The following is a 461,373-nucleotide window of genomic DNA, read 5'->3' on the forward strand; positions in this document are numbered from 1 at the left end:
AGTGAAGCGCTTCTGTCCCAGATCGCAAAACTTGATCAGCAGATCAGCCAGCGCATCCGCAATACCTACCACGTTAATTTCTTCCGCACAAACTCCGGAATCTGCTTTATCCCGGATGCCGAAACCTCACCGGAAACCGTACTGTCCTGTGCAAATGTGGCAAGGCGGCTCTCCAAAAAAATGATTCCGCCCTGCTGCATCTATTCAAGGGAAATTGACCGGCAGGAAAAAATGCAGGCAGAAATTCTCCATTCCTTCCATCAGGCTCTGAAAAATGAAGAATTTCAGATTTATTTTCAGCCCAAAGTATCTCCCACCAACGGAAAAATCTCCAGTGCGGAAGTCCTCGTCCGTTGGCTCCGTGACGAAAAAACGCTCTGGTCCCCGGCTGTGTACATTCCATTATTTGAACAGAATGGTTTTATCATCAGTCTGGATTATTATGTTTATGAAAAAACCTTCCGATGGCTTCAGAAATTTTCCATTCAGCTTCCGGCAGATTTTCGCATTTCCCTGAATGTCTCTCCACTGCACTTTGAGGAACCGGAAAATTTTGTCAAAAAGATCTGCGAACTGATCCGCACCTATCAGGTGGACACTTCACGCCTTACTTTTGAGATCACGGAATCCACCTATGTAAACAATACCGAGGCCGTCAACCGTGTGATCCGTGGCCTGAAGCAGCATAATATTCAGATTTCCATGGATGATTTCGGCTCCGGATATTCTTCCCTGAATACCTTAAAAGATCTGCTGTTCAATGAAGTAAAGATCGATCGGAAATTCCTTGGCGATTCCCTTACGGAAAATGCAAAGATCGTTCTTCAGGAAGTCTTCCATATGCTGAAACGCATGGGAAAATCCATTGTATGCGAAGGTGTGGAAACAGAAGATATTGCCGAATTTCTGAAAAAAGAAGGCTGCGATGAGATCCAGGGATTCCTGTATTACCGTCCTATGTGTGAGGAAGATTTTGAAAAGCTGCTCCTTGCACCGAGGGTATGATGTCAGTCTCTCATTTCTCCGAAGCAATCTGTTATGATAAAAAACCTCCCGGAACAGTACAGCATTTTTAACTGCTGACTGTTTCGGGAGGTTTTTATATTCATATATGTTATTTTTCGGATACTGATTTTGATCTTGCTTAAGGGAAGATCAATACCACCGTGTCATTGGCAGATCGTTGTTGATTCCTTTTGTCATAAGGATCTGATGAAGATCGATAATTCCATTATGGAAAGTTGCCGCACATGCAGACAGGTAGAGATCCCACATACGCAGAAATTCTTCGTCAAACATGGTTTTCTCTTTTTCAATGTTATCACGGAAATTCTTTTCCCAGTGAAGCAGTGTCTTATTGTAATGCAGACGGAGATTCTCGATATCCAGAGTATGGAAATTATCCTCTGCCATATGGTTCAGGATCTCACGTAAACTCGGAACGGTTCCGCCCGGGAAAATATATTTCTTAACCCACGGATCACCCGGGTGCTCCTTCAGGGCACTGATAAAATGAAGCAGGAACAGTCCACCTGGTTTCAGAACTTTCTCCACGCAATCAAGAAACAGCTGATAATTGTCACGGCCAACATGCTCCAGCATACCAACACTGACAACACGGTCAAACTGATACTCTTTCTTGGGAAGATCACGATAATCCATCAGCTCTACGGTAAGGTAATCTTCCAGTCCCTGCTCTTTGATCCTTCTCTGAAATTCCGCATACTGCTCATGGCTTAAAGTGATGCCGGTACCGTGGATCTTATACTTCTTCGCCGCCTCGATCAGCAGAAAACCCCAGCCACAGCCAATATCCAGAAGGCTCATGCCTTCTTCCAGATGTAATTTCTTAAGAATATAATCAACTTTATTTACCTGTGCCTGATACAATGTATCATCTTCATGAATAAAGTATCCACAGGAATAACTCATCGTCTCATCCAACCATAATTTATAAAAATCATTGCCAATATCATAATGGCTGGTTACTTCCTTTTCCTGGTTTTTCTTGGATGTTGAGCTGAACATGATCTTCTTCAGAGCAGACTCATTGGTAGAAAATTTCCCCATCTGTCCCAGAAAATGATCCAGTGCCTCATAAAGATTTCCCTCAATATCCAGATCCCCTCTCATATACGCCTCGCCCAGCGCAAGGGACGTACTTTTCATCAGATCTGCAAGAGGAATCGCTTTCTTAAAATTCACCGTAAATGTAGGTTCACCCTCTCCGATATGATACTCGGAATTCTTGAACTTTACCAGAAATGGATAATCTGTAAAGCGTTCAAGGAACTGCACCATTGCTTTCTCTTCTGTCTTTTCCTGTAATGTCTCAAACATAATAGTCTACCTCCTTTAACACTGCATATGATACACCCGGAGGAAGGCTTTATGTCAAGGTGCGATTTTCACAAAATATTCCCAAAAAAGCGGCCTAATTTCAGACCGCTTAAAAATTTATTCTATCATTCCTTTTTCTTTCAGAAATTCCACAGCTGTTTCTTTCGGAGTTTTTCCCTCTACATCTACCTGGTAATTCATATCCATCATCTCTTCTGTGGTGATAGCTCCTTCCATCATATCCATAACTTCCTGAAGCTGCGGATATTTTTTCAGGGTTTCATTCCTGGTAATGGACACAGCCTGATACGGCGGAAAAAACTCGATATCATCTTCCAGTTTCACAAGATCCATCTTTTTCAGTATGGCATCGGTCTCAAAAGCATCGATCACATCCACTTTTCCAGATGTGAGTGCCTGATAACGGATATTTCCTTCCAGACCATTCACTTCTTTAAAGGATACCTGAAATTCTTTTTTTAGCTTGGGCAGAAGATCCTCACGCTGGGTAAATGCTGTTGTGCAGCCCAGTTTCAGGCTGCCCGCCTGAGCCAGAAGTTCGGAAAGCTTTGTGAGATGACACTGCGCTGCTGTCTCCGAAGTGACTGCAAACACATAGGTATTACTGAATCCCAGAGAATCGGATACCTGCATGCTGTAGTTTTCTTCCATGCCTGTTTTTACTCTGTCATAGACTTCCTTCGAATCTGAAGACATTTCTTCTTTCAGGACGTTGGAAATCAGCACGCCTGTGTAATCGGTAAATGTGTCGATATCTCCCCGCTCCATGGCGGACATAGTGATCATGGTTCCGTTAAGATTAAATTTCTCTTCAACCTTGATATCTGTCTGGTCCTGGATCAGCTGGCTGTAAATATTTCCCAGGATCAGTGCTTCTGTAAAGTTCTCACTGCCAATTACGATTTTCTCTTCTTTTCTCTGGAACACACTGTATACAGAAGCGAAACATGGAACTACCAGGATCAGGACAAGAAGACAGACCGCCATAACTGTTCGTCTTTTCCGTTCTGCTTTTGTACGGTTTGTGATCTGGTCTACCGGTTTCAGGCCTTCCGGAGTCAGTGCATTCTCCACTTTTCCGAGAACAAAATCTACCACCAGGGCCAGAAGACAGGCAGGCAGTGCACCAAGAAGTACCAGATCCGCATCATTGGCATTTAAGCCCAGATTGATCAGCCATCCCAGACCTCCCGCACCTGCAAAAGCAGCAATGGTAACGGTTCCAACAGCTGTTACTGCTGAAATACGCACACCTGCCATAATATAAGGCATTGCGATGGGAATCTGTATTTTGTACAAAATCCTCCATTTTGTCAGGCCGATGCTGCTGGCTGATTCAATGGCCGACTGCTGGATACCGGTGATGCCGATATATGTATTTTTTATGATCGGAAGCAGGGCATAAATGATAACCATGATAATGGCCGGCTTCTGTCCGATTCCCACCACAGGAACCAGAAAAGCCAGAAGGCCGATACTTGGGATAGACTGCATGATATTTGCAATTCCGATCACAATAGACGAAGCCTTTTTGTTTTTTGTTACAAAAATTCCAAGAGGAATACCGATGCATATGGAAATCAGTACTGCTGCCGAAGTCATCTGAATATGTTCCAGAAGAAGCTGGACCAGCTCTTCTCTTCTCTGCATAAAAACTTCAAGAAAAGTATTCACCTGTCACCCCTCCTGTTCTTTTTTGTAACGTTTGCTGAGTGTCGAAAGAAGGATACTCTTGGTCAGTGCCCCCTTCAGTTCCCTGCGCTCGTTCAGTACCGGAATGATTCCGGATTTATAGTAATCGATCTCGTCGATGATCTCCTGAAGAGAGCTTTCTTCATAAACAGATACATAATCGGATGAGATCATATCCCCGATACTTGCGGACATATGCTGCACATCCAGTTTGCTTAAGTCTTCCAGCCAGACGATTCCCAGAAATCCCCTGGATTTTCCCTCTGTGATAAAAATACTGTTGATCGCATTCTGGCGCATAACCTGAAGCGCCTGTATCACAGTTCTGTCTTTGGAAAGTGTGTATGGTTCTTTGCACATAATGTCAGATGCATGTATATATTTCGGATTTCCCCACAAACGGTTCTTTCCTACGAATTTTTCCACATAATCATTGGCCGGATGCCTCAGGATCTCTTCTGTCTTATCGAACTGTATGACAGTTCCGTTCTGTATAAAGCAGATCTTGTCTGCACATTTGATAGCCTCATCCATATCATGGGTGACAAATACAATAGTTTTCTGGTATTCCTTCTGCAGCTTGACGATCTCGTCCTGCAGTTCTTCTCTTGTAAGTGGGTCCAACGCTGAAAAAGGCTCATCCATCAGGATCAGATCAGAATCTGTGGCAAATGCCCTGGCAACTCCCACTCTCTGGCGCTGTCCGCCGGAAAGCTGACATGGATAGCTGTTGCTGTACAGCTTGGGATCAAGATTTACCATATCCAGGAGTTCATTGATCCGCTGTTCCCGTTTTTCCGGTTCCAGTCCCTCAAGCTGGGGAACAATTTCAAGATTCTCTTTTACTGTAAAATGTGGAAACAGTCCGCCTTCCTGTACCACATACCCGATTTCTCTTCTTAATTTGATATCGGGGATCTCGCGGATGGATTTTCCGTCAATGATAATATCTCCCCGGTCCATGGGGAGAAGTTTGTTTATCATTTTCAGAAGGGTTGTTTTTCCACATCCGCTGGAACCAATGATGGCAACAAATTCCCCGGAAGAAAATGTCATATTGATATCCCGCAGGATCAGTTTATCTTTATAGGATTTCGAAACATTTGTAAATTCTATCATAGGCTTCACCTTTCCAATTCTACCTCATTATCCAGGTTGTCTCTCGATAGCTTCTTCTGATACATATCCAGAGTGAAGAAGGGCATTGACTGTGAATGCCCCTCTTCCTGTTCCATAATTATTTTACATGTTTTACGATCAGTGCATCGGCAACGCCTACACCTTCGCCTTCCGGATATACAAACAGTGGATTGATATCCAGCTCTTTCAGAGTATCTTTATTTGCGTTGGCGTATCTGCTGATTCCCGCGATGGTTTTGCACAATGCCGGAATATCGCATTTTGCGTTTCCTCTGTAGCCGTTGAGGAGTTTGTAGGATTTCAGTGATTTCAGCATATCCAGAGCTTCCTCTTCACACAGTGGAGCCGGATATAAAGCCACATCTTTAAATACCTCTACAAACACACCGCCCATTCCTACCATGATCATAGGACCAAACTGTGGATCGTTGTTTACTCCGATGATCATTTCCACGCCAGGTTTCAGCATGGGAACCATAAGGATTCCGTTGATCTTCGCATCCGGTCTCGCGCCCGTTACATTATTCATGATCTCCTCATAAGCTTTTACAGCTGCTTCTTTTCCACGGATATTGAGTTTTACACCGCCAACATCACTCTTATGCAGGATGTCTGCGGATTCTACTTTCATAGCCAGCGAGCAATCAGCACTTTCTGCAAACGCAGCTGCTTCTTCCACTGTTTTTGCAATGACTTCTTTTGGAATATCTACGCCAAAATCTGCAAGTTCCATCTTGCTGTCATGCTCAGACAGTGCAAAGGTCTCCTTGCCAACTGGTGCTCCGGCAGAAAGTTCCAGTGTTTTTCCTTCGGAAGTATAGGAAATAAAATCAGCCAGATGCCGGAGAATCTTAAATGCATATACCGGAGGAGGGAGAATCGGCACTCCGATCTTGAAGAGTTTTTCCTGGTATTCCGGGTTTCTGGTGTTTTCTGCAAACGGTATCATGGCAATCGGTTTGCAGTTCTTGCCTTTTTCCCGTACAACTTTTTCAATTCCCTGATACATATAGTGAATCGCAGGATCTGCCACTTCAAGAAGCAGAGTATAGCCGATCAGTACCATCTCAATATTTGGATCATCCATGACTGTACGCAATGCTTCTGCATACAGATCTGCATCGTAGGAAAGACTGGCTGTCATATCCAGCGGATTATTCGGAGATGCATAGGATGGAAGCTGTTCTTTCAGTTTTGCAAGAGTTTCCGGTGCAAAATCCGGATATTCGATTCCGTTAAGACTTCCTACATCCGCACAGATTCCGGTCTCGCCTCCGGAAAGGTTCATGGATGCAAAAACAGCCTTCTTCGGATAACGATTCAGTGTGGCAAGCATCAGTGAAGTGGCAATCAGTTCTTCCAGATCATCCACACGGATCGCTCCGAATTTTTTCAGAACTGCATCAAAGGATGCATCGGAACCTGAGAGACTTCCTGTATGGGAAGCTGCGATTGCTCCGCCTTTGGCACTTCTTCCTGCTTTGAGAATGACTACAGGTTTCTTTTTCGCAGCTGCTTTTTTCAGAACATCTGCAAATTTTGCCGCATTTTTTACACCCTCGATATAAACACTGACAACTTTTGTATCTTCATCTTCTACAAGGAAGTCCATATAGTCTTCCATCTGGACAATCTTTCCGTTTCCGGCTGAAATACTGTAGGAAAAACGCATTCCGGGATCATCCATCATGGAAAGGCACAGCTGGCCGCTCTGTGAAACAACGCCAACACTTCCTTTTCGGTCTCTCTTCGCAGAAATAAAAGCGAAAGCCTGCACATTATCAATGTAATTTACAAATCCGGCACAATTTGGTCCCATGACTGCAATGTCCAGTTCTTTTGCTGCTGCGATCAGTTCCGCCTCATTTTTCCTGCCTTCATCTGTTCCGATCTCGCCATATCCGCTGGCAAAAACAACGGCTCCGCCAACACCCTTGGCTGCTCCTTCTTTCAGAAGCGGAATGACTGTTTTCTGTGAAGTACAGATCACCATCATATCAATGGTATCCGGTATATCGGAAATACTCTTATAGCAGGGAACTCCAAATACACTTTCTCTTTTCGGATGTACAAAGTATACTCTGCTCATGTCTTCTACATAGCTGAGAGTATTACGGCATACATCTCCACCAAAACCTTCTTTTTCACTTGCGCCGATAACAGCAACTGATTTTGGTTTTAACAACTTGGTAAGATTCATATATCAGTCACCTCCTGATCTTATTTACCGGCTACTCCTCTTCGATAGCAAGCTACATTTTTCTCATTGTATTTACCTTTTCCTTTTTTTTCAAAGAAAGAAACGATAGCGGATTCCATATATTCTACTGAGAACAGGTCGCTGTTGGCAGCCAGTGCTCCAAGCATGACAAGGTTCGCACCTTTTGGATTTCTGACTTCTGCCGCAATGTCTGTTGCAGGAATTTTTATAATTTTAATATCGTCTCTGTATTTACGGTCTTCCGGAACAATAGAGGAATTTACCAGAAGGAGTCCGCCTGGTTTTAATCTCTCTTCAAATTTGTCAATGGCAGGGGTATTCATGGTAAAAAGAATATCCGGATGTTTGGAGATCGGGCTGGCGATCAGCTTTTCGCTAACTTTTACTGTACAGTTTGCGGTACCGCCACGCATCTCGGAACCATAGGAAGGATAAAACAGTACGTTTTTGTCCTGTTCCATTCCTGCATTTATCAGAAGCATACCGGCAGTGAGGACACCCTGTCCGCCGAATCCCGCGCAAATAATTTCTTTTCCCATAATCTATGCCTCCTCTTTCTTATCCTTGAACTCTCCCAGCGGGAAGTATTTGATCATCTCGTTTTTGATACGTTCCACACTCTTTACCGGAGTCATATTCAGGTTTGTCGGACATGGAGAAAGAAGTTCCACAAGGCAGAAGCCTTCTCCTTTCATGTGCTTTTCAAAAGCTTTTCTGATGTATTTCTTGGATTGCATCATTCCTTTGGCATCTGCCATGGAGCCTCTTGCGAGGTATGCAATATCAAATCCTGTAAATGCCTGTTCTACACGGAATGGCATTCCAGCTTTTTTCGGATCTTTTCCTCTCGGAGTGGAGGTTGTGATCTGCCCTGGCAGAGAGGTCGGTGCGCACTGTCCACCTGTCATACCGTAGAGGCTGTTATTGATAACGATGGTTACCACATTGTCATTTCGGATTGCAGTGTGCATGGTCTCAGCCATTCCGATGGAATACGCCGCACCATCACCGATATATGCCATGACCGGATTTTCCGGACGGATCTTTTTTACACCGACAGCCGTTGCGATGGGACGTCCATGTGCTGCCATAATGGTATCAAATCTCCAGGAATCAATATTTAAAGAACCACAGGCAACGTCAACGATTGCCAAGAGTTTTTCACTTAAACCCATCTCTTCCATAACTTCTGCGATCAGGCGGACAGCCAGTCCATGCCCACAGCCCGGACAGAAACCGCTCTGTGTAAATGTAATTGTTTCAGGAGCTACTAATCTCATGTTATGCTTCCCCCTTTTTCAACATTTCTTTTGCTTTTGCAATGATTCCGTCAGATTCCGGAATTTCGAAGATCGATCCATAATGATCTACCGGATATCTACCGCCTGTTGCAAGTTTTACATCGTCTACCATCTGTCCGAGGATATTCATCTCTACGGTAAGAAATGCCTTTGCTTCTTTTGCCTGTTCAAAAGCTTTCACAGGAAACGGCCACAGTGTGATCGGACGGATCAGGCCCAGTTTAAAGCCTTCTTCTCTTGCGATCTCAACCGCCTCTCTGCAGACTCTGGAACTGATTCCATATGCTACCAGAACAACTTCTGCATCCTCAACCTGAATGCATTCGTATCTCTGTTCTCTCTGTTCCATCTCTGCATATTTATTGGAAAGGTAAGTTTCATAATCTGGATGTGTATAGTAAACATTCTGGATCTTTCTCTGCTCATCGCCTTTTTTACAGCCTTTGATCGTCCAGTCATATTTATTGATATCGTGCTCAATAAATTTCGGAATCTCCACTGCTTCGATCATCTGTCCGATCGCAGCGTCAGAAGCGATCAGTACCGGATGACGGTATTTCTCAGCAAGATCAAATGCTTCTGCCATCATATCTGCATTTTCCTGAACGGATGCCGGCGCAAGAACCAGTGTGTGGTAATCGCCGTGGCCGCCGCCTCTGGTAAGCTGCCAGTAGTCTCCCTGACCCTGTGCGATATCGCCAAGACCGGTTCCGATTCTCATTACATCAACGATAACTGCCGGAAGGTCTGCTGCTACAAGGTATGAAATTCCTTCCTGTTTCAGGGAAAATCCAGGGCCTGATGAAGTTGTCAGTGCACGTGCCCCGGCTGCCGCTGCTCCAAGAACCATGTTGATACCTGCAAGCTCGGATTCAGCCTGAATAAAAGTTCCGCCTACATCTTCCATTCTCCAGGATAAATACTCCAGGATCTCTGTCTGCGGGGTGATCGGATATCCACTGTAAAAACGGCATCCTGCTGCCAGTGCAGCTTCGGCCAGTGCTTCATTTCCTTTTAACAATACCTTAGCCATAACTGACCTCCTTCATCTTATTTCGAATACATAATCCGGACATACACGGTAACACATACCACATGCCACACATTTCGTTTCATCTACCTGAACTGTATTGTAACCTTTTTCATTTACAAAATCGGATACACTGAGTGCATCCTGTGGACATGCGTTGATACAATATCCGCAGCCCTTGCATCTCTTTGGATTCATATATAATTTTTCTTTATTTTCTTTTCCCATAATCGAACCCTCTCTATATAGCCTGTTCTCTGTTTTTCTTTCCAAGACGGTAAATAGTGAAAGCCAGTACCGCACCGATAATACCTGTTATCATCAGGAATGTAAAAATATAGTTATATCCCGCTGCTCCGTGCTGATCCATCCATTTTCCAAAAATAACGGAATAAATGGAATCTGGCAGGTAACCAATGATTGAAGCAATTCCTATTGTAGTTCCCGTCATCATTCTCGGGATTCCCGCCTCACTGACTGTGGAGAATACAACGCCGTACATCATCATTGCAAATGCACCCGGGATCAGTGTGTAAAGGCTTGCTGCCATTGGACTGATATCCGATGGAAGGATCATTACAATACCAAACAGCGCTGCTAGGATCAAAAATGCTGTCATCAGCCATTTACAGGTTGATTTGAACACTTTATCCGCAAGGATTCCACCTACCGGTGCAAGCAGAAGCAGAAGATAATTTCTGATAATGGAAATCAGGCCGGAACTTTCCGGGGATACTCCGATCACTTCTGTAAGGAACGGATTAAAATAAGAAGTACTTGTGTAATATCCATATCCACAGAAAATCGTAAGGGCAACCACCCATACAACCGGCATCTTTAAAAGTTTACCCAGATCTGAGAGCTGGAACTTCGGTTCTCCGTCATCTGCTGCGGATGCGTCTTTTTTGTCCTCTTTCATAAGGAAAATAAGAATGATACCTGCAACTGCCGCAACACTTCCACCGCTTATTACGGCGCGTACAAAACCAGATGACATATCATTGCCTGCTGTTTTGTATACATTTAATGCGAAAGTATTGGTCAGGGCACCTGTGATACCATTACATGCATAATACAGTCCGTACATAAATCCCTGTTCTTCTTCTGTTCCGATAATACGGATTGCTTTCATCAGAGAGGACCAGAATACAAATGCAGTACTGAAGGACAGTCCCAGCCAGATCACCATGGCTACTGCAAAATTCATAGAAAACGCATAAATATATGCCAGCGCCGTTGTACTGAGAAGTGAGATTACCAGTGCCTTCTTCGGTGATACCTTATCCGCAATGATACCTCCTGGAATATACAAGATCATATTTCCGATTGTATACATTGTCAGCATAAGTCCTGACTGTGTATTGGTGATTCCCATAGTTGAAATCTGCGCATCATAAAATACATACTTTATATATGGTAAAAAGTAGATCGAGCCGCCTGCAAGCCCCAGCGCAATAATGGTAAGATACTTTCTTAATTTCGAATTCATACAACCCCCCCTGACCCTGTCTTCTTTGAAAAAAGGATGCCCCATCACGGGGCATCCCCTTAATCGGTTCTCAATACTGGTACTTTATCAGTTATTCATCCATCACATATCCGGTGTGTCGGATTTGTCAGGAGTAAACAGTCTTCTTGCTACATCTCTTGTGAACTCGCCTGTCTTCGCGGATTCTTCAAATACAACTTTTGTCTGTTTGCGGATCAGATCTACGGTATCTTTTACGATCGCTGCAGCTGCATCTTCATCGCTCATGTTCTCAATCTTAACAATACGGAAGATAACTGCCTCGTAAATACGGATTCCACCAAGGTTGGAGATGAAGTCTACGGCTACGTCGATGCCTTTCCTGCGAAGGATCTCATCTGCTTCCGGTGTTGTCGGAATATTGGCTGCCTCTACGATAAGAGATGCTTTGATCTTATCTGCGTTATCTTTATTGATAACATCTTCCAGAGCTGCCGGAATGAGGATATCACATTCCTGGCTGAGCCATTCGGAGTTCGGAAGTACTTCATAATTATCTTCAAAAGCTTCTTTATTTAATTCACCCTTCGGAAGTCTGGTTGCTACCAGTTTCGGAATATCAAGGCCATCTTTGCAATAAACAAGTCCATTTACATCTGCGATACCAACAACTTTATATCCCATCTTATTCAGAGAGTTTACACAGCTGGCACCAACACATCCAAATCCCTGGATAACAACGGAGGCGCCTTCCTTTCCGCCTTTAAGCTTCCAGGCTTCATCTGCTGCTGCCGCAACACCGTAACCGGTGATCATGTCATACATCTTGAATCCATCGTAGGTAAGCTCTTTCTCTGCTCTGTCATGGTTTAAGATGCCCTGATGAATATCCGGATCTTCTTTCATAGCCTTTGTCTGAGGAATTCCGATTCCCAGATCATCAAGAATACGAAGAACTACAGAATAATCAACACCAAGGTCGCCGCCAATGGAAACACCAGCTTTAATATAAGGAGCTGTAGCTGTGAGGAATCTGCGAAGAACATCCTCAGCATCCGGAGCCTTGTAATCATAAGCGATACCGGCTTTACATCCGCCAGTTGTCAGAGATTCACAGGCTTTATATTTATATCCCATGGTTGTTGCAAGACGGATAACTTCTTCCTTGGTTACTGTAGGATGCATTCTTGTACCGCCGCCACAGTAATGCCCTACAAAGTTATATGCACACATCCATCCTTTTGCATCTGTCTCTGTGTCGTTCCATTCCACTACTACATAAGGTTTGTTTGCCATTTGAAAATCCTCCTTTAGCTTTACGTTCGTTCTTTATTATGGAACGTTGTTCTCAATATATTTTATTTTTTAACCCGGTCTGAGTACCGGGTTTCATTTCTATTGTTCTTTATTAGAGAACCACGTTCTTTATTTCGTGATTTAACTATAGCACTGTTGGTATATTTTTTCAATAACAAACTTTCATTTTTTTATTTTTTGTGCAATTTTCATATATATTACAAAAGTTTTTGTATCTTTCGCGCACTGGTCTTCAGAATTTCCGCATATTTCTGAATATTTTCTTTATTCATCCTCAGAGACGGAGCGCTGATACTTAAAGCACCCTCCGCTTCCCCTTCATGATTAAGAAGAGCCACGCCTACACATTTCACACCAAACATAACTTCCATATCATCCACTGCATATCCACGCTCCCGAACCATCCGGATCTCCTCATCCAGTTCTCTCCGGTCTGTGATCGTGTACTCTGTAAAAGCTTCCAGTTCCTCCGGAATATGCTTCTCCCTGTCCTCTTCGGACATAGTCGCCAGAACTGCTTTTCCAACACTTGTACAGTACATCTTTGAGCACTCACCGGTTACAGATTTTGTTACAAGCCTCTGGTTCTCCGGAGAAACCGCCTCCAGATACAGCATATCCTCACCCTTCGGCACAGCCAGATAAACCAGTTCCTGCACCTCATTTGCGATCTCACGCATAACCGGCACAGCAATCTTCGTAATATCAAGATTTTCACGAAATGCCCGGCTCAGCATCATAACCTCCGGACCCAGCCGGAATTTCCCAGACTCCGGATCCTGCACCAGATACTCCATAGCAGTAAACGTAACCAGGATATTATGAACATTACTCTTATACAGACCCAGCTTCTCACTGATCTCCGTTACACCCAGGGGCTGCTTCACAGCAAAACAGTTCAGGATTTCCAATGCCTTCTGTAAGCTCTTAACTTTAATCTCTCCATTGTTCTCCATTTATCAATTCCCCATTTCTCTGCCCGACAGCCAAGCCCGGACCCAACCGGAATCCGGTCCCGCGCACTCCTGGCCGCTGCAGTTTTTATAATAAAATTATCTCTTAAATTCATAAAACCTGTCAATAGATTTCATAAAAAAAGAACATAAATATCCTAAAATGACGTGAAAAACGTAAAAAAACGCCTGATATTTTCTGCACATATTCGTTAATCATATATCTTTTTCCATAAATTGCCTTTGTATTTTACGGTTTTTTATTGATTTATGCACAATTCAGACTTATAATAAAAGATACAAAAAAGAGCGAAAACAATATAAAAATACAATTCTGGAGGGAACCTTATGAACGAAGAACTTTTTAATGAAGCATCAAAATCCAACATCCTGTCAAAACAGCTGGTCGATCAACTTCAGGAAAGCATGACCTACAGCAGCATCTCCTTCATCAATTGGACCATCGAAGTCCTCAAGCTCCTGAAAGCCCGCATCGAACGCGGCGACAAGATCAAAGATGAGACCACCGGCGTGATCTACGATCTCTACACCTTCCGCCAATTTGTAGAAACCAACTTCTCCACCTACATCACTGGCCAGGTCTTCAACACCTCCATCCGGTCCCAGAAAGTCTACTTCACCCTGGAAGCCTGCCCAGGCGGCTACAACCTCCTCATGGCAGACTCCGGCAACGAAAAAACCTACCGCTGGATCTCCAGCTTAAGCAAACGCTTCTCCCTGGTAGAAATGATCGCCACAGGAATCGTCTACATCAAGGACACCCGAACCGACACCTACCAGCCATTCATCTCCGAAAACGGCAAATACTGCAAATACAACAAAGACCTGGGAAAACTCACAGAGCTCTGATCAAAACGGGGAATCCGCAACCGCAGATTCCCCGTTTCCCCCAACCATCCAGCGCAGCGCCGATGACCCATTCCCCTCTTCAAGCCACAGGGAATCTCAGCCTTTCCTCCCAGCCATCCAGCGCAGCGCCGATGGCTCATCCAACTCCCGTCATACCACCCCACTAGCAACACTCCCCACGAGATTTAACACGTCTCACGGCCAATGCACAGCCAGTGAGGGGCTTCTTTCCAGGCTGACTCTGCAGGAGGGGAGCTGATTCTTAGGTGGCGGAAATCTGCGTTGCTTCAAAAAATCTCGCTGTTTGAGCGGCTTCAGACGCGAGTTCGAGATTTTTTGAAGCGCTTTTAGCAGAATTCCGGCACCTTAGAAGCCAGCCCCCGACGAAGCCCCAGCCTGGAAAGAAGCCCCTCACTGGCGTCCCCTTCCGCCATATAACTACCTCCGTTTAAATCTCCCCAAGAAATCCAAACACCTCCTCATCCTCAAGAAAATGCATCAGCATATAAGCACACATGATCGCAACCCTCTCCTCCTTCAAGATCCTCCTGACCTCATCCCGGTCCGCGATCACAACCTCGATCTCCTCACTATCCTCCTGAGCAGCCTTACTAACCTCACCACTGGCATACCCATAAACCGTAGCACAGGATTCATCCGTCATCCCTATCGTCGTAAAATAAGGCTTCTCAAAAGCCTCCGCAACCTTGATCGGCTCCAGCTTCAACCCGGTCTCCTCAAACATCTCACGCACAGCACCCTCATGGAAATCCTCCCCAGGCTCCACAAGCCCCGCCGGAAACTCATAAATATATCCGCCGATCGTATACCGATACTGACGGATCAGCACAACCTTATCCCGCTTCTCTCCATAAACACTGTAAATGATCACCCCATCCGGATGATTCTCCCCCGTAGAAAGCTTCAAATCCTCCACACACTTCGCCCTGGAGGCCACAAAATAAGAAACCGGCGTATCATGTACACTGGTCGCATCCACCCCATAAAGATTCACAAACTTATTATCTGTAAGTTTTTTCACACTGTTGATCTTACCCATCTGAAAAGCTCCTTCCCGAAAATTTTTTCTAAAAACATTTTATCCCATCCAAAACCAAAGGTCAATTTTTTATACTTACACTCACTTCACAATAGTGCTATAATAAATACCCTGCTATAAAATTTAAAATTTACTTATTACATTACCAAACAGCTACTGTAGACAAGAAAGAAGGAAAAAACATTGAAAAACCAGACCAATGCTGCCCAGGCCGAAAACCCTCTGGGAACCGCCCCTGTAGGCAGCCTGATCACCAAATTCGCCATTCCCGCCATCATCAGCATGCTAGTCAGCGCTCTGTACAATATCGTTGACCAGATCTTTATCGGACAGGGCGTAGGAATGCTTGGAAACGCCGCCACAAACATCGCATTTCCCGTAACCATTATCTCTACTGCTGCTGCATTGCTCCTGGGAATCGGCAGCGCCTCCAATTACAACCTGGAAATGGGCGCAGGAAACGAAAAAAAAGCCAGCTCCATTGCAGGAACCGGACTCTCCACGCTGATAATCTCCGGTACGATACTCTCTGTCATTGTCCTTCTGTTCCTGAAGCCACTTCTTCATTTTTTCGGCGGAACACCGGACGTCATGCCCTATGCCATTGATTACATAGGGATCACCGCCATTGGACTTCCCTTTTATGTTTTAAGCACAGGCGGCAACCACCTGATCCGAGCAGACAGGAGTCCTACCTATTCCATGGCCTGCATCCTGGCCGGTGCCGCCATCAACACCATCCTGGACCCGCTTTTCATCTTTGGATTCGGCTGGGGCATCAAAGGTGCAGCCTGGGCAACCGTGATCGGCCAGATCGTATCCGGACTTCTGATCATCTTTTATTTTTCCAGACTCCGGAAAATGTACCTGGACCACTCCATGCTGATTCCTAAGGCACGCAATCTGTCTGCCATTTTTTCTCTGGGAATGGCATCCTGTATCAATCAGGTTGCCATTGCTGCAGTGCAGATCGTCATGAACAATACACTTCGCCATTACGGAGCACTCTCCGCCTACGGGAGTGATATTCCAATCGCCTGTGCAGGGATCATTTCCAAAGTCAATCAGGTATTTATGGCCATCTGCATCGGAATCTCCCAGGGTTCCCAGCCCATCTGGGGCTTTAACTACGGTGCCGAAAAATACAGCCGTGTACGTCAGACATACCGTTATTCCGTGGCCTTATGTACTGTGATCGCAACCGTATTTTTTATCTGTTTCCAGTTCTTCCCTCACCAGATCGTAAGCATCTTCGGAAACGGAAGCGACCTGTACTTTCAGTTTGCGGAAAAATATCTCCGGATCTTCATGCTGATGACCTTTGCCAACGGGATCCAGCCTATGTCTGCCGGATTTTTTACCTCCATGGGAAAGGCCAGACTCGGTGTGATCATGTCACTCACAAGGCAGGTCTTCTTCCTGCTGCCACTGATCGTCATCTTTCCGTTCTTCTTCGGAATCGATGGTGTCATGTATGCGGGACCGATTGCAGATACCTCCGCCTTCGTATTGGCTGTTGTCTTTGCCAGACGTGAACTCGGGATCATGAAAGCCGCAGAACAGACCGCCTGATGTTCTGCAACACCATAAATCCGGACATATAAAACAGACATCACAACCTGCATACATCTGTAATATATAAAAAATGCCATGTAACCTTACTGCCCATCAGCAGTTAAATTACATGGCATTTTTCACATCCTCAGATATTCATCCGAAGACATTATTTCCTGATCTTCTCTGTCATCTTCCGATAACTGCTTACGATCAGTCACCCTTCAGTACAACACGGATCTTCTTATAAATTACAAATACGATCAGAGATGTCAGTGCATATTTAAAAATATTAAACGGAGCAATGATCAGCAGTGCAAAGGTAAGCAGTCCGTTTACGGAGCTGTGTACTGCACTTCCCATCTGGATAAAGGTCTCGATTGGCATTCCAAACGCCTTACCGTAAGCCGGAAGCAATACAAAGGCATTGACAAAGCATGCAAGGATCGCTGTCAGGACTGTTCCTGCTGCCATACCTGCAACTGCATGTACTCTGCTCTTTTTGTGACGGAAACGGTAGATCAGGCCGGCCGGTACCACATAGGCACATCCAAACAGGAAGTTGGCAACATCACCAACACCGGCAGTCATGGTTCCCTTGGTCACAAGATGTACGAGAATCTTCACAAGCTCGATCAGAATACCTGCCACAGGTCCCATGGCAAAAGTTCCTACCATAACCGGTACCTCGGAAAAATCAAGCTGATAAAAAGACGGTGCAAGAAACGGAATCGGAAACTCCAGATTCATCAGTACTCCTGCCACAGCACCCAGCATGGCTACCTGTGCGATCGTCCTTGTTCTGCTCCTTTCCACGGCATTTCCTCTCTGCAATACCTGTTCACTCATAATTCTCTCTCCTTCTTTAGAAATATTCAAAGAAAATTTCTACAAGAAATCTTTATACGAAAAAATATTTCCTCACATAAAAAGCCCCGGGAACTTCTTCCCGGGGCACTGAGCACGTTCATGAAATACTGCGCGTTCTTCTCTCATCCAGACTTTACTGTCGGTTCCGGAATTTCACCAGATCAGCCGCCGAAGCGGGTCGCGGACTATACCGCCGGTAGGGAATTGCACCCTGCCCCGAAGAAATTTTCTTTTATGAGTTCATTATAACTCACTCTTTTTTCAATTACAAGCCTTAATTTTTCGCTTTTCCTTACAGGATATCGATATGCTCTCCGGCAAGTGCTTTGTTCATGCTTCGTACTGCACAGAATTTACCACACATGGAGCAGGTATCTTCATGTTCCGGCTTACGTTCGTTCCAGATACGTTTCGCTGTTTCCGGATCCATGGCACACTCCCACTGTGCCTCCCAGTCGAGCTTTCTTCTGGCATCTGCCATCTTGTCATCGATCTCACGGGCCCCACGGACACCCTTGGCAATATCTGCCGCATGAGCAGCGATCTTGGATGCCATGATTCCCTGTTTTACATCCTCAAGGTTCGGAAGTGCAAGATGCTCTGCCGGTGTCACATAGCAGAGGAATGCAGCTCCGGACATGGCAGCTACCGCGCCGCCAATTGCAGATGTGATGTGATCATATCCCGGTGCAACATCTGTTACGATCGGTCCTAATACATAGAACGGTGCACCCTGACAGATAGACTGCTGCACTTTCATATTAGCCTCAACCTGATCGAGCGGCACATTGTCCCGGTCCCTCAACCATAACCTGGACATCTTTTTCCCAGGCACGTTTGGTCAGCTCACCAAGACGTACAAGTTCCTCGATCTGGCATACATCTGTAGCATCCGCAAGACATCCCGGACGGCAGGCATCTCCAAGAGAAATCGTCACATCGTACTCACGGCAGATATCCAGGATCTCGTCATAGTATTCGTAGAACGGATTCTCCTCACCGGTCATGCACATCCATGCAAATACAAGGGAACCTCCTCTGGAAACGATATTCATTTTTCTCTTATGGTTACGGATCTGATCGATCGTCTTTCTTGTGATTCCGCAGTGAAGAGTTACGAAATCAACACCATCCTGTGCGTGAAGTCTTACCACATCGATAAAATCTTTGGCTGTCAGTGTGTCAAGATCTCTCTGATAATGGATAACAGAGTCATAAACCGGAACGGTTCCGATCATTGCCGGACACTCGCTTGTCAGCTTGCGGCGAAATGGAATGGTATTTCCGTGGGAAGAAAGATCCATGATCGCATGTGCTCCCATGTTGACAGCTTCCATAACTTTCTGCATCTCTACATCGTAATCCTTGCAGTCTCTGGATACACCAAGGTTTACATTGATCTTGGTGCGGAGCATGGAACCTACGCCCTCCGGATCGATACATTTGTGATTTTTATTTGCACAGATCGCCACCTTACCGGAGGCTACCAGAGGAAGCAGTTCCTCTGTTGTCATGCGTTCCTTCTTAGCTACGATTTCAAGCTCAGGTGTGATGATGCCTTTACGGGCTGCCTCCATCTGTGTACTGTAATTTCTCATGTAAAAAAATCTCCTTTCGTTTCGTATCTGGATCTGGAAAATCTGTCACTGCCGCCGGATTCCTGACTGCTATACAAGCTCGGTTCCTGGCAGATATTCGCAGGATCTTTCCGTAAACTCTTTATGTTTTATGCAGCAAAAAACCGGTTGCTGCAACGCATACGCATCACAACAACCGGCCCTTAATCTTTCGTACTTAATGAAAATCTTCTGTACTTCTGATATCTTCTGTACTCTCTGATCTTCTGTGCCTTTAAGACTCCTTCGTGCATATGTCCCTACGTTGGCATTATCCAAATCAGGTTATGGGTCAAGACATTCACAGTCTACTCTCAGCTCGCTTCAGCGGGCCCCCCTGTTTTCATATGTATGGGACGTCTCCGCCCATGTGGTTATTATAGTATACATGCCCTGATTTGTAAACTACAATTCCACATTTTATGACTTTTTCTTTCGACAAAACCTGTCATATTATCCCTGAAAATCCCCGGAATATTTTACATAAGCGTCAGGATAAACGCTCTGCGCTCCTCTCTTTATACACATTCAGCCCATTGCGGAAAACATTTATCCACAATGAGCTGAGTTTATTTTTCTATTTTGTTTTTATTTCTTTACTACTGCGCTCTTTACATAAGAAGTTGCTCCCCAGGCGTGTTCTCCATCCGTATATACCGTATATGGAGTCACTCTTACGTAATATCTTTTTCCTTTTGAGAGTTTCGTCAGAGTTTTAATTCTTACCGGTGAATAGATGGTCTTTACACCTTTACGGAAACGATAATCTGTGGAATACTGGATACGGTATCCGATGGCATATGGAACACTCTTGCAGGATACGGTCAGCTGACCGGATTTATTGCTTTTCAGAGATGTGATGCTGCCACGTGCAAGGGTAATTGATTTATCTGCGTTGAGGGTGAAATAATATTCTTTATTGTATCCGTAGATTTCCAGATAATATGTTCCGGCAGATAATGTACGGGAAGCAGTTCCTTTATATACATCTGTAGTGATGTTTTTCGTATATTTTACATTATCGCTATCCAGAAACTTTTTACCATTGCTATTATAAATGTAAAAATCAACCGTGCCTGAATATGTTGTCGCTCTTAAAGAAATGTGGGTTCTTTCTTTCAGAGTAAAACTGTAATATTTACTATACCAATGCTGGCCCCGGTATGTCTCTCCCATGGTATAATCCATCGCCTCATCTGCCATAGATGCATATACCGGCACTACACTGCTCCAGAATGTTCCCACGCAGACCATCAGGGTTAAAAGCAGCGGCATCCAACGTTTCATAAATTTTTTCATTTTCATTTCTCCTTCCCGTTTTATGATGTTTCACGCCTGTATGATACTTTATATTATAGGCTTTTCCGCTTTACCCTGTCAATTCTGTTTCACGATTTGCGGCTATATTTTACAACTCCCCTGATACTTTTTTCTTTTCTTATTTCATCTGTATGCATTCCTCTGCCGTTTCGCTGCTCCCCTTAAGCTCTGCAAGGTTTTCTGCACCTGCACGGCGGATCCCCGCAAAAATGGAACCCGCAATATTGTGCCATACACTGAAGATCGCGCCCGGAAGTGTTGCAAGCGGATTGGCTGCAAAATTAGCTGCTACCAGTGAGACAGCAAGGCCACTGTTCTGCATGCCTACCTCTATAGCTATAGCAGTTGTTCTGGAATACTCCACATGGAAGATTTTTGCAGCCAGAAATCCCAGCATCATACCACAGAAATTGTGGATCGCCACTACTCCAAGCACCAGAACTCCGCAGCTTACGATCTTTTCTGCATTTACTGCCACGATCCCTCCAATGATCATGACAATAGCCACAACCGATACCAGCGGCATAACATCCGATACCTTATCCACATGTTCTCCCGCAAGACTTCGGAGAAAGACTCCCAGAAGGACCGGGACCAGAATTACTTTTACCACAGAAAGTACCATCGCCCAGAAAGAGACTTCTACCCAGGCGCCTGCCAGAACATACACAAGAAACGGCGTCATCAGTGGCGCTGCCAGTGTGGAAACAATGGTCATTCCCACAGAAAGTGCCACATCTCCTCCTGCGATATAAGTAATTACGTTGCTGGCCGTTCCTCCCGGGCAGCAACCTACCAGGATCACTCCCAGGGCCAGATCTGCCGGAAGGTTCATCACTTTGCACAGCAGCCAGGCGATCACCGGCATAATGGTATACTGAGCCACCGCACCGATCACCACTTCCTTGGGTCTGGAAAAAATAGCCCGGAAGTCTTCCATCCGTATTGTAAGTCCCATTCCAAACATGATCACGCCCAGAAATACCGACGTATAATTCGTCATCCAGGCAAATCCATCCCGCCAGAAAAATGCCAGGCAGGAGAAAACGATGATAATGATCCCTATATATCTGGATGCAAAGCTGCTGATGGTTCCGATTTTTTTAAAGATTTTTTCCATATATTATACCTCGTAGCTGAAGTTATCGATCAGTCTTGTTTTTCCGATGTAAACAGCCATTGCTACGAGAACATCCCGGTCTGCTTTTTCAACCGGCTGCATGGTAAGTGCGTCTACCATGGAAACGTAATCAATTTTTGCAAGAGGCTCTGCTTCGATTACTGCTCTCATTTTTCCCAGAAGTTCTTCTGCGGCGATTCCTGTGTGAATGGTTTCCTGTCCCAGTTTTACTGCTTTTGACAGGCAGAGTGCTGCTTTTCTTTCCTCCTGGCTTAAATATGTATTTCTGGAGGATTTTGCAAGTCCGTCCTCCTCACGGATGATCGGGCAACCTACGATCTCAATGTCGAAGTTTAAGTCACGCACCATCTTGCGGATGATCGCCAGCTGCTGCGCGTCTTTTTGTCCGAAATATGCTCTGTCCGGTGCCACAATGTGGAACAGTTTGGTCACAACCGTGCATACACCTTTGAAATGGATCGGGCGTGTTTTTCCACAGAGTGTTTCAGACAGGGTGTCTATGCTTACAAATGCGTGGGGATCGTGATACATCTCGGAAGGTTCCGGGCAGAAGATCAGGTCTGCTCCCAGGCTTTCGCAGAGTTTGCTGTCACGCTCAAAGTCTCTCGGATAGGCTTCCAGATCTTCCGTCGGTCCAAACTGTGTTGGATTGACAAAATCCGATACTACTACGATATCGTTCTGCTCTCTGCACTTTCTGATCAGGCTTGCATGTCCTTCATGGAGAAATCCCATGGTTGGCACAAGACCTACTGTTTTTCCTTCTTTTTTCCACGCTTTAATCTGTTTTCTTGTTTCTTCTACTGTTTTTGTTACCTGCATTGTTCTCTCCTCTTTCTCGGTTCTGAACCGGTTTTCCTTATAGATTTCGAGATAGCCTCTTTTCTGAATTCACCTTCGTCTTACTTCTGTATGTGTCTTGATTTCTTCTGTTACAAAATTCTGTCAGGCCATATCTTTCAGCAGTCCGTGTTTTTCATAATTGGTCACTCTGCTGATCTTATTCTCTTCATCTACAAATACAACTGCAGGCTTGTGGGTACGTGCTTCCTCCGGATCGTACCCTGCATAAGCCATGATGATGATCTTGTCACCGGTGCTTACGCATCTTGCTGCTGCTCCGTTCAGGCAGATCATACCGCTTCCGCGTTCTCCGCAGATGGTGTATGTCTCGAAACGGCTGCCGTTGTTCACATCTACGATCTGAACTTTTTCATATTCCAGTATTCCGGCAGCTTCCAGCAATTCTTCATCCACAGTGATACTTCCCACATAATCCAGTTCCGCCTGGACAACGGTTGCTCTGTGGATCTTTCCTTTTAACATCTCTATTGTCATCTTATATAAGTCCTTTCCTGCAGGGAATGATTTTCTGTGACACAAAAAAGGCGCTCCAGGGTACACTTCGACCCTGAAACGCTTCTGATTGATTCCCTGTATATTGAGTCCTGTTTTTTGTACACGAAAAGCATGATCTTCAACAGTTTCTCAAAATTCCATAACTGTTGTAACACCTTCGTTATCATCGATACAGGCTCATATCTTTTATAATTTTATATATATCCGTCCGTTCCCGTTTCCGGATTCCGGCAGACTATTTTATATAAGATTCCAGTGATTTCAGCCAGAGTATAGTTTTGAGTCCAAATACTATCTCTGTGGGGTATTATGGCATTGTGGCACTGGTTTGTCAATAAAAACTGCTGCTATGATCTGCCACAAAGCCATTCTTCCACCGCACTGTGTACCGGAATGGAAGGTGCCGCACCTTTGGCCGAAACTGCCATCGCGGAAGCTGCCGATGCTTCTCTCAACGCTGTTTCCACTGATTTTTCCGCACAGAGTGCTGCCAGGAAATATCCGCAGAAAGTGTCTCCTGCCGCAGTTGTATCTACAGCATTTACTTTAAATATCGGATGGGAATAAAATTCTTCTTTATATCCGTAGAAAACCCCTTCTTTTCCAAGTGTCATAACAATGGCTGCCTTTGGATACTTCTTTTGAAGTGCTTTCAGAATATCCCGGAAATCCCCTTCTGTGGAAGTCCCTGCCAGAGCTGCTGCCTCCAGTTCATTTACCATAAAGATATCCACCAGTTCCAGAGGAAGTTCCTCCGGCTTCCCGGGAATCGGCGATGCATTAAAAACAACTCTGCAGCCTTTTTCATGACTGAGTCGGATAATTTCCCCAACCATATTGATCTCATTCTGCAAAAGCACAAAATCTCCGGCTTCTGCCTTTTCCAGCACATTTTTGATATATTCTTCTGTATACATACGGTTTGTTCCCGCACTGACAATAATACGGTTCTGTCCCTTACTGTTTACTTCAATAAAAGCACAGCCGCTTTCTGTATCCATGACCCGCAGACAGGAAACATCCGCACCAGCATCTGCAAGGATTTCTTTCAGAAAAAGTCCGTCACTGCCAACAGCTCCCGCATGCAGTACCTGCGCGCCCGCACGGGCAGCTGCTACTGACTGGTTCAGTCCTTTTCCGCCGGCATTGACACTATATCCCGTTGCCATAATGGTTTCTCCTGGCTGAACAAACTCTTCCACACTGCAGACTTTATCAATATTTAAAGAACCAAAATTAATAATCTTCATAATATTTGCCATCCCCCTGTTTTTTCTTATATTCTATTTTCACACAAAAAAGTCCGCAATACAAGCCACAAAAAGCCCCTTCATACAGCAGTTTTCCTACCATATAAAAGAGCTTTTTCTTCAAAAATAATTTCGTTCTTATTTATGCAGATGCACATCCAGCTGATTATAAGGAATCTCAATTCCGTAATAATCAAAATCTTCCTTAATCCGCTGGTTGAGTCTCCATCTGGTATCCCAGTAGCGGTCGGTGTCTACCCAGACACGAAAGCCCATGATCACGGAGCTTTCTGCCAGTTCGTCTACGAATACTACCATCTCTTCGTCCTCTCTGGTGTCCGGATCATCGGTGAGGATGTCTTCCAGGATTTCCTTGGCTTTCTGGATATCTGCATTGTAGGAAATTCCTACCTTGATCTCCAGTCTTCGCTGGTCTCTGGCTGTTACATTGGTAATGGTCGTATTGGAAAGCGTACCGTTGGGGATTACGATGTGCTTATTATCGATGGATAAAAGCGTTGTGTAACAGATCTCGATCTTGGATACGGTTCCCTCACTTCCATCCTGTCCGTTGACGATGATGTAATCACCTACCTGGAAAGGTTTGAACAGAAGGAGCATCATACCTCCTGCCAGGTTGGAAAGTCCGCCCTGCAGTGCAAGACCCAAAGTAACACCGGCAGTTCCAAGAAGTGCTGCCAGGGATGATTCCTTTACGCCAAAGCTTATGGATATGTTAAAGAGCAGAAGTATGTAAAGCACGATCTTGACCAGAGATGACATGAACTGTGCCACTCCTGTATCCAGTCTGGATTTTGTCAGTGATTTTCTGACAAACTTTACGATCCATTTGATCACCGTGCTTCCTACCCAAAAAGCAACGATAGCCAGGACAACCTTGATTCCAAATTTTGTGATGTCCGGAAGATAATTCTCAAACATCTGCTTATACTGGCTTACCTGACTTCCTACCTCCTGCACTGTCTGTACAGTACTGTCCAAATAAAATCCCTCCTGTCTGATCGATCACTCAATATGTACGGATCAAAATATGGTTTTCAGGGTGCATCACGTTCTCATCATCTCTTCATTGTTTATCCTGATATAAATCTTCTCTATAATCCGCATCTGGTAATATAATAATACAGCAGCGGTTTTTCCCTGTAAAACCGATTTCTCCGGTTCCATAAAGTATAGGGTATAAACCACTGCTGCATCTGTATCGCAATTCTGTTATATTTTGTCTCGTAATGCAATGCGAAGCATTCCTGTCCGCTGCGCCTTACTGAATGTTTCTCTTTATTTATTAATTCCCTTCATGGAAAGACTGATACGCTTCTTCTTCAGATCCACGCCAAGAACACGGACATCCACAATATCTCCCACGCTGACTGCTTCCAGCGGATGTTTGATAAATTTCTCACTCATCTCGGAAATATGGACCAGACCGTCCTGATGAACTCCGATATCTACAAAAGCACCGAAGTCAATAACATTGCGGACAGTTCCCTTCAGTACCATACCCTCTTTCAGGTCTTTCATATCCAGGACATCGGTACGGAGGATCGGTTTCGGCATCTCATCTCGTGGATCTCTGGCCGGTTTTTCCAGCTCTTTTACGATATCACGAAGAGTCGGCTCACCGATCTCCAACTCTTTTGCCAGTTTTCCGTAATCGCGGATCTGTCTGGAAATGCCAGTAAGTTTACGCTCTGCCACATCTTCCGGTGTGTAGCCAAGTTTTTCCAGGAGTTTTTTGGCTGCGTCGTAGCTCTCCGGATGGACACTGGTTGCATCCAGAGGATTTTTGCCCCCTGTGATCCGTGTGAAACCTGCACACTGCTCAAAAGCTTTCGGTCCCAGCTTGGCAACTTTCAGAAGTTCTCTTCTTGTCTGGAAACGGCCGTTTTCTTCACGGTAAGTAACGATATTTTTTGCGATGGTTTTGCTGATTCCGGAAATGTATTCCAAAAGGGATGCGGATGCGGTATTCAGATCCACGCCGACTTTATTAACACAGTCTTCTACAACGCCGTTCAATGCTTCGCCAAGCTTCTTTTGGTTCATGTCATGCTGATACTGGCCCACACCGATGGATTTCGGGTCGATCTTTACAAGCTCTGCCAGCGGGTCCTGAACACGTCTTGCGATGGATGCGGCACTTCTCTGTCCCACATCGAAATTCGGGAACTCTTCTGTTGCAAGCTTGCTTGCAGAATATACGGAAGCTCCTGCCTCGTTGGTGATCACATACTGAACTTTTTCCGGGATTTCCTTAAGAAGTTCCACGATGATCTGCTCGGACTCTCTGGATGCGGTTCCGTTTCCTACGGAAATCAGGGTCACGTGATATTTGCTGATGAGTTTTTTGAGGGTTTCCTTGGCTGCACGGATCTTGGTCTCGTTGGTAGGCGCTGTTGGATAGATCACTGTAGTATCCAGAACTTTTCCGGTTGGATCTACCACTGCAAGCTTACATCCCGTACGGAACGCCGGATCCCATCCAAGAACTACCTGCCCCGCAATTGGAGGCTGCATGAGAAGCTGCTCCAGGTTTTTGCCAAAGACATGGATAGCACCGTCTTCTGCTGCCTCTGTAAGGGCACTTCGGATTTCACGCTCAATGGCCGGTCCGATGAGACGTTTGTAGCTGTCCTCAATGGCTTCTTTCAGCACCGGTGTGGTATTGGGATTGTCGCGGACGATCACCTGTTTCTCCAGATAGCGGATGATCTCTTCCTCAGGTGCAAGGATCTTTACAGTGAGGAATTTCTCTTTCTCACCACGGTTCAGGGCAAGGACACGATGGCCGGCAAGCTTCTTCACCGGCTCCTCGAAATCATAATACATCTCGTATACGGACTGCTCTTTCTCATCTCTCGCAACGGAACAGATCGTTCCTTTATCCATGGTTCTTTTACGGATGCTGATACGGTAGTCTGCCTCATCAGAAATATGTTCCGCAAGGATATCCCTGGCGCCGCTGATGGCTTCTTCCACAGTTTTGACTTCTTTCTCTTCTGAAAGAAATGCTTTCGCCTCTTCCTCAAGAGGTTTCTTCGTCATCTGAAGAAGAATGATATCCGCCAGCGGTCCCAGGCCTTTTTCCCTGGCAATGATAGCTCTTGTACGGCGTTTCGGCCGATATGGGCGGTAAAGATCTTCTACCACTACAAGTGTCTGCGCTGCCTCGATCTGTTTCTTCAGTTCCGGAGTCAGCTTGCCCTGTTCCTCGATGCTTCCGAGAACCTGGGCTTTTTTGTCCTCAAGGTTTCTTAAATAGGCAAGTCTTTCGTTAAGGTTACGAAGCTGTTCGTCATTGAGTGTACCGGTTGCTTCTTTGCGGTATCTGGAAATAAAAGGAATGGTGCAGCCTTCGTCGATCAGTTTGACTGCTGCCTCGACCTGCCATTTCTCAACGTTCAATTCTCTGGTAATTACCTGAATAATATCCATTTTTATCTTTCTCCCGTTGTTTCAAATTTGCCTGAGGCTGCATTTCCCTCTTTACACAGCTTCTGACATTTATCAAAGATCAATCTGTGCGATCACGTCTTTCAGAGCATTAGCGCTTGCGTGAAGCTTCTCTGTCTCCTCCTCGGTCAGAGGAACGCGGACAATTCGTTTCACACCATTCGGTCCGATGGAAGCCATAGTGCTAAGACATACGTCTTCAATGCCATACTCTCCGTGAAGCATGGTTGATACACTGACTATTGTATCAGATGCTGCAAGAAGAAGCGAGCAAAGTCTGCAGACAGATACGGCTACCGCATAAAATGTGGCACCTTTCTTGGCAATAACAGTTGATCCTGAAGTATGAACATACTCCAGAACTTCCTCTCTGTCAAGTGGCGGCAGATCTTTCTGATCCTCATGAACGATCTTGTCAAATTCATCAAGGGTCGCACCTGCAACAAAGGCTCTTGACCACGGTACAAAGGAAGTATCTCCATGCTCTCCGAATACATAGGCATGAATATTCTTCTCCGATACGCCATAGTGCTGGGAAAGTCTGCAGCGGAGACGGGCAGTGTCCAGTGCAGTTCCGGAACCAAGGATCTGGCGCTCCGGAAGACCGGAAATTTTTGCAAATGCATACGTCATAATGTCACATGGATTACTTACAATAATATAAAGCGCCTTAGGAGCCACCTTTACGATCTCCGGAGTGATACTTTTCATGATGTTGACATTAGTCTGTGTCAGCTCGATACGTGTCTGTCCTGGCTTTCTGGCAATACCGGAAGTGATGATGACAATATCAGAATCAGCTGCATCCGGATAATCTCCTGCCACGATGGAGATCGGTTCACGGAAACTGGTTCCCTGGTCAATGTCCATGACCTCGCCCTCTGCCTTCTGTTTGTTGATGTCGATCAGGACGATTTCTGAGGCAATGCTCTTCTGTGATAAGGTGTAGGCGATGGTTGCACCTACGCTTCCTGCTCCGATGATCGTAATTTTACTGCTCATGTTTGTTCTCCTTTCAGCGTTGTTTGTCACATAAATAACAATTTTAATTACACATATTCAAACATAACATAAAATATAGTTGTATGCAATAAAATTATGGCTGTATTTTCCAGGATGTTTTGCGTTAATTATTGATGTAATTCAAATTTCTTTTTATATATTCTGTCTTTTTTTTTATTATTCTGTGTATTGATCTGTTATTTTTTTGTCGATATAAGGGTAAAAAGGTAGAATATCTCCTTATACATGAACATAAAAACCCCGGGAACTTCCTGGATTTTGTGAAGTTCCCGGGGACTTTGACTTAGATCAAGAGTGTTGGTTATAGTCAAGCAGATATTCGCAATCCGCATTCGCTACTTGCTCATAACCGAATAACTGCTTTGCAGTTAATTCGGTTATTTTTTTGCCTGTGCAAGTGCTTTCTGCGCTGCTCCGAGAATGCCCTCGGATGAGAGTGTCGCACCACTGACAGTATCAATGCCATCTGCAGTCTGGTTTGCCATAATCTGCGGATAAATGGTATTCCATGCCTCATTAAAGAATTCCGGAGTATCATTATTCGTCTGTGTAATCTCAACAATCTGACCTCCTGAGATGGTTACGGTCAGTCTTGTTTTGCCACCATATCCAAAAGCTGAGCCCTGATAAGTTCCGTCATTATACATTCCTGCAGGGGTCGGTTCCGGATCTTCGGTAGGCTCCGGTGTTACATCAGGATTCTCCGGATCTGGAGTCGGTGTTACATTTGGGTCATCCGGATCGGTTGTAGGTTCCGGTGTTGCCGTTGGAACCGGAGTTGCGGTCGGCTTCGGCGTTGCCGTTGGTTTCGGTGTTGCCGTTGGCTTTGGTGTCGGTTTCTTTGTCGGAGTTGGAGTTACTTTCTTTCCATATTCTGGATTAAGCGCAGACTTCAGAGCCTTTTTCACAGCATTCAGAATTCCGTTGGAGGAGTAGGTTGCTCCGCTGACGGTATCAATATCGTCTACATAATTCGTTCCCACAATCTGCTCTTCCAGCACACTCCACGCTTTTTCAAAAAACATCGGAGTATCTGAGTTTTCCTGTTTTACCGCTGTGATGATTCCATCCTTGATGGTTACGGTCACTTTTACATCTCCGCTGTAACCTTTTGCGGATGCTTTGTATGTACCATCCAGATATTTTTTCGGACTGTCAGGATCTGGATTTGCAGTTGGCTTTGGTTTCTTTGAAGGGGCTTTTGTTGGCGTTGGTGTGGAGGTTGCCACAGGTGCAGGGGTGACCTGCTGGCTGCTTCCATCTGCCGCTGCCTGGGATAATGCATTCTGGACTGCCTGGATAATTCCGTTGGAAGAATAGGTTGCTCCGCTGACTGCATCTACATTTGGTGTATTTCCCGCGATCATTTTGCTGATCACTCCCTGGGCAGATGCAAAATAAGAAGCAGTCTCCCCGGATGCATCCAGAATATCGATCGCCGCGATCCTTCCTCCGCTGATTGTTACACGCACACGAATGGTTCCTCCGAATCCGGTTCCGGTTCCTTCGTAAACTCCGTCTTTATATCCATTGGCCGGAACATCTGCCACCGGTGTCTGAGTAGATCCTTGGCCGGCTGCACCGCCACTGTTTTTTGCAGATTCTGATACAGTTCTTTTTCCTGAACTTTTTTTTGCTGCTGTTTTTTTCGTACTTTTTTTTGATGTGGTTTTCTTTGGCGTACTGCTCTTTTTGTTGTCTGCCGTGCTGGCGCCGGAAACAGAAGTTTCCTCTTCATATCCGAAATATTTTTCCAGTTCGGACGCAGACATTACCGTCGAATCTGCCTTCGGGACAGATTCCGTACTTTCATCAGAGCCCTGTGCTTTTATACCTGAAAATACAAGTGCCGCAATGACAGCAGCTGCAGGGATCAGTTTTGGCCAGGGTACTTTGGGTGTGCCATTTTCAGCTGGCTTTTTGTCTTTTAAATCTTTTTCCATAATTCTTTTTCTCCCCTCTTTTTGTGCGGCTTCTGTCAGGTATATGCTCTTTACGGCGTTTCCGGTCATTTTCCGAACCGCCACAGAAAATGAGCAGACCTCTGCCGCAGATATTTCCGTATACCTGCGGCAGAGGTTCCTACTCTTTGATGAACCGTTGTATTATTTAACAGTTACCACAAATTTCTTTGTAATTCCGTTGCATTTAACTGTGATGGTTGCTTTACCTTTGCTGATTCCTTTTACAACACCTTTGCCTGTTACGGTTGCAACTTTCTTGTTGCTGCTTGTGTATGTAACAGTGGATACTGGTGTTGCTTTGGATCTGATGGTTGTTGTTTTTCCTTTTGCAATTGTTGCAGAGGATTTTGTAAGTGTAAAGGTCGGGTTCTTAACTGTCAGCTTGTAGGTTGCTTTCAGTTTTCCGCTTGTTGCTGTGATCGTTACAGTTCCGGCTTTGATTCCCTTTACGGTACCTGTCTTGCTGTTTACTGTTGCGATCTTTGTATTGCTGCTCTTATATGTTACAGAGGATACTCCGGCCAGTGTTGCTTTTACAGTGGCTGTTTTTCCTTTGTAAACAACTGCAGATTTCTTTGCGAATTTTACAGATGGAGCTTTTACAGTTACCTTGCAGGTTGTCTTAAGACCTGTGCTTGTTGTTGCAGTGATTGTCACTGTTCCGGCTTTGATTCCTTTTACAACACCTGTGCTTGCGTTTACTGTAGCAATCTTTGTATTGCTGCTTGTATATTTTACAGTCGCGGATGGAGTTGCTGTTGCCTTTACTGTAACAGTTTTTCCTGTGTATACAGTTGTGGATGTTTTTGTAAATTTAACAGTGGATGTTTTTACAGTTACTTTGCAGGTTGCTGTTGCGTTTCCGCAGTTTGCAGTGATCACTGCAGTTCCGGCTTTCACACCTTTTACAACACCTGTGCTTGATACTGTTGCTACTGCTTTGTTGCTGGTTGTATATGTTACTGTCTTAGCTGTATCATTTGAAGTTGCCTTCAGAGTAACTGTTTTTCCTGTGTAAATGGTTGCAGATGTTTTGTCAAGAGTAACTGTCACTTTTACAAGAGCTGCTTCTGCTGCCTTAAGATGCTCAAGTGCCTCATCAACCTCTGCCTGTGTTGCATCTTCTCTTGCAAGAAGCTCTTCTGCCTCCTGAAGCTCTGTCTGCATTGCTGCCCAGGTCGCTTTTGTATAATCGTTCTCAGCAAGTGCTTTTGCTGTTTCAACCTCTTTTGTAAGAGCAGTTGTATCTGCCGGCTCTTCAGATGGTTTTACAATATTTGCGTCTGTAGCCTGTACCACAAAACTGTAGTCTGCATAGCCAAGTGCGTATACTGTCAGTCTCCAGTATCCGGTTCCGTCTGTTCCTTCCGGAAGCTGGCATCTTAAAGAATCGGTAAGTCCAAGCTGGATTCCCATGGCTTTATGCATCCAGTTATCTGCCGCAAACTTGGTTCCGAAAGATCTCAGCACCTTTGTTCCTGTAGCGTCATCTCCACAGTAATCCCAACGTACTGCCTGCATGTTTGCTCCAAGATCTCCGTATCCGTCTCCTGTAATATCTACACGGAGGAATTCTCCGTAGCTTCCGCTTGCATCTTTTACAGTCGGTGTTACATTTGTCGCTGTTTTCTGAGCCTGATCCTTGATTCCGGAATCTGCTCCTGTTTTTCTTGCCTCAAATGTAAAGCTGTCGCCGTTTTTCACTGCATATTTCAGACCGTTGGTATCTGCTGTTACTGCTGCTGTTGCTGTATAGGCGCTCAGCTGTACCTCACCATATCCACCTTCCAGTACACCATCATTGGTAACTACGTTGTATTTCTGGCAAAATGCTGCATAATCTTCTGTTCTTACAGCAACCGGAACGTATTTCAGGCCATATACTTCATAATGATCCATATCTACGGTTGTTCCGTCTGCTTTTGTAATGGTTCCTTTTTTAAATCCTACAGTTTTTCCGTCTGTCAGCTTGATAGTATTCTGATCCACCCATGTTGCGATCGGATATCTGCTTCCGTCCTCTGCCACGATAGTTGTCTCTGTCTGGAAGCTTCCTCTGTGAAGTCCATGGTTTGTAGTTGCTCTTGTTACCGTATCAAAAGCACCTTTGTCAAGTTCCTTATGGCCGTCCAATTCCTCAGAAGAAGTTGTATCTCCTGCTGCATACACACCTTCAGATGCCCAGTACTCTGCCCAGGTCAGGCCTGCATACACATACTGATACTCTCCCTGAAGTTCATCAGAATCCGCAAATGCCTCTGTCTCATCTTCTGCTGCTGTAAATTCGTCTGCACCGGAAGCTTCTTCCTCCGTATTCTCTGCTGCGCTTTCCTCTGTGATCTCATCAGCGCTCTGGTCCTCTGCCGCAATTTCTTCTGCATCAGCAGCCTCTCCCGCAGCTGCCTCGTAATCGGAAACCTCAGCAATCTCTTCCTCATCGCTCTGCTCGGTTTCGTCTGCTACAATGCTGCTGTCCAGGTCTGTTGCCATTACAGCTGTAGGAAAACTTGTTGCTGCCACTGCAAGACTTAAGATGCAGGGAGCCGTTTTTTTCAGTAAATTCCACTTATGCATTACTTATTCCTCCTAAAAATATGAAATATTTATAGAAACCTTTCCAGGGGTTACTACCGTAAATACCGTCAAACTGCTTTGAAACTTACGTTTATTCGATGATATCCTCCACGCTGTAGGAATCCGCAAGCAGGCTGAACCGCTCTTTCATCCCCTCAGTGAGATACACATGGTGATCTTCATCCACAAAGAGTCCGTCCGCACCGTAAGTTTTCAACAGTTCGGCACCTTTTTCCACCCCCAGCACAAAACATGCGGTGGAAAGTGCGTCTGCCTCAAGGCCTGTGTCGCAGACTACCGTAACTCCGGTCACTCCGCTTTTTGCCGGATAACCGGTGGACGGATCCATAATGTGGTGATACCTTACACCATCTTCGATAAAATATTTCTCATAATCTCCGGATGTGGAAAGAAATTCTGTGCCATTTAAAGCAACCACACCAAGATAATCGTCGTCATTTTCAGCACGGGGATCTGTCACTGCCACGTTCCAGGAAGAACCATCCGGTTTGCTTCCATAGGTCATGACACTGCTTCCCCCAAGGTTCATAAGCGCCGCAGAAACATCCTTCTGTGTTTCCAGATATTCCAGAATCGAGTCACAGCCAATTCCTTTTCCGGCTGCACCAAGATCCAGCGAACATCCCTCGTCCATGCGGATCGTCGTTCCGTCAAGAGAAACTTTCTGATATCCGGAATCTTTCAGAACATTTTTGATTTCTGCTTCTTCAGGAATTTTCTGATTTTCCCCGCCAATATCCCACAGACGGATCAGTTTTCCGATGGTCGGATCAAAAGCTCCGTCAGAATCTTTCGCAATTTTCAGAAGGCGTTCCAGATATCCGGAAAGTTCATCGGAAATCTCCTTATCTTTTCCGCTGTCTGCGTTCACCTTGTAAATCTGGGAACTTTCATTGGTCCATGAAAGAAGGTTTGTTTCCACATCTGTCAGTACAGATGTCAGTTTACTGTTTATATCGTCTCCTGTGGTATAAAGTGTTTCTGATACCACAGTATCCATGGCAAAATCTGTATTGGTATATGTCTGTATGTCATTTTCCGAAGCTACGCATAATACAGGAAAAACCATGGTAATTCCTGCAGCTGCAGCCGTTGCCAGAAAAGCTTTCTTTTTCAGAGCATGAGATCTCATAGATTAATTTCCCTCATTTGTTCCAATGTGAATATTTTTTCTCGGACAGGTTGCCGCACATGCGTGGCAGCAAAGACATTCGCCGGACCTGGCCGTGTCGCCGTCAATATCCAGATGAGCCGGACATCTTTTTTTACAGAGACCGCATTTCGGCGGACATTTTTCACGGTTTCTCTGAAAAAGTGCTCCCGGAAGGATCGGCATTAATGCAAAAACCGCTCCCATAGGGCAGAGAAACTGGCAGAAAAAACGTTCCTGTGTACACATTCCCACCATGATCAGAACCAGAATCACGATTCCCGCCAGATATTTACTGTTAGGGAAACGTCCTGCTGTAATCATGGAAAAAACATCCCACGGGCTGGTTCCTGTAAGCTTTCCGTATACTCCTGTAAGGCAGGAAAGTAAAATCAGGGCCAGTACGATATATTTGACTTTCTGAAGTCTGTGTACCATTCTTTCAGAAAGAGCTGGTTTCTTTTTTTTATGAAAACATTTCATCCAGATCAGAGAAAAACCTTCATACACGGCATCTCCAAAAGATCCGAATGCACATGCATATCCGCAGAAATGTCTTCCGAAAAAACACGTAAAGATCAGAAGCACTGCTGTTACAGTCAGAAAGGAGTTCCACTCTACCGGCTGACCGGCCGCAATGGCGAGAAAAATTGATTTGATTCCCGCAAAAGCTGTGGAAAACAGAGACGGGGCAGCAATAAAAAATGCCAGCTGTATCCCCGCACGCATCAGCCTTACTTCCCGCTGTCTTTTTTTCATGAGTTTTCCGCCTTTCCAAGTGCATCATCCACCGCATTCAGGATTCCTGTAGAACTGAAAGTTGCTCCTGATACAGTATCCACATCTGTACTCTGCGCACTTAAGATGGAATCGATCACACTCTCTGCCTGTAAAAGATATGCGCTGTCCTCACCTGGTGCACTGACCACATTAATGGATGTAATTTCATCACTGGCAAGTGTCACTTCCACCTGAATGGTTCCGCCGTATCCATCAGCTTCTCCTGTGTAAGTTCCATCTTTATATACGTTATCGGAATCTGGCGCTGCTGTGTCCTCCGCGTTTGCATCGGATGTCTTGCCGTCCGAAGTGTCTGCTGCCTTGTCACCGTCTGTTGAATCTGCATTACTGCTGTCAGTTCCTGTGGATGCTGCCTGATTCTGCATACGGTTTGCATAGCTTGTCTCCAGTGCACTGAGAAGTTCATTCTGCTGCTCCTGAAGCGTGTCTACCTTATCTGTCAGAGCCGAAATTTCTTTTTCGTTTGCCTGGGCTTTCATACTGCTGTTATAAAAAAGCACAGCCAGAACTACCAGCAGTAAAGAAATCACTCTCATATAAAAATTCTGGTTTTTCATCTCTTTTCTCCCCTGTATTTAGTCAGTCAGATATTCACAGTCCGTTCCTATCATCTGCACATAACCGTTTTTTGAATAAGTTATATATCTTTTACTCATATTTATAGATTAGTTCTAATTAATCATTTTTCTTTAATTAGATATTGCTAACTTACAGCTAGGTATTATATCACCTGATTTTTTTCTTGTCTATACTTTTTGTTAGTACGCGGTAACTTTTTTCTCCGTATCTTTAATTTTTGCTGTAACTTTTCCAGATATTGGTTAGATATCCTTAACTTATATTTGCCTTTTGAATGGGAGTATGATATGATTTTTTCTGAATCTGTGACAGAAACGGAGTTTTTATTTTGAAGAAAAAAGAAGTGATTTTTATTGCCGGGATCCTAATTCTGGCCGGGGTTCTCTGGCTTGGTTTTCAGATCACAGGGAAACGTTCCCACAATACGATCCGTATTACCGTTGACGGAAAAGAATTCGGAACTTATTCTCTTTCCCAGGATCAGGTCATACATATCGGAGACACCAATGTCTGCGAGATCAAAAACGGAAAAGTTACCATGATCGAAGCAACCTGTCCGGATCATTACTGTATGAAACAGAAAGCTGTGGATGAACATGGCGGTTCTATTATCTGTCTTCCTAACAAAGTGGTGATAGAAGGAGAAAATACCACGGAGGATTCGGATTCGAAGAGTTCACCGAAGATTGATGCGGTGACGTAAGATGAAGATGTTATGGAATATATGCGTAATGTGCGTTCGCCATGCAGCTCTCCTCCGACAGATGACATTTGGTCCGGGGCACATCTGTAACAAATGAAAGGGTTTATTTATGAAACGAAAAACAGCTTATCTTGGATTATTTTCCGCAGTAGCGATCATTTTGGGATATGTGGAGTCCCTGATTCCTGTGTTTGCAGGAATTCCGGGAATCAAGCTCGGACTTGCAAACCTGGCAGTGCTTTTTATCCTGGATCGGTATTCTGCGAAAGAGGCGGCTCTTGTGTCCGTTGTCAGGATACTTGTGATTGGGTTTATGTTTGGAAATCTGTTCAGTATTTTATATAGTATGGCTGGCGCCGCGCTTAGTTTGACTGTGATGAATCTGCTGAAAAAACATTCCGGGTTTAGTCTGATCGGGATCAGTGTGGCTGGTGGGGTTACGCACAATATTGGGCAATTGATCGTTGCCATGATCGTGGTGAGTAATACGAGTCTGATGGTTTATGCACCGGCACTGCTGGTGGCCGGGGTCCTGGCGGGGATTCTCATAGGTGTTTTGACAAAGGAAGTTGTGGGACGACTTCCTTTGAATCTGTAATGTTTGTGTGTTTTTCTTTTTTGGATTGTGATTTTTACTTTGTGAAGTGGATTTTTGAAGTGTGTGTGTTTCTTTTTGGGATTATGGTTTTTACTTTGTGAAGTGGATTTTTGAAGTGTGTGTGTTTCTTTTTGGGATTATAGTTTTTACTTTATGAAAGTAGGAAATTTGCGAGAAGGGGAAGCACTCATAGTTGCGAAGGCCGTCTCCCCTTCTCGCGCTCTTCCCCTCCTGGCCACGCCGCTGTGATGCGTTATGGAATGTGTAACTTTATCGGCTCAGTCCTGTATTCTGCTGTACTGGCAGTGTCAGGCTGAGCCGATTGTTGGTTCAGGGCGGACGGGAAAGCGGCTCAACTTTCCGCAGCCGACACAGTAGAATCCATCGCCCCGCCAATACTTTCACACATTCTCACAGCCTACAACAACTGCGTGCCCGGAAAGGGGGAGCTCGAGGGGAAAAGCGGGCTTCGCAACTTTGAGTGCTTTCCCCCTCGTACCTGCCCATGCCAAAATGGTCCCCCTGAAAGGAAAAAATGCTTACGCTTCTAGTATCCTCCCTGGAAAGGAAAAAGCCTACGCCTCTAGTATCCTCCCCGGAAAGGAAAAAGCCTACGCCTCTAGTATCCTCCCTGGAAAGGAAAAAGTCTACGCCTCTAGTATCCTCCCTGGAAAGGAAAAGTCTACGCCTCTAGTATCCCCTCCAGAAAGAAGATGCCCGCCGCATCCAGGCGCCCTCGCCGGGAGGCATCAGGCTTCGGTTTCATCATGAAACTGAGGAACCGGTGTCACCGGGGGATACGGCCCCGCCGGTGGCTCATCAAATTCTCCGGAAATATTCCGATAGAAAACTGCCATGCAGGTTTCTATATAAGGCACCAGCCAGATCAGTGCCAGATAAAGCGTAAACATGGAAAAAATAATCCACGGTATAAAACTTAAGAGCATTTTCAAATACTCCCAGTAGTGCCCCTTCATAAGTTTCGCACTTGCTTTCAGTGCCTGTGTTCCTTTCATGTCCGGATTATCGGACAGAATATAATAACTCATGGTGAAAGGCATGGCTATCAGCAGGTTCAGCCCAAACCCGAGAAGTGTCAGCAGCATATAAGTCACTGCCCAGTTCATCTGCTCTTCCACTGTATTTCCCATATCGCTTGTGAACGAAAACCACGCCAGTGGAAGTGATGTCACCAGATTGATCAGTGCCAGCACAAAGGATGCCACGATCACATGGTCTGGCTGGTGGCTGAAAAAGTACAGAAGATCTCCAAAAGAATATGCTTCCCTTCTGGAAATATTCAGGTAGATCCGGTAAAGTCCTGCGGAAAAAACGCAGATCACCAGAGAAAGGATAAAGCTGAATACTTCTCCTCCGATGATCGCGTACGCGGAATCTCCCGGAAAAAGTGCTGTGGAAATGTAGCTTGAAACCACACTCATCGCCGCAACCGCAATACTGCCGATCACCGGAACCGTAAAATTACCAGTCAGCGTTTCCCTTGCAAGCTTCTTACAGCCCTTCAGATTTTTTCTCATAAAAATTCTCTCCTTATGAACGGCCACATCTTTCCGGCGGACAGCCCGAATGCACGCACCGTTCCGTTATAGAAGGCGGAGACTTATACCAAGCCTCCGCCCCGTCATTTCTCATTTTCGCTCTGGCATATCCTGCTGCTTATGCTGCATAACTGCACGCCAGATCATTTTTCTGCAATGTCAAACGGATATTCGCAATTCGCAATCCGCATTCACTACGCAGCTCTACACCGATTAACTGCTTCGCAGTTTATCCGGTTAATCTGCAAGATTAAACGCATCATGTACCGCATTCATGGCACGTACGCCATCTTTCTCATTGATGAGAACAGTCACACGGATCTCAGATGTCGCGATCATATTGATGTTCACGCCCTCATTATAAAGGCTCTCGAACATTTTTGCGGCAACACCCGGATTACTCATCATACCAGCTCCCACGATGGAAAGTTTGGCGATGTTTTTCTCCGCATGAAGCTCATCATAGCCGATGCGTGCCTGGTTGGATTCCAGGACTGCCATTGCATCGTCCAGATCATTTTTATCAACAGTAAAGGAAATATCCTTGGTTCCGGCACGGCCGATAGACTGAAGGATCATATCCACATTGATATTTTTCTTGGCCAGGGTATCAAAAAGCTTAAATGCTACTCCTGGTGAATCTTTAAGTCCGATCACAGCAATACGTACTGCATCTGTATCCAGAGCAACACCGCTGATCAGCATTCTCTCCACTGTTACTTCCTCCTTTACCACAGTTCCTTCGCTGTTGTTGAGACTGGAACGTACCACCAGCGGTACACCGTATTTCTTCGCCATCTCCACAGAACGGTTATGAAGCACTCCCGCACCCAGAGTTGCCAGATCCAGCATCTCATCGTAAGTGATCTCCTTAAGCTTGCGGGCTTTCGGAACCTTACGGGGGTCAGCAGTATAAACGCCATCCACATCGGTATAGATCTCACAGGCATCTGCATGAAGCGCTGCTGCAAGAGCTACGGCTGTGGTATCCGAACCTCCACGGCCAAGTGTGGTGTAATCATTATATTTATCAATGCCCTGGAATCCTGTAACCACAACAATTCTGCGGTTATCCAGTTCTCTGCGGATACGTGCGGCATCGATCTTTTTCAGACGGGCACTGCTGTGTGCGCTTGTTGTGTGCATAGCCACCTGAAATGCATTCAGGGAAACTGACGGTACTCCCAGGCTGTCCATAGCCATGGCCATCAGTGCTACCGACATCTGTTCTCCGATGGTAAAAAGCATATCCATCTCACGTTTCGGAGGTTTGTCGTTGATATCTTTCGCCATGGTGATCAGCTCATCGGTATATTTACCCATTGCGGAAAGCACGACCACCACGTCGTTTCCTTTTTTATAATCTTCGATACATCTTCTGGCAACATTAAAGATACGCTCTTTGTTTGCCACAGAAGTACCGCCGAATTTTTTTACGATTAACATGTTCTTATTTCTCCTCAGGCATCAATCCTTCACGCGGATCATTGCCAGTACTTTTCCGGTAAGCTTACTGATCTTCTCTTTATATTCAGCCTGCTTCATCACCGGTGTGATAAATCCGAATTCGTCCGGAAGGTCATCCGGCTCGATAGTCTGTACATCACCGAAAGCTTTTTCTACTTCGTCCATAGTAGTATCAGACACACGTACAAAGAAGCGTCCCTCTACGTCATCCACATCCATAAGCTCCAGGGCATGGCTGTTCCAGTTTGTCATGATATTTCTGTGGAGATGTTTTGCCTCATCCACAACATCCGCAACAACAGCACTTGCGGTCGGAAGTTTACCTGCTCCGCTTCCGTAGAACATGGCGTCTCCGAGAACATTTCCGTGTACAAATACTGCGTTGAATACATCATTTACACTGTAGAGCGGGCTCTCCTGTCCTACCAGGAACGGCGCTACCATCGCATAGAAGGAATCTCCAACTCTGCGGCTTGTGGCAAGAAGTTTAATGGTCATGCCAAGTTCTTTCGCATATTCCATGTCTGCCGGTGTGATCTTTGTGATTCCTTCTGTATAAATATTCTCGTAATTCAGGAATTTTCCGTATGCAAGTGAGGAAAGGATCGCGATCTTGCGGCATGCGTCAGCGCCCTCTACATCTGCAGTCGGATCTGCCTCAGCGTAACCCTTCGCCTGGGCTTCTTTCAGAACTGTGTCAAAATCACAATTCTCCGTGCTCATCTTATAAAGCATGTAGTTGGTTGTTCCGTTAAGGATTCCTGTGATCTCATCGATCTCATCTGCTGTCAGTGAGGAATTCAGTGCGCGGATGATCGGGATACCGCCGCCACAGCTTGCCTCAAAAAGGAAGTTGATATTTTTTTCTCTGGCGATCTCCATAAGCTCGGAACCATGTTTGGCTACCAGGGCCTTATTGGATGTGCTTACACTCTTTCCTGCCTGAAGAGCTCTTTTTACAAAGGTATAAGCAGGCTCGATCCCGCCCATAACCTCAACGACAATATCCACTTCTGGATCGTTTACGATCACTTCATAATCATGAACCAGAACTTTCTCAACCGGATCTCCCGGAAAATCTCTTAAATCGAGAACGTATTTGATGTTGATCTCATCTCCGGCTCTTTTGTTAATGCTCTCATGATTGGTGTTGATTACTTCAACAACTCCGCTTCCTACTGTACCGTAGCCTAATACTGCTATGTTTATCATATGCTTACTCCCTGCCTAAAATTTTCAAATAGTGTATACCGTCTCTCTGTTCAATATCCTCCACCATAGCTTCTGCGTCGCCTTCTCCCGGAAGGATGTCAACGCTCAGCGTCAGTGTTGCAACTCCGTTAATGGGAATACTCTGATGTATGGTCAGGATATTACCGTGAAAACGGGCAATCGTCTGCAGCACCATTGATAAAAGTCCCGGCTCGTCGTCCATCTGAATGATAAAGGTGATGGTCTTTCCCCTGGTCTCCTCGTGGAAAGGAAAAATATCGTCCTTATATTTGTAAAAAGAGCTACGGCTGATCCCGGTCTTTTCAGCAGCTTCCTGAACAGTAGCCACACGGTTGGATTCCAGCAGCCTCTTGGCCTCAACAACCTTAAGAAGTACTTCCGGCACTGCCCTCTCTCTTACTACATAGTATTTTTTCTTCTCAACCTGTTTCTGCATAGCAACCTCTCTAGTTGCTGTTCACATTGTGTGCAGCAACCTTTCTGTCCGTTTCATAAAGACAAGTGTTTTTGTACAAAAGATATATTATCATAATAAAAGAAACTCCACAAGCGATTTTTTGCCTGCGGAGTCCTTTTCTCTGTCTTTATGGGGTTCCGTGACAGTAATGTTATTCTTTCTTTTTCGCCAGCGCGATCCATTTCAGGTATGCATTGATAAAGATGTCAATACCACCGTCCAGAACTGCGTCAACATTACCGGTTTCTTCATTGGTTCTATGGTCTTTTACCATGGTGTATGGCTGCAGGACATAGGAACGGATCTGGTTTCCCCAGCCGATATCTGTCACTTCGCCTCGAATGCCGGAAAGTTTCTCCTCAGCTTCCTGCTGTTTCAGAAGATACAGTTTGGCTTTCAGCATCTGCATGGCCTTGTCCTTGTTCATGTGCTGAGAACGTTCATTCTGGCACTGTACCACGATTCCTGTAGGGAAATGGGTGATACGGATCGCAGAGGATGTCTTGTTGATGTGCTGTCCACCGGCACCGCTGCTTCGGTAGGTATCAATACGGATATCATCATCATTGATCTCAACGTCCAGATCTTTCTTGATATCCGGCATAACATCACAGGATACAAAAGATGTCTGTCTCTTTCCTGCCGCATTAAACGGGGAAATACGTACAAGACGGTGAACACCTTTCTCGGATTTCAGATAACCGTAGGCGTTCTCTCCGTTTACCTGGAAGGTTACGGATTTCACACCGGCCTCATCACCGTCAAGGTAATCCAGTACTTCCAGTGCAAATCCTTTTTTCTCCGCCCATCTGCTGTACATACGGTAAAGCATTCCACACCAGTCGCATGCCTCTGTACCACCGGCTCCTGCGTTCAGCTTAATGATGGCATTCTCTCCGTCATACTCTCCGGAAAGAAGTGTCTTCACACGGATGCTGTCAAAGCTTGCCTGGAATTCGTCCAGCATTTCCTGGATCTCAGGGATGATCTCCGGATCATTCTCCTCATATCCCATCTCGATCATGGTTTCCATATCTTCCATCTGTGTTTCCAGATTATGGTATGTCTCAATATCATCCTTGAGACTCTTTAACTGTTTCATCTTCATCTGAGATACTTCTGCGTTATCCCAGAAATCAGGCGCTTCCATCTCGCGCTCTAATTCTTCGACCTTCTGCTCTTTGTTAGCGAGGTCAAAGTGAATCCCTCACTTCCACTAATGGCTCTGTGTATGTTGCAAGAATACTCTTGAACTGATCTAACTCAACCACAGCTTCACCTTCTTTCTATATATTGATGCAGGAACTCCTGCCTGTCTTATACAATACCATATGGGCCTGAAAATTACAACGAAAACGTGGTTCAGGCATTTCTATTTTATCTGCGACAATTCATAGATATCCCCTCTCCGGTGCTTCAGAAGAGGCAGCTGTTCCCGGACTTTTTTTACCTCCTCCAGGTCCAGTTCCGCAACTTTTACGTCCGGCTTTTCTTCCATTTCCATGAGGACTTTTCCCCAGGGATCCACGGCAATGGAATGGCCCCAGGAATGGTATCCGGCATTCAGGTCTCTGGCAGGTGCGGCCCCGAGGGTGTATACCTGATTGTCCACGGCTCTCTGGCGGAACATCAGCTCCCAATGGAGAGGACCTGTTGTCATATTAAAAGCCGCCGGCACAATGATCACCTCTGCCCCCTGATCCACCATCAGCCTGGCAAGTTCCGGAAAGCGGAAATCATAACAGATGCAAACGCCCATCTTTCCAAATTCTGTGTCAAAAACTGTCACCTGATCTCCCGGTGTCAGGGTATCTGATTCTTTAAAATACTGGCCACCTTTTACATCAATGTCAAAAAGATGCATCTTCCGGTGTTTCCCGATCTGATGCCCGTTTCTGTCAAAAACATAGGATGTGTTGTAAATACGACCGGTTGCGTCTCTCTCCGGCATACTTCCAGCTATGAGATAAATCCCACGTTCTGCTGCCAGCCTGGAACATTTTTCCCAGGTGTCCCCGCCTTCGGATTCCGCATATTCCGGGAAGTATTTGTTCTCGTAGGGACAGCAGAACATTTCGGGCAGAACTGCCAGGTCGATTCCCTGAAGTTCCGGACTTGCAAGAATTTCTGCTGCCTGAATGATGTTACGGGATTTTTCTGTATATACATGTGTCTGAAGAATTGCTGTTTTTATAACGGCCATATTATCATATCCTTTCTCTGCTCTTATACAAAAATAGCCCCACCATATCATCAGGTGAGACTATTTTTATCTTCATTCTCAGATCTTCGCTGCCTTACGTCCACAGCACTGTTTATATTTCTTGCCGCTTCCGCATGGGCACGGATCGTTCGGATATACTTTATCTTCTTTTCGCTGAACCGGTTTCTTCGGGCCGGCGCTGTCATCTTTGTTTGTACCGGTTACTTTTGCAACCTGCTCACGCTCGATCTTCTGCTCTACATGAACATGATACAGCATACGTACGGTATCTTCCTGAATGGAAGTGATCATGTTGTTGAACATCTCAAATGCGTTCATCTTGTACTCAACAACCGGATCTCTCTGGCCGTATGCCATCAGGCCGATACCCTGACGGAGCATTTCCATGTCGTCGATGTGATCCATCCACTTGCTGTCGATACATTTCAGAAGAACTACTCGCTCAAGCTCACGAAGCTGCTCCGGTTCCGGGAACTCAGCCTCTTTCGCTTCATAAAGCTTCACAGCCTCTTCCTTCACGATATGCTTGATCTCATCTTTCTTATGACCTTTTACCTTCTCTGCAGTCAGAGGGTGGATTGGGATAATCGGAGTGATCGCGGTATTGAACTCATCAAGATCCCACTCAGAAGAATCCATATCATCGGAGAAACACATGTCTGTCATGCTGTCTACGATATCTGTGATCATCTTGTAGATGGCATCACGCATGTTCTCACCGTCAAGTACCTGACGACGCTCCTCGTAGATGATCTCTCTCTGCTCATTGTTAACCTGGTCATAGTCGAGAAGATTTTTACGGATTCCGAAGTTGTTGAACTCAATCTTCTCCTGCGCTTTCTCGATGGCGTTGGAGAGCATCTTATGCTCGATCTGCTCATTCTCCTCAACACCAAGAGATGTGAACACTTTCATCAGTCTCTCGGAACCGAACAGACGCATCAGGTCATCCTCAAGGGAAATGTAGAAACGGGATTCACCCGGATCTCCCTGTCGTCCGGAACGTCCACGGAGCTGGTTATCAATACGTCTTGACTCATGACGCTCAGTACCGATAATCTTCAGACCGCCGGCCTCTCTTGCCACATCGTCAAGCTTGATATCGGTACCACGGCCTGCCATGTTGGTTGCGATGGTAACGGCATCTGCCTGTCCTGCCTGTGCTACGATCTCAGCCTCAAGCTCATGGAACTTGGCATTCAGTACGTTATGCGGGATTCCCTCTCTCTTCAGCATTCTGCTGAGAAGTTCGGAAGTTTCGATGGTAATCGTACCAACCAGTACCGGTTGATGTTTTGCGTGAGCTTCCTTAACTGCCTCTACAACGGCATTGAATTTCTCTTTCTTTGTCATGTAAACGGCATCATCAAGGTCTTTACGCTGTACCACACGGTTGGTCGGAATCTCTACAACGTCCATGCCGTAGATATCACGGAACTCTTTCTCCTCGGTAAGGGCCGTACCGGTCATACCGCCTTTTTTGTCATATTTGTTGAAGAAGTTCTGGAAGGTGATGGTTGCAAGAGTCTTACTCTCTCTTTTAACCTTAACATGCTCTTTCGCCTCAATCGCCTGATGAAGACCATCGGAATAACGACGGCCCGGCATGATACGTCCGGTAAATTCATCGACGATCAGGATCTCGTCATCTTTTACAACGTAATCCTGATCTTTGTGCATCAGGTTATGTGCACGAAGCGCAAGGATAATGTTGTGCTGGATCTCCAGATTCTCCGGATCTGCCAGGTTCTCGATATTAAAGAATTTCTCAACCTTCTTAATACCCTGCTCGGTAAGGTTGACGATCTTATCTTTCTCATTTACAACGAAGTCACCGGTCTCGATAACTTCCTCGCCCATGATGGCTGCCATCTTGGTCATCTCATGGCTGGCCTCACCACGCTCCAGCTGCTGTGCAAGGATATCGCACACCTCATAAAGCTTGGTGGACTTGCCGCTCTGTCCGGAAATGATCAGAGGTGTACGTGCCTCATCGATCAGGACGGAGTCGATCTCATCGATGATACAGTAGTGAAGATCTCTCTGAACAAGCTGTTCTTTATAGATAACCATGTTATCACGAAGGTAATCGAATCCAAGTTCGTTGTTGGTAACGTATGTGATGTCACATCCATATGCCGCACGGCGTTCTTCCGGCTTCATGTCGTTAAGTACCACGCCTACAGTCAGGCCAAGGAACTCATGGACTTTACCCATCCACTCGGCATCTCGTTTAGCCAGGTAGTCGTTGACAGTTACGATGTGGACACCTTTTCCCTCAAGGGCATTCAGGTATGCAGGAAGTGTGGAAACAAGAGTTTTACCTTCACCTGTTTTCATCTCGGCGATACGGCCCTGGTGAAGGATGATACCACCGATGATCTGTACACGGTAATGCTCCATTCCAAGCACACGCTTGGCAGCCTCACGTACGGTGGCAAATGCCTCAGGAAGAAGATCATCCAGTGTTTCGCCTTCTGCAAGACGTTTCTTATATTCTCTGGTTTTGTCCCGTAACTGCTCGTCTGTGAGCTGCTGCATCTGGGACTGATAGCTCTCGGTTTTCTCAACCAGCGGCATGATACGCTTTACTTCACGCTGGCTGCGGGTTCCAAATACTTTTGAAAAAACATTCATGTTTCTGCTCCAATCATTTTATTCGAAATAGGACATTTAAGTCTCTTATCTATCCGATTCAGGATCATTCCAGGACACTGTTCGTTCCAATCATCATAATCATTCCAGTTCTCTGTTGATATCCAGATCACATATGGTATATATTCTACCACTTTCCAGTTATAAAAACAATGAACAATTAATTAACAAATCGTGTCCGGAGCTGTTCTTCTGCCCTGAAAAAAAGCTCCGGGAATCTGCAGATTTTCCACGCAGATTCCCGGAGCTTTTCTCAGTCGTTCAATATTCAGTTTTTATAAAAGATCATTCACCCATGATCTCCTACAGAGACTTCTGCCTAAAACTCCGGCTCGATCAGTCCGTAAGTATTACCTTTACGTTTGTAAACTACGTTCACCTGCTCTGTCTCAGCATTGAAGAATACAAAGAAATTATGTCCAAGAAGCTCCATCTGTACGCATGCATCTTCCGGATACATTGGTTTGATTCCGAATTTCTTGGTACGGATGATCTTAACTTCCTCATCCTCTTCATAATCCTTATCAAGGTATGCTTTCTGGAAGTTTGTGGATTCCTGCTGCTTGTCAACGATCTTGTTCTTGTATTTACGAAGCTGACGCTCAATTACCTCTTCAACCAGATCGATGGATACATACATATCATTGCTTACCTGCTCGGAACGGATAATGTTACCTTTCACAGGGATTGTTACCTCGATCTTCTGGCGATCCTTCTCAACGCTTAAGGTTACTGAAATCTCAGTTTCAGGAGTAAAATACCTTTCAAGTTTACCAAGCTTGTCCTCAACAGCTGTTTTAAGTCCTTCTGTTACTGCTATATTCTTTCCACTAATAATAAATTTCATGACTTCCATCCCCTTTGCTGTTTTATGTTGCTATTATAACACATTAAGTTGAATTTTAACATCACTTTTCAAAAATTTTACAAATTTTTTCTAAATTTATTCAATATATTCCTGCAAAAGGATTTTTTTGTCATGAATATGCAACTATTCTACTTCATCTCTGCCAGAACTTCAAACGGTATGCTTCCGCCAAAAATATCCAGTGCACTGCCAACAGTCACGTCCAGTCTTCCCTGTCCTGCCCTTCGAAGTTCCTCAATATCTGCCATGGAGCCGACACCGCCTGCATAAGTTACCGGATGAGCTGTATACTGTCCCAGAAGTTCCGCAAGTTCTGTCTCAACACCATGAGCCTTTCCCTCCACATCCACTGCATGGACCAGAAATTCATCACAGTAACTTCCAAGCTTTTCCATCAGTTCCAGTGTCACGATCTCTTCTGTAAATTTCTGCCAGCGGTCTGTGACAATATAATAGTTACCGTCTTTTTTGCGGCAGCTTAAGTCCAGCACAAGATGTTCTTTTCCTGCTGTATTCCGGATCTTCTCCAGATTTTCCCAGGAGATCACTCCGTTTTTAAACACATAGGAGGTTACGATCACATGGCTGGCACCAGCCTCCAGATACTCTGACGCATTCTCCGGGCAGATACCGCCTCCGATCTGAAGTCCTCTGGGATATCTTTTCAGGGCAAGAAGCGCCTGGGCTTTCGTCGCTTCATAGTTGGGAGAATCTTTTCCGTTCAAAAGGATCACATGACCGCCCTTTAATCCCGCCTTCTTATAAAGCTCTGCATAAAAAGCCGCATCCTGCTCTGACACAAAATTTTCTGCCGCCTGATCACCCTGATCTTTCAGGCTTCCTCCTACGATCTGTTTTACTTTTCCGTTATGTATATCAATGCATGGTCTGAATTTCATAATCCTGTCCTCCGTTTTCTTTCCATGCACTGATAATAGCATCAGAAGCAGTTTTATGCAATGCTGTGGTAAAATATCTGTAGCACCAGGTTACCTTACAGTTGCTGACCACGAAATAAACAGCAACTCTATCTGCCCTCTACCGCATTTCCTACTGCATTGCCAATATCATCCACCGCATTTCCTACGCCGTCGCCCAGGTCCTTCACACTGTCACCCAGCTCACCGGATACCGTTCCGTCATTTCCGGTTCCGTTGGCATCTGTAGTTCCAGGCGCTGCTGTTGTATTATTTCCATTTCCCGCAGGAGTCACGGTAATATTTCCACCGGCCATCTCATTGTTATCTGTGCCAGAATCTTCAATGATCCCGCCGTTGTCCATCACACCGTCATTATCTGTTTCATCTTCCATAATTCCATTTTCTGTGGCAGTATTTTCGTTTGTATTTTTTTTCTTATTTCTCTCATCATTATTTTTCTCGTCCACAGTTTCATCCGCATTATTTACCTCTGTACCACAGGCTGTAAATGTACACAGAGACAGAGTGAGCAAAGTGCCAAAAAGAATCGCCTTCCATTTTTTCATATGATCTTCTCCTTTTTCTGAAAAATTCTGTATTCCTAATATGGCACTTTTTCCAGTATTCTATCCTGGCAAAAATTTCAAAAATATTCTTTGCTATAAGGCCATATAGCGGACATTCGCATTCCGTTCCACTACATGCTCATGAATGAAATCGCTTCGCAATTTCATTCAAAAAAACGGGCTCCGCTTTTACACGAAACCCGTTTTTATTACCTGTATCATTCTGTTACGGATTAAACTGTCAACCTGTCAGGATCAGCCGATCACGTCACTCATATCGTAACGTCCTGCCGGTTTACCTGCAAGGAATTTGGCTGCTTCTACAGCACCTTTTCCAAAAATAGCCTTGGAATATGCAGTATGCTTGAACTCGATCACTTCGTCCTGACCTGCAAAAATGATCTCATGCTCACCTACGATGGTTCCGCCACGAACTGCGGAGATTCCGATCTCCTTATCGTCACGTTTCTCACGTTTCTGGCTGCGGTCATATACATAATGATACTTGTTATCCATAACTTCATTAATGCTGTCTGCCAGTGCAAGTGCAGTACCACTTGGTGCGTCTACTTTCAGGCGGTGATGTTTCTCAACGATCTCCATGTCAAATCCTGCAGTTGCAAGAACCTTGGCAGCGTCCTGAACCAGTTTCAGAAGTGTGTTGATACCAAGAGACATGTTCGCAGATTTCAGCACTGCAACCTTTTTGGATGTTTCTTCTACTTTCGCAAGCTGCTCCTCGCTTAAGCCTGTGCTGCAGAGAACAACCGGGATCTGGCGTGCGGCACTGTACTCAAGAAGCTTGTCTGTTGCTTTTGCAGAAGAAAAATCAACGATCGCGTCTGCCTCTACCTGGCATGCGTCAATATCGGTGAATACCGGATAGCTGTTTTTTCCCTGATCTGCAATGTCGATACCTGCCACGATCTCTGCATCCGGATCTTTCTCCACGATGCCACTGATCACCTGACCCATATGTCCGTTGCAGCCGTGCATGATGATTTTTACCATAGTATATTCTCCTTTACCTTCCGCTTACAGTCGGATTATTTTGCAAGCTTAAGGCCGAATTTCTCGATCTCTTTTGCAAGAGCAGCCTTTGTGTCTTCTTCCATCTCGCAAAGCGGCATACGAAGCGGTCCTACATTCATTCCCATAAGGTTCATAGCTGTTTTTACAGGAATCGGGTTTACTTCGCTGAACAGTGCATTAATGAGTGGAAGAGCTTTCAGCTGATCCTCTGTTGCTCCCTTTGTATCACCGTCGAAATATTTCATGACCATGTCATGTGTAAACTTCGGTGCAACGTTGGAAAGTACGGAAATAACTCCAAGTCCGCCAAGAGAAAGAATCGGAAGTACCTGATCATCATTTCCGGAGTAAAGCTCAAGCTGTCCGTCTGCCAGAGACATCATCTTGGCGATCTGGGAAAGATCTCCTGTTGCTTCCTTGATTCCGACAATGTTCTTTACATTCTTTGCAAGGTAAGCTGCTGTAGCCGGCTGGATGTTGCAGCCTGTACGGCTCGGTACATTGTACATGATAAGCGGAGTTTCCGGAACTGCATTGGCAATTGCTGTGTAATGAGCGATAAGTCCCTTCTGTGTAGCCTTGTTATAATAAGGTGTTACAATAAGAAGAGCGTCTGCACCATAGGAAGCTGCTTCCTTGGACATCATGATTGCTGTCTCTGTACAATTGGAACCTGTTCCTGCGATTACAGGCACACGTTTGTTAACTTTGTCAATTGTGAACTTGATTGTCTGAAGGTGCTCTCCGTGTGTCAGAGTAGAAGATTCTCCTGTTGTTCCGCAGATAACGATGGCGTCTGTGCTGTTCGCGATCTGATCCTCAAGGATCTCCTCAAGTTTCTCATAATTTACCTTACCGTCTTCGTGCATAGGTGTTACGATTGCAACGCCTGTTCCTTTAAAAATTGCCATTTGTCTTCCTCCTTCTTTCTTCTGTGAACTGTTGCTTATTTCCGTTCCTGTCCGGTCAGCTCTGTTGTCATTGTGGTAACACTGTCCACATATGGCTTCAGTGCTTCCGGAAGCCAGCGTCCGGTCATAACTATGTGCATACTTTCATCCTTCTGCTTAAGCATATCGATGATCGTCTCAACTGGAGCGATTCCTTTATCCATAAGCCCGAGGATTTCATCCAGCAGCAGAAAATCACACTCTCCGGTAGCAATTACCTTCCGTGCAAAATTAAGGCCGTTGAGAATATTGGTTCTCTCTTCTGTCTTTTCCTGCTCACTCAGGTCATTATAGCAGGTGTCCATTTTTTCGAAACGGAAAATCTTGAAATCAAGATTATCCAGATCCTCAAGAAAATCCAGTTCTCTGCGTTCCCTGCCCTTGAGAAACTGTATGATGATCACACTTTTTCCCTGCGCGGCAAAGCGCAAAGCCTGGCCGATAGCCAGTGTCGTCTTTCCTTTCCCGTTCCCGCAATAAACCTCTGTTATTTCTTTTTCCATGATTCTTCCTCTTACTGTTTAGTGAAACCGGTAATTCCCCATTTTTTTAATTTTTCTTATATTACCGCAGATTGGCTGGAAATGCAAGTGTTACCTTAATGTTCCCACCAATATTCCATAACCTGTCCAATGTTACTCAACATATTCCAATTTGCTCACCGAAACTTCATAGGCTATCCTTTTTTCTGTCTCATTTTCACTGATTCGTTTCATATATTCCCTGCTCTGAATTCTGCCCCAGATCAGCACATGTCCGCCTACTTCAAAAGCCGAAGCATATCTGGCATTTCTTCCCCAGCATATACATGGTATGTAATCGGATTTTCCGTAAGGACGGTTGACTGCCATCAGAAGATCCGCAATCTCTCTTCCAAGCGGAGTTTTTCTGTATACAGGCGGTTTGCAGATATACCCGTCCAGAAAAATCTGATTGACCGGTATGGATTCCTCTCCCTCTTCCACAAATTTCACTTCCCTGGCAAATACCGAAAGCACAAGTCTATTTCTCTTTTCCTCATGACGGTTATAGGACCGGAACTGTCCGTGGATTTCAATATACTCCCCAACATAGTCCTGGGTGATATCAATCAGACGCTCGGACACCATCACCGGAATCCTGTCCTCAGAATCGCTGAGACGTTTTACCAGAATATCCATCATATAAAACCCTTCTCCAAAAACCTGATGGCTGAAGGTAAATCCGGTGGCAATACGCCCCATAACCGATACCTGATTGTTTTCAATAATTTTATCTGCCATAATAAGTAGCTCTCCTTCCTCTTCGTGTATTTCGTCTATATCAATCTATGTACAGATGCGCTATAATATGCCTGAAAACTGAAAAACCAAAAATATTTTTTTATGTCTTGTAATCTTCCAAAAATGTGATAGACTATAAATTTGGACATCATTTTTAACAAAAAGATTACTTATATATGGAAAGAAAGGATTTGGATTATATGAAGACCAAGCGTGAAGATGTTCGTAACGTGGCCATTATCGCCCATGTCGATCACGGTAAAACAACACTTGTTGACGAGCTTTTGAAACAGAGCGGTGTTTTCCGTGAGAACCAGGAAGTCCAGGAACGTGTCATGGACTCCAACGATATTGAGCGTGAGCGCGGCATTACGATTCTCTCCAAAAACACCGCAGTTCATTACAAGGGTGTAAAAATCAATATCATCGACACTCCAGGCCATGCGGACTTCGGCGGCGAGGTAGAGCGTGTGCTGAAGATGGTAGACGGCGTTATTCTTCTTGTGGACGCCTTCGAGGGTGCCATGCCTCAGACTAAATTTGTACTTCGTAAAGCTCTCGAACTGAACCTGCATGTTATTGTCTGCATCAACAAGATCGACCGTCCGGAAGCACGTCCGGAGGAAGTTGTTGACGAAGTTCTGGAACTTCTCATGGATCTGGACGCATCTGACGAGCAGCTGGACTGCCCGTTCCTGTATGCCTCCGCAAAAGCCGGCTATGCAGTTCGTAACCTTGAGGACAAGCCTGAGAATATGGCTCCGCTTTTTGAGACCATCCTTGATGCAATTCCTGCTCCGGAGGGAGATCCGGACGGAGATACACAGGTTCTTATCAGCACCATCGACTACAATGAATATGTAGGCCGTATCGGTGTCGGTAAAGTTGAGCGCGGAACCATTTCCGTGAACCAGGAGCTGATGCTTCTGAACCATCATGACCCGGACAAACACGAGCGCGTAAAGATCAGCAAGCTCTACGAATTTGACGGCCTGAACAAGGTTGAAGTCAAGAGTGCTACCATCGGAGCCATCGTTGCGATCTCCGGTATTGCAGATATCCACATTGGAGATACACTCTGTGCAGGAGATAACCCGGAGTCCATTCCGTTCCAGAAGATTTCCGAGCCTACCATCTCCATGAACTTCCTTGTAAACGACAGCCCGCTTGCAGGACAGGAAGGTAAATTTATCACTTCCCGTCACCTTCGTGACCGCCTCTACCGTGAGCTGAATACAGACGTCAGCCTTCGTGTGGAAGACACAGATACAACTGAGTGCTTCAAGGTTTCCGGCCGTGGTGAGCTTCACCTTTCCGTTCTTATTGAGAACATGCGCCGTGAAGGATATGAATTTGCAGTCAGCAAACCGGAGGTTCTCTATCATACAGACGAGCGCGGACGCAAACTGGAGCCGATCGAGATCGCATATGTTGATGTTCCGGAGGAATTTTCCGGTACCATCATCCAGAAACTCAGCGAGCGTAAAGGTGAACTTCAGGGTATGAGCACAGCAAGCGACGGAACTGTACGTCTTGAGTTCTCCATCCCTTCCCGTGGACTGATCGGATTCCGTAACGAATTCCTTACCTCCACCAAGGGTACCGGTATCCTGAACACCATGTTTGACGGATATGCACCATACAAGGGAGACTTCCCGTATCGTAAACAGGGTTCCCTCATCGCTTTCGAGGCAGGCGAGACTGTAACTTACGGTCTTTTCTCCGCTCAGGAGCGTGGTACTCTCTTCGTCGGACCTGGCGAGAAGGTTTACAGCGGTATGGTTATCGGACAGAATGGTAAGGCTGAGGATATCGAGCTGAATGTCTGCAAGACCAAGCACCTCACCAACACCCGTTCTTCTTCGGCAGACGATGCGCTGAAGCTTGTTCCGCCTAAGGTATTAAGCCTTGAGCAGGCAATCGAGTTCATCGACCAGGATGAGCTTCTTGAGGTAACTCCTAAGAGCCTTCGTATCCGTAAACGTATCCTGGATTCCAGAGATCGAAAACGTGCTGCATTCCGCAAGAGCTGATAGAATTTTGACGATTATTTATTGTTTACTGGATTCTGGCAGTGTTTTGCAGTTATAAAGGATTCGGATATATCTTTAACACGATTTACACAACTGTCATACGGGAATCATTTCCTGTATGGCAGTTTTTTTCTGGAATCATTTCCTGCATGACCGTTTCTTTCTGCAGGAAGAATCCAGGCTGCAGGATTCTCTGCCTGTGGCGAATTTCCCTGAACAACATCGGGCTTTCCTGCTCGCAGGATTCTGGCAGTTATCTCCTGCCCTGTTTTTCATTTTCAGACAAATCTATCCATTTCTTTCTGCATTCCTGAAAAAAGTCTCCATATATTTTGCTTAATTGTTCTGAAAACTCAAATAATTTCAAGTTTTTTTATCAATTATGGTTTGACGCTTTACCGTGACATGATATTTTTGTGAATTATTTATCAAAATTCTTCGTTATTTTCATTAATTATTTATCACATTCGCTATTGACGTCTGAAATCTGTTAAATTATAATGTGTTCATGATTGATTGACAAAAGTTTAACGTTAATGTTTTAACTGCATGATACGTTTTGTCTTTTGCCAGCCCCTCATATGTGTGCATGTTTTTTGTCAGTGCTGACAAATATTTAACATGTTTTTTGTGCACAGTGCTGAATTTAAAGATTTTTTTTAAAGGATTTTTCAATAATTCAGCGTTCTGCGGAGTGAAATTTACAGTATTTTCCCCTGATTTTCTGTTCGTCATTTTGCACATAGCGGCAAAATTCAGAATTTGCGTTTTTTTCTGAATTTTGGTACTATATAATCATTGAAACAGAAAATTCAATCAGATTGAATCAACCAAGCAACGCAGCGCGGGGACTTACAAAAACTCTGCAGCATCTGCCGGCATAAAAAAACAGGCCCGCAGAACCACAGATCATTATCATATGAAAACAGGAGGATTCCACATGGCAAAGAAAGAAACTATCCCTACCATCATCGACACTCCAGAAGCCCTGACCGCGAAAATGGCTGCAATGAAAGAAGCACAGAAGATCTTCGCTACCTACACACAGGAGCAGGTTGACAAGATCTTTAAGGCAGCTGCTACTGCCGCCGACAAAATGCGTATCCCACTTGCCAAAATGGCCGTTGAAGAAACAGGCATGGGTATCATGGAAGATAAGGTTATCAAGAACCATTACGCAGCAGAGTATGTTTATAATGCATACAAGAACACACAGACATGTGGTGTTGTAGAAGAAGACAAGGCATACGGAATCAAGAAGATCCTGGAGCCTGTAGGACTGGTTGCCGCAGTTATCCCGACTACCAACCCGACTTCCACAGCAATCTTTAAATCTCTTATTTCTCTGAAAACACGTAACGCAATCATCATCAGCCCGCATCCGCGTGCCAAGAAGTCTACCATTGAAGCAGCGAAAGTTGTTCTGGATGCAGCTGTTGCCGCTGGTGCACCGGAAGGAATCATCGGATGGATCGATATCCCGAGCCTTGAGCTGACCAACATGGTTATGCAGAACGCAGATATCATCCTCGCAACCGGTGGTCCTGGAATGGTTAAGGCAGCTTACTCCTCCGGTAAACCTGCTGTTGGTGTTGGACCTGGAAATACACCTGCCATCATTGATGACAGTGCAGATATCCGTCTTGCAGTTAACTCCATTATCCACTCCAAGACATTTGACAATGGTATGATCTGTGCTTCCGAACAGTCCGTAACTGTTCTGGAGAGCATTTATAAAGAAGTAAAAGAAGAGTTCCTTTACAGAGGATGCTACTTCCTTAAAAAAGACGAGATCGAGAAAGTCAGAAAGACAATCCTCATCAACGGCGCTCTGAATGCCAAGATCGTAGGCCAGAAGGCAGCTACCATCGCCGAGATGGCAGGCGTTACCGTACCGGCTGAGACCAAGATCCTTATCGGTGAGGTTGAGTCCGTTGATATCAGCGAGGAATTCGCACACGAGAAACTTTCCCCTGTACTTGCCATGTACAAGGCTAAGAATTTTGACGATGCTATCGCAAAAGCTGAGCGTCTTGTTGCTGACGGCGGCTACGGCCATACATCTTCCCTCTACATCAACGTGAATGAGACAGAGAAGATGGATAAATTCGAGGCAGCTATGAAGACCTGCCGTATCCTTATCAATACGCCTTCTTCTCAGGGTGGTATCGGTGACCTTTACAACTTCAAACTTGCTCCATCCCTCACTCTTGGCTGCGGTTCCTGGGGCGGTAACTCCGTATCCGAGAACGTTGGTGTCAAGCACCTTCTGAATATCAAGACCGTTGCTGAAAGGAGAGAGAATATGCTCTGGATGAGAACACCGGAAAAGGTTTACTTTAAGAAAGGCTGTATGCCGGTTGCTCTTGACGAGCTCGGTACTGTTATGGGCAAGAAACGCTGCTTCATCGTAACAGACTCCTTCCTCTACAAGAACGGTTACACCAAACCGATCGAAGATAAACTGGATCAGATGGGCATCGTTCATCCATGCTTCTCTGATGTAGCACCAGATCCATCTCTCGCTTCCGCAAAAGCCGGAGCCAAGGCTATGACAGCATTTGAGCCTGACTGCATCATCGCTCTTGGTGGTGGTTCCGCAATGGATGCCGGCAAGGTTATGTGGATGCTTTATGAGAATCCGGACGCTGACTTCTCCGATATGTCCATGGACTTCCTGGATATCCGTAAGAGAGTTTACACCTTCCCGAAGATGGGTAAAAAAGCTTACTTCGTAGCAATCCCGACATCTTCCGGTACAGGTTCCGAGGTTACACCTTTCGCCATCATCACAGATCAGGATACCGGCGTTAAATGGCCGCTGGCTGACTATGAGCTTCTTCCGGATATGGCGATCGTAGATACCAACAACATGATGAGCGCACCGAAGGGACTGACCCGTGCTTCCGGTATCGACGTTATGACACATGCAATCGAGGCTTATGTTTCCATGATGGCTTCCGATTACACAGACGGTCTTGCACTGAAAGCGATCAAACTGGTATTTGAGTATCTGCCACGTGCATATAAAGACGGCAACGATGTAGAGGCAAGAGACCATATGGCTAACGCTTCCTGCATGGCAGGTCTTGCATTCGCCAATGCATTCCTCGGTGTTAACCACTCTCTCGCTCACAAACTTGGTGCTTTCCATCACCTGCCACACGGTATCGCAAACGCAGTTGTTCTTCTGGATGTTATGCGTTACAACAGTGCTGAGGTTCCGACCAAGATGGGTACCTTCCCACAGTACCAGTATCCAAAGACACTTGCCCGCTATGCTGAGATCGGCCGTTCTGTAGGTCTTACAGGCAAGAACGATGCAGAAGTATTCGAAAAACTTCTCGCCAAACTGGATGACCTGATGAGAACAATCGAGATCATGCCTACAATCCGTGACTACGGCGTAGATGAGAAATACTTCCTGGAGACTCTGGATGAGATGTCCGAGCAGGCCTTCAATGACCAGTGCACCGGCGCTAACCCGAGATATCCACTTGTATCCGAGCTGAAAGATATCTATCTGAAGGCATACTACGGAGAAATGCCAAAGAAAGAAGAGAAAAAAGCCAAATAAATGTGGAACACCCTTCTAAGGGAAACACGGCCGGGAGTTTATTCGCTCCCGGCTGCGTTTCCTTTGCTTATTTCCCTCTTGCAAAAGATCCCCGATACAGTTCTGTATGAACAGGCTGTACCGGGGATCTCTTATATAATCGCTTTATAATTATCGTTTATTCTCGTTAATTTATTTCAGGCCATACTCTGCTGCAAGTTTCTTAAACTCCGGAAGAGAATTTACAATGGTATCATAAGATACACAGTATGCCAGTCTCACATAACCAGGGCATGCGAAGGAGCTTCCCGGTACCATGAGGATGTTATATTTCTTGCCGGCCTCGCAGAAGGCTTTTTCATCAGCTACCGGAGATTTTACGAAGAGATAGAACGCACCCTGTGGTTTGATGCACTCAAAGCCGCATTCTTTCAGGCCATTGTAAAGTGCCTGACGGTTTTTATCGTAAGCTGCAAGATCTGTCTTTGCATCTACACATTTCGCAACTACTTTCTGGATCAGGGATGGTGCATTTACGCAGCCAAGTGTACGGTTTGCGATGGTTGCAGCTGAGATCAGTTCTTCACTTCCGTCCGCCTCATCCGGGATCACCAGATATCCGATACGCTCTCCCGGAAGGGAAAGAGATTTGCTGTAAGAATATCCCACAACTGTATTGTCATAATATTTCGTCAGGTACGGAACTTCCACGCCATCGTAAGCCAGTTCACGGTATGGCTCATCGGAGATCAGGTAGATCACGGTTCCGAACTCTTTTTGTTTTGCTTCCAAAATTGCGGAAAGTTTCCTGATTGTTTCTTCTGAATATACAACTCCGGTCGGATTGTGCGGAGTATTTACGATAACTGCTTTTGTCTTCGGTGTGATCTTCTGCTCAAATTCAGCGAGATTTGGCTGGAAGGTTGTGGTATCCGGAGAGATTTCCACAAGGACACCGTCATAATTGCGGACATATGCACCGTATTCCAGAAAATATGGTGCAAAAACGATCACCTCTTCTCCCGGGTTCAGGATCGTCTTCAGAATTACGTTCAGGCCGCTTGCAGCGCCTACTGTCATGATCAGGTTCTTTGCAGAAAATTTTGTATCAAAACGTCTGTTTAAAGATTCTGCGATAGTCTGGCGTACATCTTCAAAACCTGCGTTGCTCATATATCCGTGAAGGACGGTCGGGTCCGTATTATTTACAAGATCGATAATGGCTTCACGAACACTGTCCGGCGCCGGTACACTTGGATTTCCAAGGCTGAAATCAAAAACCTTATCTGCGCCGTATTTTGCACGGAGGCGGTTTCCTTCCTCAAACATCATACGGATGGCAGAATTGTTTTTTACGTAGGGTTTCATTTTTTCTGATATCATTTCGTGTTCTCTCCTTTTATTCTGAGCAGGCTTGCTCCTCCTGATACAAGCAAGTCCCCACCCATTGCTTATTGCTTTTCACAACCCCACAGGGCTCTTCCCTGATCTGGTTTAATTTCTACATCATCATTTTCACCGTTTCCTGACAATCTTGTTTATAATTGTACCCCGTTTCCGTCTGGCGTGTCAATACTTTATCAAATTAAAGTGTATATAAAAAAATCCCTGGGAAAGTGACACACATTCTCAGGGAACTTCCTTTATTTGGTTAAACCCACATTATATACTTCTATTTCTCAACATCTGTTATCAAACTTATTGATTTCCCAGCTTCGTCCTCACACCCCACACAGCCAGCGAGCTTCCCACCAGCGCAACAACGAACCCGGCAAGGACATCTGTAGGATAATGGACACCAAGATATAATCTGGAAAATGCCACCAGCGCTGCCAGGACTACTGCCGGGATTCCAATTTTCTTCGGGAGCATCCGAAGCATTACCAGGGCAACGGCAAAGGATGCTGTTGTGTGGCCTGACGGAAAGGAGAAATCCGTTGGTTTGGCGATCAGCGGGATCAGAGCTTCGATTTCCGCAAAAGGCCTTGGCCTTGCTACTATGTTTTTGAGAAGCAGATTCGTAACGATCACTCCGAAAATCAGGGACAAAACTGCCGCATAGCCTGTTTTTCTTGTCTTTGGAACAGCAAGAAGAACAACTGCACAGAGGATCCAGAACCATCCTCCGTTTCCCAGAAATGTAACGATTTTCATAAATGGTGTCAGCATATCCGTTCTTAAATGCTGCTGGATCTGGAGAAGGATTTCTCCGTCCAGATTCTGTACTGACTGTAAAAAAGTATTCATAATGTATTCCCTTCTCTTTCTGCTGCGACAGACAGATAAAATACCAGGACTCATCTTCCGCCGCGCATTCTTTACTGTTGATTATTATACCGTACATCTCTTGATTTTCTGCGAACGAAAACTAAATATTTTATAAATAAAACGCCCCTACACTGTCCAAAACATCGCACAGCACAGAGGCGTCTCCTTCCCGTTACGTAAAACTTTCTATATCAATTTTTCTTTTTCTTACAAGATGCCTGCGCTTTGTGTTTTATGCTTTACGCACCGCGCTCGGCTTCCCGCTCCTTGTAATGATGTGCTTCCTCCAGCATCATATCTTTCACCTTCATCAGTCGGATCTGGGTACTTCTCTCGTTCTCATCCAGCTTCATGGTGATGTATTTGATGTTTGCCTGTGCTTCCGGTATGATAACATGCTCCAGGGCGTTTACACGGCGCCTTGTTTTTTCAATCTCAGAAGCCATCAGCTGACAGGCTTTTTCCACTTCTGCCAGGCGGAGCCATGTCCGGAAGGATATCCGCCAGGGATTTTACCGCTCCGTCCAGATCACTGGAGGTAAAAGCAAAACCATAGGAATAGATATCGTTGGCGTCCGGTGTTCTTGTTTTGTATTCAAAAACAGGAATATCCACACTCATGACATTCTTTTTGCCGGTTTCCAGATAGACTTCCTGCTTGGGAGCCATCAGAGCAGTGTTCAGAGTCTCCTCCGACATTCCGGCTTTTGCAATGACAAAATTGGTGTTGGCACTTCGGATACCAGCCTCTACTTTTTTACGCAGCTCCATGTTCTCGCGCACCAGATCCAGGAACTGTCGCATCAGCTCGTCCCGCTTATCCTTCAGAAGCTTATGGCCACGGACTGCAGTCACCAGCTTCTTTTTCTGCTTCGTAAGCTCCATACGGGTAGGATTCACCTGTGTTGATGCCACAAATCATCCCCCCTTTATACTTTTCCGTAATACTGGTCAAGGAATTTGTCATCGATACGTTTCAGCTCGCTTCTCGGAAGAATGGAAAGCAGCTTCCAGCCGATGGCCAGGGTTTCCTCGATATCACGGTTTGCCTGATAGCCCTGGGAAACATATTCCTTCTCAAAAGCATCCGCAAATTTCGCATAGATCAGGTCAATGTCAGAGAGGGCAGCCTCACCAAGAATGGTCATCAGCTCTTTGGCCTCTTTACCACGGGCATATGCGGCAAACAGCTGGTTCATGGTGTTGGCATGGTCTGCTCTTGTCTTACCCTCACCGATACCTTTATCTTTCAGTCGTGACAGAGACGGAAGAACATCAATGGGCGGTGTGATTCCTTTACGGTAAAGCTCACGGCTCAGAATGATCTGTCCCTCTGTGATGTAACCGGTAAGGTCAGGGATCGGATGGGTCTTGTCATCCTCAGGCATGGTCAGGATCGGAACCATGGTGATACTTCCTGCTTTTCCTTTCTGACGGCCTGCACGCTCGTAGAGAGAAGCAAGGTCTGTATACATGTATCCGGGATATCCACGACGGCCCGGAACCTCTTTACGTGCTGCAGAAACCTCACGGAGAGCATCCGCATAGTTTGTGATATCTGTAAGGATTACAAGAACGTGCATGTCTTTTTCGAAGGCAAGATACTCTGCTGCTGTCAGTGCCATTCGCGGAGTAGCGATACGCTCAACAGCCGGGTCATTTGCCAGGTTTACAAAAAGAACAGTACGGTCTATAGCCCCAGTTTCCTTAAAGCTCTCTACGAAGAAGTTTGACTCCTCAAAAGTGATACCCATGGCAGCAAATACAACGGCGAACTGCTCGTCTTTTCCGCGAACCTTCGCCTGTCTCGCGATCTGTGCCGCAAGCTGTGCATGAGGAAGACCGGATGCGGAGAAGATCGGAAGTTTCTGCCCACGTACCAGGGTGTTCAGTCCGTCAATAGCGGATACACCGGTCTGGATAAACTCCTCCGGATAACTTCTGGCTGCCGGATTCATCGGCAGGCCATTGATATCTCTTCTCTCTTCCGGAAGGATCTCCGGACCGTCATCAATGGGACGGCCCAGTCCGTCAAAGACACGGCCCAGCATATCGCCGGATACACCAAGCTCCATGCTTCGTCCCAGAAAACGTACTTTACTGTTGGAAAGGTTGATACCTGTGGAACTCTCAAACAACTGTACCAGCGCATTGCTTCCGTCAATCTCCAGAACACGGCATCTTCTTGTTTCGCCATCGGCAAGCTCAATCTCACCCAGCTCGTCAAATGCCACATCTTCAACGCCTCGTACCAGCATCAAAGGGCCGGCAACTTCCTGTATGGTCCTATATTCTTTTGGCATTTTACAGGCCCTCCTTTCCCAGAAGTTCCGCAGTCTCTGCTGCAAGCTGGCGGGTTACCTTCTCATATTCCGCTGCCAGCTGATCTTCTTTTGTATATTTGTAACGGCCGATCTGCTCACGTACCGGCAGTTTTACGATATCATTGATATCTGCACCCTGTTTCAGCGCATCCAGGCCTGCATCATAGAATGCAAGTACCAGGCGCATCATGTTGTGCTGTTTTTCCAGAGATGTATAGGTATCGATCTCATGGAAAGAGTTCTGATGAAGGAAGTCCTCGCGGATGGAACGGGCTGCTTCCATTTTCAGGCGGTCGCCCGGAGAAAGTGCATCCATACCTACCATCTTTACGATCTCCTCCAGCTCTGCCTCTTCCTGGAGAAGGGTCATCATTCTCTGACGGAGCTCCATCCAGTCCGGCGCCACATTTTCATCAAACCATCCACCTACACTGTCCAGATACAGGGAATAACTGGTCAGCCAGTTGATTGCCGGGAAGTGACGTTTGTATGCAAGGTTTGCATCCAGTCCCCAGAATACCTTCACGATTCGAAGTGTTGCCTGGGAAACAGGCTCGGAAATATCACCACCTGGAGGAGATACCGCACCGATAGCTGTCAGGGCACCTTCTCTTCCGTCTTTTCCATTACAGATCACGTGTCCGGCACGCTCGTAGAACTGTGCAAGACGGGAACCCAGATACGCCGGGTAACCTTCCTCACCTGGCATCTCCTCCAGTCGTCCGGACATCTCACGGAGAGCCTCGGCCCATCTGGAAGTGGAATCTGCCATCAGTGCTACAGAGTAACCCATATCACGGAAATACTCCGCAATAGTAATACCTGTATAAATAGAAGCCTCACGTGCCGCAACCGGCATATCTGAGGTGTTTGCGATCAGAACAGTTCTCTCCATCAGAGACTGTCCGGTTTTCGGGTCTTTCAACTCCGGAAACTCGTTCAGAACGTCTGTCATCTCGTTTCCACGCTCACCGCAGCCGATATAAACTACGATATCTGCCTCTGCCCATTTTGCAAGCTGATGCTGGATAACGGTCTTGCCGCTTCCGAACGGGCCAGGAACTGCTGCCACACCACCCTTGGCGATTGGGAACATGGTATCAATAACACGCTGGCCTGTTACCAGAGGTTTTGCCGGCGGAAGTTTTTTCTTGTATGGACGGCCACGTCGTACCGGCCAGTGCTGCATCAGTGTCAGTTCTTTATCTCCGTCTGCCGTGGAAAGAACTGCAACGGTCTCATCTACGGTAAACTCACCGGATCTGATTTCTTTCAGAGTACCTTTCATATTGGGTGGTACCATGATCTTCTGTGTAACAACGATGGTCTCCTGAACGGTTCCGAGAACATCGCCGCCTTCCAGCTCATCTCCCACTTTTGCGACCGGGACGAAATTCCATTTTTTATCCCGCTTCAGTGCAGGTACCTCAACACCTCGTTTCAGGTTGTTGCTGCCTGCTACTTTCATAATGTCATCCAGCGGACGTTGGATTCCATCGTAAATACTTGTGATAAGGCCAGGTCCCAGTTCCACGGAAAGGGGAACTTCCATAGACTCTACCGGTTCTCCCGGGCGAAGTCCTGAAGTCTCCTCATATACCTGTATGGAAGCCTCATCTTCATGCATCTCAATAATCTCACCGATCAGACGCTGGCTGCTTACACGAACCACGTCATACATATTCGCATCTCGCATACCTTTGGCAATTACCAGCGGTCCTGCTACCTTCTTAATGGTCCCTCTGCTCATCTGAACCAATCACCTGCTTTCTTGTCACTCATTGCTGAAAAGAATATCGGAGCCAACTGCCGTCTCCACAGATTTCTTTACATTTTCAATTCCTGCGCCTGTATTTCCGGCAATTCCCGGTATCTGAATGATCGCCGGCATCAGCGCTTCACTGTATTTACTGATCTCAGCGGAAAGCTGGGCTGCCAGCTGTTCCGTAATATAAATAACCGCATATTCACCGGCTGCCAGACGGTTTAGCTTCTCTTTTCCCTCTGCGGGATCTTCCACCGGAAAGGTATCAAGGCCAAGCGCCGCAAACCCGTAAATGCTGTTATAATCACCCAAAACCGCGATCTTATACATACATTTCCCTTGCCCTTTCCCGGATAAACTCTTCCGGAAGGCCGCTGCGCTTTCCGGTGAGAATGATCCGCACCGTCTTGATCTCATTCTCACGGGCGAGCACATAGGCTACCAGCGGTCCCAGTGAAAATGAATTGTACAGCTGAGGTCGGATAGTCTCCATGATCTGGTTGTCACACCATCTCTCAAAAGCGGAAGCCGATTCCGCCAGTGCCAGAGCTCCGTCCCCGTATTTCGTTTCTGCCAGATAACTCATGATCTGATCCATTCCGCTGACTGCAGCGTGGATCAGTCTTTCCTTATCCAGTGTGTCACATTCTGCCATAGCTTTTTTCATGAAGTCCGAACTTTTTCCTGTTTTGCAGGCACGGACTGCGATCCGGATATCTGCTACCGCAACTGTAGATTCCGCATACTGCCGGACGATCTCTTCTTTCGATCTCTCCCCGGCCGCTCTTATGGCATCCAGTGCCGCCCGGTCTACGATAATATCCGCAAGCTGTCCATCTCTTGTGTGCAAAAAGGTCTCATAGGCTTCTCTTGCCGCTTCTCGCATATCTTCCGGAAAACGGTCGTATTCTTTATCCTTCAGGAATTTCACCATATCCTCGCCGTCAATGGCACAGTCGCTGAAAAAAATATTCGGCGTTGTCCCATCCAGGATGCTGGCCTTCACAGCCGCTTTCAGGTTATGGAAAAGATCCTGATAAGAGAGAACGGAAAAAACAGATCGGTCCGCTACCAGCGAATCCATGATCTCCCAGATCTTTTCTCGCTCCCTGGAAAGAATGGCGTCCGCACCGGCTGCAGGATCACCGTTTCCCCAGCCCTTCTCTGTAAGGATCTGAAGGCACTGCTGCTCATCCTGACATGCCAGAAGCTGTTCGATCGCCGCCTGATTCAGAAGTCCGGTCTCCAGAACACGTATCCGCGCCACCGCATAGGCATAATCTTCACCAAACATATTTCACGCCCTCCTTTTTGCGATGGTGTTTTACGCAAACAAAATCTTTCTTACCTGATCCAGAAGTTCATCCCGTTTCTCTGCAAACATGGCATCAATGGAACAGTTTTCCTCAATGCCGCCGTATACCAGGATAAAACCTCCGTCTATATTTCTGGCTTCACCGGAAATCTCCAGTGTGCCGCCTTTTTTCTGTGCCAGGCCTTTAATCTCCTCACGGAAATTCGCCGGCATACGTTCCAGATCCTTCTTTGAAAAACAGATCTCTCCTTCTCTTGGAAGCAGATATTTCTCTGCCATACTCTTAAGGATCTCAAAATATTTTCCTTCATCCAGATTCTTCACACGGTCACAGGCATCCGCAATCACCTTCCCGATCAGCTCCTGCTTGGCTGCAAGAACTGCGGTACGTTTCTTCATATCTGCGGCGGAAGCTGTCCGCTCTTCATAGCTTTTCACCTTTGCCCTGGACTGTTCTTCCCTCTGCTGCCGAATCTTATCAGCTTTTTCTCCGGCTTCCCCGAGGATCTCCGCGGCTTTTTTCTCCGCGTCACTGATCATAACGGCTGCAGAAGCATCGGCTTCTTCAAGAATCTGGCTTACCATCTTCTCTAATCCTGTCATGATCTGCCCCTCCTGATGAATCAAACCTGAATTCCGCTGACTGCAAGAATAGAGATCAGAAGAGCCAGAATCGCATATGTCTCAACCATTGCCGGGAAAAGCATAGCTTTACCGAACTGCTCCGGCTTCTTGGCTACGATGCCGATGGAAGCTACGGAAGTTTTTCCCTGATGGATCGCGGAAAGAAGGCCTGCAATGGCGATCGGGAGACATGCCACAAAGATCATAAGTCCGGTTTCCAGAGAAATATCGGCAACACCGCCGCCCAGGATCCCGACCTTGGAAAGTGCAAGGAATGCTACCAGCAGTCCGTAAATACCCTGGGTACCAGGAAGAAGCTGAAGAAGCAGAACCTTGGCAAATTTGTCCGGATCTTCCGTTACAACGCCTGCTGCTGCACGGCCGGCTGTACCAACGCCGATAGCGGAACCAATACCTGCAAGAGCTACGGAAATTGCTGCTCCCAATAATGCCCAAACGATACCACTCATAATATTAATCCTCCTTAATATCTACATATTTTGTATTTTCGCGGAAGGGGTGGAACTCTTTTCCTCCGCCCTCAAAGAATTTGCCGAAGAACTCTACGTACTGTAATCGGCAGGTGTGCACGTATGCACCCAGAAGATTGATCAGAAGGTTAAACGTATGACCAATCACAAATACAAGAATAAATACGATCCATCCAAAAATACTGTCTCCCAGCATACTGCCCATCTGGTTCATAACCGACGCAATAACACCGGTAGCCAGTCCCAGAGCAAGAAGTCTGGAATAGGAAAGGATATCACTGACCCATCCTGTGATGTTATAAAGGTCGTAAGCTCCAAGCGCCAGCCGGAGGAACGGATTCTTCTTATCTCTTCCTGACATGAAGAGAATTCCCACTGCTCCGATGATGGCCATCCATTTGCCCACCTGTATCACTGCGGGCGGAAGGTTCAAGTTCATCTGAGAAATAGAACGGAACATGCTGCTCGGGATAAAGATAAGGATCAGTCCCATAAGGAGCATGAACCAGAGTACTACATCGCAGAAAAAGTCGAGATATTTTCTGTCACGGATCAGCATGTAGCCCTTAAGTCCCATTCCAAGGAACATATGGATCAGGCCAAACAGCATGGAGAACACTAGAAGTCTCATAGGCTCATTCAACGGTGCAAACCATACCGGCTTCACAGTGACCGGTTTATGCAGATATACTCTTGAGAATACATCGATAAAATCTCCGAAATATCCGCCAAACATTACGCCCCAGAACAAAGTGGACAGTCCACAGTACATGAACAGCCGGATGGATTTCTGCATTCCGCTTTCCATTCTGGGGAATTTCAGAAGCACTCCCAGACAGACCGCAAACACGATCAGTCCGTAGGCTGCATCTGATAGCATCAGTCCGAAAAGGAATACATAGCAGGCTGTCATAATGGTGGACGGATCGATCTCTCCCTTTCCGGGAAGACCAAACGCTGCAAGAACTCCTTCTCCTGCCGCTCCGAATCTGCTGTTCTGAAGGGCAACCGGAACATTTTCTCCATCAGCATCTTCTGCTTCAAAAACAATATCGTACTTCTCCGTAAGCCGTTTCTCCATTGCGGGAACCTGTTTCTTCGGAAGATATCCTGTCACAAAAAAAGTGCTCTCTGACTGGCGGAGCTGACCTAAAACTTCATATTTCTGTGCACGGATCCGGAAGTAATCGGATACAAGCTGAAGGGAATTCTTCCTGTCATGAAGATCACGGATCTGCTCCCGGATCTGTTCGGATTCTTCCTGGATGCGCACCACTTCATTCTTAAGGTTCTCCAGTTCCTGTGCCGGAACCTCTGATACCAGCTGTGCCGGTCTTGCGAATCCCTGCATGCGGAGTGCTTCTTCCATCTCCTGTGCCTGTGTCTTCAGACAGACAACCACCAGGCTCAGCTTACCGGCATCATTTGAGATTTCCTGGATGTCAAAAGCTTCAAGCTGTGGTGCGTCCACTGCCAGCTGACTGTATACCTGGTCCAGAGTTACATTCCCGTCAATACTTCCCACAAGTACTGCCGTTTTCGCTGTTCCCTGCGAATTCATGGGGATATCCAGATCCAGCCATGGAGCAAGTGCCGCTTCCTGCTGTTCGATCTTAACTACCGCTGCGCTGTTCTCTGTGAGTTTCTTCCGGTACCCCTGGATCTCTCTGGCTGTCCTCAGGATCTCTTCCTGATCCCGGATGGCTTCTTCCTCCTGCTTTCTTCCGATCAGAGGCTTTCCTGCCAGGGATGCCAGCATAGATCCCTTCTCCTTCGAAAATTCATCCAGAATCTCGATTGCCTGATCGCACAGGGATGCGTTCTTTTCGAAGATCAGTCTGGCATTCATGGTATCCATGGTCTTAAGTTCCGGGTCCAGTTCCGCCGCATCGATCTCCAATACTCCAAGTGACTGCAGTTCTTCCAATATGGCCTTACGGTTCTTCTTCATTGCGCAGATACTGATTCGCTGCATCTGCAATACTGCCATTTTCGCATTCCCCCTCTCAGAACAAACTGTCCATTACTGTCTGGATGGCCTGCTCATGCCTCGACTCCGCTTTCTTTTTCAAAGCTGCAAGCTCCTCCTCTGCCTGTCCAACGACAGTGTTCTCTGTACTGTGTGCACGTTCTTCGGCTGCTTTCATATCAGATGCCGCCTGTTCACCTGCGGTTATTTCCGCTTTTCTGATAATCTCCTCCGCCTCTTTCTCAGCTTCGCTGATGATGTTCTGTGCACGGACGGATGCGTCTTTTATTTTCTGCTGTGCTTTTGCCTCCGCCTCTTTCACTGCCTTGATCGTTTCCTGGATCATCTGATCACCGCCTCTCTGCATATCCAAATTGTACCACAACTTTTTATCTAAAACAATGTTTATTATGCAATTTAACGAAAAATATATTCTTTTTGCGTCAAAAAATCGTCAAATTCGTTATATTTTTACCATTTTTTCGCAAACTTTTTATTTGTTTATTCTGTTCATATTTTTTGTTTTTATTCACAAAAAATGTTCCACACAGCACAAAAAAGCCATCTGCCAGATGAAATCACTTTTTACGTTTTCATCTGGTAAATGGCTTTTGATCTTCTGGCTTTTGATTCTCTTTACATTTGCTGCCTGTCAGTTATATATATAATTTGCGTAATCTTCGCTTCCAAGGTTTTCTGCGTCGATCCATGCAGGGTCAAGTAAAACTTTTTTCTCAATTTTTGTTTCTTTCTTCGGTGCGGTGGACTGAATGGCTGCCCACATGGTCTGATATCCCATTGCATACGGATTCTGTGAAAGAACTCCAAGCTCCTGTCCGTTTTTGATTGCTTCCTGCTGTTTGCTGGTGGCATCCACACCTATCATGGCAACTTTATTCTCACCGTTGTCTTTATTTACTTCCAGAAACATCTCGGAAACATTGGCATTGGTGCAGAAAACTCCATCCAGTGCAGGATATTTATCCAGAACTTCTTTCATCGCTTCTTTCATATCATCAACCTGATCAGAATATACAGTTTCTACAACTTTAATGTCTGTATAATTTGCGATATTATCCAGAAATCCCTTTACACGCTCCTGTGAACTCTGGGTCTTCTCCTGTGCGGAAAAAATTGCTACATTTCCCATTTTTCCAATGGCGCTTCCAAGCTTATATGCAGCGTACTTACCAATCTGTGTATTGTCTGTTCCCCGAAAAGCTCTGACCAGTTTCGTATCGCTGACATTAGAATCAAATGCGATCACAGGAATGCCGTTTTCTTTGGCAGCTTCCAGCTGTGCCTGGCAGGAATCCATGTCTCCGGCAGAAAGGCATACTACAGATGGATTCTCGGCAATTACCGCATCAAGAGTATTGATCTGACTTTCTACATCTTCCTCGTTATCCGGTCCTTCGAAAGTCATTGTGATCTGCTTGTCTTTCTTGAAGCCGTATGCCTCATTCACATCTTTGACAGCAGCTTCCATTCCTTCTTTCACTTTATCCCAGAATTCGCCTTTTTTGCATTTGCTGACAACAGCTATTCTGGCACCTTCTTCAATAGAAAGATTATCGTCGATCTCCGGGATGAGTGGACTCTTTTTCTCTTCTGCTTTCTTGGCTTCCGGGGTTTCCTGGGCATCTGCTACAAGCGGTGCAACAAGCTTCTCTGCTTCTTCTTTCTGGCATCCTGTCAGCAGGGTTACCGTAGCCAACAAGGCTACCGACGCTACTGCAGCTCTTCTCATTTTAATCTCCTCTTCCTCGCTGGTTACTGTTCTTCATCGTCTGCATTATCCGTCTACAGTAACTTATACTTTACAAAACTCTTACATTTGGTTACTCGCTTTTTACATTATACACTTTTTCGCTTTTCCGTCCAGAGTTTTTACAGTTTTTTCACAAAATCCAGAAATGCAGTTCCCTGCGGCTCTGTTTCAAATTTCATTATTTTTCCTGTTTTCGGGTGTTTAAATTCCAGACCGCAGGAACATAAGCCAAGAGAAGTACCTTTTTCCCCTGAAGGGTTGTATTTTCGGTCTCCAAGAAGAGGAATTCCCGCATGTGAAAGCTGTACACGGATCTGGTGATGACGTCCTGTTTCCAGTTTGATTTTAAGAAGAGCACGGGATTTTCCATTCATTTCTTTTTGATCAAGGACTCTATAATGGAGAATTGCTTTTTTTGCTCCAGGTGTATTTTCCGGTACTGCCTGAGACATGTTGGCTTTTCCGTTTTTTTTCAGATAGTCAATAAAAATTCCTTCCTGCTTTCCTGGCACACCTTCAGTTACTGCCAGATAATATTTACCTGCGCCGCCTGCCATTATCTGTTTGCTTAGATTCCCTGCTGCTCCCTGAGTTTTTGCAAATACAAGGACACCTTCCACCGGTTGATCCAGGCGATGGACCACTGCCAGATATGGAATCTTTCCAGGTGTTTTCTGTGCCAGATAGTTCTTCAGGGCACTTTCCATATCCATGGTTCCGATTCTCGCTGCCTGTACCGGCATTCCCGACGGTTTCCTGCATACAAGAATTTCTTTATCTTCATATAAAATATTTTCGTTGATCTGATTGTTCCACATATGTTTTCACCACTGCTGTTATTTTTGGGTTTCCTTTCTTCATGAAGTATAACGGAAGATATCGATACTGGCAACTGGTAAATATAACAATTAACATAACAGAAAATGAGACGGTCATCACTTTTTACTTTAATAATTTCAAAAATGATGACCGTCTCAACACTCTTCGTTATTCAATTTTTCTTCCTCTTTGTTTTTTGAATAATGTTTTCTGGTTATATGATTTTCTGTCAACCGAAATTTCTGATTTTATATGATTATAAAATAATTTCGATTCTCTTTATTCAATTTTATACACTTTTCTTTTTCTACGTTCTCTCTTCTTTTTTATTTCCTGCTCATAAGCGATTGATATATGTAAGTATATCTTTTCGATTATTTAGAAAGTTGTATAGGATTGAAATCGTTTTTTCCGAAGTTCGATTTCCTTTTTTGAAGAATTTCGGTGGTTATACTTCTTTCTGTTTCCTCAACAATTCTGGACTTAACTTCTTAAATTCAAAACCGTTTGTCATCTCTGTACTTCGTGATCTGCTGATTCAAATCGACCTATTGGGATTTTCTCCTCTGCAGTTCTTTAAAGTATCCTGAAAAAAGTTCCTGCCCGTTTCTTCGATCTTAATATCCTATCAGATATTCTTCTGATGCAAAGCTTCAATCCATATCCTGATGAATCTGATATGCATTTCAAAGTATCGTTCTCATCTTCACTTCTGTTCCTGGAATCTCTTCTTTCCAACGAACCGGTGAGCTGAGGGTTTTACTCTTTCGGGAAATATTTCTTTACATATTTCCTGAAATCTTTGTCTCAGGTGTGTGACAGTTGTTCAATATGAGTTACCGATTCTATATTACCTGAAATACTGATTTCCTTAACTTTCTTATTTCTCTCATCTTAACTTCAGTTAAAATATAAGTAAGATTTAAGAGGTTCTTATTTATATCTTATGAGAGAAATGATTGTGTTCTTAAGGGTTATCATTATGTGATATGTATCAGGTCTTTCTTGCAGGAAATCCGGTTCCTGTCACTCTCATATTGATGGATGTGATTGTTATGTTCCCACTGGAATCACCTTTTCCTTTCTTCATCCTTTCATGTGCATCTATGCTATGAATTGAATGAATTTCTGATTTTTTAATTTCTTTGTTTTGTTTTTTCTCTTGTTCTTTTTGATGGTCTTATAATACCATCGTTAGTTCGTTTTGTCAATACATTTTTAAATTTTTTCTTTAATATTTTTGTCATTCTTCGTTTTATGTGTATATATTTTATTATTTATTTATATTTTTTATTATTTTCTGTAAATTCTTTTTTTATCAGCCTACAGACGGTTTTTTGTGGTCTGTAACTTCCCAGTAGCCATTTTGTGTTATCTGTCATTATCCTCCCCTCTGATCCTGTCGTAAATTTCCTGGTTTGATTTAACAGAGCGCTTACCGGTAGTCTGTTTATAGGATAGCACATGTCCGATAACTGGCTTTAACTTAATCTTTTCGATAAAAATCCCCAGGCAGGTTATTGTCTGAATGACATTTCTCCTGACTGGGGATTTGTTTTTTATTTTCTACATTTATTACATTAACTTTAAGTCAAATTGCCTGAAGCAACTTACTTCCATCAAGAACAGCCACCGGTGATAATAAAAGTACCGGAAAACACCGTCCCTATTGAAGTTTAATCAGAAACGTATACTTCTCGCCTGCCTGGAGCTGGAAAGAATCTTCTGCGCAGGTCAGATCACCGTCATCTGAAACATAGTAAATCTTCTCAATTCCTTTATCGCAGTTCATAGCATAACGACCGGAAACATCCGGAACAGACTGAACCATCATCCACTTTTTTCTGCCCTCCAGCATTACGGTAGTCATATCCTCCGTCTTTATCTCAACCGGATCCTTTCTTCCGATTTCGACACTTTCCGTATCTTCAAACACCGCTCCGGTTGCCAGTTCTTTTACCACAACATGATAAGTTCTTCGAACGGTCCCTTCTGCATCCTCTTCATCCGCATGCTCTGCAGAGCATTCATAGCGCCCATCCTCTTTATCCAGCATTTTTTCCGAACCATCCGCATAGACAAGCGTCACAGAGCAGACATCCAGATCACTTAAATACTCCAAAAATGCGACCGGTACAGTCTCCAGCTCCGAATCTGGCTTCAAAATCACAGAAGTAAGAGCAACTTCTGTTGCTGCTTTGTTTTCCGTCTCTTCTTCCCCGGTCTCAGATGGTTCAGTCTGCTGCTGTGCAGCAGCAATCGACGCAGTATACCCCAGTTCCTTATATTTCTCCGCATTTGAAATCACAAGAACATAATCTGAGGAATCCTTTGTATTCAGTACAAGAGTCCTATTATTTTCATCAAAGCTCATTACATCCTGTACCGAATCAGCATCCACTACTTTATTTTCTTCTGAATCAAAACGATATAAGCACACATCCTTCTGTTCCAGGGCCTGATTAAAAAAAATGGAATATTGCATTTCTGAATCGTCCCTGATATGAACAAGATAAACCTCATCATGAGAAATGAGCGAAAGCAATTCTTCCCGCTCCTGAACAGGAAGAAATTCTGAAACCGGTATAAAAACGTTTTTCTGCGGAAGAACAATTTCTACCTGAGGATTCGATGTATCCGATGCATCTGCACTGTCCGGCTGTTCCACGCTGGTCTCCCCATCATTCAGAATCTCCTCTGCTTCCTGACTGCCCACATCTTCTCCATCACTTATGTCTTCCGGTGCGATCTCGCTTACTTCTCCTACGGCACCTGCTGCCATACGGACTTTCGTTGTATGGCGGCCTGTGTTATATACATACCACGCATACGTTGCGGAAACGACGGCAAGAAGAGCGATCAGAAGGGCAAACGTACCTGTGGTGAGTCTGTTTTTTAATTTTTTTCTGCTGGAAATCTCTGACTTGTTATTCTCATCAGAAATAATAATCGGCACCTCCATTTCATTCACCTGATAATTGTGTATATTTTACAGAATTTTACATTTTTATATATTATCATACCATATTCCCGTATTTTCAGCAATTTTTCCATGACACAGTTTTTTAATTTTTTATTACATTTTGTCGAAAAAGGCCGACGATCTTCGCATCGTCGGCCTTTCGAAAAATATTCTGTATTTTATTTACGGTTGTAATTGATCAGACAGCCTTTGAGAATGATCTCTCTCTCATCGTCCGTAAGCTCGCCAAGTGTTACCTCGAACTCTTTCAGGGTGTCTCCGTCAACGGTGTAGCCTTTGATCACGTCTGCTTTTTCCTCAACTGCTTTACGGATTCCCGGGAAGAACAGGAAGTCTCCGTTCTTAAACGGAAGGTCTCCGGCAGGGATCAAAAATGGAAGCATACCCCAGTTGATCAGGTTGGAACGATATCTCTTGGTTGCATACTCATTGGCAATGTTTGCCCAGCCGCCAAGTACCTTCTGGCAGGATGCTGCCTGCTCTCTGGCAGAACCGTCGCCAGGTTTCACTGCAAAAATAGTGCTTCCTACACCAAGGTTGGTCTTGTCTACATCCGGATATGTCTTGTTGATGGTCTGGATCACCGGTTTCAGTTCCGGAACAGCTTCTGCCGGACAGTTGCCTGCCTGGATCGCCTTCTGTGCTGCCTGGATCGCCTTCGCACGGCCAACGTACTCCGGATCTTTTCTGGAGAGTGTGAACTCTGCAAGTCCGAGCGGATTGGAACGGTAAGAAGATGTCTCACCAGATGGGATCAGCTCGTCGGTTGTGGTAACCGGATCATGGATCTCGGAAACAACTTTCAGGATCAGATTGTCTGCAAGTGCAGCCATTTCCGGCCAGTCTTTGATGTTCGGTCCAAACTGGATCTCTACGCTCGGATCTGCTACGCCCTTGCTGTCAAATACACGGTTCTCATAAATAGATTTGTCAAAGTAATATTTATGCTCGGAATAGCTTCCGTCAAACTCCTCTGCAGATGTAAGGAATCCCTTGTTTGCTGCTGTAGCTGCAATGGAACGTGCATCCATAAGTGCAACAGAGGAAATCTGGCCGTTCTGGATCTTGGAGCCTTCACGGTTCGGGAAGTTTCTGGTTGTGTGACGGATACTGAACGCATTGTTTGCAGGTGTATCGCCGGCACCGAAGCATGGTCCGCAGAATGCGGTTTTGACAACTGCACCTGTTCCGATAAGTTCTGCAAGGACACCATTCTTAGCCAGCTCCATGTAGATCGGGGTACTTGCCGGATATACACTTAAGGTAAAGGCATCGTGGCCGATGTTTTTGCCTTTGAGGATGTCTGCTGCTGCACAGATGTTCTCGAATCCACCACCGGCACAGCCGGCGATGATTCCCTGCTCAACATAAAGCTTGCCATCAACTACCTTGTCTCTTAATGTGAACGGAACTTTTCCATCCAGGCTTACCTGTGCTCTCTTCTCCACGTCTGCGAGAATGTCGTCCAGGTTCGCTTTCAGTTCGTCAATGGTGTAGGTGTTGCTCGGGTGGAACGGCATTGCGATCATTGGTTTGATCTCACTGAGGTCGATCTCCACGCAGCCGTCATAGTATGCAACATTGCCTGGTTTCAGTTCTTTGTAATCTTCCGGTCTTCCGTGGATCGCATAGAACTCCTCAATCTTCGCGTCTGTCTGCCAGATGGAGGAAAGGCAGGTGGTCTCTGTTGTCATAACGTCGATTCCGATACGGAAATCTGCGCTTAAGTTGGCAACGCCTGGTCCTACGAACTCCATAACTTTGTTCTTCACATAACCATTGGCAAAAACTTCTCCAATGATGGCCAGTGCAACGTCCTGCGGTCCTACGCCCGGGCGTGGTGTGCCTTTCAGGTAGATAGCTACAACGCCTGGCATATTGATGTCATAAGTCTGACAGAGAAGCTGTTTAACAAGCTCCGGTCCGCCCTCGCCCATAGCCATGGTTCCAAGTGCTCCGTATCTTGTATGGCTGTCGGAACCGAGGATCATCTTTCCGCCGCCTGCAAGCATTTCTCTTGCAAACTGATGGATAACTGCCTGATGAGGCGGTACGTAAACTCCGCCGTACTTCTTGGCACAGGTGAGTCCAAACATATGGTCATCTTCATTGATGGTTCCGCCTACTGCACAGAGAGAGTTGTGGCAGTTGGTCAGTACATATGGTACCGGGAATTTCTCAAGTCCTGAAGCTCTTGCAGTCTGGATAATTCCTACAAATGTGATATCATGGGAAGTCAGTTTGTCGAATTTGATCTGAAGTTTCTCCATGTTATCCGATTTATTGTGAGCCTTGAGAATAGAATATGCGATGGTATTCCTGGCAGCCTCTTCTTTCGCTACAGGCAGGTTCGCCTGGTTCTCAGGAATGATTTCCTGGCCGTTCTGAAGATAGACACCGGTATCGTAAAGTTTCATTTCGGTTCCTCCAATCTATTATAATTCTTTTTTCACAATTTCGTTTATTATAGAGGATTTTTACACATTAGTCAATAAAAGTGAAGCGGCCCGGTGCATTGTTTTATGTACAAAACAGGAATCCGCCCTGAACTTTACTTTCCCTGCAAAATCCGCTATACTGAAGGGCATGTCAGACGATCGATTCAAAAACTTCTGCCGGCCTGGGCAGTTACGATACGGAGGTAATATTTATGTTTCGTTTATGGGGAAAAATATGGAAAGATAATCATATGCTGCAGGACACGGTAGTCTGTGATGACAGCGATGATACCAGAACACACAAGATTTTTCACGGACTTGAGGAAATCTGCTATCAGATGGATCTGGGAAACCCGATCTGGCTGGATGCCACGGTGCGGGATTTCAAGAAACATGACAAGGCACGTTTTTATCAGGATAATTTCATTGAACATATTGAATTTGATTATCTGGAGATCCAGGTGATCGAGGAAGATTGAAGCAAACGCAGGAAAGCTACAAATGCTTATCCTGCGTTTGCTTTTTTCAGAAGTTTCCGATCTGGGAAGTATATTCATCAATGCGCTCCAGAAGCTCCTGATTGGAGTAATTCGTTTCCCTGCATATATAGGCGCAGAGCATTTCTGCGGCAAACATTCCTGCAACATAGGAATTATAGAATTCACTGCTGTCACCTCTGGCAGTCAGTACCACATCCGCGAACTTGGCTGCTTCGCAGGTAGGTTTGTCTGTCAGAAGGATAATGGAAGCCCCCTGCTTATGTACCATCTCCGCAGTGAGATACATCAGCCTGGAATACCGGGAATAGGTGATAAAAACCGCCGCATCGCCTTTCCCCAGGTCGCTGGCAAAGTCAAACATGTTCTGCCCGTGGCTTCCGTAATTGTATACGTGGGGAAGCGTCTGCCGCAGGATCGTATTCAGAAATTCCCCCACACAGGTAGATCCTCTTGAAGAAAAAATGTATTTCACCCCACTGTTGATGAGAATACTGCTGGCCTTACGGTACTGTTCTTCGGTATTACTGGCAATGGTGCTCTGTATATTGCTGAGGGTATAGGCGCATACCGTATCCTGGACTGTTGCCTTGTGCTCTTTTTTCTTGATCGCCTCAATGCGCTCCGCGGGGATGAGAATTCCGGTGTCCACATCTCTGGACTGTTCTGCATAAGTTTCCCGCAAAAAATTCTGAAAATCCGGATATCCGGTAAATCCCAGCGTCTTGGTAAGCCGGATCACGGAGGAATAACTCACATTCAATTCTCCGGCCAGCTCTGTTGATGTCATAAAACAGCATTTCTGCAGATTCTCAAGGACGTAATCCGCAACCTCTTTTTCCTTTGGTGTCAGCTGTGCTGAAATGATCAGATTCTGTAACCGATTCTCCATGAAATATCCTCCCCGTCATAATTATCACTGGTCACAGCAGTTTGGGAAACCTGCATGTTTCAGTTTTTTTATTTTATCACAGGCTTATGTGAAAACGCCCAAAAAGATATAAATATTTTTGTATATATTTTTATGAATAAAATTATTTACTTTTCAGATATAGCATGATATACTCACCTCATCAGATGAATAATATTATTCTTAAATCAAAGAGAAAAAATATTTATTTTCAAAGGAGTGGTAACAATGGCAGATAAAAAGTATAATCCTTATGACAATATGCTCTCTGTCCTGAAGCAGTCTGCAGAGGCTCTTGGTCTCAGCTACGAAGATTACGCAACACTTTGCTACCCGGAACGTGAACTTAAGGTTTCTATCCCGATCCGTATGGATGACGGCTCCATTAAGGTATTCGAGGGATACCGTGTTCAGCATTCCAGCGCACGTGGTCCGTGCAAGGGCGGCATCCGTTACCATCAGAATTCCGATATGGACGAAGTAAAAGCGCTTGCAGCCTGGATGTCCTTTAAATGTGCGGTTGTAAATATTCCTTACGGCGGTGCCAAGGGTGGAATCAAAGTTGATCCGTCCAAGCTTTCCAGAGCGGAGCTTATACGTCTTACCCGTCGTTATACCACACGTATCCTTCCGATCATCGGACCAGATAAGGATATTCCTGCACCGGATGTTAATACAAATGGTGAGGTTATGGCATGGATCATGGACACTTACAGCATGTTTACCGGCCATACGGTTCCAGGTGTTGTTACCGGAAAACCCATCGAGATCGGCGGCTCCGTAGGCCGTGTGGAAGCTACCGGACGTGGCGTTACCATCATCGCCTACCAGTGCATGGAAAAAAACCACATTGATCCGGCAAAAGCATCCATCGCTGTTCAGGGTATGGGAAATGTCGGCGGAACTGCCGCTGAGATCTTTTATAAGAATGGACAGAAAGTTGTTGCGGTCAGTGATTACACCGGCGGTCTTTACTGTGAGGACGGACTTGATATTCCGGCGATCCGTAAATTTATTTCCGAAGGAAATACTCTCGATAAATACGAGGCAGAGGGCGTTTCCCATATTACCAACGACGGCCTGATCACATGCAAATGCGACGTTCTGATCCCGGCCGCCCTTGAGAACCAGATCACAGAAGATAACGCAGGACGCATCCAGGCTAAACTTATCATCGAGGCAGCCAACGGACCGACTTCTGTTGAGGCAGATGAGATCCTGAATTCCAGAGGAATCATTGTATGCCCGGATATCCTTTCCAATGCAGGCGGTGTTGTTGTCTCCTACTTCGAGTGGGTTCAGAACATCCAGAACCTTACCTGGGATCTTGATGAAGTTAACAAGATGCTTCAGAAGATCATGCTTACCGCATTTAACGAAGTTTATGCTCTCAGCCAGGAGAAGAACGTAACGCTCCGTATGGCTGCATACATGGTTGCCATCAAGAGAATCACCACTGCAGGCAAACTCCGCGGCGGCCCGATCTCCATGGGCTGATAACCAGTCCGCAGAGTCAGACAGCCAAAGAATCCTTATCTTACACAAATACACAAAAAAATCTCCGGCAGGATACCAGGAACCGTATCTGCCGAAGATTTTTTCATCATATTATATATCACACCGTAATTCCGGTATCGCCGTGTGTCATTCTCTGAACTTCCGGCGTCCACTTCTACTCCTTCATAAATTCTCTTATGATCTCCCTCATGATCTCTTCCTCCTCCGGAGAAAGCATCTTGCTGAAATGGCTTCCTGTTGCCGCAGTCTGACGGATGCTCCTTGTGATCCGATCCACGATCTCTTCCTGCAAAACGGGATCTGTCTTCTGGGGAACTGGAATTTCTTCCACCCAGGTCCGTACCTGTTCCACGTAATCTGCAAGGGAAGCCATCACAAGTTCTTCTTTGTAGGAAAAATCCAGTCCCTGTCTCAGAAGCAGCAATGTCACAGGCACAGCTGCACCAATATACAGATAAAGCATAGGCAGACCTTCCCCAGGTTCCAGCCTGCTGTTAAGGATCACAGAAAGGACCAGAAGAAACGTACATAGCAGAGACGGATACCACACAAAACGGTTCATTCTGTGCCAGAGCCTGTCTCTTGACTTCCACAGGTTCAGCCATTTTTCTTTGAGATTCTGTAATCGCTGTGTATTTCGGATCATTCTTCTGTAGGTAAGGTTTGTTGCCAGCATCCCAAGGCCACCGATACATCCCATGGATGTCATGACGTAAAGCGGAATGTTCAGCTTCATGATCATCTCCAGCATAAGCCCCTCCCTTTTCACTGCCCGCAGTACCCACACGTCATTCTGTTTTGCTTTACAACGCACCGGATACCGGTTCCGGACGCACTGCTCATTGCTTTAGGAATATTATACTTCTATATCGCCTGGCTGGAAAGAATTTTCGTTCGTCAAATGATCGCCTGGTTTTCGGTCTTTTTACATTTCCTGCAGTGCTTTGACTACATTTTCAAATTTCATGAAATGAGAAGCTTTCACAAGGATAGTATCTCCCTGTTTCACATAGGTGTTCAGGTTCTTGAGAAGGCTTTTCAGATCGTTTTCCTGGATAACTGTCAGGTCCGGATTGGTCTCGGATGCCTTTTTCGCAATGTGTGCCGCAAGCGGTCCAACACAGATGCAGGCGTCGATCTTACAGTGACCTGCATGAACGCCAACGCCTTCATGAAGTGCAACTTCGTCGGTTCCAAGCTCGCCCATATCTCCAAGAATGGCAACTCTTCTTCCAAGTCCGTCCTGCAGAACATCCAGAGATGCCTTCATGGACATGGGGTTTGCGTTGTAGCAGTCATCTACGATCAGGAACTTGTCGGTCTCGATCATATTGAATCTTCCGCTGACCGGCTCCAGGCTTTCGATACCCTTTTTGATCTGCTCTGCATTCAGTCCGTAAAGTCTGCCGATGGCTGCTGCTGCCAGCGCATTGGAAACCATATGGCGTCCTGGCATTGGGATATCTACATGGAATTTCTGGAACTCTCCGTTCTCTGCCATTTTTCCCTTCAGACAGATGTCACAGCTCATTCCTTTCAGTCCACGGCTCTCCACATTTTCACAGGTGACAGAAGCATTTTCTCCGTTTCCAAAAAATACCGGCCGGATACCGTTGTATTCTTTTACTGTGGAAAGCTTATCATCATCACCATTGAGTACGATATTTTTCTTCACATATTTAAAGATCTCTGTTTTTGCTTTCAGGACACCGTCTCTGTCTCCAAGATTTTCCAGATGGCAGGTTCCGATGTTTGTGATCACGCAGGTGTCCGGTTTCGCGATCTTTGCAAGACGGGTCATCTCGCCGAAATCACTGATTCCCATTTCCAGGACCGCAATCTCATCCTCGTCACGGAGGCGGAATACAGTCAGCGGAAGTCCCAGCTCATTGTTGAAATTCCCCTGGGTTTTCAGGGTGCGGTATTTCTCTTTCAGGACAGAGGCGATCACCTCTTTTGTGCTGGTTTTTCCAACACTTCCTGTGATTCCCACAACCGGAATATCAAGCTGCTCCAGATAAAACTCCGCAATGTCCTTCACTGCCTGAAGGGAAGATTCTACCTGAATGTACGGATAGTCAGCACCTTCAAGAACCCTCTCGGATAAGGTTGCAAGTGCACCTGCTTCCATCACCTGGGGAATAAAGCGGTGGGCATCCACACGCTCTCCTACTACCGGAACAAAAAGACCGCCTTTTTCTACTTTACGGCTGTCTGTTGTGATGGCAGTCACTTCTTCCTGAAGTTTTTCCTGCGGGCCATGGTAAGTACCATTGCAGACTTTTGTGATATTTTCCAATGTAAGATTTTTCATGAATAAAATCCTTTCTTTTGCCAGAAACTCCTCCTGTTGTATTTACAGCATTTCAGAGATCAACATGTTCTGAAACTGCTTCGGTCAACAGGAGGAGTTATGGTCAGATATTTTATTTGCTGTATTTTTTAAGAGAAATGCGGATCAGCTCTTCACAGAGATCCGGGTAATCAATTCCCAGAACTTTTGCTTCCTGCGGGATCAGGCTGGTCGGTGTCATTCCCGGAAGTGTGTTTGCTTCCAGGCAGTACATGTCGCCGTTTTCCTTCATCATGAAGTCAAAACGTGCGTAGCCTTCGATGCAGAGAGCTTTTGCACCGGCCTCCGCATAGTGCTGCATCTTCTCTGTCAGTTCCGGAGAAATCTCAGCCGGACAGGTCTCTACTGTGGAACCTGCCTGATATTTGTTCTTATAATCGTAGAAGCCCTGCTTCGGTGCGATCTCGATAATTGGATAAGCTTTGCCATCTACAACTGCAACAGAAAACTCCCGGCCTTTGATGTATTCCTCAACAACGACTTCATCCTCATAAGAATAGGCACCGTCAATGGCATCCTCATATTCTTTCTGGTTGTTTACAATATAAACACCTACACTGGAACCACCGCAGCATGTTTTTACAACAACAGGAAATTCCATGCCAAGATCCTGGATATTTCTTGTACAGTTTTCTTTCAGCATGGAAACACCCTTGGGTGTCGGTACCTGGTCCATAAGAAAGATCTTCTTGGTGAGGCCTTTATCCATGGCAAGGGCACTGCTTAAGTATCCGGTTCCTGTGTAGCGGATTCCCAGAAGATCGAAAGTTGCCTGAACCTTTCCGTCTTCTCCGTTAGAGCCATGAAGACCCATGAATACAATGTCAGCAGCCTGACACAGTTCCAGGACATTCGGTCCGAAAAAGCTTCTTCTTGTTCGTTTGATCTCTTCGATATCATCGTCAAAGCTTCTCATATATTCCGCTGCGGAATCTACTTCATAATCTTTATCTCCGAAAGGTTCATCCCAGTCTACCGGCTCCAGGCCACAGAAAATATCTACGAGAATGGCATTGTGTCCTTTCTGACGAAGTGCCTTGCATACACCGGTTCCGGTTACGATGGAGATTTCTCTCTCTGTACTGGTTCCACCTGCCAATACAACGATATTCATACTTTCATCTCCCTTGATAATTTTATGTTTTCTTTCTTCGTATCCTTTTAATATTTCTTTTAGTCTCTTATTCATAAACTACGATCGGTACTCCTACGCTAATATTATTGTAAATGATTGCAGCCTGATCCTTCGGGGTATTTACGCACCCATGAGAACCATTGGTTATATAGATCTGTCCGCCATACTGTGAACGCCAGCTTGCATCATGGATTCCAACTCCCCCGGAAAACGGCATCCAGTATGTAACCGGCGACGCATATCCAGGTCCTTTGAGGACCGCCGGTGAACGCATGGCATCCAGCGCAAAGCATCCGGTTGGTGTGGCATGTCCCTTTCGCACACAGCCGGTAACTACCGGTGTGTCTACCAGAAGCTGTCCATCTTTATAAAATACCATTCTCTGGTTGGTCAGGTCAATTTCTACATAGGTATTTCCAATATCATTGGTATCTCTGCAAAGGCCACTGTAAGCATAAGCAGGCTGTCTTACTTCTGTAGTTCCCGCAAGGATTGCATTATAAAGCCATTCCGTCTCTGTTGTCTGGTCGATAGCCCAACCATAATCACCGCCCTGGATGGTCTTCTGACGGCCATCGTAAGTAGTAAATGTCCTGGTGCATCCAAACGTATCATATTTATAACCCAGGCTGTTTACATATGCCGCAACCTGATTTTTATCTACAGAATAATCTCCGTTTGCGTCTTTAACAAGCCAGTCCTTAATAGTATTCCGGTCAAGCTGCTCGGAACGGTCTGAAAAATCATATGTGATCACACAGCTGGTAAGCTTGTTCATCTGGTCACATTCTTTTTTCAGGGTTTTGTCGTCTTTATATACGGATGGTTTTTTATAGCAGTTGTTTTTTTCCAGGCTGACTGTTACATCTCCGGCAGAAACTGCTTTTCGGATCACTTTCTGCACTTTCTTGGTGTCCAGTGTGGTTCCTTCTTTTTCCGGCTGGATCTCATAAGACTCGCCAGTGTCTTTAATGCATGCATCTACAGGTTTCTCCATCTTGTCTTTCTGCATACATTTCAGTTTTTTTACGGTTTCTGTCAGCTTGTTCTGATCTTCATAAGTGGTATCTGTTGCCAGTGTATATTTTTTCTTCTGATTAAATGCAAGGAACCATTTATAACGGTCCTGCTTTTTGATCAGTTTCCTGGCTCCGCCATCCGGTTTGTAGACCAAACCTGCTTCTTTTGCGGTAATGCTCTCTTTTCCGTTGTTTCTTGTTTCCACAGTAAGGACATATGCCTGCACTTCTTTTGCAAGAAGTTTCTCAGTTTCGTCTGCAGTTTTATAGGAGCAGTTAAAACCGTTTACCTGTGATCCCGGTAAGAAATGATCTGTAAAATAATGCACACCGTATCCATAAGCTGCTGCTGTAAAGATCAGCAGGATTATGATCAGTGCAATGATCACCTTTTTGCCGGTTTTCATTTTTTCTTTTTCCTCACCCATGATCTCTCTCCGATAGTTATGACTGCCCGGTATTACGTACGCTGAAATACCGGGCAGTCTGATGTGATCGATTTATTTCTCCAGAAGTTTTTCCACACTTACAAGCTTCACACAGAGAACAAATACCTCTGCTGCCTTGCCAAGTTCCTCAACGCTTGGATAGCTTGGTGCAATACGGATGTTGCTGTCTTTCGGATCCTTTCCATATGGATAGGTTGCTCCGGCGCCAGTCATGACAACACCTGCTTCTTTTGCTTTGGCAACAATGGCTTTCGCACAGCCTTCCATTGCATCAAAGGAAATGAAATATCCACCGTGAGGTTTCGTCCACTCACCGATTCCAAGTCCGTTAAGTTCTTTATCCAGTGTTGCAAGAACAAGCTCGAATTTCGGACGGAGAATATCTGCGTGTTTTCTCATATGCTCATGCAGTCCGTTGATATCTTTGAAGAAGCGAACGTGACGGAGCTGGTTCAGCTTGTCGTGTCCGATAGTCTGTACAGTCATATATTTGCGGAAGTCATCCAGGTTTGCTTTGGATGCAGCAACTGCTGCGATACCGGAACCAGGGAAGCTTACCTTGGAGGTAGAAGTAAATTTATAAACAATATCCGGATTGCCTGCTTTCGCACACTCATCAAGGATCTCAAGAAGGAAATCCTGATTGTCATCATAGAGATGATGAATGCTGTAAGCGTTATCCCAGTAAATACGGAAGTCCGGTGCTGCTGGTTTCAGATGTGCAAAACGCTTAACTGTTTCCTCTGAATAGGTATAACCCTGTGGATTGGAGTATTTCGGAACACACCAGATACCTTTTACTGCCGGATCTTCATTGACGTATTTCTCAACCATATCCATATCCGGGCCTTCCGGAGACATCGGAATGTTGATCATCTCAATGCCGAAAAATTCTGTGATACGGAAATGACGGTCATATCCAGGTACAGGACAGAGGAATTTCACCTTGTCAAGCTTGCACCACGGTGTATTTCCCATAACTCCGTGAGAATAGGAACGTGCAATGGTATCGAACATTACGTTCAGGCTGGAGTTACCATAAATGATGATGTTCTCAGGCTCTACCTCAGACATCTCGCCGAGAAGTCTCTTGGCTTCCGGGATTCCGTCGATGACACCATAGTTACGGCAGTCCACACCGGTCTCACATTTCAGATCTGCATCGCCCGCAAGTACTTCCATCATTTTCATGGAAAGATCAAGCTGATCCGGTGCCGGTTTACCACGGGACATATCCAGTGCCAGACCTTCGGCTTTGATCTCGTCGAACTCACGGTCAAGTTCTTTCTTTAAATCGAGTAGCTCTTCCCTGCTCATCTCACAATATTTTTTCATAAGTTTGCTTCTCCTCTTTTTGTGCACAGTTTCATATCTGCGGTTGCTGTGTTTCTTCTGTTAACGATTTCTGTCTGTCAGGAATTCTCTGCAAAATCTCTTCCGCAAAAAACAGCCACAGTTTCACGGAAGCGGAAAGCCTCTGCCCCGGCAGAAAATCTCTGCGTACATTTTAGTATGTAAAAGCGCTGTTGTCAAATCTTTCGTGGAAAATCCTGCACTTCTCTTGCACAGCATCCATTTTTCCTCTATACTGGAAAAAACATTATTATGGCGTTTTTATGGATTCATGTCCCGGTCAGCCGGATCTGGTATAGTAATCTCCGGAAATGCTATATAAAAATGATATATATATCTTATAAATTTACTATTATGAAAGAGGTATTGATCATCATGTGGATTGCAGATGGATGGAAAGAATATGAAGTTATTGATACATCAAAAGGAGAAAAGCTGGAGCGCTGGGGGGATTATCTTCTGGTTCGTCCGGACCCGCAGGTAATCTGGGATACTCCCCGCAAAAACCGTGGCTGGAAGCATATGAACGGACATTATCACAGAAGCAGCCGTGGCGGCGGTGAGTGGGAGTTCTTTGATCTGCCTCATCAGTGGGAGCTTCATTACAAGGACCTTACTTTTAATCTGAAGCCTTTCAGCTTCAAGCATACAGGACTTTTCCCGGAGCAGGCTGTGAACTGGGACTGGTTCGGTGAAAAGATCCGCAATGCAGGACGCCCGATCAAGGTGCTGAATCTTTTTGCCTATACCGGCGGCGCTACTCTGGCTGCAGCTGCAGCCGGCGCTTCCGTTACTCACGTGGACGCTTCCAAGGGTATGGTGAACTGGGCAAAAGAGAATGCTGCTGCTTCCGGACTTTCCGGTGCGCCGATCCGCTGGCTTGTGGATGACTGCGTGAAGTTCGTAGAGCGTGAGATCCGCAGAGGAAATCATTATGATGCGATCATTATGGACCCGCCTTCTTACGGCCGCGGACCTAAGGGCGAGATCTGGAAGATCGAGGATGCGATCCATCCGCTGATCAAGCTTTGTACGAAGATTCTCAGTGATGATCCGCTGTTTTTCCTGGTAAATTCCTATACTACAGGTCTTGCACCGGCTGTTCTGACTTATATGCTTGCTACGGAGCTGAAGCCCTGGAAGGGTAATGTAGAGTCACAGGAGATCGGACTTCCTGTAACAGAAAGTGGTCTGGTTCTTCCTTGCGGAGCTTCCGGACGGTGGAGCTCCTCCCGGTAGGATAAGGATGTTGTGGCATCCTTATTAGCTGGCACTTTTTTTCTGCTGTTGTGAACTGCTGTGAGTTGGGTTTTTTCCTTTCTAGGGGACACTTTGGCGTGGGCAGGGTTGCGAGAAGGGGATGCACTCGGAGTTAGCGAAAGCCGTCTCCCCTTCTCGCGCTCTTCCCCTCCTGGCCACGCCGCTGTTCTGCGTTGTGGAATGTGATTCTGTATTGGCGGGATGATGGATTCTACTGTGTTGGATGTGAAGTGTTGTGCCGATTTTTATCCTTACTATTCAATGGTAATATTCCGCGAGGTGTTTTTTGTGAGCGAAGGTCACAGAAAGCCCGAGACATACCGCGCGAATTTATACGATCAGTATAAATTCTGTGCATCACAAAGCGTATTACTGAAAACGGAGTGAACAGTAACTTTTTATCAGGTATCTTTTTGTATTTTCTGATTATTTGTATTGAAACGCTTTTTTGATAGGTCTATAATATAGAAAAAAGGAGCGTGATCTTTATGAGTACGGAAACTACGAAGGATACTCTTCCTTTTACCTGCACGCCGGCTTATGACCGGGATGCCTGTAAGGGATGTGTCTGTTCTACCTGCTATGAACAGGAATTTTGTGACCGGTGCAGCTCCTGTGTAGAGCAGGGACATCGGAAGGAACGATGCAATGCTTATGAGGGAGCCTACAATTACTAACCAAAAAAGGATCTGAAAAAGGCAGAACTATTTGTAAAATCTCGCCTTTTACAGATCCTTTTTATTATTATCCACCACCCAACAGAGCGGCACAGCCTCCCCTCCTCAACACCCCCGAATCCCGCACCCTGTCAGAACATTCACGCCCACCACAACGCAGAACAGCGGCGTGGCCAGGAGGGGAAGAGCGCGAGAAGGGGAGACGGCCTTCGCAACTCCGAGTGCATCCCCTTCTCGCAAATTACCGCCTTCCAAAAGGCCGAACCTTTATCCTAAAAATAAAAAAAATAAAAACATATAAAAAAAGAGACCGTCAGACCAATAAAGTCCAACAGTCTCAAAAAAGAAAAAAACTCTTTTTATTCTTACACTTTTTTATTTATTCTTAACTTTCTCCAACATCTCCTCAGCTCTCTCAATCTCACTCTTCTCATCCTTCGGAAGAACAATATTAAGAATAATCGCAAACACCGCTGCCGGTACAATACCGGAACCACCGAAGATCAGACTGATAGCCTGTGGCAGATGCACAAGGATCGCTGTATTGGAACCAAGTCCATAGCCAAGACCCAGTGCAACAGAAACGATGGTAACGTTTCTTGGTCCTACCGGCCACTTGGTGATCAGCTGGATACCACTGACAACGATCGATGAGAACATCATAACAGCAGCGCCGCCCAGAACACTCTGCGGCATGATAGAGATCAGCGCAGCCAGTTTCGGGAACAGTCCACATGCGATCAGGAAGATTCCACCAGTAGCGATACAGAAACGGTTTACAACCTTATTCATGGCAACCAGACCAACGTTCTGGCTGAAGGAAGTATTCGGCAGTACACCGAACAGTGCTGCAAAGGAAGAACCAAGACCGTCACACATAACACCACCGGAAAGCTCTTTATCAGTAGCTTCTCTTCCAAGACCACCCTCTGTGATTCCGGAAATATCACCAACAGTCTCCACTGCAGTTACAATAAACATGATCAGGATCGGCACGATGGCACGTGCGTCAAATACCCATTTTACAGGCATAAGTGCAGGTACTGCAAACCATTTTGCCTGTGCAACCTTATCCCAGTTCAGAACCCAGGCTTTTGTAGCTTCTACAGTGGCACCTGTATCATCTACATATGTAAATGTTGTTGGAAGTACCAGTGCCATGATACTTACCAGAATATATCCCACGATAATACCGATGAGGATCGAAGAAAAGCTTGTGAAACCTTTTGTTCCGTGCTTCAGTGCAATGATCACGATCAGAACCACAAAACCTACGAAAAGGTTTTCCAGAGAACCGTAATCCTTTGCGGAGCTTCCGCCTCCAAAGGAGCTGATTCCCACACCGATCAGTGAAAGACCAATTGAAAGTACAACGGTACCGGTTACAACAGACGGGAAAAATTTTCTCAAAGGTTTCAGAAAGCTTCCCAGAACCGTCTCAAAAAGACCGCCGATAAAACATGCTGCCATGATCGCGCCGTAGGCTACGACACCATTTCCCATAACTCCGGCAACACTCTGACATACGCCGATGAAGCCTGAACTTGTTCCCATAACGATAGGAAGCTTGCCACCGACCGGTCCGATCGTAAAGACCTGTACAAGTGTAACAATTCCTGCGATCAGCATTGCATTCTGAAGTAATGCAACCTGAAGATCCCCTCCTGCTTCAATTCCGCAGGCTGCCGTGATGATAAGAAGCGGGGTAAGGTTACCCACAAACATGGCAAGCACGTGCTGCAGTCCAAGGGGAATTGCCACCTTAAGAGGTGGGCGTCCGTCCAGCTCATAAGGGCTGGCTGTGTTTTTCTCCTGTTTTTCCATAATGAATCCATCCTTTCTTTCCCTATGTCCTGACGATAACATAAAAAAGAAGGCAGTTATACCCACTGCTGAATATAACCGCCCTGTTATCTGTCAGTACACGTATCGTGTCTCTTCTGTTTCGACACTCTTATCTGAACTGTTATTTCAGACTCCTGAAAAACGGGTTCATTATACAGTATCCCACCATCTATATCAAGTATTAATTAACAAGTTGTTGATTTTTTTGCAGCTTTTTTCGCCTGGCTCTCATCCCAGAGCTCATCTGCCTGTTTTTTCCATACTTCTGCATAGTGGTCACATTTTGCACAGAGATGCTCCGCTGTCTCAGGAGACTGAAGGTCTGTAGATTTCGCTCCTGCACGCTCAACCATCTTGCGGAGAAGCTCCGGATTCTCAAGCATCGGACATGGACGAAGCATGTTCTTGTTGAATGGCTGTCCTTTATGATACTCCATAAAGATCGGGCTCTTCAGCGCCTCAAGAAGTGTACATTCTTTAATGTTCGCATTGGAGAAATGAATGAATACACAAGGATCCACATCTCCGTTTGCATTGATATGAAGGTAACGGCGGCCACCTGCGATACATCCGCCTACATACTCTGCATCATTCTGGAAGTCCATAGTGAAGAGAGATTTTGTGGCACGGAATCTGCGGACGCTGTCGTACATTTTGATTCTCTGCTCCGGTGTGGGAAGAAGATCTGCTGCCGCATCATTTCCAACCGGCATATAGTGGAAGAACCATGCAAAATAAGCTCCGCACTCGATCAGATGATCGAAGTACTCCTCGCTGCTTACTGCATCTACGTTTGCAGATGTGTAGCATGTGGAAACACCGAACGGAAGTCCGTGGCTCTTCAAAAGCTCCATGGCATGCATAACCTTCTGGTATACGCCATCTCCACGTCGTCCGTCTGTAGTTGCCTCTGTTCCCTCAAGGCTGATAGCCGGAACAAAGTTTTTCACACGGAGCATTTCCTGACAGAATTCTTCGTCAATAAGAGTTCCGTTTGTGAAGGAAAGGAACTCGCAGTCCGGATGCATCTCACAGATCTTAATAAGGTCTTTTTTGCGGACAAGAGGCTCACCGCCTGTGTAGATGTACATATAAGTTCCCAGCTCTTTACCCTGTTTAACAATAGAATCGATGGTCTCAAGATCCAGGTTCAGTTTGTGGCCATACTCTGCTGCCCAGCATCCTGTGCAGTGAAGGTTACATGCGCTGGTTGGGTCAAGAAGGATTGCCCACGGTACATTGCAGTCATTCTCTTCGGATACTTTTTCCTGTGTTGCGCTTCCCTTAAGGCTGGCATTTACAATAAAGTTACGGAAGAATGTCTGGCGTACTCCCGCATCCAGCTGATACATACGAAGGATCAGCTGATACCAGTTGTCCTTTGCCTCGATGGAGTGACGGATCGCATTTCTCTGTCCTGCATACCAGCCATCCGGTGTTACTTTATCAACCATTTCCATAATCTTCGGTATATTTGTCTCCGGATCCTTCTCAAGATAATCCAGTGCTTTTGTTACGGTAGCTGCGATCGCTGCCTGTTTTGCTTTGTCTACGATTCCCATACTCTATTTCCTCCTATGTTATTATCTAAAGTGATTGGTTATTTTTATATTTATGTTTAAAGCCGACTCTTGATGATCTTGATCGTCAGGATCCCGACCCATAGATTGAGGATCCCTTCCAGTAAAATGGAAAATCCTACCAACACCATCATCATAGCTGCTGCTTCAAATGGTCTGATAAAAACCAGAACTCCGATCACTCCGGTGACCAGTGCGATCAGCAGGATCTGCCACCACAACGCCAGACCGAATCTCTTCGCATCTACAGACATCTGGATCTTAAACAGGGCATCTGCCAGGATCAGGATTCCGAACACGGAAAAAATAAGATCCACTGCGAAATTTTTTCTGGCTATCAGGATCACTCCCACTGCCATCAGCAGGATCCCGAAAGCCAGATCAAACTGAAATGCCAGACAGAAAACATCTCTCGTGAAATATCCGCTGATCTTAATAGCTCCGTACAGGATCAGCATGATTCCCATAAGCACGCACAGCATTTTTACAGAGCTTTTGGGCCTTGCCATCAGAAAAATACCCAGCACACAGAACAGTAATGACATGACGATGTAGATGTTTTTTACAAGCTTCAGCTGTTTCAGGTCATCCATACGTTCCCTCCTTGATAATTTTTTCTCATTTATTGTACTGAATTATACATCCCTGTGTCGTTTAAAAAAACAGACAAAAAAGAGCCAGTGCCTAAATTTCAGACACCAGCTCAAAATTAACCGTTTCTATACCTTAATAAAATTCGAGGACATTCCTGTTCTACACTAAATGGATATTTTTAATCTTCATTTAGTTGAAATCATAGCTTTTATTTCAGATTTTTGTACTGACTCTCAAGGCTCTTCTCGTAAATATACTCCAGCTTATGCATATCTGACAGGATATCATAATCCATATCATGCCGTAGCCAGTCCAGGATCACTCCCACAAATACACATTTATAATACCGGCTTATAAGATGCCTATCTTCCTGATCCATTTCAAAGTCTCCGACCGCCCTGTTGATCAGCTCCTCCACCACACGCTCTGCGGCATGATCCAGATAATCGGCAAATACATCCCTCTGGATCGAGCGGTACAGATGTATCATGGCTTTTTTGTTCTTCTGAACTGCGTTGACAAGGATTTCCATACAGTCGCTGACTGATTCCGGTACTTTCTGATCCTTCAGAATGTCATTCAGCTCTTCCTTTACCATTGCTTCCACTGCATCCGGAATATCTCTGAAATGGTAGTAAAATGTATTCCTGTTTACTCCACAGCGTTCCACGATGTCCTTTACCGTGATCTTGGACAATGGTTTTTCGTTCATAAGTTCCGTCAGTGTATGCAGTATGATCTGTCTTGTAAAACCTGGCATTTTCTCTCCCCCATCACAAGCTTTCCTCGGGTTATTTCCTTATTATGTCATAAAAATAACATACTTTCAAGCAACAACATGTTCGAAAATGTCCATAAATCCCCGGAGATCTTTCTCCCGATAACTGTCTCATGACCTGGCTGAACAAGGTTTTGTCAGATCTCTTCTTTCTGTTCCTGCACTTTTTTCTCTGGCTGAACATGAACGATTCCCTCCACAACGGTATGGTTTCTGACCTGATTTACCACAATATCCAGGTTTTTCCAGCTGCATCGGAACTGTTCTCCGTCCTCCGGTACACGTTCCAGAACTCCGCAGACAAAGCCGCTGAAAGTATCATATTTTTCTACAGGAAGCTCCACATTTATGACCTCTGCCACATCATCCAGGATCGCTCCTCCCTGTATTTTCCAGATATGTTCTCCTGTCTTCTCAATATCATCCGGCTTCGGCAGATCTGTCCTGTCGTCAATATCTCCTACCAGCGTCTCCACAAGATCATGCAGAGTGACAATTCCCACAAAGCAGCCGTATTCATCCAGCACTACTGCAAAATAATCCCGTTTTTCCCTCATTTCCCGGAAGATCAGGTTGGCACGCATGGATTCCGGTACAAAAAACGGTGAATAACAGGCATGCTGCAGAACAGCTTCTCTGGATCTGTCATCCAGGCGGAAATAATCTCTGGTGTCCAGAATATGGATAATATCATCTTGGTCTTCCCCGCATACCGGATAAAAGGTGTGACGGTTCTCTCTGATAATCCGTTCCCATTCCTCATCTGAATCCTCCATATAGAGGACAACCACATCTCTTCTGTGTGTACAGATCTCATCTGCCGCAGTATCATCCAGGTCAAAAACATTCTGGATCATCTCGCTTTCTTCCTGCTGGATGCTGCCCTGTTCATTTCCCTCTGTAAGCAGCATACGGATCTCTTCCTCTGTGGCCTGCTCCTCTTTTTCTTCCGGTTTGATCCCCATCAGATACAGCACACCATTGGCAGTTACTGTCAGAAGTGCAGTAGCCGGCCAGACTGCGATCATCGCGATCTTAAGAAGTCCTGCCAGACGCAGAGACAGCTCATCCGGATTTTTCATTCCCAGACGTCTTGGCACCAGTTCTCCGAACAGAAGACTTACATAGGAAAGCAGTATGGTCACAATGATCATACATACGATTTTCAGAATGTTCTGTGGTACATCTGCTCCTGCCTTTATCAGTGCCGCAGTCATAGGCTGTGCAAAATATTCCGCTGCAAAAGCACTCTGCAGAAAGCCGGCCGTAGTTACCGTTACACGGATCGCTGTCATAAAATGTGCCGGCTGTTCTGTAAGCTTTATCAAAATCTGCGCCCGGTGATCTCCCTCTTCTGCCAGCTCCTTCATCTTCGCTTCATTCATGGACAGAATCGCCATTTCCGCACCTGCGAAAACAGAATTCAGAAAGATCAGGAACACCAATAAAACAATTGCCTGTATCATATTTTTATTCCCCTCAGTATAGTCGTCCGGAAGTATTCCGAACCGGTTATAATACAGAAAGCGGACTACTAATCCGCTTTCCCGTCTTGTATTTCGAATTATTACTACTTAAGATAGCATAAGCCATCCGGTCTGTCAAACTGGGAAGCCGGTTCTCCAGCCTGATACAAAAAGAAGCAGCATTTTTACTCTGCTGCCTCTTTATTTTCCATATGATGTTTCGGAAATTCCATAATGATCTCGGTTCCCTGTCCCGGCTCACTGTTCAGCCACAGCCTGCCGTTCAGAGTTTTTACCCCGTGCTTCACAATGGAAAGGCCAAGACCGGTTCCTCCGATTTCCTTGGAGTGACTTTTATCCACCCGGTAAAAACGCTCAAAGATGCGTTCCTGATCTTCTTTCGGAATACCGATTCCCGTATCCCGCACATTTACACGAACTACGTCTCCTTCATCCTTCAGCCGTACAAAAACTTCTCCACTCTGATGGTTATATTTGATAGCATTATCACAGACATTGTAGAGAACTTCTTCCATAATCGTCGGCACGGTTTCCAGCACGGTACTTCCACCTTCCATATACATATGCACTTCCTGCTTCCCGGCAGCTTCATGTAAGGTGGAAAAAATATCGTGAACCATACTGTAAAGATCCAGTTCTTCCCACTGATAGGGAAGGCCGCCTTCATCCAGACGGGAGATCCGGATCACATCTCCAACCAGACGGATCAGTCTCTGCGCCTCTTTATAGATACGCCCTGCAAAAACTTTCACATCTTCATCCTTCACAAATCCGTCCTGCATGATCTCTGCAAAGCCGGAAATAGAAGTCAGCGGTGTTTTCAGCTCGTGGGAAACATTGGCGGAAAATTCTCTGCGCAGCTGTTCCCGTTCTACTTTTTCAGTTACGTCCACCAGAAGAATTACCGCACCTTCTGTCTTGTTTTCTCTTGTGACAGGGTTGGCGATCACCTGGATATCACTGCCATCCAGACGAAGAATTTTGTCCTCATGATTTCCTTCAAGAACCTGCTCCACAACGCCCCGGAATTCTTCGGAACGGTTCAGCAGATACACACTTTCTCCTGTTCGGACTTCGTTTACCTTAAGAAGTTTTCCCACACTGGAGTTAACGGAAAGCACCATGGTGTAACGGTCGATCACAAGAAGACCTTCCTGCATGTTCTCCGTAATAATGGAAAACTCTTTCTGCTGCCTTCTGGCTGCCTCAAGCTGCAGACGGATCTGACGGTTCTGGCGGTAGATTTTGCTGATAAGAGGTTCCACCTCTTCATACACATTGATCTCCTCCGGATGTTCCAGATCCAGGTTGTTGAGAGGTTCCACCACCCTGCCGGAAAGTCTGGAGGCAAATACCGCAGAAAGAACAAGAATCAGAAACAATACGCCCAAAAGCGGCGATACCAGCTGCCACACAAGCGCAAAAGCTGATTTCTGGGTGCTGGAGACACGAAGAACATTGCCATTGTCCAGGCGCAGCGCATAGTACATGGTCTTTTCGGAAAGCGTGGAAGACATTCTCTCATCTTCTCCTTCTCCGTTAAGCTCTGCCTCACGGATCTCTTTTCTGTGACCGTGATTCTCCATATTTTCCACATCTGCTTCATTATCATAGAGGACTTTTCCACTTTCATCCACATAGGTAATCCTGGAATCTGTGTTACTCAGCTGATCCAGATAATCTGTCCCTGCTGCTTCTACTCCTCTGGAAATGAAAACAGCTTCTTTTTTCAGCTCATTCATCAGCTGACGCTGGAATGAATGAGAAAGGATTCCAATGACAAATGCCAGTCCCAGCACAGTAACCATGGTTGAGACCAGCATAATATACTTAAATATTTTTTTACTCAAAATGATCATTCTCCGGTAAGATAATTGTCGGTGTGACTGGCACTGTTTCTGTGGACTCCCGTGATGGAGTATTCTACCCACTCCGCAATGTTTACAGCATGATCACCGATACGTTCAAAATACTTCGCAGCCATAAGAATGTCAAGCCCCAATCTTGCATCCGGGTTTCCGCTGCTTAAGATCTCAACCAGTTTTTCCTTGATCTCATTAAACGCATTATCTACCTTGTCATCATCATCGATCACCTGTCTGCAGAGTTCCAGGTCACCTTTTACAAAGGCATCGATGCTTTCTGTAACCATCCGGACAGTATCCTCTGCCATCTTCCGGATATTAATGATATCTCCGGTAACTGCTTTGTCCTCGATATGCTTGGAAAGATCCGCAATATCTGCTGCCTGATCACCGATACGCTCCATGTCGGAGATCATCTTCAGTGCAGCGGAGATGGCTCGCAGGTCACCGGCTACCGGATGCTCATGAAGAAGAAGTTTCATACAGAGATTTTCGATCTCTCTTTCCTGAGAATCGATCTCTTTTTCTGTCTCAAAGATCTTGCCAATGAGAGTCATCCCGCCTTCACCCTGAATAGCTTTGGCAGAAAGTGAAATTGCTTTTTCGCAGAGACTTCCCATGGTGATCAGTTCCACGTGAAGCTCTTCCAGCTGTCTTACAAAACGTTCTGACATAATATCAACCAAACCTTCCTGTAATATAATCCTCTGTACGCTTATCCGCCGGCATGGAGAACAGCTTGTCTGTATCCGCAAATTCCACAACCTCACCAAGAAGGAAAAATGCTGTCTTGTCGGAGATACGGGTTGCCTGCTGCATGTTATGTGTGACCATGACAATGGTGTAATCCTTTTTAAGCTCTACTGCCAGATCCTCGATCTTGGAAGTGGAGATAGGGTCCAGGGCAGATGTGGGCTCATCCATAAGAAGCACCTCCGGCTGTACTGCCAGGGCACGGGCAATGCAGAGACGCTGCTGCTGTCCGCCTGACATTCCAAGAGCACTTTTTTTCAAACGGTCCTTGACCTCATCCCAGATGGCCGCATCACGGAGAGATTTTTCCACGATCTCGTCCAGCTTCGCCTTGGAACGGATACCGTGTGTTCTCGGGCCGTATGCAATATTATCATAGATGCTCATTGGGAACGGATTGGGCTTCTGGAATACCATACCCACACGTTTACGCAGAAGATTCACGTCCATATCTCCGTAAATATCTTCCCCGTCAAGCTCTACCTTTCCTGTGATGGTACAGCCTTCCACAAGGTCATTCATACGGTTTAAAGATTTCAGAAGTGTGGATTTACCGCAGCCGCTTGGTCCGATAAATGCTGTGATCTCCTTTTCCGGGATCTCCATATTGATTCCCTTCAGGGCATGAAAGCTTCCGTAATGAAGATTCATATTGTCAATTGAAATTTTTGTATTTTCACTCATGATCGATCATTATCCTTTCGCAATTTTTCTGGCTACCAGACCGGACAGTCCGTTGATAACAAGTACAAATGCCAGAATGACTACTGCTGTTGCAGATGCCTGGTTTACATGAAGTCCCTCACTGGAAAGCACATACATGTGAAGTGCCAGGGTACGTCCGGAACCCATCAGGCTGTTTGGAACTGCCGCAACAGTACCGGAGGTATAAAGAAGTGCTGCAGTCTCACCTACCACACGTCCGATGGCCAGGATCACACCTGCCAGGATTCCAGGAACTGCGGAGGGAAGTACAGTCGTAAAAATAGTACGGAGCTTGCCTGCTCCAAGTCCGAAGCTTGCCTCACGGTAAGAATCCGGAACAGATTTCAGTGCTTCCTCAGCGGTACGCATGATCAGGGGAAGTACCATGATCACCATGGTCAGGGCACCGGAAAGAAGAGACATGCCCCAGTGCAATGCAGTTACAAAGAACAGCATACCGAACAGACCATATACGATGGATGGAATACCGGAAAGTGTCTCTGCGGTAATACGGATCAGCTTTACAAAACGGCTGCCTTTTTTTGCATATTCCACAAGGAAGATCGCTGCAAAGATTCCTACCGGAGCGGCAATCGCCAGAGATACCAGTGTCATGATCAGGGTATTGATCAGTGACGGGAGAAGGGAAACGTTCTCTGAGGTATAGGTAAGGCTGAACAGACTTGCATTCAGATAGGGAATACCTTTTACAAGCACATAGCCGATCAGGAAGAACAGCAGTGCAAAAGTGATCACAGCTCCCAGCAATGTGAGGAATGCCAGGACTCCTGCGCCAGGATGTCTTGCATAAGACTTCAGCTGATCTCCTATGGTAAGTGTATTCCTTTTTTTCATGGTTGTTTCTACCGCAGGATCCGCGGCTACTGATACATTAGTTTGCATGTTCCGCCCTCCTGTTCAGCAGTGAAAGACTTAAGTTAATGATGAGGATAAATACAAAGAGCACAACTCCTGTTGCGATCAGTGCTTCTCTGTGAAGTCCTGATGCATATCCCATCTCTGTTACGATGTTTGCAGTCATGGTACGGACACCCTGAAGAAGTCCCTTCGGCATACGTGGCTGGTTTCCAGCTACCATGATCACGGCCATGGTCTCACCGATGGCACGTCCGATCCCAAGGACAACGCCTGCCAGGATTCCGGATTTTGCTGCCGGAAGCATAACAAAGAAAATGCTTCTTTCTTTTGTTGCGCCAAGCGCAAGTGAGCCTTCATAGTAGCTTTCCGGAACGCTTCGTACTGCCGATTCCGTAACTCCGATGATCGTCGGAAGGATCATGATTCCCAGAAGGATACATGCTGCCAGCATACTGCTTCCGGTTCCTCCGAACAGCTGGCGGATCAGCGGTACCAGGAGAACCAGACCAAAATAGCCATATACGATGGATGGAACGCCTGCCATAAGCTCAATACCGGATTTCAGTGGTTTATAGATTTTTTTCGGGCAATATCTTGCCATAAATACGGATGTAAAAAGTGCGATCGGAACTCCGATAAGGATTGCTCCTGCAGTTACATAAATACTTGCCACGATCATTGGCAGGATTCCGAATTTATCGTTTGTTGGTCTCCATTCTGTTCCGAAGAGGAATTTTAAGGGACCGATCTTTCCCATTGCAGGAAGGCCGTTTGCAAAAAGGAACACACAAATAAGAAATACTGCAAGAACCGATGCACAGGCCGCAATGAGAAAAACGACCTTCATGGCCTTTTCTCCTAAATGATTCATAAGACACCTTTCTCTCTGTTCCAGTGGATATCCACTGTGCTGATATATAACGGAGCGGCTTTCCTGACCTTGTCATGATCGCCGCTCTTTGTAAGATACTTCAATCGTTTTTTATCCGGGAATTTATTTGGTCACGTCTTCCCAGTCTGTGATATCACCTGTGAAGATGGATTTTACCTGGTCACTTGAAAGCTCCTCAAGGTCATTGTCGTTGTTTACGATGACTGCGATACCATCTTTTGCGATCTCTGTAGCTTTAACACCTTTCTCTGTTTCCTCGTCCTTCAGCTCACGGGATGCCATTCCGATATCACATACACCCTCTGTTGCGCTATTGATTCCTGTTGTGGAGTCGCTGACCTGAACCTCTACTGTGATGTTTTTGTTTGTTTTCTGATATGCCTCTGCAAGCTTCTCCATTACAGGTCCTACGGAAGAAGATCCCATAACTACGACTTTGCCTTTTGCATCTCCGGCTTTGTATGCCTCTGCTTTTTCATCTACTTTGATGTAGCCTTCTTTTTCGATGATGTCCTGTCCGTCAGAGCTCATGATGTAGTTGATGAAATCCTGTGCTGCATCGCTGAGCTTGTCGCCTGTTACGATGTTGAACGGACGTGCTACCTTGTATGTATCATCTGCAACGTTCTCTGCTGTTGCCTCTGCTCCGTCGATCTTTACTGCTTTTACTGTATCGTTGAGGGAACCCAGAGATACGTATCCGATAGAGTTCTCATCGCCTGCTACTGTGGTAAGCATTACATCTGTGTTGTTTGTGATGCTTGCTTCCTGTGTTGTCATATCTACTTTCTCGCCGTCTTTTTCTTCTTCGATCCCAAACAGCTCTACGAATGCTCCACGTGTTCCGGATCCGTCCTCACGGGAAATTACGTCGATCGCTCCGGATGGTGCTGCCATTACAACGGTTCCCATTACTGTAGTTCCTATAAGTGCTGCTGTTAAAATACCTGCGATTCTTTTTTTCATGATTTTTTTCTCCTCATTTCTATGATCATTTTTACTTGCTTACTGCTTAAATACAGGTGTTATTATAGAAATGGAAGGTAAAATATAAAATCGCGGTTTTGTAAAATGTTAGTAAAAAAATGTGATATAAAAAAAAGCTGCTTGCGCAGTTTTTTTTATATGATGTACTCGTCCGCCTTCACGGATTGCCAGTTCATCAGGTCTTCCAATGTTATATGATCCACCACACCTTTGATAGCATCGTCCAGCTTTTTCCAGAGGATCTGGGTGACACAGTTCTCCTCACGTTCACAGAAGGCTCCGTTGTCGTCCAGACATTCCACAGGGGAAAGGCTTCCTTCTGTGAGACGAAGGATCATTCCGACCGTGTATTTATCCGGGGTCTGCTGCAGTGCATAGCCGCCCTGAGGGCCACGGACACTGCGGACAAAGCCTGCTTTGTTCAGGATGGATATGATCTGCTCCAGATATTTATCTGAGATCTCCTGGCGCTTCGCCACATCCTTCAGGCGGATCGGTTTTCCTGTATAATTTGTAGCAAGATCCAACATCAGTCTCAGCGCATATCTTCCTCTTGTAGAAATCCTCATGTAATATTTACCTCCAATATTTCAGTATTCTTCTGATTTATAGCCTTTCGCTCTTTCTGTTATTGTGCAGCTGTTCGGCCGGAAATATTCCTCTGTATTCCATGACCGGCACCCTTCTCTGTGATGCACAGGCAGCTTCCTGTATCTTCTTTCATAGGAAGCAGAATCTGCTTTGCAGACTTTATTCTTTATATTGTTAATAGGTTTTGTTTGTTTTCTCTATTATACCCTAAAAAACTATCTGATACAAGTCAAGCGGATATTCGCAATCCGCTTTGCTACTTGCTCATAACCGAATAACTGCTTCGCAGTTTATCAGAAGGAGCCTGCACTCCTCCTGATACAAGCAAGTCCCCATCCAATGCTTATTGTTTTTCGCAACCCCGCAGGGGACTTACTTGATTCGGTAAAAATAAGAATAAAACCGGCGCTCCGGCAGCCTGCTTGGACAGGCATTCAGGAGCGCCGTAAATAATCCCGCAGGATCACGCTTCGGGGCAAAAGAAGCGGTCTTCGGATCGATTATTTTGTAAACAGTGGTGTGGAGTAGTAACGGTCTCCACTGTCCGGAAGAAGTGCTACGATCACTTTTCCCTTGTTCTCCGGGCGTTTTGCAAGCTGGATCGCAGCATAGAGAGCTGCACCGGAAGAAATTCCTGTAAGGATTCCCTCTTTCTTGGTGAGGAGTTTGGATGTCTCAAATGCATCCTCATTTTCTACTGCGATGATCTCATCATAAACCTTGGTGTCAAGTGTATCCGGAACAAAACCTGCGCCGATACCCTGGATCTTATGCGGGCCTGCTTTTCCCTCGGAAAGTACAGGAGAAGTTGCAGGCTCAACAGCTACAACCTTCACATTCGGGTTCTGGCTCTTCAGATACTCACCTGTACCTGTGATCGTTCCGCCTGTACCAACACCAGCTACGAAGATGTCTACCTTTCCGTCTGTATCGTTCCAGATCTCCGGACCTGTAGTCGCTGCATGTGCCTTCGGGTTGGCCGGGTTCTCAAACTGTCCTGGGATAAAGCTTCCCGGGATCTCCTTGGCAAGCTCCTCTGCCTTGGCAATGGCACCTTTCATTCCCTTGGCTCCGTCTGTGAGAACTACCTCTGCACCATATGCTTTCAGGATGTTTCTTCTCTCAACACTCATGGTTTCCGGCATGGTGAGGATTGTCTTATATCCCTTGGCAGCTGCGATAGCTGCAAGTCCGATTCCTGTGTTACCGGATGTTGGCTCGATGATGGTTGCGCCTGGTTTCAGAACGCCTTTCTGCTCTGCATCCTCGATCATTGCCTTACCGATTCTGTCCTTAACGCTTCCTGCCGGGTTAAAATACTCGAGCTTGGCAAGTACTGTAGCCTCAAGTCCCTCAGACTTCTCTACGTTCTTAACCTCTACAAGCGGTGTGTTTCCGATCAGTTCCAGTGCGCTTCCGTAAATTTTACCCATGGTGATATCCTCCTTAATTCCTTATCTCTATTCCCTTATTTCCTAGTAACTATATATGTTTTCTGTGATTTGATTGAATTATATCATAGTACAGGGATTTGTCAATACATTTCCGCCAAAAAAACGCAGGAATTTTTCTCCAGAAAAATCCTGCGTTTTGTGCTGTTTCATTTATTCTGTTTTTATAATTTGGGCCAGCAGACGCATCATCTCATCCACGTCCAGTGGCTTCGCCAGAAAACCATCCATTCCCGCTTCCTGTGCCTTCCGTCTGTCCTCATCATAAGCATTGGCTGTCATGGCAATGATCGGAATCTCAGCTCTCGAATCGTCCAAATCCCGGATCCTCTGTGTTGCCGTGTAACCATCCATATTTGGCATCTGGACATCCATCAGGATCACATCATAATATTTCTCCGGCATCTTTTTCAGTTCCTCAATACACTGGATGCCATCTTCCACATGTTTCACTTTTATTCCGGTTTCTTCAAGAACTGTCTCCGCAATTTCCGCGTTCAGTTCATTATCTTCCGCAAGAAGAATCCGTTTTCCTTCAAGCTTCTCTGTAATATCCGGAATATTCTGTTTCTCTTTTTCCCGAACCTGGTTTTCTAAACTGACAGGAAAAGAAAATTTCATAATAAAGCGGGTGCCTTTTCCCTCTTCACTTTCTACTTCGATGGTTCCACCCATCCGGTCAACCAGAGATTTTACGATTGGAAGTCCAAGTCCTGTGCCTGCAACTCTGGTTTCCGTAGAAGTATGTTCCCTGGAAAATTCCTCAAAGATATGTGGAAGATAATCCTGGCTCATTCCAATCCCGTTATCTTCTACAACAACTTTATAGTTTGCGTTTTTCTCATCCTCAGAATCCAGCTCATCAATGGATACTGTGATCTTTCCATGAGGATTGGTATACTTGATGGAATTGCTGACAACATTCAGAATAATTTCCTCCATCTTTGTTTTATCACACAGGATCTGATCGTGGACCACATTCAGGCTGCACTGATATTCCAGAGATTTTTTTGTAAGGGATGATTCAAAAACGGTGTTCATGGCTTCCACCATTTCACGGATATTTACACTTTCCGAACTTAGAGTGATCTTTCCACTTTCGATACGGGCCATTTCCAGAACCTGATTGATGATCGTCAGCAGAATATCGCTGGAAACCCTGATCTTTTTTATATAATCAAGAGATTTCTTTTCGTCATGAATGCTTTTTTCAAGGAGTCCGGAAAATCCTACGATGGCATTCATTGGTGTCCGGATGTCATGACTCATGTTAAAGAGAAATCTCGTCTTTGCCTCATTTGCTTTTCTGGCTTTTTCCGCGGACTTCCGGATTTCTTCTGTATACAGTTTTTCTCTCTGTTTTCTGTGAAGCATCAGATAACAGATCGCAGTGGCCAGAACCGCTATGCTTACAGCAACCAGAAAAACCAGTGCCTGCTGTTTCACGGTAACCCATCCGGTATGTGGAATAATCTCAAAATACCAGGTGTCATTTGGAACCTTACAGCTGATCTGTACAGCTCCTTTGTGAATCGCATCTCCCCCCTGGGCGATGATGGTTTTCTTTCCGGAATTTCCGTCTTTTTTCCACATCTGATAACAGTAGGAAGCATCGGTAAGCTTATCCAGTTCCAGTTCTTCCAGAAATCGGTTCCAGTCAAGTACCAGGATTGAGAATCCCCAGAAGGATTTTTCCCCGGATTTATCTGTAATATAAATCGGTTCAAACAACAGTGAGCCAAGGCCTCCCTGATTCAGCTCATAGGGACCGGCTATGGTATACTGGCCGCTTTTCATTGCCAGATTCGCTTCATGTTTACGGGCCGGACTATTTAGCATATCAATTCCAAAAGCTGCCTCATTTCCTTTCAGAGGATAAATATCCTTAACTACTCCGTCCGGTGCCAGTTCAATAGCCTTTATAATTTGAGAATCGTCGGAGATCATCTGCGACAGAGCTTGAAATTCTTTACTGTCCATCTGATGTCCGGATTCAATGATATTCTGAAAGAATTCTGAGACATCAAGATATCGGTTAAGCTGTGATCTTATCCGGTTCACGGTTGTTTCCGCTGTAAAAGCAGCTCGCATTTTCTCTTCATTTACAGTATTCCTGTTGAGCAGCTGTCCGCAGACGGATACTATAAAGAAGGAAATGATCCCTACGACCAGACAGTAGATCCTGATCTGTTTTGAAGTATTATCTTTTTTTATCATTTGATTTTTTTAACCTTCTCCTGCTCGGTATAACGTTACGTCAGATGTATATTTTACCATCCTCATATTTTGTTTACAACAAAAAGAATCTTCCAAACGGCAGTGTTTTTGTCTGCTGCTGTTCAGAAGATTTCTTTTATTGGATCATTCTTTATTATCTGGCGGATTCAGGGTCAGATGACTGTTCAGGCAGATATCTGCTATCCGCATTATCTACTTTGCAGATTCGGTTAACATAATATCTCCGTCGCTACATTTCACACTTAAAGTCGGTGCGGAAGTGCCTACTTGGTTCTCATAAACAGAGAAGTCTTCCTCATTGCTGGATTTTCCACGGGAAAGATCTCCTGTATCTACATCCCCGTCTGTGGTTTTCAGATAAATGTTGGTTTTATCCACGCTGCTCTTTTTCATTTGGATGGAAACATCTCCGTTGGAGCTGGTGATTTCCATATCTCCGTTGAAACTGCTGTTGCCCATCTGAAGCTCACCATCATCAAGAGAAATCTGGCCGTCTGTAAGATCTGCTCTTTTTATGCTCACATCTCCGCTTTCGGATTTCAGCTGCCATGTTATCCGTACACTGAAGCTCTTTTACATCCAGATCTCCGTCGCCAAGCTTTGCCTCAAATTTTTCAAACACGCCTTTGTCCAGCATCAGATCTCCATCGGAAAGTTGCGCTGTCATTTTTTCACATAAAAGCTGATCGGCAGTAAAATCTCCGTCCGAAAGCTGAATCTCAGCTTCCAGAAGCTGCGCTTTCTCCGGCACATAGAGAATCACTGTATTTACCGCATCTTCTTTCTGGGTCTGCTCTATATGTGTCCGAAAGACTCCCAGATCATATGTTATAAAATAACCTCCCGTTCCTCCTTCGGACTCCTTAAGTGTAAGTTCTCCGTCTTTATCCTCCCAGGTCAGGGGATCTTTCTTTCCGTTTTTCTCAAGTTTATATTCCATATAATAATGGTCATCATCCGAAGTCCGGATATCCAGGTCAAGATCCTCAAAATCTACATTCAGTTTTGTAAAATCATCGATCTGTTCTTTTTTCATAACTGCAAGGTTTTTATGAGCAGAAGAATTTCCTCCGGATACATACACATGATCTGAAGCATATGTGAAATCTTTTCCCCCGGCAAAATATCCTGCTGTAGAAAGAACGACTCCCGCCACACAGAGCGCTGTGCCTGTCATCAATGCTGTTTTTGCGATCTTATTCATTTCTTTGCACCTTCTTTCTTACAAATCGGTTTACCAGACGTCCGATTCCTGTTGCACACCATTTACAGATATATATGGTAAGCACACCGACCAGGATTCCGGCTCCTGCCATAAGAAATCCGCCGCCAACCATCATGCAGGCTGCTGCCACAGATTTCAGGATCAGTGTGGCTCCAAAACCGGCTACCATGATTCCTCCGGCTATGGTTGCGATGCTGGCCACACCCAGGGAAAAAATCACGGCTGCGATCACAACTACTACGGCAAACAATACTGCCAGCGCACTGAACATAAGTGCCAGACTTACCGGTGACGCACAGAGGACAAGAATTGCAAGGAGGATGATCTTACCCGGAGAACGTTTCTTCTTTGTAGAATCACTGGTTGAAGCAGCTGCATTTTGTCCTGCTGCACTCCGTCGGTTGCCGGAACCTTCTGCCGGCAGTTCCGTCTCTTTTTCTCCGGTACTGTCTTTCCCGTCTCCCACACTCTCCTGCAGAAGATTCAGAAGCAGTTCCCTGGCTGCTTCCTTCGGCTCGCCAAGTTCCTCCATTACCTGCTGCTCATTCTCCGGACCTGCCTCATCGAAATATTCCGAAAAATATTCAATGGCATTCTCATAATCTTCTTTCGGAAGCCGCTTCAGATATTTCCTGAGCTGCTCCATATACTCTTTCCTCGTCATTTTCGAAGTCTCCCTTCCACAATATCATCTATGGTATCGCGGTATTCTCTCCACTCTTTCCTCAGATATTCCAGATGACTGCGTCCTTCCTCTGTGATGGAATAATACTTGCGCTTCCTTCCCTGGAACTCCTCGGAATAAGTTGTCAGATATCCGCCTGTCTCCAGCTTCCTCAAAATAGGATACAGAGTTGATTCCTTAATCGATGCTACCATCTTCACAGTCTGACTAATCTCATATCCGTAGGAATCCTGCTGTTCCACAACAGAGAGGATCAGGCATTCCGTCAGCACAGCTGACACCGGATAGTAATACATACGCTCACCCCTTTATGTAATTATTTTATATATAAAATTTTTATATATAATTATTTTACATATATAGTATCATACTTTTCTCTTTTGTCAAGGAGAATTTCGCAATTGCTTTTTCCGAAGTCCTTCTTTATAATGTTTTACAAATACAAACTATTTTCCCAGAAAGGACATGATCTTATGGAAAAAAAGCCCCATCTGATGGCGATCGTCCTGTTTCTGACGGGTCTTATCTGTATTGGACTGCTTTTTGGCTTAAGTTACAAAACCTATCAGAAAATTGATGCCGCAGACCAGAAAATGACTTCCGTCATCGAACCGGTCAAAACGAAGCAGAAAGCCATGAAAGAAGATATTGACCTTTATACAGCCAAGATCGAAAAGAAACAGGCAGCCGACAAATATCTGCAGCAACGCTCCCAGACTGAACAGGCAGTAAAGAACAACACCGGCGAACACGAACGCGCACCGGAATCCGAAAACAGCCAGAAAAGTTCCAAACCTTCTGTTTTCAGTGAAGCCGGTGGTGAGGGATTCTCTGACGGAGACAGCGATACCACTGCTTCTGCTGCAAATGGTCACATCGTAGGAATTGATCCCGGACATCAGGGTGAAAACGTGGATATGAGCGCCACAGAGCCCAACGGACCTGGTTCCTCCACCATGAAAGCAAAAGCTTCTACCGGAACCAGTGGTTCTTTCAGCGGCCTTCCGGAATATCAGCTGAATCTGAATGTCTCTCTTCTTCTGAAAGATATCCTGGAGCAACATGGCTATCAGGTTGTAATGACAAGAACTGACAATGATACTGCGATCAGCAACAAGGAACGTGCGGAGCTGGTAGCATCCCAGGGTGCAGAAATCTGTGTACGTGTCCATGCAAACGGCGATGATTCTTCTTCTGTTTCCGGCGCACTGACCATGTGCCCATCACAGCAGAATCCTTATGTTTCCAGTCTCTATGACAGTTCCAACCGTCTTTCCCAGTGCATCATTGATTCCTACTGTGCAGCTACCGGTTTTCAGAACCGCGGTATTATCTATACAGATACCATGACAGGAATCAACTGGAGTACCATACCGGTTACTATTGTGGAAATGGGATTTATGACCAATCAGAATGATGATCTGAAGATGGCAGATTCTTCCTTCCAGCAGACAATGGCCGAAGGGATCGCCAATGGAATTGATGCTTATTTTCAGCAGTAAAAGGAGTATTTCTTATGAAAAAAAATGTATTTTTATATGTTGTGATCGCAGTGCTTGCCGTTGCCCTGGTGGGTTTGGGTGCACTGAATGTCCGTTCACTGAACAAGCTTGAATCTCTTCAGTCCAAGGTTTCCGACCTTCAGAAAAATGTTCAGGAAGTTTCTGATTCTGCTGCTGAGCTGAGCAGCAAGGCAGATCAGCTGGATGCTCTTTATGCGGATGATCCTACCGTTGAAAGTGCAGCAGCTGCCGCTTCCCCGGATTCTCAGGATTCCAGCTCTCAGGAGCAGAATTCTGATTCTTCCACAGATTCTTCCGCAAGCCAGGAAAGCGCAGCAGCTTCACAGGAAGAGGGCACTCTGTCTCCTTCCAGTGGAAGCAGCACTTTTACCGATAATTCCGACTCCAGCATGGACAACGTACTGAGTCAGGTACAGTCACTTCTTCCGACTGATAACGGTACCTGGTCCGTATATGTATGTAATCTTGCAAAAAATACCGAAGGTGCCATCAATGATCAGAAGATGCAGGCTGCCAGTCTGATCAAGCTGTATATCATGGGTGCTGTATATGAAGATTATGACAGTCTTTCCACAACTTACGGAAAAGAAACCCTGGATAACAACCTGAATTCCATGATCACAGTCAGTGATAATGACGCGGCAAACAAGCTTGTCAACTGTCTCGGAGGCGGTGATGACGCAGCCGGAATGGCGCGTGTCAATAAATTCTGCCAGGATCATGGATACACCAACACTTCCATGGGACGTCTCCTTCTTGCAGATAATTCCAATGGAGATAATTACACCTCTGTAAAAGATTGCGGAAAATTCCTGAAGACCATCTATCAGATGGACAAGGGCAGCGCGGCAGAAGATACTCTTGCAGGTGCGGAATACATGTACCACCTCCTGAAAATGCAGACAAGAACCAACAAAATCCCCGCTCAGCTGCCAGAAGGTGTAAAAGTCGCCAACAAGACCGGAGAGCTTGACACTGTGGAGAATGATGCCGGTATCATCTACGATACTGCAAAGGGAATCGACCTTGTGATCTGCTTCATGTCACAGGATCTTAACGATACCGCCGCGGCACAGAATACCATTGCTCAGGACAGCCGTTCCATTTACGGTTATTACAACGAATAAAGCACAGACAAAAAAGGATGACGCGCCAGATACGCATCATCCTTTTTTATTCTTCTTTTCAGTTCTTCTCTTCCCCTTCTTCATAGGATTTCTCCCAGATCTCGGAAAAAACTGCCAACGGACAGTCTGTCAGCAGACACATGAGGATGAAACACTCATATGGATTTACTATGTAGATCTCACCCATGCCGCATCGTGCCAGGATTTCCTGGATCTCATCCAGAAAATAGCGGTATCTTGTATATGGATCATCATCTGCCATCTCCTGAGAGATCACAAAAAATTCCAGCGTGATCAGATCAAATCGTTCTACCGGAAACTTATGGTTCAGAATGTTATTGATCCTCTGGCGGCTGAACCGCTTCTGGCTGAAATGTTTTGCCAGAATAGAAGCGGACATTTTTTTCAGATTTCCCATCTTGTTGATAGGGATACCGCTGCAGATGACCTTCTCCAGATCTGAAGCGCTGATATTCTCAGGCTTCCAGATCTTTTTGCCACCGTTTTCCTCTTCATCCTGCTGGTACATGGCTGCAATGATCTTACGGGCACGTTCCAGAAGGATCATAAATTCCTGAAAAGCCTGACTCTTTTCCGATTTCGGATCGTCGCATCTGCCTTTCAGAAATGCCAGATATTCCAGAAGTTTCTCTTCACTGTCCAGACAGAGACCTGTTCCGTATACAACCTCACCGGTCTTTTTTTCCGTGGGTGTCAGTTCTTTATAGATTTTTTTATATTCTTCTGCCTTATAATAGCCAAGATGGTTATGATAGCAATACCAGTAAATTACTTCCTCCGGATTATGAAAATCAAAATCCTGTTCCCGAAGCACCCTGGTCAGAAAATCCGATACATCCTCCGTACTCATGCGGAGCCCGAACCCAAGAAGAAAAACAGTCTCACGTTTCACAGAAGCCTGGGTCAGCCAGTTGTTCACCAGAGAACTCAGCTTGGCAGAAGTCGGGGACATGGATTTCGGTGTGTAAGTCTCTTTAAAAGATTCCACCACAATATCCCTGTAAACCTCCTGGGGTACCTGGGAAAAAGGTTCTTCCAATTCTGCACGCTCATAAACATATCTTTTCAGATAATCGCCAAAAGAAACCAGTTCCATTTCTTTATAAAGATAATGAAAAATAACATCTGCATCCTCATCCTCAAAGGAATCCAGACTGACAACCTGGCGGAACTTCTGTGCCGCCTTTCTGGTAAATTCAAAATCCTTCACAGAATCGAAGGCAACTGTCTGTTCAAAATCAAGATCCTGCATTCGATTTCTCATCGCAAATTCTCCTTATCCCTTATATTCCTCACCGGCAGACTGAGCCGGTTGGAAGCAATGCCGCTCTTTATTACCGGCAGAGTTTCTACCGCCCGGTGCTGTGCCGTTCTGCCCATCGTTTGAGAGGATTTTTTTCTTCATAGCCGTTGATCTGGGCAAGGATCATCGTTACATTATCTCTTCCACCTCTGGACAGCGCCATTTCAAGAAGCTCTTCTACTTTTTCTTCCGCGGTACCGGTTTTGCTCAGGATTTCCTGTATTTCTTCATCTGACAGCATATCCGTTACGCCATCTGAACAAATCAGATAACTGCTTCCCGTCTGATAGCCGATCTCCACAATGGATGGTTCCAGAGCCATGTTTTCCTCCTGAAAACCCAGGTACTGTGTCAAAGGAGCTTTTCCAAGCATTTTTCCACTGATCACATGATCCGTAGATATCTGCTGCAGTTTTCCCTGAAAATGGCGGTAAATACGACTGTCCCCAAGATTACAGGCATAGATCGCTTTTTCACTGAAAGACAAAAGTGCCATCGTAGTTCCCATGCTGCTGATACGATTTTCCCTGCTGTATCTGCATACTGCTTCATTCATATTTGCACAGGCTCCTGTGAGAAAAACCACCGGCTCTTTTTTGAGGCTTTTTTTATTTTCTTCATAAAAACCACCCAGTGCTTCCACGGCTGCAGAGGCTGCCATCTCACCACAGCTTTCCCCTCCCATGCCATCAAAAACTGCCAGTACGGGAAGCTGCCAATGCTGCGTATGACCTGCCAGGATTCCGTCAACTCCCTGGTTGTGCACTGGCAGCCGCACTCCGCAGCACCAGAAATTATCCTCATTATTCGTCCTCACCTTTCCGGTGTGACATGTATATGCATAATCAATCTGATAGGCCATTCTTTTTCCTTTCGTAAAAACCCCTTCGACATTATTGCTGAAGCTCCATTACAGAATTACTCCAGTATTTGTCTCCCAGTTCTACATATTTGTCGTTATCACTCTCTTTATCATGAACCTTACCATCTGCATCGATCCATCGGATCAGAAGGCCGTCCTGATAATAAAAATACTGTTTTTCATCTCCGTCCCATACATAAGTATAAAACATCTGCTCGCCCCAGTAAAAATATTCCTCATAAACGCCATCTGCGGAACTGCCGGGATATACAAGTACTTTGGCGATCTCTCCTGATCCGTTATAAAAGCGCAGGCGATCCCCCTCTGTGCCTTCACGTCTATAACTGTCCAGAGCATTTTCTATGGTTGTCGCATGGTCACGTATCGTTTCCATTGCCTGTGCGAAGCTTTTATCTGCATCGTCTACAGTGCCGAAATTTCCTTTGTTCAGAGCATCAGAATCATCGGAATCTGTATACGAAGGTTCCCCGTTGTCCGAAGGTTTCCGTATCGTTCGTACCGCAATGATCCCGCCGATCAGCACAACAATGATCCCGGCTGCTATGAGCATTCTGAAAATGCCTTTCCGCCTCTTTCCGTCATCGGTATTTCCACCATTCTCTGACACGGATCCTTCCCACTCCTGGAGATTCTGGTCACGGTCGTCTTCCAGATCTGTGATAGAAGTAACTCTGGGCTTTACAGCTCCGGTTTTTCTTATACCGGGTTCTGGCTGACGGGAAAATCCTGACTGATAACCGGACAGACTATCTCTTTCGGATACTGTTTTTCCGGATGCAGATTTTTGAGGATTCTGTATTGTACTCTGAGCCTTTGGCCTATTCCGGGCTGCATTTTTTGCTATTTCTCCGGCTGTCGGTTTCTCCGGCTGTACAGATACCGGCGCAGGATTTCTACGTGCCTGACGGATTGCCTCCGTATTCAGTTGACTTGTTCTTGCCAGCTGTCTGGCTGCACCCTCCTGGAGAAACTTCGGCATGGACTCCGGAACAGGTCTTTCCTCCACTGGTTTCGGTTTCTCATGAACTCCCTGTTCTCTGTTTGCCGTTCCATACCGGATTTCTTCCAGTGCTTCCCGAAACTTATCAGGAGTCTGATATCGTTCTTTTGCATCATAAGCACAGGCTTTTAAGATAACGGAGCCGAAAGCCTCTCCCGCATCCACAGGTGCAGGCGGTGTTTCGCCTGACATCCTCCTCGTGAGCGCGTTTTCCTTATCTCTGTATGTGATCAGCTGTTTTTCAAGATTCAGAAACGGAAGCCTGTTATGATTCATCAGTTTATATAACACCAGGCCAAGTGCATAAATGTCCACTCTGCTGTCGTACTGTTCTCCCCTGTACATCTCCGGCGCCATATAGGAATAAGTTCCCTTTTTGGAAAGGGTACTCATGGTTTTTTCCAGTTCTCTGGCGATTCCAAAGTCTCCCAGCTTGAAATCCCCGAACCTGGATACAAAAATATTCTCAGGCTTGATATCCCTGTGGATAATGTGAAGCTGCCCGCAGTATTCCAGTGATTTACAAAGGTCTATGCCAAGCTTCATCACTTCTTTTTCTGTGAGATTTTTTCCCGCATAATATTCCATGAAGCTTGTGAGATATTCCATGCGGATAAAAATATCCCATCCGATCTCGTCCAGATATTCCATTACCTTGTAATCTTCTACAGATACAATATGGGAATTTCCCCGGAAATACTCCATGGTGCTTACTTCCTGAATGCACTCCTCCACCAGATTTTCGAAATAACCGCGGACGGATCTTTCATCGCCGGATTCTGAGCGCACACTGTCCAGTTCCCCTTTACTGGCGGGGATTGTGATTATCTTAATTGCCGAGTAAAAAGAACGTCCCTTCTCTGTTCTCTGAGCTTTATACACTCTTCCAAAAGAACCTTCCCCGATCTTACTTATGATCTTCCATTCCGGCCACGGGGAAATTGGCAGTTCCTTGTCCATCGCAATCCCTCCTCTCTCAGAAAATCCCTGCTTATAAACAGAAATCTCCCTCCGGATTTCCGGGGGGAGATTTATTTATATTAGCAAGGTATATTGACTTATTCTTCTACCGGTGCAGTTTCCTCTGCTGTCTCTTCAACAGCAGCGGTCTCTTCCTCCGGAGCAGTCTCAGTCTTCTCTTCCTCTACGGAAATTTCCTCTGTATCCTCAGGCTCCTCGGAAGCTGTTTTTACTTCCGGCATTCCTGTGTCAAGACTGATCTCACTGTAACGCTTCATACCTGTACCTGCAGGAATCAGCTTACCAATGATAACGTTCTCTTTCAGACCGATCAGCGGATCGACCTTACCTTTGATAGCAGCCTCTGTCAGGACTTTTGTTGTCTCCTGGAAGGATGCTGCTGACAGGAAGGAGTTTGTAGCAAGGGATGCCTTGGTAATACCAAGCATAACCTGTTTGCCCTCTGCCGGCTGTTTGCCCTCTGCCTCAAGTTTCTCGTTAACTTCCTCAACATCAAGGACATCAACAAGTGTTCCTGGCAGGAACTCTGTATCTCCGTTATCCTCGATACGGATCTTCTTCAGCATCTGATGAACGATAACCTCGATATGCTTATCGTTGATCTCAACACCCTGCAGACGATATACACGCTGAACCTCGCGGATCATGTAATCCTGAACTGCACGAACACCCTTAATTCTCAGGATATCATGCGGATTTACACTACCTTCTGTCAGCTCATCGCCGGCCTCAAGAACCTGTCCGTCAAGGACTTTGATACGGGAACCGTATGGGATCAGGTAAGTCTTGGAATCACCTGTCTCCGGATCATTTACGATGATCTCACGTTTCTTCTTAGTGTCGTTGATCGTGGCAACACCTGGGATCTCTGTGATGATCGCAAGACCCTTCGGCTTTCTTGCCTCAAAAAGCTCCTCGACACGAGGAAGACCCTGTGTGATATCTCCACCGGCAACACCACCGGTATGGAACGTACGCATGGTCAGCTGTGTACCTGGCTCACCGATAGACTGTGCTGCGATGATACCAACGGACTCACCAACCTGTACCGGCTCACCGGTAGCCATGTTCGCACCATAACATTTCGCGCAGACACCAACCTTGCACTTACAGGAAAGGATGGTACGGATCTTCAGTTTGTCGATCGGTCCGCCTGTTGTGTTGCTTACGCCCTCTTTCATAATACGGGCAGCACGCTTCGGTGTGATCATGTGGTTCGCCTTAACAAGGATTTCTCCGTCTTTATTCTTAACTGTCTCACAGGAGAATCTTCCTGTGATACGCTCCTGAAGGCTCTCAATCTCTTCTTTTCCGTCCATGAATCCACGAACTTCCATTCCGGAGATCTCTGCTCTGTTCTCACAGCAGTCAGCCTCACGAACGATAAGATCCTGGGATACATCAACAAGACGTCTTGTCAGGTATCCGGAATCGGCTGTACGAAGAGCGGTATCGGAAAGTCCCTTACGAGCACCATGCGCAGACATGAAGTACTCCAGTACGTCAAGACCTTCACGGAAGTTAGACTTGATCGGAAGCTCGATAGTATGACCGGTTGTATCAGCCATCAGTCCTCGCATTCCGGCAAGCTGTTTGATCTGCTTATCGGAACCACGGGCTCCGGAGTCAGCCATCATGAAGATATTGTTGTACTTATCAAGACCTGTCAGAAGGGCTTTTGTAAGCTCATCATCGGTCTTCTTCCAGGTATCAACAACCTCTTTATAACGCTCTTCCTCTGTGATAAGACCACGTTTGTAGTTCTTTGTAATACGGTCAACAGTATCCTGAGCCTGCTTGATCATCTCCGGCTTCTGCGGCGGCACGGTCATATCGGAAATGGATACGGTCATGGCTGCACGTGTGGAGTATTTATAACCCATAGCCTTAACAGAGTCAAGTACCTCGGCTGTCTTTGTTGCTCCGTGTGTATTGATAACTTTTTCAAGGATCTGCTTCAGCTGTTTCTTACCTACAAGGAAGTCAACCTCAAGAAGCAGTTCGTTTCCAGGTACGCTTCTGTCTACGAATCCAAGATCCTGCGGAAGGATCTCGTTGAACAGGAAACGTCCCAGTGTAGAGTGAACATTGCCGCTTAAAACAGTTCCGTCCGGCATTGTCTTATGGCAGCGTACAATGATCTTGGTCTGAAGTGTGATGACCTTGTTCTCGTATGCGAGGATTGCCTCGTTGATACTCTTGAAGAACTTGCCCTCACCCTTGTTTCCAGGTCTCTCCTGAGTCAGATAGTAGATACCAAGGACCATATCCTGTGAAGGAACAGCTACAGGACCACCATCAGACGGTTTCAGAAGGTTGTTCGGTGATAACAGAAGGAAACGGCACTCTGCCTGTGCTTCCTGGGAAAGCGGAAGATGTACGGCCATCTGGTCACCATCGAAGTCTGCGTTGAACGCTGTACAAACAAGTGGATGAAGCTTGATCGCCTTACCTTCTACAAGAATCGGCTCGAACGCCTGGATACCCAGACGATGCAGTGTAGGTGCACGGTTAAGCATAACCGGATGCTCTTTAATGACGTCCTCAAGGACATCCCATACTGCAGGCTCAAGTTTCTCTACCATCTTCTTGGCATTTTTGATATTGTGAGATGTTCCGTTAGCAACAAGCTCTTTCATAACGAAAGGTTTGAACAGCTCGATGGCCATCTCTTTCGGAAGACCACACTGATAGATCTTCAGCTCCGGTCCTACAACGATTACAGAACGTCCGGAATAGTCAACTCGTTTACCCAGAAGGTTCTGACGGAAACGTCCGGATTTACCTTTCAGCATGTCGGAAAGGGATTTCAGGGCTCTGTTTCCAGGTCCTGTTACAGGACGTCCACGGCGTCCGTTATCGATCAGGGCATCTACAGCCTCCTGCAGCATACGCTTCTCGTTGCGGACAATGATATCCGGAGCGCCAAGCTCCAGAAGTCTTTTCAGACGGTTATTTCTGTTGATGATTCTTCTGTAAAGATCATTCAGGTCAGATGTTGCAAAACGTCCTCCATCCAGCTGTACCATAGGACGAAGATCCGGTGGGATAACCGGGATCACAGTCATGATCATCCACTCAGGACGGTTGCCGGACTCACGGAAGGACTCTACAACCTCAAGACGTTTAATGATTCTTGCACGTTTCTGGCCTGTTGCATCAACAAGCTCTGCTTTCAGCTCTGCGGAATCTTTCTCAAGATCAATAGCTTTCAAGAGCTCCATGATGGACTCAGCACCCATACCTACGCGGAAGCCTTCGCCGTAAGACTCTCTTGCTTCCTGGTACTCACGCTCGGTGAGTACCTGTTTGTACATAAGGCCTGAATCAGCAGGATCCAGAACGATATAGTTTGCAAAGTAAAGCACTTTCTCCAGTGTTCTTGGAGAAATATCAAGGATCAGACCCATACGGGACGGAATTCCTTTGAAATACCAGATATGAGATACAGGAGCTGCAAGCTCAATGTGTCCCATACGTTCTCTACGAACGGCAGATTTGGTTACTTCAACACCACACCTGTCGCAGACAACGCCTTTATAGCGAATTTTTTTATACTTTCCACAGTGACACTCCCAGTCCTTGCTCGGTCCGAAAATTCTTTCGCAGAAAAGACCGTCCTTCTCAGGCTTCAAGGTTCTGTAGTTGATTGTTTCAGGTTTTAAAACCTCACCGTGTGACCACTCTCTGATCTTCTCAGGGGACGCCAGTCCGATCTTGATGGCATCGAAAGTCATTGGCTGATATGTTTCATTGGCGTTGGTTGTTTCTGCCATGTATTCTTTCCCCTTTCTTATTCCTCATCATCAAAGGACTCTTCAAACTCGATCATGTCCTCATCTTCTTCCAGGTCTTCATCTTCTTCTACATTGACAAGCTCTTCTCCGCTAAACTCCTGCTTGGTATAGCCGTGTTTACCGAAGGACTCCTCATCTCTGCGTCCTCTGGAATCGCCCTCAATGACATGACGAAGATCTGTATCTCCGTAATCAGAAGTCTCCATAATGTGTACCTCTGATCCGTCCTCGCTGAGCACACGTACATCCAGACCAAGAGACTGAAGCTCTTTAAGAAGTACCTTAAAGGACTCAGGAATACCTGGCTCAGGAATGTTATCGCCTTTGATGATCGCTTCATAGGTCTTAACACGTCCGATCACATCATCAGACTTCACTGTCAGGATCTCCTGCAGTGTATAGGAAGCACCATATGCCTCCAGTGCCCAAACCTCCATCTCTCCGAAACGCTGTCCACCGAACTGAGCTTTACCACCCAGAGGCTGCTGTGTTACCAGGGAGTATGGACCTGTGGAACGTGCATGGATCTTATCGTCTACCAGATGATGCAGTTTCAAGTAGTGCATGTGACCGATAGTTACAGGGCTGTCAAAGTACTCTCCTGTACGTCCGTCACGAAGTCTTACCTTACCGTCTCTGGAGATCGGAACGCCCTTCCAGAGTGCTCTGTGAGCTTTATTCTCATCCAGATACTGCATAACATCCGGTGCAAGAATGTCTTTATATTTCTCACGGAATTCCTCAAAGTCTTCCGTATTTACGTAATCGTTGGCAAGTTCCAGAGTATCCTGGATATCAACCTCGTTAGCGCCATCGAATACAGGTGTTGCGATATTGAAGCCAAGTGCTTTGGCAGCAAGGCTTAAGTGGATCTCCAGGACCTGTCCGATATTCATTCGGGAAGGTACACCCAGAGGATTCAGCACGATATCAAGGGGACGTCCGTTCGGAAGGAATGGCATATCCTCAACCGGAAGTACACGGGAAACGACACCCTTGTTACCATGACGACCAGCCATCTTATCACCAACGGAGATCTTTCTCTTCTGTGCAATATAAATACGTACTGCCTGATTTACTCCAGGGCTCAGCTCATCGCCGTTCTCTCTTGTAAATACCTTGGCATCTACGATAATACCATATTCACCGTGCGGTACTTTAAGGGAAGTATCACGTACCTCTCTTGCCTTCTCACCGAAGATGGCACGAAGGAGACGCTCCTCAGCAGTAAGCTCTGTCTCTCCCTTAGGAGTAACCTTACCAACAAGGATATCACCGGCACGTACCTCAGCACCGATACGGATGATACCACGCTCATCCAGATCTTTCAGAGCATCATCGCCGACACCCGGAACATCACGTGTGATCTCTTCCGGTCCCAGCTTGGTATCACGGGATTCTGCCTCATATTCCTCGATATGGACAGATGTATAAACATCATTCTGTACCAGTCTCTCGCTAAGCAGAACGGCATCCTCGTAGTTATAACCTTCCCAGGTCATAAATCCGATCAGCGGGTTCTTACCAAGTGCAAGCTCACCATTGGATGTAGACGGACCATCTGCGATAACCTGTCCGGCCTCAACATGCTCTCCCTGGAACACGATCGGTCTCTGGTTGTAGCAGTTGCTCTGGTTGCTTCGCATAAATTTGGTCAGATGATAATCATCCTTTGTTCCGTCATCATTCTTAATGGAGATATCTGTAGATGTGGAACGAAGTACGGTACCTGCTTTTCTTGCAACAACGCATACACCGGAGTCAACGGCTGTCTTGGTCTCCATACCTGTACCAACAACCGGAGCCTCTGTTGTAAGAAGCGGAACGGCCTGACGCTGCATGTTGGATCCCATCAGCGCACGGTTCGCATCATCGTTCTGCAGGAACGGAATCAGGGCTGTAGCAACGGAGAATACCATTCTAGGAGATACGTCCATGTAATCAAACATGTGCTGCTCGTACTCCTGTGTCTCTTCACGGTAACGACCGGATACATTCTTATGAATGAAGTGGCCTTCCTCATCCAGAGGCTCATTCGCCTGTGCTACATGGTAATTATCTTCCTCATCCGCTGTCATGTATACAACCTCATCGGTTACACGCGGGTTGGAAGGATCGCTCTTGTCGATCTTTCTGTACGGAGCCTCTACGAAACCGTACTGATTGATTCTTGCATAGGATGCAAGGGAGTTGATAAGACCGATGTTCGGTCCCTCAGGAGTCTCGATCGGGCACATTCTTCCGTAGTGGGAATAATGTACATCTCGAACCTCGAATCCGGCTCTGTCTCGTGACAGACCGCCAGGTCCCAGTGCGGAAAGTCTTCTCTTATGAGTCAGCTCACCAAGCGGGTTGTTCTGATCCATGAACTGTGACAGCTGGGAAGAACCGAAGAACTCCTTAACTGCTGCAGTTACCGGTTTGATATTGATCAGGGACTGCGGAGAAATGCTCTCTGTGTCCTGTGTTGTCATTCTCTCACGTACCACACGCTCAAGTCTGGAAAGACCGATGCGGTACTGGTTCTGAAGCAGCTCACCGACAGCACGGATACGACGGTTACCCAGGTGGTCGATATCATCATCGTTACCAAGGCCATACTCCAGATGCATATTGTAGTTGATGGACGCAAGGATATCTTCCTTGGTGATGTGTTTCGGGATCAGGTCGTGGATATCACGTTTGATCGCCTCACATCTGTCCTCAAATGTGTCATTTTCTTCCAGAATTTTTTCGAGTACCGGGTAGTATACTAATTCTGTAACACCCAGGGACTTCGGATCCTCAAGCTCCGGCAGATAGTGACGGATGTCAACCATAAGGCTGGAAAGGACTTTGATCTCTCTCTCCTCACCCTGAATCCACACATACGGAACTGCGGAATTCTGTAAAGTATCAGCAAGCTCTTTTGTAACAAGTGTCTCAGCCTCTGCAAGGATCTCACCTGTTGTTGTATCTACAACATCCTGGGAGAGCTTGTGGCCTACGATACGTTTGTTGAAATGAAGCTTCTTATTAAATTTATAACGTCCGACTTTGGCAAGGTCATATCTTCTCGGATCGAAGAACATTGCCATGATCAGGCTCTCTGCGCTCTCTACTGCAAGCGGCTCGCCCGGACGGATCTTCTTATACAGCTCAAGGAGACCTTCCTGATAGTTTGTGGAAGTATCCTTGGTAAAGCTGGCAAGGATCTTTGGCTCTTCACCAAACAGATCAATGATCTCAGCATTGGTTCCAATGCCCAGTGCACGGATCAGAACAGTGATCGGAACCTTTCTTGTTCTGTCTACACGTACATAAAATACATCATTTGAATCTGTCTCGTACTCCAGCCATGCACCTCTGTTCGGAATTACAGTACTGGAAAACAGTCTCTTACCAAGTTTATCATGAGCGATTGCGTAGTAGATTCCAGGGGAACGTACTAACTGGCTGACAATAACACGCTCAGCACCATTGATAACAAAGGTACCTGTAGCAGTCATCAGCGGTAAATCTCCCATGAAAATCTCGTGTTCGTTGATCTCTTCTGTTTCCTTATTGATCAGCCTTACTCGAACCTTCAAAGGTGCGGCATAAGTCACGTCACGTTCTTTACACTGCTCGATGGAATATTTCGCATCTTTTTCATCATATGTGAAATCGATGAATTCCAGACTGAGCTTTCCGCCGTAATCTGCGATCGGAGAAATATCATCGAATACTTCTTTTAAACCTTCGTCAAGAAACCACTGGTAGGAATCTTTCTGAACTTCGATCAGGTTTGGCATTTCCAGGACTTCTTTTTGTCTCTGGTAGCTCATACGCATCTCTTTCCAGTTTTTACAGAACGAATTCTGTTTTTTTCCATTGACGTTTCACCCCTGTTTTTTTATTATTTATTACAACATGATCCCGCCTGACCTTTAGGCAGGCATATCTAGCCATAATATAGCATCCTCCACTTTAACATAAGAAAAAAAGCGTGTCAAGCACTTTTTTTGAATTTTTTCACATTTTTTCAAAAAAAGCTTCTGTTCCTTTTATACATACGATGTGTGGAACAGAAGCTCTTATTTATTTCACGGTATAATTCACTGATACCGCATTTCCATATCTGTCTTTGGATACGATCTTCAGTACGGTGTTCTTTTTCTGTTTTTTAATTTTAACAGTAAACTGTTTTTTTGTATTTACTCTGGCAGTTCCAAGTTTTTGGCTCTTTCCGGATATCCAGGCATAAACGGTTACCGTATATCCTCCATCTGCGGTTCCGGCTACGTCTGTGCTTTTTGTTGTTATCTTTTTACATACCGGGCGTCTGATGCTGCACAGTTTTTTGCAGTTATTGGCATATACTTCCTGGGCATCCCCGTTTTCAGTCACTGTATTATCCCTTACTTCCCAGATAGCTGTTCCATTTATGTACATACCCTTCTTGCTGTTTTTATAGATCGTGTTCCCGGCAACCTGAGAAACTTTTCCCTTTCCAAGCATAATGCCACAGTTTTTGTTGGATACGACCTGATTACCTCTGATCCAGATCCCTCCTGTTGTATATTCAATCCGGATTCCGTGATTTTTGTTGGATGATACCGTATTACTGTAGATGCCTGCCATCTTTCCATCCTTTACATGGATTCCCGAACCACCGACAGATTTTACTGTATTTTTTTCTATCCTGGAAGCAGCTGACATCCTCTGCAGATAAATCCCGTCTCCTCCCGTTAAAGAAACCACATTGGTCTGGATATAATTTTTCTGCTGTGAATTTTTACTATACGCCGCATCATAGAAATAAATTCCCGTATTTGCGGTTCCGGAAACAGTATTTTTCTTAATCGATGTTCCCCTGGAATCTTCTGCATAAATTCCAATATTGGAATATACAGAAGGCTTTTTCATTTTCATCTGATTATCAAAAACCGTTGCGGTATTTGTAAGCTTCATAATGATTCCGTTTCCGTAACCGGAAATCTGGTTGTTTTTTACGGTAACTCCCTTTACCGGATAAACTTTTCTCGGAACCACGCCACCGTTTTCTTCCATATTAAAGCCAAAAACTTTAATTCCGCTACACACCCAGCCAACACCGGCAATGCTGCTGACTCCCGAAAGGCTGATCTTGTTCCCGTATATCCTGATCTTTCGGTCTGTATTTACATCGGGATCACCTGTATAACCTTTCGTCAGATGTGTATTCTTCTTGTTTACAGATGAAACATCCACACCAACGCCAACGTTGATCATGGTATTGTTTTCCGCAACAGAATCTGTATAATTCAGAAATTCTATGCAGCGTTTCCTTATATTCCGGAATGTGTTATTTTTCACCGTGATTCGTTTGTATGTTTTTCCGGCCATCATGCTGTGAGTTCCCACACCGGCAAAAACATCTTCAAATGTATTTCCCTCAATGAGAAAATCTTCGCAGGTACTTCCATCGTAGGGCATATACTGCGGAAAAACATTTCCTTCATCTGTACAGCAGTCGATCTGAATGCACTCCTGACCGCCCTTTTCGTAATTTTTATAATAGCCACGGAATTTACAGTTTCTGATCGTTGCGTTTTTCACGCCTCCAAATTCCAGAAAATGTGATTTCAGATTATTGAGAAAAATCGCATTTTTAATGGTTACGTTGTTTGCATGGCCAATGCAGAATCCTACAAAACCGCCTGGCTCATCTTTGCCTTTTACGCACTGATAATTATAGTTCCAGGTTCCACCATCAATAACGATATTCTGATATCCTGAATAACCGCCTGCTGATTCTTTCGTATTTCCAAGTCTCAGGATCAGATGCTTGGTCGTCGAAGTTTTGGTGATCGTTGCTCCCTGTGCGTACAGATACATATTGCTGTACATACAGAGCGTCCCGGTAAGTTTATAATGTCCCGGTGGAATGATGATCTTATACGGTGTCTGACCCGTTGCCCGATTTTTCAGTTTCAGGAACAGCGTATTTAATGGTGCTGTAATATCCTGCCCTTCCCGAATCTGCAGCGTTTCCACCTGATATGTGCCTGTACCCCCTGCCAGGGCTTCCCCATCTGAAAATTCTTCTTCTGATCCGTCGGAGATGGTTTCTTCTGATGAATCAGAAGGCTTCTCTGACGGGTCTTCTTCGAGTTCATCCGGTTCCTGCGGTTCTTCTGTAAGTTCTTCCGGTTTCTCGGATAATTCTCCGGCCGATGGATTATCCGAAAGATCCTCCGAAGGCTGATTTTCTTCTCCGGTCAGATCATCTTCCGGCAAATCATTCTGCGTTGTTTTCTGATCCGGCTCTTCCGGTATTTCCGAAACAGCAGAACTTTCTTCCTGAATATCGTTATCGGAGCCGTCAGTCATATCTTCCTGTGTATCATCAGCAGCACTCTCTGCTGTCACGCTATCTCCGTCTGAAAAATCTGCCTGATCTTTTTCCTGTGTTTTCTGCCCACTCACTGTCTCATCCATTTTGTCATGGATCTGCATATCTTCTCCAGCATATTCCCCGCTTTCTTCCGAGTCTGAGCCATCTGCAGATACCTCGTCTTCTACCCATGCGGCAGCGGATGCCGGAACTACACTTCCATCATCATCCAGAACCAGCGGATCCGGTTCCTCAGCAGGCATATTCTCTTCTTCTTCAATCTCTTCCTGCTGTTCCATGGCATAATCCTGGACATGGATTTCTTCCAGCGGACTTCGTACAGCATCTGTACTTTTTGTACCTGACTCTGAAAAAATCTGCTGTGCTGATGCAGGAACCGGAATTCCTGCTATGCCAACCGTCACTGCCAGAATACAGGCTGCTATCTTTTTTTTCATGTTACCATCCTTTCCTGTACTTTTTATTATCATTCTTTTGTCGAAAAAAAGCAAGATACAGCCGATGCATCCCATTGTCAAAAAATGTCGCAGAATCTGCCTCTCACACAAAAAAGGCTGCTGTGCCACCGGTAAACCGGCAGACACAACAGCCTCTGAAACTTCAGTTCTGATTGGATTATTTAAGTGTAACCTTAGCTCCCTCAGCCTCAAGTTTAGTTTTGATGTCCTCAGACTCAGCTTTGGATGCGCCCTCTTTAACAACCTTCGGAGCACCATCAACGATAGCTTTAGCCTCTTTAAGTCCAAGACCTGTAACCTCACGAACAACTTTGATAACTTTAACTTTGTTCGGGCCTACCTCTGTAAGCTCTACGTCAAACTCATCTTTCTCCTCAGCTGCCTCGCCTGCTGCACCTGCTGCTGCTACAACAACACCTGCTGCTGCGGAAACACCGAACTCTTCCTCACAAGCTTTTACAAGGTCATTTAACTCTAATACAGATAATTCTTTGATTGCTGCAATAAATTCTTCTGTTGTTAATTTTGCCATTTTAATTTCCCTCCATTTAAAAATTTTAATTAAATATCATGCGGCCATTATGCCGCCAATTGCACGTTGCTGTAATTACTCAGCAGCTGCTGCGTCAGCTCCGCCATTCTGCTCTGCGATCTGATTAAGCACACGAGCGAAGTTGGTGATCGGAGACTGGATGCTTCCAAGCAGTTTTCCAAGAAGTTCCTCTCTTGAAGGAATTGTGGACAGTGCCTGAATTCCGGCCTGATCATTGTAGTTACCCTCAACTACACCTGCGATCAGCTCCAGTGCCGGGAACTGTTTTGCATATTTAGCAAGAATTCTTGCCGGAGCAGTTGCGTCTGTCTCGGAGATAGCGATCGCATTTGTGCCATGTAAATGCTCACTGAGGCTCTCAAATGCTGTACCCTCGAATGCACGACGCATCATGGTATTCTTGTATACCTTGTACTGAACACCAGCTTCTCTTAACTCTTTACGAAGAATTGTATCCTGCTCAACTGTAAGACCGCTGTAGTTTACAAGTACAACAGACTGTGCGTCTTTAATGCTGTTAGAGATCTCTTCTACGATTGGTTGTTTCAGTTCTACTTTTGCCATGAAATGGTACACCTCCTTATAGATTTTGTATACCGCCGTCGCAATAAGTCAATCCGTTAAAAAAAGACCTTACTGCTTCGCAATAAGGCCTTGTGTAATCTTAACTCAGAATACTTGGACCTCGGTAGGCGTTTTGATCCTTATGCCTTACGGCACCTACTGTCTTCGGCAGCGTTCTTAGGTACAATACCATAACAGTGCCGGGTGTGTCAAGTATTTTTTTGAAGTTTTTTCAGATACCACGGATTGTTCCGCAGCAAGCTGGTATCATTTTATTTCGTACCGAAGATTCTGTCACCGGCATCGCCAAGTCCCGGGCAGATGTAGGCATTCTCGTTGAGTTCTCTGTCAAGGGAGCCACAGTAGATCTGTACATCCGGATGTGCCTCGTGGAGACGTTTCAGACCTTCCGGAGCTGCAATGATGCACATGAACTTGATATTTTTTCCGCCCTGTTTTTTAACGAAGTCGATCGCAGCCTCTGCAGAACCGCCGGTTGCAAGCATTGGATCAACGATCACGGAGATACGCTCGTCAATGGACTCCGGAAGCTTGCAATAGTACTCATGTGGCTCATGTGTGACCGGATCACGGTAAAGTCCTACATGTCCCACCTTTGCAGATGGCACCAGTGTCAGGATACTGTTTACCATTCCAAGGCCTGCACGGAGTACCGGGATCACTGCCAGTTTCTTGCCTGAGATCATGGGTGTTTTGCAGGTTTCGATGGGCGTCTCGATTTCCACTTCCTCTGTAGGAAGATCACGAAGTGCCTCGTATCCCATCAGGATTCCGATTTCCTCTACCAGTTTACGGAACTCGTTTGTTCCGGTATTTTTGTCACGGAGCATTGAGATTTTGTGTTTGATCAGCGGGTGATCCATAATAAAAACATTTTCCATTTTTACCATCGTGATTTCCTCTCTTTATCTGTGTTTTTTTGTAAAGCGAACTTTCATCTTGCTACATTATAATATATATGGCGCTTTTCCAAAAGGGGAAAAACATATTTTCAGGCGCAGGAATTCTTATTTGCGATCAAAACCTGATCAATAGCATAGGCCACGCCAAACTCATTGTTACTCTTTGTGATATATTTTGCCGCCTCTTTGATCTCCGGAACTGCATTTCCCATTGCAACCGTTGCGCCGAAGTCCATGGAGATCATGGAATAATCATTCAGGCTGTCTCCAAGAACCATCACCTCATCCATGGTATATCCCAGAGATTCTATATATTCTTTCAAAACAGGACCTTTCTGCGCTTCCACTGCTGTAATTTCCTGATTATATACGAAAGAAGAGGCTACCGCAATGGCCGGATTTTCCCGCAGCTCATCGCTGAGTTTTCCCAGGAGTTCCACATCCTCCGCAAAAATGAAGATCTTGTACACCGGCGCACCGCTGCTTTCCAGGGAACGGATATCGGAAATCCCTTTTGTGTTTCCGGCGATCCTGCGGTACTGCGGGGACTCCCGGACAATTTCCTCACTGGTATTTCTGTCCATGCTGAAAAGGCGGATCTGCTGGATGATTCCATCTTCAATTTCTTTTTTTGTTCCAATGCGATAATCATATCGGTCTGTAAAAAATGCCACAGATACCGGATATTTTTTTGCCGTATTATAAACTTCCTCACACAGATCAATAGAAATGGGCGTACTCTTTACAACCTCCTGCTGGGGATTCCGTACCTCCGCCCCACTGCTCACCACATAATCGCAGGTCAGATCTGTTCCCTTCAGTTCCTCCATGGCACCTGGAAAATTCCGGCCGGTAGCGACCATAAAACGGATTCCCGCATCACAGGCACGCTTTACTGCAGCAAGTGTTTCCGGCGCAATCCCGTGGTCATCACCAAGAAGTGTACCATCCATATCGCTGGCAATTACTTTTATCATGAAAATCTCCTTTTTATCTGTAAAAATTCTGGTCAGTTATTTGGGTCCATATCGAATATGTTTTTTTCGGAGAAATTATATCTTATATTATTGCAAAATACAATGATTTTTGCGGATGGCGTAAGCCTTTCTGGTTTTAAGAATGCATGGTATAATAAAGCAACTATACTACCACTTATTCAGGAGAATGTATTATGTCAACTATATATCTTTATTTAAAAAAGCATCTCTTTCAACGGCGTTTCTTCTATTTAATACTATGCACAGCTCTCGTCTGTCCCATGCTCCTTCTCACAGGCTGCCAGAATGCCACTGGCTCCGACACTGCTACAGGAAAGAAGCCAATCAGCATCAACAGTATCAAATTAAATACAGCCGTGCAGATCACCATCTATGATTCCCAGGATAAATCTCTCCTGGATGATTGCCTTGCGCTGTGCGATAAATATGAGCTGATCTTCAGCCGGACTAATGAGAAGAGTGAACTTTATAAATTAAATCACAGAATATCGGACTCCAATGGCTCTGACACTGACCGTTCTTCTGTATCCTCCGATTCCAGCTTAAAAGATAAGCCTTCAGAAAACCAAAACACTGAAGCTCAGCACACTCCTTATCAGGTCAATAACACCACAGACACCTGGCACATATCCGAAGATCTTGCCGCATTATTATCGAAAGGACTTGCTGTCACCCGGGAATCCAACGGCGCTTTTGACATTGCCATTGCCCCTTTAACCTCTCTCTGGGATTTCACGGCAGAAGATCCGAAAGTGCCGGATGATTCAGATATCCAGAACGCTCTTCCTCTGTGCAGCTCCGATGGCATTACCATTGACGGTCAGGATATCTCTCTTCCCTCTGATGGCATTCAGTTCGATGTAGGTGCCATCGCCAAGGGTTATATTGCAGACCGCCTGAAAGATTTTCTGGTAAAAAAAGGCGTAGACAGTGCCATCATCAACCTTGGAGGCAATGTCCTCTGCATCGGCTCAAAGCCTGACGGCACACCTTTCAAAGTAGGCATCCAGAAGCCCTTTGCAGACCGCAATGAAACCGAAGCCGTTATGGATATCACCGGAAAATCCGTTGTATCTTCCGGAATTTACGAACGGTGTTTTAAACAGGACGGAAAATTATACCATCACATCCTGAACCCCAAAACCGGCTACCCCTACGACAATGGCCTGATCTCTGTGACGATCATCTCTGACCAGTCTGTAGACGGAGATGCCTTAAGCACCACCTGTTTCGCCCTTGGCCTGGATGAGGGACTGAAATTTGCGGAGAAAAAAGGTGTGCAGGCTGTTTTTATCACTGAGGATTATGAACTGCATTATACGAACGGATTTCAGGATGAGATCAAGGTCACTGATGTGGAATCATAAACAAAAAACAGCTGTACTGAATATAACCGGCTCCCACATACGCATGATTTCTGCTATGCAGCCTTCGGTTATATTCAGCCACAGCTGTTTTATTTTACAATATTAATAATTATGGTAATGTTCAGTTATTGATCATATCCGGCCAGGAAAGGATCTCTGCGGAAATCTTCTCTTCATAATCTCCGTCAATGTCCTCACTTCTTCCAGCCGCATAAATATTGGTCTCGGCGCCCCAGCCATTGTCCTCGTATTCCCATACATGGAATTTCAGTCCACGGAACATGAAATCCAGACTTCCGCAGCCGTCCTCCTCTGTGTATTCAAATTTGATATTTTTCTTATTCAGGGCATCCTGCACTTTCTCTAACCGCATGATCCACGATCCTTTCCGGAAAAATCCTCCGCGTATTTTCTGGCGGATATGCTGGTCCGCCTGTCTGTGTTTCAGTATACCACGAAGAGGGGTTTTCCACAAGGAAAGTACGGTCGGGCTCATGGACATTCGCAATCCGCTTCGCTTCTTGCTCATGAATAAATAAGTTGCTTTTCGCAACTTATCGGGCTCATGGACATTCGCAATCCGCTTCGCTTCTTGCTCATGAATAAATAAGTTGCTTTTCGCAACTTATCGGGCTCATGGACATTCGCAATCCGCTTCGCTTCTTGCTCATGAATAAATAAGTTGCTTTTCGCAACTTATCGGGCTCATGGACATTCGCAATCCGCTTCGCTTCTTGCTCATGAATAAATAAGTTGCTTTTCGCAACTTATTTATTCAAACTGGTATCTTCGAAGTTCGCAGTTTTTTATTCCAAATGATGCAAATTCCTCATTTGTCATATCACGAAAATAAGATTCTATGGCTCTGGAAATTCCGTTATGGGCTACCAGGAGATAGGTTTTTCCACTGGGGTCGTTCTTTATGTCGTCGAGAAGATTGTAGATCCTCTGGCAAAGCTGCAGCATGGATTCGCCGCCTTCATATCTGCAGACAAAATTCTCCTTATCTTTACGGAAGACATCACCGTTTCTTGGTGTGGATTCATATTTTCCAAAGTTCTGTTCCTTCAGTCTTGGCTCCATTCTTGCGGGAATGCCGGTCATCTGGGAAATGTGTTTCGCGGTATCTGCCGCGCGCATCAGGGGAGAATAAAGGATCTCATCGATTCCCAGGTCTTCCTGCGCGATCTTGCTTCCCAGATCGATCGCCTGCTGGTGTCCCAGATCTGTCAGCGCAATGTCTGTGGCTCCGCAGATCTTATTTTCTACATTCCAGATGGTCTGCCCGTGTCTTGTAAAATAGAAATATCTGTTGCTCATAATAATCCTCCCCTGCTCTCATCCTAAAAAAATACATCTGCGCCCGAAGCCTGTATCACTGTATTATCTGCCTGCTGTCATTTTACAGATACACACCTGGGCCGTTTTTCTATGTTCCGCTAAAGCGCAACGGTTCAACGTTTTATTTTATCACAGTATTCTTTTAATAATACCTCACTTTTCAGGCAAAATGCAAGTTCTTTTTATTGTGCAACATTCCGAAATATGCTAAAATAAACTTCGTGACTTTAGCATATTACTGAGAAAAAACCAAGCGACAGATGCGGGAGGAGAAAATCGGTATCCCGACTGCCACGAAACAGGATTTTACCGGCAGATCCGGTATGTCAGACTCCTTGAAATTACCGACTGCAAATCTATACATATTTACATGAGGTGAATTATGAAAGAGAGAGAAAAACTGGGATCCCGTCTGGGATTCATTCTGATTTCCGCGGGCTGCGCCATCGGAATCGGAAATGTCTGGAAGTTCCCTTACATGGCCGGACAGGGCGGCGGCGGTGCATTCGTACTGTTTTACCTGATCTTCCTGGCTATCCTTGGACTTCCTGTTATGACTATGGAGTTTTCGGTTGGACGTGCCAGCCAGAAAAGCCCTGTCAAAGCTTACTACGCTCTGGAGAAACCGGGCCAGAAATGGCATATCCACGGATATATCACTCTGATCGGATGCTATCTTCTGATGATGTTCTACACAACCGTTACCGGCTGGATGCTGAATTATTTTTATATGACAGCTACCGGTAAATTCCAGGGACTTGATTCTGACGGTGTTGCAGGACAGTTTACAGACATGCTTGGCCAGCCTGTTACTATGGGATTCTGGATGATCGTTGTTGTTATCGCAGGTGTTTTTGTCTGCTCCCGCGGTCTTCAGAATGGCCTTGAGAAAGTTACCAAGATCATGATGATCTCCCTTCTGGTGATCATGGTTGTCCTGGCAATCAACAGCTTTACCATGGACGGTGCAAAAGAAGGTCTGAAATTCTACCTGATCCCGGATTTTGCACGTATGAAAGAGATCGGTATCATTTCCACCATCACTGGTGCCATGAATCAGGCATTCTTTACACTTAGCCTTGGTATCGGCGCCATGGCTATCTTTGGAAGCTACATTGGAAAAGATCACGCACTCCTTGGAGAATCCGTAAACATTGCGATCCTGGATACATTTGTTGCGATCACATCCGGACTTATTATTTTCCCGGCATGTTTCACATTCAATGTTGACCAGACTTCCGGACCGAGCCTGATCTTCATTACACTGCCAAATATTTTCAACCACATTCCGCTTGGAAGACTCTGGGGAAGCCTTTTCTTCATCTTTATGTCATTTGCGGCATTCTCCACCATCCTGGCTGTATTTGAAAATATTATTTCCTGTGGTATGGAGCTTACCGGCTGGAGCCGAAAAAAATCCAGTCTTGTGAATGCCATCGCTATCATCCTTCTTTCCCTGCCATGCGTTCTCGGTTACAACGTATGGAGCTGGAGCGGATTCGAGGTATTCGGCGGTGCAGTTCTCGACTTTGAGGATTTCCTGGTAAGTAACCTTCTGCTTCCACTTGGTTCTCTTGTGTACCTGCTTTTCTGCGTTTCCAAACGTGGATGGGGCTGGAAAAACTTCACAGAAGAAGCCAACACCGGAAAAGGCCTGAAGATCCAGAAATGGATGCGCGTATACATCACTTATATCCTTCCGCTGATCATTCTGTTTATCTTCTTCTTTGGTCTGTACGATAAGTTTTTTGCATAAAAGATTCCCCCGTACAAATGCATGATGTAAAATATTTATATTCTGCATTTGTATGGGGGATTTTTATATGTAAAACTGATATTCTCATTTCTGTTTCTACGCATCTGAACCCGGAGAATGTTTACTTATGCTCATCATAATCGGACAATATCGCTTTTTTCTGAGCATAATCAATGGTAAGCGTATACTCCATTCCCGGTTCCAGGATTTCGATCTCTCCCAGGTTTGAATCATGTCCCTCTATCATCATGGAAATTACCCGAAAAACTCCCGGAAGCAACCCAATATCCGGCTCACCCACATCCATGGAACCTTCAACCACATTATCATTCCGCAGAAATATAATCATATCCTGTTGGTACTGTTCCGCATTTTTATAAATCATGTGAAGAGTTACGCGGTATTTAGAACGCTCCTCTTCATCCATATCGTCACCGGGCTCCGTAACATATTTCTCATAATAGTCTGCCCGGTCATTAATATCTGTCGTTTCCGAATCCAATTTTTCAGGATCCAGTTTTTTAATTTTCTGATCGTCCTGACCTGGCATATTACATCCGCTGATAAATACTATACAGCATAAAAGCAAAACACTAATTCTTTTTTTCATGGGATTTCCTCCTGCGCTCTTCCACTCTTTTGTAAAATGATTCCGCTTCCTCCAGATAACTTCCTACTTCGTTCTTTTCTATCTGCTTCAGCTTCTTTTTGCAGGTTCGTATGCCGGAACCATTTTTGATCAGAAGCTGAGTCTCGGCTACAAGTACCGGGCAGAAAATCATTATGCTGTACGCAGCCTTCCCAACTATCTCGCGGTCCGCTCCCATGATCTGCGCCAGAGTCGGCGGCCCAAACATTAATATGATCGTTATGACTGTCATGATCCATAATCTTCTGCGTTTATATTGAAAAAAAATCTCATGAGCTTCATAAATATCTATCATTTTTCTCCTGGCCTCACTTTCTGTAGCCGGAAATTCCTGAAACATGTCATCGTATTTTTCATGCCACTCTTTTTGTTTTTCCTTCCAGTTTGTCATCTTTTCTCCCTCCCATTATTATTCCATTATTCTTCTTACCTTCCAAGCAGCTCCAGCACTTCCTCACGGCTTATCAGAGCCTGGCCGATTCCCTCTCCGCTTAAGATCTCGTCAGCGAGTTCGCGCTTCTTTTCCTGTAGGGCACGGATGCGCTCTTCTATGGTATCTTTCATGAAGAGGCGGTAGACACTGACCACGTTCTGCTGGCCGATGCGGTGGGCGCGGTCTGTGGCCTGATTCTGCACTGCCAGATTCCACCATGGATCGTAATGGATCACGATATCCGCCGCTGTGAGATTCAAACCTGTTCCTCCTGCTTTCAGTGAAATACAGAAAACAGAGGTATCGTCCTCATTAAATGCCTGTACCATCCGCGCCCGTTTTTCTTTGGAAGTGGCTCCTGTCAGCATGTAAAAGGAAATTCCGGCCCTGGAAAGACGGGTGGCCAGCACATCCAGCATGGTAGTAAACTGGGAAAACAGCAGGATCTTATGTCCGCCATTCACTGCATTTCGCACCAGTTCCATGCACATCTCAAGTTTGGAAGAATTCCCCTCATACCCTTCATACACAAGCCCCGGATAACAGCAGATCTGCCGAAGCCTTGTGATCTCTGCAAGGATCTGCAGTTTTGAAGTACGAAATTCCGCATCGGACTGCATTCCAAGCATCAGGCGGAGCCGTTCCGTATGGGCCTCATACAGCTCTTTCTGCTCACTTTCCAACGGGGAAAACATATCTTTTTCCAGCTTATCCGGAAGGTCATTCAGCACATCCTTCTTCAGTCTCCGCAGCACAAAAGGCCGGATCATCTTCTGCAGACGTTCCATGGCATTGGAACTGCTGTACTGCACAGCCGGAAGTTCGATCTCCTTGCGGAATTTCTCATAAGAATACAAAAATCCAGGCATCAGGAAATCAAAAATACTCCACAGCTCACTGAGCCGGTTCTCCACCGGTGTACCAGTTAACGCCAGTCGGAATTCTGACCGGATCTCCTTCACAGCCTTTGCCACCTGGGTTCCATGATTTTTGATATACTGTGCCTCGTCAATGATCTGCACCGCAAAATCCAGTTTCTGATAGGTTTTCAGATCCCGTTTCAGAAGGTCATAGGAAGTGATCAGAACTTCCCGTTCTCCCGCATTTTTTATCAGTGCTTTTCTCTGCCGCACATCCCCTGTCACAACAGTAGCCGGAAGCCCCGGAGCAAAACGTTCGATCTCGCTCATCCAGTTAAACACCAGAGATGCAGGAGTTACCACAAGCGCACGCCGGTTTTCCCCAGGCGCAGATTCCAGGAATTCCGACCAGAGAAATGTGATCACCTGAAGCGTTTTTCCAAGTCCCATGTCGTCTGCAAGAATTCCACCAAACCGATTATGTTTCAGAGTTTTGATCCAGCAAAATCCCTCTTTCTGATAACCACGGAGAATTTTTTCCTGCTCTGGAGGAACCTGAAATTTGTGATCTTCCATTGTCTCCATGTTTCGGATCAGTGCACGGAACCCCCTGTCTTTCTCCACCCTGATCAGATCGCCGCCTTTCAGCTGGCTGTCCAGATACATGGCACGGTAAGCAGGTACCTGGGTCCTGCCTTTTTTCAGTTCACTGTCACTGATCTGCAGGCTGTCTTTTAAAGCAGAAAGCTCCCGGAGCTGGCCATGGGAAACATCCAGAAAGCTGCCATCTTTCAGACGGAAATATTTTTTCCTGCGGTCGTATCTGGAGAGGATGTCAAAAAGCTGTGTCTGATCCATGCCCTCCACATCCATATCCAGATTCAAAAGCCCGGCTGACAGAGAAACACCAAGACGGATGTTTGGCAGTTTTGTTACCCTCATCTGTTTGATGGACTGGGAAATATAGACGGTTGCGATTTTCTGCATGGCGGGGATGCCTTCGGTAAGAAGCTGATAGAGTTTTTCTTCGGAATCAGTCGCACTTTCCCGTCCCTGAATATGCAGTACTGAATTAATATCTGCGCTGTTCATATCCACAGGTACCTCTTCTACAAACGGCTTCTCCGTCTTCCCGGCCCGGCAGTCCAGGGCCAGCTCCAGCCGCTGTGCGTCATACCCGTTAAAATACCTCGACAGCAGTGCAAACACCCTCATCTCTCCTAGAATATCCCTGGTGCGGGCGGACACATTCCTGTCAAAAACCGAAAATTTGTCTTCCCCGTAAATTGAAAATGCCTTACAGGTGATCCAGTCCCGTTCCGGTGCATCCAGATAAATCTCATAGAAAGCATTATAACATGCAAGATCCGTTCCTTCCGGAAAATCCCTGAGATCGCAATGAAAAAAATTTTCCAGGGAAGGAAGCATCTCACGCACGAAAGCAGGCACATCCGGTTCGTCAATAAAGGCCCTGCCTGCCGGAAGCCGCTCCAGACAGGTGACAAACTCCTCCACAGCACCCAGCTCCTTTCTGGACACCAGATATACCTTTGTTCCATCAAAATACATATGATAGCGAACGCCTGTCACACTGTATACAGGCACAAGTTCCAGCGATAAGCCCTGTTCTTTTCTTCGGATCACCAGAGTTCGCTCCGGAACTGCTTTTACTGTCTGCCAGGTGATCTCCGGATCCTGATTCATCTGCATCTTAAAGCTGCCATCTCCCAGCGAGAGAAAAAGCTCCTCCAGCTCTTTTCCATTCAGGGAAAGATCGCGCACCTTCACTTTATCATTCATATGCAGATGGCTTTCATAGCGGCTCATATAAGTACCGTAATGGTCCTCCACCCAGTTCCGGATAAAAGAAAGTACGCCTTTATATCCTTCTGCAAAAGCCTCCTCTGAATGGATAAATTCGAGATTTTTTCCATAAGAAATTTTCTCATTATGATCCAGGTTCCACACAAAGGCCAGTACGTCTTTCAGGATATACTTTTTCTCACAGCCGACACGGAATTCCACGGAAAAACAATTTCCAGCCGAATTAAACTTCAGACAGGTTTCCAGCTCTATACGGCCAAAATACGGATCTCCGGAAAAAGGCAGCATCCGGCTGTACATCTGTCGGTTAAGAAGATTTTTCAGTTCCACAGTTGTCTTAGTAGCCGGAGCGCCTGCACCTGATGCAGCTGCCAGTAATGCAGGATTCCCTGTATTTTTGGCCGCCTTTTTTGCCTGATCCTGCTGCCGCCGGGCTTCCACTCGCTCATAGGCTTTTCGGTCCCCATATTCCAGAAGTACTGCCACACAGTGTTTACAGATCCCGGAATAGCTTCGAAAAGCCGGACAGTCACAGTACACTTCTTTTACCCGATCAGCCTCTGTATCATACTGAAAACCTGTATTGTATACATTACGGCCACTGCCCTTTACTGTTGCGGATACCTTATCCACAGCTCCTTTCGGCTTAATATCCAGCGACTGGATCCTTTTTCCGGTACGGTAGATATCAAGGCCTCTCTGATATGCCGTTGTATTGCAAAGTGCCCGAATGGCAGTTCGTTTAAGCATGTGTTTTCCCTTCTTTTCTTATCACGTTTCTTCCATTATAAAAGGAGACCTGCACTGTGGCAAGTCTCCTGTTTTTCTTATATTAAAGCGATCAGACTATCCCTCTACCGGCTCCTGATCATGCTCATTTCACTGCTTCTCACAGCCCTGCTGATCAAAGTGCTCTCACCAGAAATATCTTTCTGCCTTCTCAGCAGGCTTTCTTTCTCGCTTCATCCTCTTTCCGCTCTTCTCCAACCTCTGTCATCAGATACGGATCAAGAACCTGGTTCAGTTCTTCCTCACTCATCAGACCCTGGTCAAGAACAAGCTCTCGCACAGATTTTCCTGTCTTCACTGCTGTTTTGGCAATGGTTGCAGATGCTTTGTAGCCAATGTGCGGACAAAGTGCTGTTGCAATTCCTACGCTGCTTTCCATAAGATCCTTGCAGTGTTTGCGGTTTGCGGTGATTCCTGTGATACAGTTTACGATCAGTGTATCCACTGCTTTTTCCAGAGTCGTAATGGACTCAAACAGGTTACAGAATACAACCGGCTCAAAAGCATTCAGCTCCAGCTGTCCTGCTTCTGCTGCCATGGTAATGGTGGTGTCGTGTCCCACGATGTGGAATGCAACCTGGCTTACCACCTCCGGAATGACCGGATTTACCTTACCAGGCATAATGGATGAACCATTCTGTTTAGCCGGAAGATTGATCTCACCAAAACCGGTTTTCGGACCGGAAGACATCAGACGAAGGTCGTTGCACATCTTGGAAAGATCCACCGCACAGGTTTTTATCACACCGGATACTGCTACGAAACCGTCCAGGTTTTCTGTTGCGTCAAAAAGATCTTCTGCCTGTCTTAACGGATAGCCTGTAAGCTTTTCCAGGTTCGGCACGATCTTATAAAAATAAGAATCAGAAACATTGATGGCAGTTCCTACTGCAGTTCCACCAAGGTTTACTGTATACATTTCCTTATGGGCTTTTTCGATACGTTTCCGGTCTCTGGCAACCATAGATGCATAACCGTGGAACACCTGGCCGAGACGGATGGGAACTGCATCCTGAAGCTGTGTACGTCCCATTGTGATCACATCATCGAATTCTTCTGCTTTCTTTGCAAGTTCTCTCTCAAGCCTTCCCAATGCTTTTTCCAGTGGAGCCAGAAGATCCAGGACCGTGAGCTTACCGGCTGTAGGGATCACATCATTGGTGGACTGTGCCATGTTTACGTGATCATTTGGATGAACCATTTTGTAACTTCCCTTCGGACATCCAAGAAGCTCTCCTGCTCTGTTTGCGATCACTTCATTCATATTCATATTTGCACTGGTACCTGCACCACCCTGAATGGCATCTACGATAAATTCCTCTGCCCATTTGCCGGCGATCACTTCATCGCAGGCCCTGATAATGGCATCTGCCTTATCTTTGGGAAGAAGTCCTGCGTTATTATTTGTGATTGCTGCTGCTTTTTTTACCTGTGCCAGGTTTTTGATAAATACCGGATGAAGCTTTGTTCCTGTGATCGGAAAATTCTGTTTTGCCCTTAATGCCTGTACTCCGTAATATGCCTCTGCCGGTACTTCCATAGTTCCGATTGAATCTGCTTCCAGTCTTGTTTCTGTTGTCATTTCATCATCCCTCTTCTTTCTTTCATTCCTGTGCACGTTATCATTGTCTGAATAAAAATATCTTTTTTCTGTTTCGTTTAATCAGCAGCTGTTTTCCTGATGCCTAAGAAACTAACACTTTCTTTTACGCTTGTAAATACTTTTAAGGGAAAACCATGATTATCCGTGTTTTCCCGTATCTATGCTTAATTTTTTAAAGAATTCATTGTATTTCTCTTATTTTTATAAAGTCGTTTCTTGTGTTGTGATAATATGTGCAGTATACTCAATATAGAGATGCACCTGTTCCACAGGGAAACCGGAACAGACACACAAATTTCCGAATACCACAGAAAGGAGTCCTGCACATGGACCACAAGCTTGACAACATCGACCGGAAGATCATCGAAATGCTGCAAAAAAACGCCCGCACCCCGGTAAAGGAGATCGCAAAGGAAGTTTTCCTCTCTTCCCCCGCCGTCTCCGCCAGAATCGAGCATCTTGAAAAAACCGGGCTGATCACAGGCTATCACGCCCAGGTCAACCCGGTCTTTCTTGGTTATCATATAAAAGCCTTCATCAATCTTGAAGTAGAGCCCTACCAGAAAAAAGACTTCTACCCATTCATTCAGGCAATTCCCAACGTCATCGAATGCAACTGCGTCACCGGAGATTACTCCATGCTCATCGAAGTCGCCTTCCGCTCAACTATGGAGCTGGACCACTTCATCAACGAACTGCAGCAATTCGGCCGCACAAAAACGCTGATCGTATTCTCCACCAGTGTAGAACACAGAGACCTGCCGGTGGAGTAAAACCTCATCGGCAGATCTTTTCGCTTTTCAAAGCTGAGAAAATGCGAGGGGGAAAGCACTCAAAGTTGCGAAGCCCGTTTTTCCCCCTCGCGCTCCCCCTTTCCGGGCACGCAAATTGTTGCAGGTTGTGGAGATGTGTTCAGGTACTGGCGGGGCGATGGATGCTGCGGTATTGGATATGAAACACTGTGCCGATTTATTCTTATTTTCCACAACTTTTCCAGTCAATCACTTACTCCCGCCAGACCACAAGGAAACTCAGCCTTTCCACCCAGCTGTCCAGCGAAGCACTGATAGCTCATCCAACCCCCGAGGCCCCACTCAACCTCACCCTAATCCAACCTTCCAAGCAACCACCCTCACCTACCGCCCTAATCCAACCTCCCAAGCAGCCACACTCACCTACCGCTCTAATCCTATCTCCCGAGCAGCCACACTCACCTACCGCCCTGAAAAGCCAGCCCGTGAGGCGTGTGCTGCCTGTCGACGGACTCTGCAGGAGGGGAGCAGATTCCCGGCAGCCTAGAAGCCAGCCCCCGACGAAGCCCCGGCGACAGGCAGCACACGCCTCACGGGCGTACTTCTCACGCTCCCCACCTTCCCCACAAAAAAAGAACAGCGACGGACCTCAAATCCACCACTGTTCTCCAAACATCATCCAATTTCTATTTCCCCATCAGCGCAACAATCTTCTCTTTCAATTCCCGCGCATTCTTCTGCGGATCCTCCGCCTTCATGATCGCAGACACCACAGCCATACCACTCATGCCTGCGCCCTCCAGCACATCCATATTTCCAGCATTCAATCCCCCGATCGCAACCGCCGGGATCGGAACCGCCTCACAAATATCCTTCAAAGTAGAAACCTTAGTAAGAATCGTCACAACCTTCGTAGTAGTAGGATAAATCGCCCCCACACCAAGATAATCCGCGCCATCCTCATAAGCCTTCATGGCAGCCTCCACCGTCTTGGCAGTAGCCCCCACGATCTTATCCGGCCCCATCAGCTTCCTGGCCACAGCAACCGGAATATCCGAAGATCCCACATGCACACCAGCCGCATCACAGGCCAGCGCCACATCCACACGATCATCAATGATCAGTGGCACATTGTAACGATCTGTGATCTCCTTCACCTTAAACGCCTTATCCAGATACTCCCGGCCACCCTTGTTCTTCTCACGAAGCTGAACCAGAGTCACACCACCCTTACAGGCCTCTTCCACCGTATGAAGCAGAGACTCCTCTGTATGATACGTACTGTCCGTCACCAGATACAGCGTTACATCCAAATCTTTTCTATCCATCTCAAAATCCTCTTCTTTAATACATTTCAATCTTCAGCGTTTCCAGCAGCTGCCTGTCAGAAATCCCATAAATCTCATCCAGCAGATTCGCCTGAAAGCTTCCCGGCCCGCGGGAAATTTTTTCAGCCTGCTCACCGGCAATACCCATCAGTGCGGTGCCAAGAACTGCAGCGTCCAGATAATTCCCGGATCTCACATTTAATCCCATCTCACCGCCAGACCAGACACCTGCCTCTGTACGATCCGTCATCTCTTTCGCAATATGATCTTCACACCCCGGCAAAAACGCCGCAGTCAGCGCCCCAACCATACAGCCGGTCCCGGTAATCCCGGACAACGCTGCCGTACCATTTTCAATCAGAACAACCTGTTCACCATCCGTAACAAAATCCTGCTTCCCGGTAGCCAGTACCACCGCCTGATTATTTCTGGAAAAAGCTTTCAGCACATCACTGACCGCATCAATATTTTCTGAAGTCAGCGCATCCTGTGCTCCCGCATCAATTCCGATGGCATGGGACGGAAGCCCGGAAACAGCCAGAAGCTCCGACATATTTCCCTTCAGAACCGCCGGATGGCCAATACTTAAAAGCTCCCTCGCCAGATCCAGCCGCAGGTCACTGCATGCAACCCCCACAAGATCCAGCAGAACCGGAATCTTATTTTCCACAGCTCTTCTCATGGAACACTTCATAGATTTGATCCTGGCATCGGTAATGTTTCCAAGATTCAGCATCAAAGCACCGGAAGAAGCTGTAATCTCCTCAACTTCCGCCGGATGCTCCGCCATGATCGGCCTTGCACCCACTGCAAGGATCACATTTGCACAGTCGTGGATTGAAATCGGATTGGTGATGCAGTGGATCAGCGGCTTCTCCTCTTTAATTTGCTTTCGCAGTTGTAAAAGTCTTTGTCTCATATGTTTTTGAACCCAAAGCTGCCTGGAATTTCACCAGAAGGCCTGCTTTGCTCAGTGCCTTCAGGAAAATATAGGCAACACATCCTCCCATCGTGGTTGCTGCAAGGAACATCGGCGTATAATAAAACGCTGTCAGTCCGCCTCTTCCCATCAGGAATGCCATCACCGGATAAGAAACCATAGAGCCGATGATACCTGTTCCAAAGATCTCACCGATCACCGCACAGATGATCTTACCTTTGGAAAGTCTGTAGAACACACCTGAAAGGAATGCGCCAAACACTGCACCGGTCAGTGCAAGTGGCGGGATTCCCATGAACATCATACGGATCACGCCGATCATTGTTGCACAGAGAAGGGAATACCACGGTCCCATCAGAACCGAACATACGATATTCACCAGATGCGCCGTCGGGCACATTCCCTCAATCCTCAGGATCGGTGAAATTACGACACCGATCGCAACCATCATTGCCAGCATTACCATACGAAGCGTGTGCATCCTCTGTTTTTCCATTGTGTTTTCCTCCCTGAAATACAAAGCAGATCACAAGCAGCGGATCCCGGGCAAAAAATTTTCCGGCTGCTGCAGTCTGCCTTTAGATTTTGGCGGTCGAAGTTCCCTTACTTCCTCTCACTCCGAAAACACGGATTCCCATCGCTTACATGATCCTTCCGGAAAAATCTCCGGAACATCACCCTCCTGCCAGACATTAAGGCGCTCCCCTTCCTGCCCGCTCTTTCGCAGAAGCTCACAAAAAGAGCGCATCCCCCGGCAAACGCCACGGAGACACGCTCTCATATCACAATCCCTCCGTTGGCATTACCCAAATCAGGTACGGTCGAAGATCTATCTTCCTCTCAGCCTGTCACACAAGCTCCCGCTGGCTCTTTTCTTTTCTGTTCCTCAATATAGCACACCCTTATTCCATTGTCAACGAATCATGAAACATCAACTATGTACCGGATGTTTTTGTCAAACCAATATTCAGGAATCTTACTTTGAGATCTCATCGATCAGACGCAGCTCTTCCTCTGTAAACGGTGCACAGTGGATCGCTTTCACATTATCCAGAATCTGCTGTGGCTTGGAAGCGCCGATGAGCACACCGGTGACTTCCTCATGATTGAGCAGCCAGCCAAGTGCCATATCTGCAAGTTTCTCACCTCGCTGTACTGCCAGATCGTTCAGTCTTCGGATCTGGTCCAGACGTTCTGGTGTCAGTGCGCTTTCTTTCAGGAATCTTCCGTCTTTGCGGATACGGCTGTCCTCCGGGATTCCGTTCAGGTAGCGGTCTGTCAGCTGTCCCTGTGCAAGAGGGCTGAAGGTGATGAGGCCTTTTTTCAGGATGCCGGTGGTTCTCTTCAGGCCGTTCTCTTCCACAGTTCTGTCAAAAATGGAATACCGGTTCTGATTAATCACAAACGGGCATTTCAGATCTTTCAGGATCGCTGCTGCCTGGCTTAAAGTTTTTCCATCGTAATTGGAAAGTCCTACATAGAGGGCCTTACCCTGCTGAACCGCTGTTGCAAGCGCGCCCATAGTCTCCTCCAGAGGAGTCTCAGGGTCCATTCTGTGATGGTAAAAAATATCCACATATTCCAGTCCCATGCGTTTCAGGCTCTGGTCAAGGCTCGCCAGAAGATATTTACGGCTGCCCCAGTTTCCGTAAGGGCCCTCCCACATATCATAGCCGGCCTTGGTTGTGATGATCAGTTCATCACGATACGGCATCAGTTCTTCTTTCAGGATCTTGCCGAAATTCCTCTCTGCACTTCCGTAGGCAGGTCCGTAATTATTGGCAAGGTCAAACTGTGTGATGCCATTGTCAAAAGCTGTAAAACACAGCTGTTTCATATTTTCATAATCAGAAGTATCTCCGAAATTATGCCATAATCCAAGAGATACCTTCGGAAGCATCAGGCCGCTTTCTCCGCAGCGGTTATACTCCATGGTCTCATAACGTTCTTTTGCAGGTGTGTACATAAAAAGCCCTCCCATAATGCCACATAATTTACATTTTCTGTAACCAATTCCCTCACTTACACCTATTTCGCAAGACGGATCATATTCCAGCTGTGTTTTGCAAACACTGCCTCCAGCTTTCCGCCTTCCAGTTTCGAGCACTCTGCGCCGGCTTTTACAGGAACTACATTCTCCGGCTGTGCCTCTGTATTCACCGCCTGAAGGTCATCATTGTTCAGCACGATATGCTCTACGATCTTATATCCCTCAAACTGCCTTAAATCACAGGAAACTTCCATGTCCTCATCCAGGCTCTTGTTCACTGCAAAAATAGTCAGAGCATCTTTTTCCTCATCCCAGACACACACGGAATCCAGATACGGCGCTTCACCATAGGTTCTGCTCTCGTATACCGGTGTGAGAACCTGCGTATTGAGGACGGTTCCTCTTCCAAACACACTGGTCAGCATATATGGATAAAAGATAGTCTGGCGCCATGCACCGGTGTCGGAAGTCATAATCGGCGCGATAACATTGACCAACTGTGCCATGCAGGCGATCTTTACACGGTCTGCGTGACGGAGAAGTGTGATCAGCATACTTCCCACAAGAAGTGCATCCTCAAAGTTGTAAACATCCTCCAGCTGATGAGGTGCCTGCACCCATTTCTCCAGTTTTTTGTCCTGCTCGTTGCTGTGGTACCATACGTTCCACTCGTCAAAGGAAAGGTTGATCTGTTTTTTGCCATGTTTCTTTGCTTTTACAGCATCACAGATGGAAACCACACCGGAGATAAAATCATCCATGCCTTTGGAGCATGCAAGGAAATCCGCAGTGTCACCCGCCTGATTTCCATAGTACTGATGCAGAGAAAGATAATCCACCTGATCGTAAGCCTCGTCAAGAACCGTATACTCCCAGGAACCAAAAGTCGGCATCTCCAGATTGGAGCTTCCGCAAGCAACTGTCTCAACCTCCGGGTCCATAAATTTCATCAGGCGGGCTGTCTCTGCCGCAACTCTTCCGTACTCTGCCGCAGTCTTATGTCCCATCTGCCACGGGCCATCCATCTCGTTTCCGAGACACCATAATTTGATATCGTGAGGCTGTTCATAACCATGAGATTTACGGAGATCACTGTAATAAGTACCACCCTTGAAGTTACAGTATTCCAGAAGATTCTTCGCATCTTCCGGGCCTCTTGTTCCCAGGTTTACTGCCATCATCACATCGCTGCCTGCTTTTCTGGACCAGTCCACAAATTCATTCAGACCAAACTGGTTTGTCTCGATCACACCCCAGGCAAGCTCCGGTCTGGACGGACGCTGATCTTTTGGTCCGACACTGTCTTCCCAGCGGAATCCGGATACAAAATTTCCGCCCGGATAACGGACGATGGGTACCTGAAGTTCTCTTACCAGTTCCAGAGTATCCTTACGGAATCCCTGCTCGTCAGAAATAGGACTGCCTTCCTGATAAATGCCCTCATAAACCGCACGTCCAAGATGTTCAATAAAGGAGCCGAAGATCCTTTTGTCTGTTTTTCCGGTGAGGAAATATTTGTCCACGATGATCTGTGCTTTTTTCATTGTAAAAACCCTCCTATGATAGAATTTTGTTATAGTCATTCACTCTTCCGGCATTTTTCACCTGACAGTATCCACCCCAAAGATACCTATCCACAGCAGAACAGACCTTCTCATTCTTCTGTACATTCAGAAAACTGCCGCTCTGTCTATCATTTTATCATTCCTTCCGGCTTATGTCATTGCCTTTCTCAGGAAACGCCCGGATTTTTCAAAAAATTTTCTATTTTCTCTCTACAGTGCCGCATTACATTTTTCATAAGCAAACAGTGCCGCTCCCAGCGCACCGCAAAGCTGTGCCTCGTCGCAGATATAAAGCTTCGCTCCCAGCTTCTCTTCCAGTGCCTGGATAATGCCTTTATTCTTGGCAACACCACCGGTCATCATATATTCTCCCGGATTCTTTTTGCCAAGGCGGGCCGCAAGTGCGCCTACTTTGGAGGCAACAGACACGTTCAGACCGTGGATAATATCTGCCACATCCTTATTCTGGGCAACCAGGGAAACCACCTCGGACTCTGCAAACACGGTACACATGCTTGAGATCACCACGTTCTCTTTCCATTCCAGTCCGCGGGTGCTCATCTCCTCCAGGGAAAGCCCAAGGGTACGGGCCATCATTTCCAGGAAACGTCCGGTTCCTGCCGCACATTTATCATTCATCAGGAAATTTTTTACTGCACCGTTCTCATCAATGCTGATTGCCTTGATATCCTGGCCGCCGATATCAATGACAGTACGCACGTTTGGATTCAGATAATGGGCGCCTTTCGCGTGGCAGGTGATCTCTGTGATGCTGTCATCGCCGCTGTCAATGTATGCACGTCCGTATCCGGTGGTAACGATACGCACGATATCCTCTTTTTTAATGCCCGCTTTTTCCACTGCCATCTCCAGGCTCTTCTCCGCACTCATCATAGCACCGCCGCCTGTGGGGATGATCATGGTAGATTTGATCTTTCCGTCTTTATCCAGGATCACAACGTCCGTACTTGTGGAACCGCTGTCGATCCCTGCCACATAATAAACTCCTGATTCCATTTTTTTCCTTATCTCCTCGCTGATTCCTTTTGATGGGTCCATATCCTCCGAGCCCTCCAGCGTTTCCGCAAAAGCCTGCACTCTGGTGAGAAGCTGACCTGCACTCTGGCTGGTAAAGTCCGTCTCGATCTTCAGAAGGGGAACCTTGATATCCCGCTTGATACTTGCATACTCAAATCCGTAATAGTCGCAGAACTTGATCGTATGATAGATGATTCCCTTCAGATTCGGGTCCAGATACAGCCGGTTCCTTCTGGTACTGTTGTTCATACGGAAACACGGCATCTGGGAAAGAAGCGCGTCTGCATAAGCCAAAAACATGGCATCATCATCCATTTTTTCCAGTTCCTCACGGATCACAGCCAGACGTCTTCCACCTGTACAGGTCAGGTTTTCCACATCCATGCGGATGTTATCCCGGATCATTTTTTCCAGGACACCACTGACGCGGACGCCCAGCACACCGATGTATGGCTGGTTATCCACATCCTCATGGGAAAAAGCGTTCAGAAATCCACTTCTGTCGAAAGTTTTCCCCGAAAATTTCTCGTAAGCTTTCTTAAGGCGGTGAATTCCTTTGGCCAGCTTCACTTTCTCGCAGTCGTTATCCTCATGAGGCATATCCAGCATGTACAAAAATTTACATTTGCCAGTACTTTCCACAATATCGTACACACGGCGCATGGAATCACAGCAGTTTACAAGAACCAGCTGCTCCACTTTTCCCTCCAACACTGCCTGAATCACGGATTTTCCAAAACCGCAGAGATTGGCATGGGCGATCTGGTCGGAAAGTTCAAAGTTCTCCGGCATTTCCTCCAGAACCGCACATTCCTCGCCAAAACCTTTAAACAGTTCCAGCGGTGTATATTTACAGACGTAATGTATCATGATCGTTTTTCCTCCCTGCTTTTTTCCAGCATTTCAAGGTATGCCTGAAGTCGTGTGGACACCTGGCCGTCACTGGAATTGGCCGGATTGCAGCCGTCGCCGTCCAGGACCATGGTTGGAAGCCCTGCGTTTTCCAGAGAATTTTTGATCAGGCTGGAAGCTCCGATGGTTCCCTTGCATCCCCAGTGTGCAAAAAGGATCCCTCCGTCTGCCTCTGTAAGACTGGCCAGCTCCTGGGCACGCTGGATTCTCTGTTTTACACTTCCATTGTAAATGCAGTTGACCATTTTTTCCGCAAGGGCCTCATAAGGATCTGCAGGCTGCATCCGCTGAAAGCCATCCGCAACAAAATCACAGGCGCTGATGTGCACGTTCTGGCTGTAATTAAACACATCCTTTACCGGCTCCTGCAAAAACGGCATCATATGCATCCAGAGAATATGAAGGCCTTCCCCTTTTGGCGCCTTTTTCACATCTTCGAGAAGCATCTTTGTGTATTTCAGGGATTCCTGGGAACCTGCAAGAAGATGGCACATAAAGATGGCGTACAGCTCATTTGTCAGGGAAGTTACCGGATCGTGGTCTTTCCTGAGAGCAAGCTGACGGCTGTAATAAGATGCCGCTTCGTTGCTGTTGGCCACTGCCCGCTGTACAGACTGTTCTGAGATTTTTTTGCCAGTAACATCTTCCAGGAATTTCTTCATCTCACGAAGCTGATCTGCTACGTAGCTGATGGAATCCTGATTTTTTTCATAAGGTACATCAATATAAAATCCCGGGATCTGATATTTCTGTTTCAGATAAGGAAAGGTCATCATGTTTCCGTCACAGGCAAGATTTGTATAAATGGTGCATTTCGGCTTCGGCACCAGCCCTGTCATGGACGCTCCCAGAAAAATCCGGTGATAGGAGCACATGGTTTCCGGAAATCCCTCTGATTCCGTCTGTGCCAGAAATGCCTGCTCGCATCTGGTTCCGGCGATGAAGCAGGACATTGCCTCCACGGAATACGGAGTGATCCCTGCTGCTGTCAGAAGCTCTCCCGGTACAAAAATGCTCACAAGAGCGGTATCGTCCGGTTTTGCAAGGGCTTTGATAATATTCTGCATGACTACACGGGCTACATACTGTCCCGAAGCCGGAAGCTTCCTGTCAGGAAAAAGCTGCAGACGTTTTTCCTGAAGCCGGTAGCCAGTGAGAAGAAGTTTTCGTGCTTTTTCCGGGTCCCTGATGGAGCTCTCTCCCACCATATCCCCGAATTTCTTTATGATATCCAATCTGTCACATCCTCCGTCAAGTCAAAAAATCTATTATAAGTCTGTCAGGCGCTTACCCGAAACTTTGTCCTCAGACAAAATCCTGTAGCATTATCATCGTCTGGATGGTATAAAGGCTCCACCTGTCAGACCAATATTTTTATTATAAAGATATTTTTTTCAAATGTAAACACACCAATTTTTACAAATCCGGGCGGCATCTTCCTCTGTATTATGCAATTATGCATACAGTTCTGTTACAGACTGCAGATTTTTTTCACATATTTCAACACAAAAATGCAGATTTTCCACAGAAAACTTCTTATAGCGTTTCCGGAAAATCTGCATTTCTCACTTATCTGTAAAATTCTTCAGGCAGCTGCCAGTTTCCATCTGGCAGTTCTGCATGAAATATGTTATCTTACTTCATTTTTTCTGTTGCCCTGCGTACGCACATCAGACATGTTGGCAGAATATAGCAGCTTGCGGAGATCCACGCTGCCTGGTCTGCACAGCAGATCGCTGTAAATCCATAAGTTCCAACGAACCCAACACTTACGATCACACGCGCGATCATCTCAGTTACACCGGAAAATACTGCTCTTCCGGAATAGCCAAGTCCCTGTGTCACCATACGATTTACATTGAGAATACCAAGACTCCAGAAGAAGAATCCCAGGTATCTCAGATATTTTGCAGAGGCATCCAACACATCCACCGCGCTTTTGTTTACAAAGATCCGTGTCAGTGTCCGACCGCCAAAGATCAGTACCAGTCCTATCAAAGCACCGTACGCCACTCCAATAGTAACTGCCTGGCGAAGTCCTTTTCGGATCCTGTCCGGCTGTTTTGCACCAAGATTCTGACTGCAGAACACAGATGCTGCCGTTGAGACCGCATCAAACGGGCACATGGCAAACTGCTTGATCCTCATAGCTGCTGTAAACGCAGATACATACACACTTCCCAGTCCGTTGTTTGCAGACTGCATTACCATACTTCCGATAGCAGTAATAGAATACTGCAATCCTGTGGGAATTCCCATAAGAAGAAGTTCCTGTGCTGCTTCTTTTCTCATGTGGCGGTCGTCTTTTCCAAGCCACATCAGTTCCATTTTCCGTGAGATCACAATCAGACAGCAGATACCACTGATGGCCTGTGCCGTGATGGTCGCAATGGCAGCACCCGCGCATCCCCATTTCAGCACAACAATGCAGAACAGATCCAAAAAAATATTCAGCACTGCTGCAAACGCCAGAAAGATAAACGGTGTCCTGCTGTCACCCACAGATCTCAGAATACTGGACAGATAATTATACAGCAGTGAAAACGGGATTCCCAGAAAGATAATCAGGATATACCGATACGCATTGACATAAATATCTTCCGGCACAGAAAGAATATGCAGGATCTGATTGCAAAGGATCACGCACGCAGATGTAAGCACAACTGCTGCTCCTGCTGTAAGCACTGCGCCGTTAAATATGTAATTCCGCATGGTATCCTTCTTCTCTGCGCCGAAATATTTTGCCACGGGTACTCCGAAACCGGCACAGATTCCTATGCAGAAACCCAGAACCAGAAACTGCACGCTGCTGGTGGCACCAACACTTGCCAGTGCCTTGGCTCCCAGGATCTGTCCCACGATAGCTGCATCAATAATATTATAAGTCTGCTGCAAAAGGTTTCCCAGAAGAAGCGGCAGCGCAAACTGCACCATCAGCTTCAGCGGATTTCCCTTTACCATAGATGTTGACATTTTGTACTCCTCCAGATATAAGCTTCCTTAATTATTTTTTAAACTTTCAGATATATAAGTCCGATCAGCGGGCTGATGTGCATCAGTTTCGCAAGGCCTCTCTCACAAAGACAAGTGTTATGTACAGACGCACATTGCAAAAATATCCCGCCAAATACCTGTCGCTGTCACATCTGATGGCGTACTACTTTATACTCATCCCCGGAACGGTAATACGGACATTCCTTATAGTCGCTGCTCACAAAACGATAGTACTCGTCTTCATCCAGATTAATATCGCAGTAATATTCGTCGCATTCTTCATCGTAAGTATAATTTGCGCAGAATTCACAGCTGGTTCCCTTCATGTTTATTTCTCCTCTCTTTGCAGGAAAGTATTTCTCCCTGCTGCTCTCCTGATTATATAACAAAAAAAGGAAGAATTCCATCACTGAAATCCTCCCTCTTTTTTATATATCAGAGCAGTAACTCAGAACATTCCGTTCGCAGTCTTATATTTGTAAAGCATCTCCGCATGGTTCTGCTCTTCCACTTGGATATCAGCCAGAAGCTTCCGCACACCACTGTCTTCAAAAGCAAAAACCTCCGAGTTGTATTCTCCGGAAATCAGCTTTTCTGTTCCGATACAGTCTGTTGCAAGAAAAGCATCGTGTTCCTTATCCTCTGAGGACATCACCGATGTGTAAGCAGCCTTTGGCTGGTAATCACGGCCGTCACTGTCGTTGCAGTTTACCTGGGGAACTGTACCGGAAAGCACCTGGCTCAGGGAATCGTAATGCTCCTGCTCTTTTTTCTGAAGAATCTGAAATAAGCTTTTAAGCTCCGGATCCCTGGCCTGCTGTGCGTATTTTCCGTATTTTTCAATGCAGCTTTTTTCCTGTGTCTGAAGATCCTGGATCACTGTGCGTTCTTTTTCCTTTAATATCATTATGATCATCCTTTCTTTTGATAATAATGATAGTATGGTTTGGAAACGCGATTTTATTCATGTTTTACGCAGTCAGTATCTCCATCAGTGCTCCGTAAAGATCCTTGTCCAGCTCCATGGACTGAAGCTCAGATAAAAGAACCGGCAGATTCTTTCCGGCTATGATCAGCTGATATAATCTGTCCTTCAGTACAAAACCGATCTCTGCCTGGTTCAGGAAATCGAAGACACGCTCTTTTGTCCGATTATCTGCCACTTCGCCAGCGAGAATGATCTGCACCTCTGCCGCTGTGTCTGCTGCCACTTCCACACAGATCTTCTGAAGCTTCTCCTCATATTTTACAGCAGCCTCAGTCTCTGCTCCGTTAACCAGAACCTTCACAGTATCTGTGCCTGTTTTCGCAAAATTACAGAACTCCACGGTATAAGCTCTCTTTGCCGGGATCAGCTCTGTTTTTCCCTGTGCAGGATGAATGGTAAACACTGCCTGATCCTTTTCCTTATAATCCATTTCCGTAAATACACAGGCACCATTTTCGTAAGCACAGGTTTCGTTGTCATCCTCATACAGTCTGAAGTTTCCGTCAGCTCCCGGGAATACCTTGATCTTCAGGCTTTCCGGATTCTTTTCCGCCTCTGTTCCACGGATCTCATCGGTCATCACAAGAATGCCGCCTGCTTTTGCAAGAACCGGAATACTGTCCAGAGTACGGTACATATCCACCATTCTTCCGCCCTCATAGCGCAGACCTGTATAAAGATCATACCACACCCCATCCGGCAGCCATACTGCTGTCTTCGCTACGTTGAGATCTTTTACCCGTGGTGTTGTCACTGCTGCCACCATCAGCTGGTCACCGAAGAAGTACTGATTTTTTACCTCATATGCCTCCGGTGCTTCCGGATATTCATAGTACATCGGCTCCACCAGTGGAAGGTCTTCCTGATAGCTTCTGTAGTTCATGGTGTAAAGATACGGCATCATTCTGTGACGCTCACGGAGAGCCTCCTCCATGACAACCTCTGTTTCCTTTTTGAAACGCCACGGCTCTTTTCCGTTGAAGTCACTGCATGAGCTGTGGAGACGCATGATCGGGGAAAAGATCCCGTACTGTGTCCAGCGTGCAGTCATCTCGTCGTTTTTATAGCCAAGCATATGTCCGCCGATATCATGGCTCCACCAGCCGTAACCGATGTTGGAAGCGGTAGATGTAAAGTAGGGCTGAAAGTCAAGGGAATCCCAGGTGATATGGGTATCTCCGGAAAAACCTACCGGATATCTGTGGCTTCCGGGACCTGCATATCTGGAAAAAGTCATAGGACGTTTTCCGTTTCTGGCGCTGTCCAGGAAATGGAAGTGGTTGAAGATCCACAGAGGATCAAGCCCTTCGATCTTGCAGTTGCTTCCCTGCTGCCAGTCGATCCACCAGAAATCCACACCTTCTTCCTCTCTCGGATGATGAAGATATTTGAAATAGGCTTCCATAAATTTCGGACTTGCCGGATCGCATACTACCGGGTCCTCATTTTCATAATCCACACCCATGGCCTTTGCCATGTCCTCATACATTTCTTCCCAGCCCTGTACACCGTCTGCAGGATGTACATTTAATGTGGTACGCATTCCTCTTTTATGTAAACCATCCAGGAAACGCTTCGGGTCCGGGAAGAGCTCTTTATTCCAGGTATATCCGGTCCAGCCGCTTCCGTATTTCGGATCAACATCGGTCACATGCCAGTCCATATCAATGACTGCAACCGTAAATGGGATATTTTTTTCCTGAAATTTATCCATCAGCTCATTGTAGCTTTCCTCAGAATATTTATAATATCTGCTCCACCAGTTTCCGAGAGCAAACCTTGGAAGCATCGGTGTTTTTCCGCAAAGTCTGTAAAAATCATGAAGCGCTTCTTTGTAGTCATGTCCGTATCCGAAGAAGTACAGATCCTTGATGCCCTTTCTTCTTGGCTCGATCCAGCCGTCCGGCAGAAGCACCTGCGATCTGCTGTCGTCCACCAGAGAATATCCGAACCTGGAAAGAATACCATGCTCCAGCTCTGTTGCTCCGTCCACCATATCCAGCGTTCTGGCAGTTCCCTTCAGATCATGGATCTCTTCTCCGTAGTGCCAGATGCTGTGGTAAGCGCTTAAGTTTCCTTTTACCTGAATGCTTAAGCCCCAGCTGGTAAATTCCTTCTCATTATAAATAAGGTGGATTCTTTTCGTATGAACCTCGATTCCATCCTCTGTACGCACTACACGATAGTCCGCTTTCGGAAAATCCCTGAAAAACACCATCTGCGTGGGGCGGTCCTCAAATACGCCCTCCTCATCATACTCCAGACGGATCAGTCCCTCTGTAAGAAACGTAATCCTGTATTTATCCCCTGTGATCATATTTTCGCTTAATGCCAGAGGATGTGTTTCTACTTTATATATATCCTGCATTTATGTCCCTCCGTTTATTATCTGTATGCCATCAGCCCTTTACAGCAGATGCTGCGATTCCGGCGATAAACTGTTTCTGGAAGAACAGATAGATCAGAAGTACCGGGATGATGGAAATGGCAGTTGCCGCAAACAGTGCACCATAATCTGTGGAATACTGTCCGTTAAACATCTTAAGACCAACGGCAAGAAGCTGTTTGTCTTTGTTTGTAATTACCAGGTATGGCCACAGGAAATCCTCCCATGTCCAAAGGAACTGGAAGATCGCAATACTGAAGATTCCGTTTTTTGACTACGTTTTCCGTTCCTTTTAGTTTAACGATAAATCTATTGTCAATCTATCACGCGCATAGAGATTCGTCAATATAATTTTATTATTTCGTCGATTTTTCTAGTATTTATGTGTGATTTTTGTGCATTTTTCATATTTCAAGGCTGTGTTTTTTTATTTTCCCGCAATCATACATTGATTTTTTCACTATGTCGGACTATAATATATATAGTTTATAAACCGTTTTTTCGAACATTTATATTTCGTGTTTAAACCTTGTAAACCTGTAATAAGAGGATACATAAATTCTGGATTTTTCATTGTATTTTTATTTTTACCTGAGAAATGTGTTAGAATTTTATATATATATGTATGACAGCAGTTTCCTTCCCGGAAACTGCTATGGAAGAACAGAGGTGTGTAGTATGACATTAAAAGATATCGCAGACCTGGCCGGTGTCAGTATGATGACCGTCTCCAATGTGATCAACGGCAAAACCAGCCGCGTTTCCCAGAAAACCAGAGACAAGGTCAATGCGATCATAGAAGAATACGGATATGTTCCCAACCTGAATGCCCGGAGCTTATCCAATAAAAAATCCCATATCATCGGCATCATCATTTCCCTCGATGAAAAAGATGTGCTCCTGGGAACCAACTATTTTGAGAATCCTTATGTCAGCACCATGATCGGTGCTATCGAAAAAGAACTGCAGAAGAATGAATATTTCACCATGATCCGCTCTGTATCAAAAAATGCGGATATCATTTCCCTTCTGAAGAACTGGAATGTAGACGGAATCATCATTCTTTATCCTGCCGCCGGCGAATACATGGCAAAGCTGATGGATTCCGCCACCTGCCCCATCGCCACCTTTGACTGCGAGCTGGAGCATCCCAATCTCATCAATATTACCTCCAATGATGAAAAAGGCATGTATCTTTCCACAAAATATATGATCAATCACGGTCATTCCGCCATTGCCTTTGTGGCCGATTACAAAATCAGCCACGTTCTTGCCAACCGTTTCAATGGCTATAAACGGGCGCTGGAGGAGAACCATATTACTTTTAACCCGGATTACGTTTATGAGTACTCTCCTTCCTATGAGGGCGGTATCCAGGCCGGCCGTGAGATCGCATCCAACAGCTCTCCAGTTACCGCAGCGGTAACTACAGCGGATATCTGTGCCATCGGAATTATGGAGGGTGCACGCCTGGGCGGTTACCGCATTCCTGTGGATCTCTCTGTGATCGGATATGATAACCTGGCACTGTGCCAGTACACCCTTCCCAAGCTGACCTCCGTCTCACAGAACATCCCCCGGAAGGCACTACTTGCCACCAGTCTTCTCCTGGAAAAGATCCGCACCGGCTCTGTCAGCTCCTCCTGCCAGTCAGCCCTGGATGTTGAGATCGTGGACCGGCAGTCGGTGATCTCGTTGTATTAAGAGTCAAAAATCCCCCTGGGAATGTCTTTTGGCGGACATTTTCCAGAGGGATTTTATTATGAACGATTTTTTCAATTTTTCAGATGGTCGTTCGCATTACGCTTCGCTTTTATTTCTTTTCGAACCCCTTGGCAACCTCTTTCAGAAGTTCGCGGATCTTCAGATGCTGCGGACATGCCTTCTCGCATTTTCCACACTCCACACAGTCGGATGCTTTTCCGTGGTCTACGGTATGCACGTTGTTGTAGTAATAATCTGCATTCCAGTCATGATAGATCTGTTTGGTGTTCATGCAGGCAAAGAGATCCGGGATGGAGATGTGTTTCGGGCAGCCGTCGATGCAGTATCTGCAGGCTGTACATGGAATCAGGTTTTTGCTGTGGATGATATCGCAGACTTTCTTTACTGCTGCATGCTCTTCCTCTGTCAGCGGTTTGAAGTCTTTCATGAAGCTTAAGTTATCCTTCATCTGCTCCAGGGTACTCATACCGGAAAGAACCATCTCAATTCCCTCGAATCCGGCCGCAAAACGGATGGCATAGCTTGCAGGACTTCCGCCGTGAAGATCCTCAAGAACTTTTTTTGCCTCCTCAGGAAGGTTTACAAGGCTTCCGCCTTTTACAGGCTCCATAACAAGCACCGGCTTGTTGTGCTTACGACAGACTTAGTAGCATTTTTTACTCTGTACTGCCGGGTCCTCATAATCCAGATAGTTAAACTGGATCTGAACCACTTCGATCTGCGGATACTCGGTAAGGATCGCATCCAGAACTTCTGCTCTGTCGTGGAAGGAAATTCCCACATGTTTTATTTTTCCTTCTTCTTTCAGTGCAAAAGCAGTCTCGTATGCATGGCGCTCTTTAAAGTATTTAAAGATCTCCGCACTCTGTGCATGCATCAGATAATAATCAAAATACTCTACTCCACAGGCTTCCAGCTGCTGCTCAAAAAGCGGACGGATATCTTCCTCTTTCTTGAAATAGAAATTTGTCAGTTTATTGGTAAGAATAAACTCATCTCTTTTATGTCTGTCAGCGAGGCATGTCTTAATAGCTTTCTCACTTTTTCCCTCAAGATAACCATGAGCAGTATCAAAGTAGTTAAACCCATTCTCCAGAAAATAATCTACCATCTGTTTGGTCTGCTCGATATCCACTTCATCACCATTCATTGGAAGTCTCATGTAACCAAAAACAAAATGTTTTTTTGCTCCATCCAGCATTGTTGTATCCTCCTTTTTTGATCTTACATTTTCCGGATAAAAAATTTCTCCGTCGCCCGGTATTTTACACGTTATAACATAATATCAGCGGCAGAAAATCTCCAGCCGCCGATATCCGTATCTATAGTATAAAGTATGAAGTTGACTTTAGGTCAAGTATTTTCAGAAAATCTCGCGTGTATTTCCAATTCCAATAAAAAGTCCCGGAACTGCTGCTGTTTCTGATCTGTTGTTTATATCAGAAATGCTGTTGCAGTTTCGGGATTTTCGGTTTGTTATGTCTTTAAACGCAAATAATATCCGGCTTTTTTAACCGTTATATCTTGTAAAACCAAGGCTTTTCAGAGTAAGATTTACGTTTGACTGTAAAATTTTATTTACTGCATCAAATGTAATACTTGTGAATGTATTCGCCATACTCTGTCTGTCATCGCTTCCTGGTTTATTGGTTCTGGTATTATAAAATTTCAGATTAGAACCATTCCAGGTTGTTGCATCTAATGTTGAAACATATTTATTATTAAATTCCTCACAATAAACCTTTATCTGATCGATTTTTGTTCCTGTTATGTAAATATTTACTTTAGCAATATTATTTATATGACTGATATGAAGTTTAGAATCTGAGCTGGAATAAGTAATCGTTGTGGTAAATTTTGAACTGCTGGTACCAGAAACATAAGTAAGCTTACCACCATTACTCTTAACCGCATTGATCAGCTTCGCATAATTATTCTTAACTGTGGCACTTGCCTCATAAACCGGTTTCTCTTTTACCTTAACTGTGCAGGTGAAGGTACGTCCGCCAAGTTTGGCTGTGATCTTAGCTGTTCCCACTTTCTTTCCGCTAACTTTACCTGTGCTGCTGACTGTAGCAACCTTGGTATTGCTGGAACTCCACTTAGGAGAAATCTTAGCTCCTGTAACCTTCAGTGTGTAAGAAGAACCTGCAAAAACAGATAATGTGCTCTTGCTCAGCTTCAGTGTGCTGATTCCGGCAACAGCGGAAAGACCTGTTTTGTTGTAGCTGCTCATGGTCTTCTTGTTCTTTGTGTAAGCTCTTACTGTGTAAGTATATTTATTTCCTACGCTGACCTTCGTATCGGAATAGGAAACCTTGCTGGCTCCTGCAATATCTTTCAGGTTTACCCATCTACCGCTGTTTGTCTTTCTCATAACACGGTAACCTGCCGCGCCTTTTACAGCACTCCATTTCACAGCTACGGTGCTCTTTCCTACAGCTTTAACGGATACCATCTTCGGTGTTCCGATGGTTGCCGCCTGTACCTCTGTTACAAATCCTGTTCCCGGGATTGCTGCCGGTGCTGCGGTAATGATCATCATTCCTGTCATAATACCGCATAATGCTTTTTTTAAATTTCGCATACGTTGTTCCTCCCATTTCTTTTCCGTACTTCTGTCAGATACAGCGAAAAATATGACAATTATCTCCCTGTTATGATCCGGAAAACATCTGCCTGACTGTGTCCTGACTGTTACAGTAACTTTATCATATTTATCCATATTTATCAACAATAACAGCCAGTAAAAATCCCTTCAACTCTGTCTTACAGCCCATCCCTGTACACACTGTTGATCGTAGCCTGGGCATGTTCCAGCTCTTTCTTCTGGATGATTGCCTCCCGGTCGCTTAAGATCGCCAGCATTTCATCGATCACATCATCCACTCTTGGACTTGTCACCCGGTATAAATATCCCAGCATCCGGGTGGCTGTGTAATCAGTATTCATATGTTTATAGGCGATCTCCCGGCATAACTCATCGGGATAGCCTTTATCCTGAAGCGCTCTGTAAAGCTCATCTGTTCTTGTATCTGCCATATATGCCTGTCATTCCTCTCTTATTTTTTATCATTCCTTTTTGATCATCCACTCACTGATCCTTACCGGCTTTTTTCATTGCCCGGATTCCCCAGATCACGATTCCAAAGCATCCGCCGATGAGGATCCATACCGGCCACATGGGGGCCGGGCTTAAATTCCCGCTTATTCCGGCATACAGACAGACCGCAACCCCTGTAAGCTTCAACATGGACATTATTTTTATTCCGATCTCGTACAGCTGTTCTTTATTTTCCTCTGTTACTTCCACCGGAAAATTGCACCAGTCCTGTGGAATGTTTTCACAGAACATCATAAGTCCCAGGATCAGAAGTGCCAGGATCGGTTCAAAAAATAAAAAGCCCCTCTTTCCATACCGGTTCGGTACCCCATGGAGGTCAAAATGGATCGGTACTCTCTCCGGAAGGCTGCTCCAGACAGCCTGCAGATATATGACATATGCAAAGATCATCAGGAAACAGATCACACTGGTAATGGTCCTCAGCTTTTTTGCAGACATTCGACACACTCCTTTCATCGCAGGATAAATCCATCATTCTCTTTCCTGTATTTTACACACAAATCATCAGTTTGTAAAAGTATTTTGCCAAAAATCCCCTCACAGAGCGCTATCTGTGAGCACTAACAATTGCACACAAAATTTATATATGATAAAATGGACATGTTGTCTAAAACATATTTTAAGAAAGGGAAAGGAATATGTTAGAAAAACTTTTCAAGCTGTCCGCAAACAAAACGGACGCCAAAACAGAGGTTCTGGCAGGTATCACCACCTTCATGACAATGGCGTATATCCTGGCAGTTAACCCGAACATCCTGTCTGCGACCGGCATGGATTCCGGAGCTGTATTCACAGCTACCGCACTGGCAGCCTTCCTTGGAACGCTGCTGATGGCGATCTTCGCCAACTACCCGTTCGCACTGGCACCAGGAATGGGACTGAACGCATACTTTGCCTACACTGTTGTTATCGGCATGGGATACAGCTGGCAGTATGCACTGACTGCAGTTTTTGCAGAAGGTATCGTATTTATCATTCTCTCACTTACCAATGTACGTGAAGCGATCTTCAATGCGATCCCTCTGAATCTGAAATCCGCAGTCAGCGTTGGTATCGGTCTTTTCATCGCATTTGTCGGATTACAGAACGCCAACATCGTAATCGGCGGTTCCACACTGCTGCAGCTTTTTTCCGTTGACGGATATAACGCAGCCAAGGGCGTGGAGGCTTCCTTCAACAACGTTGGAATCACAGTTATCCTGGCTCTGATCGGTATCATCGTAACAGGAATCCTTGTTGTTAAGAATGTAAAGGGAAATATCCTCTGGGGTATCCTGATCACATGGGGACTTGGAATTATCTGTCAGTTCGCCGGACTTTATGTTCCGAATCCGGAGATTGGTTTCTACAACCTGCTTCCGGATTTCAGCAACGGACTTTCCATCCCGAGTCTTTCTCCGATCTTTGCAAAACTGCAGTTTGACGGAGTTTTCTCACTGGATTTCCTTGTTATCCTGTTTGCGTTTTTATTTGTAGATCTTTTTGATACTCTTGGAACTCTTGTTGGTGTATCTTCCAAAGCCGGCATGCTAGACGAAGAAGGCAAGCTCCCGAATATCAAGGGCGCTCTTCTTGCAGATGCAGTTGCCACAACTGCCGGTGCTGTTCTTGGTACATCCACAACTACAACTTTCGTAGAAAGTGCTTCCGGTGTATCTGAAGGCGGAAGAACCGGACTTACCGCAGTGACAACCGCTATTTTATTCGGTCTGTCCCTGTTCCTGTCCCCGATCTTCCTGGCAATCCCGTCCTTTGCCACAGCTCCGGCACTGATCATCGTTGGTCTGTACATGCTCAGCAACGTCATCAGCATTGACTTCAGCGACATGTCCGAAGCGATCCCATGTTATGTATGTATCATCGCAATGCCGTTCTTCTACAGCATTTCCGAAGGTATCTCCATGGGAGTTATCACATACGTAGCAATCAACCTGATCACAGGTAAGGCAAAAGAAAAGAAGATCAGCGCTCTGATGTATGTACTTGCAGTGCTGTTTATCCTGAAATATATTTTCCTGTAAAATATGGCAAAAAAATTCCCGGGCGTTTTGTCCCGGGAGTTTTTTTATTTCAGCAAAATATTTTATTTCTTCGGCTGATACCGCATATTCGACACATTATAAACCGTGATAAACGCTTTCGGGTCTTCCTGGTTTATGAATTTCATCAGCTTCTGATATTCACCTTTATCTACGATGGTGATGATCTCATGGCGTTTTTCCATATTGTAGGCACCGATGGCTTCGTAGATCGTTGCACCGCTGTGCAGATCATGAATGATAAACTGGCGCAGTTTCTCTTCTTTCTTTGTGATGATACAGACACGCCGCTTGATGTTATGGTCAAAAATAAAATGATCCAGAACGATCCCGTTAAAATACGTTCCCAGAATACTCAAAACTACTGTCTTTTTATCATAGACAAGTGCTGCGGAAAGTGCCACACACATGCCGGAAAGAGACATGGCTTTTCCCAGCTCCATGTGAAGATATTTGTTCATGATCTTCGCCACGATATCCAGTCCGCCAGAAGAAGCATTCCTGTTAAAAAGAATGCTTAAACCCACGCTGACCACCAGGATATAGCACAGAACATCCAGTTCCTGACTGTCTGTCATGGACCCGAAATTTGGAAAAATGATCTCAAAAAGTCCCAGAAACAGCGGAAGCATCACACTGGTATAAACCGTCTTAACTCCAAACTCTCTTCCACAGGTAAAAAATCCAATAATCAACAACACCACATTCAGAATCATGGTAATCGCCGACAGCTGCAGCGGCACAAAGTTGGAAAGCACGATTCCAAGACCGGAAATACTGCTGACTGATGTATGGCTTGGTACCAGGAAAAAATATACCGCCGCTGCGATGATCGCCACTGCCACGGTCAGGATCACCGTTTCTTTGATAATATCTATATAATTCAGTTTCTTTTTCATGGCATCAGATACTCTTCCCACTCTTTTTCTTTGACACCGACCAGAATTTTATCCTCTGCTACAAGAATCGGACGTTTCACAAGCATTCCGTCTGTTGCAAGAAGTGCAAGCTGTTCCTCTTCGCTCATCTCCGGAAGTTTATCTTTCAGTTTCATCTCTTTATAAATATTTCCGCTGGTATTAAAAAAACGCTTCAGCGGAAGGCCGCTTTTTTCCCACCAGGTTTTCAGTTCCTCCGCTGTTGGATTGTCCGTTTTAATATCACGCAGCGTATATTCTGCGCCACTCTCGTCCAGCCATTTCTGAGCTTTTTTGCAGGTACTGCATTTTGGATAGCATACAAATAACATGTTGTGTCCCCCTGTTCTTCGGCAGTAAATATGGAAATCACTACTGTCTGTTTTTTACTTACAGCATGGAATATGGAATTTTTATGGAACTTTTTCCCAGTGCTGTCTGAGGTTTATTTTAACATAGATGTTGATGTTTTTCTATCCTGTTATTCCGCCCAGATCAGCTTCGATTCCTGCTTCATCTCATCCACAATTTTCTCCGCTGCATCCAGATCCCCTTTTGCTTCCAGCTCTGTTAATTCCAGGCTCTTCTTTTGGGCTTCCTCGCTCATATAATAAACTTCTTTTACCGTCTCCGGGGTGCTGTCATCCTCCGGTGATAGCTCCTCTGTCTTTTTGGAAAAATCCTGAAGCAGCATGTCATCACCTTTCAGTTCCAGAGTTCCTGCATATGGAGCATCAATGGTGTAGACAAACTCTGTTTTTCCATCTTCTGTGTATTGTACTTTCATTCGGTTGATGAGATTATTGGAAGAATACAGGCAGTTGTCTTTTACGTACATTCCGCTGTCTTCCAGAGTCATGTATTTTTCATTGAAATACCAGTGGTTATAACCTGCTGCCGCAACGATGAGTGTCAGGATAACTGCCACGGTTGCTGTCAGAACTCTGCGTACCAGAAGTTTTTTTCGAATTTTTTTCAGTGCGGCAACGCTTCCGGCATTTGCATTACTTTCAGTATTTTCCGTCCTGCCGGCTCCATATCCTGCTGTGGAGGCTGCAGATGATTTTATCCGAGCCTGCTCTTTTCCCTGCTCCTCTTTCATGATCTCCAACATTTTTCTGCATTCCTGACAGGTACCCATATGTTCTTCCACCAGCGCCTTGCTGTCTTCGCTTAAGATCCCATCTATATAAGACGGCATCAGATCCTGTATTACATCACATGTGATCTTCATGTTCCAGCTCCTCTCTGATCTTTACTCTTGCACGATAATAAGTCACCCGCGCCCAGTTTTCACTTTTTCCAAAAAGCATTCCGATCTCACGGAAGTTCAGCTCTCCGAATGTCCGCAGGGAAAAAACTTCTTTATACGGTTCCGAAAGGCCATGCAACACTTTGTGGATCTCCATAGCCTGACTCCGCTGTGCCAGCTTTTCCTCAAAAATTTCTCCGCCATGGCTTTCTGCTGTTTCCGGCTGCTCCTCTCCGGGAAGCTGCTTTTTCTGCTTTTTCAGATGATCGTACAACGTATTCTTTGCAATCTGGCAAAGCCACACCCGCACATCACAGTCACCACGGAACTGATCTGCTTTTTTCAGTGCCTTAAAAAATGTCTCCTGGGTCACTTCCTCAGCCAGTGATCCATCCTGTGAGACAGAACGGATATACCGATATACAATGTCAAAATATGTCCGGTAAAGTTCCTCAATATTCATCGGTTCTTTCTTTTCCTCCCTTCTCACTTATAAGACGCACTGATCTCAAAAACGTTACAGAAAATCTTTCAAAATTTCGTCCGATATTTTTATTCCGGCGTTTCTTTTAGCACAAACGAAATGCCCGGTATAAAAATACCGGGCACAGCATTATCAGAATTTTCTTCTGACCTCCTCTTACACTCTGCTGCATACCTTCACATCGTTCCATGCTTTTCATAATATTTCTTTTTTTCCGCATACATAAGATCATCTGCTCTTCTCAGCATTGTCTCAAGCTCCGAAGAGCTTTCCTCCCAGACAACGCCAACAGAAACACTGATCCTTTTGGCAGCAATGCTGTCACAGATATCCCGGATCTTACTCCGAAAAATCTTCTCATCCATGTCAAAACAGATAAGTACAAATTCATCGCCACCTACCCGGTAAGCATTTTCCGGCAGAATCGCAAGCATAGAACGCGCTGTATTTATGATCAGCCTGTCTCCGGCCTCATGTCCGTAAAGATCATTCACCCGTTTCAGACCATTGATATCAATATATGCTACTCCTGTTTTTATCACTGTTTTTGCCTGCATGCCTTCCAAAACCTGAATATACCTGTTCCTGTTATACAAGGTCGTCAGCATATCACGGTAGCTCATGTACTGCAGACACGCCTTACGCTCCTTGGCTTTCAGGCTGTCCGTTAAAAAGTACTGTATGGATGACAGCAGCGTATGATCCTCATAATGCAGTCTCGGATTATCTACCCCGAGAAATCCTATGATCTTTCCGTCACTGTTTAAAGGAACGGCCAGCAGCCTGGTAATATCCTGCATCTTCAGAGTCTCATAATACGGCTGCCCCTGCTCCTCTTCAATATCCGGAATATAATACAGGCCATTTTTCCGAAAGCTGTCCATCCAGATATCCAGCATTTCCATGGGAACCTCCTGAAGATTATCCTTCTCAGCAGTCACTCCGTTCATGGCATACTCATAGGTATTTGTACAGACATTCCTCTTTTCATCGATCTGAACAATATAACTGCGATCTCCGTCAAAATACCCGCTGATAATACGCAGCAGATTGGAAATCGCCGCATCTTCATCTTCTCCTGATATCAGCTCCGCAATACATTTATTCAGTATCGTTGCGATCTCAAGTCTTTCCTTTATCTTGCCCTCTCTGCTTATCAGCTGATACATTTCCTGATTCAGCTCCGTCATCGTCACGATAAACATAATGATCATGGAAATACCAACAGAAAACTCAATCAGCGACATTCCATACCAGAATGCCTGCACAGCTGCCGCCACTGCCAGAAGTACAATGCATGACAGCATAGAGAACAGGAGCTTCCGGCTGACTTTCTTTCTGTATTGGAGCAGAAGTGTAAGGTCAATGAACATACCTGCTGCCGGAAGAAGGATTGACATAATATATAACGGTGCCCGATGGTAATAATTATCCCCATCTATGTAATAATACCAGTGAGTAAACTGTGAGAGCACCACAAAAGCAGCCTCCACGGCAGCAATAACATATCCGGCTTTTACTCTTTTTAATGTTCTCCGCTCTTTTTTCGAAAACAGATAAACACACACATAAATATGAAAACACACCAGGACTACGTCACTTAAAAGAAATACGAGAAAACTCGAAATACGGACCATCACACTGCCCGGAACTCCGGGATATCCGCTGAAAATATGCCCCAGGGCATCCATCAGCAATAACAGGGAAGCAAAACTCTCCATCAGGACAAGATACCGCCGCTTTTCCCTGTTATAATTACTGCTCAGAAATATACATAATGCTGCTATGGCGCAAAATGCACATCCCCATATAAGTATTGCCACCTGCAGTACTTTTTCATCCGGCATAAAAAACACTCCTCACATTCGTCACTTACAATAAGTATTACACTTTACCGTGTAAAAGTCAACCTTCCCAAAAAAATCCCGGAGTACATTGTCATACTCCAGGATTTTGTCGTCAACCGGATAAAAGCAACCGCATTCGCTACATAATTCTACACCAGATAACTGCTTCGCAGTTGATTCAGTTAAAGCTCTTCCCCGCAGGATTCAATCACTTTTTTGTACCAGTAAAAAGAATCTTTGCGGATTCTGGAAAAGTCTCCGGTCCCGTCATCATTTTTATTTACATAGATAAGCCCATAACGCTTCTTGAATTCTCCAGTGGAGGCACTGACAAGATCTGTACAGCCCCAGCAGGTGTAGCCGATCAGATCTACTCCGTCATGGATTGCTTCCTTCATCTGCTCTATATGGCGGCGCATATATTCAATACGGTAATCATCGTGAATCTTTCCATCCTCTGTCAGCTGATCCACCGCCCCAAGACCATTTTCCACGATCATGATCGGAATCTGATAGCGGTCATAGATCTGGTTCAGAACATAGCGAAGACCAGTTGCATCGATCTGCCAGCCCCAGTCGGAAGCTTTCAGATATGGATTTTTCAGATTGTCACTTCCATTTCCGGCCGTTTTCTCTCCGTCCTTTGTCACGCTGACACAGCTACTGGAATAATAGCTGATAGTGAAAAAGTCCACCGTACCCTTATTGAGGATCTCTTTATCCTCCTGAAGAACCTCCAGCTGGATTCCGTGCTCCTCAAAGTATCTCGCTGCAAATCCCGGATAATATCCTCTTACATGAACATCACCGGCAATGGAATTGTGGATCTGCCCAAACTGCTGTGCATATAAGATATCATCCGGATGGCAGGTATATGGATAACCATTGTGATAAGCAAGCATACAGCCAAGCATAAACTCCGGATCGATCTCATGAGCCATGGAAACTGCAAGTGCACTTGCTACCAGCTGGTGATGCATTGCCTGATAACGGCTCTGCTCACATACATCCTTCGGGTCCAGCATTCCTGCACAGAATACCGCACCAAAGTCCTGCGTCAGCATATTGATCTCATTAAAAGTCAGCCAGTATTTTACCTTACCTTTATATCTCTCAAATAAAACCTTTGCAAATCGAAGATAGAAATCGATCATCTTACGATTTTTCCATCCGCCATACTCCAGAGAAAGATGAAGGGGATTCTCATAATGAGAGATCGTTATCAGCGGCTCAATGTTATATTTTCTCAGTTCGTCGATCACATTGTCGTAGAACTTAAGGCCTTCCTCATTTGGAGTTTCCTCATCCCCATTTGGGAACACTCTGGACCAAGAAATAGAAAAACGATATACCTTAAATCCCATCTCTGCAAAAAGAGCAATATCCTCTTTCCAGTGATGATAAAAATCAGTCGCCTGGTGATTGGGATAAAATTCTTCCGGTAACGGTGCCGGCGGTGTAAGACGACGTTCCTTATCCACACTTCCTCCTGTCAGGATATCTGCAATGGACGGGCCTCTGCCATCCTCATCCCAACCGCCTTCATACTGGTTTGCAGCGGTTGCTCCGCCCCAGAGAAAGTTTTCCGGCATACGGTTATAATTTTTCATATTTTAGTTTTCTCCTTTTTACAAACATCAGGCGGATCTGTTATCTCCGCCTGATGTTTCGTTGTTATTCTTATACAATAGTCAGGAATTTATCTCCTGCATTTACAGCTGCATCTTCTTTTTCCATGCATACTGCTTTGATATAATCAGAAATATTGGTCACAACAACCGGTGTGATCAGATCATATCCTTCTTTCTTAATGGCATCCATATCGAATTCCACAAGAAGCTTTCCTTTTTTTACCTTATCTCCATCAGAAACATGGGATTTAAAATATTTACCATTTAAATTTACAGTATCAAGTCCGATGTGGATCAGAATTTCTGCTCCACTTTCTGTCACAAACATGATTCCATGTTTGCTGTCCATGATATTTGCCACCGTGCCATCTGCCGGTGCATAAACCTTTCCTTCTGATGGAACGATTGCTGCTCCGTCACCTAAAACCTTATCAGCAAAAGTTTTATCCGGAACATCGGAAAGTGCTTTTACAGTTCCTGCTACCGGTGCACAAAGCTCGATCTTCTCTACAAGCGGAGCGTTCTGCTGTGCCGGCTGTTTTTCTGTATCTGTGTTCTGTACTTCATCCTCTGTCTCAGCCTTTACATCCTCAAATCCGAAGATAAGCGTAAGAACAAAAGCAGCTACAAAAGATACCACGATCATAATGATTCCATAAAGCAGATTGCTTAATCCCTTCTCACCGATAAACGCCGGGATCGCCATGATACAATTCTGTGCAATGTAAAGAGAAACCTGAAGAAGTCCTCCTACGATACCACCGATTCCGGCTGCGATGGAAGCTGCTACAACCGGTCTTTTCAGTTTCAGTGTAACACCATACAGAGCAGGCTCTGTGATACCCATAAGAGCGGAAACACCGGCTGCACTTGCCAGCTGTTTCATGTTGCTGTCCTTGGATCTTACAGCTACTGCAAGAGAAGCTCCGGACTGTGCAAGGTTAGAGCATACCTGAGATACAAAGATCAGTGTATCGGTACCACCGGTTGCAATGGCATTCAGTCCGATCGGTGTCAGCGCATGGTGCATACCGGTCATAACGATGAACGGGAAGGTTGCTGCAAGGATACCTACAATAATGAAACCAAGTTTTACGGACAGGAAGTTGATGGCTACCGCAAGTCCGTTACCAATAATTGTTCCGATCGGTCCAACTACGATCAGGGCGATCGGTGCACTGATCAGAATTACCAGTGTCGGGTTCAGGATCAGTTTTACCATTTTCGGTGTGATCTTATCAACCAGAATCTCAATATAATGTGTGATCCATACCATCAGGATAACCGGAATAACGGAATAAGAATAGGTTGCTTTTGTGATCGGCAGGCCAAACATTGTGATGGCTGCATCACCGGCTACCATAGTTACAAAGGTAGGGCTTAAGTAAACACCGGCAATAAACAGCGCCAGTGACTGGTTCACGCGGAAAACCTTGGCAGCATTTGCTGCGATCAGGAACGGCATGAAGTAGAACGTAACATCTCCGATAAAACTGATCACCTGGTAGGTACTGCTTGTTTCTGATACCAGATGAAAAGTTGTCAGCAGAGTAAGTACAACTTTGATCATACCGGCTGCAGTCAGGGCAGGGATCATCGGGGTCATACATCCGGTGATGGCATCGATAACTTTTGAAACAACACTCTTTGAGCTGTCAGAGTTCGCTGCCGGTGCATCATCGGTAGGAACACCTTTGTCCTCCAATGCCTTGTAAACAGCGTTCACTTCATTTCCTGCGATAACCTGGAACTGATCTTCATGCCAGTTAACGCCGGAGATCTCAGAAAGCTTTAAGATCTCTTTCTCGTTGATCTTCGATCTGTCTTTCACATAGAAACGAAGCCTTGTCATGCAGTGGAACAGACGGGTGATATTCTCTTTTCCGCCCAGTGCTGCAATCAGTGTGTCTGCAGTTTTTGCATAGTCCTTTTTCATTTGGGGACCTCCTTTAATAATAAATATTGAAATTTATATTAAAGGTCTTGCCTGAAAAGATACGCACATGGCACGTATTTCAGTAACAATCCATTAACACCTAATTTATAAAACAATCTCTTTTCACAGATTTTTCAGACGTTTATGGTCTTCTGTGATCTTCTGGATATGAATCGTCAGATACAGCATTTCATCCTCAGTCATAGCGTATTTATATTCCTCTTCCATCATAAGATAGATCATTTTTACACAGCCGTAAGCTTCTCTGTACTGCTCCTTGATGATCTTGAAAAGCTCCTGATTCTCATCATAGTGAAGCTCTTTATGAAGGAATCTCTGGGCAAAATATTTCAGATGCGTGAGAAACCGCTGATAATACAGATTATCCTCCTGAAATTCCATATTGTCATAATACTTCTCCACGATGTCCAGGATCTGATGTACGATAATGGAAATCTGATAGCTGTCCGTCTTGCCGCCATCTTCCGCATTCACAAAATGCAATGCAAAAAATCCTGCTTCATCTGCAGAAAGATCTACCTCGAACATCTCATTTACCTTTTTCAGTAATTCCAAGCCGATCTCATATTCCTTATGATAAAGCTGCTTGATATCCAGAAGCAGCATATTCTGAAGGCGGATCCCGTTTTCAAGTCTAGAGATCGCACCCATGATATGGTCGCTAAGGGAAAAATAAATACTGTCATTTAATTTCATCCCCTCTTTTTCCTTCACTTCATTTACAAAAGCTTCCACAAAATCCAAATATTTTTCCGGAATAGCAGTCAGATAACCCTGTATCTCCTTGCTGATCTGGGCATTTTCCGCAGTAAAGATCTTCTCGATCCTGGACTCCTCCACTTGCTGTCCTTTCTTTTTCTGAAAGGCAATTCCGCAGCCCTTTACAATAACTTCATGTCCCTGTCCATCCCTGGACAGTATCAGATTATTATTCAAAATCTTATGGATAACCATATTCCTGTTCCCCCGCTGCCAGACAAATAAAAAAAGACCATTACAGTATATAGAAAACCTATTCCTATACTACTATAAGGTCTTGCCTGACGATAAATAAATATTTCAGTAACAATCCTTCTGATTCGTAACTATTTAATAACTGTACGTAATAATATCAGAAAAAATATATGTTGTCTATCTGGAATATTTAATAAAATATTTATAATATTTTTGTGAACTTTGACAAAATCCCCTGATGATCCTGCCATACGGATCAACGGGGGATTTTCTGTTCAGCTTTTTATTCTTCAGATCTCTTTTCCCTTTGTCGCAATGGCATGTACTACAAACGGTACAAACAATGTAATAAACGCCGCATATCCAAGGTATGCATATCCCTTTTTAACAACTGTCATCAGACCGAACTGTGCGATGGCAAATGCCAGGAATGTAAAGATCGCTGTGAAAACTGCATTTCTTCCAAGGTGTCCCTGCGCTTTTTTTGCCGAGCTGTCCATACGGCGCTCCACTGCATTTACACAGCGGGTCACAATACCGGAAATCATATTTACTGCTGTGGAAATAGCTCCAAGGATGATCAGCAGAGAAATGATCGGTGTCAGGATACCGGCGCCTACACCGTTCTGGACCAGTACCAGCATCGGTACAGATGCAGATGCAAGCTCACCAACATAGGCAATTGCAAGAAGTCCCAGAATGGAAAGTTCCATTGCACAGAAGTTGCATACAAACATCCAGATCGCTGCTTTGTTGATCTGTTTTTCATCAGTTACATCTTCCATGTGCTGGTACATAACGGATACAGAAGCCAGCTGGAAGAAAAAGTAAAGGACTGCTGAATAAAGAGCCGGTCCAAAAGCTCCGCTCTCGGAGGAAAGTACGGTCATTTCTCCGGAGGACATGGTATGGATGGAAGCTGTGATATCGCCCCACTGTGCGATGATGTTCGGAACCAGTACGAGCACCAGGCCGATGATGATCAGCACACTTAAGGTAGATGCACATTTTCTTACAACATTGGTACCAAAAAGAGCGATCACAAAAATAAATACTGCAATGATCACGGTGCAGAGCCAGTATGGGATCCCGAACAGTGTCTGCAGTGTGGAACCGCCGGTTGCAAAGGCTGCTGCTGATGCAGTTCCGATCATGATCAGGTAACAGATCTCATAGAGGTTTGACATAACCGGTTTTGTTTTTCCATAGAGGCTGTCGGAAAAGCTTCTGTAATCGTAGGTTTTATGTTTGTAAGCGTAGCGCATTCCATACCAGAAAAACAGTGCATATAATCCCTGTGTCACTGCCGGCAGGATCAGGCACCAGATACCATAGTTGATAAAGTACTGATAGATCTGCGCTCCTGACGCGAATCCTCCTCCGAACTGTGTGGTAAATGCGACGAACGCAAGTCCCATAGCCAGAGGCATTTTACTTTGTAATGATTTATTCTGACTCATCTCTCTTTCCCCCATTTTTTATTTATTATATTCGATGACTTTTCCCGGATTCAGGATCAGTTTATCATCGAAAGCCAGCTTGATGGCTTTATAAAGAGCGATCATTCTCGGTCCCGCAAATTCTTCCAGAAATTCCAGACGTCCGTTTCCGATGCCATGCTCACCGGAAAGCTGTCCGCCCAGTTCCTTGGACAGTGCATAAAGCTCTACCAGACTTGCGTGAGTGGCTTCCTTCCACTCCTGGTCACTCATTTCCGGTCCACGGAGCATCTCTGTATGGATATTTCCGTCTCCGCAATGTCCGCAGGGCTCTACACGGATGCCATGTGCACTTGCGATCTTTTTGGCTGCTTTTACATACTCTGCGATCCTTGCACGCGGAACAACTACGTCACACTCCTCCTGTGCGATAGAATCTGCTTTCATTCCTTCCAGGATCCCGCCCCGGACACTCCATACGGCTCCGGCACGCTCCGGTGTGCCTGCGATACAGCAGTCCAGGGCTCCGTTTGCCAGGGCTGCTTCCGCTGCTGCCTCTACTGCGCTGTCAAGTTCCTGCTTACTGGAAGCATCATACATAACGATCAGCACTGCTTCTCCTTGTTTTACTGGGAACATTTTGTTCAGATTACGTTCTACGATATCGATCAGTTCTCTTTCCAGAAACTCGATGGCTGTTGGCACAAACGGCAGCTCCAGAACCTTCGGGACCATGTCTGCACATTCCTCAAGACTCCTGAACGGCATTACAAGAGTACAGGTGCAGGTCGGTGCGGGAAGAAGCTTCAGCGTTACCTGAGTCAGGATACATAAGGTTCCCTCTGAGCCGATCACCAGATCTTTTACATCATATCCCGTTGTGTTCTTCACAACGTTGGATGAAAAATTCATGATGGAACCATCCGGCATAACTGCCTCGATACAGCGGACGAAATCCCTGGTCAGTCCATATCGTACCGCCTTCATACCACCGGCATTTGTGATAACATTGCCGCCGATGGAAGCTGTTTTTTCGCCCGGATCCGGCGGATAAAAAAGTCCTCCTGCTGCAGCGGCTGCCTGGATATCGATGAGAAGTGCTCCCGGCTCCGCTGTGATGGTCTGGTTCTTTCTGTCGATCGGAAAGATCTTGTTCATGCGCATCACAGAAAGCATAATTCCACCATATTTACAGGTTGCTCCGCCTGCAAGTCCGGTTCCTGCGCCACGGCATACCACCGGGATATTTTCTTTATATGCGTAAGCCATGATGGCTGAGATCTCTTCTTTATTTAAAACCTCCACATAAAGCTCCGGAGGAAAAACTCCGTACTCCGGCATCTCATCACGATAATATTCTTTTGCGATCTCATCGCCGACCCATACACGATCTGAAGCAGTCACAGAACGGATGTAGTCAAAATCTTCTGAAGTCATTTTTTTATAGGGATATGCCATGACTTAATCCTCCTTCCGATTCTTTATCAGCTCTGTCAGCTCCGGTACAACCTGATACAGATCATCCACGATGCAGTAATCTGCAACATTAAAGATCTGTGCCTCCGAATCATTGTTGATCGCTACGATACAGTCAGATCCTGTCATGCAGGAGGTAAACTGGATAGCACCGGATACGCCGCAAGTGATGATCAGCTTCGGACGGACAGTTCTTCCGGAAAGTCCGATCTGATGTGCAACATCTCCGAATCCGTTTTCTACCATAGGGCGGGTGAAGGCAAGCTGTCCGCCAAGGGCATCTGCCAGTTCCCGGCACATTTCCACATCCTTTTCATTCCGGACACCACGGCCTGCTACTACCAGAACATCCTCTTCCTCAAGGCTCTTTACCTTATCAATGACCCTGGATGACAGAATCTTGATCCTGGAATCTGCCATTTTTTCATTTACCGGACATACGACCACCTGACCATGCGGGTTTTTTATTTTTTCTGCCTTGTCCATAACCTTATAACGGACCGTGGCAAACTGTGGCCGTGATTTGGTGATGCCGATCTGAGCCATGATATTTCCGCCGAAAGCCGGTCTGATCTGGATCATATCGGTGTTGGAACGGATATCCAGAGTTGTGCAGTCTGCAGTCAGTCCCGTATGGAATCTGGTGGAAAGCCTCGGTGCAAGGGAACGCCCCAGCGCAGTAGCTCCGATCAGCACAGAGCTTGGTTTGTTTGCTGCGATACAGTCTGCAACTGCGTCTGTATAACAGTCTGCGCGGAAGCCTTCGAAGCCTTCATGCTCATATACGTACACATTGTCTACGCCATACGGCAGAAGCTTTTCCGCATTTTCCTTTGTTCCTTTTCCTCCGACGATCACACAGTTAACCTGATAACCGACTTTGACCGCCATCTTTCTCGCTTCCCCGATCAGCTCAAAGGTAACCGGATGGATCTCTCCTCTCTCCTGCTCCACATAGATAAGAAAGTTTTTCCATTTATCCTTGTCAAAGGATTTTGCCTTCTGCTCAAACCGGATGGCTTTCTCCGGGCAGTTACGAACGCAAAGCCCACACATACGACAGGCATCGCCTACAACAATTCCATTTCCCTCTATGGTGAGGGCCCCAAAAGGACATTTCTCCACGCATACTCCGCAGAGTACGCATTTGTTTATATCAAATTTTAAAAATTCCATGTTCCGCTTCCCCCTATATGATCTTCTTTCCGGTCAGGAGAGCAACAAGCTTGTCTGCCTTTTCCTTTGCAGTTCCTTCCAGATAAACCTGTTTTTCACTTTCCTCCGGCGCAAACATTTTTTCCACAGAGGTGGGGGAACCGATCAGTCCGTAACGGCTCAGATCCTGATCCGGCATATCTTCAAAGCTTAAGATCCGTACCGGACGGTCTGAAGTTGCCTTCTTTAATAAATAGGATGGCAGACGTGGCACGCAGGTATCCTTGTCAATGGTTAAAAGACATGGATACGGAATCTCGGAAACCTGGGAAACACTGACAAGATCCTGACGGACCTGAATGCTTTTTTCATTGACGTCCATGATCTCAGCTACCCATGCAGCATGTGGGATGGTCAGATGCTCTGCAATGGCCGGTCCAACCTGTGCCGTGTCACCATCTGTGGTCTGTCTTCCGCAGATGATCAGATCTGCACCGCCGATCACCTGGATTCCCTGTGCTAACGCATAAGAGGTTGCCAGAACATCCGCTCCCGCAAATTTTCGGTCTGAAAGGATCACGCCCTCATCAGCACCCATGGTATAAGCATCCCGGATCATCTCTTCCGCCTGAGGCGGTCCCATAGTAAGAACGGTTACAGTTCCGCCTGTTTTTTCCCGGATCGCAAGGGCTGTTTCCAATGCAAACAGATCATATGGATTAGTCCTTGTCTCACCGGACATTCGTTTCATGGCACCGGTTTCCGGATCGATATCAACCTTGGAAGTTGCCGGTACCTGCTTCATACATACAACGATCTTCATTTTCTATCTTCTTTCCTGTATTTTCACTTTTATTTTTTGCTTTAAAACGTTAAACAACTGTATAAGTATAGCATTAACGTGGTATAAAGTCGAGAGGATTTTGGTAAATTCTGCACAAAAAAGCATTGAAAAAACTTTTAAGCATGCTATAATTACTCTCCGTTATCAAATAAAGCAGACATATGAATCTTTACAATATCACATCGATCAAGGAGCATATATGTAATGGAAGACATCCGTGCAATCTACAGAATTTTCAACAATCTAAAATATGAAATGGAAAATAATGGATGGGTCTATCAGTGGCATTTAGGCGATGAACCTATAAAAGTAACTCATAAATTTAACCCTCCTGTAACACCTGAAGAATTTCAGCTGTTTGAAAAATATTTTCCCAATATGAAACTTCCTGCCTCATACAAAGCTTTTTTATCCTGCTCAAATGGCATGGAACTTTTTTGCGGAGAGGAAGGCAGTTCTTTAGTCAGCTGTACCATTTATTCTTTAAAAAGAGCGCTCAAAGAAAAGGAATCTTGGAATAGTACGCCTATTTTATCTGATCCGGAGTTTACATATCATCTTCCTGTTCTTTGCTTACAGGACATCGGCGATATAACCATGGATCTTCAGGCTGTATCAGAAGGCAGAGACGATTACCTATGCTATCCAGCTCCAGATACTGATCGTTTTAATATCCCTTTTAATGAATGGCTGGAAAGATATATCGTATGCCAGGGGCATGAATTCTGGTATTTCTTGAATCCATAAAACAGAAATTTTATGAATATTTTTCGTAAAAATACCCCGGAAACCTTACGGTTCCGGGGTATCTTACGTTTGGACACAATGTACCTTGCGGTACTCAATATATATTAAATTAGGATGTTATACTAATTAAGGATTACTCGATAACTGTAGCAACACGTCCTGATCCTACAGTACGTCCACCCTCGCGATACTTTAATCCCGTTTTACCTCATATTTTTTATGGTTTTCTATCCAAAATACAGTGAAAAACGGCTGATTTGCACCATCTATTTTTATTTGCCTGATTTCTTGGCACCGTTTTGGCACCGGAATCCCTGGTCGAAAAGATTCTTTTCTACAGTTGCCCTACTCTCATCTGTCAACTTCATATTGCGCCGACAGTTTCAGACGGTTATAATCAGAACATGGGTGCTACCATAACGGTAAACGGTTAGTCCTTCTCCAGAGGGTTGCAGAGTGCCAGTGGCACTCGTTTTGCAACGACCGAAGTGAAACGGAGACCTGTGACCTTCTGATTACATAGAAACCTGTAAAGGAATCCAATGGAAAGAAGAACTAAGCCAATGAGTATTGTTGACTTCATAGCAGTAGTGAGCTTCGGCTTAACCTGCTTTAGTATCAGATATACATTAGGCAAAGATAATCATAAACCACAAAAATAACCGCCCTGTCTGCAAACTAAGCGGTTATCTTTGATAGATATTCTAAATAGTAAAACGGACTAACCGTCTATCGGTAGCACTCTTTTTTCTATAAGCATATTATCACGCATCTGTAAGAATGTCAAAAAGTTCTTTTTCCATAGTATGTAATACGAATTTGAAAATACTTATAAGCCGAAAAAATACACCAGTACCAGCTTGATCACAGCAGCTCCACCAAAAGCAACAACTGCAGTTACAACTAATTGCATAGGTTTTGGGAAATTTTCGAACACAAAAACTTTCCTACTCTTGCTCCGCACCTTGCTTAAAGATCCTGTCGTAAATGCTGCCATCATTATGACTGACACAGATACCAAGGTCTCACAATAGCCGGCAAGCTTTCCTAACACATCATTATACATATATGCACCTGTTTCATGCAGAATCCAGTATAGAACCAATGCACAAACTCCCATGACACTTTGGAGCTTCATTTCCTTAAAAATCTTCTCTTTCTCTGTAGTTGCATAATCTGACATTGTTTTAGCAATTTTTCTTTCTTCTTCGTTCATCATCTCGCTTTTCCTTTCTCCACTGATAATCTCAGGAATGCTGATATCATAATAATCTGCAATATCCACAAGAATACTGATATCCGGCATATTGTTTCCGGTTTCCCATCTGGATACGGTCCTTCCAGAGACATTTAATATTTCTGCCAACTGCTCCTGTGTAATGCCTTTTTCTTTGCGAAGTTTTTTTAAAAAATTCCCGATTTTTACTTGGTCCACCTCAACTCCTCCTTTCATCATCAAATATAGAATCTGTTATCTGCAAATAACACGACACAAAGCGAGAAATGTCGTATTTTCACTAATAGACACAGTTGTCTATGCGTTTTTCATTTTTTCAATTATACAAACTAGAATTTATCGTCTTGTTCCATTCTTATCAAAATTCTTTTTTAATGCTATTTCTGTTGGGAGAATAGACCCAATTAAAGGAATAAGTTGAACACCACAGATAATTCCTCCTATACTCCCAACACAATCTTCATTTTTTCCAATCACTAAAAGCATGAATATTACTGTTATCGGCAACATAACCATTCCACAGACATACCAGACTTTACCACAATATTTATGAGCAAATTCCCATGTGTCTTTGTTCTTCATAGACATCGAAGTCCGATATCCAAATACTGAATTTATTTCCTTTGGAGCCTTTTTCGTAAAATATCTTCCAAAACCAATCATCGTAAATGGAAGAAGCAAATCCATAATCAACATAAAAATCCAAAACCCCATTGTAAACCTCCTTTACTACAACTTCCGATTGAGATTTCACCTGTTTTAAGAGATTTAATAACTGTTATATTTTGTTATTAAATTCTCTGTAAACCCTTGAAAACACTGGATTTGTCGCAGGTGAGCTTTCCCTTATTGTTTCCCTTGTGTTATATCGTCCCGCCAGTGTTTACAAACTCTGATAAGGGAAAATACAAGGGCAAGAAAATCATATAAAACAGTATAACACAAAATAAAAGTGACATGGTGAACTGATTGAAATGCTTCTGATTTTTGTAACTGATGATTTATTGATCGATAAGGAGATAAGATACGATGAGAACAATATTTGCAGAATATAATCCACAATGCAACAGTATTGATGTTTATACCAGTGCCGGCTATATGCTTCGCATTGACTGCTGGGAAGCTGAGAAGGACTTAAAAACCACGCCTGGATCAGACTGTGCATTAAATACACTTGCTATTGACGAACCACTGGAATATGCAAGATTATATCTTGATGGAAATATGCAAATGTGGGTAGATGCAGAAGATTCTTTGGAGAGAATTGTAAACCACAAGTAGCCTGTATGCTTTATTTTACATACAGGCTACTTAATCAAAATCACCATAATTGATCAAGCAAGTTTTTTTAATATACCTCGGAGTCATTTTCGTTCGATCTTTCATCGCTAATAAAATTTCTCTGAAGTGATAGCAGATAACAGATTGGCAGGTTTTTCTAAAAAATAATCTGCTTTTATGTGCTTATTATGACTGCCCCATACTGCTAAAGCAAAATCAATTCCCGCATTTTCCGCACATTTACTGTCATATTTGCTATCTCCGATATAAAGTACTTTCCTATGGTCTGTTTTTGATAATTCCACATATTTCAAAATCGGTGCGGCATTGGGTTTATGTTCCTGTGTATCGTCTGCACATATGATTGTTTTGAAATAATGACTGATACCAAACGGACAAAAATCATGTGTAAATTCTTCCCTTGTCTTTGATGTGACAATCCCCATTTCATAATCCAGACTTAGAAGATTTTTCAATAATTCAACGATTCCGTCAAATACTTTAATGTTATTTGTATAGTTACGCATATTTTTATCCCATAATTCTATCGCATAGGAAGTGTCTTTTATCGCAAGTTTTTTCAAAGCATCTGTTCCTGTAATCCCTAACGCAAATCTTAGTTCAGAACATGTTATCTCTCTCCCGGACAATCCCTTTATAGTTTCCTGTAAAGAATGTAATACAGCATATTCCGTATCAATCAGAGTGCCGTCAATGTCAAAAACGATATGCTTATACTTCATGCTGCCACCTTTCCCTGTCTGTATCAAAATAACGTATCACCCTGCATGGATTTCCTACTGCAACACAATTAGGCGGGATAGGGCGGGTAACTACACTTCCAGCCCCTATCACGCTGTTTTTTCCTATAGTGACTCCGGGCAGAAGAATACAGCCGCCGCCAATCCAGACATTACTTTCTATTTCTATCGGACGTGCATAGGTTCTAAAAAATGTTGTCTGACGTTCCCTCCAATCCGGCACAAACCTTTCCTGTGGTAAGACAGGGTGTGAAGATGTATAAATCTGCACATTTGACGCAATCAATACCCTGTCGCCAATTCGGATAGTTTTGTTATCCACAAAGGTACAATTCATATTGACGATCACATCATTTCCCAAAAAAATATTTTTTCCATAGTCGCAATGAAAAGGCGTGTCGATTGCCACATTTTCCCCTATTCCGCCCAACAGCTCCCGAAGAATGGAAGTGCGTTTTTCTGTATCTCTATAATCAGAAAAATAATATTTCCGTGTTAATTCCCTTGTGCGGGCAATCTGCTTTAACGTATCGCTGTCCGCTGTTTCCAAAAAATCACTGGATTCGTAATACACAATATCCCCCCTTAACGAAAACTGTTTTCCATAACGCCCGGAAGCAGGGCATAGATAGAACAGCCAATCTGATCCTCAAACCGTTCTTTAATCTCTAAAATCTTTTTCCATCTGTCTATTGTCGCTGGGTGAACGCCGTATCGCATTGTCACGTCTACAAATCTCTTTTCCAAAAGACAGAACCCCGAAGGCATAGCCAATGCGTCACATAACTGTACAAGACGGTCATAATCATCATATACCGCATTTGCAACAAATTCTTTCATAAACAGGTAATCCTCATCACTGACATCAAACTCTCCGATAGATGTGGCAATATCCTGTATCATAAATGCGTGGGATATACATATTTGTGCGGCTTTTCCCCACCCACGCTCCATACAGTAACGATAGCCGTCTATCAGATGCCTTTCCGAACTCACTCCGGCATAACGTCCAATATCGTGTAACAGCCCGAAAATATACGCCTGTTCAGAAGATAAATCTTTACAGTGTGACGCAATGTTTTTACAGGCTTCGGCTACATACCGGGAATGTTCTGCCCATGCTCCCGGATTGGATTCTGCCGCTTCCCTTAATGCCAGTTCTGCGGTCTGAATGTTCAACTCCATTTTTAACTCCTTTCAAAAGGGCGGGGCTGGAAGATAAACTGTCCAGCCCCTTTATGATGAAATATTTACAGATAAATCAGCAATCCCCGGCATAGTACGAAACAATGTTCATATAGTCCGTTGGATTCGGAACTTCTAAAACAAGCCGCAAACAGTTTTTGTTTTGGGAGTATTGCCGCCACAAACTGCCCTGTATCTTTTCTTCCCCATTGATGTTTTGTTTTTTACCATACGGGCAGAGCATATTTACTTTGCCGGAACAGCTATTGACCGTATCTAAAAAATTTTTCATGTTCAGAATGTTCAGTTTTACCACTTTGCACTCACCTCCTGTAAATGACGGATTTACTTTACAGGTATCATTATAATGCAAAAGGAATAGAAAAAATATTTCTTTTCTGCCCTTATCTATCACTATTCTGCCATTTTCTCCGATATTCTGTGGGTGAACAATGTGTGTATTCTCGAAAAACCTTTCCAAAATAACTGCTACTCCCCAAACCGCACTCATGGCTGATAACGGTAACTGCTTCCTGCCCCTTTGCTAGCATCTGACAGGCAGCTTGCAGACGGTAAGCCTTTATATACTCTACGGGTGTCATGTGCAGACAGTCATGGAACACTCTATAACACTCCCTTTCGCTTAGGTATGCTGCTGCCGCAAGTTCCGGGATAGAGATTTTCTCTCTGTAATGTTCGTGAATATATATCATCATCAGCTTTATTTTATCGTTGCTTTTATTATGTTCCCCCTTTTTTTCACGCATAGGACGGGATAGTTCAAAAAGCATGAGCCATATTTCTGTTAGGGTTTCCCGCAGTTTTATTTCATATCCAAATTCATCACTGGATAAACGAAATGAAGCGGCAAGCAGTTTCAAAATCCTTTCTTCTTCTGCATTGCCTGGAAAAAGCGGAATTACCTCAATCTGTGGGGCTGTTATGATAGGCGCAATATATTTTTGTTCAATCCTGCTTCCCTGTTCCCCGGCAAGTAGGGAAACATCGAAAATATGAAGTAGCTGTATATTCTTTTCTTTCTGCGATATTGCTTTTGTCATATGGAGTACATTGGAATTTACTATGCCGCCGCTTCCAGCCGGAAACAACAGTTTTCCTCCCGGCGTATCATATTCAATGCTACCACTTTCCATATAAAAAAGTTCCACTGTCTTGTGCCAGTGCCACGGTACATAATGTCCGATATACTTGTCAAGTTCTGCCCTTGAAGCGATATAGGGAAAATCTTTTTCAAAACCGGGAAGCAGTTCTTCCTTGCTTCCAGTATAAAATTCAATGCTATGGATATTTTTCATGTCTGTTCACCTGCACATCTGCGATTTTGTATCTGCTTTATGGATTAAATATACTAGAATAGCTCGGTAATTGTCAATCAATCAAAACAGATTCATTTGGAAGATTATAAAAAATAGTGTTAAAAATCAAAGAACAGTTTTCACAGACTCTAAAAATCTGGATAACTAAAAATAAGTATATTTGTTTTGTGAAAAACAGGCAGTTTTACCTGCCCATTTTACTTTAAAAATATCCTCGTTTTTCTCGCCAGTTTTTCACATAACATCGGATTCCGATATAAACCGCATGTACCAGAAGTAGCAACATAATGAGGTTTATCGGAATAATTGATTTTATCCATTTTCCGAAATAGATTATGATAGCTGTACTCATTATCACCACCATGATGCTGATAATATCCCAGCAATATTTCCGGTAGATTTTCCCCACCTGATAGCCAGTCCCGATTATCAGCAATCCCGTTATGATAAATAAAATTCCCATAACAATACTTACAATCAGCCAGTACACAATCCCTGAAATGATACTATTTGAGATTCCACTGCTTAACTGTCCGAAAGAATCTGCACCTGCAACAAATTTTTGAAACAGGCTTAAGATTCCTTTAGCAAACATACTGAAAAAGCTAATACAGTCACTAAAGAAAACTGGAGAAAGGATAGCAGTGAATAGTGTAATGGCTATACTGTACCATGCCAGCAGAAACAGGATACTTTCATAACCAGCCGTCATATTTTTATATTTTTTCTCTAACTGAATTTTACGGTTATCGCATTTTTCTTTTGCTTTTTGGTAAGCAGTGCGGTCACAGTTATCGCATTTCTCATAGGGCACTTTTTTCTCAACAGCTACCTCTGTTGTCTTTTGGTGTGTCTGTGCATAAAGTTTTTCCTGCTCTGCTTTTTCATACTTAAATTTCCATGCCACGACTTCTGCGTCGGCTCTTTTCCTGCTGTCTGTCTCGCTGGTCAATCGTTCCTCTGTTTGCCTTAATCTTGTCCGCAATGCTTCGATATTCTCGGCTCTGTTTTCGCTGTTCAATTTCTCGTTCAAGGTCAGCGATTCTCTTAGCTGTCTGTTCAGTTTCTGGATTGTCTGGTCTTTCTGATCCAGTTCGTCCTGCATCTGTTCGGTCATCAGCAGAAGTTCTTCCACCTGCCCGACGTTCTCTAAGTTTCTGCATTCGCTCATCAATCTCCCTCGCTTTCTCTATCTGCTGTTTAAGGTCAGCAATTCGCTGTTCTGTTTCTGCAATAAGCTGTTCTCGCTGTTCAGCTTCTGCGTTAATTCCTGCCATTGCTGATTCTCGTTTTCCAACTGTTCGATTCTGGTTTTCTGTTGCTCGATCTGTGAGAGCAGTTCTTCTGTATCTGGCAAAAGATTCAGCAGCCCGGATAATTCGCTGTTTAAGTTTTTTAAACTCTGGTTCTGCTCCTGAAAAGACAGGAGCTGTCGATCCCGTTCCTGCAATTCCTGTATCATCTCTGCCATAAGCTTCTGCTGTTCCTCTATCTGATTTATCATTGTCTCCATCATGGGAATGACTTCCCGGCTTTCTTCTAATGTCATCCAATCGCTCCTTCCATTGTGTCAATGCACCGGATACTTTTCCAAAAGAAATCTTTATTTTACCCAGCAGTGCATTTTGTCTTTTTATGATCTGGTTTTCCTCCACTTTCCATGAAGCGGAGGATGTCTGTCCGTTTTGAAATTTCTCATCAATTTTTCTGGCATCCGCACCCTCATGGATCGTCGGTATCTCTAATTTTCCCTGCCTTGCATAAGAACGGTGGTCAATGTGATTTTCCGTTTTCAAATGTGCATTACAGACGTTTGCCCATTCGCTCCGCCATAGCTCACAATTTTGTGGATTGTTCCACCCGGTAGCATCGGTTAATACACGTTTCCACTGTTTACGGTTCCTTGCACCGACTTTCTGATTGCCATTTTCGTCCAATACCGGGATTCGGATTCCATGACGGTTAGGGTTCTTTTTATCCTGCCACCAGTCCGGATGGGATTCATCCTCCACGATATTTCCATTTTTATCTCTGACAAAATCCCAGTCCTTGACTTCCTTGTTCCCCCATGAGTGGTCTGGATTGAGTGGTCGCATCGTCACAAGTAAATGCACATGGGGATTCCCATCTCCTTTATCGTGGATACTCCAGTCCGCACACATTCCCTTATCTACAAAGGTCTTTTGGATATATTCAGTTGTATAATTTATCTGTTCCTGTCGGCTCCATTCTTTCGGAAGTGAGAACTCAAATGACCTGCCAAGTTGTGCGTCTGAACTTTTTTCTATCCTCAAAACTTCATTCCATAAACGCTGCTTCTGAAAAGTAAGTTTAAATTTTTTCAGTGCGGCTTCTTTGTTATCTGCCCTTTTATATCGGACAGATTTCTGGAACCGTCTGATATTTTCAGCAGGTACATTCAGCCATTCCTGTGGTGCATTTTCACACATCAACAGGCTGGTATAAACAACTTCTCTTTTGGAAGTGTAGTAGCTGATTCTGCCGGTTTCTTCATTTTTCATCACATCACCATTGAGATAGGCAGATGCTGATATGATGGATTTCCCTTTGCTGCGTCCAACAATCTTTACTGTATAATGAAAAATCGCCATGCTCCGTTTCCCCCTTTCTGCTGTATCCGGCTTTGATTTCCGGCAGGTAACGTTTTCCCAAAAAGAAAATGGTATCTGCCGGAACGCCCTCTGCGTAAGAGTGCCCTGTGCATAACAGCCTGCATGGAATGTGCCCCTCTGGCGAAGAGTCCCTCCTGCGGCATGAGCAGGTCTGCATGAAATGCCCGCCGACGGAACGAGCCCGGCAAGCGTAAGCGCAGACCGGTTGCCACCTGTGGCAAACTTATACGGACGACCTCTGGTTGTCCATAAGTGCGCCCTTCATGAAAAAGCAATGAAGGGAATGGAAAATCCACTCCCTCCGGCATTACACTTCCTCCGTATTCGCAACTGGCTCTTTCTGCATTGCCTTTGAGAAGAATTTCCCATTTGCTTCCTGCCTTTTTAAGAAGCCGATCAGCTTTGGGATATCATCTTCCTCAATCGCAGAACCCAGCACCGATTCCACCGCACCACCAATCTGGCAGAGCCTGTGTGTCCGCTTTTTAGTTTCCACATCTTTCTGACGTTTCTTCAGTTCCCGTTTCTGTGCTGCATACTGTTTTGCTTTCTCAAGGCTTTCCTGTTCTTTCTTTTCCAACTGGAGCATACGCTCCTCATAACTCTTTGTTGATCTTGCCATAAATATCATCGTCCTTTCTTTTTCTTCCAAACATAAGTTTCCTGTTGTCTGTCAGACGAAGTACATGGTATAATCTGTTTGCGTGTAGGTATATCATGACTCCGGTCTGATAGAACCTTTGGCGGTTTCTTCGGGAACCGCTTTTTTAAGTTGAACCGTTTCTTGTGACTGCTTTCACATTTCCCTTATCCCTCAAGTCTCTGCCCTCGTTGGCTTCCATAAAAAGTTCCAGCATATCCGTTTTGATCAGGACTTTTCTCCCGACCTTTAATACCGGAAGTTTCTTCCATTCCACCAGTTTTCTCAGGGTGTTCCTGCCGATTCCCGTATAATCAGCAGCTTCTTCAATAGATAAGGCAATCTTTCTTTGTGTCATATGACCACCTCCTTTTAAATTGCATTATGCAATTTTATTTGTGCTGTCAGTATAGCGTGTTTATATTGCTTTGTCAAGCATTATGAAATTTCATTCATTTTCTATAAATTGCATATTGCAATATATTTTGTTGCGTGGTATAGTAATGACATACCGAAAAAGGAGGCACATCAGCATGAAAGATAAAGAACTACGCAAGCTGATCGGTAGCAGGGCAAAACAGCGCCGTCTGGAATTAAATCTGACACAGCCTTATGTCGCAGAGAAGATGGGAGTTACCGCTTCCACAATCCTGCGTTATGAGAACGGTTCGATTGACAATACCAAAAAGATGGTACTGGAAGGTCTCTCGGAAGCACTTCATGTATCAATCGAATGGCTCAAAGGGGAAACCGATGAATATGAAACTGATATTACGGATAAGAAAGAATTGCAGATTCGTGATGCGATGGGCAACATTCTCAAACAGTTACCTCTTGACCTCAATAAAACAGAAGACGCTTTTTCTAAAGACTTACTGCTGTTAATGTTAAAGCAATATGAACTGTTTCTGGATTCGTTTCAGTTCGCCTGCAAAAATTACAAAGGCAGTACCAAAGATGCGGACATTGCCAAAGTAATGGGATTTGAATCGAAAGATGAATATAATGAGATTATGTTTCTTAGGGAGATCACACATACTGTCAACGCATTTAATGATATGGCGGATGTTGTAAGGCTCTATTCAAAGAAACCGGAAGCAGCAGAACAAAGGCTTGCCAATCTTTTATCCGAAGTTATGTATGAGGATTCTGAATCGGTATAGTAAGACAACCGGAGTTGTGATATACTTACACGCTAGAAGCATTTCAACAGTTCTGATTGTCGGATATCGAAAGGAGACATACGATTATGGCAAAAGGATCTGTTAGAAAAAAAGGAAAAAAATGGTACTATCGCTTCTATGTAGAAGATGCAAGCGGTAAAATGGTTCAGAAAGAATATGCTGGAACCGAAAGTAAAAGTGAGACGGAAAAACTTCTCCGCAAAGCACTGGAAGATTACGAAAATAAGAAGTTTGTCGCAAAGGCAGACAGCCTTACGGTAGGAGAGCTTCTGGATATGTGGGCGGAAGAAGAACTGAAAACCGGGACACTCAGCAACGGCACAGTGGAAAATTATCTTGGTGCAATCCGCTGTATCAAAAAACACCCGATTGCAGACCGCAAACTGAAAACAGTTACTGCCGAACATTTACAGGCATTTCTTGATCTGCTTACATTCGGTGGTGAGTTTCCAGACGGGAAAGTAAGAAAGGGATACAGCAAAGATTATATCCATTCTTTTTCCGCAGTGTTACAGCAGTCATTCCGTTTTGCAGTATTTCCAAAACAACTAATCAGTTTCAATCCGATGCAATATATCAAGCTGAAACGACAGGCAGAGGAAGTTGACCTCTTTTCTGATGATGAGGTAGAAGAAGGTACACAGCCGATTTCACATGAGGATTACGAGCGGCTTATCAAGTATCTGGAAAAGAAAAATCCACCTGCAATTCTGCCGATTCAGATCGCATATTATGCAGGACTTCGTATCGGGGAAACCTGTGGTCTTACATGGCAGGACATCAACCTTGAAGAACAATGCCTGACCATAAAACGCAGTATCCGTTATGACGGAACGAAGCATAAAAATGTGATTGGAACAACCAAGCGAAAGAAAGTAAGGATTGTTGATTTTGGAGATACACTGACTGAAATATTGAAAGCAGCAAGACGGGAACAACTGAAAAGCCGGATGCAGTACGGGGAACTTTACCACCGCAACTACTACAAAGAGGTGCATGTAAAAAACAGGGTGTATTATGAATACTATCACCTTGACGGAACGCAGGAAGTCCCGGCAGATTATAAAGAAATATCCTTTGTCTGCCTCAGACCGGATGGTAGTCTGGAACTGCCGAGTACACTCGGCATTGTATGCAGGTCAGTGTCAAAGAAGCTGGAAGGATTTGAAGATTTTCACTTTCACCAGTTACGGCACACCTACACCAGCAACCTGCTCTCGAATGGGGCGGCTCCGAAAGATGTACAGGAACTGTTAGGACATTCTGACGTCAGTACCACAATGAATATTTACGCTCACTCAACAAGAAAAGCTAAACGGGATTCCGCAAGACTTCTTGATAAAGTAGCGAGCAATGCTTAAATACAGAGAACTTGCCACTGGCAACTTCCCTTGCATACTTTGGCATAAAATTTCCCTTATTTCCCTTGCGGATTCCTCACAAGGGCAAAAATAAGGGAAAATACATATCATTTCACTATCTAAGGGGCTGGAAAGCCTGTAAAATAAGGAAAGTTCAGGAAATCTCTCCACAAATTCCGATTTATCTCTTACATTTTATCATATTCTATCCCAAAACTCTATTCTTAGATTGCCAAAGAGCAGCCTTCCGACTGCCCTTTCTGCTCACATATACACGCTCTCTTTCAACACAATTTCCTCCGCACATGCCTTTATATTATTTATCAATCCAACCCATTTCATCAGATCCTGCATTTTCAGTTGTTCCGTCACACCTTGTTTTTCCTCAATCTGCTTTACCAGGGTTTCCACATGCTCTCTGGTCTCCTGATCGACTCGGTTCAGATGTGCCGTCAGCTCCCCAGTCATCAATAAATACTGGTATCGTGCCGGTCTATACTCTTTCAGGAACTGTTTCCGCAACATTCCGTATTTACCATATGTCGGTTCTCCCTCATTCACTGCCAGATCTGGCAGGTAATAGTCTCCATGCAGTATGTAACTTAATCCATTGCTTTCATCATAAATGTGCTTTTTCATCATCTTATCTCTCCATTCCTCTGTTTTTTATTTTATTTTTCTTACGCTGCTGATTCTCCATCTCGCTCTTTCTGGCTCCCCAGGCAAGTCTTTCGTGAATACTTCCTGTTGGCATTTGCTCCATTTGTCGCTTTTCTTCTAATGCCTTCTGCTCCTGTATATCCTGTTGTACCGCATCATCTACAGCATTTTCTCCAAGAACACGCACTACCCGGTCATATCTATCAGAAACATCCTGCAATTGTTGTTTTTCATCAAATAACTGCTCTTTTTCTTCACGCACTGTATCTAGCTCTCTTTGTATTTGGTTATATGCTTGCTTTGTTTTCTGATATTTGTGTTTCCATTTTTCTACTTCTTCGGCAAGTTCTTTAACCTGTGCAGCCATCGCAGCAATTTTATTTTTCACCTGAGTAAACAGTGGTTTTATTTTCTTATCCCGGTAAGTTGTTGCACGTTCCAATGCACCAGCTTCTGGAAGTAGAGTTTTCACTGTTCCATATTCCTTTATTTCTTTGCTGACATTATCCATTACCGGCTGTAACCGTTCTCTGCGTTCTTCCAGGCTATGCAGATCTTTCTCGGCTTTTTCCGCACGCTTCTCAGCTTCCTCTTTATCTTTAACTGCCTGCTCCTTGTCATCTTTTAAAAGCTGGATATTGTAGAAACAATCCGTCTGAAACTACAATATCATCGTGATCCAGAACGTGCTGAACAGATCAAACAGATCAAAGGCTGGTAAAAAAATTACTCCTGTGAATAGCAAACATTCGCAGGAGTTTCTTTTTGGCACCGTTTTGGCACCGCAAGCCTTATTTTTCAATTTTAAATTTATCCGTATTTCATCTTGCTGATAAATTTACGAACAATTCTTTTCTTAGAGTACAGAAAAACCCCGGAAACCTTGCGGTTCCGGGGTATCTTACGTTTGGACACAATGTACCTTGCGGTACTCAATATATATTAAATTAGGATGTTATACTAATTAACGATTACTCGATAACTGTAGCAACACGTCCTGATCCTACAGTACGTCCACCCTCGCGATATCAGACCAATGTATTGCGGTGTGCAAATGGTGATTTTTCGTGTGATTTGTGTGGGAAAATCCGGATTTTCCGATGTGTCCGTATAGTTTTGGGCGATTTTGTTATCATGATGTTATCACGCTATTTACTATCCGAAAAAGAATGCATCGCCTTATCAAACTCTGTAAGTTTGAGATCATCAGTTTCAATCTCAATGTCCATTATTTTTTTCATCAATGCAAAAAAGGTTCGATTATTTCTCGACCTAAGCTTAATAGTCTCTATGGCAAGACCCATATCTCGCAGAGTTATAATTCTATATAATTCCTTGCAAAAATTAGAAACATTTAACAGATCATCAAATTTCATTATTGCAGATATTCTATTCGAAGAATGCGTGTAATAATTTCGATCATGCACTATATCATCTATAAGTTTTTCTTTTTTCTCTACAAATTTCTTTTTAGATATTTCTTCAAAAAGATTATAACCTTTGTGCAAATAATCCTTCACTGCTTTTCTAAAAGATATACCCGAATATCCCAAGCCTTTTTCAACTAACTCTTTTTCTTCTTTACTTTCAAGTTTACTAATCAATTCATTCTTTTTTTCCTCAAATTCTTTGATTTCTTTTTCTTCATCTGCGTATGCTTGAGTGTATCCTTCAATCAATTGCATTGCAGCTAAATATTTATTTGTTGTAACAATTTTCACCTCCTCATCCAACAAAATTCTTCCGTATGCTTGTTGTGCATTATATATCTTTTCGTAATTAGAAAACCAATATCTTAATGCTTGTTCTAAATTTTGAAAATCAGTTATTTTATATAAGGAGCTTCTTTTAAAAGATGTATAATCTATTGTATCATTTTTCAATATATTTAATTTTTCTTTTGGAAAATTACAGATTCCCATAACTTCTACCAACTTATCACAATCCACACAATTCAAAGCATTAATTGTAACACTTTCTCCTGCCAATACCGAAAAAAAGTCTGTTATTATATACAAATTTTCCCTTATATTTTCTATGTCTATGGCTGAATTAAATTTCCATGTAATACGATGTGCAAATCCAATGGACAACGCTTCTTTACTATATTGATATTTCGGATAAACGCCAAATATCAATTCTCCATTTTCCAATTGGACACTTCTATTTTCCACATTGATTGGTATATCAATTTTACGGCAAAATATAATATCTTCATAATTTTTATTTACATCGTACGGACATAAACCTATCAATTCATTTCCTTCCGTTATTTCAAAATATATCTCTTGAAATTTAGAAGTATTAGCATAAGCCATTTTTCCTTTTAACAATATATCCGCCTGCAATTCAAGTTTAAAACAATTGTTAACTCCTCCAGAAGCCGATTTAAAATTTAACCCAATTGCAGTTATCTTCTCTTCATTTTCTAGTTTAATTACCAAATACTCAATCTTTTCTTGCGCCATATTCACAATTTTTCTTGAAACTCTATAAAGCGTAATTATCCCTTGATAATATTTATTAATATGTATTTCCGCTCTATTATTTAATTTTAATCCATCTATGCTTTCAAGTTTTCCGGAAAATGCTCCACCGGCTTCTATACTCATGTTTTTCCTCCTACTTATTCTTCAAAATCTCTTTATAAATAAATAAGACATACATCAAATTTACAACATCTTTTGTCAATTCAATATATGCCTTATTTTAATTTTAAGCATAGGCTAATTTTTTATTATCTTGACTATGCTTTCCTCTTTTTTGTATCCGAGATCGTTTTTCTATCTCTTCTTTTGTCATTCCACTAGCACCTTTAAGTAATGCTTTTTCCAACCTACTATTAATGCTCAAATTTCTTTCCTGTTTTCTACGGATAATTCCATAACACCCAACTGGTGAAATAAAAATTTCTTTAGGTGCATCCCCAGAAATAATGTCTTTTAATGATCTAAATTCACATTTTTCTGGCTGTTCAGTACAATTAAGCTTCATCGCTCCAACATCAATAATTCCTTTACTGAAATCATATAAAATAGCATTTTGATACTCATTAATCATCGATTCATCAATATATTTTTTCTTTTCTTTATAGATGCTCTCTGTTAATTCATATGAAACTAATCTTTTTCCGATCCATTGCACCACTGGAACGGCCCACGAATTACCTATAGCTTGATATCTATTCGTTCGTTTTGCGCCTTTAATATTAGTATACTCATCCGGGAAGCCCATTAACCTCTCACATTCAAGTGGCGAAAGTCTTCTTATTTTTTCGTCCTGAACAACAAACAATGATCCATTATATGCTGCTGCATTACCATTCCACTTTGTTCCATAAGCTGAATATAGGCAATCTGAATATTCTCGAAACACTTCAAAAGAATGTCCTTCTTTTTCAAATGTTAAATCTCCTGTTGGATACTCTACAAACTCACCCTTATGCAGTTCAAATAAAATCTCCTCTGGGTGAAAGTCTTTTCCTCCAGCCAAAACATATAGTCTTCGTCTTTGCTGTGGCAAGCCAAAATACTTAGCATCTAAAACTCTCCAAGCAACATTTCTTTTTTCCCCTTCTAATATTCCTGCATTAGGCCATTTCTTCATTTCAACTGCTTTATCTAAACCGGCTAATGATGAAATCAAACATCCAAATGCATTTGTTTTATCCGTAAGAACTCCTTCAACATTTTCCCAAAATACGATACTTGGATTTTGCTTTCTCTCTTTTCTAACTTTATCATTTGCTTCTATTATATCAACAAACTTTAATGTCAGATTTCCTCTTTCATCATTCAACCCTCTTTTTCCACCTGCCAATGAAAATGCTTGGCAAGGTGTTCCTCCACATATAAGGTCTGGTGCACATATATTTTCGTTTATCAATTCTTCCGGAATGTTATTCATATCCCCCAGATTTATTATCTGTGGAAATTTTTCATTTAATACTCTTGATGGGAATGGTGCAATTTCTGAAAACCATTTAAAATCTAACCCTAGTGGCTTCCAAGCAACGGAAGCTGCTTCTATTCCTGAACATATACTTCCAACTGTTTTTATCATTGCGCCCTCTCCTTTCCTAAATTTGAATATACAAAAACCTACATATGCTAGCACGCTTTCATCATACCAAACATACGTTCGTTTTTCAATATATTTTATTCTTTTTCTTTCAAATATTTGTTAAATTGATTTTTCCATTCTATTAAATCATACCAACAGCAACCGATACAACCATTCTCATCAGCTTTTGATGATCCTCTCCACTGTTCATCGCCTTCATAAAACCATTTTATCCCAAAAAAGTCTCCTCTTATTCCTTCCGATACACATTTTTTACAATATCTTTCTTTTTGAAGATTTGTCTGGTTTGTCAATAATTGAAACTTTTTCTTTATTTCTTCTTCTGACATATTTGTTTCATTCACGGTTTCTCCATTTACCCAACGTGAAGAAGGGAATTTATGATCTATAACCAATTCTGAAGCAGTCTGTGGTGAATCAAAACAAGCATCTTTTAATGGTAAAACGTTTTTTATTTTATTCTGAAGGCTTGTAGAAATAGAAAATCTTTTTTCATTATCCGCTGCTTTTCGAGGAAGTCTAATTAATAAATCATAAAATTCCTTTTTCCCACACGTCGGACAATCTTTTTTCATAGTCGCAATATAGTACCCACTTTCGCGCAGTTTTTTTATTCTTGCTGCAGGTTGTGGATTTGCTTGTGGTACCGGACCACATTTTCTACACTGCCATTTAGTCATAACATCATTCCCATTTAGTGCATCAAAAACAGCTTGCGTATCAAAAGCCTGTCTATTTTCCCAATAATGCCGTTGTTCATTTTGCCATACATCATTTCTTCCTGGATCCAATTCCGTGTAACATTGTAATACCCACTCTTTTACATCTTCATATGTACGTGGTATATCTGTCCCCTGATATTTTGATTTTATAGGCACGCATCCATTCCAAGTTTTTGCATGGTATCTAAATGTTACTCCTAAATAATAATCTTGCATTCCATGAATTTGAAATAACTCACCAGTGCGTACATTTGCATTTATCTTTTTATTTTCAAAATCATATGACATTTTCTTTCCCTTCTTTTCTGCATAGATATTCATCTTTATCATACCAAAAGAGAAAAAATAACTCAATATTTTATTATATTTACTTGAATATTATTTGCTTACTTATTTCTTCTGCCACATTCTTAATATTATTCATCCTCCTCACCCATTCCATCTGATCCTGCAACTTCAGTTCTTCCGTCACGCCCCACCGTTCAGCCATCTGTTCCACCAGCATCTCAACTTTTTCTCTTGTTTCTTTATCGACTTGATTCAGATGCTCCGTCAATTTCCCGGTCAGTACCAGATACTGATACCTGGCACTCCGGTGTTCCTTCAAAAACTGTTTTCGCATTATTCCATATTTCCCATATGTAGGTTCTTCCTCATTGATTTCCAGGTCTGGAAAATAATAATCTCCATACAATGTGTAGCTCAGTCCATTCTTTTCATCATAAATCTGTTTCTTCATATCCTTACAACTCCATTCCTCTGTATTTTGTTTTGTTCTTCTTTATCTGTGCATTGTATTCTTCACTTCGTTCTCTTGCCCATTGTATGCGGTCACCTATTTTTTTCGGCATCTGCTCTTTCTGTTTTCTCGCTTCAAGTTCCTCCTGGATTCGTATATCGTCCTGTACCAGTCTTTCTACCATATCTTTCCCCAACATACGTAAAAGTCGGTTATATCTGTCTGCAATTCCCTGCAGTATTTCTTTCTCACCAGACAATTTCTGATAATCTTTCTGAACTTCTGCCAGTTCCTTTTTTGTTTTTTCATGCTCTTGCTTTTTCTTCTGAAACTTACTTTTCCAACTATCTCTTTCTCTTGTGAGTTCTTTCACCTGTGCAGCCATCGCACCGATTTTGTTTTTCATTTCAATGAATAATGGTTTTATTTTCTTATCCCGGTAAGTTACCGCACGTTCCAATGCTGTAGCTTCCGGCAGAAATGTTTTGATCATTCCATATTCTTTTATTTCCTTACTGACATTATCCATCACTGGTTGCAGGAATTCTCTTCTGTCTTCAAGTTTTTTCAATTCCGTTTCTGCTTTCTCCGCACGTTTTTCCGCTATCTCTTTATCTTTCTGAAACTGAATTTTTTCTTCTTCCAGTAGCTTAATATCTACCCTTGCTTCTGCAATCTGAGAAGTCAATCCTTCATTCTCCACTGTCAGATTTTCTTTTTTCTGCTCCAGTTCCTGCACTTCCTTTTTGCGTTCTTTTTTCTTGAAATTGTAAACATCCAGATGTTCTTCATGTGTGCCTTTCTGTTCCCATTCAATTCCATGCTGTTTTGCGATTTCAGCCAGCACTTCCTTTTCATGATTTATCCACTGATTCAGTTCTGTATCATGCTTATTTCCACCTTGAAATCCAAGACTTTTCAATGCCTGCTTCAGTGAAACTCTGGTATCCATTCCTTTTCCCTTCCAGTTGGTCACATAAGGAACAAAGTCAATATGCAGATGCGGAGTAGCTTCGTCCTGATGCAGATAGCAGCTAAATACCCGAAGTGTCGGATTCCGTTTCTGGAAGTCTTTCACATATTCGCCCAGTACCCTTACAGCCAGATTTCCTTCTGACGTTCCCACTGCCATATCCTCACAATTACCAATCTGGAATATCACTTCATGAAATAACTTCTCCTGTTTGCCCTGTCGGATTTTTTCATAATAATTTGCAATTTTCCGGTCCTTTCTTTTCCCGACATTATATCTCTCAACCGCATCGTCAAACAGCTCTTTATAAACTTCCTTCAGATTCTCATTCTTATAACAAATGTTCAGTTGTACTCTGTCCGGATCTACATTTTCTGCTACAAAATCCCGTCTGTTATGAGCCAGTGAACCGGCTCCGATCATGCCACTGATTGTTCGTTTCATCATAAATTTTCTCACCTCTTTTCTGTTTGAGTACCAGATATGGCACATAATTTTTATTTACGCCAGACATGGCGATATTTAAGAAACTTTCGCCGGATACGGCGGTTTTGTTACTTTTGTCAAAAGTAACGCAAAAGCACTTTCGACAGCCGTACCGTCCATCAAAAGTCCCCTTGCGCCCTGCCGGGGGCATAACTTCCTTATGGACGTCTGTTCTGCACCGACCGAAGTGGATCATAGATCTGTTTATTCTGGTATCCTCGCCTGCACATATTCCAAATCTCCACAATAAGGCGTTCCCACCAGATACCATTCTCTTGCCAGATTCATCTCTATTCTGGTCTGTACCCATTCATCATCTACCAGCACTTCCAGTCCTTCTCCACAGTGAAATCCTGTATCAATCCATAAATCCGATGCTAATAATCCATATCTACCATTGCTACTGTTATATCCTAATCTTCCCTGTTTCATCATTTTCTGCTCCTTTCCAGTCTGTAAACGGAATTTGTAAACGGAGTTCAAAAGATTTTAAAAGTTAACGTTTTAAGTTTTTTCTTCAAGTTCCGTTTACATCGTTTACAATAATCTTTACTCAAACGGTATTTCCAACTGTTCCGGTACTTCCATAAAGCCGTCTTTATCTTTCTTCACCGAATCTTCCATCCGTTTCCATGACCGCTGTATTCCATATTCCTTTCCGAATCGATGTGTACCATGTGGTTTCCAGCCTACAATCGCATTGTTCATAATATTGGCAATTTCTTTACCTTCCCACTGTTTCATTTCTCCGGTTCGATGTAGCGCTTCATCGAACAGAATTCTTGTACATACATAATCGTCATCGTAGTCATCAAGAAATGCCTGTATGATTCCGGCATTGGTATCTTCCGGCATAAATTCTTTCTGCAGACGCTTTGCCTCTTCCTCAATTTCCTTTGTAAATCCTAAGAACACATTTCCCTGTCGATACAGTACCATTGCCTCCGCCCAGGCCTGTTCGATATAGGCTTTGCTCTCTGCCTCATTGTCCAGAATATGAACTTCTGCTTTCGACATATCTGTCATCACCGGAGCAAATCTTCTGTTTCCGGTTCTGTCCAGCGGAAGGAAATTCAGATCATTTGAAGTACCGCAAAATACACACTGTCTCGGTCTGTCTTCTGGGTGAACTTCATAAGGTACTTTATAAGTTTCTTTCTGTCTGCTCAGAAACGATTTTATCTGTTCAATATTCTTTGCTGTGATAGTTGCCTTCATTTCTCCCATTTCGATAATCCAGTGATTTTGCAGTTTTCTGTAAATATTTTCATCATCCAAATGATCCAGATTGTCGCTGAACCATTCTTCTTTTATCGCTAGATATTTGAAAAATGTGGACTTTCCGGCTCCCTGACTTCCAACCAGACACAGCATAATATCATACTTTATTCCCGGTTCATAAATTCTTGAAATCGCTGCCAGCATATGCATTTTCATTACTCCGATTGTGTATTTACTCTTTTCTGCTCCCAGGAAATGCGGAAGCATATTTTCTATTCTTGGAATCCCGTCCCAGACCAGACTTTCCAGATAATCTCTAATTGGATGATATTTATTTTCATTGGAAACAATATCTACTCCTGCTTTGATCACACGCTCACTTGTCAGTTCATAATTTTCTTCCAGATACATTTTCAGATTATTTTCATCAGTATCTGTAACCGTAGAACTGTTATTTCTCCGTTCCCAAGGCACCTCTTTCACAATGTCCATTCTTCCAGAAAGCTCATTTCGTTTAATCGCTTTTTTCAGCACTGGATCTTTTTGTAATACGGTTACACAATTTCTGATTGTCTGCTTTGTTCTTCCTTTATCCGTATGCTCCAACATATCATTGACATCTTCTGTTGTAAGCATCTCCTCGTTCACAATATCTTCTAATTCCATCAAGGACTCCTCGCTGATATTCGTTAATTCTTTCTTCAATTTTTTCAACCTCCCTTCTCTTCGTCTTGAAAAACTCTACAATCTCTTCTCCTGTTCCAAACATCAGCACGTCCAGATAGTCATTTATCTTTCTTTCATTTGCCAATGCCTCCGTAAATAATTCGTGCCATTCTTCTTCCGGTTCTGGTCTGTAAAACTCTTTCCAGAACTGAATCCATTTCAGATATCTGATCAGCACGTCAGTTGCATGTTTCAACCACTGCTCCAGTTTTTCTCTGATCATCAGAACTTTAGGTTTCTTTGATATCAAAGTATTCCTGCTTTGGTGCGTCCTTTTGTATTTGTTTCTGTCTTCGACTTTTATATCCAGTCCAAAATCTTCTATCAGCTTTTTCGCAGCTTCATACTGTGATATTCCAAATAACCTTGCTGTAAAATCTATCGCATCACCGCCCACTCCACATGCAAAGCAGTGATATATTTTATCTGCCTTCATACTTGGGTGTCGGTCTTTATGAAACGGACAACACGCCATTCCATTTCTTTTTACTTTAATCCCGTAATGCTCCGCAGCCTGTCTGGCTGTCACACATTCTTTTACCTGTTCAAATAATGTCACTTCTACCTCCTGCCCCTCCGGGCAAGTCTCTGATGAACAGATATTCGGGAATTGTTGTATCTTTCAATTCGTGATATACTAAATCTGCCAAGATGGTATATCAGTGAATCTGATTATCAGAGAACTTGCTTAGATATTTTGTCTGGGCTTTTTCTTTTTGTCTGTCAGTAGTCATAGCTCCACTCCTTACACAAATCTCCTTGTTGGGATAATGATAATTTCAAATTTGCTTCCATCCTCTAATTCAAGAAGAATCGCATAATCCGAATCTCGATCCGGTAAAATGGAACTTATCTTCAGCTTCTTACTATAATTGAGCGTATCAAATATTTTTCTGACTACTTTCTTTGTTTTCATGTGTCTTTTCCTCCTTATTTAACGTTTGTTGTCCAACATCTCAGCTACCTTTTTTTGCTGTGACGGATACAGGTGACCATAAGTGTTTAATGTCATCTGAATATCTTTGTGCCCCAGTCTTTCCTTGATGATCAGTGGCTCTACACCCTGATAAATCAGATATGCTACATGGCTGTGACGGATATCATGCACTCTGATTGGTTTTACACCGGTCAATGCTTCATACTTCTTAAGCCGTTTCTGCAGTGTTCTCGCCACAATCGGAAATAACCGCTGATTTTCCGGAAATCCATAATGCTTCTTCGCATACTCCTGCACCTCTTCTTTAAGAAAATTAGGAATATCAATGGTACGGACTGAATTTTCTGTTTTTGGAGTATCAATCACATCTCTTTTCCTGATCCGGTTATAAGTCTTATTGATATGCAAAAGATTACCACTCATATCAAAGTCTGAAAGACTCAATGCCAGAAGTTCTCCTTCCCTGATTCCTGTCCAGAACAGGATTTCAAATATCAGATAATCCTCACTCTCTGGCTCAATCCCGGCGATAAAGCTGTCATATTCTGCTTTCGTCCAAAATTCCAGCTTATTAGCATCCGATTTCCCCATCTTTTTTACTTTCTTACATGGATTTTCCTTCAGATTGTAAATTTTCTGTGCATGATTAAACAGTGCATTTAACTGATTCTGAATCATACGCTCATAAGTCTTGCTGTAACCTTTTTCCTGAATGGTGTTCTGCCACTGGATAATCTCTGCCGGTGTGATCTCATTCATTTTTCTTGTTCCAAAATACGGAACAATGTGCTTGTTCATCATGTGCTGCTTGTTACGGATTGAATTTTCTTTCAGTTCATTCTTTTTATCTTCAAAATAGACTTGAATAAAACTGTTCATCTCCATTTTCATATCCGCTGCAGTCTTTCTTATGAATTCCTTTTCATAATTCAATGCTTCTTTCTTTGTCTTGAACCCTCTTTTCAGCTTCTGCGTTTTCTTACCTGTCCAGTCAATATAGCGGAAGCTCACATACCAGGTTCCCTGTGTTTTGTCCTTGTAAGCTGACATCTTAAAACCTCCTTCACACTGCTCTCTGAGAGCATCCATAAAATTTTGTTTCCCAGTAGGGACGTGGAATCTTTCCACGAACTGCCACATATCCTTCCTTTGCCAGTTCATCATTAAGCTGCTTCAGAATGGAATATGCTTTACTGCGTTTCACGCCTAATTCTTCCATGACATCATCAACAGTCATCATATAATTAGTTCTCATAGCGTCCTCCTTTCCAGTCACTTTTGTGACTCTTTCGTTGTTCTCTTATAATAATTCACTTTTGTGAATTTGTCAATAAACATTTGCGAATTTATTTTTTCCATTCCATACCTATTGCTTGCGTATCGGCAATTTGTTAAATCTCACTCTTTTGTATCATTCACTTTTGTGCTAGAATAGAAGCACAAATATTATTAAGGAGGCAGCATTATGGTTGGCAAAAAAATCCGGGCATTCCGGGAATTTAGAGGATACAGTCAGATACAGTTAGCCGAGCTGTCCGGCATTAACGTAGGAACAATCAGAAAATATGAACTGGGAATCCGGAATCCGAAACCGGATCAGTTAGAAAAGATTGCAACTGCACTGGGATTAAATGTAAGTGTTTTTCTGGATTTTAATATTGAAACAGTCGGAGATGTACTCTCTCTGTTGTTTTCTATTGATGATTCGGTGAACCTCTCACTTGCTGAAACACCTGAGCAGAAGGTTGCACTGACATTCGAAAATCCTACAATGCAGGACTTTTTCAGGAAATGGTGTCAATTTAAAAATGTCTATGAAAAGGAAAAAGCTGAAATATTAGCTATTGAAGATGAAGATAAAAGACAGGCAGAACTAGATAAGTTGAACGCTACCCAGGATGAATGGAAACTGCGTGCTATGGGAACCACGATAGGTTGTCATACCATCGTTAAGAAGGGTACTGAAGGCAATGACATCAAGACATATAATCTGACATAAGGAGGTATTAAATCATTTTGCAAAACACACCTGATTATTTATATCATTATACAAGTATTGAAACTCTTGCATTAATTTTAGCAAACCACACGTTTAGATTAACTTCCTTAGATCAAATGGATGATCTTCAAGAAAAAGAAGCATTTGATTTAAAAAATGCTGGTCAATTTTGCTATATAAGTTCTTGGACTGATGATGAAACAGAGAATATCCCTATGTGGAAAATGTATAGTTCTCTAAGTTCCGGAGTAAGAATTAAATTAAAAGCAAATCCATTTAAAGAATTTGAAAATACACCTTCGTCAATATCGGAGGTTACACATCAAACGGTAACTGATAATTCAAATGGATCTTATTTAAAATCTATAATTCCTATTGCAGATATGCTCAAAAACGGATTTATAGCTCCTGGAGCATTGGGTAATAACATTTTACATAAAGTTGAATATACTTCTGATTCAGACAAGCTATATCCTAAGTTATTAACCCAAGACGGTGATAAATTTAGTATTGCTTTAGGTAATCTTGGTAAGCATAAGAATATCCATTGGGCCTTCCAACACGAATGGCGATATATTTTATTACTCATGCCTCTAAATCTAAATCAGGCAGTTGATAAATCAATTCAAGAATTTCAAACAACCAGTACCAAGATTTTACTTGGTCAAGCCAAACAAACTTTTCCTTTTTATGATCTAACCCTAGACGAAAATGCTTACGCACAAATGGAAATTACATTAAGTCCCAAAATCAGTGCCGGAAATCGTCTAATTATAAATTCACTTATAGAAAAATATAATCCATCTGCAATACTTCACGAAAGTTCTTTAGTTGGTTTAATTTAAGATTTTGTTATCATTCTGTTATCACAAACGGTTGTCAGGATACTCTCCCGGCAACCGTTTTTCTACGCTGTTCGTTATTCTTTTCCGCCCTTTTATATATTTCCAGGCAACAGAAAAACCCGTAGAACCGAAGTTCTACGGGTATCTTACGTTTGGACACAACGTTATCTTACGATAACAAATCTATATTCAGATTGTATTACTCGATGATTGTAGCAACACGTCCTGATCCTACAGTACGTCCACCTTCACGTTTGTGAGGTTTTTAAAATCTCATTATTTTCTGTGATTTTCGTGTCTTTATTGTCCTGTGTTATAGGATTTCTACGCTATATTTCTGTTCTCTTCATTTTTTAGTATCAAAACGGTATCACAGCCAGATTTTCATGAGCTGTCAACTTTCCGGTTGCAGCTTCCCACCTTGACTGTTATAATCGAAACATGGGTGCTATCATAACGGTAGGCGGTTAGTCCTTCAGCAGAGGGACTGTGACCCTCTGATTACATAGAAACTCGAAAGAGAATCCACTGGAAAGGAGGGCTAAGCCAATGAGTATTGTGGACTTTATTGCAGTCGTGAGCTTCGGCATCACCTGCTTTTGTGCCGGATACACATTCGGCAAAGATAATAACAAGACACAAAAATAACCGCCCCAGCCTCGCAAACTGAACGGTTATTTTTAATCAATTAAGTATGTGGACTAACCGTCTATCGGTAGCACTCTTTTTCTATAATCATATTAGCACGCATGTATGAAAATGTCAAAAATTTTCTTCATTCTTGGTTATTAATCTCCTTGATCAACTGTACTGTCTTCTCTGCATCATCGATTTTCACAAATATATCCACACCATATATTCCAAATCCTGGTGCCCCATGCATTGCAACATTCGCACCTGCTTCCTGAGAAAAAGCTGCTATTCCATTTTGCTTTAACATTTCTACAAGTTGTTCTGTCTCTACTATATTCTGTGCATTATAAATCTTTGTCCATTCTGTCTTAGATTGGGAAGTTTCTTTTCTCTCCTGAACATTTGGTGAATTCTGATTTCTTTTTCGATTAATAAATGCTAAGGTCCTAAGAATAATAAATGACACAATAGTAATACCTATCAGAAATCCCAATGCCAATCGTGTTATCTGTGTTTCTGTAGCTCCCATTCTAAATAAACATATACCATAGATGACTGTAAAAATTCCTGCACATATTACACTGGTGAGAAAATTTCGCCATATAGCAGCACTTTTGGGCAGACATTTATCCCATATTCCATTATACACCATAATAGCTACATATAGGATTCCTCCTACTAAGACAGTTACTATTTCTCCCAAAACCAAACGAGTATCCACCATTAATAGCATCTGAATAATAATCGCTAACACACCAATCACAAACATTGATGCAAATGCAAGATTTCCAGCCTTTAATGCTTTTTGTTTCACCCATTCTTCATACACCGCAACTTTGTCCAGTGTTTCTTTCATCTCTTTATTCATAGTCTGGCTCCTTTCTCCATCCAGGAGCTCTCTTAGCTCAACATCGTAATATTCAGCAAGTTGAACAAGTATACTGAGATCTGGCATATTTATTCCTGTTTCCCATCTGGAAACTGTTCTTGCAGATACTCCAAACTTTTCAGCAAGCTGCTCTTGTGTAAGATTCTTTTCTTTACGACATTGCTTTAAAAAAGCTCCAATCTTTTTTGTGTCCATGTCTCTACCTCTCTTCCACTTACAGCTTACCAATATGTATCAAAATTACCACGACATAAAACGAGAATCCGCTAATTTTCAACCAGACATCGTATGTCTAAAACAAATAAACGGTATTTTCACCCCAAAAGCATTCTATTCCTCTATAAATTAACCTTCTCTTTTATGTCTATCCATAAGTAGCAGAATAAACATAACAAACCATATCACCCATGCAATTAAACAACCGATTCCTATATGCCAAATATCTATAATCATTCCAGCAATAAAAGGAATTGACATAAACATCATTCTCTTCCCATATGCCTTACACATAGCATTTTCATCATATTTTTTTCGTTCTTCTGCTGATTTCATATTATAACCAGACAAGAATTTGGATGCTTGTCCTTTTGACCTATAAAACCATATTCCAAATAAAAGCATAATCACTGCCATTGCAAAGTCAAAAATAATATAAATATAGAACATATAATGCCTTCCTTTCAGTCAATTCCTCAAACCAGAAGTTATTACTTTTTGCATAGTGTGTTTTCTAAAATGATAATTACCACGACATCAATCAAAATAATCCCCAATGCAATATATACAAAAAATGCAGGCAAAATATTTTCAAGCAAGCCCATAATTAATGCAAGAATTGCTATAATAGACATTCCAACTCCCATTGTCCTGCATAACTTCTTTTCATCATATTTTTTCTTTTCTTCTTTTGAAGCTGTATTATATCCAGAAATAAACCAGCTTCCGTGTCCAGAAAGTAAAACTATAGAAAGTACAGCAAATATTACAAAGACAATCCACACTATCCAATCAGAACCTGTTGCTAAATCTGCTAATTTCAATTATAGACCCCTCCCTAAATTCCGTTTTTCTTAATTCTAAAAATCTGAAAGTTGTCTTTTAAGATTTCAATTTCGTTAAATCCTCTAAATACATTTCTGTATAACCACATTCTGGGCAGACTGCAACTCTAACATCATCTATAGTTGTCGCCTTTTGTTTTTCATCTACACGAACAACCATCCCATAGCCACCGCCATTAACTTTAAGTCTTAAATCTAATTTCATACTTGCTCCACACTTTTCACATTTCCTCATTGTTTATACCTCCAAATCCCGAATTTGAGAAAAAGCTCAAAGGACTTTTAATGTCCCTTATGCTTTTCTCTTTTCTTTAGCTGTTTTAGTTCAAACATTCGCTGTTCTTCCGCTTCTTTTTTCTTTCGGCTTCTCTCTTTACGCTCATGCTTGTTCTGTTCCTGTTGTAATTTCAACGCCTGTTGCGATTTTGTGCCAATGCCAGTTTCCAGCATCTGCTTTTTTGCTGAACGCTGCATCCGTTTCGGATTTCTTTTTATATCCTTTACAATAGCTTCAACAGCTGGACTGAATTTCAAACCGAAATAGTATTTTTGAATATATTCCTGCACTTCATAATCTTTTGGTTCTACGCCAAATGTTACCTTTGCCACAGATAATTTACCATCTTCAATATGCTCAAATATGCCTACCCAAAATGGTTCTTCAAAATATACCGTCAATCTTCCATTTACTTTGTCCATAAAAATCCCTCCTAAAATTTATTGAACAAAGAATGGACAACCCGGAGGGGCAGGTTACTTACCCTATTTATATAGGACGGCCGGGCTACCTACCGGCTCTGGCACATCAAAGATGCACGTTGCGTTTTTATCTTTGTTTTGATAACTTTCAATTTACCTTCACTTTATTTTACCATAGTGCTTTCTAAAGTTCTATTCTAATATACAAAAATGTAAAAAAGCGTTCTTATCCCCTCGCAATCACACATATATCATGTTTTTCAATACAATTTCTTCTGCACTAGCTTTTATATTATTCATCAGCCTGACCCACTCCATCTGATCCTGTGCCTTTAATTCTTCAGTTACACCCTGTTTTTCTGTCATCTGTTTCATAAGCGTTTCCACCTGTTCTCTAGCTTCCTGATCAGTCTGATTCAGATGTTCATTCAGCTTTCCAGTCAATAACAAATACTGATACCTTGCTGATCTGTGTTCTTTTAAGAACTGCTTTCGTAACATTCCATATTTTCCATATGTCGGTTCTTCTTCTCTTAAAACCAGATCCGGCAAATAGTAATCTCCATGCAACGTATAGCTCATTCCATTTTTTTCATCATAAATTTGTTTTTTCATAGTCTAAATCTCCAATCCTTTGTATTTTGTTCTATTTTTCTTACGTTGTTGGTTTTCAATCTGACTCTTTTGAGTCGCCCATTTCAACTGTTTCAGAACGCTTCCCTTTGGCATTTGCTCCATTCGCCGTTTTTCTTCCAGTGCCCTTTGTTCTTTAATGTCCTGCTGCACCACATCCTCTACAGTTTCCATTCCCAGAATACGCACCACTCTGTCATATCTGTCCGAAATCTCTTGTAAACGTTGATTATCATTTGATAATTTTCCATTTTCTTTACGCACATCATCTAACTGCGTTTGGATATCATCACATTTCTCCGTAGATTTTTGATATTTGTTTTTCCAGCTTTCTATCGTTTTGTTAAGTTCTACAACCTTTCCAGCTAATGCAGCAATCTGATTCTTCATCTTGATAAACAATGGCTTGATTTTATTTTCTCTGTAAGGTACTGCACGTTCAAATGTTCCTGCCTCCGGTAAAAACGTCTTAATCATTCCATATTCTTTTATTTCTTTACTGGCATTATCCATAATCGGCTGCAGCACATCTCGACGCTCTTCCAGACTTTTTACTTCTTTTTCTGCGTCCTCTGCCCTTTGTTCTGCTTCTTGTTTCTCCCTGTTTGCCTGTTCCTTATCGTCTTTTAAAATCTGGATATCTGCTCTGAATTCCGCAATTTGTGCTGTCAGTTCTTCGTTTTCTGCAGTTAGATACTCTTTCTCCTGCTCCAGCTCCTGTACTTCCTTTTTTCGCTCTTTCTTCTTGAAGTTATAAACATCCAAATGTTCCTCATGAGTACCTTTCTGTTCCCATTCAATGCCATGCTGTTTTGCAATCTCTGCCAGGACCTTTTTTTCATGGTTCATCCACTGGTTCAACTCTGTATCATGCTTATTTCCACCTTGAAATCCAAGACTTTTTAATGCCTGTTTCAACGAAACTCTGGTGTCCATTCCTTTTCCTTTCCAATCAGTCACATAAGGAATAAAATCAATATGTAAATGTGGAGTAGACTCATCCTGATGTAGATAACACCCAAATACCCGTAACGTTGCATTCCGCTTCTGGAAGTCCTTTACATATTCATCCAGTATTTTTACAGCCAGATCTCCTTCTGCTGTTCCGACAGCCATATCTTCTCGATTTCCAATTTGAAAAATTACTTCGTGGAACAACTTCTCTTGTTTTCCCTGCCGAATTTTTTCATAGTAATTTGTAATCTGCCGATCTTTTCTTTTTCCGATGTTGTATCTCCCCACAGCATCATCAAATAACTCTTTATAGACTTCCTTCAGATTTTCATTCTGGTAACAAATATTTAATTGTACTCTGTCCGGTTCTACATTCTCTGCGAAAAACTCTCTCCTGTTATGGGCCAAAGAACCTTTCCCTATCATACCGCTAATTGTTCGTTTTATCATAATGTTTCTCACCTCTTTTCTGAGCAAGTGCCAGATAGCACATAATTTTTATTTACGCCAGTCATGGCGATATTAAGAAATTTTCGCCGGATACGGCGGTTTTGTTACTTTTGTCAAAAGTAACGCAAAAGCACTTTCGACAGCCGTACCGTCCATCAAAAGTACCCTTGCGCCCTGCCGGGGGCTATCCAATCAAATTATTCCGGTATTCTTGCCTGTACATATTCCAGATCTCCGCAATATGATGTTCCCACCAGATACCATTCTCTTGCCGGATTCATCTCCATTCTTGTCCGTACCCACTTATCATCAACCAGCACCTCAAGACCTTCTCCACAGTGAAATCCCGTATCAATCCATAAGTCTGATGCCAACAATCCATATCTGTCATTACTGCTGTTATATCCTAATCTTCCCTGTTTCATTGTATCTTTCTCCCTTCTTCACAACTATCAAATTTACAGTAATCTCACATTCCAGCCATAGTTTTCCGTCTGCACCTTACCAACTTTCTTCTTGTTTACTTCTCACAGGGGCGTGACACGCTCCTGTAAAAAGGTAATCAACACGAACTGTTACCATCGAAAGCTCTCTTGCATTCCTTTTCTGTCCAGATACTCCTGCCGGAACTTTTCCCGTTCTTCTTCTGTTGGTGCAGTTTTGGATTTACTGTATACCTCACGATTTACCATTGCATCCAGCTTTTTCTCCAAACCTTTTCTTATATCATCTGCTTCCTGTTCCTGATCCAGTAAATGATATTTTATAATCTTTCCAAATAACTCCTCTGGAATCATAACGTTTTTCAAGTTCTCACCTTCTTACAATTTATGTAAGGACGCAACACTGCAATGTCTTTACAGATTGCAACCTTGCATTTTAATTCCGCATTTTCTATATACTCTGCAATGTTGCACCCTTAATTTATTCCGGCTTAACTTTATCTAAATCCCAATACCAGGAATTACCGATTCGTCTTGCCTTAATTCCAAGTTCCTTTTTTGCATTTTCCAGTGTTCTTTTAGAAATATTCAAATCTTCTGCCATATCAAAGATTTCACTGCTTTGTACAGAAGTTGATGTTTCTGCCAGTTCCCTCAGCATCTTTTTTGCCTGTTCCAGTTTATTTACCTTTGGAGCAATTCCACCAAGCACCTCATCTGCTGTGATTTCATAGTCACCTATCCACTCAAATCCGGTTTCTGTCAGGCGAAATGCTTTGGAATGTCCAAATGCAGCCAGATTATTTTTAATCTGAACCACTGCTCTTAAGTCCGGTTCTCCCTCTATTCTTCCTACCAGTAATACGCTTCTGGCTACTGCAAAAAAGTCAATCGAACCCATTCCTCTATATGCAGCTTTATTTCCACCAGCTTTATTCATATGTCCGATTAATAAAATTGCACATTTATACTTTTCTGCCAGCAAGCTCAATCTTTTTGTCATATCCCTTGCTTCATTTGCCCGGTTCATATCCATTGTTCCTCCAAGGTATGCCTGAATCGGATCTAAAATAAGCACTCTCGCACCAGTCCGTTTGATAGCAGTTTCCAGTCTCTCATCTATCATGGAAAGTGATTTTTCTGTTTCATCTATAACCATGATTCTTTCACAGACCGCTTCTGCCAGCTCCAGTCTGGGTTTTACCGTATCTGCCAGCCCATCTTCCGCTGTCTGATAAATAATATTTACTGGTTCTGTTACTTTCATATCGTTATCCAGACCTTCTCCTTTAGACAATCTCGCTGCAATATTTAATATCAGCGTAGTTTTTCCATCGCCCGGATCACCCTGAATGATTGTTAATTTCCCATAAGGGATAAATGGATACCAGAGCCAGTCCACTGTCTGGGACTGGACATCTGACATCTTTATCATTTTCAATTCTGTTTTATTCTCATTTCTCTGTTCCATCAATTCCTCCATTTTCCCAACTGTTCTCGCCAATTCTCTGTTGTTCTCTGGAAGAATCCCTGCTATAATCAACTTGTCTAGGGTTGACATTTGTGGATTCGTCCCCATTTGTCACATTGCTCCGGTTGTTCGTACTTCCGGAGCTTTTTATATTTTCATCATCCAGCATATCTGCCACCACTTTCTGCTGATCTGGATATAAGTGCCCATAAGTATTCAATGTAATGCGAATGTCCGTATGTCCAAACCTTTCTTTAATCATCAATGGTTGCACTCCCTTATTAATCAGAAATGCCGCATGACTGTGACGAATGTCGTGTACTCTTATCTTTTTTACTCCGGTCTTTTGAACCACCTGTTTTAACTTATGCTGTACCGCTTCATGAACCATTGGAAAAATCCGTTCATCTTCGGGCAACTCATACAGTCTGCTAATATAGTCCTGAATCTCTTTTTTCAGAAATTCCGGTATGGAAATCGTACGGTTCGATTCTTCTGTTTTGGGAGATGTAATCACGTCCTCTCCATGCATACGGTAGTAAGTTTTATTGATATGAAGTAGATTCCTTTCAAAATCAATGTCAGCAGGTGTAATGCTGAGTGCTTCGCCTTCTCTCGCTCCTGTCCAGAATAATAATTCAAACAGCACATAATATTTGCTTCCCGGTTCTATTCCGGTCATAAACTGCCGATATTCTTCAATTGTCCAAAACTTCATTTTCTTTTTTGAAGTCTTTCCCATACGTTTTACTTTGTCACAGGGATTATCTGCCAGATTGTAGATATTCTTCGCATGATTGAACAATGCCGTCATCTGATTCTGTATTGTTTTCAGATAATCATCTGAATATCCTTTTTCAATAATCGTATTCTGCCACTGGATAATCTCTGCTGGTGTGATACTGTTCATCGGTCTGTCCTTAAAATACGGTAACAGTTGAGCATTCATCGTATCTCTTTTATTCTTGATACTCCTGTCCTTCAATGACTGAGCCTTGTCTCGGAAGTAAACTTCTACAAACTCTCCCATTGTCATATCCATGTCTGCTTTCGCTGTTCTTTTATACTCCGCTTCAAAATTTAATGCTTCTTTCTTAGTGCGGAATCCTCTTTTTACTTTTCGCTTTTTGGCTCCTGTCCAGTCCTCATAATAAAATGAAACATACCAGGTTCCTCTTTCTTCATCTTTGTATGCTGCCATACTTTCTCACCCCCTTACATTGCAATCTGGGAATATCCATAAAATTTCTTTTCCCAGAATGCCCTCGGTATCTTGCCCGAAACGGTTACATATCCCTGATCTGCAAGCTCTTTGTTCAGTTTGCGAAGCAGTTTGTAAGCATATCCAAGTGAAATCCCCATGCTCTCTGCAACCTCTTCCGCTGTAATCATATAGTTCTGTCTCTGCATATCATTTCCTCCTTATCTATAATTATCATTTTCACTGATACTATATCATTTTAAATAATTATTGTCAATAATTTTTATCTGTATGAATGATATTTTTCTATATTGTTGATTTTTATCATTTGTGATATACTAATCATAGCTTTTAAGGAGGTGGATAATATGCAGGAATCATCTATTTCAGAAAAAATAAAAGAGCTGCGAACTGATCTGAAGATGAATCAAAAAAACTTTTCCGCAGCTATCGGTATACGTCAGTCAACTTTATCCAGTTATGAAAATGGTGTAGTTACTCCCTCCAATGATGTGTTATTGACTATTGCTCAGAAATTTCATGTCTCTTTGGACTGGTTATTTGGATTATCTGAAAATAAAGTACAGATTTCTACTCTCAGCGATATTATTTGGGTTTTATTGCAGATGAATGAATCCAATGAACTCCGGTATGAACTGGATATAAATAATAAACTTCCCGGTGATATAGAAACAGAAACACAGAAATGGTATGCCGGACTTCGCTTTTATGGAAATGATCCGGAACATTCTTTAAACGCAGATATGTGTAATTTTCTTGCTGATCTGCAGGAGAACAGAGAAAGCCTGGAATCTTATTTCACAGGCAAAGATATGTTTGATATGTGGAAAAAGCAGACGTTGGAATACTACACTTCCAAACCTGTCACCCATAAAGAAATTGAAGAACTGGATTTTGAGACACGAATCCGTAAACGAGATGAACTTTTAACACAGAAATTTTCCAATAACGAACAGAAATAGTATCATAACAGTATCACAGGCAGATATGCGAAGGTTTTCATTTTCTTCCCATACCTGCCTGTTTTTAATTTATTCGCTATTCTTTACAGCCTTATTTTAAACTTTTACACAACAGAAAAACCCCGGAAACCTTACGGTTCCGGGGTATCTTACGTTTGGACACAACGTTATCTTGCGATAACAAATCTATATTCAGATTGTATTACTCGATGATTGTAGCAACACGTCCTGATCCTACAGTACGTCCACCTTCACGGATAGCGAATGTAAGACCCTGGCTCATAGCGATCGGATGAATCAGCTCGATTGTCATCTCGATGTTATCTCCAGGCATGCACATCTCTGTTCCCTCTGGAAGGTTGCAAACACCTGTTACGTCTGTTGTTCTGAAATAGAACTGCGGACGATAGTTGTTGAAGAATGGTGTATGACGGCCACCCTCGTCTTTAGTCAGAACGTAAACCTGAGCTGTGAATTTTGTATGGCATGTAAGTGTTCCTGGTTTAGCAAGAACCTGTCCACGCTCGATCTCGTTTCTCTGAACACCACGAAGAAGTGCTCCGATGTTATCACCAGCCTGAGCCTCATCAAGAAGTTTACGGAACATCTCGATACCAGTTACAACAACTTTACGAGTCTCCTCTTTGATACCAACGATCTCAACTTCCTCAGATACGTGAAGAACACCAGCCTCAACTCTACCAGTTGCAACTGTACCACGTCCTGTGATGGAGAATACGTCCTCTACAGGCATTACGAACGGTTTATCTGTGTCACGCTGTGGGTCCGGAATGTACTCATCAACAGCATCCATAAGCTCCATGATCTTGTCTCCCCATGGGCCAGCCGGATCCTCAAGAGCTTTAAGAGCAGAACCCTGGATAACCGGAATGTCATCTCCTGGGAAGTCATACTCGGAAAGAAGATCACGGATCTCCATCTCAACGAGCTCAAGAAGCTCCTCATCGTCTACCATATCACATTTGTTCATGAATACAACGATGTAAGGAACACCTACCTGACGGGAAAGAAGGATATGCTCTTTAGTCTGAGCCATAACACCGTCTGTAGCAGCAACAACAAGGATAGCACCATCCATCTGAGCTGCACCTGTGATCATGTTCTTAACGTAGTCAGCATGTCCTGGGCAGTCAACGTGTGCGTAATGTCTACGCTCTGTCTGATACTCAACGTGAGCTGTAGAAATTGTGATACCACGCTCTCTTTCCTCTGGAGCTTTATCGATATCCTCAAAGTTCTCTACTACGTTTCCTGGAACTCTCTCTGCAAGAACTTTAGTGATAGCTGCTGTTAATGTTGTTTTACCATGGTCAACGTGTCCGATGGTACCAATGTTACAATGCGGTTTTGTTCTCTCAAACTTAGCCTTTGCCATTTTAAAATGTCCTCCTTAAAACTTGGCTCTATCAAAATTAGAGCATTTTTTCAGATTTAAACTTGCTAACCTTGATTATATTGCAAACCAAGGTTATTTGCAAGCATTTTATTATTTTATATCAGATCAGTCCTTTTTGGAAAGGATCTTCTCCTGTACAGACTTCGGAACCTGCTCATATTTCTCGAAGAACATAGAGTAGTTACCACGTCCCTGTGTTCTGGAACGAAGGTCTGTAGCGTATCCGAACATCTCGGAAAGCGGAACATATCCACGGATCATCTTACCGCCGCCGATATCTTCCATACCCTCGATACGTCCACGACGGGAGTTGATATCACCGATAACGTCACCCATGTAATCCTCTGGTGTAGTAACTTCGACCTTCATGATTGGCTCAAGAAGAACCGGAGCTGCTTTCTGCATAGCATCCTTGAATGCAAGAGAACCTGCAATGTGGAATGCCATCTCAGAAGAATCGACTTCATGGTAAGAACCATCGTATACATTAGCATGTACACCAACTACTGGGAATCCTCCGAGGATACCAGCTTTCATAGCTTCCTCGATACCTTCGCCAACTGCCGGGATGTATTCCTTCGGAATAGCACCACCAACAACTGTGGACTCGAACTTGTACAGCTCTTCTCCGTTGGCATCCATAGGCTCGAATTTAACTTTACAGTGACCATACTGTCCACGACCACCAGACTGTTTAGCATACTTGCTGTCTACATCAACAGGCTTGGTGATTGTCTCTTTGTAAGCAACCTGAGGTGCACCAACGTTTGCCTCAACCTTGAACTCACGAAGAAGACGGTCAACGATGATATCCAGGTGAAGCTCACCCATACCAGCGATAATGGTCTGTCCTGTTTCCTGATCTGTATGAGCACGGAATGTCGGGTCCTCCTCAGCAAGCTTAGCAAGTGCCTCACCAAGTTTGCCCTGTCCAGCTTTAGTCTTAGGCTCGATAGCGAGCTCGATAACTGGCTCCGGGAACTCCATGGACTCAAGGATTACCGGATGCTGCTCGTCACAGATTGTATCACCTGTTGTAGTGAATTTGAATCCGATTGCTGCAGCGATATCACCGGAGTAAACCTTATCCAGCTCCATACGTTTGTTGGCGTGCATCTGAAGGATACGTCCAACACGCTCTTTTTTATCTTTTGTGGCATTCAGTACATAAGAACCGGAGTTCATTGTTCCTGAATAAACACGGAAATAAGCAAGTTTTCCTACAAATGGGTCAGTCATGATCTTGAATGCAAGAGCGGAGAATGGCTCATCATCAGATGAATGTCTCTCAACTTCGTTGCCGTCAAGGTCAACACCCTTGATAGCCGGGATATCTGTAGGAGCCGGCATGTACTCAAGGATTGCATCCAGAAGTTTCTGAACACCTTTGTTTCTGTAAGCGGAACCGCAGCAAACCGGTACTGCTGTACACTCACAGGTAGCTTTTCTGAGGACAGCTTTCAGTCTGTCTACAGAAGGCTCTTCTCCCTCAAGGTACTCCATCATGAGGTCATCATCCAGCTCGCAGATCTTCTCGATCAGCTCTGTATGATAAAGCTCAGCATCTTCCTTCATATCCTCAGGAATATCTGTGATGGAAATGTCATCACCCTTCTCATCATTGTAGATGTAAGCTTTCATCTCGAAAAGATCGATGATTCCTTTGAACTCATCCTCTTTTCCGATTGGAAGCTGCAGGCAGATAGCGTTTTTACCAAGACGAGTCTTGATCTGCTCTACTGCACCGTAGAAGTTTGCACCAAGGATATCCATCTTGTTGATGAATGCCATACGAGGTACATTGTAGGTATCAGCCTGACGCCATACGTTCTCAGACTGTGGCTCAACACCACCCTTAGCACAGAAAACGCCGACAGCACCATCAAGTACACGAAGGGAACGCTCAACCTCAACAGTGAAGTCTACGTGTCCTGGTGTATCAATGATGTTGATACGATGCTCAAGAGCACCTGGCTTTGGCTTGCAGTTCTCCTCAAGAGTCCAGTGACATGTTGTAGCTGCGGATGTGATTGTGATACCACGCTCCTGCTCCTGCTCCATCCAGTCCATTGTCGCTGTACCTTCATGAGTATCACCGATCTTGTAGTTAACACCTGTATAATAAAGAATGCGCTCTGTAAGAGTTGTTTTACCAGCATCGATATGCGCCATGATACCGATATTTCTGGTTCTCTCTAATGGATATTCTCTTCCTTCTTTTCCAGCCAATGAATTTTCCTCCTCGAATTAGAAGCGATAGTGAGCAAATGCTTTATTTGCCTCAGCCATCTTGTGCATGTCTTCTTTTCTCTTAACGGATGCACCTGTGTTGTTCATTGCGTCCAGAAGCTCATTAGCCAGTCTTTCTTCCATTGTCTTCTCGCCTCTCTTACGTGAGAACATTGTAAGCCAACGAAGAGCAAGTGCCTGACGTCTGTCTGCTCTTACCTCGATCGGAACCTGATAAGTAGCACCACCGATACGTCTTGCTTTTACCTCGAGAACTGGCATGATGTTGTTCATAGCCTCTTCAAATACTTCAATTGCTGGTTTACCAGCTTTTTCCTCTACTCTGGCAAATGCGCCGTATACAATTTTCTGAGCAACACCTTTCTTACCGTCTAACATGATGTTATTGATAAGTTTGGTAACCACTTTGTTATTGTACATCGGGTCAGCCAGAACGTCTCTTTTCTGAGTATGTCCTTTACGTGGCACGTTACTTCCCTCCTTAATCATATTGATTATATCATCGGTACTCACGCAGTAAAACTATTGCATGTTCGCACTGGTAAGGTCCTATATTTAACCCGCAACCGACAGGGTATATGGAATACCGTACAAATCCTTATAGTCTTCCGCTGTAATACATTAGATGAATAATATCTTTGTAATCCTCCTGATTATCTGCAATCAGGAAGCGGCGTAGATTTCTGATCTACTTAAATTATTTTTTAGCTTTAGGTCTCTTAGCTCCGTATTTGGAACGAGCCTGTTTTCTGTTAGCGACACCTGCGGTATCAAGAGTACCTCTGATGATGTGGTATCTTGTACCAGGTAAGTCCTTAACTCTTCCTCCACGGATAAGAACAACGCTATGCTCCTGAAGGTTGTGACCCTCTCCTGGAATATAACTTGTTACCTCGATACCGTTGGAAAGACGAACTCTGGCGATCTTTCTAAGAGCTGAGTTAGGCTTTTTAGGAGTAGCTGTTTTAACAGCAGTACAAACACCACGTTTCTGTGGAGCAGCCTGATCAACTGCTTTCTTTCTTAAAGAGTTGTATGTTTTCTGCAGAGCCGGTGCTGTAGATTTCTTAACAGCTGTCTGACGGCCCTTTCTTACTAACTGGTTGAATGTTGGCATTCCATTTCACCTCCCGATTTATTTCTCCATGGGCTTTCCCATGGGGCCTTGCGGTTGCTATTTACAAATTACGGCATGCGAAAATATAACGTTTCATTCGCACGCTTGCTCATTATAGACCGTAAATACAGAGCTTGTCAAGGTGTTTTATAAAGAATTTTTGCTGATTTTACAGGGGTTTAACGCAGTTTTCTTCATAGATGTCACAACCCTGCGAAAATGGAAGTTTTACTTCCACGGTCTGGCCTTTTCTGTCCAGCCATGTTCCTTCCAGTAAGCCACATCCACTTCATTCCAGCCGCTCTTTACAAGCTTACGCATAACCTCGAAGTAAGCTTTTGTTTTCAGCCCTGGTTTCACATGGCCATAATTCCTGCGGATCTTTTCTGCCAGCTTATCTGTAGCTTTCTCGATCTCTTCCATCTTTTTCGGAGAGATCGATTTATAATTTAACGCATGCGCGGCAGTACCGTACCTGTATATCTTTCCCATTCCCCAGAAAAACATACTATCTGCCATATCTTTATTGGTCCATTTCATTCCGGCGCCTGCTGCCGTAGAAATACAGACTCCCTGTTTGGAAAACATATCCGGATTTGGCCTGTGCAGCATCCACCGGTAGCCATAGTGATCCAGCCACGCTTTCATGGAGCCAGTGCAGTGGTAGACATACACCGGACTTGTAAGAATGATTACGTCTGCGCTGTCAATAGCTTCCGTCAATGGCTTCAGCTCTTTATAATATGGGCAAAGTTTCTCATCTTTCACAATACACTGATTGCACCCAACACAAAAATGTCCGAAATCTCTTGGCAGAAAGAATTCCGTCACTTCTCCGCCCAGCTTATCTGCCAGCATTTTTCCTATATGATAGGTAGAACCTTTGTGATTCTGTCCGTTTATCACGGCAATTTTCATATTTTACACTCCCCATTTCTCTTTTTATATCGTTGTCTGTTATTTACCTGTTTCTGAATTTTCGGGCAAAGCAGATCGCTCCCAGTATTCCCACCATTAATATAGAAAGAACTGCTCCTGTTTTCAATCCCGGAGTTTGATATTTCATGGTAATTATATGCGTTCCCTGTGAAAGTTTCACGCCGGTAAGTCCCTGAATACTTTTTACATCGGCTTTTTCTCCGTCCACATAAACCTTCATATCCGGGTCATAGAATACGCTGAGCATAAGAATTCCGTCTTTTTTTACAGATATACTGCCTTTTCCATCCTTCAGATCCATTTGCTGAGAAGAAAGTTCTTCATAAATGGAATCCAGTTCAGATTCCTGGTATGTTCCCAGAACAGCCTCGTGCATACCGGTACCCGTAGTTACCTGCACAATGGTATCCACATTATAAGTTCCCAGATCCAGAAAATTATTATTCCAATAATCAGACTTCTGCTCCTGTCCATTAATCGTCACTGTATCCGGTTCTGTTCCCGGAATATAAAGATATCCATGTTCTCCTTTTTTCAGATGGATATTAAAAGTTGTGTTTCCAATCAGGGCAGTATCAGAATTGACTGTCTGCATTTTGTACAGTCTTTTTCCTACAATACCACTGAGCAGACGGTTCTGAACTTCAAGCGGGTCTGTTCCTTCCATTGCATAATCCAGCACAGAATCGCTGACCATATATCCGGATCGCAGAGCCCGTGGATTTTCATACAGGTCAAATGACTGGCTTTCTGCAATCTTTTTATAAGCAGTATGAAGGGTTCTTGTATTCCTGCAAAACAGATATCGTATCCCCAGAAGCATATCCATCACTTCCGTAGATCCTGCATACTGAAAACGATTTTCCAGATTTTCAAACCCCATGTTCTTCACAAAATTCCACATTTCCTCTGTATTGGTGGAAGAATACATGGACATCCCGTTCAGCTGATACAGTATTTCTTCATTTCTCACAAGGGGATTTACGATCGCAGTGCGGTAATCCACCTGATCCACGCCGGCAGACTCCAGTAATCCACCAATCTCCTGCTCACTTTCCACATAAATATCGCGATTTGCAGTTCCGTTATCTGTAATGCTGACAATTCCGTGAATTCCTGTCTCAGCCAGGATCAAAACAGCCAGTACCCCTCCACAGATTTTTCGGATTTCCACACAGCCAAACGGATGTCTTGAAAGTTTTCCACAAAAATAATTTCCCGTCCACACTGTAAGAAACATTCCCGCAAGAATCCCTTCTGTAAGCAGAACCTCTCCTGCTTTTCCACTTTTAATCCCCACAACCATGCAGAATATTTCCACCGCAGCAAATCCCGCGAACAGCCGCTTTTCACTCACCTTCTCTGTTTTCCCCCACGCATCGCAGGACATCCTCAGAAGCAGAAAGATCAGGATAAAAGCAAAACGGTTGGGGATTCCCACCGGTTTATGCATTCCATGAAGCAGAAGATTTAACGCTGTGATATGAAAACCCGCAAAGTAAAAAATGACCAACGCTCCCGTCATGATCTTTTCCACGGTACGGATTTCTTTGTTCAGAAAATACATCCCTGCAAAAAGCAGCACTGCACAGCCACAGTAAAGATTCACATCTCCCTGTTCGCTGGATTTCACAAAAGACAGGGAATCCTCCATCAGCGCTCCCAGCTGCTTCCAGATATCTCCGTAAACACCGGCAAGCCCTGTTCCAGCTTCCTCTGCTGCTGCAGTCCTGGATACAGCCACAATGCCAGGAATCAGAGTAATTCCCGCAAGACATGCACTGGCAATGGAAGACCCGGCAAATTTCAGCAGAGAATGCAATATTTTCTCCGGCCGCTGGTCAGATTTTATGATAGCCAGATTTGCCAGATAATAGAGAGCCGAAAAGGTACATAACATAAATCCCATATAATAACTGGTTAAAATACAGCACCCAAGCACCAGGCAATACCCGTACCATTTTCCGGTATATACCAGCTGCTCGATAAAGTATGCCAATACCGGAAGAAGCATGATACAGTCCAGCCACATTACGTTACTGTAGTATCCCATAAGAAAATTTGACAACGCATACATGCATCCAAGAGAAACCGCCATACTCCCTCTGCCTGGATATTTTTTCCCGGAATACCAGGCCATGGACACGCTGCAAAGCCCAACCTTGATCAGGATCACAGCTGTTACTGCATCATTTACATACATGAATTTCATAAACAGCAGCACAAGAAGGCTGAACGGACTGCTGAGATAATAACAGAACAGGCCGTAAAAATCATAACCCATGGAATGTGTGGAATACGTCCACCCTGCGCCTTTTTCCAGCTGGCTTAAAAGTTCCTTATAAAAAGCTGTATACTGATGAACACCATCAACAACAAGCGCCGAATTTTCCCCAAAAGGATAAACTCCTTTCATTGCAAAACCTGCCGCAAATATCATCACAGGAAACAGAAAGGCCAGGATATAGACCCAACTGCTGTTCTTTCGCCTGATGTTTTTTCCCACACTTTGTTTTTTTATCAATCTCATCATTTTTTCCTCTTCTGTCTGATTCTTTTCCGTCGGATTTTGAGTTCTGCCAGAAATAAACAGTTTCGGCTTTTTCGCTGAAGCAGATATTCGTATTTCGATTTGCCATATTTTTATGATTCTGTCATTTCTCACAGACCTGATTATAACACGCTTCATAATGTATCATGTTTTTGTGAAATTACTGCGAATTTTTTCAGGATCAAAAAAAAAGCTGCCACATCATTGGAGACACAGAAAACTCCGCTGATGTAACAGCTTTCTTCGAAAGAATCTGTGTACGCTGATCCACAGATCCCTTCATGGGTGTAATTATTAACTTTATGTGATGAGTTTTTTTAGTTCCGGGCCTGTATGATATAGGATATTCACATATCCTGAGGTGGCTGTTTACAGGTTAAGAACTATTATGGCTATATGATAGCATGACCATATACATTTGTAAAATTAATATTTAATGTTTATAATATAGAACTTTTTAATATTGATCCGATGGGCACAACATTGCTGTCCGGATAAAATTCTGCTTTTATAAAACTGTGTATCCTCTGGACTTCAGGCAGGCTCTTACTTCCATGGTGTCCTCGGTATGGAATACCATGATCGGTTTTCCGGAATCACGATTAAAAGAGAGATACAGATAATCCACGCTCACGTTGCTGTCCTTCAGTGTAAGAAGCAGATCATTCAGATTTCCGGTTTTATCCTCAACTTCCACACCGATCACATCGATCACGTGACAGAGATATCCGGCAGCGATCAGTGCCTCCTTCGCCTTATCCGGATCAGAAACTACCATTCGCACGATTCCGTACTCTGCACTGTCATTGGTAACTGATCCCAGAATGTTGATGTCCTCATTCTTCAGGATCCCGGTAATGTTCTGCATAACACCTTTTTTATTTTCTGCATAGATAGATAACTGTTTCAGCATAATAAAATCCTCTCTTTCCTCTGAAATGTGTTTTGCTGTTTTATCATATGGTAAATCTTCGCACATCTCACCTTGTATGTCAACCGAAGTAATTCAGGGAAGAGCCCGGACATTTTCATTTCATTTTACTTCACGTTCATAAACACAGGTACTTTATGACCAACATTCCCCCGGCAAAAAACTTCACCGCATATGTGCATGCAGATATTTTTCCCGTGTAGCAAGCCCACCCCGGATATGTCGTTCCCGCTTGTTCACATCAAGAACTTTCCTCACCTCAACGGCCAGTGCCGGGTTGATCAGTTTCAGCCGTTCCACACAATCCTTATGTTTGGTTGTCACTAATTAGAACGGTTTCATCTAAGCCTAAATCACCGAAGATTCGTAAGTAAATATCTACGTTACCATCCTTGTCTACTTCAATTTTCTGGATAATCCGTTTAAGCTGTGCATTGGTCATCTGGTGAACATCGGAAATATCTTCAATCTCTTTAAACGTGCGATTCAAGATTGTTCCCAGTTGTTCACCTTTTGTCAGGTGATAAGCAACCATTTTCAACTCATTCTCCAGACGCTCGATTTCCTGTTTTGTGCCGCCGATTTTTTCATTCAGTTCCTCACGTGTAATGAGGTCATCGGTGTACATATCCATGTATTTCTGACGCATTTTTTGAAGCTTGTGAAGCTGTGCGTTCAATTCCTTTTCGTAATTCAGGTTCTCATCCTTGGCTTTGTAAACCCTCTGGAATTCGCCTGTTACGTGACGAATTACATTTTTCTTTGCTTTCAGCAGCTCGGAAAAGTATTCGGACAGAACTTCAATCAACTCTTCCTCGTCCACTGTCTGAGCATTCGGGCAGCTATCCGCCCCACGTCCATTATGACCGGAACATACCCAGCGAATATAAGTATTCTTATAAGTACGAACAGTTCGTCGAAATGACCAGCCACATTCCTTACATTTAATCAGAGTAGAAAACAAATACTTATTGCTCTGCCGTTCCTTTGTTAATTTAAAAGTCTTGCTTCTGCACTCCAAAATCTCCTGTGCCTTTTCATACATTTCCGGCTCAATAATCCGCAGTTCCGGACGTTCTGTTACCATCCACTCCGTTTCATCTTTTTCCGTTCTCTGTCCGGTCAGGAAGTCAGTTACTTCCTGCTTTCCATTGATAATTTTTCCGGTATAAAGTTCATTCGTTAAAATCCGGCACGTCGCATTCTGGCTCCACTGACAATTACGCTTTGTTCGGATGCCTTTCGCATTCAGCATGTTTGCAATCTTGGCGGCACCATATCCTTCTTCGATATACCATTTATAAATCTGCCTGATAACAGCTGCTTCTTCCTCGTTGATTGCCAAATTAAAGTAATCTCCAATGGTTTTATCATATCCGTACACAATATTCGGAACTCGTCCTTTTTCAGCATTCATTTTCTTGCCGAATTTCACACGCTTTGAAGTATTGGCACTTTCTTCCTGCGCCAATGCACCGAAGATTGTCAGAACAAATTCACTGTTTCCCATGCTGGTCATGTTGGCCGTCAAAAACTGTGTCTCGATTCCTAATGCTTTCAGTTTGCGGACATTCTGCAGAAGGTCTACAGTATTTCTGGCAAAGCGAGAGATGTCCTTTACTACTACCATATCAAATAGTCCATGTTCAGCATCAGCCATCATGCGTAAAAATTCTTTTCGATTTTTTATTTTCGTGCCTGAAATACCCTCATCTGCATATAATCTAACTAAGTTGTCACCAGTACGCTGGGTGTACTCAGAGAAAAATTGCTTTTGAGCTTCCAGACTGTTGAGCTGATCAGCTTTATCAGTGGAGACACGACAATAAGCAGCTATATTCATATCTAATACCTTTCTGTTATATTTAAGTCGTTCTGTTACAACTTTATTGTACCATCTAAAATATAATTGTAAATAGCAAAATAAGGAATACCCTTTCTTCAGAATATTCCTTATATGCATTACTCTTCGATAAAAAAATTTTCTAACAATAGCATAATGGATTGTTCATCAACATTACCTGGTTCTTTTAAATTTTTTTTCTTTTTATTCAATAACAAATATGTATCTGTAAAAACATCTTGTATCGTCCCAAGGCATTTATCTTTTGCTAATTTAACCATCAACTCAAGAATTACACGATCCACATAGATATGCAAATGTTCTCCTAACATTTGTATTCGTTTATGGCTTTCCCCTGCATGAACAATAGCATTTCTAAGCCTATATAAGCGATAAAGATGCCATTCAATTCTTTGACAATACTTTTCGGAAAGATGCCATAATTTTTCGCGATTTTCTCTTTGCTCATATAAGTTATATATTTTATAACGTATATTGGGATAATACTTAAGCTCATTCGCAAAATAATCTTCTCGATATTTCTCATATTTTTCAAGAAATATAAAGCCTGCGATTTTACAAATCTCTTTATCGAATTCTGTTATATCTTTAAGCAACAAACTTACTTTTCGATTACCTAAATTATTTTTCAAATCGTCAAGTATATTAGAAAATATGCATTCGAAATAGTCATTTTGTAGAATGGAAACTATATTATCAGTAACGCTTTCAATTTTGGATTTTGAACTATCTGTAACACTTGCAACCTCCAACGCTGACCACAAATTAAGAAATGCATCATTTAAGTCTTGTTGATTTAATGCCGCATTATGCAAATCAACAATCTTATTAAGCTGAGAATAAGTTTCCTTTCCTTTTTCTTGGCATCCCAAAACAATTGTATCTATTTCAGTTTTAAAATTTTCTCGTGGCTCAGGCTTGATACTTTTATACCCAAACGCTTTTACGGGAAGAATTATTCCCTCTTGGGTATCTTGTCGAATTACCAATCCGTTTTTACCTATTACACTGATATTATCATTCAAAAAAACTTCTAAATATCTCAAAAAAATTTCTAATGCAGAATACGCTCGTTTCATTGCTGAATAATTATCATATGCCTTTGTTTCCATAACCCCTATAAAGGACTTTTGCTTTCTTTTAATCTGTTTAAAGCAACCATCATCTTCAAACGAAATATGCAATCTTTCATTTAACAACTTTTGATATGGCTTTAATTTTTCATAAAAAACAAAGTACACTTTGTATTTACCAATTTCAAAATCAAACCTATTCAAAAAAATCTGTGCTTTTTTTTCTGGATCATTTATACTTTCCTCAAATATATTTCTCAGGAATCTATATATATATTCCGATGAATATCCATGCCATAGCAAAAAAGCAAGCCAAGCACGAAGTCCTTTTTCAATTTCTGTTTTACGGTTTGATTCCGACAAATTTTCTTTCAAGTATTTACAACATATTTCATAGTACTTTTTCTTTGGTATCTTATTGAATATATAATGTACCGCTGTTCTTTGATCTTTATCTAAAAATTTTGCCATCTCTTCAATAACTTCATATTTATACAACTCTCGAACAATAACGTCTGTCATTAAACTCGACTTAATCTCTTTTGCAATTATATCTAATTGATATTGCTTAATACTCCCTTTCACCACATCTTTTTCAGTATCAACATATTCTTCTAATAATGTTTGTGTATTATGAACAGGCGCTTTAACAATATCATCTGAATAATGAAACAACATTTCTTGTAGTCTTTGAACAAAAAATAAATATCCATCCTTAGTAGATGTCCAATCTTGTGTAATATATTTCATTTTTCATCCCCCTCGCATTTTTGTAAATCAATCATTTTTTATCAAGTACCACTTTGCATACCTATTAGTTCCTGTTGTAACAACAATTCCATCCTTTTTCATTGCCTGTAACAAATTAGAAACCTTCTTCGATTTCTGTTCATCGCTAAGTACTTCTGGCAATGCTTTTTCCAGTACTTCCATTAAATCTCTTTTGCTGGCTTCTCCCATTGACTGAAGTGCTTTTATAATTAACTGCTTGCAAATATCATCATCTAACCCTTTATTTCGAACATAAGCAGCTTTCTGTCCGACAATATCTGCCACCTTGAAAGATACAAAAACATTAGGATAACGTCCTTCCACAAGACCTTTTTTCTTCAAATCCTTAAAGCTTTCTTTAGAAACTACTTCCTGTTTCTGAACTTTATCCAACAAAAATACAGTTCTCATATCTAAATCTTCATTGGAATATAAAAGCTGAGTATAATTCTTATCCAATATCTTTCCGTACACAGTCACTGTAACTCTATTAATTGTGTTCAAATCATATGTCGGCAATGGGAAGCATTTATCACGCTGTATCTGATACATCATTGGTATTCCCATTGAATTTGTATCAATCATATACAGATTTACCATTGCGTTACACAAAAACACATTTCGATAATACGGTGGTTTATATCCCGGTTCCAGTGCTTGTTCAATAGTTTCTGGTATAAAAGCCCCCTCATTGATAAATACCAGTCTGTCCTCAAATTCCTCTACGTTGATTTTTCCACGCAAGCGATAGTCCTGATGAGCAATACAGTTATTAATAATCTCTTTGATCAGCTCTGGTTCATATTGATCTACTTCATCCGGAAACAAAGTCTGCTGTCCGGCAATATAACGATACTTTACATTTCTGATCCTGGAATATACCTTATCCACTGCCATTAACATCGGTATATCAAAATGTTCATAAGCTTTTACCGAATTATCTGCATTATAAAGTGTCCAGGTAATTCTAGGAATAAAGCCATCAAAGAAATATTTAGCCTCACTTTTTCCTAATAACAATAATGCCGTTCTGGTGATTTTTCCTTTTATTGTAATACCAGCTTTATTTAAAACCTCAATATCAGACAGTTTCTTTAAAACTTCCTGTGCTTTTTTTCGATCACTCTGACGTTTTGAGAAAAGTTCTCTTGCTCTTTTAATCGCTTCTTCATCCAAGTCTTCTATCGTTGCATCTTCTACAATTTCTTTTGACCAATCCATTCCTATTTGACTTCTAAGTAGATCTACTTTATTCATCGGAAGCGGTGATATAGATTCATGTTCTCTGGCATACGCTGCCCCTTGCCATGTTGTCGGAATCCCCCTAATAGCTGGAGGAATTTGAAATGCTATCACTCGACATTTTTCCATTGTCAGTTCGTATATCTCCAGAAATGTCAATCGTTCATTGGTTCCATTTACGATTTCCTTTTTCAAACTTTGCAGACTTCCCTGTTTCCGAAATTCCGTTCCTACATATCGTTTATCATCCGAAATTCCGAAAATCAGCCACGCCTCCTGTAATCCCCGAAGATTTGCTTCATTGCTAAGTGCAGAAAAATATTTACCAATGTCATTAAACGAATAATTTGTGCGTGCTTCTTTAAATTCTACAACTTCATTTTCAAAAGATTCTATCATGCGAACAATCTTTTCTTTTAATTGGCTATCCGTATATATCATATTCTTCCGCCTTTCAAAATTTTCTATGACTAAATTCTATGACTAATCTATGACTTTCTAGAACTAATTTTAACTGATTTTCAGACAGAACACAAGCAATAGCAAAAAAATAAAAGGCATCCCACGCGCTACGCAGGACACCCTCCATCATGTTTTGGTTCATTGGGAAGCTCATCCGCTGCTTCTTGTATTGCCTGTTCCACCTTACTTGCATTTGCTTCAATCAATATCTTTAACAGATAGTCGGCGGTTACTTCCGCAGTGTTTGGATTATGGAATCGATAATTAAGTTTTCTCTTTTTCATAGCGGAATTTCCACCTCCTCCCGTATGTCTTTGTCCATAACTATGAAAATGTTTTTTGAAATAGTCCTGCCAAATGCCATTCCTGTTCAACTTAAATAGATGCCGGTCAAAGGGGCATCCCTGTTGTAAACCACCGCTGTAAACAAACTCCAAAAAATCTAATTCTTTTTGTTTTTTCAGTTTTCTTTCCTCAATACCAAATTACTCTTATATATCTGTTTACTGTTTACAAATTCTACAAGTCAAAGCAATATCCATAGAAAAAAGTGTAAACAACACGCCAACTACCGTAAACCTGACTGGCATTTTACTGGAAAGGTAACTCCACCTGCCGGGCTTCCTTCTCAGTAATCGGATGCCAGTCATTTTCATTTTTTAAGTCTTTTGCGTCTCGTTTACAGTTTTCGTTTACACATACCCACGAACGCTGTGTACCGTAATCCTTGAATCTTGTCATCGTCCCCTGTTTCCAACCCACAATGCTTGTATTCATGATTTCACAGATGCGGTCTGTCTCCGCCTTCTTCGGCTTTACATAAGGATTGTCCAGTGCCTCTTTAAAAAGCATCAATGAACAGACTTTTCTGTCTTCATGTTCATCCAGCCATGCCTGTATCATTCCGGCTTCCGTATCATCCGCCATGAACTCCTGCCGCAGTTTATCAAGCTGTGTTTCTGTTTCCTTTGAAAACGCCAGTTTAAAATTTCCATTACGGTACAACATCATTGCTTCCGCCCACACCTGATCAATATACTGTCTGGATTCCTTCTCATTTTCGAGGATATGAACCTCCATCTCTGCCCGGTTCGTCTGAACCGGAACGAATCTTCGATTTCCGGTACGGTCAAACGGCAGGAATCGCTTAATATTGGATGTTCCTCCAAATACACATTGCCTCGGACGATCAAGAGCATATACTGCATAAGAATCCCGATAAGTCTCTTTCTGCCTGCTCAGAAAGCTCTTTGTTTCCTCAATACTCTTAGAGCGTGCCGTTGCGACCATTTCAGACATTTCAATCATCCAATGACCACGAAGCTGACAATAAACTTTTTCCGAATCCAGTTTGCCAATGTCATCAGTGAACCAGTCATCCTTTACTGCCATGAAACGAAAAAATGTAGATTTTCCCACGCCCTGACCCCCGACCAGACAGAGCATATATTCAAACTTAATTCCGGGGCGGAACGCACGGGCAATAGCTCCCAGCAAAAACATTTTCATACTTTCATAGGTCAACTCATCCACAGGTGCACCAAGAAAATGATGCAGCACATAGCGGATACGTTCCTGCCCATCCCATTGCAGACTGTTCAAATAATCCCGGACAGGGTGATATTTGTTCCGATCTGCCTGATGGACAATACTTTTCTGCACAATCTTATCCATCGTCAGACCGTAAGTCTCTTCCAAATAAAGCATAATATAGTTCAAATCCATATCTGTGAATGCCGGGCTTATCCGTTCCCACCACACGGGTTTTACAATGTCTGTCTGCTCAGTCAAAATATTGTGCCGGAATACATCTTTTAACAGAGGATCATGTTCTAAAATTAGCTTACAGTTATGCCGATTGTTTTTCACAGCACCCTTCTGTGTCATTTCCAGTTGTTCTCTGATTTCCTCTACTGTCAACTCCGTTTCCATTATATCCATTACTTCGCACAATTCCTGTCGTGTCTGTGGTGATAAAGTCTGAAATTCTCTGTTCAATCGCTGTCACCTCCTTCCCATGAGCCACCACTACGGCAACTCGTTCTTCTAATGTGCCTGATAATAATGTATCCAACAGGTACTCTGTTTCTGATATTTTTTCCAATGCCTCCATAAACAGCGGATGCCAGACATCTTCCACCTGTTTCGGAGCACACTCTTCTTTCCACTGTTTCAACAAATGCAGGTAATCTGCCAGTGCACGGAAATATCTATTTTCTGCCTGCAGATACCTCTGTTCCTGTGTTAGCTGTCGTTTGATTTGTTTTCTCTGTGGCGGGCTGTGCCCCATGTTCTCATAATGTATAGAAAAATCTCTTGCCAATTTCTCTGCCGCCTCTTTTGGTTTTAAATTGTACAAGTGTGCCGTAAAATCAATCACATCCCCATCTGCCTGACATCCGAAACAATGAAAACGCCTGTCCACTTTCATGCTTGGATTCTTGTCACGGTGAAATGGACAGACCGCCATTCCATTCTTGTTTACCCGTATTCCATAGCTTTCTGCAGCCTGCCGGGTAGTCACAGACTGTTTAACTGCTTCAAATATATTCATCCTTTTCCTCTTTTCTTTACATCACAACTCCATATCGTTCCTTCCCAATTTAGTTCTTCCTTCGTGTTCCCATCGCTCTCGGTTCTCCTGTTCCGCAGTAATTTTTGCTTTTGCCAGCCTATCCAGAATGGAACTTCTGGCTTTTTTCTTAATCTGTTCGGTATTCACCTTTTTGACTTCCGGTTTTATCAGCGTGGTCTGGATTGTTTTAACTGCTGTCTGCATAGCTTTTGTAATTTTGGTAATTACTCCGTCCAATCGACTTACAGCATAAGTTCTTTCTTTTTGGGAAGCCTTGCGCTCAGGGGAAAGCACCCACGCCTTTGACTGTTCTACCAGACGAATGTCTTCTTTATGGGTTTCCACTCTGACCTCATCCGTCACAACCTCCACAGCTTTGTCGTAAGCAATATCTGAAACTTCATCGATCAAAGCTTCTACTTCTTCAATTTTCAAAGTAAGTGTATCCAGTATTTCTGTCTGGTTTTTCATCTGTTCCTTTTGCTTAAACAGGATATAATCCTGCTTTTCAAGATAATCTCGCCCTCCATAAGACGGTTCTTCTTCCAGATGCAACCCGTATTTTCGAGTTATATCAAAAAGCATTGTCCGGCAAATAGCATCAAAAGTCTGCTTTCGATTATTATTGCGGCCTTTAGGTTTATCCGGTTTTGGAAGTGCAATCCCTAATTCTTCCAGTGCTTTTTCCTGCTGGGGACAGATTTCCCCGTACTTATTCTCACAATCAAAAACATGACGTTCATGAATGTGCGGCGTTCCTTCGTCCAAATGCAGTGCCCAGTCCAGAATATGGACATGAGAACCGAACCGATTTGTGAACTGCTTTGTAAAGTCCTGTACGACCGCAAGTAATATTTCATAGGAAACAGATTCTTCTACTGTTCCTATTTGAAAAATAGTTTCCTCTGGACAGGTTTTATTGTTCTTTAGTAAATCTTCCACAGATCGGTTACGCTCTGTATGACGGGTTCTTGCATTTCTTTCATTCTGCGCTTCTATATATTTTCCATAATGTTCCTGATAAAAAGTACATTCAATTTTCTCAAAACTGATATCCTGAGAATCTTCTTCCCTGTTCTGCATTGTGGTATAGCCACGGTAACAGTCCCAGTAAATATTTTCTCTGACTCTTCCAGCATCAATATGTTCACTGTTTTCCAAGTCGAAACGGCGATCATTATGCCTGGGATTATAAGTGCCATTTTTCCCGGAGCGTCCATTGTGTCTTGTTGCTTTCAATAATTTTCTTGCCCTCCTTTTTCACGTTTTTCCAAATTAAATAAGGCAGCGAAGCTGCAAACCTGCGTGAATTTGCGTCAGGTAATACCCAGTACGAGTAGACGCACGCATCAACTCACTGGGCAATGGCTGCCGCCCTTAACCTGCACAAAAGACTTCGCTCTCCGCTCTGCTCCAGATTTAGTTACTATTCTCCGGCACCCTTCCATTCCCCTTTGCCATCCATTCGAAAAAAGCAATTTTACTAACCTTAATTAATCTGCCGCTTCGAAATGCCGGAAAACCGGGTGTATGAACCAGTTCATAAGCCGTTACTCTGGAAATCCCCATAATCCGCTGAATATCAGCCACATCCAGTACAAGAGGCAGTTCATCATAATTGTTTAATCTCTTATTTTCACTCATGTTGTTCCTCCATTTTTGATCTCATTTTTTTAGCTTCTCATTGCCGTTTTCTCTTTCCTGTTTCCTGAGTCATACTGCTGTCAAGGCATACAACACGTCATCCATTCGGATGCGCTCACTTCTTTTATCGAAGGTCATGGCGGTTTATCTCAGGTTAGACGGTCATAAAGTTGTCAAAGTACACTGCATAGTACGAAATTACCATTCAATCGTATCTTATCAATCTCATCTTGACTTTTCAATACTTTCGCGATACCATAAATGTAACTAATATTATATTTTTTAAAATTACCATACAAAACAGGAGCAAATAGAAATGGCTTATCAATTTATAAGGCAAGAACCTTGCTACGACCACATCCTCTTCGTTCTGGCATTGGATAGAGACAAAATGAAGGAGCGAATTTTAATCGGAACGGAACAGCAAATCCGTTTTCGACTGGACGGAAATAAAGATAACGATGTCATATATGATATAACACGTCCTCTAGGACGTTTTCTGATAGATTTTGAATATGATAAAGAAAAGAACTGGAATATATATGGACTTGCTCCCCTACGTGATGCATTGCACACTAACCGTTGGAAACAGCCTGCACTGGAACAGACTGCTGGTGATTTTCTGGCAAAAAAATATCTCACCGGTGATCCGGTGAGAATGTATGCTACATTCCGTATTTGGAATGAATATCTTGTTACAAGGGAATATCGTGACCGTAATACTGCCTGTGATCGTTTTATAGAAAAAATCCAAATTTTGACTCAGGCATTCCAAACAGAAAATGTCATGAATTTTAATTCTGATACCGGAAAACCAGAACGTTTTCATACTGGCAGTCTTTATTTCCGCAACACTCCTGCTGAAATCACTCGACTTGAACTTTGGTTTCCGGATAATAGGCGCAGAACAGAATGCGTAGCTGCCTATAGCTCTTTTTATCCGCTTATCACTTATTACTTGAATCGACTGAATGACTGGGGCCTTTGTTTCCGTCAGTGCAAAGTCTGTGGAAAATATTTTCTGGCAAAAAGCCAGCGTTATGAACTGTGCAGTGATAAGTGCCGTAAAGCACAGGCACTTCAAAACAAAAGGGAGTTTGATGAACGAGCCAGAGAAAATAACTATGATCTGCTTTATAAAAATGAATGCCAGAATTGGCGTAATAAAATCAATAAGTCCCAAAAAACTGCTAATTTTCCGATTGAACGCCTGGAAGAAATGAAAAATGCGTTTGACCTTTTTAAGAAAGAAGCTCTGCAGCGTAAGAAAGCTGTAAAGGCAGGAGCAACCAGTCCGACAGAATTCACAGACTGGTTGTATCAGCAGAGCAATATTATCTTAAAACTCAGCAAAATCTGAATCCATCCCTGTAAAGGAAAGGCAGCGAATTTACTCGCTGCCTGCCTTCTCATTGAACTTGTATCCTACACCCCAGACGGTTTGAATATATACCGGGTTACCCGGATCATCTTCTATTTTCTCACGAATATGACTGATATGGCTCATTACTATATTGTAATCGCCAAAATAGGATTCTTTCCAGACTATATCATAAATCTGTTCTTTACTAAATACTCTTCCTGGATTTTGTGCTAATAACTGCAGGATTTCAAACTCGGTGTAAGTTAATTCTATTTTTCTATTATCACGAACGACTTCTCTCCGTTTCAAATCAATCGCTATACCCTTATGCCATATTTTCGATTGAAATTGTATTTCCTGAAAAAGAAATTTCTCTCTGCCGGAATCTAACACAGAAATAACAGAATTTACCAAATCTTCCTCAGCTCCCTCGAATGATACCAGCAATATTTTTCCCACCTAATCGTCCTCGTTTCATTTAATACTAACTTAATGTTTCGCCTCTGAAGTATATCCATCAAATGTTTCCGCTTCCGGATTAAATTCAGTAAATAATTCCTGCATTCTATTTTTGCTTACTTTTTGAAAGCTGCTGATCTTTCCACTTTTGTCTCTCGTTACTTCAATGTACATAGTTCCGTTGCTGTTAGAAAAGATTCCCCTTCCCTCATCATATAAATCTGCTATAATCTTACCATTATAAACCCAGTTTCCTTGAGCATCACAAGATACTCCATAATCAGCATACTCCTGTGGAACAGCAATATTAAGACCTTTTCCCTCTTCACTGCTATATTCGCCCATGTCATCAGCCGCTATGTTCTCACTTCCTCCTTCTTCAAAAACAGATCCTTTCATTTCATCTGCAGTTACAGCTTCTCCGCCGGAACTTTCAACCAATACTGCCGGTTCTGACCAAAAATCATCTGATAACGGTTCTGCCTTTACGTCTGTGATGGTGCCATAGTTTTCCCTTTGCACTTCAACTCGAAGCGTACCTCCACGTTTGGAACTTATTGTATAAGTACCCGGCTTAAACTCATCCCGGAAATATCCAATGGTCTTTCCATCATACATCAGAAATCCTGTTTCTTTCTGGTAAGTTATTCCCGCTTTTGCATATTCAGAAAGCTGTTCTTCGCTGAATACATTTTCATTACTGTCTTTATTTTCGGTGACCGTTTCTGCTTCCTGCTTCGCATATTCTATATTTTCCGGAGAATATGCCATTGTAATTCCCACTGCATCATCAGATGATTTCGACAACTTCATCCCATCTTTTATTTTTTGAAGATTATCCTCATAAAGTGCAATCGTCTCATCTACCTTTTCCTGTGTCCATACAAACCATCCGTCGCCGCCTGTATAAGCTTTTTCACCAATCATAGACTGCAGAACTTCTTTTTCCTCGTCCAGCCATTTCGCATACTCTTCTGCTGTCCACCATTCCACATCCGAACTTGAAAGTGATTCATCTTCCCGGATATTCACTTCGTTTAAAGCAACTGTTGTTTCACCGTTTTCTTGCGCTGTCTCTGTCTTTTTCTCCAAGGATGATGCGGAAGTTGCAAATCCACCTGTCACGCAAATTACCAATACTGCACTTATAATTACTGCAAACTTAGATGTCTTCTTTATCTTCATAATTGCTCTTATCCTCTCTTCAATCGCATTTTTACTGAAACTGTTACATAATGGTGTCAGTCCGCTCTTTTTTTCTTCCATAGATATTAAAGCAGTTGCATATACCGACTTTATATCCATTCCAAATCTACGGACTACGGTTTCGTCACAGGATAATTCCAAATCTCTGTTAAAAAGAATATACATTACCCACACAAGAGGATTAAACCAATGAATGCATACTGCAGCAATCATTATCAGCTTTGTAAGCATATCAAGCCGTCTGATATGCACATATTCATGTTCCAACACATAACGAAGCTGATAAATATTTTTCCATTCTGTATTTTTCGGCATTAAAATAACTGGGCGAATCACACCATAAGAAAGTGGTGCAGCTATGGTTTCTGTCTGCCGGATGGATAGACTCCTTTTTAGTGGATGTTTTTCCTTCCATGCTTCCAAAATATCATTTTCAACAGGCAGCGAAAATCGAAATTCCCGATAACATTTTATATAGGAAACCGCAAAAAATCCAAAACAAAGTAACAGACCTGCCAGCCATATTACACTCAAAATCGAAATGGATTCTGTTCTCTGTACCATAGCCTCTGATAATCCATTTGCTATCTCAGGCATATTCCCATGAATGGGTAAAAATGTTGTCGTTTGCGCCGTTCTCACTGGGTTTATATCAGAATAAATACTCTGCAACAGAGAATAAATACTTGTGACTGATTTTATGGAAAATGGAACTAATAACCGTATTAATGCAATCCACCATAAAATCAAAAATGTTTTCTTCGGTAATCTGTTGATAAGCACAGCCCTTAATACCACAATAAGTAAAATAATAACCGTTCCCAGAAAACTCATTTGCAGCAGGCTCATATACATCACCTCATTCCAATTCACTGACGATCTGCTTCAGGTTCTTAATCTGCTCCATAGAAAGTTTTTTTCTGCCAAGAAGTGCCGCAAACAACTTGTCAACAGATCCATCATATATCTTATCAATAAGTTCATCTGTTTCCAGATCCTGTACCTGTTCTTTTGCTATAAGCGCATGGCACATAAATCCCGGTTCCGTTCGTTCAATCGCGCCTTTATTGATACACCGCTTAATCAATGTATACGTTGTGTTTTTATTCCAGCCGACTTCTCTGTTTAAAGTATCTGCAACATATTTCGCTGGCACGTCACCATCCTTCCACAGAACATCCATTACCTTTAATTCCGAATCAAAAAGTTTGATATTTTCCTCTGTCACTTGTTTCGCCTCCTATAAGACTACAGTAGTCTGTTCTTGTTTTCAGACTACCACAGTCTTATAACATTGTCAATCATTTTCTGTCGCTAGGAAAAGAAAAACAGCCAGCCTTTCGGCTGACTGCTCCATACTAAATATAAACCATTTCGTTCAGTACAATTTCTTCTGCTCTGTTTCTAATATTATTACACCGTTGTACCCAAAGCATAGCATCTTTCCGCTTCAATTCCTCCGTCACTCCCTCAGCCGCTTTCATCTGATCAACAATACACGTAAACCGTTCCTCCGCTTGTTCGTCCAAATCCTCCAGATAGCTCCAAAGTTTTCCGGTCAGCAGTAAACTGGAATATCTACCGTAGCACTGCTTTTTCAGATACTCCCTGTGCATTCGTCCCCACTTACCGATAGATCGCTTTTCCTCCGGCAGCTTCAAGTCTGGGATATAATAATCCCCGACAAGTACATAATCAATGCCATTCTCCGTAATTCTTGTTTTCAAATCCTTCATGGTTCGTTCCTCCTTGGTTTTTCTTATTCTATTACCCAAACGAACCGTTCTATATTGTTACTTCCATATGTACCGTACTCTTACTGATCCCGAACTTCTTCGCCGCCTGCCTCACCGTCGCCTTTGTTTCCACAATATATCCTGCGATCGCAACTGCACGTTCCTCAATATAATCTTTCACTGCCAAGCCCCCGAAGACGCTTTTTTACAGTGTATGCAAAAGATCTGAAAGGTATGTACCCTGTCACTCTGCTGTCTGAAACTCCTTCCGGAAAACCACCGCAGCCCCGACAATAAACGCACAGCAGATCACCCACGTCACAGGTTCGCAGATGCATACGGCGATATAGCCCCAGACCGGGACGAGCCAGATGGCAAAGATAACTTTACCGATCAGTTCCAACGTACTGCATATCAAAGGTGCTTTCAGGTGCTGCATTCCCTGCAGTGCGTTTCGTAAGATTACCAGCACTGCCATTGGCGGGATCATGGGGATGCTGACCCGAAGATAAAGCAGTCCGTTAGAGATCACCTCCGGGTTGCTGCTTCCGGTAAGAAGCCGGATCGCTGCCGGTGCCAGGGTAAAAGTAAACATAAGTGCAATGATCCACCAGATCCCATACAGAAGAATTGCTGTCCGACAGCCTCTGCGGATTCTTTTTCCCAGGCCCGCCCCATAGTTCTGGCTGGCATAGATCGCCGTGCTGGTTCCAAGTGCCAGTCCTGGAATATAAAACAGTTCCGCAAGCCTCCTGCCTCCAACCTGCGCCGCAATATAAACACTTCCAAGTGCATTGATACTGCTCTGAAGGATCACACTGCCAATACAATAAATAGCATTCATCATCCCCATACTTAAACCGGAGAAAAACATCTCTATTACAAAATTCTTCTTCACTTTGAATTCATTTTTCGAAAATCTCAGTTCCGGATAATAGCGCACAATATACCCCAAACCGATCCCGGCGCTGATTCCCTGAGCCAGAACTGTCGCAGACGCAGCACCTTGTACTCCCAGTCCCAACGGTCCCATAAACCAGAAATCCAGTCCCACATTCAGGACACTGCTGAAAAGCAGAAAAACAAGGGGCATCACACTGTTTCCTACAGCCTGTAAAAGACTCGCCTCCAGATTATACAGCATAGTCAGCGGAATTCCCGCCAGAATGATCGTCAGATAGCGCAAAGCTCCGTCCATCACATCATCCGGGATCTGCATCACCTGAAGCAGTCCTTTTCGAAATATCAAAAAAGCGACAGTCAGCACAACTGAGCAAAAGCAGGACAAACACGTCATCCAGCACACCGACTTCTTCACTCCCTGCTGGTCTCCTGCTCCGAAGTTCCGGCTCACTCCAAGAGCCAGTCCATTATTCATTCCAAACGCAAAATTCGTGATCAGACTATATAACGCCGCAGTAGCACCAATCTGTGCAAGCGCTCCATCCCCCAGCAGATTTCCCGCAATCGAGGTATCTACAAGATTATAAAACTGCTGAAGCAGATTTCCAAGAAAAAGCGGCATGGCAAAACGCAGCAAAAGCGAGGTCGGACTTCCCTTCGTCATGTCCATCGTTTGACTTTTCTTTTTCAGATCCATAATAACTTTCCTCCCTAATCCATATGGCAACTGACATCCTTCTTAATCACCGTCTGTAAAACAGACATCAGTATTTTCTTTTATTATACAATCCGACACACAGTTGCTGCTGTAAAAATAGCGGTGTATACTATAACAAAAACGACAGGGAGATTTTTTATGATACGTAATGCAAACTGGGTGGAAACCGATATCCACCAACAGGAATTCCCGGAACAGGAAAGATATCTCTTCGATCTGGTTGCAAACAGAGGCGATATCCATAAATTCATTACCGGAAATATTCCCGCACACTGGCATAATGAACTGGAGATTTTTATGCTGATGGAAGGCAGCGTCAGAATCGGGATCGGTGATACTTTTTACGATGTTCATGCCAGAGAAGGCTGTTTCATCAATGCCGGCATTCTTCATTCCTTTACCGGTCTTATCCCCTCCCCTTGCCTGTACCGTTCTTTTGTGTTTGATCCATCGATCATAAGCGGCGCCCCGGGCAGTGTTTTTGATATCCGCTATATCCGTCCCCTTATGGAAAAAGGCGCCGCTTTCATAAAAATCCCGGGAGATATCGTCCCGGGATCTTGTGATAAACATTTTTTTCAGGCATTTGACAACGCCTTTTCTGCCTGCGCCGATGAATTGCCCGGCTATGAATTTCAGGTACGCAACGCCCTCTCCGAAATACTTCTGATCATTCTGGAAAAGAACCGCGGCCTTTCTGCCCCACAGCTTCCCGAAATCCAGGAACTACGCCTGAAGCAAATGCTGGCATGGATCGATCAGAATCTGGAAAAAAATATCTCCGTAAAAGATATTGCGGCAGTTGCCAGCATCTGTGCCAGAGAATGCCAGCGTATTTTTCAAAGATATCTGAGCACCACACCTATGGCATATGTACGCCAGAGACGCCTTCTTCTGGCCGCCAGGCAGCTTACTCTCACGGACACACCAGTGACGGACATTGCGTTAAACTGCGGTTTCGCAAGCCCCTCCTACTTTACCCGGCATTTCCGGCTCCTTACCGGAACTACCCCTACACAGTACCGGGAAAACATCCGTAAATAGATTTTATTTTATGCTTTAGATTTTTTTGACTGCTTATAAAGCACAAGACAGACGATCACAAATGCTACTGTAACCACAACTGTCAGCGGAAGAATCATAGCAGATTCCGCTCCAAGCAGAAGCCCGAATCCCTGTCTCAGTGTCAGAATTCCAAAAATGGAAAAAATGAAAAATGCAACCGTATTGAGAATTCCCTCCGGTGCTTTGCTTTTCAGAAGATAACCGATCAGAAGGCCGATTACATCTGCCGCAAAAAGTCCCAATGAACAGGCCAGCCATACAACAACTGCTGCACTTAAACCTTCGTTTGCTCCAAATGTAATGGCAGTAAGCTGTGTCTTATCACCAAGCTCCGCAACAAAAAATGTACAGAATACAGACAACGGCGCAAACTTAATTTTCCGGTCCTTTACATTCTCTTCCTCATCATCGTCTCCCTTAAGCGTTGTTGCCGCAAAAAACAGGAACGCCGCACCGGCGATCAGACGGATCAGCCACGTAGGAACTACCGTACTGACAAGGCCTCCGGCAAGAACCGCCAGTCCGTTCAGCACCAGGATCGCAACACCGGTTCCAAACAGGATATCCTTCAGCTTGAACTTGGAAGTCATTGCCACCAGCATCAGCTGTGTTTTGTCGCCCATTTCCGCAATGAACTGGGTAAAAAGCACTTTCATAAATAGCAGCATCTTTCTTCTCCTTTGCATATGTGTCCGGTCCGGAGCCATAAAAAAAGACCCACGCATACTTTATCTCCATAATAGAAATAAAATATACATGAGTCTCATTCTTTAAGATTTGCCAGGTGCATGCACCAGTATGTTGACAAACCACGTTTACACGCGAATTACTCCCTCACGGAATTGATTTTCGTCATTGTAACAAAGTTGAGAAACTTTGTCAATAGCAGTGTGAAAAGCAGCTCCCGTCTTTTTATCAGAATTTCTCAGCCTTAGCCTTCAGCCCCTGATACATCTCTTCAGAAAGAGGAATGGAAACACCCAGACGTTTCGCCTCCTGCACGATATAACCACTGAAAGTTTCCAGCTCCGTCTGCTTTTTGCAGATCTGAAAATCTCTCTGAAGGGAACTGGTGGCGTTATCTGCATGAACATGACGGAACTTGTGGATCACCTCCTGTATGTGTTCATCTGTCAGTGCCACACCCTTTGCACGGCCTACACTGGCAGCCTCCCACACAAGAGTTTCGTACTGCTGCGCCTTCACCGGATCCCTGCGAAGCTCCCCGATGGTATTATCATAAAAAGCCGTCATCACGTTAAACGCACAGTTCAGGATATACTTTCTCCAGATCTCCACCTCAATATCCCCGTCATCCTTATAATCAATATCTGCGCCCTTCAGGATCTCAGCCACTTCCGCAACTTTCTCCTGCTGCCGTTCATCCGCATCTTTGATTCCGATACAAAGCCAGGTAAAAGTATCCTGTTGAGAAACAGAAAAATCTGCATTGGAAAAAGCCACCGTATAGATCAGTGAATCCACAACGGTACCTTTTCCCACCAGCCGGCGGATATTTTCTCCCGGGTCCACACCATTCATTACCGGAATGATCACCGTATCCTCTGTAACCATATCCCGGATACTCTCGCAGACATCTTCCAGCGAGTAATTTTTTACACAGATAAAAATATAATCCTGCTGTCCCATTTCCCGGACTGAAGCCACACGTTCCGGCCTTGCCACAATCTCACCTTTATAATCGCTGTGAAGCACCAGGCCATTTTTGCGGATGCTCTCCGCACGGGCACCCCGGGCCACCATTGTCACATGAGGGTACGCTTTCGCAAGCATTCCGGCTATATAACCACCAACACCACCGATGCCGATCACTGCTATTTTTTTCTCTTCTGTATTCATATTTGTCCTCTTCCTTTCCTGCTGCCGTAAAACTTTTTGATCAAATGAATATTTTCAATCTGCTTTTCAGTTTATCCTACCAGATAATCCCTCGTATTTCCAGAAATCTGTTCCTGATCATGCATTCTTCCGGAAAACACAGAAACTTTTTATCCCGCCTTTCTTTGTCCCGGATTCTGGTGTATACTGGATGTAAATTTTTTACAAAAAAAATAAAAATACGAGGTGACAAAAAATGGATACCAAACCCGTTTTTCACGGAAGTGATATAGAAAAGATCTGCAGCTACTACAATCTGAAAAAAGAAGACATCGTCAAATTCGGCGCAAATGTCAATCCCCTGGGGCTGTCCCCAAAAGCCAGCAAAGCCATCGCTGAACATGTGGATATTCTCTCCTCCTACCCGGACAGAGAATACACATCCCTTCGAAATACAATTTCCAACTACTGCAATATTCCCGCTGATTTCATTCTTCCGGGAAACGGCTCCAGCGAACTGATCTCCCTTCTGATCCAGGAACGCGCCCCGAAACACACCCTGATCCTTGGGCCTACCTATTCCGAATATTCCAGAGAACTTTCTTTCTCAGGAAGCACGCAGGAATACTATCATCTTCAGGAAAATAACGATTTCGAACCGGACATCCCGGATCTCTGTCAGAAACTGGAACAGGGTTATGATTTCCTTATCCTCTGCAATCCCAACAACCCAACTTCCTCTGCGATCACTCAGGAAGATCTTCGCAGCCTCATCAGCTTCTGTGCGAAAAAAAATATCTTCGTAATGATCGACGAAACTTACGTAGAATTTGCCCCGGATATCAGCGCTATCACCGCCGTCCCACTGACACGTGAATTCACCAATCTCATGGTACTCCGAGGCGTATCCAAATTCTTCGCAGCCCCGGGAATGCGCCTGGGCTACGGCATCACCGGAAACATGGACTTCCTGTCAAAAATGCGCGAGAAGCAGACTCCATGGTCCCTCAACAGCCTTGGTGCTTTTGCAGGAGAGATCATGCTCCAGGATGAAGATTATATCAAAGAAACAAGAAATCTGATTCTCTCCGAACGTGACCGGATGATCCAGGAGCTGAAGAATGTAGACACCTATAAGGTTTATCCAGCTTACGCAAACTTCATCCTCCTCAAAATCCAGAAAGACGGACTGACTTCCTACGACGTCTTCGAAGCCTGCATCAAACAAGGCCTGATGATCCGAGACTGCTCCTCCTTCCAGTGCCTGGATGGAGAGTTTGTGCGGTTCTGTATTATGATGCCGGAAGATAATGGACGGCTTTTGGAGGTGTTGAAGACACTGTAAAAAAGTTTTCGGACTACTGAGTTAGTTGACAGTAGTCCGATTTTTTTTACTATATTTTACATCATTCTCAAACTCGCGTCTGGCATATGACGGCTCAGGCAAGTTTGAATACTATACGTTTTTACATCATTCTCAAACCACCATTACCAGAACAGTTCAAGGCAGTAGTTTGAATACTATACGTTTTTACATCATTCTCAAACCGGCACGTATCATTACTGTCTATATGACTTGTTTGAATACTATACGTTTTTACATCATTCTCAAACAAGGTATTGGGTTAACGGCTATACTCTGGCGTTTGAATACTATACGTTTTTACATCATTCTCAAACGCAATACGTTCATCATCTTTGGCAAAATAGTTTGAATACTATACGTTTTTACATCATTCTCAAACTTATCAAAGGGCATGAAGATGGAAGGATGTGTTTGAATACTATACGTTTTTACATCATTCTCAAACAGTATGCCGTCAGGAACGCGTGCTTGCTGGTTTGAATACTATACGTTTTTACATCATTCTCAAACCGGAGTAATCTTCTTGTCAGCCCCCATCAGTTTGAATACTATACGTTTTTACATCATTCTCAAACGCTCCGGCGTAGTTACTGTATAGATTCCTTGTTTGAATACTATACGTTTTTACATCATTCTCAAACATCGGATTCCGTGTCTGCAAATGGAAACAGTTTGAATACTATACGTTTTTACATCATTCTCAAACCGTTTTGGGTTATGGAAACAAGAAAAAATGGTTTGAATACTATACGTTTTTACATCATTCTCAAACATCTGTGCCGCACTGATCGGGAGCTTTTCCGTTTGAATACTATACGTTTTTACATCATTCTCAAACGGATATGATTCAGGAAGCATACATGGAATAGTTTGAATACTATACGTTTTTACATCATTCTCAAACTGTCTTTGTGAATCTGCTGACCTTCTTTATGTTTGAATACTATACGTTTTTACATCATTCTCAAACCTCAAATTCAAAAATGAAGTGCCTCACACGCACATACGTTATAGTATCCAAACAGTTTTAATCAATAGATTTCACATCCATCTTTATCAATTATATAATAATTTTCCGTTTTTGAGAAGTATCTTTGTATGTTTTCAATAAATAATAATGAAATTTCATTATACACAGCATTTTTTATCAGTTCCTGGATCTGCTCATTTTCAAGATAGGATCTTATATTTACAAAAACAAGCACTTTCTTTCCCATCAACTCTGCCATAATCTTCATATACTGTACAAGCTTCTCAGTAAAATTATATTCTCCTCCTTCCATCTTTACTCCCAATGCCTTAAACACCAGTTGAACATCCATAGCTGTGTCTATTTCAATATCATACCCACAAATATTCTCCAGCCTAAAAATATAACTTTGTAACTCCGCATTCATCTTCTGTGTATCCATAAACATTTCTTCGCCATATGCTGCTTTCTGAAGCTGCGAATACAGTTTTTTCTGAATTCGACGATCTTCAAAATCTAAAGCAAATGGATTCACAACTACCTCCATGCATTTTTCAATATCAAGGATTGTGTCGTCATTTGATAGAACAAATTCTCCTTCTTCACCGTTTACCTGTGAATTTAGAAGATGTACATATTTTTGAAAAAGAACTGGTGATTCAATAATCCACTCTGTTGTTTTTCTGCAATCCAACTCTATCGTGTTCTCCATATCCAAATGCGCAAGTTTCATAAAATCACCAGCCTTTCATCACTATCCAAAACTTCCGACTTTACTTCTCCAACAATTAAATCCATTTTTGAATATTGTTTCTCTGTCACAGACAGTAACTGAACCAACCCCTCCGGTGGACTATTTTTATGTATACTGTCTACAATACTCTTTACCCCAGTTCCATTCAATGCAATTTTGCAATACACAGACTCCTGTAGCATCAAAAATCCGTTTTTAAGTAAGAATTTCCGGAATTTAGTGTACTCACGTCGTTGCTCTGACGTAACCACCGGAAGGTCAAAAAATACCAATACTCTCATAAACCTATAACTCAAATTTATAAAATCGGATCAAAGCACTGTCATTCTCATTTAATGCATCAAACACACTTTTACAGTATATCTTAATCGCATTATTCACATACTGTTTCCTTCCATCTATCACAACTTCCTGATTTAAAATATCCACAAGGCGCATTTTTTCATCCTGTGCAAATTCTGTCATGGGCATATTTACCACTTCGCGGTCAATCAAAATACGGAATGGTTCCATCAGATCCGAAGCAAAATTAAACTGATTAAACATATTATCATGAAACAATCCCAGCTGCGTGATGTATCCGCCTGCAACAATTTCTCTTGTAAAAGCAGATAGAATAATACTATATCCATAATTTAATGCCGCATTTACTAAACAATCTTCCGTTCTGGTAAATGAAAGCCCAAACAATGCATTAAAATATACTTTTGCAGCGTGTCCTTCTCTGTTTGTCTCATCCTTCCAGCAAATCTCATTTAAATACGACTGCAGTACTCCCGATTCCTCCTTTCCCAGGTATTCCAACAGTTCCTTTTGCTTTCGTATTTTCTCTGTTACAATTTCTGTCCATACTGCATCTTTGATGTTACGATTCCACTGAATCTGCTTTCGAACTTTATTACTGGTATCATGGCTTCCATAATATCCGATCAATTCAGAAGATGGATTTCTTTTCTCATCACAAAAAATTACTTTAATCTTCTTTTTTGTCAGTTCAGTCAATAAACTGGTCGTAATTGACACTGCTGTAGACTCAATTAGAACAGTTGATATTTCCCCAAGATGGATTTTTGTCACTTCCTCATTTCGTACTACCATATATCCTAATTGATAATCCAATTTTGCACGCTTAGAAATGACAACTACTCGCCAACTCATAAATTCTGTAAATCAATCACTTGTTCATAAATACCTGTTGGTGACTGATTTACAATACAAACATTTTCATAACTGGATATATTCTTACTCATTGTCAAAACTCCCCCCGCCTTCTCGTCAATTAATTTCAAATCCGCACTTATTCTGTTACATTGAAAAATATGTAAAATTTCATATAACACCTGACATTTCTCTTCTATTTCTAAACTGTTAAATTTATCTTTTTTAGCTAAAATCTTTTTCCCCAATCCTCCCAAACGATTACTATAAACTGTATTATTAAGCTTATATGCAAATTCATCGTATAGCGCATTTAACATTGTAGAATCTAAGTTATCTGACTTGTAAACTTTAACTTCTTTATTTTCTTTCCTGCGATTAATAAACTTAATTACTTTCTTTAAAACAACCTCATTTTGTGGTGATAATACTAACTGAATTGCACCTTTTAATACTAATTGTTTTGCCTGTCTTGCAGTAACACACATAAAGAATCCATCAATTTGGAACAATGAATCAAATCTAATTTTATCAAGCAAAACAACAGGATTAATCAGCTCTTTTTCTTCAATCAAATACCTGCACAGCTTCTCTTTGCTCTCTTCCACCTGTTTCTTCAATCGAATAGGAATATACTCAATTGTACGTTTTTTCTGACCTTTCTTATCATCAGATTCCACCAAAACAAAATAAGCTCCTGCTTCTTTATTGTACCCGCCATATTTTGCAATATTCTGCAGCCTGTTATCACTTCCTTTAATCGGAATCTGCCCTTTACCTTTTTTCATAAGCTGCTGATCAAACAATCCACCCGTAGCTTCATGAACTCTACGTGTAACTAGAATATTATTCTTTTTCATAACAGCCCGAACAGTTCCAATTGTTCCATTCTTACCAGAAACCCAGGCTATTTCTCCATTTCTTTCTACCTTACCATCTGTAAACAACTTTTTAAGGTTATAGCTTCGATTTGAATGACTTTCAATAAAATTCACCGGACTTTTTGTAAATTTTATCAGGTACGTATTTCCAACAACCACATTTAAATAGGCATCTTTCGCATGATGAAGATCATTCATTTCTCTTATCTTGACAAACTCGAATCTACGCCGAAAATCAGAAACTGTCCTTGCCTTCACATAAACTATTTCCGTCTCTGGTAATGCCTGTTTTAAAATGTCTGCTACAACCTTCGTTGTCTGCCGGTTTTCTACTAACTGTCTTGAAATAAAATCTGCCAACTCTCCTGGTTCAAATTCTGTAGCACGGGTTAACCTCTTATATTTTTCCAGTGAGATCAGTCCTGCTAACTGCAACTGTTTCCAAAAAGCTCTCCTGCTTTCCCGTATCTTTGCCTGAATTGGATATATATCTGTTTTTTCCTGATTTGCTGTTCTTTTTACAAGTACACGATTGTCTATACTGTCATCCATTGTTTTTGATTGCGGATAAATATGATCTATGTCGTATTTCTGATTATCCCATAATTCGTTTATATCAATACGTTCTTCTGTATACATACATCTTCCCATCTGTGTATAATACAGAAACAATTTATCACTTCTTAAATCTGCATCCGAACTATTTTCCAACTCACCCTGTATTTTTTCATCATACAGCTCTTTTTCATGTGTACGGCAATATTTATAAAATTCCTGCAATCTCTTTTTCCTGGATTCCGTTCTTCCACTATTTGTCTTTTCCCGTGCAACTTCTAAAAAAACTCGTTTTGGTGGATTTCCCTTTATTTTACAAATCTCTTTTACAATTAATAAAGTCTGCCATACCTGTCTCTTTACAGCCGGAGAAATACATAGTTCCTTTACAGACTGATATGTGATCTCCTGCTTCTCTAATTCTCCATTTTCTTTTTCTACTGCTTTCCTAAATAAATATTTCGATCCAAGAAGCTGTGAAAGATTATCCTGAGTCTCCCAAAGAGCTCTTATAATCGTCCATTCCTCACCCGCCAATGCAGGGCTTGTAATTCCACTTAAAAATTTCTCAGATAATCGTCCCCATCCCCTGTACGATAAATTACTCAAGCTTTCTTTCTGTCTATCTGTCAATTGTGGGCAGATTTTTTCAAGCCTTTTCTTTAACAATGAACGTGCATCACCAAAAAGAGTAATATTTAAAATAATTTCTTCTTTCTCTTTTTCGTTTAAAATCACACCTGTTAGTTTCTCTTTAAAATCATGATATGCTGTCAGTGAACCTTTAAAATCGCCATCAATTCCCGTAATAACAGCATTTTCACTTATGAGTCCTTCTTTTCTCAGATAATCCTTCAGTTTCTTCTGTGTGACCTTACGGTATCTTTGAAATACATCTACATAAATCCTCTGTTTCCATTCTACAGATAATACTTCACCATTTACCCGAACATTATTAAGTTCATTAAGCACGTCAAATTTGCTGTATAATAACGAATATTTGGGGAGTACATCTTCATGATCAAGATATGTACATTTGTTGGTCATACGACGGATAAATCTTTCCGCACTGATCTCTTCATTTATCATATCGCTAAAATTCCACGGATATATTTTTCCTGCTTTTCTCTCTGCCCAATTCGTTGTTTTTCCATTTACAGAGATTCCGTTTAACGGTCCTACATAATAAGGAATCCTAAAAGTAAAAATCTTCCGGATTTTTTCTCCATCTTTTTTGAACAACGGAATCTTATCCTCCAGATTTGATATCATCGCATTTAACTCATATAAATGCACCTGATAAGGAACAACACTATTTTCTCCTGTTGTCTGTTTAGGCAAAAAATTGCCAGCTTCCAGTTCCTGCTTTAACCATTCTGTTTTTTCCAGATCATCAATGCGTGCAATTACACTTTTTTTCAGGTATCCGTAGAAATCCTCTTTTGTACATTTTTTTCCTTCAATATTCTTCTTTTTTCCGTTTATCTTTGCTATTCCAACATATGAACAGTAATTTTTATGTTTACCACTTACATCTGAAAATATCTCTCTATATACTTCTTTTGAAAGATTATCCCTTACAAACGCCTTCAGGCGATGCAAATCTTTCCTATGTTTTTTATATAATTGCACTTTTGCGTCTGAAATACAGGAATAATTACCAAGAATATCCGCCAACACAGCCCAATCATATACTGCTTTTGCGCTTTCAATGATCAGATATTTTTCATTCAAACTTGTCTGTATTTCACCTGCATAATCATCAAAACCTGCATCTGCAAAAGAAAGTTTCGGTCTTTCACACTCATCCAAAGATTTATCATTAAAAATATTGCTTAATTTTACAGTTCCGCCCGATATCAATGCCAGTAATTCTTTTTCTTCCGGACAGGTAACTTGAAGAATTTTTATAAGTTTTGTTTTTTTCGCTGACTTAGTCAGGCTTACATCTTTTAAAGTTTCTTCTATTTTTTCATATATTTCTTCATCAATCGTTTTTGCAAAACCTATTTCTTCATCCCTTATTACTTTCAGAAATTGATCAAATGTTGTTCTGAATTCTCTTATTTGCTCTATATTACCCTTCAGCAGAAAATGGCCTCTATGCTTCATCATATGATGCAGCGCCAGATAAACAAGACGTACATCCGGTGTCTCCTGCGTTTGCATAAGATATTTTCTTAAATGATAAATCGTTGGAAATTTCTCATGATACTCTTTGTCTGTAAAATCTTCATCTATGAATAGTGCATACGGTAATTCCGGACAATTTCCATTTTCATCTCTTTTATCTTCAGGATAATAACGGCTTTCCTTCATACGCCTGAAAAATCCAGAATCTTTCTTATTAATCTCTTCTGCAAAAATTTCCTGTAACCATTCAATTCTCTGATTTCTTCGATCCAGTCGCCTTCTGGCTGTTCGATTAATCCTCCTATCTTCAGCCGTATTTGCAGACTCAAATAATCTGGTTCCCCACATAGCTTTTCCATGAGCACGCAATACACGATACTGGTCATCTGTAACCGCCCATCCAACAGATCCACTTCCCATATCCAAACCTAAAAAATAATCCTTCTCCATCGCGGCCTCCTTATCAAGTATTTTGTTTAATTTTATCATACTTTTATTAATTCTGAATATTTTTTATCTGTTTCTTGTATTTTTGCAAAACAAAAGAGCTACCGGAAAAACCGATAGCTCTCATTTCCACACACTGTGGGTCATTTCTTCAATGACGTGTTCGATAAATCGTTATTTGAACTTATGATGTATTAACGTATAGTATGTATATACTATATAATGTTCTTTCAGTTCAGTCAAGATTTTTCCTCAGATTTCTCGATTTTTAATTTTATTTCAAAACATCATTTTCAAACCATAGTACAGTTTTTCATAGAAACAAACTTCTTAAAGTCATATTTTCTCATAGTGGCGGGTTTCACCAAATCTAATAAAAATATATTTTAACCAAATTCAACTTACTCCCCGCACACTCTTGATTAATCAATCATTATTTATGATTAATTTTTCTATTTTCTTTTTCACTTTTCCATTCGCAGAGTCATCCTTGCCATAATTCTTATCTATCTGTTCTTCAAATTCCCGCACTTGATCAGTGATTCCCAACATATCCATGTGAAGAATTTCTCCTATATTGATCATCATCCGGTAAGACGGGTTGGGGATTTGGCCTTTCTCAAATCTTCTAAAATGAGAACTTGAATATCCTAATTGCTCAGCAAGCTTTCCTTGCGTTATGCCTCTTTTTTCCCTCATTTTAGAAACAGCATATCCCCAAATTTCGTAGTCTTCCATCCTATGGTACCTCCTCCTGTATTATGATATTTTTAGCTTTTCTGAGTTTCACAGTTATCACCTCCTACTATATCTGACTTTCTTGAAAGAACATATTTATTTTATCATATATTGTTCCAATATGGTGCGCTCATATATGAGCGCTTGTCATTAACTTATTCTCTTTAAATATAAAAAGAGAGCTACTGCGAAACAGATGATTTATTCACCTGTCACGCAACAGCTCTTTCTTCATTTTATCTTCAGCAAAATCAATTGAATATTCGTTTATTACTCATACCCCAATAACATCTCTGAAATTTATTAAATTAAATTCAGCACCTTCATCGCATTACTCTCCGTCACAGCCACAACCTCCTCGCAGCTTATACCCTTAATCTCTGCAATCGTCTTCACAACCTCCGGCAGATACAGGGAGCTGTTTCTCTTTCCACGATTTGGCACAGGTGCCATGTACGGGCAATCGGTTTCAAGCAGGATCTGATTCAGGGGTGCGTACTCCACCACTTCTTTCAGCTTCCGTGAATTCTTAAAAGTAACCACTCCACCGATTCCCAGGTAGAGTCCCATATTCAGGTATTCCCTTGCGATCTCCTTACTATAGGAAAAGCAATGGATGATCCCTCCATACATTCCATCCCTCATATACTCTCTCACAATATTCAGCGTATCCTCCGCTGCATCCCGACTATGGATCATAAATGGGAGCTTCTTTTCACGGGCGATGTCCATCTGCTGGCGGAATACTTTCTGCTGAAGAAGGTGCTCTTCCCTCTCCTTATGCCAGTAATAATCCAGGCCGATCTCGCCTACGGCTACTGTCTTTTCCATGTCGCAATATTTTCGGATCTCATCCAGAACAGCTGCATCTACCTTATCCGCATCATCCGGATGAACCCCCACTGCACCATAAACAAACGGATACTTTTCCACCAAATCATAAACCCGGTCAAAATGTCCCACGGAAGCACACACATCCACAATATGCCCAATCCCGTTCTCCTGCATACTCTCAAGCATCTCAAACCGATCCTCGTCAAAAGCCTCATCGTCATAATGGGCATGGGTATCAAAAATCATAGCCTTATCCACAGACATCTCGTCACCGACAGAAACTTTTCCACCTTTCAGCACTCTTGTAAACACACCTTCCCGTGGCATGATGCACTCACCCATCTTCTGGAAAATGGCACAGCCATTGTGGCACTCTTTTCCGATCTGAGTCAGCTCCAGCACAACTTCGCCACAGCGAAATCTGGTACCAACCGGAAGCTTCGCAAGATCAATCCCTTCCACAACCAGATTCTCACCAAAAGCACCATCCTCAACCTCTGCGCCCTTTGCACGAAATGCATCGATCTTTTCACCGGAAAGAAGACTCACCTGCCGATGCCACTTCCCAGCATGAGCATCCCCCTCAAGCCCCCAATCCTCCACAAAAACCGCAGACCCGACATTCTTCTTCTGTGTTCCTTTCTTCTCACTGATACAAACCGCAAGTACTTTTCCCATAGCAAACTCCTATTAATCACACATCATTACCAAATTTATTCCTATATCACACCAGCAATATTGATTTCCAAAACCTACCACATGTAACTCTCAAGCCTCAGGAATTATGAATCGCTGGAGATGAATTTTAATCATAAAACCTACCACATCCAACAGCCAGCCCAACGGAGGCAGGGCCAGTACGGTGACGTTAGCGGAGCGGCCGTCGAGAGGCGAGTATAGCTGCTGCCACCGAGCGCCCTGTTTGAGCCGCAGGCGAGTTGGCGCGAATGGCAGCAAATCAGCGACGCAGCCGAACAGGCCGCGCAGCGTGTCACCGTACTGGCCCTGCCTCCGTTGGGCGTCCGTTCGTTAGTCTAAGTATACACCACACACTACCGTCCGCATTCTCCAGCATCGCCGGTCAAAATCTCAATCCCATGCCCCAACGCCTCAATAATAACCTCCAGGCACTCCCTGACAGCCTTAGGGCTCCCTGGCAGATTAACGATCAGCGTTCCCTTCCGGATCCCAGCCGTAGCCCGGCTCAGCATCGCCCGCTTCGTGATCGTCAGACTAAACGCCCGCATCGCCTCCGGAATCCCCGGAACACGCCTCTCTATCACATCCTCCGTAGCCTCCGGTGTCACATCCCTCTGAGAAAAACCGGTGCCGCCCGTAGTCAGGATCAGCTCCGCAAGCCCCAGATCCGCAATCTCAGCCATTCTGGCACCCAGCATCTCACGGTCATCCGGCAAAATATCCATAGAAACGACCTGATACCCGGCCGCCTCCACGATCTCCTTCACAGCAGGACCACTAAGATCCTCCCGCTCACCTTTGTACCCCTTATCACTTGCAGTGATCACAGCAACTCTCTTCATCCTTCAACCTCCGATCTGCGCCATACAAAGCTTCTCCGTCTTATCTTCCTTCTGTTTCTCCAGGCTGCCGCCAAAAACATGCCCGTCCGGTTTCTCCGCAAGAGCTTCCAGAATCACCTTTTTCATCTCCTCATCCGAACCACCATTTCGGATCACCGCCCGAAGATCCCGCCCCGCCGCATACTGCAGACAGGTTTTCAGAAATCCCTGGGAAGTCAGCCGGATCCGGTTACACTCCCCGCAGAATTTATGGCTTACCGCGCTGATAAATCCGATCTTTCCGGAAAAACCCTCCACATCATAATAGTGACAGGGACCGTTTCCCAGCGGCTCCCCCTCATAGATTGAAAAAGGCGGAAGTTTTTTCCCAAGGATCTCCAGCAGTTCCTCTTCTGATACTCCCCGGAAATCTTTTCCCATGCCAATGGGCATCATCTCAATAAAACGTACATGCACCTTATGGTCCCGGGCAATCAAAGCGATCTGGCAAAGATCCTGCTCCGGAATTCCCAGCGGCACACAGTTGATCTTCAGAGAAATCTCCGGATACCCCAGCGCCTCCCGGATTCCTTCCAGTGTCCGTCCAAGCTCATCTCTTCTGGTGATCCGTCTGCTGCAGGCCTTGTCCATAGTATCCAGACTAATGTTCAGTCCGTCCAGTCCCGCCTGGGCAAAATCCCTCATCTGCTCTTTCAGCAGCACACCATTTGTAGTCAGAGTCACTTTCTCGATCCCCGGCATCTTTTTCAGTTTTTCCACAAGCTTGGGCATCCGAGGTCTCACCAGCGGTTCCCCACCGGTGAGCTTGATCTTTCGGATTCCCAACTCTGCCATCACCCGGCAGATCCTCAAAATTTCCTCTTCCTGCAAAATGAGGGAGCGCTCTACGTGCTGCACTCCCTCCTCCGGCATACAATAAATACACCGCAAATTACATCTGTCAGTTACGGAAATCCTGAGATAATCAATGTTTCTTCCGCACCTGTCTATCATTATTTTTCCTCAAAACGGAAATCTCCGCTTTTGCCTCCTGTTTTTTCTTCCAGATGGATATCCGACATAACCATACGCTTATCGATAGCTTTACACATATCGTAAATTGTCAGAAGCGTTACCTGAACACCCGTCAGCGCTTCCATCTCCACGCCGGTTTTTCCCTCTGTTTTTACTGTACAGAATACTCGGATCACACCCTTATCCTCATCCGTCTCAAAATCCACCGAGCATTTCTGGATGGGAAGAGGATGGCACATGGGGATCAGGTCAGAAGTACGCTTCACACCCATGATACCCGCCACACGGGCCACCCCAAGCACATCACCCTTTTTCACATTTCCGCTTTTTACCGCGTCCATGATCTCCGGGCTTACCTGAATGGAACCGGTAGCTGTCGCCGTACGGTGAGTGTCCGGTTTATTGGACACATCCACCATAACAGCATTGCCATTTTCATCAAAATGATTCAGTTTCATATTTAACAGATCTCAGCGCCTGCAGGCATCTCTTTCTCCGGTACCATCAGGGAAAGATTTCCATCTGCATCCTCTGCACAGAGGATCATACCCTCGCTGAGGATTCCTGCAAGTTTGGCAGGTTTCAGATTTGTAACAACCATAACTTTTTTGCCAACCATTTCCTCTGCGGAATAGTGAGCCTTGATTCCGGATACGATCTGACGTACCTGGCTTCCGATCTTAACCTGGGAGCAGAGAAGCTTTCTGGATTTCTTAACCTCCTCGCAGGCAATGATCTCGCCAACCTGGAACTGAAGTTTTTCAAAATCATCAAAAGTGATCTCCGGTTTTGCCTCGATGTCGATCACATCTTTGGCTTCCTCTTTCTCCTCTTTTACTTCTTCCTTTTTCTCTTCTTTCTTCGGATGAAGTTTCTCAACTTTCTCAAGAACCTCTTTCAGGTCAAGTCTTGCAAAAAGGATCTCCGGTTTGTCAGTTACACGGTTTCCTGACGGATAAAGACCAAACTGCTCCATATCCTCAAGAGTTCTCTCGTTTGCGTTGAGCTGTACAAGAATGCGCTCTGTTGTACGCGGCATAAAAGATTTCAGAAGAGATGCGCCGATGCAGATTCCCTCAACCAGGTTGTAGAGAACCGTTGCAAGACGATCCTGTTTTGTCTCATCCTTTGCAAGTGCCCACGGCATTGTCTCATCGATATATTTGTTGCAACGTTTGAACAGGGAGAATACCTCTGTAATGGCATCTGCAACACGAAGTTTGTCCATTTTTGCGGAAACGTTCTTCGGAACCTGAAGGATGAAATTCTTAAGATCCTCATCAACCGGCTCAGTAACGTTCTTGTTCTCAACGATTCCGTTGAAATATTTATTGGACATGGAGATTGTACGATTTACAAGGTTTCCAAGTGTATTTGCAAGATCGGAATTCAGTCTCTCAACCATCAGCTCCCATGTGATGACACCATCATTCTCAAACGGCATCTCGTGGAGTACGAAATAACGGACAGCATCTACACCGAAGAACTCAACAAGCTCATCTGCGTAAATTACATTTCCTTTGGATTTACTCATTTTTCCATCGCCCTGAAGAAGCCACGGATGTCCGAATACCTGTTTCGGAAGCGGAAGATCCAGAGACATCAGGAAGATCGGCCAGTAAATAGTATGGAAACGGATGATATCTTTACCGATAAGGTGAAGATCTGCAGGCCAGTATTTGTTGAATTTCTCGCTGCTGTTTCCGTCACAGTCATAGCCGATACCTGTGATATAGTTTGTCAGGGCATCCAGCCATACATATACAACGTGCTTCGGATCAAAATCTACCGGAATTCCCCATTTGAAGGATGTTCTGGATACACAGAGATCCTGAAGACCCGGAAGAAGGAAGTTGTTCATCATCTCGTTTTTACGGGACTCCGGCTGGATGAAATCCGGATGTGTGTTGATATAGTCAATAAGTTTATCTGCATATTTGCTCATTTTGAAGAAATATGCCTCTTCTTTAGCAGGTACGCATGGACGTCCGCAGTCCGGGCATTTACCGTCTACAAGCTGAGACTCTGTGAAGAAAGACTCGCATGGGGTACAGTACATTCCCTCATAATGACCTTTGTAGATATCTCCCTTTGCATACATTTTTTTGAAGATCTTTTTGACCTGCTCTTCATGGTCTTTATCTGTTGTACGGATAAATTTATCATAGGATGTGTTCATCAGATCCCAGATACGTTTGATCTCACCGGAAACGTTATCTACGAATTCCTTCGGTGTAACACCAGCTTCCTCGGCCTTCAGCTCGATCTTCTGGCCATGCTCATCAGTACCTGTCTGGAAATATACGTCATATCCCTGCTGTCTCTTAAAACGTGCGATGGCATCTGCAAGAACAACCTCATAAGTATTTCCGATATGCGGTTTACCGGATGTGTACGCAATGGCAGTGCTGATATAATATCTCTGCTTTTCCATTTTTCTTTCCTCCATAATATAAAAAATAATTGTATGCTTACTCATAACTGACTGAAAGTATATTCAGCCAAAACAGGAAAAATCCTGTCGATGCCATTGGAAGATTACAATGTAATTTCCTGTGACATAAAAAAACGTCTTCTCATACCACTTGCGATATGAGAAGACGAGTTATTACCCGTGTTACCACTTCTGTTCGTTCCTGCCTCGCGGCAAAAACCTCATCAGGTACAGCAAACTCTATACCCTTCCGCTATAACAGGCGGTCCTGTCACTGCCTGCCGGTGTCCATTAAACGGGACATTCGCATTCCGCTTATCGCATTCAAACCGGGTCAGCAATGCCTCTCTGAAGCCATCTTCCATCTGCGCCTGCACATCCCTCTCAGTCTCGGAACTCTTGCACAAAATGAATCTTCACATTTCACTCTGCTGCATATCCATAAACGCAATCGCTTCATAATCTGCGTTCAAAAAAGTCCTCCGGGGATTTCCCTGTAGTGTGGTGTACACATGTACTCTCTTCTTCCACGAGTTTTCCATATGAGAAAATCGTAACACATTTCCAGTGGTTTGTAAACGGGGAAATATTAATTTACGGTTACTTTACATTTCACAGTTTTGGTTCCGGATTTCACGGTGATCACTGCAGTTCCTTTTGCTTTTGCGGTGATCTTGCCGTTGGAAGCTACAACTGCTACGGATGTTTTGCTGGATGTATAAGTTACTTTTTCCTGGCTTGTTACCGGAGCGAGAACTGGCTGTAATACCCTGCTCTGGCCTTTCTTTAAAGTTACTCCTGCCGGGATTCCGGAGATTTTTGTTGTTTTTACAGTTGTCGGCTGAACAGTAACTTTCACTGTTTTCTTAAGACCACTCTTTAATGTGATCGTAATCGTTGCAGTTCCCTTCAATGCACCGGCTGTAACTGTGCTGGTTCCATTCGTTTTTCCGGATACTGTGACAACCTTTGTATTACTGGATTTCCAGGAAACGATGGAGTCACCGCTTTTCAGGCCGGAAACTTTCAGCACTGTCGTTTTCTGTTTTGTCTTTAAGAGAAGTGAAGTTACGGAAGTTTTCATATATGGTGTTAATTTCTTTCCATAATCTCTGGTCTCTGTTTTCTGACAGGTATCGCAGATACGTGTCTGAACTTCCGGTTTGAATACTGTTGCTGCTGTTTTTGTAGTCCATGCTGTAAAGCTGTGGCCAATTGCAGGAATTTCTTTCTGCTCGCCAAGGATCTTTTTGCAGACACTGCAGTACGGAATTTCCATTCCTTCTTTTTCACAGGTAGCTGCTTTTATCACAAGCATTGTTTCTGTATGACCCAATGCCGGAATCTCCTGCTGCTCTTTCAGAGTTTTTCCGCAGGCTGTACAATGGCTTCCTTCCGTTTTTCCTGGTGTTTCACAGGTTGGCTCTACTGCCTTATCTGTAACCGCTTCTTTATGACCGGTTGCCGGAACTTCTTTCTGTTCCTTCAGTATTTTACCGCAGATAAAACAATGACTTCCTGCCGTTTTTCCTGCCTCCTCGCAGGTCGCTGCTACTGCCGGATCAATGGTTTCTGTATGGCCAAGAGCCGGAATTTCTTTCTGCTCTTTCAGTACTTTGCCGCAGACGGAACAATGACTTCCTTCCGTTTTTCCTGGTGTTTCACAGGTGGCGGCTGTTGCCTCATCGGTTACTTTTTCTGTGTGTCCGGTTGGCGCAATTTTTTCCTGTTCTTTCAGTACTTTGCCGCAGGTCTGGCAATGGCTGCCTTCGGTCTTTCCGGATTCTTCGCAGGTTGGAGCTACGGCTTTATCGATCACTGCTTTATGATCTGTTACCGGAAGCTCTTTATGGCTGTTCAGAATTTTGTGGCAGGTGCTGCAGTATACCAGGGCATTTCCCGGTTCCTGACAGGTCGCTGCTTTTGTTACCATTTCCGCTTCTTTGTGTCCCTGTGCCGGAATTTCCTTCTGGGCTTTCAGGATCTTATCGCAGATCTTACAATGACTTCCCTCAGTTTTTCCTGCTGTTTCACAGGTGGCTTCTATGGCCTTATCAATGACTTCTTTATGTCCAAGAGATGGCGTTTCTTTCTGAACTCTCAGTACTTTACCGCAGACTGCACAATGGCTTCCTTCGGTTTTTCCTGATTCTTCACAGGTTGCTGCTACTGCCTCATCGGTTACTTCCTGATGCTCGATCATCGGAAGTTTTTCTGTTCTGGTTTTCTCGCAGTTTGTACAGGTGTAGCTCTGCTCACCTTCTTCGGTACAGGTTGCTTCTTTGACAATTTCTCCTGCTTCCCAGTTATGTCCGATGGCTGGAATTTCTTCCTGTTCCTTCAATATTTTACCACATACTGAACAGTGGATTCCTTCGGTTTTTCCTGGTTCTTCGCAAGTTGCTGCTACTGCCTCATCGGTCACTTCCTGATGCTCGATCATCGGAAGTTTTTCTGTTTTTGTTTCTTTGCAGTTTGTACAGGTGTAGCTCTGCTCACCTTCTTCGGTACAGGTTGCTTCTTTGACGGTTTCTCCTGCTTCCCAGTTATGACCGGTTGCCGGGATTATTTTCTGCTCTTCTAATACTTCACCGCAGACGGAGCAATGGATTCCCTCAGTTTTTCCATCTTCGGTACAGGTTGGTACTACAGGATCAACCGTTATCGGATCATGGCCTGTCGCCGGAATTTCTTTCTTATCGGTCAGGATCTTATGACAGGTGCTGCAAAATACCATCGCATTTCCTGGCTCTGTACAGGTTGCGGCTTTGGTTACTACTTCGACTTCTGTATGTGGAGATGCCTCAATCTCCTCCTGGGATTCAAACACTTTACCGCAGACAGAACAATGGCTTCCTGCTGTTTTTCCTGGTTTCTCACAGGTTGCATCTTCTGCTTTATCGTCCACGATCGTATGGCCGGTTGCCGGAATTTCTTTTTCATCCGTCAGGATTCTCTTACAGCTGCTGCAGTATACCAGGGCATTTCCCGGTTCTTCACAGGTCGCTACTTTGGTTACTACTTCTACTTCTGTATGAGCAAGACGTGGAATTCCCTTTCGTGGTTCCAGGACTTTCTGGCATACAGAACAGTAGCTTCCGCCTGTCCATCCCATGGATTCACAGGTTGGTGCGATCTCTGCATCGGCTACTTTTCTGTGGCCGGTTGCCGGAATCTTTTTGTGATAATTTAAAACTTTCTCGCAGGTACTGCAATATACAAGAATGTTTCCTGTCTCTTCGCAGGTTGCTTCTTTTGTTATGATCTCAGCTTCTTTATGACCCAGTGCCGGAATCTCTTTCTGGGCCTTTAAAACTTTCTCGCAGGTCTTACAGTGGCTTCCCTCTGTTTTTCCTGTTTTCTCACAAGTCGGGTCTACGGCCTCGTCGATTACTTCTTTATGACCGGTTGCCGGAACTTCTTCCTGCGCTTTTATAATTTCGTTGCATACAGAACAGCGGATTCCTGCTGTTTTTCCTGCTTCCTCACAGGTCGGTGCTATAGCTTCATCGATCACCTCTGTATGACCCAGGGCAGGGATTTTTTCTGTTTTGGTTCCCTGGCATTTTGTACAGGTGTAACCCTTCTCGCCTTCCTCTGTGCAGGTTGGATCTCGAAGGATTTCTCCCTCTTTCCAGTCATGGCCGGTTGCAGGGATCACTTTCTGGAACTCAAGGATCTTTCCGCAGACAGAACAGTGTTTTCCTTCTGTTTTTCCATCTTCGGTACAGGTTGGCTCTACGGCCTTATCTGCTACCTCGGTATGGCCTGTTGCCGGGATTTCCTTTTTATCAGTAAGAATCTTATGGCAGGTGCTGCAGTATACCATTGCGTTTCCTGATTCTTCACAGGTTGCTGCCCTGGTTACCAATTCTACTTCTGTGTGACCAGTTGCTGGAATCTCTTCCTGTTCTTTTAAGATCTTTCCACAGATCTCGCAGTGGGTTCCTTCGGTTTTTCCTGCTGTTTCGCAGGTCGCTTCTATTCTTTCATCTGTTACCTCGGCATGTCCACGAGCCGGGATCTCTTCCTGTGCCTGGAATACGAAATCGCATCTGGAGCAGTGGCTTCCCTCGGTCTTTCCAGGTGTTTCACAGGTCGGGTCTATGGCTTCATCCTTTACTTTCTCATGGCCTAAAGCGGAAATACTTTCTGTCATGGTGTTTCCACAGTTCATACAGATCAGTGTACGCTCGCCATCTTCGGTACAGGTTGCTTCTTTTGTAATTTCTTTTTCTGTCCAGCTATGTCCTGTCGGAGGAATTTCCTGCTGCGTCTGAAAAACAAATCCACATTCAGAACAATGGCTTCCTTCGGTTTTTCCCGGCGTCTCGCAGGTCGGTGCTACATATGCATCTTCAACTATCGTATGTCCGGTAGCCGGAATTTCTTCCTGGGCTTTGAGCACAGTACCACAGACAGAGCAATGGCTTCCCTCGGTTTTTCCTGCTGTTTCACAGGTCGCTGCTACACCTTCATCAATCACCACATTATGTTCCTGAAGCGGAATCTCTTCTTCATAAAACTCTCCGCAAAGACTGCAGATCATCTTTTTCAGGCCGGTTTCTGTGCAGGATGCCGGATGTATGATCGTTTCTTCATAAGAATGGTCGTGGTTCGGATCATAATTATAGTACACCGTTGCATGGTTAATATCATCTTCTGTTAAACCATATTTATCCCATTCTGCCTTTGAGCCGGTGTATCGGATCGCGGAAAGGCCACTGCACTCTGCAAAAGCGGTGTTTGCAATATCAGTTACCGTATTCGGGATTGTGATAATATTAAGATTCTCACATGATTTAAACGCATTCTGGTTGATATCAGTTACACTTTCCGGTATTTCAATTCTTCTGATACCGGAGCAATACTCAAATGTGTTATCACTGATTTCTGTAAGCTTCTCTGAAAGTTTCACAGTTTCAAGACTGGAACAACCGGAAAATGCACTGCTTCCAATGTTGCTGACTTTGTCCGGAACTGTAATTTCTTTTAAGCTGCTACAGGAAGCAAATGTTCCACTTCCAATATTTTTCAACACAGCTGGAAGTATTACTTTTTCCAGCGAAGAACACCTTTCAAACGCATTATCACCAATGTTTCTTACATTTTCCGGTATCACAATTTCCTTCAACGCCGTACAATTGGAAAATGTCCCTTCCTGTATATTGATAATACCGCCCGGTAATTCAATACCTGTCAGACTGCTGCAGTTCTGAAATGCTCTCTGATCAATCTCTGTTACTGTTTCAGGGATTGTAACAGTTTTAAGACTTTCGCAGGTATTAAACAGATATTCTGGAAGAGTTGTAACACCTTCCGGAATTGTGATCGAAGTGATTTTTTTGCAATCCCCAAAAGTCTCTGCTCCAAGTTCCTTCAGATCTTTTGGCAGTGTCAGTTCAACAAGATTTTCACAGCCATAAAACGCTTGCCTTCTTATGTACTTTACATTATCCGGAAGCGTTACACGCTTTAAGTTCCGGCATCCGTCAAAAGTACCTTCCTGAATTTCACTGATTCCCTCCGGAAGTTCCGCTTTTTTTAGTTTACTGCATTCTGCAAAAGTTCTTTCTCCAATTTTTGTAAGGCTTTCAGGAAATATAACCTCTATAAGGTTACTGCAATTCCGGAACGCCTGGCTGGAAATACTTTTAAGTCCTTCCGGCAAACTTATTTCTTCAAGACTTATGCAGCTATAAAATGCATTTGAACCAATATCTGTAACATTTGTAGAAATTGTAACTTTTTCAATATTATTCCATCCTGAAAAAGCAGATTCTCCTATCTCCGTGATCCCATCTTCTACACTTACTTCAAATATGTAATTTTTATAACTGTTCCATGGCTCCAGAGTATCACTTTGATTCAATATTGCTCCATCGCCTTTAAATACCAGTTTCCCGTCTTTATACAGAATCCAGCTGATCGAGCCATTATAGCCTGATGCACGGACACTGTTATCTTTGTCAATTGCCTCTGTTCTAGTAGATCCGCAGGATTTACAGGTATATGTCCTTTCTCCTACTTCTGTTGCCGTAGGATATTTGGTTATTTTTCCTTCGTCCCAGCTGTGGCCGGTTGCCGGAATTTCTTTCTGTTCCTGATAGACCTCACCACATACAGAACAGTGACTTCCTTCTGTTTTACCCGGTGTTTCGCAAGTTGGTGCTACTGCCTCATCAATGACTTTCGTGTGGCCGGTTGCCGGAATTTCTTCTGTTTTTGTTTTCTGGCATCTTGTACAGGTGTATTTTTTCTCACCTTTCTCTGTACAGGTTGCAGGAGTGACTTCACTCTCTTCCCAGTCATGTCCCAGCGCCGGGAAAAGTTCCAGCTGTTCCTGAAGGATTTTTCCACATACAGAACAATGACTTCCTTCAGTCTTTCCATTTTCTTCACAGGTCGCCTCTATCGCTTCGTCTTTTACCACTGTGTGTCCGGCAGGTGGAACTTCTTCCTGTTCTTTCAGGATCTCATTACATACAGAACAGTGACTTCCTTCTGTCTTTCCACTTTCTTCACAGGTCGGTGCTACTGCCTCGTCAATAACCTCTTTATGTCCGGCAGCCGGAATTTCCTCTTTATAGGAATCTCCGCAAAGACTGCATACCATCTTCTGGAGGCCTTTTTCTGTACATGTGCTTGCTTCTATGACATGTGGTTCATAAGAATGTTCATGGTTTGGATCGTAATTATAATAAACAGTTGCGTTGTGAATATTGCTGCTCGTTAAACCAAGCTTATCCCATTCTTCTTTTGAACCGGTAAATCTGATAACTGAAAGACCCCAGCTGGAATTAAGAGCCTCTTTACTGATACTTGTTACAGTATTCGGTATAAGAAGAATACTGTTTCCAGCTTCCGAAAAACTGTCTTTTCCTATACTTGTAATTCCTTCCGGTATTGTAACTTCTTCAAGGTGATGGCATCCCATAAACATGCCCTCTGTAATACCGGAAATGTTTTTTGATAATGTTACTTTTCTGAGTTTATGGCACTGACCGAATATTTTTTCCCCAATATTTTTAATGCTGTCTGGCAGCACAATTTCTTTCAGTTCTTCACAATAATAAAATGCCATATCTCCAAGGCTCTCTACACCGTCCGAAATTGTCGCAGTTTCCAGCACTACGCACCCATCAAAAGCTTCTGCACCAATACTTTTTACACTGCCTGGAATATTAATGGACTGAAGACTGCTGCAATTACCAAATACATTGTCTCCGATCGTTTTTACATTGTCCGGAATATTAATGGACTGAAGACTGCTACAGTGGGAAAATGCACCATTTCCAATATTCTCTATGCTGTCTGACAACGTAACTTTCTGAAGATTTGTACAACCATCAAATAACCCTACCGGTATATCCGTAACTTCAGCTGACAGTACAACCTCCGACAAACTGCTGCAATTACCAAACGCTTCTGTTCCAATACTTTTTACTTTATCTGGTATTGTTATTTCTTCCAGAGACTAACATTGATAAAAAGCATACTGGTCAATATTCCTTACATTATTCGGAATATTAACAGATCTCAGGCTGATGCAGCCATAAAATGTATATTGTTCTATATTGGTAATGTTTTCCGGAAGAACAAGTTCTGATATTTTTTTACAGCCCCAAAATGCTCTTTCTCCGATTCTCGTTACTGTATTCGGAATATTAACACTTTCCAGACTGATACAGTCCTCAAATGTATAGCCTGGAATTGTATATATTTTTTCAGGAATATTTACTTTCGTAAGTTTTTTGCATCCGTAAAAAACGTTTGTCCCCATACTTGACAGACTTTCCGGCAACACAACTTCTGTAAGATTTTCGCAATTCTCAAACTCACCATTTCCAATACTTGCCAGTCCCTCTGGAAGTGTTACACTTGTCAGACCGCTGCATTCCCAGAAAACGCCCCAGTCCATTGTCGCAACTTTATCCGGGATTTTAACGCTCTGCAGTTTCGTACAATATGCAAAAGCCTGCTCCCCAATTGTTATAATACTGTCCGGCAGATCAATGCTGGTAAGACTCACACATTTTGTAAACATGCATTCCGGAATTGCTTTAAGATTTTTCGATAATGTTACATGCTCCAGACTTGTACATTCCTCAAACAGTTTTCTTCCAACTTCTACAACGCTGTCTGCAATTGTAACGTTTTCAAGAATGCCACATCCGAAAAAAGCATAATCGCCAATATATGTAATTCCATCTTCCACTGTCAGACTTGTTATCTGGCTCTTGTAACTGTTCCATGGTACCGATGTTTCACTATAATATGGAGGTACCAGACCATTTCCTGAAATTACCAGCTCTCCGTCCTCATATAAAGTCCATGTAACATTATCATTTACAGCTCCACTGGCCGTAACACTCTTCGCAGTCTGCGTATCTACAGAATCTGCACTCTCCCCATCCGAAAACACATCAATCGCAGCTGCATCCGTTTCCTCTTTTTCCAGAGAGTCACCTCCCTGCATATCCTGCTGAAGTTCTTCTTCATTGGATATCTCATCTGAGATATCATTCTGTCCTGAGCTTCCATCAGGAGCTACATCCGCAATATTATTCTGTTCTGCATTTCCATCAGATGCCGCCTCTGAGATATCTCCCTGCACTGCATTCCCACCAGACGCTGCATCCGCAGTATCACCCTGCGCCATACTTACATCAGATGTCCTCTCTGCAATATCCTCTTGCGCCGCACCTTCGTCAAAATTCCCATCTGCTTCTGCAGATGCCGCACTGGCATTTCCAGCCTCCAGTTGTCCTGCTTCCCCATCTGCTATCCCTCCGGAACTGTCCGTCAGAACCCCCGGATCATCAAAAGCAAAAACCTCTGTCGGAGCCGCAGACAAGACCATCACAGATGACAGCATAACTGCCAGAACCTGTTTCAATTTCATTCCCCATCCTCCTGTCTTTTGTCCAATAAAGCGGACATTCACATTCCGCTCTGCTACATGTATATGAACGCAAACACTTCATAACTTACGTTCACACTCTATATCACAATTCTACCCTACATCCCCAAATAAAGCAAAGCCAAACCAGGCATTTCCGGCAGATTTGGCACTACTGCTGATTGTTTCTGCGAGAATTTATCTAATTTTTTCAACAGTGTAAATCCCTTCCGACGTAAGTTGATCCTGTCCGGAAGCCAGTTCCATATCCCTGGAACATTCCCAAATAATCTCTTATAAGTTAATCAAATATTCATACTACACATTCGGCATAAAAAAAACACACAGCAGTTTTCATTCCTGCCATGTGTCATTAACTATCATTCCAAATCTACATCCAGATCAGATAGATATCGCCATCCAAATTCCACCTTATCATGCGTTTCATACACTCACATCCGTCTCTGCCTGTACATCCACCGCCAAACCATCCGAAAAGCAATGGTCGTCAACGTCATACCTGCAGCCATGCTCGCCGCAAAAAGGATCGTATAAATCCCGTCCTTCTGAAAATTCGCCCAGTTCTTCATCATCATCCAGTTCATAGTACGATACAATGCCGCCCCCGGAATCAACGGAATCGTAGCAGAAACCAGAAAAACCGTAACCGGCGTCTTGTGAACCCTCGCCATACACTCCGCATACAAAGTAATCGCCACCGTTGACCAGAAACCACAGACATATGGACTGGGAGTCACAAACTCCACCGCCAGATAAACCGCCCAGGACAAACAGCCCCCCAGAGCCGCAAACCACAATTTTTTACCATGTATATTAAACAACGCCGCAAAACCAAGCGACCCTGTAAAGGATACAATCAGCTGTATGATCTCTCTCATATTTTTCCTCCATATTCATGGACACACCGTTGTCTCTGTTACCGTTCTTCGCCATGATCACATTTCTGCCTGAACCCCCTCAGAACAACAGATTCGCCGCTGTAAAACCAAGTCCCACAACCAGCGCCAGCAAAATCGACTCCATACACCGGATCAAACCCGTAATCGTATCCCCGGAAAACATATCACGCAGCGAATTAGTAAACGCAATACCCGGAATCAGCAACATAATATTACCAATACTGATCAGATCCGCATGATGCCCCAGCCCGATCAGCACAGTAAGATTGGAAAGGACACCACCCGCTCCACAACACAAAAGCACCGTAAGCAGCGAATTCAGCGCCCCCCTTTTCACAAAAGCCTCAAACAACTTCAACGCAATACCGATCAACGCCGAAGCGATCATATCATTAAGATCCCCGCCAAAAAAAACAGAAAACGACCCGGAGATCACCGCATAGATCAAAATCTGCGTCCGAAAAGAATATCCCTTTTTATTCCGGATCACATCCAGCCGCCTCTGAATCTCCTCCGGCTTCGGTCGAAACTCACAGATAAATCTGGAAAGCTGATTCAGATCATCCAGCCTCCCCAGATCATTCGCCATCCCCGGCACCCGCCGCGTCTGCGTACAAATCCCGAAATCCTCACCATAAATCGTCGTCACAATACTGGAAGTAATGGAAAAAACATCCGCCCGGGAAGCACCATAAGCCAGGCAGATACGACGGATCGTATCCTCAACACGCCCAACTTCAGCACCACAGCAAAGAAGCTGCTCCCCAATCGTCATCGCATAATACAAATACTGCTCCGCCTCATCCCTCGTCATCCGGCACACCTCCCTGTACAACTATTTCATCCCCATCTATTTTAGGACAGCTAAATATCAAAAGCAACCAAGTTCCCCACGTTTAAATATTCATTTCTTCTATATTTCCTCAAAGCAACAAACTCCCAACGCCCATCAAGCCGACAACGAAACACCCAATACCTCTAAGCCAACAGCAAAGCGCCCAATACCTCTAAGCCGACAGCGAAGCGCCCAATACCTCTAAGCCGACAGCGAAGCGCCTCGGCCCCCACCACCTCCCGTCAGACCACAAGGAAACTCAGCCTTTCCTCCCAGCCGTCCAGCGAAGCGCTGACGGCTCATCCAACCTCCGGGAAACCACTCAACCTCACACCCTAATCCAACCTCCCGAGCAGCCGCCTCATACTCTCCGTCTTGAAACACCAGCTGGCAAGGCGTGTGCTGTCTGGCGACGGCTCTGCAGGAGGGGTGCTGATTCTTAGCCGGTGGAAATCTGCGTTGCTTCAAAAATTCTCGCTGTCTGAGCGGCTTCAGACGCGAGTTCGAGAATTTTTGAAGCGGTTTTAGCAGATTTTCAGCGGCTTAGAAGTCAGCCCCCGACGAAGCCCCGGCGCCGGACAGCACACGCCTTGCCAGCGTCCGTACCTTATTATCAAAGAAAAAAGCCGCCCAGACAAACAATCCAGGCGACTCCCAAAATCCAATGCTCAGCTCTATATTCAATTAATCACATCTTAAGCCAGCTTGCCACCAAGCTCACGGCAGGCAGCCAATCCCTCATCATCAGGAGTATTATTGCAGATAAGCCCCTCATCCTCAACAAGCTCAGCCCCAGCATCCTTAGCTCTGCCACACCAGGTTCTCATCCACTCACCATCGCCCCAGTCATAGGAACCAAACAGCGCAACCTTCTTACCAGACAGTTTACCCTCAAGCTCAGAGAAAAACGGCTCAAACTCACCATCCTCAAGCTCTTCATCCCCCATAGCCGGACAACCAAGAGCCAGAACATCAAAAGAAAGCGCTTTATCCACATCAGCATCAGCCACTTCCATAATCTCAACATCTGCACCAGCAGCCTTGGCACCTTCCTCAACAGCCTGCGCCATAGCCTCTGTGTTACCTGTAGAAGACCAGTAAATAATTCCTACCTTGCTCATCTCAAAAACCTCCTGTTTTAAACTTTATATTATACGCACATCTGAGATGTACAGAGATGCTTCATACCAACAACCTGCAAAATCGAATACCCCGCACGGATCTGCGCCGCAGTAAACTCCCGGCACTTATCATAACTGTCAAAAACCCTGCGAGCCTGCTCCACGTTATCATAAACCTTCCAGTAACCACACATCTTGCAGCCACTGCCCCCGAACTTCCGAAAGCCCTTCACATCCTCAATAGGATACCCCAGAAAAAGCCCGATCTCATGAGGAAACTCCGTCTTATGAAAAAATCTCTCCTTCAAACGGACAATCATCTCATCCAGAGAACCATCTATATTATAGCCATCCTGAAGCAAAAGATTCCTGGCCTCATCCTGCGCCAGATATTCCTGCAGCATATCTGGCCGGTACACCAGAAGTAGATAATGCTTCCTGCATCCACAGATGATCTCCATACGGATACCCTCCCGTTCAAGACCCTCCTTATAATCCGAAATGATCTCCGGCAGCTCCGGCATCCTCTCTTTGGAAAAAGAAACAAGATTCGCCGGTTTCATTCCCATTAAAACAGGGGAACAATGATAACCTATGACAGATTCAAATTTTTCACAAGTCATTTGCATTCTCCTTTACGCTTTAGTTAGATTTCTCTAACCATTGTAAATATACTACTAAAGTTAGTCTCTGTCAACTTATTTTTTAAAAATTTTCAATAAGAATTTTTTACTGATAAAATCCCATCATTATGGGCAAAATATACCTGATAAAACAGTCTGACAGATACTTTTTTTATTTCCGATCAGAGCAGACAAATAAAAATATCCTTACTTCATCTGACCATGTAAAGCAAATATACACAAATATATAATAGAAAATTAGTATAGAATTTTATCGCAAAAACTCTTGACAAAATAAGTCCTGTCGTATATTATAATATCAGTAATAATTACTATTACTGATATGGAGGAAATATTATGGCAGCACTTAAATACAGCCGTCAGAGAGAATCGATCAAGGAATTTCTGAGATCCAGAACAGATCATCCAACGGCAGATACAGTATACGAGAATCTTCGGCAGATTTATCCGAATATCAGTCTCGGAACTGTCTACCGTAATCTTTCTCTTCTCAGTGACATCGGCGAGATCCGGAAGCTGACCAATTTCGGAAGCGCGGACCGCTATGATGGACGCGTCGCACCGCACTCACATTTCATGTGTACGAAGTGCAACCGGGTGATCGATATGCAGTCAGACAGTCTCAATGGAATTCTGGAGCAGGCAGCCGCAGAATTTGTCCATGGCAAGGTTTTTGACGTAGATGCAAGCTTCTATGGAATCTGCAAGGAATGCCTTAAAAAAGAAGAAAAACAGTCTTGACAAAATAAAGATCACATGTTACTATAAAACAGTAATAATTACTATTATTAATTAAGAAGAAACACAACTAAACAATAAATTTCAATAAGAAAAGGAGATTATCACTATGGCTAAATGGGTATGTACAGTATGCGGTTATGTTTATGAAGGCGAGCAGGCACCGGAAGCCTGTCCAGTATGTAAAGCACCAGCTTCCAAATTCCAGAAACAGGAAGGCGAGCTCACATGGGCAGCTGAGCATGTTGTAGGCGTAGCTAAGGGTGTCAGCGAAGACATTCTTGCAGACTTAAGAGCAAACTTCGAGGGTGAGTGCTCTGAGGTTGGTATGTATCTTGCAATGGCAAGAGTTGCTCACAGAGAAGGATATCCGGAAGTAGGTCTCTACTATGAGAAAGCAGCTTACGAGGAAGCAGAGCATGCAGCTAAATTCGCAGAGCTCCTTGGTGAAGTTGTAACAGACAGCACAGAGAAGAACCTTCAGATGCGTGTAGAGGCTGAGAACGGCGCTACAGCTGGTAAATTTGACCTTGCTAAACGTGCGAAAGCTGCTAACCTTGACGCAATCCATGACACAGTACATGAGATGGCTAAGGACGAGGCAAGACACGGAAAAGCATTCGCCGGTCTGCTTAAGAGATACTTCGGTAAATAAGAAATCCGCATAAAATCATAAAATAAAGATTTTTAAAAGAGGGAGCCAGATTATATGGTTCCCTCTTTTCTGTTGCATTCAATCTTCCGCACACTGTCTTCGCGTACCTGATCACGAAGCTCTGTCAGATAATCTGAGAATTTCACCTGCTCATCTCCGTAAGTCATCTGCAGATCATATTCCAGCGGGATCCAGGTTTTAATATCGGATTCATTGTGCTGGATCAGAGCTTCCAGCTTGTCCAGAGCTTTGTAAATCCTGGATTCCAGAGTCTGCTGTGCTTCCATTTCCTGATATAGTTCTGCCATCTCTTTATCAAATGGCTCCGGAAGGGTTTTTACCCACTCGCCCAGTACATCCGCTTCTTTTTCCGAATCTTTATCCGTTTTTTCAAAAGCTGGGATATCCCCGGTAAAAGCTTCCCCCAGGTCATGGATCAGACACATTTTCATAATTTTCAGAAGATCCGCATCCGGAAACTCATCGCTGACAAAATAAGCCATCAGTGTAATTCTCCAGGAATGCTCCGCAACACTCTCCCGCCTTCCACCGGATGTGTAGCAATGACGCACCGCATCTTTTAATCTCTCTGCAACGGAAAGTACTTCGATCAGTTTTTCAGGTTTCATATCCATTCACCCTCCTCAGTCTTTTAAGAATGTCTCTCGACAATATTTTTTTCGCTGAGTCAAGCGGATATTCGCAATCCGCTTCGCTACGTAGCTCTACACCAAATAACTGCTCCGCAGTTTATCAGGAGGAGCTTTCACTCCTCCTGATACAAGCAAGTCCCCACCCACTGCTTATTGCTTTTCGCAATTTAAGCAGGGGACTTACTTGATTTGATTTGATTAAACTATACCATACATCCCTTCCGGACAAAACATCCAATGCGACTGGCATTCACATTCTGATCGACACCCCACAGCAAAGTCTAAAAAAATTTGTCCCGGCTAATTTCTAAAAAAACTATAAATTTTATTGCATTTTTCGCTATAAGCGTCATAATGAAATTATAAACAGAAGAAAGAAGGTGATTGCCGATGGATATCACAGTGTCGGACGAGGTCTCACAGGAATATCATGAGCTTGTGAAAAACATCCTCTGCAACAGAGAGTTCCTGAAGCTGAGCCTGTACACCCACCACCAGTGGACCACTCGGCTCATGCACAGTATCAATGTTTCCTACCTCTCCTGGTTCATTGCCAGGAAGCTGGGATGTGACGAGAAAGCCGCCGCAAGGGCAGGACTTCTCCACGATTTCTGTCCTTACGATTTCAAAGCAGAGACACCGACCGGTGAGCATCAGGCGTTCTATCACCCGAAAGCTGCCGCAGAAAACAGTGCCACTCACTTTGATATGACGGACAGAGAACTGGACGCAATTCTCTCACATATGTTCCCTCTGGGACCTCTTCCACGCAACAGAGAAGCCTGGATCATCAGCTTTGCCGACAAAGCCTGTGCCATTGCGGAAGGCTGTCATATCGCCATTGCTCTGGCCAGACGGAACCGGATCGTCATCAATCCGGCCTGATCAGATTTTTTCTGACAGAAACAACAAAAAACAGGGCTGCCATTTCTGACAGACCCTGTTTTTTGGTTTCACATTTCTGTGATCTTTAATTTCTTATCAATTTCCTATTTTACAGTAACTTTGCATTTTGCGGTAAATTTTCCGGCTTTTACAGTGATCACAGCAGTTCCTTTTTTCTTTGCTGTGATCTTGCCTTTGGAATCTACTGTGGCAATGCTCTTATTGCTGGTTGTATAAGTGATCTTTGCAATTGCTCCTGACGGGTAAAGCTGTGGTTTTAATGTGTATGTTTTACCCTTTGTGATGGTTTTCTTAGTCGGAACATTTTTGATTACTTTTAATGCAGGCGCTTTTTTCACAGTTAATGTTACCGTTGCTTTCTGCTTTCCGGACTGTACGGTGATCGTTACTTTTCCGACTTTTTTCGCAGTGATCACACCTGTGCTGCTTACAGTAGCGATCTTGGTGTTGCTGCTCTTGTAAGTAACTTTCTCCTGAGAATTGGATGGTGTTACAACCGGTTTCAGGGTATATTTCTTTCCGGTTGTAAGGCTCAGTGTCTTCGGTACTTTTGTGAGCTTTGTTGTTCTGATCATTTTTACGGTTACAGTTACTTTTGCGGTTTTTTTACTTGCAAGAGTTACTGTGATCACTGCGGTTCCCTCTTTGGAGGTTGCTGTGATCTTACCGTTTTTGTCTACAGTTGCAACTGACTTTTTGGAGGATGTCCAGCTCTTGACGTAATCTCCTTTTGCAAGTCCTGTTGCCCTTACGGTTACAGACTGTTTCGTTTTCAGTGCCAGTTTTGTTGCTGTAAGTTTAACGGTTGGTGTAAGTTTCTCGCCAACAGTTTTTGTTGTCTTCTCGCCACAGAAATCACAGGTGCTTTCCTGTTTCTCCGGAGCAAATACGGTTGCAGAGCTTACTTTTTTCCAGGTTGTGTAGCTATGCTCATGTGCCTTGGCAACAACCTTGGCATCTACCGGAATATAGTACTCATATGGTGTTTTTACGATAGCTGCTGTATAAGTTCCTTCTGCCGGTGCATTAAGTGTTACATTTCCGTTCTCATCGGTGGTTCCTGTTGCTACTGTCTTACCTTCGCTGTCACGGAGTTCTACGGTGATATCCTTCTGTGCAGAAGCCTCCTCACCCCATGCTGCCTTAAATCCTTTTACATTCAGGATAAAGTCTTTCTTAGCCATGATGTCGCATGCAATGCTGTCAAAATACAGATATTCGTCACTGTATCCTGCTGTGTCATTATAGAAGAATACGTTTAAAACATCTCCGCTGTTCAGAACGGCTTCATTACACATGCTTCCATATCCACTGTCACCCAGCGGCATTTTGTTGTTTACAAAGAAGCTTATATTAGCAGTAGTAACTCCAAACGCTTTGCTGATCAAGCCACTCTCATTTACTACCAGGTAATCTTCCGGTGCTGCCTTAAATGCATCTCCGTACATTGCTGCATGAAGATCTGCAAGTGCGTCAAGAACAGTTACCTCTGCCTGTACTTTCTCCGGTTTTACATATCCGTAAAGTGCTGCGTCTGTAGCCTTTACTGTAAGGGCCTGTGTTTTTCCGGCTGTGTTTGCTTCGGTACCGGCGATGACAGTTACATCAGCACTCTGCGGAATCCTGGAATCCTGGCAGTCTTTCATAGCCTTGGCAAGGGCTGTGATTGCTTCTGTCTGCTGTGCTTCTGTTGCCTCGGCGTTATCGGAAACTGCCTGTGCAGCTTTGATTGCTTCGGAAAGGGCATCTTTTGTTCCTTCCGGATACTGTCCTGCTTCTGTTCCCTCTGTGATGCTCTCAAGAAGTGTATTTGCTTCCTGGATCTTAGCTTTCAGAGCTTCGCCTTCTGCTTTTGTTCCCTTTACGGTTACTGTAACAGATGCTTCCTGTTTATAAAGTTTCTGAAGTTTTGCGTTATCCAGATGATCTTTTGCAAACTGGCCATATTTCTCACTGGAAAGAAGAGAACTGATGGTGATCTGTGTATTGCTCTCCGGTCTGTTTACAACAAGGTTTTCATGCTGGATCACTGCGTTGTTGGAAGATTTGAAGTGATTGTATCCCTGTCCTTCCATGATCCACGGGTCATCAAAATAATCATCTGTGATGATACCTGCGCCTGTTTTGTCATCTGCATTGTATACCCAGACAGCTTTTCCTTCGTTGTCCAGATACATTTCCTGGAATGCGTGAAGGTTTGTGGTAATGCTGTCCGCGTCGGCATTGTCACCTTTGATACCATCGAAATAATGGGCTTTTGCGTAATCCATCATAGCAATTTCTGCGTCCAGCTTTTCGTTGATATCTTTTACGGAAACTGTGATCGGGATCTCTTTTGTGGCAGTTACGCCTTCTCTTGTGAAGGTAACGATAAGATTTGCTGTCGTATCTTTATCATACGTAAACAGATCCACCGCTGCTCTGTATCCGTTGATCTTCATCAGGTTCGCATCACTGGAGGTTACTGTGATCTCTTTATTATTGAATACATACTCACCGTTTTCATCTTTGATCCTTGTGTAACGAGGAAGCTGGATGTCACCGGTACAGTTCGCTGTATCAAGCTGTGTCTGCGTTGTAAAATCCTTCAGCTGATCTGCTGTATAATATTTATCCAGAATCGCCTTTAATTCTTCCTCAGTCGGTGCCTGGCTTCCGCTTCCCTTTACCGTTACTTTGAAGGTTTTTGTAATGGTTCCGAAGCTGTCGGCTTTTTCAATATACTCATTAAGGAGTATATCGTTTGCCTTAAAGGTAGCTGTCAGAGTAACCTCTGTGTCCTCTGTTTTCGGGTTGATCTTTCCGGTTCTCGGATAGATCGGGGAATCGATGGACGGATTCTGGATAGAGATCACATCCGGATCAGAAGATTCCCATGTTACGGTAGACCATATATTACGCATGCTGGTACCCATGCAGCCCGGAAGTGTCAGATCAGAAGTTACTTCCTCCTGTGACGCATTATTTCCTTTTATGCTGTCCCAGGTAAGCTGGTCAGCCTCTGCCTGCATTTTGCCTCTGAAATATTCCTGATCCCAGCTGACAGTTACTCTGCGGTTCTCAGATACTGCAGACGCGTTGTTGCAGGTAAACTTAAAGGTGCAGTCCAGGCTCTTGGAATACACACCCATGCTGTTCAGATCACTCTTTACATAATGAATGGTTCCGTCAGTGCCGATATAATCCGTATCCTCAGATGTTGCAAGAGAAACCTTTACATTGGATACATCTACATCCAGATTGTACTTTTTGACTTTTGCCAGTACCATGTCCGCAATGTTAGAATCGGTTCCGTAAACAGGACGTAAGGTTCCGAATTCTGCGTCAAAGGCTTTCTTTACTGCGTCTACCGCTGCCTGATCTGCAGGATCGATATTGGACTGAAGGGTGACAGGGAAGGTATAATCGCCTGCCTCATCCGGTACGGTGAAGCTTCCGGATGCTTCTTTATATCCGTCTTTTGTGATGGTATATTTGTACTCTTTGCCTGCCTGGAGCTTGTAGCTTCCGTCTTCCTGCGGTCTGAGAGTTGTATACCAGCCTTCTTTTACTGTGATATCCGCGTCTGTGATGGTTGCTCCGTCATTTCCTGTCACTGCGAAGGTTGTATTTCTGTATACGATCGGAGAAAGCTTTACTTCTATATCTCCGCTTGCAGATGGAAGGATCGTCTGTGTATATTTATCGTATCCGTCTGCGGTTACTGTCAGTGTATACTCGGAACCTTCTACCAGTGTATAGCTTCCATCGTCTGCCGGAGTAAGGGAACTCCAGTCTTTCTGAATATCTACGGTTGCGCCTTCAATGGCTTCCCCTGTTTTTGCGTTTACCGGTTTGATATTTACGGTATAGTTCTTCTTTTCCGGAGCCAGAACGATGGTGAAGTCCTGTGTTGCAAGCGCTGTTGCAGTTCCGTCGTTGATCGCTGTTGTGTCTGTATCAAGGGCGAAAAGTTTCAGGGTTGCTGTGAAGGTGTATGGACCCTGCTCTGCGGTAGGTCTTGTGATACTTCTGCTACCGTTTGTCGCCGGAGCTTTATAGCCAACATACGGATTATCCTTATCAATGTACCATCCTGTTTTATAAACAGTATTCACATATTTTAATCTCATACTTCTGATAGCATATCCGCTGGTCGGGATCGTAAGGGCAACATTGTAAGTAAGACCATCCTCACTTTTTGTAACGCCTGTACCGCCACTGGTTATGATCTTATTGCTTCCGTCAATAAAGTTTTCTTTCAGATAAGCCTGGGCTTTTGCCTGCTCGTCCTCTGTGCTTCCTTCGCTGCTCTCCTCAGCCTGTGCAGCCGGAACATCAACTACTTCGTTTTCTCCTGCGCTGCTTTGTCCCGCAGCGGTTTCTCCGTCCGAAAAATCATCCTCTGTGACCTCTTCTGTCACTGCCTCCCCATTATCAGAGAAGGCTTCGGCAGTTAATTCTCCGGGAAGTTCTCCGGCAAAGGTAGTAGCCGGTGCACCTACGGTGGTAAGTGTCACAACAGCTGCCATTGCAACTGCCTGCATTTTTTTCTGCAGTTCTTTTCTAAGCATCTTTTTACCTCTCTTTCTTTTTCTCGGTACAGATTCCTGTGCCATTTATTACATCTTGTGAAGACCTCCGGTGAATTCAGCCTTCACAATAATGTTCACACTTTTTATTTCTTCCTCTTGTAACGGATCTCCCCTGCGATCTGCAATCCCATGGGCAAAAGCAGCAGCACTGCGTAAGCCACATAAAATACAAAAGACATGGGAGTAACCGGATTCATAATGATCTCCGGATTATAATAGATCTCTGTCTGGTCCAGAAGAATGGCCGATGCCACAAAAGTCAGACAGAGAAAGATCATCACAACAAAACTTCTGTCTCTGTTATCAAAACGATAAATGGAAAAAGCCGTTCTTCCCCGGAGCGAATAACCCCTGCTCTTCATGGAAACCGTACTTTCCACAAAATCCTCCAGCGTCCAGGTGATCACAATGGAGATCAGGCTTAATCCGTGCAAAAATCTCTCCAGGATATTTCCCTGCCGTACCCCTTTCCCAATACCCTCTCTGGATATCTCAATCTTCCTGGCACGTTCCTTCACTCTCGGGACACACCGTAAAAGTATGGACAGAAACAGGGATAATCTGGGCGATATCCTTCCGAAAAGATATACTACTTTATCCGATGACACCACAGCGAACACACAGGAAAAAAACATGATCACTGCTGCCACAGTGGTTCCGCGGACAATTCCATATACCACAGATTCCAGGGTAATCTGGTTTCCGATAAAATTCTGACGGAGATTTGTCACTCCGAAATGATTGTAATAGGAATACCAGGCCGCATACAGAAAGATCAGCGGAATCAGACACAGATTGAAGATCACCGCTCTTTTCCCATTGAGTTTTACGGAATATACAAATGCGCAGACATAAGATATCCCAAGGAATACCGGATGATGAAACCATATGGTACATACGATTGCTGCCGCAAAGTAGATCAGGTTTATCACCGGATGGTAACTGTCAAATCTCATCTTCCTCACCCATCATTCCGTATTTGATCCGGATTCTCTCAAGCTTCTCCATCATCGGTTTACACAGGATCAAAAGTGTCAGTGCTGTTGCAACTCCATGTACAATATTTACCGGAAGGCCTGACATATAGATCGCGCCTACAGAAGCCCGGGTAAAGTTTGTTACCATAGTAAAAACAGAGCAGGTGTCAAGAAGCGGTCCCACAATACACAGAATGATCAGAAAACCGATCACTGCCGTGCGGATCCTCTTTTTCTCTGTCATGATCCCTTTTCTTGCAAGAAGCCCTGCCAGAAGTCCTCCGATCCCGTAGGCAAACATCTGCCACGGAGTCCAGGGTCCCTGTCCGAAGATAAAATTGCTCACAAAAGCTCCAAGAGCTCCTGTCAGAAATCCCGCTTCTGCGCCAAAAGCCATTCCTGTGATCATAATGATTCCCAACATGGGCTTAAAATGCGGAAGCATGATAAACGCAGCTCTGGAAGCCACTGCAATGGCACACATCACGGCGATCGTTACCAGCTCTCTTGCCTGGGGTTTCCTTTTTTCGTAACTGAGCAAAAACGGGATTATAGAATAAACGATCAGGATCAGGCTGCACAGATAATATTTTCGATCTCCGAAATGCCAGGACACCATCAGAGTCACCGGCATCAGGATCAGGATCAGTACATAGCCCAGGATCCTTTTTAAAGTCCAGTATTTTACAGATTCTGTCTGCATAATTCGATCACATCCTCATTTGTAATAGCGTTTTCAAAGATATGGCGGCTCATCCTGTTTGCTGCCGTTGTATAGAAACTGTTCTGTGAAAAGAAACGATTTGGTGTATTTGTGGTGATGATGCTGCCATCAAAAAACATACTTACCAGATCTGCGTATTTTGCACAGAATTCCACATCATGAGAAACCATGATGATCGTCACTCCCTGTTTCTTCAGATCCTTCAGGATCTCTGCAAATTCCAGCTTGAAGAAATTATCAATTCCTTTGGTAGGCTCATCCAGCAGAAGGATCTTCGGATCTGTGAGGAGCACTTTTGCCAGCGCCGCTCTCTGCTGCTCTCCTCCGGAAAGATCATAAGGATGATGTTCCAGAAGATGGGAAATATGACAGGTTTCCGCTACTTTTTCAATCCTGCTCTTCTTCTCTTCATCCTTTCCGCGAAGCATTTCTTCCAGATCTTCCCGAACTGTTTTTTTCACAAAAAGGCTCTGTGGATCCTGAGGAAGCATTGCCAGTAAATGGTCAAAAAGTTCTCCAGACTTATATTTCTTCACAGGTTTTCCCTGGATCAAAACTTTTCCGCGATAAGGCTTACAGATGTTGCTGATCGCTTTCAGGGTCGTGGATTTTCCTGCGCCGTTTCCGCCAACAATGGCAAACAGGGAATTTTGCGGTACCTGGAACGTGATTCCTTTCAATACATCCGGCGTGTCTTTTTCGTAACGGAACCAGACTTCTTTTACCAGAACTGCCGGATCTTTTACTTCGTCCGGATCTGTGGTGATCTTTTCCTCGATTCTGGTAACAGCCGGCGTTTTTTCTTCAAACATGTGGCTTAACCAGTCACCGCCCTCTCTGACTGTAAGAGGACATTTTATGGTTTCTTTCTCCGGCTTCAGGTTCTTTTCTTCCTGGAATTTTTTTACTCCGTAATAAATCTGTACCGGTGTGGGCATTGCCGCAAACATGTCGTTGTTTCCGTTTTTCAGGAAATCACCGATCTTTCTCGGTTCATCGTCTGCAATGATCTTTCCGTCTTCCACCACCACAACTTTATCGGATGCATAAAAAATGTCTTCCAGTCTGTGCTCTGTAATGATGATCGTTGTCCGCAGCTCCCGGTTGATCTTTCGCACTGTATTCAGAAAATCCGTAGCCGCAATGGGATCCAGCTGACTGGTGGGCTCATCCAGGATCAGGATACTTGGCTGCATGGCCATAATGGAAGCCAGGTTCAGAAGCTGTTTCTGCCCTCCGGAGAGTTCTGTCACGTTTTTATGGAACCAGCCCTGGATGCCGAAATAACTGGCCATCTCTGCTACACGGAGACGGATGGTCTTCTGATCCATGCCAAGACTCTCCAGCCCAAATGCCAGCTCATGCCACACCTTATCTGTGACGATCTGGTTATCCGGATTCTGCATAACGTACCCAATTCTGGACGACTGGGTCCGAAGATCCGCATCTTTCAGAGGTTTTCCTTCAAAAAATATCTCGCCCTCTGTTTTTCCGTGAGGCGCAAGTACGCTTTTCAGATGTCTTAAGAGTGTGGTCTTGCCACTGCCGCTTTTTCCGCAGACTGTGACATACTGGCCTCTCTCGATCTTTAAGTTAATATGGGAAAGAGCCGGCTTCTTTTTTTCTGTAGGATAATAGAAGCTCAGATCTTTGATCTCAAAATGTGCCATATGATTTCCTCCGTAATATTAACTGCTGTAGGAAGAGCCAGAAACGCTCCGTAGGCAACTGCTCCTACAACGGTATATGGGCTCATTGCCACCAGAAATTCCGGTGTGTACTGCGCGCTGCTGCCGCCCATGATACAGCAGAAGATCACAATGGCAAGAAAACCCGCCATGATCGCCAGCAGGATCTTATCTCTTTTTTCAAAACGGTACAGGGAAAATGTCGTTCTTTTCCCGGTACCAAACCCACGGCTGCGCATACTGTCTGCCATGATGATGCCGCCTTCCAGAGCCCAGGAGGTCATCGCGGATACGATGGTCAGTCCATGCTCTGCTTTTTCTTTTGTGGTTCCATTCTCTGCGGACATGCCGATGCTTTTTCTTGCATTGCCGATCTGCGCGATCTTTTTTTCGTAGTTAGGCAGAAGACGCAGGATCATCGTCAGCACCAGCGAAACCGATGGAGCTGCTTTTCCAAACAGGTACAGGAACTTATCGCTGGTCATCACAAAACTGTAGGAAGCAAACCATAAAAGAATGGTCACTACCATCGCAGCAAGGCTTGTTCCGTACGCAAGTGCCTCCAGCGTGTAGGGCCGGTCGTTCCACCAGGTAAAAAGAACCCTGTCTCCGTAGGTGTTAAACAAAGGATTGATAAAGGACAGCATGAGAAAAAGCGGAATCATTCCAAACAGAAAACTCTTCGCCTTTCTTCCTTTTACGGTAATGTAAAAAGCCGCTGCTGTGATTGCCGAAACTGCCAGAAAAACCGGATGGATCAGCATCATCCCCAGCAAAAACGCGCCAATATAAAAGGTAAAATTGATTACCGGATGAAAGGTGGAAAAAGTATCTTTTTTTTCATTCATTTTTATTTTTCACCTTTATCCTTCTTTTTTCTGCGGCTGTCCGCGATCTGTACACCGCCCAGGATCACTACCAGGATCAGCGCTGCTCCGCCGGCTGCGATCCACGGCCATACCGGTTTCTTCTTTTCCTGCCCGGAAAGTATCTCGTCGGAATCTCCCATAAATCCTACGATTCCGTAAGAAGAAAATTCTGCCGCGTCAAAGGAAATATAGCTGTCTGATATCTTTCCTTTCAGGAATTCCACTTTTCCCTTATCTGTGATATGTACGATCATACAGCTCTTATAATCGCCCAGATCTGCCATTGGAAGCTGCACCTTCAAAATGTCCTTCGGCTTCCAGTCATCCCCGGTAAGGGTATCTACAAAATGAATTTCATTCAGGGAAAGTACCTCGGATTTTTTGCCCAGGACTTTCTGGATGGTCTCCACTTCGCTTTCGTCTGCGATCTTTGGATTTACCACCATTTGGACATACCACGGTAATGCCTCATCCTTGTTGTCATCCAGATTCGTTCCGGTAGCCTGGTCAAAATGATATTTTTCACCAAGAGCGGTAAGAAGCTTTTGGAAGGATTGATAGGTTTTCTCTTCCTGAACTGCTTTCTTTTCCCCTTCGGAAAGTTTCTCATAATTTTTCCAGGTTTTTCCAAGTTCTTTGATCTGCTTTTCGGAATAATCATCAATCTTTGACGGATACGGATCTTTTCTCTTTTTGTCGAAAAACGTCTTCATTTCGCTGACAACTTTTTTGGATGCCGTTGTCTCAGTTGCTTTTGTTTCGGCTGCAGACGTCTTGGAATCTGTTTTATTGGAATTTGCTTTTTTGGTACTTGCAGTGCTCTTCTTGGCGGAAGATTTGCTGCTTCCTGTTTTGGAAGAGGATTTGCTGCCGCTTCCTACAGTTGCTGATTTGGTGGAACCTCCGGCAGATTTTGTTTTGGACGGATTCGCTGCCCCGGGAGTTGCCGTTGGTTTCGGTGTTACCAGATTTACCTTGGAACCCGGTTTTCCTGACGGGCCGGATGGTTTTGTGGTAGGTGTGGGTTCTGTTGCTTTTTTTAACTGCTGCAGTGCCTTCTCCGCTGCTGTCAGAACAGAATAGTTTGTAACCTTCTTTTTCTGAGCGGAAGAAAGGGAATTATAGGCTGTTTTTGCATCTGTAATCTTTTCTTCACTGGACAATGTTACTTTTCCGATCTTTGAGATCAGACCTTCCACATACTTCACTTCCACATCCTGAGCCTCCGCATAGGCTTTGAGAAGCTTATCCTTATTTGTCTTGGAGATAACCGCTTTCTGTGTGGAATTCAGTCCATTGTATGCGGCATATGCAGTGATCACTTTCTGGAAATTACTCATGGTGATCTTTGACGGAAGTGCCTCGATCAGTTTCGTCACTTCTGCCGCTTTTTCCTTGTCTGATTTGATCGCCACATCGGTCATATCATAAAGGGAATTTTTCCCGTTTTTCATTCGGCTGTATGCAGTCATTGCGTAGTATGCCTGTTCCGTTGCCATCTGGTCATAGCCATTTCCGGCAACATGAAGAAATCCCTCTTTTCCGTCGTAGTAACTTAATAATCCCTGAAGAAGGGACTTTCCGTTTTTGATAAAGCGGGAATCCTTATCACAGTCGATACCAAGTGCCGAAAGTCCGGTCACTACCTGGGAACAGCTCTCGGAGGTGCTGTGTCCCATAGTTCCGAAAGTTCCGTCCGAAAGCTGCATAGAGGAAAGTTTTTTCAGCGCTCTGTCTACTGCCGCTTTTACGGAAGAATTACTCTTATAATATGGTGCCAGAGCCTGCAGTGCCATTCCTGTCACGTCACTGTCTGCTCCGCCCATGATGCTCCATCCGCCGCCGGATACTTCCTGCGACAGAATGTTGTTGATCAGTTTTTCCCTGGTTGTCTGCGTTTTTCCGACCGCTGCTTTCGGGATCTCATAATCATGGCTGTCAAAGGCGATCAGAGCCCATATCGTTCCGTTAACTCCCTGCCATACTGTCTGGTCGAAATCGGACAGCGGCTGCAGAAGATTGTATCCTCCTACATCGGTAACATCTTCTCCAATGGCTGTAAGCGCCAGAACTGCCCTGGAATATTCCGTATATTTTTTATCATGGAGTACACCTTTTTTCTGTTTCACCACATCCACAAGATTGGATTTATAACGGCTGTAAACCGATGCGTCCACAGGCTGGCCGCTTCGCATAAGGCCGATCACCATCCATTCACCGCACAGCGTTCCGTTTACAGGTGCGCTTTTTTCTGCCATGAATGCCAGATGTTCTCCGGTTTCTTTATAAATGGTATTAAAACTTGCCGTATTGGAAGCAGAAGCTGCCTCTGCGTCTCCGGATGAGAAAAGTTCCTCTTCCGTATCCTTTGCCGCGGATTTCTCCTGAGCCTTCTGTGCTTCTGATACTTCCAGTTCCGCCGCGTCTTTCTTTTTCAGAGTTACGGCATAAACATCTCCGTAACCTTCCTGATCCTTTGCAGTAAAAAGATAGGTCTCCTGATTTTCTTCCAGGTGACAAAGGTAAGAATCTCCGTCTACAGGAGTCCAGTCCTCATCTCTTTCTCCTTTTTCGTAATAGGTCAGATCATCTCCGTCCGGATCCTGAAAGATCTCACTGAGAGAGACGTTCCAGTAACCTTCGGTTTCGTAAGTTTCACTTTCCGGGATGTCTTCCTGACGTTTGGGAAGATGATTCTCGGAATCGTTTTCGGCGATATCCGTGTCTTTTTTATCGGTATCTTCAGCGGCAGGATCTTCATCTCCGATGTTCTCACCACCAGATTCTCCGGTATTGTCCTCTTCGTTACCGGTGTTCTCACCAGCTTCATTGCCGGAATCTTTCCCGTCATCAGCCGCATTTCCACTGTCTTCACTTCCGGAATTTTCGCCGTCCGGATCCGCATCTTTTTCGTTCCCCGAATTTTCTGCGGTATCACCTGATGTATGATCTGCAGCCGGATCTTCTTTATCCAATGCTGCCGGATCCTTCTGCTCTCCGTCCTTTTTCCCATCTGTAGCATCCGATCCACTATGGTCTTCAGCGGACGGATCTAACACCTGAAGACAGACAGTCTTACTTTCTACGTAAGCGTTTTCGTCTGTTTCTTCTGAATTCCAGATCCGGACTTTGTAGTAGAAGGTTCCGGCTGTATCTGTAGCCGGTGTATACTCCTGTGTATCTTCATACTCCGGCTGGCTGTTTTCCCCCTGCTGTTCCCCGGTCTGTTCTTCTTTTGTCTTTTCCTGGCTGTCGGACTTTTCTATTTTGTAAAAATTCTCGTTGTCATCACTTTTCAGCCACAGATATTTCAGCTTGCCGGATTCTTCCGTCTGAACCTTTAAAGGCTCTGCCTTTTCATTGAGATCATATGTAATGGTCTCCTCCGACAGGTCCTCCGTGATCACCGGCAATTTTTTTTCTGCTGTGTCAGAAGCTTCTGATCCAAACGATCCGAAATCGGAACTTTCGTCTGTTTCTGCCGCCATAATTGAAACAGGAGCTCCCGGCTGCCCCACAAGAGCAGCCGTCAGCATCAGTGCCAGAAATTTTTTTCTCTGCATATCTTTTACTCCCTTTGCTGTCACTCACCGTTATATTCCGCACCGACATCCGCGCCAAGACCATTGCAGGTAAAGCACCACACAATGTCGTCTCCGTCCTCCAGTGTGTACTTGGAACATCCGTAATTCGGGAACCATCCGTTTACTTTATACATCCATCCGGACTGTGCTCCACAGTCAAATTCATACAGGTTGTTGATTCCCTGAATATAGTAACTGTCATACATAGGCGTCCAGGAATATTCCAGCTGGATTCCGGCGTACTCACAAACTCTCTGAAGTACTTCAAAAACGGTTTCTCCCTCTGTAAACTCTACGGTACTGGTATCCAGGATCACTCCGTTTGCCGGCACATAAGCTTCTTTTCCGGCTGTCAGATTGTCCATATTATTAAGGATGGTATCGCAGAGGATCGTGATGGTACACTGCTTGGTATCCTGAGAATCCCCGTCACCGGAACCATCATCAGAACTGCCGTCATCGGATACATCTCCATCACTGCCTGCGGTGTCTTCTCCGGAAGAATCCGTCTCATCCTGAGAAGCATCCGGTGTGTATTCCTGTGTTGTGTTCTCTCCGCTGCCTGCAGTGTCTGCGGTATTTCCGTCTGTTGTATCGGAATTCTGTTTCGCAGATCCATCTGCAGACTTTTTATCATCCGATTTTTCTGAAGTCTTCGGAATCTTGTTTGTAGAATTTAAACTCTTCTCAAGAGCTGCTTTCTTCTCTGCGGCTCTGTCATCCAGAACTTTCTGAAGTTCCTCCGGTGTAAAACATAAACTGTCTTTATCTGCGCATCCCAGCAGCTGCTGGATCATATATTCATTTAATGCTCCTGCTGAGATCTTACTTGTTTCTACTTTCCAGCTTCCGTCCTCACTTTTTGTCATCTGAGCACTTTCGCCGGCTGTTACGGTTGTGGTTTTTCCGTCCGCTTCGGCCAGTTCCACTTCATCCTTAAATACATACACAGCGCCGCTTCCGGACTGTGCGCTTACGGAAAAGACTCCTGTCTCAAAGGTAAGCGTATTTTCATCAAGAGCGATCTCTGCTTTTCCCACAGAATCCGTAAGATCCGCAAAAACCTCTCCCTGATCCGCAGTAAGTTTCAAATTGTTTTTTTCTACGGATTCCGCAGTAAGTTTCGTATTTGCGTTAAGTGAAAGTGTATTGTTTTCTCCGGCTGAAAGCTCCGCTGTGGTTCCGTTCTTCGTCTCAAGAATATCTCCGGCTCTCAATGCCACATTTTTTTCCAGGCCGTAGCCCACACCGTTTCTCTGAATATTGGCCACACCTTTTACGTTCTTTGTCATAAGAACGCTGTCCGATCCTTTATCAAACCATCCTTTCAGATTTCCCACTGCCATCACTCCGCATCCGGCAATGACCAGGATCAGTACTACCATGATCACATTAAACAGCGTCTTTTTCCTCTTACTTTCCATTCTTCCTCCTTTTCTCTGCACAAAAAAAGCAACAAAAAAGGTAACGGAAAATAATCCCTCTTTTCCAAGGGGATTCCGTTACCTGATAGATGTTCCTATGCGCAAACCAATGCTACCTTACATGAAAGAAAAACCGCCCGCCGACTGTACGGCATCGCACTTACATGTACAGGAATCACACCTGTTTGCACGTCTTTCTTTTCTATGAAATTTTATACTGAAATTATAGTTTATTTCCTCTTGTCTGTCAAACGAAAACCCGGAAAACAATTGTATCTGTCCTTTTTCTGTGATATAATAATCAGACACCCAAAAATATTAAATATAGACGTTTTCAAGTTCCGGTTTTTTCCTGCAGAAAACCGGATTAAAAGGGAATAAGGTGAGAATCCTCAACAGACGTGCTACTGTATTTGCTTAGTTTATCCGTGAACCATTGTAATTTATCGTATAAGAAGGGGATAAACGTGACTGCATAAGTCAGGAGATCTGCTTGGAAATACTGCCGGCTATTACACGTATGATAAATGGAGAATTCTTTTTTGACATCGTATCTGCCTGTGATGCGGTGTCTTTTTTTATGTTGAAGGAGACTTTTTTATGTCAGGTACTTATTACAGATCCAGTCGTGTCATTTCCAAAAACAACGCAAGAAACTATCTTTCCTCAAATGTAAAGATCCCTGCGCCAATTGAATATATCGCGTCGGAAGCTTTTCAGAAAAAGACCAAGATCTCCTCTGTCTGTTTTCCGGACACGCTTAAAAATATCGGCGCCAGAACCTTTCAGGGCTGCACTCTTCTGAAAGAAGTATTGCTTCCCACCCAGGTGGAAAATATGGGATCCAACGTATTTTCTCAATGTAATTCCCTGAAAAAAGTCATTCTTCCTCAGGCACTTTCTTCTATCCCGAGAGCCGCCTTTCAGGAGAACCGAAAGCTTGGATGTGTGATCTTTCCCCATGATTCACAGATTTCCCGGATCCGCTCCGAAGCTTTTTCACAGTGTACCTCCCTGGAATCCCTTCAGCTGTCTTCCGCACTTACCCTCATCGAAGACCGTGCTTTTTACCGCTGTAAAAATCTCCGTTCCGTGGATTTCCCGGAAGGTCTGAAACGTATCGGAAAAGAGGCTTTTTATTTTTGTGCCATAGAAGAACTTCATCTTCCCCAGTCCCTGGAATTTTTGGACGAAAGCGCATTTTTTAAGTGTATGAATCTTACTTATGTCTGTCTTCCCACAAATATCCATTATATCGGCAAATGGGTATTCCACGGATGTAACCGTATGAAATATCTGGAGATCCGACACGATCCCGATTTTATCGGGCCATGGATCATCAACCGTGCCTGTACCATCCGGTGTTATAAAGGTTCCAAAGTAGATGAGTATTGTAAGGAATTTGATTTTAAAGTTGAATATTTATGATCAAATGATCAAAAACGGCATTTTTTCACATTTCATTCTGTGAAAAAATGCCGCTTTTATTTTTCAGGGGATAACAGCTTTATTTAACTGTTACCTTGCATGTTACTTTTTTGCTTCCGCTCTTTACGGTGATCACTGCTGTTCCTGCTTTTTTTGCTGTGATCACACCTGTGCTGCTTACGGTTGCCACGTTCTTATTGGAAGAAGTGTAAGTAATCTTCTCACCGGATGTGAACGGTGTACGTACTGGTTTCAGGGTTGTCTTTGCTCCTTTTTTCAGAGTAAGGGCAGATTTTACACCTGTGATCTTTGTTGTTTTTACTGTAGATTTCTGAACAGTTACTGTGATATAAGCTTTCTTTCCGCTCTTTAAGGTTACGGAAACTTTTGCTGTACCAGCTGTTTTTCCGGCTTTGATCACACCTTTGCTGCTTACAGTTACGATCTTTTTGTTGGTAGTTCCCCATGCCTTTACAGCATCACCGTTGGCAAGTCCTGTTACTTTCACTCTGGATGTGGACTGATTTACTTTCAGAGTGATCTTTGTTGCGTTCAGTTTCAGGGTTGGAGTCAGTTTTTTGCCGTAAGGTCTGGTTGTCTTTGTTTTATAACCGCATTTGGAGCAGACTTTTGTCTGTACTGCCGGTTTGAATACGGTTGCTTTTGTTGTTGTTTTCCAGGTGTAAGTATGTCTTGTCTTCGGGATACTTACTGTCTTTGTTGCGCCGCAGACTGTACAGGTATATGTTTTCACACCTGCTGTTGTACAGGTAGCTGCTTTTGTTACTTTACCTTTGTCATAGGTATGTGCTGCATATCCGTTCTTTCTCTCATTGCTGGAGATGTTGCACCAGGAATTTTCGTTTTTGGAATTTGCACATTCATGCCAGTGGGCGTTTTTGTCAAATGTCCATGCTGTCTCCCAGACATGATTCTCTTCTTCCGGATAGTAGTCTGTGTAATGAAGAACGATCTGGTCATTGTTCTTTACTTCCTGCTCGGAAACTCCAAGATCCGGATAAGAGCCGTTTAATGTATACATCCATCCGCTGTATTTTCCGTTTGTAAACTCGCCAAGTGTAACATCACCTTTTGTGATGGACGCAATGTAGTTTCCGGATGGATTCTCGCATGTCATGTTGTTGGCAAGTAATGCTGCGTCAATGACATCTTTTGCCGTAGAGCCTTCTACAACGGTATACTCACTCTGCTCCAGCCAGGTCTCCAGATTTCCTGCATAGTAGGTATGATACTGATGATCTTTATCACTGTCGTGAACCTGGTCACCTAAGATCGTAAGGGAAACTTTGATCTTCGGCACTACCAGTTTGGTAAGCTTATCTGCATCTGCACCGAGAGGATCATCGGTACGGTTATGCTGTGCTTTCGTTGCACCGGAAATACTTGGCCTTCCGTTTTCTGAATTGTAATAAGTTACGCCTTCCACAGGTGTGGGATTTGCATAATTTGTATCAACGAAATCGATCGCTCCGATTCCTTTTACATCTTTACAGGTATACTCATTGTTCTCGATGATGTTGTATTTATCAATACCTTTGATGTAACCGATCACACCGCCGACACGTGTTCCGTTTGTTGCGCTTACCGTTCCCTCAAAGGAGTTGTTCTGAATATACTGGATACCGTTGTCCCAGCACTGTACCATACCGGTCTCAGAACCAAGGATACCACCTACATAGTCATTTCCTGTGATCGTTCCGTTGGAATAGCAGTCCTGAATCGTTACACCTGGTGTGTTCGGCGCAGAAGATTCACCCCACCGTGTTCCGCCGTATCCGCCGCCGGAAATACCACCTGCGTAATTTCCGCTTGCAGTTACGGTTCCGTAGAACTTACAGTTTTTCAGTGCATAGGTTCCCATAGACTGACCTTTGTTTCCGCTGATACCGCCTACGTATTTTGTTCCGTAGACATCTGCGTAACTTACGCAGTTCTCGATAGTTCCGTTGAAGTCACCACCAAAGGAACCGATATTGGACTGTGCTTTGTCATATCCGATCACAACACCTTTTTCTACAGTACTGTTGGTGATGGTGATCTGGTTCTGTCCGGATGCATATCCTCCGATAAATCCGGATTTCAAAGTCTGTGTTCCTGCTTTTAAAGTTACATTGTCGATCTTGATCGGGTTTCTGGAACTGTGATCAACCTCATAATTACAGACAACACCGTCAGACGCGATCTGCTCTCCATAGATATTCAGATTTTTCAGAGTAGAATCTGCTACATAACCAAGAAGACATTTCTCCCCTTTCGGTACTGTCAGCAGATGGTTGTCTCCGTCCAGATTTCCCTGGAATTTGGATGTTTTTATTCCGATCGGAGTCCATCCTTCCGGAAGTGTGATATCCTCTGTAAATTTCAGATACTGGTTTGCAAAAGTACCTTTTCCGTTGTTTACATAATCTGCAACTGCCTGAATGTCAGCTGTGGATGTAACCAGGTACGGATCTGCCTCTGTACCGGTTCCTGCCAGTGTCAGATCTCCGCTTTCCTCACCATCTGCAAATGCTGCTACAGCCTCTCCTGCGGAAAACGGATCTTCGCTCTCCTGTGTGGAAACAGCTGCTGCGTCTTCATCCTGTGAAAGATCTTCTGCGTCATCTGCTTCCAGATCAATGCTTTCTGCGTCATCCTCCTGCTGTTCCGGAACGTCCTCCTCTGTAGCTTCCTCTGTTACTTCTTCTGCGTCAACCACATTTGTGTCTGTGAAATCAGCGGCCCAGGCAGATGCCGGAGCAGTGCCGATCATAGCACTTGCAAGAAGAATACTGAGAATTTTTTTGCGTTTCATAACCTTTCCTCCTTTTGATTTTTCGGTGACAGCTTTCTTTTTTGCTGTTTTAATTGAAAGATCATGATGCCACGAGGGCAACAAAAAAGGTAACAGAAAAAGTCCCTTACGGGATTTCTGTTACCTGATAGACGTTCTTTATGCGCAAACTGACTTCTGTAGTCACTATCTTTTTAAAAAAAGCTCCGGCCCGCCGACTGTACGACAACGCATTTTCCTGTACAGGAATCTCACCTGTTCGCCTGAAAGCTTCCTTTCATTCAATTATTCACCTGACTTCATTATACAAATGAAGTCAGGTGTTGTCAAATCAAATGTTTTTTAGTTCTCTTTTACGATAACCTTATCCAGGTGCCAGATATCATCTACATACTCCTGAATGGTTCTGTCGGATGTGAACTTACCGCTGCATGCTGTGTTCAGAAGTGCCATCTTCGCCCAGCGTTTCTCATCTTTGTATGCTGCCTCAACACGTTTCTGTGCTTCTGCATAGGAACGGAAGTCGCCAAGGATGAAGTACTGGTCAGGTCTCGGCATGTTGCGTTTGTCGAGAAGTGAATTGTAGATGTCACGGAACATCTCTGTATCGCTGGAGAAGGTTCCGTTGATCAGCTGCATCAGTACCTGACGGATCTCCGGATCTGTGTTGTAGATGAAGTCCGGATCGTAACCGCCGTTGTTCTCATAGTTGATGATCTGGTCGGAGCTCATACCGAAGATAAATGCATTCTCCTCGCCAACCTCCTGTACGATCTCAACGTTAGCACCATCCATGGTTCCAAGTGTCGGAGCACCGTTCAGCATGAATTTCATGTTACCTGTACCGGAAGCCTCTTTACTTGCTGTGGAGATCTGCTCGGAAACATCTGCTGCCGCAAAAATGATCTCAGCGTTGGATACACGGTAGTTCTCGATGAATACAACCTTCAGCTTACCGTTGATGGAAGCATCATTGTTTACAACATCTGCCACACAGTTGATCAGCTTGATGATCTTCTTTGCACGTGCGTAAGCTGCGGAAGCTTTTGCACCAAAGATAAATGTTCTTGGATAGAAATCCATCTCCGGATGTGCCTTGATCTGGTTGTACAGATAGATCACATGCAGGATGTTAAGAAGCTGACGTTTGTACTCATGAAGTCTCTTAACCTGGATATCGAAGATAGAGTGCGGGTCAACCTCAACACCATTGTGCTCCAGGATATATTTTGCAAGACGCTCTTTGTTCTTGAACTTGATGGTCATGAACTCCTGAAGAGCCTTCTCATCGTCTGCGTAAACCTTAAGCTTGGAAAGCTGGGAAAGATCTGTGATCCAGTCCGGTCCGATCTTGTCTGTTACCCAGTCAGCCAGAAGCGGGTTTCCATGAGCAAGGAAACGTCTCTGTGTGATACCGTTTGTCTTGTTGTTGAACTTCTCAGGCATCATCTCATAGAAATCCTTCAGCTCCTGATTCTTGAGGATCTCGGTATGAAGGCGTGCAACACCGTTTACAGAGTAGCCTGCAACGATCGCAAGGTGAGCCATCTTAACCTGTCCGTCATAGATGATCGCCATCTTCTTAACCTTCTCGAAGTTTCCAGGATATTTCTGCTGGATCTCAAGAATGAAACGACGGTTGATCTCCTCGATGATCTGGTATACACGCGGAAGCAGTCTGGAGAACAGCTCGATCGGCCATTTCTCAAGTGCCTCGGACATGATGGTGTGGTTGGTGTAAGCACAGCATTTTGTTGTGATATCCCATGCCTGATCCCAGCCAAGACCTTCCTCATCGATAAGAATACGCATCAGCTCTGCAACTGCAACTGTCGGATGAGTATCATTCATCTGGAATACAACCTTCTCATGAAGCTTTGTGATGTCATCGTGTGTTTTCTTATATTTGGCAATCGCTGCCTGAAGGCTGGCAGATACGAAGAAGTACTGCTGTTTCAGACGAAGCTCTTTACCTGCCATATGGTTATCATTCGGATAAAGTACCTCAACGATAGTACGTGCAAGGTTCTCCTGCTCTACTGCGTTGTGATAATCACCCTTGTCAAAAGAGTCAAGGTTGAAGTCTACGATCGGCTCTGCATCCCAGATACGAAGTGTGTTTACAACATCATTATTATAACCTGTGATCGGCATATCGTAAGGAACAGCCTTTACTGCCTGATATCCCTCATGGATAAATTTATTCTCGTTCTTCACCGGATCCCACTCAACACGTACGTATCCGCCGAAATGAACTTCTTTTGCATACTCCGGACGACGGAGCTCGAAGGGATAGCCGTTCTTCAGCCAGTTATCCGGTACCTCTATCTGATAACCGTCACGGATCTCCTGCTTGAACATACCATAACGGTAACGGATTCCGCATCCGTATGCACAGTAGTTCAGAGTTGCAAGAGAATCCAGGAAGCATGCTGCCAGTCTTCCAAGTCCACCGTTTCCAAGAGCCGGATCCGGCTCCTGGTCTTCGATGCAGTTAATGTCAAGTCCAAGCTCCTCAAGAGCCTCCTTAACCTCGCCGTATGCACCAAGGTTAATCAGGTTGTTTCCAAGGGCACGGCCCATAAGGAACTCCATGGACATATAATATACGATCTTCGGATCCTGTTTTTCATACGCCTTCTGGCTCTTGAGCCAGTTGTCAATGATCACGTCCTTCACAGTGTAGCTTACAGCCTGAAAGATCTGCTCCTGTGTAGCCTCTTCCAGTGTTTTTCGATAAAGGAATTTTACGTTTTCTTTTACACTTTTTTTGAATTCCTCTTTCTCAAACTGCTTGTCAATCATTAGTTTTCCTCCTGTACTTTGGATACTCCCAGTGTTACAGCCTCTTTATTGATGTTCCACTCCTTGGTGTAACCCTCTGCTTCTCCCAGAATAATGTTTTCTGCCAGTACTTCACGTTTGATCTCATCCTGGTTTGCTTTCATGATATCCATGATCTTATCGTTATCTTTTGCATAGACAATGATCTTGTCCATGACTTCGAAACCAGCCTCTTTACGCATAGTCTGAACCTTGCTGATGATCTCGCGGACAAAGCCCTCCTGGATCAGTTCGGGTGTAAGGTTTGTATCAAGGACAACGGATGTCTCACCGTCTGTCTCTGTCACATAGCCCTCGCTCTGGGCTGTTTCGATCAATAAGTCTTCCTCTGCAAGCTCGACTCTGTTTCCGTCAATGTCAAGAACGAGAACACCATTATCTCTCAGCTCTTTCATTGCTGCGGTTCCGTCGATCTCGGAGAGTGCGGTACGGATGCCGTTCAGAAGCTTGCCGTATTTCGGTCCTACTGTACGAAGCTGCGGCTTGAAGCTGTAGGAAATGAAGGACTCTACATCATCTGCGAATTTCACTTCTTTTACGTTAAGCTCATCTGCGATGATATCTGTGTAGAATTTATCCATCTTCTTCTCAGCTTTTACATACATGGTTCCGATCGGCTGACGGTTCTTGATGTTTGCGGTATTTCTGCATGCACGTCCGAGAACAACGATCTCAAGAAGCTCTTCCATGTTTGCCTCAAGATCCTTGTCGATCCATGCCTCGTTTACCTTCGGGTAATCGCAGAGATGGATACTCTCCGGAGCGTTTGCATCAATGCTTCTTACAAGGTTCTGGTAGATATCCTCAGTCATGAACGGGATCATCGGAGCTGCAGCCTTGGCAACTGTTACCAGTGCTGTGTAAAGTGTCATGTAAGCATTGATCTTATCCTGCTCCATGCCCTTTGCCCAGAAACGCTCACGGCTTCTTCTTACATACCAGTTACTCATATCGTCAACAAATTCCTGAAGTGCTCTTGCAGCTTCCGGAATCTTGTAGGAACCAAGATCCTCATCGACAGTCTTCACCATGGTATTCAGCTTGCTGAGCAGCCATTTATCCATAACCGGAAGCTTATCGTAATCTAAAGTATATTTAGTTGCGTCAAAATTGTCAATGTTCGCATACAGTACGAAGAATGCGTAGGTGTTCCACAGAGTGCTCATGAACTTTCTCTGTCCCTCTACAACTGCCTTGCCGTGGAAACGGTTCGGAAGCCACGGAGCACTGTTGATGTAGAAGTACCAGCGGATGGCATCTGCACCATATTTGTTCAGTGCGTCAAACGGATCAACGGCATTTCCCTTGGACTTACTCATCTTCTGTCCATTCTCATCCTGTACATGTCCCAGAACGATTACGTTCTTATATGGAGCCTTGTTGAAAAGCAGTGTGGACTCAGCAAGAAGGGAGTAGAACCATCCTCTTGTCTGGTCAACAGCCTCAGAAATAAAGTCTGCCGGGAACTGCTGCTCAAACAGGTCTTTGTTCTCAAATGGATAATGATGCTGTGCAAAAGGCATTGCTCCGGAATCAAACCAGCAGTCAATTACCTCCGGTACACGGTGCATGGTCTTGCCGCAGTCCGGGCACTTCATGGTGATATCATCAATGTATGGGCGGTGAAGCTCGATAGTCTTCGCACGCTCGTCACCACTCTTCTCATAGAGATCCTGGCGGCTTCCTACGGATTCCATATGTCCGCACTCACACTGCCAGATATTCAGTGGTGTTCCCCAGTAACGGTTTCTGGAAATACCCCAGTCCTGAACGTTCTCAAGCCAGTCACCGAAACGTCCTTTGCCGATGCTCTCCGGGATCCAGTTGATTGTATTGTTGTTGCGGATCAGATCATCCTTTACTGCTGTCATCTTGATGAACCAGGACTCACGTGCATAGTAGATCAGCGGTGTATCACATCTCCAGCAGTGCGGATAATCATGCTCGAATTTCGGTGCGTCAAAAAGTTTGCCCTCTTTGTCAAGGTCTGTGAGGACCATCGGGTCCGCTTTCTTAACAAATACACCGGCGTATGGTGTTTCTTTGGTCATGTTACCCTGTCCGTCTACGAACTGTACAAACGGAAGATCATAATCACGGCCAACACGGCTGTCATCCTCACCAAATGCAGGTGCGATATGAACGATACCAGTACCATCGCTCATGGTAACGTAGCTGTCGCAGGTTACGAAGTGAGCTTTTTTGTGCTGTTTTGCAGCTGCCTCTCCTGCACATGCAAAAAGCGGCTCGTATTCTTTACGCTCAAGGTCTGTTCCTTTGTATTTCTCAAGAATCTCATATGCAGGCTCGTCATCCTTTGCAAGCTTGCCGAGAACTTTGTCCAGAAGCGCCTCTGCCATGTAGTATGTGTAGCCGTCTGCAGCTTTTACCTTGCAGTAGATCTCATCCGGGTTTACACAAAGTGCAACGTTGGATGGAAGTGTCCACGGTGTTGTTGTCCATGCCAGGAAGTATGCATCCTCACCGACAACCTTGAAACGAACGATTGCGGAACGCTCTTTAACAGTTTTGTATCCCTGGGAAACTTCCTGTGCGGAAAGCGGAGTTCCACAACGCGGGCAGTAAGGAACGATCTTGAAACCTTTGTAAAGAAGGCCTTTGTCCCAGATTTCTTTCAGTGCCCACCACTCGGACTCGATGAAGTTGTTGTCGTATGTTACATACGGATGCTCCATGTCAGCCCAGAAACCAACGGTAGAGGAGAAATCCTCCCACATTCCTTTGTATTTCCATACGCTCTCTTTACACTGCTGGATAAATGGCTCAATTCCGTACTCCTCGATCTGTTCCTTGCCGTCAAGACCAAGTTTCTTCTCAACCTCAAGCTCAACCGGAAGTCCGTGAGTATCCCATCCTGCTTTTCGCGGAACCATGTATCCCTTCATTGTACGGTATCTCGGGATCATATCCTTGATAACTCGTGTCAGAACGTGTCCGATGTGTGGCTTACCATTAGCGGTAGGCGGTCCGTCATAGAATGTGTATGTCTCGCCCTCTTTACGGCTGTCCATACTCTTTTCAAAAATCTTATTGTCTTTCCAGAATTTCTCAACTTCTTTTTCGCGGTCAACAAAATTCAGATTCGTGTCAACTTTACGATACACAATTTTTACCTCCTGTGTCTGATTACTGGCTGCTGTCTCATTTATAAGATGCAGCGGTTTATTTCTTCACAGATACTTGTTCGTGCCAGTGTTTCTTTCGGGCACTTATAAAAAAAGACCCCATCCTGTAAAAGGACGAAGTCTGATTCGCTGTACCACCTGTTACATTATACGGGCCTGTTGTCCGGTTCCCTGCGCCCTCTTATTCTTAAGCTGCCAGGCTCCTGTGCCATGTCTTCCCATGGCGGACATTATCGTATCTGCCGATATATGTTCCCTGTAACGGAGGAAATCCGTCAGTTCTTACTTGAAATTACTGATATCTGTAACTCAGATATCGTTCCCCGGCTGCTTCCGGCCAACTTCAGAACTGAAGCTCAGGAGTGATATTCCATCATATTTACTCGCCCCGGGCTCTCACCATCCCCGGTTCGCTGCCAGTTTTCCATATGACTTACTGTCTCCATCACAGCTTTTTCTATATACGCTGTATATTATAGGTTGGGGAAAATCTATATGTCAAGTGTTTTTGACGGATTTCCTCTTATTAAATGTGCATATTTACGCATATTCATGGAACAAAAGCTGTGGTTCCTCAATTTTCACAGACTGTAAGTGGTTTTTCCAAAAAGAAAGTGGTATACTACTACAGAATCACGCAGACGGTGATATGTCTGCATCACATATGGGCAGATTTTCGCCCGGATTTATTATTGAAAGGTATTTTATGATGAAAATTTCAAAAAAACGATCCCTGCGCCGGATCTTTGCAGGTATTCTCTGTATGGGAATCCTTTTCACAGGTACACAGCCCTGTGCCGCAGCAGCTTACGGATACGATGAATATGGTGATCCGATCGTTACTGCCACACCGGTTCCTGACGCACAGACAGCAGATTCCTCCGGTCAGGCTGCAGCAGACACCGCTCCGGCACATTCCAGCTACTATTCACAGGCCGCTGATACAGACTCTATTGAAGGCTGGCCAACAGGCCCGAACATAGAAGCACAGGCTGCAGTTCTTATGGATGTGAATACGGAGGCAGTCCTCTATTCCAAAAATGCAGATACACAACTTTATCCGGCCAGTATCACCAAGATCATGACAACTCTTCTGGCCTGTGAAAATTTAAGCCTGAAAACTAATATCGTAGTCTCTGACAGTGCTTCTGCCAGTGTGTCTGCCGGAGATTCCAGTATTTACGCCGCTCCCGGCGAAAAATTCACCAGAGATCAGGCTCTTATGGCTGTTATGCTTCAGTCCGCCAACGAAATGTCTGTAGCTGTTGCTGAGAAAGTTTCCGGCTCTGTAAAAAAATTCACTGAGCTTATGAACTGGCGCGCCAGACTTTTCGGATGCAAAAATACTCATTTTAACAATCCAAACGGACTTCCCGATGAGAATCATTACACCACAGCTTCCGACATGGCAAAAATCGCGAAATCTGCCTGGATGAACCCGCTTTACCGCAAGTTCTGCACCAGACGTTACTATGAGATTCCTCCTACAAACAAATTTGCGGAAGCAAGGCAGCTTCTGAACCACCACAAGATGATCAAAAACGGGGAATATTATTACGAAGGTGTTCTTGGTGGAAAAACAGGTTACACAGATGCATCCGGAAATACACTCGTCACCTATTGCAGGCGTGGAAATACAACACTTGTAGCAGTGATCCTGAATTCTACTTCTGCCGCAAACGCCTATGGTGACACTGCTTCCCTGTTTGATTATGGTTTTGGAAATTTTGAAAAAACAGATATGAAAGTGTCCATGGAACCAGTCCCGTTTAAGGTACTTCCATGTGATAAATATATTCTTAAGAACAACGGAAATACTTATCCGTTTTATTATAAGACAAAGGTTTATGTGACTTTACCAAAAGGAATTGACAAATCACAGCTTACCAAACGCCAGGCCGTTCTCCAGAATGCTGCCGGCCTGCTGCGTCTGAAAAGCAAATATTATTACAAAAAACAAATGGTTGGCTGGGGAATGCAATACGAACGGAATGTCGTATCAGATCTTCTTGTCCAGGCTTCTTGAGACTTTTCTGCGGCGGAGAGATTCGTGCTTTTCACGGATTTCATCCGCCGCTTCTGTATCTTCTGCTTTCAGGGTTTTTACCCCGAAATATTTTCCCTCATCGGTTTTTCGGATTCTGATCTTCCCTGCAACGGGTCCATGCTCGTGGCAGAGGGCAAGGCTGTAATATACCTTGGAATTGTTGGTACTGAACCAGCGAATCTTCCGCTTGGCAGGGCATCTGCAGATAGGACACACCGTGCTCACCATAGTGCGGTCCTTCATCAGGCGTTCTTTTGATACAAATTCCCTGGATACAAACTTATCATGATCTGTATAGGAAATATAAATTTCCTTCTCTTTTGATTTTGGATTCTGGTATACATCCAGGGATGGATGACGGATCATGCAGGCTTCATCAATCTCCAGAAGGATTCTTGCCGTATAGCTGGCATCTGCCAGTGCCCGGTGAAAATCCCGGTTCTTCGGAAGTTTAAGATAATCAATGGCATATTCCAGGGAACGTCTGGCAATTCCATCTTCAAATTTCACACTGAAAAGCTTCTGTACATCATAATAATGGACCGGTCCTGGGATCAGCTTCAGAAGATTATAATATTTCATGTTTCTCTGAAGCTCCATTACATCCTGGTTTCCCCAGGTAAAAAACCGATATTCCGGTCCGCACCATTCCAGAAATCTGCGGATCGCTTTTGGAAAAGGAAGTCCTTTCTCCAGTTCATGGAAATCTACGTGGATCACCTCATGGATGCTGTCGTGGATCCAATGGTACACTTTGGGCTTGATCAGGCACTGGAAGGTGTCGATGATCTCTCTTTTTTCATTTAATTTTACTGCCCCGATCTCAATGATCTCAAAAGGGAGTCGACTGTCCGGATGTTTTCTTCCATCCGGATTCTGGTTCCATTCCAGGTCAAATACAATATAGTTCATGGGTTTTCTGTCCTCTTAACTGACAGTGTGCACAGATATGTTTATGGAAAGCAGACAGTGTATTCTCTCTGCTTCATGGCCTGCTCACGGTTATTTCGCGGCTCTGCATCCGGACACGGAATAAATTGATTCAAACAGTTCCTGCTGAAAATTTCCGGTGTCTGCATCTGTCAGTATTATATCTTTCATTTCGTCTTCTTCGTGTAACCACCAGCGGAAATCACATAATGTGGCACCTCGTCCGGCACCTTCAGAACAGTCTACATCCAGGAGTGCTTTTTCCGTCTTAAAAAACTCCGGATGAAGAAGGTACATAAATGGTACCGCATCATGAATACTTGCCACACAACGGTATTTGGTAGGATTTCCAAGTACATAACCGGCCATATCGCCGCAGGCTTTTGCAACCGGGTTACCGGACTGGCATAATTTCATAATCTGGTTTCTGGTGAGATTGCATTTCAGGGTAGCATCCAGTCCGCACATCACCAGTGGAATTCCGGAAGAAAATACGATCTTCGCTGCTTCCGGATCTGCATAAATATTGAATTCCGCTGCCGGTGTGATGTTTCCGCCTTTCGCCGCGCCGCCCATAAATACGATCTGGCGGATCTTCTCCTTCACCTCCGGAAAAATCCTCAAAAGCAATGCAAGGTTGGTCATTGGTGCTGTCTCGATCACCGTTACCTGTTCACCTTCCGGAAGGTCATTCAGAATATCACGGATAAAAAGCACTGCATTGTCTGATGCGAGCTCTTTTTTTGTCTCCGGCAGAACACAGTGGCCAAGGCCTGTCTCTCCGTGGAATTCTTCTGCATGAAGCGGCTCTTTTACAAGAGGGCGCTCCTGGCCTTTTGCCACAGGAACTTTCAGTCCGTAAAAATCTGCCAGTTCCAGTGCATTCTTCGTTACTTTATCAATGGTAGCGTTTCCTGCAAATGTTGTTATCGCAAGAAGCTCCAATTCGTCCTGATGTGCCGCCGCATAAGCCAGCGCAATGCCGTCATCAATTCCCGGATCGCAGTCCATAATAACCTTGATTCTATCTCCCATATGTTCACCTCTGTAAAAACTCTTTCCCCAATTTATAGTATTACCGAATTTCCGCTGTTTACCTGTTCCAAGTATAACAGAGTGGGGAAAAGGTGTAAAGATATTCAAAAGGTACGTCTGAAGTGCGGCATCTCGATTCCGCTGCGCTGCATCTCGATGTCGGGCGTCCGCCCTATACAGGTATGTAGAAAGCCCAGCTTATGTGCGAGCACAACACTGGGCTTTCTACATACCTGTGCACTTCAGACTGGAACGCAAAAAGCCCCTCTGCCGGGGTTGGCAGAGGGGTGAAAAAAAGGGGGTTTATATTAAACAAATGCAATATGACATTTGGAATCTTCATATCCGTTTGGGTTGTTCCGGATATTGCTGCTATGACATCATCCCGTCACCTGGGGCTTACAGCCTTAAGATGGGGGCTTCCTCTATTAGATCAGTCAATTGCAATAAATTTCTTCTCTTCTACTTCTTTCTTGGTCTCTTCTTTCGGGAATGTTACGTGAAGGATTCCGTTCTCATATTTCGCATGGATATCTTCATGTTTAATATTTGGTCCTACATAAAAGCTTCTGTTGCAGGTTCCTGTATAACGCTCTCTGCGAACATATTTGCCTTTCTCATCCTTCTCATCTTTCTTCTCTTCTCTGGTTGCCTGGATGTTCAGATAACCATCCTTCAGCTGGATCTTCACATCTTCTTTCTTAAATCCCGGAAGATCGATATCCAGTTCATAATTTCCGTCAACATCACGGATATCTGTCTTCATCATATCTTTCACCTGAGGATAAGCATTGGCAGCTGCCTGACGGCCTGCAGGATATCCCATAAAATCATCAAATAAATCTTCTCCGAAAATACTTGGCATTAACATAACTCATTCCTCCTGATCTATATTCGCTGCATATTATGCAGGCGTTTTTAATTTACTGTTTCTGAAAACTCTGTAAGAACTTTCTCCGGAAGATTTCTTTTTCTCTCTTCCTTTGTTCTGTATGTACTATAACACGCATTATTAGCACTGTCAAGAGATGAGTGCTAATTATTTTGTGAAGAATTTGTGAAGCCTTGATTTTATGCAATGTCATTAACTTAAAGCAGACGATATTTATTCTAAAAAAATTAGATGTCTTCTGCTTTTTTTTATATGCTTATATTGTAAAAAAAAACCATGAACCTGCCGCAGAAAAGGATGTGATGCTGATGAAACATTCTCAAAAACGTACATTCATGGACATAGAAAAAATGAGTTCTAATGAATTTAAGGCATTTTGTCGGCAGACGGCTCAGACATTAATATTCCTACCACTGCTGAAACGCTGGAACTGTATGGTTCTGCAAGCCGAAAAAATACAAAACCCCAGGCTCAAATAGGATTAGGCTGTATCTATGATGTAATGAATCGCATGATACTAGAAAGTGATTGTAACAAAGTAAAATTTGATGAGATGCGCCTGGCATAAAAGCAATTAGAGCGAATACCGGAAACAATAGGAAATATTCCATTTATCATTATCATGGACCGAGGATATCCTTCTACACCTGCGTTTATACATATGATGGATAAAGGTATTAAATTTATCGTACGTTTAAAAAGCAGTGATTATAAAAAAGAATAAAGCAGTCTGTCGGAAAATGATCAATTGGGTCAATCGGATATTCGCAATCCGCTTTCGCTACTTGCTCATAACCGAATAACTGTTCCGCAGTTTATCAGGAGGGGCTTGTACCCCTCCTGATACAAGTAAGTTGAATAATCCGGGGTGAAATCCATCACCTGTCCGGCGTATGGAAATCAATGTTCCGTTTTTTAGGGAATCACGATTCCGGCAAAAATGGAATCACATTTTTCCTAAACCCTTATAATGATGTTATGCACTTTTAGTGTAAATTCATTATGAGGAGGTCACGATTATGACCAAATATCGAGAAATCATCCGGCTTACCGGATTGGGATTCTCACAACGTAACATCATGGCAAGCTGTGGTGTTTCACAAAAAACTGTCGTCAAAGTTCAAAAACGTGCCAGAGAACTAAATATCTCTTGGCCTCTTGATGAATCAATGACCGACACAGAGCTTCAAAAGCTCATGTTCTCGAAAGAGAGCAAGGTATCTGCCAGTAAGAAGATGCCCGACTACGCTTACATCCGTAAGGAACTGCTCCGTAATGGAGTCACCAAAAAGCTCTTATGGACTGAGTACATAGAGGATTGCCGTGCCAACGGTGAAGAACCACTCATGTATTCACAATTCTGCTATCACATCCAACAGGATGAGCAGAAACATCGTGCTACCATGCATATCAACCGTAAACCCGGCGAACAGGTTGAGGTTGACTGGGCTGGTGATCCGGCAACAATTATTGATCCTGACACTGGTGAAATCTTAAAATCTTACATCTTTGTAGGTGTAATGACTTACAGTCAGTATGCATATGTGGAAGCATTTCTGGATATGAAGCAGAGATCATGGATCAATGCTCATGTCCATATGTATGAGTACTTTGGCGGTGTTGCCAGAATCCTCGTACCGGATAACTGCAAAACCGCAGTTATTCACAATGGGGGATGGAAAGACCAGCAGATCAATGAAACTTATCAGGAACTAGCTGAACATTATTGCACCGCTATTATTCCGGCTCGTGTCAGAGCTCCCAAGGATAAGCCGAATGCTGAAGGAACGGTAGGAAATATCTCTACCTGGATAACAGCAGCACTTCGGGATGAACAGTTCTTTTCCCTTGCAGAATTAAACCGTGCAATAAAAGATAAGCTAGAACTGTTCAACCAAAGGCTCTTTCAGAAGAAAGAGGGTAGTCGGCGAAGCTTATTTCTTGAGGAAGAAAAACCATTGCTGGCACCATTACCTGCTACCCGTTTTGAACTGAGCGACTGGAAAACAGCCACCGTCCAGTTCAATTATCACATATCTGTGGACGGAATGCTATACTCAGTTCCCTATGAATACATCAAAAAGAAAGTTGATGTCAAGATAACAGATACCACTATTGAAATTTTTTACAATCATAACCGCATTGCTTCCCACCGCCGTCTGAAGGGGCGTCCTGGGAAGTACAGCACTGTCACGGAACATATGCCGGAAGACCACCAGAAATATCTGGAATGGAACGGCGACAGGTTCCGCAAATGGGCTGAACGGATTGGCATAAATACGTACACTGTGGTCAATGCGATACTGACCTCCAAACGTGTGGAACAACAGACCTACCGAAGTTGTATGGGGCTTCTGAAGCTTGCAGAGAAATACTCGAATGCATTGTTTGAAGCAGCCTGTAAAAAGGCACTATCTTATACAGCTTCACCCAGTTATAAGAGTATTAAAAACATCCTTGTAACAGGTTCTGTAAAACCGGAATCAGAAACTACTGAATCCAAGACTACACATAAAGCACACGGCATCACAAGAGGTGCCGATTACTATCGGAGGTAAACATATATGACGAATCAGAGTACAATAGATAAATTAATTGAAATGCGCCTTACTACTATGGCAGATGCGTTCCGCAACCAGCTGGATGATACGAAATTTAAAGACGTACCATTCGAGGACCGTTTTGGTATGCTGGTGGACATCGAATACAGTAATCGTAAGAATAATCGTCAGAAACGATTGATCCGTAATGCTGGATTCGACCAACCGGAAGCAAGTATCATGGATATCAATTACACTTCCGGACGCAAGCTTAACAAGGGTCTTATTAACCGACTTGCAACTTGCGAATATATATCTGAACACCGGAATCTTTTTATCACCGGCGCTACAGGCTGTGGTAAAACTTACATGGCCTGCGCCTTTGGTATGGAGGCTTGTAAGCAGTATTTCAATACCAAGTATGTCCGTCTTCCTGATCTGCTTATTGATCTGGAGACAGCACGGACAGATGGTAACTACAAAAAAGTCATGGCGAAGTATGCAAATCCAGTTGTCCTGATTCTGGATGAGTGGCTTCTCTTGAAACCGACGAATGCAGAACAAAGGGATATCTTCGAACTGCTTCATAGGAGACGTAAGAAATCTTCAACGATTTTCTGCTCCCAGTATGCATTTGAGGAATGGTATGAGCAGCTCGGCGGTGGTGACAGTCCTCTGGCAGATGCGATCATTGATCGTATTGCCCACGACAGCTATCGAATAAATATCACGAGCATTGATGCTGAACATGATAGATCAATGCGTGAGGTATATGGCTTGGATAAAGCACTACGCGAGTAAACTCGCATAATTACACAGGTGATTTCCACTTCCGGACATCTGATTCCCAAATTTCCGGAAGTGCGATTTCATCGCACGAGAATATTCATAAGTCCCACCCACTGCTTATTGCTCCTCGCAATTGAAGCAGGGGACTTACTTGATTCGGTTAAAATAAAACTTGATAAGTCAAGAATCAGACATTATGAAGGGACGATAGATGGAGAACGTATGAAAGAACTGGGAGAAAAGATATGAATTCATTCGTTAAAGCGACAGCTCCATACTCCGATTACATTTGTATAAAAATATACGATAAGACCAGATGTAAGTGCATATACTACATTACATGCAACATCTCCCATACCATAAGCTATTTTTTCTGATATGCTTGTCTTCATATGCATTCCCCACTTATTTTCCATTCCGCTTATTTAAATCCTCAATAATCTGCGGATACATTTTATCAAGTTTGTAAAATCTTAACAATATAATATTCAGTACTCCAACAACAAACGGAACCGCAATAAACAGCAGTTTAATTGCAAATACTGCGGATCCTGCCTGTGTATCTGCAAATGACAGTGTTCCATCATATTTGCTGAAATTGAGTACCCATCCAATGACCGCCGTAACAATACCTGCTGCGATTGTTCCTACAAATCCCTGCATACTAAATGTCAGACCTTCAACACGAATTTTCGTTTTCCATTCCCCATATTCAACTGCATCACTTACCATCGCAGAAGACACTGCAAGCAAGAAGCAATATCCTATTCCCCTCATAGCAGCTGTAATAATCAGTACCGTTGTATTTTCTGTAAATGGTAACAATATCACATAGCTGACACAGATAATAATCCAGCCAAACATCGTAGTCTTTCCTTTTCCATACTTCTTCACAACCAGATGTACAAAGAAAAAGGTTACAATTGCAGGAACTATATAAGCCGTATTCAATACACTAATCATACTGCTATTATGAAGAACCGCTTTACTATAATATGTATTTACCGTACTAATAGCTTGGAAGAATATATTAATACAAATAGATATCACCATCAGCATATGCCAGTATTTATTTTTCAGCACTGCTTTTACTCCGTCAATAACACGAATCTTTTCTGTCTTCTCTTCTTCATTTTCATGAATTCTCTCTTTACACCCTGCAAAACATAAAAAGAACAGAATTGCTGCAATAACTCCAAATATTCCATATACGATACTCCACGCTTTCTTTTCCCCCACATACTCTGTCATAAAGTTTACCAATGGGAGTGTTCCTGCTGTAACAAGGAGACTTGCAATCTGTCTGTATAATAGAACATCAGAAATGTTCCCATAGATGCCCAGATAATATTGCTTGCCGCATCACCGCAGCCATAAGCCATCTTTTCTTTTAGGGCAAGTTTCTTTCCTATTGTATCCATCACTTCATTCCTCCTATCCGACATTCATCACATTCTTTTCATCTGATACAACACACAACCATGACTATCTACTTCTTCTGCTGCTTCAGTTGCTTTTTTGCCGGACCAGATTTCTTTTGCATCCTCTTTGATATATATTTCTGCTAATTTATCAGGAATTTCTTTCTTTTTATCCGATACATTAAATATTGCAATATATGTATTCTCTTCGTTTTCTCCTGACCAGACAATCCATTCATCGTCTCTGTACTCTTGTCTCTGTCCATCCAGTGTACGATGCATCTCGTTTACCTCTGTATTTGTTAACAATGAGAGCGTCCACTCATCCAAATCAGCTAGTTCTCCGCCATACATCAGTGGTGACTGAAAGATAGACCACAATGTGATCATTGTCTTTTGTTCTGGCTTTGTAAAGCAGGTCATACGGTCTGCCTTTCCACGTTCACCTGAGCGGATTCCAATATGCCCCAATGGAAGCATGTCACAATCAGGCCAGTTTCCTTTACGAATAAATGGTGACCAATAATTACAGCGGTCAAACATATCATACAGCAATTCCCACTCATCCCAGAAATCATCTGTCAATCTCCACATATTTGCAGTTTTTTGAAGAAAACTTCCATCCTGCAGTCTTGCCGGTCCCGGCGAAAGGGAAAGTACAATGTCCCGTCCCGTTTTGTCGATAGCCTTTCGAATCCCTTCAATTTCCTTTCTATGTGAATCTCTGTAAATCGTTGAATATGCGATATCATCAACTTTAATGAAATCAACTCCCCAAGAAGCATACAATTCCATAAGCGAATCATAATATAACTGTCCTTCTGGAATTGACATATCCACTCCATACATATCTGAATTCCATGGACAGATACTGTTTATTGCAATCTGATCTGCTGTCTTATCCGTTCCTTTGATATGCATTCTTCCATGAACAGCCTGTCTTGGTATTCCCCTTAAAATGTGAATACCGAATTTCAACCCTAATTGGTGTACATATTCAGCAAGTGGTGCAAACCCAACTCCATCTGCTGAACTTGGAAAACGATTTTCAGCCGGAAGCACACGACTATATTCATCTATCTTCAAATCCGCAAACTTGCGATATGCTGCTGACTCAGCTCCTGGCTCGTACCACTGAATATCTACAACCACATAGTTCCATCCATATTTCTTAAGCTTTTCTGCCATAATATCTGCATTTCTTTTTACTTCTTCTTCTGTAACAGACGCTCCATATACATCCCAGCTGTTCCATCCTTTTGGTGGTGTTTTTGCAAATTCTAACATATCTCTTTCCTTACCTTTCCATTTTATTTTAGGGTGCACAAAATACAGGTCACCTTTTACAAACTGACTTCTTTCTTCTAATAACTATAGCTTTTTACTTTTCTGTGAATTTGAATCGATTCGTTTCCTGTCTGAATTTTTAGATTATTTTTGTCTTTTCTTTCTCTTGTCTACATTGATATCATATACTATAATCTTATTACCATGTTAGTCACTTTTGTTGGATAACTTATAAATTTTGTCGGAAATTGTAGTTTAATAAAAGCAAGAATTTTGTATCTATCGAATATAAATATACAAACTACCGAAAGGAGATCCTATGGAATTAGAAAAATTGAATCTGTACAGAGACACCAGCTGGAATGATATAAAACTTCGTTTCTGCGGTCATTCAGAATGTCTGCCGCTTCATTCCTACGGACCTGGAACAAGACCCTATTATCTCATGCATTTTGTTCTTTCCGGGAAGGGACGTCTTGTTGTTAATAAAACAGAATATCTTATTGAAGAAAAACAGATTTTTTTGATTGAACCGGATCAGATGGTCTTCTATCAGGCCGATAAGGAGAATCCATGGACTTATTCGTGGGTTGGCTTCAATGGCAAACTCGCTCCATACTTCATGCATCGTCTTGGATTCGGTTATCCGTCCCTCACAAAAGGACTTTCTACAGAAGTCTTTGAGGAAATCAAGGATCTCCTTGAGATTCTGATTTCCATAAAAAATGATAGTACAAAAAATGATCTGTATACCAATGGCATTCTTCTCCTTCTTCTTTCAAAAGTTGGTACTTTTATCGAGAACTCCAAAGAGCTTCCCGAAAGAAAAAGTCGTCAGAATTCAGAAAGTCATGTACAGCAAGCAATTTCTATTGTAGAAGATTTCTACGGACGAGGCCTGACAGTTCAGTATATTGCAGACAAACTGAATCTGAATCGATCCTATCTCTCAGAAATCTTTTCAAAGCAGATGGGTGTTCCATTGAAAAAATATATACTGGATTTTCGCATCACCCAGAGTGAAGAATTTCTTTTTACTTCTGACTGGTCCGTGGACTATATCAGTCAGATCTGTGGATTCAGTTCGCCTTCTTATTTTTCAAAAATATTTAAAGAATACCACGGAATTTCTCCTACAGAATATAGAAAAAACCGTCACAAACGCGAACGCCAAATTGTTCTGGTAAAATAAGGGGCTGTCGCATTAAGTATTAGTGCGTAGCTCCTTTTCTTGTGCAAAAAAATAACTGCCAGACCTCGAAAGAATCCAGACAGAAAAAGACGCAAGCCATATTCTTATGACTCACGCCTTTCTGCATAACTTACTTTTCTATTCTTCTGTTTCTAATTCCAATCTCTGTAAAATATCTCTTACAATACCTGCATCTTCAATCAAATTAATTCCAAAACATTTTTTACCTGCGTCCTTCAAAGACGCACCAACATGATATGCTTTCGTTTTATCAAGAAGTCAATCGGATATTCGCAATCCGCTTTCGCTACTTGCTCATAACCGAATAACTGCTCCGCAGTTTATCAGCAGGGGCTTGTACCCCTCCTGATATAAGTAAGTCCCACCCACTGCTTATTGCTCCTCGCAATTGAAGCAGGGGACTTACTTGATTCGGTTAAAAAACGATCATGAAATGCTCTTGTGTACTTCACATCCAGTTTAGGATACTGTGCATTAAAGTTATCTATATCTGTTTGAGATAATTTTGTCCGTTGCAGTGTATAAACTGTCACCGCCACATTTTCTTTCTTCTTTGACAAAATATTTAATGTTCCTACATCCACATATCCATCTACCAGAACAATTTCCGTTTCTGCCTTCTGAATCAGTTCTATTAGTAAACTGAACGCATCATATATCTGACCATCAAAAAATATCTTTTGATTAGACTCCTCATGATCTGATATGTACTCAAAAATTTGCTCCAGCTTTTCATCTGTCTTTTTCTGATATTCAAGTTGTTTTAACTCAACGTTACTAATCCTTTCAAACAAAAGTGCATTGTTGGCTATAAACCGTCTCATTTCTACGAATGCCCGCATAATACCTATGCTTACATTGATTGCCACCTCACTATGTAATACACTGGCTAGCATTGATATTCTCTGCTCTGTAAATACATACGGTAGCGTACGTCTGCCACCTCGTCCATCCTTTTTTCCTGACTCTTGTATTTTTGAGGTGCCAGATTGGCACTTCAAAGATTCTGCTTCTTCTGTTGTAATCTGAAAACAAAAATCTTCTGGAAATCGTTTTATGTTTCAGGATCACTTCTTCCCGTTCTCTGGCTGCCTTGTCTACTTCCAGAAGGTGCTTTCCAATTGTATCCTGTAAAAGCATCACCTGATAGGTTGAATTTCGATGGTTCTTCAGATAATCTCTGCGTAAGAATCCATATTTGCCAAGTTGCTCCATCTGCTCACCGGATTTATAAGTGAGATTCGGAATTTTGACCACAAATTTACGACATTTACGACAAATCTGGCACTGCTTTACAATACCAGACAAAATGACCTATGCCCTGGAAAGCCTGTAAAGCAGGCACTTCTAGGATACACAAGACAGGACAAAAATCGACTTCCATTGTCAAGAGGTGAGCGCTAATTTCACATTTTCCGTACATGGTGGCAGTTACTTTTTCATTCAACCTCTTCACATTTTCCCTTCACATTCTTCTCCACAGGTCTGACTGTTTTTTAACGCTATTATATAACTTCAGATTTTTCTTCCGAATCAGTACGGTGAATCTGTCGAATAATACATCTGATCGATACCGGGACGGTAATAAGGCAGGCTACCGCACCAGATAGCATGACTGCAACATCCTGGAATAGGAACTGGGAATTAAGAATGATCTCCAGGGTATATTGCTGTGTCTGAATGTATGAAAACAATAAAATAGTTCCTCCAAGATAAGCAAACAGCAGCGTATTTACCGTTGTACCGATAATTTCTTTCCCAACCTGATAGCCGGAAGCTGTAAGTTCTTTCGCTGTCAGACCGTTTTTATGAGTCCAGACTTCATATACAGAAGATGTTACAGATAATGCTGTATCGATAACAGCCCCAAGAGTACTGAAAACAGTTACAAATATTCCTACATGAAGCATGTTAATATGAAGGTCCGTACTGTAATAATACATAAAATCGTCTTCCGAAATCTGCAGCTCATTTAACCCGTAACTTCCTGATCTCCATGTAATAATATAAATAGGAATAAACAAAAGTAACATTACCAGCAGTGTAGCCAGAAAAGCCGCCCGCGTCTTTGGATTATTTCCGTTCTGATAAAACAGAGAAATATAACAGACACCTGCACCTGCCACCAATATCAGGAGCAGTACAGGAAAACCGGCAGACATCAGCATAATTGAAAAAAACAAAATTACAATATTCCCCGCCAATGTCATAATTGACATGGCTCCACGCTCTCCGCCAATCAAGATCACCAGAAAAATTAAAATCAATGCAAGAAAAATGATCATTCTCTGACACCCCTTTTCCGTGATGGTATTTTCATAATCACTGAAGCAATAAAAACAGATACCGGTATTGCCAGTACAATTCCAATACTTTCTATCAGAAAACGACAGATATCATATGGAATGTGGTATCTCACGATCGTTACAAAGCTTATATCATTATTCATCTTAAGTATGAACATGGGAATCATGCCGCTTGCCAGAACAAACAGCAGTACATTTATCATGGTTCCCATAATATCATATCCGATCTCACGACCGGAATGTATCAGTCTTCTCAGAGAAACCGATGGATTTTTCCGCACGATCTCTCCTACTGCTGCGCTGATCGTCACCGTCACATCCATAATTGCACCAAGTCCTGTCAGCATAATATCTGCCCAGAATATATCTGCTGAATTGCCTGTACTTCCAAGATATTCCAGATTGGAATAATCCAGATCTCCGTACATATAAATAGAAAATTCAAACAATGCCATGATCAGAAACAGAACACACAGTGTCGAAAGAACTGAGGAAAATGTTTTTCTGTGAATTCCATTTAAGCAGATCAATGTAGTCAGTGAAAAAAGAACTGCGATGACATTACAGATATTTAAAATATTTTTCCCCTCTGTAAAAGCCTGAAATCCATACGCAAATATGACCGTATTCAGTATCAGTGATATTATCGTGTAAAATCCCTGCTTTCCTGTAATGCAGATCAGAAGAAAAAATAATCCTCCTGCCAATAAGGCCAGATACCCATCCCTTTTTACAGAGCGTATCGTTTTTCCGGGGCTTTCCTTTGAACCGCTTAAAAGAACGGTGTCTCCTTTATGATATTTCTTGGTCTGAACCTGAGAAGATGTATATTCATTAGAGGCCGTTATTTTTTCCCCTTTATGCGAACCGTTTAATATCCGTGCCGTAATATTCTGAGTATAGTAATATTCTTTTGAGCCCCTGGTTCCTTCTCTGCTCAGAGTCTGTTTTTCTGTTACGGAACATATTTTTGCCAGCGGTGTATGATAAAATCGGGAATTACAGCAGGTAAACAGAACAAAAATAATATATATACCGGCTAAAAGATATTTTTTGTGAAATACGCAGGATTTCATTAACTTCATTCCCCCTGTAGAAATATTGCAATCGTAAATGCACTGACCTATTGCTTTTTATCGAAGTAACATTGTACGCTTTTTGAAAGTATCGGTCAATATAAGGTATACAAAAAAACAGCAGCAGAACCGTTTTCACAATTCTGCTGCTGCCCCATAATTATTTTAGCAAATACCTGACTCCAAAAAAGCCATTATTTACAAAGCTCAGAAAATGCATCTGCAACAAACTGAACCTTGGTTCCGATGATAACCTGTACAGAAGTTTTTCCAGGTTTGATCACGCCTGCAACACCTGCAGATTTGATCACCTTATCATTTACAGCTGTAATATCCTTAACCTCAAGTCTCAGTCTTGTGATGCAGTTATCAATGCTTGTGATGTTCTCTTTTCCGCCACAGCCTTCAAGGATTTTTGCGGCAATAGCAGTATAATCATCATTTGCAAGTAATATGTTTTTCGCAGCCTCTTAACGCAAATAAAACTATCCTGTCAGGTACAAAGCTTCTCAACTTTGCAATTTGTTCAGGATAGTTTTATTTATTGAAAAAAATATTTAATTTTCGTCAGATATATTTTTATCTGATAATCCTGATCTGGCACGCCTCCATGGCTTTCAGTGCATTCTCATGACTCTCCGGTGTTACGCCAGCGCAGCATGTGGCATCAACACAGATCGGCACTTCCGGAAGGGATGCCTTGATCAGAAGAGCATTGGAGATTACACAGATGTCTGTGCAAAGTCCCACAAGAGTAATGCTTCCGATTCCCTGGTCTTCATTAAGTGTAACCAGTTCGCCCACCAGATCTGTTGAACCGAAAGTCTCTTTGTCGATCGGCTCTGTTTTTCTCAGTGCATCCAACTCTTTTCGGATCTGCCAGCCTTCGGTATCACGGATACAATGCTTAACCGGAAGGTTTTTCCCCTCCTGTGTTTCCAGATAATATGTCTCATGAGTATCCCTTGTGAAAAATACCTCTCCGTCAAAATTGCGGATCTTCTCTTCTACCTTCGGTACGATCGCAACCGCTTCCTTTGTGCCGAGGGCACCGTCGATAAAATCATTCTGCATATCTACTACGATAAGAATTTTTTTCATTTCCTGTCACCTCCCAATAAATTTCCTGAAAAACTCACACTCATCATCATTGCATCTCTTTGCATCCTCAGATCTCATATTGAGATGGAAAACATGCATCAGCTTCTCCTTCGGACTGCTGTATTCATGAAGCTCACAGAATACATTTTTCTCTTTCAGTTTCCCATACATATATGGTGCCTGTTTGCGTAAGAAATCACCTTCTGCAGTCATAACATATGCAGGCGGGAATTGATCTGTTATGTACAGATCAGAAGATATCCTTTTTAATTCTTCCGGAGTTCCTTTTCCCGGAAGATATTCCTCCATAAGCTGCCTGGTCATATCACTTGTGTCTTCCATGTTATACTGACCGCAGTTTAATGCCACAGCCTTTATCTTCAGTCCTTCCGGTACCTGGAAATCATATTCTTTTGCATACTCTGCATTCGTACAGATATCTGCATACAGTGAAAGAATCTGTCCACCGGCAGAATCGCCCACTGCAAAAAGATTCGCCACGTCCATGCCATATTTATCTTTATTATCAAGAATCCATGCAAAAACACTGTTCGTATCTTCCATAGGTGCCGGAAACTGATACTCCGGTGCCAGCCGGTAAGTGAAATTAACCACTGCAAAACCTCTCTGCGCAATACTCATACAATAATACTGATACAGCTCTTTATCACCATATACCCAGCCGCCACCATGTACGCTGACGATCACCGGCAGATTTCCCTCTGTATCCTTCGGACGATATACATCCAGCACCTGCATGGCTGAATCTTTTCCATAAGCAATATCTTTATATCGGATCACATCATCCGGAGCTGTCAGACCTGCATCGCGGATATCATCGCCTTTTTTGAATTCCCGCCTTATTATGCTGCTCATTTTTTCCATTTTCGACACCTCTTTCATTTTTTTCTTAAGTATACCACAAAAAAAAGCCCTGTTCTCAAGTCTGGCAGCTTCTGATTTTCTTTTGCGCACATTCTTGATTGCAGGACATTTTCATTTTTTATTTAATTGTAGCCGTAGGGATTATTTACCTTCAGCGATATCCTTTGTGATCTTCAGGAATTTATCGATATCGTCTGTTCCATGGCAGTGCAGCGGAGAAACACGAAGTGCACCTTCAAGACCAAGAGTCTCAACGATACGTTTGGAATACGGACTGCTCTTTACACGCTCGAACAGCGTAACACCATGCTCAAGATATCTTCTTGCACACTCTGCAAATTCAATACCCTCAATACCCATGGCAACGATCAGATCCTTATAAGTAAGATCCTCCATATCCACATAAACCTGAACACCCGGAATATGACGAAGACCCGGAACCTTATCGGTACCTTCCAGCATACGGTACAGAAGCGCTCTCTCCTGAAGATGAATGTGATTCATACCCTCAACAAAAAGTTCACGCTTATTATATTTCTGTGCAAAATCGCCCAGGAAATGCTTACCGATACTGCAAACATAATCAATAACCGCCATCATAGCCGCAAAGTTCGCCGGAGCCGGTGTACCAAGAGCCCATACATTATCATCCTTGCATGTCAGTTTGATATGTGGCATTACAGCAACACGGTCAGAAACATAAGCATAACCGCAGCCACGAACACCAAAGAACTTATATGGTGCAAAGTTGCACACATCCACATCCCAGTCCTCAACATCGATCACTGCATGAGGAGCATGCTGAACTGCATCACTGACAACATAAATATCCGGGTTGATCTCTTTTGCACGACGTGCGATCTCCTTGATATCCATGATATTACCGGAAATATTGGAAGCAGCCATAATACTGAGAAGAACAGTATCCTTATCCACATACTTCATGATCTCATCCGGATCAAGACCACCAGTCACCTTATTAGCCGGAACCTCACGGAACTCCCTGCCGGTCTTCTTGCAGTAATACTCAACCGCATCATGCGCAGACGGATGCTCCAGAGCAGAAGTAACCGCATTCTTACCCCAGTCAACACCTTCCATGATCGTGCCAACTGCATGGAACATAGTCTGGGAAGCAGTCAGCTCAGTGATAAGCGCACCACTCTTTGCACCAAAAATAACCTCAAGGATCTCCTGCGTACCATTCTTCACATAATCCGCCAGATCAAAGCCCCTGCCACGAGCACGCTCCGGACAATCCGGAAATTCCTCGATAGCAGCCTTGGCCTCAACCGCCTTCTTAAGCCGCAGAGAACCACCGGAGTTCTCAAAGAAAAGTCTCGCGCCATACTGTGGATCCTTATCTGCATAATAAAACTGAGACTTCAGCTTCTTCTGATATGTATCTGAAAACAAAACGCCATGATTAAATTCCATAATAATATCCTCTCCTTCATCACATAAGCCCCGGCAACCCGGACAGCCAGCTATTCATGAACACTCTCATTTCATACGACTGTGTTCATTATATATCTCTCATCAGAAGATAGCATAACACATTTACAAATAGTTATAAAATGAATAATGTAACTGTATTATATTAACATTGTTTATATTTTAACACAGCATAGCGCTGATAGCTCATCCAACTCCCGAGCAGCCACACTACCCTACCGCCCTGAAAAGCCAGCCCGTGAGGCGTGTGCTGCCTGTCGCCGGACTCTGCAGGAGGGGAGCTGATTCTTGGCTGGCGGAAATCTGCGTTGTTTTACAAAAGTCCGCTGTCTGAGCGACTGCAAGACGCGAGTTCGGACTTTTGTAAAACGCTTTTAGCAGATTCCCGGCAGCCTAGAAGCCAGCCCCCGACGAAGCCCCGGCTGCAGGCAGCACACGCCTCACGGGCGTCCCTTTTCACCAAAAAAAGCCGAACCAGCCACATCCCGCAGCCAGTTCAGCTCAAACCATACAACTACAAACTCACTCACCATCAACCCAGGCAAGCAGCTTCCCGGTAAAATGCCGGTTAAAGAAATGAATCACAGGTCCCAGCCCAAAAGCCGTCACCAGCGTACCAATTCCAATCACACCACCTGTCAGATAGCAGATCAGCGCACAGAGCACATCATTGGACATTCTGTGCCAGAAATAAGGAATCTTCGGCCATCTCTCTGTCATGATCAGGGAAAGGCTATCATAAGGTGCAACTCCCTCATCCGGCATCTGATACATAGACAAGCCCAGACAACAAATCACAACACCAACGCACAGTGCCACCAGTCGAATCGGCAAAGCTGTAAGCTCCAGTCCAAACACTCCCGTATAAATATTATAAAAGAACGTAGTAATATAAGCCAGGCACACCGCATTCACAACAGTTCCAATTCCCAGGAATCTTCTGCCAAAAGCAATCTCAATGATCAATAACACGATATTTACAATCAGCTGAAAGTTACCATAAGCCATACCAAGCGTATCTGCAACCGCCATATTCATACCACTGAACGGATCTGTTCCAAGCCCGGCCAGCTTGAAAATTCCAATCCCCATACCTGCAAAAACATTTCCGATACACATGATCAGAACATGCTTCCAGTTAATGTTCTTCAAAAACTCCCCCATAAACCCTCTACCTCATTCTCTCTAAAAAAATTTATCCGGCAGATATCCAAGATCCGCCTGCACTGCACAGAATTCTATACCAGATAATCCCTTAATAACTACCCCGCAACAGCTCTTATATTCTATCACACCACCTCACCCCTGTAAAACACAAAAACCCCAAGAAACAACAAAAAGCAACAAAAAAAGACATCCGGCAGACCACATTATATGATCCGCCGGACATCTCTCTTTTTCATATCACGCTGTTAATTCAATCTCACAATCACCAGTCAATCCTGAATCTCTCATGGCAGAGCTTCGTCATTTCAGATATCCCGAAAAATTTTTCCAATATCAATATTATTTAATAAACTTAACCTCAGGATAAATTGCCTGCTTGGCAGCCTCTTTACGCTCATTAAATACAACCTTGTTCTCCTCAAACAGGTTACGTCCCTGTGCATCGATAGATACAATCAGCGGACCAAACTCCTTAACCTTATTGCACCATAAAGTCTCAGGCATACCAAGCTCATCCCAGTGATGCTCGACGATCTTCTCAACCTCTGTAGCAGCCACAACTGCACATCCAGCCGGGAAAACACAGTGGATCGCACCGAACTCTTTGCAGGCACGCTCAGTATTCGGGCCCATACCACCTTTACCAACGATCACTCTGACACCAGTCAGTTTTGTAAACTCATACTCGAACTTCTCCATACGCATGGAAGTTGTCGGTCCTACAGAAACCATCTCGTAATCATCCTCTGTACCTTCGATCTTACGAACGATCGGGCCGGCATGGAAAATCGCTTTGTTGCGGATATCATACGGAAGCTCTCTTCCATACTCAACCAGACGACGGTGAGCAACGTCACGGCAGGTCATCAGATCTCCGTCCAGCCATACAATATCGCCGATTTTGATATCAGCCAGGTCTTCTGCGCTTATAGGTGTAATAAGAACTTTTTTATCTCCTCTGATTTCGATCATGATTTTTCCCTCCGTTTATATTAAGCATTAAATTTCCATGTGGAATGAGTATCACAGGTTACTGTAAGATCCGGATTTACAACCAGATGTCCACGACGGTGAGACCAGCATCCAACGTTTACTGCAACACCGATGGTAGATGGATGACGCGCGGTATTCTCAATGTTAACACCCATTACAGAATACTTTCCGCCCATACCCTGCGGTCCAAGGCCGATCGCATTGATACCGTCCTCAAGAAGCTTCTCCATTTTTGCTGCGTTTGCGTTGTCATTGTGGGAACCGATCGGACGCATCAGCGCTTTCTTGGAGTTCAGGGCAGCTGTCTCCACAGATGTACCTACACCTACACCAACAAGAAGCGGAGGACACGCATTCAGTCCATAAGTTGTCATCTGATCCAGAACAAAATCTGTAACACCCTCATATCCTGCGCCTGGCATCAGAACCATTGCTTTTCCAGGAAGAGTACATCCGCCGCCTGCCATGTATGCGTAGATCTCACATTTATCGCTGTTCGGAACAATATCCCACCATACAGTCGGAGTTCCTTTACCAACGTTTTTCTTTGTATTGTACTCATCAAAAGTCTCAACGGAATTATGTCTTAACGGTGCTGCAAAAGTAGCCTGAACAACAGCATCTTTCAGAAGTGCTTCCAGCTCATTGATATACGGGAAATTTGTTCCGCATTTCAGCCAGAACTGAAGAACACCTGTATCCTGACAGCTTGGGCGGTTCAGCTCTACAGCAAGACCCTGGTTCTTTGTCATTGTCTCATAGAGAACTTTTGGAAGTGCAGCTGTTTCCTGAGAACCAAGCTCTTCCAGTTTCTTAACTACGTCATCCGGTAATTTTTTTCCAATATGGGCAACAAAATCTGCTACCATGTCTGTTAATACTTTAACTCCATTTTCCTTAGTCATGATTTACCTCCTGATATGGTTCGATGGTTTAATGTTTTTTAGTTACATAGGTTTTTGTTGGTTGTTTCATCATTAATTTTGGCTGATTAATGGTTAAGATAGCTTTTTGGCTTATTTATCACTTCTCCTGTACTGTATGGTCAGTACAGAAGGGAATGAACTTAATTGATCAAAAATGTTGCTGGTCACAAAGTGAACAGTAACTCAAAAGTTTCTCTCCTTACGGATAAAACGGGAACAGGATCGGTAACAGGATCATACAGATCACAAAAGATACCAGGATCAGCGGCAGACCGGATTTTACGTAGTCTTTGAATTTGTATCCTCCAAGACCAACTACCATGGTGTTTGCCGGCATACCGATCGGTGTTGCATATGCACAGGAACCTGCGATAACCGTTGCGATAACAACAGCTCTCGGATCTGCTCCCAGGTTGTTCGCAAGAGATACCGCGATCGGGATCATCAGTGCTGTGGTTGCTGTATTTGACATAAAATTTGTCAGTACACAGGTTACAATAAAGATCACCAGAAGAAGAAGGATCGGACTCGGATCTGCTCCAAGAAGTCCTACGATCTTATCTGCGATCAGCTCTCCGGCTCCGGTTGTATCCAGCGCTTTTGCAAGTGTCAGAGAACCGCCGAAAAGGAATACAACTTTCAGGTCAATAGATTTCAGTGCTTCTTTTTCGGAAATAACTCCTGTCAAAACCAGGACGATGGCTCCGATACATGCAGAAACCTCAATGCTGATACCGATCTCTTTTTCAAAGATCATTGCAAGGATCACAAGGATCAGAATTACCAGAGAAACCGTCTGTTTCCACTTCGGTACATGGCTGAAATCCTGCTGATCTTCAAGCGCTTCCCCGGCCGCATGGTTTCCATTGGGAAGGAAACGATATCCGATAAAAACAAAATAGAGGATTCCAAGAACAAGCATCGGAACTCCAACCGGCGCATACATAAAGAAGCTTGTGGAAAGCCCCATCTCCTGCAGAGCATTGACACCCATCAGGTTTCCCGGCGCACCGATAATGGAAAGGTTTCCGCCAAGAGCTGCCGCAAATACCAATGGCATCAGAAGACGGCTTCTGGAATACCCGGACTCATCGGCGATTCCACAGACGACCGGGATCAGCACTGCTGCGGTACCTGTGTTGGATAAGAACCCGGACATTACACCTACGATTACCATGATCGCAATGATCAGTGTTTTTTCTGTTCTGGCAAATTTTGTGACCAGGCCTCCGATCTTGTTTGCCATTCCTGTTTCAAACAATGCCTGGCCTACTACAAACATGCCAACGCAAAGGATTACGTTACTGTTTACATACTGTGAAAACGTTGTTGTCGCATCCACAACTCCTGTAAGGGTCAGGCCAATGGCACAGATCGAAGCCGTCAGTCCCAGAGGAATTTTTTCAAGGATGAAACTGATGATGGTGAACACAAGAAACAGCAATGTGATAGTTGTCTGAGACATTTCTGTACTCTCCTTTCACTATGTTGTGATTTCATATTGTTTTCTTCTGAAAAGTATAGGCCGTACACGTTTCTTTTGATGGCTTTATTATAACTCGTGTACATATAAAAAAACAAATTAGTGAAACACATATCCGCATAAAAAAAATTTATACTCTCAATTTTTAATGATAATTTTTATGCGCTATTGCTATAAACTCCTCTCATTTTTAAATGAATATGGAATTTTTCACATGTCCATGGTATCTTTATAATGACAGTCAGCTCCAAAGAGTATGTTCTGTCCCCCATTTATTTCGATAAAAAGCAGCAAAATCTGTTAAGAATTTCATCTGATAATACACTGAGAGAAGGCATATCATGACACTGAACCAACTACGTTACTTCTGCACCGCCAGCCGCTGCCACAGCATTACAAAAGCAGCCGAAGAATTATATGTAACCCAGCCTACTATTTCCATGGCTATCCGTGATCTGGAGATTGAATTCGGGATCAGCCTTTTTTCCAGGAAGGGAAATCAGCTGATCCTGACTCAGGAGGGAGAATCCTTCTATGAAAAAGCTACCTATATCCTTCAGTACTGTAATGAACTCCAGGCTGACTACTCCAGCATGTCCAGAGTTAAACCCCCTCTTCGCATCGGCATCCCGCCAATGTTAAGTACCGTATTTTTTCCGGAGCTTCTTACTGCTTTTCACGAAAAGCACCCGGAGATTGCTGTTGTCCTGGAGGAATACGGCTCTGTCCGCGCCTGCAATCTGATCCAGGATGATACCCTGGACGTCGCTCTGGTCAACATGGAACAATATAATATTGATAAATTCCACAACACAGTCCTGGCTGACGACCAGATTGTTTTCTGTGTAAGCAATGACCACAAACTGGCAGAAAAAGAAACGGTTACCATAAAAGAAATGTCAAAAGAACAGCTGATATTTTTTAACCCGGACTCTGTCCAGAATCAGCTTTTGAAGATGCGTTTTGAGATGGACGGCTACAAACCAAATGTTGTTATGCGGAGCAGCCAGATCTACACCACCCTGCAGTTTGTAAAAACCGGGAAATACGGATGCTTTCTTTATACCAGCATGACAGATAAATTTTCCGGTTCCGGTATTACCGGTATTCCCCTTGAACCACCCATCCGGGTAAAGATCGGCATGGTATGGAAAAAAGGCAAATACATCAGTGGTGATATGTTGACATTCCTTCATTTCACCCGCATGTACTATAAAGAGCATCCACTGATAGAAAAGTAAAGTCCTGTCAAAAAAACAGATTATATGTCGATTAATTTTACTAATAAATGGAATTTTTTTAATAAACCCCATTGAAATCCGTCAATTCTTGTGATACTCTGTGTTACAGTGTATTTCTACACAAAACGAATGACCGCCACTACCGTACACAAAAAGGTCCTGGCATCATTCAAAAATAAAAAAACTCAGGAGAGTCTCTTCAAATCAAAAGGGAAGAGCGCCGAAGGTGTACGCAGCACACAAAATGCTGTAAATCTCTCAGGCAAAAGGATGGAGGAAAGAGTAATGTTTACACAAATCAACAACTTTATCACATGGTTTGACGGAGTCGTTTGGGGACTTCCGCTGATCATTCTGATCCTGTTCACAGGAATTCTGTTAACCGCTCGGTTAGGCCTTTTACAGGTAAGGCATCTCGGAAAAGCACTGAAATTCATGGTTAAAAATGAAGAAGGCGGTGATGGTGAGGTCACAAGCTTTGGAGCTTTGTGTACTGCGCTTTCAGCAACCATCGGAACTGGAAATATCGTAGGTGTTGCAACTGCTATCGCAGCCGGCGGACCTGGAGCACTTTTCTGGATGATCGTAGCCGCATTTTTCGGAATGGCAACCAAATACGCAGAAGGACTTCTGGCAATCAAGTACCGTACCATTGACAAAGAAGGCCACGTTCTCGGTGGACCATTCTACTACATCGAAAACGGTATGGGAAAACAGTGGAGATGGCTTGCAAAGATCTTCGCATTTTTCGGAGCAGGCGTTGGACTTTTCGGTATCGGAACATTTACACAGGTAAACGGTATCGCATCTGCAGTCACCAACTTCTTTGATCCGGATAAAGCACACACAGTAGCACTTTTCGGAAATACATATTCCTGGGCAACTGTAGTTGCATGTCTGGTACTTACCGTATGCGTAGGACTTGTCGTTCTCGGCGGAATCCGGAGAATCGCAAAGGTATCCCAGGTCGTTGTACCGTTTATGGCAGTTCTCTATGTTGCACTGGCACTGATCATCGTGATCACAAACATCACAGCAGTTCCTGCAGCGATCGTAACTATCGTAAAATCTGCTTTCACAGGAAGCGCACTTGCAGGTGGCGCAATGGGAACCATGGTCGTAGCTATGCAGAAAGGTATCGCCCGCGGTATCTTCTCCAATGAGTCCGGTCTTGGTAGTGCCCCGATCGCAGCTGCTGCAGCTCAGACAAAAGAGCCGGTACGTCAGGGTCTTGTATCCATGACAGGTACATTTATCGACACTATCGTAATCTGTACCATGACAGGTCTTTCCATCGTCATCACAGAGACATGGAACACAGGTCTTGAAGGTGTTGCCATCACAACAGCCGCTTTCCAGAAAGGACTTCCTTTCCCACCGGTTGTAGCATCTTTCTCACTGATGCTGTGCCTGGTATTCTTTGCATTCACAACAATCCTCGGATGGGATTACTACGGTGAAAGATGTCTGGAATACCTGTTCAACAGAAACAAAGCCGCAGTTACAACATACCGCTGGCTGTACATCATCTGCGTATTCATCGGACCATATATGACTGTAGCAGCTGTATGGAACATCGCAGATATCTTCAATGCCCTGATGGCATTCCCGAACCTGATCGCTCTTCTTGCCCTGAGCGGTGTGGTTGTAAAAGAAACAAAAGATTTCTTCAAAAGACATAAAAACTACGAGTAAACCCATAATGTCATATATAAAAAAGACGCGAGATCTTACATTTTTCATGTAAGACTTCGCGTCTTTTATTTTTCTGCTTTTTCTATACCAGAATCACGCCAGTGTCAGGATCTCCATCTGTCTGGTCATCTCTTCCGCATTCCTGATTTCCCCATTTCGGATATCCCTTTTCTCCACCCGGATATCTTTTCCCTTCTCACCTGTCATATGGAAAAAATTATCCTCCAGGATCATATCCGCGTCTGTAAATCCAATAGCTGTAAATGGGCTGAAGCAGCTGCTCTTCAGATGGATCACAAAGGCATCTTCCTGCTCTTCCACCTCTGCTGTAATTTCCGGCTGATCCAGTTCCAGATACTTATAGGGAACCAGCGTCTCCACATCCTGAAGTATCCTTCCATCCTTCAGGGTAACCTCCGCCTCAAGAAAGATCTCATACTTCCGTTCCTCCCACCGGGAAATATCCACTGCCAGGATCTGCCCGGATTCCTGCTGTCCCACAGATCCTTTTGCCGTGATCTTATCCAGAATGTTACACTCCATATCTTTCACATAAAAATCCACCTGATGCGGTATTTCATCCAAACTTTCATTTTCCAGATAAACCTGCATGGTATCCTCTTCCAGACACATACTCACCGCCTGTGGCCCATAGAATTTTTTTGCCATATAATGAAGTGCCTTCCAGCGACCAAAATAGTCGATACTTGCCCAGGACGCCACCGGCCAGTTATCATTGATCTGCCAGTAAAGAGTTCCCATACAGCGGCCTCTGTGACGTCTCCAGTGATCTACGCCATACTTCATGGCCATTCCCTGAAGGATCTGGCTCACATAGAGAAGCTTGCGGAAATTCTCCGGATAACGGAAATTCTCCGAAAGGTAATACAGGATCTTTCCGTTGGCTGCCGGATTCTTCTGGTGTTTCTCCATCACCCTGGAAAAAATATTCCGGTCTTTTTCTTCCGTAAAGCTCTCTACTGTTTTCAGACACGGGAAGGACTGGAAACCAAATTCCGAACAGAACCGGAAATAATGCTTCTGATAATCCGTAAAAGGCTTCTGGCCATGCCATACATCCCAGTAGTGACAGTCCCCCCGGTTCTCATCATCCGGCTCATCAAAACAACCCCCGGAACTCGGAGAAGACTGCCAGAAAAAGGTCTCGCTGTCTGCCGCTTTCACTGCTTTTGGCACCACATGCTCAAACATTTTTATGTAGTCCGCACGAAGATATTTCGACTCACTCTGCACCTCCGGCCAGTGATCCCAGGCAGATTCCATCTCGTTATTTCCGCACCACAGTCCCAGAGATGCATGATGACGGAGACGTTTTACATTTTCTGTAATTTCCTTCGTGATATTCTCTTCAAATTCTTCTGTAAGATCATAAACATTACAAGCAAACATCAGATCCTGCCATACGATCAACCCCATCTCGTCACAGAGATCATAGAAATGATCCGAAGGATAATAACCGCCACCCCACACACGGACGCAGTTAAAATTGGCACGTTTACAGGATTCCAGAAGGTACTCCTGAAGCTCCGGCGTGATCCTGGAATAAATACAGTCCTCCGGAATATAATTTCCGCCCATGGCAAAAATCTTCACGCCATTGACACAGAACGCGAACTCTTTTCCCCAGAGATCTTTTTCCTGGCTGATGGTAAGAGTACGGAGACCAATGCGCTTCGTTATAGTTTCCAGAACTTCGCCATCCTCATCCAGAAGTTCCACCTTAACTTTATATAACGGCTGATCGCCGTAGCCGTTTGGCCACCAGAGTTTCGGGTTGTGGATTCTTCCCGTCAGAGTTACAGAATTACTGTTCAACAGTACAGCTCCATCTGCATATATCTCTAAGTCTCCAGTCTCCTGAACCGCATGTCCATTTCCACGGACACTCGTCATATCCTTCCGGATACTCACTCTCACCTGACACTTATCCACAGCATCGCCGCTCACAGCTACAGTTGTACACACATCCACAGCATTATCCCCATGCCTTTGTGTGATCTTCACATCCTCAATCCTCGGATGACTGTACGCTTCCAGATAAATATCACGGAAGATTCCGGCATCAATCGTCTGGGGGCCCCAGTCCCATCCAAACATGCAGTGTGCCTTACGGATCAGCTGGTTTCCTTTCATTCCGCCGCAGGGAACATAATGGATCTCTTTATTCTCTTCATACTCATAATCTTCGATATACTTAAACACCGACCGAAATACGATCCGGATCTGGTTCTCACCGGAATGAAGAAATCCTTTCACATCCAGTTTCCAGGTACGGTGCATATTATCTGTAGATCCGGCTTTTTTTCCATTGATATAAATATCCGCAAGTGTGTCCAATCCCTCGCATACCAGGATCACTTTCTTCTCATTAAGGACATCCTCCGTAACCGCAAACGTTCTGCAAAATTCATAATCCTTCCAGAACAGTTCCCTCGTGGCATCTTCATTGGTGCGGTAAAAAGGATCTTCAATCTTTCCGGCCCCGTAAAGTCCGGAAAGTACAGATCCCGGAACCTGCACTGCACATAATGTATCTTTCCCCGCTTCCGCCAGCTCCCACCGGCCATTTAACATAATCTTCCTCATAAAATATACCTTCTCCTGTAAAAATCCCCTTGCAGACTATGGCATTTCCATCAATTACTATATCAAACCTGACTGTTCAGAATATAACTTCCCGGAATTACTACAGACTTTCTTATATTATTCTGTAACACATTCGTTTTTACAGTCCTATATTTGGGACTGTTGTATTTTTGCAATCTGTCCTATAACCCGGACTTTATTTTTATTATCCTTACAACCCTTTTTATAACTTTCCCCCATAATTCCGGTAATTCTCAATATAATCCAGGATCTCCTCCGGATCTTTCATGAACCGGCACATATCCACAACATCTCTTGCCATGAATTTCTCCCCTGCCGTATACTCCAGAAGGGCCCTCATGCTGTCATAATATCCGTTGATATTATAAAGAACGATCGGCCTGTCGATCCGTCCCAGACTTTTCAGTGTCAGGATCTCAAAAAACTCCTCATACGTACCAATTCCACCAGGTACCACGATGGTCGCATCGGAACGGCTTTCCAAAAGGTGCTTCCTCTCACGCATATTTTCCGTAAAAATAAACTCTGTACAATGCTCATACAGGACTCCCGGCTTGTCAAAAAATCGCGGTGCGATCCCCAGGATATAACCTTTCTCTCTGTCAACGCCACGGGCCGCCGCACCCATCAGTCCTTCTTTTCCACCGCCAAAAACAAGGCCATGGCCACGTTTTCCTATCAGCCGTCCCAATTCCTCTGTTTTCTCATAATAAATCTTTTTCAGTTCTGCGCTGGATGCTCCATATATACAAATATTCATGCTTCTGTCCCCTTCTCTGCTGCCTTCACAAATGCCTGTAAAAGTTTCATCTGCTCCGAAGAATCATACATCATCTCCGGATGCCACTGCACAGCCACCGCAAATGGATGATCCTCAAGTTCCATAGCTTCCGGCACCCGGTCCTCGGACCAGGCTGTGATCCTCACATTCTCCCCGGCATCTTTTATCGCCTGATGATGAAAAGAATTCACCCGGATCTCCCGGTTCCCATAAGTCTTTTCCAATATACTGTCTTTGGCAATGCTCACTTTATGCCACGCCACATTTCTCGGGTACTTATCCCCGAAATGATGTTCAAACCCCCCTTCTTTTTCCAGATCCTGATACAGGGTTCCGCCGCAGGCCACATTCATGATCTGAATGCCACGGCAGATCCCGAGGATCGGCTTTTTCTTTTCCATCATAAAATATCTGGAAATCGCAATATCCTGCTCATCCCGCATGGGCATGATCGTTCCGCAGTACCCTTTTGGAAACGCCCCGTACCGCTCCGGCCCTACATCATGTCCGCCGGAGATCAGCACTCCGTCCAGCTGTTCCAGGAACGGTTTCGCCGCCTCCAGATCTCCATACTGCGGGATCAGCACAGGAATCGCACCGGCTTTCTCCAGGATATACACATAATCACCGCTGACAAAGTCCCAGTCCTGCCCGGTGATCCCCATGCCCGAAACCATTCCAACAGCATCCCTGTAGTCAAAATTACAGGTAACGCCGATCACAGGTTTTCTTTCCCTCATCCTTCTCCTCTTTCCACCAAAAAATGGTCGCTTTTACAGATATTCTACCGCAAATCCATACTTCCTACAATAGTCATCGACTCTGGTATTTTTTCTGCACAGGATCTTTGTTCCTTTATTTATGATCCATTCTCCCAGCACTTCTGGATCCCCGGAAAATTCCACTGTTTTCAACATACTGCACCCGTGAAACGCCCATTTTTCCACAGTTTCCACATATTCCGGAACCCGGACATATTCCAGATTTCTGCACTTCAGAAAAGCGCTCTCTCCAATAAATTTCAGCTTTTGAGGAAGTTCCAGCTTCTGCAGTCCGGTCTGATAAAACGCCTCTCTTTCAATCCGCTCCACAGACTGAGGAATTTTTATCTCTGTCAGATTCCCACATTTATAAAATGCCCTTCGCCCAATCTCAGTGATCATTTCCGGAAGCACTACTCCGGAAAGTTCCTGGCACTCCATAAAAGCTTCTGCCGGAATTCGGATGATTTTCTTATTCTCTTCAAAAACTGTCTTCTGCAGTCTTTTACACCCGTACAAAACCCCTTTTCCAATATATTCTGTTGTAGCCGGGATTTCAAAACTTCTCAGGTTTACACAACCGGAAAAAGCTCTGTTTTTTATAACTTTTATTTTCTCTGATCTTACTGTTCGAAGCCTTGTACATCCGGCGAAACTTTCTCTGCCAATCTCTCTGACGCAGTTTTCCAGGCTCACTTCTCTGATCCGGATATTATTCTTCAGTGCCTCGTCTCCGATTCGGCTGTAAGGCTGTCCGATAACAAGAATTCTCTCTCCGTGTTTCTCTGCACATCCTCTTACAAATGTTTTTTCTCTTTCTTTCTGCGAACGCCACACCAGTGTTTTCTGCATTTTTTAACCTCTCAACAAAAAAACGGATGCAATACCCTGAAAGATATCGCATCCGTATATAATGATCATGTTTTCAACAATACCATCTGCTACCGCAATATCTCTGAATTCAGGAAATGTTTCTTTCTGTGTCCCGAAAAATAGGTACACAAAACCAAACAATCTCCCCCTCCATTTATCATTGCGTGTAATAACTGGTAGCAGCTTTAAGCAGGTATCCTGGCTTATGTAATCACGATCCCTCCCCTTCTCATACAGATCCGTACAATGGTTACAGAAAGATCTAAACAAATACAGTAGCACGACTGCCTGGGATTCTCACCCTGTTCCCTCTTGGCCCTGCCGATGTGGCAGAGAACTTAAAACCGGTAATTGTTTTTTCTCCATATTTAACTGTTCAGAAATTATAACACACTTCTTTTTCTGTGACAATCCCGTGAATCAGAGTTATAGGCGGGGTTATTTCATAATGATCAGTATTTATTTTACAGTTACACGGCATTTGTAAGAAACTTTTCCGGATCTTACTGTAATTACCGCAGTTCCTTTTTTCACACCTCTGACCACACCTTTGGAACTTACTGTGGCAACAGCCTTATTGGAGGAACTGTATGTAAGTTTTTCAGCAGATGTTATTGGTCTGCGTATCGGCTTTAAGGTCGTTGTCTTTCCTTTACTGATGGTTATTCTGGACTGCAGTCCGGTTATGGCCGCAGTTCTTACTGTTCCTTTTTGTACAACGACTTTCAGTTTCGCCGTTTTTTTGCTTGCCAGAGTTACTGTGATATAAGCAGTACCTGTCTTTTTCTGTGCGGTGATCACACCTTTTTTATCTACTTTTACAATTGCAGTATTGCTGGATTTCCAGGACTTCACGGAATCTCCTTTTGCAAGACCACTGACTTTCACTTTGCTAGTAGATTTTCCCGGATTCAGACGAATTCCATATGCGTTCAGTTTGATCGTTGGTTTCAGTTTGCTTCCTGAATTCTTTGTTTCTTTTTTGGCACATACAGAACAGGTTCTTGTGATCTGTTTCGGTGCAAAAACAGTTGCAGATTTCGTTGTCTTCCAGGAACTCCACTTATGTGCTGCAAGAGCTGTTGATTCGGTCTTTTTCTCTCCGCACCAGGTACAGGTATAAGATTTTGTTCCTTTTGTCTTACAGGTGGATTTCTTTGTTACTGTTCCTGCATCCCAGCTGTGTTTTGCATGTTCTCCTTTGTTTTTCAGATCCCAGTATGTTGTCTCCTTATTTACAAAACGTCTGTAAGAATCCAGTGCCTGAAGTGCCTGTACTGTAGACATTTCGCTGGATTTTGAAATTGACATGGAATGTGAAAAACCATTGTCGCTCTGAATATAACCAGTCAGATTTGTGATCATATTCATATTTACAGTACCAAAATCATCGCTTAACGGATCAATTCCCATAGAAGTCAGTGCCAGAAGAACCTGGGCTGTACTTTCACAGGTACCATATCCGAAATCATCTCCCATGGCATTTGCCAGGTAAGTGAGTGCTTTGTCTGAAATATTTTTTGCGGCTGTATTATGGTTTCTGTAGACAGCAAGGGCCTGAAGCGCCATGGCTGTAATATCAGAGCTTCCTCCTTTTGCATCGGTAAGTCCGATTCCACCGGTTGTCGGATTCTGGAATTCTCCAAGTGCCCTGATGATGGAAGCACGGTTCCATTTCGCATTTCCCGGGATCTGGATATCTGCGGCATCCAGAGCGATCAATGCATAGATCAGTTCATTGGAACCATTTTTCAGTTTTTCAGAATTGTAGATCATCGCTGCAAGGTTTACACCGTCAACATTTGTGATGTCTTTTCCCATAGCTGTTAATGCAAGAGACACTCGCTCAATATCTGTAGGTTTCTGGTCTGCACTCCAGCCTTTTACAGTCGCACATACAGACTCGTAATATGCGTCCAGTTTATCCTGGTCAATGGTCTGTCCGCTGCGGAGAAGAGCATATACCACCCACTCATCTCCATACTGATATCCTTTTTCCTGATGAAGGTCTGTAAGATAAGAAACTGCTTTCTCAACGTCTTCAGACGCAAGTTTTTTGTTGTCTGTATCCTGTCCGTCACCTTTTGTTACTGTGAGCCTGATCTTTACAGGTTCCGGAGAATTGGTCTGGTCAACCGGTGTACCGGTAGCGATCACCGTTCCCTCGCCGATTCCCGTGATCCTGTAATCGGTTCCGATAAAGTAGTTGTTTGTATCTGGTGCTCCATCCTGACGTTTCCAGTAGCCACTTGTTTTCTTTGTAATGACTACAACACCTTTTTTGTCAAAAGTCCATTTCATGGATGGATCTGTCACGTTGTATCCCTGGTCAGAAATCTCTCCGGTAAAGCTCAGATCGATATCCTGACTTTCTCCTGATCTTACGGTTACCTCTGTTACAGGAGAAGTGACTGAAGTCAGTGGATTCTTATATACAAACTCAACCTCAGAAGTTCCGGTAATGGTACGTGTCTTTCCTGTTTCCGGATCTGTATCTTTAATTTCTGCTGTGTAAGTTACTTTTCCGGACTGTTTCGGAACAAATACTTTGGAACCGTTGCTGTAATATCCGATCGTATCATCACTGCTTGTAATGGTCCAGTCAGATGCATAACTTGCATTGGTCGGAGTTACTACGGCACTTCCCGGAATCGGGTTAAATGCAACTCTGCCGTCCTCTTCCTGACCGTCACTGTTTGCATTTCTTCCATGGATCACCTGCTGTCCGGACATTCCCGGTACAATGGATTCGATCGGCACATATGTAGATGTCAGATCTACTTTTGCAGAGATATCCGGCTGTGCCTTGGAGCTTACGGTGATAGAGGAAGTTCCCGGTTTCAGGAAGAAGAATGAACTGTAACTTTCATCATTACTGATCACAGATCCGTCAGCGGCTTTATACAGGAAACTTGAAAAAGCCATATCGCTGAAATCATCTTCCCCTGTATATTTTCCCTGAACCTGGATCTTCTTAGTCTCGGAACCTGCTACCGTAAAGCTTCCGTTTGTTATATCCTGTCCGTCAATAAGAAGTCTGACTGCTTCGATCTTCTTTGTTGTGGCGATCACAGAAACATACGCAACAACTTTACTGGAACCGTCACTGTTTATCTGTGTTGCTGTGATAAGTGTTTTTCCGTTTCTGTATACATACAGATCTCCGGAAGAAAGGTCCATTGCCATTGCTCCGGACGGCTTCATCTCTGTACAGTTCCACTCCAGATGACTACCCTCCGGTGCCTGATAATCCTTAAGGCTTAATCTGCCTGCAACTTTAAATGCATTGACAGAATCCGGAGATACCTGCAGACGGGAATCTGTCAGGGTTTCTTTTGCACTTCCATTATAAGCAGAAAATTCTACCTGATACTGATTTTCTGCTGGAAGTTCCGGCCACACTTCAGTGTCCGGTTTATAGGACTGGTTTTCTCCAAAGTACGGGAATCCTTCACTGCTCTGTCCCCATTTTGTACCATTGTCTCCACGTCCGTTATTCAGGACATCAACCAGATCCAGCGTCTTCATTTCTGTCTCATCCCTGGATGTGGAATTTACCAGAACTCCCTCCGGTACAGACGGCATGGACAGGGTATCTGTCCAGTAACAGTTCTTTACAAGTCCTGGATCATCCGCAGTTTCATACTGTGCAAACAACGCGCCTTTCGGGCTCTCGCCAAAAGAAATACTGTTTGCGATAACTCCGCCTGATAATTTCTTCGCGAAACCGCAGGCATAACTTCCGGAAATTTCCACAGAACAGTTCAGTACCGCACCTTTGATGCTTCCGCCAAGTGCACCTGTATTTTCCCATACATTTCCGATCGTTCCTTTAAATGCGGTATTCTGTACAACACCGCTCTCTCCCACTCTGGTAAAAAGTCCCTGGGAATCTTTCAGCGTAACAGTATGACCCTGGCCGTCAAACACACCATTAAATTCACAGAAGTTCATATAATCACCTGTAAGAGTGATATCGTTATCCAGCACATAATACTGACCTTCTGTACCGCTCCAGATATTTTCGATCTGGTCTGCAGAAGTAATATGTGTAACGGTTACACCTTCCGGGATTTTTACCGGTGCTTCCGGTTTCTGTTTCTTCAGTGCGTTCACTGCATCGCTGAGTTTCTTTGCAGCTGCGTTTACTTCTGACTGGGAAGCTGTACCTGCATCCAGCATTTCCCTGGCCTCAGCAAGAGCCTCGGAAACAGCTTTCCAGCTGGTCTCTGTGTAGTCAGACTCTGTAAGTTTCTCTGTAGATTCAATGGCAGCTTTCAGGCTGTCCCAGTTTACTTCTGCCGGAGTCCCGGAACCTTCTGTCAGTACCGGAAGTCCGTTGTTGCTTCCATCAGAAGGAAGTGCCCATCTGAAACCTGTAGACGGGATCTCTGTATTCAGGATATCCACACTGGCTTTGATCTGATCTGCAGTCATTTTGGTTTTGCTGTCATCAGAAATATTATCGGTTCTTCCCATACCAACCGCAGACATACCGGATGCCCAGAGTGTATGGCTGATCTTATAGGAACCTCCATTTGTAGCAGCGATTCCTCCACCAAACATATCTGTATTTCCTGCAAAGTAACAGTTGGTTACTGTTCCCTGAAGATTTCCCACAAAACCTCCGATGGTATCCATATAATCACTTGCCGCATTGGAGGATACTGTAGAATAACAATTCTGGATCGTTCCTGTTACTGTATTTGCCACACTGCCCTGTCCGTCTGAAAGCGTCAGTGTGCTGCTTCCTGCAACTCCAAGATTCTGGATCGTTCCGGAAACTTTATCTGCAAGCGGCTTATCCGCAAGAGTGATCACATGGCCTTTTCCATCCAGCGTACCTGCAATGGAGCTGATCTGCTGACCGGAAGTCAGAATGATATCTGCCGCAAGTTCATAAGTTTCGCCTTCCGCGATTCCTCCTGTCGGAAGATCTGCTGCTGTACTTATCACATGGGAAGCAGACTGTACTTCTGCCACAGCAGCCTTAGAGCTGTCTTCATCTCCTGCCGAAAATTCATCCGCCTGATCTTCCTGTCCTGCTGAAAAATCTTCTGCCCCATTCTCAGTTTCATCTGCCGCAAAATCTGCGGTATTACTTTCTTCTGCAGTGTTTTCTTCCGGATAAAGCTCCATGGAAGCACTTTCTTCTGCGGTCTGATCCGAAAACAGATCTGCGGCCTGTACCGGTGCAGTTCCTCCCAGCATCAGCGCCATTGACAAAGACACACTAAGCGCCTTTTTTCCATAGCCTTTTTTTGTTTTTTTCATTCTTTTTTTCCTTTCCTTTTATTTCCGCACTAAAAAAGTTCCCTCACTGAAATGAGAGAACTGATTTTCTATCGGTTAGTTGTATTTAATTTTAGCTGAATATCTCAGATACTCTTATCCCCTCTGCGAAAAAATAATGTAAATGACGTGGCAGAGATGCGATTCAGACCTCACGCTGGAATCCTCCTTTAAGAACTGTCTGTGGCAGTTCACCTCATCTGAAATATGCAGTTGTTTCTTCTGTTATTCTAACAGTTTGGAAATTTTATGTCAAATAATTCCCGGGATCGCTGTAGATTTTCTTTCCGTGTCCTGCTGATGTTATGAAGCACACGAATTGACTGCAGAACATCCTTTTTGCTGCAACACTCAATGGTCCACGTCCGCTCCCTGGTTTCCGGAAGCAGTCCCAGTACCCTTTCATAAGGGATATTTCCGGCCCCCAGGGCAGCATGGGAATCCCGGTCACCATTGTTGTCGTGAACATGGACATGGGTCACATAAGGCGCCAGCTTCTCTGTCCATTCCAGAACCGGGATCTTCGAATAACAGTGGGCGTGCCCCATGTCAAAACAGAGATGGAAATTCGGATATTTTTCCCCAAGAAGTTTATAAACATCCAGAACCGGATCGATCTGCGGGTCAAACACATTCTCCATCACAACTTCCAGCTCTTTATGCTTTTCCAGAAATTCTCCGAAAAACTCCGCAACTCTCTCAGGCCAGCCCTGAAGATAGTGGACATAAGGGTTCATGCAGGTATGATAGATGATCTTTTTTGCCCCAAGTTCCATACCTGCTGTATAAGTCTGGTGAAAACGCATCATCGTAATTTTACGCACTTCGCTGTCAAAAGCCGCGGGATCGATATTCATAAACGGTCCATGCAGGGTCAGTCCCCGACAGTCCATAAATTTCAACCGTTCCCGGTAGCTGCCAATGGAATCATTCAGATGATCCAGATTGTCTGCTATCGAAAATTCAATACTTTCGATTCCCACTCCTGTCTGCTCGATAATCTCGTTCATCTCATGATCCGGCAGAAGATGACTGATATATATCATAATTCTTTACCAGGGTAAGCACTTATGGCTTCCCGTCCTTTCTTTCAGGTATTTCTGTACCTGTATACAATTTTTGCCGGCCCTGCTGTTATGGCAAAGACCGGCTTTCCGTCATTTCCAATACCTCTGAAGCATACAGGAAATGCCTGTTATTTTATTATAATCTGACATCCTCACAGGGTCAAGCCGACATCTGACTGGCTATTTTTCAATAAAAAGCCCCAGAGATTTCCAGTCATTTACTGTTTCATTTCTGAGCTTCAGATCATAGGGTAAAAGTTCTACCGGCAGATCATTTTTGATACAGGTTCCGATCAGCGGAATGATCCATCTGTTATCATCCGAAATCTCCGCTCCATTTGCAAAATGATCAAAGCAACAGCTCCCGTCTCCCTGAACTTTTCCCGACATCATACGGATCGTATCAGCTCCGTTCAAATATGACAGATAAACTGTCTTATCTTCATCCTGAAAACTACCCGGCAGTTCTGTCTGCGCGATCGTAATTCCATTCTCATCCACAGTAGTTGTGTAATCAAAGATCCACCCAATATTTCCATCCCCATCTGTCAGACAAAACGTGTGGCTGCATGCGATCAGATTCCATACATCCCAATATTGCAGTTTCTCATCAGATGAATTTATCTTAACAGATAGAAAACGATAAGCCGGTGCGTCACAGCCTTTCGTTACTGCTGTGAGAGCATCCATTTTTCCAAGCGCATAGGAGATATCAAGGCTGTCCAGTCGATTACGCAATGCCTGATAGCAATCCATTTCTTCTCCATCCGTCATGCTTCCATAAACAGAACAGTAAATTCCATCATTTATCTTATTCTCTCTGACCTGATCTTCCCCAAAACTGCTGTCATCCGTCTGCCAGTCCACCTGTTCTTTAATAGAAATGGAGAAGCTGTGTTCCAGTGGTGGATGCGTCAGATTATACTTAAGAAGATCTGAAAAAGCACCATTATCATTATCTGTCAGATAACAGCCTCTTCCATCTTCCATAGGAATGGTCGTATAAGGAGTTACTGACGGAATATCATCAGGATCCTGATAAATGGCATAATTATTATTCCAGGATCTTATCTTTTCTCTGTTCCGGGAGAGAAAATCTTTTGAAAAGATCACTTCGTAATAACCATTGGAGTTCTGTGTGGAAGTCATCGCGCTGTCAGATTTCACCTCCGAAACGGACCCTTTGTGCCAGGTCAGGGTAAAGTCCTTCGTCTGATCCAGTTTCAGATTTTCGTTAAAAGTATCTCCTTTTTCGCGGCTTTGAATGATCAGATCTACAGCCCGGGTAAGATAAGCTTTCAGGACATATTCCGGAACTGAAGCTGAATCAGTATCTGTAGATTTGTAATTATTGCCACCGGCTGTATTTTTCGGAAAATCTTCCTTCAGCAGGAGCATGGTAAGAACTCCTTTATTTTCTGTTAAAGAATACCTTCCACTTTTGACAGCAAATCGCTTCAGACGTTCCTCCAGAATTTTTATGGATTCATTATATCCGACTACTGTAAATTTATCGTCCGGAGTCAGAGTCACCTGATACATGGTCTCCGCATTATATTCCAGCGGTGTATTTTTCCGGTAAAGAAAAACACCCAACAGCGTAAGTATCGCAAAGAGACAGAAAACACCACAGGCAAAAAACACCTTTTTTCTTTTTTGAGGTCTTTTTGCTGCTCTGCTGCCATCGCCTGCTTTCTTCACAGCCTGCTCTCTGCCCACGATCGCCAGCATTTCATCAATACTCTGCGGCCGGTCTTCTTTTTGCAGGGACAGTCCTCTCATCAGAATATCTTCCAGCTCAGGATCGATTTCTATCCCCAGATTGGAAGGCGCCTTCAGATTATCATCCAGAAGACGACTGTACGCTCCATCCGGTATCTTACCTGTAAGACAATACCATAAAGTAGCTGAAAGAGCATAAATATCTGTCGTCGTTCCCTGGTTTCCCTGAGAACTTACCTGCTCTATCGGACTGTAACCATCCTTCAGAGTACAGGTATATTCATCCCTTCCACATTCCCTTGCTGTCCCGAAATCAAAAAGTTTCAACCGCAGAGTCTGCGAAGGTCCACCGGAAAAATCCGTGCCTAGGACCATAAGATTGTCCGGAGCAATATCTCTGTGAATCAGACCACGCTTATGTATCAGGGAAAGCCCCGACAGGATTGGAAGAATCGCAGAAAAAAGCTGGTCTGCCGGAATTGGTCCATATCGCTTTACATATTCTTTTAAGGTTATTCCTTCCAGATATTCAAGTACAATATAACTGGTTTCATTTTCCTCAAAATAATCCAGAACTTTTACAATACTGTCACTCTTTAACGTGGCAAGAATTCTTCCTTCCCTGAGAAAAGTGTCTCTGGATTCTTTTATAAAAAGTTCCTTGATACAGACTTTAAGACCAATAGGCTCCTGGACTGCTTCATAGGCAAAGGCAAAACCGCCCTGTCCGATAAAACGAAGAATTCTGTATTTATTATTCAGTTTACTTCCGGGTTTCAGTTGCTGCATAATATTAGTTCCTTCTGTTTTCAGAAATTACTGCATCAGATTCATTTGTCCGATCATCCTGTTGATCGCTGATCTTTTGTCATCAGAACAGAGAACGGCAATCAAAAAACTGTCAAGACTGTCCTCTTCCGCGCTCTCATCCAGTACCTGAAATCTGCAGGCCTGAAGAATCTCATTCATTCGTCTTACTGTCAGGATCAGTCCCGGATCAGGAAGTTCTGCTTCACTTCCAAAGAATAAGATCATGAGTAAAAGAAGTGACCGGGAAATGCAGTCTCCCTGAAGAATCCTGTGCATAAAGCTGTACTCTTCCCAGTTCGGATCATTGGCATCCGAATCACTGAGGAGAATATAGGAATAAAATCGGTTCAGAAGTTCAAACAACTTATTAGGACTGATCTTCGCTGTGGCCAGACACTCTTTTATCTCTTCCTCGGACATATGAGCATGTCGATTCGGATCCATTTTGGAAATATTGCTGAGTGGAAGATCAAGATAAATGTTTCTTTTGATCCGTCGGTTTTTATCACTTGCCATATAATATTTGATCCTGGTATTCAGATAAAAAAGAAAATATTTGCAGATATAATATCTGGATTTTTCTCTGCCATCACAAAACATCCGTATGTTTTCACACATATAAGAAACAAATTCCTGATTCTCACCCAGTCTCCCGAGATCCTTTTCCACAGTAAGGGTTCGCTGAAGTGTATACATAGTCTCCGCATAAAAACAGGAATTCATCTGCACATAGTTTTCCATACGTGCAAGAGGAAACGCTGAATAGGAGCCATTGAACCCATTAATAAGAAATCCATCATAAGAACCACTGCTTTCAAATTCGCGGATCTGCACGATCAGACTGTACCAGTGATCAAAGGTCAGTTTTTTCTGAAAAGCATAGATCAGACTTGCCTCGATCAGATCCCGGGCATAGAGAACTTCCTCATTTTTTTCCTGTAATGCAGCGTTAAGCTCAGCAAGACTCCACTGATTGCAGAAGCCTTTGTAAATGATCCGGTAACGCAGGGGATAGCTGTCAATCTTCTTCTGGATCCCTTCAAGGGAATCCCGGTCCTGCAAGAAATCCTTCTGGATTTTTTCGAGGGATTCCAGGCACGCAAGAGCATCTTTTCCTTTGAGACCGATAATGATGTCATCAAATATTCTTTTTGTTTTCTTTCTCATATCCTGTTCCACCCCCTGATAGATCCACATACTTCTTCATGTTTATGCTTACCATTCCTTTTTTATTCCATCAATTTCAGCAGTTACTTTCTGCTGAATTTCCAGGGGAATGATTCCGCAGGCCAGCATTTTGAAATCTTCACGTACACTGTCAGCTGTTTCCTTCCCGGTCTGCAGAAATATACTTCTGGATTCTGTATCTTTATATTCACTTTCCTTTAGATGGATGATCAGAAAACATTCTCCGTGAGTCAGCTCATAAGAATAACAGCTCTGAAACAGTCTCTGGTTCAGATAATTCACATACCATTTAAGGGTTCGGATAGCTGCCTGCTCCGGATTGTAAGTGGTGATGGAAATTACATACTGGTAATAATCTCCACCTATTCTTTTTTCTACATACATAGAATTTCCCTTCCTGACGGTGAAAGCTTTTTACGAGGAAGTGCGTTTACTCATTAACTGTGTAGGTAAGGCTGTCCGGCATTTCCGTTAATTTCAGTTCCTGGCGCCCACTGTCAATCATGGACTGGCATAATGTCTCTGCATTTACATAGTTATTTTCTGTGAATCCATCATCTAATACGATAATTCCGGCTCCGTCAAGAGCTTTAAGATTTTCGTTTTTCTCAAGATTATTAAATGCGAGCACATATCTGATATAGTCACCTTCATCAGTAACTTCTTTTGTCATGAAATCGAAATTTTCAACCCCTGGATAAACCTGGCTGACATCAATACCCTGGATGCTTTCGAGAGTATAACCTGCAGATTTGTAAAAAAGAGTTTCATCATTTAACTGCACAAGCTTTTTGCTTCCACTTTCATAAAAGATCACTATATATTCCGGATGTTCTGCAGTGTCGTCAGTCTTAAATACACGGTGCTCTATTAACAGAGAATCCGTAGCCGGTGTTGCAATGGCAGTTTCTGATGTGCTACTGTCAGAAGTGACGTCAGAATTTGCTGAAGAATTCATGATCTGAGAAGCAGCTGAAGAATCTGCTTCATTGGAAGTGGAGGACGTTGAACTGGCAGTCTGACTGGAAGCCGCCATTCTTGTTCCTGTAAAATAACCGACCGACCGGCCGATCACCGTAGCAATTGCAATCACTGCAACAGCTTTTACCACATTAGATATCTTACTCATAGCTTATTTCTCCTTCTCTTCTGTAAATTTATTATGTATAAACAGTATAGTAAAATATTTCTGCATATTTTTGCGAAAAATATTTCTACCTGGATTATACCATAAGCTTAATTACCCCTGGATATAATTTTTGCCGGCCTCTGCTGCTGCAAAGACCGGCTTTTTATCATTTCCTCTGTAGCTGGAGTACATTGGAAATGCATGTTATTTTGAGAATTTTTTTTACAAGAATTATACGAGAACTTTCTCTACCGCATTTTTCCATCCGCTGTATTTCTGCTCTCTCTCGACCGCATTCATGGACGGGATAAACTGGTTGCGGTTTTTCACCTCAAAGATGCTTTCCATCTTGTAAAGTCCACAGCTTAATCCTGCCATCAGGCCAGCTCCGAACGCGGAAGATTCTTCACATCTTGGAAGGCTTACTGTTGTTCCCAGGATATCACTCTGGAACTTCATCAGATACTGGTTTCTTGTAGGGCCGCCGTCTACGCAGAGCTCTTTTACTGTCATTCCATCTTCTGCCTTCATCATCTCCACAATGTCTGTGATCTGATATGCGATGGATTCCAGCGCTGCTTTTACAACCTCTTTCTTTCCGGTTGTTCTGCTCATTCCGTAGATAATGGCTTTTGCGTCGGATTTCCAGTAAGGTGCTCCCAGACCGGAAAATGCAGGAACCAGATAAGTAGTATCATTCTTATTCGCCTGCTCTGACATTTCCTGAGTCTCACCTGGAGAAGTGATCAGTCCCATGTCATCTTTCAGCCATGTGATCACTGCACCTGTGTAGTTGATGTTTCCTTCCAGAACATAAGTAATTTTGCCGTTAAGCCCCCATGCAAGAGAAGTTACAAGACCAAGATCTGACATGATCGGTTCTGTTCCTGCGTTCATCATAACAGAGGAACCTGTTCCGTATGTAGCCTTAACCATTCCCTTTTCGATGCAGCCCTGTCCGAACAAAGCACCCTGGGAATCTCCGATCACACCGCAGATTGGGATCGGTGCCTGGAAATATCCCTCGAAATCTGTCATTCCGTACTCTCTGCTGGAATCACATACTTCCGGAAGCTGCTCTACGTTGATGCCGAACCAGGTACAGATCTCTTTATCCTATTTCAGGTTATGGATATTGAAAAGCTGGGTTCTGGATGCATTGGAGTAATCCGTTGCATAAACCTCGCCTTTTATCAGTTTAAACAGAAGCCAGGTGTCGATGGTTCCCAGGCAGAGATCGTTGTCTCTTTTTGCCTGTTTTACTTCCTCCACATTCTCCTGAAGCCATACAAACTTCGCTGCCGGAAAATACGGGGAAAGATGCATTCCTGTCTTCTGGCGGATGATCTCTGCCACACCGCCGTTTTTCTTCTGTTCACGGTCCGGGTCGATCATCACGTTTGTTTTGATACGCTCACAGATCTCGGAAGCTCTAGAGCACTGCCATACAATGGCAGGTGCCAGAGATGCAGATCCTCTGGAGTCACTGCAGAGAACAACGATATCTTTATCGGTTTCCGCTTCTTTTAAAAGTACGTCACAAATTGCTTTACGGTTTGGAATCTTATTCATAATTACAGCTGCTCCTTTCTCTTTCTCTCTTCAAAATCTTTCATGATCTGCTCATACTCTTCCTGGCTCGGTACGTGATGATGCCAAGCAGCCTTGTTCTCCATAACTGCAGAGCCTTTACCTTTAACAGTGTTTGCGATGAGGACTGTCGGCTGGCCTTTTGTCTGTTTTGCTTCCTCAAATGCTGCGTGGAGCTGCTCAATCTTTTATCTCTTTCCTTTACAAACCATACTCTTTATATAATTTCCTGCAAGCCTCCGCACTGTCTATAATTTTCCCAATCTCATCCATTCGGCCATCCGCAATCAGACGATTGATCAGCATTCTCATCCGCGCTTCGCCAATGGCCTCACCCTCAGCTTTTCCTTCCGCTTTACCTTCTGCCTTTCCAATAATTTTTCCACGCGCTTCTCCTAACTCAAGTAATCGTTCCGATTCCAACTGTAAAACCTTTCCGCCCATAACTTCATCCACTCCTTTCCTGATTTTTTCTTCTTTCCGGAAAATATAATCGGATATCCTTACGATTAGTCTATTCAAATCTGTATATAATTCTGACCTTCCCGCCATCGAAAGCTCTTTCTCCAGATTTACCCGGATATCCTCGTACTCACTCAACAATTCCTGTAACTTCTCTGTATTTTCTCCTATCGTATGCGCTGACTCTTCATATCTCATCACATAAAACGGCAGCAACATCAGTAAATTCTTCTCAAAAATGCTATCCTTCGTATAACGCTCCACCTTCACCGTCGGAACCCGATATACACACACCTGCCCATCCGGAAGCTTTAGCTCCACTTCCTCAACATCCGGCGTATTCTTCGTAGTTCTCAAATAAATCACACAGGACCTGGGAAACTCCACAAAAAATCTCCGTCCAACCCTCCGCCTGCTCTCCAGCGCAATAGCAAGATCATACTCAAACATCCGGATTGCCATCGTAGCATCATCTGTACTCTGACACTCAATATGATACACCTTATCCCCGATCAAAAGCCGGGCATCCGTGATCAATTCCCCTTCCTCCAGCTGATGCTCATTCCGAAGATGCACGATCTTCACATCCTCCGGATACGAAGTATGGAACACCTCGTTGATAAGCGGAACAAGCAAGTACGTCATCTTCTCCACCATCGTCCGGAAAACGTCATCGAATATAGTATTGTTGTTCATTAACACTCCTATCGGTATATATGAATTATACCACACAAACAAAACATGAAAACGCCATAAACCGGCCTTTCATAAATTCACAGAAACAAAAATGGAAAATGCTTCAGAATACGAAGCTCCAAGAATGTCCATACAGACAAAAGATCTTATAAGATATAACAACCATATCACATACTATAAAAAAAATCACTCAGATTTCATCCAAAAATCCCACTATAATTCGACAAACAGACAGCAGAACCCCTCGATTTACTTCGTCAGACAGCCGGAAATTTTTTCGCTTTTCAAAGCTGAGGAAATTGCGAGGAGGGGAAGCATTCGTAGTTGCGAAAGGCCATTTCCCCTCCTCGCGCTCCTCCCCTCCGGCCACGCAAATTACTGTAGGTTGTGGAGATGTGTTCAGATACTGGCGGGGCGATGGATGCTGCGGTATTGGATATGAAACGCTGTGCCGATCTATTCCTATTCTCCACAACTTTTTCCAGTCACTCACTTACTCCCATCAGGTCACAAGGAACCCCAACCTTTCCTCCCTGCCGTCCAGCGCAGCGACAACGATCCCAAACATCTCCCGTTAAACCACAAGCAAACTCAGCCTTTCCTCCCTGCCGTCCAGCGCAGCGACGACGACCCCAAACACCTACCGGCAAACCACAAGCAAACTCAGCCTTTCCTCCCTGCCGTCCAGCGCAGCGACGACGACCCCAAACACCTACCGTTAAACCACAAGCAAACTCAGCCTCTCCTACCAACCGTCCAGCGCAGCGCTGACGGCTCATCCAACTCCCGAGCAGCCCCACACACACTACCGCCATGAAAAGCCAGCCCGTGAGGCGTGTGCTGCCTGTCGACGGACTCTGCAGGAGGGGAGCTGATTCTTGGCTGGCGGAAATCTGCGTTGCTTCAAAAATTCTCACTGTCTGAGCGGCTTCAGACGCGAGTTTGAGAATTTTTGAAGCGGTTTTAGCAGAATTCCGGCAGCCTAGAAGCCAGCCCCCGACGAAGCCCCGGCGACAGGCAGCACACGCCTCACGGGCGTCCCTTTCACGGGCGTCCCTTTCACGGTCCTCCCTTTCCCACAAAAAAAGAACAGGCCGGCACACACCGACCCGTTCACAAAAAACTGAATCCCAAAAATCAAAAAATCAGAAGCACTCCTTATAAATCTTATAAACCCTCTCCCGATCCAATTTCACAAAATTATTCGCCATCAATCTACCCTGGTTCTCCAGCACAGAATCCGTAAACTCCTCAAGCTCCTCCTCGGACACCCCATACTCATGCAGCGCCTTCTTAGGAATCATCACATTCAGAAGCTTCTCCAACTCCTCATAAACAACATCCACATCACATCCAAGGATTCCCGCCATAAATTTATTCAGGCGCGCAATCTCGCCATCACTCTTGATCTCCATATAGTTGTTGAGCACACCGGTAAACATTGCATAATTGGACTCACCATGAGCCACATGATACTTAGCCCCCAGCGGATAACTCAAAGCATGCACAGCCGCACACCCCGCATTACCAAACGCAATACCCGCATAATTAGCCGCCATCAGAAAATCCTTCATCAACGGAATCCGGGCCTCCTGACCATGATCCCTGATCTCCATATAACCCTTCAGGATCATCTCGATCGCCTTATACCCAAACATCCTTGTAGTCTCATTCCCCTTAGGAGAAAGACTGGACTCCACAGAATGCACCAGCGCATCAATAGAACTCGTAGCAAAAAACTGGAACGGCAGATCCTCCAGAAGCTCCGGGATCAGCACAGCAGAATCCCCGTAAAGCTGCTCCACAGCAAGCCCTTTCTTCGTACCCTTCGCAGTCAGGGAAAGAATCGAAATATTCGTCACCTCAGAACCCGTACCACAGGTAGTCGGAACCAGCACCAGCTCCTTATTCTTCACGATCGGAAGCAGCCCGTCATAAAGATCCGTAACCGGAGAAATATTCTCCAGTGCAAACAACTTGGAAAGATCCAGAATGCTGCCGCCACCAACAGAAACCACACGCTTCGCATCCTTCGGCACATCCTTCCAGATTGCCTCAGCCATCACATCCGTAGGCTCGCCCTTACCATAATCCTCACGGAAGATCACATCACAGCCAAGCCCCAGCGGCTCAAAAAATTTCTTAAACAATCTCTTATTGGTAAAAAGCAGATCCCCTTTACCAAGTTTAAATTCCTCCGCAAACTGCCGGCAATTATCAAAACTGTAAATCGTCGGTCTGATCATCAGTTCCTGCATAGTTTTTCCTCCTGTCAGCCCCGCATTTCGCAGAAGCTCTTTTTATAAAATTTTATTATAATATAATAACACTGGCAGACAGCCCTCTGCAATCCGCATTACCACCCGCCTCCTGCCAAACAGATCAAACGCCAAAACAGGCTTTTACATTCTACTTTGCCACCGGCATACGATCCCTTCACAAGTCAGGCAGATATTTGCAGCTCCGCAGAGGACTTTCCTGATCCAATCAGTTTTCAACATCCATGCGTCAGGAGCGTACCATACATCTCCGGTCTTCGATCCCGGAAAACACCCCACTCCCGTCTCTTCTGTGCGATGGCATCCAGATCAAACTCCGCAGTGATCACACCCTGTTTCTCCATTTCTGCAGTCTCTGACATATTACAGTTGAAACTTTCTTTTCACTGCATCCACCAGAAAATCCGCAGTACCTTCCACGCCAAGAAAACTGCTGTCCACCAGAATACTCTTGTGGTTCTTGTCATCCGGGTGATATCCCGCATACTGCATATGATAGGAATCACGGGCCTCATCAACAGCCACGATCATTTTTCTGGCCTCTTCAACCTCAATGTTCAGATCCTTCACACAATGCTCCACACGAACCTCATATGGTGCATAAATGTAAATATGCATGGCATTTTCCATCTCTTCCAGAGTAAAATCCGCACACCTTCCGACAATAACACATGTCTCTTTTTCCGCAAGAAATTTAATGATATTCTGCTGCGCCTCAAAAATCTTATCCTGTGTATTGCTGGTTCCTTTTCCAAGAGGAAACATCATTCTTGCAAAAGGACTGGCCTTGACTTTTTTCGCTGTCTCCTCCACTTCATCCACAACAGACACCGGAAGGTTCAGCTTCTTTGCAGCCTGATCCACAATATCCCTGTCATAATATTCAATCCCCAGTTTTTCCGCCATCTTTTTTGCGATCGGACGACCCATGCTGCCAAACTGTCTGGTGATCGTAACTACGTATTTACTTTTTCCCATATAATTTCCTCCCGAATTAAAGGATACATTCCAGGTTCATGTTTTTAATGTTCATACCATCCGACGATTCCCGGATTCAGATTGATATTGATCTGCTTGATCTCCTGATACTCCTCAAGGCCCTGAACACCCAGGTCACGGCCGATTCCGGATTTTTTGTAACCGCCCCACGGAGCCTCGTTAAATGCCGGGTTATAACAGTTGATCCAGGTAATACCTGCGCGGATCTCTTTGATCACCCGAAGCGCTCTGGAACCATCGGCGGTAAATACTGCTCCAGCCAGACCATACTCCGTATCGTTTGCCATGTCAATGGCCTCTTGCTCTGTCTTAAACGTCTGAATAGTCACAACCGGTCCAAAAATCTCCTCCCGGACAATGGTCATATCCGAAGTACAGTTATCAAACACCGTCGGTCTTACATAAAAGCCTTTCGCACACTCCCCTTCTGTGTAACGCTCGCCGCCGCACACAAGCGTAGCACCTTCCTCAACGCCCTTTTTAATATATCCAAGAACTTTATTCATATGGCTCTCAGAAACCAGCGGGCCCATATCCGGATTCTCCATAGGATCTCCAATAGTGATGGCATTTGCTTTCTTTGCAAGACGTTTCACAAATTCATCCTTGATACTTTCCTCGATGATAATCCTGGAACCTGCGGAGCACACCTCGCCCTGATTCAGGAAAATACCGATCATGGCCCATTCCACTGCGCCGTCCAGATCCGCATCTGCAAAGATCACATTGGGTGACTTTCCGCCAAGCTCAAGGCCGATCTTTTTTACATTGTCTGCTGCCGCACGCATGATGCTCTGTCCCACTTCCGTGCTTCCGGTAAAAGTAACCATATCCACATCTTTGCTCTCCGCGATCCGGTTTCCTGTAATTCCGCCAGGGCCAAGGATCAGGTTCACGCTGCCCTTGGGCATTCCGATCTTCTCAAAAATCCCAAACAGTTTCACACAGGAAAGCACACAGTTGGAACTTGGTTTAAACACCACACTGTTACCGGCTGCCAGTGCAGGAGCCAGTTTCCACACACCCATCAGCAGCGGATAGTTCCAGGGAGTGATCAGTCCGCACACGCCAACCGGCTCATGAACGGTATAGGAATGCATTTTTCCAAAACCTTCATTTACTTCATAAACACCGCCCTGTGGCATTTTTAAGAGTCCTGCATAATAGCGGAAACAGTGAACTGCATCATCCACATCAGCCTCTGCCTCTCTTAAGGGTTTTCCATGATCCATGCAGTCCAGCTTCGCAAAATCCTCTTTTTCCGCATCAATAGCATCTGCGATCTGAAGAAGGATATCCGCCCTTGTCTGGGAATCCATATCACGCCATTCCCTTGTCACATAAAAAGATTTTTTTGCCGCCGCAATGGCTTTATCTACATCCTCCACATTTCCTTCCGTTACCATGGCAAGAACCTCACCATTTGAAGGATTTAATGTAGGAACTGATTTTCCTGTACTGCCTTCTACCCATTCACCATCAATAAACATTTTCTGAAGTTCCATAAGCGTCCTCCTTTTATTTTCTTAACCCGTTCAAATAATCTTCCCATTCAATCTTCTGACTCCCACGATCATCGGATCTTTTCACCTTCAAAATAATTTGCTTCCACCTTCATCCCCCGGATCTCTTCCTTATCCACTTCAAAAAGATCTCCGCTGAGAACAATGATATCTGCCATTTTTCCCGGCTCCAGGGTTCCCATGGAATCCTCCACATGATAAACACGGGCCGCGCCGGAAGTGTAAGCTTTTAGCGTATCTGCCATGGAGATTTTTTCCCAGGGGTTGGTGGATGTCAGTTTTCCGTCATCATCTCTTCTTGTAACTGCCGCATAGATTGTTGTAAAAGGATCTATAGTCACAACCGGATAATCGGTTCCAAGTGCCAGCGCGCCTTCATGCTCCAGCAAAGTCCGAAACGGCCACTGAAGCCTTGCCCGTTTTTCTCCGATCTGGTTCACCTTTCCATTTGCCGCAAGTGTTACATGATACGGCTGGACTGAAGGAATCACATCAAGCTCCGCAAAACGATCCAGGTCATCGGGATGGATGTTTTCGATATGCTCGATCGTATTTCGAAGACCATGCTCCCCGTTCACTTCCGCAGATTTTTCAAAAAGATCCAGCGCCATCCGCACGGAACCATCTGCAATACAATGAAGTCTTACCTGGATCCCTGCCTTGTTCGCCGCAATGATCTCTTTCTTCATTTTCCGCTCCGGCCATAACGGAAGTCCCTCGCCACAGGTCTCCGGCTTATCGATATAAGGCTCCAAAAGAAGTCCTGTGTAAGTCTCCGTCACGCCATCAATAAAACCCTTTACCCCCGCAATGTGAAAATGCGGGGAATCAAAATGCTTCTGAAATTTAAAATACTTCGAAAATTCCGTATACCCGAAAAGTTTCATGTAGGAAAAGATCTGTGCCTTAAGCCCTTCTTCCTCGTCCAGTTTTTTCAGGATATCATATTTTTTCATGGTTTCTTCGGTGTAATCATCGGCAAACATTTCACTTGCCGCGGCAATTCCGTAGTCAGCCAGAACATCCTGGAAATTCCGGTGGATCTCAAGCATCTCTTCCTCCGAAAATTCCATATATTTTTTCTGGGCCGGTTCACACGCTGCCGGTTCCAGAAGAAGGCCGCTTAATTCACCATTTTCAAACTTTACATTTACACCGTTATCCATTTTCCGGTCCGGATCGATCCCTGCCTCTTCCAGTGCTCTGGAATTCAGCCACATGCTGTGGCAGTCCGCACAGAAAAGATACACCGGCCTGTCGGGAATGGCCTCATCCAGAAGTCTTTTATCCGGAAGTGGCTCATCTCCCCAGTTGGTGATAAACCATCCGGAACCTCGAATTCTTTTGTAATCCGGATGTGCATCTGCAAATTCCTTAATGATCTTCACACATTCCGCCTGAGAACATCCTTTTCCCAGATCCGAACACACATATCTGCTGCCATCAATGGCTCCGGAAAAAAGATGGGTATGTGCATCCAGAAAAGAAGACATGATCATTTTTTCTCCGTAATCGTAAAGAGGCCAGTCTGCATAATCCTTATCTCTCTGGAAATCCCAGGGAAGAACTGCCTGAATCTTTTTGTCCACTACTGCGATGGCTGCCGGTCTGGGGAAATCTTCAAGACCTGTAAAAACAGCTTTACTTCTCAGAATAAATTTTCCCATAAGCCATACCTCCTACATCACAAAACCACAGATCAGAAATCCCACAACAGAAAGTACACTTGCAATGATTACATATGGAAGCTGTGTCAGCGCATGTTCCATATTGTCAATTCCTGCACTCTGGGAGGAAAGAAGTGTCGCATCTGTATAGAAGCAGGCATGGCTTCCAAATGCACCACCGGAAATGATCGCTGCCATAATAAGGATCGGATTTGCGCTGATGGCTGCACCAAGTGGAAATACGATAGGTGCAACTACCGCGCTCATGCCCCAGAGAGAACCGGTAGTAAAGGTAAGTGCCGCAACCAGAACAAAAGCGATTGCCGGGAAAACCGGGCCCCAGAGAAGCGGTTTTGCAACAGAAATAATAAAATCTGTCATTCCCATTCCCTCCGTTACTTTCTGAAGTACAAAGGCAATGACCAGAAGGATCAGAATCGGAAGCATATCTGCAAAACCACGGACAACCAGATTAAAGAAATCATCCAGCGCAACCACTTTCTGCGGTACATAAAGCACGAAACAAACGATCAGGGAAACCACAACAGCCAGAAGCAGGTTGCTTGTCGCAATAGCAATGGCAACCAACACACCCATGGGAATCACGAAATTCCAGATGTTACCTTCTTCCTCATAACCTTTTCTGTCATCGTGGTTATATTTTCTGCTGGCATCGCTGTAAACCTTGCCAGTCTCCTCCACACGTTTATAGGCTTTTTTCATAGCACCAAGCTTTGGCATCACACCCAGCGCAAAGAGGAAAACAATAGCAATGGTAAGGATCGGATAAAAGCAATAGGGGATCGCACGGATATAAGCCTGAATACCGGTTTTAAATCCCAGCGCCTTCACACTTGCCTGGTCAATAAAAAGACTTGCGTAAAAAACAGCCCATGTAGAAAACGGAAGCAGTACACACACCGGAGCACCTGTGGCATCCAGCATATACGCCAGCGCCTCCCTGGGGATCTTACGTTTGTCACAGACACCCTTCATACAGACACCAATGGAAAGCACATTCAGATAATCATCCACAAAGATCAGGATACCCATAACAAAAGTAGTAAGAAGAGTTTTCCTCTCCGTGTTACAGAATTTTGAAACCAGTTTCTGGAAACCAAAAGTACCCTTCGACTCCTGAAGAAGTGCGATCAGACTGCCAAAAAGGCCACACACAAGAACGATCCACACATTTTCGGCAAGCACATCCTGGATCAACGTACACCACTGAGGCAGAAAATCCTTCCTATACATGAATATGGCCGCCACCAGAGAACCTCCGATCAGAAACTCCACACATCTCCTGGTTGCGATAGCACCGACGATAATAACCAGAAGAATAAAAATTGCAATCAGTCCAGTATTCATTTTTTTCTCCCCTTTCCCTCTGTGAACCAGAAAGAGGCATACCCGTTTAACGGATATGCCCCTTTGCATCAACAGACTTTTTCGTGAAACAAAAAATGGCGTATTCATTGCGCTTCCGCAATCAATACACCATCGTACGTTTCGTGTTTTTTATTATTTTGTTACTGATATACTATTATTTTTCACACTCTGATACAATGCTTAATTTCGGTAGTTAAATTAATGTTTTTTAAGTATATATACTTGATTTTAAGTATATGTGATAGTATACTAACTTCAAATGAAATCAGTACTCACAAATCTGGAAAACCAGTAAGATTTATCCAAAAATAAGACAAACATTACGGTTACAATCCACTGCATATCCATAACCCTGATCTCTTTGTAACTAAAAAACAGCAACCACTGTACCAAAAAAAGGAGAAAAACCATGGAAAAAAACACCTTTCTTATGATCAACGACATGATCTACGATCTCTATTCCTGCACCAGCCTTAACGAAATCAAAGCAAAATTCCTGCTCCGCCTGAAAATGGTCATCCCCTACAGCTACGCCAGCATCCTCCTCCACGAAACCACCGAAGATCCGGACACCATCCGCCTCACCACCCCAATCTGCATCCCCGAAGCCTTCACTGAAGCAGAAAACGAATACATGAATGTCGCAGACGAAGACCACCTCCTCTGGCTCCTCCACTCCCGGGAACCCCGCCTCGTCCGCGAAAGCGATCTCCTGGAAGACCAGCAGCGCCTCAACTCCCCCCTCTACGTCCACTGCTACCGCAAATACAACATCTTCGACTCCATGCAATACGCCAGTGTCTACCAGCAGGAACTCCTGGGAATCCTCACCCTCTTCCGCACCGAAAAAGACGGCCCTTTCACCAATGAAGACATGTTCTACCTCCAGGCCATCGGCATGCACTTAAACGCCGTCCTCTACCAGATTACCCACAGCCTGCCCCAGACCAACGACCTCAAACAAACCCTCGCCCGCCTGAAAAACACCTGCCACCTCACAAACCGCGAACTCCAGATTGCCGAACAGATCTACCAGTACCGCAACAACGACGAAATCGCAGGGTCTCTCGGCATCCGCGAAAACACCCTACAGAAACACCTGCAGAACATCTTCCGAAAAACCAACGTAACCTCCCGCTGGGAACTCCTGAGATTCCGTATGCGATAAAAGCCGTCCAGCGCAGCGCTGATGGCTCATCCAACTCCCGGGAAACCACTCAACCATTCCTCCTGAACCACACTACCACTTCACCACTCTCCCATCCCGCCCGGAAAAGCCAGCCCGTGAGGCGTGTGCTGCCTGTCGCCGGACTCTGCAGGAGGGGAGCGCTTCTTAGGCGGTGGGAATCTGCGTTGTTTTTCAAAAGTTCGCTGTTTGAGCGAAGCGAGTTCGGACTTTTGGAAAACGGTTTTAGCAGATTTCCAGCGTCTTAGAAGCCAGCCCCCGACGAAGCCCCGGCGACAGGCAGCACACGCCTCACGGGCGTCCCTTATCCGCCCCACACCCCCACACAAAAAAAGACTCCGCAGCCACCCAATCCCGGGTCAGCCACGAAGCCTTCATTTTTATATGTATATCTATCTCACATGCTCATCTATGTCTGTCACAACTGGTTTCCGTATCAATCCCTCAACCCATTCTGCTCAAAATCCCTGAACAGACTGGCCTCACCATCATCCGCAAACGCATTTGCATCTCCCTGATCAGAACCATCCTGTCCACCTTCGATACTTTCATCCTGAGAATCCTGGGAATCCTGACTATCCTGTGCCGCACTCTCCTCAGAGCTATCCTTACTAGCACTATCATCCTTACCAAGTTTCACAGTAAGCGTCTTCTCCTTATATTCATTACCATCCAGAACCGCAACCGTCACATCAATCTTTTCCTTCGGCTCATAATACTGAAGCAGCTCAACCAGCTGATCAATACTGGTAATGGTCTTACCATCAAACTCCGTAATAACCATATTCTTGGTAATACCCGCATCATCAGCCGGGCCACCCTCAGTCACCTCAGAAACAAACACACCCTGCGGAATACCATAAATCTGAACAGCCTCATCACTGACCGTGCTGCCTGTGATACCAAGAATACCATGATTATCCACTTTATCCCTTGCCTTGGCATTCATCATATTCTCAAGAGAATCCGCAACATCAGAGATTGCAATGGCATAACCCATACCCTCAACCTCCGTAGAAGCAAGTTTGGAAGAGTTGATACCAACAACCTCACCATCCATATTCAGAAGCGCACCACCACTGTTACCAGGGTTAATAGCCGCATCCGTCTGGATCAGATTCACACCCTTATTGATACTGCTGCTGTTATCTGTAGAATCACTGGACTCAATCTGACCTGAAGAATCTGTCTTACGGTTCTTTGCACTGACAATACCAGTAGTAACAGACTGGCCATAACCAAGTGCATTACCAATAGCAACAACCTGCTCACCAATCTTCAGATCATCAGAACTTCCGATCTTTGCAACAGAAATCGCATCCATCGTGTCATTAGAAACATCTTTGGTTGCAACAGACACAACCGCAAGATCCTCGTTCTCATCAAAGCCTTTTACAGTAGCCTCATAAGCACTTCCATCTGCAAAAGCAACGGATAAAGTATCCGCACCATCTACAACATGATAGTTTGTTGCGATCAGCAGCTCAGAATCTGTTTTTCCGATGATAATACCGGAACCACTGCCCTGAACTTCCTGCTCCTGGCTTGGCGCATACTGGGAGCCAAACATGCTGTAATAATTCTGAACCTCCTGAACAGACTTGGTTGTGATCGCAACTACAGAAGGCATTGCCTCCTCAGCAACCTCGGATACATCAAGACTTCCCTTGGTATCGGAAGATTTTGTATCTGTTGTATCTTCGGTACTCTTATCTGACTTTTTATCAGATTTCATAAGTGTCAGCTTCTCGGAACTATCTGTAGCTGCCTGTACAGACTGTGCTCCTGTAAAATAATCCACACCTTCATATGCACCAACACCAATGCCACCTGCAAGTACTGCACACAGGCTGATGGTTGCACCTTTTTTCATCATTTTCTTTATTTTTAATTTTCTGTTGTTATTCATGATTAAGTCCCTCCCTGGAAAAAAATTTCTTCTCTGTTTCCTTTTGATGCTTCAAAGTATAGATTTTAATTGTGTTTACTTTGTGGGAAAAATGTGTTTTATTTGTTAAAACTTTTCACGGCCATCACAATTACAAACCATGCAACCTCAAGAAGAACGATCATTCCACCTGGTTTCAGTCCCGCATAATAAGAAAGAAACAGACCAATAACCGTAGTACATACCGCCACAGCAATGGCACACACCAACGTGCCTTTATAACTTTTCGCCATCTGCATCCCGCATGCCACCGGAACCACCAGCATGGAAGAAACGATCAGCGTTCCTACCGTACGGGACGCAATGGAAACGGTCAGCGCCGTCAAAATGGTAAAAAGAAAATTAATATTCCGCACGGAAACGCCGGAAATCCTTGCCGCATTTTCATCAAATCCAATATAAAACAGTTCTCTGTAAAAAAACAGCACCGCTGCCAGAACCAGCACGCTGATCACAACTACCAATGCCAGCTCTCCTTCACTGATGGACACAATACTTCCAAATAAAAAGCTGTTCAGGCTTGCGCCGTTTTCCACAAAACCGGACAGCACACCTGCCAGTCCGATCCCGGCGGACATGACGATGGAAATTGCAACTTCAGAATACCGTGGGATTTTTTTACGGATCGCTTCAATTCCAAGGGCTGCCACAATACACATCACTACCGCACCGGCTACCGGATTCACTCCCAGGATCAGTCCCAGCACAACACCGGCCAGAGAAGAATGGGAAAGCGCATCTCCGATCATGGACATCCGTTTCAGAACAATGGTGATCCCGATACAGGGCGTGATCACAGCCAGAAGGATTCCCACGAGAAAAGCCCTCTGCATAAATCCATACTGTAAAATACTCATACCTCGTCAATCCTCCCCTCTTCTGCCTTGAAGAACCGATTGGCCCCTTTGAATTCACCGGAATTTCCGTGAGTGACCATAAGAATGGTCAGCCCCTGTTCCTCATTCCTCTTTTGCAGGACTTTTGCAAGTGCTTTCACGGAAACTGTATCCATACCTGTGGTGGGCTCATCCAGGATCAGGATCTTCGGATTTCCCACCAGTGCACGTGCCAGCATAACTCTCTGCTGCTGCCCGCCGGAAAGATCTCCGATCCTTCTTTTCCAGAACTCTTCCATTTCCATCTCCGCAAGTGCGGCTTTCAGACGTGGAATCTCTTTTTTCACCTGAAAACGTGCTTTCCATGAAGAGGAATACACGCCTGTCATCATGATTTCCTCTACCGTGGCCGGGAAATTCTGATTTCTGCTGATACTGTTCTGCGGAACATATCCCAGATCTCCCTTTCCAAATGTGGCAGAAATATCTTTTCCATTTACGGTAATGCTTCCTTCCTGGGCTTTCAGCTCACCCAGAAGAAGCTTCAGAAACGTACTTTTTCCACTTCCGTTTTCACCGGTAAGAATGACATAATCACCATCCTTTACTTCCAGGTTCACCTGCTCCAGCACTGGCGTTCCTGTGTAGTAAAACGAAAGATTTTCTATCAAAATTCCCATAATTTCTCCTTTTATCGCAACAGCAGTTCTACATTTCAGAACAGCCTTTGTTCTCAGCAACTGCTGCCTCACGGCTTCCGTTCAGTGCCTTCTGCAATGCCTCCAGATTCTTCCTCATCACAGAAAAATAATCCTCGCCGGCTTCTATATCTTCTTCACTCAATCCCTCAATAGGATTCAGCACAGCCGTCACAGCATCCACTTCCTTCGCCACAGTCTTCGCCACCTTTGGGCTTGCCAGTTCCTCGAAAAATATGGTATGGATGTCATATTTTTTCGCATACTCGATCACTTCCTGCATCTTGGCAGGATCAGGCTCTGAATCCGGTGTCAGGCCTTCAATCGCCAGCTGTGTCAGATCATAGGCATTGCACAGATATCCGAACGCCTCATGAGCCACGATGATATCCCGGCTCTTTGTATCTTTCAGGCCATCCCGGAATTCCTGGTCCAGCTCGTCAAATTCACCGGCATATTTCTCATAATTCGCTTCATAATAATCCTTATTCTCCGGATCCGCTTTTACAAAAGCATCCTTAATATTCGCCATCTCCTGTTTCGCCCGCATGGGATCCAGCCAGACATGGGGATCTTTTCCATTATCGCCATGAGCATGATCCTCACCTCCATCCAGAAGCTCCACACCATCCGATGCCTCAGACACCACCAGATCCTGATTTTCCAGAGTGTCCAGCACATCTTCCGCCCAGTGTTCCAGGTCCGCGCCATTGTAGACAAAAACATCCGCATCCTCAAGATTCCGGATATCCGTCGCCGCAGGTTCCCAGTCATGAGGCTCCGTTCCCGCAGGAACCATATCCTTCACCTGAATCTTATCGCCGCCCACCTTCCGGGCAAAATCATACATGGGATAAAAGCTGGCCATCACTTTCAGCCGGCCATCATCCACAAACGGCTGCCCCACTGTTCCGGCCCTGTGCAATCCATAACCGGTCACACCTCCGACCACAAGGAGCGTTGCCGCCAGAACCGCTGCCGCAGCCATCTTCCCTCTGTTAAAATTCATTTCTTCCTCCTGCACTCATCACAATATCCATAAAAGATCGTCCGGCTCTGATCAATCTCAAACCCGTGCTCATCCAGCACATGTCCCACAAAATGGTCAATGCATCCACACTGCAGAGGAATCGTATGCCCACATTCCAGGCACACAAGCTTACCATAATTCTTCCGTTCCTCATCCCGGATAAACCGATATTGTGCCGGTGCTCCCTCCACAGACGGAACTTTCAGCACAGCCCCTTCTTTCTGCAGACGCTCCAGACCTCTGTACACCGTTGTCCTTCCGATCCGGATCTCTTTTCCACGAAGGATCTCCATAAACTGGTCAATCGTATAAAACGTATCTCCATATTCCTGCAGACACTCCAGGATCAGCTTCTGCTGCCTGGTACTGTATTTCATTTTTTCTTCCATATATTTCACTCTCTTCCGTCAACTGCACCTTCCATAACAAATTTTTTCATCGTCTGTATTTTCATACACAGCTTTATGGCCGGTCAGTCATCCATACGTCAAGCGGATATTCGCAATCCGCTTCGCTACTTGCTTGATTTGGTTAAATCAATATGAATTTGAAAACCGTTTTCATATTACATTTAAAAAAGAATTCCGTCAAGGTCTTTTTTCGTATCATATGTTACCGATTTTTCCACCGGCACATGCTATCCTTTCTCCATCACCTGAAAGCATACCAGATATCCAGATCCGTGTTCCATATCAGAGATACATTCCCCTCTGACTCCAGAGTTTCCGTCTGACACAGAGATTCACATCTGAGAACACTGCGATGCAGCCTTTTCCAATGACTTCAGGGATAAAAAATCCAAAATAAACCACACTAAAAAAAGCAGGTCTTTATTTTCAAAGGCCCACCCACTTACCACAGGAGGTATACATTATGGAACCAAAAATGTTTTGTTATCAGTGTCAGGAAACCGCCGGATGTTCCGGCTGCACCATCTCCGGTGTCTGCGGCAAAAAGCCTGACGTAGCTGCCATGCAGGATCTTCTCGTTTACGTAACAAAGGGACTTTCCGCCATCACCACCGCACTTCGGGGCGAAGGCCGAGAAATCCCTTCTTATATCAATCATATGGTGATCCGGAATCTTTTCACCACCATCACAAACGCAAATTTCGACAAAGATTCCATCGTTGCAAAGATCAGCGAAACCCTTTCGGCCAAAGAACAGCTTCTCTCTCAGCTTTCTGACAGAAAAAGCCTTCCCGCTGCCGCACTCTGGCACCCGGAAAGCCCTGCGGATTACGAGTCCATGGGATATGTCACCAACATTCTGTCTACAAAGAATGAGGATATCCGAAGCCTCCGCGAGCTGATCACCTACGGCCTGAAAGGACTCTGCGCCTACACCAGCCATGCAAACGCACTTCTCCGTGAAGATCCGGAACTGGATGCTTTTATCCAGAGCACCCTGGCAAAAACTCTGGACGACAGTCTCACAGCAGAGGAACTGACCGCTCTCACTCTGGAAACCGGAAAATTCGGTGTCCGTGGAATGGCCCTTCTCGACCAGGCAAACACCGAAACTTTCGGAAATCCGGAAATTACAAAAGTAAATATCGGCACAGGCAAAAATCCCGGAATCCTGGTTTCCGGCCACGACCTTCACGATCTGGAAATGCTGCTTGAACAGACAAAAGGAACCGGCGTTGACGTTTACACCCACTCTGAGATGCTTCCGGCCCACTACTATCCGGCGTTCAAAAAATATCCGAACTTTGCAGGAAACTATGGAAACGCCTGGTGGAAACAGAAAGAAGAATTCGAAAGCTTTAACGGTCCCATCCTCATGACCACCAACTGCATCGTTCCGCCAAAGGACAGCTACAAAGACCGGATCTACACCACAGGTGCTACCGGTTATCCAGGCTGCACCCACATCACACCCGGGCCTGACGGCAAAAAAGATTTCTCACAAATCATCAGCCACGCCAAACGCTGTGCAGCTCCAACCGAAATCGAGCATGGTGAAATTGTCGGTGGTTTTGCCCATGATCAGGTGATCGCCCTGGCAGATCAGATCGTAGATGCCGTAAAATCCGGTGCCATCCGTAAATTCGTAGTCATGGCAGGCTGTGACGGCCGGGCAAAATCCCGAAGCTACTACACCGATTTTGCCCAGGCGCTCCCAAAAGACACCGTGATCCTCACCGCAGGCTGTGCAAAATACCGCTACAATAAACTGAATCTGGGAGATATCAACGGCATCCCACGAGTTCTGGATGCAGGCCAGTGCAACGATTCCTATTCCCTTGCAGTGATCGCCATGAAACTTCAGGAAGTTTTTGGCCTTGAGGATATCAATGAGCTTCCGATCATCTACAACATTGCCTGGTATGAGCAGAAAGCCGTGATCGTTCTCCTGGCGCTGCTTTCCCTCGGGGTAAAAAATATTCACCTTGGACCAACACTTCCGGCCTTCCTTTCTCCAAATGTAACCAAAATTCTGGTTAACAATTTTGGTATTGCAGGAATTAGCAGCGTGGAAGAAGATATGGAACTGTTTTTCGGAAAATAATCCCCGATATAAACTGATCATCTGCAATGCTCTTACACCAGTCATTTCTGAACGCAGGTCCCGCACAGGATCTGCGTTCAATTTTTTTGGTATGTTCTCATAAAAACACTTTATCTCCGCCTTCTTTTATGATAAAATATAACCAAGACTTAACCAATAGAAAGAAGGTAGACCTCTATGAAATCACAGCGACTGGACATGATCGAAGAATATGTGCTGGAGCATAAGAACGCTTCTCTCGATACATTATGTGAGAAATTTAACGTATCCAAAAACACCATCAGAAGAGATGTCGACATCCTTCTGAAACGCGGCAGTATCATGAAAGTATACGGTGGTGTCGCAGCACTTGAAACTCCACAGACTCTCCCCCTTCTGTCTTACGAAGAGCGTGGCGGACGTTTTCCTGAAGAAAAGAAAGAAATCTGCCGCCGTGCCGCAGAACTTGTGGCAGAAGACGACACCATCTATATCGATACCGGTACAACCTGTCTGAATCTGGTTGATTTTATTGCGGATAAGCACTGCACGATCCTTACCAACAGCCTGCTTATCTTCAACAAGGCAGCATCCTATCCGAACCTGGATATCATTTCCGTTCCCGGAAGACTGAACCGCAAGACCCTGTCTTTCACAGGCCCTGATATCAACGATTATCTGCAGACTTACAACATTTCCATGGCTTTTATGGCCTGCACAGGCGTAACGATGAAGAGCGGACTCACCAACGCCAGTGCCGAAGAATACATCACAAAGAAAGCCATTGCAGAGAACGCCAACAGCATGATCCTTCTTGCTGACCATTCCAAGTTCGGCCGGATCTCACTTATGACCTATTCTCCAATGGAAAAACTGGACGCCATCGTAACCGACCAGGCACTTCCGGAAGAATACGATAATTTCTGCCAGGAACACGGCATCCGTGTTATGACGATCGACTGATCTTTTCATCATGAGCCGCATACCGTAAGATACGCCAGTCCGGTAGCATACGCACAAAACATACGCACCAAAAAAGTGTATCGGTGACATCCTTTATTTCTGTCACCGATACACTTTTTTATGATCCGCCGCAAAACCATTCAGATATTCAGCCAGGCAAAAACAGTGCACCTGCCAGGAGTTCAGCAGATGCACCGTTTTTGAATATGCTCATCTCATTAGAGGATTTTATCTGAGAGGCAGACTTTACATGGTCTGCCTTACAGTGTCATGGATTTATTTTCGAAGCTTTCTTATGCCTCAGTACTTCCTTCCCATGTGCCGACTTTTCTCTTTCCGGCAGCTTCATCGAACCAGTGTGTTGTAACTGTTTTTGCTCTTGTGAAGAAACGATATCCGTCTTTTCCGAGAACATGCAGATCACCGAAGAAGGAATCTTTATTTCCGGAGAATGGGAAGTATGCGGTCGGAACCGGGATACCTACATTGATTCCTACCATACCGCCGTCTGTCTCCATAGCGAATTTACGGCTGTAATATCCGCTCTGTGTAAAGATACAGGAACCGTTTGCAAATGGGTTGGCATTCATGATCGCAATACCTTCCTCATAATCTTTTACTCGTTTGATGCAGGTTACCGGTCCGAAGATCTCGCGGTTTCCTACTGTCATCTCAGGTGTTACATGATCAAGGATTGTCGGTCCTACGAAGAATCCGTTCTCATATCCCGGAACTACTACATTACGTCCGTCAAGTACAAGCTCTGCGCCCTCATCGATACCTTTCTGGATCCAGTTGCAGATCTTCTCCTTATGGCCTGCATTTACTACAGGACCGAGATCTGTAGCTTCATCATATGCACATCCAAGTTTCATGGCTTCTGCTTTTTTCTTAAGGAGGGAAACAAACTCATCTGCAATACTCTCCTGCACGCATACAACCGGAAGAGCCATACATCTCATACCGGCGCATCCATATGTGGAGTTGATGATCGCATTAACAGTAGCCTCAAGGTTGCAGTCCTCAAGTACAAGTGCATGGTTCTTTGCCTCACACTGTGCCTGAACACGTTTGCCATGAGCTGCTGCTTTGGAATATACCTGTTTACCAACACCTGTTGTACCTACAAATGTAACAGCCTTTACTCTCTCATCTGTAAGAAGGATATCAGCCTCTACACGGCTGCATGTTACAAGGTTTACAACACCTTTCGGGAATCCACCCTCTGTATAGAACAGCTCCATGATTCTCATAGCTGTCAGCGGTGTCTGAGAGCTTGCTTTCAGTACTACTGTATTTCCACATGCGATGGAAAGCGGAACCATCCAGCCCCATGGGATCATTGCAGGGAAGTTCATCGGAACAATACCAGCAGTTACTCCAAGTGGTTTACGATATGTAGCTGTGTCATATCCTGTAGTTACCTGCATTGCAGCATCGCCCTGGATCATTGTCGGAAGTGCACATGCCTCTTCTGTAGGCTCGATCGCTTTTTGAACATCTCCTCTTGCCTCTTTGATGTTCTTTCCAAGCTCTTTTGCGCAAAGTACGGAAAGTTCTTCTTTATGAGCATAAAGAACGTCTCTCCATCTGAACATATACTGCTGTCTCTTTGCAAGAGAAAGTGAGGACCATTCCGGGAATGCAGCCTGCGCGGAAGCGATCGCCTCTTCTACCTCATCCGGTGTACAACAAGGAACCTGCGCGATCACCTCACCTGTACTGGAATCTGTAACATCCATGTATTTCTCTGCTTTTGACTCTTTCCACTCACCGTTTACACAGTAACCCATTTTCTTGATCTCAGCCATTTTCAAGATACCCCTTTCGTGTTTATCTTTTTATTTTTTCATTGCATAAATTTCTGTCGTTCTCGTTTTGTTCTGGTCACAGATTATCATTTCTTTTTACTTTTGTCAATATAGCGTGGTTATATTTTGAGTATATTTTTAAAATTATGTGTTAATTTATTCACATTTTATGGCATTTCAGATATGATGTGTAAGCTCTTGTAATTAGCGTATTTATGGTATAAATCCATGTTCCATCTTTCCATCTTCTTATTCAATATTAATGCAAAAGATACTCATTTTTGTTATTTCCGTAACATGCACCCTGAACACTGCCTGAAACAGCATCCGAAAAACGCACCGTAAATCTGCTGAAATGACCCCTAAAAGTACCAAAAAGCCGTAAAATTCCCGATATATTTCAGTAAGTAAAAAACACATTTGTCCGTATATTACGTACACGCTTCTTTTTTTCCCAATCGTCGCATGTCAAGCGGATATTCGCAATCCGCTTCGCTACGCAGCTCTACACCAAATAACTGCTCCGCAGTTTATCAGGACTTGCTTGCACTCCTCCTGATACAAGCAAGTCCCCACCCACAAAACAAAAAAAGACATGCGATAACATATTCTCCATACATTACCTCATGTCTTATCATCATTATAATTTTCTGCGTATTCCGATCACCCGAATATCGTCTGCACCAGTACCATATAAAGCACCGTACCGCCGCCTATACTGAGCAGAGTGCTTTTTTTCCATTTATGCAGTGCCACGATAAACAAAATGGCAATCAGTTCCGGTATCCCATAATGGCCGCTTCCCGGAACATCTTTCAGGCAGTACACCACCAGCAGTCCGATCACTGCATACGGCAGCACTGTCCCCAGATATGTGATCACAGCCGGTGGTTCTTTTCCCTCCGGGAAAATAAGGAAGGGCAGAAAACGTGTTGTCATCGTTCCCAGCACCACTACTGCAACGGTAATAATCTGCTGTGTTATTGTCATCGTCATTTTTTTCTTCCTCCTGCCCTGGCTACGCCCGGATCTTTACATTCGAATTCTTCTCTATGATGGAGATTCTTCTGATCCCTGTATCCTCTCTTTTTGCTGTCTCGCATGATATCGTTTCATTCCCAGGAAACATAAGATAATCGATGCCATAGCCGGAAGAATAAAATTCCCGCTTCCAAAAATCACCAGGCAGATCACTGAGCATCCAACTCCGATCAGCGCCGGTTTGTGATCCTCTGCCTCTTCCCACTGATTGATAAACATTACCACAAACAATGCTGTCATAACAAAATCAATACCTTTTGTATTGAAATGGATCACATATCCCAGAAGTGCTCCTGCTGTAGCTCCTGTCACCCAGTAAAACTGATTCAGCGCATTTACAAAGAACATAAACCATCCTCTGTCCACATCTTCCGGAGGATCTACGGTACAGTTGACTGTAAATGACTCGTCACACATTCCAAAAATAAGATAAAACTTCTTCCATCCTGTATTCTTATATTTCTCCAGCATGGAAATTCCGTAAAACAGATGTCTTGCATTTACCATCAGTGTCAGAAAGAACGCATACACCGGATTAAATGCTGACAAAAGCAGATTTGCCGTAACAAATTCCATGGACCCCGCATAGATAAAAAAGCTCATACATAATGGATATACAAAGGAAAATCCCTTGCTTCGCATCATAAAACCATAAGACATTCCCAGAAAAAGGAACCCCACGCAGATAGGCAAAGTATACGGAAAGGCTGCCTTAAATGCTTTTTTCTTCATATCTCAGATATTTCCTTTCAGCAATTTCCACGTTATACTTTACTTTTTCCTACTGAAGCTGTCAAGAATATCTGAAAACATTTTTTTGCAAATGTTTTCACCCTGATCACTTCGGTAAAAGCCGTGAAATTTTAATCCAGCGGATAAAAATATCCTCTTCACTACATAGCTCTACGCCTTCCACAATTCACGGTTCTCATCCAGTGTAACCATATCTCCCTCATTGATATCTCTTTCATATAAGAGCCCGTCATCATGTCTCAGACTCATTTCACATCCATCTTCTCTCTCCAGCAGAACAACGGACATAAGTTTTTCCCCTGGCTGGCGTTCTTCGCAGCCAAAATCGATGTCTTCTTCGATTTTCAGCACTTTATACTGCATGCTTTATACTTCCCTCCAGATTTCCTCTACTGCTTTTTCGTATACTTTTAATGTACGCCACCCAAACAATACAAACCGGACAACCTCAATCTTTCCGGAATGTGTTTCACAGAATTCCTTTACTGTCTGCACAGCAATACACGCTGCTTTTTCCAGCGGATAATGATAAACCCCTGTGGAAATGGATGGAAAAGCAATGCTTCTGATTCCGTGCTCCACTGCTACCTGGAGTGAATTATAATACGCATTTTTTAACGCCTCTGCTTCTCCCCGAAGACCGCCCCACCAGATTGGCCCTACTGTATGGATCACATACTTGCATGGCAAATCATAAGCCCCTGTGATCTTCGCTTCGCCTGTTTCACACCCATGTAAAGTACGGCACTCTTCCAGTAATCCAGGACCTGCTGCCCGGTGAATCGCGCCATCTACACCGCCTCCGCCAAGCAGACTGTTATTTGCCGCATTAACAATAGCTTCCACATCTGTAACCTTTGTGATATCCCCCATTACTGTCTGGATCATAGTTTCCATTTCGCTTCCTCCTTCCGAAATCTGCCGCAAAACAAATATTTCACTATGCTCACTACATGCTCATGAATACAATAGAATTCATCTGTGATCTGCATCCTTACGTTTATATTTTATAATTCCTCCAGCAGCACATCACTGACTGCCTCATAGGCATCCTCCAGCGCATCCAGTGCTTCTGTCAGCGTATCCATTTTTCGACTGTCTGCATTGTCTTCTTCATATGCCTCGATCACCTCAGCCATAACATCTTTCAGTTCCTGCAGTGAATTCGCAATATCCTGCAGTTTCTGATCCTTATCTTCTTTTGATGTGATATTTACAATTTTACTCATGGGTATTCCTCTCTTTCGATTTTATTTATTTTTGCTTTCTGCAAAATGTCCGGTAATCTTTTATTTCCAGTTTTTCCAGATATCCGGTTCATAGCCGACTGTTGCCTGTTTGCCGTTTCTGACAATCGGAAGCTTCAGAACTTTCTGATTTTCCAGGATTTTCTCTGCACGGTCTTCCTCCGCAATATATTTGATCAGAGCCAGAAGATCCCTGTCTTTACATTTCTCATCGATCAGCTTCTCATATCCGCCCACTGCCTGACACACCGAGGTAAATTCTCCTTTGCTCAGGCCTTTTTCTTTCATATCGACAAACTGATATTTGATTCCGCGCTCCTTGAAATAACGCTCTGCTTTCTTACTGTCAAAGTTCTTTTTTGTTCCAAAAATCTGTATATTCATGTTACCTCCCATTCTGCAAAGATATATGATTTTTACTCCGCAGTCACTACCTGCATTATACCACATCTATATATAAACCGGACATTCTTATTCCGTTTTGCAGCTCACTCATAGCCACAATCGTTCCTGTTCACTTCACACTTTTCTCAAAAAAAAGCCCGGATTTCTCCGGACTTCTTCGTATGTTTCACGTGAAACATTATATTTTTCCAGGTATCTCATCGACTTGCAAGCAGCCGCAGCATACACTCTTTTAATTTATTCTCATCAATTGGCTTTGTAATATGAGCATCCATTCCCGCTTCCGATGATCGGACAATATCTTCCGCAAAAGCATTGGCAGTCAGCGCAATGATCGGAATCGTTTTTCCAAAAGGTCTCCTGCTGGTGCGGATCCTTCTGGACGCTTCATAACCATTCATTACCGGCATCTGCACATCCATCAGAACTGCATCATACTGATCTGGTTCTGACTCCTCAAAAGCCTCCACAACCTGTTTGCCATTGGAGCAGATCACACAGGACGCTCCCTTCAGATCCAACATGGACCTCAGGATTTCCGCATTCAGATCATTATCTTCCGCACAGAGAAAATGCATGCCATTGAGGATCGAACCTTTTGTTTCTTCCATACTGTCTTCTGCTTCGTTCCCGGCTGCCTTTTCCTATGGTGCTATAGACCTCTATGGTTCCCCTCATGGAATCTACAATACTCTTCGTGATCGCCATTCCAAGACCGGTCCCCTGAATCTCCCTTTCCAGCATTTCAGCTCGTGCAAAAGGCTCAAAAATATGCTGCAAAAACTCTTCTGTCATTCCTATTCCGGTATCTTCCACTGTAAATCTGTATTTCGCATATTTTTTATCACTGGATAATTCTTCCACACGCAGGCTGATCTCTCCGCCTTCCGGTGTATATTTCACAGCATTTGATAATAAATTCATCAATACCTGACGAATACGGATCGAATCTCCCAGCACATGCTCATGGCAGAAAGACTCCTCAGAAATCCTGAACTTCTTTCCACCGGACAGTACATTCGGGCGAATGATCGCGGCAATCTGTTCCGCCACTTTTCTGAGATTCATAGACTCTTTTTTTAATTCTATGAAACCACTCTCAATCTTGCTCAGATCCAGAATATCATTGATCAGTCCAAGCAGATACTCGCTGGAAGACTGTAACTTCTGAATGTAACTGTCCAGAGTTTCCGGATCATTCAGACTATACTGCATAAGTTTCGTTAATCCAACAATTGCATTCATCGGAGTCCGGATATCATGACTCATATTTGCCAGAAACTGCGTTTTTGACCGGCTCGCCTGTTCTGCAGCCTGTCTGGCTTCGGATATTTTCCGGTTTATCTTTTTATTTTCTTCCAGTGCCATTTCAAGATTTCTCTATGATTCTCCACCCATTCCACAAAATCCAGGTATTCATTATTAAATTCTACAAAATCCGCATCACTCCGGACATGAGAAAGGATGACCAGATTCCCCTCCTGAAAGCTCCGTACAAGAGTTGATAATGTCATCCCGTTTTCTCTGAATGTCAGAAACAGCGAATACTGCTTCTCATCGTTTTCTGTAAGCTCATCTGCATCCTGCACCACATCCGCCAGACAGTCACCCGGTTTCAAAGACAGCCCCGATACGTTTTGCTTTATTTTCACGATGTTCCATTCTTTATTGCATAGTAAAACCGCATATATCATAGCTATAATTCACTCCATAATCCCTCATAAAGCGGACATTCCATTCCGCTATGCTACATGCTCATAAACACAGTCACATCCCCTGTCCTGCAGTTTTGTGCAAATCCCCACTCACTGCTTATTGCTTTTCGCAATTGAAGCAGGGGACTTACTTGATTCGGTTAAAACAGGGGGTGCTTATGTGCATTTAATTATGTCATAGTGCATTTTCTGCCGTTTATACGGCAATTTATACCTTATTTACTATTTTAGGACGATAAGCGGGAATCCTCGGTAATTCAATTGCCGAGATGAAAGCGCCATATCGTGCATGTCTGCACAGGATAAATGGCTGTAGTCAGCCTGAACAAAAAAGAAAATATGTTCGGTTTTTATTGATGCTTTTGTGACTATGTGATATACTATATGTATGAAAGAAAATCTAATACATTACCGTACTTGTGTATGTAATATCAATTACCATATGGTGTGGTCTGTTAAATATAGACGAAAGATATTAAATGCGGAGATCGAGGCATATTTAAAAGAGCTGGTACAGCAGATCGCTGCTGACAAGGGCTTTACAGTCCATCTGTTTGAATGTGGTGAGGGAGATCATGTCCATTGTTTTGTGTCAGCGCCACCTAAATTATCGATCACTGCGATTGTTAAATATCTGAAAGGGATCACAGGGAGAAAACTGTTCGAACGTTTTCCTGAGATAAGAAACCAGCTGTGGAAAGGAGAGCTGTGGAACCATTCCTATTATGTGGAAACGATCGGATCTGTTTCGGAGGAAAATATACGCAGGTATATAGAACATCAGAGTAAGTCATATTAAGAACGGAGTGGGAAAATGCTGCTTTCACGTAGATCAAGCATAAAATTTACAGAGGATCAGGCAAATTTTATAGGGCACATGTGTTATGCGGCATCCAAGCTCTGGAATGTCTGTAATTACGAAAGATATCATTATAAAGAACTGGGATTGGAACAATATCCGGACTGGTATTATCAGAAAAAAGTACATAAGAACGAACTGTGGTATAAACAGCTTCCAGCCCAGACCGCACAGGAAGTCTGCAAGCAGCTGGATAAGGCGTGGAAGTCTTTCTATGCCTTGAAAAAATCCGGGGGCATACAGGCACCAAAGCCGCCACGTTTTAAAAAAGAAAATATTCCTGTCGCCTATATGCAGATGGGGATCGTTCATGAACAAGGTTCCGGAAGCGTACGCCTGTCACTTCCCAAAGCGTTGAAGATATATATGGAAAAAACATTTGGTATCCATGAAAAATTTCTCTATCTTGAAAATAAGATCTTCAGGAGCATGGACCAGATCAAGCAGATCCGTATCTATCCACCGGAGAAAGGGACCAGCAGGATCATTGTTGTTTATGAGATCCCAGACCCGGAAATACTTCCGGATAAAGGCCATTACCTGGCGATAGACCTGGGACTTCATAATCTTATGACCTGTTATGATTCCGGAAACGGAAAGACTTTTATCCTGGGGAGAAAATATCTTGCGCTGGAGAGATATTTTCATAAGGAGGTTGCCCGGATACAGTCTGTATGGTATGGACAGCAGTCAGCAAAAGGGATAAAGTATCCACGGTCTTCCAAACATATCCAGCGTCTTTATAAGAAAAAACAGGATGCGGTAACCGATTATCTTCACAAGATCACAATGTATCTTACTGAGTACTGTAAAAAACAGGGGATCACCTGCGTGATTGTGGGAGATATCGGAAATATCAGGAAAAATAAGGACATGGGCCATATGACAAACCAGAAATTCCATGGACTTCCATATAACAGGATTTATATTATGCTGGAATATAAATTAAAGATGTATGGGATATGTTTTGTAAAACAGAAAGAAGCGTATACCAGTCAGTGCAGTCCGTTGTCACCGGAAGTTACAAAAAAATATGCAGCCCCATCAAATCGAAAAAAAAGAGGGCTGTACAGAGACAATACGGAAACTTACAATGCGGATGCAGTAGGGGCGTTTAATATCCTGAGGAAATATCTTTCCGTAACCGGAGAACAAAAGGAACTGTCCGTAAAGGGACTGAAAAATCCAGAAATAATAAAAGTAGCTGTATAGCTGAAAAGCAAGCAGTAGTGGTGTTATGGACGCACCCTGAGAACAAGGCGCTGACGCGCCTTGCTCAGATGCTCAGGTAACTCAGTTGCCGAGTAGTTCACTACGAAACCTCAAATATTACAACCGCTATAATACTTCTTCTGTTATAATAAAGCTATAATTAGGTGACTATCCCTCATACTTTGAACTCCCAGACGCAAGGAGGATATCCTATGAAAGAAAAAGCCTTTACCCTCGACAGAGGAAAACGATACCTTTTTTATATCCTGATGATCGCCATTTTGGGCTGGTTCCTTTTCATGCAGTTTTTTGGTGCAGATGAGCGTTCTCAGGAAATGTCTTCCGGTCCCGTTATTTATTCCGGTACCTTTATCTGGCAGAAATCTGACGGAACTTCCGAGAAAATTACTGTTCCCGGAAAATACAAAGTTCCTGCCGGTGAAACAATGGTCCTCATCTCACAGCTTCCGGACACTCTCCAGGAAACGGACATCGCCATCCGTTCTTCCCTGCAGGATGTAAACGTCTATATTAATAATGAACTCCGCACCAGTTACAGTACACGTGAAACCCGGCTGGCCGGCAAAAATTCTGCCAGCCGTTATATATTCTGTCCGGTTTCTTCCAGCGATGCCGGAAAACAGCTCCGCATTGAGCTGACTACATATACTTCCAATTATTCCGGGGTTGTAAATACCATTTACTGTGGAAATAAATCCGATATCTGGCTTTCCATTTTCGCTGAATATGGATTGTCCACCGGTATTGCCTTTTTTATTCTGTTTTCCGGGATTATTTCCATTCTGTTCAGCTTTGCCCTTGGAATGGTATACAAAAAAAGATTTGATATGGAATATCTGGGATGGTGTATGGTCATGGGTGCCATATGGATGCTTGGAGAATCAAAAATGCGTCAGCTCCTGGTTCCCAACGCTTCCGCCCTGGGATCTCTGTGTTTCGTTATGATCCTGTTAAGCCCGCTTCCGATCATCCTTTATGCGGACAGCATACAGAAAGAGCAGCACCACCGTTCTTACGCATGTCTCGGCTGGATCGCACTTGCCAATTTTGCAGCCTGTTCTGTTCTGGCTGTAACGAAAAAAGCAGATTATATGGAAACGCTTCCCGTTGGGCAGCTGCTCCTTGCATTTACACTTATCCTTATATTTATACATCTTTTTCAATATATACGGGCCGGGCAGAATAAGGCAGACCGTATTCTTCTGCTAGGTCTGCTTACCTCCATCATATGTACCTGCGTTGAAGGGATCTCCGTATATTTTGTAACATCCCTGTCCGGAATTTTTATGGGAATCGGAATGCTGATCCTGCTTTTTGTCAACATTATAAGAACCTTAAAAAATGTCCAGGATACAGAAATCCAGCGACATCAGATCGAACTTGAAAAAAGGCGAAAACAAACCGAAAAAATGTCTCTTCAGATGATGCAGACACTCTCCACAACCATTGAAGCCAAAGATGAGTACACCCGTGGACATTCTTACCGGGTTGCTGAATACGCCGCACTGATCGCCTCTGAACTGGGTTGGTCACCGGAAGAGATACAGGTACTGAAACATTCTGCACTTTTACATGATATCGGCAAGATCGGTATTCCGGATTCAATCCTGAATAAACCATCCCGGCTTACAGATGACGAATACAGCCTTATTAAGAAGCACCCTGTTATTGGTGCTGAGATCCTGAAAGACGTTACTCTTCTTCCCCATGTTCTCGAAGTTACCCGCGGCCATCACGAACGTTACGATGGCAATGGATATCCTGATGGACTTGCCGGAAAAGAGATTCCTGTTCACGCACGGATCGTTGCCATGGCTGACAGCTATGACGCTATGAGTTCCCGGCGTATTTACCGCAGTGCACTTTCCCGTGATGTCATTTACGAAGAGATCCGCAAAAACCGCGGTCTTCAGTTTGATCCTGAAATCACCGATATATTCCTGAAACTGATGGATGAAAACCGGCTGCCAAAATGGGATTCCGATTCAGAAGATACGGATTCCTACAATTTTCCTGATATGCAGCTTACCGTCAGCAAGTTCATCTCTGATGTAGTAACTACTATCAAGGCACAGGCCGATACCAAGAATTACGATTTTCTCACAGGGCTTCCCATGCGGAGCCTCGGTGAACGTCTCGCCGCGGAACTTATGCAGGAACATAATGGTTGCCTGATCTTCCTTGATATGGATAATCTCAAACGGATCAATGACATTTATGGCCACACCGCCGGAGACCGGGCACTGAAACTTCTGGGCAATATGCTCGCCAAGTACACAGGACATGGCATTGCCAGCCGTCTTGGCGGAGATGAATTTCTCATTTTCATGCCGGATGTTTCTCATGAAGCAGTTGCAGAACAGATGCACAAACTTTTTCAGGAATTTCATTCCATTATCAAAAACGATGTGGAAATCCAGTGCGCAACACTTTCTGCCGGCCTTTGCATGTGCACCTGTGAGGACTCCTTCGAAAGCTGCTACCTAAAGGCAGATAAGACACTGTACTACGTAAAACAAAATGGTAAAAATCAGTTTTTCTTCTATCAGCAGATGGACCGCAGAGATCTTTCCAGCTCAAGCGTTGGAAAAGATCTGAAGCTGATCGCGAACTCTCTCCGTGAAAGTGGCAGCTACCGTGGTGCACTTGATCTGAATTACCGTGATTTTGCCCGCCATTATGAATACATGAGCCAGCTTGTCAACCGCAGTAACTGCCGCTGTTACCTCGTCATGGTTACCATGGAGACAGTCATTGATACCTTGCCTAACATCGAAGCCATTGAGCACGCTCTGAAATGCATGGAGCAGGCCATCTGTGAAAAAATCCGCCGCGTGGATATCTGTACCCGCTACAGTTCCATGCAATATCTGATCATATTGTTCGAGCCGATTGAAACACAGATTCCCAATATCATGGAAAGGATCTTCCTGCAATATTACCGCCAGTGCAGCGACCGCGATTTTCATCCGATTTATGAATATCTCTCCATGATCGACGAAAAACAGCCTTAATAACAAAATACCGGCAGATAAATGAGTTTTTTATGTACTCATTCACCTGCCGGTATTTTTATTTTCTTCTGTCTCTGCCTTCTACGCTATAATATTTTTCTTTTGCTTCATACATTCGAATGTCTGCTTCACTGGCAATTTCTTCGAAAGATTCCCAGTTCTTTTCCCTGCTGTAAACATATCCGCAGGATATGGATATTTTATTGACCATTGCCCCTGACCAGTGGCTTATCACTTCGTCAAAGTCTTCTCTTATTTTTTTGAGTTCACTTTCATCTACAAAAATGATACTGACAAATTCATCTCCGCCAATCCGATAAACCTTTCCATAGCTTCCAAAACACTGCTTCATGCATTCCGCCGCACCGTGGATCAGCTCATCACCTGCGTTATGCCCCAATGTATCATTCACACCTTTTAGCCCGTTTACATCCAGAGCTGCATAAACAAACTCCGATGCAAGAGAGATTCCGCTCAGGTCATCCTTGTAGGCTCTTCGATTCAAACAGCCGGTCAGTTCATCGATTTTTGCCTTGTTAACCTTTACATACATATAAATAATTCCCACTGCTGCCAGCGTAAGATAAATCCCGACGATCAGCAGCGCAATGGCATTACTTTCCGCATTGGAAGAATTGGAGCAGGCAACTCCCACCGCATAATCTCCTGTGATATAAAAAGAACAGCGATAATTTTCACCATCGATCTCATTGATACCAGTGAATATTTTACCTTCCTCATCACCCTTTTTTGTTATGCCGATATCATCCAGTTTTTTCCCGATATCAGAAGAATCTGTCGCTCCATAAATCTTTCCGGATTCTTTATCTGCCACAAAAATACGGATTCCCTCGTATACCGGCATATTTGTTACAACAGAAGACATTTCATTCTGCTTCACCTCATTCAGAAGCCGCACCGGTTCAATCCCAACCTGGATCATACGGGTACCGGTTTCATCCCAGGTAATGGCATACATGATCTTTTTTCCCTCGGAGGTATTCGGCGTGACATCCTGACACATGGTAAGAGTTTTATCTTCCAGCATTGGTTTGAAATATTCCATCTGCTCTCCGGAATCAAAACTGTATCCGTAATATTCCGGTATGGTTCCACTGTAGATCTTTCCAGTAGCATCAAGCAGATGAATCTCATCTACTGCCATAAGTTTGGCGATCTTTTTCAGTTCGTCCACATCTTTCTCTGCTTCCGGATTCGCATTGATAATATAGGCCACTGCCTTGGCACGCACAATATAGTCCTCTTTCAGAGAAGCTATCATATCCTTCTCGTCTTGTTCATTCTTCTCAATCACGTTGACTACACGATCCAGCAATACCTCTGACATTTTCGATATATTCCTGTTATTGATCCAGTTCAGAATCGCCATCTGAATAACCAAAGCTACCAGAATAAGCCCCAGCGCAAGGAATACGATTTTATCCAATTGTCGTACTTTATCGTATTTTATTTTCTGCATTTCTGCTCCTGACTGCTGCTCTGCGTTGAATGCAGAGCAGCAAAAAAACATGCACTATAGTATCTACGTTGTTACTATAGTGCATGTTTACATTTAAATAGATGTTTTCAAAAAGATACATTCGCCTGTTTTTGAGGATTATTTCTGTTTTGTTGCCGCAAATCCGATCAGATAGAACACTGCTGCCACTACCATGGCATTTACTGCCGCAATTCCTGCATGGATCAGGTTGGCAGCTACCGCACCCGCCACAACACCTGCCAGATTAAACCAGTTGGCTGTCTGCAGCGGTACATTTTTTTCTTTATATTTGTCACGTCGGAGGAAGAAGTCCAGAATTACTGTGATGCCGATAGGTGGCAGGGCACAGTTGAGGATATTCAGCCATCCTGTGAAGTTATAGTATAACCAGATCGCAAGTGCTGTACCGATCACACCGGAAATACAGGTAGCGATCTTCATTCTTGCATTGGTGATGTTCGAGATTGCAAGACCGCCGGTGTACAGTGCATTGTTGTTGGTTGTCCAGATATTGGCTCCCAGCACGATAATTGCCGGAATCGCAAGGCCCTGTGCAATCATAACATAAAAGATATCATCTTTTCCTGTAAACGCGCCGCCGATAGCTCCGAAACAGAACATCAGGGTATTTCCAAGGAAAAATGCGATCACGGTTGTCCATACGGCAACTTTATTATTCTTCGCAAAACGGATAAAATTCGGGGTTGCCGTACCACCGGAAATAAAAGACCCGATTACATATCCCACACCGGTAAATAAAGTAATTGATCCTGCAGACTGATTAAATACTGCCGCCAGGCCACCGCCGTCTGCTGCCGCTGTTACCATGGAATATACCCCCAGGATCACAATCAGCGGTACGGAAATCGTACTTACAATCTCCAGCGCTTTCATTCCTGTTGCTGCAGTAATGGTCATCAGAAGACCTGCCACGATCGTCAGAACCCATTTATTGATTCCCAGTAATTCTGCAGTTGGAATGGAAAACATGGCAACACCGACACCAAACCATCCGATCTGTGTGAGGCCAAGTACCAGTGAGGAAAGATAAGAACCTTTTTTTCCAAAAGCTCTTCTGCACAGAAGATCCATGCTCATTCCTGTATCAGAGCCGATATACGCGAGAATTCCGCAGTATGCGGACAGGATCACGCCACCAATGACGCAGGCTGCCGCAAACCCGTTCAGATCCAGTCCGTTTCCAAGTTTCGCGCCGACACTCATACTTGCGGAAAAGAAAGTAAATCCCAGCATTACAAAAAACATGCTGCGGAACCCTTTTCTCGCACTTTCCGGCACTGCTTCCATGGAATAATCGTCATCTGCCGCAGTTACCTGGGGTTTTGTTTTTTCGCTCATTTTTTCTCCTTCGTTTATCTTATACTGTTGTCAGTTACTCTCCGGAGTGTTTTCCCTTACACACTCCGCCCTTTCCCTTCTCCTTTCTTTTGTTTGCTGTGGAGATTATATCACAAATCATTTCTGTTCTGCAGTTTTTTCCGCAGATGTTTCCGTTTCCCGGTTTTTTCTGATTTCAACCTTTTTGATCTCTCCCAGGATCTCCAACCCTCTCACCAGAGATCTCGGTTCATTTCGTAAAAGCTCATATTCTGTCACATAACCGCATTTTTTGTAGATATCCAGGATCGCACACAGTTTTTTGTTTACCGCATGTACTTTATTCTTCCAGCCCCGGCTCTCGAACCGTACTTTTCCCCTGTCGCTGACAAACCGGATATCCTGCTCAAAATTTTCTCTGCGGATATCTGCCATGGGCAGGATTCCCTCATCTGCTTTCATGGCATAGTAGCGAATTCGCCGGCCGTCTGCATTGTTTCTGGAATTTCTCATGATCTCAAGACGCTGGATCAGGATCCTTTTCAGGAGTATCATCTCATCTGTACTTGAAAACTTTACATTCTCCAGAAGTTTTTTCCCTTCTTCACTGTCCTGAAATTCCTGATCCGGAAACATTGTTTTAAGGAGAGCTGCCGGATCAAGCAGTTCCCGGAACACACAGATCATCTGTCCGATATCTTCCGCATATTTATAGACCGGGAGCTCTCTGCCTTCCAGAAACCAGTATGCTTTCCCGTTTTTTTCCACTGCTACAGGAAGCAGATAATCTGCCACAAAACCTTCCAGTGGCTTCCCTTTGTCATCTTTCAGCTCCCGCATCTGTACCTCTTCACTGTAGTCAATGGCGATGGTAGTATTCCGAAGTTTTTCCAGGGAATCCCGAAGCCTCTGCTCTCTTTTCTGTATCCTGCCTTTTGTGCTGTAAAAACGTACCTTCTCGTCTCCGGACATTACCCGAAGTAAATCTGTCAATGCAAATTTGGAACAGTTTGCTCTGTACAGGGTGTAGACCGCATCATAAACAACCGCGTCATAGTAGGAAAATGTCACGCTCTCCATTTCTTCCGGAACGGTAATGCGGTATCTGCATGTCATATTTTTTCCGCGGCTGCCTACCTCGGCGATATTCAGTTCATTCGGTACAAATTTATTTTTATATAGTTCCTGAAATACTTTGCATATGTTCATGTAAATATTATCAGGTATTTTCATGGTTATTCTTTCCTCTCTTCTGTTGCGGTTCCCGGAATATTACAAAAGACTTCGAAATTCTTCCTCCAGACGTGCTCTCGGATCATCCGGATATTCCAGATTTGCATTTTGAGTTTGTGGGCGTTCTGCTTCCAGGGCTTGTGTTTCTGTATTTTTCAGTGAATCTGCATTGGCTTTTACATCCTGCAATGTTGTGTTTTCTGAAGCACTCCCGCTCTTTTTCGGTAAAGCATTTGCATTCTCCGTATTTTTCTTATCCGTTTTTGTTTCACGTGAAACATTTTGAGCTGATTTTTTCCCGAATGCTCCTTTTTCTGTGTAAAGGTCCTTCGCAGCATGGAAATCCACACTCACATTCGCCTTCATCCCGGATATACCATATCTCTGTTTCAGAAAAACAATCTCCTGCTCCCGGATCTCTTTCGATATTTCCTGTTCATAATTAAATTTAGGCTGTCGGATATTTCTTGGCTGAAGTCCCAGGATCACGCTTGCAGAGTACTCGATTCCTCCCGTCTCCTTAAAAGAATCCATTCTCAGAGATCTCTGTTCCTCCCGGTAAGACTCTCTGTTCAGGGAACTGATCACAAAAACCGCTAGGTCATACTTGTTGGAAAGGCCGCTGAGCTCATTGATATTTTCATCATTTTTCTGCCGCTCTGTAGCGTTTCTGTTTCCTGTGCAGGAAGAAAGGATCTGCAGGTAATCTACAAAAACCACCGGTTTTTCTTTCTTTTCGTTCATGAACATTTCCACATCCTGAACGATATCCCGGCCCGAAACAGAAAGCTTTTTACGCTCTTTTATGTACATCTTGTCAAAACTGCCGCTGATCTCTTTTCCCACCTTTTCTACCAGTTTCCAGTCTTTCTGTTTCCCTGTATTGTTTTCTTCTCTGAGAAACCAGTCCGCGGTCAGGGAGCTGTTCGGATACCGCATATGAATGGCACGGTTTAATATTTTTGCCTCCATACGGACAGATGGCATCTCCAGGGAGTAAAACAGTACCGGCGAACCGGCTGCCGCAATTTCTGAAGCGATCTGCAGCGCAAAGGTACTCTTTCCCATTCCTGGTCTTGCGCCGAGAAAAGTAAGTCCTGCATAAAGTCCGCCGCCAAGCATCTGATCCAGCTTTTTGATCCCGGTAGGATAATGCTTTACAGTTCTTCTTCCACTGGCCGGTTTAAACCGTTTCAGTCTCTCTGAAACAGAAATAAAATTTCCGGATGCCTGTTCACTCATACTTCTTCACCTCCCCGGCCATTTTGTCTTCAAGTCCCTGAGATAAACGTTTCATAGACTCTTCCATATTTTCCAGATCAATAAAAAACAGATGGATCACCAGTGTATGACCATAAATTTTTGTTTCAAAACGGTCCCTGATTCCTTCATACTGGTATGAATACTTTGCTTTCGGATAGAGAAGCCAGATCTCCTCTGCCTCATAACGGCTTGCATATGTAACCATCTGATAAATATCATTTCTGGCTTTTTTATTGAAGGCACTCCATCCTTCGTTTTTCATATCAGGAAGGCTTTTCCATTTTGTATCAAGGATAACAGTTCTGTTTCCTTCCCCTTTTTCATTACAATATCCGGTCTCAGCTGAAAATCCCGTGGTTTTTCAAACAGATAATAATTTTTATCCTGGGAAGATACCTCCCAGTTTTCTCTGAAATATTTTTTTATCTGACATGCCACATAATTCTCAAAAACTTCGTCCATGGCAAATAATATGGATCTGCTCTTGATCCCATCTGAAAAATTGAGGAAGCTGTTTCCCTGTAAGATCACTTCTGTCCACTTCATGATCTTCTCATATTCTCTGGAATTCCGGTCGATCCTTATCTGTGCAAAATCCTGGCGGTAATCCACGGATTCCTGTATCCCGTCAAAAAACAGAAGAAGTTCTCTTGCATCCTGTTTATTCTTCCCATCTGTGGTAACTTTCTGCAGTTTCTTTAACGTAGTTTTTATCAGTCGGTTCTCTGGCCGGTTCTTTGTAAATTCCTCATACGTCACATAGAATCTCTCTTTATGTGCGATATTTCGACGGATATGGCCTGACACCTGGAGCTTTCCGCGAAAGCATCTGAGGTTATCCGTTTTTTCTTCATATGCAGAACGAAGTCCCCGTTTCACCAGCATCTGTGCCTCATCAAGATACATCCGGATATAAGCCTCAAACAGTTCCATATCCGCCATTCCAAGAGAAATCTGGTTCATCGCTTTTTCCGTTAACCTGTAGGTGCTCTTAAGCATCTCCAGATAGATCTGTTTCGTCCGATCCTCACTGCCGCCAAAATAAATCTTTGGCAGAATCTGAAGCCGCAGTCCGCTTTTCAGTTCCAGCTCTCCTACATACTTCTGGATTTTGACAACCGGGATGGAACACTTTTTTTCATAACTGTATTTATACTGGATCGTTGCCGGAGCTTTCTCATCTTTTTTCAGAGTTTTTCCCAGAGTCTGCACATATTCTACCAGACAATCCATATCTTTCTCCGGAAGAAAAACATATCCTTCTGCTTTTTCACTGCAGATCTCGTCATATTCTTTTACAGTTTTTACTCGTTTTTTCATAACGTTTCACGCTCTGTCATCAATTCTTCCGGGATGGTTCATAGATCTGGATATAACTTTCTGCATAGTCAAAAGCCTTCTCATTGATCATGTATCTCTTATGCTGAAGCATATCTAGCATATCCGTTTCCAGTTCTTTTCCAAATAAGGTATGTATATCTTTTCCGTTGTCTTCTACTATAAATTTGTAATTGCGGTTCCTTTTCTGATTATCACCCAGCACCATTGCGATCTTCTCGTAATCATCAAAGAAATATTCCTGAAGCAGCGGAAGTACAGATTTTTTGAAAATATTTTTTAATCCATCCAGAGTTGCATTCTCCTTAAGGCCGCAGAAATAAGCATGTCCGATGGTATGCTCACGGTCATACAGAACCTCTATCCTCTGATTGATGATTTCCAGAAGTTTCTGTACATCTATGATGATTTTCCCTTCATCGCCTGCTGCATTGCCTGTTTTCTCACCAGCTGTGGATGCATTGCCCGCTTTCTTATCAACTGCATCCGGCATTTTCGGCACTTCTATCTTTATATCCTTCAATACCTCTGTATCCGGCATCATCTCCACAAAGGAAAAACGTCTGCGTAATGCAGTGTCCAGAAGTGCAATAGAGCGGTCTGCCGTATTCATCGTTCCGATGATATATACGTTGGAAGGAACACTGAACGGAAGCCCGGAATATGGAAGGATAACACTTCTCTCATCCGCTTCTCCCTTTCTTTTGGATTCCTCGATCAGTGTGATCAGCTCGCCGAAAATACGGGAAATATTTCCCCTGTTGATCTCATCAATAATGAAGACGTATGGTTTTTCACTTTCTTCTTTTGCTTTCTCGCAAAATGCTTTGAATACGCCCGCTTCCATGGTGTATTCCAGATTATCCGATTTTTCCGGCTTTTGTTCCTCAGACTGGTTCTGTCCATCCTTTTGTTCTTTATCCAGCACCGGACGGATTCCCTCTATGAAATCCTCATATCCGTAAGACTGATGAAAAGTGGTAAAGCCAATTCTTCCTTCCTGTTCCAGTTCATGGTATCTTTCCATGATCTTGCTGTGATCCAATTCTTTCAATACATCCAACGTATAAAATCTATCACAAACCGACATTGCATATGCAGCGGTTGTATATGTCTTTCCTGTTCCAGGAGGTCCATAAAGAATCATATTTTTTGTTGTTTTTAACGGCTGAATATCTTTTTCGTTATCCGGATAATTTTGAACATATCTGTAATATGCAAGCAAGCTGCCTACACCATTTATTACTTCTCTTTTCAACTGTCCTTCTGTCCTGATTTTTCCATCTTCTGTTTCGGATTCCACCAGATAACAAAGTTCTATATCTTTTCCATCATTTTTTGCAGACTCTACTCTTTTATTTGCAATTCTACTTATATTCTTTTGTTCATCATTTTTAAGTTCTTCATCCTTATCATTATGAACAAATATGGTTTCCGGATCTGACATTACTTTTCCACCATATAAATTTTTATACAGGTAACAAAGATCTAAATCTTTTTTCCATTTAACATTTAGAAAACTGTAATATTTTTCTCTTCTTTTTTTCTTGTCCTTTAATGTATTTTCATTATCCTTTGTCAGCGAATCGTGTAAAATACCATCCGTTATGCCTATGCTGATACAATAACGAGCTTTCTTCTCAGGACTTCTTTCCCCGTAAATTCCAATACTTATCTCGGGATCAGGTGATGCTGCATTCATATCCGCAGTTAAATATCTCGCAACATATTGATAGTCAGCACCAAAAAGTTTTTTATCACCATCTCTGTTCCAGGTAAATCCATAGCTTCCATATATCCTGCATATTTCATCTGCGATCATATTCATACATTCGCAGACTTCTTCCTGTCTTTCTTTTTGTCTGTCCTTCTCTGGCAAAGCTCTCTCTTTCCCAAGATCACGGATATAATCCAGTACTTCTTTATACATCTATGCCTGTTTTCTCCATTTCTGTGCTTTTTCATCCATTATATATTTGTTCATTTTCGATTGCAATTATTTCGGATATATTTCCAGTCAAGCGGATATTCGCAATCCGCATTCGCTACTTGCTCATAACCGAATAACTGCTTTGCAGTTGATTCGGTTAAAATGTTGTTTTTAATTTATATATTATAGAAAATATGTGTTTATATTTTTTGTTTACAATGATTTAATATCAATTATTTAATGAATAAATTGTAATAATTAATGATTCAATAACATCTGTAAAATTCGATGCATGGTCGTAAATATCCGCTTTTTCTTTAATTTTTCAAATCTATTCCATATATTTTATTGCATATTTCATATCGTATATGTTTCAATATGTAAATTTTACTTATTTGATTATTCTTTACGCAAAAATCTCCAACAAAATAAAACATGAAACCATCAAAAGCAGCAGAGCTGCTTAACGGGAGATAAAATGTAAATCTTAATAATGCATTGACCGCCTGCCGCTTCAAGGAGGTGAAAATATACTACCGGCATCTGCGTTTCCAACAGAACCAACAAAAAAGCCAACAGAAAAAAGGCGGACCGGTTCCGGCTGCGGCCACATTGCATTACAACAGAATTACAACAAAACTCCCAACAAAAAAGTTAACGCAGCCAGGCTGCTCGGACGGGAGACAGAATGTAAAACAGGTAATGCAATGATCCAATAGAGATGTACCTGCAAAATTATCATATACAGACAGTGAAAATCCTGAACAACAAAAATAAAACAATGTGTTTGATTTTTCATTAAATTTTCTCTTTCAACAAAAAAGGGCACTTCGGCCCGCTTTCGCTCACTTTAACTCACAGGTAAAAGCTGTCTGTACAGATATTGGTATCCGCAGTATGTGAAGAAGTCGGACACGTCGGTCCCTGCTGCTGTGGCATTGCATTGCCCTTTTACAACAAAAATCCCAACAGAACAGAAAACACAAAAAGCTAAATCGCAGCGCAGCTGCTCTGTCGGGAGAAACAATGATAATAAAAAACTGAATAAAGCGTACCACACCATATGCAGACAACAGGAACTGAAAATCAATACATATCAAATCCCTTTCTTGATTATTGATTTTATTTATTGTACTTCATAATTTTCCATAACTCCTATATGTGATACAAAGTGATGATGTTGTAAAAGTCTTCTGTAAAAAACAGTTTCTCGCTGTCTGCATATGGTATGGTACGCAACACATGAAACCTCAACCCCAAAAAACATCCAACAAAAATAAAAAAAGGAGAAACTCTATGAACAACAAAACTATAACTCTGACACAAACTCCACTCAAACAGCGAAAAAAGAATATCCGCAACGCTCATACAACAGAACCTCTGGCGATCTGCAACATCATAGAAAAGATTGTCCTGATGCCATTTTCGGATTTCATGTTCTGCCATCCGAAAGAATATGTCTCTGTAATGGAAGAATTTACCAATCACAAACAAAAGTGGAATTTTCCGGAAATCTCAACAGGAATGGCATTTCAGTTTGTTGCAAAGCAGACAGGAATGTCGCCGTCCGCACGTATTACAACAGGAGACGAAGCGATCATTCGGAAGCAACTTCTGAATGCTGTCTATCAGCCATTTCTGGATATCTTCTTATGACCCTGGTGATCCATTTCATGGCTCAATCCATACACCAGAAGATCTGCTTCAGAAGTCTGCCTGGAGATATGTAAATCATTGCCGTTCTACCCATATCGTCTATGGCAACAAAGAGGGAATCCCTCTTCATGAACGGATACAACGTATAGAAAACTCCAAGGAATACAAGGCCAAATTCTACTGTTACAATATGGCAAATACTCCTCCTGCCATGATTCCTTCAGAACTTGGATATTCATTCTGCCTGTTTCTGAACAATACCACATTCTATGACTACTTTGAGTGCCTGAAAAGTATGTCTCTGACAAAAATCACTCCAACAAAAAACCTTTACAACAGACTGGAGCAGTCCCATAGCGGCTATGGCCAGGATGCCGCCATCCTGGAATACTATGCCTGTGGAGATTTTGACCGGGCATATTTTGAACAGGGCCTTTATGCACTCTTCATCTATCCTATGGCACAGGTATATGCCGCACTGATAAAAAAAGATTTCAACAAAATCAGATAAAACCCCTGCGGGGTTAGCGGGTGAAGACTTGTAACAACTTAAACTCATCAAAAGAAAGGAATATCACTATGAAAATGAACCCTTACAATATGCCACAGATCATCAAAGAAACTAGCGACGGCTATTTCCATCTCTCTGTACTGGACGACCTTCTCTCTCAAAGGGAAATCTACTGCCTCGGAGAAATAGACGCAGACTCTGCCGGCAGCCTGATCCTGCAGCTCCAGTACCTTGCAGCCCAGGACCCGGAAGCAGAAATCACTCTTTATATAAACAGTCCCGGAGGATCTGTCGCTGACGGACTGGCTCTCTATGACATCATGCAGACCATACCCTGTCCGATACGCACTGTGTGTATGGGAACTGCTGCCAGCTTCGGAGCACTGCTGTTCACGGCCGGTGACACCAGAGAGATTTTTCCCCATTCAAAAATAATGATCCACGATCCTCTGATTGCAGGCCAGGGGCTGACCGGAAGCGCAACGCTTCTGCACACAAAAATAGATTCTCTCATGGAAACCAGACAGATCCTTGGAGAACTTCTGGCCCGGCACACCGGCAAAACACTGGAGGAAATCTACGAAAAAACAGCGCAGGATACCTGGTTTACTGCCTCAGAAGCAGTCGATTACGGCCTGGCCGACACGATCATTCAAACGGCAGAAACAAAATCCACAACAAAATCATCAGAAGAAAAAGGAGATCAGAACAATGACTAATAAAACTACAAATCTTAAGAAACCGGTAAGCACTACTCTGAACGACAATCACCGCATCCTGGCACAGGGCCGCTACATAAACAACAATACCTGGCAGACAGGCCTCAACAACAATGACCTGATAATCGGCGTCAGCGGCGCCGGAAAAACCAGAGGATATGTAATACCCAATATCCTCCATTCCAACGAAAGTATGGTCATCGTAGACACAAAAAATACTCTTTCCCGAAGGCTGTCCCCACATCTGAAGAAAGAAGGTTATGAAGTCTGGAACCTTAACTTTGCAAAAATGGATCAGTCTCCCATGGGATATAACCCTCTCTCCTTCATAGAGCGTTACACAGACCAGTCCTATCCTTACAATACACAGGACATCGAAATGCTTGCTGAATATCTCTGCCCTATCGAATGTGACAAAGATCCGTTCTGGGATTATTCGGCAAGAATGTTCATGGCAACACTGATCGCCTATGTCATGGAAGCTCTCCCTGAGAACGAAAAGCACCTTGGCTCAGTGGCAGAGATCCAGGAATTTATGGCAAAATCCATGTTCAAAACTCTTATAACCGAATGGGGTGACGCATTTCCGGAAAGCTATGCCCTGCAGAAATGGAAGCTCTACAAAGGCACGGATTCTGCCGACAAAACCCACGCCTGCATCCGCATGTTCGTAGGAGAAAAGCTCAGTTCCTATACCTCAAAAGGAGCGCTCAAAATGTTCTCCAATCCACATCAGGTGGACTTCCGTTCCCTGGGACGTCGAAAGATTGCCCTGTTCATCAATGTAAGCGATACCGATCGTTCCAACGATAAACTGCTGAATCTGCTTTACTCTCAGGCTCTCCATGAGCTTTGTGACAGCGCAGATTGCTCCCCTGATGGACGACTTAAGGTGCCGGTACGGTTTATCATGGATGACTTCGCAGCCAATGCAGTAATCCCTGATTTTGATAAGGTCATCTCTGTTATCCGCTCCAGAGAAATCTATGTAAGCCTTATCCTTCAGAGTCTTTCACAGCTTGACTCCATGTATGGAAAAGACCGTGCCATGACCATCATCAATAACTGCGATTCCTGCCTGTACCTTGGCGGACAGGATGTGGAAACCGCCCGCTACATCGCCGTAAAAGCAAACAAAACCGCAGACACTATCCTCACACTTCCAATTGATGCCGCTCTGCTTTTCGTCAGAGGCCAGAAACCTCAGCAGGTTACGAAATACAGTCTGGAAGAAGACCCTCTGTATCTCGAACTGGTCTCCGCTTCGGCGGCTGACAACATGGTCTTAAAAGCTCCGGCTATCCATCCAAAGGAAACTTCCACAAAAGACTCTGAACTGGCAGATGTGGTATACTGATCTGCAAAGAATCAAAATAAAAATTACACTACACACTTCAAAATAATACAAACCAAAAGGAGAATTTTATTATGGATAAATATACAGGAAAAGTTAAATACTTAAACAAAGAACATGGTTTTGGATACATTTCATTATGTGAAGACCCGGAACATGAACATGGTGACATCAATTTCTCTACCGGTGATCCTGGCTGTCATTCTCTCCGTCTTGGAGATACCGTTACCTTTGATATCAGAAAAGGTAACAGCATCAACAAAAACGGAAAAATCTGCGAATATGCCGTTTCCGTTCAGTTAAACGAATCTGTTTCCAGGCCTATGACAAGTTACTACCAGCATAAAACGGATGAAGAATCGAAGCAGGCAAATAAAGAACTCAAACAGGCAATCTGTAATGCAATTTCCAGCAAGATTGGCACCTCCTGTCAGCTTCACTTCTACGACTCAGAAATGCCTTTCCGATGCGACCGAAACTCCGATAATCCCTGGATGATCGGACATCCTGACTGTGCAATTTATACGGAAGATAAACTGATGCAGGCAACGCTTCGTACAAACTCTCTCTTTAACAACACCATTTCCGGAAAAGACAGCTATATGACGTATGAGAATCCGGATAAATCAAAATTCCGTCGTACAATTCATGTTCCAGCCTATGGCTGTCCAAGCTTTCTCTTCAACAAAGAACTCTGTTTCCTGATGATCGAATTCGCCTGCCGTTCCGGTATCGATCTGTCCCATTATGAAATCATCTTCGTAGATAAAGATAATCTCAGAACCGACGTATATACCATGACCCTGGACAAACTCCAGCAGCTGATCGAATCCGGATACAAATACGGAAACAAATACGTACCCCTGGGAGAATACCCAAACTCACCAGCCTACAAAGGAAACTGTAATATGCGCTACCTTCTTCCGGTTGATGCATTTGAGAAACTTCCAGTTACCAAATAAAGCAAAACCCCTGCGTACTGCGCTTTGTCGCAATCCCGCAGGGGACTTATCTTTGATTCATCAATTCATCTTAATCGGTTAAGGAATCTTGCATTTTCTCTTCCTCAAGAAGTCCCTTTAAGCGTCTTTCATCCTCTTCTTCATCCCAATGCAACATGTCCTTCATTTCCCGAATTATACGTTTCTGATCTTCCTCTTCATCTGGTGTAACACATTCTTCCATCTTTTGTTCTCCTTTATATCATGTTTTTAATATATGAAAGCATTATTGTATTTTCTCACAGTCATCAATTCCTAAGAATTGTTATATTATTATATTCAAAAACAGTCGAAAAAACAATCGTATTTTTTTACGATTGTTTTTTCGACCGCTAACGCCCTTGTTTCTTCATTTCAGAACAGCACCTTCATCCGCAGATGATACCAGCTTCTGATAACGTTTCAACCATCCTCCTTTTACCCAGGATTCCGGCATTTTCTGTTTTTTTCTTCTCTCTTTAAATTCTTCCTCTGTAACTCTGGCATTGATTCTGTAATGGATCATATCAATGTCAATCAGATCCCCTTCTTCCAGCAATCCGATTTCTCCTCCGGCGGCTGCTTCTGGAGATACATGTCCGATAGAAGCACCTCTGGATGCTCCAGAAAATCTTCCATCTGTAAGCAGAGCTACATCTCTGTCCAGCTTCATTCCAGCAAGTGCGGATGTCGGAACCAGCATCTCCCGCATTCCAGGTCCTCCCTTTGGACCTTCATAACGAATGATAACAATATCCCCACTTTTTATTTCTCCATCATAAATCGCCTTTACCGCTGCATCCTCTCCGTCAAATACTTTGGCAACACATGTATGAACCAGCATTTCAGGCGCTACAGCACTTCGTTTTACCACACATCCATTCTTGGCAATATTTCCAAAAAGAAAAGCCAGGCCTCCGGTACTGGAATATGCATTCGGTATTGTTCTGATTACTTCCGGATTTTTATTCACAGCAGAAGAAATATTTTCTCCCAGTGTTTTTCCGGTAACCGTTAATACCTCTGCGTTCAGCAGACCCTCATCCGCCAGTTCCTTCATAACTGCGGAAATTCCTCCAGCTTCATTCAGTTCCTCCATATAATACTCGCCGGCAGGTGCCAGGTGACACAGATTCGGAGTTTTTTCACTGATCTCGTTAAATACTCTCAAATCCAGTTTTATACCTGCCTCATAAGCAATTGCGGGGATATGAAGCGAACTGTTTGTGGAACATCCCAGTGCCATATCTACAGTTATTGCATTTCTTAATGCCTTCTCTGTTACAATATCATGCGGCCGAATTTCCTGTTTCACCAGTTCCATAATTTTCATGCCACTGTATTTTGCAAATTGTATCCTCGCCGATGCAGGCGCCGGAATTGTTCCGTTTCCAGGAAGAGCAAGTCCCAGTGCTTCACAGAGACAATTCATGGAATTTGCGGTAAACATTCCCGCACAGGAACCGCAGGATGGGCAGCTTCCGCATTCCCATTCTTTCAGCTTTTCTTCATTAATCTTTCCGGCCTTAAAAGTGCCTACAGCTTCAAACATCTGAGAAAGACTGACTTTTCTGTCTTCTACCTTTCCGGCATACATCGGGCCTCCTGAACATACAATTGCAGGGATATTCAGACGCATCGCAGCCATAACCATTCCCGGCACGATCTTATCACAATTAGGAATCAACACCATGCCGTCAAAACAATGTGCTGCTGCCAGAGTTTCCACCGAATCTGCAATCAGCTCTCTGGATGCCAGCGAGTAATGCATTCCTTTATGTCCCATTACAAGGCCATCACAGACTCCAATCGCAGGAACTACGACCGGTGTTCCTCCGGCCGCATATATTCCCGCTTTTACAGCTTCTGCCAGTCGGTTCAGGTGTACATGTCCCGGAATGATCTCACTATGTGCGGAAATTACTCCAATCAATGGTTTCCGGATTTCTTCCTCTGTAAATCCTGCGGCATAGAGCAAAGATCTCTGAGGTGCACGTTCCACTCCGGATTTCATAATATCACTATTCATAACCTGATCCTCTTACTCTTATCCATAATATTCATACGCCCCTTCAATTGCATGAACCAGATCGACAATCAGAGAATTATAGGGAACAGGAACGCCATATAATTTTGCCTGCTCAACAATTGCTCCATTAATCACATCAATCTCTGTTTTCATTTTTCTTCTGCGATCCTGGTACATAGAAGAATATCCATCAGTGATTCTCATACAAGTTTGTCTCACTGACTCCAGAACCTGCCGTCTGTCAAAATATGTACCATCTTCTTCCGCTACTTCCACGGCTTCATAAATCAGTCTTTTTGCAAAATCCCAGGCATACTTATCTTTGATCATATACCCAATGGGTGTCTGTGTGATAGCAGTGAATGCATTAATTGAAAGATTAACAAATAATTTATCCCATATAATACGCTGGATATCATCCGAAATCACCGTTTCCAAAGAACATTCTCTTAACATTTCTCCCAGCCATTCCAATGTCTTATCTGCATGATGATTACTTCCAATAGTGGTAGCACCACTTCCTGTATGCCTTATAACCGCACATTCTTCTGATACGGCATTATGCTTACTGGTTCCAATAATAACATTTTCTTTCCTCACATAACGCTCAATCTTTCTGTCATTTCCGGCTCCATTCTGAAGTGTCAGAACCACAGTATCATCATGAAAAAGATTCTTATTCTGTTCCAGAGCATTTTCAAGATATATGGATTTCACAAACATGATTACCAGATCTGCCCTTTCATCACATTCTCCGGAAACACATGCAGAAATATTATTCTTAAAAACTTTTTCTTCCCCATTCTGTTCTCTCACAGTAATTCCCTGATTGTTAATTTTGTCAACAACCTTCTGAAAAGTATCTACCATGATCACCTGATTTTTTTTACTTAGAAATGCCCCATAAAGACCGCCCATTGCTCCGGCCCCAATAATAATAACTTTCATAAGATTTTACCTTCTTTTACTAATACTCTGATCAGTTTACCTTTTTCCAGTTATACAATTCATAATCAAAATCAAAGTCAACTCTACATCCGGTAAGTGTTGTAGAATCATAAGCCGCATATCTCATACCGGAAGAGCAAAGCGGAATAACCGGCCATTCTTTCCATAATTCTTCCCTCAGATCATCAAGAACTGCCGCAACTTCCTCATCTGATTTTGATGTACGTCCCTTAACGATCAAATCATCAACTGTATCAGAAGACCAGTATGAAAAGTTTGTTGACTGAAGAGCTTCACTGCTCATAAGATAATCGTACCAGCTAAGAGGATCATTGAAACAGCCATTGGCATTTAAGAAAAGATCTCCATAAGTTCCAGCCATTACCTGATCCGTCAGTGCAAATGCATTACATGGATTAATTTCCAGATTAATCCCAATCTCCGCCAACTGATTCTGAACAAGTACTGCTACATCCGGAAATGTTGACAGATATTCTGTATTGTATATCAGAGATAAATTACACCCATCTCCATATCCTGCCTCTTCCATAAGCTGTTTTGCCTTTTCCAGATTTCTTTCAATCTGTGGTTCATCATCATAACCCGGCCACGTAGAATAGTTCAGGGAAGACATCAGGCATCCGGCACCTTCATAGACATAATCTTTCAGATCCTGTCTATTTACCGCATAAGAAATCGCTTCTCTTACCTTCTCATTTGCAATCGGTGAATCCCCATTCTGGTCACTGAGATTACACATCAGATATACGGTACGCATTTCATCCTGTTCAATAAGATCAATTCCTTCTGTTGCCTTTAATCCTTCTACATCTGTAAAGTTAATCAGATCATTGTAGTCCACATCACCTGACTGAAGAGAAATCGAAGCTGTACTTGGATCAGTTATTACGTCCATAACAACTGTTTCAAAATCAGCTGGTGTTTTATAATAATCCTGATTTGCTTCTAATGTCAGATGTGAACCGCTTACAAATTCTTTAATTTTATATGCTCCGGTTCCTGCACCTTCAATTCCATTAGAAAAAGATCCACCTGCTGCTTCTACAACATCTTTATTACAAATACTTCCTGCAGAAGTAGACAACATCTGTAAAAAATAAGTATATCCATAATCCAGAGTAATCTTTACAGTGTAATCATCTACCACCTCTGCACTCTTCCACGCAGTTGTAAGTGCTGAAATATTAGGAGAAGCGATTGCCTGATTGATAGACCATGCAACATCTTCTGCTGTCATTGGATCTCCATTTGTAAATTTTACATCCTGGCGTAATTTAAAAGTATATTCTGTTCCATCATCACTGACTTCCCAGGATTCTGCAAGATCCGGCTGAATATCTCCATTTTCATCTACACTTACCAGCTGATCATATAACTGATAATAAATATTAAAATTATCATAGCCTTCCCATGGATCAAAGCTTGTTATAGTAGCGCGTACTACATGGATTTCTGAACTATCTCCAGATTTTGCATTTACATTTAAAGCACTTCCCGTAAACATAGTTGTTGCTGCTGCCATTGCTAATATGATAGATAAATATTTTTTCTTCATTCTTTCTTTTCCTTTCTCATTATCCGGCAGATTTTTACCATCTGTTCTGTAATTTAATTGAATTTTATAGGATGCATGCAACCATATGGCCTGGACTGATTTCTTTCAACGGAACATCCTCTTTTCTGCATTTATCTGTCGCATAAGGACATCTTGCGGCAAATCTGCATCCTTTTGGTGGATCAATAGGACTTGTCAGTTCACCTGCAATCAATGATTGTGACAGTTTTCTTCCATGCAAACTTGGAATCGGTACCGCATTCAGCAAAGCCTGTGTGTAAGGATGCACCGGATTTTTGAAAAGTTCACTGGATGATGCATATTCCACACACTGACCAAGATACATAACCATAATGTTTGTACTGATATGTTTTACAACACTGAGATCATGTGTAATGAACATATATGTAAGTTTCTTTGCTTCCTGCAGATCCATAAGAAGATTCAGAATCTGTGCCTGTATTGAAACATCCAGTGCTGATACAGGTTCATCGCAAACAATAAATTCCGGATTCATAGCGATTGCTCTTGCAATTCCCGCTCTCTGTCTTCTTCCTCCATCCAGTTCATGAGGATAACTGTACGCATACATTTTTGCCAGACCTACAGTTTCCAGAAGTTCGTCCACTCTGTCATACATTTCATTTTTATTTTTGTATGTCTTAAATATTTTAAATGGCTCTGCAACAATATCTGCAATGGTCTGACGGGGATTCAGTGAAGAATATGGGTCCTGGAAAATAAGCTGCATATGTTTTCTCATAGCAATCATCTTTTTCTCAGAATACCCTGTAATATCCTGACCTTCAAATAATATTTTTCCTTCTGTAGGTTCCAGCAGTTTCAGAGTTGTTCGTCCCAAAGTAGACTTTCCACAACCTGATTCTCCAACCACTCCCAATGTTGTTCCTTTTTCAATTTTTATGTTGATGTCGTCTACTGCATGTAGCTGTCCTTTTTTAGTATTAAAATATTTTTTCAGATGCTGCAGTTCAATACAGTTTGAAGTGGTGCTGCTCATGCGTTCTCCCTCCCTTCAAATAAGTGACAACGAATAAAATGTCCATCCTCAACTTCATTCATCATCGGCAGTGTATCACAACGTTCTGTACAGAACTTACATCTTTCTTTAAACGGACAGCATGTTCTTTTTACTGTAGGATCTGCAATCTGTCCTTCAATAGGAATCAGACGATCTGTCTCTTCATCCAATTTTGGAATGGAATCAAACAATCCCTGGGTATAAGGATGTCTGTTTCCGCTGTCAAAAATATGTTCCACTGTACCAAATTCTACGATCATTCCTCCATACATTACTGCCACTTTCTGACATGTCTGAGCAATAATCCCAAGATCATGGGTAATAATAACCATAGCCGTATTAATCTGTTTTTGCAGATCTAACATCATTGTCAGAACCTGTGCCTGTATCGTTACATCCAGTGCGGTCGTCGGCTCATCTGCCAGGATTAATTTTGGACGGCAGGCCAGTGCGATAGCAATAACGATCCTCTGTTTCATTCCTCCAGAAAACTGATGCGGATATTCATGTTTTCTCTCCGGAGGAATTCCAACCATTTTCATGATCTCATCAACTTTCTGCTCTAACTGCTTCTTATCCAGATTTTCTGTATTATGCAGCTCCAGAATTTCACGGATCTGACTTCCGATTGTCAAAACCGGATTCAAACTGGACATCGGATCCTGAAAAATCATGGAAACCGCCGCACCTCTCAGGAGTCTCATATCTTCTGGCTTTGCATGTAATACATCCACACCATCCAGGAAAATTTCTCCATTTGTTACTTTGCCAATATGATTAGGAAGAAGTCCCATGACACTCAGTGCCGTTGTTGTTTTTCCTGCACCAGTCTCACCTACCAGGCCAAGAGTTTCGCCCTCATCAAGGCTGATGTCCACACCATTTACTGCATACACCTGCCCTTCCATAGTGCTGTATTCTACAAATAAATCCTTTATTTCCAAAAGTTTTTTTTCCATTCTTCCTCTCCCTATCTTTTCAAGGTCGGATCGATTGCATCCTGAATACCATCTCCAATCAGGTTGATCGATACTACACTCAGTATAATCGCAATACTGGGGACAATAGTTAATATCGGATAAGTACGCAGATACTGTTTCGCATCGGATACCATAAGTCCCCATTCCGGTGTCGGAGGCTGTGTTCCCATTCCCAGAAAACTAAGACTGCAAATGTTCAGAATCTGAGAAGCCAGAAGAAGTGTCGCCAAAACAATAATCGGTCCAACTGCATTCGGCAGAACCTGTACCAAAATCGTTCTCGCTTTTGTAGAACCACATGCTGTAGCCGCTTCAATGTAATCCTGTCCTCTTACAGTCAGTACAGATGACCGTACCACTCTTGCTACCGGCGCAATCGTTGCAATCGTAAGAGCAATCACCAGGTTGACCAGAGATGTCCCCAGTGCAGTTACAATAGTCATTGCCAGTAACAGAGATGGAATACATAAAACCATATCCATAATACGCATGATCGCATTATCTACTTTTCCTCCGCTAAATCCGGCAACAGCTCCCAGCATTCCACCAATCACCATGGATAAAATTACAATTGTGAGAGATGCGATCAATGTAATCCTTCCACCAAATAAAATTCTCCAAAATGTTGAACGTCCAACCTGGTCTTTTCCAAACAAAGACGACACACCATCAGAAACTCCCGGAGATGCATAGCGCCCAGTCAGATCCTGTACTACTGCATTCTGGTAATTTCCAAACAGGCTTGTTCCAATAACAAGTATCAGAACAATCCCTAAAATAACCAGTCCCACAACTGCCAGTTTATTCCTACAATATCGTTTCCAGATTTGCCTGATCTGTCCTTTTTTCTTTCTTTTTCCCATGATTTTTCAGGCCCCCTTTACATACTGCGCTTTGATACGAGGATCAATAAGTGCATATGCAATATCGATCAACATATTTACAATACAGATAACTACTGAAATCAATATGATACAACCCATTACTGCCGGAGTATCCTTTGCCAGAATACCAAGCTGCAGATAATTTCCAATACCATTCATGGCAAACACATTTTCTACAACTACTGTTCCCGCAATCATTCCCGCAAAAGAAGTACCAAGAGAAGTTAATACCGGCAAAAGAGCATTTCTGAGACAATGTTTAAATATAATACTGTTCTCCTTCGCTCCTTTTGCTCTTGCTGTTCTTACATAATCTGCACGTATTACCTCAAGCATAGAAGATCTTGTCAAACGCACAATCGCTGCAAGGCAACCACCAAATACCGCAATACACGGCAAAACAAAATGCATCGGTGTACTGTCCCCAGATGCCGGAAACCATCCCATTTTTAAAGCACAGAACAGCATAAGCAAAAGCCCCATAACAAACTGCGGAATAGCCTGTAGCAACATAGCCACAGCCTGAACTGACAAATCAAGCACACTATATTGTTTTACAGCCGCATAAACGCCTAACGGAATTCCCAGCAACGCAGCTGAAAAAAGGCCAATTATGATCATTGGAAATGTTACTTTTGAACAAACCTTAAGATCCTCTGCCACAACAGTATCTTTTGTATAAGATCTTCCCATATCACCATGCAGCAGCCCCTTCATATAATTTACATATCGAACCAGAAACGGGTCATTAAGTCCCCACTCTTCTCTTAATTCTTCTACTGCTTCTTTTGAGGCCAGGTTCCCAAGTTTATTTCTTGCAGGATCACCTGGTGTAAAAGAAAGAATTGCAAATATTATAAACGTAATAGCAATAACGATCGGAATACACATCAGCAATCTTTTAAATATATATTTAATCATCTTTTTATTCCTTTCCACTTTTATCTTCTTTTTTCCATAACCATCTTAAACTTTCCGGCAAAATCGACATTCCATACCGTCCGGAATGTCCTCCCGGTCCAATTACAAGATGTACCGGATATTCTCTGTATTTCAACGCAGATTCCATATCCATATTGGCAATCTTCCAGTCTCCAAAACAGGTATTCAGATCATGCTCTCCTGTCTGCAAAAAAACTCTGAGATTTCTTCTTTTTCCTTTACGTACCATTGATGGAAAATTATGTCCACCTCTGATATTTGTAAAACTTCCTACATGAGTTAATACTCTAGTAAAAAGATCATTTCGGTTCCATGCCGCTGCAAAAGCAGCATTTCCACTGGAAGAAATCCCACAGATTCCATGCTTCCAGGCATCATCAGAAATTTTATAATCCTTTTTTATTTTACTGATAATTTCTTTTTCAAGAAATTCCGCATAACGTCCGTCAATAGAATCGTATTCCATACTTCGATTATCTGTCCCTCCATATCTTGGAAGTCCTGGACCTTTATCCCCTGGTGAGATAAAGAGACCGATCATAACCGGAATTTCTTCTTTTGCAATCATACTGTCCAGCACTTCCGGTACTTTGTCCTGAATATACCATTCTCCATCCAGGAACACCATCAGACATACGTCCTGGCCTTTATACTGTTCCGGTACATAAAGCCAGTATTTCCCTTTCACTCCCGGATAAACCTGACTGCTTTCCCAGTTATATTCTGTTACTCTTCCTCTCGGTGTCCCTTCTGTCGGACTGGCTTCCGGTGAAAGTGGGTAACGTTCTTCTGTATAATCTGCATAATCATAATATGCAATATCTTTTTCCGGCACGTTATGCCATTCCTTGTAGTCTATGCCATTCTGCTCCCACTGTTCTTCACTTTTGTACATCTTTTTCCTCCTTTTTTATCTTGCATTATTGTTTTTTTTGAATATATTTCAAATTTTTTCCATGTTTTATATGTGCATTATAACAATTCTATTTTCCTTTCGTTATGTAGTATTCTTTTGTTTTGGTGGGTTTTCTTTGTTAATTTATTTGTTTTTTATGCAAAAGGGACAAAAAAAGCGATACTATTGCACGAGAAATTTATATCTCATACAACAGTATCGCATTTATTTCTTTATTCTTCTTCCTTATCCCTACATCTCTTGCAGTTTATCTTTAAAATTAATCACCAGCACAATAAGCAGCATAACAGCTTTTATAAATCCTGTAATACCCTGACTTGCTCCCAGGGTTCGAATTCCATCGTCAAAAATTACCAGTGCCAGTGCAGCTGCCAGTGCTTCTTCAAGCCTTCCATTTCCTCCCCTCAAAGAAAATCCTCCTGCACAGCAGGCAATCAAACTGTCACTCATATATTCAGAACCTGAAAATGGAGTCGCCGCATGATTATAACAAATCATAAAAGCAGCTGTAACAGTCATCATAAAAGAGCAGATCATATATGCAAATATTTTTATCCTTCTGCTGTTTATTCCAATAAATTCCGCAGTTTCCGGATTTTCACCAACTGCCCGAAGAAATCTTCCCGGATATGTTTTTTCCAGCAACAATTTTCCAGTCACCCAGGTTAAAAAAAGTGTCAAAAAAGCAATTGGAAATATCCTGCTGGCTGTACCTGTCCAGAACTGAAATTCCTTCACATCTCCCATAACAGAATGGCCTCCTGAAATCGTATATACGAGACCATTCAAAATTATCATCATTCCAAAAGTTTCAAGCGAAGGTTCAATCCCAAAATCCATACTGATACTTCCATTCAGATATCCCAGAAACATCCCTGCTGCCATGGTAATAAAAAAAGATGCTGCATAAGGAATACGGCACTGAACAATAAGAATTGCCATTAGCATACCAGAAAGTGCCATCTGGCCCCCTGCGGAAAAATCAATACCTCCAGAAAGAATTACAAAACTCATCCCTATTACAACCAGTCCCAGCATAGAAAATCGATATATAATATTCAAAATATTATTCAAGCTGAAAAAATTTCCGGTTATATATCCAATCACAAGCATTTCAATTACAGGCAGAAAAAATATAAAAGGCGGCTTCCAGAGCATTTTCTTTTCTTTTTTTCTCATTATTCGCTTTCCTGCTCTTTCTGATAATGGTTTACATTTGTACTGGTAATTGGAATATGAAATGTTTTCCCTGTTTTTCCATCAAGAGAATTGTTTTTCCACGCATAAGCCGCATCTGCCCACTTTCTTGCCTCATCTCCCAGAAAAACAGTTCCTTTCATAATACTTCCTTCCGCAATCTTTTCAAGTGCCTGAGAAGTTCCTCCACATCCAAATACACCTGTATTTGCATTGTCTTTTCCCATAATCTGAAAAGCTTCCGCCGCTGCCAGTGCATAACTGTCATTATATGCCGCAGTTACTTTCAGATCTGGATATCTCACCAGTAAACTTTCCATATATCTTGATGCATCCTGTCCGGTTCCATCCAGAATTGCCTTTTCCACGATTTCATAATCATCACCTGTCAACTCTTCAAGCCTGTCATTCATTGCTTCTGTCAATTCCGCCATATTGGAATTTATATAAGTCCCAATTGTAGCAATCTGACTGTTTTTCGGAAGGTTTCTCATGATCCAGGAATAACTCATCTCTGCAATAAACTGTCCTGCTTTTTTATAATCCATACGAACCAGATAATCATAACTGTTGCTCTCTGTGCCAATGGTTATCAATCCAATGCCAGCGTTCATAACCTTTTTCTGGATCTCCGCTGCTGAATCATCAAGAGGATACATACAGACAATATCTGTGTCTTCCACAATACAATTTTCCAAAATTTCCATACAGGTTAGCATATCCTGCTCATAACTGACACAGTCAATATTATAAAATCCATACTTCCGTAAATACTTCTGTAAACGGTCTGCCAGACTTGCTTCATACTCCATACTCAACGTAGGCATAATAATCTTTACCTTCTGATCCGTTGCCTTCATCACCGTTTCTCTGTTTCCTGTACATCGGAACAGAAAAACAACAGCCAGGATCATAACCGGAATGGAAAAAAATGCATATTTCCTGATCCTCTGCCCAATTGAAACAGTTCCTGTCTTCCTTGGCGTACGCTGCAACATTGCATACAAAAACAGAAAACCACTGACAATAATATCTTCCCTGCTGCCAAAACCAAGTTTCTGTTCCACCGCATGAAGTAAAACAAATGCCAGACTTCCTAATACTGCACGTAAAAACAGATTTCTCTTCGATAAACGATATAATCCGCAAATTCCCAATACCTGTAAAATCGTATAATTCAAATAACTGCCCTGAACCAAAGATGTGCTTCCACTACATGAAAAATACAGAAATGCTGTTACACCAATTAAAACACTTGCAATATACAGTGCACCTGCTTTCACCTTTTTTATTACTTCAGGATGAAAATTTCCATATTTTTCTTCGATTTGTCCCATGGAAAAATATCGTCCGGATAAAGTTCTGTTTAAATATAAATAAACACCCGTAGCGCAAACTATTAAAAAAAATATACCCAGCCATTCAACCTTTTCTGTCTCCTGACCATCTGAACGTATATAAAACTTAAGCATCGTACTGATTTCAGCCAGAATAAACTGAAACGCTATACTGATCCAGATAAAACGAATCCTGCACAGTTGGTATACTCTACTGAAAACCATGGCAATTCCAAGCATTCCAAACAATATTACCGCAAAAATAAGACTCCCCGGACAATTCCACCTGCTTTTTAAACATCCCGCAATACATACTCCAAATGCAATCTGTTCTCCTACTGCCACATAAAATTCATTTCCAAGTGCCAACAGCAAAATTGCCAGCACTGCCGGAAACCAGATAAGCGCCTGACGTATATAAAGATTGATAACATCTTTCTGAAACCATACACTCTGATGTGAGATCCCAAAGATAAGAAAAATCACTCCTGTCAACAGATATGGATATATTCTGTCAAATAACTTTGTATATTTAACTTTCATTCCTTTCCCCATCCTTAAAATTCCAGATCCGGTGATATAATTCTTTATAATCATAAATTTCTGAGGTAATGATAACAAACGACGTTCCTTCCTGAGTCAAATCCTGCATCCAATGATTAATCTCCTGCCGACAGTCATAATCCATATTCAAAAACGGCATACGCAAAATTACCAGTTTCGGTGCAAAAATTTTCCATCGTTCCAATATAACTTTCAGTCGTCCTGATTCCATTAAAAGATTTTTCTCATTCCCCAACTGTCTTTCCATGGCTTTTTCAACTGTTTCCATTCTTCTGAAATGAAATGGATGTACTTTTTTTACATTTGGTATCATGAGATTTTCTCCTGCAGAAATATTCTCAAATACTTCTCCTGAATCTGAAAAACTCCTGATAAAAATAATCTTATTTTTATATTGATTATTTAACGTAACCGAACGCAGTCGTTTACCATCCAGAAATATATGTTCCAGACCGGCATTCTTTCCACATAATGTTAAAAATAAATTTATCAGACTGCCTGTATCTTTTACTTTTACCAGAAGAATTTCTCCTGCATTAACAAAAAGTGTCTGCCGCTCTGTCATCCCCGGCAAAACAATATCTGCACGATATCTCTCCTTCTGTTTCCAGTTATTATTATTTGCCATTCCCACAGGGCTGGTAATAAACATAGACATTTCTTCCCGTGATTTACGGTTTCGATAAAATTTTTTAGTTATATGATAATCTTTAAATATACAGGTTACATCTGCAAATCTCGCTGCAAACCGTACATTTTTAGTCACAATAATAAACGAAAAACCTTTCTCTTTCATTCTTCTGATAATTTTTTCATACCGGTTCAGATCATTTCCTGCAAGATCCTCGTATTCATCATGGAGCATAATTATCTCTGTTCCAGAATAAACTGCTCTTAAAAGATACAGTATTCTCTTTTCTACCGTACTCAGATCTCTACACTGTACAGTAGCTTCCATATTCATACCAACACTGCGCAGCAATTTTTCCGCTTCTTTCTTATTTTCTTTTTCATCCCATATTTTGAAGCCAATTTTCTCCCGTGAAAGCAACATCAGATATTCCATCAGATTAAGATCCTTCGTCTCTATTTCTTCCATTGAAGACAGATAAAAATATTTCTTTTTTTCTTCTGAAATATATTTCCGTTTCATTTCCTGTCCATTGATAATGATCTTTCCCTTTATTCTCCTTGCGCTTCCGCACAGATACTGTAAAATCACAGTTTCTCCCGCATTACTTAGTCCGGTCAGGCATATAACTTCTCCCTGATTAATCAGCAGATTTATTTTTTCAAGACAAAATTGTCCTTTCTGGTCCTGAATATATGCCTGATAAAACGCAACCTGATTTTTTTTCATATATTTCTCTGATAACCAGAACTACGCGGAAGCAGAATTTCCACATCAGTCCCTTTCCCTTCTGTTGAATAAACTGTAATCCCATATTCCTCCCCAAAAAGATTTCGAATCCTGCTATGTACATTGGGAAGTGCTATTCCATGTGTACTTTTACTATTTTTATTTAGGTGTTCCTGTTCCAGTGCCTGATTCAACTGCTCCAGTTTTTCTTCACTCATTCCCACACCATTATCTGAAACTGTAATCAGAAGAATATCCTCTGTTGAATCAGCCATAATCAATACTCTTCCTTCTTTCTTTTGTTCCAGTCCATGCAATATGGCATTTTCAACAATCGGCTGAAGCATCAGCTTGGGAACAATGCAATCCTGAATATCTCCAGCTTTTGCAGACTCGTCCACCTCAACTATAAATTTACCCTGAAATCTGTAATTCTGTATTTTTATATAATTTTCCATATTTACCATTTCTTCTCGAAATGTGACACGATTTTCTTTTCTGCTGATACTGTAACGAAAGAAATTTGCCAGTGCTTCCAGCATTGCAGCGATATTTTTTTCACCGTTAATAATCGCCTGCCCCCGTATGCTATCCAAAGTATTATATAAAAAATGTGGATTGATCTGACTTTGCAAAACAATCAGCTGTGCGTGCTTATCATAAACTTCCGAAGCTTCTTTCTGAATGTTCTGCTCAATCAGACCTTCCACGATTTCCTTTATATACTCTCTCACTGACTCCGATTTCCACAACTGATCGTCCAGAAAATCTTCCCAGCTACTGTTTCTTACAATTTTTTCCAGTTTTTTATTCCAGTCCTTTGCACTCTTATATAAAAAATGATAGCCCAGCCATGTGGACAGTAGGGCTCCCAAAATACCGACATACAGGAGCCAACGCTCAGGATGGAGCAGATACATAAGCAGAATCAGTGCTTCTATTGCCCAGCATCTGATGATCCATTTTACTTTCTCATCTGTCATTGTCACACTCTCTTTCTGTCACAGATATTACTTCACCAGTGTCCTTTATTTTGCATATAATTTACGAAACAGCGATGGTTTCATGCCTACTATCTTTTCAAAACACTGACTGAAATATCTGGCATCCGTGTATCCAACTTTTTCTGCAATACTTCCCATTGTATCATTTGTTGTACGTAAAAATTCTTTCGCATGATTAATTCGGATTTCTGTAAGATAAGAAAGAAAAGTTTTTCCACTCTCTTTTTTAAAAAGAGCCGAAAAATAGCTCGCATTCAGGCCAACATATTCAGCAATTTCTTCCAATCCAATTTTATCCATGTAATTATTTTCCACATATTCCATTGCTTTTCTGACTGGAAGATAGGATAATTGTTTTTTTTCGTTTTCTGCCTGGTCCATATATGTTTTTATATATTTCTTCAACACTTTTTTTATATCTGCCCGACTTCTGCAAATTTTTATTTTTTCTGTGAATTCTCTCTGAGCATCCTTCAACTCTATCGCATATGCATTGATGCAGGTAATAAACAGTAATTCTGACAAATGGTAATATGCAGCAGCATCCCCATTTTCACGCTCAATCCTGTCATATATCTGATCAATAATACGATAAACCTGAATACTTTGGAAACTGTGAAGTGCATTAACAAAAGAATTTCTGAAAATATCAAACAAATCTTTTTCATTTAATATATTTCGTTTCTTTATACTTTTCTCTGTGATGAGTTTTCCTGACCCAATGATAATTCTTTCCCTGATCATTTCTTCACTTTTCTTCAATGCTTCAGAAATCCTGTTTTTTTTATATTCATCACTGAGACTGACTGTAATCTCATAATTCTGAAAAGAATAAATATAATTCTTTATATCTGCCATCCATCTGCTGAAATCCTGTTCTATATCTCTGTCTGAAACATCCTTATAATTCAGTGCTCCCAGTATTTTCAGATTCGGGAAATCAGAAATAATCCAATGTGCAGAAATACTGTTAAAATACTCGCCTAAACTATTAATAATATTTCGAATAATGAACAGGCTTTCCGATTCTTCTATTTCTTCCAGATTAAAACAATCCAATTTTACACAAAATGCTCTGATTTCAGCTTCCGGTATCTGAACAAAATACGATTGCTCCAGCACTTCTACATTCAAAGCTTCCTGTTTCATTAACGCCAACAGAAATTCTTTTTCTACCAGGGAACGGTTTGCTTTCACCTTTTCCCTTAACTCAAATTCCTCTTTGTTTTTTGCAAATTCCTGTTCGCATCTTTTTTTTATCTTCATCAGAATATCATTCAGTTCTTTTTCATTTACCGGTTTCAGAAGATAATCTACAACTCCATATTTTAATGCAGCCTGTGCATACTCAAAATCAGAATAACCACTGAGCAAAATAAATTTTGTCCCCATACCTTCCTGCCGAACTTTTGAAATCATTTCCAGACCATCCATCATCGGCATCTTAATATCCGAAATCACAATATCCGGTTTTTCTGAAATAATATGCTGAAATGCCTCCATTCCATCATAAAAAGTCCCCTGCAGACTCATCTCCAGTTCATCCCAGCGAATCAGAGCCTCAACCAACCGTGCAATCCATTGTTCATCATCTACAATCATGACGCTTAGTTTTTCCATACATTTATTGCTTTCCTTTCCCCATTTTCACCCTTTTTTATAATTTTAAAAAGACATTTTCTCTTTGTCAAGAAATATGTGATTTCAGTTAATTTCGACAGATTTTTTATATACAAAAAACAGCCCACAATCCGCACTATCTGCGAACCATGGACCGCCATCAAACGTCCCCGAGAGGATTTGAACCTCCGACCCCTCGCTTAGGAGAGCTCCAACCTATTGTCACTCTCTGTCAATCTGAGGTAAGGTAAACCCATATGGGACACTATATAAAACTGTTTCCGATTCAATTTGAGTTATTCTGAATACCCCCTCTGTCAAGCTCTGTAAAGCTCTGCAAGTTAGCTGATTGTTTGCTCCAGCTAATAATCGGGGAATGCCTTGATATTACCATCGACATCTGTTATATGACCACCATGCTTCGTACGTTCGATCATGGTAAACAGTATTCAATTAAACTTTCTATCGAAAGCACAAGATATTTTCTTGTCTATAAATAATATAACGCATACGAGACGGTTTGTCCATGCGTTTTTGACTGGCAAATTTTATTCAGTAAAAATATCTGTAACTTTTTTGTAACTGAATCTCCATCATTCCATCATCAAATGATGGAGATTCCAATAAATATGATGGAGATAGACTAATTACTTCATCGTCTTCGCCAGTGAATTGAGCAATGCCCGCATCTCCGGATTTGCCAACACTTTTGCCAGAAGTTCCGGATCAACTTCATCGGTAACAGTATTATTATTTTCCTGCTGTACATGCATCTGTGGATCCAGATTCTTTTTCTCATAAAACGCTTCTTCAAAAAGTTCTGCATTTTTTCTTCGGTCATCATACAGAATATGAGAGTATACATCCGTAACCATATTGACCTGAGCATGGCCGGAATCACCCTGTACCGCTTTGATGTCTCCACCATTCAGTTTCAGCTTATAAGTAACACTGCTATGACGGAAACTGTGAAAGACAACCGGTGGGAGATTATAGTCTTCGATCAATTTCTTTAAAGGACCACGGATTGCTCCATCACCGAGTGGAAGACCAAAGGTACTTGCCATAACCAGGTTATAGTCCATATATTCATCACCCAAGATTTCTTTCATTTCATCCTGCTCAGCTTTCCAGTCTACCAGCATATTAGCGACACTCTTAGGTAAGAATATCTTACGTACACTGCTTTCTGTCTTCGGTGTTTTCAGAATACGGACCGTAGAATTCTTCTTATGATTTGTCGGAAATACCAGCAACACATCTTTTCCATCCAATGCATTCAACGATTCTTTTCTTATGCGCTGTGATTCTTTGTTGATGAAGACATATGCACGGTTTTCTTCAATTGCTTCAGGAGAGATATCCACACAATCCCAGGTAAGACCAAGCAGCTCACCAAGTCGCAGGGAACATGAAAAAGATCTCTTTTTTATATTCAATTTCCTTTTTTCTTCTCTTTGCTTCGGCTTTTGTTTCATAGGTTTCCCATTTCTGTTTTCTCTCGCCTTTTTCATTCGTATAAGAATAGATTACATTGAATTTCCCGTTTCGTTCTCTTATTGATGCCATATTATTGCATGCTCCTTTCCAAATCTCTTTGTTCCATCCAGTCCTCAAATTCATCCCGAAGGATCCTAACTCGACTGCCAACTTTTATGACTGTGAACTTCCCCTTATCCGCCCACTTGTTGATCATGCTTCTGCTGACCTTTGCCAGATAGGAAGCTTCATCAAAAGTAAGATATTTTATATTTCCATTGCTTCCTCGTATTCCGGATTGTGATAATTTCTTCCACCGGAAATTAGCCAGGGCAATATTCTGTTCCAAGTTATCGAGCCAGTCATCGAAACTCTTCTTGGAGATACGATACTTGCCGCCATCCAACTGGATCCACCGGAATTCCTTTTTCTTCAAAAGGTTATAAATAGTAGGTCTGCTGACTCCTAAGATTTCCTGTAACTCTTGAACTGTATAACATCTTTTTTCTGACATTTCTTTATCCTCTTTTCTTTGAAATACGAAAGAAAAATTATCCCTTCATATAACGAAACGCTCAGAGCCTGTTTTACAGTGGTCAAAAGCAATCTTTTTGAATTTTTTGCATTTTTCCTGAAATTAAGTAAAGAAAAAGAGCATATGGAATTTGAATCCATACACTCTATGATTAATAATATTATTATTTTTAGTGGTTATTGATTAATGCCTTGAGTTTCGCCCCCCCCCCACCGGTTTTTATGCTTCTGATCGTCTTTTCCAGTACCCTCATCTCAACCGGTTTTGAAACATGCGCATTCATACCGGCTGCCAGAGAATGCTGAATATCCTCCGAGAATGCATTGGCGGTCATTGCAATAATCGGAATCTTCTTTGCCAACTCATGAGAACTTCTGCGGATTGCCTTCGTTGCCTCATAACCATTCATAACAGGCATCTGCACATCCATCAGGATCATGTCATAATCCCCTGGTGCAGACTTTTCAAATGTCTTCAAAATCTCTTCACCATTTTCACAGATGGTACATTCTGCCCCCTCAATCTTTAACAGTTCCGTCAGAATTTCTGCATTCAGCTCATTATCCTCCGCACACAGGAATCTCATTCCTTGAAAGATATTATCATTCTGTTCATTCTTTTCTTCCTGTACTGTTGAGGAAACAGATCTATCCTCTGCAATTCTCAGATCTATGAGAACCTCAAAACAGCTTCCCTGTCCCAGTTCACTCTCCACATCTATGGTGCCTCCCATTGCTTCAACCAGGTTTCTGGTAATAGCCATTCCCAGACCGGTTCCCTGTATCTTATTAGTCACAGAACCTTCAGCACGGGTAAACGGATCAAAGATCGTCTCTTTGAAATCTGCCGACATTCCCATGCCATTATCGCTGACTAAGAAACGGTACTTTGCATAGACAGATGACTTTGTCTCACATTCTTCTACCAGAAACTGAATTTTTCCACCTTCCTGCGTGTACTTCACTGCATTAGAAAGCAGGTTGCTGAAAATCTGCATCAGATGAACCTGATCTCCATTTACCCACTCATGCCGGATGTTTTCTTTTATGACCATAAGAGTCTGATTTCTTTCAGCAATCTGTGGCTGAAATATCGTATTGAGTTCCTCAATAAGATCTGGCATGGAAAAGTCTGTATATTTAAAAACTGTTTTTCCTGCTTCTATCTTACTCATATCCAGAATATCATTAATGATTCCTAACAGATGCTGTGATGAAATATCTATTTTATCTGCATACTCTATTACTTTCGCTTTATTGCCTGCATCATGTCTAATCAATGACGTCATACCGATAATTGCATTCATTGGTGTACGAATATCATGTGACATATTGGACAGGAAATCTGTTTTCGCCTTATTTGCATTTTCAGCTGTCTGCAAGGCTTCCGTTGTAATGTCCTTTGCTTTTTTCAGTTTTTTATTGGACTCCTCCATTTCCTTCATTGCCTGCGTTTGAATCTCATTATTTCTTTTTTCATATTCAGCTTTTTGCTCAGCAAGACTGCGTCTAGAAATACTGCAGAATAATCCGGCAAAAAGCAAAAGTATAAAACCTGCCATGAGTAATGTTGTAAATCCTATTGTTTTCTGATAATCTTTCAGTACATTATCTACAACACTCTTTTCTACAATACAGATCAGCATGGTGTTATTATTTTCTATCGGACAGTATCCCAGATAGTAAGGTTTGTCACTTCCCAGAAGTTCTACCCCCTGTTCTCTGCCATCCAGCTTTTTTTGAAGAGAATCAGCCTCTTCCTCAGTGATAGCCTGATCTCCTTTTAAATGCTTTAACAAAAAATAGTTCCTAAAAAATTTATCTTCTTTCTGATTTGTATAAGTAATATTTCCGTCGTTATCCAGCATAAACAGATACGCATTCCCGTTATAGCTTTTCACACTTAACATGGAATCTAATTTTGAATGATCATACAAGGTTCCAATTGCCGTATAAGTTTCCCCATTAATCGTATATTCCTGACATGGAATTGCAACCAGATAACCATCTTTTTTCTTCTGGTTGTAATCAAGAGAAACCAATTTTCCAATATTATATCCGTTCCTCAAATCCAACAAAAGTTTACTTGGCATGTCAACCCGAAGTTTTGTTCCATCAGTGGTTATTGCCTTTCCATTTTCCTGGAGAAATATAAGTGTACTTTCAGATTCTTTCTGCCATGCCTCAAAGAACTTCTTGTTTCTATCCAGTTCAATAGATCTCACTTCCTCTTGAATAAGAGAATCCTCAAGCAAATGCAGCTGGCTGTAGTATCCATTCACCTGCAGATCATAGGTCTGCTGTATCTGTTCAACAACAGCTCCCATACTGCTTTTCCCGTTTTCCGCGATATAGCTGTTCATCCTGTTCAAAAGGAGCTTTACAAAAATTAAGCTTAAAAGTATAAGAATTAAAAAAAACAATGGTACTATGATCTTTTTTCTTTTTGTTATCGCTTGTTCTTTTCCCACTTTTATTTTTCAACCTCTATATAATCTTCCGGTGCTGACGGTTGCTGTCCGTTTGCCATTGCTGCAGTCCATGCACTTGATAATGTTGTGTCCTTAAGCTGCCTGATCTCACATTCCGGATTTATTTTTTTCAAAACAGACATTGTGGTGTCTGTAAGAAGAATAGAGTACTCCTTGTCTTTGTCTGTTTTTTTCTTATTTACTTCTATGTCCTGTAATGAGAATCCGTTTTCCTCCTGACTGACGATTATTTTCATACCGGATGCAATTGGTAATTCATATTTATTGGTTACATGAAATTTCTCATCAGAATCAGCAAGATATTTCTCCGCAAGTTCATAAACCTCTTTGCCATTGATTTTTGCCAGATATAATGGTGTATCTGAACTCTTTGCTGTCATCAAAGCAACCCGGCTGCCGGTGCACTCCCCTTTGTAAATGGAAGAAGTAAAATAATAATATGGTACCAAAGCCAGCTGAGCATCATTTTCTTCTCTGATCGTAGTTAAAATAGAAGATGCCGCATCGCGACCGTTTTTATCATTTAGCGAAATGGCATATTCGTTTTCAAAATTAACTGTGGTTTCTTCTTTTGAATCCTTGCTGTTCATTGTGCTGCGAAAAGCATCATACGCCTGTGTTTCATCCATTTCCCCTGACAATAATCCGTGAACAGCCTTAAGGCTGGCATCAAATGATTTTTGAGCAGAATATCGGATATAAACAGAATTATTATTAATTTCATCTTCAAGGCCAGGTACATCTTCCATCATGTTTGGAACATCTACATTTAATGAAATTACACCCTTTCCTTCTGCAATCAGCGTTTGTCCTTCTTTTGAAATCATACGATCCAGGACATCGAATGCCAGGTCCAGTTTTTCCTGATCTTTTTCCAGGTCTTTGTTGAATGCAATATTCAGAGAAGGGGTCATATTTATAAAAGCTTCATCCGAAATCTGTGAAAAAAACGGTATACGGGTTAATTCTGCATCCATCTGTTCCTGATATTCCTGCATAAGTGCCGGATAACCATGAAACATTGCTGCTTTTCCCTCAAGGAACATCTGCGCTGCAGTATTAATATCGACGCTAATATCATCACTTGTAAAATGTGAGTCCTTCAAAAATGTATTGGTTTCTGAAAAAATACGTTTCCATAACGCATCATCAAACGCAATATCCCCTGATGCACTTTCAGCTGAGCTTCTCCATTCGATTCCATCCAGACTCATGAATTCACCGATTGCACCTGTCTGGATCACCTCATGAGCAGACCAGTCTTCTGCAAGATCCAGAGAATAAGGTTTTATACCATTATCATAAAACTGCTGGCACGCCTGTGCATATTCCTTATAATTTTCCGGTATCTTGATCCCGAACTGCTCAAACAATGTCTTGTTGGCAATGATCGTCTGCGGCATACCGCAGATAGGAAGCCACTGAATCTCATCTTTTGAGTTTTTATAATATTGCAATGCATAGGAGTAATACCTGGAAACCACATCATAAGAAGCAAAATCCATAAGATACGGCTCCAGATTCTGTGCATCTGTTCCTGAGAATCGACGTACAGTTATGATATCCGGCAGTTCACCATGTTCTTCAAAATAGCTGTATAAATCGGTATCATTGTTGCCGGTAATAAACTCAATATCCTGATCCGGAAACTGCTCATAGATATAGGGTATAATATTTTTCATTAAACGATTTTCCCACAGATACACAGTAAGGTGATCATCATTTTCAGATACTGCTTTTTCAGATTGTCCACAGCCAGACAAAACAGTAGTTGCTACAAGCACCCCTGACAATAAAGCTATCAGATAATGTTTTGCCTTTTTCATACTCGTATTTTCCTCATTCTTTCCTGCTAAAAACATTAATTCAATAATCGGGAATCAATTACAGCCAGCTTTCCAGGACATCATTCAGCTTATTCATATCCAGCGGTTTTGCGATATGTCCATTCATGCCTGTGTTTTTTGCCAGCTGTACATCTTCTGCAAAAGCATTGGCAGTCATGGCAACGATCGGCAGTTTTCCCTGTTCACCCGGAAGGCTCCTAATCGCTGCGGTTGCCTCATAGCCATTCATGACAGGCATTTGGATATCCATAAAAACAAGATCATACGAACCTTTCGGAGAAGCTTCCACTTTTTCAACTGCGATTTTTCCATTTTCTGCTATTTCCACTTCTGCCCCTGTCATCTGCAAAATTTCACCAGCAATTTCTCTGTTCAACTCATTATCCTCAACCAGCAGAATCCTTTTTCCTGTGTAGTCTGATTCTGACAACTTCTCCAGATAATTTCTTGCTGTTTTTTCTTTTCTGCCTGAAGTAAACTGCCGCAGTGTAGCCGTCAGCCGGGAACGGAACAGCGGTTTTGCAATAAAAGCATCTACACCTGCAACCTTTGCTTCTTCTTCAATTTCGCTGAATTCATAAGATGTCAATACAATGATGGTGATCTCTTTTCCTATCCGCTTCCGAATCTGTCTGGCTGTTTCTATGCCATCCATCTCCGGCATCTTCCAGTCTAAAATAACAGCAAAGTAATCATCTTTCAACTCATGCCGTGCATAACAGCGCTCAACCGCTTCCCTGCCAGAGAGAACCCATTCACCCATAATACCGATTTCCTTCAGTGTGGCAACTGTACTTTCACAGCATGTCTTATCATCATCCACTACCAGAACCGGCAGATTCATCAGATTTTTGTCCTGTTCTTTTTCTTTTTCCTGAAGCTCCAGATAAATTGTTACTGTGATTTTAGTTCCCTTATGTAAGGTACTGTCCACTTTAATATTACCATTCATCAGGTTCACAATATTTCTGCTGATCGCCATTCCCAGACCAGTTCCCTGAACTCTGGTTGTCCGGTGATCATCTGCGCGACTGAAAGGATCAAACATGATTTTCTGGAATTCCGGTGACATACCGATTCCATTATCCTCAATCGTAAATTCATAGCATCCAAGTTCTGAAAATCCATTTGGCTTTTCCTCTATGGAAAAAATAATATTCCCACCATCCGGTGTATACTTGATCGCATTACTCATCAGATTCACAAACACCTGCTGAATCCTCAGACTGTCACCGCAGACACTTTCATGTTCAATGTGATTAATGTGTATATCTAAATTGTGTTTATGTTCATCAATCACCGGTTTTGTGAGTGTTATAAGATTATCCACCAGATCTGGCAGATTGAAATCCTCCTGTGCCAGCGTCATTTTTCCACTTTCAATACGTGCCATATCCAGCACTTCATTAATCAGCCCCAGCAGATGACGGCTTGATTTTGTAATTTTGCTGAGACATTCAATGACTCTGTCCTGACTCTCAATATTTGCTCCTGCAATTGCCGTCAGGCCGACAATGGCATTCATCGGTGTCCGGATATCGTGGGACATATTGGAAAGGAATTCTGTTTTCGCACGATTAGCATTTTCTGCAGAACAGTAAGCCTCTTTCAGTGCCTGACGGGATTCAATCTCTGCTTTTTTCTCCTGTGTCACATCCATGGATGCCAGCAATACTTTTACCAGTTTTCCATCCTCCCATTCCAGGGGTATGTAAGAAGCGATCTTATAAGTCTTTTCATCCTGGCTGCAATACTCAAACTTATAAATATCATTTTCACTTTTCAGTTTTTTCCGAATATTATCCGGGGCTATCAGGATATCTATAGCTTCCAATGGTTCCAGTGTCTTATATTTTTCAAGAACCTGCATCTGAAAATCATGATAAAATCCCAGAGGTTTATATATCATCTGTCCATTCAGATTGTAGAATTCATACCTGTCATTTTCCAGATCACAGACAACAAAACGGTCAACCAGACGCACAATACTCTGGATCAGCTGCTCCATGGAAGCATTATCCGCTGCCATCTGCAGATGCCGTGCACTCTCCACCTTTGTCTCTGTGATATCCCGCAGAAAGATCATGGCATATTCTGAATCCTCTATCTCGCCGCGTATGATCACATTACGGACCCATCGTTCTTCTCCATTCAGAGTGATACGGCACTCCAAAGCCAATTCGGTTTCCAGACCCTTCAGCCTTTCTGCAATATAACCACGGTCGTAAAAAGAGGATACCGCCTTCTTATCTTTCTCCACAACATAGGAATCCACAAAATGCCGAATCAGTTCATCCCATGTATGACTCTGTTCAAAGACGGTCATCAGGGACGGCTCAACCTTAAAGGTATCAAAAGTATTCGCTTCCAGATTCACATAATACTCGCACAGATCTGCTTTTGTAAAAGCTCGGTGGAAAGCAGCAGATTTTTGTGCCTGCATGATTTCTTTTTTCTCCCCATCAATGTTAATAAAAATCCCGGCAATCCTGCTGGCAGAACCATCCAGACGGCGTATTACTTCTGCCGATGCCCGAAACCACTGGTATTGATTATCCTTCATTCTCATACGATACTCTACCTGGTATTTTATCTGGTTCGTCTTATCCTTAATTGCCGCCTGAAGCTGCACCATTACTCTTTCTTTATCCTGTGGATGCAGAAGATCTGACCAGGATTCCAGTTTATTCGGAAAGTCCAGAGTGTCATGATAGCCAAGCATTTTTCGGAATTCATGACTCCAGTTTGCATTCACAATCTCACTGTTTTCGTCACAGTCAAAATACCAGAAGCCGGAACAGATAGCCTCATTGAGCAGTGCCAGATTTACATGATCCCAGTTGACCTGTACAGACATAACCCAGATCTGTCTGCCCGCCTCATCTGTCGCATCTTCTTTATAAAGCCGTACATTATTCACTGTACCGTCTGCTGTAAGGATCTGTGATTCCCCTGCTCCGTGAAGCTGCAAAAAACGATCTCGATCCAGTATATCTTCCTCGCCATAAAAGAAATTTTTCAATGAGCCGTTTGTCTGCTTCATAAAAGAGTCGAATGTATATCCTGTACTATGTAACAGCAGATTGCTCACAGATAAAACAGACAGGTTTTGGTCATAATATCCTGTCATTATGCCTACCCCGCCATTATTTTCCAGTGTTTTCTGTACTGCCTGTGACATGGCCTGTGTCTGTCCCGGTACAGTCTCACCTAAGGAATATATTCTGTCCTCATAATTTTTCATTTTTTTAAAGTCCTCTCTCCGTCTTATGCCTTCTTCATCCTGCTTTTATCTGTATACAGAAAACCTGTCCCTGCTAGTTTTGTTACCCATTTTTGCATACAAAAAGGACACTTGCCAAAATCTGCCAGTGTCCCTATTATATTTTTTTAAATCACACATCTATATAGTATAAAAGGTATCGGAATCTCTTCTGTTCAAACATCTTTTCCATATATTATGTTGATATGGAAACAGTGGCAACCGGCTGACATGGTCAAGCTTTCTGACTTTAGTCCCTTCTGGCTTTGCGCCCCTGCCTTTCAACAGGTTTGCCTTTAAAATAATTTTCATTTTTCCCAAAATAAAAATACCATGAAGTTTTTTACACGTCAATAATATTGGATAGAAAATCTGTATATTTTTTTATCTTGGTATAGTTGTATAAGTAGTCAATTACATTTAATACATTCCGTTCAACATTTTTTTGATATTTTTTCTTTTCCCCCCACTGTAAAACAGCCTCTGAGCGTTTCGTTATATAGAGGGATACAAATAAGAGCAAGATCCACCCATGTTTAACAGTATTGCCGTTTGGCATCCTGTTCTCCTATGGGATTTATCTTGATGGGGATCTCCCCATACCCTCTCAATAACAGACGTTTCACTTGTCTGTTGGTTCCACCTGAAAGTGTTCACAGCACTATTTCTAATATCGGAAGGAACAGCCGATATTGAAATACGTGGACTCCCGGAGGGAGGAATAGTCTCAGTGGAAGGAGGAGTATGAGAACAGAAAACAAAGATAAAGAACTGAATCACAGACATTTTATAGGATTACGTCTTACCGATGGAATTGAATCCATACACTCTATGATTACTGAAACTTTATTTCTTTTCATCAAGCAAAATAACACCTTGCGCCGGATTTTTATCAATTGCACCAACTATCTCATGTGGAACATATGGCTCTTCAAGATATGCAAGGTCTTCGGCAGTTAATTTAATGTCAAATGCTCCGGCTGAATCATCCAGATACTGCGTTTTGGTTGCCCCAATAATAGGCGATAGAATTCCCTTTGCCCACTGCCATGCAATGGCTATCTGGGACATTTTGCAGTTATACTTTTCGGCAAGCTCCGCTACACGTTTAACTATCTGTATGATATCCATACATGGCAGATGCACCAAGTGCCCTGACCTTTCCTGCTTTTACCAGATCGTGCAGTGCCTCCATAGTTTCTTCAATTGGTGTATCATAGTCAAATCTATGGATGATATATAAATCAAGATAGTCGGTTCCAAGACGTGACAGAGTTCCATCTATTTCCCTCATGATTGCCTGTCTTGATAAACGACCTTCATTAAAATATACCTTGGATGCAATCACAACCTGATTTCTCGCTACATTTTTCTTCAATGCTTTACCTAAATATTCCTCACTTGTTCCTGCTGAATATCCATTTGCTGTATCAAAAAAGTTATATCCCAAATCAAGTGCATGCTTGATAACATTCTCACTTTCAGCTTCATCCAACGTCCAGTCATGCATGGTTCCAGCTTTCCCAAAACTCATGCAGCCCACACATAATTTTGACACTTCTATATCTGTATTTCCGAGTTTACCGTATTCCATAGTGCTCTCCTTATCTTAATCCAGCGTACTCTTTCTCCGATACCGCCTCACACCACTCATTGGAACAATCCACTCCCGGCACCTCAATTGCCAGATGGGAAAACCATTCATCCGGAGCGGCCCCATGCCAGTGCTTTACATCTACCGGAATGTTAATACAGTCACCCGGGTTCATTTCTACCGCATCCCTGCCTTCTTCCTGATAAAACCCTCGGCCGGCTACACATACTAAGATCTGCCCGCCACCGCTTTTTGCATGATGAATATGCCAATTATTCCTGCATCCGGGTTCAAATGTCACGTTGAAAATGCCAACCTGAGAAGTGGAAATCGGTGCAAGAAAACTTCTGCCAGAAAAATACTGTGCAAAACCATCATTTGGTGCACCAATTGGAAATACCATCTCTTTTGCATGCGCCCGCATCGCTTCCTCTTCGTATGGCAAATCTCCTTCGCCTGTCTCCCACACTTCCTTTGCAAGATTGAAAACAGCCCATGCTTTTGGCCATCCTGCATAAAATGCGACATGTGTGATTACTGCGGCAATCTCTTTTTGTGTTACACCATGATTTTTTGCATTTTGAAGATGATATTTTAAAGAAGAATCTGTAATTCCGGAAGCCATCAGAGCAACCACTGTGATGATACTTCTTGTTTTTACGTCAATATCCTGGTTATTCCAGTTTTCACCGAAAAGGACATCATCGTTAAAATGTGCAAACTCCGGTGCAAATTCACCAAGTGCATTTCTTCCTGCTGTCTGTATTATTTTTCCCATTTTCTGTATACCTCCATAGCACTGTTATTTATAAAGATTTTACCCACTCACTGATTTCCTTTTTTGTTCCACGGTTTAACAGGCTGCCTTCTGTGATAACTGCATCCGGTGCGGATGGCTGTAATTCCTTTACAGTATTACCGAATCCACTTCCACCGGATGTTGCAAAGAGCACAATCTTTTTGCCACTGAAATCATAGGCTTCCAAAAATGTATTGACAATTGTCGGAGCTACATACCACCAGATTGGGAATCCCAGAAGGATCTCGTCATAAGAACTCATATCCATCTTTTTCTTCATAATCTCCGGTCTGTATTTCTTATCACTCATTTCCACACTGCTTCTGGATTTTTTATTCATCCAGTCAAGATCAGCCTTTGTATATGGAACTTTTGGCTCAATCTCAAATAAATCCGCTTTTGCTTCCTCTGCAATCATTTCTGCTACTTTTTTTGTTGTCCCGCTTGCACTGAAAAATGCGACTAAATTTTTACTCATAATAAAAAGCCCCTTTCTATACGTATTTTTCACAAAAAAATAGATGTATAAGATTTACATTCATCTTACACATCTATTTTAAGCTCTATCGCTTCATTATGTCTAATGCTTATATTGAATTTTATTTTATGCCTGAAAAGCATTAATCTCCTCAATCATTTTACGGACTGCCAAAGAATATGGAATGTTTCGTCTCCAGGCAATCACAGTACTTGTTGTGATTTCAGGAGAAATTCTTCGCTGTACAAGAATATCCTCCCGCCAATACTTTGCAGCACCTTCGATGGATACCGGATAGCCCAGTCCATTTGCTGCCATAACTCCGGCATTCGTTCCAAGATTACTTGTAAAAGCAATCTGCAGTTTCGAAAAGTCTTTTCCAAACCAATTGGCAAGTTCACTTTGAACATTTACTCTTTCCGGCAGGATCAATGGTTTTCCAATAAGATCTTCTTTTCTTATAAACTCTTTTTCTGCCAGCGGATCATCCGGCCGCATTCCAACACACCAGTGATCGCAATCTGTGATCCGGATATAATCCAGCCCTTCGGTGTCCACCGGTTCCATGAATAATGCAATATCTACAAGTCCTTTGTTCATCATCTCATACACTGCATCTGCTGTTGCAGTATGCAATACAATCTGAACCAGCGGGTATTTTTCTTTATATGTTTTACATATCTCCGCCAATGTCTCCACCGCTGCAAATTCACCGCATCCAATGGTTATCGTGCCCTCTACAACCTCTTCTTTTCCTTTCAGTTCCTCAAGCGTTCTTTCCTCAAGATTAAGAATCTCCAGGGCACGCCTTTTTAATAAAATTCCTTCATCAGTAAGCGATATTTTCTTTCCGTTTCGAATAAATAATGTTATTCCCAGGTCCTCTTCAAATGCTGCCATTTGTCTGGAAAGCGTTGGCTGGGTAATATGCAATTGTTCTGCTGCTTTTGTAAAGCTCTGTTCTTTTGCCACCGTCAGAAAATAGCGCAACAGTCTTAATTCCATATTTTTTGTTCCCTCAACTTTCGATTTCACGACATCATTTCTAATACAGATTTTACCGTACTTTTTAATCTCAGTCCATCCTTTATACCCAGGCGATAGAAAAACTCTTCTGTCTCTGCTCCGCTGGCAAATATTTCATCACAATACTTCGTAAGCACTTCCTCTTGTTCCGGAGACAGTGTTTCTAAAAGCTTCTGGTATTCCTTCTCTATATTTTCATTAAATGGCTGTGTATCTTGATTTGATTTCCATTCAGAATATGCTTTGCTCATACGATTGGAGATCATCTTATCAACAGACTCCTCTACGTCTTTTGACATCTTTGAGGGAGACTCTTGCTTTTGAACTTTTTCGTTCTTCGCTTTTTCAAGTGTTGACTCGTCAATATAGTGAATAATTTCTCTCAGATTTACCTTCATAGATTGCAGGTATCCTCTCATAAGCACTGCCAGTTTCTCACTTCTGACTCCAATGCCAGGACAAATGCTCCTGCAGCCAATACGCCTACCAACATGAATTCAGCGATTCCCAGGATAATATAATTCATGTACTGCGTGCGGTACCAAATGATGGTGCACACAAAGTCAGCCTCATTGATGCGCCTTCCATCGGACTTTGCTTCCGCAGTTTCCTTCACTATCTCTTCTCTGGAATCTGTTTCCACAAGTCCCTTTCGGGTCATCTTTTTGACCGCATGTCTTTTCGCCTTAAATTCCTCCAATCGCTTTCACCTCCTTTCTCCCCAAATGGATAAAAAAATAAGGCCATCTATCGTGGATAACGGTAGACGACCTCAAGTTATATACTTCTTTATGATGTTATTACTTTGTATTTGTGTTTTAATGCTTTTGACAGTGCAACATTTGTAAATGGAACAATCTGATCATTTTGCAAGCGGCCAAGAACAATACCCGGATCTCTGTCAATTCTTTCAGCAAATCTGCGGATAGCATTTTCGCTAAACTCATTCATTCTAACGAAAGCCTCATATTCTCCCGGAGGGATCAATTTGTCTTCCGCATATTTATCTGCTGCATCCTCCTGTCCAGCGTGCTCATTTTCAAACGTAATTCCATAATCACCATTAATAATATGGCCAATCTCATGGAACAGAGTAAACCAAAATGTATCTGAATAGAAACGTCTGTCATTCACCATCAGCATTACATTCTGCCCAATCTTCTTGGTTGCACCATTTATTCCTGAACCCGGAAGATTTGGAAGTATTACGAATATTACTCCCGCATCTTCAAAGGCCTTCCTAATCAGTGGATAAAAATCACCATGCTGTGTTGTTAATGTCAATGCATAATCAACAGCTTTTTCAAACTTCTTTTTGTCAAACTTAGGTGCTTCTATCTTCAGTGCCTGATTAATTGCGATCTGAACCATTGCATTTGCTCTGGCAGTATTAGTCTCTTTCATATCCTCAGATGCACTTCGGAAACTAACTGTCATATTTTGCTTTGTAAAAACAGATAATGATGCAACATTTAAAAATTCACGTAGACACTTAATCTGCTCATTTGTTTTTCTCGGAAGATCAGGCAATCCAAAATTCTCTCTGAAATATGTGTACTGAAAGTATTTGAAAATTCTTCTTTCCTGCTCTAATTCCTTGGATGATTCAAACTCAGCAATCAAAGCGTCATAGCTCTTCTGAAGATTCAGCCAGTAGTCAACACTAGTCCCTAACATTCGAGATAATTTCATGGCTATATCGATTGATAAGCTTTGCTCCCCACGTACCAGAATACTTAAATTCTTTGGCGTGGTATCTAATCGTTTTGCAAAATCTTTCTGAGAAAGTCCACTTTCTTCAATGATTTCTTTGATATAGTATCCAGGATGAAAAGCAATCTTATCATTATATTCAATATAATTACTCATAATGCTTACTTACCTCCTTTACTTCAACAATTCTAACCACACCAGCAATTTCATCAATATTACAAGGATCATAAGGTTCTTCATTCTCATCTAATGGCTGAATAATAATACGCCATGGATCTCTTCTCGTTTTTACATCTATAGCAAAAAATCCATCCATATTGCCACTCAACTTATGAAAATGAAACGTCGGCATCATTACTATATCCTTAATTACACTCGCCTGCTGCATAGCATTTATTCGGGCAAATAGGCTGGTTGCTAATGCAGCATTCCCGCCAAACAATTTTTTTGCAGTCTTTAAATCGGTACATTGTTTCTGACTTTGCTGTTATTGTATAGTAGCTGCACGTTTGCCATCCTTTTCAAATTACCCGTTGGGTAATCTAAATATACCATCAGGAGAGGCTCTAGTCAATAATTCACACACTCTTTTCACAATTATTCTTCCATTTCCTTCTGCTTTCTGGCTTCAACCTCTGGTGCTAGAATATAAATAGTACAAACCAAAATGAGAAATTCCAAATACACATAAGCATGATACAATAGAGGCATGCTGAAGGAGGATCTCATATGGCAAAGCAACATGACAAACAATTTAAACTTGATGCAGTCCAGTACTATCAGGATCACAAAGATCTCGGAGTACGTGGATGTGCAGAAAATCTTGGCATCGGATACAGCACATTAACAAAATGTCTGAAAGACTTCCGGGAATCAGGTGATATTCCTGTTCGTGGTTCTGGTAATTATGCATCTGATGAGCAGAAGGAATTGCCCGTCTCAGACGTGAATTACGTGATGCCCAAGATACACTTGATGTGTTAAAAAAAGCAATCAACATTCTGGGAAAATGACGGAAGCCATTTAATATCTTGCATGGCTCCACCACGTACCTTCTGATACAGAAAAACGTCGTAAAGCTGTAAAAGCAAAAATACAGGATATTTATGATGATTCCAAGGCTCCTTCTTAAAATATATAGATTTCACAAATCCCTATCGATATACATTCTTCTGTCATAGATGTATAAAGATTTTGCACAGTTCGTCTTTTTCATAAAACTTATTCTGTTTTTCAACTTCTGTGATATAATGCTTTATTATAATAATTCCCATGGACAAAATGAGGTGAACCAAGTGAAAAAGAAAACACTTGTGCCTCTTATCACTTTTTTACTGGGCATATGCCTTATTAGTTTGATTGTATACAAAACAGACACCCACGAAAAAGAGCAGAGACACATAACAGCACAATTAAACGTAGCCACCTATGGCGAACAAATAAAGAATGAAATTACAAATGGAATTGAGATCACAGATACCTTGAAGCAAATCTTAATAAGTGAAGATGGCGAAATCCGTCAGTTTGAAACAATTGCAGGAAATCTTATGTCTGATTCTATTGAAAGTGTACAGCTCGCTCCTAATGGTGTTGTTACAGATATTTATCCGGCTAATGAAAATGAGGCAGGTAAGATTGATTTGATCCATGATAAAGACCGCGGAAAAATTTCCTGTTACGCAAGAGACAACTATACAATCATTACGCAGGGCCCCTTCAAATTAAAACAGGGAGGATATGGAATTGCAGTCCGCAATCCCATATACCTGAAAGATAAAAACGGACATGAGTATTTCTGGGGATTTACTATTGTTATCCTGCGTGTTCCGGATATTTTTTCAGATTCAATCAGTGCACTTTCAAATTTTGGATACGAATACAAAATTTCAAAAACAGACGCTCCATGGAGTGATACTTATAAAGTGGTTTATCAATCAGATGGGCAAATAAATCGTCCTGTTTCTTATACATTTACAATAGGAGACGAAAACTGGAAATTTGAAGTAACTCCTAAAAGTGGATGGAGAAATGCCACATTACTGATAATCATCATCGGAATTTTTCTTACAATAAGCCTTCTCCTGTCAGTTCTTACCAGAGTATGGTTAGTAGCAAAAGAACATAAGAAAAAGTTTCAGATACTGGCGCGCACAGATTCTCTTACAAATATTTATAACCGCTATGGATTTGATGAATTTGCAGAAAAAATGATTCAAAAAAATCCAAAAACACATTTTGTGGTTGCGCTCCTTGATATCGATGATTTCAAGTTTATTAATGATATCTATGGACATAATTACGGAGACAGGGCACTAAAGAATCTTGCAGACAGCATGAAGACTTTTTTCCCATCCGATGCATTACTCGGAAGAAATGGTGGTGACGAATTCTGCATTCTTTTACCAAATTGTACCTTTGCAGAAGCAGATATACAGCTGCAGAAATTCACCAAACTTCCTAAATCATTCTCATACCATGGTAAGGAACATGCATTTTATATTTCTCTAGGATATGCAGAATATCCAACATTTGCATCCAATCGTTCACAACTCATGCGTTGCGCAGATGCCGCTCTTTATGAAATAAAGCTTCATGGAAAAAATGGATGTATGGCCTACAGAGAAGGACTTCGGTCAGGTGCCCGCAAACAACTTGGATTCGCATTCAAGGATATCTCTGAACATCTTCCAGGTGCATTCATCATATACAGAGCTGACAAAAAAGATGATGAACTAATTTTTGCAAATGATGAATTTCTTCATATGTCCGGATATAAAGATATAGATGAACTGTTCAGACTTACTGAGAAAAGTTTTCGCAACTTGATTCGTGAAGATGAACAGCAACAGATAGAATCAAGTATCTGGGAACAGATTGACAACGGCAATGAAAATGACTATATTCACTTTCATCTTCGAAAAGCTGACGGAACTTATTTTTCTGTTCTTGATCATGGAAGAATTGTAGAGAGCCCGCAATACGGGAAAGTATTTTATGTATTGTTCATGGATTGGGAAGATATGCATATTCGTTACAATGATAAATTCGCAAGATAAAATATTGCAAAAAACAGAGCGTATGATCTATTTACAAGCATCAAAATATCCAACGATTCCTATATATCCGTCTTTCTTCATAGGAGACTACAATGTATGCAGTTTCAGACTATACATCTGGCTATCATTTTCCACCTTCGCTTTTATCTGCACAGAGATTTCTTTATTTTGTACAGATGTCTGATGTAACAAAACACGAATATTTGGTGGCTACACCCCCAAGCCCCTGTAGAATAAATAACGCCAGTACTGGATATCAAAAATCCCGCACCGGCGTTATTTATTAAAATATTTTGTTTTTTAATCTTCAACACTCTCTACTGAAACTTCTTTTTTCTTCCTACTTTTACCAGAAATCATCTTGTGTCCTGTATAAATAGCCATAATCATGCAAAGCAAAGAACTTGCTGCAAAGTACTTATGGCCTTCTTTTGATCCCTTATAACCTGTATAAAAAGTTCCAAGCATTGTAATCAGTGCACCGATAGACCAATATTTATGTGATTTCATTCAGATACCTCCTGCCGTTTTTCTTAATCATATACCTTTTAAAAGATATATACAAACTTGAATTGTTCAAGCTTTTCAAATACTAACGTCCTTAATTCTGTTCAATAATTGATTTATAGTAGTTACCAAAGTCAGCAAGTGAATTAACAATTGGAAGCATTTTTGTTCCGAGTTCCGTTAAGCCGTATTCAACTCTCGGTGGCTGCTCATGGTAATCGTGGCGATATGCCAGCCCATCACTCATCATTTGTCTTAAACTATCTGTCAAAACCTTTTGTGAAATACCATCTATACTTCGTTGTAGCTCATTGAATCTCCATGGACGCTCTTTCAAGTTACGCAAAATCAGCAGTTTCCATTTTCCTCCGATAAGAGATACTGCTGTTGCAACTGGGCATTCCGGTAATTCTTCTTTTGCTCGCATAATTCTCACCTCCGAGTCTATTGTAACACATTCATTTTTGAGTGTGCAGTTACAAAAAGGTGCGTACTTGTTTTTGTATGTGTCTCTCACTATACTAATACCAAGCAACCAGAAACCACAAATTAAACCATGGAGGTATTATTATGGCAAATTACACAAAAACAACTATTGGAAAGGAAAACCGAATTGAGTTGCATGAAAAGTTGTCTTTAACAGGTGCAGAAATCAGTTTGAACGAACTACCTGCAGGAGCAAATGTCCCATTTGTTCATTCTCATAAAGAAAATGAAGAAATCTATGGAATTCTTTCAGGTAACGGCAAAGCCATAATTGATGGAGAAGAAATTAGCCTTTCATCTGGAGACTGGCTAAAAATCGCACCTGCTGCAAAGCGTCAGTTTTTTGCATCCGATATTTCTGGAATTACTTATATCTGCATTCAGGTAAAAGAAAATTCTCTGGAACATTTTACAGCAGAGGATGCCGTAATCGGCTAATTAAAAGTATTTATTTACAAAAATGCACAGTTCACGATAAGCTAAGAACTGTGCATTTTTGTTCAATATTACGTTTTCTCAATTTTTCAAACAAGAAGTTATCAGTGATTATCTTTTAGAAAACAGCCAAATCCAAGAACACCTAGGACATATCCCCAAAAATTATTTGTTGTCACAGCAATTCCTAAAAGTATTATTGCAATCCCCAATAACTCAATCTTAATTCCTTTCATCGCAAATATCTTCGTTACAAACTGGAAGTTAGCGATTTCTTTTTCCGGTATTCTCTGTCCCACGGATTTCCTCATGATAGAAATAATCTACGATCACCGGATGTCCCTGCGGGACTCTGCCATAAGGCATTTCATTATCCACAAAGGCACAATCATACTTCTTAGCCATTTTCTCAGCTTTTACTTCAAGTGCTTCAAAGTAGCTACGGTTATGCTTGTTATAGATCTCGTCGTAAAGTGGTACAAGATCAGGATATTTTCCGGCGATATAATTCATAATTGTCTTTTTGAAACCGCCTCGAAGATTGAGATTTTCGAGCCAGAACAGATCGCACTGATCCTTTACCCGCTCAAAGATTGCTTCAAAATCCGTGATACCGGGAAATACCGGGGATACGAAACAGACTGTACGGATACCTGCCTCATATACCTGCTTCATAGCAGCGATACGGTGCTCAATGCTCGAAGCAGAATCCATATCGTTCTTGAAATTTTCATCTAGTGTGTTGATCGACCATGAAACGGTTACACGTCCAAGCTTCTTCAACAGATCAATATCCCGTACCACAAGATCCGACTTTGTGCAGATCAGAATATCTGCGTCACTGCCGATCAGCTGTTCCAAAAGTTTTCTGGTATTCCCAAATTGCTCCTCCTGTGGATTGTAGCCATCTGTCACAGAACCGATGACCACCCGCTGTCCGGCATATTTCTTCGGATTTTTAATTTCCGGCCAATGCTTCACATCAAGGAAAGTGCCCCATTCCTCCTTGTGCCCGGTAAAGCGCTTCATAAAAGAAGCATAGCAATACTTGCAGGCATGTGTACAGCCCACATAGGGATTGACCGAGTAACCGCCTACCGGCAGACTAGACTTAGTCATGATGTTCTTTGTTTCCACCTCACGAATGAGGATTCCATTTATTACTTCTTCCATGATTTCTGTACCTCTAACACTTTATTAAATTCTTCCGGCATTTCCTGAATCATATTTTCATCCCCTATGATAGGGACAAGGTCTTCCTTCATAAACACCGGAATGCCGAGCTTATGTGCCTGGTCCGCCAGAGACCATGCCCATTCCGGCTCCGTATGAATCTTCCTGCTCTGAGCTCCGGTCATGGTGCCCACAACGATCCAATTGATTCCGGAAAGGTCAACTGTGCCGGGATCGTCGAATAACGGCTCAAAGGTAACATGGTAATGTTTTGCTCTGACGTTTTTCCGAAGGGCGTCGATACGCCACAGTTCTGCTTTCCTCGTCACCGTAACGCCAAACCATGCGTTTTCCAGATCGGTATCAAAATCCAGCAAATCAGGTCGCTTGGTAAGGAACAGGAACTGATGCTGTGGATTTTCACGGATCTTTGCAAATACCTCGTCTCTCCATTCCGGCTTCCATCCGGAGAGATCGCTCATCCCGGTAAGAAGAAAGTTCTGCGGACGTTTCTTTTCCATCATCTTGAGCTTACCCGGAAAGAATTCAGGGTCAGCGAAGTCATCAATCATATGCCAGCGTTTCACGTTGTTGCGGGCATAGCAATATGTACACCCCACTGTGCAGCCAATGACGATATTCATGTTCTGAATCTGATCTTTGATACAAATACTCATGACTTCTGCCACTCCTCAAGATTCTTTCTGATGCGGTCGAGACATTTCTCAAACCGGGTAATTTCTTCCTCTGAAAAACCTTTGTAGTAAATACTGCCCATCTCATCAGATACAGAATCGTACTCGCCCTTTAAGGCATGTGCTTTCTCAGTCAGAAACAGGAGTGTTTTCCTTTTGTCCGTTTCAGACTGAACACGGCTTATCAGCCCTTGATTTTCCATTCTTTCCAGCATCGTAGTAAGAGATGTTATCGCTAATCCGCATTTAGTCGAGAGTGACCTGATTGAGATACCATCCTCCTGCCACAGCACATAAAGAATACGTCCCTGGGCTCCATTAAACGCATCAATATTCTTTTCACTGAGAATCTTCTCAAAAATCCGGTCTCCAAGCTGTTTTATTTTTGTGACAAGAAATCCTCCATTCATTTCCATACAAAAGCTCCTATATAGTAGTTTATTAAAAACATACTATATAGGAGCTTTATTGTCAAGAGTTTATATGTCTTAATAGGTAAATTCCATTTTTTCAATTCTCCAAACTGGAATTTATATAATTATCCCTCTAACTTTCCCATTTTACAGGCTTTCCCGCCTGTCCATTAGTAAAATGATATGTAGTTTCCCTTGTTTTTGCCCTTATGAGATAATCACAAGGGAAATAAGGGAAATTTTTTAGTCATTGCCCACCACTTTATCAAGAAGCCGAACCGATTTTCGTTTCGCATCTCTTGTGGAGTGAGCATAGACGTTCATTGTGGTACTGACATCTGAGTGTCCCAACAATTCCTGCACATCTTTTGGGGCAGCTCCATTTGCTAAAAGGTTGCTTGTATAGGTGTGACGTAACTGGTGGAAATGAAAGCCTTCAAATCCCTCTAATGTTTTTGCTACCTTTCTGCATACCGTTCCCAAAGTAGTCGGAAGTTCCAGACAGCCATCAGGTCTTAAGCAGACGAAAGAAATTTCTTTATAATCTGCCGGGACTTCCTCTGTTCTGTCTAAGCAATAATACTCGTAGTACACTCTGTTTTTCTCTTTGACCTCTTTGTAGTAGTTCGTGTGATAAAGTTCTCCATACTGCATTCGATTTTTTAACTGCTCTTTCCGGGCATTACGGAAAATCTCTACCAGCGTATCTCCAAAATCAACAATCCTCACTTTTTTCCGCTTGGTTGGTCCGATGATATATTTGCGCTTTGAGCCATCATATCGGATGCTGCGTCTTATGGTAAGGCATTGTTCTTCCAGATTTACGTCCTGCCATGCCAAACCACAAGCTTCTCCAATACGAAGCCCGGCATAATAGGCTATCTGGATTGGAAGTATTGCGGCTGGGTTCTTTTTTTGAAGATACGCAAGCAGTCTTTCATAATCTTCTCGTGAAATTGGTTGGATATTTCCGTCCATGTCCTCATCCGAAAACAAATCAACTTCGTCCGTCTGATACCGCAGTTTAATATACTGCATGGGATTGAACGTAATATACTGTTTTGGAAATACTGCAAAGCGGAAGGACTGCTGCATGACTGCGGAAAAAGAATGGATGTAATCTTTGCTGTAACCCTTTCTCTCTTTTCCATCGGGATGAACTCCCCCAAAGGAAAGCAAATCAAAGAAGGATTGCAAATGCTCAGAGGTTACATTTTTTAATTTCCGTTCTGCCAATGGGTGTTTCTTAATATTTCGGATTGTTCCGAGGTAATTCTCCACAGTACCATTGCTGAGCGTACCTGTTTTTAATTCCTCCTCTGCCCACACATCCAGAAGTTGTCCGACTGTGAGATTTTCCGCTTTGGCAACAAATTTCTTTTTCTCATAATCATCCATTGCCTGACGGAGCAGCTTTTCAGTTTCACTTTTGCTTTCTGTTCCAACGCATTCTTTCTGAACAAGATTGCCGCTTGCGTCCTCTACATAGAAGCGGTAGTACCATTTCTTTCCTTTTTTTCTTACAGATCCTTTTGCCATAATCGTATATCTCCTTTCGATATTAGACAATCGGAACTGATGAAATGCTTCGTGCGTGTAAGTATATCATAACTCCGGTTGTCTTACTATACCGATTCGGAATCTTCGTATAAGACTTCTGATAAAAGATTTGCAAGCCTTTGTTCTGCTGTTTTTGGTTTCTTGGAATAGAGCCTTACAACGTCCGCCATCTCATTAAGAGCATTGATGGTAGGAGTGATTTCCCTTAAGAACATAATCTCATTATATTCCTCATTCGATTCAAACCCTATTGTTTTGGCAATATCCGTCTGACCTGCATTTCCCTTGAAGTTTTTGCAGGCGAACTGGAAGGAATCCAAAAACAGACCATATTGTTTTAACATCAGCAGTAATAAATCTTTTGAAAAAGCATCTTCTTCTTTGGTAAGGGCAAGTGGTAACTGTTCCAGAATATCTCCCATCGCATCACGAATCTGTAACTCTCTCTTATCCGTAATGTCGGTTTCATATTCATCTGTTTCCCCTTTGAGCCATTCCACAGATACATGGAGTGCTTCCGAAAGACCTTCCAGCACCATTTTTTTCGTATTGTCAATCGAACCATTCTCATAACGCAGGATTGTAGAAGCAGTAACACCCATCTTTTCTGCGACATAAGGCTGTGTCAGATTCAATTCCAGACGGCGCTGTTTTATTCTGCTGCCTATCAGCTTGCGTAATTCTTTATCTTTCATGCTGACTGCCTCCTTTTTCGGTATGTATGAATTATAGCATTGTTTTTCCAAAATTGCAATATGCAATACAAAGTTTGTTTTTAATATTTCGTAACGCTTGACAAAAAGATATGAAAAGGATATACTTACATCACAAGAATTGCATAATGCAATTTATGAGGAGGTGATTATATGACGCAAAGAAAAATTGCATTATCCATCGAAGAAGCTGCTGACTATACGGGAATCGGCAGAAATACCTTAAGACAGCTTGTAGAATGGAAGAAACTTCCAGTATTAAAGGTTGGTCGCAAAGTCCTGATTAAAACCGATATTCTGGAAATGTTTATGGAAGCGAATGAAGGTCGTGATTTGAGGGATAGAGGAAATGTAAAAGCCGTAACAAGAACTGCGGCAAATTAAAAAGGCGGCTTCCAAAGAAACCGCCAAAGGTTCTATCAGACCGAAGCCATGATATACCTACACGCAAGAAGATTATACCATGTGCTTCTTCTGATACGCAACCAAGAACTTATGTTTGCAAAAGAAAGGGGAATGTAATAATGGCAAAATCAACAAAAAGTTATGAAGAACGAATGCTTGAAATGGAAAAGAAGGAACAGGAAAGCCTTGAAAAAGCAAAACGATATGCAGCACAGAAGAAAGAACTTCTGAAACGAAAGAAAGCCGAAGAAAGTAAAAAACGAACCCATAGGCTCTGTCAGGTTGGCGGTGCGGTGGAATCCGTTCTTGGTGCGCCTATTGAGGAGGAAGACATCCCAAAGCTGATTGGTTTTCTGAAAAAGCAGGAAGCCAATGGAAAATTTTTCTCAAAGGCAATGCAGAAAGAAACAAATACCGATATGGAGGAAGTGTAATGACGGAGGGGATGAGTTTTTCATTCCCTTCATTGCTTTTTCATGAAGGGCGCACTTATGGACAACCAGAGGTCGTCCAAATAAGTTTGCCACAAGTGGCAACCGGTCTGCGCTCACGCTTGCCGGGCTCGTTCCGTCGGCGGGGCTTTCAGCCAGACCTGCTCATGCCGCAGGAGGCACTCTTCGCCAGAGGGGCGCATTCCATGCAGGCTGTTATGCGCAGGGCACTCTTACGCAGAGGGCGTTCCGTCAATGCTGCTTTTTCTAAAACTGAAAGCAATGTTGCCGGAAATCTATGCCGGATGTGCAGAAAGGAGGAATCCAGACATGGCGATTTTTCATTACACAGTCAAAATAGTCGGGCGAAGTAAAGGGAAATCTATTATCTCCGCTTCCGCATATCTCAATGGGGATGTGATGAAAAATGAGGAAACCGGGCGAATCAGTTATTACACATCTAAAAAAGAAGTGGTCTACACCCGACTGATGATGTGCGAAAACGCACCTCCTGAATGGCAGATAGTACCAGAAGAAAATATAAAACGCTTTCAGAAATCTGTCCGATACAAAAGGTCAGAAGATAAAGAAGCTGCCTTAAAAAAATTCAAAATCACATTTCAGAAACAAAGGTTATGGAATGAGGTATTGAAGATTGAAAAAAGTGCAGATGCCCAACTTGGTAGGTCATTTGAATTTGCCCTCCCAAAAGAATGGAGCAGACAGGAACAGATTCAATACACAGCCGACTATATCCAAAAAACATTTGTGGATAAGGGAATGTGTGCTGATTGGAGTATCCACGATAAAGGGGATGGCAACCCCCATGTCCATCTGCTTCTGACTATGCGCCCTTTTAACCCGGATCATTCTTGGGGAAAGAAAGAAGTCAAGGATTGGGATTTTGTCAGAGATAAAAACGGAAATATCGTGATTGATGAATCCCATCCGAACTGGTGGCAGGATAAGAAAAACCCTGACCGTCATGGAATCCGTATCCCTGTATTAGACGAAAACGGAATTCAGAAGATTGGAGCAAGAAACCGCCTGCAATGGAAACGGGTGCTGACCGATGCTACTGGATGGAACAATCCAAAAAACTGTGAACTGTGGCGGAGTGAATGGGCAAAGGTGTGTAACGAACATCTGCCTTTGCATGATCAGGTTGATCACCGTTCTTATGAAAAGCAGGGAAAACTCCAGATTCCTACCATCCATGAAGGAGCTGACGCAAGAAAGATTGAACAAAAGTTTCTTGCCGGGCAGGAAATAAAAGGCTCGTGGAAAGTAGCGGAAAATCAAATCATAAAACAACAAAACACGTTATTGCAAAGGATACTGGACACCTTTGGAAAAGTATCGGGTGCATTATCATTATGGAAGGAGCGATTAAATGACATTAGAAGAAAGCCGGGAAATTATACCCTTAATGGAATCCATGATTGGTCAAATCGAAGAACAGCAGAACCTAATGGCAGAAATGATTCTGGAAATGCAGAACCGGGACATCCAGCTCTCTCTTATGCAGGAACAGAATCAGAAATTGCAAAAATTAAACAGCGAGTTATCCGAGCTGCTCAACATTTTGCCAAATACCGAGGAACTGCTTTCCAAGATGGAGGAACAGAAAACAAAGATAGAACTTTTGGAAAACGAAAATCAGCAATGGCAGAAATTGGCACAAAATCTGAACAGCGAAAACAGTTTATTACTGAAACAGAACACCGAATTGCTGAACTGGAACAGCAAATAAGGAAAGGACGTGATATAGATGAACGAATCCAGAGAATCAAAGAACGCAGAACAGTTGGAAGAACTTCTGCTCTTGACCGAGGAGATACAAGAAGAACTAGAACAGAAAGAACAGCTTATCGTGGAACTGAAGACGCAGCTCAGCGAATCTCTGACCTTGAACGAGAAATTAAACAAAGAGAACAGAGCCGGGAATATTCAAGCATTAAAGAACGACTTGAAGCTGGCAGACAGAGCATTGCGGATCGAGAAAGAGAAGTTGCGAAGCGCAAACGTCATGATAGAGGAATGTCAAGATAAAATATGCTATTTAACACAGGAACGGGATTATGCCCGGACACATCAGAAAATCGTAGAAATACCGGTAGAAAAGCCGGTACTCTATGAAAAATGTGAAGCCTGTAACCGGACAGCCTATCAGAATGCAAAAGCAAAATACGAAACACAAAAAGAGCGACTTGCAGGACAGTATAAAGCAAAAACGGTAATGTTCCAAACAACCTTGTTCCTTCTTGCATGGTATTCGTTGACAACCACTCTTTTTCAGGCAGTACAGTCAGATATGTTCCTTGTCGATTGTAAATTATTTTTCAACGATTTAACATCATTCATACAGACTTTTATCGGATGGACGATTGATGCTGGGCAATCTGCGGCACAGATCAGCACAAAAATTCCAAATGAGATTATAGCCGGAATCATATATTGGTTATTGCTAATATTGATTGTAGGAATATGTGTGGCAGGGACAGGGATACTGGCGATACTGATAGAAATAAAGGTTATAGAATTATATAAGAAAAACTGTTGGGATGTTATTACCCTACTGATGATACTGACGAGTGCTTCTGTCATTATTTTTTTTGGAGAATCAATCAAAAAAATAATGTCAATAAATCTTCTATTGCTTTTTATACTTTTGCAGGGAGTATATGTTGGACTTAGATGTTATTTGAAAAATCAGTTAGATACCAAGCTATATTGATGAAAATATGATAAAAAACGTATACGAGCAGGGGATAAAACACACATCGTCCCCTGCTATTATACTCTCTCCTTTTCAATTTATATTAGGATATGTCTGTTTCATTGTTTCAGCAATGTAAATAATATTGGAAACTAACATAATGTGCTTTCTGCAACTGTGTTCGTCCCGCTGTTCTTCCCGGTAGAAAAACTGGTCTACGGAAATATCGAACATGGTAACGAGTTTGAAAAATAAATTGAAGCTGGGATGTTGTCCCTTGTTTTCAATATTCATAATCGTGCGGTCTGTCTTGCTGACTAGCTCCGCCACATAGGCCTGTGTCCAGCCTCTTTCTTCTCTAGCTTGTTTGATTGCCAGCCCGAGCCCATGAAAGTCAAACCTGATTTCATCTTGGTTCATTCTCATATCACCCTATATCATTGTACATTTCGGGTTGAATTATGAGAATGTAGTGAAATTTGATGTTAAATAGTATTTTATTTCACTATCAAATAGCCACATGATTGAATATAGCAAACGATTGTGATAAAGTTGATACGAATATGCCATAAAATTATATTCTGCAAATTGATCAATGTTAAAGAAAGGTATTTTATATGAATTACACAATTCTAATAGTTGATGACGATATGGCCATCAATGATATGCTTGTTAAATATCTTCGGAAAAATGGTTATATAACATATTCTGCTTATTCAGGAACAGAAGCCCTTCTTTTTCTTGAAAAGCAAAAAGTTAATCTGATTATTTTGGATTTAATGCTTCCCGGTCTTTCTGGTGAACAAGTTTTAGCAGAAATAAAGAAAACAAAAAATGTACCTGTAATCGGTCTATCTGCAAAAGAAGATTCTAAAAGTAAAATTTTCTTATTGAAAAACGGTGCTGATGATTATGTAACGAAACCCTTCGATATAGAAGAACTACTTGCAAGGATTGAAACGATTTTACGACGGATTTATGAAAATCAATATACATCAAATTCCTTGTTATGTTGTGGCGATTTAAATTTAGATACAATAGGAATGGAGGCCACTCTAAAAAATCAAAAATTGCCCCTTACAAAAAATGAGTTTGCTATATTGAAAATGCTTATGGGACATCCGCAACAAGTATTTACGAAAGATATGATTTATGAGCAATTATGGAATGAAGCTTTAGAGGGAACTGAAAATGCTATCAATGTTCATATCAGCAACCTACGCAAAAAAATTGCTGCAATAGATAATAGTAAATCGTATATTAAAACGGTTTGGGGAATTGGGTTTAAGATGGACATATAATCTTTATGAAATCCTTAGATTTAGAAAATAATTTACTTAAACTTATCCCTTACACTAAAATCACAAGGAGGGATATATCATGGAATATATACTAAGAACGAACACAGTATCTAAAAAATACACAAATTATTATGCTGTTGATAAAGTATCCATTTCCATTCAAAAAGGCGAAATATATGGCTTGATTGGAGAAAATGGTGCTGGTAAGTCTACTTTAATGAAAATGATTGCAGGTTTGGTCGAACCATCAGAAGGTTCTATTGAACTATTTGGAAATTTTGTTCCTCAAACCGAGCGTTATCGTATGGGTTGCGTAATTGAATCTCCGGCACTTTATACAGAATTAACCGCAAAACAAAATTTGGAAGTATTTAGAAAAGCATATGGACTGTCAAGCAAAGAATCTGTACAACAAATTTTAAAGCAGGTGGGTTTGTCACAATATGAAAATAAAATTGTCAAAAAATTTTCGTTAGGTATGAAACAGCGTTTAGCCATTGGCGTTGCCTTGCTGGGAAATCCTGATTTTCTGATTCTTGATGAACCTATCAATGGCTTAGATCCGACTGGAATACAAGATATGAGGAATTTCTTATTAAAACTAAATAGGGAAGAACATATTACCATTATGATTTCCAGTCATATCTTGGGGGAATTGTCAAAAATTGCAACGAAATACGGCATTATTAAAAATGGCAAGCTGATTGAAGAAATTACTGCAAAAGAACTAAATGAAAAATGTCAATGTTGTTTAAAAATTAAGGCATCAGATACTGCACAGGCCGCTATTTTAATAGAGAAAAATCTCCATACTAAAAACTACGAAATTCTTTCCGATAATAATATTCGGATTTTTGAATATGTAGACAATCCCGGAATTGTAAACTCCTTACTGGTTAATCATGGAATTTCTGTTGATGAATGTACTGTAACAAAGGAGTCACTGGAAGATTACTTTAATGAAAAAATGAGAGGAGGCATAGTCAATGCTTAATTTAATTAGAGCTGATTTTTATAAAACAATACATGGAAAAGTCTTGAAAGTATGTTTTCTTATGATGACAGGATGGATATTCTTATGTGCTTATGCACAAAAAGCAACAATTGGCATGAGGGAATATTTGGTAGGTACAAAAGTTTCTGCAAATTACTGGGATTCTTTTTTTAATTATTACCCGGTTGTATTCCCTTTGATTATTTTTTGCAGCTACTATTTCTCAAATGATTTTCGTCAAGGGACTGTAAAACATTATATAGAAAAAGGTCTGTCACGATGGAGTTACTTCTTCTCAAAATTGGTAATTGGCTGGATTGTATCATCCTTTTTTTTGGTGTCTGCCTTTTTAATTGGTTTGTTATGTAATAAAATTTTTTTTGGAATAAGCGGTTTTACTTTTACAAACATTAGCAATATAGTGTCCTACATATTCTGTGAGGCATTATATCATATGGCTGTATCAACGCTCGCAATTTCACTTGTTTTTCTCATAAGAAACAGTTCAGTTAGCATGGCAGTTAATGCTTTGCTTATATTTTTTGGTTATCTGGTTCTTCATGGATTGGAAAGTATTTTGGGCTTAGGATATAACATCACAATTTTTTGGGCAATTAGTAATATCAATAAAACAAGAATAGATATGGCAGTTCAATGGCTTCCAACCGCAATTATCATTTTCTTCGCCTATATGATTATATTTGGTGGAGTTATAGGAACAATTTTCAAGAAAAGAGATATTACATAATGCAGGGAGGGATAATGTTATGAGTGTGGTACTTCAAATATATGCTATCATTGTGACACTATCTCTTATTATTGTTTTATCATTTTACTTGTTTCATCGTAGGGAGGTAACCCGGTTAAGCCAGAAATTGCAAACACTTTTACATTCATTTACCCATGCGGAATTGACATTAGATTTTCCTTCTTCCGATATAACCGATCTTGTAAATGCTTTAAATGAATTGCTTCGAGTTTACCACAAACAAGTATATTCATTACAAAAAAAGGATGAGGCAATCAAAGAAACAATTACAAATTTAGCCCATGATCTTAGAACACCTGTGACTGCTATTCAAGGCTATACACAAATGCTTCTACAATCACCTGAGTTGTCCGAGGAAGATTTAGATGCAGCAGTTATTATAAACGAAAGATTGAATGTTTTAAATCAGTTACTAAATCAGTTGTTTGAATTTGCACGAATAGAGGCTGATGAAATGGATTTTTCTTATACTACATTTGATTTAAATGCTGTTTTACGCTCTGTTGCAGTTTCCTTTTTTAAATCTTTTGAGGAACGCAAAATCATTCCAGTATTAAGTATTGCAGAGATTTCTTTTCCATTTTATGGAGATGAAAAAGCAGTAACCAGAATTTTTGAAAATATCATTTCTAATGCCTTGTCACATGGGAAAAGTGATTATCATTTTTCATCTTATGATGATAATGAAAATTACCATTTTTCTTTTCAGAATTTTACAGACAGCATAAATGAATCTGATATAGACAAAATATTTAATCGTTTTTATACAACAGATTTATCCCGTTCCCGCAAAACAACCGGTTTGGGTCTCACAATAGCAAAGAATTTAACAGTAAAAATGGGCGGTTCTATCAGTGCTTCTCTAAATAATAATGTTTTTGAAATTGTAGTGTGCTTTCCTAAACAAAAAGGATAAAAAACTTGATGGCGGTTTCAAATCCGCCATTTTTCGTGCAAATAATATTCTCAAACAAACATGGTGGCGTAGGAGGATACTCGTTCAAAGGAATAATATCAATAAATGAATTATGAATGGTCCTACTAAGAAGAAAAGCGGCAGAGATTTCTCCCCTGCCACTTTGATTATATAAAAAATATCTGTGTTAACGAGTCTCTTGCCTTGTTTGCATCTCGTTCATTTTTCCAATCAAAAATCAGATATAAACTTTTGTTTAAATTGCCTATAATTCAAGTGAATCTTCTGCATCCACCCACATCTGTAAATTACCATTAAGATATAATCTCGCATATTCCAAAGGTTCATCCACAGCCAATGAAGTAAGCGCACATTCTGATCCATATGTGGTTTTTAAATCTTTTTCAGCTTCCCAGCAATCAATGCGAAGCATATATCCAGCACTTGTGTAAACATCAATACTATCGTGGTTTATGTTGTATTCTGCATAAATTGTTCTCATCGTATCTTATCTCCATTTTCTTTTAATAATCAGTTACAGAGTTAAATATCGAAAACATTTCAATCAGTTCACCATGTCATTATTGTTATATGTTATACTGTGTTATGAAATTTTCTTTCCCTTAATTTTTCCCATATTAAGGTTCATGAAAGCCAATGGGAGAATATAACGCAAGGGAAAGAGTAAGGGAAAGTTCACTTGCTACAAACTTAGTATTTTCAAGGGTTTATGAGGAATTTGATAATCAAATATAACAGTTATTAAATATCCTAAAATAAGTGAAATATCAACTGGAATTTGACTTGCCTATTTTCTTAAAATCTCATGTGGAGCTTCTATTTCATTTGCCAAGGTATGCTCTGTTAACTCTGACATTCCATTGTGCATTGTTGATTTCAAAACATTGGAAATTTACTCACTACAAGATTACTGGAGATCATATTTTGTCCGAGATTATTATGTAGAAATGGATTTTGATGATAATATAGTAAGAACAGAAGTATTTTATTTGCCAGAACGTCAATAACAAATATGGGAAAGAGATGGTACTACATGGGAATAATTAAATATTTTAGAAAAAAGTACTGGGAAGCAGCCATTTTCAGAGGTGGGCGACGTATACCATTTACCTGTGATGGATTAACAGCTGTTCCTGATAGCGCCTATGCATTGTTTACTGAAAAAGAGTTAGAAAAAATTTACGAAGAAAGAGATATTTTTCATGAGCGGCTAATGCATATGATTGATTCTTTTTAATCACATGTACATCAGAGTTTTATATATTACTTATGATATTGTGCCGGCTTTGTCGCTTTGTATCAGCCGAATGAATACAAGAAAAGGAGCTGTCGGGAAATAGACAGCTCCTTCAAAGAAAATCTGCAGGATACCTTTCTTCTTTCCTTCTGTAAGTTCATTCCACCCACACTTTTCTCTGGATCTTTTCACCTGTTCACTTGTAAGCCCAGATTTCTTGCCATTCACCCTTTCAAGAACCTCTTCTACCGTCTGCTGATAAATTTCCTTCATCACTTCCGCCTCATCGTTTCTAAGTATTTACTACCTGAATTTCTTATGCAATGAAAGACCTCTTTGAAAAAAATATAAAAAAAAGACCTTCATTGCATAATAAAAAATGCAATAAAAGTCTCACCATTTCCTTATGATACCGGATGCTTCCACCGTACTGACAACATCACAAACACAATTTGTTAAGCGCAGGTTACTCCCCTTTATTGGATCAATATCATATACCCAAAGTAACATGATTGTCAAGATACTTTATCATTACTTTTTCATTTTATGTTATACTTTTTACATCGTTAACACTATTAAAATAAATTCTCCGGAGGTGAATCAAATGGATCATACGAATAATTCCTGTTGTTGTGGTGAAGCGGAACATTTTTCCGGATGTCTGATTTGTGGTGCTCCTATTACGTATCGTGCTGAAAGCTCTATTCAGACGTGTAGTATCTGCCATAAAGAGCAATTAACCAATGCGGTCTGTGAAAATAGTCACTTTATCTGTGATGCCTGTCACAGCTATGGCACATATGCTCCGGTAATCGCAGCGCTCAGAGACAGTACCGAAAAAGATGCTTTGCTTCTTCTGGAAAAAATTATGGATCTTCCATCTGTACATATGCATGGACCGGAGCATCATGCAATTGTTCCATGTGTTCTTCTGACAGCGTTTCGCAATAATGGAGAACATATGGATTACGATGCTGCACTATCTGAAATCTGTAAAAGAGCGAAGCAGGTTCCGGGCGGTACCTGTGGTTACTGGGGTGTCTGTGGAGCTGCTGCCGGAGCCGGTATTTTCATGTCCGTTATGACTGGATCCAGTCCACTTCACAAAGATGCATGGCCGTTTCCTCAAAAACTTGTTTCCATTATTTTATCCAGACTGGCAGATGTTGGTGGACCTCGCTGCTGCAAACGTACCAGCAGAATTGCCATTGAAGAAGCCGTTCATTTTTACAGTCAGTTTTGTTCTGTAAACATTCCGTTGTCTTCTATAACGTGTAAATACTGCGAAGATAATCGCGAATGTATCCAGGAAGATTGTCCATACTATCCTGAATAACAGGCAAGGCAGTGATTCCATGATACCACGAAATCACTGCCTTGTAACTCGTTTGCCAGGATACAGCGCCCCATCTTCCCACTTTGCTTTTTTGCAGTTCCATGAACGAATATCCTTCTCTTCCAAAACACTCCTGATTTGTTCTTCTCCATTGTCCGATGTAAAAAGCGCTGTAATTTCCTTTTTTCCATCTACAATTTTCACACAATAATCTACCAGTTCCGGAATCTCAAACAGTAATTCATCCATCTCTCTGATACTTCCCAATGGATCCATCCGCTTTACAAAGTCCAGGCGTTTTATTTCACTTCCACAGAGGCATCTTCCTGGAATGATCCTTGACCAGTCACCGGTTCGATATCGAATCAACGGCTGTGCTTCCATTCCAATGGTTGTAATCACCAGTTCTCCCCATTTACCGTCCGGCAGCACATTTCCGTTCTCATCTATAATCTCTGTAATACAATGGTTTTCCCGCATATGCATGCCCTCATGCGCCGTGCAGCAAATGGCACCTCCAAGCCCCATCTCTCTGGAACCATAGTGCGGCCAAAGTCGTGTTTGCAGAATTTCTTCGATTGCTTTCATGACAGTTTTCGGACAGGCATCTCCGGATACCAGTGCTCTTTTTATACTGCCTTTTCCGCACATTCGAAGCATGGACAGCAATGCCGTCGGCATTCCCACATACGTATCCGGCTGCTCCTCTTCCAGAATCCTGTTCAGTTCGCCATAAGTTCTTCCTGTCCCGGTTGAAAGAGGTTTTGCTCCCAGACGTCTGATTGCCTCCGCGATCAGTTCTCCTAATCCAAAAGGACCTGAAAATGGCATAGCCACCATCGTTATACTTCCAGGATAAATAAATTCACCCAGACCTGCCATAAAAAGTTCTATGGTGTGTTCACAGTCTCCCTCTGTATAGAATACACGTTTACCGGCACCGGTAGTTCCGCTTGTCTGTTCTGATATCACTTTCTGTACTTCCCCCTGGGAGCAAAGCAGCATCCTGCCTCCATCTCGTGCCAGATCTGTTTCTGTCGTAAAAGGAAGGCTTCTCAAATCTATCAGGCTTTCCAGTCTTTCCGGTAAATCTCGGTAAAAACCCTCTCGTTCTTTCTCTCTCTTCAGTACAATATTTAATTTCTCCAGCTGTATTCTGTGTATTTCATCTCTTGTAATCTCTGTAATGCCTTCCTGCTTACAGATCATTGCATCTATATTCGATCGTTTCACTTTCTGTATAAATATATTCCTTTCGAATTCGTCAGATTATATGCACAAAATGGCACCATTCCATAATCAGAATCCACCTCGCAGATATAACATCTTTTCAGACGTTCAAGATCCAGATTCCATGCATCCTGAAAAATCATCCCTGATACTGCAAAAGTTTCATTATGAACCCGGATCAGGAATTCATCCAGTGCATCTGTCTGTGTCATTTCATCATCACTAAATTTTTTTGTGCTATAGCTCCACTGATTTTCCACATACTGTCTGGAATCATCGCTGGTAGTACAACAACATCCTCTGCCTGATTTCTTTTCCAGGAGTTTCAGTTCCCTCTCACCTTTTTTCAGATAACTTGCATGAAAAGAACAATATGGATTCTCTGCTCCACCACCGGCGAAATCCTTGCTTTTCATAAGCCCGTCAGTCTGTTCCTCGATCAGCTTCAACATCTTTGGTATGGTAATCGGAGCTTGTGGACGCTGCTGAGAACATCTGCCAAAATAGCTGATCGGCTGGAAATGTACTCCTCTTACAAATGGCATATGATCCATCGCAAACTTCAGAATATCTCCAACCTGCATGTCATTTACTCCTGGCGCAATGACAGGTACCAGAGCAATTCCCAGTTCCGCTTCCGAACAGTTTAACACAGCCTTTTCTTTCAGTTCTATCATAGAGCGTCCGCGCAATGTCTGATACACATCATCTGTGACACCGTCAAACTGAAGAAATACTGTATTCAGTCCTGCTTTTTTTAGTTTTCTGGCATATCCTGCTTCCTGCGCAAGACGGATTCCATTGGTATTCAATTGAAAAAATGTAAACCCTTTTTCTCTACCCATATGTATGATCTCCGGAAGATCCTCCCGCATGGTTGGTTCTCCACCTGAGAGCTGAATATTGAATGGTCCTCCATGATCCATCAGAAAATCATATTGCTTTTCTATTTCATCAATTGAAAGATCACCGTTTTCCAGACATTCTCCTGCCGAAGCAAAGCAGACCGGGCAGTGCATATTGCAGCGCTTTGTCACTTCCAGTATCATACAACAGCCTTTTCGTTCGTGCTCCTCACAGAGTCCACAATTATCCGGGCAGGATTTCTCTTTGATTTTGGGATTTACCGGAGTCTCCGCAGACAGGTTTTCTCTTCCCCAGGAAAGATACTCTGCTGCCGTTCCTTCCCAGATCAGTGTCTGAAACTTTCCGTGGATATCACATTCTTTCACCAGATAAATGCCATCTTCACCAATACATTTTTTTGCCGTAAGTACTTTCATACATATCGGGCATACACTTTTTGTTTTACCCAGCGTAATCATAGTTCCAATATTCCCCGTTCTGTCAGTATTTCTATCACTTTCGTATAAGTATCTGCAATCAGCGCAGGACATTGCTCCATAATCACTCCCCAATCCAAATTAGAAGTGATATCCTTACAATAAAAAGCACCAAATTCTTCTTCGGTCTTCTTATGGAACCACTGATATAATTCCTGCACAGCCGGTTTCATCTGTATATCTTCTTTCTCCTGCGGAGCCAGATTGCCAAAGAACAAACCTATCGCACAGGCTCCTCCTGTCAGGCAGCCACAGGTATCTCCACAGTAACCGATCCCACCGCCAAGACCTCCCAGAGCCTTTACAAGCTGTGGATTTTCCTCACCTATGGCTTCCAGTGTCATAATCATAACCATTTGTGAGCAATGATAACCCATACTGCTAAGTTCTATGATTCTTTCATAAAGATCCATGTGCTACTCCTTTCTGCCAACCAACATGGTATAGCGCAGCTTCTTTCCTTTATATTCTTTCTGCAGAAGCTTATACTCTTCGCAGCAGAACGAATCATTCCAGATTGCTTCCAGATAATATTCCCGCCAAAGTAACGTCTGATCCTCCTGTCGGAGAATGGTAAATCCTGTCTGTTCTGCCATTTCCAAAAGATTTCCAGTATCCAGATCTGACAATAATAGAAAACCTCCCTTTTTTAAAACGCGCCAACATTCAGATAGTGCATTTTTCTGATCTCTGCTGACAAAAAATGCACACTGGCTGATGCAAAGATCTATACTGTCTGATGAATACTGCAAATGCAGAAAATCGCCTGTTTCCACATCACTGCCCCGTGGGAAAAGATCCACACCATGTGCATCCAGCCCAAATGATTTCAGGATTCGTACCGTGTCTCCTTCTCCTGCTCCAAGATCCAGTGCTTTCATTTCTTTTTTCCATTCTATGTTCTCCAGAAGATGAAGCGTCTGCGCTTCCCCTCCCGGATGCCTGTTCATCTATTTATCCTCCAATGCACGCTCCACCGCGAGCACTTTTCCAAGTGCGAGTTCTTCCGGAACATACACAAACCCACACTTTGGACAGACAGGCATTTCCACAGGAAACCCATTTTCCAGATACATAAATTTTGCTTTTCCTTTTACAAGAGGAACTTTACATTTCATGCAGGTCAGCTTTCCTTCCGGATCAATCGTATAATATGTTCTTTCTACTGCCATTACTGTCCCACCCTTTTCATAATATTCATTCGATGACTGTATGCTCTGTGTACCAGATATCCGTCTTCTGTTTCCACAAACCGCACCCAGAATGTGACATTTCCCAGTCTGCTTCTTGTCACCAGTTCTTTTGTTTCTTCATCCAGGATTGCTTCCTGATTTTCTCTGTAATCTGATAACACACGTTCCACATCACTTTTCAGTATCATGCGCTCATCCATCATATGGATTGCCTCCTCTGTATAGGCAACAGTATAGTCTTTTTTCTCCATGATCGGTTCCTCATTCCAGATGTTTTTTAAAAGTGTCTGTTTCAATATGAGCCTGTTGTAGCGTTTCTCACTGATATCAGGCATGTTGCTGGCATTTGCCCCATACAGAAGTTCAAGTATATGTCGGGATTCTCTTCCCTCTCTGGCAAATCGGTCTCTGCATGCCATGCAGTATGTAATATATGGTGCATCGGAACGTTCCAGACACTTTTCTGTCATTTTCGCTGCCATATCTTTATTGGCATATGCCGTCAGACCTCCATATCCACAACATGGAGACAAATCTCTGGAATATTCTGTATCTTCAACGATACATCCCATATCCGACAAAAGTTGTCGTATCATATCCTGTGTCTGTGCATCCCCTCTGGCACCACAGGCATCATGTATGGCAACCGGTATCTCCAGTCCTTTCGCCTGCTGTGGAAGTCCGATTTCTCTCAAAATTTCCCAGATTCCTATAACATGTGCTCCAATACTTTCTTTTAGCTGCTTCATGCAGCTTGGACAGCCTGCAATGATGATCGGATCACCAAGCCTGGCCAGTTCCTGTTTCAGCTGCTCATTTACTTTTTCTGTCATTTCATAGCGACCCGCCCATTCGCTGATTGCACCACAGCATCCCAGCATCAGAGCAACGCCTCCAGCTACCCGATTACTTAAATCTTCGTATGCCTGCATAACCACATCCGGCGCTATCGCACCTGCCTGACAGCCCGGGAAAAATACATATCTGCAAGTTTCATATCCCGGCTGGGGTCTGCTTAAAAAAGCCTCCGAATTTGAAAATAACATGTCCATCAGTGCAAATTCATGTGGCGCCAGCGGCATCTTATCTGTGGATACCATATTTTCTCTTGCTGACTTGCACACCTGACTCATATCAAATCCATTCGGACAGATCACCGTACACTGTCCACAGAGGGCACAGGCATTCATCGGTTTGTTCATCGGATGATCTCCCATGATAATCTGCGTATTATTATAAATCTCACGGGCTAATAGACCAGGATGTTTTTGATATTCACTTAAATACACACAGCCTTTCATGCATTCGTCACAATGACACTGAATACATCGTTTTGCTTCTTCTACAGCTTCTTCTTTTGAATATCCATCCTGACCACAGAAAATCTTATTCGATACATGGATTCCTTCCATGTTCGTGTAAAGCTTTGTCGTCACTGCTCCTTCACTGCCTCTGTTGCTGTGCGGCGATAAATTCTGTACCAGAAGATCTACTGTCAGAGCTGCCCGCTTTGCGGCAAAAGCCGCATCCATCACAGATTCCGCAGGTCCGCTGACAATCTTTGCCTGTTCTCTTAACATAATCCCGACATCTGCTGCTTCTTCCGGAGCTAACATTTTTGCCACTTCTTCTGATGCGCAGACCACATCTGCCAGTTCCATTTTTTCTCTGATAAACGGAAGATTCAGACTGCATCCAAATTCAAAAGAAAGATCCATAGATTTCAGACGTTTCGCTTCATTGCTGCGGTCTGATTCCAAAAGATGTCCGGTTGCCGCTGCAATATAGCTTTCATAATCTTCTTCCTTACAATAAATTGTCGTAGGATACATTTTCTTTTCCAGTTCCCCTGCAAGAAACAGTGGAAATAATCCAGAACCAAAGATTGCTGCCTTTTTCTTCTTTCTCATGCGAAATACACTGCTTTTTCTTCCCGGTTCTCCATACCGGACAATCGCACGTTCTACTTCTCGTATGGAGACCCCATCACCAATTTCACAAAGTTTACAATTATTTTCGCAAGGTGCCGTACATCCATCACAGAGAATCATTGGAAATGGTGTAATTTTCTCATAAATTGCCAACGCTTTCTTAAAATTTCCTTTTGCAGCATAATACAGCATCTCTTTTGTATCTACTTTGAAAGGACAGGCTGCAGCACAGTAGGCAGGCTGTTCATGGACGCAGAGACTGATCATATGATCCATCTCTTCTTTTGACATTCGATTTACATGATAAACGTGAGTAGAACCTCTCTCCTGTATGTATGTCATAACCTGATACTCCTTTCGTCTGTAAAGGGGAGGCAGTTTCCCGTCTCCCCTGATTATATCATAGTTGGCAGCTTTTACTCCAACCACATTATGAATTAAGCTTATTTCTCAAGTTCTTTTAATGCTGCAAGAACCCTTTCCGGACGGGCAGGGATACGTGTAATACGTGCACCTGTCGCATTAAAGATTGCATTCAGGATTGCAGGATGTGGAGCATCCAGTGGAGCCTCACCACAACCGGCTGCACCGTAAGGACCACTTGGGCGATATGTTTCATTGAAATGAAGTTCAATATCATCCGGAGCATCCTTTGGATATGGAATACCACAATTCTTCAAAGTGGTGTCATGGTTCAAATCTTCAAAATCTTCCGAAAGAGCAAGACCGATACCCTGTACAAGACCACCATAGAAATTACCTTCTACAAGAAGTCTGTTCATGATCGTACCTACGTCAGCTACGCAAGTAAATTTCTCAACGGTAACTTTACCTGTTTCTGTATTAACAGCAACTTCCGGCAGGAAGATAGTATACATATAAGTTGCAAATGGATCGCCCTGTGCGGTATCCTGATCGATCGGATGATCTGCACAGAATGTAGTTACCCAGTTACCTTCATATTTTGTTGCAAGCCCTTCTGCTACCATCTCATCATAAGTACGGAATGTTCCGTCTTCTTTCTTCATTGCTGCTACAAGATTTTCTGCAGCCAGACGACATGCATTACCTGACATAACCTGTGAACGTGATCCTCCTGCAGGTCCTGCATTCGGACATGTCTTCGTATCATTCATAACCAGTTTAATCTGTTCCGGTCTGATTCCTGCCTGACGCAGTGTTTCATGAGATGATACAAGAACACCCATATCAGCACCCTGTCCGTGATCTTCCCACGCAGAATACATCGTAACGGTTCCATCCGGATTTAATTCTGCAAATGCATTTGATGTATCAACACCATCAAGACCACAGCCGTATACACCAAGGGATACACCGATACCATATTTCATCTTTCCGTCAGAAGCTGCATTCTTTTCGGCAACACGTTTCTTCGCCGCTTCATACAATGGACGTGCTTTCTTAAACAGATCTTCCTCACAATATACCTCCGGTGGATAACCTGTCGGGATGGTAGTGCCCTCTGATTCTTTATAGCAGTTCATTTCACGGATATCAAACGGATCGATTCCCATCTTAGCTGCCAGCACGTCAATTGCAATCTCAGATCCCATATAGGACTGTGGTGAACCATAAGCGCGGAATGCAGAGCCCCATGCATGGTTTGTAAATACGGTTGTTGATTTATTACGAATAGAATTAATTCCATAACCTGCACCTGTAAACTGAGAAAGTCTCAAGGTAAGCAGATCGCCAAATTCTGAATATGGACCGTGATCTACATAGTTATTACCCCAGAGTGCAAGGAGTTTACCGTTTTCGTCTGCTGCAAGTTTGATATTCATAAATGCAGGAGATCTCTTTCCTGTATAGGTAATGTTCTGGAACTGATTGAATACCAGTGATACCGGACGCTCAAGGATCTTGACAGCTGCACCGATCAGAGCTTCATTTGTCGGAGAGAACTTGTAGCCAAAGGTTCCTCCTGCATGGTTCTGAACAAGTCTCAGGTTCTCCAGCGGAACACCGATACCATCAGCGATCATAGGCATATGGAGATGGATACCGATGGATTTGGAATGAACGGTTATCATGCCGTCTTCATCAATGTAGCCATAACCACAGTCCGGCTCAAGATGAAGATGTGGCTGACGTGAACAGTAGGACTCGATCTCAACCTGCTGTGAATCTGGAATGCTGTCCCAGTCAAAGTCTGGTCCCTTGATACAGTTTGTCTCAAAGAATGCGTTTGGAGTACCAGGATGGATCTCTGCTGCATCCGGTGCGATCGCATCCATTGCGTTCATATATGCAGGAAGTTCTTCGATCTCCACCTTAACTGCATCTGCCGCTGCACGTGCATGCTCTTCTGTGTCGGCAGCTACGATCGCGATCGCATCACCAAACTGGAAAATCTTTTCGTCGCAGAGTACAGGACGCTCAAATCCGTCTGTCTTATTGTGTTTCGGAAGCATTACAAGACCATTGATCTTGTTGGTTCCGCCTGCTGCCTTAATGTCCTTCGCTGTAATAACACGAACAACTCCCGGCATACTCTCTGCTTCTGTTGTATCGATACTGAGAATATTTGCGTGAGAAACCTTGGCCTGTGTAAGTGCAAGACGAAGAGTTCCCTCCGGCATCTTTAATGCATCATCTGCACCGAAATCCCAGGTACCTGTTACCTTCTGTGCTGCTGATGGACGGATATAGTTTGTACCGACGATAGAATCACCTGTCTGCTTGAATACGAGGTCTTCTTTAGTCATCTCGCCACGCATAACTGCTGCTGCCGCCATGGTCGCATCGATAAGCGGCTTGTAACCTGTACAACGACAGAGATTACGCTGCTTGTTAAACCAGTCCCTCACTTCTTCACGGGTAGGGCTCGGATTATTATCGAGAAGAACCTTTGCTGAAATAATAAAACCTGGTGAACAGAAACCACACTGTGCACATCCATATGCCATCCATGCAACCTGTATCGGATGCATATCAGAAATTGTTCCCACACCCTCGATTGTTGTGATCTCTGCATTGTCCGGAACACGGCTCATCTTGTAAATACAGGATCTTGTAACTTTTCCGTTCATAATAACATTACATGCTCCGCAATGACCTTCTCCACAACCGATCTTACATCCTGTAAGAAGAAGATGCTCACGAAGTACCTGAGCCAGTGTCTCATCCTTATCAAGAATAAGGATTCGCTCCACACCATTGATCTTCAATGTCTTTTTAATCATGTTTCATTCCTCCTTTAAAAAATACACGTTCCGATGTTACAAATCTTCTGACTTATGTGTTCCGCATGGATCATGATCGACTCCCTTACCCGTCAGATCTTTAAGTCTTTCCATTCCTCTGACAGAATAGAAAACAATGGAAGAGCTGCTTCCGTCCAGATTCTCACCGCTGAGTTTTAAAACATTCGCATTCTCATAATAATCAATCGGAAGTGTCCGACTGTATTGCTCTCCTGTGCGCTCATCTTTTACCTGTATCGTAACTTCTTTTGCGGTAATTTCAAAAATCTTATCCATGGAAACGTTCTCCTGTTTACATTATTTTGTATAATTTCATGTTATCATAATTTTGTACAGTTTTACAAATTGTAAATAATTATTAGTTGGCTATTTTCGCTCTTTTTTATATTGTTTTTATTACTTTATTTAAAAATTTTACTATTTATCCTCATTTTTTATGCTATAATAATGTCAAATTTGTACAATGTTGTTTTTAGGAGGTATCTATGATGCAGACAGGTGCTCTCATCGTAGCTGCAGGGAAATCGTCACGAATGGGAGACTTCAAGCCCATGCTTCAGCTTGGATCCATTTCCATCGCGCAGCGTGTGATTAATAACTTCCGGCAGGCCGGAATCTCTAAAATAGTGGTGGTAACCGGATACAATGCGGATGCTCTGGAACGCCACCTTGCTTCCAATCATGTTATTTTTCTTCGAAATGAGGACTATGAAACTACTCATATGTTTGATTCTGTCAGGATTGGACTGGAATATTTAAAAGACAAAGTGGATACGGTACTCTTTACACCTGTAGATGTTCCACTATTCACAGCACATACCGTTACACAAATGCTTTCTCTTGGACAGCCTCTTGTCACTCCGGTCTGTAACGGAACTCCAGGTCATCCGATCCTGATTCGTTCCTCATTAATTGAGTCCATTTTAAGCAATGATGGAAACACTGGTCTGAAGGGTGCTGTAGAACATTGTGGAACTCCCATGTATTGTTTAAATGTAGAAGATCCTGGAATCATTCATGATGCGGATACACCAGAGGATTATGTAGAACTTCTTCGTGCACACAATCAAAGTCTGATCCGTTCAGAGATTCAGATTCAGCTGGCACGGGAAAAGGTCTTCTTTGATGAACAGCTTTATTCGCTGCTTACACTGATTCATGAAACAGGATCTGTTCGTGATGCCTGCGAACGCATGCACATTTCCTACTCCACCAGCTGGAATCTGATCCATACATTAGAATCTCAGCTTCATGAACCGCTGATTATTCGAAGTCAGGGCGGTGTAAAGGGCAGTCACAGTGAGCTGACACCATACGGAGAAGAATTTTTGAAGCGATATGCCCGTTTTTCAGAGGAAACACGTACCTGTTCCGAAGCAATATTTGAAAAGTGTTTCAGAGGATTTTTCAATGCGTAATCTTTATCTTATCCGACACGGAAAACCACAATATCCAGATGAACATTCTTACTGTATCGGTCAGACTGATTTTTCTTTATCTATGCTTGGACATCTGCAGTCAGTCCTTCTTCACGGAGAACTGGATGATAAAATAACTGCTGTTTACTGCAGTCCTTTGTCAAGAGCTATGGAAACGGCTGCACATATCACACCTGATCTTCCACATATCACTATCTCAGATTTAACAGAACGAAATCTGGGAGAATGGGATGGTCTTTCATTTGATGAGATACGCAAAAGATGGCCGGACATATATGAAGCACGTGGAATGAATCCTGATTACCCGATTCCAGGAGCAGAAACTCCTTTCGCATCTGGCATGCGTTTTTCGCAGGCAATTTATGAGATTCTTCGTTCTTCTGAGGGTGATATTGCGATTGTTGCTCATACAGATGTAATTTCTTCTTATCTGTATTTGCTTGATTCAAAACAGCATGCCAGACAGTATTTTCGTCTTCCATGTGGTTCCTATTATCATCTGAACACAGACGATAACGATCATGTTATCTTATCTGATTTGACTTACCTGCTGCCTCATCCTGACTTGCATGACGAACTATGCCGGATGCTTCGCGATTCGGTGTCTCTTCCTCATCATGTACAGGCGCACAGTGATGCAGTGACTGAATTGGCTTGCCATTTCTGCGATCTGCTGGAATCTCATGGTTACTTTTTTAATAAAAAACTGATTCGCTCCGGAGCACTCCTTCACGATATTGCCAGACTTCAAAAACATCACACCAAAACAGGTGGTGATCTTTTCTTACAATTAGGCTATACTGAAATCAGTCAGATTATTTCACAACATCATGGTTTACAGAAGACAATTCTGAATGAAGCGGCTATCGTCTTTTTATCAGATAAACTGATTCAGGAAACCGAACGTGTAACCATCGAAAAACGATTTGCGGACAGTCTGTGTAAGTGTAACAGTCCCGAAGCTTTGAAATCTCATGAACGACAGCTTAAACAGGCTCTTGATCTGCAAAATATGATACAGACCATCTGTCACATGACGATATGACTTATAGAAAATTACAGGAGGTGTTTTATATATGAGAACTTTATTTCAGATCATACAACAAGAATTTCAAAAAGGAAACGACCTTGTGCTTGCATCCATCGTTGCTTCCTCAGGATCAACGCCAAGAGGTGCCGGTTCCCGTATGTTGGTTGGAAAAAAAGGCCGAGTTGCCGGAACCATAGGCGGAGGTTCTGTCGAACATCGTGCAGAGCTTATGGCGCTTGATATTCTTGAAAAGAAAGAATCCTGTGAACATGAATTCCGGTTGAATCGCAAAGATGTTGAGAATATCGGTATGATTTGTGGTGGTGATGTTACCGTATTTTTCCAGTATCTGGACCATAATGACCCTATTATTATGGAACTTGCAGTAACTGCTGAAACATTATATAAAGAACGAAAAGATTTCTGGCTGATCTGTGATCTTCATGCTACATCCGGTATGAGTCTTTACAGTGCATCCTATGGATTGACTGGAAATGCTGATGTTCCTTCTTCCATCTTATCTTCCTTATCTGCAAGACCATGCCGTCATCGCAATGAAACCTGTGACCTGTTTACAGAACAAATCGGTACATCCGGAACTGTCTATGTATTTGGAGGCGGGCATGTTTCACAAAAGCTGGTACCAATACTTGCAAGTGTTGACTTTCACTGCATCGTTCTGGATGACCGTCCGGAATTTACAGATCCTGCTCTTTTCCCGGATGCAGCAGAGACAATCCTTTGCGATTTTGATCATCTGGATCAGAGCATTTCTATCACAGATGCTGATTATTGCTGTGTCATGACACGAGGTCATGCCTATGATACGATTGTGCAGGCACAACTTCTTGCCACACCTGCATGCTATATCGGCGTCATTGGAAGTCTCGCCAAAAGAGCTGGTGTATTTCATCGTCTCGTAGAAGAGTATGGAATCGATGAGCGAGAATTAGACCGTATTATCACGCCTGTGGGACTTAATATTAAAGCAGAAACACCTGCTGAAATCGCAATATCTATCACAGGACAAATGATTCAGGTTCGAGCTGAAAGAAAGGCTGCTATGAAATGATGACAAAACATGTCTACAAAACTATTATATTCGGTGCCGGACAGATTGGGCAGATGACTGCCCGACTTCTTGGAAATTCCTATCAGATCATGTGCTTTGCCGATAATGATCCGCGCAAACATGGACAATTTATTGGTAATATCCCAATCTGTTCTCCATCAAAGGCCGCTGCTCTTCTTCCTGATCTGATTATTCTTGGTGTATTGGATGAAGAGCGGCGTGGTTCTATGATGCAGCAGATGGAGCACTTGGGCTATCACGGTTCATTTTGTGATCCTTCTGCACTTCGCATGTTCGATGCACGGGTTGCGGTTATGCGCCTTTTAGCCGAACAGATGCATCAACAAAATATCCCTGGAGATGTGGCAGAACTTGGTGTTTTCCAGGGTGATTTTTCTTGCCTGATCAGTACAGCCTTTCCAGATCGAAAAATACATCTTTTTGATACTTTTGAAGGCTTTTCAGAAAAAGATATTGCCGTAGAAACCTCCAGGCATCTGTCTCGCGCTAAAACAGGTGACTTTTCTTCTACAGATGTAGACTCTGTTCTTCGCATCATGCCTGATCCATCACATGTGATCATCCATAAAGGATGGTTTCCGGATACTTTTTCCGATATTACCGATGAAACTTTCTGTTTCGTATCATTAGATGCAGATCTCTATGCTCCAACTGCTGCTGCATTACCTCTGTTTTATGAACGTCTGTCTATCGGCGGAGTTCTCCTGATCCATGACGTATACAGTACCCAGTTTTCCGGATGTAACAAAGCTGTAGACGAATTCTGCCTGAAACACCACCTGTTTGCAGATCCTGTATGCGATCTGCATGGAAGTGCTATTATCCGAAAAATCATTTAAAACCTAATCGAAAGCCTTTCATAATCCTATACGCCTTCTGTATTATGCTATTTTACGAGATACCCTCCATCCACCGGAATGATTGCTCCATTGAGATAGTCGGATGCATCTGATGCCAGAAAATCTGTGATCTCTTTATAAAGTCTGGCATCATATACCGCTATCAGCGATTCTTCTTTTCCATTATGACACAGCATAGTCACCGGTTGGTCGGCTTTTTCCATTGCGAACTTCAACAGATTTTGAAGTTCTTCCACAGGTACCAGCGGCGTATCTACCCCCAGCACCAGGCATTTTTCTGTCTTTGCCCTTCGAAAACAGCTCTCCAGACCGCCAAGTGGACCCTGACCGGAAATTCGATCCGGCACAATCTCTTCCCCTCACTGTGTTCCACGATATCCAGAAATTAAGATCTGTTTTGCTCCCAACTGACATCCTTTTCCGATCTGTATCTCCAAAAATGTCTGTCCATCTAAAAGCAGATCTGACTTCTCCCTTCCCATATGGCTGCTGGCACTACCTGCCAGGACTACCAGCGTAAAATCTGATGGCAATTGCTGTTCTGCCAACTGACCGTTTTCTAATTCAGATATATCAGTCTGCATTTTCCGATTATTTTCTGGCACAGTTCGTTGCCTCCCCGGTCAGGATCTGTAATCCATGTTTCAGCGCTGGAATAATATATTCCAGACTTTCTCTGACTGCTTTCGGGCTTCCCGGCAGATTCACGATCAGTGTTCCTTTTCGAATACCTGCTGCTGCACGACTGAGCATAGCTCTTGGTGTAATCGTCATACTATATGCTCTCATTGCTTCCGGAATCCCCGGCACTTCACGTTCTATAATATCCTTTGTTGCCTCCGGCATACAGTCTCTCGGCGAAAATCCGGTTCCACCCGTAGTTACAATCAGCTCTGCTATTCCCTCATCTGCTATACGAGCCATCTCATCTGCCAGCATCTTTCTGTCATCCGGCAAAAGAATGGTATGCACCACTTCGTAATCGTTCGCTTCCAAAATTTCCTGGATTACCGAGCCACTTTTATCTTCTCTCTCTCCTGCATATCCAGAATCACTGGATGTGATAATCGCAGCTTTCATAATTCCTTATCCTCCTATCTGGGACATTAATTTACATTCATCTGTCTCAATCTCTTCCGATGTAAAATGATGACTGACCGGTTTTTCCCATATTACTTTCTGTATTGCCTCTGTCAGTTCATCAGCTGTGCATCCTGAACGCATCAATTTCTTCAAATCCGTTCCAGTCTGATATTGCAGACAGGCTTTTAAAAATCCTTCTGCTGTCATACGCACACGATTACACTGGTCGCAAAACTTATGCGTCATCGCACTGATAAATCCTATTTTACCCTGAAATTCTTCTATTTTATAATAATGACACGGTCCATTCCCATATCGTTCTTTTATTGGAGTCATTCTTCCATATGCTTTCTCTAATATTTCGCATATTTCACTTTCTCCCCGAAACTGAAAATCCTTTCCATATCCAATCGGCATCATTTCAATGAAACGAACATGAATCGGATATTGCTTTGCAAGTCTCGCTATCGATACCAGATTTTCCTGCTCTTCCACTACCGGCACACAATTAATCTTCAATCCAATCTGCGGATACTGTAATGCCGCCTGGATTCCATACAGCACCCGATCCAGACTTTCTCTCCTGGTTACCTTTGCAAACTCTGCTGCATTTAAAGTATCCAGACTGATATTTATATCATCAAGCCCCGCTTCTGCTAGATCTGCTATCTGTTCTTCGAGCAATACACCATTGGTCGTTAATGTCACTTTTTCGATGCCAGGAAGTTCTTTTAACATTCGAACCAGTGTGGCACAATTCTTTCTAATTAACGGTTCTCCTCCGGTCAGTTTGATCTTACGTATACCTAAACCAGTCATACATCTGCTGATTCTGGTAATCTCATCATAAGTCAGAATTTCTTCATGCGAGATCTGCACAACTCCATTTTCCGGCATACAATAGACGCACCTGAGATTACATCGATCTGTAATGGATATCCGCAGATAGTCAATCTCTCTTCCAAATCTATCCTTCATACTATTCTTTCGGGTTTCGATATAACCCGCTTTTTCCTCCGCTTTTTTCTACCAGATGAATGTCCGTCAGCTCCATGGACTTGTCAATTGCCTTACACATGTCATAAATTGTCAAAAGTGCCACATTCACACCAGTAAGCGCCTCCATCTCCACACCGGTCTGACCTTCCGTTTTGGCTGTACAGATTGCCGTAATTTCAAGATTTTCTTCATCCAGTTCAAAATCTACCGAACACTTCTGAATCATCAGCGGATGACACATCGGAATCAGATGAGATGTCTGTTTTACCGCCATAATGCCAGCCACTCTTGCTACTCCAAGTACATCTCCTTTTTTCACAGTTCCCTGTTTCACTGCATCCATCACAGCCTGACAGACACGAATCTTGCCTTTTGCTACTGCTGTTCTGGATGTCGGTATCTTTCCGGACACATCCACCATAACAGCGTTACCCTTCTGATCAAAATGATTCAGCTTATTCTCCATCTGCCTCACCTGCTGCCTTCTCTATCACAATTTCATCGCCTTCTGTCAATACGCCACCATGAAGTACTCTGGTAAAGATACCTTCTCTTGGCATAATACAGTCACCCATAATTTTATAAATCTCACATCCACTATGACATTTTTTCCCGATCTGTGTCACTTCTAATAATACCTCTCCGCTGCGAAGTCTGGTGCCAACCGGCAATGCCTTCAGATCGTATCCACTTACAATCAGGTTTTCTCCAAATGCTCCGTCTTCGATCGGTGCTCCCTTTGCCTTGAATTCTTCTATTTTTTCATAAGAAAGAAGACTCACCTGGCGATGCCACTTGCCGGCATGGGCGTCCTTCTCGATTCCAAATTCTTCCATCAGTCTGGCACTATGTACATTCTTTTTCTGTGTACCTTTCTTCTCACTGATATTTACCGCCATAATCTTTCCCATTTTATTTCCTCCTTCATCCCTCAATTCACTCTTTCGAAATAAAGAGATGTCCATTATACTAGATCTAGTATAACACATAGTAAACATGATAAAAGAATTGTTTTTTCAATTGGAGAAATTATGTATATTAACGAACATATGATGGATGTCTATATAAATGATCATCTGACTATGAAACTTGTTTGCCTGCCCCAGCATCTGACTGAACTGGTTCTTGGAAGATTACTGACAGAACAAATCATCACGTCTTCCGAAGATGTAGATCATATCTATATCTGTGAATATGGAAAACGTGCAAAAGTCTATTTAAAAAATTCGGCACGCAGCACACAATCCTCATCGGATGCCTTTGTAGAAGTAACTCCTACCTGCTGTACCGGCAATCATATTTTAAATGATTACTTTGTTACATCCAAAGAGCCGCAGTCACTTACACCGATTTTCTGGAAACCAGAATGGATCTTTCATATGGCGGATGCCTTTGCGGATGGTTCTCCTCTCCATGGCATTACCTTTGCCACACATAGCTGCATTCTCGCTCAAAAAGATCACATTCTGTTTCCTGCGAAGATATCGGACGGCACAATGCTTTGGATAAAGTGATCGGCTACGCTCTGCGGCACAATATTGACCTGCATCAATGTATGGTATATTCCAGCGGCAGAATACCTACTGATATGACTTTAAAGGTCATCCCTGCAGGGATTCCAATTCTCTCCAGCAAGGCTTCTCCTACTTCTGAAGCAATTGATCTTGCAAAAAAATATCACCTGACCCTGATCTGTGCAGCCAGAAGGGATCGAATGAAAGTATTTACGAAATAATGTTTCTTTCATACAGTGATTGATAACCGCATATTAAACCACCGGAACTGGATATTGAAAGCTTTTTCGCATTTTTCACGAAAGAATCACCGTATCATAGATTACCTCAACCTTGATACGGTGATTCTTTCATTTATTTTAATAACATCACATCTTTTTCATCTATCCCAATCCATATCTTATTTCCAGAAATATGCTTTTGGTACTGCTGCCATTGTTCTTTCGTCACATCTACGCGAATCCTGGCTTCTTCTTTCGTAGATACGATCAAGATATACGAAAACACGTCCTCAATCACTCTTTCCACTTTACATGGAAATACGTTTTTCGTTGTGCCATCTGCTTCCGGTAGTACCGGATGTATAAAGTGACTTCGCACTCCTACACTGCTGGCGTCTTCTTTTCCTGTGGTATCACACTGCAATGTAATTCCCCAGTCCAGAGCCATGACTTCGCCTGCTGCTGTCATAGCCTGCGGGCGATCCTCTATGGCTGCCACTTCCACCAGTTCTGCACCAAATTCTTTCATGCGAGCCGCCAGAAGTCCCTGATTACAATCATAAATCTTCCCCGGAATCAATCTTTTTCCGGGTGCCATTACTTCATCTCCGGTAGTCAGAACAGCTGCTCTTACCCGACGATAAACCTTCACTTTTATGACTCCCATACTGGCCAGTATACCTGCTTCAATAAATCCGATTTTGTCACCCTTTTTCAAAAGAACCGTTCCATTTTTAAAATTCTCTCCCTGATAACAGTAATTCTGCCACTGTCCGGTCGGACGGAAGATTCTGACAGTCTCTTCTCCATAATCTGTATCCTCCTGACGGACACAGCAGTCACAGCCTTTCGGAATAGCTGCGCCTGTCATAATCCGAACCGCCTGCCCCTTTTCCACTGTGACTCTGGAATACTGCCCCGCATCAATCTCTTCCAATACCGTCAACTGTACCGGATGACTTTCTGATGCATCCATTATATCCTCCGCTTTGCAGGCATAACCATCCACAGGTGATCTGTCAAACGGCGGGTTATCAAATCCTGCAATCATATCCTTTGCCAACACTCTTCCACATGCCTGCAAAAGTGGTACAGTTTCCGTTTCCTCTATTACTTTTGTATGTTCCAGCAGTGCTTCCAGTGCCTACTCTACCGTAAGCTTTTCCATGCTTATTCCTCCTGTCCTGCTCTTATACGCCCTTTCCAAAGCTGCAGTTCGGATAATGACATTCTTTGCAACCAAGACAGAATCCGCCATTTCCCATATGTGCCAGATCTTTTTTTGTCACTTCTATACCTGCGATAATACGTGGCAGAACAAGATCAAATACGGTGGCTTTTGCATACATCACACATCCCGGCAGTCCCATTACCGGTGTGCCATCTTCCAGATAGGATAACAGGAACATCGCTCCCGGAAGTACCGGAGCACCATAAGATACGATTCTCGCTCCTGTATTTTTGATCGCGCCCGGTGTCTTATCATCTGGATCCACGCTCATACCACCGGTACAGACAATCAGATCTGCCCCTTCTTCTTTTAATTTCATAATAGCGGCAGTGATTTTTTCCATATCATCATTGCACAGAATATGTCCGTGAATTTCAGCACCGTAAGATTTCATTTTTTCGATGATTACCGGTGTGAAAGTATCCTTAATTCTTCCATAAAATACTTCATTTCCGGTGGTTACAATTCCTACCTTCCGTTTCTTATAAGGTGCCAGCGATACCAGCGGTTTTTCTCCTGCTGTTTTCTTCACCAAATCCATTTTTTCTTTTGCAATCACCAGCGGAATCACACGGGTTCCTAAAAGACGGTCACCTTTTTTTACCGGGAAATTTGTATGACGGGTGGCAATCATAATCTCATCGATCTCATTAATAGCATCCAGCCTCGGCACATCCACCTGAAATACTCCGTCACAATCTGCAATCAACTCAATTTTTCCTTCTTTTACATCCGTTGGATGCATATTCTCATTGATGCACACATCACACAGAATCTGCGCTGCTTCATTTTCATGCAAAGTATTTTCATCCTTCTCCCACACATAAAGATGGTCTTTTCCCAGAGATAGCAAAACCGGAATATCTTCTTCCTGTACAATATGTCCTTTACGAAAGGCTGTATCTTTTACCACATCCTTCACAATTCTGGTAATATCATGGCACAGTACATGTCCTACCGCGTCCGTTGTTTTAATACACTTCATGACGTTCCCCTTTTACTTTCTGTCTAGAAAAGTTATAAATTTATATGGAGTAATTGTAACATATTGCCAAGAAAAACACAACTTTCATAAACACGGGAGCACGACAAACGCATGAGTAAATAAATTGTGAACACACCCCTTTTCTAGTAAAATAAAAGAAAAAGGGGTGTTATTTATGCAGGAATTATTAGAGTGGATGGAATACATTGAAGATACTCGTCAGCAGACAAAGGTTCGTCATACGTTGAAGGATATTCTTGTCATTGTGTTGTTTGCAACTCTTGCGAATGCGGATGACTGGGTTGAGATGGCATTGTTTGCAGAAAGCTATCAGGATTATCTTCGAAAGTATATTGAACTAAAAAACGGAATCCCCTCTCATGATACGATCCGGCGTGTCATGGGGATGATATCGCCCGAAATTCTGCAGCAGCTCTATGGAAAATGGCAGGAGCGGCTGGATAAAAATGATGGAGAACTGTTGAAGAAGATCATCTGCATAGATGGAAAAACGATGTGTTCGAATAAACGTGGAGAAGAAAAAGCAAGTCACATTGTTTCTGCATGGAGTAAGGAAGATGGATTTTGTCTGGGACAGAAAGCAGTCAAAGAAAAAAGCAATGAAATAACAGCGATTCCAGAGCTGTTGGAAAAAATCCAGATAAAGGGTCAGATCATTACGATTGATGCAATGGGAACGCAGACAGCGATCGCAGGAAAAATCAGGCAGAAACGAGCGGATTATGTTCTGGCATTGAAGAAAAATCAATACACAATGTACGAAGATGTAAAAGAATACTTTTCGAATGAGGAGTTTCAAAAAGAAATGCGCGAAAAGGGGGCATATAAGAAGACCCGTGAGAAAGCCCATGGGCAAATTGAGATCCGAGAGTATTATCAGACGGAAGATATCCGGTGGCTGAGCCAAAAGAAGAATTGGAAAGGCCTGAGAAGCATTGTAATGGAGAAGAAACGAATAGAAAAAGCAGGAAAGATAACGTATGAATATCGATATTTTATAAGCAGTTTAAAAACGGATATCAACGAAGTCAGCCGAGCGGTGCGAGGTCATTGGAGTATAGAAAGTATGCATTGGCATTTGGATGTAACATTTCGGGAGGATGCAAATACGACAATCGATAAAATGGCGGCACAAAATTTGAACATTATAAGAAAATGGAGCCTGAGTATTTTGAAACCAGCAGAACTATCAAGACATAAGTTGTCAATGAGAAAGAAAAGGTTCGTAGTAAGTTTGCGTCCAATTAAGTATTTAGAAGAGCTTTTAGAAGCTTAAAAAGTAGAAAAAAATAGAATTTGCAGTTGCTAACCATTCATGCGTTTGTCGTGACACGGGAGTTTGACACATTGAAATCCAAAAAAATACCGCAAAGCCTTGAACACGGGATGTAATTATTCTTCTACAGCGAATAAATATGGTTGCTCCTACGGACAAGTTTATGCATGGGTTAGAAAATATAAAGATAAAGGAATCGAAGGATTATATGATCGACGAGGTAAGAACAAAGCGATTTCTCAATTATCAGATATTGAGAAGTTGAAAGCTGAAAACCGACTACTAAAAGCTCAAACACAGCAGCAACAAATGGAGATTGATTTCTTAAAAAACTCGACGAAATAGCCTGCAAATAAAAAGTCAAGGCTAAATTGAAAGAACATTGAAAATTTTATACAGGTTGAAAATTGGGTATCAAAATAAGACCACCACACCAGTGCTGGTCTGAAAATATTAGTGGATAATTAAGATTCTGGAAGAGATGCAAGATATTCTTTCACTCGACCATAGTAGATTCTTATAAACTTGTTGGCACCCGCAGTCATATAGACATAATAGGGTTTACCTTGAGAACGTTTCTTATCCAAGAACTGATATACCGGATCATCTTGTGGCATCATCTTGATAAGAACATCCATTACTTGAAATAGGGTCTTTCGTAGATCTGCAGAGCCACGTTTTGAGGTAGGAACACTTTTTTGTTCATAGGTTCCAGATTCATTAACACCAGGATCTACACCGGCAAATGCAGTAATAGCACCTTTGTGAGTGAAACGGGAAACATCTCCGATCTCAGCCATCAACTGAGGACCAAGTGAAGTTCCAACACCTTTCATAGCCATAACGACAGGATATTCCGGGAGTTTGGATGCAGTTTCATTCATGAGAGTGCGTAGTGACTCAACAGTTGTAGAGACACTAATAAGCTGGTCTATAGCTTGCTTGATAATAAGCTTTGTAATGGCATCCTTTGGAAGTACAGGAACAAGTTCCTTCGCTTTTCCATAGATTTCTTCAGCTTTTGACTGACTGAAGTTGTACTTCTTGCGTTTGCACCAGTTTTGATAATGGTCGATAAAGGCATTTAGGGATATTTTACGGACACAGTCCACATGCCAGTATGTAGATGCAAAATCAACCCATTTCTGGCTGCCATCACTGCGTGCAGGACTGTCAAAGTAAGTATTAACACCAGGATAGGTTTGGTCAAGGATGCTGATAAGATTATTCTTCATGGCTGTTTTATGCTTCATGTAGAAGCCAAACTGACGGTTCATGGTTTTAAGCTGATTGCGTAATTCATCCATAACACTATACTGTTTAAGATTTTGCCATTTGTCAAGTGCATAGCGTGCAATCTTAACGGCATCCGCTTTATCAGATTTGACTTTACGAAGGGAATCATTATCAAAATCCTTGATAAGTTTGGGGTTAATGGTACTGACGAAAAGGTTAGCCTCTGAAAGCTGATGGGCAAGGACTTCGTAGTAACGTCCGGTATGTTCCATCACGATTCGTGACTCACCTTCAACAGAGTTGATGAGTTCTACAAGTGAATGGATGTCACTGGTTGTGTGTTTGATTTCAAAGGGGGTGGAAACGATTTCACCGAAAGGTCGCATGATAGCAACCATACTTTTACCCTTAGAAACATCGATACCTACTGCGTTCATAAATTTGTCACTCCTTAAGATTATTGCAATGGATAAGTACCAGTTTTACTCATTGCCTATTCAATCTACTGTGGTGTGACACGAATGCGCCTGTGACGATTCAACCTGCATAAAACGAACGCTGCGAATTAGGAACTGGTTATCAGTCTATTTTACGGACGCGAAGTCCAAGAAAGGAAGCCGATATACCGATTGCTCCATCATTATACAGCTTAAGCAACAAGATGGATAATTCCTTACTGGTTGTAAGGGATGTTAACCATAAATATATTGTAGTAGAGAGGAGGTGAACCTGACCAAGACACGCAATACAACAAAATACCTTGCAATCAAAGAATTATAGATTATTTCTGGCTTTCCATACTGGCAGTCATAATTGTTATCTCCATAATCATCGCATATTATGCCTCTGCCCATGAGCAGGCATCTTCCCAACCAGTATCTGCTAAACGCCATTCTGACATTGATGTAACTTTTGACGCTCTGCGTTCATCCCTGGAAGACACATCAAAATGCTATCTATGTGGAAATGCGGAAGAAAGCCTAATGAGCTACTACAAAAATTTTGACACCATTGGATTGATATCGCTGAATGACTGGTATGTGATTGATTTTCCACTGAAAAATTACGATGAAAACGGAAATGAGATAGAAAGTGCTGCTTCAACTTCATTCCTCTCTGGGAATACAGGTGAAATAGCTTATTCTTCAGATGGAACTCCAAGCCGTGGTATGGCAAGCATAGATGTGACGTTGCCGATAAATTATGAAGTTGATACCAACATGTTGGAAAAGCATTTATGTCAGAACTGCCTAAATAAAGTAGCTGCTTCATTAGAATACAGAAAATCAAACAGTGAACGCAAAGAGGCTATCTCTCTGTGCATTGTCGATTTCAAAACTCTGGATATCTACTCACTACAAGATTACTGGAGATCATATTTTGTCCGAGATTATTATGTAGAAATGGATTTTGATGATAATATGGTAAAAACAGAAGTATTTTACTTGCCAGAACGTCAATAACAAATATGGGAAAGAGATGGTACTACATGGGAATAATTAAATATTTTAGAAAAAAGTACTGGGAAGCAGCCATTTTCAGGGGTGGGCGGCGCATACCATTTAGCTGCGATGGCTTGACAGCTGTTCCTGATAGAGCCTATGCACTGTTTACAGAAAAAGAATTGGAAAAAATTTACAACGATAGAAATGAATTTTATAAGAAGCTAATGCAGATGATTGATTCATATTAACTAAAGGTCAATCAAAATTTTATTTGTTAAATAAATTAAAAAGTAAATATGTTCAAACATAAGGTCCCGGAATCTTAATTATTTCTGGGGTTTTCTATTATTGGAATAAAGCTATTTATAGCAATTTAAACCGAATTATGATAACATAAGGCAAAGATAAATCGGAATTTACAGGAGAAATATATATGGTTGGAAGAATTTATCATGTAGGACTAACGGTTTCTGATTTGGAACGCTCAATTGCATTCTACAGAGATGTCCTTGGGCTTGAGTTTCAAGGAGAGATTTTTATGGAAGGCGAAGAAACAGATAAAATGTTTCGTAGAGTAAATTGCAAAGCAAGGGTCGCTTATTTGAATGGCTCCAAGGCTGTTGAAGCACCGCCAGTTGAGCTGATTCAGTTTGTAAACAACGAAGTAAAGAAAGTTCCCTCTGATTTGTTTACAACATCTATCTCGGAAGTATGTTTCTACACAGATGATATTGATTCTGCTTACAAACATCTCGTAGATAATAATGTGGAGTGCTTGTCTGAACCGCAGTATTTCGATTTTAGAGCAGATGGATTTGGGGAAAGTAGAGCTTTTTATTTTAGAGACCCGGATGGAATCATTCTTGAGATGATGCAGCCGCTTTAATGAAAAATGGTAAGTACAGGAAAGCGGCAACTTTCAGTTTGTCTGGTTGTCCTTTGAGAGGGGAGAAATCCTCTTCTCAAAGGGCTTTTTCTATTTATACGGATATTCGCAAACTACAAGACAATCCGAAGAATTATCCGTGATTGCAATGATGAGCAGTTTTTGCACAGTGATGAACCTGATGTGTTACTTCCTCATTTTAGCTGCCACTCGCTTAGACATACATTTACAACAAGAATGTGTGAAGCTGGAGTAAATATAAAGGTCATTCAAGACGCACTCGGACATTCAGATATTTCAACTGCACTGAACATCTATGCTGATGTTACAAAAGAAATGAAAGCGGAAGAGTTCAAAGGATTGGATAGCTACTTCAAAGTATAATATTGGACTTCACATACAGAAAGAGAACATACAGAGTGTTGTGTGTTCTTTTTTTCGTTGGATAAAAAGAGAAATGCTTGAATGGGATATCTTTATGTATCTTTAAACGCCCAAATTAGAAATATTACTCTTCTTCACTCTTCTTCAACTTCGAATAATAACTATCCGCAGTATAAAGCGCCGCCACCGGATTATGCCCCAATACACGGTCTTTCGTCACTGCTGTCGTAGTCAGTGCCTCGGAATATTTGTAAAACAGACTGTCATGCCCCACACAAAGTCCGACCACAACATTCAGGTCCGTCTTCGCCTTGTTCAGAAGCTTTGCCTGCAGGATCGGATTACACATATTCACACCGACACCTTCGCAGCATTCCGGGATGCCGACCGATATCTTCTTCTGTGTTCCGGCTTTACAGCCGACACCATACACCTCAAAGCCATGTCTGCGCAGGATATCTGCCAGGATACGGCTTTCTTTCAACAATCCGACACAGGTTGCGATCCCGATCTTTTTCGCATTAATCTTCTTTGCAAAATCCATGATTTCTTCGACACGGGTATGTTTGCAGTAATTCTCATACTCTACTTCAGCTGCAGCGATTGTTACTTTGCGGTTCTCGTCTTCATTGTAGCATTCCATAGCTTCATTTAGAACTTCTTCATCCATGTGTGTTGTCAGACAGAAATCCGGATAGGTTTTATCCATTTTGTTGCAGTTTTTTACTGCGCAGTCGATACAGGACATGTCTTCTTTTTTCATTTTTTCATTCTCCTTTTGTATACCTTGGTATCTACAGAGGCCTGCCACTGGCAGATTCTCTAGATTAAGCTTTACTTTGTAAAATATCCTCTATTTACTTCATAATAACAAATACTTATACTACAGACAATGGTTTTCCGTTTTTATTTTCTTATTTTTTGTAGTTCTTTTCTATGAGAAACGTTCCCAGATTCAGGGTTGATTTGTCATGAATTGTCGATTCTGATTTTTGAAAAATTATTGAAAATTATCTTTTTAAACTTGAAGATATATAACAGTCTCTCTGATAGACCATCATCTTTGGATTTATACTATCATGTATAGGTTATTTCGTCAATCAAAACATTTATCCACTTCCCTCATTTCAATCCCAGCTCTTTCAATACCTCAGCCAAATACCAGCTACATGGAAGCCAATAAACCATGCAACAGCGGTTCTTTTATTCGCCAGTATATGCCAATTTCTATCTCATAGCCGCCGTTCTCATAGTAGGCGTGGGAAAAATAGTATCTTATTGTTATTTCTGAAATATAAAATTTGAATCATAAAACTTCTTTCCCTCTCAAATCCATTTTTACCAAACCAACTACTAACAATCCAATAAAAATTGCCGTGTCCACAAATAACAGTACAACAACACTTTTTACCACTCCGAAAGTAAAAAGTATGGAGAAGATTTCCACTGACAACACAATAAAACACATATAATTTGTCAAATACTCTGTTATAATTTCTCCATAATAATTGTTCATCTGCAATTTCGCATGGGAATTTGCTCATAAATATTGTGGTAAAGTCTGGTATGTCTGTGGAATGGTTATGTTGCCGATAACAGTAATATTCATGCTTTTAGTGATTGGAAAAAATGAAGATTGTGTTGGGAGTATAGGAGGAATTATCTGTGGTGTTCAACTTATTCCTTTAATTGGGTCTATTCTCCCAACAGAAATAGCATTAAAAAAGAATTTTGATAAGAATGGAACAAGACGATAAATTCCAGTTTGCATATTTCTTAAAAAGATGTATGATATAAAAAAGCTCAGGAGGTTCAAATGAAATCACATAAATACTGGTCCATCGGTGCGCTGGTTTCCATGATCGGAACTTGCTACACCGGCTATAAGGATATGAAATCAGCACATAAATATTTTGCATTCAGTTCACTGATCTGCATGGCTATGGCCATTTACTCAGGTCATAAAATGATTTCTGGCAAATCAAGAAAAAAGAAAGAAGCTGCAGCTGAAGAATCTGCGGAATAATAAGGGGAATAGGGGAGTATTCCATTATATATAAGCCTGGTGGAAAGGGGAGATTCCATCAGGCTCTTTCAGATCTACTCTTCCGTTTCTGGAAAAGATGGCTTATATCGTTTATTTGCAGATTGTGGCACTACGATTTCAAAAAAATAATATCCCAGATACCGGAGCGCTGCTTTTTTCTTCCGGTAAAAATTTGCCCGGCTCATCCCCAGTTCAAGCATAATTTCCATGTCCGCCATTTTTCTGTGCCTGCAGAAGCAGCTATAAAGCACATCATAATATTCGGTTCCAAAATTCGGTGTAAAATATTTTACCAGTGTCATTGCCCGGTTGACCATATCACAAAGTCCATAGATTAGAATGATACTGTTCACTTCCTTTTTCAGTTTTCCCAAATTCATCCGGTAATCATAGGCATCCATATATTGAAGGGCATTCATAAACAAGAAACACTTGAAGAAGGAGAAATCGGTGTCTTCTTCCTTGATGGTGATGCTTATGTAAAGAAATATCATCAATCCGATTCCGGTATTCAGCTTATTTCTCTAAATAAAAAATATGCCCCTATCCAAGTCACTTCCGGATCCATCTTAAAAACTTTTGGAAAAGTAGTTGGCTAATTTTAAAAGGCTGATGGCTCAGAACGAGGACCTGGATTATTTCGGACTCTGCAGTTCATTGAATGCGACTCCGGAACTAATGAGCTTTAAATTATACAGCCTGACAAAACGAGGCCAGGTTTATCATATGCCGATGGAGATTCAGAGCAATTTCCTGGCGAAATAAAGTAAATAAAGATCCTGTTCTATATATCATAGTATGAACAGGATCTTTTTATAATGATTTATTTTCTATCTAAAATTTTATTAAACCGACTAAAGACTCCATAGTTTGTGTGTTTGACTTACTGTTTATATCTATCTTCTCCTAAATATTTTTCTAGTCATTGCAATATAAAATTGCTTATACAGTCTCTTCCTTAAGAGTCCTGGTATTCTGGATAATATACAGAGCGACCGATATGACCATCATTATAGCGCACAAACCAATCAACAGATCTGATACCATCGGTGTAATGTGGAACCATATAATATGCACCGCTGCAGTTCCATATAATAAAAAGGTTACTATCTTTCCATGCCAGTCTGCACCATGTACTTTTCCTGTCTTTCGTATCACAAGACATCCACTGACTACCATATACAGCTCCTTACCTGCCATTATTACGATTAAAAGAAGCACATGCGGAAAACGAGTAAACAGACAGATTAACATCGCTGCCTGTGTCAGCTTATCAGCCACCGGATCAAGTATTTTTCCTAAATTACTAATCCTATGGAATCTTCTTGCGATATATCCATCAGCAAGATCCGTAAGACCAGACAGCAATAAGATTTCACCAGCTAACAGAGGATTTTTCTTTACACAATAACTCCATATAATTACCGGAATCAGACAAAGCCGAAAAAAAGAAAGAAGATTAGGAACCGTAATAATTCTATTCAAATTTTCTTCCTGATTCACTTCACTCTGCATGTACGGTCATCTCACTTTCCTTTTTTTAGACATAAACCAATAAAATATAACACAAAATGCTAAAGCAAACACAACACCAAAAACATTTTGAATCACTCTAAGACTAACCGCTCCTTGTAGTCCATAAGTCTCTGCAGCAATGGCTAAAGCACCAAATGTGTTAAATACTGCCTGCCAGCCATATTGTGCTGAAAATCCTACACCGATTCCACCAAGAATTCCTATATATGCATAGATTGACGAAGGAAGCAGAAAATATAATACTGTAAAACATATAACACCTGCAATATTTCCGACAATCCTTTTACGGACTCTGTAGCGCATATCTTCCATAAACGGCAAAATCGCGGACATGGCCGCAATACCAGCCCACATTGCACGTGGCATATTACAAAGTTCTGCAATGCAAAGGACAATCGGTACGCATAAAATCTGACATATCTGCCATTTTGTTCTGGAAGAAGTGATATCAAATTCTTGTATCAGATCTTTCAGATTTCTTTTATAAGTTCTGTTTTTATGATTTCGATAAAATACGAAGCAGGTAAGTGCTGCACCTAAAGCCATTCCGACTAATCGCATCTGATAGCTTTTTCCCGTAACATCATAACCATATAGCAGCAGATACCCAAGAACCAATGTAGATTGATTAAACATGAATGGATTATGGCATCCGAACAGAATCAACACAGCCAGTGCCGCAATATTTAACAGCATTCCCAATACCGGTGAAAACTGATTTGCTAAATGCGGACATACAGTCATAATTACAAAGAACAAAGCCAAAAGCATCGTAGATTGTCCGGTGTGGATCCCCAGATCCGCATTTCTAAACACCATGAGACATAATAAGACTACTACACCTACAATGCTGTTCTCATTTCCAAATAGGATGCTGAAAATACTAACAAAGAAAAAACAAAATGCCATTGTAACAGCTATCTTCACCAGATATACCCACATATGATATAATTTTTCTTTTAGTGTTTCACTCTTTTTCAACAGGTTTTTAGAACCTGCCTGATTTAACTGCAACTCCTGATAAAATGTCATATAAATCCTCCCATCTTCTAATTTATCTTAAAACTATATAATCTCATCTTTCTGCTTTGGCAGCTCTATAACAAATCTGCATCCACCATATTCACGGTTTTCTGCTTTGATTGTTCCTCCGGCACTATCTACAATCCGTTTTACAAGTGCAAGACCTAGGCCATTTCCTTCTGCTTTATGAGATCCATCTACCTGATAGAACTTGTCAAATATTCTGGATTTTACATCATCCTCTATTCCGGGTCCTTCATCTTCCAGAATGAACTTAACAGAATCCTGTTCTTGTTTCAGAAACATCGTAATTGTCCCCTTTGAAGGGCTGAACTTAATCGCATTATCCAAAAGATTTATCCAGATATGCATAAAAAGTCCTTCATTCCCAGTATATTTAACTTCCTCCAATTCTACCTGAAAACCAATTTCTTTTTCTGTCCATTTTGTTTCCAATGAAAGAAATGCCTGGCGGATCTGTTCATCCAGACGATATTCTGTTTTTTTCATTGGTATATTCTGATTCTCTAACTTGGATAACAGCAAAATATTACCAACCAATCCGGAAAGTCTTTGGGTGTTAAATAAGATTTTTTCTACATATTCCTCTTGATCCGGAGACAGTTCTTCTCCCTGAAGCAGCATTGTATATCCTTCAATGGCATTAATCGGGGTCTTAAACTCATGAGAAACATTAGATACAAAATCCATCTGCAGCACCTCTGTTGCACGAAGTTCTTTTGTCATAACGTTAAAACTTTGATAAGATTCTCCAACTTCTGCTATACGGCTGTTCGTTTCCAAATGCTGTTCAAAATCTCCCTGAGAAACTTCCTTCATTGCTTTACTAAGTCTGGTAATTGGTTCCAGTAACTTTGCATTGATAAAGGAAGTGATCAGCCCTGCAATCAATGTATTGAAAATCAAAAGCCAGCCAAGCACAGGTATGCTGCCCGGCAGATTAAAAAAATGATTCAAAAAAGCAAATAATAAAGCAGATATGACTGTTGAAAATACAAGTGCCAGCCAGATTGCACCAGTCAGACAGGATCGGATCCGCAATCCTTTTTCTTTCTTTTGTTCCATTATTTTTTCACCACCTTGTATCCAATTCCACGCATTGTTACGATTTCAAAATCAGGGTTATCTTTAAAACGCTCTCTGATTCTTCCTATATGTACCTCTATCGTATGTGGGTCTGCCTCCGTCTCGTATCCCCATACTTCATCCATCAACTGTTGTTTTGTAAATGTTCTGCCTGGCGAAGCTGCAAGCTTATATAAAAGCAGGAATTCTTTTTTAGGCAAAACAAGACTTTCCTTATCAGTTGTAACCGTCATTGCATCATAATCAAACTCTGTTGAACCGATCACAATTTTGTGTTCATTCAGTATCTGTGCACGGCGAAGCAATGCTCCGACTCTTAAAACCATTTCATTCACATTTACCGGTTTTACCATATAATCGTCACTTCCCGAAAGAAATCCCTGGCGCATATCATCAAAGGAACCTTTCGCAGTGATCATAAGCACTGGTATCTGATATCCTGCTGAACGAAGTTCTGACACCAGTTCATAGCCATCCATAACCGGCATCATAATATCAGAAATGATCAGATCAATATATTCCTTATCCAATACTTCTAATGCCTGTGCTCCATCCGATGCACTTTTGACTTGATATCCATTCTTCTCAAGCACTTTTTGGAATAGCTGGCTTAATTCTTTATCATCTTCTACAATCAATATTTGAAACACGTTTTCCTTCCTCCTCATTAAAACAGATACCTTGCCCATCCAAGCAGATGCTGTACCAAAAATATTTTTCTCTGACGTTTCTTTGTTAATTCGATTGGCTCTACATGATATGGATCA

At 43.1% G+C, this 461,373-nt stretch carries 399 protein-coding genes, 17 pseudogenes, 1 CRISPR repeat array, 6 riboswitches and 1 other annotated feature (2 of these 424 only partly in view); of the genes and pseudogenes, 77 read left to right on the plus strand and 339 right to left on the minus strand.

Annotation, left to right across the window (positions count from 1 at the left end):
* Positions 1-1,005, plus strand: the 3' portion of a protein-coding gene (locus tag AC04Q6_RS06000) for an EAL domain-containing protein (protein ID WP_118070916.1). The gene continues 981 nt to the left of window position 1, outside the view; 1,005 of the gene's 1,986 nt are visible here — the last part of the coding sequence; the start codon falls outside the window, past its left edge; its stop codon occupies positions 1,003-1,005.
* Positions 1,006-1,155: 150 nt separating this feature from the next.
* Here AC04Q6_RS06000 and AC04Q6_RS06005 read toward each other — a convergent pair whose 3' ends face one another.
* From AC04Q6_RS06005 to AC04Q6_RS06055, 11 genes are all read right to left on the minus strand, one after another.
* Positions 1,156-2,340 carry an SAM-dependent methyltransferase gene (locus AC04Q6_RS06005; RefSeq protein WP_021975817.1) on the minus strand — a complete coding sequence of 395 codons (1,185 nt, stop codon included), beginning with the start codon at positions 2,338-2,340 and terminating at the stop codon, positions 1,156-1,158.
* A gap of 117 nt (positions 2,341-2,457) precedes the next feature.
* Positions 2,458-4,035, minus strand: a complete 1,578-nt coding sequence (locus tag AC04Q6_RS06010; protein ID WP_207661872.1) for an ABC transporter permease/substrate-binding protein — start codon at positions 4,033-4,035, stop codon at positions 2,458-2,460.
* 3 nt (positions 4,036-4,038) lie between these two features.
* Positions 4,039-5,172: an ABC transporter ATP-binding protein gene (locus AC04Q6_RS06015; RefSeq protein ID WP_021975819.1), complete on the minus strand. Its 1,134-nt coding sequence runs from the start codon at positions 5,170-5,172 to the stop codon at positions 4,039-4,041.
* Positions 5,173-5,290: 118 nt separating this feature from the next.
* A complete protein-coding gene (locus tag AC04Q6_RS06020) occupies positions 5,291-7,393 on the minus strand; it encodes an acetate--CoA ligase family protein (RefSeq protein WP_118070915.1) in 2,103 nt (700 codons plus the stop codon).
* 20 nt (positions 7,394-7,413) lie between these two features.
* Positions 7,414-7,953, minus strand: a complete 540-nt coding sequence (locus AC04Q6_RS06025; protein ID WP_021975821.1) for a 2-oxoacid:acceptor oxidoreductase family protein — start codon at positions 7,951-7,953, stop codon at positions 7,414-7,416.
* A 3-nt stretch (positions 7,954-7,956) separates the two neighbouring features.
* A complete protein-coding gene (locus tag AC04Q6_RS06030) occupies positions 7,957-8,694 on the minus strand; it encodes a thiamine pyrophosphate-dependent enzyme (protein WP_021975822.1) in 738 nt (245 codons plus the stop codon).
* 1 nt (position 8,695) lies between these two features.
* Positions 8,696-9,748, minus strand: a complete 1,053-nt coding sequence (vorB, locus tag AC04Q6_RS06035) for a 3-methyl-2-oxobutanoate dehydrogenase subunit VorB (protein ID WP_021975823.1) — start codon at positions 9,746-9,748, stop codon at positions 8,696-8,698.
* A gap of 12 nt (positions 9,749-9,760) precedes the next feature.
* Positions 9,761-9,973, minus strand: coding sequence for a 4Fe-4S binding protein (locus AC04Q6_RS06040; RefSeq protein WP_118061818.1), 213 nt, complete (start codon positions 9,971-9,973; stop codon positions 9,761-9,763).
* A gap of 13 nt (positions 9,974-9,986) precedes the next feature.
* Positions 9,987-11,234: an MFS transporter gene (locus AC04Q6_RS06045; RefSeq protein ID WP_178706094.1), complete on the minus strand. Its 1,248-nt coding sequence runs from the start codon at positions 11,232-11,234 to the stop codon at positions 9,987-9,989.
* Positions 11,235-11,336: 102 nt separating this feature from the next.
* Positions 11,337-12,509, minus strand: a complete 1,173-nt coding sequence (locus AC04Q6_RS06050; RefSeq protein WP_021975826.1) for a Glu/Leu/Phe/Val family dehydrogenase — start codon at positions 12,507-12,509, stop codon at positions 11,337-11,339.
* Positions 12,510-12,727: 218 nt separating this feature from the next.
* On the minus strand, positions 12,728-13,486 hold the full coding sequence (locus AC04Q6_RS06055) for an IclR family transcriptional regulator (protein WP_021975827.1): 759 nt from the start codon (positions 13,484-13,486) through the stop codon (positions 12,728-12,730).
* 345 nt (positions 13,487-13,831) lie between these two features.
* On the opposite strand from AC04Q6_RS06055, the gene AC04Q6_RS06060 reads away from it, so the two are divergent.
* A complete protein-coding gene (locus AC04Q6_RS06060; RefSeq protein WP_119248235.1) occupies positions 13,832-14,353 on the plus strand; it encodes a hypothetical protein in 522 nt (173 codons plus the stop codon).
* A gap of 448 nt (positions 14,354-14,801) precedes the next feature.
* Here the strand turns inward: AC04Q6_RS06060 and AC04Q6_RS06065 are convergent, their stop codons facing one another.
* Positions 14,802-15,413, minus strand: coding sequence for an NUDIX hydrolase (locus AC04Q6_RS06065; RefSeq protein ID WP_118070910.1), 612 nt, complete (start codon positions 15,411-15,413; stop codon positions 14,802-14,804).
* Positions 15,414-15,596: 183 nt separating this feature from the next.
* Here AC04Q6_RS06065 and AC04Q6_RS06070 point away from each other — a divergent pair, with 183 nt between their 5' ends.
* Positions 15,597-16,985 carry an MATE family efflux transporter gene (locus AC04Q6_RS06070; protein WP_242997082.1) on the plus strand — a complete coding sequence of 463 codons (1,389 nt, stop codon included), beginning with the start codon at positions 15,597-15,599 and terminating at the stop codon, positions 16,983-16,985.
* A 195-nt stretch (positions 16,986-17,180) separates the two neighbouring features.
* Here AC04Q6_RS06070 and AC04Q6_RS06075 read toward each other — a convergent pair whose 3' ends face one another.
* The 15 genes and pseudogenes from AC04Q6_RS06075 to AC04Q6_RS06145 all read right to left on the minus strand — a co-directional run bounded on the left by AC04Q6_RS06075 (position 17,181) and on the right by AC04Q6_RS06145 (position 36,087).
* Complete coding sequence (locus AC04Q6_RS06075; protein WP_118070909.1) at positions 17,181-17,816, minus strand: ECF transporter S component; 636 nt, start codon at positions 17,814-17,816, stop codon at positions 17,181-17,183.
* A gap of 131 nt (positions 17,817-17,947) precedes the next feature.
* Positions 17,948-18,065, minus strand: a riboswitch (FMN riboswitch).
* Positions 18,066-18,129: 64 nt separating this feature from the next.
* A pseudogene (thiC, locus tag AC04Q6_RS06080) lies at positions 18,130-19,435 on the minus strand (phosphomethylpyrimidine synthase ThiC).
* A gap of 606 nt (positions 19,436-20,041) precedes the next feature.
* On the minus strand, positions 20,042-20,752 hold the full coding sequence (locus tag AC04Q6_RS06085; RefSeq protein ID WP_118070908.1) for a PPC domain-containing protein: 711 nt from the start codon (positions 20,750-20,752) through the stop codon (positions 20,042-20,044).
* Between the two features lie 139 nt (positions 20,753-20,891).
* Positions 20,892-21,893: a bile acid:sodium symporter family protein gene (locus tag AC04Q6_RS06090; protein ID WP_118070907.1), complete on the minus strand. Its 1,002-nt coding sequence runs from the start codon at positions 21,891-21,893 to the stop codon at positions 20,892-20,894.
* Positions 21,894-21,896: 3 nt separating this feature from the next.
* Entirely contained in the window at positions 21,897-22,736 is an 840-nt protein-coding gene (panC, locus tag AC04Q6_RS06095; RefSeq protein WP_021977422.1) for a pantoate--beta-alanine ligase, read from the minus strand.
* Positions 22,737-22,859: 123 nt separating this feature from the next.
* Entirely contained in the window at positions 22,860-23,252 is a 393-nt protein-coding gene (panD, locus tag AC04Q6_RS06100; protein WP_021977421.1) for an aspartate 1-decarboxylase, read from the minus strand.
* A 368-nt stretch (positions 23,253-23,620) separates the two neighbouring features.
* A complete protein-coding gene (locus AC04Q6_RS06105; RefSeq protein WP_174087921.1) occupies positions 23,621-24,523 on the minus strand; it encodes a ribokinase in 903 nt (300 codons plus the stop codon).
* A 138-nt stretch (positions 24,524-24,661) separates the two neighbouring features.
* Positions 24,662-25,525, minus strand: a complete 864-nt coding sequence (locus tag AC04Q6_RS06110) for a mechanosensitive ion channel family protein (protein ID WP_021977419.1) — start codon at positions 25,523-25,525, stop codon at positions 24,662-24,664.
* A gap of 297 nt (positions 25,526-25,822) precedes the next feature.
* On the minus strand, positions 25,823-27,979 hold the full coding sequence (locus AC04Q6_RS06115; RefSeq protein WP_118070906.1) for a Tex family protein: 2,157 nt from the start codon (positions 27,977-27,979) through the stop codon (positions 25,823-25,825).
* Between the two features lie 72 nt (positions 27,980-28,051).
* Positions 28,052-28,999, minus strand: coding sequence for an L-lactate dehydrogenase (locus AC04Q6_RS06120; protein ID WP_021977417.1), 948 nt, complete (start codon positions 28,997-28,999; stop codon positions 28,052-28,054).
* Positions 29,000-29,397: 398 nt separating this feature from the next.
* Positions 29,398-30,963: an FMN-binding protein gene (locus tag AC04Q6_RS06125; RefSeq protein ID WP_118070930.1), complete on the minus strand. Its 1,566-nt coding sequence runs from the start codon at positions 30,961-30,963 to the stop codon at positions 29,398-29,400.
* A 162-nt stretch (positions 30,964-31,125) separates the two neighbouring features.
* The gene (locus tag AC04Q6_RS06130) at positions 31,126-33,558 is read right to left on the minus strand and encodes a penicillin-binding Tp47 domain C-containing protein (protein WP_119248237.1); all 2,433 of its coding nucleotides are present in this window, start codon (positions 33,556-33,558) and stop codon (positions 31,126-31,128) included.
* A 91-nt stretch (positions 33,559-33,649) separates the two neighbouring features.
* Positions 33,650-34,711: an FAD:protein FMN transferase gene (locus AC04Q6_RS06135; RefSeq protein WP_118168726.1), complete on the minus strand. Its 1,062-nt coding sequence runs from the start codon at positions 34,709-34,711 to the stop codon at positions 33,650-33,652.
* A gap of 3 nt (positions 34,712-34,714) precedes the next feature.
* Positions 34,715-35,488 (minus strand): 4Fe-4S binding protein, encoded by a 774-nt coding sequence (locus AC04Q6_RS06140; protein ID WP_021977948.1) that lies wholly within the window; start codon positions 35,486-35,488, stop codon positions 34,715-34,717.
* A complete protein-coding gene (locus tag AC04Q6_RS06145) occupies positions 35,485-36,087 on the minus strand; it encodes an FMN-binding protein (RefSeq protein WP_244832665.1) in 603 nt (200 codons plus the stop codon). Before AC04Q6_RS06145 ends, AC04Q6_RS06140 begins: the two co-directional genes overlap by 4 nt.
* 350 nt (positions 36,088-36,437) lie before the next feature.
* Between AC04Q6_RS06145 and AC04Q6_RS06150 the strand changes: the two genes are divergently transcribed.
* Both AC04Q6_RS06150 and AC04Q6_RS06155 read left to right on the plus strand, forming a co-directional pair.
* Complete coding sequence (locus AC04Q6_RS06150; protein WP_021977950.1) at positions 36,438-36,812, plus strand: NusG domain II-containing protein; 375 nt, start codon at positions 36,438-36,440, stop codon at positions 36,810-36,812.
* A 109-nt stretch (positions 36,813-36,921) separates the two neighbouring features.
* Positions 36,922-37,410 carry a Gx transporter family protein gene (locus AC04Q6_RS06155; RefSeq protein WP_118061806.1) on the plus strand — a complete coding sequence of 163 codons (489 nt, stop codon included), beginning with the start codon at positions 36,922-36,924 and terminating at the stop codon, positions 37,408-37,410.
* Between the two features lie 749 nt (positions 37,411-38,159).
* Here the strand turns inward: AC04Q6_RS06155 and AC04Q6_RS06160 are convergent.
* The 14 genes from AC04Q6_RS06160 to AC04Q6_RS06225 all read right to left on the minus strand — a co-directional run bounded on the left by AC04Q6_RS06160 (position 38,160) and on the right by AC04Q6_RS06225 (position 52,603).
* On the minus strand, positions 38,160-38,948 hold the full coding sequence (locus AC04Q6_RS06160) for a DUF975 family protein (RefSeq protein WP_178745781.1): 789 nt from the start codon (positions 38,946-38,948) through the stop codon (positions 38,160-38,162).
* A 258-nt stretch (positions 38,949-39,206) separates the two neighbouring features.
* Positions 39,207-40,415, minus strand: coding sequence for an aspartate kinase (locus tag AC04Q6_RS06165; protein WP_118070900.1), 1,209 nt, complete (start codon positions 40,413-40,415; stop codon positions 39,207-39,209).
* 21 nt (positions 40,416-40,436) lie between these two features.
* Complete coding sequence (locus tag AC04Q6_RS06170; RefSeq protein ID WP_118070899.1) at positions 40,437-41,648, minus strand: homoserine dehydrogenase; 1,212 nt, start codon at positions 41,646-41,648, stop codon at positions 40,437-40,439.
* Between the two features lie 4 nt (positions 41,649-41,652).
* Positions 41,653-42,105: an ACT domain-containing protein gene (locus tag AC04Q6_RS06175; RefSeq protein WP_118061802.1), complete on the minus strand. Its 453-nt coding sequence runs from the start codon at positions 42,103-42,105 to the stop codon at positions 41,653-41,655.
* Positions 42,106-42,277: 172 nt separating this feature from the next.
* Positions 42,278-43,397, minus strand: a protein-coding gene (gene prfB, locus AC04Q6_RS06180; RefSeq protein ID WP_118061801.1) for a peptide chain release factor 2 whose coding sequence is annotated in 2 segments (ribosomal slippage) — positions 42,278-43,321 and positions 43,323-43,397 — 1,119 coding nt in all. Because the reading frame shifts where the segments join, the coding sequence is not laid out codon by codon here.
* Between the two features lie 101 nt (positions 43,398-43,498).
* A complete protein-coding gene (locus tag AC04Q6_RS06185; protein WP_021975795.1) occupies positions 43,499-44,329 on the minus strand; it encodes a carbon-nitrogen hydrolase family protein in 831 nt (276 codons plus the stop codon).
* A gap of 78 nt (positions 44,330-44,407) precedes the next feature.
* A complete protein-coding gene (secA, locus tag AC04Q6_RS06190; protein WP_021975796.1) occupies positions 44,408-46,987 on the minus strand; it encodes a preprotein translocase subunit SecA in 2,580 nt (859 codons plus the stop codon).
* A gap of 337 nt (positions 46,988-47,324) precedes the next feature.
* A complete protein-coding gene (hpf, locus tag AC04Q6_RS06195) occupies positions 47,325-47,852 on the minus strand; it encodes a ribosome hibernation-promoting factor, HPF/YfiA family (RefSeq protein WP_015526242.1) in 528 nt (175 codons plus the stop codon).
* 149 nt (positions 47,853-48,001) lie between these two features.
* Entirely contained in the window at positions 48,002-48,772 is a 771-nt protein-coding gene (gene hisA, locus AC04Q6_RS06200) for a phosphoribosylformimino-5-aminoimidazole carboxamide ribotide isomerase (RefSeq protein WP_118070898.1), read from the minus strand.
* Positions 48,773-48,900: 128 nt separating this feature from the next.
* Entirely contained in the window at positions 48,901-49,359 is a 459-nt protein-coding gene (locus AC04Q6_RS06205) for a hypothetical protein (protein WP_021975798.1), read from the minus strand.
* A gap of 255 nt (positions 49,360-49,614) precedes the next feature.
* Positions 49,615-50,370, minus strand: coding sequence for a 4-hydroxy-tetrahydrodipicolinate reductase (dapB, locus tag AC04Q6_RS06210; RefSeq protein ID WP_118070897.1), 756 nt, complete (start codon positions 50,368-50,370; stop codon positions 49,615-49,617).
* A 35-nt stretch (positions 50,371-50,405) separates the two neighbouring features.
* A complete protein-coding gene (dapA, locus tag AC04Q6_RS06215; RefSeq protein ID WP_021975800.1) occupies positions 50,406-51,302 on the minus strand; it encodes a 4-hydroxy-tetrahydrodipicolinate synthase in 897 nt (298 codons plus the stop codon).
* 35 nt (positions 51,303-51,337) lie between these two features.
* Complete coding sequence (locus AC04Q6_RS06220) at positions 51,338-51,844, minus strand: cob(I)yrinic acid a,c-diamide adenosyltransferase (protein WP_021975801.1); 507 nt, start codon at positions 51,842-51,844, stop codon at positions 51,338-51,340.
* Between the two features lie 132 nt (positions 51,845-51,976).
* Positions 51,977-52,603: a single-stranded DNA-binding protein gene (locus tag AC04Q6_RS06225; protein ID WP_021975802.1), complete on the minus strand. Its 627-nt coding sequence runs from the start codon at positions 52,601-52,603 to the stop codon at positions 51,977-51,979.
* A 200-nt stretch (positions 52,604-52,803) separates the two neighbouring features.
* On the opposite strand from AC04Q6_RS06225, the gene typA reads away from it, so the two are divergent.
* Together typA and adhE are read left to right on the plus strand one after the other, a co-directional pair.
* Positions 52,804-54,636 carry a translational GTPase TypA gene (gene typA / locus AC04Q6_RS06230; protein ID WP_021975803.1) on the plus strand — a complete coding sequence of 611 codons (1,833 nt, stop codon included), beginning with the start codon at positions 52,804-52,806 and terminating at the stop codon, positions 54,634-54,636.
* Positions 54,637-55,576: 940 nt separating this feature from the next.
* Positions 55,577-58,213, plus strand: coding sequence for a bifunctional acetaldehyde-CoA/alcohol dehydrogenase (gene adhE, locus AC04Q6_RS06235; protein ID WP_476389588.1), 2,637 nt, complete (start codon positions 55,577-55,579; stop codon positions 58,211-58,213).
* A gap of 171 nt (positions 58,214-58,384) precedes the next feature.
* Here adhE and AC04Q6_RS06240 read toward each other — a convergent pair whose 3' ends face one another.
* The 15 genes and pseudogenes from AC04Q6_RS06240 to AC04Q6_RS06310 all read right to left on the minus strand — a co-directional run bounded on the left by AC04Q6_RS06240 (position 58,385) and on the right by AC04Q6_RS06310 (position 76,938).
* Positions 58,385-59,575 carry a pyridoxal phosphate-dependent aminotransferase gene (locus tag AC04Q6_RS06240; protein WP_118070896.1) on the minus strand — a complete coding sequence of 397 codons (1,191 nt, stop codon included), beginning with the start codon at positions 59,573-59,575 and terminating at the stop codon, positions 58,385-58,387.
* A gap of 315 nt (positions 59,576-59,890) precedes the next feature.
* Positions 59,891-60,439, minus strand: coding sequence for a phosphatase PAP2 family protein (locus AC04Q6_RS06245; protein ID WP_118061898.1), 549 nt, complete (start codon positions 60,437-60,439; stop codon positions 59,891-59,893).
* Between the two features lie 260 nt (positions 60,440-60,699).
* A pseudogene (locus AC04Q6_RS06250) lies at positions 60,700-61,375 on the minus strand (V-type ATP synthase subunit D).
* Between the two features lie 14 nt (positions 61,376-61,389).
* Complete coding sequence (locus AC04Q6_RS06255) at positions 61,390-62,763, minus strand: V-type ATP synthase subunit B (protein WP_118061791.1); 1,374 nt, start codon at positions 62,761-62,763, stop codon at positions 61,390-61,392.
* A 1-nt stretch (position 62,764) separates the two neighbouring features.
* Positions 62,765-64,534 (minus strand): V-type ATP synthase subunit A, encoded by a 1,770-nt coding sequence (locus AC04Q6_RS06260; RefSeq protein WP_021977445.1) that lies wholly within the window; start codon positions 64,532-64,534, stop codon positions 62,765-62,767.
* A 24-nt stretch (positions 64,535-64,558) separates the two neighbouring features.
* Positions 64,559-64,879 (minus strand): V-type ATP synthase subunit F, encoded by a 321-nt coding sequence (locus tag AC04Q6_RS06265; RefSeq protein WP_021977446.1) that lies wholly within the window; start codon positions 64,877-64,879, stop codon positions 64,559-64,561.
* Positions 64,872-65,843 carry a V0D/AC39 family V-type ATPase subunit gene (locus tag AC04Q6_RS06270; protein ID WP_021977447.1) on the minus strand — a complete coding sequence of 324 codons (972 nt, stop codon included), beginning with the start codon at positions 65,841-65,843 and terminating at the stop codon, positions 64,872-64,874. The genes AC04Q6_RS06265 and AC04Q6_RS06270 overlap by 8 nt, the downstream gene beginning before the upstream one ends.
* A gap of 30 nt (positions 65,844-65,873) precedes the next feature.
* Entirely contained in the window at positions 65,874-66,467 is a 594-nt protein-coding gene (locus AC04Q6_RS06275) for a V-type ATP synthase subunit E (protein ID WP_021977448.1), read from the minus strand.
* A 20-nt stretch (positions 66,468-66,487) separates the two neighbouring features.
* Positions 66,488-66,958 carry a V-type ATP synthase subunit K gene (locus AC04Q6_RS06280; protein WP_015526259.1) on the minus strand — a complete coding sequence of 157 codons (471 nt, stop codon included), beginning with the start codon at positions 66,956-66,958 and terminating at the stop codon, positions 66,488-66,490.
* A gap of 4 nt (positions 66,959-66,962) precedes the next feature.
* Positions 66,963-68,969, minus strand: coding sequence for a V-type ATP synthase subunit I (locus AC04Q6_RS06285; protein ID WP_118070895.1), 2,007 nt, complete (start codon positions 68,967-68,969; stop codon positions 66,963-66,965).
* 16 nt (positions 68,970-68,985) lie between these two features.
* Positions 68,986-69,294 carry a V-type ATPase subunit subunit G family protein gene (locus tag AC04Q6_RS06290; RefSeq protein WP_178087484.1) on the minus strand — a complete coding sequence of 103 codons (309 nt, stop codon included), beginning with the start codon at positions 69,292-69,294 and terminating at the stop codon, positions 68,986-68,988.
* Between the two features lie 306 nt (positions 69,295-69,600).
* Complete coding sequence (locus AC04Q6_RS06295) at positions 69,601-70,698, minus strand: substrate-binding domain-containing protein (protein WP_021977451.1); 1,098 nt, start codon at positions 70,696-70,698, stop codon at positions 69,601-69,603.
* A gap of 140 nt (positions 70,699-70,838) precedes the next feature.
* On the minus strand, positions 70,839-71,537 hold the full coding sequence (locus AC04Q6_RS06300) for an RluA family pseudouridine synthase (protein ID WP_118070893.1): 699 nt from the start codon (positions 71,535-71,537) through the stop codon (positions 70,839-70,841).
* Positions 71,538-73,204: 1,667 nt separating this feature from the next.
* Complete coding sequence (locus AC04Q6_RS06305; RefSeq protein WP_118070892.1) at positions 73,205-74,500, minus strand: hypothetical protein; 1,296 nt, start codon at positions 74,498-74,500, stop codon at positions 73,205-73,207.
* A gap of 179 nt (positions 74,501-74,679) precedes the next feature.
* Positions 74,680-76,938, minus strand: coding sequence for a hydratase (locus tag AC04Q6_RS06310; RefSeq protein WP_118061771.1), 2,259 nt, complete (start codon positions 76,936-76,938; stop codon positions 74,680-74,682).
* Between the two features lie 233 nt (positions 76,939-77,171).
* Here AC04Q6_RS06310 and AC04Q6_RS06315 point away from each other — a divergent pair, with 233 nt between their 5' ends.
* On the plus strand, positions 77,172-77,438 hold the full coding sequence (locus AC04Q6_RS06315) for a hypothetical protein (RefSeq protein ID WP_021977455.1): 267 nt from the start codon (positions 77,172-77,174) through the stop codon (positions 77,436-77,438).
* Positions 77,439-77,484: 46 nt separating this feature from the next.
* On the opposite strand, the gene AC04Q6_RS06320 is transcribed toward AC04Q6_RS06315, so the two are convergent.
* Positions 77,485-78,348: a MurR/RpiR family transcriptional regulator gene (locus AC04Q6_RS06320; protein ID WP_021977456.1), complete on the minus strand. Its 864-nt coding sequence runs from the start codon at positions 78,346-78,348 to the stop codon at positions 77,485-77,487.
* Between the two features lie 246 nt (positions 78,349-78,594).
* On the opposite strand from AC04Q6_RS06320, the gene AC04Q6_RS06325 reads away from it, so the two are divergent.
* Positions 78,595-79,863, plus strand: a complete 1,269-nt coding sequence (locus AC04Q6_RS06325) for a Glu/Leu/Phe/Val family dehydrogenase (RefSeq protein WP_021977457.1) — start codon at positions 78,595-78,597, stop codon at positions 79,861-79,863.
* Between the two features lie 175 nt (positions 79,864-80,038).
* Here AC04Q6_RS06325 and AC04Q6_RS06330 read toward each other — a convergent pair whose 3' ends face one another.
* The 5 genes from AC04Q6_RS06330 to AC04Q6_RS06350 all read right to left on the minus strand — a co-directional run bounded on the left by AC04Q6_RS06330 (position 80,039) and on the right by AC04Q6_RS06350 (position 86,175).
* Positions 80,039-80,635, minus strand: coding sequence for a hypothetical protein (locus AC04Q6_RS06330; protein ID WP_021977458.1), 597 nt, complete (start codon positions 80,633-80,635; stop codon positions 80,039-80,041).
* Between the two features lie 174 nt (positions 80,636-80,809).
* Positions 80,810-82,198: a UDP-N-acetylmuramoyl-tripeptide--D-alanyl-D-alanine ligase gene (locus AC04Q6_RS06335; protein WP_118061770.1), complete on the minus strand. Its 1,389-nt coding sequence runs from the start codon at positions 82,196-82,198 to the stop codon at positions 80,810-80,812.
* A gap of 112 nt (positions 82,199-82,310) precedes the next feature.
* Positions 82,311-83,351 carry a D-alanine--D-alanine ligase family protein gene (locus AC04Q6_RS06340; RefSeq protein WP_118061897.1) on the minus strand — a complete coding sequence of 347 codons (1,041 nt, stop codon included), beginning with the start codon at positions 83,349-83,351 and terminating at the stop codon, positions 82,311-82,313.
* 67 nt (positions 83,352-83,418) lie between these two features.
* A complete protein-coding gene (locus AC04Q6_RS06345) occupies positions 83,419-84,819 on the minus strand; it encodes a L,D-transpeptidase family protein (protein ID WP_118061769.1) in 1,401 nt (466 codons plus the stop codon).
* Positions 84,820-84,891: 72 nt separating this feature from the next.
* Positions 84,892-86,175, minus strand: a complete 1,284-nt coding sequence (locus tag AC04Q6_RS06350) for an aspartate aminotransferase type Ic (RefSeq protein ID WP_476389589.1) — start codon at positions 86,173-86,175, stop codon at positions 84,892-84,894.
* Between the two features lie 393 nt (positions 86,176-86,568).
* Here AC04Q6_RS06350 and AC04Q6_RS06355 point away from each other — a divergent pair, with 393 nt between their 5' ends.
* Together AC04Q6_RS06355 and AC04Q6_RS06360 are read left to right on the plus strand one after the other, a co-directional pair.
* Positions 86,569-87,432 (plus strand): class I SAM-dependent methyltransferase, encoded by an 864-nt coding sequence (locus tag AC04Q6_RS06355; protein ID WP_092069884.1) that lies wholly within the window; start codon positions 86,569-86,571, stop codon positions 87,430-87,432.
* 509 nt (positions 87,433-87,941) lie between these two features.
* Positions 87,942-88,130: a hypothetical protein gene (locus AC04Q6_RS06360; protein ID WP_015526276.1), complete on the plus strand. Its 189-nt coding sequence runs from the start codon at positions 87,942-87,944 to the stop codon at positions 88,128-88,130.
* A 375-nt stretch (positions 88,131-88,505) separates the two neighbouring features.
* Here the strand turns inward: AC04Q6_RS06360 and AC04Q6_RS06365 are convergent, their stop codons facing one another.
* The 18 genes from AC04Q6_RS06365 to AC04Q6_RS06450 all read right to left on the minus strand — a co-directional run bounded on the left by AC04Q6_RS06365 (position 88,506) and on the right by AC04Q6_RS06450 (position 106,981).
* On the minus strand, positions 88,506-89,954 hold the full coding sequence (locus AC04Q6_RS06365) for a uracil-xanthine permease family protein (RefSeq protein WP_178808556.1): 1,449 nt from the start codon (positions 89,952-89,954) through the stop codon (positions 88,506-88,508).
* Between the two features lie 206 nt (positions 89,955-90,160).
* On the minus strand, positions 90,161-91,537 hold the full coding sequence (locus AC04Q6_RS06370; protein WP_173771901.1) for a radical SAM/SPASM domain-containing protein: 1,377 nt from the start codon (positions 91,535-91,537) through the stop codon (positions 90,161-90,163).
* 56 nt (positions 91,538-91,593) lie between these two features.
* Complete coding sequence (locus AC04Q6_RS06375) at positions 91,594-92,148, minus strand: HdeD family acid-resistance protein (protein ID WP_118070886.1); 555 nt, start codon at positions 92,146-92,148, stop codon at positions 91,594-91,596.
* A 209-nt stretch (positions 92,149-92,357) separates the two neighbouring features.
* Entirely contained in the window at positions 92,358-92,909 is a 552-nt protein-coding gene (locus AC04Q6_RS06380; protein WP_092069733.1) for a TetR/AcrR family transcriptional regulator C-terminal domain-containing protein, read from the minus strand.
* 155 nt (positions 92,910-93,064) lie between these two features.
* Positions 93,065-94,393: a hemolysin family protein gene (locus AC04Q6_RS06385; RefSeq protein ID WP_242997034.1), complete on the minus strand. Its 1,329-nt coding sequence runs from the start codon at positions 94,391-94,393 to the stop codon at positions 93,065-93,067.
* Between the two features lie 185 nt (positions 94,394-94,578).
* Positions 94,579-96,264, minus strand: a complete 1,686-nt coding sequence (locus AC04Q6_RS06390) for a sensor histidine kinase (RefSeq protein ID WP_330636770.1) — start codon at positions 96,262-96,264, stop codon at positions 94,579-94,581.
* Positions 96,265-96,269: 5 nt separating this feature from the next.
* Positions 96,270-96,953: a phosphate signaling complex protein PhoU gene (gene phoU / locus AC04Q6_RS06395; protein ID WP_021977009.1), complete on the minus strand. Its 684-nt coding sequence runs from the start codon at positions 96,951-96,953 to the stop codon at positions 96,270-96,272.
* A gap of 4 nt (positions 96,954-96,957) precedes the next feature.
* Positions 96,958-97,716: a phosphate ABC transporter ATP-binding protein PstB gene (pstB, locus tag AC04Q6_RS06400; RefSeq protein ID WP_015526284.1), complete on the minus strand. Its 759-nt coding sequence runs from the start codon at positions 97,714-97,716 to the stop codon at positions 96,958-96,960.
* A 9-nt stretch (positions 97,717-97,725) separates the two neighbouring features.
* Complete coding sequence (pstA, locus tag AC04Q6_RS06405; RefSeq protein WP_330636772.1) at positions 97,726-98,640, minus strand: phosphate ABC transporter permease PstA; 915 nt, start codon at positions 98,638-98,640, stop codon at positions 97,726-97,728.
* The gene (gene pstC, locus AC04Q6_RS06410) at positions 98,630-99,487 is read right to left on the minus strand and encodes a phosphate ABC transporter permease subunit PstC (RefSeq protein ID WP_118061759.1); all 858 of its coding nucleotides are present in this window, start codon (positions 99,485-99,487) and stop codon (positions 98,630-98,632) included. Before pstC ends, pstA begins: the two co-directional genes overlap by 11 nt.
* Positions 99,488-99,610: 123 nt before the next feature.
* The gene (locus tag AC04Q6_RS06415) at positions 99,611-100,474 is read right to left on the minus strand and encodes a substrate-binding domain-containing protein (RefSeq protein ID WP_021652475.1); all 864 of its coding nucleotides are present in this window, start codon (positions 100,472-100,474) and stop codon (positions 99,611-99,613) included.
* 155 nt (positions 100,475-100,629) lie between these two features.
* Positions 100,630-101,064, minus strand: a complete 435-nt coding sequence (locus AC04Q6_RS06420; protein WP_021977005.1) for an RrF2 family transcriptional regulator — start codon at positions 101,062-101,064, stop codon at positions 100,630-100,632.
* Between the two features lie 522 nt (positions 101,065-101,586).
* Positions 101,587-102,519, minus strand: a complete 933-nt coding sequence (gene cysK, locus AC04Q6_RS06425; RefSeq protein ID WP_119248087.1) for a cysteine synthase A — start codon at positions 102,517-102,519, stop codon at positions 101,587-101,589.
* Positions 102,520-102,690: 171 nt separating this feature from the next.
* On the minus strand, positions 102,691-104,754 hold the full coding sequence (locus AC04Q6_RS06430) for a sensor histidine kinase (RefSeq protein ID WP_119248086.1): 2,064 nt from the start codon (positions 104,752-104,754) through the stop codon (positions 102,691-102,693).
* Between the two features lie 213 nt (positions 104,755-104,967).
* Positions 104,968-105,297, minus strand: coding sequence for a DUF4097 family beta strand repeat-containing protein (locus tag AC04Q6_RS06435; protein ID WP_476389590.1), 330 nt, complete (start codon positions 105,295-105,297; stop codon positions 104,968-104,970).
* A complete protein-coding gene (locus tag AC04Q6_RS06440) occupies positions 105,251-105,979 on the minus strand; it encodes a DUF4097 family beta strand repeat-containing protein (protein ID WP_476389591.1) in 729 nt (242 codons plus the stop codon). The genes AC04Q6_RS06435 and AC04Q6_RS06440 overlap by 47 nt, the downstream gene beginning before the upstream one ends.
* Positions 105,972-106,664 (minus strand): DUF1700 domain-containing protein, encoded by a 693-nt coding sequence (locus AC04Q6_RS06445; RefSeq protein ID WP_118061754.1) that lies wholly within the window; start codon positions 106,662-106,664, stop codon positions 105,972-105,974. Before AC04Q6_RS06445 ends, AC04Q6_RS06440 begins: the two co-directional genes overlap by 8 nt.
* Positions 106,661-106,981 (minus strand): PadR family transcriptional regulator, encoded by a 321-nt coding sequence (locus AC04Q6_RS06450; RefSeq protein WP_118061753.1) that lies wholly within the window; start codon positions 106,979-106,981, stop codon positions 106,661-106,663. The genes AC04Q6_RS06445 and AC04Q6_RS06450 overlap by 4 nt, the downstream gene beginning before the upstream one ends.
* Positions 106,982-107,158: 177 nt before the next feature.
* Here AC04Q6_RS06450 and AC04Q6_RS06455 point away from each other — a divergent pair, with 177 nt between their 5' ends.
* Positions 107,159-108,187 (plus strand): N-acetylmuramoyl-L-alanine amidase family protein, encoded by a 1,029-nt coding sequence (locus AC04Q6_RS06455; protein WP_242997033.1) that lies wholly within the window; start codon positions 107,159-107,161, stop codon positions 108,185-108,187.
* A gap of 14 nt (positions 108,188-108,201) precedes the next feature.
* A complete protein-coding gene (locus AC04Q6_RS06460) occupies positions 108,202-109,335 on the plus strand; it encodes a serine hydrolase (RefSeq protein WP_118061752.1) in 1,134 nt (377 codons plus the stop codon).
* Between the two features lie 58 nt (positions 109,336-109,393).
* Here AC04Q6_RS06460 and AC04Q6_RS06465 read toward each other — a convergent pair whose 3' ends face one another.
* From AC04Q6_RS06465 to AC04Q6_RS06510, 10 genes and pseudogenes are all read right to left on the minus strand, one after another.
* Positions 109,394-110,620 (minus strand): hypothetical protein, encoded by a 1,227-nt coding sequence (locus AC04Q6_RS06465; RefSeq protein ID WP_118070879.1) that lies wholly within the window; start codon positions 110,618-110,620, stop codon positions 109,394-109,396.
* A gap of 85 nt (positions 110,621-110,705) precedes the next feature.
* A complete protein-coding gene (locus tag AC04Q6_RS06470; RefSeq protein ID WP_021976216.1) occupies positions 110,706-111,521 on the minus strand; it encodes a PP2C family protein-serine/threonine phosphatase in 816 nt (271 codons plus the stop codon).
* A gap of 31 nt (positions 111,522-111,552) precedes the next feature.
* A complete protein-coding gene (locus AC04Q6_RS06475; RefSeq protein ID WP_119248085.1) occupies positions 111,553-113,502 on the minus strand; it encodes a serine/threonine protein kinase in 1,950 nt (649 codons plus the stop codon).
* A gap of 98 nt (positions 113,503-113,600) precedes the next feature.
* The gene (gene rpoC / locus AC04Q6_RS06480; protein ID WP_174087893.1) at positions 113,601-117,299 is read right to left on the minus strand and encodes a DNA-directed RNA polymerase subunit beta'; all 3,699 of its coding nucleotides are present in this window, start codon (positions 117,297-117,299) and stop codon (positions 113,601-113,603) included.
* Between the two features lie 17 nt (positions 117,300-117,316).
* A pseudogene (rpoB, locus tag AC04Q6_RS06485) lies at positions 117,317-121,173 on the minus strand (DNA-directed RNA polymerase subunit beta).
* A 206-nt stretch (positions 121,174-121,379) separates the two neighbouring features.
* A complete protein-coding gene (locus AC04Q6_RS06490; RefSeq protein ID WP_187306446.1) occupies positions 121,380-124,115 on the minus strand; it encodes a right-handed parallel beta-helix repeat-containing protein in 2,736 nt (911 codons plus the stop codon).
* A gap of 178 nt (positions 124,116-124,293) precedes the next feature.
* The gene (gene rplL / locus AC04Q6_RS06495) at positions 124,294-124,668 is read right to left on the minus strand and encodes a 50S ribosomal protein L7/L12 (protein WP_118061746.1); all 375 of its coding nucleotides are present in this window, start codon (positions 124,666-124,668) and stop codon (positions 124,294-124,296) included.
* Between the two features lie 75 nt (positions 124,669-124,743).
* Positions 124,744-125,253: a 50S ribosomal protein L10 gene (gene rplJ / locus AC04Q6_RS06500; RefSeq protein WP_021975916.1), complete on the minus strand. Its 510-nt coding sequence runs from the start codon at positions 125,251-125,253 to the stop codon at positions 124,744-124,746.
* 50 nt (positions 125,254-125,303) lie between these two features.
* Positions 125,304-125,440: a sequence feature (ribosomal protein L10 leader region), on the minus strand.
* Between the two features lie 85 nt (positions 125,441-125,525).
* Entirely contained in the window at positions 125,526-126,155 is a 630-nt protein-coding gene (gene upp, locus AC04Q6_RS06505) for a uracil phosphoribosyltransferase (RefSeq protein WP_118061893.1), read from the minus strand.
* Positions 126,156-126,265: 110 nt separating this feature from the next.
* Positions 126,266-127,153 carry a Cof-type HAD-IIB family hydrolase gene (locus tag AC04Q6_RS06510; protein WP_119248082.1) on the minus strand — a complete coding sequence of 296 codons (888 nt, stop codon included), beginning with the start codon at positions 127,151-127,153 and terminating at the stop codon, positions 126,266-126,268.
* A 194-nt stretch (positions 127,154-127,347) separates the two neighbouring features.
* On the opposite strand from AC04Q6_RS06510, the gene AC04Q6_RS06515 reads away from it, so the two are divergent.
* Positions 127,348-128,541, plus strand: a complete 1,194-nt coding sequence (locus tag AC04Q6_RS06515) for an FAD:protein FMN transferase (RefSeq protein ID WP_119248081.1) — start codon at positions 127,348-127,350, stop codon at positions 128,539-128,541.
* A 121-nt stretch (positions 128,542-128,662) separates the two neighbouring features.
* Here the strand turns inward: AC04Q6_RS06515 and AC04Q6_RS06520 are convergent, their stop codons facing one another.
* Positions 128,663-128,914: a kinase gene (locus AC04Q6_RS06520; protein WP_118061892.1), complete on the minus strand. Its 252-nt coding sequence runs from the start codon at positions 128,912-128,914 to the stop codon at positions 128,663-128,665.
* Between the two features lie 398 nt (positions 128,915-129,312).
* Positions 129,313-129,861, minus strand: coding sequence for a histidine phosphatase family protein (locus AC04Q6_RS06525; RefSeq protein WP_118061743.1), 549 nt, complete (start codon positions 129,859-129,861; stop codon positions 129,313-129,315).
* 403 nt (positions 129,862-130,264) lie between these two features.
* Here AC04Q6_RS06525 and AC04Q6_RS06530 point away from each other — a divergent pair, with 403 nt between their 5' ends.
* Positions 130,265-131,638 (plus strand): sodium-dependent transporter, encoded by a 1,374-nt coding sequence (locus AC04Q6_RS06530; protein ID WP_118061742.1) that lies wholly within the window; start codon positions 130,265-130,267, stop codon positions 131,636-131,638.
* Positions 131,639-131,759: 121 nt separating this feature from the next.
* Here AC04Q6_RS06530 and AC04Q6_RS06535 read toward each other — a convergent pair whose 3' ends face one another.
* From AC04Q6_RS06535 to AC04Q6_RS06550, 4 genes are all read right to left on the minus strand, one after another.
* Entirely contained in the window at positions 131,760-132,248 is a 489-nt protein-coding gene (locus AC04Q6_RS06535; protein ID WP_118061741.1) for a hypothetical protein, read from the minus strand.
* Positions 132,232-132,678, minus strand: a complete 447-nt coding sequence (locus AC04Q6_RS06540; RefSeq protein ID WP_119248080.1) for a hypothetical protein — start codon at positions 132,676-132,678, stop codon at positions 132,232-132,234. The genes AC04Q6_RS06535 and AC04Q6_RS06540 overlap by 17 nt, the downstream gene beginning before the upstream one ends.
* Before the next feature lie 35 nt (positions 132,679-132,713).
* On the minus strand, positions 132,714-136,154 hold the full coding sequence (locus tag AC04Q6_RS06545) for an SNF2-related protein (RefSeq protein ID WP_476389592.1): 3,441 nt from the start codon (positions 136,152-136,154) through the stop codon (positions 132,714-132,716).
* A gap of 190 nt (positions 136,155-136,344) precedes the next feature.
* Positions 136,345-137,775, minus strand: a complete 1,431-nt coding sequence (locus AC04Q6_RS06550; RefSeq protein WP_119248078.1) for an aspartate ammonia-lyase — start codon at positions 137,773-137,775, stop codon at positions 136,345-136,347.
* 347 nt (positions 137,776-138,122) lie between these two features.
* Between AC04Q6_RS06550 and AC04Q6_RS06555 the strand changes: the two genes are divergently transcribed.
* Positions 138,123-138,569 carry an Lrp/AsnC family transcriptional regulator gene (locus AC04Q6_RS06555; protein ID WP_118061737.1) on the plus strand — a complete coding sequence of 149 codons (447 nt, stop codon included), beginning with the start codon at positions 138,123-138,125 and terminating at the stop codon, positions 138,567-138,569.
* Positions 138,570-139,234: 665 nt separating this feature from the next.
* Here the strand turns inward: AC04Q6_RS06555 and thiE are convergent.
* From thiE to AC04Q6_RS06615, 12 genes are all read right to left on the minus strand, one after another.
* On the minus strand, positions 139,235-139,876 hold the full coding sequence (thiE, locus tag AC04Q6_RS06560; RefSeq protein WP_118070926.1) for a thiamine phosphate synthase: 642 nt from the start codon (positions 139,874-139,876) through the stop codon (positions 139,235-139,237).
* Positions 139,877-139,892: 16 nt separating this feature from the next.
* Positions 139,893-140,795 carry a hydroxyethylthiazole kinase gene (thiM, locus tag AC04Q6_RS06565; RefSeq protein WP_118061736.1) on the minus strand — a complete coding sequence of 301 codons (903 nt, stop codon included), beginning with the start codon at positions 140,793-140,795 and terminating at the stop codon, positions 139,893-139,895.
* Complete coding sequence (gene thiW / locus AC04Q6_RS06570; protein ID WP_118061735.1) at positions 140,758-141,312, minus strand: energy coupling factor transporter S component ThiW; 555 nt, start codon at positions 141,310-141,312, stop codon at positions 140,758-140,760. The genes thiM and thiW overlap by 38 nt, the downstream gene beginning before the upstream one ends.
* A 275-nt stretch (positions 141,313-141,587) precedes the next feature.
* Positions 141,588-141,690, minus strand: a riboswitch (TPP riboswitch).
* A 102-nt stretch (positions 141,691-141,792) separates the two neighbouring features.
* Positions 141,793-142,782: an aldo/keto reductase gene (locus tag AC04Q6_RS06575; RefSeq protein WP_118061734.1), complete on the minus strand. Its 990-nt coding sequence runs from the start codon at positions 142,780-142,782 to the stop codon at positions 141,793-141,795.
* 62 nt (positions 142,783-142,844) lie between these two features.
* Positions 142,845-144,350, minus strand: a complete 1,506-nt coding sequence (gene arfA, locus AC04Q6_RS06580; RefSeq protein ID WP_118061733.1) for an arabinosylfuranosidase ArfA — start codon at positions 144,348-144,350, stop codon at positions 142,845-142,847.
* Positions 144,351-144,581: 231 nt separating this feature from the next.
* Positions 144,582-146,279 carry an acyl-CoA dehydratase activase gene (locus tag AC04Q6_RS06585; RefSeq protein WP_118061732.1) on the minus strand — a complete coding sequence of 566 codons (1,698 nt, stop codon included), beginning with the start codon at positions 146,277-146,279 and terminating at the stop codon, positions 144,582-144,584.
* The gene (locus AC04Q6_RS06590) at positions 146,276-147,556 is read right to left on the minus strand and encodes a 2-hydroxyacyl-CoA dehydratase subunit D (protein ID WP_118070869.1); all 1,281 of its coding nucleotides are present in this window, start codon (positions 147,554-147,556) and stop codon (positions 146,276-146,278) included. The genes AC04Q6_RS06585 and AC04Q6_RS06590 overlap by 4 nt, the downstream gene beginning before the upstream one ends.
* A gap of 400 nt (positions 147,557-147,956) precedes the next feature.
* Positions 147,957-149,294 carry an MATE family efflux transporter gene (locus AC04Q6_RS06595; protein ID WP_291543421.1) on the minus strand — a complete coding sequence of 446 codons (1,338 nt, stop codon included), beginning with the start codon at positions 149,292-149,294 and terminating at the stop codon, positions 147,957-147,959.
* Between the two features lie 167 nt (positions 149,295-149,461).
* On the minus strand, positions 149,462-149,641 hold the full coding sequence (locus AC04Q6_RS06600) for a DUF6472 family protein (RefSeq protein ID WP_118061889.1): 180 nt from the start codon (positions 149,639-149,641) through the stop codon (positions 149,462-149,464).
* Between the two features lie 122 nt (positions 149,642-149,763).
* On the minus strand, positions 149,764-150,222 hold the full coding sequence (locus AC04Q6_RS06605) for a ferritin-like domain-containing protein (RefSeq protein ID WP_119248368.1): 459 nt from the start codon (positions 150,220-150,222) through the stop codon (positions 149,764-149,766).
* Positions 150,223-150,286: 64 nt separating this feature from the next.
* Positions 150,287-152,671, minus strand: a complete 2,385-nt coding sequence (locus AC04Q6_RS06610) for a glycoside hydrolase family 31 protein (protein ID WP_119248367.1) — start codon at positions 152,669-152,671, stop codon at positions 150,287-150,289.
* A 31-nt stretch (positions 152,672-152,702) separates the two neighbouring features.
* Entirely contained in the window at positions 152,703-152,843 is a 141-nt protein-coding gene (locus AC04Q6_RS06615) for a hypothetical protein (RefSeq protein WP_243004392.1), read from the minus strand.
* A gap of 524 nt (positions 152,844-153,367) precedes the next feature.
* Between AC04Q6_RS06615 and AC04Q6_RS06620 the strand changes: the two genes are divergently transcribed.
* Positions 153,368-154,393, plus strand: coding sequence for a LacI family DNA-binding transcriptional regulator (locus tag AC04Q6_RS06620; RefSeq protein WP_119248317.1), 1,026 nt, complete (start codon positions 153,368-153,370; stop codon positions 154,391-154,393).
* Positions 154,394-154,502: 109 nt separating this feature from the next.
* Here AC04Q6_RS06620 and AC04Q6_RS06625 read toward each other — a convergent pair whose 3' ends face one another.
* From AC04Q6_RS06625 to AC04Q6_RS06645, 5 genes and pseudogenes are all read right to left on the minus strand, one after another.
* Positions 154,503-154,823, minus strand: coding sequence for a 4Fe-4S dicluster domain-containing protein (locus tag AC04Q6_RS06625; RefSeq protein ID WP_476389660.1), 321 nt, complete (start codon positions 154,821-154,823; stop codon positions 154,503-154,505).
* Positions 154,800-155,615 (minus strand): annotated as a pseudogene (locus AC04Q6_RS06630) (aldo/keto reductase); the annotation flags it as partial. The gene AC04Q6_RS06625 and the pseudogene AC04Q6_RS06630, both read right to left, overlap by 24 nt.
* 309 nt (positions 155,616-155,924) lie before the next feature.
* Positions 155,925-157,001 carry an Ig-like domain-containing protein gene (locus AC04Q6_RS06635; protein WP_178087481.1) on the minus strand — a complete coding sequence of 359 codons (1,077 nt, stop codon included), beginning with the start codon at positions 156,999-157,001 and terminating at the stop codon, positions 155,925-155,927.
* 182 nt (positions 157,002-157,183) lie between these two features.
* On the minus strand, positions 157,184-157,456 hold the full coding sequence (locus AC04Q6_RS06640) for a hypothetical protein (protein WP_118070865.1): 273 nt from the start codon (positions 157,454-157,456) through the stop codon (positions 157,184-157,186).
* 52 nt (positions 157,457-157,508) lie between these two features.
* The gene (locus AC04Q6_RS06645; RefSeq protein WP_476389593.1) at positions 157,509-157,976 is read right to left on the minus strand and encodes a DUF1648 domain-containing protein; all 468 of its coding nucleotides are present in this window, start codon (positions 157,974-157,976) and stop codon (positions 157,509-157,511) included.
* Between the two features lie 200 nt (positions 157,977-158,176).
* Between AC04Q6_RS06645 and AC04Q6_RS06650 the strand changes: the two genes are divergently transcribed.
* Positions 158,177-159,559, plus strand: a complete 1,383-nt coding sequence (locus AC04Q6_RS06650) for an NCS2 family permease (protein ID WP_118070863.1) — start codon at positions 158,177-158,179, stop codon at positions 159,557-159,559.
* Between the two features lie 62 nt (positions 159,560-159,621).
* Here AC04Q6_RS06650 and AC04Q6_RS06655 read toward each other — a convergent pair whose 3' ends face one another.
* The 12 genes from AC04Q6_RS06655 to AC04Q6_RS06710 form a co-directional block, all read right to left on the minus strand.
* Positions 159,622-160,476 (minus strand): YitT family protein, encoded by an 855-nt coding sequence (locus tag AC04Q6_RS06655; RefSeq protein WP_119248310.1) that lies wholly within the window; start codon positions 160,474-160,476, stop codon positions 159,622-159,624.
* Entirely contained in the window at positions 160,473-160,826 is a 354-nt protein-coding gene (locus AC04Q6_RS06660; RefSeq protein ID WP_119248311.1) for an arsenate reductase family protein, read from the minus strand. The genes AC04Q6_RS06655 and AC04Q6_RS06660 overlap by 4 nt, the downstream gene beginning before the upstream one ends.
* A 149-nt stretch (positions 160,827-160,975) precedes the next feature.
* A complete protein-coding gene (locus tag AC04Q6_RS06665; RefSeq protein WP_119248312.1) occupies positions 160,976-161,728 on the minus strand; it encodes a zf-HC2 domain-containing protein in 753 nt (250 codons plus the stop codon).
* Positions 161,712-162,209, minus strand: a complete 498-nt coding sequence (locus tag AC04Q6_RS06670) for an RNA polymerase sigma factor (protein ID WP_118070856.1) — start codon at positions 162,207-162,209, stop codon at positions 161,712-161,714. The genes AC04Q6_RS06665 and AC04Q6_RS06670 overlap by 17 nt, the downstream gene beginning before the upstream one ends.
* A 197-nt stretch (positions 162,210-162,406) precedes the next feature.
* Positions 162,407-164,077 carry a sensor domain-containing diguanylate cyclase gene (locus tag AC04Q6_RS06675; protein WP_118070855.1) on the minus strand — a complete coding sequence of 557 codons (1,671 nt, stop codon included), beginning with the start codon at positions 164,075-164,077 and terminating at the stop codon, positions 162,407-162,409.
* A gap of 182 nt (positions 164,078-164,259) precedes the next feature.
* Positions 164,260-165,687 carry a glycoside hydrolase family 1 protein gene (locus AC04Q6_RS06680; RefSeq protein ID WP_118070854.1) on the minus strand — a complete coding sequence of 476 codons (1,428 nt, stop codon included), beginning with the start codon at positions 165,685-165,687 and terminating at the stop codon, positions 164,260-164,262.
* Positions 165,688-165,757: 70 nt separating this feature from the next.
* A complete protein-coding gene (locus AC04Q6_RS06685; protein WP_119248313.1) occupies positions 165,758-167,644 on the minus strand; it encodes a beta-glucoside-specific PTS transporter subunit IIABC in 1,887 nt (628 codons plus the stop codon).
* A 123-nt stretch (positions 167,645-167,767) separates the two neighbouring features.
* Entirely contained in the window at positions 167,768-168,619 is an 852-nt protein-coding gene (gene licT / locus AC04Q6_RS06690; RefSeq protein WP_059086637.1) for a BglG family transcription antiterminator LicT, read from the minus strand.
* A 290-nt stretch (positions 168,620-168,909) separates the two neighbouring features.
* Entirely contained in the window at positions 168,910-170,079 is a 1,170-nt protein-coding gene (locus AC04Q6_RS06695) for a YkvI family membrane protein (protein WP_119248314.1), read from the minus strand.
* Positions 170,080-170,097: 18 nt separating this feature from the next.
* Entirely contained in the window at positions 170,098-171,516 is a 1,419-nt protein-coding gene (locus tag AC04Q6_RS06700) for an FAD-binding oxidoreductase (protein WP_119248315.1), read from the minus strand.
* A 3-nt stretch (positions 171,517-171,519) separates the two neighbouring features.
* The gene (locus AC04Q6_RS06705; protein ID WP_119248316.1) at positions 171,520-172,710 is read right to left on the minus strand and encodes an electron transfer flavoprotein subunit alpha; all 1,191 of its coding nucleotides are present in this window, start codon (positions 172,708-172,710) and stop codon (positions 171,520-171,522) included.
* A 13-nt stretch (positions 172,711-172,723) separates the two neighbouring features.
* A complete protein-coding gene (locus AC04Q6_RS06710; protein ID WP_021650628.1) occupies positions 172,724-173,512 on the minus strand; it encodes an electron transfer flavoprotein subunit beta/FixA family protein in 789 nt (262 codons plus the stop codon).
* A gap of 225 nt (positions 173,513-173,737) precedes the next feature.
* On the opposite strand from AC04Q6_RS06710, the gene AC04Q6_RS06715 reads away from it, so the two are divergent.
* Complete coding sequence (locus tag AC04Q6_RS06715) at positions 173,738-174,280, plus strand: SMI1/KNR4 family protein (protein ID WP_015526348.1); 543 nt, start codon at positions 173,738-173,740, stop codon at positions 174,278-174,280.
* Between the two features lie 829 nt (positions 174,281-175,109).
* On the opposite strand, the gene AC04Q6_RS06720 is transcribed toward AC04Q6_RS06715, so the two are convergent.
* Positions 175,110-175,715, minus strand: a complete 606-nt coding sequence (locus AC04Q6_RS06720; RefSeq protein ID WP_227945551.1) for a helix-turn-helix domain-containing protein — start codon at positions 175,713-175,715, stop codon at positions 175,110-175,112.
* A 138-nt stretch (positions 175,716-175,853) separates the two neighbouring features.
* Positions 175,854-176,231, minus strand: coding sequence for an SdpI family protein (locus tag AC04Q6_RS06725; RefSeq protein WP_173738317.1), 378 nt, complete (start codon positions 176,229-176,231; stop codon positions 175,854-175,856).
* Positions 176,232-176,546: 315 nt separating this feature from the next.
* Between AC04Q6_RS06725 and AC04Q6_RS06730 the strand changes: the two genes are divergently transcribed.
* A complete protein-coding gene (locus tag AC04Q6_RS06730; RefSeq protein WP_118568760.1) occupies positions 176,547-176,798 on the plus strand; it encodes a DUF6061 family protein in 252 nt (83 codons plus the stop codon).
* Between the two features lie 107 nt (positions 176,799-176,905).
* On the opposite strand, the gene AC04Q6_RS06735 is transcribed toward AC04Q6_RS06730, so the two are convergent.
* The 9 genes from AC04Q6_RS06735 to AC04Q6_RS06775 all read right to left on the minus strand — a co-directional run bounded on the left by AC04Q6_RS06735 (position 176,906) and on the right by AC04Q6_RS06775 (position 183,712).
* Positions 176,906-177,541 (minus strand): HAD family hydrolase, encoded by a 636-nt coding sequence (locus tag AC04Q6_RS06735; protein ID WP_118515955.1) that lies wholly within the window; start codon positions 177,539-177,541, stop codon positions 176,906-176,908.
* Positions 177,531-178,133 (minus strand): sugar O-acetyltransferase, encoded by a 603-nt coding sequence (locus AC04Q6_RS06740; RefSeq protein ID WP_117674858.1) that lies wholly within the window; start codon positions 178,131-178,133, stop codon positions 177,531-177,533. The genes AC04Q6_RS06735 and AC04Q6_RS06740 overlap by 11 nt, the downstream gene beginning before the upstream one ends.
* A gap of 11 nt (positions 178,134-178,144) precedes the next feature.
* Complete coding sequence (locus AC04Q6_RS06745) at positions 178,145-178,744, minus strand: HDOD domain-containing protein (RefSeq protein ID WP_019162948.1); 600 nt, start codon at positions 178,742-178,744, stop codon at positions 178,145-178,147.
* Positions 178,745-178,820: 76 nt separating this feature from the next.
* Complete coding sequence (locus tag AC04Q6_RS06750; protein WP_241070699.1) at positions 178,821-179,060, minus strand: hypothetical protein; 240 nt, start codon at positions 179,058-179,060, stop codon at positions 178,821-178,823.
* Between the two features lie 88 nt (positions 179,061-179,148).
* Positions 179,149-180,060, minus strand: coding sequence for an AraC family transcriptional regulator (locus AC04Q6_RS06755; RefSeq protein ID WP_016304806.1), 912 nt, complete (start codon positions 180,058-180,060; stop codon positions 179,149-179,151).
* A 223-nt stretch (positions 180,061-180,283) separates the two neighbouring features.
* Positions 180,284-180,988, minus strand: a complete 705-nt coding sequence (locus AC04Q6_RS06760) for a DUF6040 family protein (protein WP_117836362.1) — start codon at positions 180,986-180,988, stop codon at positions 180,284-180,286.
* Positions 180,972-182,693, minus strand: coding sequence for a MobA/MobL family protein (locus AC04Q6_RS06765; protein WP_270205765.1), 1,722 nt, complete (start codon positions 182,691-182,693; stop codon positions 180,972-180,974). Before AC04Q6_RS06765 ends, AC04Q6_RS06760 begins: the two co-directional genes overlap by 17 nt.
* 328 nt (positions 182,694-183,021) lie before the next feature.
* Positions 183,022-183,336 carry a DUF3847 domain-containing protein gene (locus tag AC04Q6_RS06770; protein WP_002578306.1) on the minus strand — a complete coding sequence of 105 codons (315 nt, stop codon included), beginning with the start codon at positions 183,334-183,336 and terminating at the stop codon, positions 183,022-183,024.
* 145 nt (positions 183,337-183,481) lie between these two features.
* A complete protein-coding gene (locus AC04Q6_RS06775; RefSeq protein WP_002578307.1) occupies positions 183,482-183,712 on the minus strand; it encodes a helix-turn-helix domain-containing protein in 231 nt (76 codons plus the stop codon).
* 175 nt (positions 183,713-183,887) lie between these two features.
* Here AC04Q6_RS06775 and AC04Q6_RS06780 point away from each other — a divergent pair, with 175 nt between their 5' ends.
* Both AC04Q6_RS06780 and AC04Q6_RS06785 read left to right on the plus strand, forming a co-directional pair.
* Positions 183,888-184,517 (plus strand): helix-turn-helix domain-containing protein, encoded by a 630-nt coding sequence (locus tag AC04Q6_RS06780; protein ID WP_117598208.1) that lies wholly within the window; start codon positions 183,888-183,890, stop codon positions 184,515-184,517.
* Positions 184,518-184,603: 86 nt separating this feature from the next.
* Positions 184,604-185,899 carry a tyrosine-type recombinase/integrase gene (locus tag AC04Q6_RS06785; protein ID WP_270205764.1) on the plus strand — a complete coding sequence of 432 codons (1,296 nt, stop codon included), beginning with the start codon at positions 184,604-184,606 and terminating at the stop codon, positions 185,897-185,899.
* A 264-nt stretch (positions 185,900-186,163) separates the two neighbouring features.
* Here AC04Q6_RS06785 and AC04Q6_RS06790 read toward each other — a convergent pair whose 3' ends face one another.
* The 13 genes from AC04Q6_RS06790 to AC04Q6_RS06850 all read right to left on the minus strand — a co-directional run bounded on the left by AC04Q6_RS06790 (position 186,164) and on the right by AC04Q6_RS06850 (position 197,701).
* Positions 186,164-186,538 carry a TnpV protein gene (locus AC04Q6_RS06790; protein WP_119248407.1) on the minus strand — a complete coding sequence of 125 codons (375 nt, stop codon included), beginning with the start codon at positions 186,536-186,538 and terminating at the stop codon, positions 186,164-186,166.
* Positions 186,539-186,542: 4 nt separating this feature from the next.
* Positions 186,543-187,070, minus strand: a complete 528-nt coding sequence (locus AC04Q6_RS06795; protein WP_119248406.1) for a hypothetical protein — start codon at positions 187,068-187,070, stop codon at positions 186,543-186,545.
* Positions 187,071-187,707: 637 nt separating this feature from the next.
* Positions 187,708-189,171, minus strand: a complete 1,464-nt coding sequence (locus AC04Q6_RS06800; protein WP_215706684.1) for a HEPN domain-containing protein — start codon at positions 189,169-189,171, stop codon at positions 187,708-187,710.
* Positions 189,172-189,274: 103 nt separating this feature from the next.
* A complete protein-coding gene (locus tag AC04Q6_RS06805) occupies positions 189,275-190,621 on the minus strand; it encodes a DNA cytosine methyltransferase (protein ID WP_118236022.1) in 1,347 nt (448 codons plus the stop codon).
* 95 nt (positions 190,622-190,716) lie between these two features.
* The gene (locus AC04Q6_RS06810) at positions 190,717-191,652 is read right to left on the minus strand and encodes a hypothetical protein (protein ID WP_182440000.1); all 936 of its coding nucleotides are present in this window, start codon (positions 191,650-191,652) and stop codon (positions 190,717-190,719) included.
* A 79-nt stretch (positions 191,653-191,731) separates the two neighbouring features.
* Complete coding sequence (locus AC04Q6_RS06815) at positions 191,732-192,103, minus strand: TnpV protein (protein ID WP_118236024.1); 372 nt, start codon at positions 192,101-192,103, stop codon at positions 191,732-191,734.
* A 4-nt stretch (positions 192,104-192,107) separates the two neighbouring features.
* Positions 192,108-193,523 carry a plasmid recombination protein gene (locus AC04Q6_RS06820; protein WP_278278424.1) on the minus strand — a complete coding sequence of 472 codons (1,416 nt, stop codon included), beginning with the start codon at positions 193,521-193,523 and terminating at the stop codon, positions 192,108-192,110.
* A gap of 243 nt (positions 193,524-193,766) precedes the next feature.
* A complete protein-coding gene (locus tag AC04Q6_RS06825; protein ID WP_118236026.1) occupies positions 193,767-193,994 on the minus strand; it encodes a DUF5348 domain-containing protein in 228 nt (75 codons plus the stop codon).
* A gap of 117 nt (positions 193,995-194,111) precedes the next feature.
* Positions 194,112-195,449, minus strand: coding sequence for a virulence-associated E family protein (locus AC04Q6_RS06830; protein WP_118752656.1), 1,338 nt, complete (start codon positions 195,447-195,449; stop codon positions 194,112-194,114).
* Positions 195,394-196,068 (minus strand): CHC2 zinc finger domain-containing protein, encoded by a 675-nt coding sequence (locus AC04Q6_RS06835; protein ID WP_055056240.1) that lies wholly within the window; start codon positions 196,066-196,068, stop codon positions 195,394-195,396. The genes AC04Q6_RS06830 and AC04Q6_RS06835 overlap by 56 nt, the downstream gene beginning before the upstream one ends.
* 186 nt (positions 196,069-196,254) lie before the next feature.
* On the minus strand, positions 196,255-196,425 hold the full coding sequence (locus AC04Q6_RS06840; RefSeq protein ID WP_165854697.1) for a hypothetical protein: 171 nt from the start codon (positions 196,423-196,425) through the stop codon (positions 196,255-196,257).
* A gap of 18 nt (positions 196,426-196,443) precedes the next feature.
* Positions 196,444-197,496 (minus strand): site-specific integrase, encoded by a 1,053-nt coding sequence (locus AC04Q6_RS06845; protein WP_044925418.1) that lies wholly within the window; start codon positions 197,494-197,496, stop codon positions 196,444-196,446.
* Between the two features lie 13 nt (positions 197,497-197,509).
* Positions 197,510-197,701, minus strand: a complete 192-nt coding sequence (locus tag AC04Q6_RS06850) for a helix-turn-helix domain-containing protein (RefSeq protein WP_009243123.1) — start codon at positions 197,699-197,701, stop codon at positions 197,510-197,512.
* Between the two features lie 210 nt (positions 197,702-197,911).
* Here AC04Q6_RS06850 and AC04Q6_RS06855 point away from each other — a divergent pair, with 210 nt between their 5' ends.
* Together AC04Q6_RS06855 and AC04Q6_RS06860 are read left to right on the plus strand one after the other, a co-directional pair.
* On the plus strand, positions 197,912-198,445 hold the full coding sequence (locus tag AC04Q6_RS06855) for a helix-turn-helix domain-containing protein (RefSeq protein ID WP_044925421.1): 534 nt from the start codon (positions 197,912-197,914) through the stop codon (positions 198,443-198,445).
* 17 nt (positions 198,446-198,462) lie between these two features.
* On the plus strand, positions 198,463-199,290 hold the full coding sequence (locus AC04Q6_RS06860; RefSeq protein WP_044925423.1) for a DUF2971 domain-containing protein: 828 nt from the start codon (positions 198,463-198,465) through the stop codon (positions 199,288-199,290).
* A 775-nt stretch (positions 199,291-200,065) separates the two neighbouring features.
* Here AC04Q6_RS06860 and AC04Q6_RS06865 read toward each other — a convergent pair.
* The 12 genes from AC04Q6_RS06865 to AC04Q6_RS06920 form a co-directional block, all read right to left on the minus strand.
* Positions 200,066-201,007: a helix-turn-helix domain-containing protein gene (locus AC04Q6_RS06865; protein ID WP_349067411.1), complete on the minus strand. Its 942-nt coding sequence runs from the start codon at positions 201,005-201,007 to the stop codon at positions 200,066-200,068.
* Between the two features lie 150 nt (positions 201,008-201,157).
* Positions 201,158-201,478, minus strand: a complete 321-nt coding sequence (locus AC04Q6_RS06870) for a DUF3784 domain-containing protein (protein ID WP_008373564.1) — start codon at positions 201,476-201,478, stop codon at positions 201,158-201,160.
* A gap of 41 nt (positions 201,479-201,519) precedes the next feature.
* Positions 201,520-201,852: a DUF3784 domain-containing protein gene (locus AC04Q6_RS06875; protein ID WP_227209619.1), complete on the minus strand. Its 333-nt coding sequence runs from the start codon at positions 201,850-201,852 to the stop codon at positions 201,520-201,522.
* Between the two features lie 58 nt (positions 201,853-201,910).
* Entirely contained in the window at positions 201,911-202,108 is a 198-nt protein-coding gene (locus AC04Q6_RS06880) for a zinc ribbon domain-containing protein (RefSeq protein ID WP_008373560.1), read from the minus strand.
* A gap of 47 nt (positions 202,109-202,155) precedes the next feature.
* Positions 202,156-202,572 (minus strand): YjdF family protein, encoded by a 417-nt coding sequence (locus AC04Q6_RS06885; protein ID WP_349067409.1) that lies wholly within the window; start codon positions 202,570-202,572, stop codon positions 202,156-202,158.
* Positions 202,573-202,812: 240 nt separating this feature from the next.
* Positions 202,813-203,187: a TnpV protein gene (locus tag AC04Q6_RS06890; protein WP_118049259.1), complete on the minus strand. Its 375-nt coding sequence runs from the start codon at positions 203,185-203,187 to the stop codon at positions 202,813-202,815.
* A 3-nt stretch (positions 203,188-203,190) separates the two neighbouring features.
* Entirely contained in the window at positions 203,191-204,609 is a 1,419-nt protein-coding gene (locus AC04Q6_RS06895; protein ID WP_476389594.1) for a plasmid recombination protein, read from the minus strand.
* A 197-nt stretch (positions 204,610-204,806) separates the two neighbouring features.
* Positions 204,807-205,034 carry a DUF5348 domain-containing protein gene (locus tag AC04Q6_RS06900; RefSeq protein ID WP_008373529.1) on the minus strand — a complete coding sequence of 76 codons (228 nt, stop codon included), beginning with the start codon at positions 205,032-205,034 and terminating at the stop codon, positions 204,807-204,809.
* A 150-nt stretch (positions 205,035-205,184) separates the two neighbouring features.
* Positions 205,185-205,418 carry a complexin-2 gene (locus AC04Q6_RS06905; RefSeq protein WP_330412578.1) on the minus strand — a complete coding sequence of 78 codons (234 nt, stop codon included), beginning with the start codon at positions 205,416-205,418 and terminating at the stop codon, positions 205,185-205,187.
* A gap of 115 nt (positions 205,419-205,533) precedes the next feature.
* On the minus strand, positions 205,534-206,535 hold the full coding sequence (locus AC04Q6_RS06910) for an AAA family ATPase (RefSeq protein WP_181978374.1): 1,002 nt from the start codon (positions 206,533-206,535) through the stop codon (positions 205,534-205,536).
* The gene (locus AC04Q6_RS06915) at positions 206,507-207,724 is read right to left on the minus strand and encodes a site-specific integrase (RefSeq protein WP_117598188.1); all 1,218 of its coding nucleotides are present in this window, start codon (positions 207,722-207,724) and stop codon (positions 206,507-206,509) included. Before AC04Q6_RS06915 ends, AC04Q6_RS06910 begins: the two co-directional genes overlap by 29 nt.
* Positions 207,725-207,738: 14 nt before the next feature.
* Positions 207,739-207,933, minus strand: a complete 195-nt coding sequence (locus AC04Q6_RS06920; protein WP_008373524.1) for a helix-turn-helix domain-containing protein — start codon at positions 207,931-207,933, stop codon at positions 207,739-207,741.
* Between the two features lie 159 nt (positions 207,934-208,092).
* Between AC04Q6_RS06920 and AC04Q6_RS06925 the strand changes: the two genes are divergently transcribed.
* On the plus strand, positions 208,093-208,707 hold the full coding sequence (locus AC04Q6_RS06925) for a helix-turn-helix domain-containing protein (RefSeq protein WP_242998900.1): 615 nt from the start codon (positions 208,093-208,095) through the stop codon (positions 208,705-208,707).
* Between the two features lie 202 nt (positions 208,708-208,909).
* Here AC04Q6_RS06925 and tuf read toward each other — a convergent pair whose 3' ends face one another.
* The 16 genes and pseudogenes from tuf to AC04Q6_RS07005 form a co-directional block, all read right to left on the minus strand.
* Entirely contained in the window at positions 208,910-210,103 is a 1,194-nt protein-coding gene (gene tuf / locus AC04Q6_RS06930; protein WP_015526359.1) for an elongation factor Tu, read from the minus strand.
* 126 nt (positions 210,104-210,229) lie between these two features.
* Positions 210,230-212,353: an elongation factor G gene (gene fusA / locus AC04Q6_RS06935; RefSeq protein ID WP_476389595.1), complete on the minus strand. Its 2,124-nt coding sequence runs from the start codon at positions 212,351-212,353 to the stop codon at positions 210,230-210,232.
* Positions 212,354-212,371: 18 nt separating this feature from the next.
* A complete protein-coding gene (gene rpsG, locus AC04Q6_RS06940) occupies positions 212,372-212,842 on the minus strand; it encodes a 30S ribosomal protein S7 (RefSeq protein WP_207660371.1) in 471 nt (156 codons plus the stop codon).
* Between the two features lie 229 nt (positions 212,843-213,071).
* Complete coding sequence (gene rpsL, locus AC04Q6_RS06945; RefSeq protein ID WP_118062180.1) at positions 213,072-213,491, minus strand: 30S ribosomal protein S12; 420 nt, start codon at positions 213,489-213,491, stop codon at positions 213,072-213,074.
* A gap of 228 nt (positions 213,492-213,719) precedes the next feature.
* Entirely contained in the window at positions 213,720-214,409 is a 690-nt protein-coding gene (locus AC04Q6_RS06950) for a flavodoxin family protein (RefSeq protein ID WP_118062181.1), read from the minus strand.
* Positions 214,410-214,452: 43 nt separating this feature from the next.
* On the minus strand, positions 214,453-216,963 hold the full coding sequence (locus AC04Q6_RS06955; protein ID WP_215706688.1) for a YfhO family protein: 2,511 nt from the start codon (positions 216,961-216,963) through the stop codon (positions 214,453-214,455).
* A gap of 526 nt (positions 216,964-217,489) precedes the next feature.
* Positions 217,490-217,894 (minus strand): ACT domain-containing protein, encoded by a 405-nt coding sequence (locus AC04Q6_RS06960; RefSeq protein WP_021976037.1) that lies wholly within the window; start codon positions 217,892-217,894, stop codon positions 217,490-217,492.
* Positions 217,895-218,077: 183 nt separating this feature from the next.
* Positions 218,078-218,233, minus strand: a pseudogene (locus AC04Q6_RS06965) (sporulation transcriptional regulator SpoIIID); the annotation flags it as partial.
* Positions 218,220-219,755 carry a recombinase family protein gene (locus AC04Q6_RS06970; RefSeq protein ID WP_476389596.1) on the minus strand — a complete coding sequence of 512 codons (1,536 nt, stop codon included), beginning with the start codon at positions 219,753-219,755 and terminating at the stop codon, positions 218,220-218,222. The gene AC04Q6_RS06970 and the pseudogene AC04Q6_RS06965, both read right to left, overlap by 14 nt.
* Positions 219,756-219,874: 119 nt before the next feature.
* The gene (locus AC04Q6_RS06975; RefSeq protein ID WP_015541718.1) at positions 219,875-221,599 is read right to left on the minus strand and encodes a hypothetical protein; all 1,725 of its coding nucleotides are present in this window, start codon (positions 221,597-221,599) and stop codon (positions 219,875-219,877) included.
* 27 nt (positions 221,600-221,626) lie between these two features.
* Positions 221,627-223,303, minus strand: coding sequence for an RNA-binding domain-containing protein (locus tag AC04Q6_RS06980; RefSeq protein ID WP_117593511.1), 1,677 nt, complete (start codon positions 223,301-223,303; stop codon positions 221,627-221,629).
* Between the two features lie 128 nt (positions 223,304-223,431).
* Complete coding sequence (locus AC04Q6_RS06985) at positions 223,432-223,608, minus strand: hypothetical protein (RefSeq protein ID WP_171030313.1); 177 nt, start codon at positions 223,606-223,608, stop codon at positions 223,432-223,434.
* A gap of 307 nt (positions 223,609-223,915) precedes the next feature.
* On the minus strand, positions 223,916-225,265 hold the full coding sequence (locus AC04Q6_RS06990) for a virulence-associated E family protein (RefSeq protein WP_008707132.1): 1,350 nt from the start codon (positions 225,263-225,265) through the stop codon (positions 223,916-223,918).
* Positions 225,174-225,878 (minus strand): CHC2 zinc finger domain-containing protein, encoded by a 705-nt coding sequence (locus tag AC04Q6_RS06995; RefSeq protein ID WP_008707134.1) that lies wholly within the window; start codon positions 225,876-225,878, stop codon positions 225,174-225,176. Before AC04Q6_RS06995 ends, AC04Q6_RS06990 begins: the two co-directional genes overlap by 92 nt.
* 21 nt (positions 225,879-225,899) lie before the next feature.
* Positions 225,900-227,138, minus strand: a complete 1,239-nt coding sequence (locus AC04Q6_RS07000) for a plasmid recombination protein (protein ID WP_008707136.1) — start codon at positions 227,136-227,138, stop codon at positions 225,900-225,902.
* Positions 227,139-227,318: 180 nt separating this feature from the next.
* Complete coding sequence (locus AC04Q6_RS07005) at positions 227,319-227,543, minus strand: helix-turn-helix domain-containing protein (RefSeq protein ID WP_008707138.1); 225 nt, start codon at positions 227,541-227,543, stop codon at positions 227,319-227,321.
* 316 nt (positions 227,544-227,859) lie between these two features.
* Between AC04Q6_RS07005 and AC04Q6_RS07010 the strand changes: the two genes are divergently transcribed.
* Positions 227,860-228,903, plus strand: coding sequence for a DUF6076 domain-containing protein (locus AC04Q6_RS07010; protein ID WP_025577902.1), 1,044 nt, complete (start codon positions 227,860-227,862; stop codon positions 228,901-228,903).
* 30 nt (positions 228,904-228,933) lie between these two features.
* Here the strand turns inward: AC04Q6_RS07010 and AC04Q6_RS07015 are convergent, their stop codons facing one another.
* From AC04Q6_RS07015 to AC04Q6_RS07040, 6 genes and pseudogenes are all read right to left on the minus strand, one after another.
* Positions 228,934-229,365, minus strand: a complete 432-nt coding sequence (locus tag AC04Q6_RS07015) for a winged helix-turn-helix domain-containing protein (RefSeq protein WP_020993285.1) — start codon at positions 229,363-229,365, stop codon at positions 228,934-228,936.
* 30 nt (positions 229,366-229,395) lie between these two features.
* Positions 229,396-231,426 (minus strand): M56 family metallopeptidase, encoded by a 2,031-nt coding sequence (locus AC04Q6_RS07020; protein WP_244092593.1) that lies wholly within the window; start codon positions 231,424-231,426, stop codon positions 229,396-229,398.
* Positions 231,427-231,430: 4 nt separating this feature from the next.
* Positions 231,431-231,799 carry a BlaI/MecI/CopY family transcriptional regulator gene (locus AC04Q6_RS07025; RefSeq protein ID WP_008707144.1) on the minus strand — a complete coding sequence of 123 codons (369 nt, stop codon included), beginning with the start codon at positions 231,797-231,799 and terminating at the stop codon, positions 231,431-231,433.
* 130 nt (positions 231,800-231,929) lie between these two features.
* Positions 231,930-232,307 carry a TnpV protein gene (locus tag AC04Q6_RS07030; RefSeq protein ID WP_008707145.1) on the minus strand — a complete coding sequence of 126 codons (378 nt, stop codon included), beginning with the start codon at positions 232,305-232,307 and terminating at the stop codon, positions 231,930-231,932.
* 55 nt (positions 232,308-232,362) lie between these two features.
* Positions 232,363-232,488: pseudogene (locus AC04Q6_RS07035) on the minus strand (sporulation transcriptional regulator SpoIIID); the annotation flags it as partial.
* Positions 232,489-232,551: 63 nt separating this feature from the next.
* A complete protein-coding gene (locus AC04Q6_RS07040; protein WP_118062185.1) occupies positions 232,552-233,907 on the minus strand; it encodes an MATE family efflux transporter in 1,356 nt (451 codons plus the stop codon).
* Between the two features lie 159 nt (positions 233,908-234,066).
* Between AC04Q6_RS07040 and AC04Q6_RS07045 the strand changes: the two genes are divergently transcribed.
* Positions 234,067-234,972 (plus strand): helix-turn-helix domain-containing protein, encoded by a 906-nt coding sequence (locus tag AC04Q6_RS07045; RefSeq protein WP_476389597.1) that lies wholly within the window; start codon positions 234,067-234,069, stop codon positions 234,970-234,972.
* A gap of 8 nt (positions 234,973-234,980) precedes the next feature.
* On the opposite strand, the gene AC04Q6_RS07050 is transcribed toward AC04Q6_RS07045, so the two are convergent.
* Positions 234,981-235,661, minus strand: a complete 681-nt coding sequence (locus tag AC04Q6_RS07050; protein ID WP_476389598.1) for a TMEM165/GDT1 family protein — start codon at positions 235,659-235,661, stop codon at positions 234,981-234,983.
* A gap of 247 nt (positions 235,662-235,908) precedes the next feature.
* On the minus strand, positions 235,909-236,853 hold the full coding sequence (locus AC04Q6_RS07055) for a 2-dehydropantoate 2-reductase (RefSeq protein ID WP_476389599.1): 945 nt from the start codon (positions 236,851-236,853) through the stop codon (positions 235,909-235,911).
* A 235-nt stretch (positions 236,854-237,088) separates the two neighbouring features.
* On the opposite strand from AC04Q6_RS07055, the gene AC04Q6_RS07060 reads away from it, so the two are divergent.
* Positions 237,089-238,177 carry a pyridoxal phosphate-dependent aminotransferase gene (locus AC04Q6_RS07060; RefSeq protein ID WP_291543439.1) on the plus strand — a complete coding sequence of 363 codons (1,089 nt, stop codon included), beginning with the start codon at positions 237,089-237,091 and terminating at the stop codon, positions 238,175-238,177.
* A gap of 102 nt (positions 238,178-238,279) precedes the next feature.
* Positions 238,280-239,168: direct repeats of the CRISPR family, unit length 36 nt; unit sequence GTTTGAATACTATACGTTTTTACATCATTCTCAAAC.
* Positions 239,169-239,229: 61 nt separating this feature from the next.
* On the opposite strand, the gene csn2 is transcribed toward AC04Q6_RS07060, so the two are convergent.
* From csn2 to AC04Q6_RS07145, 17 genes and pseudogenes are all read right to left on the minus strand, one after another.
* Entirely contained in the window at positions 239,230-239,901 is a 672-nt protein-coding gene (gene csn2, locus AC04Q6_RS07065) for a type II-A CRISPR-associated protein Csn2 (RefSeq protein ID WP_291543440.1), read from the minus strand.
* Complete coding sequence (gene cas2, locus AC04Q6_RS07070; RefSeq protein WP_291543441.1) at positions 239,898-240,203, minus strand: CRISPR-associated endonuclease Cas2; 306 nt, start codon at positions 240,201-240,203, stop codon at positions 239,898-239,900. Before cas2 ends, csn2 begins: the two co-directional genes overlap by 4 nt.
* Before the next feature lie 4 nt (positions 240,204-240,207).
* Positions 240,208-241,080, minus strand: coding sequence for a type II CRISPR-associated endonuclease Cas1 (cas1, locus tag AC04Q6_RS07075; protein ID WP_291543442.1), 873 nt, complete (start codon positions 241,078-241,080; stop codon positions 240,208-240,210).
* On the minus strand, positions 241,077-245,099 hold the full coding sequence (gene cas9, locus AC04Q6_RS07080; RefSeq protein ID WP_476389600.1) for a type II CRISPR RNA-guided endonuclease Cas9: 4,023 nt from the start codon (positions 245,097-245,099) through the stop codon (positions 241,077-241,079). The genes cas1 and cas9 overlap by 4 nt, the downstream gene beginning before the upstream one ends.
* A gap of 423 nt (positions 245,100-245,522) precedes the next feature.
* Positions 245,523-245,834 carry a helix-turn-helix domain-containing protein gene (locus AC04Q6_RS07085; RefSeq protein WP_291543444.1) on the minus strand — a complete coding sequence of 104 codons (312 nt, stop codon included), beginning with the start codon at positions 245,832-245,834 and terminating at the stop codon, positions 245,523-245,525.
* Between the two features lie 303 nt (positions 245,835-246,137).
* Positions 246,138-246,914: a TatD family hydrolase gene (locus tag AC04Q6_RS07090; RefSeq protein WP_476389661.1), complete on the minus strand. Its 777-nt coding sequence runs from the start codon at positions 246,912-246,914 to the stop codon at positions 246,138-246,140.
* 27 nt (positions 246,915-246,941) lie between these two features.
* Positions 246,942-247,346: pseudogene (locus AC04Q6_RS07095) on the minus strand (MOSC domain-containing protein); the annotation flags it as partial.
* A gap of 374 nt (positions 247,347-247,720) precedes the next feature.
* The gene (locus AC04Q6_RS07100) at positions 247,721-248,209 is read right to left on the minus strand and encodes a MogA/MoaB family molybdenum cofactor biosynthesis protein (protein ID WP_294419740.1); all 489 of its coding nucleotides are present in this window, start codon (positions 248,207-248,209) and stop codon (positions 247,721-247,723) included.
* 3 nt (positions 248,210-248,212) lie between these two features.
* Positions 248,213-249,202: a GTP 3',8-cyclase MoaA gene (gene moaA, locus AC04Q6_RS07105; protein ID WP_118062199.1), complete on the minus strand. Its 990-nt coding sequence runs from the start codon at positions 249,200-249,202 to the stop codon at positions 248,213-248,215.
* Positions 249,202-249,681, minus strand: coding sequence for a cyclic pyranopterin monophosphate synthase MoaC (gene moaC, locus AC04Q6_RS07110; RefSeq protein ID WP_118062200.1), 480 nt, complete (start codon positions 249,679-249,681; stop codon positions 249,202-249,204). The genes moaA (AC04Q6_RS07105) and moaC (AC04Q6_RS07110) overlap by 1 nt, the downstream gene beginning before the upstream one ends.
* A 2-nt stretch (positions 249,682-249,683) precedes the next feature.
* Positions 249,684-251,657, minus strand: a complete 1,974-nt coding sequence (gene metG / locus AC04Q6_RS07115) for a methionine--tRNA ligase (protein ID WP_244096087.1) — start codon at positions 251,655-251,657, stop codon at positions 249,684-249,686.
* Positions 251,658-252,246: 589 nt separating this feature from the next.
* Entirely contained in the window at positions 252,247-259,131 is a 6,885-nt protein-coding gene (locus tag AC04Q6_RS07120; protein WP_255820961.1) for a leucine-rich repeat protein, read from the minus strand.
* A 3-nt stretch (positions 259,132-259,134) separates the two neighbouring features.
* Complete coding sequence (locus AC04Q6_RS07125) at positions 259,135-260,562, minus strand: leucine-rich repeat domain-containing protein (RefSeq protein ID WP_118070824.1); 1,428 nt, start codon at positions 260,560-260,562, stop codon at positions 259,135-259,137.
* 449 nt (positions 260,563-261,011) lie between these two features.
* Positions 261,012-261,458, minus strand: a complete 447-nt coding sequence (locus AC04Q6_RS07130) for a threonine/serine exporter family protein (RefSeq protein WP_118070823.1) — start codon at positions 261,456-261,458, stop codon at positions 261,012-261,014.
* 79 nt (positions 261,459-261,537) lie between these two features.
* A complete protein-coding gene (locus AC04Q6_RS07135; protein ID WP_118062203.1) occupies positions 261,538-262,293 on the minus strand; it encodes a threonine/serine exporter family protein in 756 nt (251 codons plus the stop codon).
* 716 nt (positions 262,294-263,009) lie between these two features.
* A complete protein-coding gene (locus AC04Q6_RS07140) occupies positions 263,010-263,435 on the minus strand; it encodes a flavodoxin (RefSeq protein ID WP_118070822.1) in 426 nt (141 codons plus the stop codon).
* A gap of 29 nt (positions 263,436-263,464) precedes the next feature.
* Positions 263,465-264,058, minus strand: coding sequence for a DUF3793 family protein (locus AC04Q6_RS07145; protein WP_021975925.1), 594 nt, complete (start codon positions 264,056-264,058; stop codon positions 263,465-263,467).
* Positions 264,059-264,415: 357 nt separating this feature from the next.
* Between AC04Q6_RS07145 and AC04Q6_RS07150 the strand changes: the two genes are divergently transcribed.
* Complete coding sequence (locus tag AC04Q6_RS07150; RefSeq protein WP_021975926.1) at positions 264,416-264,820, plus strand: Fur family transcriptional regulator; 405 nt, start codon at positions 264,416-264,418, stop codon at positions 264,818-264,820.
* Positions 264,821-264,926: 106 nt separating this feature from the next.
* On the plus strand, positions 264,927-265,472 hold the full coding sequence (locus tag AC04Q6_RS07155) for an NADH peroxidase (RefSeq protein ID WP_021975927.1): 546 nt from the start codon (positions 264,927-264,929) through the stop codon (positions 265,470-265,472).
* A 50-nt stretch (positions 265,473-265,522) separates the two neighbouring features.
* Here AC04Q6_RS07155 and AC04Q6_RS07160 read toward each other — a convergent pair whose 3' ends face one another.
* Complete coding sequence (locus AC04Q6_RS07160; RefSeq protein ID WP_118070919.1) at positions 265,523-266,101, minus strand: HD domain-containing protein; 579 nt, start codon at positions 266,099-266,101, stop codon at positions 265,523-265,525.
* A gap of 414 nt (positions 266,102-266,515) precedes the next feature.
* On the opposite strand from AC04Q6_RS07160, the gene AC04Q6_RS07165 reads away from it, so the two are divergent.
* Positions 266,516-267,010, plus strand: a complete 495-nt coding sequence (locus AC04Q6_RS07165; RefSeq protein ID WP_021976382.1) for an HD domain-containing protein — start codon at positions 266,516-266,518, stop codon at positions 267,008-267,010.
* Positions 267,011-267,114: 104 nt separating this feature from the next.
* Here the strand turns inward: AC04Q6_RS07165 and AC04Q6_RS07170 are convergent, their stop codons facing one another.
* The 7 genes from AC04Q6_RS07170 to AC04Q6_RS07200 form a co-directional block, all read right to left on the minus strand.
* The gene (locus tag AC04Q6_RS07170) at positions 267,115-271,584 is read right to left on the minus strand and encodes an Ig-like domain-containing protein (protein ID WP_178087478.1); all 4,470 of its coding nucleotides are present in this window, start codon (positions 271,582-271,584) and stop codon (positions 267,115-267,117) included.
* Positions 271,585-271,688: 104 nt separating this feature from the next.
* A complete protein-coding gene (locus AC04Q6_RS07175) occupies positions 271,689-272,561 on the minus strand; it encodes an energy-coupling factor transporter transmembrane component T (protein ID WP_021976380.1) in 873 nt (290 codons plus the stop codon).
* Entirely contained in the window at positions 272,551-273,285 is a 735-nt protein-coding gene (locus AC04Q6_RS07180; RefSeq protein WP_021976379.1) for an ECF transporter S component, read from the minus strand. Before AC04Q6_RS07180 ends, AC04Q6_RS07175 begins: the two co-directional genes overlap by 11 nt.
* Positions 273,267-274,976 carry an ABC transporter ATP-binding protein gene (locus tag AC04Q6_RS07185; protein WP_118070818.1) on the minus strand — a complete coding sequence of 570 codons (1,710 nt, stop codon included), beginning with the start codon at positions 274,974-274,976 and terminating at the stop codon, positions 273,267-273,269. The genes AC04Q6_RS07180 and AC04Q6_RS07185 overlap by 19 nt, the downstream gene beginning before the upstream one ends.
* Positions 274,949-275,842: an energy-coupling factor transporter transmembrane component T gene (locus tag AC04Q6_RS07190; protein WP_118070816.1), complete on the minus strand. Its 894-nt coding sequence runs from the start codon at positions 275,840-275,842 to the stop codon at positions 274,949-274,951. The genes AC04Q6_RS07185 and AC04Q6_RS07190 overlap by 28 nt, the downstream gene beginning before the upstream one ends.
* 2 nt (positions 275,843-275,844) lie before the next feature.
* Positions 275,845-279,426, minus strand: a complete 3,582-nt coding sequence (locus AC04Q6_RS07195) for a prenyltransferase/squalene oxidase repeat-containing protein (protein ID WP_118070814.1) — start codon at positions 279,424-279,426, stop codon at positions 275,845-275,847.
* 20 nt (positions 279,427-279,446) lie between these two features.
* Positions 279,447-280,871 (minus strand): DUF4430 domain-containing protein, encoded by a 1,425-nt coding sequence (locus AC04Q6_RS07200; protein WP_242997095.1) that lies wholly within the window; start codon positions 280,869-280,871, stop codon positions 279,447-279,449.
* 319 nt (positions 280,872-281,190) lie between these two features.
* Positions 281,191-281,382, plus strand: a riboswitch (cobalamin riboswitch).
* An 89-nt stretch (positions 281,383-281,471) separates the two neighbouring features.
* Between AC04Q6_RS07200 and AC04Q6_RS07205 the strand changes: the two genes are divergently transcribed.
* Entirely contained in the window at positions 281,472-282,299 is an 828-nt protein-coding gene (locus AC04Q6_RS07205) for a leucine-rich repeat domain-containing protein (RefSeq protein ID WP_118062212.1), read from the plus strand.
* A gap of 79 nt (positions 282,300-282,378) precedes the next feature.
* On the opposite strand, the gene AC04Q6_RS07210 is transcribed toward AC04Q6_RS07205, so the two are convergent.
* The 3 genes from AC04Q6_RS07210 to ileS all read right to left on the minus strand — a co-directional run bounded on the left by AC04Q6_RS07210 (position 282,379) and on the right by ileS (position 291,062).
* The gene (locus AC04Q6_RS07210; RefSeq protein ID WP_118070812.1) at positions 282,379-285,114 is read right to left on the minus strand and encodes a DUF4430 domain-containing protein; all 2,736 of its coding nucleotides are present in this window, start codon (positions 285,112-285,114) and stop codon (positions 282,379-282,381) included.
* Positions 285,115-285,435: 321 nt separating this feature from the next.
* Complete coding sequence (locus AC04Q6_RS07215) at positions 285,436-287,898, minus strand: glycogen/starch/alpha-glucan phosphorylase (protein ID WP_118070810.1); 2,463 nt, start codon at positions 287,896-287,898, stop codon at positions 285,436-285,438.
* Positions 287,898-291,062: an isoleucine--tRNA ligase gene (gene ileS / locus AC04Q6_RS07220; protein WP_118070808.1), complete on the minus strand. Its 3,165-nt coding sequence runs from the start codon at positions 291,060-291,062 to the stop codon at positions 287,898-287,900. Before ileS ends, AC04Q6_RS07215 begins: the two co-directional genes overlap by 1 nt.
* A 727-nt stretch (positions 291,063-291,789) precedes the next feature.
* Here ileS and AC04Q6_RS07225 point away from each other — a divergent pair.
* Positions 291,790-293,109, plus strand: a complete 1,320-nt coding sequence (locus tag AC04Q6_RS07225; protein ID WP_242997096.1) for a D-alanyl-D-alanine carboxypeptidase family protein — start codon at positions 291,790-291,792, stop codon at positions 293,107-293,109.
* Here AC04Q6_RS07225 and AC04Q6_RS07230 read toward each other — a convergent pair.
* The 3 genes from AC04Q6_RS07230 to AC04Q6_RS07240 form a co-directional block, all read right to left on the minus strand.
* Entirely contained in the window at positions 293,083-294,042 is a 960-nt protein-coding gene (locus tag AC04Q6_RS07230) for a 3'-5' exonuclease (RefSeq protein ID WP_118070806.1), read from the minus strand. The genes AC04Q6_RS07225 and AC04Q6_RS07230 overlap by 27 nt on opposite strands.
* Before the next feature lie 90 nt (positions 294,043-294,132).
* Positions 294,133-295,095, minus strand: coding sequence for a nucleoside hydrolase (locus AC04Q6_RS07235; RefSeq protein WP_021976592.1), 963 nt, complete (start codon positions 295,093-295,095; stop codon positions 294,133-294,135).
* Positions 295,096-295,528: 433 nt separating this feature from the next.
* Positions 295,529-295,966: an Hsp20/alpha crystallin family protein gene (locus tag AC04Q6_RS07240; RefSeq protein WP_118070804.1), complete on the minus strand. Its 438-nt coding sequence runs from the start codon at positions 295,964-295,966 to the stop codon at positions 295,529-295,531.
* A gap of 1,040 nt (positions 295,967-297,006) precedes the next feature.
* Between AC04Q6_RS07240 and istA the strand changes: the two genes are divergently transcribed.
* Together istA and istB are read left to right on the plus strand one after the other, a co-directional pair.
* On the plus strand, positions 297,007-298,545 hold the full coding sequence (gene istA / locus AC04Q6_RS07245; RefSeq protein ID WP_476389601.1) for an IS21 family transposase: 1,539 nt from the start codon (positions 297,007-297,009) through the stop codon (positions 298,543-298,545).
* A gap of 6 nt (positions 298,546-298,551) precedes the next feature.
* Positions 298,552-299,328, plus strand: a complete 777-nt coding sequence (gene istB / locus AC04Q6_RS07250) for an IS21-like element helper ATPase IstB (RefSeq protein ID WP_118071980.1) — start codon at positions 298,552-298,554, stop codon at positions 299,326-299,328.
* A 393-nt stretch (positions 299,329-299,721) separates the two neighbouring features.
* On the opposite strand, the gene AC04Q6_RS07255 is transcribed toward istB, so the two are convergent.
* Genes AC04Q6_RS07255 through AC04Q6_RS07265 form a run of 3 tightly spaced genes read right to left on the minus strand, consistent with a single transcriptional unit; the run spans position 299,722 to position 302,024 of the window.
* Complete coding sequence (locus AC04Q6_RS07255; RefSeq protein WP_174088097.1) at positions 299,722-300,579, minus strand: MFS transporter; 858 nt, start codon at positions 300,577-300,579, stop codon at positions 299,722-299,724.
* Entirely contained in the window at positions 300,573-300,737 is a 165-nt protein-coding gene (locus tag AC04Q6_RS07260) for a hypothetical protein (protein WP_174088098.1), read from the minus strand. Before AC04Q6_RS07260 ends, AC04Q6_RS07255 begins: the two co-directional genes overlap by 7 nt.
* 27 nt (positions 300,738-300,764) lie before the next feature.
* Positions 300,765-302,024, minus strand: coding sequence for a glycoside hydrolase family 27 protein (locus AC04Q6_RS07265; protein ID WP_117569647.1), 1,260 nt, complete (start codon positions 302,022-302,024; stop codon positions 300,765-300,767).
* Between the two features lie 319 nt (positions 302,025-302,343).
* On the opposite strand from AC04Q6_RS07265, the gene AC04Q6_RS07270 reads away from it, so the two are divergent.
* Positions 302,344-303,216, plus strand: a complete 873-nt coding sequence (locus AC04Q6_RS07270) for an AraC family transcriptional regulator (RefSeq protein WP_118071490.1) — start codon at positions 302,344-302,346, stop codon at positions 303,214-303,216.
* A 138-nt stretch (positions 303,217-303,354) separates the two neighbouring features.
* Here the strand turns inward: AC04Q6_RS07270 and AC04Q6_RS07275 are convergent.
* The 13 genes and pseudogenes from AC04Q6_RS07275 to AC04Q6_RS07335 all read right to left on the minus strand — a co-directional run.
* A pseudogene (locus tag AC04Q6_RS07275) lies at positions 303,355-303,495 on the minus strand (ORF6N domain-containing protein); the annotation flags it as partial.
* Between the two features lie 65 nt (positions 303,496-303,560).
* A complete protein-coding gene (locus tag AC04Q6_RS07280) occupies positions 303,561-304,295 on the minus strand; it encodes an ORF6N domain-containing protein (protein WP_432366502.1) in 735 nt (244 codons plus the stop codon).
* Position 304,296: 1 nt separating this feature from the next.
* Positions 304,297-304,545 (minus strand): annotated as a pseudogene (locus tag AC04Q6_RS07285) (TnpV protein); the annotation flags it as partial.
* Positions 304,546-304,742: 197 nt separating this feature from the next.
* On the minus strand, positions 304,743-305,522 hold the full coding sequence (locus tag AC04Q6_RS07290; protein WP_118071491.1) for a YibE/F family protein: 780 nt from the start codon (positions 305,520-305,522) through the stop codon (positions 304,743-304,745).
* On the minus strand, positions 305,519-306,619 hold the full coding sequence (locus AC04Q6_RS07295; RefSeq protein WP_118071492.1) for a YibE/F family protein: 1,101 nt from the start codon (positions 306,617-306,619) through the stop codon (positions 305,519-305,521). The genes AC04Q6_RS07290 and AC04Q6_RS07295 overlap by 4 nt, the downstream gene beginning before the upstream one ends.
* 194 nt (positions 306,620-306,813) lie before the next feature.
* A pseudogene (locus AC04Q6_RS07300) lies at positions 306,814-307,071 on the minus strand (PTS sugar transporter subunit IIB); the annotation flags it as partial.
* A 127-nt stretch (positions 307,072-307,198) separates the two neighbouring features.
* Positions 307,199-307,720 carry a cysteine hydrolase family protein gene (locus AC04Q6_RS07305; protein WP_118168463.1) on the minus strand — a complete coding sequence of 174 codons (522 nt, stop codon included), beginning with the start codon at positions 307,718-307,720 and terminating at the stop codon, positions 307,199-307,201.
* Positions 307,721-307,726: 6 nt separating this feature from the next.
* On the minus strand, positions 307,727-308,605 hold the full coding sequence (locus AC04Q6_RS07310) for an alpha/beta hydrolase (RefSeq protein WP_118071494.1): 879 nt from the start codon (positions 308,603-308,605) through the stop codon (positions 307,727-307,729).
* Between the two features lie 141 nt (positions 308,606-308,746).
* Positions 308,747-310,042, minus strand: coding sequence for an aminotransferase class V-fold PLP-dependent enzyme (locus tag AC04Q6_RS07315; protein WP_118071495.1), 1,296 nt, complete (start codon positions 310,040-310,042; stop codon positions 308,747-308,749).
* 540 nt (positions 310,043-310,582) lie between these two features.
* The gene (locus AC04Q6_RS07320) at positions 310,583-311,224 is read right to left on the minus strand and encodes a YczE/YyaS/YitT family protein (protein ID WP_118071496.1); all 642 of its coding nucleotides are present in this window, start codon (positions 311,222-311,224) and stop codon (positions 310,583-310,585) included.
* 342 nt (positions 311,225-311,566) lie between these two features.
* The gene (ttdB, locus tag AC04Q6_RS07325) at positions 311,567-312,199 is read right to left on the minus strand and encodes a L(+)-tartrate dehydratase subunit beta (RefSeq protein ID WP_021977663.1); all 633 of its coding nucleotides are present in this window, start codon (positions 312,197-312,199) and stop codon (positions 311,567-311,569) included.
* 20 nt (positions 312,200-312,219) lie between these two features.
* On the minus strand, positions 312,220-313,125 hold the full coding sequence (gene ttdA, locus AC04Q6_RS07330) for a L(+)-tartrate dehydratase subunit alpha (protein WP_021977662.1): 906 nt from the start codon (positions 313,123-313,125) through the stop codon (positions 312,220-312,222).
* A gap of 220 nt (positions 313,126-313,345) precedes the next feature.
* Complete coding sequence (locus AC04Q6_RS07335; protein ID WP_118071497.1) at positions 313,346-314,611, minus strand: SLC13 family permease; 1,266 nt, start codon at positions 314,609-314,611, stop codon at positions 313,346-313,348.
* Positions 314,612-314,970: 359 nt separating this feature from the next.
* Here AC04Q6_RS07335 and AC04Q6_RS07340 point away from each other — a divergent pair, with 359 nt between their 5' ends.
* Positions 314,971-315,870, plus strand: coding sequence for a LysR family transcriptional regulator (locus tag AC04Q6_RS07340; protein WP_118071498.1), 900 nt, complete (start codon positions 314,971-314,973; stop codon positions 315,868-315,870).
* 176 nt (positions 315,871-316,046) lie between these two features.
* Positions 316,047-316,154, plus strand: a riboswitch (glycine riboswitch).
* A 1-nt stretch (position 316,155) separates the two neighbouring features.
* Positions 316,156-317,565, plus strand: coding sequence for an alanine/glycine:cation symporter family protein (locus AC04Q6_RS07345; RefSeq protein WP_178087510.1), 1,410 nt, complete (start codon positions 316,156-316,158; stop codon positions 317,563-317,565).
* Between the two features lie 93 nt (positions 317,566-317,658).
* Here AC04Q6_RS07345 and AC04Q6_RS07350 read toward each other — a convergent pair whose 3' ends face one another.
* The 20 genes and pseudogenes from AC04Q6_RS07350 to AC04Q6_RS07445 all read right to left on the minus strand — a co-directional run bounded on the left by AC04Q6_RS07350 (position 317,659) and on the right by AC04Q6_RS07445 (position 344,400).
* Entirely contained in the window at positions 317,659-320,172 is a 2,514-nt protein-coding gene (locus tag AC04Q6_RS07350; protein ID WP_118071500.1) for a beta-mannosidase, read from the minus strand.
* A gap of 223 nt (positions 320,173-320,395) precedes the next feature.
* Positions 320,396-320,953: an LOG family protein gene (locus tag AC04Q6_RS07355; RefSeq protein ID WP_021976060.1), complete on the minus strand. Its 558-nt coding sequence runs from the start codon at positions 320,951-320,953 to the stop codon at positions 320,396-320,398.
* A complete protein-coding gene (locus AC04Q6_RS07360; RefSeq protein ID WP_021976061.1) occupies positions 320,950-321,714 on the minus strand; it encodes a gamma-glutamyl-gamma-aminobutyrate hydrolase family protein in 765 nt (254 codons plus the stop codon). Before AC04Q6_RS07360 ends, AC04Q6_RS07355 begins: the two co-directional genes overlap by 4 nt.
* A 33-nt stretch (positions 321,715-321,747) precedes the next feature.
* The gene (locus tag AC04Q6_RS07365; RefSeq protein ID WP_118071501.1) at positions 321,748-322,587 is read right to left on the minus strand and encodes a leucine-rich repeat domain-containing protein; all 840 of its coding nucleotides are present in this window, start codon (positions 322,585-322,587) and stop codon (positions 321,748-321,750) included.
* Positions 322,588-322,779: 192 nt separating this feature from the next.
* A riboswitch (cobalamin riboswitch) is annotated at positions 322,780-322,965 on the minus strand.
* Between the two features lie 102 nt (positions 322,966-323,067).
* A complete protein-coding gene (locus AC04Q6_RS07370) occupies positions 323,068-327,882 on the minus strand; it encodes an Ig-like domain-containing protein (RefSeq protein WP_118071502.1) in 4,815 nt (1,604 codons plus the stop codon).
* Positions 327,883-328,130: 248 nt separating this feature from the next.
* The gene (locus tag AC04Q6_RS07375) at positions 328,131-328,946 is read right to left on the minus strand and encodes a sugar phosphate isomerase/epimerase family protein (protein ID WP_118071503.1); all 816 of its coding nucleotides are present in this window, start codon (positions 328,944-328,946) and stop codon (positions 328,131-328,133) included.
* Between the two features lie 201 nt (positions 328,947-329,147).
* Positions 329,148-331,478, minus strand: a complete 2,331-nt coding sequence (locus AC04Q6_RS07380; RefSeq protein WP_118071504.1) for a serine/threonine protein kinase — start codon at positions 331,476-331,478, stop codon at positions 329,148-329,150.
* 27 nt (positions 331,479-331,505) lie between these two features.
* Positions 331,506-332,666, minus strand: a complete 1,161-nt coding sequence (locus tag AC04Q6_RS07385; protein WP_147344030.1) for a hypothetical protein — start codon at positions 332,664-332,666, stop codon at positions 331,506-331,508.
* 48 nt (positions 332,667-332,714) lie between these two features.
* Positions 332,715-333,071: a hypothetical protein gene (locus AC04Q6_RS07390; RefSeq protein WP_021976067.1), complete on the minus strand. Its 357-nt coding sequence runs from the start codon at positions 333,069-333,071 to the stop codon at positions 332,715-332,717.
* Positions 333,072-333,117: 46 nt separating this feature from the next.
* Positions 333,118-333,816, minus strand: a complete 699-nt coding sequence (locus AC04Q6_RS07395) for a hypothetical protein (protein ID WP_119248060.1) — start codon at positions 333,814-333,816, stop codon at positions 333,118-333,120.
* A 231-nt stretch (positions 333,817-334,047) separates the two neighbouring features.
* Positions 334,048-334,854 carry an FGGY-family carbohydrate kinase gene (locus tag AC04Q6_RS07400; protein WP_118071507.1) on the minus strand — a complete coding sequence of 269 codons (807 nt, stop codon included), beginning with the start codon at positions 334,852-334,854 and terminating at the stop codon, positions 334,048-334,050.
* 78 nt (positions 334,855-334,932) lie between these two features.
* Entirely contained in the window at positions 334,933-335,388 is a 456-nt protein-coding gene (locus AC04Q6_RS07405) for an FGGY family carbohydrate kinase (protein WP_118071508.1), read from the minus strand.
* A 2-nt stretch (positions 335,389-335,390) separates the two neighbouring features.
* Positions 335,391-335,591, minus strand: a pseudogene (locus AC04Q6_RS07410) (transketolase); the annotation flags it as partial.
* A 16-nt stretch (positions 335,592-335,607) separates the two neighbouring features.
* Positions 335,608-336,564, minus strand: a complete 957-nt coding sequence (locus tag AC04Q6_RS07415; protein ID WP_118071509.1) for an RpnC/YadD family protein — start codon at positions 336,562-336,564, stop codon at positions 335,608-335,610.
* A gap of 1,145 nt (positions 336,565-337,709) precedes the next feature.
* The gene (locus AC04Q6_RS07420) at positions 337,710-338,822 is read right to left on the minus strand and encodes a 4-hydroxybutyrate dehydrogenase (RefSeq protein WP_118062240.1); all 1,113 of its coding nucleotides are present in this window, start codon (positions 338,820-338,822) and stop codon (positions 337,710-337,712) included.
* A gap of 236 nt (positions 338,823-339,058) precedes the next feature.
* Positions 339,059-339,187 carry a hypothetical protein gene (locus AC04Q6_RS07425; protein WP_255820980.1) on the minus strand — a complete coding sequence of 43 codons (129 nt, stop codon included), beginning with the start codon at positions 339,185-339,187 and terminating at the stop codon, positions 339,059-339,061.
* 19 nt (positions 339,188-339,206) lie between these two features.
* Positions 339,207-339,821 carry a cytidylate kinase-like family protein gene (locus AC04Q6_RS07430; RefSeq protein ID WP_021977391.1) on the minus strand — a complete coding sequence of 205 codons (615 nt, stop codon included), beginning with the start codon at positions 339,819-339,821 and terminating at the stop codon, positions 339,207-339,209.
* Positions 339,822-339,865: 44 nt separating this feature from the next.
* Positions 339,866-341,347, minus strand: a complete 1,482-nt coding sequence (locus tag AC04Q6_RS07435) for an aldehyde dehydrogenase family protein (protein WP_118168488.1) — start codon at positions 341,345-341,347, stop codon at positions 339,866-339,868.
* Positions 341,348-341,415: 68 nt separating this feature from the next.
* Entirely contained in the window at positions 341,416-343,032 is a 1,617-nt protein-coding gene (locus AC04Q6_RS07440; protein WP_119248064.1) for an amidohydrolase, read from the minus strand.
* Positions 343,033-343,044: 12 nt separating this feature from the next.
* Positions 343,045-344,400, minus strand: coding sequence for a Na+/H+ antiporter NhaC family protein (locus AC04Q6_RS07445; protein WP_118062245.1), 1,356 nt, complete (start codon positions 344,398-344,400; stop codon positions 343,045-343,047).
* A gap of 430 nt (positions 344,401-344,830) precedes the next feature.
* Between AC04Q6_RS07445 and AC04Q6_RS07450 the strand changes: the two genes are divergently transcribed.
* On the plus strand, positions 344,831-345,589 hold the full coding sequence (locus tag AC04Q6_RS07450; RefSeq protein ID WP_118168494.1) for a helix-turn-helix transcriptional regulator: 759 nt from the start codon (positions 344,831-344,833) through the stop codon (positions 345,587-345,589).
* A 454-nt stretch (positions 345,590-346,043) separates the two neighbouring features.
* Here AC04Q6_RS07450 and AC04Q6_RS07455 read toward each other — a convergent pair whose 3' ends face one another.
* From AC04Q6_RS07455 to AC04Q6_RS07475, 5 genes are all read right to left on the minus strand, one after another.
* Entirely contained in the window at positions 346,044-347,516 is a 1,473-nt protein-coding gene (locus tag AC04Q6_RS07455; protein ID WP_118071516.1) for a S1C family serine protease, read from the minus strand.
* 98 nt (positions 347,517-347,614) lie between these two features.
* On the minus strand, positions 347,615-348,412 hold the full coding sequence (locus AC04Q6_RS07460; protein WP_021977397.1) for a metal ABC transporter permease: 798 nt from the start codon (positions 348,410-348,412) through the stop codon (positions 347,615-347,617).
* The gene (locus AC04Q6_RS07465; RefSeq protein ID WP_118071517.1) at positions 348,409-349,071 is read right to left on the minus strand and encodes a metal ABC transporter ATP-binding protein; all 663 of its coding nucleotides are present in this window, start codon (positions 349,069-349,071) and stop codon (positions 348,409-348,411) included. The genes AC04Q6_RS07460 and AC04Q6_RS07465 overlap by 4 nt, the downstream gene beginning before the upstream one ends.
* Before the next feature lie 28 nt (positions 349,072-349,099).
* Positions 349,100-350,098 (minus strand): metal ABC transporter substrate-binding protein, encoded by a 999-nt coding sequence (locus AC04Q6_RS07470; RefSeq protein ID WP_118062250.1) that lies wholly within the window; start codon positions 350,096-350,098, stop codon positions 349,100-349,102.
* Positions 350,095-350,508 (minus strand): Fur family transcriptional regulator, encoded by a 414-nt coding sequence (locus tag AC04Q6_RS07475; protein WP_021977106.1) that lies wholly within the window; start codon positions 350,506-350,508, stop codon positions 350,095-350,097. Before AC04Q6_RS07475 ends, AC04Q6_RS07470 begins: the two co-directional genes overlap by 4 nt.
* Before the next feature lie 484 nt (positions 350,509-350,992).
* Here AC04Q6_RS07475 and hcp point away from each other — a divergent pair, with 484 nt between their 5' ends.
* Together hcp and AC04Q6_RS07485 are read left to right on the plus strand one after the other, a co-directional pair.
* Complete coding sequence (gene hcp, locus AC04Q6_RS07480) at positions 350,993-352,633, plus strand: hydroxylamine reductase (protein WP_118071518.1); 1,641 nt, start codon at positions 350,993-350,995, stop codon at positions 352,631-352,633.
* Positions 352,634-352,810: 177 nt separating this feature from the next.
* Positions 352,811-353,575, plus strand: a complete 765-nt coding sequence (locus tag AC04Q6_RS07485) for a DeoR/GlpR family DNA-binding transcription regulator (RefSeq protein WP_021977104.1) — start codon at positions 352,811-352,813, stop codon at positions 353,573-353,575.
* Between the two features lie 293 nt (positions 353,576-353,868).
* On the opposite strand, the gene AC04Q6_RS07490 is transcribed toward AC04Q6_RS07485, so the two are convergent.
* The 10 genes from AC04Q6_RS07490 to AC04Q6_RS07535 all read right to left on the minus strand — a co-directional run bounded on the left by AC04Q6_RS07490 (position 353,869) and on the right by AC04Q6_RS07535 (position 360,484).
* Positions 353,869-355,386, minus strand: a complete 1,518-nt coding sequence (locus tag AC04Q6_RS07490; protein ID WP_021977103.1) for a CoA-acylating methylmalonate-semialdehyde dehydrogenase — start codon at positions 355,384-355,386, stop codon at positions 353,869-353,871.
* 663 nt (positions 355,387-356,049) lie between these two features.
* Complete coding sequence (locus AC04Q6_RS07495) at positions 356,050-356,376, minus strand: branched-chain amino acid transporter permease (protein WP_118062289.1); 327 nt, start codon at positions 356,374-356,376, stop codon at positions 356,050-356,052.
* A gap of 60 nt (positions 356,377-356,436) precedes the next feature.
* Positions 356,437-357,159, minus strand: coding sequence for an AzlC family ABC transporter permease (locus AC04Q6_RS07500; RefSeq protein WP_118062252.1), 723 nt, complete (start codon positions 357,157-357,159; stop codon positions 356,437-356,439).
* A 171-nt stretch (positions 357,160-357,330) separates the two neighbouring features.
* Positions 357,331-357,543: a hypothetical protein gene (locus tag AC04Q6_RS07505; RefSeq protein WP_118062253.1), complete on the minus strand. Its 213-nt coding sequence runs from the start codon at positions 357,541-357,543 to the stop codon at positions 357,331-357,333.
* A 3-nt stretch (positions 357,544-357,546) separates the two neighbouring features.
* Positions 357,547-358,068 (minus strand): O-acetyl-ADP-ribose deacetylase, encoded by a 522-nt coding sequence (locus AC04Q6_RS07510; protein ID WP_334303699.1) that lies wholly within the window; start codon positions 358,066-358,068, stop codon positions 357,547-357,549.
* A 119-nt stretch (positions 358,069-358,187) separates the two neighbouring features.
* Positions 358,188-358,409, minus strand: a complete 222-nt coding sequence (locus AC04Q6_RS07515) for a hypothetical protein (RefSeq protein ID WP_021976586.1) — start codon at positions 358,407-358,409, stop codon at positions 358,188-358,190.
* 60 nt (positions 358,410-358,469) lie between these two features.
* Entirely contained in the window at positions 358,470-358,811 is a 342-nt protein-coding gene (locus AC04Q6_RS07520; protein ID WP_021976587.1) for an arsenate reductase family protein, read from the minus strand.
* A 218-nt stretch (positions 358,812-359,029) separates the two neighbouring features.
* The gene (locus tag AC04Q6_RS07525; protein WP_118071520.1) at positions 359,030-359,443 is read right to left on the minus strand and encodes a response regulator; all 414 of its coding nucleotides are present in this window, start codon (positions 359,441-359,443) and stop codon (positions 359,030-359,032) included.
* Positions 359,385-360,200, minus strand: coding sequence for a sensor histidine kinase (locus AC04Q6_RS07530; RefSeq protein WP_118071521.1), 816 nt, complete (start codon positions 360,198-360,200; stop codon positions 359,385-359,387). The genes AC04Q6_RS07525 and AC04Q6_RS07530 overlap by 59 nt, the downstream gene beginning before the upstream one ends.
* Entirely contained in the window at positions 360,173-360,484 is a 312-nt protein-coding gene (locus tag AC04Q6_RS07535; protein ID WP_147343507.1) for a hypothetical protein, read from the minus strand. Before AC04Q6_RS07535 ends, AC04Q6_RS07530 begins: the two co-directional genes overlap by 28 nt.
* Before the next feature lie 451 nt (positions 360,485-360,935).
* Between AC04Q6_RS07535 and tnpA the strand changes: the two genes are divergently transcribed.
* The 3 genes from tnpA to AC04Q6_RS07550 all read left to right on the plus strand — a co-directional run bounded on the left by tnpA (position 360,936) and on the right by AC04Q6_RS07550 (position 365,653).
* On the plus strand, positions 360,936-361,346 hold the full coding sequence (gene tnpA, locus AC04Q6_RS07540; RefSeq protein ID WP_255820981.1) for an IS200/IS605 family transposase: 411 nt from the start codon (positions 360,936-360,938) through the stop codon (positions 361,344-361,346).
* Between the two features lie 15 nt (positions 361,347-361,361).
* Positions 361,362-362,618 carry an RNA-guided endonuclease InsQ/TnpB family protein gene (locus AC04Q6_RS07545; RefSeq protein ID WP_243004411.1) on the plus strand — a complete coding sequence of 419 codons (1,257 nt, stop codon included), beginning with the start codon at positions 361,362-361,364 and terminating at the stop codon, positions 362,616-362,618.
* A gap of 212 nt (positions 362,619-362,830) precedes the next feature.
* The gene (locus AC04Q6_RS07550) at positions 362,831-365,653 is read left to right on the plus strand and encodes an HD domain-containing phosphohydrolase (RefSeq protein ID WP_118071524.1); all 2,823 of its coding nucleotides are present in this window, start codon (positions 362,831-362,833) and stop codon (positions 365,651-365,653) included.
* Positions 365,654-365,711: 58 nt separating this feature from the next.
* Here AC04Q6_RS07550 and AC04Q6_RS07555 read toward each other — a convergent pair whose 3' ends face one another.
* The 7 genes from AC04Q6_RS07555 to AC04Q6_RS07585 form a co-directional block, all read right to left on the minus strand.
* Entirely contained in the window at positions 365,712-367,133 is a 1,422-nt protein-coding gene (locus AC04Q6_RS07555; protein WP_118071525.1) for a GGDEF domain-containing protein, read from the minus strand.
* Between the two features lie 138 nt (positions 367,134-367,271).
* Entirely contained in the window at positions 367,272-368,513 is a 1,242-nt protein-coding gene (gene codB / locus AC04Q6_RS07560) for a cytosine permease (RefSeq protein ID WP_118071526.1), read from the minus strand.
* Between the two features lie 117 nt (positions 368,514-368,630).
* Positions 368,631-369,725 (minus strand): hypothetical protein, encoded by a 1,095-nt coding sequence (locus tag AC04Q6_RS07565; RefSeq protein ID WP_178703597.1) that lies wholly within the window; start codon positions 369,723-369,725, stop codon positions 368,631-368,633.
* 39 nt (positions 369,726-369,764) lie between these two features.
* Positions 369,765-370,967: a DnaB-like helicase C-terminal domain-containing protein gene (locus AC04Q6_RS07570; RefSeq protein WP_476389602.1), complete on the minus strand. Its 1,203-nt coding sequence runs from the start codon at positions 370,965-370,967 to the stop codon at positions 369,765-369,767.
* Positions 370,960-371,250 carry a hypothetical protein gene (locus AC04Q6_RS07575; RefSeq protein WP_476389603.1) on the minus strand — a complete coding sequence of 97 codons (291 nt, stop codon included), beginning with the start codon at positions 371,248-371,250 and terminating at the stop codon, positions 370,960-370,962. The genes AC04Q6_RS07570 and AC04Q6_RS07575 overlap by 8 nt, the downstream gene beginning before the upstream one ends.
* Entirely contained in the window at positions 371,247-372,308 is a 1,062-nt protein-coding gene (locus AC04Q6_RS07580; RefSeq protein ID WP_476389604.1) for a 5-methylcytosine restriction system specificity protein McrC, read from the minus strand. Before AC04Q6_RS07580 ends, AC04Q6_RS07575 begins: the two co-directional genes overlap by 4 nt.
* Positions 372,309-372,327: 19 nt before the next feature.
* Positions 372,328-374,256, minus strand: coding sequence for an AAA family ATPase (locus tag AC04Q6_RS07585; protein ID WP_476389605.1), 1,929 nt, complete (start codon positions 374,254-374,256; stop codon positions 372,328-372,330).
* Positions 374,257-375,552: 1,296 nt separating this feature from the next.
* On the opposite strand from AC04Q6_RS07585, the gene AC04Q6_RS07590 reads away from it, so the two are divergent.
* From AC04Q6_RS07590 to AC04Q6_RS07610, 5 genes are all read left to right on the plus strand, one after another.
* Positions 375,553-375,912: a hypothetical protein gene (locus AC04Q6_RS07590; protein ID WP_476389606.1), complete on the plus strand. Its 360-nt coding sequence runs from the start codon at positions 375,553-375,555 to the stop codon at positions 375,910-375,912.
* Positions 375,875-376,423 carry a hypothetical protein gene (locus tag AC04Q6_RS07595; protein WP_476389607.1) on the plus strand — a complete coding sequence of 183 codons (549 nt, stop codon included), beginning with the start codon at positions 375,875-375,877 and terminating at the stop codon, positions 376,421-376,423. Before AC04Q6_RS07590 ends, AC04Q6_RS07595 begins: the two co-directional genes overlap by 38 nt.
* A gap of 68 nt (positions 376,424-376,491) precedes the next feature.
* Positions 376,492-377,142, plus strand: a complete 651-nt coding sequence (locus AC04Q6_RS07600; protein ID WP_173772414.1) for a ClpP family protease — start codon at positions 376,492-376,494, stop codon at positions 377,140-377,142.
* On the plus strand, positions 377,135-378,499 hold the full coding sequence (locus AC04Q6_RS07605) for a VirD4-like conjugal transfer protein, CD1115 family (RefSeq protein WP_476389608.1): 1,365 nt from the start codon (positions 377,135-377,137) through the stop codon (positions 378,497-378,499). The genes AC04Q6_RS07600 and AC04Q6_RS07605 overlap by 8 nt, the downstream gene beginning before the upstream one ends.
* Positions 378,500-378,570: 71 nt before the next feature.
* Positions 378,571-379,458, plus strand: a complete 888-nt coding sequence (locus AC04Q6_RS07610) for a cold-shock protein (RefSeq protein WP_119248351.1) — start codon at positions 378,571-378,573, stop codon at positions 379,456-379,458.
* Between the two features lie 70 nt (positions 379,459-379,528).
* On the opposite strand, the gene AC04Q6_RS07615 is transcribed toward AC04Q6_RS07610, so the two are convergent.
* The 29 genes and pseudogenes from AC04Q6_RS07615 to AC04Q6_RS07755 all read right to left on the minus strand — a co-directional run bounded on the left by AC04Q6_RS07615 (position 379,529) and on the right by AC04Q6_RS07755 (position 411,541).
* Positions 379,529-379,681, minus strand: coding sequence for a hypothetical protein (locus AC04Q6_RS07615; protein WP_187306468.1), 153 nt, complete (start codon positions 379,679-379,681; stop codon positions 379,529-379,531).
* A 165-nt stretch (positions 379,682-379,846) separates the two neighbouring features.
* Positions 379,847-381,505, minus strand: coding sequence for a dihydroxy-acid dehydratase (ilvD, locus tag AC04Q6_RS07620; protein ID WP_119248350.1), 1,659 nt, complete (start codon positions 381,503-381,505; stop codon positions 379,847-379,849).
* Positions 381,506-381,523: 18 nt separating this feature from the next.
* Positions 381,524-382,453, minus strand: coding sequence for a ketopantoate reductase family protein (locus AC04Q6_RS07625; protein WP_119248349.1), 930 nt, complete (start codon positions 382,451-382,453; stop codon positions 381,524-381,526).
* A gap of 31 nt (positions 382,454-382,484) precedes the next feature.
* On the minus strand, positions 382,485-384,029 hold the full coding sequence (locus AC04Q6_RS07630; RefSeq protein WP_476389609.1) for an ABC transporter substrate-binding protein: 1,545 nt from the start codon (positions 384,027-384,029) through the stop codon (positions 382,485-382,487).
* A gap of 64 nt (positions 384,030-384,093) precedes the next feature.
* Positions 384,094-385,050: an ABC transporter ATP-binding protein gene (locus AC04Q6_RS07635; RefSeq protein WP_119248347.1), complete on the minus strand. Its 957-nt coding sequence runs from the start codon at positions 385,048-385,050 to the stop codon at positions 384,094-384,096.
* Entirely contained in the window at positions 385,047-386,030 is a 984-nt protein-coding gene (locus AC04Q6_RS07640; protein WP_119248346.1) for an ABC transporter ATP-binding protein, read from the minus strand. The genes AC04Q6_RS07635 and AC04Q6_RS07640 overlap by 4 nt, the downstream gene beginning before the upstream one ends.
* Positions 386,031-386,041: 11 nt before the next feature.
* Positions 386,042-386,914 carry an ABC transporter permease gene (locus AC04Q6_RS07645; RefSeq protein ID WP_119248345.1) on the minus strand — a complete coding sequence of 291 codons (873 nt, stop codon included), beginning with the start codon at positions 386,912-386,914 and terminating at the stop codon, positions 386,042-386,044.
* Positions 386,915-386,920: 6 nt separating this feature from the next.
* Positions 386,921-387,856: an ABC transporter permease gene (locus tag AC04Q6_RS07650; RefSeq protein WP_148707926.1), complete on the minus strand. Its 936-nt coding sequence runs from the start codon at positions 387,854-387,856 to the stop codon at positions 386,921-386,923.
* Between the two features lie 4 nt (positions 387,857-387,860).
* Complete coding sequence (locus tag AC04Q6_RS07655; RefSeq protein ID WP_119248343.1) at positions 387,861-388,772, minus strand: alpha/beta hydrolase; 912 nt, start codon at positions 388,770-388,772, stop codon at positions 387,861-387,863.
* Between the two features lie 252 nt (positions 388,773-389,024).
* A complete protein-coding gene (locus tag AC04Q6_RS07660; protein ID WP_119248112.1) occupies positions 389,025-389,972 on the minus strand; it encodes an ABC transporter permease in 948 nt (315 codons plus the stop codon).
* Positions 389,972-391,870, minus strand: a complete 1,899-nt coding sequence (locus tag AC04Q6_RS07665; RefSeq protein ID WP_187306447.1) for a sugar ABC transporter substrate-binding protein — start codon at positions 391,868-391,870, stop codon at positions 389,972-389,974. Before AC04Q6_RS07665 ends, AC04Q6_RS07660 begins: the two co-directional genes overlap by 1 nt.
* Positions 391,860-393,251, minus strand: a complete 1,392-nt coding sequence (locus tag AC04Q6_RS07670) for an ATP-binding cassette domain-containing protein (RefSeq protein ID WP_119248114.1) — start codon at positions 393,249-393,251, stop codon at positions 391,860-391,862. The genes AC04Q6_RS07665 and AC04Q6_RS07670 overlap by 11 nt, the downstream gene beginning before the upstream one ends.
* On the minus strand, positions 393,248-394,234 hold the full coding sequence (locus tag AC04Q6_RS07675) for a histidine kinase (RefSeq protein ID WP_476389610.1): 987 nt from the start codon (positions 394,232-394,234) through the stop codon (positions 393,248-393,250). The genes AC04Q6_RS07670 and AC04Q6_RS07675 overlap by 4 nt, the downstream gene beginning before the upstream one ends.
* A 45-nt stretch (positions 394,235-394,279) precedes the next feature.
* A complete protein-coding gene (locus tag AC04Q6_RS07680) occupies positions 394,280-395,875 on the minus strand; it encodes a response regulator transcription factor (RefSeq protein WP_119248117.1) in 1,596 nt (531 codons plus the stop codon).
* Positions 395,876-396,522: 647 nt separating this feature from the next.
* A complete protein-coding gene (locus tag AC04Q6_RS07685) occupies positions 396,523-397,314 on the minus strand; it encodes a tyrosine-type recombinase/integrase (RefSeq protein WP_476389611.1) in 792 nt (263 codons plus the stop codon).
* Complete coding sequence (locus AC04Q6_RS07690; RefSeq protein WP_476389612.1) at positions 397,268-397,444, minus strand: hypothetical protein; 177 nt, start codon at positions 397,442-397,444, stop codon at positions 397,268-397,270. Before AC04Q6_RS07690 ends, AC04Q6_RS07685 begins: the two co-directional genes overlap by 47 nt.
* Position 397,445: 1 nt before the next feature.
* Positions 397,446-397,703: a helix-turn-helix domain-containing protein gene (locus tag AC04Q6_RS07695; protein WP_476389662.1), complete on the minus strand. Its 258-nt coding sequence runs from the start codon at positions 397,701-397,703 to the stop codon at positions 397,446-397,448.
* Positions 397,704-397,868 (minus strand): annotated as a pseudogene (locus tag AC04Q6_RS07700) (helix-turn-helix domain-containing protein); the annotation flags it as partial.
* A 190-nt stretch (positions 397,869-398,058) separates the two neighbouring features.
* Positions 398,059-400,215, minus strand: a complete 2,157-nt coding sequence (locus tag AC04Q6_RS07705) for an ATP-binding protein (RefSeq protein WP_476389613.1) — start codon at positions 400,213-400,215, stop codon at positions 398,059-398,061.
* A 146-nt stretch (positions 400,216-400,361) separates the two neighbouring features.
* Positions 400,362-402,206, minus strand: a complete 1,845-nt coding sequence (locus AC04Q6_RS07710) for an extracellular solute-binding protein (protein ID WP_476389614.1) — start codon at positions 402,204-402,206, stop codon at positions 400,362-400,364.
* 58 nt (positions 402,207-402,264) lie between these two features.
* Positions 402,265-405,471 (minus strand): response regulator, encoded by a 3,207-nt coding sequence (locus tag AC04Q6_RS07715; protein ID WP_476389615.1) that lies wholly within the window; start codon positions 405,469-405,471, stop codon positions 402,265-402,267.
* Between the two features lie 232 nt (positions 405,472-405,703).
* Positions 405,704-405,794, minus strand: a riboswitch (cyclic di-GMP riboswitch).
* 541 nt (positions 405,795-406,335) lie between these two features.
* Positions 406,336-407,083 (minus strand): annotated as a pseudogene (locus AC04Q6_RS07720) (aldo/keto reductase).
* Between the two features lie 10 nt (positions 407,084-407,093).
* Entirely contained in the window at positions 407,094-407,861 is a 768-nt protein-coding gene (locus tag AC04Q6_RS07725; RefSeq protein WP_476389616.1) for a carboxymuconolactone decarboxylase family protein, read from the minus strand.
* A 28-nt stretch (positions 407,862-407,889) separates the two neighbouring features.
* Entirely contained in the window at positions 407,890-408,360 is a 471-nt protein-coding gene (locus AC04Q6_RS07730; RefSeq protein ID WP_476389617.1) for a flavodoxin, read from the minus strand.
* A 126-nt stretch (positions 408,361-408,486) separates the two neighbouring features.
* On the minus strand, positions 408,487-409,365 hold the full coding sequence (locus tag AC04Q6_RS07735; RefSeq protein ID WP_476389618.1) for a LysR substrate-binding domain-containing protein: 879 nt from the start codon (positions 409,363-409,365) through the stop codon (positions 408,487-408,489).
* A 26-nt stretch (positions 409,366-409,391) separates the two neighbouring features.
* Positions 409,392-409,784, minus strand: coding sequence for a hypothetical protein (locus tag AC04Q6_RS07740; protein ID WP_021975929.1), 393 nt, complete (start codon positions 409,782-409,784; stop codon positions 409,392-409,394).
* 17 nt (positions 409,785-409,801) lie between these two features.
* Complete coding sequence (locus AC04Q6_RS07745; RefSeq protein ID WP_174096207.1) at positions 409,802-410,086, minus strand: hypothetical protein; 285 nt, start codon at positions 410,084-410,086, stop codon at positions 409,802-409,804.
* A gap of 89 nt (positions 410,087-410,175) precedes the next feature.
* Positions 410,176-411,255, minus strand: coding sequence for a HigA family addiction module antitoxin (locus AC04Q6_RS07750; protein WP_021975931.1), 1,080 nt, complete (start codon positions 411,253-411,255; stop codon positions 410,176-410,178).
* Complete coding sequence (locus AC04Q6_RS07755; RefSeq protein ID WP_476389619.1) at positions 411,248-411,541, minus strand: hypothetical protein; 294 nt, start codon at positions 411,539-411,541, stop codon at positions 411,248-411,250. Before AC04Q6_RS07755 ends, AC04Q6_RS07750 begins: the two co-directional genes overlap by 8 nt.
* Before the next feature lie 287 nt (positions 411,542-411,828).
* Here AC04Q6_RS07755 and AC04Q6_RS07760 point away from each other — a divergent pair, with 287 nt between their 5' ends.
* Positions 411,829-412,083, plus strand: a complete 255-nt coding sequence (locus AC04Q6_RS07760) for a helix-turn-helix domain-containing protein (RefSeq protein ID WP_215706420.1) — start codon at positions 411,829-411,831, stop codon at positions 412,081-412,083.
* Between the two features lie 311 nt (positions 412,084-412,394).
* Entirely contained in the window at positions 412,395-414,155 is a 1,761-nt protein-coding gene (locus AC04Q6_RS07765; RefSeq protein ID WP_330627457.1) for a diguanylate cyclase domain-containing protein, read from the plus strand.
* A gap of 300 nt (positions 414,156-414,455) precedes the next feature.
* On the opposite strand, the gene AC04Q6_RS07770 is transcribed toward AC04Q6_RS07765, so the two are convergent.
* Positions 414,456-414,665 (minus strand): DUF6219 family protein, encoded by a 210-nt coding sequence (locus AC04Q6_RS07770; RefSeq protein WP_008392833.1) that lies wholly within the window; start codon positions 414,663-414,665, stop codon positions 414,456-414,458.
* 91 nt (positions 414,666-414,756) lie between these two features.
* Positions 414,757-415,089: a winged helix-turn-helix transcriptional regulator gene (locus AC04Q6_RS07775; protein WP_008373705.1), complete on the minus strand. Its 333-nt coding sequence runs from the start codon at positions 415,087-415,089 to the stop codon at positions 414,757-414,759.
* Between the two features lie 143 nt (positions 415,090-415,232).
* Here AC04Q6_RS07775 and AC04Q6_RS07780 point away from each other — a divergent pair, with 143 nt between their 5' ends.
* Entirely contained in the window at positions 415,233-415,586 is a 354-nt protein-coding gene (locus AC04Q6_RS07780; protein WP_118052952.1) for a cupin domain-containing protein, read from the plus strand.
* Positions 415,587-415,687: 101 nt separating this feature from the next.
* Here AC04Q6_RS07780 and AC04Q6_RS07785 read toward each other — a convergent pair whose 3' ends face one another.
* From AC04Q6_RS07785 to AC04Q6_RS07810, 6 genes are all read right to left on the minus strand, one after another.
* Positions 415,688-415,882, minus strand: coding sequence for a hypothetical protein (locus AC04Q6_RS07785; protein WP_092071048.1), 195 nt, complete (start codon positions 415,880-415,882; stop codon positions 415,688-415,690).
* A complete protein-coding gene (locus AC04Q6_RS07790) occupies positions 415,848-416,756 on the minus strand; it encodes a radical SAM mobile pair protein B (RefSeq protein ID WP_055298362.1) in 909 nt (302 codons plus the stop codon). The genes AC04Q6_RS07785 and AC04Q6_RS07790 overlap by 35 nt, the downstream gene beginning before the upstream one ends.
* Positions 416,744-417,433 carry a radical SAM mobile pair protein A gene (locus tag AC04Q6_RS07795; RefSeq protein WP_021650119.1) on the minus strand — a complete coding sequence of 230 codons (690 nt, stop codon included), beginning with the start codon at positions 417,431-417,433 and terminating at the stop codon, positions 416,744-416,746. The genes AC04Q6_RS07790 and AC04Q6_RS07795 overlap by 13 nt, the downstream gene beginning before the upstream one ends.
* A complete protein-coding gene (locus AC04Q6_RS07800) occupies positions 417,430-417,867 on the minus strand; it encodes a radical SAM mobile pair system MarR family transcriptional regulator (protein ID WP_005608550.1) in 438 nt (145 codons plus the stop codon). Before AC04Q6_RS07800 ends, AC04Q6_RS07795 begins: the two co-directional genes overlap by 4 nt.
* Before the next feature lie 240 nt (positions 417,868-418,107).
* On the minus strand, positions 418,108-419,403 hold the full coding sequence (locus AC04Q6_RS07805; protein ID WP_008400148.1) for a tyrosine-type recombinase/integrase: 1,296 nt from the start codon (positions 419,401-419,403) through the stop codon (positions 418,108-418,110).
* Between the two features lie 86 nt (positions 419,404-419,489).
* Positions 419,490-420,119 carry a helix-turn-helix domain-containing protein gene (locus AC04Q6_RS07810; RefSeq protein WP_118280429.1) on the minus strand — a complete coding sequence of 210 codons (630 nt, stop codon included), beginning with the start codon at positions 420,117-420,119 and terminating at the stop codon, positions 419,490-419,492.
* 171 nt (positions 420,120-420,290) lie between these two features.
* On the opposite strand from AC04Q6_RS07810, the gene AC04Q6_RS07815 reads away from it, so the two are divergent.
* The 4 genes from AC04Q6_RS07815 to AC04Q6_RS07830 all read left to right on the plus strand — a co-directional run bounded on the left by AC04Q6_RS07815 (position 420,291) and on the right by AC04Q6_RS07830 (position 423,710).
* Positions 420,291-420,521 carry a helix-turn-helix domain-containing protein gene (locus AC04Q6_RS07815; RefSeq protein WP_004843519.1) on the plus strand — a complete coding sequence of 77 codons (231 nt, stop codon included), beginning with the start codon at positions 420,291-420,293 and terminating at the stop codon, positions 420,519-420,521.
* Between the two features lie 140 nt (positions 420,522-420,661).
* Complete coding sequence (locus tag AC04Q6_RS07820; RefSeq protein WP_006859028.1) at positions 420,662-420,976, plus strand: hypothetical protein; 315 nt, start codon at positions 420,662-420,664, stop codon at positions 420,974-420,976.
* A 327-nt stretch (positions 420,977-421,303) separates the two neighbouring features.
* Positions 421,304-423,025, plus strand: coding sequence for a MobA/MobL family protein (locus tag AC04Q6_RS07825; RefSeq protein WP_118280431.1), 1,722 nt, complete (start codon positions 421,304-421,306; stop codon positions 423,023-423,025).
* Positions 423,003-423,710 (plus strand): DUF6040 family protein, encoded by a 708-nt coding sequence (locus AC04Q6_RS07830; protein ID WP_118178320.1) that lies wholly within the window; start codon positions 423,003-423,005, stop codon positions 423,708-423,710. The genes AC04Q6_RS07825 and AC04Q6_RS07830 overlap by 23 nt, the downstream gene beginning before the upstream one ends.
* Positions 423,711-423,785: 75 nt before the next feature.
* Here the strand turns inward: AC04Q6_RS07830 and AC04Q6_RS07835 are convergent, their stop codons facing one another.
* Positions 423,786-424,112, minus strand: a complete 327-nt coding sequence (locus AC04Q6_RS07835; protein WP_118178321.1) for a helix-turn-helix transcriptional regulator — start codon at positions 424,110-424,112, stop codon at positions 423,786-423,788.
* 197 nt (positions 424,113-424,309) lie between these two features.
* On the opposite strand from AC04Q6_RS07835, the gene AC04Q6_RS07840 reads away from it, so the two are divergent.
* The 4 genes from AC04Q6_RS07840 (at position 424,310) to AC04Q6_RS07855 (ending at position 427,672) form a co-directional block, all read left to right on the plus strand.
* A complete protein-coding gene (locus tag AC04Q6_RS07840; RefSeq protein ID WP_118178322.1) occupies positions 424,310-424,993 on the plus strand; it encodes a response regulator transcription factor in 684 nt (227 codons plus the stop codon).
* Positions 424,994-425,072: 79 nt separating this feature from the next.
* Positions 425,073-425,987, plus strand: coding sequence for an ATP-binding cassette domain-containing protein (locus AC04Q6_RS07845; protein WP_118178323.1), 915 nt, complete (start codon positions 425,073-425,075; stop codon positions 425,985-425,987).
* Positions 425,980-426,735, plus strand: a complete 756-nt coding sequence (locus tag AC04Q6_RS07850) for an ABC transporter permease (RefSeq protein ID WP_118178324.1) — start codon at positions 425,980-425,982, stop codon at positions 426,733-426,735. The genes AC04Q6_RS07845 and AC04Q6_RS07850 overlap by 8 nt, the downstream gene beginning before the upstream one ends.
* Before the next feature lie 19 nt (positions 426,736-426,754).
* Complete coding sequence (locus tag AC04Q6_RS07855; protein WP_118280432.1) at positions 426,755-427,672, plus strand: sensor histidine kinase; 918 nt, start codon at positions 426,755-426,757, stop codon at positions 427,670-427,672.
* Positions 427,673-427,937: 265 nt separating this feature from the next.
* Here AC04Q6_RS07855 and AC04Q6_RS07860 read toward each other — a convergent pair whose 3' ends face one another.
* The gene (locus AC04Q6_RS07860; RefSeq protein ID WP_118280433.1) at positions 427,938-428,174 is read right to left on the minus strand and encodes a DUF6061 family protein; all 237 of its coding nucleotides are present in this window, start codon (positions 428,172-428,174) and stop codon (positions 427,938-427,940) included.
* A 306-nt stretch (positions 428,175-428,480) separates the two neighbouring features.
* Positions 428,481-428,549: pseudogene (locus AC04Q6_RS07865) on the minus strand (LPS biosynthesis protein); the annotation flags it as partial.
* A 177-nt stretch (positions 428,550-428,726) separates the two neighbouring features.
* On the opposite strand from AC04Q6_RS07865, the gene AC04Q6_RS07870 reads away from it, so the two are divergent.
* Positions 428,727-428,930: a hypothetical protein gene (locus tag AC04Q6_RS07870; protein ID WP_044960377.1), complete on the plus strand. Its 204-nt coding sequence runs from the start codon at positions 428,727-428,729 to the stop codon at positions 428,928-428,930.
* Positions 428,931-428,960: 30 nt separating this feature from the next.
* Here the strand turns inward: AC04Q6_RS07870 and AC04Q6_RS07875 are convergent, their stop codons facing one another.
* On the minus strand, positions 428,961-429,203 hold the full coding sequence (locus tag AC04Q6_RS07875; protein ID WP_015526489.1) for a cation-transporting P-type ATPase: 243 nt from the start codon (positions 429,201-429,203) through the stop codon (positions 428,961-428,963).
* 331 nt (positions 429,204-429,534) lie between these two features.
* Between AC04Q6_RS07875 and AC04Q6_RS07880 the strand changes: the two genes are divergently transcribed.
* Positions 429,535-430,266 carry a DUF5714 domain-containing protein gene (locus AC04Q6_RS07880; protein ID WP_059086549.1) on the plus strand — a complete coding sequence of 244 codons (732 nt, stop codon included), beginning with the start codon at positions 429,535-429,537 and terminating at the stop codon, positions 430,264-430,266.
* Positions 430,267-430,299: 33 nt separating this feature from the next.
* Here the strand turns inward: AC04Q6_RS07880 and AC04Q6_RS07885 are convergent, their stop codons facing one another.
* From AC04Q6_RS07885 to AC04Q6_RS07920, 8 genes are all read right to left on the minus strand, one after another.
* Positions 430,300-431,475, minus strand: a complete 1,176-nt coding sequence (locus AC04Q6_RS07885) for a DVU_1553 family AMP-dependent CoA ligase (protein ID WP_118071545.1) — start codon at positions 431,473-431,475, stop codon at positions 430,300-430,302.
* Positions 431,476-431,495: 20 nt separating this feature from the next.
* Positions 431,496-432,821 (minus strand): radical SAM (seleno)protein TrsS, encoded by a 1,326-nt coding sequence (gene trsS / locus AC04Q6_RS07890; RefSeq protein WP_118071546.1) that lies wholly within the window; start codon positions 432,819-432,821, stop codon positions 431,496-431,498.
* Complete coding sequence (locus AC04Q6_RS07895) at positions 432,818-433,252, minus strand: DVU_1555 family C-GCAxxG-C-C protein (RefSeq protein ID WP_476389620.1); 435 nt, start codon at positions 433,250-433,252, stop codon at positions 432,818-432,820. The genes trsS and AC04Q6_RS07895 overlap by 4 nt, the downstream gene beginning before the upstream one ends.
* A gap of 3 nt (positions 433,253-433,255) precedes the next feature.
* The gene (locus AC04Q6_RS07900) at positions 433,256-433,789 is read right to left on the minus strand and encodes a methyltransferase domain-containing protein (RefSeq protein WP_476389621.1); all 534 of its coding nucleotides are present in this window, start codon (positions 433,787-433,789) and stop codon (positions 433,256-433,258) included.
* A complete protein-coding gene (locus AC04Q6_RS07905) occupies positions 433,790-434,011 on the minus strand; it encodes a DVU_1557 family redox protein (protein ID WP_005427475.1) in 222 nt (73 codons plus the stop codon).
* On the minus strand, positions 434,011-436,305 hold the full coding sequence (locus AC04Q6_RS07910; protein WP_476389622.1) for a pyridine nucleotide-disulfide oxidoreductase/dicluster-binding protein: 2,295 nt from the start codon (positions 436,303-436,305) through the stop codon (positions 434,011-434,013). The genes AC04Q6_RS07905 and AC04Q6_RS07910 overlap by 1 nt, the downstream gene beginning before the upstream one ends.
* A gap of 101 nt (positions 436,306-436,406) precedes the next feature.
* Complete coding sequence (locus AC04Q6_RS07915) at positions 436,407-439,169, minus strand: molybdopterin-dependent aldehyde oxidoreductase (protein ID WP_476389623.1); 2,763 nt, start codon at positions 439,167-439,169, stop codon at positions 436,407-436,409.
* A 36-nt stretch (positions 439,170-439,205) separates the two neighbouring features.
* The gene (locus AC04Q6_RS07920) at positions 439,206-439,466 is read right to left on the minus strand and encodes a hypothetical protein (RefSeq protein ID WP_092071079.1); all 261 of its coding nucleotides are present in this window, start codon (positions 439,464-439,466) and stop codon (positions 439,206-439,208) included.
* Positions 439,467-439,675: 209 nt separating this feature from the next.
* Between AC04Q6_RS07920 and AC04Q6_RS07925 the strand changes: the two genes are divergently transcribed.
* Genes AC04Q6_RS07925 through AC04Q6_RS07940 form a run of 4 tightly spaced genes read left to right on the plus strand, consistent with a single transcriptional unit; the run spans position 439,676 to position 443,591 of the window.
* Positions 439,676-440,608 (plus strand): NTP transferase domain-containing protein, encoded by a 933-nt coding sequence (locus tag AC04Q6_RS07925; RefSeq protein WP_021650129.1) that lies wholly within the window; start codon positions 439,676-439,678, stop codon positions 440,606-440,608.
* Entirely contained in the window at positions 440,601-441,674 is a 1,074-nt protein-coding gene (locus AC04Q6_RS07930) for a histidine phosphatase family protein (protein WP_119248124.1), read from the plus strand. The genes AC04Q6_RS07925 and AC04Q6_RS07930 overlap by 8 nt, the downstream gene beginning before the upstream one ends.
* 31 nt (positions 441,675-441,705) lie before the next feature.
* Positions 441,706-442,731, plus strand: coding sequence for an XdhC family protein (locus AC04Q6_RS07935; RefSeq protein ID WP_119248125.1), 1,026 nt, complete (start codon positions 441,706-441,708; stop codon positions 442,729-442,731).
* The gene (locus AC04Q6_RS07940; protein WP_110103571.1) at positions 442,728-443,591 is read left to right on the plus strand and encodes a TylF/MycF/NovP-related O-methyltransferase; all 864 of its coding nucleotides are present in this window, start codon (positions 442,728-442,730) and stop codon (positions 443,589-443,591) included. Before AC04Q6_RS07935 ends, AC04Q6_RS07940 begins: the two co-directional genes overlap by 4 nt.
* A 47-nt stretch (positions 443,592-443,638) precedes the next feature.
* Here the strand turns inward: AC04Q6_RS07940 and AC04Q6_RS07945 are convergent.
* The 6 genes and pseudogenes from AC04Q6_RS07945 to AC04Q6_RS07970 all read right to left on the minus strand — a co-directional run.
* A pseudogene (locus AC04Q6_RS07945) lies at positions 443,639-443,713 on the minus strand (SDR family oxidoreductase); the annotation flags it as partial.
* 3 nt (positions 443,714-443,716) lie between these two features.
* A pseudogene (gene mobA / locus AC04Q6_RS07950) lies at positions 443,717-444,196 on the minus strand (molybdenum cofactor guanylyltransferase); the annotation flags it as partial.
* A 7-nt stretch (positions 444,197-444,203) separates the two neighbouring features.
* Complete coding sequence (locus tag AC04Q6_RS07955; protein ID WP_476389624.1) at positions 444,204-444,692, minus strand: molybdopterin-binding protein; 489 nt, start codon at positions 444,690-444,692, stop codon at positions 444,204-444,206.
* Positions 444,693-444,698: 6 nt separating this feature from the next.
* Positions 444,699-445,673 (minus strand): GTP 3',8-cyclase MoaA, encoded by a 975-nt coding sequence (moaA, locus tag AC04Q6_RS07960; protein ID WP_119248128.1) that lies wholly within the window; start codon positions 445,671-445,673, stop codon positions 444,699-444,701.
* A gap of 1 nt (position 445,674) precedes the next feature.
* A complete protein-coding gene (gene moaC, locus AC04Q6_RS07965; RefSeq protein WP_119248129.1) occupies positions 445,675-446,160 on the minus strand; it encodes a cyclic pyranopterin monophosphate synthase MoaC in 486 nt (161 codons plus the stop codon).
* The gene (locus AC04Q6_RS07970; RefSeq protein ID WP_015526506.1) at positions 446,150-446,605 is read right to left on the minus strand and encodes an MOSC domain-containing protein; all 456 of its coding nucleotides are present in this window, start codon (positions 446,603-446,605) and stop codon (positions 446,150-446,152) included. The genes moaC (AC04Q6_RS07965) and AC04Q6_RS07970 overlap by 11 nt, the downstream gene beginning before the upstream one ends.
* Before the next feature lie 171 nt (positions 446,606-446,776).
* Here AC04Q6_RS07970 and AC04Q6_RS07975 point away from each other — a divergent pair.
* Positions 446,777-447,429: pseudogene (locus AC04Q6_RS07975) on the plus strand (formate dehydrogenase accessory sulfurtransferase FdhD).
* Between the two features lie 133 nt (positions 447,430-447,562).
* On the opposite strand, the gene AC04Q6_RS07980 reads toward AC04Q6_RS07975, so the two are convergent.
* Both AC04Q6_RS07980 and AC04Q6_RS07985 read right to left on the minus strand, forming a co-directional pair.
* Positions 447,563-448,570, minus strand: coding sequence for a molybdopterin molybdotransferase MoeA (locus AC04Q6_RS07980; protein WP_174088758.1), 1,008 nt, complete (start codon positions 448,568-448,570; stop codon positions 447,563-447,565).
* Between the two features lie 49 nt (positions 448,571-448,619).
* Positions 448,620-449,645 carry a molybdopterin-binding protein gene (locus tag AC04Q6_RS07985; protein WP_021650138.1) on the minus strand — a complete coding sequence of 342 codons (1,026 nt, stop codon included), beginning with the start codon at positions 449,643-449,645 and terminating at the stop codon, positions 448,620-448,622.
* Between the two features lie 175 nt (positions 449,646-449,820).
* Here AC04Q6_RS07985 and AC04Q6_RS07990 point away from each other — a divergent pair, with 175 nt between their 5' ends.
* Both AC04Q6_RS07990 and AC04Q6_RS07995 read left to right on the plus strand, forming a co-directional pair.
* Positions 449,821-450,942, plus strand: a complete 1,122-nt coding sequence (locus tag AC04Q6_RS07990) for an ISAs1 family transposase (protein WP_118064820.1) — start codon at positions 449,821-449,823, stop codon at positions 450,940-450,942.
* Positions 450,943-451,041: 99 nt separating this feature from the next.
* Positions 451,042-451,287: a helix-turn-helix domain-containing protein gene (locus tag AC04Q6_RS07995; RefSeq protein ID WP_092071104.1), complete on the plus strand. Its 246-nt coding sequence runs from the start codon at positions 451,042-451,044 to the stop codon at positions 451,285-451,287.
* A gap of 119 nt (positions 451,288-451,406) precedes the next feature.
* Here AC04Q6_RS07995 and AC04Q6_RS08000 read toward each other — a convergent pair whose 3' ends face one another.
* Positions 451,407-452,615 carry an IS110 family RNA-guided transposase gene (locus AC04Q6_RS08000; protein WP_119248375.1) on the minus strand — a complete coding sequence of 403 codons (1,209 nt, stop codon included), beginning with the start codon at positions 452,613-452,615 and terminating at the stop codon, positions 451,407-451,409.
* A gap of 546 nt (positions 452,616-453,161) precedes the next feature.
* Here AC04Q6_RS08000 and AC04Q6_RS08005 point away from each other — a divergent pair.
* The 4 genes from AC04Q6_RS08005 to AC04Q6_RS08020 all read left to right on the plus strand — a co-directional run bounded on the left by AC04Q6_RS08005 (position 453,162) and on the right by AC04Q6_RS08020 (position 454,893).
* Positions 453,162-453,641, plus strand: coding sequence for a hypothetical protein (locus AC04Q6_RS08005; protein WP_242997149.1), 480 nt, complete (start codon positions 453,162-453,164; stop codon positions 453,639-453,641).
* A gap of 26 nt (positions 453,642-453,667) precedes the next feature.
* Complete coding sequence (locus tag AC04Q6_RS08010) at positions 453,668-453,871, plus strand: hypothetical protein (RefSeq protein WP_118512131.1); 204 nt, start codon at positions 453,668-453,670, stop codon at positions 453,869-453,871.
* Positions 453,872-454,056: 185 nt separating this feature from the next.
* The gene (locus AC04Q6_RS08015; protein ID WP_015517515.1) at positions 454,057-454,509 is read left to right on the plus strand and encodes a VOC family protein; all 453 of its coding nucleotides are present in this window, start codon (positions 454,057-454,059) and stop codon (positions 454,507-454,509) included.
* A gap of 123 nt (positions 454,510-454,632) precedes the next feature.
* The gene (locus AC04Q6_RS08020) at positions 454,633-454,893 is read left to right on the plus strand and encodes a tyrosine-type recombinase/integrase (RefSeq protein WP_330384716.1); all 261 of its coding nucleotides are present in this window, start codon (positions 454,633-454,635) and stop codon (positions 454,891-454,893) included.
* A 124-nt stretch (positions 454,894-455,017) separates the two neighbouring features.
* Here the strand turns inward: AC04Q6_RS08020 and AC04Q6_RS08025 are convergent, their stop codons facing one another.
* Positions 455,018-455,656, minus strand: a complete 639-nt coding sequence (locus AC04Q6_RS08025; RefSeq protein WP_119248387.1) for a DUF1847 domain-containing protein — start codon at positions 455,654-455,656, stop codon at positions 455,018-455,020.
* Between the two features lie 820 nt (positions 455,657-456,476).
* Here AC04Q6_RS08025 and AC04Q6_RS08030 point away from each other — a divergent pair.
* Together AC04Q6_RS08030 and AC04Q6_RS08035 are read left to right on the plus strand one after the other, a co-directional pair.
* Positions 456,477-456,650 (plus strand): hypothetical protein, encoded by a 174-nt coding sequence (locus AC04Q6_RS08030; protein ID WP_442859864.1) that lies wholly within the window; start codon positions 456,477-456,479, stop codon positions 456,648-456,650.
* A gap of 59 nt (positions 456,651-456,709) precedes the next feature.
* Positions 456,710-456,919 (plus strand): DUF6219 family protein, encoded by a 210-nt coding sequence (locus AC04Q6_RS08035; protein ID WP_005421572.1) that lies wholly within the window; start codon positions 456,710-456,712, stop codon positions 456,917-456,919.
* Between the two features lie 74 nt (positions 456,920-456,993).
* Here AC04Q6_RS08035 and AC04Q6_RS08040 read toward each other — a convergent pair whose 3' ends face one another.
* Entirely contained in the window at positions 456,994-457,359 is a 366-nt protein-coding gene (locus AC04Q6_RS08040; protein ID WP_174088740.1) for an ArpU family phage packaging/lysis transcriptional regulator, read from the minus strand.
* Here AC04Q6_RS08040 and AC04Q6_RS08045 point away from each other — a divergent pair.
* Together AC04Q6_RS08045 and AC04Q6_RS08050 are read left to right on the plus strand one after the other, a co-directional pair.
* Entirely contained in the window at positions 457,345-457,539 is a 195-nt protein-coding gene (locus AC04Q6_RS08045) for a S24 family peptidase (protein ID WP_294421313.1), read from the plus strand. The genes AC04Q6_RS08040 and AC04Q6_RS08045 overlap by 15 nt on opposite strands.
* On the plus strand, positions 457,532-457,705 hold the full coding sequence (locus AC04Q6_RS08050) for a hypothetical protein (protein WP_476389625.1): 174 nt from the start codon (positions 457,532-457,534) through the stop codon (positions 457,703-457,705). The genes AC04Q6_RS08045 and AC04Q6_RS08050 overlap by 8 nt, the downstream gene beginning before the upstream one ends.
* A 177-nt stretch (positions 457,706-457,882) precedes the next feature.
* On the opposite strand, the gene AC04Q6_RS08055 is transcribed toward AC04Q6_RS08050, so the two are convergent.
* The 5 genes in view from AC04Q6_RS08055 to AC04Q6_RS08075 are tightly spaced (at most 33 nt apart) and all read right to left on the minus strand, a layout consistent with a single transcriptional unit that may run on beyond the window.
* Positions 457,883-458,455, minus strand: coding sequence for a CDP-alcohol phosphatidyltransferase family protein (locus AC04Q6_RS08055; RefSeq protein WP_055057096.1), 573 nt, complete (start codon positions 458,453-458,455; stop codon positions 457,883-457,885).
* A 6-nt stretch (positions 458,456-458,461) separates the two neighbouring features.
* Positions 458,462-459,508: an FUSC family protein gene (locus AC04Q6_RS08060; RefSeq protein WP_119248374.1), complete on the minus strand. Its 1,047-nt coding sequence runs from the start codon at positions 459,506-459,508 to the stop codon at positions 458,462-458,464.
* A gap of 33 nt (positions 459,509-459,541) precedes the next feature.
* Positions 459,542-460,585 carry a HAMP domain-containing sensor histidine kinase gene (locus AC04Q6_RS08065; protein WP_005347239.1) on the minus strand — a complete coding sequence of 348 codons (1,044 nt, stop codon included), beginning with the start codon at positions 460,583-460,585 and terminating at the stop codon, positions 459,542-459,544.
* A complete protein-coding gene (locus AC04Q6_RS08070; RefSeq protein WP_118071556.1) occupies positions 460,585-461,295 on the minus strand; it encodes a response regulator transcription factor in 711 nt (236 codons plus the stop codon). The genes AC04Q6_RS08065 and AC04Q6_RS08070 overlap by 1 nt, the downstream gene beginning before the upstream one ends.
* A protein-coding gene (locus AC04Q6_RS08075; RefSeq protein WP_106492192.1) for a phospholipase D family protein crosses the window boundary here: on the minus strand, positions 461,274-461,373 show its 3' end. It continues 1,334 nt past the right edge of the window; only the last 100 of its 1,434 coding nucleotides appear in the window; its start codon lies off the right edge, out of view — the gene reads right to left on this strand; its stop codon occupies positions 461,274-461,276. The genes AC04Q6_RS08070 and AC04Q6_RS08075 overlap by 22 nt, the downstream gene beginning before the upstream one ends.

This window comes from Blautia sp. HA9023 (assembly GCF_056504095.1).

Bases quoted from the DNA above. Each gene is read 5' to 3' on its own strand.
- AC04Q6_RS06020 (WP_118070915.1), bottom strand. From the start codon at position 7,393: ATGAATCTTACCAAGTTGTTAAAACCAAAATCAGTTGCTGTTATCGGC.
- AC04Q6_RS07855 (WP_118280432.1), top strand. From the start codon at position 426,755: ATGAGTGTGGTACTTCAAATATATGCTATCATTGTGACACTATCTCTT.
- AC04Q6_RS07805 (WP_008400148.1), bottom strand. From the start codon at position 419,403: ATGGCAAAAGGATCTGTAAGAAAAAAAGGAAAGAAATGGTACTACCGC.
- AC04Q6_RS06205 (WP_021975798.1), bottom strand. From the start codon at position 49,359: ATGAAAAAATGGAAGGCGATTCTTTTTGGCACTTTGCTCACTCTGTCT.
- AC04Q6_RS06880 (WP_008373560.1), bottom strand. From the start codon at position 202,108: ATGAGGAAATGTGAAAAGTGTGGAGCAAGTATGAAATTAGATTTAAGA.
- AC04Q6_RS07365 (WP_118071501.1), bottom strand. From the start codon at position 322,587: ATGCAGAAAACACTGGTGTGGCGTTCGCAGAAAGAAAGAGAAAAAACA.
- AC04Q6_RS06155 (WP_118061806.1), top strand. From the start codon at position 36,922: ATGAAACGAAAAACAGCTTATCTTGGATTATTTTCCGCAGTAGCGATC.
- AC04Q6_RS06260 (WP_021977445.1), bottom strand. From the start codon at position 64,534: ATGAGCAGAGGGACCATTAAGAAGGTAGCAGGACCGCTGGTAATTGCC.
- AC04Q6_RS06265 (WP_021977446.1), bottom strand. From the start codon at position 64,879: ATGTATAAGATCGCGGTTTTGGGTGATTATAACAGCATTTACGGGTTT.
- trsS (WP_118071546.1), bottom strand. From the start codon at position 432,821: ATGATTACGCTGGGTAAAACAAAAAGTGTATGCCCGATATGTATGAAA.
- AC04Q6_RS07210 (WP_118070812.1), bottom strand. From the start codon at position 285,114: ATGAAACGCAAAAAAATTCTCAGTATTCTTCTTGCAAGTGCTATGATC.
- AC04Q6_RS06610 (WP_119248367.1), bottom strand. From the start codon at position 152,671: ATGCAGGATATATATAAAGTAGAAACACATCCTCTGGCATTAAGCGAA.
- AC04Q6_RS07040 (WP_118062185.1), bottom strand. From the start codon at position 233,907: ATGGATCTGAAAAAGAAAAGTCAAACGATGGACATGACGAAGGGAAGT.
- AC04Q6_RS07715 (WP_476389615.1), bottom strand. From the start codon at position 405,471: ATGAAAAATTATGAGGACAGAATATATTCCTTAGGTGAGACTGTACCG.
- AC04Q6_RS07135 (WP_118062203.1), bottom strand. From the start codon at position 262,293: ATGACGAGGGATGAGGCGGAGCAGTATTTGTATTATGCGATGACGATT.
- upp (WP_118061893.1), bottom strand. From the start codon at position 126,155: ATGGAAAATGTTTTTATTATGGATCACCCGCTGATCAAACACAAAATC.
- AC04Q6_RS06540 (WP_119248080.1), bottom strand. From the start codon at position 132,678: ATGACAAACTGGAAGGAAAAACAAAAAGAGTGGCATGAAAAATACGAT.
- rpoC (WP_174087893.1), bottom strand. From the start codon at position 117,299: ATGGCAGAAACAACCAACGCCAATGAAACATATCAGCCAATGACTTTC.
- AC04Q6_RS06575 (WP_118061734.1), bottom strand. From the start codon at position 142,782: ATGTACACACCTGCAAAAGAACGTTATGAGACCATGGAGTATAACCGC.
- AC04Q6_RS07795 (WP_021650119.1), bottom strand. From the start codon at position 417,433: ATGAGTATTTGTATCAAAGATCAGATTCAGAACATGAATATCGTCATT.
- AC04Q6_RS07955 (WP_476389624.1), bottom strand. From the start codon at position 444,692: ATGAAAGCTGCGATTATCACATCCAGTGATTCTGGATATGCAGGAGAG.
- AC04Q6_RS07045 (WP_476389597.1), top strand. From the start codon at position 234,067: ATGATACGTAATGCAAACTGGGTGGAAACCGATATCCACCAACAGGAA.
- AC04Q6_RS06165 (WP_118070900.1), bottom strand. From the start codon at position 40,415: ATGTTAATCGTAAAAAAATTCGGCGGTACTTCTGTGGCAAACAAAGAG.
- thiE (WP_118070926.1), bottom strand. From the start codon at position 139,876: ATGGATAGAAAAGATTTGGATGTAACGCTGTATCTGGTGACGGACAGT.
- AC04Q6_RS07310 (WP_118071494.1), bottom strand. From the start codon at position 308,605: ATGGAAAAAATGAGCAGCATAATAAGGCGGGAATTCAAAAAAGGCGAT.
- AC04Q6_RS07690 (WP_476389612.1), bottom strand. From the start codon at position 397,444: ATGGCATCAATAAGAGAACGAAACGGGAAATTCAATGTAATCTATTCT.
- AC04Q6_RS07990 (WP_118064820.1), top strand. From the start codon at position 449,821: ATGCAGGAATTATTAGAGTGGATGGAATACATTGAAGATACTCGTCAG.
- AC04Q6_RS06240 (WP_118070896.1), bottom strand. From the start codon at position 59,575: ATGATATCAGAAAAAATGAAACCCTACGTAAAAAACAATTCTGCCATC.
- AC04Q6_RS07840 (WP_118178322.1), top strand. From the start codon at position 424,310: ATGAATTACACAATTCTAATAGTTGATGACGATATGGCCATCAATGAT.
- AC04Q6_RS06350 (WP_476389589.1), bottom strand. From the start codon at position 86,175: ATGAAAAAATATTGTGAGATGAGCAGGGAAGAGCTACTCGATTTAAAG.
- AC04Q6_RS06685 (WP_119248313.1), bottom strand. From the start codon at position 167,644: ATGAAAAAGGACTATGCAAAAACTGCAGACACACTGATTGCAGCACTG.
- pstC (WP_118061759.1), bottom strand. From the start codon at position 99,487: ATGAATCATTTAGGAGAAAAGGCCATGAAGGTCGTTTTTCTCATTGCG.
- AC04Q6_RS07495 (WP_118062289.1), bottom strand. From the start codon at position 356,376: ATGACAATAACACAGCAGATTATTACCGTTGCAGTAGTGGTGCTGGGA.
- AC04Q6_RS07385 (WP_147344030.1), bottom strand. From the start codon at position 332,666: ATGAGAAAGAAAACAAAAAGAATATTTGATGACATCATTATCGGTCTC.
- AC04Q6_RS07175 (WP_021976380.1), bottom strand. From the start codon at position 272,561: ATGAGATTTGACAGTTACCATCCGGTGATAAACCTGATCTACTTTGCG.
- AC04Q6_RS07845 (WP_118178323.1), top strand. From the start codon at position 425,073: ATGGAATATATACTAAGAACGAACACAGTATCTAAAAAATACACAAAT.
- AC04Q6_RS07010 (WP_025577902.1), top strand. From the start codon at position 227,860: ATGGCTTATCAATTTATAAGGCAAGAACCTTGCTACGACCACATCCTC.
- AC04Q6_RS07510 (WP_334303699.1), bottom strand. From the start codon at position 358,068: ATGATCCAGACAGTAATGGGGGATATCACAAAGGTTACAGATGTGGAA.
- AC04Q6_RS07215 (WP_118070810.1), bottom strand. From the start codon at position 287,898: ATGATTGACAAGCAGTTTGAGAAAGAGGAATTCAAAAAAAGTGTAAAA.
- AC04Q6_RS06270 (WP_021977447.1), bottom strand. From the start codon at position 65,843: ATGTTTGGTGAAGATTATGCCTATGCGGTGGCGCGGATACGTGTTCTG.
- AC04Q6_RS06475 (WP_119248085.1), bottom strand. From the start codon at position 113,502: ATGGACAAGGAACTGCCAATTTCCCCGTGGCCGGAATGGAAGATCATA.
- AC04Q6_RS07985 (WP_021650138.1), bottom strand. From the start codon at position 449,645: ATGAAGTGTATTAAAACAACGGACGCGGTAGGACATGTACTGTGCCAT.
- AC04Q6_RS06245 (WP_118061898.1), bottom strand. From the start codon at position 60,439: ATGAATACTTTTTTACAGTCAGTACAGAATCTGGACGGAGAAATCCTT.
- AC04Q6_RS07490 (WP_021977103.1), bottom strand. From the start codon at position 355,386: ATGGCTGAGATCAAGAAAATGGGTTACTGTGTAAACGGTGAGTGGAAA.
- AC04Q6_RS06025 (WP_021975821.1), bottom strand. From the start codon at position 7,953: ATGGGAAAAGAAATTATTTGCGCGGGATTCGGCGGACAGGGTGTCCTC.
- AC04Q6_RS07475 (WP_021977106.1), bottom strand. From the start codon at position 350,508: ATGGAAGAAAAAATGAAATACAGTACCAGGCAGCAGAAGCTGATCCTG.
- AC04Q6_RS06700 (WP_119248315.1), bottom strand. From the start codon at position 171,516: ATGGCATATCCCTATAAAAAAATGACTTCAGAAGATTTTGACTACATC.
- AC04Q6_RS07870 (WP_044960377.1), top strand. From the start codon at position 428,727: ATGGGAATAATTAAATATTTTAGAAAAAAGTACTGGGAAGCAGCCATT.
- AC04Q6_RS06680 (WP_118070854.1), bottom strand. From the start codon at position 165,687: ATGAAAAATTATAACCGTATGCCGGAAAACTTTCTCTGGGGCGGAGCA.
- AC04Q6_RS06490 (WP_187306446.1), bottom strand. From the start codon at position 124,115: ATGAAAAAAAAGATAGCAGCCTGTATTCTGGCAGTGACGGTTGGCATA.
- cas2 (WP_291543441.1), bottom strand. From the start codon at position 240,203: ATGAGAGTATTGGTATTTTTTGACCTTCCGGTGGTTACGTCAGAGCAA.
- AC04Q6_RS06830 (WP_118752656.1), bottom strand. From the start codon at position 195,449: ATGGAATTAGAAGATATTGTGAACGAGGAGATGCTTACAACAGAAGAT.
- AC04Q6_RS06955 (WP_215706688.1), bottom strand. From the start codon at position 216,963: ATGATGAGATTGATAAAAAAACAAAGTGTGGGAAAAAACATCAGGCGA.
- AC04Q6_RS07170 (WP_178087478.1), bottom strand. From the start codon at position 271,584: ATGCTTAGAAAAGAACTGCAGAAAAAAATGCAGGCAGTTGCAATGGCA.
- AC04Q6_RS08000 (WP_119248375.1), bottom strand. From the start codon at position 452,615: ATGAACGCAGTAGGTATCGATGTTTCTAAGGGTAAAAGTATGGTTGCT.
- AC04Q6_RS07345 (WP_178087510.1), top strand. From the start codon at position 316,156: ATGTTTACACAAATCAACAACTTTATCACATGGTTTGACGGAGTCGTT.
- AC04Q6_RS06005 (WP_021975817.1), bottom strand. From the start codon at position 2,340: ATGTTTGAGACATTACAGGAAAAGACAGAAGAGAAAGCAATGGTGCAG.
- AC04Q6_RS06920 (WP_008373524.1), bottom strand. From the start codon at position 207,933: ATGCAGAGACAGAACTATATGATTACAGCGGAAGAGGTTGCAGAGAGC.
- AC04Q6_RS07775 (WP_008373705.1), bottom strand. From the start codon at position 415,089: ATGCGAGCAAAAGAAGAATTACCGGAATGCCCAGTTGCAACAGCAGTA.
- AC04Q6_RS06785 (WP_270205764.1), top strand. From the start codon at position 184,604: ATGGCAAAAGGATCTGTTAGAAAAAAAGGAAAAAAATGGTACTATCGC.
- AC04Q6_RS06890 (WP_118049259.1), bottom strand. From the start codon at position 203,187: ATGAAAAAACAAATTTATGATGAAAAAAATGGAATGAGCTATACGTTG.
- AC04Q6_RS06340 (WP_118061897.1), bottom strand. From the start codon at position 83,351: ATGAATATCGTTGTATTGGCAGGTGGAACCAGTACAGAGAGAGAAATC.
- AC04Q6_RS07605 (WP_476389608.1), top strand. From the start codon at position 377,135: ATGACTAATAAAACTACAAATCTTAAGAAACCGGTAAGCACTACTCTG.
- AC04Q6_RS07140 (WP_118070822.1), bottom strand. From the start codon at position 263,435: ATGAGCAAGGTAGGAATTATTTACTGGTCTTCTACAGGTAACACAGAG.
- AC04Q6_RS06050 (WP_021975826.1), bottom strand. From the start codon at position 12,509: ATGGCAAACAAACCTTATGTAGTAGTGGAATGGAACGACACAGAGACA.
- AC04Q6_RS07335 (WP_118071497.1), bottom strand. From the start codon at position 314,611: ATGTCTCAGACAACTATCACATTGCTGTTTCTTGTGTTCACCATCATC.
- AC04Q6_RS07550 (WP_118071524.1), top strand. From the start codon at position 362,831: ATGAAAGAAAAAGCCTTTACCCTCGACAGAGGAAAACGATACCTTTTT.
- AC04Q6_RS06900 (WP_008373529.1), bottom strand. From the start codon at position 205,034: ATGAAACAGGGAAGATTAGGATATAACAGCAGTAATGACAGATATGGA.
- panC (WP_021977422.1), bottom strand. From the start codon at position 22,736: ATGCAGGTAACAAAAACAGTAGAAGAAACAAGAAAACAGATTAAAGCG.
- AC04Q6_RS06510 (WP_119248082.1), bottom strand. From the start codon at position 127,153: ATGATAAAAGTAATTGCCAGCGATATGGATGGTACACTTCTTGGTGAT.
- AC04Q6_RS07100 (WP_294419740.1), bottom strand. From the start codon at position 248,209: ATGAAGAGAGTTGCTGTGATCACTGCAAGTGATAAGGGGTACAAAGGT.
- moaC (WP_119248129.1), bottom strand. From the start codon at position 446,160: ATGGAGAATAAGCTGAATCATTTTGATCAGAAGGGTAACGCTGTTATG.
- AC04Q6_RS06855 (WP_044925421.1), top strand. From the start codon at position 197,912: ATGGTTGGCAAAAAAATCCGGGCATTCCGGGAATTTAGAGGATACAGT.
- AC04Q6_RS07320 (WP_118071496.1), bottom strand. From the start codon at position 311,224: ATGGGGGAGTTTTTGAAGAACATTAACTGGAAGCATGTTCTGATCATG.
- AC04Q6_RS07195 (WP_118070814.1), bottom strand. From the start codon at position 279,426: ATGCAGAGAAAAAAATTTCTGGCACTGATGCTGACGGCTGCTCTTGTG.
- AC04Q6_RS07830 (WP_118178320.1), top strand. From the start codon at position 423,003: ATGATAGAGGAATGTCAAGATAAAATATGCTATTTAACACAGGAACGG.
- AC04Q6_RS07375 (WP_118071503.1), bottom strand. From the start codon at position 328,946: ATGATATATATCAGTCATCTTCTGCCGGATCATGAGATGAACGAGATT.
- AC04Q6_RS08070 (WP_118071556.1), bottom strand. From the start codon at position 461,295: ATGGGCAAGGTATCTGTTTTAATGAGGAGGAAGGAAAACGTGTTTCAA.
- AC04Q6_RS07590 (WP_476389606.1), top strand. From the start codon at position 375,553: ATGAACAACAAAACTATAACTCTGACACAAACTCCACTCAAACAGCGA.
- AC04Q6_RS06665 (WP_119248312.1), bottom strand. From the start codon at position 161,728: ATGAAGATCACATGTGATGTAATACAGGATCTGATGCCGTCTTATATA.
- AC04Q6_RS07405 (WP_118071508.1), bottom strand. From the start codon at position 335,388: ATGAATAAGATTCCAAACCGTAAAGCAATTTGTGACGTACTTTTAAAA.
- AC04Q6_RS07270 (WP_118071490.1), top strand. From the start codon at position 302,344: ATGGAATTAGAAAAATTGAATCTGTACAGAGACACCAGCTGGAATGAT.
- AC04Q6_RS06145 (WP_244832665.1), bottom strand. From the start codon at position 36,087: ATGAAAAACCAGAATTTTTATATGAGAGTGATTTCTTTACTGCTGGTA.
- AC04Q6_RS06280 (WP_015526259.1), bottom strand. From the start codon at position 66,958: ATGAGTGGTATCGTTTGGGCATTATTGGGAGCAGCAATTTCCGTAGCT.
- hcp (WP_118071518.1), top strand. From the start codon at position 350,993: ATGGAACCAAAAATGTTTTGTTATCAGTGTCAGGAAACCGCCGGATGT.
- secA (WP_021975796.1), bottom strand. From the start codon at position 46,987: ATGAATGTTTTTTCAAAAGTATTTGGAACCCGCAGCCAGCGTGAAGTA.
- AC04Q6_RS06120 (WP_021977417.1), bottom strand. From the start codon at position 28,999: ATGAGCAGTAAAATTACGATCATCGGAGCAGGAAGCGTAGGTGCAACC.
- cas1 (WP_291543442.1), bottom strand. From the start codon at position 241,080: ATGAGTTGGCGAGTAGTTGTCATTTCTAAGCGTGCAAAATTGGATTAT.
- AC04Q6_RS06555 (WP_118061737.1), top strand. From the start codon at position 138,123: ATGGACCACAAGCTTGACAACATCGACCGGAAGATCATCGAAATGCTG.
- AC04Q6_RS07735 (WP_476389618.1), bottom strand. From the start codon at position 409,365: ATGGAATTAAGACTGTTGCGCTATTTTCTGACGGTGGCAAAAGAACAG.
- AC04Q6_RS06975 (WP_015541718.1), bottom strand. From the start codon at position 221,599: ATGAAATATATTACACAAGATTGGACATCTACTAAGGATGGATATTTA.
- AC04Q6_RS06600 (WP_118061889.1), bottom strand. From the start codon at position 149,641: ATGAAGGGAACCAGCTGTGAATTCTGCGCAAATTATACTTACGATGAA.
- AC04Q6_RS06525 (WP_118061743.1), bottom strand. From the start codon at position 129,861: ATGAGCAACAGATATTTCTATTTTACAAGACACGGGCAGACCATCTGG.
- AC04Q6_RS07580 (WP_476389604.1), bottom strand. From the start codon at position 372,308: ATGAAAAAACGAGTAAAAACTGTAAAAGAATATGACGAGATCTGCAGT.
- AC04Q6_RS06755 (WP_016304806.1), bottom strand. From the start codon at position 180,060: ATGAAAAATATCCATAGCATTGAATTTTATACTGGAAGCAAGGAAGAA.
- AC04Q6_RS07910 (WP_476389622.1), bottom strand. From the start codon at position 436,305: ATGACATACATACAGGAGAGAGGTTCTACTCACGTTTATCATGTAAAT.
- AC04Q6_RS06320 (WP_021977456.1), bottom strand. From the start codon at position 78,348: ATGGAGAATCGGTTACAGAATCTGATCATTTCAGCACAGCTGACACCA.
- AC04Q6_RS06805 (WP_118236022.1), bottom strand. From the start codon at position 190,621: ATGATAAAAACAGTTGGAAGTATATGTTCAGGAATAGAAGCAGCTTCC.
- AC04Q6_RS06765 (WP_270205765.1), bottom strand. From the start codon at position 182,693: ATGGCGATTTTTCATTATACAGTAAAGATTGTTGGACGCAGCAAAGGG.
- AC04Q6_RS07825 (WP_118280431.1), top strand. From the start codon at position 421,304: ATGGCGATTTTTCATTACACAGTCAAAATAGTCGGGCGAAGTAAAGGG.
- AC04Q6_RS07725 (WP_476389616.1), bottom strand. From the start codon at position 407,861: ATGGGAAAAATAATACAGACAGCAGGAAGAAATGCACTTGGTGAATTT.
- AC04Q6_RS06040 (WP_118061818.1), bottom strand. From the start codon at position 9,973: ATGGGAAAAGAAAATAAAGAAAAATTATATATGAATCCAAAGAGATGC.
- AC04Q6_RS06060 (WP_119248235.1), top strand. From the start codon at position 13,832: ATGAACGAAGAACTTTTTAATGAAGCATCAAAATCCAACATCCTGTCA.
- AC04Q6_RS07260 (WP_174088098.1), bottom strand. From the start codon at position 300,737: ATGGATACAATAGGAAAGAAACTTGCCCTAAAAGAAAAGATGGCTTAT.
- AC04Q6_RS07730 (WP_476389617.1), bottom strand. From the start codon at position 408,360: ATGAGTAAAAATTTAGTCGCATTTTTCAGTGCAAGCGGGACAACAAAA.
- AC04Q6_RS06660 (WP_119248311.1), bottom strand. From the start codon at position 160,826: ATGTTATTTGTATGCTATCCAAAATGCAGTACCTGCAAAAAAGCTCAG.
- AC04Q6_RS06160 (WP_178745781.1), bottom strand. From the start codon at position 38,948: ATGAGAAAAAATCTGAAGGGCTGTAAGAAGCTTGCAAGGGAAACGCTG.
- thiW (WP_118061735.1), bottom strand. From the start codon at position 141,312: ATGGAAAAACAGAGGATGCACACGCTTCGTATGGTAATGCTGGCAATG.
- AC04Q6_RS07850 (WP_118178324.1), top strand. From the start codon at position 425,980: ATGCTTAATTTAATTAGAGCTGATTTTTATAAAACAATACATGGAAAA.
- AC04Q6_RS07265 (WP_117569647.1), bottom strand. From the start codon at position 302,024: ATGTTAGAATTTGCAAAAACACCACCAAAAGGATGGAACAGCTGGGAT.
- AC04Q6_RS07460 (WP_021977397.1), bottom strand. From the start codon at position 348,412: ATGAGTATTTTACAGTATGGATTTATGCAGAGGGCTTTTCTCGTGGGA.
- AC04Q6_RS06725 (WP_173738317.1), bottom strand. From the start codon at position 176,231: ATGGGGTTTTGGATTTTTATGTTGATTATGGATTTGCTTCTTCCATTT.
- AC04Q6_RS06650 (WP_118070863.1), top strand. From the start codon at position 158,177: ATGTTAGAAAAACTTTTCAAGCTGTCCGCAAACAAAACGGACGCCAAA.
- AC04Q6_RS07585 (WP_476389605.1), bottom strand. From the start codon at position 374,256: ATGTATAAAGAAGTACTGGATTATATCCGTGATCTTGGGAAAGAGAGA.
- AC04Q6_RS07630 (WP_476389609.1), bottom strand. From the start codon at position 384,029: ATGAAGAAAAAATATTTATCTATCATATTAGCAATGGCAGCAGCAACA.
- AC04Q6_RS08025 (WP_119248387.1), bottom strand. From the start codon at position 455,656: ATGAAAAAAGAAGACATGTCCTGTATCGACTGCGCAGTAAAAAACTGC.
- AC04Q6_RS08005 (WP_242997149.1), top strand. From the start codon at position 453,162: ATGAGCTACTACAAAAATTTTGACACCATTGGATTGATATCGCTGAAT.
- AC04Q6_RS07235 (WP_021976592.1), bottom strand. From the start codon at position 295,095: ATGGGAGATAGAATCAAGGTTATTATGGACTGCGATCCGGGAATTGAT.
- AC04Q6_RS07920 (WP_092071079.1), bottom strand. From the start codon at position 439,466: ATGGATAAGATTTTTGAAATTACCGCAAAAGAAGTTACGATACAGGTA.
- AC04Q6_RS06305 (WP_118070892.1), bottom strand. From the start codon at position 74,500: ATGGAGGTGCCGATTATTATTTCTGATGAGAATAACAAGTCAGAGATT.
- AC04Q6_RS06995 (WP_008707134.1), bottom strand. From the start codon at position 225,878: ATGAATATATTTGAAGCAGTTAAACAGTCTGTGACTACCCGGCAGGCT.
- AC04Q6_RS08060 (WP_119248374.1), bottom strand. From the start codon at position 459,508: ATGACATTTTATCAGGAGTTGCAGTTAAATCAGGCAGGTTCTAAAAAC.
- AC04Q6_RS06295 (WP_021977451.1), bottom strand. From the start codon at position 70,698: ATGAGAAGAGCTGCAGTAGCGTCGGTAGCCTTGTTGGCTACGGTAACC.
- rplL (WP_118061746.1), bottom strand. From the start codon at position 124,668: ATGGCAAAATTAACAACAGAAGAATTTATTGCAGCAATCAAAGAATTA.
- AC04Q6_RS07185 (WP_118070818.1), bottom strand. From the start codon at position 274,976: ATGGCACATTTTGAGATCAAAGATCTGAGCTTCTATTATCCTACAGAA.
- AC04Q6_RS06365 (WP_178808556.1), bottom strand. From the start codon at position 89,954: ATGGAAAAACAGGAGAAAAACACAGCCAGCCCTTATGAGCTGGACGGA.
- AC04Q6_RS06910 (WP_181978374.1), bottom strand. From the start codon at position 206,535: ATGGAGGAATTGATGGAACAGAGAAATGAGAATAAAACAGAATTGAAA.
- hpf (WP_015526242.1), bottom strand. From the start codon at position 47,852: ATGAAATTTATTATTAGTGGAAAGAATATAGCAGTAACAGAAGGACTT.
- AC04Q6_RS06550 (WP_119248078.1), bottom strand. From the start codon at position 137,775: ATGACAACAGAAACAAGACTGGAAGCAGATTCAATCGGAACTATGGAA.
- AC04Q6_RS06770 (WP_002578306.1), bottom strand. From the start codon at position 183,336: ATGGCAAGATCAACAAAGAGTTATGAGGAGCGTATGCTCCAGTTGGAA.
- AC04Q6_RS07555 (WP_118071525.1), bottom strand. From the start codon at position 367,133: ATGCAGAAAATAAAATACGATAAAGTACGACAATTGGATAAAATCGTA.
- AC04Q6_RS07655 (WP_119248343.1), bottom strand. From the start codon at position 388,772: ATGTACAAAAGTGAAGAACAGTGGGAGCAGAATGGCATAGACTACAAG.
- AC04Q6_RS06870 (WP_008373564.1), bottom strand. From the start codon at position 201,478: ATGTTCTATATTTATATTATTTTTGACTTTGCAATGGCAGTGATTATG.
- AC04Q6_RS06185 (WP_021975795.1), bottom strand. From the start codon at position 44,329: ATGGCCGTTATAAAAACAGCAATTCTTCAGACACATGTATATACAGAA.
- AC04Q6_RS06775 (WP_002578307.1), bottom strand. From the start codon at position 183,712: ATGACACAAAGAAAGATTGCCTTATCTATTGAAGAAGCTGCTGATTAT.
- AC04Q6_RS07205 (WP_118062212.1), top strand. From the start codon at position 281,472: ATGTCAGGTACTTATTACAGATCCAGTCGTGTCATTTCCAAAAACAAC.
- AC04Q6_RS08055 (WP_055057096.1), bottom strand. From the start codon at position 458,455: ATGCAGAGTGAAGTGAATCAGGAAGAAAATTTGAATAGAATTATTACG.
- AC04Q6_RS07610 (WP_119248351.1), top strand. From the start codon at position 378,571: ATGGATAAATATACAGGAAAAGTTAAATACTTAAACAAAGAACATGGT.
- AC04Q6_RS06440 (WP_476389591.1), bottom strand. From the start codon at position 105,979: ATGAATAAGATCGCAAAAACAGCATTGATGACAGGCACAGCGCTCTGT.
- AC04Q6_RS07150 (WP_021975926.1), top strand. From the start codon at position 264,416: ATGGCAGCACTTAAATACAGCCGTCAGAGAGAATCGATCAAGGAATTT.
- AC04Q6_RS07800 (WP_005608550.1), bottom strand. From the start codon at position 417,867: ATGGAAATGAATGGAGGATTTCTTGTCACAAAAATAAAACAGCTTGGA.
- AC04Q6_RS07360 (WP_021976061.1), bottom strand. From the start codon at position 321,714: ATGAGGGAAAGAAAACCTGTGATCGGCGTTACCTGTAATTTTGACTAC.
- AC04Q6_RS07670 (WP_119248114.1), bottom strand. From the start codon at position 393,251: ATGAAAAAAAATCAGGTTGCGTTTTATCAGGCATATATTCAGGACCAG.
- AC04Q6_RS07925 (WP_021650129.1), top strand. From the start codon at position 439,676: ATGATGCAGACAGGTGCTCTCATCGTAGCTGCAGGGAAATCGTCACGA.
- AC04Q6_RS06800 (WP_215706684.1), bottom strand. From the start codon at position 189,171: ATGAGTATAGAAGCCGGTGGAGCATTTTCCGGAAAACTTGAAAGCATA.
- AC04Q6_RS06850 (WP_009243123.1), bottom strand. From the start codon at position 197,701: ATGAGAACTAATTATATGATGACTGTTGATGATGTCATGGAAGAATTA.
- istB (WP_118071980.1), top strand. From the start codon at position 298,552: ATGACGAATCAGAGTACAATAGATAAATTAATTGAAATGCGCCTTACT.
- AC04Q6_RS07575 (WP_476389603.1), bottom strand. From the start codon at position 371,250: ATGAAAAACGAAGGATGGAGTGCCTTCAATAAAAAAGCCAGAAATGAT.
- AC04Q6_RS07525 (WP_118071520.1), bottom strand. From the start codon at position 359,443: ATGGAAGAAACAAAAGGTTCGATCCTCAATGGCATGCATTTTCTCTGT.
- AC04Q6_RS06460 (WP_118061752.1), top strand. From the start codon at position 108,202: ATGAAAAAAAATGTATTTTTATATGTTGTGATCGCAGTGCTTGCCGTT.
- AC04Q6_RS06670 (WP_118070856.1), bottom strand. From the start codon at position 162,209: ATGAATATTGAGGAACTTTACCGGACATATTTTGACATTGTATATCGG.
- AC04Q6_RS07880 (WP_059086549.1), top strand. From the start codon at position 429,535: ATGGATCATACGAATAATTCCTGTTGTTGTGGTGAAGCGGAACATTTT.
- AC04Q6_RS06980 (WP_117593511.1), bottom strand. From the start codon at position 223,303: ATGATATATACGGATAGCCAATTAAAAGAAAAGATTGTTCGCATGATA.
- panD (WP_021977421.1), bottom strand. From the start codon at position 23,252: ATGACAATAGAGATGTTAAAAGGAAAGATCCACAGAGCAACCGTTGTC.
- AC04Q6_RS07395 (WP_119248060.1), bottom strand. From the start codon at position 333,816: ATGAGTAAGATATCTAATGTGGTAAAAGCTGTTGCAGTGATTGCAATT.
- AC04Q6_RS06990 (WP_008707132.1), bottom strand. From the start codon at position 225,265: ATGGATATAATGGAAACGGAGTTGACAGTAGAGGAAATCAGAGAACAA.
- AC04Q6_RS07130 (WP_118070823.1), bottom strand. From the start codon at position 261,458: ATGAGAGAGATCATACAGCTGATTGTATCCTTTACAGGGTCGCTTGGT.
- AC04Q6_RS06535 (WP_118061741.1), bottom strand. From the start codon at position 132,248: ATGAAAAAAAGAATTAGTGTTTTGCTTTTATGCTGTATAGTATTTATC.
- AC04Q6_RS06450 (WP_118061753.1), bottom strand. From the start codon at position 106,981: ATGTATTACTATCCGGTGTCAGCTGTGCTGACGGAATGCCTGATCCTC.
- rpsL (WP_118062180.1), bottom strand. From the start codon at position 213,491: ATGCCAACATTCAACCAGTTAGTAAGAAAGGGCCGTCAGACAGCTGTT.
- AC04Q6_RS06710 (WP_021650628.1), bottom strand. From the start codon at position 173,512: ATGAAGATCGTTGTATGTATGAAGCAGGTACCGGCAACTTCCAAGGTT.
- thiM (WP_118061736.1), bottom strand. From the start codon at position 140,795: ATGAGACAAAGACTTTTACAACTGCGAAAGCAAATTAAAGAGGAGAAG.
- AC04Q6_RS06330 (WP_021977458.1), bottom strand. From the start codon at position 80,635: ATGCTGGAGATGATCATGAAGCTGAACATTCCGCTTTACGTCATGACA.
- AC04Q6_RS07050 (WP_476389598.1), bottom strand. From the start codon at position 235,661: ATGCTGCTATTTATGAAAGTGCTTTTTACCCAGTTCATTGCGGAAATG.
- AC04Q6_RS07340 (WP_118071498.1), top strand. From the start codon at position 314,971: ATGACACTGAACCAACTACGTTACTTCTGCACCGCCAGCCGCTGCCAC.
- AC04Q6_RS06225 (WP_021975802.1), bottom strand. From the start codon at position 52,603: ATGGCAGATAAAATTATTGAAAACAATCAGGTATCGGTTATGGGGCGT.
- AC04Q6_RS07230 (WP_118070806.1), bottom strand. From the start codon at position 294,042: ATGAACTATATTGTATTTGACCTGGAATGGAACCAGAATCCGGATGGA.
- AC04Q6_RS07570 (WP_476389602.1), bottom strand. From the start codon at position 370,967: ATGAGTGAACAGGCATCCGGAAATTTTATTTCTGTTTCAGAGAGACTG.
- AC04Q6_RS07780 (WP_118052952.1), top strand. From the start codon at position 415,233: ATGGCAAATTACACAAAAACAACTATTGGAAAGGAAAACCGAATTGAG.
- AC04Q6_RS06840 (WP_165854697.1), bottom strand. From the start codon at position 196,425: ATGAAAACAAAGAAAGTAGTCAGAAAAATATTTGATACGCTCAATTAT.
- AC04Q6_RS07940 (WP_110103571.1), top strand. From the start codon at position 442,728: ATGATGACAAAACATGTCTACAAAACTATTATATTCGGTGCCGGACAG.
- AC04Q6_RS06455 (WP_242997033.1), top strand. From the start codon at position 107,159: ATGGAAAAAAAGCCCCATCTGATGGCGATCGTCCTGTTTCTGACGGGT.
- AC04Q6_RS07290 (WP_118071491.1), bottom strand. From the start codon at position 305,522: ATGATCATTTTTCTTGCATTGATTTTAATTTTTCTGGTGATCTTGATT.
- AC04Q6_RS07565 (WP_178703597.1), bottom strand. From the start codon at position 369,725: ATGAAAATACCTGATAATATTTACATGAACATATGCAAAGTATTTCAG.
- AC04Q6_RS06780 (WP_117598208.1), top strand. From the start codon at position 183,888: ATGAAAGATAAAGAACTACGCAAGCTGATCGGTAGCAGGGCAAAACAG.
- AC04Q6_RS06085 (WP_118070908.1), bottom strand. From the start codon at position 20,752: ATGAAAAAATTTATGAAACGTTGGATGCCGCTGCTTTTAACCCTGATG.
- AC04Q6_RS06695 (WP_119248314.1), bottom strand. From the start codon at position 170,079: ATGAGTCAGAATAAATCATTACAAAGTAAAATGCCTCTGGCTATGGGA.
- AC04Q6_RS07750 (WP_021975931.1), bottom strand. From the start codon at position 411,255: ATGAGTAATTATATTGAATATAATGATAAGATTGCTTTTCATCCTGGA.
- AC04Q6_RS07595 (WP_476389607.1), top strand. From the start codon at position 375,875: ATGCTGTCTATCAGCCATTTCTGGATATCTTCTTATGACCCTGGTGAT.
- AC04Q6_RS07930 (WP_119248124.1), top strand. From the start codon at position 440,601: ATGCGTAATCTTTATCTTATCCGACACGGAAAACCACAATATCCAGAT.
- AC04Q6_RS07600 (WP_173772414.1), top strand. From the start codon at position 376,492: ATGAAAATGAACCCTTACAATATGCCACAGATCATCAAAGAAACTAGC.
- AC04Q6_RS06175 (WP_118061802.1), bottom strand. From the start codon at position 42,105: ATGCAGAAACAGGTTGAGAAGAAAAAATACTATGTAGTAAGAGAGAGG.
- AC04Q6_RS07415 (WP_118071509.1), bottom strand. From the start codon at position 336,564: ATGAACAACAATACTATATTCGATGACGTTTTCCGGACGATGGTGGAG.
- moaA (WP_118062199.1), bottom strand. From the start codon at position 249,202: ATGATAGACAGGTGCGGAAGAAACATTGATTATCTCAGGATTTCCGTA.
- AC04Q6_RS06735 (WP_118515955.1), bottom strand. From the start codon at position 177,541: ATGAAGTATAAGCATATCGTTTTTGACATTGACGGCACTCTGATTGAT.
- AC04Q6_RS07760 (WP_215706420.1), top strand. From the start codon at position 411,829: ATGGCAAAGCAACATGACAAACAATTTAAACTTGATGCAGTCCAGTAC.
- AC04Q6_RS07650 (WP_148707926.1), bottom strand. From the start codon at position 387,856: ATGATTAAATATATATTTAAAAGATTGCTGATGTGTATTCCGATCGTT.
- AC04Q6_RS06820 (WP_278278424.1), bottom strand. From the start codon at position 193,523: ATGATGAAACGAACAATCAGTGGCATGATCGGAGCCGGTTCACTGGCT.
- AC04Q6_RS06950 (WP_118062181.1), bottom strand. From the start codon at position 214,409: ATGAAAATTGCCGTGATAAACGGACAGAATCACAAAGGTTCTACCTAT.
- AC04Q6_RS07465 (WP_118071517.1), bottom strand. From the start codon at position 349,071: ATGGGAATTTTGATAGAAAATCTTTCGTTTTACTACACAGGAACGCCA.
- AC04Q6_RS07055 (WP_476389599.1), bottom strand. From the start codon at position 236,853: ATGAATACAGAAGAGAAAAAAATAGCAGTGATCGGCATCGGTGGTGTT.
- AC04Q6_RS07445 (WP_118062245.1), bottom strand. From the start codon at position 344,400: ATGAATACTGGACTGATTGCAATTTTTATTCTTCTGGTTATTATCGTC.
- AC04Q6_RS06345 (WP_118061769.1), bottom strand. From the start codon at position 84,819: ATGGGTGAGGAAAAAGAAAAAATGAAAACCGGCAAAAAGGTGATCATT.
- AC04Q6_RS07180 (WP_021976379.1), bottom strand. From the start codon at position 273,285: ATGCAGACAGAATCTGTAAAATACTGGACTTTAAAAAGGATCCTGGGC.
- licT (WP_059086637.1), bottom strand. From the start codon at position 168,619: ATGGTTATCCATAAGATTTTGAATAATAATCTGATACTGTCCAGGGAT.
- AC04Q6_RS06915 (WP_117598188.1), bottom strand. From the start codon at position 207,724: ATGGCAGCATACAAAGATGAAGAAAGAGGAACCTGGTATGTTTCATTT.
- AC04Q6_RS06170 (WP_118070899.1), bottom strand. From the start codon at position 41,648: ATGATAAACATAGCAGTATTAGGCTACGGTACAGTAGGAAGCGGAGTT.
- AC04Q6_RS06325 (WP_021977457.1), top strand. From the start codon at position 78,595: ATGGCAGATAAAAAGTATAATCCTTATGACAATATGCTCTCTGTCCTG.
- AC04Q6_RS06030 (WP_021975822.1), bottom strand. From the start codon at position 8,694: ATGAGATTAGTAGCTCCTGAAACAATTACATTTACACAGAGCGGTTTC.
- AC04Q6_RS06640 (WP_118070865.1), bottom strand. From the start codon at position 157,456: ATGGCAGATACAAGAACAGATGAGCTTTACAGAGCGCTTCAGGATAAA.
- hisA (WP_118070898.1), bottom strand. From the start codon at position 48,772: ATGAAATTCAGACCATGCATTGATATACATAACGGAAAAGTAAAACAG.
- AC04Q6_RS07885 (WP_118071545.1), bottom strand. From the start codon at position 431,475: ATGATCTGTAAGCAGGAAGGCATTACAGAGATTACAAGAGATGAAATA.
- AC04Q6_RS06985 (WP_171030313.1), bottom strand. From the start codon at position 223,608: ATGAAAAAGAGAAAACTTAATTATCGATTCCATAATCCAAACACTGCG.
- adhE (WP_476389588.1), top strand. From the start codon at position 55,577: ATGGCAAAGAAAGAAACTATCCCTACCATCATCGACACTCCAGAAGCC.
- AC04Q6_RS07835 (WP_118178321.1), bottom strand. From the start codon at position 424,112: ATGAACCAAGATGAAATCAGGTTTGACTTTCATGGGCTCGGGCTGGCA.
- AC04Q6_RS07420 (WP_118062240.1), bottom strand. From the start codon at position 338,822: ATGCAGGAACTGATGATCAGACCGACGATTTACAGTTTTGATAATTGC.
- AC04Q6_RS06825 (WP_118236026.1), bottom strand. From the start codon at position 193,994: ATGAAACAGGGAAGATTAGGATATAACAGTAGCAATGGTAGATATGGA.
- AC04Q6_RS07485 (WP_021977104.1), top strand. From the start codon at position 352,811: ATGAAATCACAGCGACTGGACATGATCGAAGAATATGTGCTGGAGCAT.
- AC04Q6_RS07705 (WP_476389613.1), bottom strand. From the start codon at position 400,215: ATGGGAGCTGTTGTTGAACAGATACAGCAGACCTATGATCTGCAGGTG.
- AC04Q6_RS07315 (WP_118071495.1), bottom strand. From the start codon at position 310,042: ATGGAATTTAATCATGGCGTTTTGTTTTCAGATACATATCAGAAGAAG.
- AC04Q6_RS07815 (WP_004843519.1), top strand. From the start codon at position 420,291: ATGACGCAAAGAAAAATTGCATTATCCATCGAAGAAGCTGCTGACTAT.
- AC04Q6_RS06925 (WP_242998900.1), top strand. From the start codon at position 208,093: ATGCAGGAATCATCTATTTCAGAAAAAATAAAAGAGCTGCGAACTGAT.
- AC04Q6_RS06355 (WP_092069884.1), top strand. From the start codon at position 86,569: ATGTGGATTGCAGATGGATGGAAAGAATATGAAGTTATTGATACATCA.
- AC04Q6_RS07430 (WP_021977391.1), bottom strand. From the start codon at position 339,821: ATGGGAAAAAGTAAATACGTAGTTACGATCACCAGACAGTTTGGCAGC.
- AC04Q6_RS06015 (WP_021975819.1), bottom strand. From the start codon at position 5,172: ATGATAGAATTTACAAATGTTTCGAAATCCTATAAAGATAAACTGATC.
- AC04Q6_RS07520 (WP_021976587.1), bottom strand. From the start codon at position 358,811: ATGAATATACAGATTTTTGGAACAAAAAAGAACTTTGACAGTAAGAAA.
- AC04Q6_RS06105 (WP_174087921.1), bottom strand. From the start codon at position 24,523: ATGAAGATTATTAATTTTGGTTCTTTAAATATTGATAAAGTCTGCAGT.
- AC04Q6_RS07915 (WP_476389623.1), bottom strand. From the start codon at position 439,169: ATGATTAAAAAGACATTGAAGATCAATGGTGTGGAGCGAATCCTTATT.
- AC04Q6_RS06140 (WP_021977948.1), bottom strand. From the start codon at position 35,488: ATGAAAAAAAGACAGCGGGAAGTAAGGCTGATGCGTGCGGGGATACAG.
- AC04Q6_RS07505 (WP_118062253.1), bottom strand. From the start codon at position 357,543: ATGCAGTATAAAGTGCTGAAAATCGAAGAAGACATCGATTTTGGCTGC.
- AC04Q6_RS07895 (WP_476389620.1), bottom strand. From the start codon at position 433,252: ATGGATCTTTATGAAAGAATCATAGAACTTAGCAGTATGGGTTATCAT.
- AC04Q6_RS07090 (WP_476389661.1), bottom strand. From the start codon at position 246,914: ATGATTTTTGATACCCATGCCCATTATGACGATGAGGCTTTTGACGAG.
- AC04Q6_RS06635 (WP_178087481.1), bottom strand. From the start codon at position 157,001: ATGCGAAATTTAAAAAAAGCATTATGCGGTATTATGACAGGAATGATG.
- AC04Q6_RS07380 (WP_118071504.1), bottom strand. From the start codon at position 331,478: ATGCAGCAACTGAAACCCGGAAGTAAACTGAATAATAAATACAGAATT.
- AC04Q6_RS07455 (WP_118071516.1), bottom strand. From the start codon at position 347,516: ATGAATAACAACAGAAAATTAAAAATAAAGAAAATGATGAAAAAAGGT.
- AC04Q6_RS07740 (WP_021975929.1), bottom strand. From the start codon at position 409,784: ATGAAGGTAAATCTGAGAGAAATTATTCACTATATTGACGAGTCAACA.
- cysK (WP_119248087.1), bottom strand. From the start codon at position 102,519: ATGGGTAAAATTTACGGAAGCGCACTGGAACTGATCGGAAACACACCG.
- AC04Q6_RS06655 (WP_119248310.1), bottom strand. From the start codon at position 160,476: ATGAAAAAGAAACTGAATTATATAGATATTATCAAAGAAACGGTGATC.
- AC04Q6_RS07970 (WP_015526506.1), bottom strand. From the start codon at position 446,605: ATGGGAAAGATTATGGCGGTAAATATCAGTGAGAAGAAAGGTACACAG.
- AC04Q6_RS07355 (WP_021976060.1), bottom strand. From the start codon at position 320,953: ATGAATATTTGTATATATGGAGCATCCAGCGCAGAACTGAAAAAGATT.
- AC04Q6_RS07225 (WP_242997096.1), top strand. From the start codon at position 291,790: ATGATGAAAATTTCAAAAAAACGATCCCTGCGCCGGATCTTTGCAGGT.
- AC04Q6_RS06515 (WP_119248081.1), top strand. From the start codon at position 127,348: ATGTCAACTATATATCTTTATTTAAAAAAGCATCTCTTTCAACGGCGT.
- AC04Q6_RS06135 (WP_118168726.1), bottom strand. From the start codon at position 34,711: ATGAGATCTCATGCTCTGAAAAAGAAAGCTTTTCTGGCAACGGCTGCA.
- AC04Q6_RS06605 (WP_119248368.1), bottom strand. From the start codon at position 150,222: ATGATATTAAAGGAAAAAGAACGCACAGTGATCCAGGATCTTCAGACA.
- AC04Q6_RS06385 (WP_242997034.1), bottom strand. From the start codon at position 94,393: ATGATACAGGCAATTGTTTTATTGGTGTTCCTGATCTTTCTGAATTCT.
- AC04Q6_RS06790 (WP_119248407.1), bottom strand. From the start codon at position 186,538: ATGAAAAAGCACATTTATGATGAAAGCAATGGATTAAGTTACATACTG.
- AC04Q6_RS07200 (WP_242997095.1), bottom strand. From the start codon at position 280,871: ATGGAAAGTAAGAGGAAAAAGACGCTGTTTAATGTGATCATGGTAGTA.
- AC04Q6_RS06620 (WP_119248317.1), top strand. From the start codon at position 153,368: ATGACATTAAAAGATATCGCAGACCTGGCCGGTGTCAGTATGATGACC.
- AC04Q6_RS07545 (WP_243004411.1), top strand. From the start codon at position 361,362: ATGCTGCTTTCACGTAGATCAAGCATAAAATTTACAGAGGATCAGGCA.
- AC04Q6_RS07515 (WP_021976586.1), bottom strand. From the start codon at position 358,409: ATGAGTAAAATTGTAAATATCACATCAAAAGAAGATAAGGATCAGAAA.
- ttdB (WP_021977663.1), bottom strand. From the start codon at position 312,199: ATGATCGAAATCAGAGGAGATAAAAAAGTTCTTATTACACCTATAAGC.
- AC04Q6_RS07900 (WP_476389621.1), bottom strand. From the start codon at position 433,789: ATGAACAGGCATCCGGGAGGGGAAGCGCAGACGCTTCATCTTCTGGAG.
- AC04Q6_RS07820 (WP_006859028.1), top strand. From the start codon at position 420,662: ATGGCAAAATCAACAAAAAGTTATGAAGAACGAATGCTTGAAATGGAA.
- ilvD (WP_119248350.1), bottom strand. From the start codon at position 381,505: ATGAATAGTGATATTATGAAATCCGGAGTGGAACGTGCACCTCAGAGA.
- ttdA (WP_021977662.1), bottom strand. From the start codon at position 313,125: ATGACTAAGGAAAATGGAGTTAAAGTATTAACAGACATGGTAGCAGAT.
- AC04Q6_RS06545 (WP_476389592.1), bottom strand. From the start codon at position 136,154: ATGCTTAAACGAACTGCCATTCGGGCACTTTGCAATACAACGGCATAT.
- AC04Q6_RS06380 (WP_092069733.1), bottom strand. From the start codon at position 92,909: ATGCCAGGTTTTACAAGACAGATCATACTGCATACACTGACGGAACTT.
- csn2 (WP_291543440.1), bottom strand. From the start codon at position 239,901: ATGAAACTTGCGCATTTGGATATGGAGAACACGATAGAGTTGGATTGC.
- AC04Q6_RS06300 (WP_118070893.1), bottom strand. From the start codon at position 71,537: ATGTGGAACAATCAGATCAACGAAAATATTTTATATGAAGATAAAGAA.
- AC04Q6_RS06285 (WP_118070895.1), bottom strand. From the start codon at position 68,969: ATGGCAGTATTGCAGATGCAGCGAATCAGTATCTGCGCAATGAAGAAG.
- AC04Q6_RS07305 (WP_118168463.1), bottom strand. From the start codon at position 307,720: ATGAAAAAAATTCTTATCGTAGTAGATATGCAGAATGATTTTATCGAC.
- AC04Q6_RS07085 (WP_291543444.1), bottom strand. From the start codon at position 245,834: ATGGAAGACTACGAAATTTGGGGATATGCTGTTTCTAAAATGAGGGAA.
- AC04Q6_RS06220 (WP_021975801.1), bottom strand. From the start codon at position 51,844: ATGGAAAAAGAAATAACAGAGGTTTATTGCGGGAACGGGAAAGGAAAG.
- AC04Q6_RS07295 (WP_118071492.1), bottom strand. From the start codon at position 306,619: ATGAAATCCTGCGTATTTCACAAAAAATATCTTTTAGCCGGTATATAT.
- AC04Q6_RS06645 (WP_476389593.1), bottom strand. From the start codon at position 157,976: ATGTCTGCAAAAAAGCTGAGGACCATTACCAGTGTGATCTGTTTCCTG.
- AC04Q6_RS08040 (WP_174088740.1), bottom strand. From the start codon at position 457,359: ATGAATGCCCTTCAATATATGGATGCCTATGATTACCGGATGAATTTG.
- AC04Q6_RS06420 (WP_021977005.1), bottom strand. From the start codon at position 101,064: ATGAGGATTTCTACAAGAGGAAGATATGCGCTGAGACTGATGTTGGAT.
- AC04Q6_RS08065 (WP_005347239.1), bottom strand. From the start codon at position 460,585: ATGGAACAAAAGAAAGAAAAAGGATTGCGGATCCGATCCTGTCTGACT.
- AC04Q6_RS06970 (WP_476389596.1), bottom strand. From the start codon at position 219,755: ATGAATATAGCTGCTTATTGTCGTGTCTCCACTGATAAAGCTGATCAG.
- AC04Q6_RS06960 (WP_021976037.1), bottom strand. From the start codon at position 217,894: ATGCTGAAACAGTTATCTATCTATGCAGAAAATAAAAAAGGTGTTATG.
- AC04Q6_RS07860 (WP_118280433.1), bottom strand. From the start codon at position 428,174: ATGAGAACAATTTATGCAGAATACAACATAAACCACGATAGTATTGAT.
- AC04Q6_RS06795 (WP_119248406.1), bottom strand. From the start codon at position 187,070: ATGGATAATGTCAGCAAAGAAATAAAGGAATATGGAACAGTGAAAACT.
- AC04Q6_RS07435 (WP_118168488.1), bottom strand. From the start codon at position 341,347: ATGGAACTTCAGAAAATGTTTATTGATGGTGAATGGGTAGAAGGCAGT.
- AC04Q6_RS06615 (WP_243004392.1), bottom strand. From the start codon at position 152,843: ATGTTTAACGGACAGTATTCCACAGATTATGGTGCACTGTTTGCGGCA.
- AC04Q6_RS07400 (WP_118071507.1), bottom strand. From the start codon at position 334,854: ATGACAGATTTCGAGGGATATTTCCAGGCACCGATCCCAATCTGCGGT.
- AC04Q6_RS07390 (WP_021976067.1), bottom strand. From the start codon at position 333,071: ATGTATGTAGAAAAAAGAATAGGTGGAGATTATTACCAGTATGTAATT.
- AC04Q6_RS06075 (WP_118070909.1), bottom strand. From the start codon at position 17,816: ATGAGTGAACAGGTATTGCAGAGAGGAAATGCCGTGGAAAGGAGCAGA.
- dapB (WP_118070897.1), bottom strand. From the start codon at position 50,370: ATGGTAAAAATCATCATGCACGGCTGCAACGGACATATGGGTCAGGTG.
- AC04Q6_RS07190 (WP_118070816.1), bottom strand. From the start codon at position 275,842: ATGAATGAAAAAAAAGATACTTTTTCCACCTTTCATCCGGTAATCAAT.
- AC04Q6_RS06865 (WP_349067411.1), bottom strand. From the start codon at position 201,007: ATGGACACAAAAAAGATTGGAGCTTTTTTAAAGCAATGTCGTAAAGAA.
- AC04Q6_RS07450 (WP_118168494.1), top strand. From the start codon at position 344,831: ATGGAAAAAAACACCTTTCTTATGATCAACGACATGATCTACGATCTC.
- AC04Q6_RS06705 (WP_119248316.1), bottom strand. From the start codon at position 172,710: ATGGAATTTTTAAAATTTGATATAAACAAATGCGTACTCTGCGGAGTA.
- AC04Q6_RS06055 (WP_021975827.1), bottom strand. From the start codon at position 13,486: ATGGAGAACAATGGAGAGATTAAAGTTAAGAGCTTACAGAAGGCATTG.
- AC04Q6_RS07770 (WP_008392833.1), bottom strand. From the start codon at position 414,665: ATGAAATCACATAAATATTGGTCTATCGGTGCACTGATTACAATGCTT.
- typA (WP_021975803.1), top strand. From the start codon at position 52,804: ATGAAGACCAAGCGTGAAGATGTTCGTAACGTGGCCATTATCGCCCAT.
- AC04Q6_RS07905 (WP_005427475.1), bottom strand. From the start codon at position 434,011: ATGGCAGTAGAAAGAACATATTATACGATTGATCCGGAAGGAAAGCTG.
- AC04Q6_RS07125 (WP_118070824.1), bottom strand. From the start codon at position 260,562: ATGAAATTGAAACAGGTTCTGGCAGTTATGCTGTCATCTGTGATGGTC.
- AC04Q6_RS07005 (WP_008707138.1), bottom strand. From the start codon at position 227,543: ATGAGTGAAAATAAGAGATTAAACAATTATGATGAACTGCCTCTTGTA.
- dapA (WP_021975800.1), bottom strand. From the start codon at position 51,302: ATGGCAATTTTTAAAGGAACAGGCGTTGCAATCGTAACACCTATGCAC.
- AC04Q6_RS06090 (WP_118070907.1), bottom strand. From the start codon at position 21,893: ATGGAAAAAATCTTTAAAAAAATCGGAACCATCAGCAGCTTTGCATCC.
- AC04Q6_RS07440 (WP_119248064.1), bottom strand. From the start codon at position 343,032: ATGGGAAAATTTATTCTGAGAAGTAAAGCTGTTTTTACAGGTCTTGAA.
- AC04Q6_RS06585 (WP_118061732.1), bottom strand. From the start codon at position 146,279: ATGATACATTACGTCTGTAAATATACACCGCTGGAACTGTTTAAAGGT.
- AC04Q6_RS08030 (WP_442859864.1), top strand. From the start codon at position 456,477: ATGTTGCCGATAACAGTAATATTCATGCTTTTAGTGATTGGAAAAAAT.
- AC04Q6_RS07145 (WP_021975925.1), bottom strand. From the start codon at position 264,058: ATGACTTGTGAAAAATTTGAATCTGTCATAGGTTATCATTGTTCCCCT.
- AC04Q6_RS06595 (WP_291543421.1), bottom strand. From the start codon at position 149,294: ATGTCAACATCTATGGTAAAGGGAAATCCGCTGAAGCTGATGGTGCAG.
- AC04Q6_RS06310 (WP_118061771.1), bottom strand. From the start codon at position 76,938: ATGAAACTTTACGATACCGGTGTCTATCTTCAGAACGGCCAGGAAATC.
- AC04Q6_RS08035 (WP_005421572.1), top strand. From the start codon at position 456,710: ATGAAATCACATAAATACTGGTCCATCGGTGCGCTGGTTTCCATGATC.
- AC04Q6_RS06895 (WP_476389594.1), bottom strand. From the start codon at position 204,609: ATGATAAAACGAACAATTAGCGGTATGATAGGGAAAGGTTCTTTGGCC.
- AC04Q6_RS06885 (WP_349067409.1), bottom strand. From the start codon at position 202,572: ATGGACAAAGTAAATGGAAGATTGACGGTATATTTTGAAGAACCATTT.
- AC04Q6_RS07710 (WP_476389614.1), bottom strand. From the start codon at position 402,206: ATGAAAAAGGCAAAACATTATCTGATAGCTTTATTGTCAGGGGTGCTT.
- AC04Q6_RS06810 (WP_182440000.1), bottom strand. From the start codon at position 191,652: ATGTCATATGATTTTGAAAATAAAAAGATAAATGCAAATGTACGCACT.
- AC04Q6_RS06845 (WP_044925418.1), bottom strand. From the start codon at position 197,496: ATGTCAGCTTACAAGGACAAAACACAGGGAACCTGGTATGTGAGCTTC.
- AC04Q6_RS07635 (WP_119248347.1), bottom strand. From the start codon at position 385,050: ATGAGCAGCACCACTTCAAACTGTATTGAACTGCAGCATCTGAAAAAA.
- AC04Q6_RS06115 (WP_118070906.1), bottom strand. From the start codon at position 27,979: ATGGATATTATTCAGGTAATTACCAGAGAATTGAACGTTGAGAAATGG.
- AC04Q6_RS07155 (WP_021975927.1), top strand. From the start codon at position 264,927: ATGGCTAAATGGGTATGTACAGTATGCGGTTATGTTTATGAAGGCGAG.
- AC04Q6_RS07810 (WP_118280429.1), bottom strand. From the start codon at position 420,119: ATGAAAGATAAAGAATTACGCAAGCTGATAGGCAGCAGAATAAAACAG.
- AC04Q6_RS06675 (WP_118070855.1), bottom strand. From the start codon at position 164,077: ATGCCGGATGAAAAAGTACTGCAGGTGGCAATACTTATATGGGGATGT.
- AC04Q6_RS07030 (WP_008707145.1), bottom strand. From the start codon at position 232,307: ATGAAGGATTTGAAAACAAGAATTACGGAGAATGGCATTGATTATGTA.
- AC04Q6_RS07625 (WP_119248349.1), bottom strand. From the start codon at position 382,453: ATGAAAGTTATTATTATTGGGGCCGGAGCAATGGGCGGTCTTTATGGG.
- AC04Q6_RS06065 (WP_118070910.1), bottom strand. From the start codon at position 15,413: ATGGGTAAGATCAACAGTGTGAAAAAACTTACAGATAATAAGTTTGTG.
- AC04Q6_RS07675 (WP_476389610.1), bottom strand. From the start codon at position 394,234: ATGACAGATGAGAAAGTAAAATGGATCATCAGATGCTGGGCAATAGAA.
- AC04Q6_RS06465 (WP_118070879.1), bottom strand. From the start codon at position 110,620: ATGAGAAATCGAATGCAGGATCTTGATTTTGAACAGACAGTTGCCTTC.
- AC04Q6_RS06415 (WP_021652475.1), bottom strand. From the start codon at position 100,474: ATGAAAAAAAGAATCGCAGGTATTTTAACAGCAGCACTTATAGGAACT.
- AC04Q6_RS06745 (WP_019162948.1), bottom strand. From the start codon at position 178,744: ATGGAGTTGAACATTCAGACCGCAGAACTGGCATTAAGGGAAGCGGCA.
- phoU (WP_021977009.1), bottom strand. From the start codon at position 96,953: ATGTCAGAACGTTTTGTAAGACAGCTGGAAGAGCTTCACGTGGAACTG.
- cas9 (WP_476389600.1), bottom strand. From the start codon at position 245,099: ATGGAGAAGGATTATTTTTTAGGTTTGGATATGGGAAGTGGATCTGTT.
- pstB (WP_015526284.1), bottom strand. From the start codon at position 97,716: ATGAGTGAAAATACAAAAATTTCAATTGACAATATGAATCTTCATTAC.
- AC04Q6_RS07020 (WP_244092593.1), bottom strand. From the start codon at position 231,426: ATGTATATGAGCCTGCTGCAAATGAGTTTTCTGGGAACGGTTATTATT.
- AC04Q6_RS07660 (WP_119248112.1), bottom strand. From the start codon at position 389,972: ATGAGAAAAAAAGAAAAGAAAATGCTCTGGAAGCCGCCTTTTATATTT.
- AC04Q6_RS06470 (WP_021976216.1), bottom strand. From the start codon at position 111,521: ATGGCCTATCAGATTGATTATGCATATACATGTCACACCGGAAAGGTG.
- AC04Q6_RS07640 (WP_119248346.1), bottom strand. From the start codon at position 386,030: ATGGAAAAAAAACTTTTGGAAATAAAGGATTTATTTGTAGAATACAGC.
- AC04Q6_RS06445 (WP_118061754.1), bottom strand. From the start codon at position 106,664: ATGACGAGGAAAGAGTATATGGAGCAGCTCAGGAAATATCTGAAGCGG.
- AC04Q6_RS07425 (WP_255820980.1), bottom strand. From the start codon at position 339,187: ATGGAGAAACAGGGTGTGATCACTGCGGAGTTTGATCTGGATGCCATC.
- AC04Q6_RS07160 (WP_118070919.1), bottom strand. From the start codon at position 266,101: ATGAAACCTGAAAAACTGATCGAAGTACTTTCCGTTGCAGAGAGATTA.
- AC04Q6_RS06375 (WP_118070886.1), bottom strand. From the start codon at position 92,148: ATGGATGACCTGAAACAGCTGAAGCTTGTAAAAAACATCTACATCGTC.
- AC04Q6_RS07350 (WP_118071500.1), bottom strand. From the start codon at position 320,172: ATGAGGAAGATTATGTTAAATGGCCGGTGGGAGCTGGCGGAAGCGGGG.
- AC04Q6_RS06815 (WP_118236024.1), bottom strand. From the start codon at position 192,103: ATGAAGAAACAGATTTATGATGAAAAGAATGGACTGAGCTACACATTG.
- AC04Q6_RS06335 (WP_118061770.1), bottom strand. From the start codon at position 82,198: ATGAAAAATCTTACATTGGAAAATATCACAAAAGTCTGCAATGGTACT.
- AC04Q6_RS07665 (WP_187306447.1), bottom strand. From the start codon at position 391,870: ATGAAAGTTAAATATACAAAGTTATTTGACAGAATATATCCATATCTG.
- AC04Q6_RS06715 (WP_015526348.1), top strand. From the start codon at position 173,738: ATGGAAGACATCCGTGCAATCTACAGAATTTTCAACAATCTAAAATAT.
- tuf (WP_015526359.1), bottom strand. From the start codon at position 210,103: ATGGCAAAGGCTAAGTTTGAGAGAACAAAACCGCATTGTAACATTGGT.
- vorB (WP_021975823.1), bottom strand. From the start codon at position 9,748: ATGGCTAAGGTATTGTTAAAAGGAAATGAAGCACTGGCCGAAGCTGCA.
- metG (WP_244096087.1), bottom strand. From the start codon at position 251,657: ATGGAAAAGCAGAGATATTATATCAGCACTGCCATTGCGTACACATCC.
- moaC (WP_118062200.1), bottom strand. From the start codon at position 249,681: ATGAAACTGAATCATTTTGATGAAAATGGCAATGCTGTTATGGTGGAT.
- AC04Q6_RS06730 (WP_118568760.1), top strand. From the start codon at position 176,547: ATGAGAACAATATTTGCAGAATATAATCCACAATGCAACAGTATTGAT.
- AC04Q6_RS07530 (WP_118071521.1), bottom strand. From the start codon at position 360,200: ATGGCACTGGAAGAAAATAAAAAGATAAACCGGAAAATATCCGAAGCC.
- AC04Q6_RS07875 (WP_015526489.1), bottom strand. From the start codon at position 429,203: ATGAAGGAAATTTATCAGCAGACGGTAGAAGAGGTTCTTGAAAGGGTG.
- AC04Q6_RS07060 (WP_291543439.1), top strand. From the start codon at position 237,089: ATGGATACCAAACCCGTTTTTCACGGAAGTGATATAGAAAAGATCTGC.
- AC04Q6_RS06290 (WP_178087484.1), bottom strand. From the start codon at position 69,294: ATGATCCAGGAAACGATCAAGGCAGTGAAAGAGGCGGAGGCAAAAGCA.
- AC04Q6_RS06315 (WP_021977455.1), top strand. From the start codon at position 77,172: ATGTTTCGTTTATGGGGAAAAATATGGAAAGATAATCATATGCTGCAG.
- AC04Q6_RS06360 (WP_015526276.1), top strand. From the start codon at position 87,942: ATGAGTACGGAAACTACGAAGGATACTCTTCCTTTTACCTGCACGCCG.
- AC04Q6_RS07680 (WP_119248117.1), bottom strand. From the start codon at position 395,875: ATGGAAAAACTAAGCGTCATGATTGTAGATGATGAACAATGGATTGCA.
- AC04Q6_RS06530 (WP_118061742.1), top strand. From the start codon at position 130,265: ATGAAAGAGAGAGAAAAACTGGGATCCCGTCTGGGATTCATTCTGATT.
- AC04Q6_RS08015 (WP_015517515.1), top strand. From the start codon at position 454,057: ATGGTTGGAAGAATTTATCATGTAGGACTAACGGTTTCTGATTTGGAA.
- AC04Q6_RS06130 (WP_119248237.1), bottom strand. From the start codon at position 33,558: ATGCATAAGTGGAATTTACTGAAAAAAACGGCTCCCTGCATCTTAAGT.
- AC04Q6_RS07240 (WP_118070804.1), bottom strand. From the start codon at position 295,966: ATGTTAATGCCAAGTATTTTCGGAGAAGATTTATTTGATGATTTTATG.
- AC04Q6_RS07935 (WP_119248125.1), top strand. From the start codon at position 441,706: ATGAGAACTTTATTTCAGATCATACAACAAGAATTTCAAAAAGGAAAC.
- AC04Q6_RS08010 (WP_118512131.1), top strand. From the start codon at position 453,668: ATGGGAATAATTAAATATTTTAGAAAAAAGTACTGGGAAGCAGCCATT.
- AC04Q6_RS07790 (WP_055298362.1), bottom strand. From the start codon at position 416,756: ATGGAAGAAGTAATAAATGGAATCCTCATTCGTGAGGTGGAAACAAAG.
- pstA (WP_330636772.1), bottom strand. From the start codon at position 98,640: ATGCAAACTAATGTATCAGTAGCCGCGGATCCTGCGGTAGAAACAACC.
- AC04Q6_RS06255 (WP_118061791.1), bottom strand. From the start codon at position 62,763: ATGCCAAAAGAATATAGGACCATACAGGAAGTTGCCGGCCCTTTGATG.
- rplJ (WP_021975916.1), bottom strand. From the start codon at position 125,253: ATGGCAAAAGTAGAACTGAAACAACCAATCGTAGAAGAGATCTCTAAC.
- AC04Q6_RS06520 (WP_118061892.1), bottom strand. From the start codon at position 128,914: ATGCGGTTAGAGAAAGTGCAGGATGCCCTGAATAAGAAAAATATCAAA.
- AC04Q6_RS07500 (WP_118062252.1), bottom strand. From the start codon at position 357,159: ATGAAGAAAAAAGCATTTAAGGCAGCCTTTCCGTATACTTTGCCTATC.
- AC04Q6_RS07645 (WP_119248345.1), bottom strand. From the start codon at position 386,914: ATGGGAAAAAGAAAGAAAAAAGGACAGATCAGGCAAATCTGGAAACGA.
- moaA (WP_119248128.1), bottom strand. From the start codon at position 445,673: ATGAAGGATAGATTTGGAAGAGAGATTGACTATCTGCGGATATCCATT.
- AC04Q6_RS07615 (WP_187306468.1), bottom strand. From the start codon at position 379,681: ATGGAAGAATGTGTTACACCAGATGAAGAGGAAGATCAGAAACGTATA.
- AC04Q6_RS07370 (WP_118071502.1), bottom strand. From the start codon at position 327,882: ATGAAAAAAACAAAAAAAGGCTATGGAAAAAAGGCGCTTAGTGTGTCT.
- AC04Q6_RS07165 (WP_021976382.1), top strand. From the start codon at position 266,516: ATGGATATCACAGTGTCGGACGAGGTCTCACAGGAATATCATGAGCTT.
- AC04Q6_RS06370 (WP_173771901.1), bottom strand. From the start codon at position 91,537: ATGGGAATCGTAGACAAAGCAAAACAGGCAGCGATCGCAGCTACCGTA.
- istA (WP_476389601.1), top strand. From the start codon at position 297,007: ATGACCAAATATCGAGAAATCATCCGGCTTACCGGATTGGGATTCTCA.
- AC04Q6_RS06045 (WP_178706094.1), bottom strand. From the start codon at position 11,234: ATGAATTCGAAATTAAGAAAGTATCTTACCATTATTGCGCTGGGGCTT.
- codB (WP_118071526.1), bottom strand. From the start codon at position 368,513: ATGAGCGAAAAAACAAAACCCCAGGTAACTGCGGCAGATGACGATTAT.
- tnpA (WP_255820981.1), top strand. From the start codon at position 360,936: ATGAAAGAAAATCTAATACATTACCGTACTTGTGTATGTAATATCAAT.
- AC04Q6_RS06125 (WP_118070930.1), bottom strand. From the start codon at position 30,963: ATGGAAAAAGATTTAAAAGACAAAAAGCCAGCTGAAAATGGCACACCC.
- AC04Q6_RS07470 (WP_118062250.1), bottom strand. From the start codon at position 350,098: ATGAATTTTAACAGAGGGAAGATGGCTGCGGCAGCGGTTCTGGCGGCA.
- AC04Q6_RS06430 (WP_119248086.1), bottom strand. From the start codon at position 104,754: ATGATAAAAAAAGATAATACTTCAAAACAGATCAGGATCTACTGTCTG.
- arfA (WP_118061733.1), bottom strand. From the start codon at position 144,350: ATGAAAAAAGCACAGATCATCGTGGACAAATATTTCCTCACCGGAAAA.
- AC04Q6_RS06275 (WP_021977448.1), bottom strand. From the start codon at position 66,467: ATGACAGGATTAGAGAAGATGGTAAGCCAGATTCTTGAAGAAGCCGAT.